The sequence below is a fragment of the Nitrospina sp. 32_T5 genome (genome assembly GCF_052156635.1).
Lineage (GTDB): Bacteria > Nitrospinota > Nitrospinia > Nitrospinales > Nitrospinaceae > Nitrospina.
This window is the reverse complement of record NZ_JBQKUO010000002.1, coordinates 53,577-514,949: the sequence shown is the minus strand read 5'-3', so window position 1 is coordinate 514,949 and position 461,373 is coordinate 53,577. Positions and strand designations below refer to the sequence as shown.

435 protein-coding genes and 1 other RNA gene (2 of these 436 running past the window's edge) are annotated in these 461,373 nt (G+C 56.7%); 210 read left to right on the top strand and 226 right to left on the bottom strand.

Going from position 1 to position 461,373, the window contains the following annotated elements; all coding sequences use genetic code 11:
• Positions 1-720, top strand: partial view of a citrate synthase gene (locus tag ACTRW9_RS07215; protein ID WP_442428820.1) — the 3' portion only. It extends 576 nt beyond the left edge of the window; only the last 720 of its 1,296 coding nucleotides appear in the window; the start codon falls outside the window, past its left edge; it ends in the stop codon at positions 718-720.
• Between the two features lie 37 nt (positions 721-757).
• Here the strand turns inward: ACTRW9_RS07215 and ACTRW9_RS07210 are convergent, their stop codons facing one another.
• The gene (locus ACTRW9_RS07210) at positions 758-1,102 is read right to left on the bottom strand and encodes an ATP-dependent Clp protease adaptor ClpS (RefSeq protein ID WP_442425705.1); all 345 of its coding nucleotides are present in this window, start codon (positions 1,100-1,102) and stop codon (positions 758-760) included.
• Between the two features lie 117 nt (positions 1,103-1,219).
• Here ACTRW9_RS07210 and ACTRW9_RS07205 point away from each other — a divergent pair, with 117 nt between their 5' ends.
• Complete coding sequence (locus tag ACTRW9_RS07205) at positions 1,220-2,179, top strand: hypothetical protein (RefSeq protein ID WP_442425706.1); 960 nt, start codon at positions 1,220-1,222, stop codon at positions 2,177-2,179.
• Positions 2,180-2,195: 16 nt separating this feature from the next.
• Here the strand turns inward: ACTRW9_RS07205 and ACTRW9_RS07200 are convergent, their stop codons facing one another.
• The 3 genes from ACTRW9_RS07200 to ACTRW9_RS07190 form a co-directional block, all read right to left on the bottom strand.
• Positions 2,196-2,540 (bottom strand): helicase, encoded by a 345-nt coding sequence (locus ACTRW9_RS07200; protein WP_442425707.1) that lies wholly within the window; start codon positions 2,538-2,540, stop codon positions 2,196-2,198.
• Between the two features lie 8 nt (positions 2,541-2,548).
• Positions 2,549-3,331 (bottom strand): NifU family protein, encoded by a 783-nt coding sequence (locus ACTRW9_RS07195; protein WP_442428819.1) that lies wholly within the window; start codon positions 3,329-3,331, stop codon positions 2,549-2,551.
• 63 nt (positions 3,332-3,394) lie between these two features.
• Positions 3,395-3,766: a YraN family protein gene (locus ACTRW9_RS07190; protein WP_442428818.1), complete on the bottom strand. Its 372-nt coding sequence runs from the start codon at positions 3,764-3,766 to the stop codon at positions 3,395-3,397.
• 50 nt (positions 3,767-3,816) lie between these two features.
• On the opposite strand from ACTRW9_RS07190, the gene ACTRW9_RS07185 reads away from it, so the two are divergent.
• The gene (locus tag ACTRW9_RS07185) at positions 3,817-4,257 is read left to right on the top strand and encodes a hypothetical protein (protein ID WP_442428817.1); all 441 of its coding nucleotides are present in this window, start codon (positions 3,817-3,819) and stop codon (positions 4,255-4,257) included.
• An 8-nt stretch (positions 4,258-4,265) separates the two neighbouring features.
• Here ACTRW9_RS07185 and ACTRW9_RS07180 read toward each other — a convergent pair whose 3' ends face one another.
• Positions 4,266-5,027, bottom strand: coding sequence for a methyltransferase family protein (locus ACTRW9_RS07180; protein WP_442428816.1), 762 nt, complete (start codon positions 5,025-5,027; stop codon positions 4,266-4,268).
• A gap of 351 nt (positions 5,028-5,378) precedes the next feature.
• Between ACTRW9_RS07180 and ACTRW9_RS07175 the strand changes: the two genes are divergently transcribed.
• The 5 genes from ACTRW9_RS07175 to mltG are packed head-to-tail and all read left to right on the top strand — an operon-like array spanning position 5,379 to position 11,488.
• The gene (locus ACTRW9_RS07175; protein ID WP_442428815.1) at positions 5,379-7,778 is read left to right on the top strand and encodes a sulfurtransferase TusA family protein; all 2,400 of its coding nucleotides are present in this window, start codon (positions 5,379-5,381) and stop codon (positions 7,776-7,778) included.
• Between the two features lie 19 nt (positions 7,779-7,797).
• Positions 7,798-8,682, top strand: a complete 885-nt coding sequence (locus ACTRW9_RS07170; RefSeq protein ID WP_442428814.1) for a YicC/YloC family endoribonuclease — start codon at positions 7,798-7,800, stop codon at positions 8,680-8,682.
• Entirely contained in the window at positions 8,679-9,347 is a 669-nt protein-coding gene (gmk, locus tag ACTRW9_RS07165) for a guanylate kinase (RefSeq protein WP_442428813.1), read from the top strand. The genes ACTRW9_RS07170 and gmk overlap by 4 nt, the downstream gene beginning before the upstream one ends.
• Before the next feature lie 6 nt (positions 9,348-9,353).
• The gene (gene hisC, locus ACTRW9_RS07160; RefSeq protein WP_442428812.1) at positions 9,354-10,433 is read left to right on the top strand and encodes a histidinol-phosphate transaminase; all 1,080 of its coding nucleotides are present in this window, start codon (positions 9,354-9,356) and stop codon (positions 10,431-10,433) included.
• A gap of 41 nt (positions 10,434-10,474) precedes the next feature.
• Positions 10,475-11,488 (top strand): endolytic transglycosylase MltG, encoded by a 1,014-nt coding sequence (gene mltG / locus ACTRW9_RS07155; protein WP_442428811.1) that lies wholly within the window; start codon positions 10,475-10,477, stop codon positions 11,486-11,488.
• A 29-nt stretch (positions 11,489-11,517) separates the two neighbouring features.
• Here mltG and ACTRW9_RS07150 read toward each other — a convergent pair whose 3' ends face one another.
• Entirely contained in the window at positions 11,518-12,354 is an 837-nt protein-coding gene (locus tag ACTRW9_RS07150) for a hypothetical protein (RefSeq protein WP_442428810.1), read from the bottom strand.
• A 210-nt stretch (positions 12,355-12,564) separates the two neighbouring features.
• On the opposite strand from ACTRW9_RS07150, the gene ACTRW9_RS07145 reads away from it, so the two are divergent.
• From ACTRW9_RS07145 to ACTRW9_RS07125, 5 genes are all read left to right on the top strand, one after another.
• The gene (locus ACTRW9_RS07145) at positions 12,565-14,799 is read left to right on the top strand and encodes a tetratricopeptide repeat protein (protein WP_442428809.1); all 2,235 of its coding nucleotides are present in this window, start codon (positions 12,565-12,567) and stop codon (positions 14,797-14,799) included.
• 389 nt (positions 14,800-15,188) lie between these two features.
• A complete protein-coding gene (locus ACTRW9_RS07140) occupies positions 15,189-15,722 on the top strand; it encodes an NADH-quinone oxidoreductase subunit NuoE family protein (protein WP_442425719.1) in 534 nt (177 codons plus the stop codon).
• Positions 15,723-15,746: 24 nt separating this feature from the next.
• Positions 15,747-18,380, top strand: coding sequence for a molybdopterin-dependent oxidoreductase (locus ACTRW9_RS07135; RefSeq protein ID WP_442428808.1), 2,634 nt, complete (start codon positions 15,747-15,749; stop codon positions 18,378-18,380).
• Between the two features lie 36 nt (positions 18,381-18,416).
• A complete protein-coding gene (nuoD, locus tag ACTRW9_RS07130) occupies positions 18,417-19,607 on the top strand; it encodes an NADH dehydrogenase (quinone) subunit D (protein ID WP_442425721.1) in 1,191 nt (396 codons plus the stop codon).
• Positions 19,608-19,707: 100 nt separating this feature from the next.
• A complete protein-coding gene (locus ACTRW9_RS07125; protein WP_442425722.1) occupies positions 19,708-20,715 on the top strand; it encodes a lysylphosphatidylglycerol synthase transmembrane domain-containing protein in 1,008 nt (335 codons plus the stop codon).
• 72 nt (positions 20,716-20,787) lie between these two features.
• Here ACTRW9_RS07125 and tatA read toward each other — a convergent pair whose 3' ends face one another.
• The 3 genes from tatA to ACTRW9_RS07110 form a co-directional block, all read right to left on the bottom strand.
• The gene (gene tatA / locus ACTRW9_RS07120) at positions 20,788-21,333 is read right to left on the bottom strand and encodes a twin-arginine translocase TatA/TatE family subunit (RefSeq protein WP_442428807.1); all 546 of its coding nucleotides are present in this window, start codon (positions 21,331-21,333) and stop codon (positions 20,788-20,790) included.
• Positions 21,334-21,546: 213 nt separating this feature from the next.
• Positions 21,547-21,906 (bottom strand): hypothetical protein, encoded by a 360-nt coding sequence (locus ACTRW9_RS07115; RefSeq protein WP_005010958.1) that lies wholly within the window; start codon positions 21,904-21,906, stop codon positions 21,547-21,549.
• A 151-nt stretch (positions 21,907-22,057) separates the two neighbouring features.
• Positions 22,058-25,162, bottom strand: coding sequence for a hypothetical protein (locus ACTRW9_RS07110; RefSeq protein WP_442428806.1), 3,105 nt, complete (start codon positions 25,160-25,162; stop codon positions 22,058-22,060).
• 176 nt (positions 25,163-25,338) lie between these two features.
• Between ACTRW9_RS07110 and ACTRW9_RS07105 the strand changes: the two genes are divergently transcribed.
• From ACTRW9_RS07105 to ACTRW9_RS07095, 3 genes are read left to right on the top strand one after another with little or no spacing between them, the layout of a single operon-like run.
• The gene (locus ACTRW9_RS07105) at positions 25,339-25,806 is read left to right on the top strand and encodes a hypothetical protein (protein ID WP_442428805.1); all 468 of its coding nucleotides are present in this window, start codon (positions 25,339-25,341) and stop codon (positions 25,804-25,806) included.
• 60 nt (positions 25,807-25,866) lie between these two features.
• Positions 25,867-26,280 (top strand): DUF5069 domain-containing protein, encoded by a 414-nt coding sequence (locus ACTRW9_RS07100; protein ID WP_442425726.1) that lies wholly within the window; start codon positions 25,867-25,869, stop codon positions 26,278-26,280.
• A 41-nt stretch (positions 26,281-26,321) separates the two neighbouring features.
• Positions 26,322-28,748: a penicillin-binding protein 1A gene (locus ACTRW9_RS07095; protein ID WP_442428804.1), complete on the top strand. Its 2,427-nt coding sequence runs from the start codon at positions 26,322-26,324 to the stop codon at positions 28,746-28,748.
• Here ACTRW9_RS07095 and ACTRW9_RS07090 read toward each other — a convergent pair.
• From ACTRW9_RS07090 to hemB, 11 genes are all read right to left on the bottom strand, one after another.
• A complete protein-coding gene (locus tag ACTRW9_RS07090; RefSeq protein ID WP_442428803.1) occupies positions 28,745-30,793 on the bottom strand; it encodes a penicillin-binding protein activator in 2,049 nt (682 codons plus the stop codon). The genes ACTRW9_RS07095 and ACTRW9_RS07090 overlap by 4 nt on opposite strands.
• Positions 30,783-32,183, bottom strand: a complete 1,401-nt coding sequence (locus tag ACTRW9_RS07085; RefSeq protein ID WP_442425729.1) for a sigma-54-dependent transcriptional regulator — start codon at positions 32,181-32,183, stop codon at positions 30,783-30,785. Before ACTRW9_RS07085 ends, ACTRW9_RS07090 begins: the two co-directional genes overlap by 11 nt.
• A 28-nt stretch (positions 32,184-32,211) precedes the next feature.
• Positions 32,212-33,420, bottom strand: a complete 1,209-nt coding sequence (locus ACTRW9_RS07080) for an argininosuccinate synthase (RefSeq protein WP_442428802.1) — start codon at positions 33,418-33,420, stop codon at positions 32,212-32,214.
• Positions 33,421-33,471: 51 nt separating this feature from the next.
• A complete protein-coding gene (glk, locus tag ACTRW9_RS07075) occupies positions 33,472-34,473 on the bottom strand; it encodes a glucokinase (RefSeq protein WP_442428801.1) in 1,002 nt (333 codons plus the stop codon).
• A gap of 4 nt (positions 34,474-34,477) precedes the next feature.
• Positions 34,478-35,728, bottom strand: a complete 1,251-nt coding sequence (locus ACTRW9_RS07070; RefSeq protein WP_442428800.1) for a transaldolase family protein — start codon at positions 35,726-35,728, stop codon at positions 34,478-34,480.
• 4 nt (positions 35,729-35,732) lie between these two features.
• Entirely contained in the window at positions 35,733-37,043 is a 1,311-nt protein-coding gene (locus ACTRW9_RS07065; protein ID WP_442428799.1) for a glucose-6-phosphate isomerase, read from the bottom strand.
• A gap of 31 nt (positions 37,044-37,074) precedes the next feature.
• Complete coding sequence (locus tag ACTRW9_RS07060) at positions 37,075-38,634, bottom strand: SPOR domain-containing protein (protein WP_442428798.1); 1,560 nt, start codon at positions 38,632-38,634, stop codon at positions 37,075-37,077.
• A complete protein-coding gene (locus tag ACTRW9_RS07055) occupies positions 38,615-40,678 on the bottom strand; it encodes a transglycosylase domain-containing protein (RefSeq protein WP_442428797.1) in 2,064 nt (687 codons plus the stop codon). Before ACTRW9_RS07055 ends, ACTRW9_RS07060 begins: the two co-directional genes overlap by 20 nt.
• An 18-nt stretch (positions 40,679-40,696) precedes the next feature.
• Complete coding sequence (locus ACTRW9_RS07050) at positions 40,697-41,590, bottom strand: hypothetical protein (RefSeq protein ID WP_442428796.1); 894 nt, start codon at positions 41,588-41,590, stop codon at positions 40,697-40,699.
• A 4-nt stretch (positions 41,591-41,594) separates the two neighbouring features.
• Positions 41,595-42,245, bottom strand: a complete 651-nt coding sequence (locus ACTRW9_RS07045) for a helix-turn-helix domain-containing protein (RefSeq protein ID WP_442425737.1) — start codon at positions 42,243-42,245, stop codon at positions 41,595-41,597.
• A 142-nt stretch (positions 42,246-42,387) separates the two neighbouring features.
• Positions 42,388-43,362 carry a porphobilinogen synthase gene (gene hemB, locus ACTRW9_RS07040; RefSeq protein WP_442428795.1) on the bottom strand — a complete coding sequence of 325 codons (975 nt, stop codon included), beginning with the start codon at positions 43,360-43,362 and terminating at the stop codon, positions 42,388-42,390.
• Between the two features lie 401 nt (positions 43,363-43,763).
• On the opposite strand from hemB, the gene ACTRW9_RS07035 reads away from it, so the two are divergent.
• Entirely contained in the window at positions 43,764-44,165 is a 402-nt protein-coding gene (locus tag ACTRW9_RS07035; protein ID WP_442428794.1) for a hypothetical protein, read from the top strand.
• Positions 44,166-44,201: 36 nt separating this feature from the next.
• Here ACTRW9_RS07035 and ACTRW9_RS07030 read toward each other — a convergent pair whose 3' ends face one another.
• The 4 genes from ACTRW9_RS07030 to ACTRW9_RS07015 all read right to left on the bottom strand — a co-directional run bounded on the left by ACTRW9_RS07030 (position 44,202) and on the right by ACTRW9_RS07015 (position 47,132).
• Positions 44,202-44,396: a hypothetical protein gene (locus ACTRW9_RS07030; protein WP_442425740.1), complete on the bottom strand. Its 195-nt coding sequence runs from the start codon at positions 44,394-44,396 to the stop codon at positions 44,202-44,204.
• Positions 44,397-44,480: 84 nt separating this feature from the next.
• Positions 44,481-45,683, bottom strand: a complete 1,203-nt coding sequence (locus ACTRW9_RS07025) for a radical SAM protein (protein WP_442428793.1) — start codon at positions 45,681-45,683, stop codon at positions 44,481-44,483.
• 29 nt (positions 45,684-45,712) lie between these two features.
• On the bottom strand, positions 45,713-46,048 hold the full coding sequence (locus ACTRW9_RS07020) for a hypothetical protein (RefSeq protein ID WP_442425742.1): 336 nt from the start codon (positions 46,046-46,048) through the stop codon (positions 45,713-45,715).
• Between the two features lie 574 nt (positions 46,049-46,622).
• Entirely contained in the window at positions 46,623-47,132 is a 510-nt protein-coding gene (locus ACTRW9_RS07015; RefSeq protein WP_442425743.1) for a DUF2062 domain-containing protein, read from the bottom strand.
• Between the two features lie 41 nt (positions 47,133-47,173).
• Here ACTRW9_RS07015 and ACTRW9_RS07010 point away from each other — a divergent pair, with 41 nt between their 5' ends.
• Positions 47,174-47,998, top strand: a complete 825-nt coding sequence (locus tag ACTRW9_RS07010) for a biotin--[acetyl-CoA-carboxylase] ligase (RefSeq protein ID WP_442428792.1) — start codon at positions 47,174-47,176, stop codon at positions 47,996-47,998.
• A 7-nt stretch (positions 47,999-48,005) separates the two neighbouring features.
• Here ACTRW9_RS07010 and ACTRW9_RS07005 read toward each other — a convergent pair whose 3' ends face one another.
• Positions 48,006-48,515, bottom strand: coding sequence for a Slp family lipoprotein (locus tag ACTRW9_RS07005; protein ID WP_442428791.1), 510 nt, complete (start codon positions 48,513-48,515; stop codon positions 48,006-48,008).
• Entirely contained in the window at positions 48,509-49,054 is a 546-nt protein-coding gene (locus ACTRW9_RS07000) for a Slp family lipoprotein (RefSeq protein WP_442428790.1), read from the bottom strand. The genes ACTRW9_RS07005 and ACTRW9_RS07000 overlap by 7 nt, the downstream gene beginning before the upstream one ends.
• 79 nt (positions 49,055-49,133) lie before the next feature.
• Between ACTRW9_RS07000 and ACTRW9_RS06995 the strand changes: the two genes are divergently transcribed.
• From ACTRW9_RS06995 to ACTRW9_RS06985, 3 genes are all read left to right on the top strand, one after another.
• The gene (locus ACTRW9_RS06995) at positions 49,134-49,892 is read left to right on the top strand and encodes a hypothetical protein (protein ID WP_442428789.1); all 759 of its coding nucleotides are present in this window, start codon (positions 49,134-49,136) and stop codon (positions 49,890-49,892) included.
• Positions 49,893-49,960: 68 nt separating this feature from the next.
• The gene (locus tag ACTRW9_RS06990; RefSeq protein WP_442428788.1) at positions 49,961-50,908 is read left to right on the top strand and encodes a DnaJ C-terminal domain-containing protein; all 948 of its coding nucleotides are present in this window, start codon (positions 49,961-49,963) and stop codon (positions 50,906-50,908) included.
• A 9-nt stretch (positions 50,909-50,917) separates the two neighbouring features.
• Entirely contained in the window at positions 50,918-51,211 is a 294-nt protein-coding gene (locus ACTRW9_RS06985; RefSeq protein ID WP_442428787.1) for a hypothetical protein, read from the top strand.
• Positions 51,212-51,268: 57 nt separating this feature from the next.
• On the opposite strand, the gene ACTRW9_RS06980 is transcribed toward ACTRW9_RS06985, so the two are convergent.
• The 4 genes from ACTRW9_RS06980 to ACTRW9_RS06965 form a co-directional block, all read right to left on the bottom strand.
• Complete coding sequence (locus ACTRW9_RS06980; RefSeq protein ID WP_442428786.1) at positions 51,269-52,183, bottom strand: DUF1566 domain-containing protein; 915 nt, start codon at positions 52,181-52,183, stop codon at positions 51,269-51,271.
• 26 nt (positions 52,184-52,209) lie between these two features.
• Complete coding sequence (locus ACTRW9_RS06975; RefSeq protein WP_442425751.1) at positions 52,210-52,515, bottom strand: hypothetical protein; 306 nt, start codon at positions 52,513-52,515, stop codon at positions 52,210-52,212.
• A gap of 214 nt (positions 52,516-52,729) precedes the next feature.
• On the bottom strand, positions 52,730-53,566 hold the full coding sequence (locus tag ACTRW9_RS06970; protein ID WP_442425752.1) for an ABC transporter permease: 837 nt from the start codon (positions 53,564-53,566) through the stop codon (positions 52,730-52,732).
• Positions 53,566-54,495 carry an ABC transporter permease gene (locus tag ACTRW9_RS06965; RefSeq protein WP_442425753.1) on the bottom strand — a complete coding sequence of 310 codons (930 nt, stop codon included), beginning with the start codon at positions 54,493-54,495 and terminating at the stop codon, positions 53,566-53,568. Before ACTRW9_RS06965 ends, ACTRW9_RS06970 begins: the two co-directional genes overlap by 1 nt.
• A 73-nt stretch (positions 54,496-54,568) precedes the next feature.
• On the opposite strand from ACTRW9_RS06965, the gene ACTRW9_RS06960 reads away from it, so the two are divergent.
• The 3 genes from ACTRW9_RS06960 to ACTRW9_RS06950 all read left to right on the top strand — a co-directional run bounded on the left by ACTRW9_RS06960 (position 54,569) and on the right by ACTRW9_RS06950 (position 59,939).
• Positions 54,569-56,476, top strand: a complete 1,908-nt coding sequence (locus ACTRW9_RS06960) for a menaquinone biosynthesis decarboxylase (RefSeq protein WP_442428785.1) — start codon at positions 54,569-54,571, stop codon at positions 56,474-56,476.
• Between the two features lie 24 nt (positions 56,477-56,500).
• Entirely contained in the window at positions 56,501-59,374 is a 2,874-nt protein-coding gene (uvrA, locus tag ACTRW9_RS06955; RefSeq protein WP_442428784.1) for an excinuclease ABC subunit UvrA, read from the top strand.
• Between the two features lie 145 nt (positions 59,375-59,519).
• A complete protein-coding gene (locus ACTRW9_RS06950) occupies positions 59,520-59,939 on the top strand; it encodes a CBS domain-containing protein (RefSeq protein ID WP_442425756.1) in 420 nt (139 codons plus the stop codon).
• A gap of 68 nt (positions 59,940-60,007) precedes the next feature.
• Here ACTRW9_RS06950 and atpC read toward each other — a convergent pair whose 3' ends face one another.
• The 10 genes from atpC to ACTRW9_RS06900 form a co-directional block, all read right to left on the bottom strand.
• Positions 60,008-60,433, bottom strand: coding sequence for an ATP synthase F1 subunit epsilon (gene atpC / locus ACTRW9_RS06945; RefSeq protein WP_442425757.1), 426 nt, complete (start codon positions 60,431-60,433; stop codon positions 60,008-60,010).
• Entirely contained in the window at positions 60,433-61,845 is a 1,413-nt protein-coding gene (gene atpD / locus ACTRW9_RS06940; RefSeq protein WP_442425758.1) for a F0F1 ATP synthase subunit beta, read from the bottom strand. Before atpD ends, atpC begins: the two co-directional genes overlap by 1 nt.
• Positions 61,846-61,887: 42 nt before the next feature.
• Positions 61,888-62,745, bottom strand: coding sequence for an ATP synthase F1 subunit gamma (gene atpG, locus ACTRW9_RS06935; RefSeq protein WP_442425759.1), 858 nt, complete (start codon positions 62,743-62,745; stop codon positions 61,888-61,890).
• 3 nt (positions 62,746-62,748) lie between these two features.
• Positions 62,749-64,254, bottom strand: a complete 1,506-nt coding sequence (atpA, locus tag ACTRW9_RS06930; protein ID WP_442425760.1) for a F0F1 ATP synthase subunit alpha — start codon at positions 64,252-64,254, stop codon at positions 62,749-62,751.
• Entirely contained in the window at positions 64,251-64,805 is a 555-nt protein-coding gene (gene atpH, locus ACTRW9_RS06925; protein WP_442428783.1) for an ATP synthase F1 subunit delta, read from the bottom strand. Before atpH ends, atpA begins: the two co-directional genes overlap by 4 nt.
• A gap of 41 nt (positions 64,806-64,846) precedes the next feature.
• The gene (gene atpF, locus ACTRW9_RS06920) at positions 64,847-65,359 is read right to left on the bottom strand and encodes a F0F1 ATP synthase subunit B (RefSeq protein WP_442425762.1); all 513 of its coding nucleotides are present in this window, start codon (positions 65,357-65,359) and stop codon (positions 64,847-64,849) included.
• 83 nt (positions 65,360-65,442) lie between these two features.
• Positions 65,443-65,670, bottom strand: a complete 228-nt coding sequence (gene atpE, locus ACTRW9_RS06915; RefSeq protein ID WP_005011080.1) for an ATP synthase F0 subunit C — start codon at positions 65,668-65,670, stop codon at positions 65,443-65,445.
• A gap of 27 nt (positions 65,671-65,697) precedes the next feature.
• Positions 65,698-66,426: a F0F1 ATP synthase subunit A gene (locus tag ACTRW9_RS06910; protein ID WP_442428782.1), complete on the bottom strand. Its 729-nt coding sequence runs from the start codon at positions 66,424-66,426 to the stop codon at positions 65,698-65,700.
• 16 nt (positions 66,427-66,442) lie between these two features.
• Positions 66,443-66,739, bottom strand: coding sequence for an AtpZ/AtpI family protein (locus ACTRW9_RS06905; protein ID WP_442425764.1), 297 nt, complete (start codon positions 66,737-66,739; stop codon positions 66,443-66,445).
• A gap of 408 nt (positions 66,740-67,147) precedes the next feature.
• Entirely contained in the window at positions 67,148-67,474 is a 327-nt protein-coding gene (locus ACTRW9_RS06900; protein ID WP_442425765.1) for a 4Fe-4S ferredoxin, read from the bottom strand.
• Between the two features lie 325 nt (positions 67,475-67,799).
• On the opposite strand from ACTRW9_RS06900, the gene holB reads away from it, so the two are divergent.
• From holB to ACTRW9_RS06875, 5 genes are read left to right on the top strand one after another with little or no spacing between them, the layout of a single operon-like run.
• Positions 67,800-68,816 (top strand): DNA polymerase III subunit delta', encoded by a 1,017-nt coding sequence (gene holB / locus ACTRW9_RS06895; protein ID WP_442428781.1) that lies wholly within the window; start codon positions 67,800-67,802, stop codon positions 68,814-68,816.
• A gap of 10 nt (positions 68,817-68,826) precedes the next feature.
• Positions 68,827-69,726: a PSP1 domain-containing protein gene (locus ACTRW9_RS06890; protein ID WP_442425767.1), complete on the top strand. Its 900-nt coding sequence runs from the start codon at positions 68,827-68,829 to the stop codon at positions 69,724-69,726.
• Between the two features lie 24 nt (positions 69,727-69,750).
• Positions 69,751-71,691, top strand: coding sequence for a methionine--tRNA ligase (gene metG / locus ACTRW9_RS06885; protein WP_442428780.1), 1,941 nt, complete (start codon positions 69,751-69,753; stop codon positions 71,689-71,691).
• On the top strand, positions 71,688-73,079 hold the full coding sequence (locus ACTRW9_RS06880; protein WP_442428779.1) for a YchF/TatD family DNA exonuclease: 1,392 nt from the start codon (positions 71,688-71,690) through the stop codon (positions 73,077-73,079). Before metG ends, ACTRW9_RS06880 begins: the two co-directional genes overlap by 4 nt.
• Positions 73,080-73,084: 5 nt before the next feature.
• Entirely contained in the window at positions 73,085-73,459 is a 375-nt protein-coding gene (locus tag ACTRW9_RS06875) for a DUF423 domain-containing protein (RefSeq protein ID WP_442428778.1), read from the top strand.
• A 105-nt stretch (positions 73,460-73,564) separates the two neighbouring features.
• Here the strand turns inward: ACTRW9_RS06875 and ACTRW9_RS06870 are convergent, their stop codons facing one another.
• Positions 73,565-74,107 (bottom strand): Crp/Fnr family transcriptional regulator, encoded by a 543-nt coding sequence (locus ACTRW9_RS06870; RefSeq protein ID WP_442428777.1) that lies wholly within the window; start codon positions 74,105-74,107, stop codon positions 73,565-73,567.
• Positions 74,108-74,403: 296 nt separating this feature from the next.
• Here ACTRW9_RS06870 and ACTRW9_RS06865 point away from each other — a divergent pair, with 296 nt between their 5' ends.
• Positions 74,404-75,528 carry a S1C family serine protease gene (locus ACTRW9_RS06865; RefSeq protein WP_442428776.1) on the top strand — a complete coding sequence of 375 codons (1,125 nt, stop codon included), beginning with the start codon at positions 74,404-74,406 and terminating at the stop codon, positions 75,526-75,528.
• Positions 75,529-75,639: 111 nt separating this feature from the next.
• On the opposite strand, the gene ACTRW9_RS06860 is transcribed toward ACTRW9_RS06865, so the two are convergent.
• Together ACTRW9_RS06860 and ACTRW9_RS06855 are read right to left on the bottom strand one after the other, a co-directional pair.
• The gene (locus ACTRW9_RS06860) at positions 75,640-76,581 is read right to left on the bottom strand and encodes a hypothetical protein (RefSeq protein ID WP_442428775.1); all 942 of its coding nucleotides are present in this window, start codon (positions 76,579-76,581) and stop codon (positions 75,640-75,642) included.
• Positions 76,582-76,694: 113 nt separating this feature from the next.
• Positions 76,695-77,462, bottom strand: coding sequence for a hypothetical protein (locus ACTRW9_RS06855; protein ID WP_442428774.1), 768 nt, complete (start codon positions 77,460-77,462; stop codon positions 76,695-76,697).
• Positions 77,463-77,708: 246 nt separating this feature from the next.
• Between ACTRW9_RS06855 and ACTRW9_RS06850 the strand changes: the two genes are divergently transcribed.
• From ACTRW9_RS06850 to ACTRW9_RS06835, 4 genes are all read left to right on the top strand, one after another.
• Positions 77,709-78,479, top strand: a complete 771-nt coding sequence (locus tag ACTRW9_RS06850; RefSeq protein ID WP_442428773.1) for a slipin family protein — start codon at positions 77,709-77,711, stop codon at positions 78,477-78,479.
• A 138-nt stretch (positions 78,480-78,617) separates the two neighbouring features.
• A complete protein-coding gene (locus tag ACTRW9_RS06845) occupies positions 78,618-81,950 on the top strand; it encodes a DUF4175 family protein (protein WP_442428772.1) in 3,333 nt (1,110 codons plus the stop codon).
• Positions 81,947-83,527 carry a peptidase MA family metallohydrolase gene (locus ACTRW9_RS06840; RefSeq protein ID WP_442428771.1) on the top strand — a complete coding sequence of 527 codons (1,581 nt, stop codon included), beginning with the start codon at positions 81,947-81,949 and terminating at the stop codon, positions 83,525-83,527. The genes ACTRW9_RS06845 and ACTRW9_RS06840 overlap by 4 nt, the downstream gene beginning before the upstream one ends.
• A gap of 97 nt (positions 83,528-83,624) precedes the next feature.
• On the top strand, positions 83,625-84,620 hold the full coding sequence (locus ACTRW9_RS06835) for an AAA family ATPase (protein WP_442428770.1): 996 nt from the start codon (positions 83,625-83,627) through the stop codon (positions 84,618-84,620).
• A gap of 15 nt (positions 84,621-84,635) precedes the next feature.
• Here ACTRW9_RS06835 and ACTRW9_RS06830 read toward each other — a convergent pair whose 3' ends face one another.
• Positions 84,636-85,325 carry a ribonuclease H-like domain-containing protein gene (locus ACTRW9_RS06830; protein WP_442428769.1) on the bottom strand — a complete coding sequence of 230 codons (690 nt, stop codon included), beginning with the start codon at positions 85,323-85,325 and terminating at the stop codon, positions 84,636-84,638.
• 211 nt (positions 85,326-85,536) lie between these two features.
• On the opposite strand from ACTRW9_RS06830, the gene fliD (ACTRW9_RS06825) reads away from it, so the two are divergent.
• The 7 genes from fliD (ACTRW9_RS06825) to ACTRW9_RS06795 all read left to right on the top strand — a co-directional run bounded on the left by fliD (ACTRW9_RS06825) (position 85,537) and on the right by ACTRW9_RS06795 (position 94,242).
• Positions 85,537-87,156 carry a flagellar filament capping protein FliD gene (gene fliD / locus ACTRW9_RS06825; RefSeq protein ID WP_442428768.1) on the top strand — a complete coding sequence of 540 codons (1,620 nt, stop codon included), beginning with the start codon at positions 85,537-85,539 and terminating at the stop codon, positions 87,154-87,156.
• A 305-nt stretch (positions 87,157-87,461) separates the two neighbouring features.
• The gene (gene fliD / locus ACTRW9_RS06820; RefSeq protein WP_442428767.1) at positions 87,462-89,237 is read left to right on the top strand and encodes a flagellar filament capping protein FliD; all 1,776 of its coding nucleotides are present in this window, start codon (positions 87,462-87,464) and stop codon (positions 89,235-89,237) included.
• A gap of 358 nt (positions 89,238-89,595) precedes the next feature.
• Positions 89,596-91,221 carry a flagellar filament capping protein FliD gene (fliD, locus tag ACTRW9_RS06815; protein ID WP_442428766.1) on the top strand — a complete coding sequence of 542 codons (1,626 nt, stop codon included), beginning with the start codon at positions 89,596-89,598 and terminating at the stop codon, positions 91,219-91,221.
• A gap of 46 nt (positions 91,222-91,267) precedes the next feature.
• On the top strand, positions 91,268-91,699 hold the full coding sequence (fliS, locus tag ACTRW9_RS06810) for a flagellar export chaperone FliS (RefSeq protein WP_442428765.1): 432 nt from the start codon (positions 91,268-91,270) through the stop codon (positions 91,697-91,699).
• A gap of 238 nt (positions 91,700-91,937) precedes the next feature.
• The gene (sucC, locus tag ACTRW9_RS06805; protein WP_442425785.1) at positions 91,938-93,098 is read left to right on the top strand and encodes an ADP-forming succinate--CoA ligase subunit beta; all 1,161 of its coding nucleotides are present in this window, start codon (positions 91,938-91,940) and stop codon (positions 93,096-93,098) included.
• Positions 93,095-93,964, top strand: coding sequence for a succinate--CoA ligase subunit alpha (gene sucD / locus ACTRW9_RS06800; protein WP_442425786.1), 870 nt, complete (start codon positions 93,095-93,097; stop codon positions 93,962-93,964). Before sucC ends, sucD begins: the two co-directional genes overlap by 4 nt.
• A 74-nt stretch (positions 93,965-94,038) precedes the next feature.
• Positions 94,039-94,242 carry a hypothetical protein gene (locus ACTRW9_RS06795; protein WP_442425787.1) on the top strand — a complete coding sequence of 68 codons (204 nt, stop codon included), beginning with the start codon at positions 94,039-94,041 and terminating at the stop codon, positions 94,240-94,242.
• Between the two features lie 3 nt (positions 94,243-94,245).
• Here ACTRW9_RS06795 and ACTRW9_RS06790 read toward each other — a convergent pair whose 3' ends face one another.
• Positions 94,246-94,692 carry a DUF1841 family protein gene (locus tag ACTRW9_RS06790; protein ID WP_442425788.1) on the bottom strand — a complete coding sequence of 149 codons (447 nt, stop codon included), beginning with the start codon at positions 94,690-94,692 and terminating at the stop codon, positions 94,246-94,248.
• Positions 94,693-94,749: 57 nt separating this feature from the next.
• Positions 94,750-95,034: a hypothetical protein gene (locus ACTRW9_RS06785; RefSeq protein WP_442425789.1), complete on the bottom strand. Its 285-nt coding sequence runs from the start codon at positions 95,032-95,034 to the stop codon at positions 94,750-94,752.
• Positions 95,035-95,264: 230 nt separating this feature from the next.
• On the opposite strand from ACTRW9_RS06785, the gene ACTRW9_RS06780 reads away from it, so the two are divergent.
• The 8 genes from ACTRW9_RS06780 to ACTRW9_RS06745 all read left to right on the top strand — a co-directional run bounded on the left by ACTRW9_RS06780 (position 95,265) and on the right by ACTRW9_RS06745 (position 100,593).
• The gene (locus ACTRW9_RS06780; RefSeq protein WP_442428764.1) at positions 95,265-95,579 is read left to right on the top strand and encodes a hypothetical protein; all 315 of its coding nucleotides are present in this window, start codon (positions 95,265-95,267) and stop codon (positions 95,577-95,579) included.
• Between the two features lie 406 nt (positions 95,580-95,985).
• Positions 95,986-97,200 carry a transketolase C-terminal domain-containing protein gene (locus ACTRW9_RS06775; RefSeq protein WP_442425791.1) on the top strand — a complete coding sequence of 405 codons (1,215 nt, stop codon included), beginning with the start codon at positions 95,986-95,988 and terminating at the stop codon, positions 97,198-97,200.
• A gap of 160 nt (positions 97,201-97,360) precedes the next feature.
• Entirely contained in the window at positions 97,361-98,239 is an 879-nt protein-coding gene (locus ACTRW9_RS06770; RefSeq protein WP_442428763.1) for a thiamine pyrophosphate-dependent enzyme, read from the top strand.
• Positions 98,240-98,257: 18 nt separating this feature from the next.
• On the top strand, positions 98,258-98,971 hold the full coding sequence (locus tag ACTRW9_RS06765; protein WP_442428762.1) for a 2-oxoacid:acceptor oxidoreductase family protein: 714 nt from the start codon (positions 98,258-98,260) through the stop codon (positions 98,969-98,971).
• 31 nt (positions 98,972-99,002) lie between these two features.
• Positions 99,003-99,266, top strand: a complete 264-nt coding sequence (locus tag ACTRW9_RS06760; protein ID WP_442425794.1) for a pyruvate ferredoxin oxidoreductase — start codon at positions 99,003-99,005, stop codon at positions 99,264-99,266.
• A gap of 126 nt (positions 99,267-99,392) precedes the next feature.
• On the top strand, positions 99,393-99,812 hold the full coding sequence (gene ndk, locus ACTRW9_RS06755; RefSeq protein WP_442428761.1) for a nucleoside-diphosphate kinase: 420 nt from the start codon (positions 99,393-99,395) through the stop codon (positions 99,810-99,812).
• A 22-nt stretch (positions 99,813-99,834) separates the two neighbouring features.
• Positions 99,835-100,344, top strand: a complete 510-nt coding sequence (locus ACTRW9_RS06750; RefSeq protein ID WP_442425796.1) for a hypothetical protein — start codon at positions 99,835-99,837, stop codon at positions 100,342-100,344.
• Between the two features lie 57 nt (positions 100,345-100,401).
• Positions 100,402-100,593 (top strand): FmdB family zinc ribbon protein, encoded by a 192-nt coding sequence (locus ACTRW9_RS06745; protein ID WP_042251237.1) that lies wholly within the window; start codon positions 100,402-100,404, stop codon positions 100,591-100,593.
• A 6-nt stretch (positions 100,594-100,599) separates the two neighbouring features.
• Here the strand turns inward: ACTRW9_RS06745 and ACTRW9_RS06740 are convergent, their stop codons facing one another.
• Complete coding sequence (locus ACTRW9_RS06740) at positions 100,600-101,556, bottom strand: glycosyltransferase family 9 protein (protein ID WP_442428760.1); 957 nt, start codon at positions 101,554-101,556, stop codon at positions 100,600-100,602.
• A gap of 63 nt (positions 101,557-101,619) precedes the next feature.
• On the opposite strand from ACTRW9_RS06740, the gene ACTRW9_RS06735 reads away from it, so the two are divergent.
• The 10 genes from ACTRW9_RS06735 (at position 101,620) to ACTRW9_RS06690 (ending at position 112,668) form a co-directional block, all read left to right on the top strand.
• Positions 101,620-102,063 carry a 6-carboxytetrahydropterin synthase gene (locus ACTRW9_RS06735; protein ID WP_442428759.1) on the top strand — a complete coding sequence of 148 codons (444 nt, stop codon included), beginning with the start codon at positions 101,620-101,622 and terminating at the stop codon, positions 102,061-102,063.
• A complete protein-coding gene (folE, locus tag ACTRW9_RS06730) occupies positions 102,047-102,610 on the top strand; it encodes a GTP cyclohydrolase I FolE (protein WP_442425800.1) in 564 nt (187 codons plus the stop codon). Before ACTRW9_RS06735 ends, folE begins: the two co-directional genes overlap by 17 nt.
• A gap of 132 nt (positions 102,611-102,742) precedes the next feature.
• Positions 102,743-103,723 (top strand): PhoH family protein, encoded by a 981-nt coding sequence (locus tag ACTRW9_RS06725; RefSeq protein ID WP_442425801.1) that lies wholly within the window; start codon positions 102,743-102,745, stop codon positions 103,721-103,723.
• A 64-nt stretch (positions 103,724-103,787) separates the two neighbouring features.
• A complete protein-coding gene (gene ybeY / locus ACTRW9_RS06720) occupies positions 103,788-104,255 on the top strand; it encodes an rRNA maturation RNase YbeY (RefSeq protein WP_442425802.1) in 468 nt (155 codons plus the stop codon).
• Positions 104,256-104,284: 29 nt separating this feature from the next.
• A complete protein-coding gene (locus ACTRW9_RS06715; RefSeq protein WP_442428758.1) occupies positions 104,285-104,773 on the top strand; it encodes an HIT family protein in 489 nt (162 codons plus the stop codon).
• A 12-nt stretch (positions 104,774-104,785) separates the two neighbouring features.
• Positions 104,786-107,434, top strand: a complete 2,649-nt coding sequence (gene mutS / locus ACTRW9_RS06710) for a DNA mismatch repair protein MutS (RefSeq protein WP_442428757.1) — start codon at positions 104,786-104,788, stop codon at positions 107,432-107,434.
• A 289-nt stretch (positions 107,435-107,723) separates the two neighbouring features.
• Positions 107,724-108,410 carry a DUF4390 domain-containing protein gene (locus ACTRW9_RS06705; RefSeq protein ID WP_442428756.1) on the top strand — a complete coding sequence of 229 codons (687 nt, stop codon included), beginning with the start codon at positions 107,724-107,726 and terminating at the stop codon, positions 108,408-108,410.
• 64 nt (positions 108,411-108,474) lie between these two features.
• Positions 108,475-110,697 (top strand): ATP-binding protein, encoded by a 2,223-nt coding sequence (locus tag ACTRW9_RS06700; protein ID WP_442428755.1) that lies wholly within the window; start codon positions 108,475-108,477, stop codon positions 110,695-110,697.
• Between the two features lie 94 nt (positions 110,698-110,791).
• Entirely contained in the window at positions 110,792-112,219 is a 1,428-nt protein-coding gene (locus tag ACTRW9_RS06695) for an aldehyde dehydrogenase family protein (RefSeq protein ID WP_442428754.1), read from the top strand.
• Between the two features lie 26 nt (positions 112,220-112,245).
• The gene (locus tag ACTRW9_RS06690) at positions 112,246-112,668 is read left to right on the top strand and encodes an Lcl domain-containing protein (RefSeq protein WP_442425808.1); all 423 of its coding nucleotides are present in this window, start codon (positions 112,246-112,248) and stop codon (positions 112,666-112,668) included.
• Here the strand turns inward: ACTRW9_RS06690 and ACTRW9_RS06685 are convergent.
• The 18 genes from ACTRW9_RS06685 to ACTRW9_RS06600 all read right to left on the bottom strand — a co-directional run bounded on the left by ACTRW9_RS06685 (position 112,661) and on the right by ACTRW9_RS06600 (position 135,254).
• Positions 112,661-114,295 (bottom strand): hypothetical protein, encoded by a 1,635-nt coding sequence (locus tag ACTRW9_RS06685; protein WP_442428753.1) that lies wholly within the window; start codon positions 114,293-114,295, stop codon positions 112,661-112,663. The two genes, ACTRW9_RS06690 and ACTRW9_RS06685, sit on opposite strands and share 8 nt — an antisense overlap.
• A gap of 54 nt (positions 114,296-114,349) precedes the next feature.
• Complete coding sequence (locus ACTRW9_RS06680; RefSeq protein ID WP_442428752.1) at positions 114,350-116,386, bottom strand: TonB-dependent receptor family protein; 2,037 nt, start codon at positions 116,384-116,386, stop codon at positions 114,350-114,352.
• 109 nt (positions 116,387-116,495) lie between these two features.
• Complete coding sequence (locus ACTRW9_RS06675) at positions 116,496-116,852, bottom strand: MerR family transcriptional regulator (RefSeq protein ID WP_442425811.1); 357 nt, start codon at positions 116,850-116,852, stop codon at positions 116,496-116,498.
• Complete coding sequence (locus tag ACTRW9_RS06670) at positions 116,833-117,132, bottom strand: integration host factor subunit alpha (protein ID WP_442428993.1); 300 nt, start codon at positions 117,130-117,132, stop codon at positions 116,833-116,835. Before ACTRW9_RS06670 ends, ACTRW9_RS06675 begins: the two co-directional genes overlap by 20 nt.
• A 55-nt stretch (positions 117,133-117,187) precedes the next feature.
• The gene (gene fusA / locus ACTRW9_RS06665; protein ID WP_442428751.1) at positions 117,188-119,278 is read right to left on the bottom strand and encodes an elongation factor G; all 2,091 of its coding nucleotides are present in this window, start codon (positions 119,276-119,278) and stop codon (positions 117,188-117,190) included.
• A 124-nt stretch (positions 119,279-119,402) separates the two neighbouring features.
• Positions 119,403-121,820 carry a cyclic nucleotide-binding domain-containing protein gene (locus ACTRW9_RS06660; RefSeq protein WP_442428750.1) on the bottom strand — a complete coding sequence of 806 codons (2,418 nt, stop codon included), beginning with the start codon at positions 121,818-121,820 and terminating at the stop codon, positions 119,403-119,405.
• 11 nt (positions 121,821-121,831) lie between these two features.
• Positions 121,832-123,163 (bottom strand): ribosome biogenesis GTPase Der, encoded by a 1,332-nt coding sequence (der, locus tag ACTRW9_RS06655; RefSeq protein WP_442428749.1) that lies wholly within the window; start codon positions 123,161-123,163, stop codon positions 121,832-121,834.
• Positions 123,164-123,172: 9 nt separating this feature from the next.
• A complete protein-coding gene (locus ACTRW9_RS06650; RefSeq protein WP_442425816.1) occupies positions 123,173-124,540 on the bottom strand; it encodes an N-acetylmuramoyl-L-alanine amidase in 1,368 nt (455 codons plus the stop codon).
• A 152-nt stretch (positions 124,541-124,692) separates the two neighbouring features.
• Positions 124,693-125,421 carry a metallophosphoesterase family protein gene (locus ACTRW9_RS06645; protein WP_442428748.1) on the bottom strand — a complete coding sequence of 243 codons (729 nt, stop codon included), beginning with the start codon at positions 125,419-125,421 and terminating at the stop codon, positions 124,693-124,695.
• 18 nt (positions 125,422-125,439) lie between these two features.
• On the bottom strand, positions 125,440-125,871 hold the full coding sequence (gene nusB, locus ACTRW9_RS06640) for a transcription antitermination factor NusB (RefSeq protein ID WP_442425818.1): 432 nt from the start codon (positions 125,869-125,871) through the stop codon (positions 125,440-125,442).
• A gap of 1 nt (position 125,872) precedes the next feature.
• Positions 125,873-126,337 carry a 6,7-dimethyl-8-ribityllumazine synthase gene (gene ribH / locus ACTRW9_RS06635; protein ID WP_442428747.1) on the bottom strand — a complete coding sequence of 155 codons (465 nt, stop codon included), beginning with the start codon at positions 126,335-126,337 and terminating at the stop codon, positions 125,873-125,875.
• Between the two features lie 9 nt (positions 126,338-126,346).
• Positions 126,347-127,582, bottom strand: a complete 1,236-nt coding sequence (locus ACTRW9_RS06630; RefSeq protein ID WP_442428746.1) for a bifunctional 3,4-dihydroxy-2-butanone-4-phosphate synthase/GTP cyclohydrolase II — start codon at positions 127,580-127,582, stop codon at positions 126,347-126,349.
• Position 127,583: 1 nt separating this feature from the next.
• Positions 127,584-128,237: a riboflavin synthase gene (locus ACTRW9_RS06625; RefSeq protein ID WP_442428745.1), complete on the bottom strand. Its 654-nt coding sequence runs from the start codon at positions 128,235-128,237 to the stop codon at positions 127,584-127,586.
• Positions 128,238-128,239: 2 nt separating this feature from the next.
• Entirely contained in the window at positions 128,240-129,340 is a 1,101-nt protein-coding gene (gene ribD / locus ACTRW9_RS06620; RefSeq protein ID WP_442428744.1) for a bifunctional diaminohydroxyphosphoribosylaminopyrimidine deaminase/5-amino-6-(5-phosphoribosylamino)uracil reductase RibD, read from the bottom strand.
• 146 nt (positions 129,341-129,486) lie between these two features.
• Complete coding sequence (locus ACTRW9_RS06615; RefSeq protein WP_442428743.1) at positions 129,487-130,308, bottom strand: OmpA/MotB family protein; 822 nt, start codon at positions 130,306-130,308, stop codon at positions 129,487-129,489.
• Positions 130,309-130,317: 9 nt separating this feature from the next.
• On the bottom strand, positions 130,318-131,190 hold the full coding sequence (locus ACTRW9_RS06610) for a motility protein A (protein WP_442425823.1): 873 nt from the start codon (positions 131,188-131,190) through the stop codon (positions 130,318-130,320).
• Positions 131,191-131,193: 3 nt separating this feature from the next.
• Positions 131,194-132,543 carry an HD domain-containing phosphohydrolase gene (locus tag ACTRW9_RS06605; protein ID WP_442428742.1) on the bottom strand — a complete coding sequence of 450 codons (1,350 nt, stop codon included), beginning with the start codon at positions 132,541-132,543 and terminating at the stop codon, positions 131,194-131,196.
• Between the two features lie 302 nt (positions 132,544-132,845).
• Positions 132,846-135,254, bottom strand: coding sequence for an SUMF1/EgtB/PvdO family nonheme iron enzyme (locus ACTRW9_RS06600; RefSeq protein WP_442428741.1), 2,409 nt, complete (start codon positions 135,252-135,254; stop codon positions 132,846-132,848).
• A gap of 98 nt (positions 135,255-135,352) precedes the next feature.
• On the opposite strand from ACTRW9_RS06600, the gene ACTRW9_RS06595 reads away from it, so the two are divergent.
• Entirely contained in the window at positions 135,353-136,003 is a 651-nt protein-coding gene (locus ACTRW9_RS06595) for a rhomboid family intramembrane serine protease (protein ID WP_442425826.1), read from the top strand.
• A 270-nt stretch (positions 136,004-136,273) separates the two neighbouring features.
• Here ACTRW9_RS06595 and ACTRW9_RS06590 read toward each other — a convergent pair whose 3' ends face one another.
• Positions 136,274-137,638: a competence/damage-inducible protein A gene (locus ACTRW9_RS06590; protein ID WP_442428740.1), complete on the bottom strand. Its 1,365-nt coding sequence runs from the start codon at positions 137,636-137,638 to the stop codon at positions 136,274-136,276.
• Between the two features lie 53 nt (positions 137,639-137,691).
• Here ACTRW9_RS06590 and ACTRW9_RS06585 point away from each other — a divergent pair, with 53 nt between their 5' ends.
• From ACTRW9_RS06585 to ACTRW9_RS06560, 6 genes are all read left to right on the top strand, one after another.
• Positions 137,692-138,156, top strand: coding sequence for a tetratricopeptide repeat protein (locus ACTRW9_RS06585; protein WP_442425828.1), 465 nt, complete (start codon positions 137,692-137,694; stop codon positions 138,154-138,156).
• Positions 138,157-138,270: 114 nt separating this feature from the next.
• Positions 138,271-139,554 carry an MFS transporter gene (locus ACTRW9_RS06580; RefSeq protein ID WP_442428739.1) on the top strand — a complete coding sequence of 428 codons (1,284 nt, stop codon included), beginning with the start codon at positions 138,271-138,273 and terminating at the stop codon, positions 139,552-139,554.
• Positions 139,555-139,683: 129 nt separating this feature from the next.
• Positions 139,684-140,217 (top strand): 5-(carboxyamino)imidazole ribonucleotide mutase, encoded by a 534-nt coding sequence (gene purE, locus ACTRW9_RS06575; RefSeq protein ID WP_442428738.1) that lies wholly within the window; start codon positions 139,684-139,686, stop codon positions 140,215-140,217.
• Positions 140,195-140,845, top strand: a complete 651-nt coding sequence (locus tag ACTRW9_RS06570; protein WP_442428737.1) for an L-threonylcarbamoyladenylate synthase — start codon at positions 140,195-140,197, stop codon at positions 140,843-140,845. The genes purE and ACTRW9_RS06570 overlap by 23 nt, the downstream gene beginning before the upstream one ends.
• A gap of 74 nt (positions 140,846-140,919) precedes the next feature.
• Positions 140,920-141,300 carry a holo-ACP synthase gene (gene acpS / locus ACTRW9_RS06565; protein ID WP_442425832.1) on the top strand — a complete coding sequence of 127 codons (381 nt, stop codon included), beginning with the start codon at positions 140,920-140,922 and terminating at the stop codon, positions 141,298-141,300.
• Between the two features lie 57 nt (positions 141,301-141,357).
• On the top strand, positions 141,358-142,299 hold the full coding sequence (locus tag ACTRW9_RS06560; RefSeq protein ID WP_442428736.1) for a lysophospholipid acyltransferase family protein: 942 nt from the start codon (positions 141,358-141,360) through the stop codon (positions 142,297-142,299).
• Between the two features lie 34 nt (positions 142,300-142,333).
• Here ACTRW9_RS06560 and ACTRW9_RS06555 read toward each other — a convergent pair whose 3' ends face one another.
• The 14 genes from ACTRW9_RS06555 to ACTRW9_RS06490 form a co-directional block, all read right to left on the bottom strand.
• Positions 142,334-142,744, bottom strand: a complete 411-nt coding sequence (locus ACTRW9_RS06555; protein ID WP_442425834.1) for a DoxX family protein — start codon at positions 142,742-142,744, stop codon at positions 142,334-142,336.
• Between the two features lies 1 nt (position 142,745).
• Positions 142,746-143,507 (bottom strand): FliA/WhiG family RNA polymerase sigma factor, encoded by a 762-nt coding sequence (locus ACTRW9_RS06550; RefSeq protein WP_442425835.1) that lies wholly within the window; start codon positions 143,505-143,507, stop codon positions 142,746-142,748.
• Between the two features lie 13 nt (positions 143,508-143,520).
• Complete coding sequence (locus tag ACTRW9_RS06545; RefSeq protein WP_442428735.1) at positions 143,521-143,772, bottom strand: hypothetical protein; 252 nt, start codon at positions 143,770-143,772, stop codon at positions 143,521-143,523.
• The gene (locus tag ACTRW9_RS06540; RefSeq protein ID WP_442425837.1) at positions 143,769-144,593 is read right to left on the bottom strand and encodes a MinD/ParA family protein; all 825 of its coding nucleotides are present in this window, start codon (positions 144,591-144,593) and stop codon (positions 143,769-143,771) included. The genes ACTRW9_RS06545 and ACTRW9_RS06540 overlap by 4 nt, the downstream gene beginning before the upstream one ends.
• Before the next feature lie 88 nt (positions 144,594-144,681).
• A complete protein-coding gene (gene flhF / locus ACTRW9_RS06535) occupies positions 144,682-145,785 on the bottom strand; it encodes a flagellar biosynthesis protein FlhF (RefSeq protein WP_442428734.1) in 1,104 nt (367 codons plus the stop codon).
• Positions 145,775-147,865, bottom strand: a complete 2,091-nt coding sequence (flhA, locus tag ACTRW9_RS06530) for a flagellar biosynthesis protein FlhA (RefSeq protein WP_442428733.1) — start codon at positions 147,863-147,865, stop codon at positions 145,775-145,777. Before flhA ends, flhF begins: the two co-directional genes overlap by 11 nt.
• Before the next feature lie 153 nt (positions 147,866-148,018).
• Positions 148,019-149,092 carry a flagellar biosynthesis protein FlhB gene (flhB, locus tag ACTRW9_RS06525; protein ID WP_442425840.1) on the bottom strand — a complete coding sequence of 358 codons (1,074 nt, stop codon included), beginning with the start codon at positions 149,090-149,092 and terminating at the stop codon, positions 148,019-148,021.
• A gap of 35 nt (positions 149,093-149,127) precedes the next feature.
• Positions 149,128-149,904, bottom strand: a complete 777-nt coding sequence (fliR, locus tag ACTRW9_RS06520; RefSeq protein WP_442425841.1) for a flagellar biosynthetic protein FliR — start codon at positions 149,902-149,904, stop codon at positions 149,128-149,130.
• Positions 149,904-150,173 (bottom strand): flagellar biosynthesis protein FliQ, encoded by a 270-nt coding sequence (fliQ, locus tag ACTRW9_RS06515; protein ID WP_005011441.1) that lies wholly within the window; start codon positions 150,171-150,173, stop codon positions 149,904-149,906. Before fliQ ends, fliR begins: the two co-directional genes overlap by 1 nt.
• A gap of 12 nt (positions 150,174-150,185) precedes the next feature.
• Complete coding sequence (fliP, locus tag ACTRW9_RS06510; RefSeq protein ID WP_442425842.1) at positions 150,186-150,947, bottom strand: flagellar type III secretion system pore protein FliP; 762 nt, start codon at positions 150,945-150,947, stop codon at positions 150,186-150,188.
• A complete protein-coding gene (fliO, locus tag ACTRW9_RS06505; protein WP_442428732.1) occupies positions 150,947-152,362 on the bottom strand; it encodes a flagellar biosynthetic protein FliO in 1,416 nt (471 codons plus the stop codon). The genes fliP and fliO overlap by 1 nt, the downstream gene beginning before the upstream one ends.
• 287 nt (positions 152,363-152,649) lie before the next feature.
• Positions 152,650-153,027, bottom strand: a complete 378-nt coding sequence (gene fliN, locus ACTRW9_RS06500; RefSeq protein ID WP_442425844.1) for a flagellar motor switch protein FliN — start codon at positions 153,025-153,027, stop codon at positions 152,650-152,652.
• A 3-nt stretch (positions 153,028-153,030) separates the two neighbouring features.
• A complete protein-coding gene (gene fliM / locus ACTRW9_RS06495; RefSeq protein WP_442425845.1) occupies positions 153,031-154,011 on the bottom strand; it encodes a flagellar motor switch protein FliM in 981 nt (326 codons plus the stop codon).
• 76 nt (positions 154,012-154,087) lie between these two features.
• The gene (locus tag ACTRW9_RS06490; RefSeq protein WP_442425846.1) at positions 154,088-154,618 is read right to left on the bottom strand and encodes a flagellar basal body-associated FliL family protein; all 531 of its coding nucleotides are present in this window, start codon (positions 154,616-154,618) and stop codon (positions 154,088-154,090) included.
• A 562-nt stretch (positions 154,619-155,180) separates the two neighbouring features.
• On the opposite strand from ACTRW9_RS06490, the gene ACTRW9_RS06485 reads away from it, so the two are divergent.
• The 5 genes from ACTRW9_RS06485 to ACTRW9_RS06465 all read left to right on the top strand — a co-directional run bounded on the left by ACTRW9_RS06485 (position 155,181) and on the right by ACTRW9_RS06465 (position 159,612).
• The gene (locus ACTRW9_RS06485; protein ID WP_442428731.1) at positions 155,181-156,464 is read left to right on the top strand and encodes an ammonium transporter; all 1,284 of its coding nucleotides are present in this window, start codon (positions 155,181-155,183) and stop codon (positions 156,462-156,464) included.
• 137 nt (positions 156,465-156,601) lie between these two features.
• Positions 156,602-157,792: a porin gene (locus tag ACTRW9_RS06480; protein WP_442428730.1), complete on the top strand. Its 1,191-nt coding sequence runs from the start codon at positions 156,602-156,604 to the stop codon at positions 157,790-157,792.
• A 162-nt stretch (positions 157,793-157,954) separates the two neighbouring features.
• Complete coding sequence (locus ACTRW9_RS06475; protein ID WP_442428729.1) at positions 157,955-158,269, top strand: hypothetical protein; 315 nt, start codon at positions 157,955-157,957, stop codon at positions 158,267-158,269.
• 3 nt (positions 158,270-158,272) lie between these two features.
• Positions 158,273-159,307: a low-specificity L-threonine aldolase gene (gene ltaE, locus ACTRW9_RS06470; RefSeq protein WP_442428728.1), complete on the top strand. Its 1,035-nt coding sequence runs from the start codon at positions 158,273-158,275 to the stop codon at positions 159,305-159,307.
• A gap of 83 nt (positions 159,308-159,390) precedes the next feature.
• Positions 159,391-159,612 (top strand): DNA-directed RNA polymerase subunit omega, encoded by a 222-nt coding sequence (locus tag ACTRW9_RS06465; RefSeq protein WP_442428727.1) that lies wholly within the window; start codon positions 159,391-159,393, stop codon positions 159,610-159,612.
• Positions 159,613-159,759: 147 nt separating this feature from the next.
• On the opposite strand, the gene ACTRW9_RS06460 is transcribed toward ACTRW9_RS06465, so the two are convergent.
• The 6 genes from ACTRW9_RS06460 to ACTRW9_RS06435 all read right to left on the bottom strand — a co-directional run bounded on the left by ACTRW9_RS06460 (position 159,760) and on the right by ACTRW9_RS06435 (position 168,347).
• Positions 159,760-161,475: a c-type cytochrome gene (locus ACTRW9_RS06460; RefSeq protein WP_442428726.1), complete on the bottom strand. Its 1,716-nt coding sequence runs from the start codon at positions 161,473-161,475 to the stop codon at positions 159,760-159,762.
• A 60-nt stretch (positions 161,476-161,535) separates the two neighbouring features.
• Positions 161,536-162,543 carry a c-type cytochrome gene (locus tag ACTRW9_RS06455; protein WP_442428725.1) on the bottom strand — a complete coding sequence of 336 codons (1,008 nt, stop codon included), beginning with the start codon at positions 162,541-162,543 and terminating at the stop codon, positions 161,536-161,538.
• Between the two features lie 26 nt (positions 162,544-162,569).
• Positions 162,570-163,928: a cytochrome C gene (locus ACTRW9_RS06450; protein WP_442428724.1), complete on the bottom strand. Its 1,359-nt coding sequence runs from the start codon at positions 163,926-163,928 to the stop codon at positions 162,570-162,572.
• Between the two features lie 93 nt (positions 163,929-164,021).
• Positions 164,022-166,007 carry a cytochrome ubiquinol oxidase subunit I gene (locus ACTRW9_RS06445; RefSeq protein ID WP_442428723.1) on the bottom strand — a complete coding sequence of 662 codons (1,986 nt, stop codon included), beginning with the start codon at positions 166,005-166,007 and terminating at the stop codon, positions 164,022-164,024.
• Positions 166,008-166,368: 361 nt separating this feature from the next.
• A complete protein-coding gene (hisD, locus tag ACTRW9_RS06440; protein ID WP_442428722.1) occupies positions 166,369-167,652 on the bottom strand; it encodes a histidinol dehydrogenase in 1,284 nt (427 codons plus the stop codon).
• Positions 167,649-168,347, bottom strand: coding sequence for a TIGR04282 family arsenosugar biosynthesis glycosyltransferase (locus ACTRW9_RS06435; RefSeq protein WP_442428721.1), 699 nt, complete (start codon positions 168,345-168,347; stop codon positions 167,649-167,651). Before ACTRW9_RS06435 ends, hisD begins: the two co-directional genes overlap by 4 nt.
• Before the next feature lie 98 nt (positions 168,348-168,445).
• Here ACTRW9_RS06435 and waaC point away from each other — a divergent pair, with 98 nt between their 5' ends.
• From waaC to ACTRW9_RS06415, 4 genes are all read left to right on the top strand, one after another.
• Positions 168,446-170,092 (top strand): lipopolysaccharide heptosyltransferase I, encoded by a 1,647-nt coding sequence (waaC, locus tag ACTRW9_RS06430; RefSeq protein ID WP_442428720.1) that lies wholly within the window; start codon positions 168,446-168,448, stop codon positions 170,090-170,092.
• A gap of 13 nt (positions 170,093-170,105) precedes the next feature.
• Positions 170,106-170,303 carry a Trm112 family protein gene (locus ACTRW9_RS06425; RefSeq protein ID WP_442428719.1) on the top strand — a complete coding sequence of 66 codons (198 nt, stop codon included), beginning with the start codon at positions 170,106-170,108 and terminating at the stop codon, positions 170,301-170,303.
• Positions 170,304-170,338: 35 nt separating this feature from the next.
• A complete protein-coding gene (gene gcvPB / locus ACTRW9_RS06420) occupies positions 170,339-171,835 on the top strand; it encodes an aminomethyl-transferring glycine dehydrogenase subunit GcvPB (protein WP_442426986.1) in 1,497 nt (498 codons plus the stop codon).
• A 95-nt stretch (positions 171,836-171,930) separates the two neighbouring features.
• The gene (locus ACTRW9_RS06415; protein ID WP_442428718.1) at positions 171,931-172,716 is read left to right on the top strand and encodes an enoyl-CoA hydratase-related protein; all 786 of its coding nucleotides are present in this window, start codon (positions 171,931-171,933) and stop codon (positions 172,714-172,716) included.
• A 3-nt stretch (positions 172,717-172,719) separates the two neighbouring features.
• On the opposite strand, the gene ACTRW9_RS06410 is transcribed toward ACTRW9_RS06415, so the two are convergent.
• The 4 genes from ACTRW9_RS06410 to ACTRW9_RS06395 all read right to left on the bottom strand — a co-directional run bounded on the left by ACTRW9_RS06410 (position 172,720) and on the right by ACTRW9_RS06395 (position 177,880).
• A complete protein-coding gene (locus tag ACTRW9_RS06410; protein ID WP_442428717.1) occupies positions 172,720-174,276 on the bottom strand; it encodes an SLC13 family permease in 1,557 nt (518 codons plus the stop codon).
• 75 nt (positions 174,277-174,351) lie between these two features.
• Complete coding sequence (locus ACTRW9_RS06405; RefSeq protein ID WP_237100792.1) at positions 174,352-175,236, bottom strand: CoB--CoM heterodisulfide reductase iron-sulfur subunit B family protein; 885 nt, start codon at positions 175,234-175,236, stop codon at positions 174,352-174,354.
• Positions 175,233-176,171, bottom strand: a complete 939-nt coding sequence (locus ACTRW9_RS06400; RefSeq protein WP_442426990.1) for a succinate dehydrogenase/fumarate reductase iron-sulfur subunit — start codon at positions 176,169-176,171, stop codon at positions 175,233-175,235. The genes ACTRW9_RS06405 and ACTRW9_RS06400 overlap by 4 nt, the downstream gene beginning before the upstream one ends.
• Positions 176,171-177,880, bottom strand: a complete 1,710-nt coding sequence (locus tag ACTRW9_RS06395; protein ID WP_442428716.1) for an FAD-binding protein — start codon at positions 177,878-177,880, stop codon at positions 176,171-176,173. The genes ACTRW9_RS06400 and ACTRW9_RS06395 overlap by 1 nt, the downstream gene beginning before the upstream one ends.
• A 364-nt stretch (positions 177,881-178,244) precedes the next feature.
• Between ACTRW9_RS06395 and ACTRW9_RS06390 the strand changes: the two genes are divergently transcribed.
• Together ACTRW9_RS06390 and ACTRW9_RS06385 are read left to right on the top strand one after the other, a co-directional pair.
• The gene (locus tag ACTRW9_RS06390) at positions 178,245-179,642 is read left to right on the top strand and encodes a DEAD/DEAH box helicase (protein ID WP_442428715.1); all 1,398 of its coding nucleotides are present in this window, start codon (positions 178,245-178,247) and stop codon (positions 179,640-179,642) included.
• 96 nt (positions 179,643-179,738) lie between these two features.
• On the top strand, positions 179,739-181,490 hold the full coding sequence (locus ACTRW9_RS06385; protein WP_442428714.1) for an ATP-dependent nuclease: 1,752 nt from the start codon (positions 179,739-179,741) through the stop codon (positions 181,488-181,490).
• Positions 181,491-181,524: 34 nt separating this feature from the next.
• Here ACTRW9_RS06385 and ACTRW9_RS06380 read toward each other — a convergent pair whose 3' ends face one another.
• From ACTRW9_RS06380 to ACTRW9_RS06365, 4 genes are all read right to left on the bottom strand, one after another.
• Positions 181,525-181,833 (bottom strand): hypothetical protein, encoded by a 309-nt coding sequence (locus ACTRW9_RS06380; RefSeq protein ID WP_442428713.1) that lies wholly within the window; start codon positions 181,831-181,833, stop codon positions 181,525-181,527.
• A gap of 80 nt (positions 181,834-181,913) precedes the next feature.
• Complete coding sequence (gene ligA, locus ACTRW9_RS06375) at positions 181,914-183,920, bottom strand: NAD-dependent DNA ligase LigA (RefSeq protein WP_442428712.1); 2,007 nt, start codon at positions 183,918-183,920, stop codon at positions 181,914-181,916.
• Positions 183,921-183,954: 34 nt separating this feature from the next.
• Positions 183,955-185,352 (bottom strand): Do family serine endopeptidase, encoded by a 1,398-nt coding sequence (locus ACTRW9_RS06370; protein ID WP_442428711.1) that lies wholly within the window; start codon positions 185,350-185,352, stop codon positions 183,955-183,957.
• Between the two features lie 88 nt (positions 185,353-185,440).
• On the bottom strand, positions 185,441-186,922 hold the full coding sequence (locus ACTRW9_RS06365; RefSeq protein WP_442428710.1) for a DegQ family serine endoprotease: 1,482 nt from the start codon (positions 186,920-186,922) through the stop codon (positions 185,441-185,443).
• A 415-nt stretch (positions 186,923-187,337) separates the two neighbouring features.
• Here ACTRW9_RS06365 and ACTRW9_RS06360 point away from each other — a divergent pair, with 415 nt between their 5' ends.
• The 4 genes from ACTRW9_RS06360 to ACTRW9_RS06345 all read left to right on the top strand — a co-directional run bounded on the left by ACTRW9_RS06360 (position 187,338) and on the right by ACTRW9_RS06345 (position 190,552).
• Positions 187,338-187,616 carry a DUF2065 domain-containing protein gene (locus tag ACTRW9_RS06360; RefSeq protein ID WP_442428709.1) on the top strand — a complete coding sequence of 93 codons (279 nt, stop codon included), beginning with the start codon at positions 187,338-187,340 and terminating at the stop codon, positions 187,614-187,616.
• Positions 187,609-188,046: a hypothetical protein gene (locus tag ACTRW9_RS06355; RefSeq protein ID WP_005011513.1), complete on the top strand. Its 438-nt coding sequence runs from the start codon at positions 187,609-187,611 to the stop codon at positions 188,044-188,046. Before ACTRW9_RS06360 ends, ACTRW9_RS06355 begins: the two co-directional genes overlap by 8 nt.
• A gap of 105 nt (positions 188,047-188,151) precedes the next feature.
• Positions 188,152-188,898, top strand: coding sequence for a DnaA/Hda family protein (locus tag ACTRW9_RS06350; protein WP_442428708.1), 747 nt, complete (start codon positions 188,152-188,154; stop codon positions 188,896-188,898).
• Position 188,899: 1 nt separating this feature from the next.
• Entirely contained in the window at positions 188,900-190,552 is a 1,653-nt protein-coding gene (locus ACTRW9_RS06345) for a fatty acid CoA ligase family protein (RefSeq protein ID WP_442428707.1), read from the top strand.
• A gap of 6 nt (positions 190,553-190,558) precedes the next feature.
• Here ACTRW9_RS06345 and ACTRW9_RS06340 read toward each other — a convergent pair whose 3' ends face one another.
• Both ACTRW9_RS06340 and ACTRW9_RS06335 read right to left on the bottom strand, forming a co-directional pair.
• A complete protein-coding gene (locus tag ACTRW9_RS06340) occupies positions 190,559-191,638 on the bottom strand; it encodes a TRAP transporter substrate-binding protein (RefSeq protein ID WP_442428706.1) in 1,080 nt (359 codons plus the stop codon).
• Positions 191,625-192,488, bottom strand: a complete 864-nt coding sequence (locus ACTRW9_RS06335; RefSeq protein WP_442428705.1) for a TRAP transporter TatT component family protein — start codon at positions 192,486-192,488, stop codon at positions 191,625-191,627. The genes ACTRW9_RS06340 and ACTRW9_RS06335 overlap by 14 nt, the downstream gene beginning before the upstream one ends.
• A 191-nt stretch (positions 192,489-192,679) precedes the next feature.
• Here ACTRW9_RS06335 and ACTRW9_RS06330 point away from each other — a divergent pair, with 191 nt between their 5' ends.
• From ACTRW9_RS06330 to ACTRW9_RS06315, 4 genes are all read left to right on the top strand, one after another.
• Positions 192,680-193,120 carry a DUF1844 domain-containing protein gene (locus ACTRW9_RS06330; protein ID WP_442427001.1) on the top strand — a complete coding sequence of 147 codons (441 nt, stop codon included), beginning with the start codon at positions 192,680-192,682 and terminating at the stop codon, positions 193,118-193,120.
• Positions 193,121-193,203: 83 nt separating this feature from the next.
• Complete coding sequence (locus ACTRW9_RS06325; protein WP_442428704.1) at positions 193,204-193,935, top strand: YkgJ family cysteine cluster protein; 732 nt, start codon at positions 193,204-193,206, stop codon at positions 193,933-193,935.
• Between the two features lie 36 nt (positions 193,936-193,971).
• Positions 193,972-194,997, top strand: coding sequence for an alcohol dehydrogenase catalytic domain-containing protein (locus ACTRW9_RS06320; RefSeq protein WP_442428703.1), 1,026 nt, complete (start codon positions 193,972-193,974; stop codon positions 194,995-194,997).
• Between the two features lie 108 nt (positions 194,998-195,105).
• Complete coding sequence (locus tag ACTRW9_RS06315; RefSeq protein ID WP_442428702.1) at positions 195,106-195,618, top strand: carboxymuconolactone decarboxylase family protein; 513 nt, start codon at positions 195,106-195,108, stop codon at positions 195,616-195,618.
• Between the two features lie 12 nt (positions 195,619-195,630).
• On the opposite strand, the gene ACTRW9_RS06310 is transcribed toward ACTRW9_RS06315, so the two are convergent.
• The 3 genes from ACTRW9_RS06310 to ACTRW9_RS06300 all read right to left on the bottom strand — a co-directional run bounded on the left by ACTRW9_RS06310 (position 195,631) and on the right by ACTRW9_RS06300 (position 201,412).
• Positions 195,631-199,368 (bottom strand): hydantoinase B/oxoprolinase family protein, encoded by a 3,738-nt coding sequence (locus ACTRW9_RS06310; RefSeq protein WP_442428701.1) that lies wholly within the window; start codon positions 199,366-199,368, stop codon positions 195,631-195,633.
• Positions 199,369-199,440: 72 nt separating this feature from the next.
• Positions 199,441-200,427, bottom strand: coding sequence for an MBL fold metallo-hydrolase (locus ACTRW9_RS06305; RefSeq protein WP_442427006.1), 987 nt, complete (start codon positions 200,425-200,427; stop codon positions 199,441-199,443).
• A 130-nt stretch (positions 200,428-200,557) separates the two neighbouring features.
• Positions 200,558-201,412 (bottom strand): HDOD domain-containing protein, encoded by an 855-nt coding sequence (locus tag ACTRW9_RS06300; protein WP_442428700.1) that lies wholly within the window; start codon positions 201,410-201,412, stop codon positions 200,558-200,560.
• Positions 201,413-201,739: 327 nt separating this feature from the next.
• Between ACTRW9_RS06300 and ACTRW9_RS06295 the strand changes: the two genes are divergently transcribed.
• From ACTRW9_RS06295 to pnp, 18 genes are all read left to right on the top strand, one after another.
• Complete coding sequence (locus ACTRW9_RS06295; RefSeq protein ID WP_442428699.1) at positions 201,740-202,591, top strand: septal ring lytic transglycosylase RlpA family protein; 852 nt, start codon at positions 201,740-201,742, stop codon at positions 202,589-202,591.
• Between the two features lie 30 nt (positions 202,592-202,621).
• Positions 202,622-203,113 (top strand): GreA/GreB family elongation factor, encoded by a 492-nt coding sequence (locus tag ACTRW9_RS06290; protein ID WP_442427009.1) that lies wholly within the window; start codon positions 202,622-202,624, stop codon positions 203,111-203,113.
• Between the two features lie 8 nt (positions 203,114-203,121).
• Positions 203,122-203,793 (top strand): tRNA (guanosine(46)-N7)-methyltransferase TrmB, encoded by a 672-nt coding sequence (gene trmB / locus ACTRW9_RS06285; RefSeq protein ID WP_442428698.1) that lies wholly within the window; start codon positions 203,122-203,124, stop codon positions 203,791-203,793.
• Between the two features lie 37 nt (positions 203,794-203,830).
• Positions 203,831-205,858 carry a UDP-3-O-acyl-N-acetylglucosamine deacetylase gene (lpxC, locus tag ACTRW9_RS06280; RefSeq protein ID WP_442428697.1) on the top strand — a complete coding sequence of 676 codons (2,028 nt, stop codon included), beginning with the start codon at positions 203,831-203,833 and terminating at the stop codon, positions 205,856-205,858.
• Between the two features lie 100 nt (positions 205,859-205,958).
• Positions 205,959-206,594, top strand: a complete 636-nt coding sequence (gene purN, locus ACTRW9_RS06275; protein WP_442428696.1) for a phosphoribosylglycinamide formyltransferase — start codon at positions 205,959-205,961, stop codon at positions 206,592-206,594.
• Positions 206,591-207,247 (top strand): outer membrane lipoprotein chaperone LolA, encoded by a 657-nt coding sequence (gene lolA, locus ACTRW9_RS06270; protein WP_442428695.1) that lies wholly within the window; start codon positions 206,591-206,593, stop codon positions 207,245-207,247. The genes purN and lolA overlap by 4 nt, the downstream gene beginning before the upstream one ends.
• A 10-nt stretch (positions 207,248-207,257) precedes the next feature.
• Positions 207,258-208,631, top strand: coding sequence for an RIP metalloprotease RseP (gene rseP / locus ACTRW9_RS06265; RefSeq protein WP_442427014.1), 1,374 nt, complete (start codon positions 207,258-207,260; stop codon positions 208,629-208,631).
• Positions 208,632-208,650: 19 nt separating this feature from the next.
• Positions 208,651-208,953: a hypothetical protein gene (locus tag ACTRW9_RS06260; protein ID WP_442428694.1), complete on the top strand. Its 303-nt coding sequence runs from the start codon at positions 208,651-208,653 to the stop codon at positions 208,951-208,953.
• The gene (gene aepX, locus ACTRW9_RS06255; protein ID WP_442428693.1) at positions 208,950-210,719 is read left to right on the top strand and encodes a phosphoenolpyruvate mutase; all 1,770 of its coding nucleotides are present in this window, start codon (positions 208,950-208,952) and stop codon (positions 210,717-210,719) included. The genes ACTRW9_RS06260 and aepX overlap by 4 nt, the downstream gene beginning before the upstream one ends.
• 70 nt (positions 210,720-210,789) lie before the next feature.
• Positions 210,790-212,499, top strand: coding sequence for a proline--tRNA ligase (locus ACTRW9_RS06250; RefSeq protein ID WP_442428692.1), 1,710 nt, complete (start codon positions 210,790-210,792; stop codon positions 212,497-212,499).
• A gap of 181 nt (positions 212,500-212,680) precedes the next feature.
• Positions 212,681-213,184 carry a ribosome maturation factor RimP gene (rimP, locus tag ACTRW9_RS06245; RefSeq protein WP_442427018.1) on the top strand — a complete coding sequence of 168 codons (504 nt, stop codon included), beginning with the start codon at positions 212,681-212,683 and terminating at the stop codon, positions 213,182-213,184.
• A complete protein-coding gene (gene nusA, locus ACTRW9_RS06240; protein WP_442428691.1) occupies positions 213,181-214,935 on the top strand; it encodes a transcription termination factor NusA in 1,755 nt (584 codons plus the stop codon). The genes rimP and nusA overlap by 4 nt, the downstream gene beginning before the upstream one ends.
• Positions 214,936-214,980: 45 nt before the next feature.
• Entirely contained in the window at positions 214,981-217,476 is a 2,496-nt protein-coding gene (gene infB, locus ACTRW9_RS06235; protein WP_442428690.1) for a translation initiation factor IF-2, read from the top strand.
• A 40-nt stretch (positions 217,477-217,516) separates the two neighbouring features.
• Positions 217,517-217,813 (top strand): DUF503 domain-containing protein, encoded by a 297-nt coding sequence (locus ACTRW9_RS06230; protein ID WP_442427021.1) that lies wholly within the window; start codon positions 217,517-217,519, stop codon positions 217,811-217,813.
• Positions 217,814-217,835: 22 nt separating this feature from the next.
• Positions 217,836-218,192: a 30S ribosome-binding factor RbfA gene (gene rbfA, locus ACTRW9_RS06225; RefSeq protein WP_005011570.1), complete on the top strand. Its 357-nt coding sequence runs from the start codon at positions 217,836-217,838 to the stop codon at positions 218,190-218,192.
• The gene (truB, locus tag ACTRW9_RS06220) at positions 218,185-219,114 is read left to right on the top strand and encodes a tRNA pseudouridine(55) synthase TruB (protein ID WP_442428689.1); all 930 of its coding nucleotides are present in this window, start codon (positions 218,185-218,187) and stop codon (positions 219,112-219,114) included. Before rbfA ends, truB begins: the two co-directional genes overlap by 8 nt.
• A 148-nt stretch (positions 219,115-219,262) precedes the next feature.
• On the top strand, positions 219,263-219,532 hold the full coding sequence (gene rpsO, locus ACTRW9_RS06215; protein WP_442427023.1) for a 30S ribosomal protein S15: 270 nt from the start codon (positions 219,263-219,265) through the stop codon (positions 219,530-219,532).
• 19 nt (positions 219,533-219,551) lie between these two features.
• The gene (pnp, locus tag ACTRW9_RS06210; RefSeq protein WP_442428688.1) at positions 219,552-221,657 is read left to right on the top strand and encodes a polyribonucleotide nucleotidyltransferase; all 2,106 of its coding nucleotides are present in this window, start codon (positions 219,552-219,554) and stop codon (positions 221,655-221,657) included.
• Positions 221,658-221,729: 72 nt separating this feature from the next.
• On the opposite strand, the gene surE is transcribed toward pnp, so the two are convergent.
• Positions 221,730-222,488 (bottom strand): 5'/3'-nucleotidase SurE, encoded by a 759-nt coding sequence (surE, locus tag ACTRW9_RS06205; RefSeq protein ID WP_442428687.1) that lies wholly within the window; start codon positions 222,486-222,488, stop codon positions 221,730-221,732.
• A 78-nt stretch (positions 222,489-222,566) separates the two neighbouring features.
• Positions 222,567-223,154 (bottom strand): peroxiredoxin, encoded by a 588-nt coding sequence (locus ACTRW9_RS06200; RefSeq protein ID WP_442427026.1) that lies wholly within the window; start codon positions 223,152-223,154, stop codon positions 222,567-222,569.
• A gap of 236 nt (positions 223,155-223,390) precedes the next feature.
• Here ACTRW9_RS06200 and ACTRW9_RS06195 point away from each other — a divergent pair, with 236 nt between their 5' ends.
• Positions 223,391-224,320 carry a cation diffusion facilitator family transporter gene (locus ACTRW9_RS06195; RefSeq protein ID WP_442428686.1) on the top strand — a complete coding sequence of 310 codons (930 nt, stop codon included), beginning with the start codon at positions 223,391-223,393 and terminating at the stop codon, positions 224,318-224,320.
• Between the two features lie 10 nt (positions 224,321-224,330).
• The gene (locus ACTRW9_RS06190) at positions 224,331-225,095 is read left to right on the top strand and encodes an MBL fold metallo-hydrolase (protein ID WP_442428685.1); all 765 of its coding nucleotides are present in this window, start codon (positions 224,331-224,333) and stop codon (positions 225,093-225,095) included.
• On the opposite strand, the gene ACTRW9_RS06185 is transcribed toward ACTRW9_RS06190, so the two are convergent.
• Positions 225,096-225,383, bottom strand: coding sequence for a hypothetical protein (locus ACTRW9_RS06185; protein WP_005011599.1), 288 nt, complete (start codon positions 225,381-225,383; stop codon positions 225,096-225,098). It lies immediately after the preceding gene.
• A 154-nt stretch (positions 225,384-225,537) separates the two neighbouring features.
• Between ACTRW9_RS06185 and bioD the strand changes: the two genes are divergently transcribed.
• Genes bioD through ACTRW9_RS06170 form a run of 3 tightly spaced genes read left to right on the top strand, consistent with a single transcriptional unit; the run spans position 225,538 to position 228,946 of the window.
• Positions 225,538-226,254: a dethiobiotin synthase gene (gene bioD / locus ACTRW9_RS06180; protein WP_442428684.1), complete on the top strand. Its 717-nt coding sequence runs from the start codon at positions 225,538-225,540 to the stop codon at positions 226,252-226,254.
• Positions 226,247-227,269, top strand: a complete 1,023-nt coding sequence (locus ACTRW9_RS06175) for an NAD-dependent epimerase/dehydratase family protein (protein WP_442428683.1) — start codon at positions 226,247-226,249, stop codon at positions 227,267-227,269. Before bioD ends, ACTRW9_RS06175 begins: the two co-directional genes overlap by 8 nt.
• 21 nt (positions 227,270-227,290) lie before the next feature.
• A complete protein-coding gene (locus ACTRW9_RS06170) occupies positions 227,291-228,946 on the top strand; it encodes a formate--tetrahydrofolate ligase (RefSeq protein ID WP_442428682.1) in 1,656 nt (551 codons plus the stop codon).
• Between the two features lie 22 nt (positions 228,947-228,968).
• Here ACTRW9_RS06170 and ACTRW9_RS06165 read toward each other — a convergent pair whose 3' ends face one another.
• The 3 genes from ACTRW9_RS06165 to thiO are packed head-to-tail and all read right to left on the bottom strand — an operon-like array spanning position 228,969 to position 231,834.
• Positions 228,969-229,337 carry a 6-pyruvoyl trahydropterin synthase family protein gene (locus tag ACTRW9_RS06165; protein WP_442428681.1) on the bottom strand — a complete coding sequence of 123 codons (369 nt, stop codon included), beginning with the start codon at positions 229,335-229,337 and terminating at the stop codon, positions 228,969-228,971.
• A complete protein-coding gene (gene bioA, locus ACTRW9_RS06160) occupies positions 229,338-230,711 on the bottom strand; it encodes an adenosylmethionine--8-amino-7-oxononanoate transaminase (RefSeq protein WP_442428680.1) in 1,374 nt (457 codons plus the stop codon).
• 16 nt (positions 230,712-230,727) lie between these two features.
• A complete protein-coding gene (thiO, locus tag ACTRW9_RS06155; RefSeq protein WP_442428679.1) occupies positions 230,728-231,834 on the bottom strand; it encodes a glycine oxidase ThiO in 1,107 nt (368 codons plus the stop codon).
• 261 nt (positions 231,835-232,095) lie between these two features.
• On the opposite strand from thiO, the gene ACTRW9_RS06150 reads away from it, so the two are divergent.
• Positions 232,096-232,731 carry an L-2-amino-thiazoline-4-carboxylic acid hydrolase gene (locus ACTRW9_RS06150; protein ID WP_442428678.1) on the top strand — a complete coding sequence of 212 codons (636 nt, stop codon included), beginning with the start codon at positions 232,096-232,098 and terminating at the stop codon, positions 232,729-232,731.
• 45 nt (positions 232,732-232,776) lie between these two features.
• Here ACTRW9_RS06150 and ACTRW9_RS06145 read toward each other — a convergent pair whose 3' ends face one another.
• From ACTRW9_RS06145 to era, 6 genes are all read right to left on the bottom strand, one after another.
• Positions 232,777-233,403, bottom strand: a complete 627-nt coding sequence (locus ACTRW9_RS06145; protein ID WP_442428677.1) for an FMN-binding protein — start codon at positions 233,401-233,403, stop codon at positions 232,777-232,779.
• A gap of 41 nt (positions 233,404-233,444) precedes the next feature.
• Positions 233,445-234,017, bottom strand: coding sequence for an FMN-binding protein (locus ACTRW9_RS06140; RefSeq protein ID WP_442427037.1), 573 nt, complete (start codon positions 234,015-234,017; stop codon positions 233,445-233,447).
• Between the two features lie 101 nt (positions 234,018-234,118).
• Complete coding sequence (locus ACTRW9_RS06135) at positions 234,119-235,447, bottom strand: hypothetical protein (protein ID WP_442428676.1); 1,329 nt, start codon at positions 235,445-235,447, stop codon at positions 234,119-234,121.
• Positions 235,448-236,158: 711 nt separating this feature from the next.
• Positions 236,159-236,635, bottom strand: a complete 477-nt coding sequence (gene bfr / locus ACTRW9_RS06130; RefSeq protein ID WP_442427039.1) for a bacterioferritin — start codon at positions 236,633-236,635, stop codon at positions 236,159-236,161.
• A gap of 24 nt (positions 236,636-236,659) precedes the next feature.
• Positions 236,660-237,421 (bottom strand): type I methionyl aminopeptidase, encoded by a 762-nt coding sequence (map, locus tag ACTRW9_RS06125; RefSeq protein WP_442428675.1) that lies wholly within the window; start codon positions 237,419-237,421, stop codon positions 236,660-236,662.
• The gene (gene era, locus ACTRW9_RS06120; protein WP_442427258.1) at positions 237,408-238,319 is read right to left on the bottom strand and encodes a GTPase Era; all 912 of its coding nucleotides are present in this window, start codon (positions 238,317-238,319) and stop codon (positions 237,408-237,410) included. The genes map and era overlap by 14 nt, the downstream gene beginning before the upstream one ends.
• 88 nt (positions 238,320-238,407) lie before the next feature.
• Here era and hemW point away from each other — a divergent pair, with 88 nt between their 5' ends.
• Entirely contained in the window at positions 238,408-239,544 is a 1,137-nt protein-coding gene (gene hemW / locus ACTRW9_RS06115) for a radical SAM family heme chaperone HemW (protein WP_442428674.1), read from the top strand.
• Entirely contained in the window at positions 239,541-240,359 is an 819-nt protein-coding gene (gene mazG / locus ACTRW9_RS06110; protein ID WP_442428673.1) for a nucleoside triphosphate pyrophosphohydrolase, read from the top strand. The genes hemW and mazG overlap by 4 nt, the downstream gene beginning before the upstream one ends.
• A gap of 28 nt (positions 240,360-240,387) precedes the next feature.
• On the opposite strand, the gene ACTRW9_RS06105 is transcribed toward mazG, so the two are convergent.
• The 4 genes from ACTRW9_RS06105 to ACTRW9_RS06090 all read right to left on the bottom strand — a co-directional run bounded on the left by ACTRW9_RS06105 (position 240,388) and on the right by ACTRW9_RS06090 (position 243,075).
• The gene (locus ACTRW9_RS06105; RefSeq protein ID WP_442427043.1) at positions 240,388-240,756 is read right to left on the bottom strand and encodes a hypothetical protein; all 369 of its coding nucleotides are present in this window, start codon (positions 240,754-240,756) and stop codon (positions 240,388-240,390) included.
• A 99-nt stretch (positions 240,757-240,855) separates the two neighbouring features.
• Positions 240,856-241,437, bottom strand: coding sequence for a hypothetical protein (locus ACTRW9_RS06100; RefSeq protein ID WP_442428672.1), 582 nt, complete (start codon positions 241,435-241,437; stop codon positions 240,856-240,858).
• 30 nt (positions 241,438-241,467) lie between these two features.
• Positions 241,468-241,788, bottom strand: a complete 321-nt coding sequence (locus ACTRW9_RS06095; RefSeq protein WP_442428671.1) for a TfoX/Sxy family protein — start codon at positions 241,786-241,788, stop codon at positions 241,468-241,470.
• A gap of 150 nt (positions 241,789-241,938) precedes the next feature.
• Complete coding sequence (locus ACTRW9_RS06090) at positions 241,939-243,075, bottom strand: glycosyltransferase (protein ID WP_442428670.1); 1,137 nt, start codon at positions 243,073-243,075, stop codon at positions 241,939-241,941.
• A gap of 55 nt (positions 243,076-243,130) precedes the next feature.
• Between ACTRW9_RS06090 and ACTRW9_RS06085 the strand changes: the two genes are divergently transcribed.
• From ACTRW9_RS06085 to ACTRW9_RS06065, 5 genes are all read left to right on the top strand, one after another.
• Positions 243,131-244,072: a DUF5685 family protein gene (locus tag ACTRW9_RS06085; protein ID WP_442428669.1), complete on the top strand. Its 942-nt coding sequence runs from the start codon at positions 243,131-243,133 to the stop codon at positions 244,070-244,072.
• Between the two features lie 14 nt (positions 244,073-244,086).
• A complete protein-coding gene (locus tag ACTRW9_RS06080; RefSeq protein ID WP_005011650.1) occupies positions 244,087-244,365 on the top strand; it encodes a zinc-ribbon domain-containing protein in 279 nt (92 codons plus the stop codon).
• Positions 244,365-244,949, top strand: a complete 585-nt coding sequence (locus ACTRW9_RS06075) for a DedA family protein (protein WP_442428668.1) — start codon at positions 244,365-244,367, stop codon at positions 244,947-244,949. The genes ACTRW9_RS06080 and ACTRW9_RS06075 overlap by 1 nt, the downstream gene beginning before the upstream one ends.
• A gap of 26 nt (positions 244,950-244,975) precedes the next feature.
• The gene (locus tag ACTRW9_RS06070; RefSeq protein ID WP_442428667.1) at positions 244,976-245,722 is read left to right on the top strand and encodes a DnaJ domain-containing protein; all 747 of its coding nucleotides are present in this window, start codon (positions 244,976-244,978) and stop codon (positions 245,720-245,722) included.
• 212 nt (positions 245,723-245,934) lie between these two features.
• Positions 245,935-246,405, top strand: coding sequence for an SH3 domain-containing protein (locus ACTRW9_RS06065; protein WP_442428666.1), 471 nt, complete (start codon positions 245,935-245,937; stop codon positions 246,403-246,405).
• Between the two features lie 37 nt (positions 246,406-246,442).
• On the opposite strand, the gene ACTRW9_RS06060 is transcribed toward ACTRW9_RS06065, so the two are convergent.
• From ACTRW9_RS06060 to ACTRW9_RS06010, 11 genes are all read right to left on the bottom strand, one after another.
• Positions 246,443-248,890 carry a sucrose synthase gene (locus ACTRW9_RS06060; protein ID WP_442428665.1) on the bottom strand — a complete coding sequence of 816 codons (2,448 nt, stop codon included), beginning with the start codon at positions 248,888-248,890 and terminating at the stop codon, positions 246,443-246,445.
• Positions 248,856-251,018 carry an HAD-IIB family hydrolase gene (locus tag ACTRW9_RS06055; RefSeq protein ID WP_442428664.1) on the bottom strand — a complete coding sequence of 721 codons (2,163 nt, stop codon included), beginning with the start codon at positions 251,016-251,018 and terminating at the stop codon, positions 248,856-248,858. Before ACTRW9_RS06055 ends, ACTRW9_RS06060 begins: the two co-directional genes overlap by 35 nt.
• Positions 251,018-251,935: a PfkB family carbohydrate kinase gene (locus ACTRW9_RS06050; protein ID WP_442428663.1), complete on the bottom strand. Its 918-nt coding sequence runs from the start codon at positions 251,933-251,935 to the stop codon at positions 251,018-251,020. Before ACTRW9_RS06050 ends, ACTRW9_RS06055 begins: the two co-directional genes overlap by 1 nt.
• A gap of 45 nt (positions 251,936-251,980) precedes the next feature.
• Positions 251,981-253,000 (bottom strand): ABC transporter ATP-binding protein, encoded by a 1,020-nt coding sequence (locus ACTRW9_RS06045; RefSeq protein WP_442428662.1) that lies wholly within the window; start codon positions 252,998-253,000, stop codon positions 251,981-251,983.
• Between the two features lie 3 nt (positions 253,001-253,003).
• On the bottom strand, positions 253,004-253,816 hold the full coding sequence (locus ACTRW9_RS06040) for a carbohydrate ABC transporter permease (RefSeq protein WP_442428661.1): 813 nt from the start codon (positions 253,814-253,816) through the stop codon (positions 253,004-253,006).
• Positions 253,813-254,688: a carbohydrate ABC transporter permease gene (locus ACTRW9_RS06035; protein WP_442428660.1), complete on the bottom strand. Its 876-nt coding sequence runs from the start codon at positions 254,686-254,688 to the stop codon at positions 253,813-253,815. The genes ACTRW9_RS06040 and ACTRW9_RS06035 overlap by 4 nt, the downstream gene beginning before the upstream one ends.
• Positions 254,672-255,961, bottom strand: coding sequence for an ABC transporter substrate-binding protein (locus ACTRW9_RS06030; RefSeq protein WP_442428659.1), 1,290 nt, complete (start codon positions 255,959-255,961; stop codon positions 254,672-254,674). The genes ACTRW9_RS06035 and ACTRW9_RS06030 overlap by 17 nt, the downstream gene beginning before the upstream one ends.
• Before the next feature lie 125 nt (positions 255,962-256,086).
• Entirely contained in the window at positions 256,087-257,517 is a 1,431-nt protein-coding gene (locus tag ACTRW9_RS06025; protein WP_442427059.1) for a sensor histidine kinase, read from the bottom strand.
• 3 nt (positions 257,518-257,520) lie between these two features.
• Positions 257,521-258,189, bottom strand: a complete 669-nt coding sequence (locus ACTRW9_RS06020; RefSeq protein ID WP_442428658.1) for a heavy metal response regulator transcription factor — start codon at positions 258,187-258,189, stop codon at positions 257,521-257,523.
• A 5-nt stretch (positions 258,190-258,194) separates the two neighbouring features.
• On the bottom strand, positions 258,195-258,410 hold the full coding sequence (locus tag ACTRW9_RS06015; RefSeq protein ID WP_005011682.1) for a DUF2383 domain-containing protein: 216 nt from the start codon (positions 258,408-258,410) through the stop codon (positions 258,195-258,197).
• 82 nt (positions 258,411-258,492) lie between these two features.
• Positions 258,493-258,768 (bottom strand): hypothetical protein, encoded by a 276-nt coding sequence (locus ACTRW9_RS06010; RefSeq protein ID WP_442428657.1) that lies wholly within the window; start codon positions 258,766-258,768, stop codon positions 258,493-258,495.
• 116 nt (positions 258,769-258,884) lie between these two features.
• Between ACTRW9_RS06010 and ACTRW9_RS06005 the strand changes: the two genes are divergently transcribed.
• The 6 genes from ACTRW9_RS06005 to bcp all read left to right on the top strand — a co-directional run bounded on the left by ACTRW9_RS06005 (position 258,885) and on the right by bcp (position 264,534).
• Entirely contained in the window at positions 258,885-259,628 is a 744-nt protein-coding gene (locus ACTRW9_RS06005) for an SDR family NAD(P)-dependent oxidoreductase (protein WP_442428656.1), read from the top strand.
• Between the two features lie 109 nt (positions 259,629-259,737).
• On the top strand, positions 259,738-261,180 hold the full coding sequence (gatB, locus tag ACTRW9_RS06000; protein ID WP_442428655.1) for an Asp-tRNA(Asn)/Glu-tRNA(Gln) amidotransferase subunit GatB: 1,443 nt from the start codon (positions 259,738-259,740) through the stop codon (positions 261,178-261,180).
• Between the two features lie 46 nt (positions 261,181-261,226).
• Positions 261,227-261,805: a DUF1566 domain-containing protein gene (locus ACTRW9_RS05995; protein ID WP_442428654.1), complete on the top strand. Its 579-nt coding sequence runs from the start codon at positions 261,227-261,229 to the stop codon at positions 261,803-261,805.
• Between the two features lie 12 nt (positions 261,806-261,817).
• Positions 261,818-263,431, top strand: coding sequence for a tetratricopeptide repeat protein (locus tag ACTRW9_RS05990; RefSeq protein ID WP_442428653.1), 1,614 nt, complete (start codon positions 261,818-261,820; stop codon positions 263,429-263,431).
• Between the two features lie 172 nt (positions 263,432-263,603).
• Positions 263,604-264,059 (top strand): hypothetical protein, encoded by a 456-nt coding sequence (locus tag ACTRW9_RS05985; protein WP_442428652.1) that lies wholly within the window; start codon positions 263,604-263,606, stop codon positions 264,057-264,059.
• Between the two features lie 13 nt (positions 264,060-264,072).
• A complete protein-coding gene (bcp, locus tag ACTRW9_RS05980; RefSeq protein WP_442428651.1) occupies positions 264,073-264,534 on the top strand; it encodes a thioredoxin-dependent thiol peroxidase in 462 nt (153 codons plus the stop codon).
• A gap of 3 nt (positions 264,535-264,537) precedes the next feature.
• On the opposite strand, the gene ACTRW9_RS05975 is transcribed toward bcp, so the two are convergent.
• Positions 264,538-265,950 carry an aminopeptidase P N-terminal domain-containing protein gene (locus ACTRW9_RS05975; protein WP_442428650.1) on the bottom strand — a complete coding sequence of 471 codons (1,413 nt, stop codon included), beginning with the start codon at positions 265,948-265,950 and terminating at the stop codon, positions 264,538-264,540.
• Between the two features lie 132 nt (positions 265,951-266,082).
• Here ACTRW9_RS05975 and ACTRW9_RS05970 point away from each other — a divergent pair, with 132 nt between their 5' ends.
• Positions 266,083-266,748 (top strand): SOS response-associated peptidase, encoded by a 666-nt coding sequence (locus ACTRW9_RS05970; protein WP_442428649.1) that lies wholly within the window; start codon positions 266,083-266,085, stop codon positions 266,746-266,748.
• 13 nt (positions 266,749-266,761) lie between these two features.
• Here the strand turns inward: ACTRW9_RS05970 and ACTRW9_RS05965 are convergent, their stop codons facing one another.
• The 4 genes from ACTRW9_RS05965 to ACTRW9_RS05950 are packed head-to-tail and all read right to left on the bottom strand — an operon-like array spanning position 266,762 to position 270,322.
• Entirely contained in the window at positions 266,762-267,382 is a 621-nt protein-coding gene (locus ACTRW9_RS05965; RefSeq protein WP_442428648.1) for a methyltransferase domain-containing protein, read from the bottom strand.
• Positions 267,379-268,185, bottom strand: a complete 807-nt coding sequence (locus tag ACTRW9_RS05960; protein WP_442428647.1) for a formylglycine-generating enzyme family protein — start codon at positions 268,183-268,185, stop codon at positions 267,379-267,381. The genes ACTRW9_RS05965 and ACTRW9_RS05960 overlap by 4 nt, the downstream gene beginning before the upstream one ends.
• Positions 268,173-269,126, bottom strand: a complete 954-nt coding sequence (locus ACTRW9_RS05955) for a phosphoglycerate dehydrogenase (RefSeq protein WP_442428646.1) — start codon at positions 269,124-269,126, stop codon at positions 268,173-268,175. The genes ACTRW9_RS05960 and ACTRW9_RS05955 overlap by 13 nt, the downstream gene beginning before the upstream one ends.
• Positions 269,126-270,322, bottom strand: a complete 1,197-nt coding sequence (locus ACTRW9_RS05950; protein ID WP_442427073.1) for a TraB/GumN family protein — start codon at positions 270,320-270,322, stop codon at positions 269,126-269,128. Before ACTRW9_RS05950 ends, ACTRW9_RS05955 begins: the two co-directional genes overlap by 1 nt.
• A gap of 219 nt (positions 270,323-270,541) precedes the next feature.
• Between ACTRW9_RS05950 and uvrB the strand changes: the two genes are divergently transcribed.
• Complete coding sequence (uvrB, locus tag ACTRW9_RS05945) at positions 270,542-272,530, top strand: excinuclease ABC subunit UvrB (protein WP_442428645.1); 1,989 nt, start codon at positions 270,542-270,544, stop codon at positions 272,528-272,530.
• Between the two features lie 20 nt (positions 272,531-272,550).
• On the opposite strand, the gene mrdA is transcribed toward uvrB, so the two are convergent.
• Genes mrdA through ACTRW9_RS05925 form a run of 4 tightly spaced genes read right to left on the bottom strand, consistent with a single transcriptional unit; the run spans position 272,551 to position 276,844 of the window.
• Positions 272,551-274,476, bottom strand: a complete 1,926-nt coding sequence (mrdA, locus tag ACTRW9_RS05940; protein ID WP_442428644.1) for a penicillin-binding protein 2 — start codon at positions 274,474-274,476, stop codon at positions 272,551-272,553.
• Positions 274,477-274,500: 24 nt separating this feature from the next.
• Entirely contained in the window at positions 274,501-274,995 is a 495-nt protein-coding gene (gene mreD / locus ACTRW9_RS05935; RefSeq protein WP_442428643.1) for a rod shape-determining protein MreD, read from the bottom strand.
• Between the two features lie 3 nt (positions 274,996-274,998).
• Complete coding sequence (mreC, locus tag ACTRW9_RS05930) at positions 274,999-275,817, bottom strand: rod shape-determining protein MreC (protein WP_442428642.1); 819 nt, start codon at positions 275,815-275,817, stop codon at positions 274,999-275,001.
• Positions 275,818-275,821: 4 nt separating this feature from the next.
• Positions 275,822-276,844: a rod shape-determining protein gene (locus ACTRW9_RS05925; protein WP_442427078.1), complete on the bottom strand. Its 1,023-nt coding sequence runs from the start codon at positions 276,842-276,844 to the stop codon at positions 275,822-275,824.
• A 251-nt stretch (positions 276,845-277,095) separates the two neighbouring features.
• Between ACTRW9_RS05925 and ACTRW9_RS05920 the strand changes: the two genes are divergently transcribed.
• Positions 277,096-279,042: a SurA N-terminal domain-containing protein gene (locus ACTRW9_RS05920; protein WP_442428641.1), complete on the top strand. Its 1,947-nt coding sequence runs from the start codon at positions 277,096-277,098 to the stop codon at positions 279,040-279,042.
• Positions 279,043-279,048: 6 nt separating this feature from the next.
• Here the strand turns inward: ACTRW9_RS05920 and thiD are convergent, their stop codons facing one another.
• From thiD to ACTRW9_RS05895, 5 genes are all read right to left on the bottom strand, one after another.
• Positions 279,049-280,437, bottom strand: coding sequence for a bifunctional hydroxymethylpyrimidine kinase/phosphomethylpyrimidine kinase (gene thiD / locus ACTRW9_RS05915; protein WP_442428640.1), 1,389 nt, complete (start codon positions 280,435-280,437; stop codon positions 279,049-279,051).
• A 97-nt stretch (positions 280,438-280,534) separates the two neighbouring features.
• On the bottom strand, positions 280,535-282,358 hold the full coding sequence (glmS, locus tag ACTRW9_RS05910) for a glutamine--fructose-6-phosphate transaminase (isomerizing) (protein WP_442428639.1): 1,824 nt from the start codon (positions 282,356-282,358) through the stop codon (positions 280,535-280,537).
• 10 nt (positions 282,359-282,368) lie between these two features.
• Positions 282,369-283,574: a bifunctional sugar-1-phosphate nucleotidylyltransferase/acetyltransferase gene (glmU, locus tag ACTRW9_RS05905; protein ID WP_442427082.1), complete on the bottom strand. Its 1,206-nt coding sequence runs from the start codon at positions 283,572-283,574 to the stop codon at positions 282,369-282,371.
• A gap of 39 nt (positions 283,575-283,613) precedes the next feature.
• A complete protein-coding gene (locus tag ACTRW9_RS05900) occupies positions 283,614-284,366 on the bottom strand; it encodes an NTP transferase domain-containing protein (protein WP_442428638.1) in 753 nt (250 codons plus the stop codon).
• Positions 284,348-284,614: a helix-turn-helix domain-containing protein gene (locus ACTRW9_RS05895; RefSeq protein ID WP_005011742.1), complete on the bottom strand. Its 267-nt coding sequence runs from the start codon at positions 284,612-284,614 to the stop codon at positions 284,348-284,350. Before ACTRW9_RS05895 ends, ACTRW9_RS05900 begins: the two co-directional genes overlap by 19 nt.
• A gap of 200 nt (positions 284,615-284,814) precedes the next feature.
• Between ACTRW9_RS05895 and mtaB the strand changes: the two genes are divergently transcribed.
• The 3 genes from mtaB to smpB are packed head-to-tail and all read left to right on the top strand — an operon-like array spanning position 284,815 to position 287,386.
• Complete coding sequence (gene mtaB, locus ACTRW9_RS05890; protein WP_442428637.1) at positions 284,815-286,137, top strand: tRNA (N(6)-L-threonylcarbamoyladenosine(37)-C(2))-methylthiotransferase MtaB; 1,323 nt, start codon at positions 284,815-284,817, stop codon at positions 286,135-286,137.
• The gene (locus tag ACTRW9_RS05885) at positions 286,125-286,913 is read left to right on the top strand and encodes an SAM hydrolase/SAM-dependent halogenase family protein (RefSeq protein WP_442428636.1); all 789 of its coding nucleotides are present in this window, start codon (positions 286,125-286,127) and stop codon (positions 286,911-286,913) included. Before mtaB ends, ACTRW9_RS05885 begins: the two co-directional genes overlap by 13 nt.
• Positions 286,914-286,924: 11 nt before the next feature.
• Positions 286,925-287,386, top strand: coding sequence for an SsrA-binding protein SmpB (smpB, locus tag ACTRW9_RS05880; protein ID WP_442427086.1), 462 nt, complete (start codon positions 286,925-286,927; stop codon positions 287,384-287,386).
• 30 nt (positions 287,387-287,416) lie between these two features.
• On the opposite strand, the gene ACTRW9_RS05875 is transcribed toward smpB, so the two are convergent.
• Genes ACTRW9_RS05875 through ACTRW9_RS05855 form a run of 5 tightly spaced genes read right to left on the bottom strand, consistent with a single transcriptional unit; the run spans position 287,417 to position 292,455 of the window.
• On the bottom strand, positions 287,417-288,328 hold the full coding sequence (locus tag ACTRW9_RS05875; RefSeq protein WP_442428635.1) for a DMT family transporter: 912 nt from the start codon (positions 288,326-288,328) through the stop codon (positions 287,417-287,419).
• Between the two features lie 4 nt (positions 288,329-288,332).
• Positions 288,333-288,947 carry an imidazole glycerol phosphate synthase subunit HisH gene (gene hisH / locus ACTRW9_RS05870; protein ID WP_442428634.1) on the bottom strand — a complete coding sequence of 205 codons (615 nt, stop codon included), beginning with the start codon at positions 288,945-288,947 and terminating at the stop codon, positions 288,333-288,335.
• Entirely contained in the window at positions 288,948-289,535 is a 588-nt protein-coding gene (gene hisB / locus ACTRW9_RS05865; protein ID WP_442428633.1) for an imidazoleglycerol-phosphate dehydratase HisB, read from the bottom strand.
• A gap of 20 nt (positions 289,536-289,555) precedes the next feature.
• A complete protein-coding gene (gene dxs / locus ACTRW9_RS05860) occupies positions 289,556-291,544 on the bottom strand; it encodes a 1-deoxy-D-xylulose-5-phosphate synthase (RefSeq protein ID WP_442428632.1) in 1,989 nt (662 codons plus the stop codon).
• Between the two features lie 20 nt (positions 291,545-291,564).
• A complete protein-coding gene (locus tag ACTRW9_RS05855; protein ID WP_442428631.1) occupies positions 291,565-292,455 on the bottom strand; it encodes a polyprenyl synthetase family protein in 891 nt (296 codons plus the stop codon).
• A 587-nt stretch (positions 292,456-293,042) separates the two neighbouring features.
• Between ACTRW9_RS05855 and nhaD the strand changes: the two genes are divergently transcribed.
• The gene (nhaD, locus tag ACTRW9_RS05850) at positions 293,043-294,377 is read left to right on the top strand and encodes a sodium:proton antiporter NhaD (RefSeq protein ID WP_442427091.1); all 1,335 of its coding nucleotides are present in this window, start codon (positions 293,043-293,045) and stop codon (positions 294,375-294,377) included.
• 2 nt (positions 294,378-294,379) lie between these two features.
• Here the strand turns inward: nhaD and ACTRW9_RS05845 are convergent, their stop codons facing one another.
• Positions 294,380-295,102 (bottom strand): double zinc ribbon domain-containing protein, encoded by a 723-nt coding sequence (locus ACTRW9_RS05845; protein WP_442428630.1) that lies wholly within the window; start codon positions 295,100-295,102, stop codon positions 294,380-294,382.
• 121 nt (positions 295,103-295,223) lie between these two features.
• Between ACTRW9_RS05845 and ACTRW9_RS05840 the strand changes: the two genes are divergently transcribed.
• The 3 genes from ACTRW9_RS05840 to tgt all read left to right on the top strand — a co-directional run bounded on the left by ACTRW9_RS05840 (position 295,224) and on the right by tgt (position 299,330).
• The gene (locus ACTRW9_RS05840; protein WP_442428629.1) at positions 295,224-296,423 is read left to right on the top strand and encodes an acetylornithine transaminase; all 1,200 of its coding nucleotides are present in this window, start codon (positions 295,224-295,226) and stop codon (positions 296,421-296,423) included.
• A gap of 203 nt (positions 296,424-296,626) precedes the next feature.
• Positions 296,627-298,228 (top strand): hypothetical protein, encoded by a 1,602-nt coding sequence (locus ACTRW9_RS05835; RefSeq protein ID WP_442428628.1) that lies wholly within the window; start codon positions 296,627-296,629, stop codon positions 298,226-298,228.
• The gene (tgt, locus tag ACTRW9_RS05830) at positions 298,221-299,330 is read left to right on the top strand and encodes a tRNA guanosine(34) transglycosylase Tgt (protein WP_442428627.1); all 1,110 of its coding nucleotides are present in this window, start codon (positions 298,221-298,223) and stop codon (positions 299,328-299,330) included. Before ACTRW9_RS05835 ends, tgt begins: the two co-directional genes overlap by 8 nt.
• Before the next feature lie 8 nt (positions 299,331-299,338).
• On the opposite strand, the gene ACTRW9_RS05825 is transcribed toward tgt, so the two are convergent.
• Both ACTRW9_RS05825 and ACTRW9_RS05820 read right to left on the bottom strand, forming a co-directional pair.
• Complete coding sequence (locus ACTRW9_RS05825; RefSeq protein ID WP_442427096.1) at positions 299,339-299,719, bottom strand: hypothetical protein; 381 nt, start codon at positions 299,717-299,719, stop codon at positions 299,339-299,341.
• Between the two features lie 66 nt (positions 299,720-299,785).
• Positions 299,786-300,532 carry a class I SAM-dependent methyltransferase gene (locus tag ACTRW9_RS05820; protein ID WP_442428626.1) on the bottom strand — a complete coding sequence of 249 codons (747 nt, stop codon included), beginning with the start codon at positions 300,530-300,532 and terminating at the stop codon, positions 299,786-299,788.
• 239 nt (positions 300,533-300,771) lie between these two features.
• On the opposite strand from ACTRW9_RS05820, the gene ACTRW9_RS05815 reads away from it, so the two are divergent.
• Positions 300,772-301,248 (top strand): hypothetical protein, encoded by a 477-nt coding sequence (locus tag ACTRW9_RS05815; RefSeq protein ID WP_442427098.1) that lies wholly within the window; start codon positions 300,772-300,774, stop codon positions 301,246-301,248.
• Positions 301,249-301,254: 6 nt separating this feature from the next.
• Here the strand turns inward: ACTRW9_RS05815 and sfsA are convergent, their stop codons facing one another.
• The 17 genes from sfsA to ACTRW9_RS05730 form a co-directional block, all read right to left on the bottom strand.
• A complete protein-coding gene (gene sfsA, locus ACTRW9_RS05810; RefSeq protein ID WP_442428625.1) occupies positions 301,255-301,944 on the bottom strand; it encodes a DNA/RNA nuclease SfsA in 690 nt (229 codons plus the stop codon).
• A gap of 36 nt (positions 301,945-301,980) precedes the next feature.
• Positions 301,981-303,498, bottom strand: a complete 1,518-nt coding sequence (locus tag ACTRW9_RS05805) for a complex I subunit 4 family protein (RefSeq protein ID WP_442428624.1) — start codon at positions 303,496-303,498, stop codon at positions 301,981-301,983.
• A gap of 21 nt (positions 303,499-303,519) precedes the next feature.
• A complete protein-coding gene (gene nuoL / locus ACTRW9_RS05800; protein ID WP_442428623.1) occupies positions 303,520-305,391 on the bottom strand; it encodes an NADH-quinone oxidoreductase subunit L in 1,872 nt (623 codons plus the stop codon).
• Between the two features lie 4 nt (positions 305,392-305,395).
• The gene (nuoK, locus tag ACTRW9_RS05795) at positions 305,396-305,695 is read right to left on the bottom strand and encodes an NADH-quinone oxidoreductase subunit NuoK (protein WP_005011796.1); all 300 of its coding nucleotides are present in this window, start codon (positions 305,693-305,695) and stop codon (positions 305,396-305,398) included.
• Positions 305,696-305,702: 7 nt separating this feature from the next.
• Entirely contained in the window at positions 305,703-306,290 is a 588-nt protein-coding gene (locus tag ACTRW9_RS05790; RefSeq protein ID WP_005011798.1) for an NADH-quinone oxidoreductase subunit J, read from the bottom strand.
• A 157-nt stretch (positions 306,291-306,447) separates the two neighbouring features.
• A complete protein-coding gene (locus ACTRW9_RS05785; RefSeq protein WP_442427103.1) occupies positions 306,448-306,945 on the bottom strand; it encodes a NuoI/complex I 23 kDa subunit family protein in 498 nt (165 codons plus the stop codon).
• A 13-nt stretch (positions 306,946-306,958) separates the two neighbouring features.
• Positions 306,959-307,978: an NADH-quinone oxidoreductase subunit NuoH gene (gene nuoH, locus ACTRW9_RS05780; protein WP_442427104.1), complete on the bottom strand. Its 1,020-nt coding sequence runs from the start codon at positions 307,976-307,978 to the stop codon at positions 306,959-306,961.
• Positions 307,979-308,003: 25 nt separating this feature from the next.
• Entirely contained in the window at positions 308,004-310,484 is a 2,481-nt protein-coding gene (locus tag ACTRW9_RS05775; protein WP_442428622.1) for a molybdopterin-dependent oxidoreductase, read from the bottom strand.
• 19 nt (positions 310,485-310,503) lie between these two features.
• On the bottom strand, positions 310,504-311,778 hold the full coding sequence (nuoF, locus tag ACTRW9_RS05770; protein ID WP_442428621.1) for an NADH-quinone oxidoreductase subunit NuoF: 1,275 nt from the start codon (positions 311,776-311,778) through the stop codon (positions 310,504-310,506).
• A gap of 3 nt (positions 311,779-311,781) precedes the next feature.
• Positions 311,782-312,258 carry an NADH-quinone oxidoreductase subunit NuoE gene (gene nuoE / locus ACTRW9_RS05765; RefSeq protein ID WP_442428620.1) on the bottom strand — a complete coding sequence of 159 codons (477 nt, stop codon included), beginning with the start codon at positions 312,256-312,258 and terminating at the stop codon, positions 311,782-311,784.
• Positions 312,258-313,460 carry an NADH dehydrogenase (quinone) subunit D gene (nuoD, locus tag ACTRW9_RS05760; RefSeq protein WP_442427108.1) on the bottom strand — a complete coding sequence of 401 codons (1,203 nt, stop codon included), beginning with the start codon at positions 313,458-313,460 and terminating at the stop codon, positions 312,258-312,260. Before nuoD (ACTRW9_RS05760) ends, nuoE begins: the two co-directional genes overlap by 1 nt.
• Complete coding sequence (locus tag ACTRW9_RS05755) at positions 313,451-313,996, bottom strand: NADH-quinone oxidoreductase subunit C (RefSeq protein WP_442427109.1); 546 nt, start codon at positions 313,994-313,996, stop codon at positions 313,451-313,453. Before ACTRW9_RS05755 ends, nuoD (ACTRW9_RS05760) begins: the two co-directional genes overlap by 10 nt.
• Positions 313,993-314,493 (bottom strand): NADH-quinone oxidoreductase subunit B, encoded by a 501-nt coding sequence (locus tag ACTRW9_RS05750; protein WP_442427259.1) that lies wholly within the window; start codon positions 314,491-314,493, stop codon positions 313,993-313,995. The genes ACTRW9_RS05755 and ACTRW9_RS05750 overlap by 4 nt, the downstream gene beginning before the upstream one ends.
• 74 nt (positions 314,494-314,567) lie before the next feature.
• Complete coding sequence (locus ACTRW9_RS05745; RefSeq protein ID WP_442427110.1) at positions 314,568-314,921, bottom strand: NADH-quinone oxidoreductase subunit A; 354 nt, start codon at positions 314,919-314,921, stop codon at positions 314,568-314,570.
• A 437-nt stretch (positions 314,922-315,358) separates the two neighbouring features.
• Positions 315,359-316,699 carry a hypothetical protein gene (locus ACTRW9_RS05740; RefSeq protein ID WP_442428619.1) on the bottom strand — a complete coding sequence of 447 codons (1,341 nt, stop codon included), beginning with the start codon at positions 316,697-316,699 and terminating at the stop codon, positions 315,359-315,361.
• Between the two features lie 105 nt (positions 316,700-316,804).
• Positions 316,805-319,108, bottom strand: coding sequence for a glutamine amidotransferase (locus ACTRW9_RS05735; RefSeq protein ID WP_442428618.1), 2,304 nt, complete (start codon positions 319,106-319,108; stop codon positions 316,805-316,807).
• On the bottom strand, positions 319,105-319,875 hold the full coding sequence (locus tag ACTRW9_RS05730) for a DUF4159 domain-containing protein (RefSeq protein WP_442427113.1): 771 nt from the start codon (positions 319,873-319,875) through the stop codon (positions 319,105-319,107). Before ACTRW9_RS05730 ends, ACTRW9_RS05735 begins: the two co-directional genes overlap by 4 nt.
• A gap of 152 nt (positions 319,876-320,027) precedes the next feature.
• Here ACTRW9_RS05730 and ACTRW9_RS05725 point away from each other — a divergent pair, with 152 nt between their 5' ends.
• From ACTRW9_RS05725 to ACTRW9_RS05710, 4 genes are all read left to right on the top strand, one after another.
• Complete coding sequence (locus ACTRW9_RS05725) at positions 320,028-321,128, top strand: 2-aminoethylphosphonate aminotransferase (RefSeq protein ID WP_442428617.1); 1,101 nt, start codon at positions 320,028-320,030, stop codon at positions 321,126-321,128.
• Positions 321,129-321,131: 3 nt separating this feature from the next.
• Positions 321,132-321,827, top strand: a complete 696-nt coding sequence (locus ACTRW9_RS05720; RefSeq protein ID WP_442427115.1) for a hypothetical protein — start codon at positions 321,132-321,134, stop codon at positions 321,825-321,827.
• 163 nt (positions 321,828-321,990) lie between these two features.
• Entirely contained in the window at positions 321,991-323,526 is a 1,536-nt protein-coding gene (locus ACTRW9_RS05715; protein WP_442427116.1) for an NADH-quinone oxidoreductase subunit N, read from the top strand.
• 76 nt (positions 323,527-323,602) lie between these two features.
• Positions 323,603-324,790: a tetratricopeptide repeat protein gene (locus ACTRW9_RS05710; RefSeq protein WP_442428616.1), complete on the top strand. Its 1,188-nt coding sequence runs from the start codon at positions 323,603-323,605 to the stop codon at positions 324,788-324,790.
• Here ACTRW9_RS05710 and dtd read toward each other — a convergent pair.
• The 5 genes from dtd to ACTRW9_RS05685 all read right to left on the bottom strand — a co-directional run bounded on the left by dtd (position 324,774) and on the right by ACTRW9_RS05685 (position 328,528).
• Entirely contained in the window at positions 324,774-325,211 is a 438-nt protein-coding gene (gene dtd / locus ACTRW9_RS05705) for a D-aminoacyl-tRNA deacylase (RefSeq protein WP_442428615.1), read from the bottom strand. The two genes, ACTRW9_RS05710 and dtd, sit on opposite strands and share 17 nt — an antisense overlap.
• Positions 325,212-325,233: 22 nt before the next feature.
• Positions 325,234-325,419: a hypothetical protein gene (locus ACTRW9_RS05700; RefSeq protein WP_237100473.1), complete on the bottom strand. Its 186-nt coding sequence runs from the start codon at positions 325,417-325,419 to the stop codon at positions 325,234-325,236.
• Positions 325,420-325,481: 62 nt separating this feature from the next.
• Positions 325,482-326,387, bottom strand: a complete 906-nt coding sequence (locus ACTRW9_RS05695) for a TerB family tellurite resistance protein (RefSeq protein WP_442428614.1) — start codon at positions 326,385-326,387, stop codon at positions 325,482-325,484.
• A 25-nt stretch (positions 326,388-326,412) separates the two neighbouring features.
• Positions 326,413-327,666: an FG-GAP repeat domain-containing protein gene (locus ACTRW9_RS05690; protein WP_442428613.1), complete on the bottom strand. Its 1,254-nt coding sequence runs from the start codon at positions 327,664-327,666 to the stop codon at positions 326,413-326,415.
• A gap of 40 nt (positions 327,667-327,706) precedes the next feature.
• Complete coding sequence (locus ACTRW9_RS05685; protein WP_442428612.1) at positions 327,707-328,528, bottom strand: lipoate--protein ligase family protein; 822 nt, start codon at positions 328,526-328,528, stop codon at positions 327,707-327,709.
• Between the two features lie 154 nt (positions 328,529-328,682).
• Between ACTRW9_RS05685 and ACTRW9_RS05680 the strand changes: the two genes are divergently transcribed.
• Entirely contained in the window at positions 328,683-329,729 is a 1,047-nt protein-coding gene (locus ACTRW9_RS05680; RefSeq protein ID WP_442428611.1) for a formylglycine-generating enzyme family protein, read from the top strand.
• Positions 329,730-329,752: 23 nt separating this feature from the next.
• On the top strand, positions 329,753-329,890 hold the full coding sequence (locus tag ACTRW9_RS05675) for a hypothetical protein (protein ID WP_442427123.1): 138 nt from the start codon (positions 329,753-329,755) through the stop codon (positions 329,888-329,890).
• A gap of 12 nt (positions 329,891-329,902) precedes the next feature.
• On the opposite strand, the gene ACTRW9_RS05670 is transcribed toward ACTRW9_RS05675, so the two are convergent.
• The gene (locus ACTRW9_RS05670) at positions 329,903-330,817 is read right to left on the bottom strand and encodes a hypothetical protein (protein WP_442428610.1); all 915 of its coding nucleotides are present in this window, start codon (positions 330,815-330,817) and stop codon (positions 329,903-329,905) included.
• A gap of 241 nt (positions 330,818-331,058) precedes the next feature.
• Here ACTRW9_RS05670 and ACTRW9_RS05665 point away from each other — a divergent pair, with 241 nt between their 5' ends.
• From ACTRW9_RS05665 to ACTRW9_RS05635, 7 genes are all read left to right on the top strand, one after another.
• The gene (locus ACTRW9_RS05665; protein ID WP_442428609.1) at positions 331,059-331,385 is read left to right on the top strand and encodes a hypothetical protein; all 327 of its coding nucleotides are present in this window, start codon (positions 331,059-331,061) and stop codon (positions 331,383-331,385) included.
• Positions 331,386-331,565: 180 nt separating this feature from the next.
• Complete coding sequence (locus ACTRW9_RS05660; protein ID WP_442427126.1) at positions 331,566-332,675, top strand: mechanosensitive ion channel family protein; 1,110 nt, start codon at positions 331,566-331,568, stop codon at positions 332,673-332,675.
• A gap of 77 nt (positions 332,676-332,752) precedes the next feature.
• Positions 332,753-333,337: an RNA 2',3'-cyclic phosphodiesterase gene (gene thpR, locus ACTRW9_RS05655; RefSeq protein WP_442428608.1), complete on the top strand. Its 585-nt coding sequence runs from the start codon at positions 332,753-332,755 to the stop codon at positions 333,335-333,337.
• Positions 333,338-333,372: 35 nt separating this feature from the next.
• Positions 333,373-334,455, top strand: coding sequence for a recombinase RecA (gene recA / locus ACTRW9_RS05650; protein ID WP_442428607.1), 1,083 nt, complete (start codon positions 333,373-333,375; stop codon positions 334,453-334,455).
• Between the two features lie 20 nt (positions 334,456-334,475).
• Positions 334,476-334,949 (top strand): regulatory protein RecX, encoded by a 474-nt coding sequence (locus tag ACTRW9_RS05645; RefSeq protein ID WP_442427129.1) that lies wholly within the window; start codon positions 334,476-334,478, stop codon positions 334,947-334,949.
• Positions 334,950-335,012: 63 nt separating this feature from the next.
• Complete coding sequence (locus ACTRW9_RS05640) at positions 335,013-335,813, top strand: prepilin peptidase (RefSeq protein WP_442427130.1); 801 nt, start codon at positions 335,013-335,015, stop codon at positions 335,811-335,813.
• Between the two features lie 35 nt (positions 335,814-335,848).
• Positions 335,849-336,460 (top strand): hypothetical protein, encoded by a 612-nt coding sequence (locus ACTRW9_RS05635; protein WP_442428606.1) that lies wholly within the window; start codon positions 335,849-335,851, stop codon positions 336,458-336,460.
• Here ACTRW9_RS05635 and ACTRW9_RS05630 read toward each other — a convergent pair whose 3' ends face one another.
• On the bottom strand, positions 336,461-337,405 hold the full coding sequence (locus ACTRW9_RS05630) for an aldo/keto reductase (RefSeq protein ID WP_442428605.1): 945 nt from the start codon (positions 337,403-337,405) through the stop codon (positions 336,461-336,463). It lies immediately after the preceding gene.
• 137 nt (positions 337,406-337,542) lie between these two features.
• On the opposite strand from ACTRW9_RS05630, the gene ACTRW9_RS05625 reads away from it, so the two are divergent.
• Positions 337,543-339,267, top strand: a complete 1,725-nt coding sequence (locus ACTRW9_RS05625) for an ABC transporter ATP-binding protein (RefSeq protein ID WP_442428604.1) — start codon at positions 337,543-337,545, stop codon at positions 339,265-339,267.
• 21 nt (positions 339,268-339,288) lie between these two features.
• Here ACTRW9_RS05625 and ACTRW9_RS05620 read toward each other — a convergent pair whose 3' ends face one another.
• From ACTRW9_RS05620 to pheT, 12 genes are all read right to left on the bottom strand, one after another.
• Entirely contained in the window at positions 339,289-340,263 is a 975-nt protein-coding gene (locus tag ACTRW9_RS05620; RefSeq protein ID WP_442427134.1) for an acetyl-CoA carboxylase carboxyltransferase subunit alpha, read from the bottom strand.
• Between the two features lie 15 nt (positions 340,264-340,278).
• Positions 340,279-341,343, bottom strand: a complete 1,065-nt coding sequence (locus tag ACTRW9_RS05615) for a leucine-rich repeat domain-containing protein (protein WP_442428603.1) — start codon at positions 341,341-341,343, stop codon at positions 340,279-340,281.
• 70 nt (positions 341,344-341,413) lie between these two features.
• A complete protein-coding gene (lpxD, locus tag ACTRW9_RS05610) occupies positions 341,414-342,430 on the bottom strand; it encodes a UDP-3-O-(3-hydroxymyristoyl)glucosamine N-acyltransferase (RefSeq protein WP_442427136.1) in 1,017 nt (338 codons plus the stop codon).
• A gap of 22 nt (positions 342,431-342,452) precedes the next feature.
• Positions 342,453-343,163, bottom strand: a complete 711-nt coding sequence (locus tag ACTRW9_RS05605) for an ABC transporter ATP-binding protein (RefSeq protein WP_442428602.1) — start codon at positions 343,161-343,163, stop codon at positions 342,453-342,455.
• A complete protein-coding gene (locus tag ACTRW9_RS05600; protein WP_442427138.1) occupies positions 343,156-344,424 on the bottom strand; it encodes a lipoprotein-releasing ABC transporter permease subunit in 1,269 nt (422 codons plus the stop codon). The genes ACTRW9_RS05605 and ACTRW9_RS05600 overlap by 8 nt, the downstream gene beginning before the upstream one ends.
• Before the next feature lie 61 nt (positions 344,425-344,485).
• Positions 344,486-345,988: a lysine--tRNA ligase gene (gene lysS, locus ACTRW9_RS05595; RefSeq protein WP_442428601.1), complete on the bottom strand. Its 1,503-nt coding sequence runs from the start codon at positions 345,986-345,988 to the stop codon at positions 344,486-344,488.
• Positions 345,989-346,078: 90 nt separating this feature from the next.
• Positions 346,079-347,647 (bottom strand): ribonuclease Y, encoded by a 1,569-nt coding sequence (rny, locus tag ACTRW9_RS05590; RefSeq protein ID WP_442428600.1) that lies wholly within the window; start codon positions 347,645-347,647, stop codon positions 346,079-346,081.
• A 74-nt stretch (positions 347,648-347,721) separates the two neighbouring features.
• Complete coding sequence (locus ACTRW9_RS05585) at positions 347,722-348,294, bottom strand: 5-formyltetrahydrofolate cyclo-ligase (RefSeq protein WP_442428599.1); 573 nt, start codon at positions 348,292-348,294, stop codon at positions 347,722-347,724.
• Between the two features lie 337 nt (positions 348,295-348,631).
• A non-coding RNA gene (gene ssrS, locus ACTRW9_RS05580) (6S RNA) lies at positions 348,632-348,808 on the bottom strand.
• A gap of 66 nt (positions 348,809-348,874) precedes the next feature.
• Entirely contained in the window at positions 348,875-349,198 is a 324-nt protein-coding gene (locus tag ACTRW9_RS05575) for a cell division protein ZapA (protein WP_442428598.1), read from the bottom strand.
• Positions 349,199-349,203: 5 nt separating this feature from the next.
• Entirely contained in the window at positions 349,204-349,482 is a 279-nt protein-coding gene (locus tag ACTRW9_RS05570; protein ID WP_442427143.1) for a hypothetical protein, read from the bottom strand.
• A 63-nt stretch (positions 349,483-349,545) separates the two neighbouring features.
• Complete coding sequence (gene pheT, locus ACTRW9_RS05565; protein WP_442428597.1) at positions 349,546-351,645, bottom strand: phenylalanine--tRNA ligase subunit beta; 2,100 nt, start codon at positions 351,643-351,645, stop codon at positions 349,546-349,548.
• Between the two features lie 162 nt (positions 351,646-351,807).
• On the opposite strand from pheT, the gene rnr reads away from it, so the two are divergent.
• From rnr to ACTRW9_RS05535, 6 genes are all read left to right on the top strand, one after another.
• Positions 351,808-353,937, top strand: coding sequence for a ribonuclease R (gene rnr / locus ACTRW9_RS05560; protein ID WP_442428596.1), 2,130 nt, complete (start codon positions 351,808-351,810; stop codon positions 353,935-353,937).
• A gap of 92 nt (positions 353,938-354,029) precedes the next feature.
• Positions 354,030-356,510 carry a DNA internalization-related competence protein ComEC/Rec2 gene (locus tag ACTRW9_RS05555; RefSeq protein ID WP_442428595.1) on the top strand — a complete coding sequence of 827 codons (2,481 nt, stop codon included), beginning with the start codon at positions 354,030-354,032 and terminating at the stop codon, positions 356,508-356,510.
• A 144-nt stretch (positions 356,511-356,654) separates the two neighbouring features.
• Positions 356,655-356,861 carry a hypothetical protein gene (locus tag ACTRW9_RS05550; protein WP_442428594.1) on the top strand — a complete coding sequence of 69 codons (207 nt, stop codon included), beginning with the start codon at positions 356,655-356,657 and terminating at the stop codon, positions 356,859-356,861.
• Between the two features lie 50 nt (positions 356,862-356,911).
• Positions 356,912-357,199 (top strand): Asp-tRNA(Asn)/Glu-tRNA(Gln) amidotransferase subunit GatC, encoded by a 288-nt coding sequence (gene gatC / locus ACTRW9_RS05545; protein ID WP_442427148.1) that lies wholly within the window; start codon positions 356,912-356,914, stop codon positions 357,197-357,199.
• 2 nt (positions 357,200-357,201) lie between these two features.
• Positions 357,202-358,653 carry an Asp-tRNA(Asn)/Glu-tRNA(Gln) amidotransferase subunit GatA gene (gene gatA, locus ACTRW9_RS05540; protein ID WP_442428593.1) on the top strand — a complete coding sequence of 484 codons (1,452 nt, stop codon included), beginning with the start codon at positions 357,202-357,204 and terminating at the stop codon, positions 358,651-358,653.
• A 128-nt stretch (positions 358,654-358,781) separates the two neighbouring features.
• On the top strand, positions 358,782-359,486 hold the full coding sequence (locus ACTRW9_RS05535; protein WP_442427150.1) for a hypothetical protein: 705 nt from the start codon (positions 358,782-358,784) through the stop codon (positions 359,484-359,486).
• 36 nt (positions 359,487-359,522) lie between these two features.
• On the opposite strand, the gene ACTRW9_RS05530 is transcribed toward ACTRW9_RS05535, so the two are convergent.
• A complete protein-coding gene (locus ACTRW9_RS05530) occupies positions 359,523-360,320 on the bottom strand; it encodes a D-2-hydroxyacid dehydrogenase (protein ID WP_442428592.1) in 798 nt (265 codons plus the stop codon).
• Positions 360,321-360,647: 327 nt separating this feature from the next.
• Here ACTRW9_RS05530 and ACTRW9_RS05525 point away from each other — a divergent pair, with 327 nt between their 5' ends.
• From ACTRW9_RS05525 to ACTRW9_RS05445, 17 genes are all read left to right on the top strand, one after another.
• Positions 360,648-360,989, top strand: a complete 342-nt coding sequence (locus ACTRW9_RS05525) for an HU family DNA-binding protein (protein WP_442428591.1) — start codon at positions 360,648-360,650, stop codon at positions 360,987-360,989.
• A gap of 127 nt (positions 360,990-361,116) precedes the next feature.
• Positions 361,117-361,389 carry a hypothetical protein gene (locus ACTRW9_RS05520; RefSeq protein WP_442427152.1) on the top strand — a complete coding sequence of 91 codons (273 nt, stop codon included), beginning with the start codon at positions 361,117-361,119 and terminating at the stop codon, positions 361,387-361,389.
• Positions 361,390-361,608: 219 nt separating this feature from the next.
• Positions 361,609-362,292 carry a succinate dehydrogenase gene (locus ACTRW9_RS05515; protein WP_442428590.1) on the top strand — a complete coding sequence of 228 codons (684 nt, stop codon included), beginning with the start codon at positions 361,609-361,611 and terminating at the stop codon, positions 362,290-362,292.
• Complete coding sequence (gene sdhA / locus ACTRW9_RS05510) at positions 362,292-364,232, top strand: succinate dehydrogenase flavoprotein subunit (protein ID WP_442428589.1); 1,941 nt, start codon at positions 362,292-362,294, stop codon at positions 364,230-364,232. The genes ACTRW9_RS05515 and sdhA overlap by 1 nt, the downstream gene beginning before the upstream one ends.
• 11 nt (positions 364,233-364,243) lie before the next feature.
• Complete coding sequence (gene sdhB / locus ACTRW9_RS05505) at positions 364,244-364,996, top strand: succinate dehydrogenase iron-sulfur subunit (protein ID WP_442428588.1); 753 nt, start codon at positions 364,244-364,246, stop codon at positions 364,994-364,996.
• Between the two features lie 131 nt (positions 364,997-365,127).
• Entirely contained in the window at positions 365,128-366,009 is an 882-nt protein-coding gene (ispH, locus tag ACTRW9_RS05500; RefSeq protein WP_442427156.1) for a 4-hydroxy-3-methylbut-2-enyl diphosphate reductase, read from the top strand.
• A 61-nt stretch (positions 366,010-366,070) separates the two neighbouring features.
• The gene (locus tag ACTRW9_RS05495) at positions 366,071-367,186 is read left to right on the top strand and encodes a squalene/phytoene synthase family protein (RefSeq protein ID WP_442428587.1); all 1,116 of its coding nucleotides are present in this window, start codon (positions 366,071-366,073) and stop codon (positions 367,184-367,186) included.
• A gap of 4 nt (positions 367,187-367,190) precedes the next feature.
• Positions 367,191-367,637: a DUF1566 domain-containing protein gene (locus ACTRW9_RS05490; RefSeq protein ID WP_442428586.1), complete on the top strand. Its 447-nt coding sequence runs from the start codon at positions 367,191-367,193 to the stop codon at positions 367,635-367,637.
• Positions 367,638-367,709: 72 nt separating this feature from the next.
• Positions 367,710-368,159: a hypothetical protein gene (locus ACTRW9_RS05485; protein ID WP_442427159.1), complete on the top strand. Its 450-nt coding sequence runs from the start codon at positions 367,710-367,712 to the stop codon at positions 368,157-368,159.
• 28 nt (positions 368,160-368,187) lie between these two features.
• Positions 368,188-368,595: a SirB2 family protein gene (locus ACTRW9_RS05480; RefSeq protein ID WP_005005563.1), complete on the top strand. Its 408-nt coding sequence runs from the start codon at positions 368,188-368,190 to the stop codon at positions 368,593-368,595.
• A gap of 15 nt (positions 368,596-368,610) precedes the next feature.
• Positions 368,611-368,760 carry a hypothetical protein gene (locus tag ACTRW9_RS05475; protein ID WP_442427161.1) on the top strand — a complete coding sequence of 50 codons (150 nt, stop codon included), beginning with the start codon at positions 368,611-368,613 and terminating at the stop codon, positions 368,758-368,760.
• 14 nt (positions 368,761-368,774) lie between these two features.
• The gene (locus ACTRW9_RS05470) at positions 368,775-369,377 is read left to right on the top strand and encodes a uracil-DNA glycosylase (protein ID WP_442428585.1); all 603 of its coding nucleotides are present in this window, start codon (positions 368,775-368,777) and stop codon (positions 369,375-369,377) included.
• A 106-nt stretch (positions 369,378-369,483) separates the two neighbouring features.
• Positions 369,484-369,798: a hypothetical protein gene (locus tag ACTRW9_RS05465; RefSeq protein ID WP_442428584.1), complete on the top strand. Its 315-nt coding sequence runs from the start codon at positions 369,484-369,486 to the stop codon at positions 369,796-369,798.
• Position 369,799: 1 nt separating this feature from the next.
• Positions 369,800-370,747, top strand: coding sequence for an aldo/keto reductase (locus ACTRW9_RS05460; protein ID WP_442428583.1), 948 nt, complete (start codon positions 369,800-369,802; stop codon positions 370,745-370,747).
• A 50-nt stretch (positions 370,748-370,797) separates the two neighbouring features.
• Positions 370,798-371,142: a hypothetical protein gene (locus ACTRW9_RS05455; protein ID WP_442428582.1), complete on the top strand. Its 345-nt coding sequence runs from the start codon at positions 370,798-370,800 to the stop codon at positions 371,140-371,142.
• 223 nt (positions 371,143-371,365) lie between these two features.
• On the top strand, positions 371,366-371,830 hold the full coding sequence (locus tag ACTRW9_RS05450) for a urate hydroxylase PuuD (RefSeq protein WP_005005572.1): 465 nt from the start codon (positions 371,366-371,368) through the stop codon (positions 371,828-371,830).
• A 331-nt stretch (positions 371,831-372,161) separates the two neighbouring features.
• Positions 372,162-374,939 carry a hypothetical protein gene (locus ACTRW9_RS05445; protein ID WP_442428581.1) on the top strand — a complete coding sequence of 926 codons (2,778 nt, stop codon included), beginning with the start codon at positions 372,162-372,164 and terminating at the stop codon, positions 374,937-374,939.
• Between the two features lie 50 nt (positions 374,940-374,989).
• Here the strand turns inward: ACTRW9_RS05445 and ACTRW9_RS05440 are convergent, their stop codons facing one another.
• The 9 genes from ACTRW9_RS05440 to ACTRW9_RS05400 form a co-directional block, all read right to left on the bottom strand.
• The gene (locus ACTRW9_RS05440) at positions 374,990-375,646 is read right to left on the bottom strand and encodes a NifU family protein (protein WP_442428580.1); all 657 of its coding nucleotides are present in this window, start codon (positions 375,644-375,646) and stop codon (positions 374,990-374,992) included.
• Positions 375,647-375,759: 113 nt separating this feature from the next.
• Complete coding sequence (locus tag ACTRW9_RS05435) at positions 375,760-377,463, bottom strand: carbon starvation CstA family protein (protein WP_442427167.1); 1,704 nt, start codon at positions 377,461-377,463, stop codon at positions 375,760-375,762.
• A gap of 67 nt (positions 377,464-377,530) precedes the next feature.
• Positions 377,531-377,824, bottom strand: a complete 294-nt coding sequence (locus ACTRW9_RS05430; RefSeq protein ID WP_442428579.1) for a hypothetical protein — start codon at positions 377,822-377,824, stop codon at positions 377,531-377,533.
• Between the two features lie 21 nt (positions 377,825-377,845).
• On the bottom strand, positions 377,846-379,132 hold the full coding sequence (locus ACTRW9_RS05425; RefSeq protein WP_442427169.1) for an adenylosuccinate synthase: 1,287 nt from the start codon (positions 379,130-379,132) through the stop codon (positions 377,846-377,848).
• A 149-nt stretch (positions 379,133-379,281) separates the two neighbouring features.
• Complete coding sequence (locus ACTRW9_RS05420) at positions 379,282-379,692, bottom strand: YkgJ family cysteine cluster protein (RefSeq protein ID WP_442428578.1); 411 nt, start codon at positions 379,690-379,692, stop codon at positions 379,282-379,284.
• A gap of 2 nt (positions 379,693-379,694) precedes the next feature.
• A complete protein-coding gene (proB, locus tag ACTRW9_RS05415) occupies positions 379,695-380,849 on the bottom strand; it encodes a glutamate 5-kinase (protein WP_442428992.1) in 1,155 nt (384 codons plus the stop codon).
• Positions 380,850-380,962: 113 nt separating this feature from the next.
• The gene (locus ACTRW9_RS05410; RefSeq protein WP_442428577.1) at positions 380,963-381,628 is read right to left on the bottom strand and encodes an ankyrin repeat domain-containing protein; all 666 of its coding nucleotides are present in this window, start codon (positions 381,626-381,628) and stop codon (positions 380,963-380,965) included.
• On the bottom strand, positions 381,625-382,488 hold the full coding sequence (locus ACTRW9_RS05405) for an alpha/beta hydrolase (RefSeq protein WP_442428576.1): 864 nt from the start codon (positions 382,486-382,488) through the stop codon (positions 381,625-381,627). The genes ACTRW9_RS05410 and ACTRW9_RS05405 overlap by 4 nt, the downstream gene beginning before the upstream one ends.
• Before the next feature lie 7 nt (positions 382,489-382,495).
• On the bottom strand, positions 382,496-383,857 hold the full coding sequence (locus ACTRW9_RS05400; RefSeq protein ID WP_442428575.1) for an NfeD family protein: 1,362 nt from the start codon (positions 383,855-383,857) through the stop codon (positions 382,496-382,498).
• Between the two features lie 169 nt (positions 383,858-384,026).
• Here ACTRW9_RS05400 and ACTRW9_RS05395 point away from each other — a divergent pair, with 169 nt between their 5' ends.
• From ACTRW9_RS05395 to ACTRW9_RS05385, 3 genes are read left to right on the top strand one after another with little or no spacing between them, the layout of a single operon-like run.
• Entirely contained in the window at positions 384,027-384,437 is a 411-nt protein-coding gene (locus ACTRW9_RS05395) for a hypothetical protein (protein ID WP_442427174.1), read from the top strand.
• 46 nt (positions 384,438-384,483) lie between these two features.
• Complete coding sequence (kdsA, locus tag ACTRW9_RS05390) at positions 384,484-385,320, top strand: 3-deoxy-8-phosphooctulonate synthase (protein ID WP_442428574.1); 837 nt, start codon at positions 384,484-384,486, stop codon at positions 385,318-385,320.
• Positions 385,321-385,359: 39 nt separating this feature from the next.
• The gene (locus tag ACTRW9_RS05385) at positions 385,360-386,316 is read left to right on the top strand and encodes a Kelch repeat-containing protein (RefSeq protein ID WP_442428573.1); all 957 of its coding nucleotides are present in this window, start codon (positions 385,360-385,362) and stop codon (positions 386,314-386,316) included.
• Positions 386,317-386,376: 60 nt separating this feature from the next.
• On the opposite strand, the gene ACTRW9_RS05380 is transcribed toward ACTRW9_RS05385, so the two are convergent.
• Both ACTRW9_RS05380 and ACTRW9_RS05375 read right to left on the bottom strand, forming a co-directional pair.
• The gene (locus tag ACTRW9_RS05380) at positions 386,377-386,745 is read right to left on the bottom strand and encodes a hypothetical protein (RefSeq protein WP_442428572.1); all 369 of its coding nucleotides are present in this window, start codon (positions 386,743-386,745) and stop codon (positions 386,377-386,379) included.
• Between the two features lie 23 nt (positions 386,746-386,768).
• Positions 386,769-387,527: a phosphorylase family protein gene (locus tag ACTRW9_RS05375; RefSeq protein WP_442428571.1), complete on the bottom strand. Its 759-nt coding sequence runs from the start codon at positions 387,525-387,527 to the stop codon at positions 386,769-386,771.
• 101 nt (positions 387,528-387,628) lie between these two features.
• Between ACTRW9_RS05375 and rlmD the strand changes: the two genes are divergently transcribed.
• Complete coding sequence (rlmD, locus tag ACTRW9_RS05370; RefSeq protein ID WP_442428570.1) at positions 387,629-389,002, top strand: 23S rRNA (uracil(1939)-C(5))-methyltransferase RlmD; 1,374 nt, start codon at positions 387,629-387,631, stop codon at positions 389,000-389,002.
• Between the two features lie 12 nt (positions 389,003-389,014).
• Here rlmD and asnS read toward each other — a convergent pair whose 3' ends face one another.
• Complete coding sequence (asnS, locus tag ACTRW9_RS05365; RefSeq protein ID WP_442427180.1) at positions 389,015-390,415, bottom strand: asparagine--tRNA ligase; 1,401 nt, start codon at positions 390,413-390,415, stop codon at positions 389,015-389,017.
• Positions 390,416-390,630: 215 nt separating this feature from the next.
• Between asnS and ACTRW9_RS05360 the strand changes: the two genes are divergently transcribed.
• From ACTRW9_RS05360 to ACTRW9_RS05345, 4 genes are all read left to right on the top strand, one after another.
• Entirely contained in the window at positions 390,631-390,933 is a 303-nt protein-coding gene (locus tag ACTRW9_RS05360) for a YggT family protein (RefSeq protein ID WP_005005617.1), read from the top strand.
• Positions 390,934-390,995: 62 nt separating this feature from the next.
• Positions 390,996-391,295, top strand: coding sequence for a DUF167 domain-containing protein (locus ACTRW9_RS05355; protein ID WP_442427181.1), 300 nt, complete (start codon positions 390,996-390,998; stop codon positions 391,293-391,295).
• A gap of 27 nt (positions 391,296-391,322) precedes the next feature.
• Entirely contained in the window at positions 391,323-392,363 is a 1,041-nt protein-coding gene (gene mtnA, locus ACTRW9_RS05350) for an S-methyl-5-thioribose-1-phosphate isomerase (RefSeq protein WP_442428569.1), read from the top strand.
• Positions 392,360-393,364 (top strand): sugar phosphate nucleotidyltransferase, encoded by a 1,005-nt coding sequence (locus tag ACTRW9_RS05345; RefSeq protein WP_442428568.1) that lies wholly within the window; start codon positions 392,360-392,362, stop codon positions 393,362-393,364. Before mtnA ends, ACTRW9_RS05345 begins: the two co-directional genes overlap by 4 nt.
• A gap of 80 nt (positions 393,365-393,444) precedes the next feature.
• On the opposite strand, the gene ACTRW9_RS05340 is transcribed toward ACTRW9_RS05345, so the two are convergent.
• Together ACTRW9_RS05340 and ACTRW9_RS05335 are read right to left on the bottom strand one after the other, a co-directional pair.
• Positions 393,445-394,122, bottom strand: coding sequence for a DUF3386 family protein (locus tag ACTRW9_RS05340; RefSeq protein WP_442428567.1), 678 nt, complete (start codon positions 394,120-394,122; stop codon positions 393,445-393,447).
• Between the two features lie 158 nt (positions 394,123-394,280).
• Positions 394,281-395,333 (bottom strand): peptidylprolyl isomerase, encoded by a 1,053-nt coding sequence (locus ACTRW9_RS05335; protein ID WP_442428566.1) that lies wholly within the window; start codon positions 395,331-395,333, stop codon positions 394,281-394,283.
• 317 nt (positions 395,334-395,650) lie between these two features.
• Here ACTRW9_RS05335 and ACTRW9_RS05330 point away from each other — a divergent pair, with 317 nt between their 5' ends.
• Entirely contained in the window at positions 395,651-398,299 is a 2,649-nt protein-coding gene (locus ACTRW9_RS05330; protein ID WP_442428565.1) for a fused MFS/spermidine synthase, read from the top strand.
• 33 nt (positions 398,300-398,332) lie between these two features.
• Here ACTRW9_RS05330 and ACTRW9_RS05325 read toward each other — a convergent pair whose 3' ends face one another.
• On the bottom strand, positions 398,333-398,710 hold the full coding sequence (locus ACTRW9_RS05325) for a hypothetical protein (RefSeq protein ID WP_442428564.1): 378 nt from the start codon (positions 398,708-398,710) through the stop codon (positions 398,333-398,335).
• A 91-nt stretch (positions 398,711-398,801) separates the two neighbouring features.
• Complete coding sequence (locus ACTRW9_RS05320; protein ID WP_442427188.1) at positions 398,802-399,374, bottom strand: hypothetical protein; 573 nt, start codon at positions 399,372-399,374, stop codon at positions 398,802-398,804.
• A 302-nt stretch (positions 399,375-399,676) separates the two neighbouring features.
• Here ACTRW9_RS05320 and ACTRW9_RS05315 point away from each other — a divergent pair, with 302 nt between their 5' ends.
• From ACTRW9_RS05315 to ACTRW9_RS05300, 4 genes are all read left to right on the top strand, one after another.
• A complete protein-coding gene (locus tag ACTRW9_RS05315; RefSeq protein ID WP_442428563.1) occupies positions 399,677-400,594 on the top strand; it encodes a DUF58 domain-containing protein in 918 nt (305 codons plus the stop codon).
• Positions 400,591-402,747 (top strand): BatA domain-containing protein, encoded by a 2,157-nt coding sequence (locus ACTRW9_RS05310; protein WP_442428562.1) that lies wholly within the window; start codon positions 400,591-400,593, stop codon positions 402,745-402,747. The genes ACTRW9_RS05315 and ACTRW9_RS05310 overlap by 4 nt, the downstream gene beginning before the upstream one ends.
• Before the next feature lie 108 nt (positions 402,748-402,855).
• Positions 402,856-405,363 (top strand): SUMF1/EgtB/PvdO family nonheme iron enzyme, encoded by a 2,508-nt coding sequence (locus ACTRW9_RS05305; RefSeq protein WP_442428561.1) that lies wholly within the window; start codon positions 402,856-402,858, stop codon positions 405,361-405,363.
• Complete coding sequence (locus ACTRW9_RS05300; protein WP_442428560.1) at positions 405,360-405,626, top strand: hypothetical protein; 267 nt, start codon at positions 405,360-405,362, stop codon at positions 405,624-405,626. The genes ACTRW9_RS05305 and ACTRW9_RS05300 overlap by 4 nt, the downstream gene beginning before the upstream one ends.
• A gap of 15 nt (positions 405,627-405,641) precedes the next feature.
• Here the strand turns inward: ACTRW9_RS05300 and ACTRW9_RS05295 are convergent, their stop codons facing one another.
• Positions 405,642-406,118, bottom strand: coding sequence for a flavin reductase family protein (locus ACTRW9_RS05295; protein WP_442427193.1), 477 nt, complete (start codon positions 406,116-406,118; stop codon positions 405,642-405,644).
• A 327-nt stretch (positions 406,119-406,445) separates the two neighbouring features.
• Here ACTRW9_RS05295 and ACTRW9_RS05290 point away from each other — a divergent pair, with 327 nt between their 5' ends.
• Positions 406,446-407,600: an ATP-binding protein gene (locus ACTRW9_RS05290; RefSeq protein ID WP_442427194.1), complete on the top strand. Its 1,155-nt coding sequence runs from the start codon at positions 406,446-406,448 to the stop codon at positions 407,598-407,600.
• 20 nt (positions 407,601-407,620) lie between these two features.
• Here the strand turns inward: ACTRW9_RS05290 and amrS are convergent, their stop codons facing one another.
• The 7 genes from amrS to ACTRW9_RS05255 form a co-directional block, all read right to left on the bottom strand.
• Positions 407,621-408,682, bottom strand: a complete 1,062-nt coding sequence (gene amrS / locus ACTRW9_RS05285; RefSeq protein WP_442428559.1) for an AmmeMemoRadiSam system radical SAM enzyme — start codon at positions 408,680-408,682, stop codon at positions 407,621-407,623.
• Positions 408,683-408,734: 52 nt separating this feature from the next.
• Entirely contained in the window at positions 408,735-409,190 is a 456-nt protein-coding gene (gene sufU, locus ACTRW9_RS05280; protein ID WP_442427196.1) for a Fe-S cluster assembly sulfur transfer protein SufU, read from the bottom strand.
• Positions 409,191-409,296: 106 nt separating this feature from the next.
• Positions 409,297-410,550: a SufS family cysteine desulfurase gene (locus ACTRW9_RS05275; RefSeq protein WP_442427197.1), complete on the bottom strand. Its 1,254-nt coding sequence runs from the start codon at positions 410,548-410,550 to the stop codon at positions 409,297-409,299.
• Positions 410,543-411,859: a Fe-S cluster assembly protein SufD gene (gene sufD / locus ACTRW9_RS05270; protein WP_442428558.1), complete on the bottom strand. Its 1,317-nt coding sequence runs from the start codon at positions 411,857-411,859 to the stop codon at positions 410,543-410,545. Before sufD ends, ACTRW9_RS05275 begins: the two co-directional genes overlap by 8 nt.
• A 9-nt stretch (positions 411,860-411,868) precedes the next feature.
• A complete protein-coding gene (gene sufC, locus ACTRW9_RS05265) occupies positions 411,869-412,618 on the bottom strand; it encodes a Fe-S cluster assembly ATPase SufC (protein WP_442428557.1) in 750 nt (249 codons plus the stop codon).
• 92 nt (positions 412,619-412,710) lie between these two features.
• Positions 412,711-414,177 carry a Fe-S cluster assembly protein SufB gene (gene sufB / locus ACTRW9_RS05260; protein ID WP_442428556.1) on the bottom strand — a complete coding sequence of 489 codons (1,467 nt, stop codon included), beginning with the start codon at positions 414,175-414,177 and terminating at the stop codon, positions 412,711-412,713.
• Between the two features lie 38 nt (positions 414,178-414,215).
• Positions 414,216-414,965 carry a NifU family protein gene (locus ACTRW9_RS05255; RefSeq protein WP_442428555.1) on the bottom strand — a complete coding sequence of 250 codons (750 nt, stop codon included), beginning with the start codon at positions 414,963-414,965 and terminating at the stop codon, positions 414,216-414,218.
• Between the two features lie 502 nt (positions 414,966-415,467).
• Between ACTRW9_RS05255 and moaA the strand changes: the two genes are divergently transcribed.
• The 3 genes from moaA (at position 415,468) to ACTRW9_RS05240 (ending at position 417,906) form a co-directional block, all read left to right on the top strand.
• Complete coding sequence (gene moaA, locus ACTRW9_RS05250) at positions 415,468-416,481, top strand: GTP 3',8-cyclase MoaA (protein ID WP_442427202.1); 1,014 nt, start codon at positions 415,468-415,470, stop codon at positions 416,479-416,481.
• Positions 416,482-416,851: 370 nt separating this feature from the next.
• On the top strand, positions 416,852-417,658 hold the full coding sequence (gene larE, locus ACTRW9_RS05245; protein WP_442428554.1) for an ATP-dependent sacrificial sulfur transferase LarE: 807 nt from the start codon (positions 416,852-416,854) through the stop codon (positions 417,656-417,658).
• A gap of 14 nt (positions 417,659-417,672) precedes the next feature.
• Positions 417,673-417,906, top strand: a complete 234-nt coding sequence (locus tag ACTRW9_RS05240) for a hypothetical protein (protein WP_442427204.1) — start codon at positions 417,673-417,675, stop codon at positions 417,904-417,906.
• Between the two features lie 287 nt (positions 417,907-418,193).
• On the opposite strand, the gene proC is transcribed toward ACTRW9_RS05240, so the two are convergent.
• From proC to ACTRW9_RS05225, 3 genes are all read right to left on the bottom strand, one after another.
• On the bottom strand, positions 418,194-419,060 hold the full coding sequence (gene proC / locus ACTRW9_RS05235) for a pyrroline-5-carboxylate reductase (RefSeq protein WP_442428991.1): 867 nt from the start codon (positions 419,058-419,060) through the stop codon (positions 418,194-418,196).
• A gap of 35 nt (positions 419,061-419,095) precedes the next feature.
• Entirely contained in the window at positions 419,096-419,791 is a 696-nt protein-coding gene (locus tag ACTRW9_RS05230) for a YggS family pyridoxal phosphate-dependent enzyme (protein WP_442428553.1), read from the bottom strand.
• Between the two features lie 140 nt (positions 419,792-419,931).
• Positions 419,932-420,327 carry a response regulator gene (locus tag ACTRW9_RS05225; RefSeq protein WP_442427206.1) on the bottom strand — a complete coding sequence of 132 codons (396 nt, stop codon included), beginning with the start codon at positions 420,325-420,327 and terminating at the stop codon, positions 419,932-419,934.
• A gap of 307 nt (positions 420,328-420,634) precedes the next feature.
• Here ACTRW9_RS05225 and ACTRW9_RS05220 point away from each other — a divergent pair, with 307 nt between their 5' ends.
• Entirely contained in the window at positions 420,635-423,061 is a 2,427-nt protein-coding gene (locus tag ACTRW9_RS05220; protein WP_442428552.1) for an ATP-binding protein, read from the top strand.
• A 27-nt stretch (positions 423,062-423,088) separates the two neighbouring features.
• On the opposite strand, the gene ACTRW9_RS05215 is transcribed toward ACTRW9_RS05220, so the two are convergent.
• Positions 423,089-423,850, bottom strand: coding sequence for a SprT-like domain-containing protein (locus ACTRW9_RS05215; RefSeq protein WP_442428551.1), 762 nt, complete (start codon positions 423,848-423,850; stop codon positions 423,089-423,091).
• Between the two features lie 153 nt (positions 423,851-424,003).
• Between ACTRW9_RS05215 and ACTRW9_RS05210 the strand changes: the two genes are divergently transcribed.
• From ACTRW9_RS05210 to tpx, 3 genes are all read left to right on the top strand, one after another.
• Positions 424,004-425,347, top strand: coding sequence for a hypothetical protein (locus ACTRW9_RS05210; protein ID WP_442428550.1), 1,344 nt, complete (start codon positions 424,004-424,006; stop codon positions 425,345-425,347).
• Complete coding sequence (locus tag ACTRW9_RS05205; protein WP_442428549.1) at positions 425,344-427,725, top strand: endonuclease MutS2; 2,382 nt, start codon at positions 425,344-425,346, stop codon at positions 427,723-427,725. Before ACTRW9_RS05210 ends, ACTRW9_RS05205 begins: the two co-directional genes overlap by 4 nt.
• Before the next feature lie 91 nt (positions 427,726-427,816).
• Complete coding sequence (gene tpx, locus ACTRW9_RS05200) at positions 427,817-428,401, top strand: thiol peroxidase (protein ID WP_442428548.1); 585 nt, start codon at positions 427,817-427,819, stop codon at positions 428,399-428,401.
• Positions 428,402-428,413: 12 nt separating this feature from the next.
• Here the strand turns inward: tpx and ACTRW9_RS05195 are convergent, their stop codons facing one another.
• Both ACTRW9_RS05195 and ACTRW9_RS05190 read right to left on the bottom strand, forming a co-directional pair.
• The gene (locus ACTRW9_RS05195; RefSeq protein ID WP_442428547.1) at positions 428,414-431,341 is read right to left on the bottom strand and encodes an insulinase family protein; all 2,928 of its coding nucleotides are present in this window, start codon (positions 431,339-431,341) and stop codon (positions 428,414-428,416) included.
• A 95-nt stretch (positions 431,342-431,436) separates the two neighbouring features.
• The gene (locus ACTRW9_RS05190) at positions 431,437-432,201 is read right to left on the bottom strand and encodes an exodeoxyribonuclease III (protein ID WP_442427213.1); all 765 of its coding nucleotides are present in this window, start codon (positions 432,199-432,201) and stop codon (positions 431,437-431,439) included.
• Positions 432,202-432,483: 282 nt separating this feature from the next.
• On the opposite strand from ACTRW9_RS05190, the gene ACTRW9_RS05185 reads away from it, so the two are divergent.
• Both ACTRW9_RS05185 and ACTRW9_RS05180 read left to right on the top strand, forming a co-directional pair.
• Positions 432,484-433,467 carry an ABC transporter ATP-binding protein gene (locus tag ACTRW9_RS05185; RefSeq protein ID WP_442428546.1) on the top strand — a complete coding sequence of 328 codons (984 nt, stop codon included), beginning with the start codon at positions 432,484-432,486 and terminating at the stop codon, positions 433,465-433,467.
• A gap of 3 nt (positions 433,468-433,470) precedes the next feature.
• Positions 433,471-434,433, top strand: a complete 963-nt coding sequence (locus ACTRW9_RS05180; RefSeq protein ID WP_442428545.1) for an ABC transporter ATP-binding protein — start codon at positions 433,471-433,473, stop codon at positions 434,431-434,433.
• 21 nt (positions 434,434-434,454) lie between these two features.
• Here the strand turns inward: ACTRW9_RS05180 and ACTRW9_RS05175 are convergent, their stop codons facing one another.
• The 10 genes from ACTRW9_RS05175 to ACTRW9_RS05130 form a co-directional block, all read right to left on the bottom strand.
• Positions 434,455-434,868: a nuclear transport factor 2 family protein gene (locus tag ACTRW9_RS05175; protein ID WP_442427216.1), complete on the bottom strand. Its 414-nt coding sequence runs from the start codon at positions 434,866-434,868 to the stop codon at positions 434,455-434,457.
• A gap of 40 nt (positions 434,869-434,908) precedes the next feature.
• Complete coding sequence (locus ACTRW9_RS05170; RefSeq protein WP_442428544.1) at positions 434,909-435,511, bottom strand: peroxiredoxin family protein; 603 nt, start codon at positions 435,509-435,511, stop codon at positions 434,909-434,911.
• Positions 435,468-436,190 (bottom strand): cytochrome c biogenesis protein CcsA, encoded by a 723-nt coding sequence (gene ccsA, locus ACTRW9_RS05165; protein ID WP_442427218.1) that lies wholly within the window; start codon positions 436,188-436,190, stop codon positions 435,468-435,470. The genes ACTRW9_RS05170 and ccsA overlap by 44 nt, the downstream gene beginning before the upstream one ends.
• Entirely contained in the window at positions 436,183-436,335 is a 153-nt protein-coding gene (locus ACTRW9_RS05160; protein WP_442427219.1) for a CcmD family protein, read from the bottom strand. Before ACTRW9_RS05160 ends, ccsA begins: the two co-directional genes overlap by 8 nt.
• A gap of 4 nt (positions 436,336-436,339) precedes the next feature.
• On the bottom strand, positions 436,340-437,020 hold the full coding sequence (locus ACTRW9_RS05155; RefSeq protein WP_442427220.1) for a heme exporter protein CcmB: 681 nt from the start codon (positions 437,018-437,020) through the stop codon (positions 436,340-436,342).
• A gap of 76 nt (positions 437,021-437,096) precedes the next feature.
• A complete protein-coding gene (locus tag ACTRW9_RS05150; RefSeq protein WP_442428543.1) occupies positions 437,097-437,837 on the bottom strand; it encodes an ABC transporter ATP-binding protein in 741 nt (246 codons plus the stop codon).
• Positions 437,838-437,893: 56 nt separating this feature from the next.
• Positions 437,894-438,244, bottom strand: a complete 351-nt coding sequence (locus ACTRW9_RS05145) for a hypothetical protein (RefSeq protein WP_442428542.1) — start codon at positions 438,242-438,244, stop codon at positions 437,894-437,896.
• 4 nt (positions 438,245-438,248) lie between these two features.
• Positions 438,249-438,752 carry a cytochrome c-type biogenesis protein gene (locus ACTRW9_RS05140; RefSeq protein WP_442428541.1) on the bottom strand — a complete coding sequence of 168 codons (504 nt, stop codon included), beginning with the start codon at positions 438,750-438,752 and terminating at the stop codon, positions 438,249-438,251.
• Between the two features lie 5 nt (positions 438,753-438,757).
• Entirely contained in the window at positions 438,758-440,773 is a 2,016-nt protein-coding gene (locus tag ACTRW9_RS05135; protein WP_442428540.1) for a heme lyase CcmF/NrfE family subunit, read from the bottom strand.
• A gap of 88 nt (positions 440,774-440,861) precedes the next feature.
• Positions 440,862-441,356, bottom strand: coding sequence for a cytochrome c maturation protein CcmE (locus ACTRW9_RS05130; RefSeq protein ID WP_442428539.1), 495 nt, complete (start codon positions 441,354-441,356; stop codon positions 440,862-440,864).
• 417 nt (positions 441,357-441,773) lie between these two features.
• Here ACTRW9_RS05130 and ACTRW9_RS05125 point away from each other — a divergent pair, with 417 nt between their 5' ends.
• The 16 genes from ACTRW9_RS05125 (at position 441,774) to ftsZ (ending at position 459,820) form a co-directional block, all read left to right on the top strand.
• Positions 441,774-442,181, top strand: a complete 408-nt coding sequence (locus tag ACTRW9_RS05125) for a division/cell wall cluster transcriptional repressor MraZ (RefSeq protein ID WP_052338284.1) — start codon at positions 441,774-441,776, stop codon at positions 442,179-442,181.
• A 26-nt stretch (positions 442,182-442,207) separates the two neighbouring features.
• Positions 442,208-443,146, top strand: a complete 939-nt coding sequence (gene rsmH, locus ACTRW9_RS05120; protein WP_442428538.1) for a 16S rRNA (cytosine(1402)-N(4))-methyltransferase RsmH — start codon at positions 442,208-442,210, stop codon at positions 443,144-443,146.
• Entirely contained in the window at positions 443,139-443,462 is a 324-nt protein-coding gene (locus tag ACTRW9_RS05115; RefSeq protein WP_005005701.1) for a cell division protein FtsL, read from the top strand. Before rsmH ends, ACTRW9_RS05115 begins: the two co-directional genes overlap by 8 nt.
• 10 nt (positions 443,463-443,472) lie before the next feature.
• Positions 443,473-445,212 carry a peptidoglycan D,D-transpeptidase FtsI family protein gene (locus tag ACTRW9_RS05110; RefSeq protein WP_442428537.1) on the top strand — a complete coding sequence of 580 codons (1,740 nt, stop codon included), beginning with the start codon at positions 443,473-443,475 and terminating at the stop codon, positions 445,210-445,212.
• 62 nt (positions 445,213-445,274) lie between these two features.
• Positions 445,275-446,777: a UDP-N-acetylmuramoyl-L-alanyl-D-glutamate--2,6-diaminopimelate ligase gene (locus ACTRW9_RS05105; protein WP_442428536.1), complete on the top strand. Its 1,503-nt coding sequence runs from the start codon at positions 445,275-445,277 to the stop codon at positions 446,775-446,777.
• The gene (locus ACTRW9_RS05100) at positions 446,770-448,164 is read left to right on the top strand and encodes a UDP-N-acetylmuramoyl-tripeptide--D-alanyl-D-alanine ligase (protein WP_442428535.1); all 1,395 of its coding nucleotides are present in this window, start codon (positions 446,770-446,772) and stop codon (positions 448,162-448,164) included. Before ACTRW9_RS05105 ends, ACTRW9_RS05100 begins: the two co-directional genes overlap by 8 nt.
• A gap of 8 nt (positions 448,165-448,172) precedes the next feature.
• Positions 448,173-449,258, top strand: a complete 1,086-nt coding sequence (gene mraY, locus ACTRW9_RS05095; protein WP_005005707.1) for a phospho-N-acetylmuramoyl-pentapeptide-transferase — start codon at positions 448,173-448,175, stop codon at positions 449,256-449,258.
• A 7-nt stretch (positions 449,259-449,265) separates the two neighbouring features.
• Complete coding sequence (gene murD / locus ACTRW9_RS05090) at positions 449,266-450,603, top strand: UDP-N-acetylmuramoyl-L-alanine--D-glutamate ligase (RefSeq protein ID WP_442428534.1); 1,338 nt, start codon at positions 449,266-449,268, stop codon at positions 450,601-450,603.
• Between the two features lie 45 nt (positions 450,604-450,648).
• Positions 450,649-451,758, top strand: coding sequence for a putative lipid II flippase FtsW (gene ftsW / locus ACTRW9_RS05085; RefSeq protein ID WP_442428533.1), 1,110 nt, complete (start codon positions 450,649-450,651; stop codon positions 451,756-451,758).
• Between the two features lie 10 nt (positions 451,759-451,768).
• On the top strand, positions 451,769-452,863 hold the full coding sequence (murG, locus tag ACTRW9_RS05080; RefSeq protein WP_442428532.1) for an undecaprenyldiphospho-muramoylpentapeptide beta-N-acetylglucosaminyltransferase: 1,095 nt from the start codon (positions 451,769-451,771) through the stop codon (positions 452,861-452,863).
• A gap of 36 nt (positions 452,864-452,899) precedes the next feature.
• Entirely contained in the window at positions 452,900-454,318 is a 1,419-nt protein-coding gene (gene murC, locus ACTRW9_RS05075) for a UDP-N-acetylmuramate--L-alanine ligase (RefSeq protein ID WP_442428531.1), read from the top strand.
• Positions 454,312-455,373 (top strand): UDP-N-acetylmuramate dehydrogenase, encoded by a 1,062-nt coding sequence (murB, locus tag ACTRW9_RS05070; RefSeq protein WP_442428530.1) that lies wholly within the window; start codon positions 454,312-454,314, stop codon positions 455,371-455,373. Before murC ends, murB begins: the two co-directional genes overlap by 7 nt.
• Positions 455,374-455,510: 137 nt before the next feature.
• Positions 455,511-456,434 carry a D-alanine--D-alanine ligase gene (locus tag ACTRW9_RS05065; protein ID WP_442428529.1) on the top strand — a complete coding sequence of 308 codons (924 nt, stop codon included), beginning with the start codon at positions 455,511-455,513 and terminating at the stop codon, positions 456,432-456,434.
• 6 nt (positions 456,435-456,440) lie between these two features.
• Positions 456,441-457,349 (top strand): cell division protein FtsQ/DivIB, encoded by a 909-nt coding sequence (locus ACTRW9_RS05060; RefSeq protein WP_442428528.1) that lies wholly within the window; start codon positions 456,441-456,443, stop codon positions 457,347-457,349.
• 18 nt (positions 457,350-457,367) lie between these two features.
• Positions 457,368-458,600 carry a cell division protein FtsA gene (ftsA, locus tag ACTRW9_RS05055; protein WP_442427237.1) on the top strand — a complete coding sequence of 411 codons (1,233 nt, stop codon included), beginning with the start codon at positions 457,368-457,370 and terminating at the stop codon, positions 458,598-458,600.
• 23 nt (positions 458,601-458,623) lie between these two features.
• The gene (gene ftsZ, locus ACTRW9_RS05050; protein ID WP_042252752.1) at positions 458,624-459,820 is read left to right on the top strand and encodes a cell division protein FtsZ; all 1,197 of its coding nucleotides are present in this window, start codon (positions 458,624-458,626) and stop codon (positions 459,818-459,820) included.
• 77 nt (positions 459,821-459,897) lie between these two features.
• Here the strand turns inward: ftsZ and ACTRW9_RS05045 are convergent, their stop codons facing one another.
• On the bottom strand, positions 459,898-460,725 hold the full coding sequence (locus ACTRW9_RS05045) for a DUF547 domain-containing protein (RefSeq protein WP_442428527.1): 828 nt from the start codon (positions 460,723-460,725) through the stop codon (positions 459,898-459,900).
• A 92-nt stretch (positions 460,726-460,817) separates the two neighbouring features.
• Between ACTRW9_RS05045 and ACTRW9_RS05040 the strand changes: the two genes are divergently transcribed.
• Positions 460,818-461,373: the 5' portion of an HAD family hydrolase gene (locus ACTRW9_RS05040; protein ID WP_442428526.1), read on the top strand. The gene runs 311 nt beyond the window's last position; 556 of the gene's 867 nt are visible here — the first part of the coding sequence; it begins with the start codon at positions 460,818-460,820; its stop codon lies beyond the right edge, outside the window.

Here is a 461,373-nt window from a genome sequence, read left to right as displayed (position 1 = left end):
TACACAAAGAACTTCCTGAACATGATGTTCGCCACCCCGTGCGAACCCTACGAGGTGAATCCGGTGGCGGCCAAAGCGCTGGACGTGCTCCTCATGCTCCACGCCGATCACGAGCAGAACTGCTCCACCAGCACCGTACGGCTGGTCGGCAGTTCCCGCTGCAACCTGTACTCCTCGGTATCCGCAGGCATTTACGCTTTGTGGGGGCCGCTTCATGGAGGCGCCAATCAGGCGGTGGTGGAGATGCTGCAGAAAATCCAGGACGAGGGTGGCGACGCCAAAAAATTCGTGGAGAAAGCCAAGAATCCCAAAGAGGAAGGATCGTCCCGCCTGTTCGGCTTTGGGCACCGCGTTTACAAGAATTTCGATCCCCGCTCCAAGATCATCAAACAGATGGCCCACGAAGTGCTGGACAAACTGAAGGTGAAGGAGCCTTTGCTCGACATTGCCCTGCAGCTGGAGGAAATCGCCCTCAAAGACGATTACTTCGTCTCGAAAAAGCTTTACCCGAACGTGGATTTCTATTCGGGTATCATCTACAAGGCGCTCCGCATCCCGGTCAACATGTTCCCGGTGATGTTCGCCATAGGCCGGCTTCCGGGATGGATCGCCCACTGGGTGGAACTGCAGGGTGACAAGGATTTCCGCATCGGACGCCCCCGGCAGATCTACCAGGGAAAAACGAGCCACGACTACGTGCCGCTGGAACAACGAGGTTGAGGAAGGAGAGGATTCGCGAGGGACGGAAACAGATGGGCTAAAGCGGCTCGATGGTGCAGCGGAACGGGTAATTTTCGAGAGCCGCCGCTTTATGCACCTGGTCCACCTTGAATTCCGCGCGCTCCAGAGGCAGGGTGTCCACATGCGCGCTGCCGGTGTAATGCACTTCCAGCATCAACCGTTCCGCCGTTTTGTAGTCCTTGCCAAACACCTTGAACAGCATGCGAATGACGAATTCCATGGTGGTGACATCGTCATCCCACATGATCACCCTGTAAAGCGGCATGTATCCGGTGCGACTCCGTGAATCCGGGGTGACGACGGTACCGGGCGATTCCGGAACGGTTTCCGGCAAGGTTTCAGGTAAGGTTTCCGTGCTCATGGTGACAAATCTATGAAAAAACAATTATATGCCGACAGGCATTTTAGTTTAAGATATCCCGGACTACAGATTTTTTCTATATTGTATTCAACTGTGCTCTGATTTCAAGTCCTTGCCATGAGTTTCCTTCATTCCCGTCCCCATCTGAAAATACTGTTTCTGAATGGGTTCCTGTTTCTGACGTGCACGGGCCTGGTGGTCGCCGTGGAATGGTTCGCTGCCAACCTGCCGGTCCTTGCAGCCCCTTCCGGCAATATCCGCCACGTGATCACCTCTGAAGGCGAATACAACCATTACAGCCCCGAGGGCGACATCCGCCGGTTCAACGGCGAGGTCCTCAAATGGGATGTGGACTTCCTCATGTTCAGCAAAGCCGCTTCGGTGGAGGTCAAGTTTTTCAAAGAAGACAACCTTTATCACGCCACCCTGCTTGCAGAGACCAAGGGCTTTGTCGGTTTTTTCACTTCCTACCGCAAACACTATTACAATTCAAAATTCGAGGTCATCGACGATGGCAACCGGGTTCGAACCATCCGCTTCATCCGCCAGGTCATCATTGGCCAACGGGTGGAAGAGACCAACCATATCCTTGATTACCAAAACCGCAACCACTTCTGGATGGATTATGTGAACAAAAAACAGGTGGATCAGGGCCGGGAAGACATCCCTCCTCAAATTTTTTTCGATGACATTCTGGCGGCGTTCTACAATTTCCGCAACCAGGTGTATGGAAAAGTCGAAAAGGGCAAGGGATACCTCATCAACACGATACCCGAAAAAAGCATGAAGGCCATCCAGGTCTACATCCACACGGAAAATGAAAAACGCCTGATCGGCAACGACAGTGCCCTCAAACCCAAAAACGAATATCTGATAAAAATCAAAATTCCCAAAGACGTCTTCAAGACCAAGGACGGCGAACTGATCTTCTGGACCTCGAAGCACCTCATCCCGTTGGAGACCACGGTCAAAAATTACATCCTGCTGGGAGACCTTCACGGGGAATTTCGGGGGGGCGTGTTTCCCTCCTCGGACAACGTCGCCGAAGTCACGAGCGACACCTCCAAAACGCAGTGACGCTCACCTCAAGCTTTCACACATCCCAAGTGGGTAGAGGCGGATCGTGCCAGATGTTGACCTCCGTCGCCTCATCCAGTTCCACCTGGCCGAAAGTGACCGAATACGGCTGGGTGCCCTCACAGTCGAAGTCGACCCTGATTTTCTGAATGTCCCATTTTCCCTGTTCCGGACCGACCAGTGTCATGGAGTGCGCGAAACTTGAGACATCGAACCCGCTTTCAAAAGTCTGTCCCGGCCCCACATCCCCCTTGGCTTCCTCGAAAGGAACCTTGTGGTTGTTGATGGTGAAATAAACGGGCTGCTTCGTTCCCACTTCTCCCGTTTCGATCTTGATTTGGAATCGATTGAGTTTGGGCATGCGTCACCTCAGGAGAAATAGGGGTTGGTGCCGGCGGCATGGTCGGTTTCGTCCAGGATCGCACCGACATAAGGCACTGCAGTTCGGAAGGCATTGTGAATGCCCTGCTTGAGCGTCAGGTCCGCCGCACTGCATCCCTGGCATCCGCCACCCATGACGATGTGCACGGTGTTGCCCTCGACTTTTTTCAGCACGATCAACCCTCCGTGTGCCGCCACACCGGGATTGACCTCGCCATCGATGACTTTCTGGATGTCCTTGCGAACCGTGTCTTCCGGCGGGATCGACTTTCTGATTTCCTCCGAGATGAGCGGCTCGCCGGACTCGATGGCCTCGCGCATGGCGGCCCCAAGTTGTTCGGCGAATTCTTTCCACTGCTCGACGTGCGCCGCTTCGGTGCGCGTGACGGTGGCGGTCGACCCCTGCACCAGCAGGGTTTCTACCTTTTCCACGCTGAACACCGCCTCTGCGAGACGCGAGCCGGCCGCGCTTTCAAATGACGAAAAATGCCAAGAGTAGCCGTCGAACAGGGGTCGGTTGACCATCAGTTTCAACGAATCGCGCATGCCCGAAAGTTCCGCCTTGATCAACACCTTGTCGGATTTCCGGCTGGCCTCATCCTGCTCCATGATAACCGGAGCCTGGATAACCCGGCGACGGAGCGGCGGTTCACCGGAAGAGGCAGGGGGTTCGGAGGAAACAGTGGCAGTGGTCGCAGGAGCACCCGCTTCTTCCTTTTCCCGCGATCCGGGCCCGAACAGGTTCGACAATTTCTTCAATATGGAATTCACGCAATAAGCTCCTTGCTGTCGGTATCGGTTAAAGACCTGAAAGTCTCATCTTTAATGCCAATTCTACAATCGAAAGGCATCTTTAATCACCTCAATTTTCCAATCCTTTGGATTTTGAGGGTCTCCGGTGATGGCCACGACATCGAACCGGCAGGGGCGGTCCCCTGCTTTATATTGTGCCAGAAACTGGTTGGCCACCTGCCCGATCTTCCTTTGCTTACGGGGAGTCAGCGCCTCGGCGGGGTGCCCCTTTTCCAGGCCGGCACGGGTTTTGACCTCGATGAACACCAGCGACCGGTTCTGCTCGCCGATGATGTCGATCTCGCCTGCACTCGATCGGAAATTGGTTTCGAGTATGCGGTAGCCCTGTTTTTTAAGGTGACGCACCGCCGCCGCCTCCCCTTCCCGGCCGAATTCCCGCCTTTCCTCGGTCATCCATTCTTCTCCCGATTGCCCGTTTCCAGGACTCCTGCTATTCTTCCGCCATGGTTCTGGGAATTGAAGACATCACCGGCGGCACCACCATCCTGGCCTTTTTCATCTGGCTCGGTCTCACCGGCCTGTTTTACCTGGTGTGTTACATGGCCGCGCTCAACACGTTCGACGACCTCACCGGCAACCACCCGGTGAAACTGCCGGTAATGGCCGGCCTCGCCCCCATTTCGGCATTCCTCATGGCCATGTTCGATTACCATCCCACCATCCTGTTTGTGCTGATGGCCATCTCCAATTTTTACCGCGTCCGGAACGCCGCCCAGCCGGGAGTCACCCGCTTCAAAGGCAAAAGCGCCAGTAAACCGCTGTTCTACACCGCCAGTTACCTGTATATCTGCGCCGTCTTCGGCCTCGCCCTGTGGTTCCAGAATCCTGTTGAAACCGGCGGCACCACACAACCTTACTGGAAAACCTGGTTTCCGCAGGAATGAGTCCGGGGTCATTTGCTTTCCCTCACCGCGCCCAACCGCGGCAACCACATGCCGGTGCGGCTTCGATAACGCAGGTAATCCTCCCCGAACTTCTCCTGCAACCCTTTCTCCTCGTAATGAATGCGGTACTGAAACCCGAACGCCGCCGCCGCCATTCCAAGAACCCCCGCCAGCAGGTGGTGGGTATTGAGCGCGTAGGCAAGGATCACGATCATCATCGCCGTGTAGGAGGGATGGCGTATAAACCGGTACAGATGGGTGGTTTTCAGCTGCTGGTCGTCTCGGAACACGATGTCGAATTTGAACGCCGTCGCTCCCAGCTGGTACACCGCCAGCACCCGCATGACCGATCCCGCGAGAAACACCGTCGTGATGAGGGCGAGTTCCGCCCCGGACATGGGAACGCTGCTCATGCGGGCGACGAACGACAACCCGATCAGCGCCACCGCGATGGGCAGGACGTGGCCGATCAACTGCTTGATGTGTTCGCGGTCGAAGGTGGCGTCCCGCGGCTTGACGGTGATGACGAAGATCACGACCTCGATGACCCCGAACACCAGGTTCTGGAACGACACCATGAGAAAACGCGGCGCGTTGGCGGCTTCCAGACCGAAGGGGATCAAAGGCAGGAGGTAAATCACCCCGACCATAATGGTGTTGAAGTTGTAATTGATGTACAGCGCCACCGCGAAGACGCACAGGTACACCAGAAAATTGGCCCATATCCAAAAATGGGCGATATCCAGAAACGTCCAACCCACATCCATCATGGCTTTATCAAGGCCCCTTCTATCAATACCTTCGATGCAGAGGGAGAAAGCTTCCGTAGTGGATTCCCACATCGGGGTAAGTTTTTGATTCTAAAAAATTATGTCAAATATTGAAAGTGTTGGAAACGCATTTGCGACTTCTAACATCAAAATAACAGTATTATTGACCGATTCCCCTGTTTTTTCAGGGCAAATTATTATATGATGGCATCCATAATGGCGGCATAAAATAAGCAGGAGACACTATGGAATCAGTGATTTCAGGCTGAACCGCCCCCCATCATTTGACGCATCCGCCCCGCCCCCGGGCGAACGCATAAAGCAGTGCATCTTTAGTTTTGGATTATCGCTATGGACTTAAAATCATTGAATCTCCCCCCCGAAATCGTGCAGGAACTGGAAGATTTCGCTGCGGAAGTGGAGCGCCTCGAACGGGGCGACGTGGGAGAAGAAGATTTCAAACGCTTCCGCCTGCAACACGGTATTTACGGCCAGCGTCAACCCGGCCACGTGCAGATGGTGCGCACCAAGCTCCCTCTGGGCCGGTACACCACCGACCAGTTGCGCGGCCTGGCCGATTTCGCGGATACCTATTCAAATAAAATCCTGCACGTGACCACCCGGCAGGACATTCAATTCCATTTTGTGGCCCTGGAAGACGTGCCGCAGGGACTGCAGGATCTGGCCGCACACGGCATCACCACCCGCGAAGCCTGCGGCAACACTGTACGCAATGTCACCGCCTGCCACAAGGCCGGTACCTGCAAGGAAGAAACCTTCGACGTGGTGCCCTATGCCCGCGCCGTCTCCCGGTATCTGCTCCGCCACCCCCTCACCCAGAATCTGCCGCGCAAATTCAAGATCAGCGTTGGCGGGTGCAACGGATGCAGCCTCGCGCCCATTCATGACATCGGTTTGAACGGCGTCATCCAGGACGGGCGCCGCGGGTTCCGTATGATCATCGGCGGCGGCCTGGGTTCCTCTCCGCGCCTGGCCCAGCATTTTTCGGACTTCGTCCCGGCGGAAGACCTTTTGCGTGCCTGCGAGGCGGTGATCCGCATTTTCGACCAGCACGGAAACAAACAGAATCGGAACAAAGCGCGTTTCAAGTACGTTCTGGACAAATACGGCATCGAGAAAACCAAAAAGCTGGTCGAGGAAGAGTTCGCCAAGCTCGAAGGCAAAACCTTCCCGGCCATCGACGTGCCCGATGAGGCCATTCCGGATATACCGGATTTCGCCCCGACCAACGAGTTCGACAGCGACCCTGAATTTCAGAACTGGGTGGCGCGCAACACCTTCCCGCAACGGCAGGAAGGGTTTTACAACATCCACATCAAGTTGCAGCTGGGAGACCTGACCAGCGACCACGCCCGCGCCATCGCAAAAATGACCGATGACTTTGCCGGGGGCCGCCTGGTGAACACTGTGCACCAGAACATCATGATCCCCTGGGTGAAGAAGGAAGCCTTCGGCAATATCTTCGGTGAGCTCAAGAAGATCGGCCAGCACAAGGCGGGCACCGAAGAATTGAAGGACATGACCTGTTGCCCGGGTTCCGAGACCTGCAACCTCGGCATCACGCATTCACGGGGACTGATCAATCAGCTCACCGATGACATCGAGAACCTGTACACCGGCTCCACCGACTTGGATTCCCTGTCGATCAAGGCCAGCGGCTGTCCCAACTCCTGCGGCCAGCATCACATTGCGGACATCGGGTTTTCCGGCAGTGCGAAAAAGGTCAACGGCGTGCTCGCCCCGCATTATGAAATGATGCTGGGTGGCCGCATTTCGGAGACGGAAGCGAAATTCGGCGAACACGTGATCAAGATCCCGGCCAAAAATGTTCCCCTGGCAACCCGGCGCACCGTGGATGCTTACAAACAAGACCGGCGGGAAGGCGAGACCTTTCCCGAATTTTACGACCGGGTCGGCAAAAATTACTTCGCCGACCTGTTGTCCGATCTCAAGGACCTGCCGTCCATCACCGAGTCGCCGCAATCGTACGTCGATTATCACTCCTCCGACAAATTCACGCTGGACGACCGGGGTCAGGGAGAGTGTGCCGGCGGCGTCTCCGACATGATCACCGACCAGTTGTCCGAGGCGGAGCGGGCCCTCTTCCAGAGCACCCGCGCATTCGAGAAACAACTGATCGCCGACTCCGTGCGGCAGGCCAACCGTTCGCTGGCCCTGGCGGCGAAAGCCCTGCTGGTGACCGAGGGCATGGACTTCGAGGACAACCTGGAGACCATGAAAAAATTCGAATCGCTGATCGTGGAAACCGGCATTGTCTCCGAGACCCATGCCGGCGTGGCCGAACGGTTTCAGAAAGATCCGGAGACCGCCGAACCGGAATTCGCACAGAGCCTGATCGATGAATCGAAAACGCTCATCGGCGAATGCCGCAAGGCCTATGACAAGATGCAGTCGGAGAAATCCCTGCGCATCCGCGTCACCGATGAAATTGCGGAACAGGCAAAAGCATCCACATCAGGCAACGGTGGCACCGCCACCGCGGATGCCGTCCACGCACAGATCGACCTCAAAGGGGTCAAGAGCCCGCAGGATTATGTGAAAACCAAGCTCAAGCTGGAAAGCCTGTCCCCGGGCCAGAAGCTGGAAGTGGTTCTGGACGACGGCGAACCGGCAGAAAACGTTCCCCGCAGTGTCCAGAACGACGGGCATAAACTGGTGTCGCACGTTCGTGACAACGGACACCACATCATCGTTTTCGAAAAAGTCTAACCGGAAGGTTGCCCGTCGAATGTTGAAAAGTATGACCGGCTTCGGCCGGTCAGAAAAACAGAGTGGAATGTTTTCGTGCAAAGTTGAAATCCGCTCAGTCAACAACCGCTTTATCGAAGCCAACACCCGCCTGCCCAAGCACCTGAACGCCCTCGAGCTACCCCTTAAAAAATGCATCAAGGCCCGGTGTGCGCGAGGCTCCTTCGACGTGTTCGTGTCCCTGGAATTGACCGAAGGCAAATCCACCGACACGAGACTCAAGCCCAATATCGAGCTGGCCTCGCAATACGTGGACGCGGCCGGGGAGCTGAAAAAACAGTTCGGGCTCAGCGGGGACCTTCCCCTCGAAGCCCTGCTCAACGTTCGGGATATCCTGGTGGCGGAGCCGTTGGAACTGGACCCGGCGCAGGAATCGATGGTGATGGAAACCGTCGAGGACGCGCTCACCGCCCTCATTCAGATGCGCACCGAGGAAGGAGCCAACCTGGAAGCCGACCTTGACCAGCACATCCGCCAGATCGGCGAACACCTCGAGACCATCAAGGAACGGCAGCCGATGGTGCTGGAGGCCTACCGGGAACGGCTGAAGGATAAGCTTCGGGCCCTGACCACCAGCGGCCCGGACCTGGATGAAACCCGGCTCGCGCAGGAAGTCGCCATCATGGCCGACCGCAGCGACATCTCAGAAGAAATCAGCCGGCTCAACAGCCACCTTGGACAGTTCAAGGAACTCCTCGGCTCCAAGGAACCCGCCGGACGCAAACTGGAATTCATCACCCAGGAAATCAATCGCGAGACCAATACCATCGGGTCCAAGTCCGCAGACTACCCAACCTCCCAGGCGGTGATAGAAATAAAAAGCGTTCTGGAAAAAATCCGCGAACAGTTGCAGAATATCGAGTGATTTTGCCGTCATTCGACCTGACCGATTCCATGACCGACACTCCATCCCAGAACAAGAGCCTGCTCATTGTCCTGTCCGCCCCTTCGGGCACAGGCAAAACCACAATATGCAATCGCCTGCGGGAAGTTCGCCCGGAAATCAAGTTCTCCGTGTCGCACACCACACGCCCTCCCCGGCAGAACGAACGCGACGGCATCGACTACCATTTCATCAACGGCGAACGGTTTGAGGCCATGCAGAAAGAAGGCGAGTTTCTGGAATCGGCGTGGGTTCATAACCATTTTTACGGCACCGCACACAGCACGCTGATAGCCCACCGGGACCGTGGTGAGGACTTGATTCTGGAACTCGACCCACAGGGGGCGGCTTCCATTCGCAAACTCAACCTGGACGCCGTGTTTATCTTCATCCTGCCTCCCTCCTTGAGAGAGCTGGAGCGTCGCCTGCGGCAACGGGGCACCGAGTCCGAAGAAAAAATCATCGAACGCCTCACCGCAGGAAAAATTGAAATGGGTCAATACCGGCTGTACGATTACATCGTCGCAAATCACAACGTCGAAGAGACGGTGGAAACGCTATTGTGTATTTTTCGCGCCGAAAAACACCGCGGTTCGCGCTTCTCCACCGACTGTCCGGTGATCGGCGACATCCTGAAATCGGACTGAGGCAACATGGCTAACGTGAACCTGGATCAGCTGGTCAAAAATAAAATCAAGGCGCTCAAGGCGTACCACGTGGAAAATTTCGACTGCGACATCAAGCTTCACGCAAACGAAAACTCGTACCCGCCGCCATCGGAAATCCTCGACCTCTTCCAGGATACTTTTCGTACGTTTCAGTTGAACCGCTACCCGGATCCGGCGAGCCAACGATTGAAGGACGTGCTTTCCCAGCGCCTGTCCGTTTCCACGAATCAGTTGGCCATCGGCAACGGCTCGGATGAATTGATCCAGATCCTGGTCCAGGTATTCTGCGACCCCGGTGACGTGGTTGTATTTCCCGATCCCACCTTCGCCATGTACTCGATCATCGCGCGCGGCATGGGGGTGAAGGCGGAAAGCTTTCCGCTCGATGAAAATTGGGATTTCGCGGCGGAACCGTTTCTGGACATGCTGGAAAAGACACAGGCACGCATTGTGTTTTTCAGCTACCCCAACAACCCGACCGGCAACTGTTTCAATCGTGACGCCATCCAGACAGTACTGGAAAACTTCAAGGGCATCACCGTACTGGATGAGGCCTACTACGACTTTGCGCGCGATACCTTCCTCGACCAGTTGGGGACGCATAACAATCTGGTGATCCTGCGCAGTCTTTCAAAAATTGGGCTTGCGGGCCTGCGCGTCGGTTACGCCGTGGCGCACCCAACCATCATCGAGCAGGTGGACAAAATCCGCCTCCCCTACAACTCCAACACGGTATCCCAGGAACTGGCGGCGGTTTTGCTGGACCGCTTCGGACCCGTGAAACAGCAGATCGACCAGATTCTGGAACAACGGGACTGGTTGCTCAAAGCCCTGTCAAACCTCCCGCAACTTCAAATATTTCCGTCTGACGCCAATTTCATATTGTTCCGCGTTCATCGTAGCTCCGAAGAGGTGTTCAATCAGCTGGTGGAAAAAGGTATACTGGTGCGGGATCTCAACAGCCACCCGCGCCTGCGGAACTGTCTGCGCGTCACAGTCGGCACTCATGATGAAAACGCCGAATTCGTCACGCAGATCAAATCCATCCTCCGCAGCAAAGGGTAACGCGCAGGGAAAGGGGCACACGGTCTGGCAAGGCTTTTTCCATGAACGGTTACTTGAAGACATCGCTTCTGGCAGGCCTTTTTCTGGTATTGACCGGGCTGTTCGGGTTCTCATTCTGGCTGTACAGCTATTCCACCTCGCCATTGTCCCCCGTTGCCGATTCCCGGATTGTGGACATTTCCCGCGGCATGACCCTGAAGCAGGTGTCCCATCACCTCAATGAAGAACAGTTCATCGGCAACCCGACAGGGTTTGTGCTGTTTGCCTACCTTCAGGGAAAACAGAACCAGGTTCGTGCCGGCGAGTACCGCCTGTCTGGAGCCATGCCACCCAAACAGATTCTGGAAACCATCACCTCCGGCCAGTCGGTTCTCCACACACTCACCGTGCCGGAGGGGTATCGCATCCTTGAAATTGCAGAGCTGGTGGAACAGGCGGGACTGGGAAGCCGGGAACGTTTTTTAGAGGAGACGCGCAATGCGGAATTGATCGGTAAAGTGGGCACTCCCGCGAAAAACCTGGAAGGTTACCTGTTTCCGGAAACTTACAAGTTCCCCAAAAACGCCGGAGAAAAGCGCATCGTGGAAACCATGGTGCAGACTTTTCAGGAAAAAGTGAACCTGGTGGAAGCCACCCGCAAGGCGGCAGACATGAACCTCACTTTGCACGAGGTCATCACTCTGGCCTCCATTATAGAAAAAGAAACCGGGGCCCCTTCGGAAAGAAAAATCATTTCCTCTGTTTTCCATAACCGGTTGAAGCGCAACATGCGACTGCAAACGGACCCGACGGTGATCTATGCGCTGGCCGATTTCGACGGCAATATCCGCAAGAAAGACCTGTCTGTCGAATCCCCTTACAACACATACCTCTATCCCGGCCTGCCGCCGGGCCCCATTGCCAGCCCCGGCCTGGACAGCATCGAGGCAGCCCTCAATCCGGCCGAAACAAAATTTCTTTTCTTTGTCTCACGTCAGGACGGCACGCATAAGTTTTCCACGAACCTGGATGACCACAACCGCGCTGTCGTCAAGTACCAGCTGCAGGGCGGTTGAATCAATTCACTCTGGATTTGCAGGAAAGGTCAGGAGGCTTTGGCTTGCCGGGCAAGAAAGGCTTCCACGCGCTCGATATAGGCCCCCACCACCGGGGCCTCGTTGGGGAACTTCAATTGAATGGATTTAAGGCGATGCACCGCCTGCCGCAGCCGGTCCATCTCCAGCAGGAATTCAACCAGTTGGTACTCACTGTCGACATTCACCGGCAACCCTTCCATACCCGCGGTCATTTCCGCGATGGCCCGGTCCTGGTCGCCATTCTGGAACAGCTTTCCGGCGCGCATCCGCAACCGGTGATGCCGAAAACGATCCACGGGGATCAGAAACCTCCCATAATCACCGATGCCCTCGAACCAGGTGATCTTGCAGGCGGCGGCGATTGGCTCAAACTCTTCGCGAGTCCAGAAGGATAAGTGGCGTTCGTAATCGTTTCCGTAGATGGCTTCCTGTTCCCAATGCTCACCCAGCGGGATGCAAATCATCAGGTAACCTGTGCAGTGCTCGGCACACTTGTCCAGCATCTGCCAGGCGCGTTCCTTCTCAAAATGCTCCAGACTGTCGCCCAGCACAATCGCGTCGTACTGGCCCAGGTTATCGATGACCTCAAAAGCATCACCAATATGGATGGAATCATAAAGGGCTTTGTGATGACCCTGAATGTAGTCGGGAAAGGCCTCGATGCCATCGATCCGAACCTTCCAGTCAGCAGGCCGGTACGACTCGTTTAACATGACATCCAGAAACTCCCGGGCCAGGAATCCGATCTTGCCGAATCCCACGCCGATATCCAGGAGGGACTGTGGTTTGGCGTGGTTGAAGAACCCGATTATGGTTTCGAGATCGGAATAAGTGCTGGTCGGCATGCCGGTTTCCTCTAAAAATAGTTGATTTTCATTACTTTATAACCTTATCGGCGGCACAGAAAATTCACTTGAACTAAAAACGATCCTGCACGCAAACTCTGGCAATCGGCCGCAAAATTCGTGACCCTGGACAGAGAAATTGCCACCTCCCTCTTGTTTCCCGGAGAATTGTGACGATACGAAACAAGGTTTCCCATGAAGAGATTAACCATGAAAAAAATTGCCTTTATCCTGTCGCTGTTCCTGGGAACGGTTCTTGCGAATGTGCCCGCAAACGCTGACTTTCTCCATATGCAGGAATACAGGGACGCGCTCAAAGTCGACCCCAACGACTACATCGCTCATTTCGGGCTGGGGCGGGCGTACGCGCAGATCGGCCTGTATGACAAGGCCATCGCTGAATTCAAAAAGGTGTTGGAGGTGGAGCCGCTTTTTTCCGGTGCCTACTATCAGATCGGCGAAGCCCATAGCCAACTGGGCCACACGAAGGAGGCCGCCGAAGCCTTTCGGGAAGCGGTGTTGCTGGACCCGAATTTTGCCGATGCCCAGTTTGGTCTGGGATATGCCAATTTGGAGCTTAAGAAATACGAAGAGGCGCTGGAACACCTGACCAACTCGCTTCGGATCAATCCCCGCATGCCGCGGGCCCATTATGCATTGGGCCGGACTTACGCGGAAACCGACCGGCACACAGAAGCCATCCCGGAATACAAAATCGCGCTGGAACTCAGCCCCCTGCACCCCGAATGGAGATATGCTCTGGCAAAGAGCATGGAAGCGCTGTCCCAGTTCGACTCTGCCATCGCCCAGTACAAGCAGACCCTCGACCTCAACAGCAATTTTGCCGACGCCTACGCCGCCATCGGCCGCATTCAGGTTGCCACCGGCCAATTGGAAAAGGCTTTGGAACCTTTGGAGAATGCCCTCCGCATCGATCCCAAAAACGCCCTGGCCCTGGAATACCTGGGCCGCGCCCTAAGCCGCATGGGAAAACACCGGGAAGCGATGCTGGCGTTCAAGGAGCTGACGTTCGTACAACCGCAGCAGGCTGAAAGTCATTACCAGCTCGGTCGTGAATACCTGCAGCTGGGCCAATTCGTCAACGCCCGCGAGTCTTTTGAAAACGCGCTGCGGTTTGATCCGAACGATCTCGATATCCGTTTCCACCTCGGTCAGACTTTGGAAAACCTGGGGCAAATGGAAAAAGCGATCGACGAGTACATTCAGGTGCTCAGCCTGAACCCGAAACACGTCCGCGCTCACCATCGCATCGCGGACCTCAGCCTGCTTCAGGAAAATTACCAAAGGGCAGCGGAGGAGTTTGAAAACGTCCTGCGGTTCGACCCTGAAAATGGGCCTGTGCAGCTGAAACTGGCCCGTGCCTATGAAGAACTCAACCGCTGGCAGGATGCCGTATCGGCTTACCAGAAATCCCTCCGCTTTTTTCCGGATTCAGTGGAAATCTGGCAAAGCCTGGGGACCACACAATGGCAATTAGGAAACTACCGGGCGGCCATCGTACCGCTTCGCGAGACCCTGCGCAGGGACCCCGGCCGCTCCCAGGCCTGGATGTTCCTGGGTGACGCACTCATGCAACTGGACCAGCTGCAAAAAGCCGTCATTCCCTTCAAAAAAGCTCTGCAGTTGAACCCGGATCTTCCCCAGGCGGACCTCGGGCTGGGCATCATCCTCACCCGGCTGGGCAGGCATGAGCAGGCCGTGGTTCATTTGAAACGGACGGTGGCGCGAAATCCGGACAATTTTCAAGCCCAGGCCATGCTCGGGGACAGCTACCTGGAGCTGGAGCGCTACGCTGAGGCGGTGCCTGCTCTCCGGGCAGCGATGGGCGATGTCACCCGCCGGCAACAGATTCTCCTGAAACTGGGAAATGCCTACTGGCACCTCCGGCAATACCAGCCGGCCCTCAAGGCTTACCATCAGTCGGTTCAGCTGGATCCGGAAAACTTCAGAATCTACAATCAATTGGGGGTCATATACAGCGAAATCGGACAACCGGATAAAGCCATTCATGCCTACTCCGAGGCCATCCGGCTGAAATCCGATTATTTTGAGCCACGGTTCAACCTGGGGATGCTTTACGATCTTCTCGGAAGGTATCTGGACGCACTCACATCGTTGGACAGTGCCCTTCGCGTTGATGCCAAAAACCCTTCAGCCCATTTCAGCCGTGGCTGGGTATTGCTGCAACTCAAGCGGTACCGGGAAGCCGTTTGGGCTTTCCAGCAGGCAACGCGTTATGATCCCAGCAACGCAGACGCCCACTTCAATCTCGGTGTTGCTTTTGCCGCCGCGCATCGGCCAGGGGAAGCCCGCTCCGCCTTCCGAATGGCTCTCCGTATCGACCCCGACCACACCGGCGCCCTGACCCGGCTCGCAGAACTGGAAACCCGGACCGGCAAAAGAAACCCGCCAAAAATAAAATAATTTTTTATTTAAAAACAAGTATTTAAATAAATTTCCCCAATTTAATACCTTAAATCTTTCAATAAAATTATTCCTCTTTGTTTCGGGTTGACTGCCGCATGGAGTGTGGTTAGTGCACCGAGATAAACCCCTGCAATTATTGCAGGGGTGCATGGAATCGAATCGAAGTTGCTGAGGCGCATTGCAGTTTCCATTTTGGGTCCGTACGCGCCCCACTCGTCCCCTTCTTTTTTCAACACTTCCCCGCGACCATATTTAGGTTGACAGCTTATTCGCCGGGTTTATATACTTCGTTTTTTTCCGCAGGTTTGATAAGATTAACCTGCCATAATTCAAATGAGTTACGGTTCAGTTTCTAACTGTCAACCCATCCATTATAGAGACCCCTCATGGACAACCCGGAAATCGAAACCAATCAGGAAGAATCCACCTCCGTGGAGACCGCCGCCCCGGAAGAAACGAAAATCTGCATGGACAAGGTCTATGAGATCATGGACACCTTTCCGAGCCGGTCGCGCCAGTTTTTGATTCCCCTGCTGACCAAGATCCAGAACGAGTTCCGGTTTCTTCCGGATGAGATCGTCGAGGTGGTGATGGAGGAATTGAACATCACGCGTGCGGAGATTTACGGCGTCATCTCCTTCTACCCCCAGTACCGAATCGTCGAGCCGGGCAAGTACATTTTCAAGCTCTGTTACGGTACGGCCTGTTTCGTCAAAGGCGCTCCCGTTATTGCTCAGAAATTGCAGGAAAAATACGGGATCGGCAAGGGCGAAACGGATGCCAGCAAGCTGTTCACGCTGGAATTTGCTTCCTGCCTCGGCAACTGCGGCGCCGCTCCGATGGCCATCATCGGCGAAGACACGCATGGCACCATTGACCCGGAAAAAACCTACGAAATCTGTGATCATTACAAGCTTTAAAAATACCAGGAGCCGAAGGAATAAATGAGTACCGTCGTCAGAAAAACGGTCAACTTCACGATCAATGACAAGCCGCTCACCGCGCCTGAGGGCACGATGATCCTCGATGCCGCAAAGCGGGCGGATATTTTTATCAGCAACCTGTGTTCGAACCCCAAACTGAAGCCGTTCGCCGCGTGCCGTACGTGCATGGTGGAAATCAACGAGGACGGCAAGAAGGACCTCGTCTATTCCTGCACGCATCCGGTGTCCGAAGGCATGAAGATCCGTACGGACACGGATGAAACCAGCCGCTACAACGGTGCGTGCCTGGAAATGTTGCTGGTCGAACACCCGCTGGACTGCCCGATCTGCGACAAATCCGGCGTCTGCCCCCTGCAGGACAATACCGACCACCTGAAGCTTTGGAACGGCCGCTTCGAGATCAAGCGCCGCAACGAGCCCAGCATCAAGACCAACCCGATCATCGAGTTTTACCTTAACCGGTGCATCATGTGCGGCATGTGCGTGCGCGTGTGCGACGAGATTCAGGGCGTGCAGGCACTGGATTACCACAAACGCGGCTACCAGGTGGGCATCGGCACCGCCAACGACGAGCCTCTGGACTGCGAGTTCTGCGGTCAGTGCATCACCGTCTGCCCCACAGGCGCCCTGATGGACATGACTTCGAGCGCACGCGGGCTGGTGTCCATGTTCAAGACCACCCACAGCACCTGCAACTTCTGTTCATGGGGTTGCACGGTCAAGATGGAAACCAAGAAAGGCCAGTTGGTGCGCATCGAAGGCGACGAAACGTTCGACCTCGGCATCAACGAAGGCAACCTGTGCGCCAAGGGCCGATTCGGCCACGGCATGGTCCACAACAAGCAGCGCATCCAGCAGCCGATGATGAATGTCGGTGGTACCTTTCAGGAAGTCAGCTGGTCGGAAGCGCTGGAGACCATCGCCGATCGCCTGAAAGCCACCATCAACCGCAGTGGACCGGCCAGCATCGCCGCCATCGGCGGGGAAAAGCTGACCAATGAGGAAAACTACCTGTTCCAGAAACTGTTCCGCGGTCTGGTCGGGACCAATCAGTTGACCAATCTCAACCAGCTGCGGGCGCCGTACGTCAACCGTTTCACCCAGCAGTGCTTCGAAAACGGCATCGTGTCCAAGCCGATCACGGAGCTGGATGAGGCAGACGTGGTGCTGCTGTTCAACACCGACATTCCCTCGGAATACCCGGTTGCGGGCAACTCCATCCGCAAGGCAGCGATCAACTTCGGCACCGACATCCTCATCGCCAACCCGCGGAACGTGGTCTTCCACCACGAATCCCGAGTAGAAGTGCGCATGACGTACAAACCGGGCTCGGATCTGGTGGTGGCCAACCGCATCAGCAAAATCCTGATCGACAAGAACCTCGTGGACACGGGCAAGGTGAAAACCGTTCTGCCCAATTACGACCAGTTTGTGCAGTCGTTGTCCAAATACACAGCGGACTACGCACAGAACGTGACCGGTCTGGATGACGCGACCCTCACCCGCGCCGCGGAACGCTTCAGCCGCAATGCCGACCGGTTCATCCTGGTCGGAAACGACATCCACGAAACCGGCCAGGGCGAGGCCATCCTGAACGCGCTTCTCAACCTGTCGGTCCTGGTGCATGCAGGCGGCGAAGGCAGTGTCAGCATCTATCCCCCTCGCGAGCACTGCAATTCGCAGGGCGTCAACGACATGGGACTCACGCCGGAATACCTGCCGGGCTACCGGCGCGCGGACGACTCCGAAGCGCTGGCGCATCTGGCCAAAACCTGGGGCCTCAATGAACTCAAGCTCAAAGGGGAAAACCGGGTCGATGACCTGTGGGAACACTGCACCAAGGGCCACGTCAAGATGCTTTATATTGCCGGCGAGGACCCCTGCCACAGTTACTACAAGGCCGACGCGGTTAAAAACGCACTGCAGACGGTTCCCTTCCTCGTGGTGCACGATTCGTACATGACGGAAACTGCGAAAATGGCGGACCTCATTCTGCCGTCCTGCACCTACGCGGAGAAGGAGGGCACGTTCACCAACATGACCCGCCACGTTCAGAAGGTCGCTCCCGCGGTTCTGCCGGAAGGCGAGTCACGCCCGGACTTCGACATCTTCCTCGACCTGGCGGATGCGTTTGGCAAGCCGTTCGATTTCAATTCGGTCGAGGACGTGCAGGCGGAAATCGAAATCGCCGCGCCCATTTACAAGGGAATGTTCCCCGGCAAAAAGTCCAAACAATGGACCCCCGCTGAAAGCGGCCACAAGCCGGGCTTTGCGGTCACTGAAGCGGAAGCCGCTCCGGCCACGAACGGCAACGGGTATCCTTTCACGCTGATCAGCAACAACCACATGTTCCACATCGGCACCTACACGCAGTACGCCAAGGCGCTGATGGACATCGGGCCGGACTGCATCGCCGAGATCAATCCGAAGGACGCGAAAGAACTGGGCGTGGAAAGTGGCGACCGCATCCGTGTCGAGTCGTCCACACACACGGTGGAGGTTCCCGTGGAGGTCAGCAAGCGGTCGGTTCAGGGTGTCGTGTACATTCCCAAGAACTGGGTGGACGTTCCCATCAACAAGATGCGGAACGGTGAAGAGGGTCTGGTTTCGGTCAAAATCTCGAAGGCCGGCTGAGTCCAAAGCATCACAATCTAGGAGCAGAAAGAAGACATGTCCGATCTCAAGGAGAGTTTGCATACCGAACACCTGGTTCTTAATATGGGCCCGTCCCATCCGGCGACGCACGGAACGGTGAAATTCACCCTCACGCTGGACGGCGAAACCGTGGTGGACTGCGAAGTCGAGGTCGGCTATCTGCACCGCGGCTTCGAGAAGATGTGCGAAAGCGTCACCTACACCAACGTCTTCCCGTACACGGACCGGCTGAACTACTGCTCCGCCATCATGAACAACATCAGCTACGCGCTGGCGGTGGAGAAACTCCTGGGCATCGAATGCACTGACCGGTGCCAGTACATCCGCGTCGTCACCAACGAGTTGATGCGCATCGCCGATCACTACACCAACATCGCGGCGGCGGCGCTGGAGCTCGGCGCCCTGACAGCATTCATCTACTTTGTCGAGGCCCGCGAAATTCTGTGGGACATCCTGGAAAAAATCTGCGGTGCGCGGCTCACCTCCAACTACGTGCGCATCGGCGGACTCATGTGCGACATCCCGGAAGACCTGGATGACGACCTGAAAGCCGCCTACCCGAAGCTGGACGCGCTGTTCGACGATGTCGACAAGCTGCTCACCAAGAACCGCATTTTCCTCGACCGCATGTGCGATACGGGAATCATCTCGGTGGAAGAAGCCATTTCCTATGGCTTCACCGGACCGTGCCTGCGCGCCTGTGGTGTTGATTACGACGTGCGCAAGGCCCAGCCGTACCTGGTTTACGACCGCATCGACTTCGACGTCCCGCTCGGCCGTACCGGTGACAACTTTGACCGCTACCTGGTGCGCATGGAGGAAATCAAGCAGAGCTACAAGATCATCAAGCAGGCGATGAAAGACATGCCGGACGGTCCCATCAACGTGGACAACCCGTACATGCGCCAGCCTTCCAAGCAGGATGTGTACACGCGCATGGAAGAGATGATCGCCCACTTCAAGCTGACCATCGACGGCATCAAACCGCCGGTCGGCGAGGTGTACCTTGGCACGGAAGCGGCAAACGGCGAACTCGGTTTTTACCTGGTGAGCGACGGTTCCGGCCGTCCCTACAAGTGCCGCGTGCGCCCGCCCTGCTTCACCATGACGGCGGCGATGGAAGTGATGGTGCGCGGCGCCATGCTGGCCGACATCATCCCCACCTTCGACATGATCAACATGATCGGCGGTGAGTGCGACCGGTAAGCGGTTCCACTTCCATCAACCGGTTGACCTCCCTCCCGATTGACCCTATTCTCAAAGGATCGGGCGCACCACGCCCTTCATCCCCGGTCCGCAGAGCATCATGTCCAAACTCCTGAAACCCCTGTTTTTTCTTTTCGGCGTCGGCCTGTTTGCGTGGGCCGTGAGCACCGTCGACTTCAAGGACGTCACCCATCACCTGCTGGACATGGGCTGGGGCTTCGGGCTGGTGTTCCTTGCCTATGGGCTGGTCGCCTACTTCGACGCGCGGTCCTGGCAGTTCGCCTTCAAACCCGAAGAAGTGGAACAGCTCACCACCTTCGCACTGTGGAAAGTCCGCACCATCGGCGAATCGTTCAACGCCATCACGCCGTTCGGATCCCTGGGCGGCGAGCCGGTGAAAGCGCATTTCCTGAAAGAGCAGTACGGCCTCGGTTACAAACAGGGACTGGCCTCGCAGGTGGTGGCGCGCACCACGCTGATGCTGAGCCTCATCCTGTTCATGATTCCGGGAACGGTCTTCCTGTTTTTCGCCGACGGCATCGACGAAACGTTCAAGAACGGCAGCGCCGCAGGACTCATCACCTTCTCCATCCTCATTATCCTGTTCCTGCTGTTCCAAATCACGGGATGCCTGAGCATTCTGGTCGGCTGGTTTGACCGCACCTTTCCCAAAAGCGAGGCGCGCCCGGCTGTGGACCACATGCTCCAACTCTGCAACATGATGTCGGGATACTACCGTGAACACCGCACGCTCTGCTTCAAATCCATCTGGTACGGCTGGCTGGGCTGGGCGGCGGGGGTGATCGAACTCTACTTCACGCTCTATTTTCTCGGCGTCGAGTTGAGCTGGATGGAGTTGTGGACCATCGAGGCAATCCTGCAGCTGGTGCGGGTGGGCAGTTTTTTCATTCCGGTCAGCCTGGGGGCGCAGGAAGCGGGCCTGGTGGTGATTTTCATGTCGATGGGGATGAGCGGCCCGCTCGGGCTCGCTGTGTCCCTGGTGCGGCGCATTCGCGAGTTGATCTGGATCGGGCTCGGCCTCCTGCTCGGTGGAAGCGCCGCATTCAAACCCATGCGCATCCCGGCGGAGTCCTCAGAGCAACCCTGAAAAAAAAACGGCCACCCGGTGGCACTCAGCGAGTGACCGGATGGCCGCTTTGAAAACGGATTCCCTTACATCTTAGAATACATCGCGCGAAACCCCGCGATCACGACCGCGTCCGAAGGGTGTGCGTTTCAGGGATTCGGTGAATACGTCCGACTGCTGAACCAGTCCGTCGTGCTTCGTTTTAATCGTATCAATGCGTTTTTCTTTCAATTCATTGATCGCGTCCTCGATCATCTTCTCGGCTTCGTCTTTCGGTTTGTCTTTTTTCTTCGCATTCGGTGCGGGGTTCTGTCCCGACTGCGGAGCGGTTCCGGTGGACTGCGCCGTCACTGGCTGGGACGAAGACTGTCCTGAGGGAACCGTGGTGGCCGTGTTCTGGGCAGACGGCTGAAGCCCGGGAGTTCCCTCCGGCTGGGCGGGGGCCGACTGTGCGCCCTCCGGCACGGCGGCGGTTTCATTTTCCTTGTCCTCTCCCTCTTCCGCTTCCTTCATCGACTTTTTGAAATTTCGAATGCTGTTGCCAAAGGCACTGCCGATCTCCGGCAACTTACCGGCGCCGAAAATGATCATGATGATCACCAGGATCACCATCAACTCTGGAAAACCGATCCCCATCATAAAAACCTCTTTAAAAGAAAATTTTAGGACCCTGACGGGCACTGGCACTCAGGGGAAATGCTGTAGGAATTATAGCATAATCGCAGACACCAACTAAACCACCCGAACCTGGAAATCGAGAATCCGGGATATCAACCCAAAAAAAAGCAGAAGCCCTTAATTCACAAGGACTTCTGCCTATTTGAGGAGCTCCCGATCACGCTCCGGTTTGCGTCACCCGCCGATATGGGCGTTCAAAATCGGGGAATTGATGATGGCCTGGTTGCCATTGGCGCGGGACTTGGCCGCTTTGAAATGCATAGTGGCTTTGCCATGCTGACCCATTTTGTCCAAGGCGATGGCTTCGTTGAAATGAATTTCACCGTTGGATGCATCGATGCCGGCGGACTCTTCAAAATGCTTGAAAGCGACATCGTAATGCCCCTGATTCCAATGTTTGATGCCTTCCTGATTGTGCATTTTGGCGCTTTCAGGGGCACTGTCAGGCAATTTCATGGGACCTTCATCCGCCATGGCCGAGAAGGGGATCATCATCACGAAAGCGATAACCAAACTGACCAGCAGTTTTCTCATATTCCTAATCTCCCACAAAAATTTTGGGTTTACGGTTATAAAAAAGCCTATCATTTTCCATGCCCGAATTAAAACATTTTCTAGACCATGGTTTATCCGGGATCACCCAACTACAGGTAACCAAAATTCCTTCTTCCTGATAATGCCAGGATCAGGAGTTGTCGAAGGCGTTTAAAATGCGACTCGCTTCGGCGACATATTCCCGGCGGGTCATGCCGGACAACACGATATCCACTCCCCGGTCCAGAAGCCATTTCACTCCCAGAACCTGCAAAGGGATCGCCTCGGGGGTACCGGGAAAATAACGTTCCCGCAGGGACTCGATTCTGGAGTTGGATTCCTGGTGAAACCGAACCTTCAAATCCTGCGAAATCCAATCGACATATTGCTCGGCAGTACCAAACATTTCATCGAAGCTGACAGGATCCCACAGGCGGGCCTGCACGATCTGTTCGCCCAGTGACCGGGCGCGGAAATAAACCTGCCGGATGTTTTCGAGCACTTCGTTCAATTGCCGGCTGCTTTCGGGCTTGAAAGTACGGACCGGCTCGAGGAGGTCGCGGAACTTGAACGGCGAAGGAATGCTTGCCTGCTCCAGCACTTCTTTCAAATTACGCCCATCGGCCATGCTGTTCAGGTGAATGCGCGTTTCCAATTCTTTCAACTCGTCCAGCAACCAGTCCCATTTCTGTTCGCGGTTTCCGGATTCGCTTTCCGGGTAATCGATGAGCACCACGCCCTCCCCTTCCACAACCGCACGGTAGGGTCTGCCTGCAATGGTTTTGAGTCCCAGGGACTTTGCGCGTTCCACCAACGACGGACCCTTTCTGCTTCCCGTAACGGCCCGATCATGAATGAAATTGGCGGAAAATTCGATTGCTTGAAATCCAGGCAAGTCCTTATTCTCCGCGTGTACGGTCTCCAGGGTGAAGCCACTCCACCGGGGCTCGCTTTCCAGCCAGTCGGGGAAGGCAATGCCAAAGCCGGAAATTCGCGCGCGTTCACATTCTTCCTGCAAATAAAGAAATGCACGACGTACCTGTTCCCGGCAGGCTTCACCATCCAGCGTCGTCAGTGCCTCCTCCGGCAGGCGCAGGACCACGAGGTCCAGTTGCGGCAGACCGGTGCGGCGGATGGAGCGGTCAATCTGGTCCTTCAAAAAATCAGGGTGCATGCAGAACGCACGGTCCGCACCCAGTGGAATCACATCCGGTACAGGGCGGCCGCGGGTTTCGAGGTCCTGCAAAAGGCGGTGATGCCGCCCCTTCGCCAAACCCAGGGCGGTGATGACGAACACCCCCTCCGCCCCCTGTCCGCCGGCATTCAGACGGCGGTTGAGCGCATCCCCGAAAACGATCTGGTCTTCCCCTTCCGAAAAATCGGGCGAGGTTTCAACAACATTCAGCGGGCTTCCGAGGAAGGCATCGATGGCCTCCGTGTGTTGACGTTGAACGCGCCCGAAGGATTTCAATCCCAGTCCCAGACGGCTCACCCGTCTTCCATTCCAGTCGATGCACGCCGCATCGGGAAGCGAACGGGTGCGCTCGGCACAGGCGTCCATCTCCGCACCGCCCTTGCGGGAATCGAAACGGCTTTCCACCAGGTCACACGACCACGGGTAGGCGGGATGTGTGGTCAGGCGCTTGTCGTCCACCGCACCGCCGATGGTGAAATGATACAGGCTCTGGTAGGTGTTGCCGCGAAGGCGCAGGATTTCATGCACGGGATCGTCGAAATAGCACCCGATGCCGGTGGCGCGCAGTCCCATGAACTCGGCGGCCAGGTACAGCATTTGTCCCACCATGCCCGCTTCCCAGAACAGGCGGCGATAATACCAAGCGCCCTGTTGTTCCAGGGAATCATGAAATTCAGCGATCATGCCCAGACTGAACGCGCTTTGCCCGGCGATCTCCTGGGTGCAACTCACCTGCGCCGCTTCCCGCTGGATGTTCGTCTCCTTGAGCAGGTAAAGGGGCAATTGTTCCGGACAGCCCTCCGGCCGTTGCCACAGAAAGGCGGAGTCGGTGCTTTCTTTGAGGCGTTGCAGTTGCCCCAAATCCCGAACGAAAAAATAGATCCCCGGAGGCAGGTCTTCCACACGATGGATGTAAAGACAAAAATGAATGGACGGTTTCCACGGCACCGCGTCGGCAGGCACAGACTGGATGGTTTGCGCAAGAGTTTTGAAAAACGCGTCGCGCGTCATGCCGGTCTGACCATCGAAAGCCACGGCACTGCGGCGTTGCCGAATGATCTGCCGCGCGGTGATGCGCTGCTGGCGCACAGGGAGTTCAGAATTCAACCAATCAGGACGGACGGGAAACGGAGGAACCCGATCCCACCTCCCCGGCTCGGGTTTCAATGTCGATTCCGCGACTTCGTCGATCACCGGCCAGTCGCGGCGATCCGGACTCAAACGATTGGCGCGTCCTCGCCAATTCGCCCGACGCACCGACTGCACCGCACCCGAAGGAAGATTCCTGACGGGCGGCATTTCATCCGGTTGCGTGAGCACCGCCGCCACCAGGTCCGGATGTTCGCCCTCGGCCTCCCTGTAATCGGCTTCGCGATCCAGCCCAAACAACCCCGCGATGGCGGCATCGTCCATATCCTCGAGGAGGACCAGTTTCCATCCAAGCACTGCGGCGGCAATGCGGTAGGCCCCCAGCGCGTGGCCGATGTCATGCTGGCAATAACGGAACGCGCGTTCACCGTACTTCCATGCTTCCCGCCAGTGAATCGAAGTCAATCCCGCAAGGAAAGTCCCATCCGGAAAATTTATAAGCAATGAACGAAACGTTTCCTCGTCCAGTTCGGCACGTCTCTCCAGCCCGTGTTCTTTCGGCGCGTAGTGGTACACTCCCGGAGCGTTTCCGATGCCCTCCATCGCATCGAGCACCCCATAGCCTTCCGTGGGGTGCAGGTTGCCGCTGGACGGATTGCTGCGCAATGCCCAGCGGTTGTCACCCGCCTGCTTCCACGCCGAGATGGCCAGCGACAATTCGAAAAAACGCGAAAGGGAATCTGCATTGAGCAACCAAGGTTCAATGGCGTTCTCTTCAAAAATTTTGTAATAAGGGGGGGAGTCGTCGGAAACAATCGGGGGCAAATATACCAACGGCGCATCTTCGTACCTGCGAAACGGGTTGGGTTGCGTCGCCCAATCCAGGTGCCCCGGGCCTTTTGCCAGGTTGTGGTAATGGTGTTTGGTCCGCTGATGATAGGAAACAGCAGATTTAACAGGATTGCGGCTCATGAAAACCAGACAAGTTGATTTTGCGGTAGCAGACGGGAAATCAAGGACCTTATTGCAGAATACCAGGAGAGATCGTAACTTTTCCCGGCAAAACCGCCTTGCCCCTTGATCGGGTTCCAAAAATTAAATAAACTTGTGGATTAGATGTTCGCTATTACCTAGAGGTTTGAAATAATATGGATTTGGAAGATTTGTTTGCAAAGAATTTCATCAACGGCGACACCCTGGACCTGGAAAACCGTCGCCTGGGTGATGAAGGAGCCAAGGCTCTGGCGCAAATGGAACAACTGGGCCAGGTCATCAAACTCGAGTTGGGTGACAACGAAATCGGGGATGAAGGGGTGGCTGCCCTGGCCGGAAGCCCCCACATCAAAAACCTGAAAGTCTTGAACCTGAAATCGAACAAGATCACAGCTGAAGGAGCCAAACACCTTGCCCACTCCGGGAATGTCTCCAATCTCGAGCAATTGGTGATGAAGTTCAACCAGGTTGGAGAGGAAGGCGCGCGGTATCTGGCCGCCTCGGAGAATTTCGCAAGTCTCAACACGCTCGACCTGTTCCGCAACAACCTCGGCGCGGAAGGTGCCGCGGCGATAAAGCAAGCCAGCTATTTTAAGAACCTGAACCGCGTCCGCCTTGATTGATTCCGCTTACTGCCAACGGTTTCATCCTCCACGGTTCAATCCATTTCCTATCGTACTTTTATGAATTTGACTGCAAGATACCCAAGAAGTCCAAGACAACGGCTTGCGGAGCTGGTTCATGTACCGCGAATGATCGACAAAGCCCGCGCCTGTCACAAAAACACACTGGGGGAATACATTTATCCCTGCCCTCTCGACAAAATGATTCTGGAATTCCTGAACGTGGATTCCGATACCTTCATGGAAAAGGCCGCATCGTTTCCCGAAGCCACCATAGAGGAGTGGGTCGAGTATCTCGTACAGGACAAGTCCCGCCGGGATTTCGAAAAAATCAATGAAGCCATCCTGAACGCGTCGCCGGACAACGACGAAGCACGGGAAAAATTCAAAAACCTCCTGAATTCCATCGACCGCACCCGGGACGACATAACGAGCTGGGCGGAGTTGATCGACCTGGAAGAGGGCCGAATGTGACCCTTCCCTGCTTGGAACAGGGAGACTATTCCCTGACCTGAATGACAAACAAAAAATTCCTCAAAAACCAGAACCCCCAGCGCGCTCCACGCAACCTCCGCGCCCCCAGAAAATCGGGAGGTGGATGGAAACGCACGCTCCTGCTCTCGTTCCTTGGTCTCACGTTGTTCGGCCTTCTGATCGGGTTTGCCGCCGCCGGGTTCATTTACTTTAAATACTCCCAGGGGCTGCCGGACGTACGCCAGCTCAAGGATTACCAGCCCAGCACCATCTCCCGCGTTTACTCCGACAATGATGAATTGATCGCGGAGTTTTATATTGAAAAACGAATCCTCGCACCGTTGAAGGATATCCCGACCCACCTCAAACAGGCTACGCTGGCGGTCGAGGACTCAAATTTCTACTACCATTTCGGCATCGACCCAAAAGCCATCATCCGCGCGATGATCAAAAACTTTCAGGCCGGGCACGTGGTTGAGGGCGGCAGCACCATCACCCAGCAGTTATCCAAAACGCTGTTTCTATCTTTCGAACGAAGCCTGGAACGCAAAATCCGGGAAGCCATTCTGGCTATCCGTATGGAGCTGGTGTTCACCAAGGATGAAATCCTGGAGATGTACCTCAACCAGATTTATTACGGCCACGGAAGTTATGGCGTGGAAGCGGCCGCACGGACTTATTTCGGCAAACCGGTCAAGGAACTCACCATCGCCGAGTGCGCCCTGATCGCGGGCCTGCCCAAAGCACCCAACCATTACTCACCCTATAAAGACCTGGAAAAATCGGTCAACCGCAGAAACCACGCAATCCGCCGTATGGCACACAACGGTTTCATCACTGAACAGGAAAAGGAACAGGCGCTGGTGGAAGAGGTGAAGCTGGGACAGGTCGCGGACCCGGTCAACAAGGCCCCCTATTTTGTGGAGTACATCCGCCAGTTCATCCAGGAAAAATACGGCACCAACAAACTGTACCGGGACGGCCTGAAAATATACACCTCCCTCAATTACCGCAGCCAGGTGGCCGCGCAAAAAGCGGTGCGTGACGGGCTGCGCGAAGCGGACAAGCGGTTCGGTTATCGGGGCCCGATCCAGCGTGTAACCGATCTCACCCACCGTGAATCGGTAGACGCGCTTCTCACCAAACTGAATGAAGAAGCTGATCTGGTTGACGAAGAAAAAGGTTTATTCTTTGAAGGCAACATCATTCACGGAGTGGTCACGCGGGTGCGCCAGGATCATGCCAACGTGTATCTGGGCGGGGCACAGGGCACCATCGAACTTGAGGACATGGACTGGGCGCGTGAACCCAACACGCGGCTTGATATCCGCTGGTCCCGGATAAAGAGCGCACGTCAGGCACTTTCCATAGGCGACGTTATCCTGGCGAAACTGGGCCAAAAGCAAAGCGCGAGCGAATGGAACCTCAGTCTGGAGCAAGAACCGGAAGTGCAGGCGGGTCTCATCAGCCTCGACCCAACCAACGGCCACATCAAGGCAATGGTCGGCGGTTACGACTTCAAGAAAAGCCAGTTCAACCGCGCCACGCAGGCGGTGCGCCAACCGGGGTCGGCATTCAAACCCATCATTTTCGCGGCGGCCATAGAGGATGGCTACACGCCTGCCAGTATCGTCATCGATTCCCCAATTATCTTTAAAGAAAAAGAAGATACTTTTGACAAATGGAAACCGGTCAATTTTTCCGAAAAGTTTTACGGTCCCACTTCGCTTCGCACCGCGCTCACGCATTCGCGCAACGTGGTGACCATCAAACTTTTGCAGCACACCGGGGTGCCGAAAGCCGTTGAAGTGGCGCGGCGCCTGGGCATCGACAGCCCCATGGCCAACAATCTGTCCATCGCCCTGGGCTCTTCGGGCGTCACCCTGTATGAACTGGTCAAGGCTTACGCTGTTTTCGCCAATCAGGGCCGGCGAATCGAGCCGGTTCCAATCCGTTTCATCAACAATCGCCAGGGCGACGCCATTTATTACGCAGAGACCCAGAGCCAGCAGGTGATCTCGTCAGGCCTCGCGGCCATTGTCACCGACCTGATGAAAAGCGTGGTGGACAATGGGACCGGGAAGAAAGTGAGGGTTCTCAACCGCCCCATCGCGGGCAAGACCGGCACTACCAACAACTACATCGATGCCTGGTTCATGGGCTATTCACCGGAGTTGGTAACGGGCGTCTGGGTGGGTAAGGATCGCGATGAACCGATGGGGGTCAACGAAACCGGATCACGCGCGGCTATCCCCATCTGGCTGCAGTTCATGCAGGAAGCGCTGGCGGGCAAGCCGGTGAAAAGCTTTCCGGTGAGTGACGAGGTGGTTTACATGAAGGTCAACCCGGAAACGGGAAACGCTGCCAACTTCGACGATCCAGAAGCCAAGCTTGAAATGTTTTTGCGGGACAATTTGCCGATGAAGGCTGGAGAGATGGAAGCCATCCTGGGCAACGACAACTTCTAATCCAGGGTCGGGGTGGGCCCGTTCACAGGGACGATCCTACCTTCCCGCACGCTCAGTTTCACAAGACTTCGGTCCGTGTCGCCGGAGGGAAGCATGGTGGTGACCCCGGACACACCAGGGTAGTTTTCAATTTCGGACAAACGCTTCTGAATTTCAAGCCGATTGAACCCGCCTTGCAAAACAGCCTGAAATAAAATATTAGCCGCGTCGTACGCCTGGGCGGAGAGCACAGTCGGCTTGGAGCCAAACCGCTTTTCAAAATCGTCAACAAACTTTTTGGTCTCCGGGTCCTTTCCCTCCGGGAAAAAACCATCCACAAACAATACCGAGTTCAGATAATGCCTCGCCATCTCTATCAGTTCCGGCGAGTTCCAACCGTTGGCCCCAAGAAACAAAACATTTTCGATGTTGTAAAACGCAAACTGGGGAATCATCAACCCCACTTTATCGTAAAATCCGGGAATGAAAATGGCGTCGTAATTGACTTCCAGCGCAACCTTCAATCCCTCGGAATCGCTTCCGGAAAAAAGACCACCATCAATGATGGGCCGGGAAACGTTTCCCTTGTCATTGAGGTGTGGAGGTTTGGCTCCACGGCGCAAAAACCGGTTGACCATCCATTTCAACCGATCATCGGGGACCCCGCCCAGGTTAAGGATCTGCTCACGGAAGTCATTCTGTTTGCGGTCATACGAAATGGAGGTGACAATTTCACCGCCGAGGGCACGCACTTCGCGCTCAAAATCTTCCCGCAGGATCTCGCCATAATATTCCGTGGGATACAGAACCGCGAGGCGGTACAGATTCAGGTGATTCACCGCATACCGGGCAAGAAACCGCGCCTGCAGCTCTTTGGTGAGCGCATTGCGGAAGACGAACGGGCTCAAATCCGCAAGGCCGCTTGTCGAGGCCGTCGGGGAAAAAACCGGCATCCTGTATTTTTCAAGAATCGGGATGATACTCTGAATTTCCCAGCTCAGAATCGGCCCGACAATGCCGACAACATTGGGATCGCGAGCCAGTTCTTCCACCACCCCCGTTGCATCACGACCCAGCCCGGAATCCCTCACTTCCAATTTAATCTGCTGTTTGTTCGCGGCACTGAACTGGCTGTAGGCCAATTGAATGCCCTGCAAAACCTGCTGCCCGACAAGAGCGCGTTGACCGGACAACGGCAATACCACGCCGATGCGAATTCCATTTTCCTCCTGATCACGAAGCCCCTGCAAGGCCAATCTCGCCTCTTCATTGAACTCATGATCAGGAAACCGCACGATGAAATTTTCCAACGCAATCTGATAATTGCCAATATCCCGCTCGTTCCGGTAGATTTGAATGAGCCGCTTTAGAATCAGGTCACCCGGGTATTCCGCGCCCAGCACTCGGTTCAGGTTCAGCAATTGCTGCTTGGTCAGCTTGTCCTCGACTATGGTTTCTACGGATTGCCGGGCGTGTTCCAACAATTGCTCATCGCTACCCTTTTCAATTATTTTTTTGAACTTTTTCAGGGCGTCGTCATAATTCATCCGCAGGTCGTCGAGCCGGGCAAGGTAGGAATAGGCTTCCCATTTGTGGGTGACGTCTGGATTGACCTTGATAGTGGCACGAAACCTTTTTTCCGCTTCCTCATAGCGCTCCATGTGAAACAGGCATTCAGCCATCTTCAATTGAGCGTGATAGTTCCAGGTGGATTGCGGAAAGTGTTCGGTGAACAGCTCAAAATACTTGAGGCCGGAGGAATAATATCTGTTCTTGATTTCTATTTGCCCAAGTCGAAAAAACGCTTTCGAGCGACGAGGCTCGTTGGGGTACAAATCCAGGAAATCTTCAAACACCGCCTTGGCGCCGAGAAAATCGCCTTTATGAAACAGCGTCTCGCCCTGGTAAAAAAGCGAACTCCGCGGATCAAGGCCGGACTTCTCCTGCGTCAGCCCGGGACCGGGCAACAGGAAAAGGCATAAAAAAAGGATCACCGAATGAAACCGCCCGGTGACCGCACGTTTTGCTTTTCGCGGAACCTGTCCGTCGCGCGCTTCAACCTTCATCTTTATCCATTTTACCCTTCAGGTTGTGTTTCTTGACGCGGTAACGCATCGAACGGAAACTCAGATTCAAAAGTTGCGCCGCCTTGTTGATCATGCCGTCGGATTTATCAAGGGCACCCAGCAACATTTTCTTTTCGATCTTGTCCAGAGTGCTTTCAAGATCGATCGGCTCGTCCGTCAGCGATGGCACCATGTTGTCGGCCACGGAAGTTTTCGCACCCACCAGTTCCTCCGGAAGGCTGCTGACCTGAATGGTGTCCTGGGATTCCAGCACCACCGCCCGCTCCATGACGTTTTCCAGTTCGCGGACATTGCCCGGCCAGTCGTAATTTTCAAGCACCTTGACCGCCTCCGGCGAAATCGACTTCAGTTTATTCTCCCCCTGGTATTCCTCGCAATACTTGGTGATGAAGTGATGGACCAATAGGGAGATGTCCTCCTTGCGCTGCCGCAGAGGGGGGATCTGGATATGAATCACTTTCAGGCGATAATACAGGTCTTCCCGAAACTCCTTGTCTTTCACCGCCTGCGAGAGGTCCCGGTTGGAAGCGGCAATGATGCGCAGGTCCACCTTGATGGGCTTGGTGCCGCCGACCCTGGTGAACTCTTTTTCCTGAAGCACACGCAGGAGCTTGACCTGGATCGACAAAGGCGCTTCGGAAATTTCATCGAGAAAAAAGGTTCCCTTGTTAGCCGCCTCCATCAGGCCAATCTTGGTGGAGTCGGCGCTGGTGAAAGCTCCTTTTTCGTGTCCGAACAGTTCGCTCTCCAGCAGGTTCTCCGGCATCGCACCGCAGTTGATGGAAATAAAAGGATAGTTTTTACGATTGCTGTTGTAATGAAGGGCCTTGGCGACCAGTTCCTTGCCGGTTCCGCTTTCACCGCCGATCAACACCGTGGCGTTGCTGTTGGCCACTTTGTTGATGTAATCGAACACCTGCCGCATGCCCTCACTTTTGCCGATGATGTTGGCAAACTGGTACTTGTCCTTGAGTGCGCTTTTCAGGTAGGTGTTCTCGTCAGCCAGCCTTTTTTTCTCCGCCGCATTTTTGATGATGAGTTGCAGCTCTTCGATTTTGAAAGGCTTCGAAAGGTAATCGTAGGCCCCTTTTTTCATGGTCTCGACTGCCGTCTCTGCGGATGCGTAGGCAGTCATCATGATCACAGGGGTGCCGGGCAGGACGCGGTTGACGGCATCGAGCACATCGATGCCGTTGGCGCGCGGCATGTTGATGTCGGTCAGCACCACGTCGTACTGGTGCTCCTGGATCATGTCCACCGCCACTTCGCCATTGCGCGCAGTTTCCACCTCGTGACCGTCCTTTTCCAGAACGATGGTCAGCAGGTCGCGCATGCTTTTTTCATTTTCGACAACCAGTATTTTGCTCATATCCCTGAATTCAGTGTAAGGGATTGATTTACATATTGCCAAAAGTTTGTGAGTACAGTTTGAGGCGCAGCGCGTTGAGGCGGATGAATCCCTCGGCATCGGCCTGCCGGTAGATGTCGTCCTTTTCGAAGGAGGCCATGTCCTTGGAGTACAGGGATTTCTCGGCTTTCACCCCGGCCAGGATGCAGTTCCCTTTGTACAATTTCATGCGGACGGTGCCGTTGACGTGAACCTGTGTCTCGTCGATGGTCTTCTGCAACAGTTCCCGTTCCGGGGAGTACCAGAGTCCGTTGTAAATGAGCCGCGCGTAGGTGGGGATCAGTGAATCCCGCAGGAACATGATCTCGCGGTCCATCACCAGGGTCTCCAGCGCCCGGTGAGCCGCATGCAGGATGGTGCCGCCGGGAGTCTCATACACGCCGCGCGATTTCATGCCTACAAAGCGGTTTTCCACGATATCGATGCGTCCGATGCCGTTATCCCCCCCATACTCATTGAGCGTGGCGATCAGGTTGGCCGGGCTCATGGCCTCGCCGTTGATGGCGATGGGATTGCCCTGCTGGTAGGTGATTTCGATGTACGTCGGTTTGTCCGGAGCGTCTTCCGGTGACTTCGTCATCAGGAACATATCGGCGTCCGGCTCGTACCACGGATCCTCCAGCACCCCGCCTTCGTAGCTGATGTGAAACAGGTTGCGGTCCATGCTGTACGGCTTTTTCTTGGTGACGGGCACCGGGATGTTGTGCTTTGTGGCGTAGTCGATGAGGCTGCTCCGCGAGTCCAGGTCCCATTCCCGCCAAGGTGCGATGATGACCACATCCGGCTTCAGGATCATGTAGGTGAGCTCGAAGCGAACCTGGTCGTTGCCCTTGCCGGTCGCGCCGTGGGACACACCCTCCGCACCTTCCTGGTTGGCGATGCGGATCTGTTCCTTGGCGATCAGGGGACGCGCGATCGACGTTCCCAGCAGGTAATGGTTTTCATAAAAAGCGTTGGCGCGGAGCATGGGAAACAGGAAATCCTGCGCAAACTCTTCTTTCAGATCCTCAACGAACACCTTGCTCGCCCCGGTGGCGAGAGCTTTTTCCCGCACCGGTTCCAGCTCTGCTCCCTGGCCGATGTCGGCGCAGTAGGCGATGATCTCGCAGTGGTATTTCTCTTTGAGCCATTGAATGATGACGGAGGTATCCAGTCCTCCGGAATAAGCCAGCACGATTTTGTTCAGTTTGTCGGTCATGATTCTCGCATTCTATACAATTGAATATCGCCTTTTTAAAACAGCCCCCGTTCAGCCGCGTAGAAACCGGCCGGCCTGGATGATGTAGTGGGCCGCACCCCGCAAGGCACACCGGTCGTTGGTGATCACCTTCACCGGGACAGCACCCATCCAGGATTCGAATTTTTCTTTGTCGCAAAACGCTGCCAGAAACGGCCCGGACTTCAAGCGGGGCAGGATTCGAGGGGCAATGCCACCGCCGAGAAATATGCCGCCGCGGGCCACCACCTGCAGGGCCAGATTCCCGGCCACCGCACCGAAACTGCTCACAAACTGGTCCAGCGCCTGCTCACAGGGAAGGAACCCCTGTTCCATTCCCACGCGGGAAATGACTTCCGGCGGGTCGCCGTGTTGCAGTTCCGCCTCCAGCCAGCCGGGTGGCGGTTCCGGGTGGCGGGTCAGGAAAAACGCGTAAAGGGATTCCAGCCCCGACCCGGACAACACATGCTCGACGCAGACCCGATGATACTGTTTATTGAGGAATTGGACAAGCTCTGCTTCGAGGGGGGTCTGGGCGGGAAAATCAACATGCCCCCCCTCGGATTCAATGATCGCGAAACGGTCACCGCCCTCCACCGGGGCCAGCACGGCCTGTCCCAGGCCCGTCCCCGCTCCCAGGATGCCCACATTTCCCGTGGAATCGGCTTCACCCACCTGCAATACCGTCACATCCTGCTCACCGAGGTAAGGTATGGATGCAGCCTGGGCGGCAAAATCGTTGATGAGCGCCACCTTCTCCAGTTTCAGGGACTTTTTGAGGTCGCGGACGTCCACCACCCACGGCAGGTTGGTGACCTGACAGCGCCCGTCCCGTACCGGACCGGCGATGCCGAAACTGGCGTGAGTCAGGGACCCGGGTTTGGATTCAGAAAGAAACCGCTCCAACCCGGCGGTGAAATCGGCAAATTCCCGACTCTTGTAACGGGATTCGTGAACGATCTCCAGCACCCCCGCTTCGTCCCGGAACAAGGCCAGGCGGAAGTGGGTGCCGCCGATATCACCGGCCAGGATCATCGCGCTATTTCAGAAACGACCGGATGCGGTCGTCCAGCGCGTCCTGGTCTTTGGTGAACGATTGCAGGGCGGACTGGGTCATCAAATCATCCAGCGCAACCGTTTCCGGCCAGTCGGCAAGCTGGGGGATTTTCCCATGATCGTAAATCTTTTTGAGGTCGCCATCGGAGAAACGGTGAAACAGGTCAACCTTTGACTTCTCGCTGAATTTCACCAGATCCTCGCCGCCCATGCCGTCGGGATTACCGTCTTTCAAAAGCGTGTCCACGAACTGTTTGAACGTGTCTTCCACCTGCCACAACCGGGCCACCTGATTGCCCCAGCCGCCGGACATGTCCACGCCAGGCTTCAGGTCGGTATTGAGAATGTTTTTGACCTCCTCCGGTTTGCGTCCCGACTTTTGGAACTCCTGCATGGCCTTGGGCGGAATGGTCTGCACATCGACCCCGGCGAGCGCCGCCACCTGGTCGCCATTGCGGATGCTCGCCGCGATGAGCTTCGACGTCACCTGCTTGTCCTGCTTGCCCGCCTCCCGTACCGCGTGCTGGGTGGCGAAGGTGACCTTCTCACCGATGTTCGATCCATCGCCCAGCTTGTTGTCGCCGACCACGGCATTCAGGCGGCCGAGGAACACGTTCAGGTAATTGGGATTCGACAACCGGGCGGCCAGGTAGTTCTGGCGCGCCGAGAAACCGAGCGTGAAATTGATGGGGATGCCTTCTTTACGCAGGGTGCGGACGGCCAGGTAACCCTCCGGCGTCAGCGGGATTTTCACGATGAAGTATTCCGGGCATACCTTGTAGTAACGGCGCGCGTAGTCGAGCGTCGCTTCCAGGTCGCGGGACACCTTGGGATGCAGTTCGACGCTCACCTTCACCTTGAAGGCTTCCACCAGGCGCAGAGCGATACGGCAATTGATGACGAACCCGACTTCCCGGACCTGTTCGTCCTCCGACCAGCCGGAGGCGGCGGCGTTGAGCTTCTCCACGGTTTCCTTGATGAGGTCGTCCATGATGCCCGTCTGCACCACCTGGTTGGCGAGGGTGTTGTTGGTGGTGAGTGCGGACAGTTCCCGATGCCAGATGGATTTGGCCAGTTCCAGGTCGCCCGTGTCGATCCACAACTCGCTTCCCAACTCCTTCAGCCGTGCAAGCAGGGGATCGCTTTCATACTGGCCGGAGACATCGCCTCCGTCGATCTTTCGCGCGGCGATGCTGTGCACGAGGTCGTCCAGTTCTTTGCTGATGGTACCCATGTGATTACCTCTTTTCGTATCCTGGTTTGTTCAATAGTTGAAACATGTTCTTCTTGTAAAATTCGACTCCCGGCTGGTCGAAGGGGTTCACGTGCAGCAGGTATCCTGACAGGGCGATGGCCCTTTCGAAAAAATAAAACAATTCTCCCAGTGTTTCCGGCTCGCGGTTGTTCAATGTGAGGGTCATGTTCGGAACCCCGCCAGCAAGATGCGCCTGGGCGGTGCCTTCGTACGCCTTTTCGTTAACGTAATCGAGCTTCTTCCCTGCCAGGTAATTCAAGCCGTCCCGGTCGTCCTCCATCTTTGGAATCTTCAGGTCCCGGTTGGAGAGACCCACGCGCAGGAACGTTTCAAAAATGGTGCGCTGGCCTTCCTGCATCCACTGCCCCATCGAGTGCAAATCGGTGGTGTACTCCACCGATGCGGGATACAACCCGCGGTGATTCTTGCCCTCGCTTTCGCCGGTCAACTGCTTCCACCATTCCGCCACGTACTGGAGCGCGGGATGAAACGACGCCATCACCTCGGTGGTCTTGCCCCGCAGGTAAAGCAGGTGCCGCACCGCCGCATAGCGGCAGGCGGCGTTGTGCCTGATATCCGAATTGGCGGTGGTCGCGGCTTCTTCGTCCCGGGCACCCTGCAGGAGCTTGCGGATATCGATCCCCGCCACCGCGATGGGGAGCAGACCCACGGGCGTCAGTACGGAATAGCGTCCGCCGACATCGTCGGGAATGACAAAAGTCTTATACCCTTCGGCATCGGCCAGTTGCTTGAGGGCCCCTTTTCTCTGGTCGGTGGTGGCGACAATGCGCTTCCTCGCCTCCTCCACCCCCACTTCCTTTTCCAGCAATTCTTTCAGAATGCGGAAGGCAATGGCTGGTTCCGTCGTCGTGCCGGATTTGGAAATGACATTCAGGCACACCCTCCGGCCGCGAAGGGTCTCCACCAGATCAGAGAGGTAATCCCCGCTGATGTTGTGCCCGGCGTAAAAGATCTCCGGCGCTTTTTGAGCTCCCCCCAGCAGGGGCTGGCAGAAGGTGACCGCCGCCCGGGCGCCCAGGTAGGAACCGCCGATACCGATGACCACAAACGCGTCGCACTGTGCACGGATGGCGGAGGCGGTTTCCTCGATGGCAGCGATTTCCGCTTCTTCAATATGAGATGGTAAATGCAGCCAGCCCAGGTAATTGTTGCCCGGCCCCTTTCCCGACTCGAGAAGCTGGTGGACCCGATCGACCTCTCCCTGCAAGCTGCTCAGTTCTTCGTCGGAAACGAAGGGTTTGAGGTTGTCGATGTTGAGGGTGAGGTTGTTCATGTGGTTTGGACAGGTTTTAGATGATTCCGATTCAACCGCGTGGGGCTTTGTTTTCGGTCCCCAGCGAGACCAGGAAGTAATTACTGATTATATTTTGTTCGACGAGGTTTTGCGCGTATTTTTGCGCCTCGTCCACCGAACCGAACTTGCCGATGCGCACCTTGTACCAGTAACCGTTTGATTTCCGTTTCGTTTTCACCACATAAACGCCCTGCACCTGCTTACGTTTGAGAGCCCCTACGATCTCGTCGGCGTTGGCCTTCCGGTTAACAGCGGCGACCTGGATGGAATGTATTTTTGCAACGCCCTTTTGGGCCTGATTGGTCGGCGGCACGGCGATCGGTTTTGCCGTTTCTTCATTCCTCGGTGTTTCTCCGGAAAGCCCCCCGCCCTGCCCCATCCACACGACCAGGGCCACACCCCCTATCAAAACAAACAAGGCATTGAGTTTGTATTTCAGCGGCAGGCCGCCGAGCCAGTTGAGGCCGTCGAACAATCTAAATACCGACGCCCGCAGGGCCTCACGTCCAGCGGCGGTCACACCACCCAGTTTCTGCCACAGGACCGAACCGAAGGAACGTTCCACTCCGGTTTCCCGGTTCATTCGCTGGACCTGACGGACGTCCTCTCCGCGCAACAGTTTTACCTGTTTCCATTTCTCGGCCAATGTACGCTCGTTGGCGGCGGTCATCAACTGCGTCTGCCGGTCGGGGGCCAGCCGCTGGAACACCGCTTCGCACCGCTGGTGCAGGACCGGGTCCACCACGCGGAACCGTTCCTCGCAGAAGCTGGAGGCGATGAGATTCTCCAGCACTGTTCTCTGGTCCGGTTGCGCATGATCGAGCGCGTTCAGGTAAAACTGCACCGAATACGGGTCCTTCCGCTCCTTTTGGGAAAGAATGGGCAGGAGGAAAGCAATGATCTCATCCGACTGCGGCGCATTTTTCTCCAGCGCCTGCAGGAACACCGGTTCGGACTTGTTGGAGAACGTCTGCTGGTGCAGAAAAATGGAAACGAGGAAGTTCAGAATCTCCCGGTCCGCGTACCTTTCTTTGGTCAGGATGAGAAGCAGGAGATCGATTTCCGCATGCTCGAGGTTTCCTTTTTGAGTCAGCACGGAGACGATCATGTCCCGGTACGCCGTCTCCGACGGGTCCTGCAGAAACGCCTTGAGGTAAATATTGAGGGCCTGCCGGTCTTCCGCTCCAATGCTGAGCAGGTACTGCGCGTACTGACGGACAACCTTTTCTTTCAACCTGCGGCCGTGGCCCGGCAGGAAGTAAGACGATTCGGTGAAACGCATGAGCGCTTCGAACTTCGGCACCACTTCCTTCATCGGTCTCTGGAGGTCGATCCATTTGAGGCCGTCGAGCGCCTTCATGAAGCGGTGTTCGCCGAACATGCCGAACACCAGAAAACCGAAGAACAGGGAGATCACCACCACGCCCCACTTGATGGGGCGGTCGTCGAAAGTGAGGCCGGACAGGGCGATTTCGTGGATGAAAAACAGCGCGGCGAAGCCCGCCGTCATCATCAGGAAAAACGAGACGCCGAGGCGCACAAAATAGTATTTAAAGCTTTGGTAGAGCATCGTCCTCCATGGGAGCGGGAACGGTGGTCACCTCCCTGTCCGGCGGTACCGGCGGGATCACCTCGGCCTCCGGCGTCAGCGGTTTTTCCAAGTTGAGCTCTTCCTTGACCGCGATTTCCATTTTCTCCATCGTCATGAGGTCCGGCAGGTATCCGGTCTTCGTATCGACTCTCTGGAACTGGATGCCTTCCGGCTTGGGAAAGTTCACCCGCCCCTTGCCTTCCAGCGCCTTGTCCATGAAGTACGCCCAGATGGGGGCGGCGCCGCGCGACCCGGTCAGCCCGTTGCCGTTTTTATCGATCACCGGCTGGTTGTTATCGTAACCCACCCACACACTCGCCGCGTATTCCTTGGTGAATCCGATGAACCACGCGTCCTTGTAATCGTTGGTGGTGCCGGTCTTGCCGCCGGAGGGGTGGTGGAATCCCAACTGCCGCACCACACGCCCGGTGCCTTCGTCCATGACGCCCTGCATCATGTTGAGAAGCGGATAGACGGTTTTCGACGAGAACCGTTGCACGCCGTGAAAAAAATGCTGGTACAGCACGTTGCCGCGGAAGTCCTCAATGCGTTGAACGAAGTACGGTTCATTGAGTATCCCCTGGTTGGCGATGACGCTGTAAGCCGCGGCCATTTCCAGAGGCGACACGCCGGAGGTGCCGAGCGCCAGGGACAGGTTGTCACCCAGCGGACTGGTGATGCCGAACTGCCTGGCCGTTTGGATGACCCGGCGCGGGGTGAGGTTGTACACCAGTTTCGCGGAGACGGTGTTGAGCGAATTCATCAACGCTTTTTTGAGGATGACCGGGCCCATGTACTTGTTGCCGAAGTTGCTGGGTTCCCACGGTTCGCTTCCGGGAATGGGGAACCGGGTGGGTTCGTCCTCCACCACCGTCGCCGGGTGGTAACCCAGCTTCTCAAACGCCGCCATGTACACGATGGGTTTGAAGGCGGAGCCGGGCATGCGGTTGTTGGACACGGCACGGTTGAACTGGCTCTCCGAATAATTGCGCCCCCCCAACAGGGCGCGGATGGCACCGGTGCGGTTGTCGAGCATCACCAAAGCGGCCTGCAGCGGGTCCTTCAGGCCGGATTTCAGTTCCCGCTTCTCCAGGTATTTGAGGTGCGTTTCCACGGAGCGGTGCGCCAGTTGCTGAAAGCGGGTATCAAGCGTGGTGTAGATTTTGAGCCCGCCATAATGCACAAACTCCTTGCCGTAATCTTCCGCCAGTTTGTCGATGACAAACCGCACAAAGTACTGGTTGGGGTTCGATTCGATGCGCGGATTGACGAGGCCGAGGTTCATTTGCAGGGCCTGCTCGCGGTCGGTACGGCTGATGTATCCTTCCCGCTCCATGCGGGCCAGCACCGCCTGCGTACGGCGCATGGCACGTTCGGGATTGATGAACGGGTTGGCGTTGTTGGGCGAATTGGGCAGACCCGCGAGCATGGCCGCCTGCAGGAGGTTGAGGTCCTGCGCGCGTTTGGCGAAGTACTCCTGCGCCGCCTCCTCCACGCCGTAGGCCCCACTGCCGAAGTACACCTGGTTGCAGTAGGCTTCCAGGATTTCATCTTTAGTGAAAGTGGTCTCCATCTGCAGCGCGACCAGCAGTTCCTTCACCTTTCGCACCCAGTCGCGCTCGAACGAAAAGAACAGGTTCTTCGCCAGCTGCTGGGTGAGCGTGCTGCCACCCTGCACGATGGCGCGGCGTTGCAGGTTCACGTATAGAGCGCGAGCGAGGCCGATGTGATCGAGTCCGCTGTGCTGGTAAAACCGCGAGTCCTCGACGGCGATGATGGCTTTCAGAAAAAGGGGTGAGATGTTTTCCAGGTTCACCGGGTGGCGCTGGCCGAGGACTTTGATGATCTCCCCGTCGGCCGAATAGATTTCGGTAGGCAGGCTGAGGTTGATTTTCTCCAGGCTGTCCGGCAACTGTGGCAGGTCGTCGCGCATGTTCCAGTACACCCCGGCGGCCACGCACACAAACAGCACGAGCAGGGTGTACAGCACGAATACGGTTTTTTCCAGAGCGCGTCGGAACAAGACGGTGCCTCGAATGATTTAAAAACCCTGCATGAACGTTTCAGGATCCACGGCGCCCTCGGCGCCCGGCCTTTCAAACTGGGACAGCAGGTTGTTGGAGATTTCGCCGGGAATGGGAGTCAGCAACACATCGGTGAAAAATTCGGTTTCGTACTCGATTCCGAACATGGGCGATCCGCTGCCGCCCATGGAGTCCGGATTTTCCTGCAGGCCCACACGCAGGATGTGGTAGTTGTGCCGCAGGAACCACTGCGGATCCGGAAACAGCGCCTTTTGCGTGACCGGGTCCAGTGTCTTGAAGATTTTAAGGAACTCCGCCAACGTAAAGATGGTCTCACTACGGAAGCCAAGGTCCTCCAGTTGACCGCGCTGGACGGTGCGTGTGCTCTGGATTTCCACCAACTGGTCCGAGGAAAGAAAAACCTCGCGGATGGGGTAGTTCTGGTTGTCGATGAAGCTCACGGTGATCCACGGACCGAACTGGGTGAGCAGAACCCTCTGCCAGTTTTTATCCGCGTCGATCTCGATGAGGTCGTACGACGGGATCAGGTTCTTTGCCCACTGCCCCGGAAAGTCGTAATACAACTGCACGAACTTGTGGCGCGACACCACCTGCGGGCTGGAGGGAGACAGCTTTTCGAACAACTCCTTGAGCGACTGGATCGATTCCGCAGACCGTTCCTGAAGATTCAAACTGGACAGGAGAGATTCGATTTTTTTCTGCGCGGCGAGGTTTTCCCGGTCACGCTCCCATATCCTGCCGAGCTGGGGACGCGTGTGGTTTTCCCATTTCAAATAATAGCCAACGGCTTTCTCAAAAAGGTGGGTGGTGATTTCCAGGAAGCACAGCACCACCAGAATAGAGAAAAACAGGCCGACGTTGAGGTTTTCCCTGATTCCCGTATTTTTCAAACGGTCATCTCACGGTGATTTTGGGAGCGGATTTGGTGATCTTTTTCAGACGGTCGATCTTTTCCCGCAGGAGTTTCTTGTCCTCGCGGGTGCGCCCCGGACGACCTCGCTTTCGTGGGCGGTTGAGACGCGGTTTTTTCACCATCGACTGCGGCTCGTCCGCCAGGAGCTGGGCTTCCGGAAGAGCCTTGACCACATCCGTTCGCACCGCCTTGGTGGATGCGGCAGACGGTTTGAATTGACTCTCGATGTTTTTCAGGCACCGGTTCTGCTCATCCGTGGACATCTTGCGGAACAGGGACAGCACTTTTTTCTCCGACTCATCAATGGTGAGCAGGGTTTCGCGCGCGGGCTTTTTGAACACGATGTGACCGGTGCGGAAGTTCGCCGATTTGACCACCGGCGGATTCATGTTGAACGTTTCCAGGTCGACCGGGGTGATGTTGAACCGGTCCACTTTCTGCGTCAGCAACTGCTCAAGGGAAACGTTACCGAGCCTCGCCATTTTCACAAGGATGGAAACCGGGGCATCGCGCTCTCCCGCTTCATAACGGACATAGGTGCGAAAACCCACCTTCAGAATGTCCGCCATCGCAGATTGCGTGCACTTCAGTTCCTTGCGGATGGTCCGCATGTTTTGCGCCAGAATGGACATAATAAAAACTCCTTTCTCCAGCCCCACTCTCCCATTATATATTTTGCGCTAAGTTTTATCAAAACAGATAATTAAGGGAATGGAGCCCATACCCTCCCGATGACCGGGACCGTGACAGGGCTGTAGGGGAAAAAGGGGAAATTCAACCGTTCAGGAGACGGGCGGCAGGCAGGGCGGAGTACGTGAGGATCATCTGGGCGCCTGCACGCTTGATGCTGAGCAGGACTTCCAGCATCACCCGGTCGCCATCGACCCACCCTTTTTCGGCGGCGGCCATCAGCATGGAATACTCACCGCTCACATTGTACGCAGCAAGGGGTACGGGAAAGGTGTCGCGTACGCGGCGGATGATGTCCAGATAGGGCAATGCGGGTTTGACCATCAGGATGTCCGCACCTTCCTCGATATCCTGCTCCACTTCGCGCAGGGCTTCGTCGCTGTTGCCGGGGTCCATCTGGTACGACCGCCGGTCGCCGAACTGGGGCGCGGAATCCGCCGCCTCGCGGAACGGTCCGTAAAACGCCGACGCGTATTTGGCGGCATACGACATGATGAGCGTGCTCTGGTGGCTGTTTTTGTCCAACGCCTTCCTGATGGCCTGCACTCGCCCGTCCATCATGTCGGACGGGGCCACAATGTCCGCGCCGCAGTCGGCGTGCGTGAGAGACATGCGGGCCAGCAACTCCAGGGTGGGATCGTTGACCACCTCGTCGCCTTCCACCAGTCCGCAATGGCCGTGATCGGTGTACTCGTCGATGCACACGTCGGTGACGACCACCATCTCCGGCACTTTGGATTTGATTTCGCGGATGGCGCGCTGGACCACGCCGTCAGGATTGTACGCCTCTGTCCCCTGGGCGTCCTTGTGGTCCGGAATGCCAAACAGGATGACCGCCGGAATGCCCAGGGAATGTGCTTCCTTCACTTCCTGCCCCAGCAGGTCGATCGACAGGCGGTCAATGCCCGGCATGGACCCGATGGGCGTGCGCACGCCTTTGCCCTCGCACACAAACAACGGCAGGATGAGGTCGTCCGGCGTCAGCACGGTTTCGCGTACCATACGCTGGATGGCGGCGGATTTACGAAGCCGGCGGGGTCTGTGAATGGGAAACGGCATGCCAGATGAAACCTGAAATAAAAACAGTGACAGAATGGTCCTTAAAAGCAGACGATCTTATCATTATCCCCCAATTAGTCAATAATCTCCCATGTAAGATGAAGCTCCTTCGAGAGTACCCGCCGGATGCAGCCCGTGCATGCAGGGGGTCTCATGTTCCTGTCAAAATTTACCGGGGGAGGCCGACAATTTTGCCGTTGTCCGAGGGATTGTTTGACACCCAACGCTTTGCCCAAACTCAGGCCCAAATCAGAACACCCCCATAACCTCTTTCAAAAAAAGGTCCTGAAAGACTTTGCCCGATCACAGGCCCGAGTGGCACAGCTCTTGCTTTTGGAAAGGCAGCCAATCACATAGCAATACCCGACTGCCAATCGGGCAAAGGAAGGAGGGGTCGTTTTATGGACACCGAGGATTCTTATCTGGACGAGGTATACGAGCGTTTCAATCAGGCCATCATGAACGCCATCGTCAATTCCGAGGAAATCCGCGGCATTCTGAAAGAAATCGGCGGCAAGGGATACATCAACGAGTCGTCGGTCTTCAATCTGTTTTTGAGTCTGGAGGAGCTGGACGAATACATCCACTCCAGTTCTCCGGGATCGGCCGCCGGCCGGTTTCCGGGAAGCATGGAAGGCGTGGGGGAAAAGCCGGACCCGAACCACGGCGAGGCCACCACCCCGCCTGCACAGCCGCAGGTGGACGGACGCCGACTGACGGACACGGAACTCCGTTACCTGGAATACGCCATGCACCGCTTCGATGAGAAAAGCTGGCTGAAAAAAATCCGCCTTAAAATGTAATGAAGGCTCCGCTCCGGATTCCGGAGCGCAGTCCCTTCAACCCCGCACCGCTTCTTTAAATATCGTCGCGTCGCAGGATACATACTTGATCTGGCGCATGGGCACGATCAGCACCTCGTGGGTGGTGGTGATTTCCAGCACTTCCAGGTCATCACTGACAAAATGCTTTTGCGTGTCTTCCAGCACCAGTTCACTGTTGTCGACAAAAACCACTTTCAGCAGATACTCCATCTTTCATTCCCCCTGTAACCACTTCCCGCAAGAAACGGGAAGCCTCCCTGTTTACCCAATGCCCCCATTGGGCCCCAACAAACTTCAGTTTGGAAGCGGAACCGCCTCCAGCTTTTTATGTAAAGGATTACCCAGGTAATCCTCCACATAGTTTTTCAGATACCCCTTTTCGTACAGTTTCTTGTTGGACACCTGCGTGTTGACCTTGTGCAGAATCCGGAACCGGGTTCGTGGAAACCAGCTTTTGAATTCGTCGAACGTGACGCCGGAGATGTCCCTTTCCCCGCGCGAGGGATGCTCCATGATTACCTTGGGAATATAAACCCGGGTCTCGTGGGTCAACCGTTTGGCAATATCGCTGAACGTGAGCAGGGTCGAACAGTCCGAGTCGCCTCCCAGGGTGTCGTTCGGCACATACAGGAAACGCGCCCTGTGCCGGCGAAACGTTTGGAGAATGCGGTACACGCACCCGGAAACAACCACATGGTCGTTTTTCTCCACTTCGCAGGCGTCGAAGGTTTTGAGAATTTTATTGCGCGCAAGAAAGGTGGATATGTAAGGCTCGGTGTGGAGCATTTGCGTGTTGGGAAGGTCCGCATAATAGATTTTGCGGCTTTCTTCCGCCAGGTAGCGTCGCCCTTGACGCATGAGGTCAGACGTTTCCCGGTCGATGTACTTTAGCGGCGTCAGGCATCCCATCCACAACAGGCAGTCTGGGTTGATGCGGGAAATGGTCTTCGCGTCTTCGGACATGGTGTTGGGTCCGAAGGAATAAAAGTTGGCGGAGGTGACGGCGGGCCCGTCCAGAATTTTCATGAGCTGACGCACGGTGGGGCCGTGCGGCAGAAGCTTTTTACGGTACTCGCCCAGGGTGATGACCGACAATTCGAAACTGATGCGGCCGGGATAACGCTCGGCCAGTCGATGGATGCGTTCCGGTTGGACGAAACCCACCGTAAAAAACGTGACGCTTTTATCGGTCGTGTCCAGGAACTCTTCCAGCCAGTCCATCACCCGCGGATGCAGGAAGATGTCCGTCCATTCCATGTATTCATTGCCACCCAGAAGCCAGGAATGGCCCGGGCGTGTCGGGATCCTTTTAATTTCTTCAAGGATATTCTGCCACTGTTGCTCCGTGGTGCGGGGCACATCGATGGTGGGGCGGTAGCTGTGATCTTTTTCGTAGCAGAAAGTGCACTCGACCGGGCAGGTTTTGCCCAGACTGAGAGGGATCTTACCCTCCCGGATCTCCTGGCGGAGGACATCGTTCAAGATTTGCTGGTCCATAACCAACTTCCCTTTAAAAAGGAAGAGGGTTATTCTTCATCCCATTTTTCGAACTGTTCTTTCAGCGTTTCATCCAAAGGAACGGCTTCCCGCTCATCCGGGTCCAGTTGATCCACCATCATTTTTAAATGATTGGTCGCACACCCCATGTAGGCGAGGCTTTCCTGAACCAGCTTCACCGACATGGCTTTCAGGCGCTTGGCCAGTTCATTCAAGTGTTCTTCGTCAATGGGGCGAATGGAAGCGGCTTTTTTGAATTCAGCGATCGCTTCCTTGTACTTCTGCTCCCGGTGGTACTGATACCCTGCCTTGAACAGCTCCTGGACCTCTCTCACTTCTTCTACGGTAACGGGATCTTGATCCATATCCTCTTCAACTCAGCTTTTGCAGTTTGGCTAATATCGGGTCCAACGGTCCCTAGACCGCCAAGGATAAAAATAACCCTTGAAAGTGGTTTATTCTACCAAACGGACTGCTTTCCGTGTCAAAAAATCAGTGAAACGGGCGCACCTTGGGCATGGAGTCGAATGGACGAATTCACCGGGATTGGAAAAGGAAGAAAGAAAGGCAGTCCTACCCCAGACTTTGGGCCTTCAAAGTCCAATCAGCCATAATCGGGTCAGGGAGCAAAACTGCCTGGATATTCGTACCACCTTATATCTATCCGGCTACCAGGAGGGAGGCCAGTTCGGCCTGGTAAACTGGGTCGAAATTACTCTTTGGGAGGAGCTTCCTTATCCTCATAATAAGATTGCTTACAAATACCATGCGGACAGGGTCCCTGGGCATTTTCACACCCGGACGCCGCGACGGCGAACACGCTCAACATCAAGAAAATCACCAGTTTTCTCATTAATGTTCTCCTCAATAAAGACTTGCTGGCTTGCATGCCTGAGATGCAATTTAGAAATAGGTTTGTATCAATATTTTGATAACAATTCAATCAATTTTTTCAAAGATTGGAGGATTTTTTCGTTTCATCCTGTCCAGCTGCCTGCGGGCCCTCACAATCTGCAAATGAGCCTTGGTATCGATGCCGAGAACGACAAAATATCCGATGACAGCCAGAATAACCCCTACAATCACTCCCCCCACCCAAAGCGAAGCAAACACATCCGGTCCCATCTCCCACAAACTGCCCCAGGACAGGTTTTCCAGGTATTCCTGTTTGAACGGGCGGTCCAGAATCACCGCCCCCAGGTAATAGGTGCCTGCATAGACGAAAGGAGCTGTGAGGGCGTTGGTGACCTGCACCCCGATCAGGGCGCACAGCTTGCTGACCCGGAAGAACGCGGCTGTCACGAAACCCAGAGCCATCTGGAATCCAAACGTGGGCGTCGTGCTGATGAACAGGCCCAACGCCATCCCCCATGCCAGCTTTTCGGGGCTCGCCTGCAACCGGATGAACCGATAGTAAAAATATTTGCAGGCTCTTTTAATGGATTCCATAGTTCTTTTGGAATATAAAAAAGGGTGGAACGTGCCACCCGGTGGTCATTGAACCCCTCATTCTGGGAAAAACTGCAATGCCTTACTCACAGGAAGAACTGGATGCGATTCAAAATCAATTGCAAACCCTTCCCTGGGCCGGGAAAATTATAGCTTATGATCAGGTGGATTCCACCAACGATCTCGCGAAAAATTTGCTGTTGCAGGGTGCCGAAGAGGGCACCGTCGTTCTCGCGGACTCGCAAACCAAAGGAAAGGGGCGTCTCGGCCGTAGCTGGTATTCCGAGCCGGACACGGGGCTCTACTTTTCACTCATCCTGAAGCCCACACTCGACCAGGACGAGATTCCCCACCTGACCCTCATGGCGGCTGTGGCCGTGGTGGAGGCCCTCAACCAGATTGACTCCCAGAACGCCACCCTCAAATGGCCCAACGACATTCTGCTGAATAACCGCAAGCTGGGCGGCATCCTGTCAGAGCAAGTGGTGGATGGCCCGCATCCCGGGGTGGTCATTGGCATCGGCCTCAATGTCAGCCAGGAGGAATTCCCGGAAGACATCGCCCGCCTCGCAACATCATTATTGATAGAGGCCGGCACCCACCCAGCCCGCTTTGAGCTTTTAATCAATATTATTAAAAATTTACACAGCTACTATCAGATTTTACTTGAAGATAATGTAGGAATCGTTTTATCCCACTGGCGGCAAAACACGCGCATGTTGGGAACCCCCATCCTCCTCCGTCATGGCAACCAGACTCACTCCGGTATTGCTATGGATCTGGACGATTGCGGACGCCTGGTGGTGCACCTCGATTCCGGGGAGGAAGTCGCGTTTGAAAGCGGTGAAGTGACACTCTGCCAATAATTGGTCCCTACAGGGCCCCTGAAATACCGCCATAAAAATTAACCCTTGGCGGCCTGGGCTGCTTCCATTTCGGCCACAGGTGGTATTCCTCGACATGGATCACCGGATAGGTGTAAGTGGTAAAATCCAGTGGACGCGTCGTTTCGTCCGCCACCTTGCCCGCTACCGTGATTTCCCGTTTCGGTTCCAGCTTGGTTTTTTTATCGATTGACTCGATCCTGGCCAGAAACCGACCCCCGGTTTTATCCCCCATCTCAGGCTGAAGATGGTATCCCAAAGGCCTTTGAAGCACTTCCACCACGGTCACTGTCCCCTCCTTCTTGACATTTATGATGCTGCCCCCCAGAACCACATTGCGGCCCAGATGATCCTGGGGCGTGCTGCGGATTTCCGTGAATGGGGCCTGCGGCCTGCTTGCCTTTACCAGGTCGGAAGAGATGACTCCGGCACACCCTCCCATTCCCAGCACCCAGATACACAGAAGTCCCACCGTTTTGGATTTTATGTCTGTCACCACCAGTAAGGACCCCGACGGTAGTACCAGGCGGGCGAATAATACGGCCCCCAATATCCCCAATAACCATAGTAGGGGTAGCCGTAATAAACGTATTCATTTTTCTCCCATAGACGCAGTTCCTCAACGCTCACAACGACGTATTTGTATTCTGCATTGTCTATGGTACCGGTCCTGGATCCGGTCACGGTGCCTCCAACGGTAATCTCCCGGTCCTTGCTGTAAATCTCCGGCTCCAGAAATCCTTCATATCGCAGAATGACCCGGCCGGAGGACTCATCCCGGTCGTCCAGCCGTCCCGTCCAAGTCAAAGGCACCTCAATGATTTCGACCTCCGACCACCCTTTGTAAATGCGGGTCTGGACAATGATGCCTCCCAGCACCACCTTTTCCCCGGTAAAATGTTCAGGCCTCTGCATGATACGCTGCAGGCTGAAATCCATGTTCGTCTGTTCGCGCAGGGAGCCGGATATCGGATGAGCGCATCCAAACGCCACCCCGGCCAGAACCAGCCCGGCAAGCAGGCTTTTCCATCGAAACATCACATCACCTTCTTTCGAAAAAAGCCCCCTCCGTTTTCATTATACAACCCTGCCCGGGCCTGCGTTACAATAGAAAATCATGATCGAATTCTTCTTTGTACTGTACATTCTCTTGATGTTCATTTTTCCGCTTCCAACCCTTTCCGCCACCCTGGGCGCGGGAACGTGCTACCTCATTTTCCGCAAACACTACCTGTGGAAACACCAGCCACGCTCCGGACGCAAGCTGCTTGCGGTTTACTGGACAGGGGTGCTCATGAACCTGTCTCTCAGCCTGGCACTCGCGGTATCCATGGCTTTGATGGTTTACTACGTCATCTTCCCAAATTATTTTCTGATGGCCTTCAACGCCCTGTTCAGTTTTTCAGTTTCCTTCCGATGGTTTGACTACTCGCACTGGCTGATCCGGCTTTACATCAACCGCACAAAACAACTTCCTGCAAGAAGCCGCCAACCGGGGATTCTGGCCATGTTGATCGGCCAACGCCCCCATTCCGGGGTGGGATTGGGAATGATGCCTTCCTTCATTGACGTGGGATACTTGACGGTGAAGGAAAACCGGGTCCATTTTGCAGGACTCCTGATCCAGGAAACGTGGAATCCCGCCCAGTTTTCGGAACTTGAAAAAGTCGGTTCAGAAAAAATCCGCATGCTCCCCCAGCCGGACCGGCGGCACGGGGGCGCCGCCGTATACACCCTCGTCCTCCGGGACCAGTTCTACCCGTTTCGCAGCCGGGAACTGAGAGATCGAATCATCGAAACGCTTTCCTCCGGAAAGGAACAGGAGGCCTCCTCCCTTTCGGAAAAGGCACTTCCCCGATGGCGGCCCGCGGGTTGAACTGCCTCACGCATGGGGATAGAATGAACCACAGTATTCACAGGCTGCTATAAAAGGGAATCCCGGCCATGCCCGTCTCCGCATCCAAAGACTATTATAAAATCCTCGGCGTCACCAAGGCGGCGAAGATGAAAGAGATCAAAAAAGCCTACCGGGACCTCGCCAAGAAACATCATCCGGATATCAACCAGGGCAGTTCCAAATCGGAAGAAACCTTCAAACTGATTTCCGAAGCCTACACCACCCTGAGCGACTCCAAAAAACGCAAACAATATGATCAGATGCGTTCGCAGGGCACCGGGGCACCGCGGGGAAGCGGCCGCTCTTACCAGGGAGGAAACCCGTGGCAGGGTGCGTACGACTACGCCCGGCAATATACCCGGCAGGGTCCCCGTGAGGATTTCCGTGATGCCGGGCCACGACCGGAATTTGATGAAGAACCGCAGTTCGACCCGGACATGCCCACTCAGGGATTCGACCTTCAGTTCATGCTGGATGTTCCCTTCATCACCGCAGCACTGGGCGGAACCGTCCCCTTTCATTACGAAAAATACGTCACCTGCCCGGAATGCAACGGCAGTGGATTGAATACCGACCAGGACGCCTGCCCGGTTTGTGAGGGGATTCAACGCATCGTCGAACCGGTTTCGGTGAATGTGGACGTGCCGGGAGGGATTGCCGATCAGTACACCCTGCGTTTGCAAGGTGAAGGCGCATGCGGCAGAAACGGCGGCCCGCCGGGTGACCTGTTGCTCAAGGTATGCATCCAGCCGCATCCCCGGTTTCGCCGTGTGCAGTCGGATGTCTACGCAGACATCACCATCCCCGCCGAACTCGCGGAAAATGGCGGTCCCCTGGAAGTGGAAACATTGGATGGGAAGGAAACCATCATGGTGGAAGACGGCACCCTGACCGGCGAAGAATACCGCATTCCCGGAGTGGGAAGCCGCGAGCGTACCAGCAAAAAACGGGGTGACTTCATCGTCAAGTTCCACGTCGCCCAACCCGCGGCCTGAGGCGGGGAAATGAGCCTTCCTTTCCTCTTCCTGCTGATCATCATTCTCTGTGCCGTCGGCCTGGCCTATCTGCTTTTTCCAGAGGACAGAGCGCAAACCCCGCGCCGCACGGTCAGAAAACGTAAAGCCGCGAGTGCAACGCGCCCCCCTGCACTCCCCCGAACCCGCTCACCGGACGAAACCATGATGGCCAGGGCAGGCATGACGGAACGCGAAGCCATCCGAAAAGTGGTGGATGCTTTCGTCGATCAACATCCCGCCGAATCGGCAAAGATTCTTAAAAACTGGATGAGGGAAAGATAAAGGAAGCTCCGCTGGGAAGCGGGAGGGTCCTGCAATTCGAGAAACGGAAGCGTATCTTTAAGCGGTAGGAGTGGATTGACCTTCGGCCGGTTTGGGCTTGTCGGCCGCAGGGGGTGCTGCCCTTTCGCCGGCCGGAGCATCGGGTTTGGGTGCGGGCGTTGCCGGTTTGTCTCCTGCAGGTGCCGCAGGCTTGGCCGCACCTGCCGCCGGGGCCGCCGGTTTGGCTCCTGCCGCCGGCGCACCGGGTTTAGGCGCGGGTTTCGCCGCAGGAGCGGCTCCCGGTTTGGGTACATCTTCGTAACCCTCGGCATTCCGCACCACGCGGATGGATGACCAGAGCTCGCACGGGGGATAGGTGAACTCGCTGCCGATCTTGTAATCGAAACGGATCACTTTTTCATCGGAACATTCGGTGATCCACGTGACCGCTGCACAGCCGATTTCAAAAATCGGGTCGAAGGGATACTCGGTTCCGTTCTTGTCCATGTGCTTCTTGGTCTTGTCCACCAGCGTCGCGGCTTCCGCCTTGCTGGGAATGCGCCAGTCGTCATGGCCCGCGAACTTTTCCTTGTTGACCTTGTCCACGTACTCGGGAGCCTGCGGCCAGGTGTAGAATTTTTTGCTGTCGATCCACGCGTCGGTCTTCTTCCACATCAATCCGCTGTTGGGATCGGTGATGGTGCCGTCGCCGTTATCGATGAGCGGCTTCTTTTCAACCTTGGGTTTGGCGGCGGGTTTGGCAGCCGCGGGTTTCGCCCCTGCGGCGGGAGCGGGCTTGGCCCCGGTTCCACCCGGTTTCGCTCCGGCGGAGGCTGCGGGCTTGGCACCAGCAGCCGGAGCGGGTTTCTCGGACGCACCCTCCCCACCTTCCGGTTTCGGGGATGGAGATGCCGGTTTGGGAGTGGATTCCGAAGCGGTCGGTTTAGCTTCGGCGGATTGCTTCTCTTCGTTCTGCGGATTCGTGTCGGCCATCGATCAAGTCGGAGCGTTTCGCGTAGTTATCTGGGTACCGGTCCCGAATTGGGTTTATCCGCAAACTGCGGCGCACGGTGAATGACATCGGTGAGATCCTTTCCACTTTCCGTCAGGGCTTTTAAAATTTCACCCAGACGCGTGGTGGAATACATCTGCAACTGCGCCACGTAATACTCGCGGTATTGCTTGGCGTGATTCCTCACCCATTCGAGAACGAATTGCTCGCTGATTTCTGGCTTACCAGGATCCGACCAACCTTGCTTTTCAAGATAATTGGTTTGAGATTTGCGAATGATTTCGCAAATCAGGTCGGCTTTAATTCGAGACATAAAGTGTCACCGTCCTCAATACAACCCAACTCAAGCCGTTTCAGCTTGAGTTGCGTATTTTAATCAACTTCAGTGGGATGTCAACATGAAACAACCTCATTTCTAATCGCGTGAAAACGATGGCTCCCTCCATTCCTAATTTAATTTTATTCAATACCTTATATTTATTTTAAATCTCAATGAATCGAATGAAAACCCCTAATCCGACACGGTCTCAATTTAATTCTAGAGAGGATTTCCGAGGATCGAAATAATCCCGCAACCCCTCCCCTAAAAAATTGAAGGCAAGAATGGTCAGGAAAATGGCCAGCGAGGGAAACACAATGAGGTGAGGATAAAACTTGATCGCTGTCCAGCCATCGTTGGCCAGTGTCCCCCAGCTGCTGAACGGCGGCGCGATGCCCAACCCGATGAAACTCAACGTCGATTCGGCGAGAATCGCCACGGGGATACGAAAGGTCAATGTAACGATCAAAACGCCCCACAGGTTGGGAACGATTTCGGAGAACAGAATACGCCGGTGCCCCGCCCCCAGTGCGCGCGCCGCCTCGACAAACGTGAACTCCTTGATGCGCAGCACCTCGCCCCGAACCAGCCTGGCCACCGTCACCCAGCTCACCATGGTGAGGGCCAGGAAAATACTGGTCAGGCCGCGCCCCAGCACCACCATGATCAGGATAATCAACAGAAGGTCGGGAAGCGCAAAGATCACATCCACCACCCGCATCAGGAAATTGTCGATGCGTCCGCCGATGTAACCGGAAATGGCCCCATACACGGTGCCGATAACCAGTGCAATCAGCGTGGTGCCGACGCCGAGAAACAAAGACACACGCGCTCCATACAGCATGCGCGAAAACAGATCGCGCCCCAGGCGGTCGGTGCCCATCCAGTGCGTGGTATCGGGAGCGGCCAGCGCGTTCATCGTGTCCTGCTCCTCAAACGAAAACGGTGTCAGCCATGGTGCGAACAGCGCCGCCAGTGCAATGGCAGCGATGAAGCAGGCACTCAGTTTCGCGGGCAGGGAAAACCGGTTCCACATGGCGCGCATCAGGTCCTCTCTCCACTCAACTTAACGCGGGGATCGAGCTTCACATACAGCAGGTCGACGGCGATGTTGGCCAGTACGATCAGCACCGAGTACACCAGCGTCACGCCCATGATCAATGGATAGTCGCGGTTGGTGACGGCGGTGATGAAGTAATTGCCCATGCCGGGAATGGAAAAGATGAATTCGATGACGAACGATCCCGTCACCAGCCCGGCGGTGAGGGGTCCCATCACCGACACGATCGGCGTCAGCGAATTGAGCAGGGCGTGCTTGATGAGGATGGTGGACTCTTTCAATCCCTTGGCACGGGCGGTGCGGATGTAATCCTGCGACAGCACATCGAGCACCGTGGTGCGGGTGAGCCGTGCGATGTAACCCGCGAACCCCGCACCCAGAGCCAACGCGGGCATCAGCATGTGACGCGGCCCCTCCCACAGGGCGGGCGGCAGCCAGTGAAGCATGTGCGAGAAAATCAGAATCAGGAACGTGCCCAGCACAAAACTGGGAACCGAAATGCCCAGCGTGGCAATAAAAATGCAGGAGCGATCGATCAACGTGTTCTCACGCGCCGCGGAAATAACCCCGGCGGGCACGCCCAGCCCCAGGGTCACCAGCACCGCCAGAAGACCGAGGGTGAGCGACACGGGAAACGTGTCCCTGATGATGTCCGTGACATCGCGCCCGATGTACTTGTACGACGGACCCATCTCCCCCTGCACCAGTTGCCCCATGTAAAGGAGGTACTGCTGCCACACAGGTTTGTCGAGATGGTACTTGGCTTCGATGTTGGCGAGGATTTCGGGAGGGAGTTTTTTGTCGCGATCGAACGGCCCGCCGGGAACGGCGTGCATGATGAGGAAAGTGATGGTCGCCACCACGATCAATACCGGCACCCCCTGCAGGAGCCGTTTCAGGAAATAGATCAGCATGACACCCCGGTCTCCCCCGCTTCCAGCAAGGCCCTGCAGGGAAATGCAATCCGTCCCCACCTGCGGGGGTGAAGTGAGCTATAATGGAGTCTTCGCATTTTTGCGGTTCCGGTCCAACCGTTTCCAAAAACCCGTCGCCCACGGCAACCCGATGATTTTCGACTCCCTCAGCGAATTTGTCAAACACCTCGAAGGCGCAGGCGAACTGGTGCGCATCCGCGAGAAGGTCTCGCCCATCCTCGAAATTGCCGAGATCGCCGACCGCGTCTCCAAGCAGGAAGGCGGCGGCAAGGCCTTATTTTTCGAAAACGTCGAAGGCTCTTCCATGCCGGTGCTCATCAACGCATTCGGCAGTTGGAGCCGCATCCAGGCCGCGCTGGGTGTGACGAAGCTCGACAAGATCGCGCGCGACATCGACCAGTACCTGCACATGGCTCCACCGGAGACGCTCCTCGACAAGGCCAGGATGCTCCCCATGCTTTTGGAGGCATCGCAGTTTCCGCCGAAGATGGTATCCAGCGCGCCCTGCCAGGAAGTGGTGAAAACCGGCGACCAGGTCAATCTCGACGAAATCCCGATCATCCAGTGCTGGCCGCACGATGCAGGGCGGTTCATCACCTATCCCATCGTCATCAACCGCAGTGTCGATCGCAAGATCCGCAACGTCGGTCTCTACCGCATGCAGGTGTTCGACAAAAAAACCACGGCCATGCACTGGCACATCCACAAGGACGGCGCACATTTTTTTCACGAATTCAAAAGGAAGGGCAAGGTCATGGAAGTGGCGGTGGCGCTGGGCGCGGACCCGGTTTCCTGCTACGCCGCCTCAGCCCCCCTGCCCTACGGAGTCGATGAATTCCTGCTGGCCGGGTTCATCCGCAAAAAAGCCGTGCCCCTGGTCAAATGCAAGACGGTGAACCTGGAAGTTCCGGCCAATGCGGAGATCGTGCTGGAAGGTTTCATCGATCCCAAAGAGATGCGGCGTGAAGGTCCTTTCGGCGACCACACGGGTTACTACTCGCAGGACGGGGACTATCCCGTGTTCCATGTCACCGCCGTGACGCATCGCCGCAACCCGATCTATCTCACCACCATCGTCGGCATCCCGCCACAGGAGGATTTTTATCTCGGCAAAGCGACGGAACGCATTTTCCTGCCGCTGTTGCGCACGCAGTTGCCGGAGCTGGTGGACATGAACATGCCGCTCGAGGGCGTGTTTCACAATTGCGTCATTGTCTCTATGGACAAACGCTATCCCATGCAGGCGCGGCGATTGATGAGCACGCTGTGGGGCGCGGGGCAGATGAGCTTCGTCAAAACCATCGTCGTGGTGGACCGCGATGTCGATGTGCAGGACGAACAGGCGGTGCTGGAGTTGTTGCTCAACGACATCGATTTCAACCGCGACCTGTTTTTTTCCGAAGGCATCCTCGACGTGCTCAACCACGCCTCGGATCACGCCCTTTACGGGTCCAAGCTGGGCATCGACGCCACCCGGCCGATCGAAGGCGAACCGCCATCGAATCCGCCAAAAGGCGAGCCCGTAACGCCAGACCCGCAGTTGGGCGAACGAATCAAAAACAAATTCGCGGAAGCCAAATCGGTGCGGGTGTGCGACCCGATCGTGCGCCGCCCGGTGGTGCTGGTGGCGCTGGACAAAACCCGACCGCACCAGGGCCGCGATTTTCTCCGCGCGTGCCTGGAAGACAATGACCTCTCTGGAGCAGGCGTCATCGTGGCACTGGAAGCACACGTCGATCTCGACAACACTTCGACCGTGTTGTGGAAACTGTTCAACAACCTCGACCCGCGCCGTGACATCCAGGAGGTTGGCGGACGCATCGGCATCGACGTCACCCAAAAACTGCCGGAGGAAGGCTACACGCAGGACTGGCCGGAGGAGATTCACATGTCCGACGATATCAAAAAACGCGTCGATGAAAAATGGGAACGGATGTTCCCGCAATCCAGGCAACCCTGAATCCAGAGAAACACCCCACGCATCATGGCACTCGAATACATCACCATCAAAGGCGCCCGCGAGCACAACCTGAAGAACATCCACCTCACACTTCCACGTGAAAAGCTGGTGGTGATCACGGGCCTGAGCGGTTCGGGAAAATCGTCGCTCGCTTTCGACACCATCTACGCCGAAGGCCAGCGCCGTTACGTCGAGTCCCTTTCCGCCTACGCCCGGCAGTTTCTGGAGTTGATGGAAAAGCCGGACGTCGATTACATCGAAGGCCTGTCGCCGGCCATCTCCATCGAGCAGAAGACGTCGAGCAGGAACCCGCGCTCCACTGTCGGGACCGTCACGGAAATCTACGATTACCTGCGTCTGCTCTACGCACGCATCGGCCACGTGTTCTGCTACGGATGCGGCCGGGAGATCGCATCGCAGACTGTCCAGCAGATCGTTGACCAGGTGCAGGCCATTCCCGAAGGACGCAAGCTCATGATCCTCGCGCCCGTGGTGCAGAGCCGCAAGGGCGAATTCAAAAAGGAAATTCTCGAACTGCGCAAGAAAGGCTTCGTGCGGGCGCGTATCGACGGCGAAGTGAAATCGCTGGAAGACGACATCAGCCTCAACAAAAAATTCAAGCACACCATCGAAGCGGTGGTGGACCGGCTGGTGATCAAGCCCAACATGGGCAAACGGCTTGCGGACTCGGTGGAAATGGCGCTGGGCCAGGGAGACGGGTCGCTGGTGGTCTCTCTTCTCGAAGACAAGAAGAACAACCACGCGGCAGAAGAACTGCTGTTCAGTGAAAAGTTCGCGTGCAGTTACTGCGGCATCAGTTACCCGGAACTGGAGCCGCGCCTGTTCTCGTTCAACAACCCGACGGGCGCGTGCCCGGAGTGCGACGGCCTGGGCAACCGCATGGTGATCGACCCCGACCTCGTCGTCCCCGACAAGACCCTGTCCATCCGTCAGGGCGCGATTCATCCGTGGCAGAAAAAAACCACGGTGTATTTCTTCCAGATGCTGGACTCGCTGGCGTCGCAGTTCAAATTCAAACTCAGCACCCCGTTTCAGGACCTGCCCAAAATCACGCAGGAGGTGCTCCTTCACGGCACCGAAGATCCGGTCAAATACTATTACGAAAAGGACGGGCGGCGGAAATCCTACACGGGCACGTTTGACGGCGTGATTCCCGACCTCAACCGGCGTTACCACGAAACCGAGTCGGCCTCGACGCGCGACGAGATCGCGCAGTACATGCGGGCCCTGCCCTGCCCCACCTGCAGTGGCACGCGTCTCAAAAAAGAAGCGGTGTCGGTGAAGGTCGGCGGACAGAACATCATCGAACTCACTTCACTCTCCATAGGCCAGTTGAGCGAGTACTTCGAAAAACTCACTTTCACCGAGCAGGAATTCTCCATCGCCCGCCGCATCGTGAAAGAGATCAGGGAGCGGTTGCAGTTCCTGGTGGACGTCGGACTGGATTACCTGACGCTCAACCGCACTTCGGCGACCCTGTCCGGCGGCGAGAGCCAGCGCATCCGGCTGGCGACGCAGATCGGCTCCAGCCTCATGGGCGTGCTCTACGTGCTCGATGAGCCGAGCATCGGCCTGCACCAGCGCGACAACGACCGCCTGTTGAAAACCCTCACCACCCTGCGCGACCTCGGCAATACGGTGATCGTGGTCGAACACGACGAGAACACCATCCGCGACGCGGATTACGTGGTGGACCTGGGTCCCGGGGCGGGCATCCACGGCGGCGAGGTGATTTTCTCCGGTCCGCCGCAGGAACTGGTTAAAGATACGAAATCGCTGACGGGCCTGTACCTTTCCGGCAAGCGCGAGATTCCCGTCCCGGCCAAACGCCGCAAGGGCAACGATCATGTTCTCCAAATCACCGGCGCACGTCACAACAACCTGAAGGGAATCGACATCACAGTGCCACTGGGTGCGCTCACCTGCGTCACCGGCGTCTCCGGTTCCGGCAAGAGCACGCTGGTGATCGATATCCTGTACAAGGCACTGGCCCAGCATTTCTGGAAAGCCAACGACAAACCCGGGACGTTCGAAAAGATCAAGGGCGTCCAGTACCTCGACAAGGTCATCGACATCGACCAGTCACCGATCGGACGCACCCCGCGGTCGAATCCCGCCACCTACACCGGCCTGTTCACCCTGATCCGCGACCTGTTCAGCGAAGTGCCGGAAGCGCGCGTGCGAGGCTACAAGCCGGGCCGGTTCAGCTTCAACGTCAAGGGCGGCCGCTGTGAAGCCTGTCAGGGCGACGGCATCATCAAGGTCGAGATGCATTTCCTGCCGGACATCTTCGTCACCTGCGAAGTGTGCCAGGGCAAGCGCTTCAACCGCGAGACGCTGGAAATCCAGTACAAGGGCAAGAACATCTCGGAAGTCCTGGAGATGACCGCGGAAGAGGCGCTCGAGTTCTTCCAGAACATCCCGTCCGTCCGCACCAAACTGCAAACCATCACCGACGTGGGGCTGGACTACATCCACCTCGGCCAGCCCGCCACCACCCTCTCCGGCGGCGAGGCGCAACGGGTGAAACTGTCGAAGGAACTCAGCAAACGCAGCACCGGTCAGACCCTGTACATCCTCGATGAACCGACCACCGGCCTGCACTTCCATGACATCGGTCACCTCATGCACGTTCTCGCGAAGCTGGTCGATGCGGGGAACACGGTGATCATCATTGAGCACAACCTCGACGTCATCAAAACCGCCGATCACATCATCGACCTCGGCCCCGAAGGCGGCGACCGTGGCGGCGAGGTGGTGGCGACGGGCACGCCGGAGGAAGTGGCCGCCAACCCGAAGTCGTACACGGGCCTTTATTTATCAAACGTTTTGAAGCCTCCCGCCCGCACCTCACGCAAAAAAGCGGCGAAAATATAACCCTCCGCAATCGGTGTTTTTCCGATAATAAATCGGCAAAGCTTTCTTTCTTTTCCCACATCATCACGGTTCCACGTACAATATGGGTGGTTTCATTTTGAGCCGTGGAATGCCGGCTCGCCGAGGCAAGCAAGGAGGTGTTCCAATGAAGAAACGCAAGCAGGAAAATCCGATTGAAGAAGTGAGTGACTACATGTCCGCCCCGGTGGTCACCATTCCTGAGACAGCAACCATCAAAGACGCGGCGGAATTCATGCACGATCGGAACGTGGGGTCGCTGGTGGTCATACAGGGAAAGAAACCCGTCGGCATCGTCACCGAAACCGATTTCGCCCGCAAGGTGGTGGCCAAGGGACTCGATCCCAAAACAGCGCAGGTGGCGGACATCATGACCACGCCATTACAGACGATCGACTGTCACGAATCGGTGCTCGACGCCAATAAGTTTATGGCGAAAAAGAAGATCCGTCACCTGGTGGTGATGGACAAGGAGGAACTGGTGGGAATCATCTCAGTGCATAACCTGGTGCACTACTTTTCGAACCCGCGCATCCGCACGTTTTAAAGGTCACCCGGCAAAATCAACCGGGCCACGCTGAAACGCCTGGAGTTAAAAGGGGGAAGGCTGCAGCGTTACTCGGTGCCTTTGCTTTCGATGCGGGCCAGAGCGCGGAACAATTTTTTCTGCGCTTCGACGAGTTCGGATTCCTCAACATCGGGCTTGGCCAGAATGGCTTCGGCCTGCGCCTTGGCTTCCTGCGCGCGGGCCACATCGACGTCGCTGAGGTACTCGGCGGTCTCAGCCAGCACCGTCACGCGGTCGTTGGTGATTTCCGCGTACCCGTGACCCACGACGAGCGAAATGATCTCATCGCCCTTTTCATAGGAAAAGCTTCCCGGCCGCATGGTGGTGAACAAAGGCGCGTGCAGGGGAAGGATGCCCAGGTCGCCCTCGCTTCCGGGAATATTGACCTGGTCTACGCTCGGATCGTTGACCATCTCCTTCTCCGGCGTGACCAATACAAAATGAAGTTTCTGGTTCTCTTCGGCCATGCTCATCAACCCTGCTTTTTGAGTTTCTCGGCTTTTTCATACACCTCATCGATGGCGCCGCACATGTAGAACGCCTGCTCGGGAATATCGTCCAGCTTGCCGTTGACGATTTCCTTGAAGCCGGTGATGGTGTCGGCCACCTTGACGTATTTGCCGGGAGCGCCGGTGAACGTTTCTGCAACGAAGAACGGCTGGGACAGGTATTTCTGGATTTTGCGGGCCCGCATGACGAGCATCTTGTCCTCTTCCGTCAATTCGTCCATACCCAGAATGGCGATGATGTCCTGCAGTTCCTTGTAGCGCTGCAAGGTGCGCTGCACTTCACGCGCAACCGAATAATGCTCTTCGCCGACAATCGCCGGATCCAGGATGCGTGAAGTCGAGTCCAGAGGATCGACAGCAGGGTAAATGCCCAGTTCCGAGATGCGCCGGTTGAGAACGGTGGTGGCGTCCAAGTGAGAGAAGGTGGTCGCCGGAGCCGGATCGGTGAGGTCGTCGGCCGGAACGTAAATCGCCTGGACGGAGGTGATGGACCCCTTCTTCGTTGAAGTGATGCGTTCCTGCAGGTTGCCCATCTCGGTAGCCAGCGTCGGCTGGTAACCCACGGCGGACGGGATACGGCCGAGCAACGCGGACACTTCGGAACCTGCCTGCGAAAACCGGAAGATGTTGTCGATGAACAAGAGCACATCCTGACCACCGACATCGCGGAAGTATTCGGCGATGGTCAACCCCGTCAGGGCGACCCGCATGCGCGCGCCGGGAGGTTCTGTCATCTGACCGTAGATCAGGGCCGTCTTGTCAATGACCTTCGATTCGATCATTTCGTGGTAGAGGTCGTTGCCTTCACGTGTACGTTCCCCGACCCCGGCGAACACCGAATACCCGCTGTGCTCCGCGCCGATGTTGCGGATCAGTTCCATGATGAGAACGGTCTTGCCCACGCCGGCGCCGCCGAAAAGTCCGGTCTTGCCGCCCTTCAGGTACGGCTCGAGCAGGTCAATGACCTTGATGCCGGTTTCCAGCATTTCCATACCCGTGTCCTGCTCGTCCAGCGGCGGCGCGTCGCGGTGGATACTCCACGTCTCCTGCGACTCGACCTTTGGCTTCTGATCGACAGGTTCGCCGATGACGTTCAGGATCCGTCCCAGCACATTTTCGCCTACGGGAACCGAGATCGGGCGACCCGTATCTTCCGCATCGATGCCGCGCACGAGGCCGTCGGTGGGGTGCATGGAGATGGCCCGCACCGCATTGTCGCCCAGATGCTGCGCCACTTCCAAGGTGATGGTTTCGTCCTCTCCACCTTGCACCTCTTTCTTAATGTGGAGAGCATTGTACAAAGCCGGCAGTTCGCCGCCCTTGAAGCTGATATCCACGACGGGACCGATTACCTGGATGACTTTTCCTACGTTCATCAAACGCTCCTTTACTTGGTCGTCTTGGTCGATACTTTATATTCAGTCTTTCAGCGCTTCCGCCCCGTTGACCACTTCGATCAGTTCCTTGGTGATGTACGCCTGCCGTGTGCGGTTGTAGAACAGGGTCAACTGACCGATCATTTCCTTGGCGTTGCGCGACGCGTTGTCCATCGCGGTCATGCGGGCGCCGTGTTCGCTGGCACTGGATTCCAGAAAGGCGCGGTAAACCTGCAAGGTCATGTACCGCTTCAGAATGTCTTCCAGAATGCTTTCCTCGTCCGGCTCATAAATGTAATCCACCGGAAACTGATCTTCCGTCTCCTCCGGAGCCACCGGCAGCAATTGCTCGCTGATGACCTCCTGCCGGAGGACGGACTTGAACTCGTTGTACACCAGAAAAATACGGTCCACTTGTTTTTCCACGAACAACTGCCCCAGCTTTTCGCCGATCTCCACCGCCTTGGCGTAGTTGAAATCCTTGGTCCAGCCCGGATAGTTTTCCTGAATCTTGTAAGACCGGCGTTTGAAGAAATCGCCGCCTTTTTTGCCCGCAAGAAACAGGGAGATGTTGCTGTTGCTGTTGGCATCGATGACCTTCGACGCCATCTTGACGATATTGGCGTTGAAGGCCCCACAAAGGCCGCGGTCCGCCGTGATGATCACCAGCAGGATATTGTCGCCCTCGCGGTCATTCAACAAAGGGTGCAGGTCGTGGTTGCAGCGGGCGGCCAGATGATTCAGCACGTCGCGCATCTTGGTGGCGTAAGGCCGGGCCGTCAGGATGGCCTCCTGGGCACGGCGCAACTTGGAGGCCGACACCAGCTTCATGGCCTTGGTGGTCTGCTGGGTGTTCTTGACACTCCGAATCCGGCTTTTAACGTCCCGTAAATTTGGCATGATTTAATTAAACAATCCCTTGAACTCTTTGACCGCCGCAGTCAGTTGCTCTTCGCTTTCATCGGTGAGCTTCTTATCCTTGGCGATGGTTTCCATAAGGTCTTTTTTCTTTTCTTCCAGAAAATTGATGAAGCTTTCCTCGAATCGCTGGATGTCACGCACCTTGATGTCGTCAAGGTGTCCGCGTACGCCGGTGAACAGCGAGACCACCTGCTGCACCACGGTCAACGGCCGGTACTGCGGCTGCTTCAGCAACTCCACCAGGCGCTCACCTCGTGCCAACTGCGCCTGCGTGGCGGCGTCAAGGTCACTGCCGAACTGGGAGAAGGCAGCCATTTCGCGGTACTGCGCGAGGTCGAGGCGCAACTGACCCGCCACCTGCTTCATGGCCTTGATCTGTGCGGAGCCACCGACGCGGGAAACGGAGAGACCGACGTTGATCGCCGGGCGTACGCCCGAATAAAACAGGTCCGTTTCCAGGTAGATCTGTCCATCGGTGATGGAGATGACGTTGGTCGGGATGTACGCCGACACGTCGCCGGCCTGCGTCTCGATAATGGGAAGAGCCGTCATCGATCCCGCACCCAATTCGTCGTTTAACTTCGCGGCGCGTTCGAGCAGGCGCGAATGCAGGAAGAAGACGTCACCGGGGTACGCCTCGCGTCCCGGAGGACGGCGCAACAGCAGGCTCAACTGGCGGTAGGCCGCCGCCTGCTTGGACAGATCGTCGTAAATGATGAGTGCGTGCTGGCCGTTGTCGCGGAAATACTCGCCCATGGCGCAACCGGCGTACGGTGCGATGAACTGCATCGGGGCCGGGTCGCTGGCGCTGGCGGAAACGACGATGGTGTAATCCATCGCGCCGTGCTCTTCCAGCGTCTTGACAACACGCGCCACCGTGGACCGCTTCTGGCCGACGGCGACGTAGATGCAGAACATGTTCTGCCCCTTCTGGTTGATGATGGCGTCGATGGCGACGGCGGTCTTACCGGTCTGCCGGTCGCCGATGATCAATTCGCGCTGACCGCGGCCGACAGGGATCATGCCGTCGATGGCCTTGATGCCGGTCTGCATCGGTTCGTGAACGGATTTGCGGTCGATCACACCCGGTGCGATGCGCTCGATGGGGCCGCGCTGCTTGGCGTTGATGGGGCCCTTGCCGTCGATCGGTTGGCCAAGCGCGTTCACCACGCGGCCGACCAGTTCCGGTCCGACCGGCACGTCCATGATGCGTCCGGTGCGCTTGACTTCGTCGCCTTCCTTGATCAGGTTGTCGAATCCCATGAGCACGGCGCCGACGTTGTCCTCTTCCAGGTTCAGGACCATGCCGGTGACGTCGTTCGGAAAATCCACCAGTTCGCCCGCCATCGCTTGTTCGAGGCCGTAGATGCGCGCGATGCCGTCGCCGACGGAGATGACGCGGCCGGTTTCCTTCAATTCGATTTCGGACTCAAACCCTTCGATCTGCTTCTGGATCAGGGTGCTGATTTCATCCGCTCTAAGACTCACAGTAGGACCTCCTCCTTCTCAATCGACCGTCGCAACAGCGCCAGGCGGTTCTTGATGGTGGCATCGGCGACCCAGCTTCCGATACTGACACGGATGCCGCCGAGCAACGACTCGTCCACCTGGCTGTCGATCACCGCGCTTTTTCCCAAAGCCCGGTCCAGGGACGATTTCAGTTTGTTCAATTGTTCCTCGGATACAGGATGGGCAGCCACGATCTTCACCCGCACCTGATTGAGCCGATCGGCCACCGTTTTTTCAAAGTATTCCCGGATGTTTTTCAGATAGACCATCTTGTTTCGCTGAACCAGCATCTCCGCCACCTTGCGTACTTCCTTGCCTGCCGGGATGTTGTCGCAAAGCGACATCACGAACGCGAGCTTTTTGTCGTCCGGAATGGCGGGATGCAGAAAAAACTTGGGCAGTGCGGGGTCGGACTGAATGGCATCATCCAGATCGCACAGGTTGTCCAGCGCTTCCTGCAGTTTGGCGTTGTCCTCAATGGAGGCGGACAACGCTTCGGAAAATCGTTTGCCTATCTGGTTTTCAATCATTGTGTCTTCATTTCACGACGGGACGGCCAACGCCGCCGCGCCTAGTTCTTTTCCAGGTTGCGGACCACTTCGTCAATGGACTCGTCCACCAGCCGCTTTTTGTCGTCGTCCTGCATGGTGCGGCGCAGGATTTTCTCGGTGGAGGCAATGGTCAAAACGGAAACATACTGCCGGATCTCCCCCATCAGCCTGTCGCGCGCCACCCGGATTTCATGCTCGGCTTCCTTCTGCATCTGCCGAACTTTGGCCTGGGTTTCGTTGAGGGTTTTTTCCTGCAGTTTGCGGGACTCGTCGTGCGCCAACTGGACGATGGTGTTCGCCTTGTCGTGCGCGGTCTGGAGCTGGTCCTCAAACTCCTTCCTGATTTTATCCGCTTCCGCCCGCATGGCTTCGGCGCTTCTAATGTCTCCGGAAATTTTCTTCTGCCGCTCCTCCAGCATCTGCAAGATGGGAGGGAACGCGTACTTCTTCAGCAGAAACAGAAGAAGGGCGAACGAGACGATCGACCAGAAAATCAATGAAGAAAATACCGATACCTGCTCTAGTTGTGGCATTGTCCGGGTGACCTGGGATGAAGGTTGTTCATAAAGATTGCCGTACCTGGATGCGCCCCGAAGGGCGCGTCACTAGAGTGCACTTACGCCTTGCCCATCAGAATAAAGGCGAGAACCAACGCGTACAGCGCAACGGCTTCCACCAGCGCGAAACCGATCCAGCAATACTTGGCCACGCGGCCTTCGGCATTCGGCTGACGACCTACGGTCTCGATGGTCGTGGCGAAGATATTGGCGATACCAATCGCCGCACCGAAGAACCCTGCGGCGCACAAGCCCATTCCCAAATATGCTGCGGCAGCTGCTTCCATCCTGGAACTCCTCTCTTAATGATTGATTTAATGCAATTTAATGACGTCCCCGATGTAAACACATGTCAGGACGGTGAATATATAAGCTTGAATGAATGCGATTGCGACTTCCAATACGTTGATGACGACGGTGAACCCGAACGGCATCCAGCTGACCCACCCCGGGGCCGTGAGCGTCAATGCGAACAGGACCGCCAGCACCGTGTGGCCCGCCGTCATGTTGGCAAACAGGCGCACGGACAGCGACACCGGTCGGGCCAGCATGCTGATGACTTCGATCGGGATCATGAACGGGATCATGAGCTTGGGCACGCCCGGCGGCACGAGGATACTCAGAAAATGCCCGCCATGTTTGACGAAGCCGATTACCAGCGTCATGAAAAAGATGATCAGCGCAAACGCACCGGTAACGACCAGCTGGCTCGTCATGGTGTACGAACCGGGCACGAGGCCGATCAGGTTGCATACCAGAATGAAGAAAAACAGGGTGGCGATAAAGGAGAAGTATTTCCTGCCGTCCTCGCCAATGAACTCATCAACCATGCCCTGAACGAATTCGAGAGAAACTTCGGCGACACTCTGCCCCTTGCCGGGTACCAGTCTGAGGCCGCCTTTGATCACCACCATGAACAGGAAAAAAACCAGGGCAACGCCCACCCACATGACGATGACCGCCTTGTTGATGGAAAGGTCGAGCCCCAGAAACTGGATGGGGATGATGGGGTGCAATTCGAAGTGGTGAAGCGGGTTTTCCATTCCTCAATATTTCTTTTTAATCGTCGCGGTTGGGATCCGGAGGGCCGTCGTCCAAATCCGTTTTATTGTCGCCCTTGTTTTCTGGGTCGTCCTGCCCCCAGTCCTGCTCCATATTCATTGCCGCCCGGTACACATTGAGGACCCCGGCGGCACCGCCGAACAAAACGCCGACGGCAAGAAACCAGGGGTCCGTCTCCAGAAAGTAGTCCAGCGCGTACCCCATCAAGGCCCCGATGAGGGTGGCAACGGTCATCTCGGTGCCGAGTCTGAACGCGTAACTCAGGCCCTGGCGTAGGGAACTCCCGGATTTCATTTTTTTGTCATTGGGGGTAACAAGGCCAGATAAGGCTGAAAACGCCTCATCATACCAACAGGATCCTTGTTTACCAAAAGAAATTCTTGAGTTGCCTCAAGGACTTCCGGGATTCGACAAAAATCTGAAATGTTCGCGCGGTGTTCGCTCGAATTTGGGAGAAAGGAATGCCGGCAACTGCCAAAACCGCCCCTCACTCAATGATTTACCCTGCAACAGGGGCCGGTCCGGGTCGCGACACATCTAGACCGTTTGGGCCGCAAAAAAATAACGCCGAACTTCTCACCTGTCAATTGAAAAATCCAGCGTCAGGATGGCCAACGCAGATTAGCCTGGAATGGGGAAAGCATTGGGATTCCGCTTGCCCACTCCCAATTACGGAAATCCGGAGGCCTGCCCGGCACGTCCTCAGTAAGGCATTTCCCCGAATTTCTTTTCGTAATCGGCCAACGGGAGCATGTCAATTGCGTCCCAAGGGCACCCCTCTAGGAACGTGTCCATGGGGCCTTTGGAGACACATTTTTTACAACCGATGCACAGCAGTTCATCCACCATCACCACGTTGAAAGCCGGCGCATATGGATTTTGAACTTCGTACATGCAGTTCTCTACCGGACACTCGGTGATGCAAATGGGCGAGCCACTGCATCCGGTGCAGGCCTCGTTGATGACCGCTAACTCTTTCGGTTTGCGTTTTCTTTGGGCGGAGCGTTTGGCTCGTTCGGCTACTGCCATATCAGGATATCCATACGATTGAATTCACGTTTCTTCCATATTGTAGCAAACAGGGCAGATTTATAGCAAAATCCAAATTGGGATTCAATATCAAACCAACATTTTTCCAATCTTATGCCGCCGGCCCCCGCCCTGCCGGCAGGCGGGCTTTTTCATTTACAGGACCGGGGCCATATAATAATATGAAAGCGTTTGGGTTTGTGAACAGCTCGTATCCGGGCCTTGGCCGTGCTCGTTTGAGGAGACAGGAGCCGGTCTCAAACTTCCCCTACGTTACCGCGTTTATTTTTATAAACGTTTGTATATAAGCAGTTATCAGGTTCACATGCACTTTGAAACCATCCTGGGCCAAGACCAGGCTAAACATATACTTGACCGTGCTCTGGAACAAGGCACGGTGGCACACGCCTACCTCTATTTCGGCCCTGAAAGCGTGGGCAAAAAGCGGACCGCCCTGGAGTTCGCCAAGGCGCTGAACTGCGCCGAAACCGGTCCCCAAGCCGCCTGTGGCGCCTGCCCGTCCTGCCGTAAAATCGAGCAGGGACAACATCCGGACGTGTTTTTCCTGGAACCCATCAAAAAGCCCTCGTCCCGTGATACCAGCATCAACATCGACGAAATCCGCGAACTGCAAAAGAAACTGGGGTTCACTCCCTATGAAGGCCGCTACAAGGTTGCAGTGGTCGATGGCGTGGAAAAAATGAACCTGCAGGCCTGCAACGCTTTCCTCAAAACCCTGGAGGAGCCTCCGGCGGCAACAGTGCTGGTGCTGGTGACCGCCAATCCTTATCAGATGCTGCCGACCATCATCTCGCGGTGCCAGGGAGTGCGGTTCCATCCCTTGCCGCAGGACGCCCTGCACTCCATTCTGAAAGCGCATCCGGACACCCAGGGCATGCTCGATGAGGAAATCGAGTTGCGTGTTCTGCGGTCCCAAGGCCAGGTGGCCCGGGCGCTGGCGGAAGACGTGGAGGAAATCGCGCGTTACCGGGAGGAACTGCTGGCTCTTCTCGGTCAGCTCAGTTTCCGCAGAATGGATCTGTTGTTTGCCTGGTGCCGGGAAACCGGGCGGGGGCAGGACCTGTCCCAGATAAAAAAAATCCTTGAAGAACTGCTGGGCCTGCTTCGCGACGTTGCCCTGTTGCAGGCGGGATGCGGAGCGGAGATTTTGAACAACCGCGACCTCGCGGGGCGGCTCGCGCCCCTCGCCCAGGTGAAACCGCGGTCCGCCGTTCTCAGCATGATGGAGTCGGTGTTCCGCACACGCAATCTGCTGGACCGCAACGCCAACGTGCAATTGACCCTGGAAAACATGCTGATGCAGTTCTGTGAAGCGGCGTGAAGGACGACCCATGCCAAATGAAGCCTTGAATCCCAATAGCACAACAAACAACGGCCACGCAGAATCTCCGTCGAGTCCGAAGTTCGTCATCGGGGTGCGCCTTCGCGGCCGGGATAAAACCCAGGTCTGCGATCCGCACACGCTGGTCTTGCGTGTCGGCATGGAAGTGATGGTGGAGACCGAAGACGGCCCGCAGATCGGCGTCGTGGCCTCCAACAAAATCCTCAACGTGCGCAAGGACGCGTGCCGTCCTCCCAAAGTCCTGCGGCTTGCCACCGAAGGAGACCTGCAACACGAACAGGACAAACGCCAACGCGAAATCAAGTCCACCGTGCTGTGCCGCGAGCTGATCGAAAACCTGAAGCTCCCGATGAATCTGAGCCGCGTGGTGTTTTTCGAAGAGCTCAACAAGTCGGTGTTCTATTTCACCGCCGAAGGCCGCATTGACTTCCGTCAGCTGGTCAAGGAACTCGCCTCCCGCCTGCGCCACCGCATCGAAATGCGCCAGGTCGGCGTGCGCGACGAGGCGAAGTCGATCAACGGCCACGGTGTGTGCGGCGAGGAACTCTGCTGTTCACGATTCCTGCCGGAGTTCACCCCGGTCACCATCCGCATGGCCAAGGACCAGGGCCTCGCCCTCAATCCCAGTAAAATCTCAGGGGTGTGCGGCCGGCTGATGTGTTGCCTGCAATACGAACACAATATCTACAAGGACCTCATCAAGGAAATGCCGAAACTGGGCAAAACCATCTCGACGCCGGACGGCAAGGGCCGTGTCATCCAGAACGACATCCTGAAACAGAAGGTGACCGTTCGCCTTGAGGACGATTTCATCATGTACTATGATCTGGAAGAACTGCGCGAGTACCTGCCCCCGCAGGCCGTCCAGCCGCCCAAACCGGCCAGCTAACCCTCAACCGCATTCACCACTGAAATGAACCGAACCTTTTACATCACCACACCCATTTACTACGTCAATGACGTGCCTCACATCGGCCACGCCTACACCACTATCGCCGCCGATGTCGCCGCGCGCTACCGCAGGCTGGACGGCGATGATGTGTTTTTCCTGACCGGCACAGACGAACACGGACAAAAGGTTCAGCAGGCGGCGCAACAGGCGGGGCGCAGCACGCAGGAACATGTGGATGCCCTGCACAAGCCGTTCAAGGACTTGTGGGTGCGCTTCAACATTTCCAACAGCGATTTCATCCGCACCACGGAGGAACGCCACACCCGGGTGGTTCGCCAGATTCTTCAGGCGTTGTACGACAAGGGCGAAATCTACCGCGACAGCTACGAGGGCTGGTACTGCATGCCGGACGAGCGCTTCTGGACGGAAAAGGACCTCGTCGACGGCAACTGCCCGGAATGCGGCCGCAAGGTGGAGAAGATCAAGGAGTACAATTACTTTTTCAAGATGAGCCAGTACCAGGACTGGCTGATCGACCACATCCGGAAAAACGATTCGTTTATCCTGCCCGCATCGCGGAAGAACGAAATCCTGGGCTTCCTCAAGAAGCCGCTGGAAGACCTGTGCATCTCGCGACCGAAGGAACGCCTGCCGTGGGGCATCCCGATGCCTTTCGACGAGGGCTACGTCACCTACGTCTGGTTCGACGCGCTCATCAACTACATCTCGATCCACGGCAGCCTGGAAGAGATCCTGAAAAGCAAATACTGGCCGGCAGCGCATCACCTGATCGGCAAGGACATCCTGACCACGCACGCGGTCTACTGGTCCACCATGCTGAAGGCCATCGGCATCTCCCCTCCCCTCAACATCTTCGCGCACGGCTGGTGGACGGTGGAAGGCAAGAAAATGTCGAAGTCGCTCCGCAACGTGGTGGAGCCGAACCTGTTGATCGACCAGTTCGGTGTGGACGTCATCCGCTACTTTCTCATGCGCGAGGTGCCGTTCGGTCTCGATGGCGACTTCTCCCACAAGGCGCTCATCGGCCGGGTCAACAGCGACCTCGCCAACAACCTGGGCAACCTGCTGAACCGCACGCTCAACATGATCGGCAAGTATTACGGAGGCAAGGTGCCGGAAGCGGATGTGGAAGGCGACGAGGATGCGGGCCTCAAGGGCAAGGCCAAGGAGGTGGTCGAACAGGTGCACGATCTCTACGACGAGCTCGCATACAACCGCATCCTGATTAAAATCTGGGAACTGCTCGACGCGTCCAATCAATACATCAACAACACCGCGCCGTGGAACCTGGCAAAATCCGACGAAGGCAAAAAACGTCTGGCCACCGTGCTGTACAATGCCGCCGAGGCGTGCCGCGTCATCGGCATCCTGATTTACCCGTTCATGCCGGACACGACGAAAAAGATGATGACGCAGCTGGGCATCGACAACTCCATTGAAGAACAAGGCCTTGCTTCCATCCGCACCTGGGGCTGGTTTCCTGCGACAACGGAAATCAAACAGGGAGAGCAGATCTTTCCGCGCATCGAGGACAAGGCCGCGGAGAAAATCCTGTCGTCGGTCGAAGCCAAGGCTTCGGATGAAGGCGCCTCGGCGGAAGCCGAAGGCAATGGAGACAACCTGATCCAGATTGACGAATTCATGAAACTCGACCTGCGCGTGGCGTTGGTCATCGAAGCCGAAAAAGTGAAGAAATCGAAAAAGCTCATCAAGCTGAAGGTTGACCTCGGCAGCGAACAGCGCCAGGTGGTGGCGGGCATCGCGGAAAGCTACGAGCCGGAAAAACTGGTCGGCCGCAAGGTGATCCTGGTGGCCAACCTGAAACCGGCGAAACTCATGGGCATCGAGTCGCAGGGCATGATCCTTGCCGGAAGCGACAAGGACAAAATCGTCCTCGCCGGGTTTGACGAGGAACTGGAGTTGGGAGCGCGTGTGAAATGATCATCGACACTCACGCACACATGGATATGACGGACTTCGACGCCGACCGCGACGAGATGATCCAGCGCGCGGTCGAGAGCGGTGTGAAGTACATCGTCAACATCGGGTGCGACATCCCGAGCAGCAAACGTTCGGTGGAGTTGACCGAAGAACAGGACTTCATTTACGCCGCCGTCGGCATCCATCCGCACGACGTCAAGGACATCGACGAAGACACGTACCTGGAACTGAAGGAACTGCTCCAGCATCCGCGGGTGATCGCGGTGGGCGAGACGGGTCTCGATTATTTCAAGAACTATTCGCCGCACGACCTGCAACGCGAGCATTTCCGCAAACACATCGAGCTGGCGCGCGAACACAGAAAACCGCTGGTCATCCACACCCGAGACGCGAAGGAAGACACCATCGCCATTCTGTCCGAATACTACCCGGACGATCCCAACGCGCGCTCCGGCATCTTCCATTGCTTCACCGGCGACCAGGAACTGGCCGAGGCGGCACTGGCGATGGGCTTCTACATTTCCTTCTCCGGTGTGGTGACGTTCAAGAACGCGGAAGAGTTGCGCGCCGTGGCCAGAACCATCCCCGCCGACCGCCTTTTCGTCGAGACCGACTGCCCGTACATGGCGCCCGTCCCCATGCGCGGCAAGCGCAACGAACCGGCTTTCGTCAACCACACGGCGGATTTCCTGGCGGAATTGCGCGGCACCAGCGTACAGGACCTTCACCGCACGGTGGAACTCAATTTCTTCGACCTCTACGGCATCGGAAGCAAAGCGAAGTCCGGCACCATCTCGTACCAGATAAGAAACTCGCTGTACCTCAACCTGACGCAACGATGCACCGCCAACTGCGTGTTCTGCACCCGCATCTCCAAACCCATCGTGCAGGGATACAATCTGGCCCTCGACCGCGAACCCACCGCGCAGGAGGTGTGGGAGTCGATCGACGACCCGACCAAGTACGACGAAGTCGTGTTTTGCGGGTACGGCGAACCCACTTTGCGGCTCGATGTCATAAAAGAGGTGGCGAAAAAGATCAAGGAGGCCGGAGGACGCGTGCGGCTGAACACCAACGGTCACGGCAACGTCATTAATAAACGCAATATCCTGCCGGAACTGGAAGGCCTCGTCGATTCGGTGTCCATCAGCCTGAACGCCGACAACTCCGATGCGTACGATGAAGTCAGCCAGCCCCTGCCCAATTACCGGGGAAAAATTTACGACGAGATTCTGAAGTTCATTGAAGACGCCAAACGCCACATACCCGATGTGCAGGCGACCATCGTGACGCACCAGAAGGATGTGGACGAAGACAAATGTGAAGAGATCGCCGAAAAGCAGTTCGGCGTCAAGTACCGTCCGCGGCGGTATAATATCGTAGGATGATCCCCATGCGACGCTGGATTTTACTTGGAGGCATACTGGGTGGACTGAGTGTCATGCTGGGTGCCTTCGGGGCTCACTCTTTAAAAGCGGTGCTGACTGAAAAAAGCCTCGCCACCTTTCAGACCGCGAACCAGTATCAATTCTTCCACAGCCTCGCGCTGGTTCTCGTCGGCCTGCTTTGCGGATTCCTCGGTGAAGGCAACGACTCCCGGGCAAACAAGGCGGGATGGTTTTTTCTGGCAGGCATCGTCATGTTTTCGGGTAGCCTCTACTGGCTGGCGCTGGGTGGCCCGAGGGCGCTGGGCCCCGTCACTCCATTAGGCGGATTGTCGTTCATGATCGGCTGGTTTCTGCTCGCCTTCTCATCTCCCAAAAAATAAATCCTCTTCAGCAAGACACACCGATCCCACCCCGCTTGTCTGCGGATAACCTCATTTTAATATTTTCCCGGATTCACCCGCGTCTGCTTTAAATGAGGCGAGACCTCATTCCTGATTGTCGTCTTCTGGAACCACGATGTCCTGATTGATGACTTCGATTTCCTTGAAGATGTTCTGGAAGGAGTCAAAGAATTTTTCGAAATCGACACGGTTCTGGCTGATGGTGCTTTTCAACATGTCGAGGCGGATAACGAACAGTTTGAGAAACTGGTCCTTGAACTTGCCGATGAGCAGGGGATCCATCTGGTCCATCTGATCTTTGTGGTAACGCAGGAGGGTGGAGTCGGTTTTGGCAAGGACGCTGGTCACACGTGGCACTGCTTTAACAAAAGGCACATCTCCAAACAGCGCACCGACGTGAAGCTCGGTGATCTCGTGATCGAGGTCTTCCCCGGCGGAAATCACGATCGTGCCTTCCAGAACGAAATACATCGTCGGGTCGGTGGTGCCCTTGCGGATCACACACTCGCCCCTTGCCACATTCTGCACGGTGCCGGTGATCTGCGCCAATGCCTGTTTTTCCTTCTCGGTGAAGTCGTCGAAGAAGGAAATTCGGTTGAGGTGATCTACCACGTCGGCGGTTTTCATGCTCCCCCTCGGTTTAAAGAAAGAGGTCCCGAACCAAGGGACCCTCCAAGATTATAATGCAGATTGACGGCGTGGCAAACCGTTTTGCTTCGAAAAAACGGCCACATACAAACGGGCCATTGTTTTTCACCGCCCCGGCACCGGTTTTCACCCATCCTGAACAAACCCGATTAAAATTATTTAATATTCGCTTAACGTCCTCTTAATCCGCGCTCCTTATTCTAGGTACAAAGACCTGAGGGGCTTCCCCAGGCAGAAGGTCAACCCAACACTCATCTCCGGATGGAGCCAGGACTATGATGAAACTGAATTGGAAATCAATCGCACTGGTGTCGTTCCTGTTTGTAGGCGTGCCCATGCTTTCCATCATGGGGAGCGATCACGGCCTGCAGCCGGACAACGCCTTTGCACTCAGCACTGACACAAGCCCGGTGGGCACCAACCGTATCACCGAAGTGGTGAAAAAGCAGGATAAGGCGGTGGTCGGCGTGCATTCGTCCGTCAAGATGGAACGGACGCGCGGCATGGACCCGCGGAATCCGTTCGGTCCCGGTGTCCCCTCTCCCGGCCCGGCCCCTCGGGGATCCGGCTCCGGCTTCATTATCGATAAAGAAGGTCATGTCCTCACCAACAACCACGTGGTGGATGGTGCGGATCAGGTAAAAATTCAATTGCACGACGGTAAAGAGTATGAGGCCGAGGTGATCGGCAAGGACCCAGCCACCGACATCGCCCTGCTGAAAATCGTTCGCAAGGAAGGCGACACCACACCCCTGCCGCACATGAACCTGGGTGACTCCGGAAATCTCGAGGTCGGCGAGTGGGTCATCGCCATCGGCAACCCCTTCGGCCTGAGCCACACCGTCACCACGGGCATCGTGAGCGCGAAGGGACGCAACCTCGGTTCCGGTCCCTATGACGCGTTCATCCAGACCGACGCCTCCATCAACCCCGGTAACAGCGGCGGTCCGTTGCTCAATATGAACGGCGACGTGATCGGCATCAACACCATGATCCTGTCCGGCAACGGCGGCAACGTGGGCATCGGCTTCGCCATTCCCATCAACATGGCAAAATCGATCGTGGCCGACCTGAAGAAGGACGGCAAGGTCACCCGCGGCTGGCTGGGCGTCACCATCCAGAAGATGACCGAGGAACTGGCGTCTTCTTTTGGGCTGAGCGAGCCGAAAGGCGCACTGGTCAACGGCGTCCTGCCGAAAGGTCCGGCGGAACGCGGCGGCCTGAAACGCGGTGACGTCATAGTCAAGTACGACGGGCAGGAGCTGGTGGATTTCTCCGCCCTGCCCAAGATGGTGGGAACCACCGCACCCGGCAAAACCGTAACGCTGGACATCCTGCGGGACGGCAAACCGGTGACGGTGAAAGTCACCATCGAGAAGATGCAGGAAAGCCAGGCTTGACTGATTGCGAAGGGTTCCTCCTCCCCCTTCGCTCCCTGGGCAAAAGGTTCGGACGCTCCCCCGTCCGGGCCTTTTGTTTTCTTATTTGGATTGGATACCACACAGGAAGGCTTACTGTTTTGCGTATACAGGTACCAGAAAACGGCTGTCGTAATCGACCCCGGGGGTTTTGGCCTGGATTTCGATTTCCCAGAACCGCCCGGGCCGACCGCTCAACTCTGTGATCATCTCCTTGTTGTCCGGCAAGTCCCATTCCATCAAGAACCCGCCGCCGCGCGAGGCGCCGGAGTTCATCGTCCGCTCTTCCCCATAGATCTGGTAACACACCACCTCGCGGCTCTTTCTTCGCCCGGAGTAGCGCGTCTCATACACTTCTTCAACATAACGCAGGTTCAGCGTGACCGAATCGAACGCCGCGGGCATGCCTTCCAGCGCCAGTTTCATTTTTCCGCCGAGGTGAAATGGAAATCCAAGAAAGCGCAGGCGGCTGTTGCCGTATTTGAGGTACTGCATGTACTTGCGGATGCCGTCGCCGATGATCAGCACGACGATGAAATCGAAAAAGAGCACCACGCCCTTCACCCACATGGGGACCTGTTCCTTCTCGCTGAACCAGGCGATGTAATGAAACGGAGCGAGAAAGGCGATGAAAGTGAGCGCCGCAAAGAAATGTTTGATCACTTCTTTCATTTTATTTTCGGCAATGCCGAGCGGGTCCCAGGCATAGTCCCACAGCCAGGGCTGGTGCGGGGCGCGGCGCCGGCCTTCCTCGATTTTCTTTTTGAGACCGAGTCCGAGAAAACCGTGAACGATCATGTACGCTCCGGCGAGGAAGAACAGGCCTCCCATCACCGCAAGCACCCATAACGGCGCGTGCACACTTTTCGGGTCGAGATGTATGACGCCGAGGTACATGAGGAACAACATCACCCCGATGCCGGCGAACGGAAGGCCGAAGAGGATGGACGGCCAGCCGTGGATGGTGGTGCCGCTGACCGCGCGGTTCTTGCGCAGCCGCATACGTTCCCAGTTGACGGTCGATTCCCCCTGCATCGCCCCTCCTCCAGTCAGCGATTGAAACCTTTATCCAATATAAAGGCTGGAGGCGGAGTGTCAATTGGGTTCACTTAACGGAAACTGAAGAGAAATGAAGACTATGGAAGGGTTCAAACCCGTTGCCGGCGGTGACGCCAGTGCCGGACCCCCGCAAGGGTCAGCATGAGGAACAGAAACAGGAAAACGACCATCTGGGGCCAGAAGGGTCCCTCTCCCCAGTCGGGGCCGAAATACACACTTCCCGTGATGTCGCCGGAATAATGCTTCAGCATCTCGCCGTACTCGACCAGCAAATGCACCGGGTACTCGCCGCCGGGGCGTCCGGCTACCTTTTGCACCGGCACCTCAAAATGCTTTTCCTGCCCACCGTGGATGGTGAAGCCCATCATGCCGGTGAACTGCTTGGCAGTGAGCTCCGGCGGCAGGAGCAACATCAGCCGAACGTTTTTAAAAGAAGGCGAATCGTTGCGAAGCGCGATGCGCAGGGTTGAAGAGTCCGTGTTCTCCTGATGAAGCGCCTGAATATCCCCGGTGATCAGGGCCTGGAGCGGTTCTTCGTAATGGAAGGAACTGGTGTGCAACTGCGTCCGGGTCGCATCGCTGTGCATTGCGGTCTTGTAATTGACCATGGCCACCACCGGGTAACTGCCCACCCGCACAACCGGCGGATGCTGATCGTTGATCAGCGTCACTTCCTGCCCCGGTTTCAATTCATGGATCATGGGCATGTGCGACATGGTGTGATGAAAATGAAACATGGGGTGCACATGGTGGAGCGGCCGGGACCCGGTGTTGCGCAAATGGAGTGTGATGGTCACGCGCCCGTCACCGGTGACGTTGGGATCGGTCGTGATGCTCAGGCGGTCCTCCGCAGACAATCCTGTCACCGGAGCGGCACACGCCGCCACCCAGACAACAAGCCCAAGGGCCGTATTACGGATAAAGGCATTCACAGGCAATCACCGTTCAAACTAATGATCTATTGAGTTTATCACAGCATCGGGAGAGGCCGCGAAGGCTTTTGAGCGGTCCCCGCCCCGGGCCTCCCGCGGTATCCTCATGGCTGAAAATGGTGGTATCATGAACCCACCACACGACCAACCCTAAGGGGGGAGATTCGAACCATGAATGGATTCATCGTCGGTCTAATCATCTTACTGGTCATCCTGTTCAGCGCCTTCAAGGTGCTTCGGGAATACGAACGGGGCGTCATTTTTCTGCTCGGCAAATTCTACAAGGTCAAAGGGCCGGGCCTCATCCTGGTCATTCCCATCCTGCAACAGATAGTGAAGGTGAGCCTCCGCACCGTCGTCATGGACGTGCCGCCGCAGGATATCATCACCCGCGACAACGTCACCGTGCGTGTCAACGCCGTCGTCTATTTCCGGGTGATCGATCCGCAACGGGCGATCATCGACGTCGAGGATTACCTCTACGCCACCCAGATGTTGTCGCAGACCACCCTGCGCAGCGTGCTGGGCAAAAGCCAGCTGGACGACCTGCTGGCACACCGCGAAAAGATCAACGATCACCTGCAACAGGTGATCGATCAGCAGACCGAACCCTGGGGCGTGAAGGTCGCCAACGTCGAACTCAAAAACGTGGACCTGCCCACCGAAATGCAGAGAGCGTTGGCCAAGCAGGCGGAAGCGGAGCGCGAACGGCGCGCCAAGGTGATCCACGCCGAGGGCGAATTCGAGGCCAGCAAGCGCATCAGCGACGCGGCGGACATCATCCACGCTCATCCGCCGGCCCTGCAGCTGCGCTTCCTGCAGACCATGGTGGACCTTTCCGTGGACAAAACCAGTACAGTGTTCTTCCCGTTCCCACTGGAAATGCTGCAATCTCTGGCCGGGGCTCCCAAGACTGACGACAACAATCCGGGAACAGCCTGAAATTAAAGCCTTCATGGGGGTCGGAGAAAGCCGGATTGTGACCACACCGATTTTCCGCTAGGGTCCTTTTGCGCGGGAAAATCCGCCACTGATGTAATAAAATGATGGGAGAACGTTCTTTAATGGATTCTTATCCGAATGGACCCGGCGCACCTCATTCATGATTTCCTCGACCGCGTTCGCCGCTACAGGACTCGGGTCAATCTCCTCTCGGGAACCTGCCTGATTCTGTTTCTGCTCGTCGCCGGAGGACTGGCCGCCAACCTGCTGGCCTACTTTCTGAAAGACCCCGGCCCCTGGCTGATCCCCTTCCTGGCCGTCTGGGCTCTGCCCGTGGTGTACCTGCTGGGCCGGACCTACATCGCCGAGTGGTTTCTGCGTCTTCGGCGCGACCAGGCCGCGCTTCTTGTTGAAGAAAGGGTCCGCAGTCTCAACAACAACCTCATCAACTCCGTTCAACTGGAACCGCGGCTGAAAGAGAACCAGCCGGACGGCATCTCGCGTGAAATGATCGCGGAACTGCTGGCCCGCACGCAGAAGGACATCCGCGACCTGCGACCGGAGGATATCGTCTCCACCGATCGCATGAAGCACACACAGCGCGCCCTCGTGGGATCGCTGGTGCTGCTGCTGGTGGCCACACTCACCCTGCCGGATTTCTGGACACGCGGTTATGAACACTGGGTGGCGCCGCCTCCGAAGGCCGGCCCCATAAAACAGATCAGCGGCACGCCCGACAACCCCGGATCCAACCAGCCGGAATTCGAATACGCCATCGAATCGATGTCACTCGAATTCAATTACCCCGCCTACACGCAATTGAAACGCGTGACTTTGAATAACACCGATGGAAAGATCAAGGTCCTGCCGGGGACAGAAGTGAAGGTCACGGCGCGCACCAACCATCCGGTTGCGGGCGCATCCCTGGTGCTAAACAACCGGGACAACCTGTCTATGGATGCGCTGGATGAACACCGCATCCAGGGACGCTTCATCGTCAAGGAAGGCGGCTTCTATCAGTTCCGTCTGAAATCGCCGGATGGGCACAAGGTGCTGTTGCCTGCCAGGTATCCGATCGAATTGGGGCAGGACCGCGCGCCGCGCATCATCATGTTTCTGAGCAATCCCAAACCGGTATACATGGTCACCGACAAGATCCAGTTTTACTACGAGGCGGTGGATGACTTTGGCCTGAGCCGGGTCAACCTGGTTATGGATGTGGACGGGCAGGTGACGCGCAGGACCATCAAGCGGTTCAAGAGCAATGAGAAAGACAACAAGGACGGCTACACCTGGGAGTTGGCCACCATGGCGCTGGAACCGGGCAACCGCGTTCAGTATTACCTCGAGGTCGAGGACAACGACAACGTCTACGGACCCAACACCGGGCAGTCGGAGGTGTATTCGTTCGAAATCTTCGATGAGCGGCAGAAACGCTGGGACCTGCTGGCCCTGCAGGATGAACTGGTGGACAAGATGGTCACCCTGCTGGCCAAAACGCTGGTATCGAACACCGAACCGCTGGCCGACAAGCCGGAGGACCTGACCCGTTACAAGAAAACACTGGCGTGGAGCACCGACCGCCTGATCGAGATTATTAACCTGGCGCAGACCATCCAGACGCAGGCACAGGAGGTCGAGTCGTTTCCAAAACCTTACCTGACCCTGATGAGCAACATCATCGGCGGCCTGAACGAAATCCGTGAGGACCAGATTCAGGCGATGAACCAGATCAACAACGCGCTGTTCAAAACCACCCCCATCGCTTTCAACGCGCCCCCGGGCGGGCCGGTGATGGAACGCCTCATCACGCACCTGGAACGGGACATCCTGTTCCTCGTAAAGCTGCTCAACCGCGAACGCATGAACCAGGTGATGGACCTCGATCGCGAACTGGGCAACCTCACAGAGAACCTGCGCGAGGAATTCGAAAAACTCAAAGACAAAAATTCGCCGAAGAACACCTCCGAGTTCAAGAAGGCGATGGACAAGATCCGCGAGACGCTCCACAAGATCATGGAGCAAATGTCACGGCAGATGCAGGGCCTTCCCGACGAGTTCCTCAATAAACAGGCGTTTGAAAACATGAGCCTCGAAAACATGAACGCCTCCATGGAAAAAATCAAGGACCTTGTCGAGCAGGGCAAGATCGAGGAAGCCATGCAGGAGATGGAAAAGTTCATGGACGACCTGCGGGCCTTTTCCGAAAACCTGGACAACATGAACCAGAACCAGGAAAACATGGTCGATCTGGAACTGATGAAACAGATCGACGACTCGCTCCAGAAAATCGACGAACTTGCGGAACAGCAGAAAGGCCTGCTCGACGAAACCATGGACATCAACAAAAACCTGCGCTCCCAGCAGTTGAAGATGTTCGAGCAGCAGTTGATGGATTTCTTTAAAAGCCTCAAAAAAGACGTCAATGCCATCCAGGGCATCCTGCGCGAAGACGAACGCGTCCTGGAGACAAACCCGGACATGCAGAAACTGGTCGAACTGATGGACAAGGAAGATGCGATCAGCAGCGACATCCGCGACCTCAACGAAAAAACGCTGGGTTCGCTGGGCCGCGAAGAGGAGCACCGCGAAAATTTTGCCAAACTCAAGGACAAGCGTGCGGAACTGTCGGACATCATGGACCGCATCCACTCCCTGCACATGAAGATGTTCCACGGTTTCAAGAACTACCTTCCGGAACTCAACTCCAAGTACGACAAGCTGGAGGAATTCACGGAGCTCCAGGACCTGTTCGAGTTCAACTCCATGTTCAGGCAGACGTACCCGGATGTGCTCCGCTGGCAGAACCACTTCCGAACCTCGCGCGACCTCAACCCGGAGCTGCTCGACCGCATGAACGACGACCTGTATGAAGTGGCGCAACTCAACAGCGAAATCTCCAAGAAACTCGGCACCATGATGCGGTCCCTGCAACAGAACTACCAGAGCCTGCTGAGCGACGAGGAAAAACAGCAACTGCAACAGATGGCGAAACAGCAGGAAGGCCTGTCGAAAGATACGGAAGAGTTGTCCGAGCTGTTCCAGCAGATGAACCGCAAGAACCCGATGATCAGCCCCGGTCTCTCCAACCGCATGACCGGCACCGGACGCTACATGAAGCAGTCGCAGAGCCGCCTCAAAGGCCAGCGCGTGCAGGACAGCATCGAGTCCGAGAACCGTGCCCTGCAGGGACTCAACGAGGTGCGCGACATGCTGGAAGCGTTGAAGAACTCCAGCCAGGGTCAGGGCCAGCCGAAATCGTCCCTGCAAATGGGACAGGGCCGACAGCGCGATCCAAGCCAGGGTGGTGGCGCGCGCCGCCTGCGGCAGGAGAAGATCACCCTGCCGTCGGAAGACCAGTACCGCGTGCCGGGTCAGTTCCGCGAGGACATCATCGAGGCCATGAAGAACAAGTATCCGGAAAAATACGAACGCCTCATTGGCCAGTACTACAAGGAACTGGTGAAATGACGACGTCCCTCCCACGTACCGCGCTCGCCCTCGGCTTTGCCATGGCGCTGTTGTGGTGCGGCGCGTCGGCCCCCGTCCACGCCGGCCTGCAGGAAGACATCAACCGCGGTTACTCGCTGATCGACCAGTGGCGCTTCGAGGAAGCGGAGGCGCACACGCGGTCGTTGATGGACAAGTACCCCAAGTCCGGAGACGTCACCTTCCTGCTCGCGCGGGTGGTGTTTTACCAGGGTGACTACGCGCGGTCGCTGGACCTGATGAACCAGGTCGAGGACTCCGCCTCCACGGTCAAGGAATTCAAACAACTGGTGGCGCAGACACACGAAGCGACGCGGGGCATGGTCCTGCGCGAGTCGGATCACTTCATCCTGAGTTACACCGACGGACCCGACTCCGTGCTTGTAGACTACGCCATGGACGCGCTGGAAAAATCCTACGCGGTGCTGGGCGACATCCTCGGTCACCACCCGAAAAAGAAAGTGCGGGTGGAGATTTACCCCAGCCGCGAACCGTTCTCGCGCATCTCGCCGCTCACCTTCAAGGACATCATGACCTCCGGCACGGTTGCCTTGTGCAAGTACAACCGGCTGATGCTCATCTCGCCGGGCTCGCTGGTGCGCGGTTACAACTGGCTGGATACCTTGAGCCACGAATACGTCCATTTCCTGCTCAGCAGCAAAAGCCACAACAACGTTCCGCTGTGGCTCCACGAGGGCATCGCCAAGTACCTGGAGACGCGCTGGCGCGGCGACCCGGAACACCTGACGCCGATCATGGAAACGGTGCTCGCCAACGGGCTCGACAACGATTACCTCATCGACTTCGAAGCCATGATGCCGTCGTTCGCCAAACTCAAAACCGCCGAGGACGTGCAGCTCGCCTACGCCGAGGTGGCGACGATGGTGGAGTACCTCGTCGAGTTGAAAGGGCTGGCAGGACTGGAAGGGCTGGTGGCGGGACTGAAAGACGGCTCGCCGGTGGGCGACGTGCTGGACCGGCTCCTGCAAAAGGACCTCGACCGGTTCCAGGACGACTGGAAGGCGTACATGAAAACTCAGAAGCTGAAACGCATCCCCGGCCTCACCGTGCTCAAGTTCCAGTTCAAGAACAAACGCGAAAACGGCCAGGCCGAGGATGAAGAAGGCGAACGCGCCCTCATCGAAAGCCGGCGCGCCCGCGACCTCACCCTGCTGGGCGACATTTTAAAGAGCCGCGACCACGTGCAGGCCGCGATCATCGAGTATCGCAAGGCGATTTCGGAATCGGACACGCTGTCACCGGTGCTGTACAACAAGCTCGCAGGCACTTACATGCTGACCAACGAATTCGACGAGGCGGAAATTTTACTCAAGCAGAGCCTGGAGTTTTACCCGCAGTTCCCCACCACCCTCACCAACCTGGGGGAGGTGGCGTTCAGGCGCAAGGATTACGAGGCCGCGCGCGATTATTACGTGAAGGCGGAGGGCATCAATCCCTTCAACCCGGCGGTGCACCTGCGGCTGATCCGCATCTACGGCGCGCTGGGCGAAAACAGGCTCAAGGAAGAACAGGAAACCCGGCTGGCTTTGATACAATGAACCATGCCTTTTCGCAACATTGAGGCTGGCCCGATCTCGCTTTTATAACCCATCATGCAAAAGTAATTCTTTCGCATTTGACTTTCAAGAGACCCACATGGACCAAACGACGCCCGATCTCGATCTCGCCCGCGAACTGCTGGACGCGAAAAACCAGGTACTGAAGGAAATCCGCAAGGTCATCATCGGCCAGGACGCCGTCATCGAGGACCTGCTGATCGCGCTGTTCTCGCGCGGCCACTCGCTGTTCGTCGGCGTGCCGGGGCTGGCGAAAACCTTGCTCGTCAGCTCGCTGGCGAGGGTGCTGAACCTCAAGTTCAGCCGCATCCAGTTCACCCCCGACCTCATGCCGTCGGACATCACCGGCACGGAGATCCTGTACGAGGACCAGGCGACGAACAAGCGCGACTTCCGTTTCATCCGCGGCCCCATCTTCGCCAACATCATCCTTGCCGACGAGATCAACCGCACCCCGCCGAAAACGCAGGCGGCGCTGTTGCAGGCCATGCAGGAACACCAGGTGACGGTGGGATCGAACACGTACCATCTCGATGAACCGTTCCTCGTGTTTGCGACGCAGAACCCCATCGAGCACGAGGGCACCTATCCCCTGCCCGAAGCGCAGCTGGACCGCTTCATGTTCATCATCAACGTCGATTACCCGACCAAGGAGCAGGAGGTGCAGATCGCGCTGTCCACCACGTCGGGGGTGAAGCCGGAGCTGGAGGTGGTCATGGAGGCCGACCGCATCCTCGCTTTGCAGAACCTGGTGCCGAAGGTTCCCGTGTCGGACCACGTCGCGCGCTATGCGGTCGATCTGGTGCGGGCGTCGCGACCGGGGAACGGCACGACGCCGGCGTTCATCACCGAGTGGGTCAGTTGGGGGGCGGGACCGCGCGCCAGTCAGTACCTGGTGCTGGCCGCCAAGGCGCGGGCGCTGATGGACAACCGCGTCGCCGTCACCATCGAGGACATCAAGAGCGTCAGCCAGCAGGTGCTGGAGCACCGCATCCTGCTCAACTTCAAAGCCGAAGCCGAAAACATCAAAACCCAGGACATCATCGACAAGCTGCTCGCCGAGGTGAAAACCTGATAAAGGATTTGCGTTCTACCGATGCGGGGATTTGAGGATGGTTTCGACGGTCCAGTCCACGTCCAGGCGCAGGCGCTGGCCGGTGCGGCCGTCGTACTCGACGTAACCGTGGTCCTTGCCGAATAAGAACAGGTCGCGCGTCACGTTCACGTCCTGCTTGCAGTACTCGACGATCCGGTCGAGCTTGCCCGCGTCGCCCCCCAGGTATTCCTTCCACCATTGCAGTGAAATGAGTCCGTCGGCGGACTTCTTCGTGCCCAGCGTGCAGCCGGCGAGGTTGTCGAGCTTGATGCGATGGTTTTTCAGCTTGATGAAATCGACGAGGATGTCGAAGGTGGGGATGTCCAGCAGGTCGATGTGCCGCTGGCTGGCCGCGCCCTGGATGACGGTGTAGTCGAAGCCGATGACGTTGAAGCCGACCACCAGATCGGCGGACTTGAGGTGGTCGATGAGGTCGGTGTAGCCCTTCCCCTCTTTTTTCTCCGCTTCGCCGTAATACACGTGGTGCTGTTCGTCGTGGCTGTCCCACACCACGCCGACGGCCATCAGCATGTCCTTGATGTTGCCCCAGCCACCCACCTCGTCGGCGCTCTTCTGCGTCTCCAGATCGAAATACAGGACGCGCGGCCCTTTGGCTTTCTGCGGTTTGGGAGGCGCCGGCTCTTCCACCGGGGGCTGGGAAAACAAATCGAGTTGGTCGGACATAGTGACAGCCTTATATCACTTCGCCCCCCGGCAGTTCAAGTCTTCCCGCAGAACCCTTCAAAAATCAACTAGTTACAGTATCCGCACAGGACAGCCCGAAAAATAATCAAATTTTTTATAGTTTTCCCAATATCGGTATAAACTTTCTTTAAACTTATCCGAAAAGATTATTGGGAGGGATAGCGAAATTAACCTTTATTGGTAGGTATTTATGTCTATCACATCCATTTTCGGCATTCAATCTGGATTCAACACTTCCGAAGTTATTGAAAAACTGATTGCTCTCCAGCAACGCCCGCTCGAAGCCAAGGTTTCCGAACGCGAGTTGCAGATCGAGCGCCTCGACCTGTTCAAGCAATTGCGCCAGAATGCCAACAGTTTCAAAAGCCTGGTGCGCACCATGGACGGCCGCGACCAGATGACCGTCAAGGTGGGTTCCTTCCTGGGCGACACGGACACCGCCAAAGTGGGTATCATCACCAGCGTCACCTCCCCCTCCGGCAGTTTTGCCATCAACGTCACCCAGCTGGCCCGGGTGGGCATCGTGCGGTCGGACGATAACTACGCCTCGGCCACGTCCGTTTACAGTCCGGACGACGCGGGGACCCTGGAGATCACGGTCGGCAGCACGCAAACCGACATCTCCATCACCGATACCGACACGCTGCAGGACGTGGTGGACAAGATCAACGCCTCATCGGCGGATGTCACCGCCCGCGTGGTGGATAGCGGCAGCGGCCAGACTCCTTTCAGCATCGTCATCACCGGCAACCAGACCGGCGCCGAAAACGCCGTCTCCGCGGTGTTCAACGAACCGGGAACGGACCAGACCTTCTCCAGCACGCAGGCGGCGCAGGATGCGCTCTTCACCCTCGACAACATTCAGTACGCCCGCTCCAGCAACATTGTGGACGACGTGATCGACAGCACCACCCTGACGCTCGAGGCCGAGGGATCGGGCACCATCCAGATCAGCATCTCCACAGAGGAAATCGAGGACAAGGTCGAGGCCTTTGTCGAGGAATACAATCAAATCCTGGCGTTCATTGACAAGAACGCATTTTTTGACAGCGACACCCTGAAATCCGGCCCGCTGTTCGGCAGCGCTTCCCTGCGTCAACTGAAGCAGAACCTCGCCGACCTGGTTTCCGCCAAGGTGCAGGGGCTGGACGGGGATCTGGACTACCTGTCGACCATAGGGATTGCCACCCGCGGCGACGGCACGCTGGAACTCGATTCCGCCAAGCTGAGCTCCGCCCTCTCCAGCGATCCGCAGGGAGTGATCAACCTGTTCATCACCAGCGGTTCGGCCAGTCACTCGGAAGTCGAGTTTGTCAGCGCCTCGGAATTTACGGAGGAAGGCGAGTTTGAACTGCGCGTCATCGGCGGCGTGCCGCACCTCAGAAAATCCGGGGAAACGGATTTCGTGGCGGCGGTGGCGGGTCCCGGCAACACCTACATCGGAGCGCAGGACACCAGCGCCGAAGGGCTGGTGTTCAGCATCGACCCGGCGGAACTGGGAACCGACGGCGACAAGGGCACGCTCACCGTCTCCATCGGCATTGCGGAAAAACTGGACCGGGCATTGACAGCAAGCACCAAGGAAAGCGGCAACAGCGCCCTGTCGGCCGACATCAACGCCACCACCGAGAAAATCGAAGACCTCAACGAGGTCATCTTGATGCTCGACGACCGGTTGAAGCTGTTCGAGGACAACCTGCGTCAAAAGTTCATCCGGCTGGAGACCATATTGGGGCAACTGAATTCGCAGCGGGAAGCAGTACAGGCCTCACTGGCGAACCTGCCGGGAATGCTGAAATCCTCTAAATAGCTGACCCGGTGAATGCATTCATCAGGGGGGCGATCCGCCCCCCTCCTTTTACTATCCGGGGCACCGGGCTCCTCCAGATTAAAAAAAATCCCTGCCTGAAAAAAAATATTATTGCGCCCGGGCCCCGACTTTACCTATTTTAACTTCCGACTGGCCAATCTGTTTCAAAAAGCCTGTAGCCTTTTTGTACCCCTCCAATAGGTAGTATCGACTTGAAATAGAGCTAAAGGGATTTTTTCAAGCCGCCGAAAAATGGGGTGAAGGGGGAGAGAGTGAACTTGCAACCAGAATAATCGGGGTAGCTGATGCACTTGTCTTCCTTTTTGGAAATGAAACAGAAATTGAATACCGCCCACTCGGCGGAGCATCTGGTCACCCTCCGAAGAAAAAGTTTGCGGTCCAAAGAAGCGGAACGCACCTTTTGTGAACGGCGGCTGGATTTGTTGAAGCGGCTCGGTTCCCTGGTCGCGTCGTTCCAGTCCACTCTTCAAAATCTCTGCGTGACGATGCCCACACCCGCCACTCCGGACGAAACCATCGTTGTCGGAAAACAGGGCGAATTCATTTCCAACGGTCCCGCGGACCTCGGTCTGAAGGTCAGCGATTCGGCTCCGGCCGGTACCTATGAAATTGACATCCACCAGCTGGCGCAGGCAGGGATCGTTCGTTCCAGGCGCGCCCTTGCCGACCCGGACGATGCGTTCACCAGCCGGGGGGGAGTGCTGGTTTTCCAGATGGGCGCCGAACGGACTCAGATCGAGATTGCCAAAAACACTTCCCTCCGAGAAGTTGTGGAGGCCATTTGTGCATCCAGCGCCAATGTCACGGCAGGGGCCGTATGCGATGGCACGCTCTACCGCCTTGAGATCGGAGGCAACCTGACCGGAGCCGCGCAGGGGGTTGCCGCCTGTTTTCGGGAAAACAGGAAAAGCTTCAATCTCTTCGGCCTGCTGGAAAAAAATATCACCCAGCCGGGCAGGTCCGAAACCAAAGCACTCGATTTCATTGACTCCGGCATCGGCGGAATTTCCCGGCGGGGAGAGACGTTCGAAACCGTTCGGCAGGCACAGGACGCTTCCTTCCTCATGAACAACACCCCGTTCTCCCACTTTACCAACCAGGTGGACCACGCCCTTCCCGGCGCCACGCTGACTTTGCAAACCCCAGGCGCCGGCACCCTCAAGATCAGGGAAATCACACGGGACGTTCCGGGAAAACCGGCTACCGGCATGGATGAATTTCAAGTCCAGATCCGGCACTGCATAGCGAGATTTAATGAGATCAGGAATTTCATCGACCGCCATGCGTTTGACAACGGAAAAACCGGGGAACCCGGGCTGCTGTTCTCCCTTTGCTCCGTGCGAAACCTGCACAAGGCATTTTGCCACTTCTTGAATAGCGAACTGGCGGAGCTGCAAGGCGGGTCCAGTCGCCTGGCGCAGATCGGCATCACCGTACAGCAGGACGGAACGCTTTCCCTGGATATGGACAAACTGGATGAGGCGTTGGAATACGACCTGCAAAACGTCCTCGACCTGATTTCCATCCAGGGATCCGCTTCGAACCCAAACGTAACCTTCCTCAGTGCCGGGGATCGGATGGAGGGTGGGGTGTTTGAACTGGAAATACAAAATGGGTCCCTGAAAATCCACAAAGTGGGTGAGTCCGAGTCCAGCACCGCGGTCAAAACCACCAGCAGCACCTTTGAAGGCGCGGCTAGAACGTCCGCAGAAGGACTGCAAATCCGGGTCGACCCGGTGGAACTTGTCGAGGAAGGGGAAAAAGGGTCCGTTGTGGTTTCCTCCGGGTTCGCCGGCAGGCTCAACCGCCTGCTGACGGCGGTCACCGACGAGGGCGACCCGGTCCAACCCTTTCAAGCGGACATCGACACGGTCCATGAAAGGATGGGCGAACTCACCCGTTTCATCGATCGACTGTCACGCCAGCTTCAGCAATTCGAACAACGCAGCCGGAGCCAGTTTGCAAACCTCGATAAATCCCTGAGCCGGTTGGAATCGCAGAGGTTGATGATGGAAAATTTCCGGTTCACCCTGACCGGCCTGTTCGACTTCCACCGCTGACGGACAACCTGATTTGCCGGGCCCGAACCATGGGTCGTTGCTACCTCCGCTCACCCTCCCATCCCGGGCCCGGTAATTCAACTAAACTTTAATTATTTATTCATAAATACCCAAATTTATTAATTTTTTTAAATTAATTAAAGAATCCGAAAGGGTGTTATCAAACACGGGAGGGGGTCTGCCCTCGATACCTGGAAACCTCCAACCCTAAAGATTTCAACGACGTTTCAGCAAGCGGTCAAATTACCTGAAAAAAAGGAGTTGAGCGCCTTTATTTCTAAAGTCCCCTTTCCTTTTGGTCGATATGATGACTAGATAGCGCGCACCCCGTGCCGATTGATTAAATAAGGAGAAGGTCATGGCCATCACATCCATATTTGGCCTCCAGTCTGGATTCAACACCTCGGAAGTGGTCGAGAAACTGATTGCATTGCAGCAGCGGCCGCTTGAAGCCAAGGTCTCCGACCGCGAGCTGGAGGTGGAAAAGCTCGACCTGCTGAAGGAGTTCCGCGGTCTGCTCAACAGCTTCAAAAGCACCGTGCGGCTGATGAACGTTCGCGACCGTTTGGTGTCCATCGACGGCACTTTTGTTGCCGACACATCCGGGGGAGAAAACGCCCGCGTCGGGGTCACCACCACCCTCAATTCCCCGCTCGGTAATTACAGCATCGACGTCAACCAGCTGGCCCGCAAGGGAATTGTGCAATCCGACGAACGGTTCAGTTCGGCGTCAGCATCTTACTCAGTATTCGGAGGCACACTGGAAATTACCGTAGCCGGAGTTCAAACCGACATCACGATCACCGGCACGGATACGGTGCAGGAGGTGGTGGATAAGATTAACGCCTCGACGGCGGACGTCACAGCCAAAGTGGTGGATGACGGTGCTGGTGCAAACCCCATAAGCATCGTCATTGAGGGAAACCAGACCGGCGCCAGCCAGACCGTTTCTGCCTTTTTCGATGGAACTTTTGGATTCGACGACCAAACCTTCACCAGCACCCAATCTTCACAGGACGCCCTGTTCAATTTTGAAGGCATCTCCTATACCCGCAGTACCAATATCGTGAGCGACGTCCTGACGGGGACGACCCTGTCGCTCGAGGCCCTGGGACCGGGCACCATTCAAATCACGCAGGATACCGAAGCCATTCGCGGCAAGGTGGATGATTTTGTCGAGCAGTACAATGCGATCCGCGCCTTCGTGAATCAAAACGCCAAGTTCGATTCGGACACGCTGGAAGCGGGTCCCCTGTTCGGAAATGTTTCCGTTCGCAGCCTGGAGCAGTCGCTGGCACGGCTGGTTTCCAGTGAAGTGCAGGGACTCAGCACCTCCTTCAGTTTTCTTTCCCAGGTCGGTATCAGGACCGGGGACGACGGCCTGCTGGAACTGGACGAAGCCGAACTGAGTTCGGCACTGGCTTCCGATCCCACCGGTGTGATCAACCTGTTCATCAACAGCGGTTCGGCATCCAACCCGAACGTCACTTTCGGCAGCGCGGCCTCCACTACAGAAGAAGGCACCTTTGAGTTGCAGGTCACCGGCGGAGTGCCGGAATTGCGCAAAGTGGGGGAATCCACGTTCACTCCCGCGGTCGCCGGCCCGGGCGACACTTTCATCGGTGCGGCGGGCACCACGGCGGAAGGCCTGGTGTTCAGCATCACCCCCGCCGAACTGGCCGTGGACGGCAGCAAGGGAACGATCGAGGTGTCCCTGGGTGTGGCCGAAAAGTTGAACCGCATCGTGACCTTCAACACGGACACCACGCTGAACAGCCCGCTTCAGGGCGACATCAACACCACCACCGGAACCATCGAGGACCTGAACGAAACCATCCTGAGGCTCGATGACCGGCTGGCTTTGTTTGAAGAAAACATCAAAAAAGAATTTATCCGGCTGGAACAGCTTTTGGGTGAACTCGACTCACAAAGAAGGGCCGTCGAGTCGTCCCTGGCAAACCTGCCGAGCCTTTTGAGCAAGTAATAACAGCGAACGCGGACATCACGAAGAATAACAGGAGAGCAAATTCATGGCACGGAACCAGGGACCCAATCAATACCAGATCAACGAGGTTTCCACCTCCAACCAGGGCAAGTTGATTCTCATGATGTACGACGGGGCCATACGCTTTGTCACCATGGCGATGGAATCGATGGACCAGAACGACGTCGCGCACAAAAGCGCATACATTCAGAAGTCGCGGGATATCGTGAACGAACTCATGGTGGCGCTGGATACGGACAAAGGCGGCGAGGTGACACGCAACCTGGAACGTTTGTACCAGTTCATTCTGCGTCAACTCACGCACGCCAACATCAAAAACGACAAAGCCGCCCTGCAGTCGATCCTGCGGGTGATGACGCCGCTGCGCGAAGCCTGGGACCAGATATTGAACCCGGCGGAAGAAACAGAAACCGCCGGATCCAGCAACGCCAAACCCGGATTCGCCGCCCGTTGTTGAAGGCGCACAGCCAAATTTCCATCCTTTCCTTGCATTGCCCCCTGCCCTTTTTTCGTAGAAATCCTTCCGTCCATTCGCGCGCGCGGGTATTCCCGCGCCCGGTTTGAGGAGGAGCCGTCCCGTTCCTCCTGCCGTTTTGAATTCCAATCCCCCCGCTTTTTTTTGACAACCTGCGAAAACCTGTGGTACAAAGCGGCTCCCACATTTGGATACCTATTTAATTCTTTCAATTTGAACCATGAAAATTCACGAATATCAGGGCAAAGAGCTCTTCAAGAAATACAAAGTACCGGTCCCGCGTGGCATTCTGATTCATGACAAATCGGAAGCCGCAGCGGCAGCCCGGGAGATCGGCACCACGCCTGTTGTGGTGAAGGCGCAGATCCACGCAGGCGGACGCGGCAAGGGCGGCGGCGTGAAACTCGCCAAAAGTCCGGAAGAAGCCGAACAGCACGCCGGCAAAATCATCGGCATGACTTTGGTCACGCACCAGACCGGACCGGAGGGACGTCTGGTCAAAAAGGTGCTGGTTGAAGAAGGCATGGACATCGTTCGCGAGTTGTACCTGAGCCTCATCCTCGACCGCGAAACCAGCCAGGTCATGATCATGGCCAGCGAGGCGGGCGGCATGGAGATCGAAGAAGTCGCCGAGGCCACACCGGAAAAAATCATCGTCGAGCGCATCGATCCCGTCATCGGCGTGAAGCCTTACCTCGCCCGCAAGATCGCATTTGCATTGAACCTGGAAGGTGAGGTGTTCAAGCAGGCCATTCCTTTCATCATCAACCTGTACCAGTGTTTCGTGAAGGAAGACCTGTCGATGCTGGAGATCAATCCGCTGGTCGTCACCGGCGACAACCGCCTGCTGGCGCTCGACGCGAAGATCGACATCGACGACAACGCGCTGGGTCGACACCCCGACCTGCAGGAGATGCGCGATCTCGATGAAGAAGATCCCAACGAGATCGAAGCCTCCAAGTTCCGCCTCAACTACATTCAGCTCGACGGCAACATCGGCTGCATGGTGAACGGTGCGGGACTGGCCATGGCGACGATGGACATCGTGAAACACAGCGGAGGCGAGCCGGCCAACTTTCTGGATGTCGGCGGCGGCGCCAATGAGGAGATGATCGAGAACGCGTTCCGCATCCTCCTCTCCGACAACAAGGTCAAAGCGATTTTCATCAACATCTTTGGCGGTATTCTGCGTTGCGACATCCTCGCCAATGGCGTGGTCGCTGCCGCCAGGAAATTGAATGTGGGCATTCCGGTCGTCATCCGCATGGAAGGCACCAACATGGAAGAAGGTCACCGCATTCTGAATGAATCCGATATCAACTTCATCGTCGGCAACGGTATGAAAGACGCCGCGAAAAAGGTCGTACAGGCAATAAAATGAGCATTCTCGTAGACGAAAACACAAGGTTGCTGGTTCAGGGCATCACCGGTCGCGAAGGCATGTTCCATGCCGAGCAGTGCCAGAAATACGGCACCCAGCTGGTGGCGGGTGTGACCCCCGGTAAAGGTGGACAGAAGGTTCTGGACAACGTTCCGGTATTCGACACGGTCAAGCAGGCCGTGGACAAAACCAAAGCCAACGCATCGATGATCTTCGTGCCCCCGGCGTTCGCCGCGGACGCGATCCTCGAGGCGGCGGATGCGGGCGTCGAATTGATCATCTGCATCTCCGAAGGCATTCCGGTTTACGACATGGTGGAAGTGTACCGGTACATTCAGGATTCCGACTCACGTCTCGTCGGTCCCAACTGTCCGGGTGTCATCTCCCCCGGCAAGTGCAAAATCGGCATCATGCCGGCGCACATTCACAAAAAAGGCAACGTCGGCATCATCTCACGAAGCGGTACGTTGACGTACGAAGCCGTGGGCCAGTTGACGGCGATGGGCATCGGCCAGTCCACCTGCGTGGGCATCGGCGGCGACCCCATCATCGGCACCCGCTACATCGACGCATTGAAACTGTTCCAGAAAGACCGGGCGACCAAGGCCATCTGCATGATCGGCGAGATCGGTGGATCGGCGGAGGATGAAGCCGCGTATTACATCAAGAAACACATCACCAAACCGGTGGTGGGTTTCATTGCGGGACAGACCGCGCCTCCGGGCCGCAGGATGGGCCACGCCGGGGCCATCATCTCCGGTGGCCAGGGCACGGCGGAAGGCAAAATGAAGGTGATGAAAAAGTGCGGCATCAAGGTGGTCAAAAGCCCCGCTGACATCGGCAAAACCATCGCCAAGTGCCTGTAAGCCCCACCTGCATCTCTTTTCCGCAAAATCCGTTAAAAAAAAAACCCCTTGGGATGGCCTGCATCCCAAGGGGTATGAACTACACTCTCGAATGCCCCAATTGCGGGGCGCCCAATATCAATAAAACCGCGTGGTGCGAAAAGTGCCTGACGCCGTTTGACCCGCCGAAGGCCGAGGACAAGGAACTCGACTGCCCTGTCTGCCAGCACATCAACGACTACACACTCGATCACTGCGAAGTCTGCCACGAGCCGTTGAAGCCGGGTCAGTCGGAGTGACGGTCACCCCTCTTGCATCCCATCTTTGGCGGCCTGCACCAGTTTCTTGATGCGTTCCTGGTAATCGAGATTGCTGAAGTTGTCGCCGCGGCGAAACGTGGTGAAATACAAATCGGCGTAGACCGAGATGAGGTGGTGCAAGACCTCGTGCGGGTCGATGCCCATGTCCACCAGGTCCTTGTAGGCTTGCGCCACGAAGTCCGGCGCCTCGTCGCGGATCTGCTGGTCCACGACGACATGCAGGACGGTGTGGACAAAAGGATTGACCACCTTGCCATCGATCTCCTGCGGGTATACCGCCATCTCACCCATTTCCCAGGCCTGGTCGAACTCCGGGTGCATGTCCATGATGTAGGCGATACTTTCGTCCACCTCTTCCATGTCCTTACCCTGGTTTCGGTCGGCCGCAACGCGGAGAATGCGTTCCTGCGTTTCCTTGTCGAATTTCATAAGTTCGCTCTCAAATCCGGTGTTTATCCCGACAGGGGACCCGGATGGAATAATAAATTAAGGGGTCTCAGAAAAATGGGAGCGGCGCTCGCGTCCCGCGGCACCGTACACCATGAAGACCCGTTTGCCCTGACGGACATGGTATTTGGCCCAGGCCGGAGACTTGCCATCGTAACTCGCGTCCGGGTCCTCCCCTTCCGCCTTTAAAAAGTCGGGGTAGTCGAGCCCGGCCTCAAATACGTCTCCCAAGAGCGCATCGGAGGTGAAACCCTTGCCCGTCAGCCGGACTTTACTCAGGAATTGCTGGATCTCTGCTGGATCGTTCAGTTCAATTGGTTCCATAAACCTTTATCAATATGTATTTAGTTTCCGGGTTAAGATGTCTGTGTGGAGAAAAGGATTGTGTTAATTTGTATATCCAAAAAAGATGAAGCCTTTACCTGAAGGCTTCATGTCTGGTATGTTGGGTACTCTGGAGTTTCCGGCCAGCCGGAAGCCTATCCTAACACAGGTTTTTGTTGCAGAAAACCGCCTGCAAACCATAAAGAATCGCTAACAGGAGCCTTGCCCTTATGCTGACCGAGGAAAACCTCGTGCTCACTCGTACGGAGCCGAGTGGAAACGGCGGTCTTCAGTTTGTATACCGCGTTGGGAATTTGGGGGTCACGGCGGTGAACTTCCCCACGGAGGACATCACCGAACTGGAGTGGACCGTGGACGTGGTCAAGTTTCAGGATGGGGAAACCATGCGTTACGAACTGTATCACGATACCGACCTGGCCAAAACCACGCTCAAGTTCCGAAACGACAAGGCTGTAAACGAGTTCCTCGAGAAAGCGTTTGCCCACCTGAATGAAATCCAGTCGAAGCAGCAACAAAAGGGGTGAGTCGCCCCGGGGGACAGCCTGAAGGGACAAAAGTTCACCTCTGGTCCTAAAAAACCCTGCAAACTGGCGCAGAGCCAGTTGCTCCGGGAACACCTTCCCCCCTCCTGAATTTAATTTAAATCCTTGAAATTATTGGGCTAATTAATTTATCGAAACGCCCCCCGTCCAGAGTGAAATCGGGTGGGTGCGGAGTTTCTTCCAAACCTGTACAAAATTTAATTGAAAACCTTCAATTAAATTGTATTAGAGGGGCAAACATGGTAATTTGAACACCGCAAATCAGGTTGTTCTGATCTTTCCTGGAACAGAGTCCCTCTTCCAGTTGCCCTATTAAATACTAAATAACAGCTTTAAAGCTAAGTATATTCAACATTTGGAATAAACATCATTGCGTTGAGGAGTCGTTATGACCGAGCAAACTGCAACCCAGAAAAAAGAAGAATGGGTCCCTAAAGGCGACTTGCAAAAAGTGGTCGACCCGGTGTGGTTGTTGAGAGAAGCGCCCCGTGAAACCGAGTTCATCACCGGGAGTGAGGCGGCCCGCGAGGCCATTCGCCGGGCCAATGTAGACATCGCCATCTCTTACCCTATCACCCCGCAGAGTGAAACCATGCAGCAGGTCGGTTACCTCTATGACGAGGGCTACCTGAAGGACTATTACCGTGCGGAAGAGGAGATCGGGGTCATGACGGCCATCGGCGGTTCTTCGAGGGCCGGTGTGCGTTCCCTGACGGCGACTTCCGGTCCGGGACTCATGCGCGGCATGGAAGCCATCGCTTCCTGGCCCGGTGCACGGACTCCTCTTGTTCTGCTGAACATGTGCCGCGTCATCAACACGCCGCTGGCCATTCAGCCGGACAACATCGAGATTTCATTTTTGTTGAACACCGGCATCCTCCACGCCCATGCTGAAAACCAGCAGGACTTCTTTGACTATTCCCTCGCTGCGTTCATGGTGTCCGAGGAAGTGGATGTGACTCTTCCCGCGGTGGTATCGGTTGACGGCTTTTTCGTCACCCACGCTCGCGGCAAGGTGTCCATGCCTTCGGAGGAATTCAAACTGCCGCCCCGCGTTGGCTGGCGTTCGGCCGTACCGGCCATGGACAACGAAAACCCGCCGGCCCGGTTGTCCCGCGACGCTCCCATTCAGAAATCCAACTTCATCAGCTACCACATGCATGCCAGCTGGCAGCAGGAAGTGTTTGCCGCTGTCGAGCGTTCCGCACGGCATTGGCGCAAATACCTGGGCGACCTGATCGAAGTCGTAAACCCGGACGCCGAAGAGTTCCTCATCGCTTCCGGTTCCGCGGTTTCGCAGTCGCGCGAAGCTGTTCGTCAGGAAGGTGAAGCCGGTCGCAAGGTGGGTCTGGTCAAAGTCAAGACCATTCGGCCGTGGCCTGGCAGGGAGATCATTGAGGCGGTTAAGAACGCCAAGCGGATTCTGGTTCCGGAGTTCAACCAGGCGGGCTGGCTGCACAAGGAAGTCTGCTCCACGCTGTATGGCAACTGCAAAGCCGAAATCGCCTCCGGACCGCGGGTTTATGGTGGCATGACCATGCCGACCGAGATGATTCTCGAGTGGCTGGATGCGGCCCGCAAAGGTACGGTTGATCGCCTGTAACACTGATGTTGCGTTAGCCGTGCGAATCGTGTAGGCTTAGTTTTTCGGGACTTTGGCCCCGAAATTCCCTTTCATAAAGATGCGTCAACCCTTGCAAGCTGAGGGTCTAAATAAAACTTAATAAAACTTTCTTAAATATATATAGAAAGGTAAATCAATTATGTCTCTCGAAACCGTTAAACCGTCTCCTGGTTTTGAAGATCTTCTCCCCGTTGAATACCGCGATCTGGTCAAGTACGGTCAGTATGGCCGTGAGGTGAAAGTCAGCGAAATGGGGAAGTTCAAGGAACTTCTGGAAGAGCATCCGATGTGTGCAGGTTGTGCGATGACCCTTTTCATCCGCCTCACCATGCTGGCATTGCCGAATCCTGAACATACCATCAACGTTGGTACCGCAGGTTGCGGCCGTCTTGCTATTTCCCAGGCCAACATCCCGTTCATCTACGGCAACTACGGTGACACCAACTCCGTCGCATCCGGCCTGAAACGCGGCTTGGAAATTCTTTATCCGAATCAGCCTAAAGACGTAATTGTTATGGCCGGTGACGGTGGTCTGATCGATATCGGCTTCCAGGCCCTCATGCATTCCTGGTTCCGTCAGGAAAAATTCACCACCATCATGCTGGACAACGAAGTTTACGGCAACACCGGTGGGCAGGAAAGCGGTATGACCATGCAGGGTCAGATTCTGAAGATGGCCCCGCGCGGCAAGAAAACCGGCAAGATCGACGCTCTGGGTCTGGCCCGGGTTTCGAACTGTGCTTACATCGCACGCATCGCGCCGACCAACCCGGCCCGCGTGGTTCGCACCGTTCGTCGCGCCATCCTGATTGCGCGCGAAATCGGCCCGACCTACATCCAGGCCTACACTTCCTGCAACATCGAGTATGCGATTCCCACTCCGGAAGTCATGCAGGATGCCTTCGATGTCGAAAAAGAACGTTATGGTTTCCACGAGGAAATGACGGATGAAGCCAAGGCGTACATCACCGACCTCGAAAAGAAAGAAAAAGAAAAAGCCAAAGCTGCTAAAAAATAATGAGGAGGTTTTCAATCCATGCCACAAGAAGTCAAACGTTATAACGTCCGCATGGCCGGTATTGGAGGCCAGGGCGTCGTCACCGCATCTCACATCCTGAGTAACGCGGTCGTAATCGGTAAGGGGTACAGCTCCCTCGTGCCCTTTTTCGGTTCCGAAAAGCGCAACGCCCCGGTTGAAAGTTATGTGCGGATCTCCAACGATGAGATTTTTGAAATCGGGGAGATCGTCTTCCCCAACGTGCTGATGATCTTCAGTGCTCAGGTCATCACACTGGGTAAGTCGTACACCATGCCTTTTTACACGGGCCTGAAAGAGAACGGCATCATCCTGATCAATAACAAAGAGCCGCTCAAACTCATTCCCGATGAGGAAAAGGAGTTGGCAGATAAAAAAGCGAACATTTATTATCTGCCGGCGACCGAACTTGCCAATGATATTGCGGGAACCGACCTGGCCACCAACATGGCCATGTGCGGCGCCATTTCCGCCATCTTTGGCATGCCGGACATGGACTCGATTGAGGCATCCGTGAAGGATCGTTTCATCGGTAAAGGTATCGTTACTTCCGGTGGTACCGCCTCTCTGGACAGCGTCATCGAGAAAAAATTCGCCAAAAAGCAGAAACTGCTTCAGGCGAACATGGACACCATCAAAGCGGCTTATCAGTTCGCGATTGATAACAAATGGGGTGTTCATGCTGATGCCAAAGAGAAACCGGTTGCCGTCTAAGGTAACTTTTTGAATTGGAGATTGAATAAGCATGTACTACATTGCAGATGTAGATAAGGATAAATGCGCAGAAACCAATTGCCACCTGTGCACGACCTATTGTCCCGAAGCCAACTGCATCAACTACAGCGAGGAAGACAAATCCGCCTACGTTTCGGTGGACCGCTGTAAGTCTTGCGAAATCTGTGTTTACATCTGCAGAGACGTCGCCAAGCACGATGCCATCCAGATGAAATGGATCGATAATCTGGAAGATCGCTTCGTGATCAAACGGGTGGGAGTGGTTCAGCGCTGAGCATCCTTTAAACCTGTATTGGTTTCATATAAGGAAAAGGTATTTGGGGCTCCCCCAAATACCTTTTTTTTTCCCTGATGTCCAAATTCCCCGTCAACTCATTCACCTAGAAGAACCGGAGTATCAATGGAAAGAACGTTTGCTATCATCAAACCTGACGCTGTAGAACGCAACCTCATTGGCAAAATCCTGGAGCGCATCGAATCCAAAGGGTTCCGCATCGCCGCCATGAAACGGGCTCAACTGACCCTGGAGCAGGCCGAAGGGTTTTACCACGTTCACAAGGAGCGTCCCTTTTTTAAAGACCTGACCACCTATATGTCCACCGGCGGTCCCGTGGTCCTGCTGGTACTGGAAAAAGAAAACGCCATCACCGGCTGGCGGAAACTGATGGGCGCGACCAATCCCAAGGACGCTGACGACGGCACCATTCGCAAGGAATTCGCCGTGGACATTGAAAAGAACTCCGTGCACGGTTCCGATTCACCCGAAAATGCAGCCTTTGAGATTTCCTATTTTTTCAGTCAGACGGAAATCCTGTCCTGAAGGCCCTGAAAGGGGGTAAAGCATGCGACGATCCCGATCCAACCCAGCCGCCCGCCTGTGGGCAGGCGGCCTTCTCATCTGGACCCTGGTTTTTGCGGTTTTATCCCCTTCACCAGCCCGGGCGCAGGACGAACCGCGGCCGTACGTCCTTTACCAGAACTTTGAAAAGCACGGCATCGTGGCCTGGCCCCGCGATTTCATGCCGCCGGAACTCAAAGAATATATCGCCTCTCTGGGTTTCAAGGAAGTCGACCAGGGTCTCGCCGTCATGCGTTTCGGTGAGGTCAACCAGAACGGAACCTTCATGATGCCGAAAGCGGTGCAGGAAAAATTCGGCATCACACGATTTATTATTCTCCAGATATTGAGCGACCGGATCGGTATAATGGTAGGAATATGGGAGCAGGAATTCGGACTGACCCTGCCCCAAAAAGTGTTCAATCTGGACGAGGTCAAGGAGAACATTCCAAAAACTCTGGACATTTTCCGGGAACAGGAAGGCACCAAGCCCATCTTCTGGCAACAACCATGAAGCCGGGTGGAGTTGCAGCGACACCCTGCCCGTCCAGAATAAGCAGGAGGCAAATTCATGCCCATTTACGAATACGAATGTGAAAAGTGCAAAGATAAAACGGAAGCCCTGCAGAAAGCGGACGACCCGCCTCTCGAAAAATGCGAAAAGTGCGGCGGACCGCTTCATAAATGTGTGGGGGGCGGAACCTTTCACCTGTACGGTTCCGGGTTTTACACCACGGACAACAAACGGAAATACCTGAAATGACCTCCCTCAGTTGCGGGCGCGAATGGAAAGCAGCCGGTCCAGTTCCCTCCTGACTTCGCCGGCACCGTCTTGATCCGCCCCACTGGTTTTACGAATATCGACAACCCCTGTGTTCGCCCCCAATGGACGCCACATTTCCGGCTCTGTTTTGACAAACACGGCCAGGGTGGGCAATCCCAGCGCGGCAGCCAGGTGAGTCACCCCCGCATCGTTGCCCAGAAACCCATCGGCGTGGCCGAGCAAGGCCGCGCAACGGGTCAGGGAAAGGTTTTCCCAGACCGGGAACCCGCGTTCCCGGCAAAACGCATGCACGGTTTCGGAGATGGCCACTTCCGCGGGCCCCAGCAGGAACACCGGAAGAATTCCTTGCGAATGCAGCCAATCCGCTTGTTCATGGAACCGCTTGAGCGGCCAGTTTTTGGAAACCCCGCCGCTTCCGGGTTGAAGTATCCAGGTTCGGGTTGGCGGAGAAAGGGATGCCATAACCCGTTTTGCTTCCCGGATATCCTCTTCCGGCGCCTTCCAGCCCGGAGGCCAGGAAAGGGATGAAGGCAGTTCTGGAAGCGTTTCCAGGTAATACCCGCTGACATGCTTGTCCGGACGTTGAGGGAACGGTGGCCGAACGATCACTTCACCTGGGAGACGTTGACGAAGCCCGTCGGCCACGGTACCGCCGTGATCCTGAATGAGGGCCACCACGCAATCGTAGTCGGAAAGGAAACGCAGAGGCAGGGTATTGGTGTCACCACCATACACCCGCCACCATTGCAGGTCGTCGGTGGCGAAAGCCCGGTCAACGCAGTCAAAGCCTTCCATCAGGGCTTTCTGCCGGGCTTCGACCACCACATGGAGGCAATCGGGTTGCACAGAATGCACCGCCTGCAACAAGGGCAAAGTCATCAACACGTCGCCCAGCGCACCGGTGCGAACCACAACTATTTTTTTCCCGGACAGGCGATGCATATTACCCCTTCAAAAAGCTTTAAACCCTGAATTCCATTGACAATCCGGCCCCCCTCCAATAACATGAACGGAAGAAAACCCATGATTTATATAACACGAAAAGTAGAATTTTGCGCCAGTCACCGGCTGTTCAACCCAACCTTTTCTGACGAAAAAAACGCCCAGGTGTTTGGCCTTTGCAATAACCCCAACGGTCATGGACACAATTACACCATGGAAGTGACCGTCAAGGGGGACGTCGACCCGGAAACCGGAATGGTTCTGGATCTCAAGTTCCTCAAAAAGCTCGTCACCGAGGAGATCATCGACAAGGTTGATCACAAAAACCTCAACATGGACGTGGAGTTTTTGCAAGGGGTCATCCCCACTGCCGAAAATCTGGCTATCAAGTTCTGGGAGGCGCTGGAACCGAAAATCGGCGGCGGGTTGCTTCACCAAATCAAATTGTACGAATCTCCACGCAACTTCGTAACTTATAGAGGACAAGTCAGTGAAAGAGTTGATTGAAAAGCTTTTGCTCGAGCTGGGAGAAGACCCCTCGCGCGAAGGCCTGAAAAATACCCCCGAACGGGTATCCCGTTCCCTCAAATTTCTGACCGGTGGCTACTGGGTCAATATCGACGAGCTGGTGAATGATGCCCTGTTCACCGATGCCAACACCGATGAGATGGTGATCGTCAAGGACATCGACATGTTCAGCCTGTGCGAGCACCACATGCTTCCTTTCTTTGGCAAGGCCCACGTGGCCTACTTGCCGGATGGGAAGATCATTGGTCTCAGTAAAATCCCCCGTGTGGTGGACGCATTCAGCCGCCGGTTGCAGGTCCAGGAAAGGCTGACCACACAGATCGCCGACTGCATCCATCGTGTGCTCAAACCGAAGGGTGTCGCCGTGGTCATCGAAGCTCTGCATCTGTGCATGTCCATGCGCGGCGTGGAGAAACAAAATTCGTACACCACGACGAGCTCCATGCTGGGTTACTTCAAAACCAATCCCAGTACGCGCGGTGAATTCCTGAGCCTGATCAATGGCAGTCAGCGTTACCGCACCTGACCTTCTCCGGGCCTGGCGGAGGCGCACCAACTCATTTAAATATAATCATTTATGGACCTCGGTATGCTTTGACATCCGAAACCAATCTCCATATAATGGATTCAAGGTTCATTTGATAAAGGTCGCCTCCGCTTGAATCACACCGCCTCCAGGGAATTGCTCCTCGAAAGCACGGAATACATTCCTGAAATATTCGGTACCCAGGACACCAACCTCAAACAGATCGAAAAAAAATTCAACGTCCGCATCACCACCCGGGAAAACCAGATACGGATCAGTGGTGAACCCAACGAGGTGGAAGCGGTCGAGCGCCTGCTCGTGCAACTGCACGACATGCTGGCCGCGGGCCAACGACTGGTCAATGGCGACATCAAATTTGCCATTCGGCTCATGGCGGAAGATCCGGAAGTCGACCTGAAAGGCCTGTTCGGCGAACGCATTCCCGTATCGCCCAAAAAAGGATTCATCACTCCCAAGGGCAACACCCAGCGCAAAATGATCCAGGCCATCCGCCAGCACGATATCGTGCTCGCCATCGGCCCCGCCGGTACGGGTAAAACGTACCTCGCCGTCGCCATGGCGGTGGAGGGTTTTTTGAAGCGGCAGTTCCGGCGCATCATCCTCACCCGTCCCGCCGTGGAAGCGGGAGAGAAGCTGGGCTTTTTGCCGGGAGACATCGCTGAAAAAATCCAGCCGTACCTGATGCCGCTTTATGACGCGCTCTACGAAATGGTGGAGTTCAACCAGGTCCAGCAGATGATTGCCGAAGGGTACATCGAAATCGCCCCCCTCGCCTATATGCGGGGACGCACGCTGAACGACTCGTTCATCATCCTCGACGAGGCCCAGAACTCGACCCGCGAACAGATGAAGATGTTCCTCACCCGGCTGGGGTTCCGGTCCAAAATGGTTGTCACCGGCGACATCACACAGGTAGACCTGCCACGCGGCGTGCAGTCCGGTCTCATCCACGCAAGAGGAATTTTGCAGGACGTCAACGGCATCGACCTGATCGAATTCGGTCAGAAAGACGTGGTGCGGCACGAACTGGTGAAAAAAATCATAGGTGCCTATGACCGGGCCGAAAGCGAGGAACCACCCCCTTCTGAATGAAATCCCGTATCTCCCTTCAAAACACCCATTCCGCCAAGTCCACCCATCCTGATAAAATGACGCCATGCCCGTCCTTGTAAAAAACGACCAATCGGTCCACAAAATCGATGTTCGCTGGATTAAAAAGGAAGCGCGCCGGGTGTTGAGGCTTCTGGATCTGGAGAACGACGAACTCAGTGTCCTGCTGACGGACGATGCCCGAATCCACGAGCTCAACCTGGAGTACCGCGACAAGAACCAGGCCACGGATGTGCTTTCGTTCCCACAGGATGAGGATGCGGTCAACGAAACCGGCGACCGCCTGCTGGGCGATGTCGTCATCTCCGTCGAGACGGCGGACCGGCAGGCGCACGATCACCGCCTGTCCCTGCAAGAGGAGTTGATCCTCCTCCTCATTCACGGCATACTGCACCTGATGGGTTACGACCACGAAACGTCCCGGAAGGACGCACGTTTCATGAAGTCCAAAACGCAGGAAGTCTTCGGCCACATTTTCCCCGGCCGGCAACCTTCCGGAACCAGCAATTTCTGAATTTCCGGCCGTCTGCCGGGAGAGTGAATATGGAAAACCTCTGGGCCCCCTGGCGCATGAATTACATAAAATCCGACAAAACCAAGGAATGCATTTTCTGCACCGGTCCTCAGGCCAATGACGACATGGGGCGTAAACTGCTGTACCGCGGTGAACTGAGTTTTGTCATCATCAATATTTACCCGTATTCAAATGGGCACCTCATGGTATCGCCCTACCGCCACCTGTCCTGCCTCACCGATCTGAGCGCGGAGGAGCTGGCGGAGATCGGCCTGCTCACTCAGAAATCGATGGAGATTTTGCGCGCTTCGTACCACCCGGACGGCTTCAACGTCGGATACAACATCGGCAAAAGCGGCGGGGCGGGGTTTGAGGAACACATCCATTGCCACATCGTACCGCGGTGGACCGGCGACACCAACTTCATGCCTGTTCTCGCCGATACCAAGGTGCATCCGGAACACATCGAAGCCACATTTCAGCGACTGTATCCCGTTTTTCAGGAACTCAAAATTTAAACAAATCCGGTCATGGCCAAAAACGCCAATAAGCAGAACGTGGTAGACGACGACACTCCCATGATGCAGCAGTACCAGAGCATCAAAAAGGAGTTTCCCGACGCCATTTTGTTTTTCCGGATGGGCGATTTCTACGAAATGTTCAACGAGGACGCGAAGGAGGCGTCGAAACTCCTCGACATCGCCCTCACCTCCCGCAACAAAAACAAACCCAACGCCATTCCCATGTGCGGAATTCCGCATCACTCCGCCAATATGTACATCAGCCGACTCGTGAAGAGTGGCAAAACCATCGCCATCTGTGAGCAGATGGAAGACCCGAAGCAGACGAAAGGACTGGTACGCAGGGAAGTCGTGCGCGTCATCACACCCGGAACGGTTTTGGATGACAACCTGCTCGATCCCAAAAGCCATCACTTTTTGGTTTCCCTTTATTTCGGCAAGGAACAGACGGGCCTTGCGGCACTGGACATGTCAACGGGCCTCTTCAAGGTCACCGAGCTTCCTCCCTCTGCAGAAAGTTTACTTCAGGATGAGTTGGCCAAACTCGATCCCAAGGAAATCCTGATACCGGAAAGCACCCTAAACGGAAACGGACCACGTCCTCCGGCACTGGCCGACACAGATTTTTTCATTCAGCCGGTTGAAGACTGGACGTATCAGCAAGGCCAGGCACGTCGAGTGCTGACTGAGCATTTCAAGACAAAAACGCTGGAAGGGTTCGGGTGCGAAACCTGGTCTGCAGCGGTGGGTTCTGCCGGCGCCCTGCTCCAGTACCTGAAGCAAACCCAGAAATCCGCCCTGCACCACATCACGTCGCTGTCCACTTTCAGCACGCAGGATTCCATGATGCTGGATCAGTCCACCATCAACAGCCTGGAACTGGTGCAATCGAGCGACGGCCAGCGCAAACATTCTCTTCTGGGACACCTGGACGCGACCTGCACTCCATTGGGTGCGCGCCGGTTGCGGGAATGGATCCTGAAACCACTCATTCGGCTGGAATCGATTGAACAACGCCTCGACCTGGTCGGCCACTACCGCGAACACCTGCTCGAAAGAAATGACCTGCGCGAAAAATTGAAACATATTTTTGACCTGGAACGCCTCCTCGGTAAAATTTCGATGGCAACGTGTACTCCACGTGACCTGATCGCGCTAAAAAATTCTCTTCGGGTATTTCCGGAAATCCAGGAGATGATCGGGCGTTGCGCCCTGCCTGCCATGAGTGCCATCCGCGACGGGTGGGACAATCTTGATAACTTGTATCAGGAAATCGACGAACGGATCGAGGACGACCCGCCCCTCAATATCAAAGACGGCGGGCTCATCAAACCTGGCTGTGACCAGGAACTGGACCGGTTGAAATCCATTATGAAGGACAGCAACCAGTCCATCGCCAACCTGGAGGCCCGGGAAAAAGAGCGCACCGGTATACCGCAGCTCAAAGTTGGTTATAACAAGATCTATGGCTACTATTTAGAAATCACAAAGAAAAACCTCGACCGCGTACCCGACGACTACATCCGCAAACAATCTTTGGTCAACGCCGAACGCTTCATCTCCCCGGAACTCAAACAATACGAATCCGAAATCACGGGTGCCGAAGAAAAAGTGCAGATCATTGAACAAAGGCTTTTTCATGAGATTCGGCAGTCCGTTGCTGCGGAGGGGACGCGTATTCAGGCGATGGCGAAACGCATTGGAGAACTCGACACCCTTCTCGGTTTCGCGCAAATTGCTCACCAGCAAAATTATTGTCGTCCGCAAATCAATGAAGGGGACGTGCTCCATGTCCAAAAGGGCCGTCACCCGCTGGTGGAACTGATCGATCCCAACCAGCCCTTTATACCTAATGACATCCACCTCGACTGTGATGGGCACCAGGTCGCTATCATCACCGGGCCCAACATGGCGGGCAAATCGACGTACCTACGCCAGGTGGCACTGATCGTATTGATGGCTCAGATCGGTTGTTTTGTACCTGCGGAGGAAGCAGAGATCGGACTGGTGGACCGAATATTCTCCCGGGTCGGCGCACAGGACCATTTGCAAAAAGGACAGTCCACGTTCATGGTAGAGATGAACGAGACTGCAAACATTCTCAACAACGCCACGCGCAGAAGCCTGATCATACTTGATGAAATCGGCCGCGGAACAAGCACCTTCGACGGCATCAGCATCGCCTGGGCCATCGTAGAGTTTTTGCAGGGACCTGACCATATCGGTGCCAAAACATTATTCGCCACTCACTATCATGAACTCACGGAACTCGAAAGGCTGTTTCCCGGCGTCAAAAATTACAACGTGCAGATCAAGGAGTGGAATGACGAAATCATTTTCCTGAGAAAAATTATTCCCGGAGGCGCGGACAAAAGTTACGGGATCCATGTCGCCCGGCTCGCCGGTCTTCCGGAGCAGGTACTGCAACGCGCCAACGAAGTGCTGTTCAATCTCGAAAACAACGAGTACGATGAGGTCGGAACTCCTAAACTGGCACAACCTCAACCGCCGGAAACCGGCCCCCATCAGCTTGGCCTGTTCGGCGAAGTGCCTCCCCCCCTGATCCAAATGATCAAACGGCTGGATTTGGATGACCTGACCCCGCGCCAGGCCCTGGAGAAGCTTTATGAACTTCGCGACCTGCTGAAAAAAAGCTGAACTCCCAACGTTCGCCCCTTCAACCGGGTGTTCTTCAAAAACCCATTCAAATTCAAAGTGCTAAAATGGGGCTCGATTTCCCGCCCGGCATCTTCCTTCCATGACCTGATTCCAAACCTTCAAGGCCAAAATAAATTCAATTTTTGTAAATATTTACATCTTTTTTAAAATCCTTTAAGATATATTACAACTGGGGGAAATCTAATCGCTGGCTTACCTGTCGTTTTCTGAATCCCCTGCTGGAAATTCCTTTTTTGAATTAGCGATACATTTTAAGGACAAAAATAAATTGTTGGCACAAACTGTTTCAGGATGCGCCCGGCAGGGAATTCTCATTTTGCTTTGCATCGGCTTCATGGTGATTCCGGCGTGGGCCAAACCGGTTCTGTCGGATGTGACCCTTCGCTCTGATCATGAACAGATTTTGGTGGATGGTACGCTTCACGATGCTTTTACAGACAAAATGATGGAAGCCTTGCACAGCGGTGTCCCATTGACGTTCCATTTTAAAGTTGAGCTTCGCCGTCATTTAAGCTTTTACCCGGACGAAATGATCAGCCAAAAAACCATCACCCACACAGTACAGTACGATACCCTCAAAAAAACCTATGAGTTTTCTTCGCAGGGTGACAATATGGAACGTAAGGTGGTGACCCGGAAATCGGACTTGTGCCGGGAATTGATGATGACTTTGAAGGATATCCCCCTGTCCTCGATATACCTTCTCGATCCCGACGAATGGTATTATGTCCGCGTCAAGGCGGAAATGATCAACGATGACGGCCTCTGGTTCCCCTTCAACTGGTTGTTGTTTTTCGTACCGATCCACGATTTCGAAACTTCGTGGACTGAATCCAGTCTGATCCAGGTGGAACCCAACAAAGGATTCCCCGCGGATGCGACTCAACCTCTTCGGAGCCCTTCCGGGACGCACGGCGGGGGATTGAACAATGCCGTTCGAGCCTTTAGCAAATAATCCATACGATTCCCACCTCACCGAAGACCAGCTTCGAAGGAAAAAAAATCGGGCCCGCCGCAATTTGGCCCTGATCATCATTGCGCTTGGCCTGCTGTCTTACTTTGAGTTCTCTTACCTGCGCCAGCAAAACGCCACCATTTCGGACAATATCCCAGTCCTTCTTCTTTTCAACGTCATAATCATCCTCCTGGTCCTGTTGGTGACGTTGATTGCGCGCAATCTGACGAAGCTGTACAACGAACGTAAAAGTCTTATGATCGGGGCGAAATTCCAGACAAAACTGATACTCGCCTTTTTAACCCTGGCCCTTGTCCCTTCGGTTCTATTGTTTTTCGTAGCGAGCAAATTGTTCAGCTACAGCATTGGAACCTGGTTCAGTGTCCAGGTGGAACAATCCCTTCAGCAGTCCATGGAAGTCGCGCGGGAATACTATTCCCACGTGGAAAAGACCAACCTGTTTTATGCAAAAAAACTGGAGCAGTTCATCACCAACAACCAACTCTACCTGGAAGACCGACGCGACCAGTTGAGGCGGCTAACGGAAATGAAAGTGGAAGAATATCAACTGGGGGGAATAATCATTTACGACCACGAGGGCCGCGTGGTCGTTTCCTATGCCAGCCGTTCCATGCCGGAGACCTACACAAACAAGGATTACTCAGACCTGATTCAGGAAAGCATGGCAAATGAAACGATTACCGAGCCCCGCTCATTCACCAAGGGCAATTATATGGTGGTGATCACTCCCCTCATTCAGCGTCTGGAGGACAAACCGGCCATCTGGGGTTACATCCTGACCCTTTCGAAAATCCCGCAAAGCACGCTTTTCAAAATCGAAAGCATCCGGAATGCATTCGAAGAGTATAAAAAACAGAGTTTTCTCAAGCTGCCTGTCAGCGCCAATTATTTTGTCACCTTCATTTTAATGACACTGTTGATCCTGTTTTCCGCCATCTGGCTTGGTTTTTACATGGCGCGGGGTATTACGGTTCCCATTCAGGAACTGGCACAGGGAACACGGCGCATTGCCGAGGGCGACCTCAACTTCAAAGTGGACGTCGCCACCAACGACGAAATTGGCATGCTGGTCAATTCGTTCAACAGCATGACAGATGAATTAAAACAGAGCCGTATCAAGATAGACCGGGTGCACAAAAACCTGAGCGACACGAATATAGAACTGGAGCGCCGCCGTTACTACACGGAAACCATTCTGGAAAATATCGGTGCGGGGGTGGTTTCCATTGATAAAACAGGCATCATCACCACCATCAATAAAGGGGCAAAACGTCTGCTTAAAATGGGCGATCGCAAGGTTTATGGGCGAAGTTATAAAGAAGCGTTTGACCCGGTTTTTCGAGATGCCATCCGCAACACCATTAAGCAAATCGATGTGAGCCAGCAGGAATCCTTTGAGAAAAAACTGGAATTGACCGTCGGTGACAGCACCCGCACCTTTTTGGTGAACATCAAATTCATGCGTGACAGTTCGGGAAAATACCTGGGAATCCTTCTTGTGTTTGAAGATGTGACGCAGCTCATCAAGGCGCAAAAAATTTCCGCCTGGCAGGAAGTGGCGCAGGGCATTGCTCATGAGATCAAGAATCCGCTGACACCGATTCAGCTAAACACGCAGCGCCTTCGTAAAAAATATTATGAAGACAAGAAGTCGTTCGCCAAGGTATTTGACGAGAGCATCCGTATCATCACCCAGGAAGTGGAAGGCATGAAGGACCTGCTCAATGAATTTTTGAGGTTTTCCCGAATGCCCACCCCCCGGCCCCGTCCGGCATCCGTCCACCAGATTATCGACGACGTTCACAAACTGTACAAAAACCATACTAAAAAACCACACGTGGCCAAAGAGTTTGATCAGGGAATTTCTCTTCTCAACATCGATCCGGAGCAGATCCGCCGCGTTTTTATTAATCTTTTTGACAACGCGCTGGACGCCATTGATGCAGGCGGCACCCTTCGGATCGCCACGCGCAAGGACAAACGGTCGGGCACCATCCAGATTCACTTTTCAGATAATGGAAAAGGGATAAATCCGTCTGATCGCGACAAGTTGTTTTTGCCCCATTTCACCACCAAAAAACGCGGCACCGGTTTGGGGCTTGCCATCGTCACCCGCATCATAAACGAGCACAACGGGAGCATCCAGGTGGCCGACAACAATCCCAAGGGCACTGCTTTCATAATCGAATTGCCGGACACCTCTGCCCAGGCCACCTCCCCGGGGTCCCGGGAACCCGCCCTGCCCCGCTCGACTCCCCCTGCCTGAGCCCGTTTCCCCAGCCCATTTCCACATCTTTCCAAAACCCGGAAATTTTAATAGAATATAGAATCATAGCCATTGATCATCAGGATGAAAACCCATGACCAAAAAACATGATTTTTTAATAGGTAAAAAATGGACCGGGGCCGTTGAAACGGTTCCCGTGACCAATCCATATACTCAGGAAGTCATTGCCGATGTTTCGCTGGCCACACCCCAGGAAATCGATCGGGCTATCGGGCTTGCGGTTGAAACCTTCCAGACCACACGCAATCTCCCGTCCTACATGCGCAGGGACATCTGCAATCAGGTTGCGGAAGGAATCGAAAAACGCAAAGAAGAATTTTCCCGGACCCTTGCGATGGAGTCCGGAAAACCGCTGATTTACTCCCGCGCCGAAGTAGACCGTTCCATCTCCACTTTTCGTATTGCAGCGGAAGAGGCGACTCGGATTCACGGCGAAGTGCTGAACCTGGATGTCACCGAGGCCGCGAAAGACAAAACCGGGCTCACCCGGCGTTTTCCCCTGGGAGCCATCTCCGGTATATCGCCTTTCAATTTCCCTCTCAACCTGGTGTCGCACAAAGTGGCCCCGGCACTGGCGGTGGGCAATCCCATTGTACTGAAACCAGCGTCGTCCACCCCGCTCACAGCCCTGTTGCTGGGTGAAGTGATTCTCGAAAGCGATGCGCCGGAAGGTGTATTCAGTGTGGTCCCGTGCAAAAGCCGGGACGCCACCGCGCTGGTTGAAGATCCGCGCCTGCAACTCGTGTCCTTCACCGGGAGTCCTCCCATTGGCTGGGACATCAAAAAGCGTGCGGGCAAAAAGCGCGTCATTCTGGAGCTGGGCGGAAACGCAGGGGTTATTGTTGAACCGGATGCCGATCTCGATTTCGCAGCCAGACGGGTCTGCTTCGGCGCCTTCTCGTTTTCAGGACAGGTATGCATTTCGGTTCAACGCACCTACGTCCATGAATCTGTGTTCGACTCCTTTATCGACAAACTGACTGCCGAAACCCACAAACTGAAAAAAGGCGACCCGCTGGACGAATCCACCACTTTCGGCCCCATGATCGATACCGGCAACTCCGAGCGCATCGAATCCTGGGTGAAAGAGGCATTGGATGACGGAGCAAAACTGGTCACCGGTGGCAAACGCGATGGCGCCTTCTTTGATCCGACCATTCTCACCAATGTCAAGCGCGACAAGAAGGTCGTTTGCGAAGAGGCCTTTGGCCCCCTTCTTGTGGTCGAGCCCTACAGGGACTTTCAGGAAGCCCTCGATACCATCAATGATTCGGATTTTGGTTTGCAGGCGGGGGTATTCACCAATCATCTGGAGCACTCCATGCGGGCCTTCAATCAACTCCATGTCGGAGGAGTCGTGCTCAACGACGTGCCCACCTTCCGCGTTGACAACATGCCCTATGGCGGCGTGAAAGATTCGGGTTTCGGGAGGGAAGGCATCAAGTACACCATCGAGGAAATGACGGAAATCAAACTCCTGGTGATGAACAAATACCTTTAATTCCAACTATTGAAAGTAGCAAAAACATGACCGAGCAGGCTCGCTTCGTTGACAATGGAAACGGTACCATCACCGACCACAAACTTCAGCTGATGTGGAAAAAAACCGATTCGTTTCAGGACACGAAAAAGTGGCAGAACTGGTTTCGCGGCCACGAATACATGCAAATCGTGAATCTTGAAAATTTCGGTGGCTTCGATGACTGGAGGTTTCCGTACGAAGACGAGGCCTTCAGCCTGCTGGAATTGAATAAAACAAACAAAGACAAGTACGGCGATGACATTTACCTGGACTCCGTTTTCGAACCCGGGTCCGCGGGAGTCACATGGACGGAAGACGTAAAGGAATCAGCCGCGCTGGTTGTTCAGTACGAGGATGGGGTGAAGGTATGGCCGTCGCAATATGCCAACCTGAACATGGCTGTTCGGCTGTGCAGGAACCTCACCTGACCGGCTCCACATACTTGCCCACAAGGGGTGGATAGACCACATGGGTACTGGGCGGGGTGGGACCGAAATACTCGAACCAGGGTTTTGCCACTACCTGGATGGTATTCACCTCGGATGAAAATACCTTCGGAAACTGTGGATGCTTGCGTTCGGCCCACACTTCAATCCGCGCCATCCGCTCGGTGGGAAACTGAAAGTCCGGACCGCGCAAGGTCGATTTATTCAGGCTGACCCGTACCGAACCGTCGGGATCCGACATGTAACCCGTCTCACCGCTTGCCGCAAGCCGCCATTGGCGTCCCTGGGCGAGTAACAGCCTCCATTTGTATGAGGTCTGAAATCCCCGCGCCTGCGCCACAAAAAGAGTCGGATCCAGAAACTGAATCCAGGCTTCCTTGTCCTCCAGGTAAAAGTAGAGGTTCATCACAGGCGTTTTGGACAGTTGCTCCTGGAATATTTTTTTCTGCATGCCGCCGCAACGTGGAAACTTGAGGATGGTTTCCGTATCGATGCGCTGATCGGCCCACATTTCCTGTCGAAGAAGCAGGGCATCGGGCGATTGAAGGAAACAACTAGCTGCCGCCAGTTTGTGATCGATGTCGCGAGGACGCGGTGTTTCCATCGCTTTTTTCAAAACTTGCATTAATTTTTGATCCGCTTCAGGGTGGATGGTCCGCGCCGCTTCCTGAAGAATATCCAATACCCCCTGCCAGTCTTCCTTACCAACAGCCTGTTTAAAATCCCCTTCAATTAATTCTGCATAGGAACCTGGACGTTCCACAAAATATTCCTTACCAAGAAATACCTTTTCCTTCATGAAACGGTAACGCTCGGGATTGGTGTAACGAAAATACGGGTAATGGATATACCCGGCCACGGAATTGGCAAAATCCTCCATCGCGTTTTCGCGGGAGTGGATGGGATGCTGGAGGTCAGACACCGGCGCGTATCGCATGGTGTCCGGATTGTTCAGCAGAGTATAAATGAAATCGCTTCCCGGTTCGGCATCCAGTGCGGGCATGTTGTGGATGCGGAATCCCGCAAGCGTCAGCCAGTCAGGCTGAAGGCTGGGAAATTCGTGAAAAAGATCGAAGATATGCCCCATTTCATGATGGACAATGTTTTGAAACACTTTCTTGTCCAGATAAAACAGGTCGTTATAAAACTCGATCCGCGGCTGTTCGTCCGCAACCATCACCAGGTGATGTTTGGCGGCCTGACGGTAAATGGTGGTCAAGGGAGGAAACGTGGCGGCAAACACCTCTCCCGGAACCATCGCCTGCTTTCCGGCCTGCAGTTGATTGGCACGGTAAAAACCCTTCAGACCGGGAATCCGGTGAAAAATATCCGGCAGCAGATCAAAGGCTTCATGAAGTTTGCGAATTTCATCCGACGTCCAGCCACGGTCCAGGTCCATCAGCACATACCCAAAGGCGGACTGGAACTTTTCCTTCAGCTCATTGATCTCGCCGCGGTAATCGCCTTTGTATTCGTAGAGGGGTCGTTTGCGGGTTGGTTCGTCCTCCTCCGAACCCAAGTGGCTGGCCCAGACGGGGAGTGTGAGGAGGCAGGAGAACAGAAACGCCGCCAGCAATTTGATTGTCCCGGTGGGAGGAAGGCATCTCATGCACTCAGTTTACCTGAGGCAGGATCGGCAATACAAGCAGATTTGAAATGCCTTTTAAAAGGGGAGAATACGGAGTCGCAGGCCGCCAAACACGTTGATCGGGGGACCGGGTTCGAAAAATCGGCCGAAGGCGGCATTGATGCGGACATTGGCATTGTAGCGGTCGTCGAACAGATTATTGACCCCGGCAAACAGGGAGGCCTCAACACACTCCCACTTTCCTTCCCAGCCCAGTAACAGTTGGCCCAGGCTGTAACCGGCGTTCGAAGCGGTGTTTTCGTTGTCGGCGAAAACCCGTCCGACCCTTTGCACCCGGACCTGACCGAAGGTTCCGGATGGATGAGTATAACTGACCCGCCCTTCCCAGTGGTGGACGGGGACGCCCGGAAAGGTCTTGCCCTCCAGACTGACGTTGTTGGCCACGAACTCCTCAAACTCGAAATCCGAATATGTATAAGCCGCCTCCGCCTGAAGACCGTGCCACATCGGCGTCGCCAACCGCGTCTCCAGGCCCAGGCGCCGTGACTTCCCGGCGTTCCGGAAGAAGGTTCGCCCTGGAAACGCGGGGAGTTCGAATGGTGTGATCTCGTCCCACGAACGGATGTAAAACACCGCCACCTCATACTCCCAGTCCGCGGGCTTGCCGCGCAGACCCACCTCCTGGCTGAGTGAGGTCTGCGACTGGAGATCGGGATTGAAACCACCTGCACCGGACGGATTGTTGATGAGTTCCGTGGTGGTCGGCGCTTCAAACACGGAAGCCACATTGGCGTACACCTGGTGCCGGTCCGCCAAGTGATACACCACACCCACAGTCCCACTCCCCTGCGACAGGGTCTGGGAACCGGACTGGTCGCCGTCGCCTCCAAACGCATCGTCCACACGGTAGTGCAACCAGTCCCAGCGCCCGCCCAATACGATGTCCCATTTCTTCGACATCTTCCATTCATTGCGGAAAAACGGTCCGACGCTCTGCACGCGCTCAACCTGGTCGAAGGTCAGCGCCCCTTGCCGGCCGTTGTTGTTGTCAAAACGCTGGCGGTCATCGTTCTGGATGCCGTAATCAAACCCGGCCAGAAAGCGGTTGGCCCGGTCCGCAACCTTTCGGTCGTTTTGCCATTGCACGGCCAATCCACCCACCCAGCGGTCGAACTGCACACGGCCCCCGGAGGTGAATGGGAGTCGGTTTTCAAAATCGCGGCGAAGCAGATGTGCGGTGACGGTCCATTCGTCCTGCGCTGTGGGCAATTTGCGGTAGCGCACGGCCAGTTGTTCCTGGTCCACCTCCTCTCCGGCGTTGAACAACAAGTTTCGCGGAGCCCCCTGGCGGGGATTGGTCTCGGACTGCTGAAGGGTCAACCCGCCAGGGTCTTCTGTGAGCGGCGAGTAAAACTTGCGGAAAAGCACCATCCAGTCCGAATCCGCCCCTCCATACAGGTTGACCTTTAGCTGGGCAAACAGGTTTTCCACCCGGCTGTGACGGCGCCAGCCGGTCTGGCCCAGCCGCGATGCGAACATCCCGTAATCAAAATCTCCTTCCCGCTTGCCTGCCCACATCTCTGTTTTGGAGTACCCGAATGAACCGAATACCTGGCGCGGGGCCAGTTCCAGTCCGTGCGATTGGGGTTCGCGTGTGGTCATGGAAATCATGCCGCCGGAGGCATTGCCGAACAGGGAAGCCGAAGGTCCCCGAAGAATCTCCATTCTCTGGATGAGGGATGTGTCGATGGAATCCAACTGGGTCTGCCCGTCGGGAAGGGTCTGCGGGATTCCGTCCACACGAACCTGGATTCCGCGAACGCCGAACGGCGACCGTGCACCGAAACCCCGGATGGCGATGCGCAAATCCTGGGCAAAGTTGAATCGGTTCTGGAAGAACACACCGGGAGCGCCCACCCCAAACTCCTCCAAAGTGGCGCCGGGTGAATGATTTTGCCAGGCACCACGATCGATCAGGTGCAGGCTGTTGGGGATGTCGTCGGGGGATTTTTTCGTACGCGTGGCAGTGACTTCAAGCGGTTGGAGAACCACCGTTTCGGAAGATTTCTCCGGTGCCTCCTGCCCCCATCCCAGGGAAGCAAGGCACAGCATCGTGGCAAAAGCAAAGCCGGCTCCCGGAACAATCAGGCTGGAGGCGGGAAGGGAAAAGTTTACGGCCGCGATCCAAAATTCACTGTGGACCCATCCAACCGCGGAATGTTTATTTTTTTTCAAGTATTTCGAGAAGGGATTCCAGCTCTTGCTGAATTCGGTTCTTGAGATCGACGAATGCACTCCGGTCGAACCCGAAGTCGAGTTGGGAAGCCCCCTTACGACGCTGCTTGAGCCGCTGTTTCGCCCCCGCAATGGTGTACTTGTCATGGTAGAGGAGCTGTTTGATTTCGAGGATGCGCTCAATATCTTTTTTCTGGTACAGGCGCTGGCCGGAACGGTTTTTATCCGGTTTCAATTCTTCGAACTCGTCTTCCCAATAGCGCAGAACGTGCTGTTCGACACCGGCGATTTCTGCAACCTCGCCTATCTTGAAAAAAAGTTTATCAGGAAGTTTTAGACTCATCAGATTCACGGTTGGTGGACTGCAACAATTGTTTGCTGGGCTTGAAAGAAAGGACCCGCCGGGGTTGAATGACGATGGGCTCTCCGGTGCTGGGGTTTCTCGCTTTGCGGGCTTTCTTGTCGCGCAGGTTGAAACTGGCAAAACCAACAATGCGGACGTCCTCACCACGGACCAACGCGTTTTTGATTTCTTCGAACACCACCTCGACCGCCTGAGCGGCCTCTTTACGGGTGAAGCCGACCTTGTCATAAACCTTTTCGACCAGGTCGGCCTTGACCACGGTTCCAATTTCGGGCGAGTTGGGCAAAGGGGCCTCGGTATGATTCAGTTGAACATCAATGGGAAGCTTCCGCTTCCGCCCGGGTTTCTTCCACGATCTTGGCGGTCAGGTGTTCCGGTACCACGTCATAATGATCAAACTCCATCACAAACACCCCGCGGCCCCCTGTCAGCGCTCGCAATTCCGGGGCATAGTTGAGGATGGACGCCATCGGCAAGTGTGCGCGAATTGTCTGATCTTCGTCGCTCGCATCCACACCCAGAATTTTTCCGCGTTTGGAATTGAGGTCCCCCATCACATCACCCACGCACTCACTGGGAACATTGACTTCCATGGTCATGATGGGTTCCAACAGGATCGGTTTGCAATCCTTGACGCCTTTTTTGAAACCGATCGACCCGGCAATTTTAAATGCCATTTCCGACGAGTCAACATCATGGTAGGACCCATCGTAGAGGACGACCTTCACATCTACCATGGGATAACTGGCCACCGTACCGTGCTCCATCGCCTCCTGCACTCCCTTTTCCACGGCCGGGATATAAGTTTTCGGGATGGCGCCGCCGACGATTTTGTTTTCGAATTCGAATCCGCGCCCCCGCGGCAAAGGCATGATCTCCAGCCAGCAGTCACCGAACTGGCCCCGGCCGCCGCTTTGTTTCTTGTGTTTGCCCTGCACCTTTGTTTTGCCGCGAATGGTTTCCCGGTAGGGCACTTTGGGAGGTTTCGTGTCCACGTCCACGCTGAAACGGCGCTTGAGGCGCTCAATGACCACATCCAGGTGCTCCTGCCCCAGCCCTGAAACCAGCAGCTGGTGCGTCTGCGGGTCCCGCTCGACACTGAGAGCGGGGTCCTCCTCCACCAGCCGCGCCAGGGCATTGCTGATTTTCTCCTCATCGGCGCGTGTCTTGGGAACCATGGCCCGGGCCAGAACCGGCTTGGGAAACTCAATGGGCTCGAACTTCACACCGGCGTCGGCAACGGTGAGGGTGTCGTTGGTGGTGGTGGATTTCAGCTTGGCCACCACGGCAATGTCCCCCGCGGGCACCTCCGTCACCGGCACCTGCTTCTTGCCCTGCAGGGTCAGGAGCTGGCTCAATTTTTCCGAATTTCCCTGCGTGGCATTGTGCACACTGCTGTCCCCCTTCAGGGTCCCGGAATACACACGGAACAGGGTCAATTTTCCAGCATAGGGGTCGACGATGGTTTTGAACACCAGCGCCGCCAGGGGCCCCCCGGGATCGGGTTTCACTTCCACTTCCTTGTCGTCTTTCAGGGCCAGGGCTTTCATCGGGGGACGCTTGTCCGGCGAAGGCAGGTATTCGAGCATGGCATCCAGCAGGCGGTCGGTCCCGATACCCATCGCCCCCGCTCCCAGGAGTACCGGTACAAGCTGCCCTTTCTGGATTCCCACCTGCAGGCCGGTGTGAAATTCCTCGTCCGACAGCTCCCCCTTTTCCAAATACGTTTCGATGAGATCGTCGTCGGCCTCCGCCACCACCTCGACCAGCTCCGCGCGGCTGGTTTCCACCTCGTCCACCAGTTCCGCGGGCACCTCCGTGGCTTCGCCCACCCCTTTGCCACCTTTTTCGTATTTGTAATATTTGTTTTCAATCAAATCCACCACACCCTCAAAGGAACCTCCCGAGCCGACCGGGACCTGTACGAGCATGGGATTGATCTTGAATTTTTTCTTGGCCCCATCCAGGGCGGCTTTGAGGTTGGCTTTGTCGCTGTCCATTTTGTTGATGAAGATGATTTTCTGGAGGCCCTGCTGGTCCGCCCATTGCCAGGTTTTTTCGGTGTAATACTGCACCCCCGCCTCGGCGGAAAGGACCACCACCACTCCGTCGACCACGCGGATGCAACCCGGTGTGTCGGTGACAAAATTGTTGGAACCCGGGGTGTCCAGCAGGTTCAGTTTGTGTTTCTGGTATTCGCAGAAGGAAAGCGAGGCGCTGATGGAGTGCCCGCGTTTGACTTCGTCGGGATCGAAGTCCATGACCGAGGAATTGTCGCCGACCTTGCCCAGCCTGTCGGAAACGCCGGTGAGATAAAGAATGCTTTCAAGGATGGAAGTCTTTCCTGCCCCTCCATGCCCGATGAATCCAACATTGCGGATGTTTTCAGGACTGTACGGCTTCATAGCTCCCCCCTTATCATCATCTGCTGGAGCACGGGCTTCCACCAGGACTCAGGCGGAACCCAATCCTGCAATGAGCGCGAGTTTGCGGCTATTTTAGAGACTGTCCCTTAAGCTTTCAAGGGTCTTAGCATAGCACAGTTTGAAGTTTTTTCATGCGCTGATAAACCGTGCCAAAGAAGGAGGGATAGGATTTGAAGATTTTACTCAACTGCTGGGATTTGAGGCGCACGGCGGAAACCCGGTCGCTCGCCGCCAAGGCATTGGAAGTTTTAGGCATATCCGTGCCACAAAGGAGTTTTTGAATGGAGCGTTCCTGCGAGGTGATTTCACCCAGGACATCACCGCTGGAAAGAAACACGCCTTCCGATTCTCCGTTTCGATCGGTTGGAATTTCGACCTGCCCGGAAAGGATGACAAACACATCTCCCTTGCGGATGCCCTTTTCAAATATCTTTTCATTCTTGCTCCACTGCACCAGGTCCCCTTCTCCCAGGGAAGCCACCAATCCCGGACGGATGGAACTGTTGAAGAAGTTGCCGAGTTTGTAGAAATCGTCGGTGATCTTCGGCATCTTGACCCGGGAGTAGTATTCCTTTGGTACCTGGACCAGGATCAACCGGGACATGGCCTTCACGGTTGCGCGGCGCCGTGGGTTTTCGGTGGAAATGGCGAGTTCGCCGAAGAACATGCCTTTTTCATAGATGATGGATTTTCGCTTGTTCAGGATGATCTCGGCAAACCCATCCAGGATGATATAAAAGGAATCGCCTACATCCCCCTTGGCAAACACCACGTCGTTCGCCTGGAACTCCAGTACCTGCGAGTGCTGGATGATGTCTTCCAGTTCCTTTTCCGGCGTGTTGCGGAACAGTCCTGCATGCTTGAGGTCCTCCACCTTGGGTTTGACCGGAATCGTCTGCCCCTTGATCAGCACCTCGGTCTGACCCTCGTGTGCGGAGCGCATGTAGGGGTGTTCCGGGGGTTCCCTGTCGTGGTGAACCAATATCACTTTACGCGCGAGCTCCGGATCCAGGTGCAGGAGCGATTCAAAATCGGTGTGGATGGGGCCGCCTCCCACATCATGCATGATGAGGTCCGCATCCCAGATGAATCCAAGAATCTGCTCCCGCCGGTCCGGAGACAGGTGGCCATGCTCGTACCAGGAGTTCACCAGATCCCGATCGTACTTGGTGTCGCCGGAATGCGCGATGGTCCGGGTTTTCCCGTCTTCATCCTTGTGGATCAATTTGAAGCGACCGGTGGGGATCGAGTGAAACGCGTAATCGAACTCGATGAATGTGCGTTTGAAACCGGGAAGCTTGGTCTTTTTGTAAGGCTCGAGTTCGATGAAGTCCACCAAGTTTTCCAGCACTTCGACCGGAAACAGGGTGACCGCCTGAATCTTCCGCAGAAAACTTTCGAAAATAATGCGGCTGCTCAAAACCTTGAGACGCTGTCCGGAAAGGATTTTCTCGATGAATCCCGCATCGTGGTCGGAATGAATGTGCGTCAGGAACATGTAAGGCACATCTTCCCCGGAGATTCCGTGCTGAACGATGGCGCGGTCGTTGTCGCTGAAGGCATCGACCATGATTCCCTTTCCCTCCGACCAGGCAATCATGCAACTGTTGTGGCGCTTATGGGTGAAACCGGAACCCACACCGAGAAACGTCACTCCCATGAAGGGTTTTTCGGCTTTTTCAATTCGGGTCGGAACGGAGTGACGGTCCAGGTTGACGATATCGAACCGGCAACGCAGGATGTTGTTCTGGTACACCTCAAACTCTGAGGGGCGAACCTGGTGGATTTTGAGTTTCTTGCGCTTGTCAACATCTCCCTTCACTTCCACCACACCCGTACTGTCGAAGACATGGAAGTCCGCCACGTTTTCAAGAAACGCCTCGCGGTCTTCTTCCTTGGCCAGAGCGAATAACTCCATTTCAATTTTCAACTGGGCGCAGCGGGCGTAGTGCTGGGCAAACGCCTGCTCCATATTTTTGATTTTCTTGGAGACCAGCCAGCGCTCGTTTTCCAGCAGGGCGCTTATGATGTCGGCCATACGGCCGTGCATGTCCCTATCGGGAACGTGCCTGGCAAGCTGGCTTTCAAAGGTGTTCCACAGTTTTTTATTCCTGGAAAGCTTTTCGATGAAACGGAGGTAATATTCCTTTTCCTCGGCTGAGAAGTGGTGCACCCTCCCAAACCGGTGGAATTCTGCCTTAAGCAAGTTGTAGAAATTAGGACCGAACAGGGTTTCTTCAAAAATCGCCTTGAAGCGGTTCTTCTGGTCCTCGGTGCAGAAAATGGAAACTTTCTGCCTTCCGGGTTTTATGAACAGGTAAGTGTATAGAATGAATTCAAAATCGAACCGGTTGGTCCCATTCACAAATGTGCGTAGCGGAAGAACGTACTTGGAAGGAAGGCTTTCTTCACGCTGGGAGAAATCTTTTACCACCCCCGGCGGGCAGCCGAAGCAGATACGGCCAAAATCATCCGTATCGAGGATACGAAAGTTGTAGCCTTTTTGTACCGTAAAACTCATTCCAAAGCCCCCTATTCATCCTGATGGCGGGAGGAAAATTTCATCCGCACCGGCGTTCCCGAGAAGCCGAAAGCCTTTCTCAGGCTGTTGATCAGGTAACGCTGGTAAGAAAAGTGAATGCCTTCCGGGAAATTGACAAAGCATTCAAACGTCGGTGGGCAACTGCGTACCTGCGTGGCGTAATAAATTTTGAGAAATTTCCCCTTAAACGTGCTCATTGGGTTTTTCTGGATTGCCCTTTGAATACAATCATTGAGACGTCCCGTAGGAATTTTTCGGGAGAACTCATCAAAGACCGTCCGCACCTGCCCAAAAAAGTTAGGAATTCCGAATCCGCTTTTAGCCGACACTTTTATCATAGGAGCAAAATCGAGAAATTTCAATTTCAATCTAACGCGGGTTTCAATCTCGTCCTTTTCAAGCCCCTTCTCTATCACCAGGTCCCACTTGTTTACAGCCAGTAAAAGGGCCTTTCCACGCTCGAAAGCGTAACCTGCAATGGTCGCATCCTGTTCCGAAACCCCCTCCGCGCCGTCGATCACCAGCACGGCAACATCGCAACGTTCGAGTGCTTTCAATGCCATTATAACACTAAACTTTTCAACTACTTTTCTGGTTCTTCCCTTGCGTCGAATGCCCGCCGTATCCATTAAAACAAAAGAGTTTCCCTCGTACTCAAGAGGAAGATCCACCGTGTCGCGCGTGGTGCCGGGTATTTCGGATACGATGCAGCGGTCGGAGTTCAAAAGTCTATTGATAATAGAAGACTTTCCGGCGTTGGGTTTGCCCACGATGGCCACCCGGATGGCACCCGTTTCAGAAGATTCGATATCCGGCTCTTCCGCCGGAAGGGCCATTTTTTCGGTGACCCTATCCATTAAATCGGAAATACCTATATCATGCTCGGATGAAATCGGAATGGTGAATCTTACCCCCATCTCGTAAAAATCGGTGATTCTATCCTCATGGACGGGATCGTCGATTTTATTGACCGCAAGAAACAATGGTTTTCCCGATCGTCGGAGAAGTTCCACCACTTCCTGATCCTGCGGTAAAACCCCCTGCTGTCCGTCCACCACAAAGATGATGACGTCGGCTTCCCGAATCGCCAACTCTCCCTGTTCCCGAACTTGCAACTCGATGGAGCTGTCCCCGGCCAGATCGATCCCGCCGGTATCGATCACCATAAACGATTTTCCATTCCACTCTGCCTGACCGTACATGCGGTCACGGGTGACTCCCGGCATATTGTACACAATTGCGGACCTACTACGGGTAATGCGGTTGAAGAGGGTGGATTTGCCGACGTTGGCACGACCGACGATGGCGACGTGGGGAAGCATGGCCGCCTCTTAAATGGAAGGGGCTTTTTCTTTTAGAAACTCGTAGATGCCATGAGCGATGGCTTCTGCCAGTGCCTTCTGATAGGCTTTCGATCCGAGCCTTTTTTCTTCACGCTGGTTGGTGACAAACCCCACCTCGACCAGAATACTGGGCATGTTGGTGTCGTGAAGGACGAAAAAGGGACCTTCCTTCACACCGAGATCATGCACATCACGGTAGTGTTTAACCATGTTTCCGTGAAGAATTTTTTGCACCTTGGAAGCCAGCCTGGAGGAATCGTTGATCTTGGTGGTGCTGATGAGGCTGGCGAGGATCTGCTGGACTTCGTCGTCGGCAACGGAATAAATCAGGTTGCCGTTTTCACGGGCGGCGGTTTCTCGCGCCTGCTCGGTGGAGCCGCTCCCCAGGTAATAGGTTTCGATCCCCTGGGCGGCCTTGTGCGGTGCGGCGTTGGCGTGGATCGAAACAAACAGGTCGGCGTTTTTCTGGTTGGCAATCTTGCCACGGTCTGCAAGCTCTATAAAACGATCGTCATCCCGGGTCAGCACCACGCGAAACTTGTAACGTTTAGTCAGGATCGCCGCAACCTCTTTCGAAATGTTGAGGTTGACCTCTTTTTCCCTCAAGCCGTGATGGCCGATGGCGCCGTGATCCTTACCCCCATGTCCGGCATCGACCACCACCAGGGGCACATGCTTGTTTTTTTCCGTCTCGACCGTTTCGAGCGCCGGGGCCAGGTTTTCCGGTTTTTCGGGGGTGAGTGAGTCCTTGTTGCTGATTTCGACCGGGTCAGTGGGAGTGGTTTCCGTTGTCGGGGCCTTGGTGAGCAAACGCACCAGCCGCTTTAATTCCTTGCGCGAAGCCTCCACCCTGTCGCCTTCCGGGTACTTTTTCAGGAGACTTTGCAGACGTTCCCGGGCACCCTGGTAATCCTTCCGGTACATATCGAGACCGGCCAGATGAAACAGGCTGTCGTCATTCAAATGTCCTTCAGGATACTCCTTGAGCAACAGGGAGTAGTACCGACCCGCCTCCCTGAGATCGGATTCGGAATCCAGTTTTTTACCCAGCTTTTGATACAGGCGACCGACTGTGAACGCGGCCTTGTAAGCCAGTTCGGTCTGCGGGTATGTGACCAGCACCTTTTCAAACAGGCGAATGACAGAAACCCATTCGTCCCGGTTGGGAACACGCTGGGTGTCTTCCAAAAGCTGGTAATAGGCTTTCTTGGCGTTGTCGTAAAGACTGTTGGCCGGTGAGGCGGCACTGGGTTTGGACAGTGCAGGGCCGGGTAACCACCCGACCATGAGGCACACCACCACCGCAATCTGGAGAACTTTTCCAAGTCTCCCCATCACAAAGGTTTGCCTTGCCATGGCCTGTATTCCCACTCGCAGAGGGGTTGATGAGGGCACCAGGTGCCGGAAAGATCCAACCGCTGAAGGGTGTCATTTAACCCCTTCAATTTATTGGCGTTTTGACTATACCACCATCGGGAAAACGGGTCAAGGCTATAACTTGCGGATTATCAGACACCTGCGGCCAGGCGGTCGGCAAGGAAAGTGGGAAGGCCTTCTTCGTGAATTTTTTCCTGAGTGGACTCCACCTCGTAGTCAAAACGGTGGAACTCGACGCTTTTGGTTTCGGTATCGTACGACACAAAAGACGCCTGCGGATTGCCATCCCGAGGTTGACCCAGACTGCCCACATTGATGATATAGCGGCTGTCGGGTTCCAGTTCATACACATCGGAAAGTCCGGCCTCGATATTGCCATCCGGCTCCTGTTTCAGAATCAGCGGCCGATGGGTGTGCCCGACAAAACAAAGCTGGGTGTCGAACGCGGGAAAGTTTTCCACTCCGTCGTGGGGGTTGGTGATGTAGTGCCACTCCTCCGGTTCGTAGGGGGAAGAATGAGCCCAGGTGATGCGGTATTTTTTCTCGATCGCCGGAAGCGATTGCAGGTACTTGAAGTTGTCCATGGTCAGCGCTTCGCGGGTCCATTCACAGGCCTTGAGCGCATGGGGGTTGAAGTAGCTGGTATCCGTCTTTTCGACCACGGCGTAATCATGGTTGCCGGCAAGGGCCAGGTCCGCGTTCTCGCGCACCCAGTCCACGATTTCGTTCGGATTGGCGTTGTAGCCCACCAGGTCACCCAAACAGACTACTTTGTCATGCGGGATTTTTTTACGAATGCGGGTGAAGGCGCTGAGCGATTCGAGGTTGCTGTGCAGATCGGACAGTATCAGAAATTTCATAGAGGCACCCGGACGTCATCAGCGTTCGCTGGTGGTTTCGACTACGGTTGATTTTTCCTTGAGGACTCTATCAAGTATACCATTGATAAAATTGGGCGAGTCTTCACTACCGTATTTTTTTGCGATTTCCACCGCCTCGTCGATGGCGACCTTGGGGGGCACCGAATTGCCATACAGGATTTCACAGGTGGCGAGCCGCAGAAGGTTGCGGTCGATCACAGCCATGCGGGACAACGTCCAGTTATCGCTGTATTTTTCCAGCAGGGTGTCGATTGCTTTTTTGTTGTTGAAGATGGTATTGAGCAGGTCTTCGGCGTACTGCTTGATTTCAGGCTGGCAGGTGTTGCGTTCCCAGAACTGTTCAAGCTGCTCGGCCACCGGGCCTTCGTTCATGTCCACGAGGTAGAGGAATTTCACTACCAGTTCGCGCGAATAGCGTCGCTTTCCCATCTTACAATTGCCTGTAAAGGTTGACCATTTCGATGGCGGCAACGGCAGTCTCCCACCCCTTGTTGCCGCTTTTGACGCCGGCCCGCTCCACCGCCTGCTCGATGGTGTTGGTGGTCAGCACCCCAAAGAGGACGGGGATATCCGCTTCCATTGCCAGAGCGCCGACGCCCTTGCTGGCTTCGCCGGCGACGAAATCGAAATGAGGTGTGGCGCCGCGGATCACGGCACCGAGGCAGATCACTCCGTCGTACTTGTTGCGGGCCACGAGCTTGCGTGCGCCCATGGGGATTTCAAACGCGCCGGGCACGCGGATCACATCAATGTCTCCATCCTGCACACCGTGGCGCACCAGTCCGTCCACCGCACCGTCCATCAGGCGGCCGGTGATGAAATCGTTGAACCGGCTGACCACAATCCCGTACTTGTGGCCCGCTCCGCTGAGATCTCCTTCCAACACGTTCGGCATGCTCGATCCTTAAAATACGTTTTTGATCAGATGACCCATCTTCATCTGCTTGGTCTTGAGGTAACGGATGTTCTGCTTGTTGGGTTGCACCTCGATCGGCACGCGTTCGACCATTTCCAGTCCGTAAGCCTCCAGCCCGACAATCTTCCGCGGATTGTTGCTCATGATGCGGATCTTGCCCAGTCCCAGCGCCCGCAGAATTTGAGCACCGATGCCGTAGTCGCGCAAGTCGGGTTTGAATCCCAAAGACGCGTTGGCCTCCACGGTGTCCTGCCCTTCGTCCTGCAAGGCGTAGGCTTTCAGCTTGTTGAGGATGCCGATGCCGCGGCCCTCCTGATAGAGATAAAGAAGAACACCGCGGCCCTCCTTTTCGATCATCTCCAGCGCTTTCGACAACTGCTCACCGCAATCACAGCGGAACGAACCGAACACGTCTCCGGTGAGGCACTGCGAATGCACCCGCACCAGCGTCGGTGCGTCCTCTTGAATGTCGCCTTTGATGAGCGCGATGTGCACCTGGTCGATCAGCTTGTTGCGGAACGCCACCGCCTGAAATTCACCGAACTCGGTGGGCAGCAGAGTGGACGCCACCTCCTCGACCAGCGTCTCGCTGTTCAGCCGGTACTCCATCAGGTCCTTGATGGTGACCATCTTGAGGTCGTGTTTTTTGCAGAACTTGGCGAGTTCCGGCACGCGCGCCATGGTGCCATCGTCGTTCATGATCTCGCAGATGACGCCGGAAGGAGTGAGTCCCGCCAGCCGCGCCATGTCCACAGAACCTTCCGTCTGCCCGGCGCGCACCAAAACGCCGCCTTCCCGAGCGCGCAGGGGAAAAATATGACCGGGAATGACGAGATCGTACGGCCGCGCCTTCGGGTCCATCGCCACCTTGATGGTGTGCGCCCGGTCGGCGGCGGAGATGCCGGTGGAAATTCCGTTTCTGGCGTCGATGGACACCGTGAACGGCGTTTCGAAGCGCGACTGGTTGTCGCCCGTCATCATTTGCAGACCCAGCTCCTGCGTCCGCTCCTCGGTCATCGCCAGGCAGATCAACCCCCGCCCGAACTTGGCCATGAAATTGATCGCTTCCGGAGTCACGCAGTCGGACGCAATCATCAGGTCGCCTTCGTTTTCCCTGTCCTCGTCATCGACGATGACGATCATTTTGCCCTGACGGACGTCTTCGATGGCGTCCTCGATGGAACTGAAAACAGGCTTTTCTTTTTTAGTATTTCCCTTGCTCATTTCAGACAAATCCATGTTGTTTCAAAAAATCTTGCGTTAAATTACCGCCCCGGATGGGCCCGCCAAACAGCGATTCACAGGCTTTCAATACGTATTTGCCAATCATATCACATTCGATATTGACCCCATCCCCGATTTTCCGCTCATTCAGGTTGGTGTGTTCCCACGTAAATGGAATGATCGAAACCGAAAATCCGTTGTCGCGGCAATCGAAGACCGTGAGGCTGATGCCGTCCACCGCCGCCGATCCCTTTTCGATGACGAACGGCGCGAGTTCCGGCGGATGCTCGAACCGGATGCGCACCTCACCGGGCTTCTGGTCGATGCCGGCCACCGTGCCAACCTGATCGACATGGCCGCTCACAAAATGGCCGCTCATTTTTTTGTTTGGCGTCAGCGCCTTTTCCAGGTTGATGCGCGTGCCTTCGACCGATTGCTTGAAGCTCGTGCGGCTCAATGTCTCCGTGGACAGATCGACGGCGAAACCGGATTCCGTGATTTCCGCGACGGTCAGGCAAACGCCGTTGCAGGCGATGCTCTCACCCAGTTCGAAACCGCGAAAGCTTTCCGGCGTCTCGATGAGGAGACGCGCTTTCTCTGCGCCACGTTCGATGTGGGACACCGTGCCCAGCGCTTCGATGATTCCGGTAAACATGATTACAGATATCCTTCCACCATCCAGTCCCGCCCCACCGGTGTGAGCGTGGGTTTCTGGAGGTGCATTGCGTCTTTGAGTTTCTGGATGCCCGGTCCGCCGATCACGCTGACCGCCCCGTTCCCACCGATCAACAACGGCGCGACAAAGAACAACACCTTGTCCACAATGCAGGCTTTCAATGCCGCGGCATTCAATCGTGACCCGCCTTCAATCAACACATGCGTCAAACCGTTTTCCGCCAGACGGCGCATGACGCGTTTGAGCGGCACGCCTTCCCTGCCCGCGCGTTCGGTCCATACCTCAACGCCCGCTTTCTCCAGTTTGCGCAGGCGCGTCACCGGCGCAAGCCCGGTGGTGACATAAATCACACGGTCGCGGTCCGTATTCTCAAACACCCGCGCCTTCATGGGAACCAATCCCTGCGAATCCAGCACCACGCGGACGGGGTTGCGTCCCGCTCGTTTGCCGAGACGGGTGGTCAACTGCGGGTCATCCTTCAGCACGGTCCCGGAACCGGCAACGATGGCATCAACGCGGTTGCGCAACTGGTGCACCACCTTCCGCGCTTCGGGTCCGGTGATCCATTTCGAGTCGCCGCTCTTGGTGGCGATCTTTCCGTCGAGCGACACCGCCGCTTTCAGCGTGACGAACGGGAGCCCGGTGCGGATGTATTTCACAAACACTTCGTTCTGCCGCTCGCATTCCTTGCGCAGGATTCCTGTGGTCACTTCGATCCCGGCATTTTTGAGCCGGCGCGATCCCTTGCCCTTGACCAGCGGATTGGGGTCCTGCATGCCGACGAAAACCCGGCGGATGCCCGCGGCAATCACCGCTTCCGTGCAGGGCGGCGTTCTGCCATGATGGCAACAGGGTTCAAGGGTGACGATCATATCCGCACCACGTGCCCTATTGCCAGCTTTTTTAAGAGCCTCGATCTCAGCATGGGGTTTGCCTGCGCGATGGTGATAACCCTCTCCCACCACGGTGTCCCCGCGAACGATCACAGCACCAACCAGAGGGTTGGGCGAAGTGCGCCCTTCCGCCCGGGCCGCCAGGGCCAGGGCACGTCGCATCCAATGTTGCTGGGTTTCCCGGTCCATTCACCCGTCCCTGCGCAAGCCCAAATCGAAAGGTCAACCCTCATTTCTCAGGATGCCTCACAGTAGCAGAGTGGTCCCCGCTTGTCAAAGCTAACTGATTGACAAAAAACGGGTTTTGGATTGAATGGGGAATGGGGTGGCCACGATCAGCGGTTCAACAGGTTGACCATACGCTTACGGATACTGCCACGCTGGTAAACGATTTCAATCCTGCGGTTGACAGCGCGGTTCTTGGCGCTGGTGTTGGGGACTTTGGGGCGGTACTCGGCGAAGCCTTCCACCGACAGTTTTTCAGGAGGGAACCCCTCGGCGATGAGCATGCGGGCCACCTCCGCCGCCCGGCCGGAAGACAATTCCCAGTTCGAGGGAAAGCGGTCGGTGCGGATCGGCGTGTCGTCGGTGTGGCCTTCGATCTTGACATCGTAGTTGAACTGTTTGAGCAGGTCGAATACGTCTTTAAGCGTTTCGCGTCCTTTATATGTCATGCGTGCCTTGCCCGGCGGAAACAGCACCACATCCGAGATGGTGATGATGGCCCCACGCTCTCCCTGAGAGACCTGCACCTGCCCGGAGAGTTTGTTTTTGTAAATAAAGTCTTCCACCTCGGAAGTGATTTCCTTGATCTCTTTCGACACCATCGCCCCGACTTCATCCACAGCGTGAATGGTTTGGTCGTCCATCTGGGCCGTGGCCAGGTCTTTGATGACGTCCAGCCCTTCACGGGTTCCAAGTTCAGGAAGATTTTCGGTGCCAAGGGCGCTTTTCAGGGATTGGCGGAGCTGCTTGAATTTTTCTTCTTCAATGGTCCCCATGGCATAGAGCAGGATGAAGAAAACCATGAGCAGGGTCACCATGTCGGCGAAAGTGATGACCCAGGGAGCGACTCCCGTGGTTTCTTCCATGACCTCTTCGTCGTCGTCGAGATGGAGATCGGGGGTGGGTGGCTGACCGGATGGTTTGGTTACCATAACCTCACCTCACTTTGCGGGCCGGGGGGTGGCTCCCGGCGCCTGTCCCGGAGGGCGGGCCGGGCCTCTGGCGGCGCCCGCTTTCTTGGGCGCACCTTTGCGCGCTTCTTCTTCCGCTTCTTTCTTGATGTTCTTTCCCACAGCGTTGTCGATGTAGTTTTCCAAAGTCTCCTTCATAAACCGCGGGTTGACTCCCTTGCGTATATAGGTGATGCCTTCCAGCACCAGGTTCATCTCCAGGGTCTCCGCGGCACTTCGCCGTTTCAATTTCACCGCCATGGGAAGGAAAACGAGATTGGCCAGCAACGCACCGTAAAAAGTGGTGATGAGTGCCACAGCCATGCGCGGGCCCACGGTGCTTACATCCTCCAGAGAGGCCAGCATCTGAATGAGACCGATGAGCGTCCCCACCATGCCGAAGGCGGGTGCAAATTTACCCATGTCGTTCAGTATTTCCCAGCCATCCTTGTGCGACTGCTGAATCTGCTTGATCTCGCGCTTCATCAGGGTCACTACCGTATGCTCGTCCTTGCCGTCCACGGTGAGGCGCAACCCTTTTTTCAGGAATTCGTTTTCGATCATGTTGAGCTTCGACTCGATTGCCAGCACCCCGCCCTTCCGGGCAATGCTGCAGATCGAAACCATCGTGTCCATCAATTCATACAAATCCGACTTACGGGTTATGAATACACGAATGAAATGACCCAGCATGCGGAACAGCTCATTGACCGGATACGCAACCAGCGTGGCGGCAAAGGTTCCACCCAGAACAATCATCACCGAAGGAGCGCTGACAAACAGGTCCAATCCGCTGTTTTGCAGAATGGACACCAGGATCAGCCCAATGCCGATGAAAATTCCGAGTAAGGTCGCAATATCCATAAACTAAACTATTCTGACTTTAATGGTGCTGACGATGGGATCGAGGTTGTTGAACCGTATCACGTTGCTCAACGTGCTTTTGTCGATCAGGGCTCCCTTGCGCAACACGCTGGTACCGGACCGGGAGTACAAGTCCGCCGCCAGCTGCATGCCTTCCTGAAGGGTAAAAACGGTGCACTCAATGGTATCGATATCTTTAAAAAGAGAGGAGTGAACGAACTCTCCCAGCAATGAAACGATATCTTCATCGTAACGGGTCCCCTTCTCCATTTCCAGTAATTTCATGACAGTATCGGGGGATTCACCGGGGTGACTGACACGTGCGTGATCGTAGAAACTGGCGGCGGAAACAATCCGAGATCCTATAGGGATCATTTCTCCGCTCAGGCCTTCCGGTATTCCCGAGCCGTCCACGTTCTCATACAAGTGACGGATGATTTGAGCGGTCGGATCGAACCCTGGAAACTGGCGCAACAGCATCTCGGCCAGATGAGTGTGATGAACCCTCGGTGGCCCCGAAGGGTTTTCCTTTTTTGCATGGCCGTTGCCGTTGGCGGGCTGGCTTACGATCCCCAGTTCATGCAGGCGGGCCGCGGTGCGTATGTGTTGAATCTGGTGGGGGGACAGTTGAAGTTTTTGAGCAATAAAATCGGACATCTTTTCCACCCTCTGCGGATGCCCCCGGTGATCCGACTGGTGAAGCTCGATGATGTTGGTCAGCATATTGACCGTCGCGCGGAAAGTACGGATCAGGTCTTCATTCAACGCCTCGATCTGTTCGTTTTTGGCTTCGAGTTGCAGGTTCCTTCTCGAGGCTTCCTTCAATTCCGCCTGCAGCCGTTTGTTTTCTTTTTGCAACCCCTGCCCGATCCCGATGATCTTTTTCTGGTATTCCTTTGCCTCCAAAACTGTTTTTTCCAACTGCTGGTTTTTGTCCTGAAGCTGCCGGCTCACGGTGAGCATCCGCAAAACATAGTTCACGAAAAAATGGACCTCATGGGCCTTCAGGGGTTTCGGTAAAAACGCCTCCGCTCCCACTTTTTGCGCCCCCTGGGTCAGTTCCAGGATTTCGTGTTCGGCGCAACCGGACATCAATACCGCGACAGCGTGCAATCCGAACTGTCGGATGCGGCGGATGACTTCGAACCCATCGGGACCCGGCATGCGCAGGTCGCAGAAAATGAGGTCCGGTTTCCACGCCAGCGCTTTCTGCACACCCTCTTCCCCGGACATGGCTTTTTGAACCTGCACTTGTGCCTGTGCGACCGCTTCCTTCAGGTAAGCTTCCACAAGGGCCGATACCGTGGCGTCGTCATCGATCACCAGTAATTTTTTTGCCAGTTCAGTGTTCATTAAACAGAGGCCGCAGGGTCCATGGGCAGAAGGGTCACTTCTATAGATTGACGGATATATGGGCCGATTAGAATAGCGGGCCCGGTTTCCCCTCCCCTCCGAGACGGGTTTCCACATAACCTAACGGCGACAACCGCCTATTCATTAAATGTTATTTGCTGAAAATTCAGAAAGAAACGCACCCTGTACGGCAAAAGGCAAGCTTTATAAGCAGTTGTCTTAATTACAAAGAAAAATCAACCTCGGGGTGAAAAGAGGTGGTTGGGGGGGGTGGACCAGCCGCGGGTCCGAATGGGAGTGACTCAGTCTTCGTCTTCGTCTTCCTCGTCGATTTCGGTAAAGGGAAGTGAGCTGCAGCGGAAGCCCACTGCGGGGTAGATATCGGCCGGGTCGAATGAATTGCGAAACGTGCATTTGGCCTGGACCATGTAATTCAGCCAGGAGCCGCCACGCACGATTTTCTGTGTGGTGAATTTAGAGGAATGAAACTGCACGCACCACTCCCACACATTGCCTGCCATGTCGTAGCAACCGTAGGGAGAACTCCCCTCCTCGTATTGAGTCACGGGCGTGGTGCGCCCCACCACGAAGTCGGCGGTATTGCAGTACCCTTCCTGATATCCCTGCGCTTCGCCCCAGGGGTAATCGAGGCCGTTGGGCCCCCGGGACGCTTTCTCCCATTCCTTTTCGGTGGGAAGGCGCATGCCGAGCCACAGGGCGAACACGGTGGCCTCATAATAATTGATGCCGATGGCCGGCTGATCGTCGTCCAGAGAATAGGTGGGGAACCGCGGAGCGAAGTTCGGATCGAATTGCCGGAACAGGGCGTTGGTGACAGGGTATTTCATGATGGCATACTCGCGCATGCCGATGCGGTCTTCGTCGTCGCGCTCGTCCTGGTAAATGAACGGGCCCGCAGGCACGGTCACACACTCACCCCACTTCTGGACCACACTGCGGTCCACCGTTTGCGGGTCTCTCGATTCGGCAAAGAATGCTTCCAGTTCCGGAAGCGAGCGGACGCGTTTCCAATCCTGTGCATCGACCACTTCGCCCAACGCAATGCCGTGCAGGAAGCACACCAGCTCCAGCAAGCCGAACAGGATGCGGGAATCACGCCGGTCTCGCTGCAACAATCGCTCGAGTACCGGCCGCAGGGAATCCGCGCCGTAAGCCTCCACCACCTGTTCCACACGCACCACACGGTTTTTCGCAAACTGCGGGTACGTCTCCCGGCACTGGTACTTCAACAACTGGTTCACCAGAAGACGCCGCGACTCGGAGATGCCCTCGATTTCCGGAAGCACCTGCCCGGCCAGAAACACCGCACCGTGATCGATAAGCAGGTCGATCAATTCGTCGGTCCCTTCTTTCAACTCGCCACCGAAAAACTGAAACACGTCGTACCATTTGGGGTCACGGCAGCGTTCTTTCACCAGGTCCCGCCAGTCGGGGAGTTCGGCCAGTTTGCGCCCGGAAAAATATTCCTGCAGCGAAGGATGCCGGAACTCCCACCGCTTGCGGTTCCAGGCCAGCAGACCGTCAAAACCGGGCAGGATATCGCCCTCTTCCACCAAGACGTTGCGCGCGGGGGCGCAGTCTGAAAGCAGGTCCTTGTCGAATCCCGTATCCACCGTCTCCTGCCGCTGGTTTTTACCTTCCCTGATCAGGCGATACGACACCTGCTCCAACTGCCGGAACGCGTCTTCAATCCATTCTTCACCTTTCTTCGGAAACCGGCTTTTCAAATGCTGTGTGATCCAGTACCGATACACCTGCGATCGGTTTTTTACTCCGGCGGACTCATCCGACGCCGCCTCTTTCACCATGTGCAGGACATACGGCACCTGGAGCGTTTCCGGAAAATACAAAGCCAGGTGACCCAGGTTTTCCTTCCACACGGATTCGGGAAGAAAGGCTTTCCGCTGTTTTTCCTCCACCGGCTGGATGCGGACCCGGAAACTGGCGTCCTGCCCGCGCCGTACAATGGAGGTGGTGGCCAGCGGACCGAACCCCACCGGTCGCGTGGCGATCAGGATGAAATTGTCTTTCAGCGCGTCGCCGTCGACGATCACATCCATATAGAAACGGAACCGGTCCTCGGGAAGCATCTGCTCGAAGCCTTCCAGCAGAAACAGAATCTGTCCCGTCCACACCAGCCGTTCCACCGTCCGGCCCAGGAGTTCTTCATTTATGACGAGGTCTTCCTGTTCTTCCTGCTCGCGCAGGACGACGTCCATCACCCCACGGTAGAACATCGGGTAGAACTCTCCGAAACCGGTGCCGTCCGGCAGGCGCGACAGATCGCAGATCACGGGCACGGGGTATTCCTCCGGTGCTTCCACTTTCAGCATGCGTTCCTGGTACACTTTCAGGAAGGTGGATTTTCCCATGCCCGAAGGGGCTTCCAGGAAAACCTTGGTCGGGGAAACGTCCAGCAGGTTTTCGGTGATCTCACGCGGCGTGGGAAACACCTGCTCGTGCAGGCTCTGACGAAAGCGCACGGGGTTGTTGTCGAGCAACACAGGCTCGATGAAGCGGTCGGCTTCGCGCCCTTCTCCCAGTATGCCATCGAGATCTTCCTTCACCTCACGCAGCATCTGCCTGCGGTACACCTCGACCACCCACTCGGGCGATTCTTCGGGACGCGTGATGGCTTTCGGCGCTTCGCTTTCTGGGCGAAGAATGGGTGTGTCTTCACTTTCACTCAAGGCGGTTTTCCCATATAATCGGTGGAACCTTCTCATTGTATCCGAATCATCCCTGAAAGCGTAGCATACAGGAATCCGGCCATCCGGTTCAAACCGCCATGATCCCACTCCACGACGAAAACCCGACCCGCACCTTCCCCATCTTCACCATCGGCCTCATCGCCGCCAATACCCTGGTATTTTTCTGGGAGCTGTCGCTGGCCCGGGAGGGGACACAATTCATCACCGAATACGGACTGGTACCGTACCAGTTGACAAACCGGCCGCTTGAGAATTATCCAAACGTTTTTTCATCGATGTTCATGCATGCGGGCCTGGGGCACCTGGCGGGAAACATGCTGTACCTGTGGATTTTCGGCAACAATATTGAAGACCAGCTGGGAAAACTGCGGTTCGTCCTTTTTTACCTGACCTGCGGAGCGCTGGCGGCGGCGGCGCATGTTTCCGCCGATCTGGACTCAACCATCCCCATGGTGGGCGCCAGCGGCGCCATCTCTGGAATCCTCGGCGCGTACCTGATGCTGTTTCCCTTTTCCCGCGTCAAGACGCTGGTGTTCCTTGGGTTCTTCATCACCATCGTGCGCATCCCGGCAATCTTCCTGTTGCTGCTGTGGATTGGGTTGCAGGTGTTGAACAACATGGCGGCGGGACCGGACGGAGGAGGCGTGGCGTGGCTCGCGCACATCGGCGGGTTCATCGTCGGCGCGGTGCTCATCCATCCCTTCCGAATGAGCGCCCGCACCGGATGAACCTCCGGATCAAAATGTCATCAACGAGTAAAACAATATCGACGCGAGCACCGCAAACAAAACAAGGATCGCACCGAACATCCAGTTGGGCACACGGGGGTAATGCGCTCCACTCGCTCCGTACGGAGCACCGCAGTACGGGCAAATCTGGAAACCATCTTCAAATTCTTTTTGACACTGGTGGCACTGTATAAAAGTCACGTTCCCTTCCTTCGTCACACACTTCCATCCCTCAGGCAGGGCGCCTGAATTAATACCGATTCTCGGGGGTTATTTTAACCCGATTAAGTGCAAACGGAGAAGGTTCAATGCGGCTTGTGCGGCACGTTCTTTATTTCGTACGCGGTCCTGCGGAAACACAAATTTCTGACACGAGGTAAGCGTTTTACCCGCGACGGCGATATAGGTGAGACCCACGGGTTTGGTTGCCGTACCGCCATCCGGACCGGCGATCCCCGTCACCGACACCGCCCAGTCCGTACCGGCACGCTGGCGGGCCCCTTCCGCCATGGCACGCGCAACCTCTTCACTCACGGCACCATGGCGTTCCACCAGTGTGGCATCCACACCCAGGTTTTTGATCTTCGCTTGGTTGCTGTATGTCAACCATCCCTGCAGAAAATAACGGGAACTTCCGGGAATATTTGTCAGACGATGACCGATCAATCCGCCCGTGCAGGACTCCGCGACAGCGACGGTTTCGCCCCGATCGGCCAAAAGTTGCCCCAGCACACTTTCCATGGTTTGTTCATCCCGGGCGTAGATATATGAGGAGAGGACCTTCTGCAAAAGAACTTCGGCCTGTTCAATTTTAACGGAAGTTTCCTCAACGTTTTTTCCGTAAGCGGTGAGATGAATGCGCACACCGAGGTGGGAGGGCAACGACGCCACCTGCACCAGGTTCTCCAACTCGTCAACAGGCCCGAACATTTCCCACAGGGCGGACTCGACCAGGCCCGTGGTCCACAACATGCGTTGTTGCAGGCACAGGTTTCCGGCAACCGCAACATCGGGAAGAATGTACTGCCGGGTCAGGTGCTCGGCCTCGCGCGGCACCCCGGGAAGAACATAGACCCGCTGCTCTCCGCGCTCGAACATCAAACCGGGGGCGGTGCCCTGGTCGTTGTACAGCGGGCGTCCGTCCCTCGGCACCTCCGCCTGGCGAAGCGCCGCGTCGGGAACCGGCCTTTGCCGCTTTCCAAAAAATACGCGGATCATCTCCTCCACTTTCGGGTCCCGCACCAGCGGAGTGCCAAAGTAATCGGCCAGCACGTCCTTGGTGATGTCGTCGTGCGTCGCCCCGAGGCCGCCGGTCACGATAACCAAATCGACCCGGGACAGAGCCTGGTCCAGTGCCGAACGGATCGCGTCGGCGTCGTCGCCTACGACGGAGATGCGTCCCACCTGCAATCCGTGCATGCGCAACTGGCCACAGATGAAGGTCGAGTTGGTGTCTGAAACAAGACCGTTCAGCAATTCGTTGCCGACGGCGACGATTTCGGCCTGGGGTATATCGTTTTTTTTCTTCATGGAATCGATAACACTTGCCGGAACGCCCGGGGCCGGGGTCCGGTTCTTCGCGAATTCCTGCTTGTATTGAACCGGGGCGATCAAGTAGGCTTGATTGGACCACATTCGCCGGCGAAACTCAACGACGAGCCCCGGCCCTGCCCTCTTCCATTGGCATTATGAACGATATCGAACGGCTTTTGAACGACCTGAAAAAAGTGGACCCGAAGATCCGCAAACAGGCCACGCAATCCCTCTGGATGCGCTGGTACCAGGAGTGCGGTGAGGCGGCGGAGAGAAAGCTCTATGCAGGCATCCGCTTCATGGATTCGGGAGAACTTTCGCGGGCCCGCCTTCACTTTGCGGATCTGGTCGATCAGTTTCCCGAATACACCGAAGCCCACAACAAGCTCGCCACGGTGCTTTACCTGGAAGGAGACTACGAAGCAGCCATAGCCGAATGCCGGAAGGTGGTTGAAAGAATCCCGCATCACTTCGGCGCCTGGAACGGAATGGGCATGTGTCAGTTTCACCTTGGCCGCCTCAACGAAGCCATTCACAGCTTTCAGAAAGCGCTGGAGATCCAGCCTTACGCCGAGGACAACCGCCACTACATCGGCCTCTGCCGCGGCAAGTTGAATTGATCTGCGAAGTGTTTTAGTCTTTTAGACAACCGATTGACACCGCCTCCCTGGGAACATCATTTCCAAAGCGCAGTGCTTTCCATCACGATCAACACGCCATCGTAAGGAGTTGCCTTGTTCGGATTTCGCGCCCGCTGGTCCGAGGACACCAGCGCCGGGTTGGATGCGGAAACGCGCACCCGCCGGACGTTCCGTCTGGATCTCGCCCGCGGTGTGTGCCGCGGCATTCTGACCGCCGGCACGCAGACGTTTGGCCTGTTCATCGCCATCCGCGTGTTTCAGGCGGGAGACATGTCCAAGGCGTTGATCGGTTCCGCCCCGTTCATCGGCATGCTGGTCTCCCTGCTTCTCGTGCATTACGCTTCAAAATCGGGGTTCCGCAAATCCGTACTGGGCGCACTTCCCGCGGCCGTGTGCGGCGTGCTGCTGTTCGCGGCAGCATTCGCCAATACGCTGGCCACATACACCGTGTGCCTGGTGCTGGCGTTCATGGCGCTCACCAGCCTGGTGCCGTTTCTCACCGCCATCTACAACGATAATTACCCGGAAGACCAGCGCGGCAAGTACTTTTCCCGCTCGGTGCTGGCACTGGTGCTGGTCTCGGTGGTCGCGGGGTTCCTGGGGTCCGCCGCCATGGATGCGGATCTTGAAAACTACCGCTGGATTCTGGTCACCCTGGGGCTGGCGGCCATCGGCAAAGCCTGCGTGGTGTACGCCATGCCTTCCGGCATCATCGAAAACGGCGAGCATAAAAACCCGCTCGGCAACCTGAAGCTGGTGTTCGAGGACCGCAACTTCGGCTATGTTCTTTTGACGTGGTTCATCATGGGCTTTGCCAACCTGTGGACCCTGCCCCTGCGTGTCGATTACATCACTTCCAGCAAATACGGCATCGAGGGCTCCGCGCTGTTCGTGGCACTCATCATCACCGTCATCCCGGACCTCATGCGGGCCCTGTCCACGCCCTTTCTGGCACGGCTGTTCGACAAGATGAACTTCATCGTCCTGCGTATGATTCTGAACCTGCTGTTCGCTATCGGCGTCGGTCTGTTTTTCCTGACGAAGGACCCCTACCTCATCGCCACCGCCTCGGCGTTCATAGGCATGGCCTTCGGCGGAGGCGCCATTGCGTGGAGCCTGTGGGTCACCAAATACGCCCCGCCTGGGAAAGTTGCGGCCTACATGTCGGTCCACGTTGGTCTCACCGGCGTGCGAGGCACCATCGGCCCGATGCTCGGGTTCTGGATGGTGAACCAGGTTGGTCCCGTGAACATCGGCCTCATTTCTTTCAGCATGATGATCATCGCCACCGTCATGCTGATCCCGGAGATCAAGCACGGAAGGCGCAAACGCGGCCCCATTCCGGCGGAGGATTTCGAGCCCATCGAGCCGAAATGAACCGTTTCTGCGGTCCCTCTTGAACTGCCCCGGGAATCTTGCTATAAACGCAGGACTTCAATTTAATTTTCCGCGCCCGTTCCGTCGAACGGGACGCGATCCCAATCAAATATTAAAGGATTCCAAACAGTGGCTACCAAAAAGAAAAAAAAATTGCCGCGTGTCGGCATTCTGATGGGAAGCGACTCCGACTTCACCACGATGGAAGAAGCAAGCAAGGTCCTTGAACAATTTGGAGTGAATCACGAAATCCTGGTTTCTTCCGCACACCGTTCCCCGGAACGGACGCGCGATTATGTCAATGGCGCTAAGAAACGCGGCATCCGCGTGTTCATCGCAGGGGCCGGCGGCGCAGCGCATCTGGCGGGCGTAATCGCGGCCGAATCCACCCTGCCGGTGATCGGCGTGCCCATCACCTCCGTCCTGCAGGGCCTCGACTCTTTGTTGTCCACGGCGCAGATGCCGGGCGGCATTCCGGTTGCCACCATGGCCATCGGCAAGGCGGGGGCAAAAAACGCCGGCTTGCTGGCGGTGCAGATTCTCGCACTCGACGACAATGACCTGGCAAAACAACTGTTGAAGTACAAAAAAGATCAGGCCAAGCAGGTCGAACGCAAAAGCAAAAACCTGAAGACACCGTATGGCGAATCGTCTTCAGGTTGACCCGCAGTTTCCGCAGACGCTGCAGGCGGTCATCACGCCGATCAAGCGTTCGCTTGCCGAAGGCGGCTCCATCGCGTTCCCGACCGACACGTTTTATGGACTGGGGGTGGACCCCGGCAACGCCGAGGCGGTGGAAAAGATTTTCACCATCAAGGAACGCCCGGCGGACAAGCCCATTCTGGTTCTCATCGATGACCGCGAGCAACTGAAGGACTGGGCGGCGGAGGTGCCTGAACTTGCGGTGAAAGCCATGGATGCGTTCTGGCCCGGCCCCCTGACCCTGCTGTTTCCGGCGCGCGATGACATTCCCAAAGCCCTGACGGCGGGGACGGGGAAGATCGGAATCCGGCTGCCGGACTCGGCGATTGCCCGGCAACTGGTACGCGACCTGGGTCACGCCCTCACCGCCCCCAGTGCCAACAAAAGCGAAACGGAAAATCCGCTCAATGCGGACGACGTGAACCAGTCGATCGGCAGCGCCATTGATTGGATCATCGACGCGGGACCCGCTCCAGGGGGTGCTCCATCGACCGTCCTGGACATCACTTCGACTCCCCCCGCCATCGTGCGCGAAGGGGCCATTGCCCGGGCCGATATCGAAGCGGCCCTCGGCACCTTGCCGGCCTGACGCTTTGCAGGCAAAACGGGCTTACCATTTGCTTGTTCCTGCCCTATAATTATTACAATTATTTAAGGGCGTTTATGATCCACGGCACGGGCATTGACATCATCCAGATTTCCCGGATTCAAAAATCCTTGGAAAATCATGCAGAACGGTTTGAGGAGCGTGTGTTCACGCCACGCGAAATCGAATATTGTCGTTCGCGCCCGGAACCGTTCAAACATTATGCGGCGCGGTTTGCCGCCAAGGAAGCGGTTTTGAAATCGCTCGGTACAGGAATGGCCGGTGGCATCACCTGGCGTGACCTTGAAATCCTGAACCGGGAGTCGGGGCAACCCGCCCTGAACATCACGGGCAAGTGCCGCGAGATTTGCGAAACCCTCAAACTGAAAGATATTCATATTTCAATGTCCCACGACAACGTGTACGCCATTGCGCAGGCCGTTGCGGAAACTGTTTGATCCCACTGCACACCTCCCGCAAGACCTGCCCCGTTGAATCCGAATTGAGAATCAAGATTGAGTTCACGCAATACACTTTCCAGAAAAATCCGTTATCGAATTGAATACGCCCTGTTCCGTCCTGTGATCGGCGTCATCATGAGTCTTTCCTCCACCACCCTGTACCGGTTGTCGGGAGGGATCGGAGCGCTTTGGTTTCGCGTGTCCCGAAAGCGGCGGCGAATCGCGCGCATCAACCTCGACATCGCCTACGGTGACCGTAAAACCCGGGAAGAAAAAGACCGCATCACCAAAGCCTCCATGCGTCAGATGATTCTCTCGGCATTGCAATGCATCTGGGTTTGCCGCGACACAAGAAACCGCGTGCATCAATTGATCGGTATGGAAGTGGAAGGCCGCGAATACCTGGATCAATGTGAAAAGGGCGATACCGGGTTTTTGGTATTGATGGCCCACTACGGCAACTGGGAGATCCTGGGGCTGTATCACGGGTTCATGAACACAACCCAGCATTACGCTGTGGCCCGGCGGCTCGACAACCCATACCTGGAAAAATTTTTCATGGACATGCGGCTGACCTCCGGAAACCGCATCCTGCACAAGGACACATCTCTCATCCGCATCGTGCGTGCGCTGAAAGGAAAAAGCAGCATCACCGTGCTGATGGACCAGAACGGTGGCGATTTCGCTCTGTTCGTTGATTTTTTCGGTAAGAAAGCGGCCACGGCCCGGTCCCTGGCCGCGCTCAGCTACAGCACCGGTGCGCCCATCCTCCCAATTTTCAGCGTTCCCATCGGCAAGGGCCGTTACAAGGTCGTTTACAAGCCACCGCTCAATCTGGAAAAAACGGGTGACAAGGAGGGGGACATTTACCGCTGGACCGAGCAGTGCGAAAAGGTGCTGGAAGAGGTCATCCGCGATTATCCGGAACCGTGGATGTGGTTTCACAGAAGATGGAAATCGCGTCCGCCTGAAGAGCGGCACCTGCCGGTTTACTGACCGGGTTAGTTCATGAAGGAATTAAGTCGCATGGTCACTGCTTGATGTGCCATTTCTCCGACCGGGTGAGGAAAATCGCGGCGAGCGCCGCGATCAAAGTGAACTGGTACTCGAACCCGTTGTTCCTCATGCTGAAACCATTCGGCCCGTGTACGGTGAGGATGGCAACCAGCATGACAAAGATCAACGGTAACGTCGCCCACCTGGCGTAAACTCCGAAAATGAGCGCCATCCCGCCCAGAAACTCCGCCAGGGTTGCCAGCCACGCATTGATTCCCGGAGTGGGAACTCCCAGTTGAGCCAGTGAACCGGCAAACCCGCTCACACCTCCCGGGCCAAACAGTTTCATCGAGCCGTGATACACAAACACAACACCGACGGCCACCCGCAGAATCAACAGCCCGATTTCGGGATACGAAAAAGGAATCTTGGGAATGAGCTTCACGTCACACCTCGTCAGCCAGAATGGATTTCAATTTGGTCCTCAGTCGAAAGACCGCTTTGGAATGAATCTGTGATACGCGTGATTCAGTGATATTCAGCACCTCTCCGATCTCTTTCATCGTCAGCTCTTCGTAATAATACAGCGAAATCATGAGCCGTTCTTTTTCCGGAAGGGCGTCGATGGCTTCGGCGATGATTTTTTTCAGTTCATTGAGACGGATCTGGGTTTGCGGATCCGATTCCATGTCGCCTATCAGACAATCGAGCAGATTCTGCTGTTCCCCCGTTTCCTTGTTGATGCCCAGATCTTCCAGGCTGAGGATGGGAACGCTGCGGGTCTCGTTCATCGCGGTGAAGAATTCTTCAATGCTGACGCCCATCTCCTCGGCGATCTCTTCATCCTCCGGGGGCCGGCCGAACTTGCCCTGTAAACGGTTTGTGAGGGCGTCCATTTCCGATGCCTTTTGACGCACCGACCGGGGTACCCAGTCGAGATTGCGCAGTTCATCGAGGATGGAACCTCGCACGCGGAACTCTGCATAAGTTTTGAATTTGGCACCGCGGTTGGGATCGTATTTTTCGATGGCATCAATCAGCCCCAGCACCCCGACGCTGATGAGGTCGTCCACCTCAATGTGCGATGGAAGCCGCATGGCAATCCGGTTCGCCACGTACTTGATCATGGGAGAATACTCCAGGATGATCTGTTCCGTGTTCTCCGGAGAGATGGGAATTTCTTCTGCCGGTTGCGGCTTACCTGCCATAATCATTCACCCTTCACACCGTTTGATCCAAGTTCTGCCCTTTCTGGGGCCGTTTCTTTTTCTTCTTTTTTTCCTGTGGCTCATTGGTGGACACAAGCGCGCATACCGCCCAGGCCAGCCCGCCAAATACAAAGAACCCTTCGACGCCCCGCACCACGGCCGCCAATACCCGCGCACCCGAAATCCAACTTCCCAGCGACAGCAGGATAAAAGCAAACAGCGCAAATACCAGTGCGGCTTTCTTTGCCTGAAACGGAGTCATCATATCTGCAACACACTCCTCCACGCAAAGGGCCGGTCGGAGTCTGGCGAAAACCGGTCGCGTTCCTTCAAAATCCGTTGCGTCACCAGGTCGATGCACTGACTCACCTTCGAATGCGGATACAATTCAATAAACGGTTTCTGCTGGCGAACTGCCTTGGAAACATTGACATCGTGTACGACGTAACCCATGTATTCCAGAGTCACACCGCCAAGAAAACGATCCAGGACCGTAGACAGGCGCTTGTACACCTCAAGTGCTTCCCGTTCGTTCTTCACCGCGTTGACGATGAGACGAAACCGTTTCTGGTGATGCTGCTGGAACAACACCTTCATCAGCGCATACACATCCGTATGCGAAGTCGGTTCCGTGGTGGCGACGAGCACGATATCATGCGCCGCACTGCAGAAATACGTCACGTTGGATGAGATGCCTGCGCCCGTATCGAACAGCAGGTAATCGAAGTCCCCACTGATCCGGTCGAGTTCTTCCATCAATAACAGCTTTTTTTCCGAGTCCAGCAGGGTCAATTCCTGCCATCCGTTACTCGCCGGAAGCACCTTGATCCCACGCGGTCCGTCCACCAGCACATCTTCGATTTTCTTCTCGCCGGAGAACACGTGCCCAATGTGAAAGGGGGAAGCGAGCCCGAGCAGAATGTCGATGTTGTTGAGGCCCATGTCCGCATCGAAGATCAACACCTTTTTGCCTTTTCGCGACAGCGCACACGCCACGTTGGCCACGACGTTGGTTTTTCCAACGCCACCCTTGCCACTGCTGATGGCGAGAACTTTTGGAGGGAGTTTACTGGAATCGTTTTGCATGATGCGCCTCAAGGTGTTGGCCTGGCGGCCCGTTCTTTCGGTTAGGCCTGAAAAAACCATAGGTTAGCCTTTTTAATTTAAGATGAATTCAGCCAAAAATCAAACGAATTACCCCTTCGAGTGCAGCCACTTCAATATCTTCGGGCACCCTCTGGCCATTGGTAAAATACGAAAACGGAACGGGGTGACGGCTCGCAATGTTATACAAATGGCCGAATTGCATGCCCTCATCGATCTTCGTCAGCACAATGCGGTCCACACCCAACGGTTGAAACTGTTTCAGCGAATGCTCGAACACGCTTTCCTGCGCTGTTGCGCTTTGCACCAGATGCGTTTCCAGATTGGGCGCGGCACTGAAAATCTGCTTCAACTCTTCCACATACTGTTCGTCACGCGGGTTGCGTCCCATCGTATCGATGAGAATCAGGTCCGCATCCTGATGACGATTGAGTATCTGCAGAAATTCGTTTCGGTCGGTCGCCATCTCCACGGGAACGCGCATGAGGTCGCCGTAAATCTGCAACTGCTCCAGGGCACCCAGGCGAAAGGTATCGAGGGAAACCAGCACCACCTTCTTGCGTTCCAGTAAAGCAAACCGTGCCGCGAGTTTCGCCACGGTGGTGGTCTTGCCGGAACCGGTGGGACCCAGCAACGCAACAATTTTGGGTCCGACCGCGTCCAACTGGATAGGTCCGGAAAAGTGGAACGATCCCCCCACACGATCCTCCACCTGAATCATGTTTATGCCCATGCCGGGTGAATTCTCGTTGAGAGTTTCAAATACGCGCGCCGCCAGGTGTTCGTCGATCCCGCATTCGACGAGATGCTGATAGGTGTGAAGTTGTTCCCCGTGCAGACCCATAGATTTCGCACGTTCGGTTTGGGACAACAAGGTGTAAATGAGGGAACGCATTTCGCGATCTTCATTCCCCGAGTTTAAAGACTTCCGGTTGGCTCCCAGGGGTTCCGAACCTTCGCTCCCCGGTTCTTCCGCCATCGTCATCACGGAGGCGGGATGCGAAGCGTCCTCCATGGCGGCAGTGATCTCCACCATGGAGGCGCCCTGGCCCCCTCCTTCCTGGCCAAACTTGATGGAACGGGTCTTCAACACCAGAGCGTCCTCGCCCAGCTCTTCTTTGACACGCGTCAGAGCTTCAGGATAACTGTTCGCCAGTATTTTTTTAATTCGCATTGAGGGTCACCACTCTCAGGGTTTTGATTTGCGCCGTGGACATGATTTCATTGTGCGACAGCACAACGAGGTCCGGGATGAACCGCTCCGTCAACCGCCGTACATGCATGCGAATTGCGGGCGAGGTCAACAGGACCGGTATGGTCTCCGCTATTGGTGTCGCTTCTTCCACGGCTTCTTTGAGTCGTCTCAAAATCTGCTCGGCCACCGTCGGGTCCAGTGCCAGGAAGGACGTCAATTCGGTGCGCTGGATCGATTGCTGAATGGCTTCTTCAATATTGCGGTCGAAGGTGATGACCGACAAAGTTTCTCCTTCACCCGCGTACTGCCTGGTGATGGGTCGCGCCATCGCCTGCCGTACGTATTCGGTAAGCAGGTCCGGATCGTCCACCTTCGGAGCATAGTCTGCCAGGGTTTCCAGAATAGTACGTAGATCCCGGACCGAAATCTGCTCGCGAAGCAGGTTTTGCAGAACCTTCTGTACCTTGCCCACGTTCATCAGGTTGGGGATCAACTCCTCGATCACCTTCGGATTGGTTTCCTTGAACTTTTCGATGAGGGCCTGGGTTTCCTGGCGACCCAGCAACTCCGCCGCATACCGTTTGATGGTTTCCTTGATGTGCGTGGTGATGACGGTGGCCGGATCGACCACGGTGTATCCCGCCATCTGGGCTTCCTGTTTAGCACGGGCCTGGATCCAGACTGCCGGCAGGCCAAATGTCGGCTCCTTGGTATGAACGCCCTCGATTTCCTTTTCCGTCTGGCCGGGATTCATCGCCAAAAGCCGGCCCATCATCACCGATCCGCGCACCACCTCGACACCCTTGATCAAAACGGCGTAATCACTGGATTTGAGTTGCAGGTTGTCGCGAATGTGAAGCGGCGGTACGATGAAACCCATCTCCAGTGCAAACTGACGGCGGATGGACTTGATCCTGTCAAGCAGTTCGCCATTGCGGTTGGCGTCAACCAACGGGATCAACTCATACCCCACTTCGAGCTCCATCACATCCAGGGGCAGGATGGATTCCACTTTCTCCGGGATGGGGGCGCTCTGGACTTCCTCGATCCGTTTCATTTCCATGGCTTCCTGCTTCAACCGTTCCTGGTACAACCGGTAGCTGATATAACCGGTGGCGGCCGCCAGAAAGAAAAACGGAATGTGAGGCAGACCGGGAATGAGACCGAAAAAGAACAGCACGAAGGAAGAGATGGAAAACGCCGCCGGATTTTTGACCACCTGTTGCACCAGTTCGGCGGGCAGGTTGCGTTCCGTTGTAGCGCGGGTCACCACAAGGCCTGCGGCGGTGGAGACGACCAGTGCCGGAAGTTGTGTGACCAGTCCGTCACCGATGGTCAAAAGCGTGTACACCCGTGCCGCCTCACCCACACCCATGTCCTGCTGGAACACGCCGATGGCAAAACCACCCAAAACGTTGATGAGCGTGATCAGGATCCCCGCCACCGCGTCTCCCCGCACAAAGCGGATGGCACCGTCCATCGCACCGTAAAAATCCGCTTCCCGCTCCAGGTTGCGCCGCCGAGTTCGCGCTTCTTCCTCGGTGATGAGACCGGCGTTCAGATCGGCGTCGATGCTCATCTGTTTCCCGGGGATGGCGTCCAACGTGAACCGTGCCGCCACTTCCGACGTGCGCACCGAACCCTTGGTGATGACGATGAAGTTGATAAGGACGAGGATGATGAAAATGACCGCACCGACGACATAATTGCCGCCAACGACAAACGAGCCGAACGACTCAATCACCTGCCCCGCCGCGTGCGGGCCTTCGTCACCATGCAGGAGAATGATGCGGGTCGAGGCCACATTCAGGGAAAGCCGGACCAGCGTGACCATCAGAAGAAGCGACGGAAACACGGAAAAGTCCAGCGCCGAGATCATGAAGATGGCGACCAGCAGAATGACGAGCGAAAAGGTGAGGCTGAATGAAAGAAGCAGGTCGAGGAGAAAAGTTGGAATGGGAATCACCATCACCACAAGCACGGAAATCATGCCGAGTGCGATGCCGATTTCCCTCGGGCGCGATGCCATGATCGCCTGAACCTGTGCTTGAGTGGCCATTCAGTCTTTCATCCTTTCAAAATTTTGACGCCGCCCCCAACCCTGGAGGAACCCCCGGACCCATTTATTTATAATATGTTATAGTTCCCGGCGGGTCACGGGGCACCTGAAAATCAGGTCCTAAAACTCATCAATACAATAAATTAGCAATATCTATACCATTTTGATTCCCTTCAGGCGGTACACGTACGCGAGGATTTCCGCCACAGCGCGGTAGAGCTCCGCCGGGATGTACTGACCGATGTCCACCGTCTTGTACAGGAGCCTTGCGAGGGGCTTGTCTTCCACCAGGGGCACGCCGTTTTCTTTGGCAATCTCACGGATGCGGAGCGCCACCGGCCCCATCCCCTTCGCCACCACCACCGGTGCATCGTGCCGATCCCGGTCGTATTTGATCGCAATGGAATAGTGAGTCGGGTTGGTGACCACCACATCCGCATCTGGTACGGCGGCCATCATCCGGCGCCGCATCATTTCCAGCTGCACGCTGCGAATGCGTTGCTTGACCTGCGGGCTACCTTCCGTGTCCTTCCGTTCGTCTTTCACCTCCTGCTTGGTCATGCGCAGGTTTTTCATATACGTGAAGCGCTGGAACATGTAGTCGATGAACGCAAGCACGATGAGCACCAGGAGAACCTGGATCATGATTTCCAGTCCGACCCGGCCCATGAAGGTCAGAATCTGCCCAACTCCAAAGTCGGTCATCGCCGGAATTTCAGAGAAATGACTCCGGATGGTGAAAAATGCGATGAGCGAAATGAGAGTGACCTTGAAAAGCGACTTGAACAGCTCCATCAACGCAACCATGGAGAACAGGCGCTTGGTGCCGTTGATGGGGTTGAGTTTGTTGAATTTGGGAATGAGGGGATGACCGGAAAACCTGAGGCCGCCCGTCTGCATGAGATTGACGACGATTCCTCCAACCATGATAGAAACAAGGATGGGGCTCAAGATGGTGAAAACGTTCTGCACAATCCATGCGAGTAGCTCCCGCATGGCGGGAATGGTCGGCTCCACAGTGTGCGCCTGGCTGATTAGATTGTGCCAGGTGGCCATCATTTTTTTGGTGACGAAGGAACCGCCGAGCGCAAAGGCCAGAATCGCCATCATCAGGATGAAAGCGGAAGTCAGTTCGCGACTGTGCGCGAAGTTACCCCGCTCCTCCGCGTCCTGAATTCGTTTCGCTGATGGCTCTTCTGTTTTCTGATCTTTATTCTCTTCGTCCATACCTGGTACCTACTCCCATAGGGGAACGCCTCAATTTAAAACGTCTGCATGAGACCCATCACCCATGCCGGCATTTCAGCAATCTGTTTTTTTAAAAGAACGGTAAAAAATGAAAACGTGAGACCCACCATGAGTAGTCCCACACCGATCTGCAATGGAAACGCGACGATGAAAACATTCATCTGAGGAACGGTGCGCGCAACCAAACCCAGCCCGACACTGATGAAGAAAAGAATCACCATCACCGGAGCGGCAATTTTTATGGCTACCACAAATGTGGCGGCAAACACCTGCAAAATGAATTCAACCGTTGAGGCCGAAAAGGCGAACTGCTGGGGATTGATCATTTCAAAACTTTCCACCAGGGCGTGAACGGTGAGGTGATGTCCATTGAGGGCGAGAAAAAGAAACGTCGCAAAGATATTCTGGAACTGGGCGGTGATGGATACCTGAGACTGGGTCTGCGGATCAATGACGTTGACGACACCGAACCCCATCTGGAAATCCACCATGGTTCCCGCAATCTGAACGGCTGTGAAAATCATTCGCATGACGTAAGCGATGGAAAACCCAACAAGCATCTCCGAGAACAGCATGACCGACAGGCCGAGAAGCCCCTTCGGGGGAGCAATAGCGGCTTCCGGAACCAGTGGGTACAGGCTGACGCTCAGGAGCAGAATGAGGCCGGTCTTCACCCTTGAGGGAAACTGGGTGCTTCCGAAAAAGGGAACAAAAATGATGAAGGCACCCACCCGAAACAGGACAAACAAAAACCGTTCGAAATCCGTGTAAGACAGATTGAACAGGTCCATCAGCCTATCAGGGAAGGAAAGTTGGAAAGGATGTTCTCGGTGAACCCAATGATGATCTGCAACAGCCAGGGAAAAAAGAGAAACAGCGCCAGAAACACCGCCAGGATTTTGGGGATGAAAGTCAGTGTGAGTTCCTGGATCGAAGTCACCGCCTGAAAGATGGAAACCACGAGCCCGGTGAGCAATCCAAAACCAAGCATTGGGGCAGAAAGCAACAGCGTGGTCTTGATGGAATTCATTCCAAAATCAATTATGAACTGTTCGGTCATCCTCTAGCCTCGTCAGAAAAAGCTCTTCACCAGCGACCCCACCGTCAGGTGCCAGCCATCCACCATGACAAACAGCATCAATTTGAAGGGAAGCGAAATCAACACCGGCGGCAACATCATCATACCCATTGAAAGCAGGATACTGGCCACAACCATGTCAAGAATGAGGAACGGAATGTAGATGAGGAAACCAATCTGGAACGCCGTTTTCAATTCACTGATGACAAACGCCGGAACCACGACGGCCATGCTCACCTCTTCCGCCGTATCCGGCCGTTCATCCTGGGAAATATTGAGGAACAGGTCGAGATCCTTGTTGCGGGTCTGGCGCAGCATGAACCCCTTGATCGGGGCCTGCGCCCGCTCCAGCGCTTCGCCCTGCGAGATCTCCTCATTCAGATAAGGCTGAAGGGCTTCCGAGTTGATCTGGGTCAATACCGGACTCATCACAAAAAACGTCAGAAACAGGGCCAGCCCCACCAGCACCTGCGTCGGCGGGGTTTGCTGGGTTCCCATGGCCTGCCGCAGAAACGACAGCACAATGACGATGCGCGAAAACGATGTCATCAGGATGAGGATGGAAGGAGCCAGTGTGAGAATGGTGAGCAGGGCCAGGATCTGAAGGGCGGTGGACATCGCCTCCGGTTCTTCCGTGTTCTCCACGCCCACCTGGATACTTGGCATGGGGATCGCCTGCGCGTCGGCAACCGGTCCCGCCGAAAAAAATGCGGTGAGAACCAGGAGGCCCATGAATGTGAGTAAAATTCTCCGCATCACTTCCCCCTGTTGCCTTCAAGAGTTTTCTTAAGGCGCTGTTCCAAACCTTTTACCGAATCCGCTCCGTCGTTTTTACTTTGGTCATCTTCAAACTGCTTAACAAAATCGGGAAACGGATTGGTGGTTTTGGGTTGTTTTACCACACGCTCGTAAGCATCGACACGCTTGTGAGGAGGCACAGAAGGTTTGGGCGGCTCATCCATTGCGGTTGTAATCTCCGGTGCGCTTTCCTCTTCCTCCATCACCGGATCCTCTTCCTTCATTGCACTGACGGCAACAGTGGGCGCCTGCACACTCGTTGCCTCCTTTTTTCGAATCCGGGAGGAGGTCGGCACATACGATCCACCCTTGATACGGTCGATCTGGTCCGGGTCCTCCACGTTCGCCAAAAGGGAAATGTTTTCGTTTGCAATACCGAGCACCAGTACTTCACCCGCCACCTCCACCAGGGCAATGCTTTTCTTCGGTCCGAGAAATCCCGTGGACAGCACCTTGATGGGTTTGTTCTCGGTGCCGAAAACCCCGTTTTTCCAGACATATTTTTTGAACACGTGAAACAGAAGAAACATCAATCCCAGAACCAGCGCCAGCGTGTAAAACATTTTTAAACCGGCAGAAAAGATATCCGGTCCACCCGAGGTTTCCTCTTTCTGCAGTACCGTGCTCGTTTCTTGTTCCGGAATGCCTCTGGATTCGGTTGTCCCCTTCCCTTTTTTATCTTTACGAAACGCGGTTCCAACCATCTCCGACAACGTTTCCTTTTTTGCAGTACTGGTAGAAGTCACCTTTTGTTTGGCGGGCTGGGTCTTGCTTTCGTCAAGCAATTCCACGAACGGATCCGGAGATTGGGAGCCCGATTCATTTTCGGTTCCACTTGAAATGGATTGCGGTCCGGTTTTGGGGACCTCGATATGAGAAGGTCCGGATGCGAGGAAATCGCTCAAAGGATCGTCCGCGCTTTTGGGCGACGGCACGAGTTTGGATTTCTTGGAGGCGCTGCCCCCATTTCGCACGAGAACATCAATGTTGTTCCCATTGCGGGAAATGCGGAACCGTTTTTCCAATCCTTGTCGCCGATCGCCAATGATAAACCGGATGCGCAGCAGTTCCTTGTTGTACTGGGATGCATACACCTGGTGAATCTCATCGTCACCAGTGGGAAAGTACTGCTTGGCCGGAGCCAGGTAGGCAAAGGGCAGATCGACCTGAACTGAATTCTGAAAAAAAACGGGTGCCTGGAAATTATCGGGCGGGTGCCGGAACTGGAGCTGGATATGGAGCCCCTCTTCAGTCTCCTGCACCCTCACATCACGAAGCTTGTTGTATTCCGTCAGCGGCAGAGCCCAGGCTGCGCCGGAAACCAGAAAATTGAGGACCAGCGCCCAGGCCAAACCAAACCGTTTCCACTCCATAACGCCTTCCCACCTTTAAGAGTTGAACGTGTCAAAAAACCCGACAGACAATGGGTTCAACCCTAAAAATGCAAAGGCCATACCATGCGGTTGGCAAACTTCTTGAAATTCAGAGAGTTAAAGGAGAGAGGGCCCAAAACCTCTTATAACCAAAGGGGTTGTGTAAACTCCCCTTGAGGCCGGAGGGCGTCAGCAAGAGCTAAACGAAGAAAAAAGGAGTCCGGACGGTGCGGTAAAGCGCACCCCGAGATCGGGGGTGGGTTGGATTTTTGGCGATCGCAGGTACGTCAACCCAGAGACTGCACGCGTTCCATTGGGGAAACGATGTCGGTCAGGCGCACGCCAAATTTTTCGTTGACCACCACGACCTCGCCGCGAGCCACCAGCTTGTCGTTGACCAGGACTTCCAACGGCTCGCCCACCATCTTGGTGAGTTCGATCACCGAACCCTGCCCGAGTTGAAGCAGGTCATGAATCAACATTTTCGAGCGCCCCAATTCGACCGTCACCGTGAGCGGAATATCGAGAATGAGGTCCAGCCGAGAATCGCGTTTGGTTTTTTCACCCTCGATTTCCTCGTCTCCGGCTTCCTTGTCGAATTCGAAATCCTCGAATTTATCCAGGTCGTCCAGTGCGCCCAGTTCATTGTCATCGAATTCAGCCATAGGTCACTCTTCCCTTTCAATGATTTTGGAAATCTGTACGGCCTTCATTCCCCGGGAAACACCGGGGTGGCCCATGTACTTCTTGATGCCTTCAACCTTGACCGTCAACGGATCGGAGACATCGTTGCCGAGCATCAGGGTATCGCCCACCTGGAGCTGCAGCAATTTGCGGGGGGTCATGGCGGTTTTACCCAACTCCACCACGCACTCGACATCCGTCTGCATCAACTCCTCGCGCAAGCGGCGGATCCAGACCTTGTCGGCCTCCATCCGCTCACTCTGGAAGTTCGCTTTCAGTTTCGGCAATACCGGCTCGATCGCCGTGTACGGCAGGCAGATGGTAATGGTGCCGGAGGCCCGCTCCATCTCAATGTCAAACACGATGATCAGCACCACGTCGGTGGGCGGAACAATGGCAGCGAACTGCGGGTTGATCTCGGAACGCACGTAAGAGGTCTTGACGCGGTGAACCGGTTTCCACGCATTGGCCCAGTCTTCCAGCGCCTGCTGGATGACGTTGCGCGTCATGCGCATTTCAATGGAAGTGAAGTCCCGGCCCTGATTCTTCATCTCGGACGAGCCCGTGCCGCCAAAGAAGTTGTCCACCAGCGCAAACACCAGGCTGCTTTCCATGACGATCAGTCCGAATCCGCGCAGGGGTTCCATGCGGAATACGTGCAGGCTGGAAGGAACCGGCAGGGAACGCAGGAAATCGCCGAACTTCAGCGAATCGGTGGACACCGTGCTGACGTCGGCGGAGCGCCGCATCATCCCCGAAAAGGAGTTGCGGAAAAGCCGGGAGAAGAACTGGTTGATGATTTCCAGGGTCGGCAGGCGACCCCGGATGATCTTTTCCTGGCTGGTCAGGTCGTAAGGAACGACCCCCTTTTCCTCTTCCGTGATGTCGGCTTCCACCTCGATCTGGTTTTCGCTGACACCGCGAAGGAGGGCATCGACTTCACCTTTGGATAATACCTGTGCCATATTCAGAGCCTGGTAAACTCGTTTACCGGATTCGGGCCCATTGGGCCCTGTAACCAATATACACGCTCAAAATCCATTATTGAACGATGAATTCCGAGAAATAGACGTCCTTGACGTGGCCCATCACCAGAAACCGGTTCACCCGCGTGGCAATTTCATCTTTCAGCTTGAACTTGCCCTGCAGGGAAATGACGTCCTCCCGTGTTTTGCTGCTGAGCAAAAGCAGAATGGAGTCCACAATCTTGAATTCATTGGCCTTGACCTCAGGGCGAACCTCCGGGGAACTGAGTTCCAGGGTCAGGCTGACTTTCAGGAACTGCTTGCCGTTGCTGCGCGCGAGATTGATGAGAAACGGTTCCATGGGGTACATCACACCCATTTCCCCGGGTTCCTTGTCAGCGAATTTCGAGCCGGGGACCTGAAGGTCCTGACCCTGCTTTTTGGCTTCCATCTGCGGCTGTATGAAGTTCAGGAAGGCAAAATACCCGCCCACCGCGAGTCCCGCAATCAGGAGAAGAGTGAGCAGAAATCCACGGCTCACCCCGCGTTGAGGGGGAACCTCATCAATAATCTGATCGACACCTTCCTGTTTTTCCTGCTGAGCCATGCGCCTTCCTCCCGATCAATGGGCATTGTGGCCATTTCATTCCAATTCGAATGAATAATGAGCAAAGACTGTGCCAAGGCCAGACCCGCTTCTAAATCCGGATAACTTTAAATATTATAAAGAGTTAATATTTTTCTATCAATAGTTCAAGTACCCGGGGAAACCCATTTTTTGACTTTTCATGTCAAGTTCTTGACTGAAGCAGGGTCTCCAAACGGTCTTCATATGGTTCATGGCCTAGTTCTTTCACGGTAAAAATAAGGGATACTTGAATAAATTTGTGATTATTTTTTCAGCATCCCTGCTGGAAACATCCGCAAAACTCAGCACCTTGGAACCTGCCTTTTCCAAAGTCCCCCCCCTTCATTCCGGCCTGACCCTGTTATCCACTCCACCCAACTCCCTCAATTAAAACCGTTTGCAGGCTTTTTTCCATTTATTTCAGTCCTCAACCCGTTGTGGGTACAGGAATTGATTAAGTCTCCTTAATATAGCGCCGCAGGTGCGCCGATTCCGCCTACCCGGTAGGGGGCAACTACTTCAATCAATTGAGGACTGAAAAATGGGTCGATTTTTTAAATATGCGATTTTCCCGATCGGATTGGGGTTGTTGTGGGCTCTTCCGGCATATGCAGAGGAAGCCCCACAACTCAACGGCGCCGACACCGCCTGGATCCTCGTGTCATCTGCGCTGGTCATGCTGATGCTTCCCGGCCTGGCTCTCTTTTACGGCGGCATGGTGCGGCGTAAAAACGTGCTGAGCACCATCATGCACAGCTTCATTCCTCTCGGGGTGATCACCATTCAGTGGGTGCTGGTGGGCTATTCGCTTTCATTCGGCAGTGATATCGGCGGGTTCGTCGGGGGTTTTGACAAAGTTTTCCTCAACGGAACCGAGGTCGACACGTTGAGCGGAACCATTCCGGAGTACCTGTTCAGCATGTTCCAGCTGATGTTCGCCATCATCACCGTGGCCCTGATCAGTGGGGGGATCGCCGAGCGGGTGTCATTCAAAGCCTACGTGATCTTCATTTTCATCTGGTCCACCATCGTTTACGACCCCATCTGCCACTGGGTTTGGGGGGGTGGCTGGCTGGGTGAGCTGGGGGCCCTGGATTTCGCCGGCGGCACGGTGGTCCATATATCTTCCGGCGTGGCGGGTTTGGCGGCGGCACTCTACCTCAAGAAACGCCGGGGATTTCCCGGACCCATGATGATTCCCCACAACCTGCCCCTGGTGCTGCTGGGCGCGGGCCTGCTGTGGTTCGGCTGGTTTGGTTTCAACGCCGGAAGCGCGCTTGCAGCGGACCAGAACGCCGTTCTGGCCTTCACCAACACCCAGGTGGCTACCGGGGCGGGGATGATCGGCTGGTTGATTGCAGAGCAGGTGAAAGCCGGAAAACCCAGTGCGCTGGGTGCGGCATCGGGAATCGTCGCGGGCCTGGTGGCCATCACCCCGGCGGCGGGCTTCGTCTCTCCCCTGTGGGCCATGGTCATTGGCGTGATCGCGGGCATGGTCTGCTACCTGGCTGTCATCCTGAAGCACCGAAAAGGCATCGACGATTCCCTGGACGTGTTCGGCATCCACGGGGTCGGGGGGGCCTGGGGAGCCCTGGCCACCGGCCTGTTCGTCACTCATGGGGGAACAGGACTGTTGGACGGCAACCTGAAACAGGTCGGCGTGCAGGTGATCGGCGTCGCCGCAGCGGCGCTTTACTCCTTCGTCGTCACCTACGGTCTGGTGGTGGCGGTGGACAAGATGGTCGGGTTCCGGGTGGATGAGGAAGACGAGGAGATCGGCCTCGACGCCACCCAGCACGGGGAATCCGGCTACAACCTCGTATGAATTTATCAGTAAGGGAGGGTTCCGGCACCTGCCGGAAACCACGGGTCAGTTCACTTGCCGTCACCGGGTCGGATCGGGAGGATCCTCCCGGGTGGCGGCGATTCCATCCAAGCCTTATCAGGCATTAAGGGGGAGTGATGAAAGGCAAATTCCAATTGCTGGCCGCGGGGCTGGCATTCTTATCGATCGCATTCGCCACCGGAGCCCAGGCCGCGTCCAACGTCTTCAAACTGCTGGAAGACGTGGAGGTGCATGGCTTCGTCTCATCTTCTTACAGTTATAATTTCAACCGTCCCCTGACAAATACCAACTGTGGCGTGGCGCCGCTCACCGCCTGCGTCCGCATATTCGATCAGGACGACAACAGCTTCAAACTGGACAACACGGAACTGGTGTTCCTGAAACAGGCCGACGATAAAGGCGACATCGGATTCCGGTTCGACCTCACCTTCGGCTTCAGCCTGCCGGAGGGCGCCCAGCGGCTGCGGAGCTCGCCCACCTCCGCGGCCAATGTGAGAGGACTTGCAACCGGCGACGACGATTTTGACCTTCAGCAATCTTATGTCACCTGGAACGCCCCCGTCGGCTCGGGATTGAAAATTGATTTCGGAAAGTTCGTCACCCATGTCGGAGCGGAAGTGTTCGACGGTTACGACGGCTGGAACACGAACTTTTCCCGGACGTTTGTATTCGGCTGGGGTATCCCGTTCACGCACACCGGCATCCGGGCCTCCTACGACATCAACGAAAAGTGGAGCGTCATGTTCATGATCGCCAACAACTGGGAGGAAGCGGGCACCACGGACAACAACTCCGAAAAGTCTTTCGGCGCACAGATCGGCTACCTGCCGTTTGAGAATGTGAGCATTCTGTTCAACTACATGGGCGGGAACCAGGGGACACTCGGCACCGACAGGGGCAACGACAACTGGCGTAATATTTTCGATACGGTCATCGACATCGGCATCACCAACCAGCTGGCTCTTCAGCTGAACGCGGATTACGGATCGGAGCAGAACTCGGGTCCCGGCGCCGGTACCGCCACCTGGTGGGGTGTCGCCGGAATCGTGCGTTATGACTTCAACAAGTGGTTTTCGCTCAACGTGCGTTCCGCCTGGTTCCGGGATCAGGACGGATTCCGTCTCGGCGCGGTCAACAACAGCCTGCGCGAATTCACCATCACCCCGGAATTCCGCGTTCTGCAGAACATGATCATTCGCGTGGAATACCGTCACGACGAGTCGAACCTGAGCGTGTTCGAAACCCAGTCGGGCACCGGAACCCGGCATCAGGATACAGTGGCCTTCAACACCCTGATTCACTTTTGACCAAGGTCGAAGTTTCCACAACACCTCCTGGCCCCGGGTTGCCCCGGGGCTTTTTTTTTGCGCCATCCCGGACACGGGGGCGGCGCACCCGGTAAAGGACTTTGATCTGCTGCGGTGAGCGGATAAAATACGGCAAGACCAACCAACCGGGGCCGACTGCCGTTGCTGACCGATACCCAGAATTTCATCGTTTACCTCATGTTCCTGAGCGGCCTGCTATTTTTGGGGTTGAACTTCATCGCGCATTCGATGGTGTTTCCGGGCGGCAAGGGATCGAAACGCGTGGGGTACATGCTGATTGTCGCGGTGATCCTCGCCCTGGTGGTGACCCAGCAGTACCGTCTGCTGGTGGCCCTGGAGTTTTCCTCTTCCCTGGCCCGGCAGATCATCCTGGGTGGCTTTGCCGTCCCGGTCTTCCTTTTGTCGCTGGTGTATTACCGCATCCAGCGTTTCCGTTCAGAAAAGAAACAGGATTGATCCATGCAGATTATCGATTACCGCAGTGACACCCTGACCCACCCGACCGATGCCATGCGGCAGGCCATGGCGAATGCCGAGGTGGGAGACGATGTTTTCGACGAAGACCCCACCGTGCACCGACTGCAGGAACTGGCAGCGGAACAAACGGGTAAGGAGGCCGCCCTGTTCGTACCGAGCGGCACCATGGGCAACCTGGTCAGCCTCCTCACCCACTGCCAGCGCGGTGACGAAATCATTCTCGGCCTCCGCAGCCATATTTTCATCAACGAAGTCGGGGGACTGTCCGCGCTGGGGGGCATCCACCCCCACCCCGTGGCCAACCGGGACGACGGGACTCTCGATATGGGCGAGGTCAAAGCCGCCATTCGCAAAGAGGACGTGCATTATCCGCCAACCCGGCTGATCTGCCTGGAAAACACCCACAACTACTGCGGGGGCTATCCCCTGACAACCGATTACATGCAGGAAGTCCGGGAACTGGCGGATCACAACGGGCTAAAAATCCATCTGGACGGGGCCCGGCTGTTCAACGCCGCGGTGGCGCTGGGGGTGGAAGCCGCTGCCCTCACCCGGGACGCGGATTCCGTCATGTTCAGCCTGTCGAAGGGCTTGTCGGCACCCTCGGGATCCCTCATCTGCGGTCCCGCTGACTGGGTTGTTCGCGCCCGCAAGTGGCGAAAGATGGTGGGGGGCGGAATGAGGCAGGTGGGAATCCTTGCAGCTGCCGGCCTGGAGGCCCTGACCCACCATACGGAGAGGCTTATCGAGGACCACCAAAACGCCAGGGAACTGGCACAAGGCCTTCACAAGACACCGGGTATCCAGATCAACTGTGACCGGGTCCACACAAACATCCTGTTTTTTAAGCTCCAGCACCCGGACATGGGTGCAGAGGCTTTGGAGCGTTTCCTTGATGACCAGGGGGTCCGCATCCTGCACATGGGTGACGGCTGGTTCCGGGCGGTCGTGCATCGTCATATCACACATGACATGGTGAAAACCACCCTGGACATTCTGCGCGAAGTTTTAAAATAGGCCCGTCCTGCAGGAATACTTTGACAGGGAGTGGGGAACTCTCTAAAATTTAGGTTTTTAACGTATAAAGGTAAGGAAACCGAATGGAAGAAATTCTTGTTTTGGAAAAGAAAGCACTGGATGTGGTGAAGAGCCGGTATCTGCTGTGCATTCTGGTAGCACAGCGAATCCACCAGCTGGAAAAAGGGGCCCAACCCACGATTGAAGTGAAAAAAACCAAGTACGACAGCCCCAAAAGTTTCTACGAATTGTCCCTGCGGGAAATCATCGAAGGCAACATGGACCTCGAACAGATCAGCGCCTGAACCGTCTCGTCTCCTCCCCTGTTATTTAATTCCAGACGGCAACACCCCCCGGCCCAACCGTACCATCCCGGCTTTTACAATAATTAAGACAATAAAAAAAGGCCCGCCTTTCGGCGGGCCTTTCTGGTTTTGCGTCGTTAAAGGGAATTAATTGGCTTTCCCTTCAGCGTGCATCTGGCGGGTCCGTTTGGTCATCCGCACCAGCCAAAGCTGGAAGCCGAAGAAAACGGCAGCCATGATAGGCGGCAGCCAGATGCGCTCTGCGGGCAGAGGCGGTTCGAGAATGGTGTAAGCCCAAGTCGAAATCGCCATGTGCTCGTCATGCTCTTTATCCCGTCCTGCCCACTGCATGAAGGAGATCGGGATAAAAGATTTGGTCGGGATCTGAACATCCGTTTGATCCGGATTTTCAGTGGTCAACGACCGTTTGAACATGATTTTCACTCGGCCCTGATGGAACTTGGAATTGACAATTTCAACACCGCCGGGGGTTTCTTTTTCCTTCACATCCTCGAAACCATGGCCAACCAGTTCGACGACGCTGATATCCAGGTCGTAGCCGTCGGGGTTGGGTGCATTGGTGGCGGAGTAATTCTTCGGAAGGAATTTGGCCTTCCAGATGTCAACCGGCTTTTTGGAATCGCCGTAGATGAAATACGGTTTTTCCGCGCCGAAGAGTTCCTCCAGTTTGCCCGGCCACTGAATGGCCACGGCTTCCGGATACTCAGGATCGTCGCCCAGAAACCGCTGGTGGTACTCAACCAGGTAGTACACAGCCTGTTCCTCGGCACTCCACCGAGACATAACCCAGAGGTTGTCCACCTTCGGGTCGAAATTGCGCTTCCCGCGGGTGATCTGACCAGCCAGGGCGATGTAATGCCATTTCTGGTCGCCTTCATATCCTTCCGGGCGTTTTACAATTCTCGGATCGTGCTCCGGAGCCTGCCACATGGGATCGTTGAAATCCGTGGAGACAGGACCTTCCGTGTACTTGGAACCGATGAGGAAGTCGTTAACCGGCTTGTTGGTCAAGGCGTCGATCTTCTTCCGCGGACACAGGGAGTTGACGAAAGCAGCCAGCTTCCAGCGGTCTTCCACCGTGATCTGATCCTTGAAGTTCGGCATCGGGGTTCCGTTCAAACCGGTGGATACCGTGCGAACAACATGGAAAGGATTGTAGGGATCGCGGCGGCTGCCACGGAAGTTCCAGCACTGCGTCCAGTCGGCTGCCACGATCGGGAATCCCCAGTCATCCTTCATGGTGGGGTTACCATCACCGCGGCCTTCGCCACCGTGACATTCCCAGCACTTGTTTTTCTGGAAGATTTCCTTACCGGCATCGATGGCTTCCTGCGGAACACCCATATAGAAAGGTTCTTTAACACTCCACGGCATGGTCCCGAAGTCCTGGATTGCCAGTTCTTCAAAGTCACCGCTGAAGTCACGATCCTGAACCAGTGTTTTTACAAACTGGACAACGGATACGATTTCTTCATTGCTGAGAACCTCACCCCAGGGGGGCATGGCCGACCCGGGAAGGCCGTTTTTAACGGTATTGATCAGGTTTTCATCCAACGGCAACTCACCTGAGTCCGTGGTCCGGATTTTGAAGGTACCCTGGATGAAGTTACGCGGGCGGGTGAACAGGCGGTCCGCCGAGGGACCGTCACCGCCACCTTCCACCCCATGGCACCAGACACACCGCTTGAAATAAACCTTTTTCCCGAGTTCCAGTTTGTCTTCCTGGACCGGATCCGGCTTGCGGTAGTCTTGAGCAAAAAGGATGGAAGGCACGCTCAGGACGGCCAATGTAACTGCCGTCACCAGCCAGCGCCTAACGATCTTCTTGGAAATGCTCATCATGTTTTCCTCGTTCATGAAAGATATTTAAAACCTTGAATTTTCAATTCATTGAATGAACGGTTACTCTCCACCCTTAACCGAAGATTCGTCGTCAAACGTACGCGGATGCCAGCCTGTGTACCAGTACTCAAACAGGATGACTTTCCACATTTCTTCAGTCTTGAGGTGTTCCTCCCAAGGCGGCATCGCCGAGGACCACGGAGTGGATTCGTTCGGCAAACCAGGTCCGCCTTTCGCAACACGCCAGAACAGGAACGATTCGCGCAACATGGCGATGGTTCCCGGGTCGACGAAGTTGGCGGGAGTGGGGTTAAAAACATGGGAGAACATTCCCAAGCCGTTCAATTGATCACCGTGGCAGTAGTGGCAGTTCTGAAAAAATACCGTACCACCTTCGGTTACATACTTCATGTACTCCTGCTTGTCCGCATCCAGGAACGGGAAACTGTCCTTGTAGTTATCCTGCTCATCGATACGGAACGGGTTGGTCAAACCTTCCAACTGATAGGTCTTACCATGGACCCGGGTGGTGGCGGGCGGTGCCGGATGGACCGTCCGCAACTCTACCGGCTCCTGAAACTTCGGCAGAAGGCCGTCGTAAGTGGCAAAACCAACAAGCAGAGGCAGCGCCGTGAACACAATCAACCTGGCAATCTTGAAACCCTTGGTCTCAGCCAGAATGGTATGAACGATGGGCTGACGGAATTCCGTAAACGTCTTCGGGTCCTGGGAAATGTACAAAAACGTACCGATCGTCCACAGCATCATGTAGGTGATCAGCAGCGTCCAGGGGATCGGCGGATACAGAATGAATTTGTAAAAATACAAACCCGCAAGCCAAACGACAGCTGCGTTCATAAACATCGGCGGCTTCAGCTTTAAAATGAGGTTGAAGGCCACAAAGTAAAGCATGAGGATGCCGAAGCCGGAGTACCGGTTCTGGATGATGTAATGGAACCAGCCGGATTCCCCGGATTTAAACCAGGGCAACAGGGCATAGTGAAACACAGCCCAGCCCACGGCGTATAAAACCAAACCTATTACTACGTTTCTAACACCTTGATTCATTGAAATCCTCCCGATTTCCTCCAGGATTAACCTTCAGGTTCCGTGTTGGCGATAAAGTCCACCAACTTATCGAGAGCCTGGACCGACAGCTTCTGGCCAAAATCCTGAGGCATGACGCCATCCGGATACGGCTCGCCGGCTTCCTCATTAAACACGACATACGCACTCGGGTTGAGGATCGACTCTTTGGTGTACTCATGTGCAGTCTTGGCTTTCCCCTTGTAGTTCGGGTCCTTCAAACGTTTCGGGGTATTCACCTTTTCGTACAGAGGCGGTCCCAACTCACCCACAGCACCCGGAATTCCCGGAATCTTGTGGCAGAGCGGGCAACCCAGCGTATTGATGATCTCCTCAATAGGCTCGTTACCGGTCACAAAGACAGGCCGTTCCTCATCATCACCACCGCCCGACTCCTCTTCCTGAGCGGCATTATCTTCCGGTGAAGGCAAGGGAACCGTAACCTTCGCGAAGTCTCCGGGGGTGTCCTTCGCCTGCATCCAGGCCACAACCGCGTTCAACTCAATACGGCTCAAGCTGATCGGCGGCTTGTGGATGATCGGCATCGGGCTGACCGTGTCACCCGCCTTACCGAATCCTTCAACCACGTAACAGGACGGACACATCAAAGACTCACGCAGGTAATCCTCACCGGCGAGCTCATAGGGGCCACTGCGGCGATATTCTTCAGGAATCTCTTCAGGTTTGCCCTTGATGATTCCGGAAGCCTGATCCTTCTCACCGACCTTGATCGGAGAGTTTAGGTAACGGTCTTCCTTGACCCGCGAGTGACTCCGTTCCTCAACCCCGAACAAATTCGGGCAGCGACCCATATGGTCACCCGGATCGAAGCTGTGGCACAGGGGGCACTGGCCTTTACCAATTGCCTTCTGACCGGCCACCTGTTTTGCACCAAAAACAATCACGCGACCCAGCTCGGTGTATTCTTCCATGGTCATCTCACCGGTCAGCTCGATACCCCCCTTGGGCGGGGGATCACTGCGCTGCTGCGGCAACCAGTTGGTGTAACCCGCCAGCAGAATGGAAACGACCGCGAAAAAATAGCCGGCCCGAATCAGAGGCTCGGACTGGCTTTCGATATCTTCGCTTTTAAAGAAATATCCCCAAACCAGGAGCAGGAGCAGAACCACCGGCAACTGTCTGAAGAAAAAGAAAAACATCTGGTCGCGCTGAACCAGAGTGAACATATGGACGGTCATCACAAAGATAACGACCAAAAATACGCCAAACACCACGCCCCACTTCGTCGTATTCACTTCCTCTTTCGCCCGGCAGATCTGGACGATGGAATTGAACACATACAGAGCGAAGATGGTGCACATCATTGTGAGAAAAGACCACAAAATATCGTGCTGCTCTGGAAGCATCCCTTTCTCCTCTCCTCGGCTAATACAAGACTAAAAACTTAAGTTAAATTCCAAACAAGCCGCCAGCCCGGAGGCTGGCGGCTCATCTATTTCTTACTGTTGCTGTTGAGCAGGTACCGGAACCCCTTCGGGAACCTCAGCGGCTTTCTTCTTACCAGCCAAGCCACCTACCCAGAAAACAACCACGAACTGCACCCACACAAACAGGGCGTTGAACGTGAGGATTTTACCCGCCTCACCAATGGTCAGGGTGTAAGCATCCACCGAGTTATCACGCAGAACCTCGGTGACATGCCAGAACAACCGAACCGCAGAGCGGATATAACCCATGAGGCCCATCAGCCAGGTAAAGGAGATCGCCATCAGGAGAATGGCGTAGGTGCCCACTTTCGACTGGGTACCCCACTCAATCTCACCGAACGACTCCGCATCCTTGAACATGGAGATATTGATGGCCGTGCCAACGAACAGAGTCGTCAGGGTAGTGGTTACCTGAGGAACGGAAAGACCCACGCGCTGGTTGGCGGGCAGGAAGTAACCGTACACACCGAGGAACACGATATTGATGGCCGCGCCGATGAAAATGGCGGTCAGCCAGCAGTTCCCGATGGTCGCCCAGGGCACCACGATCCTCTTATTAGACCGTTGATACAACAGGAAACAAAGAACCGTACAGGTGATCATCAGGTTCACCGCGGTGTTCTTTGCAGACATAACACCAAAGTGACCGACAATCGGATGCTGCGCGCCACCCATCGCTTTCAGCTCAGCCGGCGTCATAACGATGGTGTGCGGGGTCATCCACGCCGTGAAGCAGAGGATCAACAGCAGAACCATGTACTTGCAGTACTTCATGTAACGATGCGATCCCTTAACGCGGGACATCGAGTTATGCAGGTAGGAGTTCGCACCGAAGAACAGCAGACCGATCATGACGGCCTGAATGATGAACAGCCAGGCCATGATGCCGCCCATCAGGGTGATGCCCATCTGCTGACGGAACGCATACACCTCTTTCATCAGCCAGTACCCTGCGAAAGGCAGCGGGATCAGGCCGAAGATGGCGATGAACATGGCGATGTAGCACACCCAGTCGTAATGGGCTTTCTCTTCGGGGGTTTTCGCCTTCAGGTAATGATACGCGGCATAAGCACCAACGATACCACCACCGAAAACGATGTTACCCAGGATGCGATGCACACCAACCGGATTCCACAGCGTGGAGTGAATGGCGTGCCAGATGTTACCCAGGAAGCGTCCCTGCTCGTCGATACCGCCCGGCGCCTGCATGAAGGTCGCCCAGCTGTTCGCCAGGTACATCAGAATCGTACCGATGAGGTTCAGCAGAACCGACAGGGAGCAGTGAATCCACTTCAGGAACGGATCCTGACTCATCTTGTCCCAGCCATAGTAGTACACGTAAAGAACGCCGGACTCCGCCAGGAACATCAGCGCGTAAACGTGCATGACGGGGCGGAAGATGCTGGCCATGTACTTGAAGAAACCCGGGAACAGGGTGATGAAGGAGAACAGCAGAATACCACCGAGGATCGCCGTCCAGGAATACGCAGTCAGCGAAACCTTCATCAGGTCGTGAGCCAGCCGGTCATACTTGGCAGAAAGGACCGGATCGTTTTCCTTGGTACGAATACCAATGAACTCGATGAGCATACAAAAAATCGGAACCGCCAACACGAAGCTACCGAAATACAGGTGCTGCTGGTTGGCAATCCAGATCAGGATGCGGCTGGGAACAAAAGAATAACTATCGTAGTCATTCGGCCCCAACTCAGGAGCAGGCGCGCCGCTTACCGGACCTTTGAGCGGATTTCCCTCCCAGTCCTTGTAAAACACGTCCTGACTCCACTCAACTTCCGGCGCACCTGAACCCTCTTCACCGGCGGCCTCTTCGTCAGCCAATACTTCCTTGGCAAACGCTTCCTCAGCAAAAACCTGCTCAGCAAACGCCTCCTTGGCCTGGGCCTGATCAACAAATACCGCGGGAAGAGCAAACAAGGTGAACGCCAGAACCAGTGCCAGGGACAGCACTTTGGAATTTCTAGCCTCTGCGTTGAACATCGTCTAACCTCCTTAAGGAAAGATCCGGTATCCTAAAAGAAAAACAATAACTTGGATAATGCTTCTATATTCAAAAACTTCTTCACAATTCCTTTATTTTCGGGCACGTTCGGCTCCTGTAACTACGACAGATTCCGCCAACCACCAGACGTTCACAGGATGCATTTTTGAAGCCTTTTTCACGCCATCAAGTCACTACCGCCAACCTAAATGCTTGATTTCAATAACCTTTATATAATAAGGCCTTAGGGCAAATAGGGGCACTTGGACATAATAAGACGCCGATTTTTAACATGGCTAATTGGGGTTGTCAAGAAAATTCTAATTTTTTGTTTTTAAGGGTTTCCGGGGGTTTAACCCCTTATGAAATCCGGATTTTCACCGCCCTGGAATGTGCCTCGAGAGACTCCATTTCGGCCAGTACGCTACAGGCCTGCCCTACACGGTCCAATTCCTCCTTATTATAAGAAATCAGGCTCGTTCGTTTTATGAAGTCGTATACGCCTAAGGGCGAGGAAAAACGGGCGGTTCCACTGGTCGGAAGCACGTGGTTGGGGCCCGCCAGGTAATCGCCGATGGCTTCCGGGGTGTAGTGGCCCATAAACACGGCCCCGGCGTTTCGAATCCGTTTCACCATCTCATGGGGATTGTCCACCGCCAGTTCCAGGTGTTCGGGGGCCACCCGGTTGGCCAGGTCCACCGCTTCGTCCAGCGTGCGGGTGACGATGAGCAGGCATTTGTTTTCAAGCGACGCATCCACAATGCCTTTGCGGCCCAATTCCGCCTTCTGACGGATGATTTCGTCGCGCGTCGCCTCGGCCAGCGCCTCGGACGGTGTCACCAGGATCGGCACGGCGTCTTCGTCGTGCTCTGCCTGCGACAGCAGGTCGGCGGCGATGAAGTCGGCACGCGCCGTGTCGTCCGCCAAAACCAGGATCTCGCTCGGGCCGGCGATCATGTCGATATCGACAAGCCCGAACACCAGCCGCTTCGCGAGGGCGACATAAATATTGCCCGGACCGACAATTTTATCGACCCGCGGAATAACTCGGGTTCCCAGCGCCAGGGCCGCAACCGCCTGCGCGCCGCCCACCTTGTAGACCTCATCCACCCCGGCGATGTCCGCCGCCACCAGGCAGTGCGGGCTCACTTCTCCCCGCGGCGTGGGACTGACCATGACAATACGCTCGACCCCCGCCACGCGTGCGGGAATCACATTCATCAACACGGAAGACGGGTACGACGCCTTCCCTCCCGGAACGTACACCCCCACCGTCTCCAGCGGTCGGATCATCTGCCCCAAGTACACTTCGCCTTCCTTGTATTCCCAGGAATGCTGAACCTGCTTCTGGTGGTAACGCTCGATGTTGTCCGCCGCGAGCTTCAGCGCTTCCAGTTCTTCGAGCTTGACGGCATCGTAGGCCTGCTGGATTTCTTCTTTCGTGGCACGCAGGTCCTCCACGCTGTATTCGGTATGATCGAACTGGTTGGTGAGGGCGACCACCGCGGCATCGCCTTCTTTCTTCACACGTTCAATGATGTCGCGCACCGCTTGGTCCTGGGTGGAAAAATCCACGTCGCAACGGTTCACCAGACGCTCGATTTCTTCCCGGTAATCGGGATCGGAAAATTTCAATAACCTCATACGGCAGATTCCCAGTTCAAATTCAATTGTTGAAGAAAGCTCAGGGTGTCGGTGTGTTCCTCGAGCCCCGTATGCTGAAGGTATTCAAGGTGTGTTTTGAGAAACCGCAAATCTTCAGGACGGTCGACATCATACCACACGGGCAGGAGCAACAATGTGTTGCGGGCCTGCTTCACCCGCTCCAGCGTGGCGGTCAGAACGTGCTCGGATCCCCACTCGACCCCCTCGAACACGTCGGTCACTTTGCGGTGCATGCCGATCAGGTAATAACCGCCGTCGGTACACGGTCCAAGCGTCATGTCCCGATCGGTGTCGAGCGCCTGCCGGATATACGGCAGGGGCAGAGTCGGGCTGTCGGACCCGATGATCACCACCGTCTGGTACCCCTCGGCGAACCTCTGTTCAAACGCGTTCCGCATGCGTGCTCCCAGGTGTTCCCCTGCCTGTTCGAACAGGCGCACCTGGCCGGATTTTTCCACCCTGTCGAAAAACCCGGACTGATGAGCAGGATGAATGCCAACGAACCGGTCCACGCCTTCCACCGCACACACGTTGTGCAGGCTGTCTTCCAGAATATGACAATACAACCGGTAGGTGGTGTCGGTGTCCAGCCAGGTCTGCATGCGGGTTTTCACCTTTCCCGCCTGCGGGTCCCTGGCGAAAAGAATGAGTGCCTGTTTGCCGGAAACTCCCACTTCTCAAGGCCTTTCGCAACTGACAAAAGAATTGACTCCCCCCAGCAATGCCCATAGACTTGGAAACCATTGAAACGCAACACAAATTGGACTTGCTGATGGAATTTGAAATCGCGGTATTGTACTGGATCAAGCAGAATTTGCAATTTTCGACATTGGACTCTTTCGTCGTCGCTGTGAATGACAAGAGGGTCTATCTGCTTCCCGGTCTGGTTGCCGCGGGCGCCCTGGTTTATCTCAAAAAAGCAAAGGCCCTGTATTATATTTTGACAGCGGCGTTAACGGTTCTGCTTACGGATTTTCTGGTCCACGAGGTTTTGAAGCCGGTGTTCGCCCGCCCCCGGCCCTGCCACGACCTGGAATTCCTGACACCGCTGATTTTCTGTTCGAATTCCTATTCCCTTCCCTCGTCGCAGGCGGCCAACCTGTTCGCATTCGCCACCATCACCAGCTGCTATTTCCGCCGCGCCGCGGTGCCGGTATTTCTATTCGCGCTGGGCGGGTGCATCAGCAAACTGTATCAGGGCGTGCACTATCCCAGCGACGTGCTGATGGGGATGGGGGTGGGAACGGTCATGGCTTTTTCCATTTACAAATTCGCTCCCAAAAACTGGAACCTGGCACCGGAAGTCCTGCCGCTCAACGGGCCGGGCTGGAACATCCGGCGCATCCTGCTGGTACGCCTGAGTTCACTGGGCGACGTGGTGCACACCCTGCCCGCCCTCCGCACGCTGCGCCAGACGTTTCCCAACGCACACATCACCTGGGTGGTGGAGGAAAAGTTTTCGGACGTTCTCGAAGGCAACCCGGACCTCGATGAGGTGCTGGTGGTGCGCACCCGCGAATGGAGAAAGAACCTCACCCCCGCGACCCTGATGGAAATGCGATCCTTTTACCGCGAACTGCGCGGGCACAACTTCGATCTCGCCATCGACATCCAGGGGCTCATCAAAACCGGGGTGCTGGCGGCACTATCCGGCGCGCCGCTCCGGGTCGGCTTCGACCGCACCGACTGCCGCGAGCAGTGGAACGCGCTCTTCACCAACATCAAGGTTCCGGCCGTGGGACGCACCATCCACGTTGTCGATAAAAACCTGTCGATGATCCGCGCACTCGGCGCCCGGGACCTGTCACAGGAGTTCGTGGTGCGGATTCCTGAAGCCGCCCAGGGTCAGGCGCAGGAGTTTTTCGACCGGAATCCGGACCTCGGTACGCGGCCGGTGGTGGTGCTCCATTCCGGGGTCGGTTACAAGACCAAACAGTGGGAACTCGATCGTTTTGCCCAATTGGGCGACCGTATTCACAACGAACTGGGGGCCCACATCCTGCTCACCTGGGGGCCCGGTGAAAAGGGGAAAGTCGACCGTCTGGCTTCCCATATGAAACAACCGCACTGGGTGGCGCCTCCCAGCAGCCTGCACCAGAGCATGGCGTTGTTCGACCGCGCCAGCCTGTTCGTCGGCGGCGACACGGGAACCCTGCATCTGTGCGTGGCGCTGGGGATTCCCACTGTGTCCTTGTTTGGACCCACCGATCCTGTTTATAATGGACCCTACGGCTCACATCACAAGGTGATCGTCAAAAAACTGCATTGCAGTTACTGCTACAAGCGAACGTGCCCCACCCATAACGAATGCATGGAAGGCATATCGGTTGATGAAGTCTTCGAAACGGTGCGCGCCTGCCTGAATGGCAGTTCCCATCCGGCTCCACCCAGGACTCCAGACGGAATGCGGGTGGACTGAACCTGGAATACTCATGGCTTTTGACAAAGAATTGCTCGATTTTCTGGTTTGTCCCCAGTGCAAGGGAGACCTGCAGCTGTCGCCAAATGAAGATGGCTTGCTCTGCGGCGCCTGCAAGCTGAAATTCCCCATTCGCGACGGCATTCCCATCATGCTCATGAACGAGGCGGAGGACACCAGCAAGGCGGACGACACCCAGTCAGCAATCTGACCCATTTCAATATAAATACCAAAAAAAGGAATTTCATGGCACACGTGGAAGAAAGCAAAACCGGCATCAAAGGACTGGTGTTCGAGGAACCCCCGGTATTCGAACTGGGCTCCCCCGGACGGAGGGCCTATTCCCTGCCATCCAGCACCATCCCGGAAGTGGAACTGCAAACCCTTCTGCCGCCGGAGGAACTCCGCGAGCCCATTGATCATTTGCCCGAGTTGTCGGAACTCGACGTGGTGCGCCACTACACGCGTCTGTCTCAGTGGAATTTCAGCATCGACAGCGCGTTCTATCCGCTCGGCTCGTGCACCATGAAATACAACCCGAAGATCAACGAAGACATGGCCCGCCTGCCGGGATTCGCGCAGAACCATCCCTATGCGCCGGAGTCCCTGTCCCAGGGAAGCCTGCGTCTCCTGCACGAGCTTCAGGAGTTTCTGCAGGAAGTCAGCGGCATGGACGCGGTCAGCCTGCAACCGGCCGCGGGCGCCCATGGCGAGATGACCGGCATGCTCACCATCCGCGCCTACCACCAGGCTAAAGGCAAACAGCGGAGCAAGGTGCTGATGCCCGACTCGGCGCACGGCACCAATCCCGCCAGTTGCACCCTGTGCGGTTATGACGTCGTGCACATCCCCTCCAATGCGGAAGGGTTGATCGATATCGACAAACTGCGCAACCTGATGGACGAGGACACCGCCGCCATCATGCTGACCAATCCCAACACGCTGGGCATGTTCGAAAAAGACATTCTGGAAATCACCGAGATCGTGCACGGCAAGGGTGGCCTCGTCTATTGCGACGGCGCGAACCTCAACGCGCTGATGGGCGTCTGCAAGGTCGCCACCATGGGTGTGGACGTGCTCCACTTCAATCTGCACAAAACGTTCTCCACCCCGCACGGCGGAGGCGGACCGGGCGCCGGGCCCGTCGGCGTCAAAAAGATTCTGGAGCCTTATCTTCCCGTGCCACGCATCGTGAACGACAACGGGCAGTTTTCGCTCGACTACGACCAGCCGGAAAGCGTCGGCAAGGTGCGCGCTTTCTACGGGAACTTCGGCATCCTGCTCCGCGCGTATGTTTACATCCGCACACTCGGACCCGACGGCCTGCGCCAGGCCTGCGAGTCGGCGGTGTTGAACGCCAACTACATCAAGGCGCGGCTCAGGGACACCTACTTCCTGCCCTACCCCGGACCCAGCCTGCACGAGTGCGTGTTCAACGACAAGAACCAGCTCAAGCAGAACGTGAAGACCATGGACATCGCCAAGGCGCTCATCGACAAGGGATTCCACCCGCCGACGGTGTACTTCCCGCTGATCGTCAAGGGGGCGCTCATGGTGGAACCGACCGAGACCGAGTCCAAAGAGACCCTCGATGACTTCATCCAGGCGATGAAAGAGATCGCCAAACAGGCGGAGAACGACGCCGAAAGTTTCCACGACGCGCCGTATCTCTCCAAGGTGTCGCGCCCGGACGAAGCTCGCGCCGCGCGCCATCCCAAACTGCGCTGGAAACCGGCGTCCTGATACGGGACGTTTTCCCTCCCGGCTCCATTATTGAATTTCTCCCTCTTGCGATATAATGCCTGAAGCAGGCGGGAACCTTTTTTCAGGGGGCGCTCATGAACGACACCACGCATCTGTCGCAGGTGGTCGAAGACGGCACCGCCGTTCTGACCCTCCACCACCCCCCGGTGAACGCGCTCAGCCGTTCCGTTCTCGACGAACTGGCCTGCCGCATCCAGCACCTCGCAGGCGACATCGACATCTGCACCGTGGTGATCCACAGCGCGCTCCCCAAATTCTTTTCCGCCGGGGCGAACATCCGGGAACTCGCCGCCATCCGCAACTCCAATGAAGGACGCGCCTACGCCGAACGCGGCCAGGCGGTCCTGCACCAGATCGAGCACCTGCCGAAACCCGTCATCGCCGCCATTGACGGCGTCTGCCTGGGTGGAGGATTGGAACTGGCGCTGGCCTGTCCGTTGCGCATCGCCACCACCGCCTCCCGGCTCGGCCTGCCGGAGGTGAACCTGGGCCTGCTTCCCGGATTCGGCGGCACGGTGCGCCTGTCACGCATCCTGGGGGTGACGCAGGCGATGAACATGATATTGCTGGCCAAGGAAATCGACGGCGCGGAGGCGTCGCGTCTCGGCATCGTGCACCAGGTGGTGAAACCCGGCGCGGCGCTGGAGACGGCGCTTGAACTGGCCCGTCAGGTGCAGGGAAAAAGCAAGGGGTCGGTGAACGCCATCCTCGCCACCCTGCTCCCCCGCGACGACGAACTGGAAAAACACGCGTTCGAAAAAGAAGCGCGCCTGTTTGGTGCGAGATTCGATACAGAAGATGCAAAGGAAGGCATCCGTGCGTTCCTGGAAAAACGCGTGCCCAAATTCACCGGACGGTAGAGTTCAGCCGATCCATCCCCGCACCACCCACACCATCCAGACCGTCACCAGCCCCGCTCCCAGCAGGTTGAGGAAGAACCCGACCCTGGCCATTTTGGGAATCGTCACCCAGCCGCTTCCGAACACGATGGCGTTGGGCGGCGTTGCCACCGGCATCATGAACGCGAACGACGCCGACAGCGTGACCGGGATCAGGAGAAGCAGGGGATGGTACGGCATGGCCACCGCGGCCCCGGCAATGACGGGGAGGATCATGGTCGCGGTCGCCGTGTTGGAAGTGAACTCGGTGAGGAAGGTGATGCCGAGGCACAAAACGAGAACCAGGCCCCAGAGAGAAAGCATGCCGTTGCCCGCCGCAATGCGTTCGCCGATCCACAGGTCGAGCCCGGTTTCACGGAAACCCGCGGCGAGCGCAAAGCCGCCGCCGAACAACAGCAGGATGCCCCATGGCACACCCTCCTGTACGGTTTTCCAGTCGAGCGCAAAGAACTCCCGCCGCTCGCCCAGCATCATGCCGCCGGGAAAACCAATGGGCACAATCATGAGAACCAGTCCCATCAGGATCGCCACGGTCGCATCATGAAGGTAAAACGACCACGGAAACGCCTCCGACCAGCCGGGAATACTGAGTGCACCCACGGCAAGGGGCTTGCGGAAGATCCACAGAAAAGCCGCCGTCACAAACACCACGCCGACGAACTTTTCCGCACGGCTCATGGGTCCGAGCGATTCCAGTTCGCGGTCGATCACGCTCTTCGTTCCGTCCTCCACCTGAAATTGAAATATGGAAACGCCCGTTGCGAAACGGCACAGGTAAAACCACACCAGCGGCAGGAATACGATGACCACCGGCAGGGCGTACCCCATCCAGCCGGTGAAGGTGATGTCGGGTTCTTCCGGGAAACTGTTCTTGTAAAACCCGGCGAAAACGATGTTGGGCGGTGTCCCGATGAGCGTCCCCACCCCGCCGATGCTCGCCGCGTAAGCCAGTCCCAGCATGAGCACCAGCCCGAACTGCTTTTCAATGACGGCGGGATCGACCGCGTCTCCGTTGCTCGCTCGTGTCTGCACGGCAATCTGTTGCACCACCGCCATGCCGACGGGGAGCATCATCATCGTCGTCGCGGTGTTGGAAATCCACATGGAAAGAAACGCGGTCGCCACCATGAAGCCGAGCACGATGCGGCTGGGGCTGCCGCCGATGGCGCGGATGATGACCAGCGCGATGCGCTTGTGCAGGTTCCAGCGCTCCATCGCCAGCGCAATCATGAATCCACCCATGAACAGGAACACGAGGTGGTTGGCGTAATGCGGGGCGACATCCTTGCTGGGCAGGATACCGAGCAGGGGATACAGCACGAGAGGAATGAGCGCCGTGGCGGGAATGGGGATGGCCTCGCCGATCCAGAGGACGGCCATGAGGAACGTCACCGCCACCATTTTCTGTGAGTCGGCACTCAGCCCGGCAAGGGGCGGACTCGCCACCAGCAAACCGAACAGGAACAGGCCGCCTGCCATCAACGCCAGTTTTTTGCGGATCAGGAATTTTTCCGTAAACATCGCACACCCAGTGTAACAGGGCGCACGCATCCATCAAATCGGATTATTAAATGTATAGATTTTGGAGGGGCCCGTTCAGGCGTGCTGCTTGAGGATGCGGTCGATGCCCGCGGTGGAGACGATGTGCGTGTCCATGCCGATCTCCTCCGGCGAGAACCCGAGCGCCAGCGCCACCAGCTGCGGCAGGTGCAGGATCGGCATCACGTAGCCGGCCTCGCGCAGGTTGTCGATTTCCGGCTGGTAGGAGTCGAGGCTCAGGTGGCACAGCGGACAGCCGGTAACGACCACGTCCGCCCCCTGCTGCGCGGCGTCGATGAGCGCGTTGCCCGCCATTTCGTGCGAGGCTTCCTTGTTCATCATGATGATGGGGAAACCGCAACACTTGATGCGGTTGTCGTAATACACCGGCGTCGCCCCGAGGATTTCAAACAACTCTTCCAGCTCCGTCGGGTTGTCCGGGTCGTCGTACTCGGAAAGTTCGGACGGGCGCAGCACGTAACAGCCGTAGAACGCCGCGGCCTTGAGGCCGGTGAGCGGACGCTTGATCTTCTCGCGCAGGCGTTTTTTGCCTTCCTCGGTTGCGAGGATGTTGGAGAAGTGCTTGATCTGAATCTTGTCGCCCTGGTACTGGTGGCCGCCTTCTTTCAGGATGTAGTTGATGCGATCCTTGTATTCGCCGCCATCGTTCAGGTTGCACTCGGATTTCTTCAGGTTGCCCTGGCAGGTGGAACAGATGGTGACGAGGTCCAGTCCCTGCTCTTCGGCGATGGCGAAGGTGCGCGCATTGAGGGCGTCGGTGAGGGTCGGGTTCTTTTCCGAGAGCACACCCGCGCCACAGCAGGCGGCGCTTTTCATTTCCACGTATTCGATACCCAGCGCCTGGGCGGATTTCGTCGTGGCCAGCATCAACTCGCGGGTCGCGCCTTTCGACACGCACCCGGTGAACAGTGCAAACTTCATTCTCCCAACTCCTCGAAGATACGCTTCACGTCTTTCTGGTCATCGATCGAACGATGGATGATCGGCGGCACCTTGCCCTTGAGCACCATGCGCAGGCCGACGGGCAGAAGGTCCATGAGGCCCTTGATGTTGAAATAGCCGACCGATTCGACGGGCAGGGTGTTTTCGTTCAGCCGCCCGCTGTGCTTGATCGATTTCGCGAACGACAACGCGTGCCGCGCGCCGTTGTTGTTGGTCACGCCTTCGTCCAGCGCCACCTTCATTAATTCTTTAATCCGGTAAAACGGCCGCGCCGGTTTCGGACAGCGTTCCACGCATTCCGCACAGTGGGTGCAGTCCCAGATGCCGCCCGGCTTGCTGAGCTCCTTGATGCGTTCCTTCCTGGCCTGGTCGCGCGAGTCGTCCACAAAGCGCTGGGCCTTGGCGAGTGCCGCCGGACCGAGGAAATTGTCATCCACCTCCAGCATGTTGCAGTCGGAGTAACAGTTGCCGCACATGATGCAGGTGCTGGTGTCGTCGAGCAGTTTGAACTGCTCGGGGCTCATGCGGTGTTCTTTTTCCGGCGGTTTCTCGTTGTTTTCGAGATACGGTTTGACCGCGTCGATCTTGTCCCAGAACGGTTTGAAATCCACCACCAGGTCCTTGATCGGTTTCATGTTGCCGAGCGGCTCGATGGTGACCTTGCCGTCTTTCAACAGGTGCGCGGCCTGGCGCTGGCAGGCCAGCACGGCGCGTCCGTTCGCCTTCATGCCGCAGGAGCCGCAGATGGCGCTCCGGCAGGACATTCGGTAGGTCAACGTGCCGTCCTGGGTCCACTTGATGTGGTTCATGCAGTCCAGCAGGGTCGCCCCTTCCGGAAAATCGTATTCGAATTCCTCGTAATACGGTTCGGCCTGCTTTTCCGGATTGAACCGCTTGATGCGAAAAGTAGCCATCAGTACGTTCTTTCCTTCGGTTGAAATCGAGTGATGACGACCGGCTTGGTTTTCAGATCCAGGCCGCCGTTCTGTGCATAGACCAGTGTGTGGTGCAGGTATTTTTCGTCGTCGCGTTTGGGAAAGTCGGTGCGGTAATGTCCGCCGCGGCTTTCTTTCCGGTTCAACGCGGCGGTGGCGATGATCTCCGCCATCATCAACATATTGCCCAGTTCGATGATCTCATACAACTCGGAATTGAAAATCTTGCCCTTGTCGGTGACCTTGCCTTTTTTGAACCGCACCTGGAGCGCGCGCATGGAATCGACGCATTCCTTCAGGTTTTCTTCATTTCGGAACACGCCGCACAGACGCATCATGGTCTGTTTCATTTCGTTACGGACATCATTGTAGCTTTCCGTGCCATCACGTTGGAAGATTTCCTCGATGGATTTGAGCACGCGGGCTTTTTCCTGCCCTTCGTTGACCTGACCAAACGTGGCTCCACGGCCATATTCCAGCGCGGAGCGTCCCGCACGTTCTCCAAAGACGGTGGCATCCAGAAGGGAATTGGTACCCAGCCGGTTGGCGCCGTGAACGGAGACGCAGGCGCACTCGCCCGCAGCGAAGAATCCTTCCACCGCGGTGCCGTCTCCATCGCGCACCACCTGACCATGGATGTTGGTCGGGATGCCGCCCATCGAGTAATGCGCCGACGGCTGGATCGGCAACGGATCCTTCACACAATCGACGCCGATGAAATCGATGCCCAGCTGCCGGATCTGCGGCAGGCGTTCCATGATGCGTTTTTCGCCGAGGTGCCGCAGGTCGAGGTGGATGAAATCCTCGCCGTTGACGCCGCGGCCTTCGTCGATCTCGCTCTGCTCGGCGCGCGCCACGATGTCGCGCGGCGCCAGTTCCATGCGCGACGGTGCGTATTTCTCCATGAAACGGTCACCGGCTCCATTCAGCAGGTATCCCCCCTCTCCCCGTGCTGCTTCTGAAAACAGAATGCCCTGCCGCCACAACCCGGACGGATGAAACTGCACGAACTCCGGGTCCTCCAGAGGCAGTCCCGCGCGGATGGCGGAAATGGCGCCGTCCGCCGTGCTGGCGAATGCGTTGGTGGTGATCTGGAACACGCGGCCGTAACCGCCGGTGGCCATGACGACCGCCTTCGCCTGGATCACTTCCACTTCACCCGTACGGATGTCGCTGACCACCACACCCTGGCAACGGTTGTCCTGGATGATCAGCTCGTGGAAATACCACTCGGAATAAATCTTGATCGATTTGCTGTTTTTGAGAACCTGTTCGTGCAGGGCGTGCAGGATGGCGTGTCCGGTGCGGTCTGCGGAGAAACAGGCGCGCGGTTTGGAGTGCCCGCCGAAACTGCGCTGGGCGATGCGCCCGTCTTCCATCCGGCTGAACACGCAACCGAAATGTTCCAGTTCGTAGATGACACGCGAGGCGGACTTGCAGTATTCCTCCACCGCATCCTGGTCGTTCAGGTAATCCCCGCCCTTGACGGTGTCGAACATGTGCTCTTCCCAGGAATCGTCCTCGGAGTTGGCCAGCGCGGCGGCAATGCCGCCCTGCGCGGCGCCGCTGTGCGACCGCGAAGGATAGACCTTGCTGAGAATACCGACATCCAGTTCCTTGCACACTTCCAGGGCGGCGCGCATTCCCGCCAGGCCCGCCCCCACTATCAATACGTCGTGCTTAATCAATCGCCACCTGCTTGTTTCGAAATAGAGTTAACTGTTTGATTTATATAGAATCCATAACGCTGTCCGGTCCGAATACAGACCCGGCGGGGGTGCCCCCGGCGAAGCATTCCATGGGCGAGATGTGTCGCAACCTGTCAGGGAAGCCGTTAAAATAGAAGGGGCATTGAACCACCAACCCGAAGGGGTTGTCAAGAAAAATGAGGTAATGGTTTGCAAACCCCAATAGCTGGTATATACTAGCGCAACTTGTAAAAAATCAATACCTCGTGCCGAAGTCCGCAATCTGCGGACCATCCTGAAATCGATCCCGTGCGAACCGCCTTACGGCCTCCTCCACTGGTGAACCGGAAAACAAAATACCACTATGGAACAAGTTGAATTCGAAAGCCTCCTTTTGCCTGAGGAGGTCATGGAGGGAATCCGCAGTGCCGGGTTCCAGCACTGCACCCCCATCCAGGCGAAAACCCTTCCCCACGCACTCGAAGGCAAAGACGTCGCCGGACAGGCGCAGACCGGCACCGGAAAAACCGCCGCCTTTCTGATCGCGCTGTTCACCAAACTGCTGCGGACGCCGAAACCCGAACAGAAAGGCAACACCTGGGTGGCGCCACGGGGACTCGTCATCGCGCCGACGCGCGAACTCGCCATCCAGATCGAACGCGACGCCCACGAACTGGGCCAGCACACGGGATTCCGCACCGTCTGCATCTACGGCGGTGTCGATTACGACAAGCAGAGGGAAGAAATCAGGAAAGGCGTGGACCTGCTCATCGTCACGCCGGGCCGCCTGATCGATTTTTACAAACAGAAATTCTTCAGCCTGAAATCCGTCGAGGTGCTGGTCATCGACGAAGCCGACCGCATGTTCGACATGGGTTTCATCAAGGACCTGCGCTACATTCTGCGCAACATTTCGCCTTACAACAAACGCCAGTCGATGCTGTTCTCGGCGACGCTGAACCACCGCGTCATGGAACTGTGCTACGAGCACATGAACGATCCGATCCCGGTGCGCATCGAGCCGGAAAAACTGGTGGTGGACAAGGTGGACCAGAAGATGTACCACGTCGGTTCGCACGAGAAATTCAGCCTGCTTCTGGGCCTGCTCAAGCAGGAACAGGGTGACAAGGTCATCATCTTCACCAACACCAAGGCGGAGGCGGAAAACCTGGAGTTGCGCCTGCAGCACAACGGTTACAACGCTGCGCAGATTTCCGGCGACCTGCCGCAGAAAAAACGCATCAAGACGCTGGAAAAATTCACCGAAGGCGAACTCAACATCCTGATCGCCACCGATGTCGCCTCGCGCGGACTGCACATCGACGACATCACCCACGTCATCAACTACGACCTGCCGCAGGACCCGGAGGACTACATCCACCGCATCGGCAGAACGGCGCGGGCGGGCAAGCGCGGCGACGCCATCAGCCTCGCCTGCGAGGAGTACGTGGACAACCTGGTGCGCATCGAGGAGACGTTGACGGTGAAGATTCCCGTCGAGTGGCCGGAAGAAGAGATGTTCGAGGAAGAGCTGCCAGGCACCCCGCCCCGGCGCAAGCCGAGACCGTTCGGGCAGAGACGCCCCGGCGGCGGCTCCGGTCCGGCCCGCAACGGACGTCCCCCGCGCCGCAGTGGAAGCGGCGGAGGGGGAGGCAATCGCGGCAGTGGAGGCAGCGGCGGCGGCAACCGGTCGCGCGGCCGCAGGGCATCCAACCCCCGGCGCCGAAGCGGTCCCAACCCCTCCAGCTCGTCCACGAGTTAGTTCTCTCTCCACACTAGACCCTTCCCCTCAATTCGTATTTTACTCCCCTTAAATTTTCGGTATATTTAATTTATCAAAATTTACATGGGGAGAGGAATGTTTATCGACGGGATAGGTATTGGCGGGTACCGAAGTTTTGGAGAACTTCAAAAAATAGGCCCATTTAAGAAAATCAATTTATTTATTGGAAAAAATAATTCGGGAAAATCCAATATTTTATTATTTTTATTAGATTGCTTACCCCAAATACTGCATGACATAAAAAGCGAAATAATTACCACTTACCACCAACCTAGTGACTTTAATCTCCATAGGGGTAACAATTCAGAATTCAATTTTTCATTTGCTATCAATAAAAGCGGTCCAAATTTCACATACTGCATAGAAAGTGTTAAGCAATTAGATTCCATTAAAAATGAAGACATTGAAATACTTAATACAATTTTAAATATTATTTCAAATAAGGAATCTTTTTTTTGGGTTGATTTTAAGCCTCCATTTCCCACCGATAATTTAGTAAATCAAATCTCTGATCAATTTAGAGGCATCCAAGATAGAAATGATTTTAAACAATTCTGGTCCAAACTGACCTCTCGCCAAGGTGGCCAAATAGACGTTTGGATAAAGCAAAGTCTTTTAAAAATCGCATATAAATTAATCAAGGGTGACGCAGAAAAATTAACTATAGATCTGATACCAGCAATAAGAGAAATAGGACTTTCCAATTCACAAAAAAAAGGAGACAAAGATTTTAGCGGCCAAGGAATCATTGAAGAATTATTTAAACTTCAAAGCCCAACCATTCAAGAAGAGAAAAATAAAGAACGCTTTGAAAAAATTAATAAATTTGTTCAAACAATATTAAGAAACAAAAACGTTCGAATAGAAATTCCACACGACAAACAAACAATCAATGTACGCATCGATGGAAAACTATTACCCATTGAAAACATGGGAACGGGTTTTCACGAAGCTACGATAATTGCAGCAGCTGCAACGGCCTTTACAAGTCAATTAGTTTGCATTGAGGAACCCGAACTCCATCTTCACCCTTTGATGGAAAAAGAGTTATTGCGTTACTTATCCGAACAAACTGAAAATCAATATTTCATAACCACCCACTCAAATAACTTAATAAACACCCCTGAAGCTGCAATTTTCCATGTTCAACTAGCAAATGGCCAAACAACAGTCACGTCAGCCATCACAGACAACCAAAAATTTTCTATTTGTGCAGACTTGGGATACAAATCGAGCGACTTACTCCAAGCCAATTGCATAATTTGGACTGAAGGGCCATCCGACCGAATTTATCTAAATCGCTGGATTTCAACCTTGGACGAAACATTAGTAGAGGGACTTCATTACTCGATCATGTTTTATGGGGGTAAGTTACTTTCCCATTTATCTGCTGATGACCCGGAAGTCGAAGAATTTATTTCTTTGAGGAAGATAAATAGGAATATAAGCATTTTAATTGATAGTGACAAAAGCGGACAAGGAACTCAAATCAACAAAACAAAAAAACGAGTTCGAGATGAATTCAATAAAGGGCCAGGCTTTGCTTGGGTTACAAATGGTCGGGAAATAGAAAATTACATTGATCCCAACCTATACCTAAGGGCTGTCAAAAATGTCCATCCCAAGGCAAAAAAGCTCCTTAAAACAGGTAAGTTTGATCATATCTGGTATTTTTCAACCGGAAGAGGGAAACCAAAATCAGCAGACAAGGTAAAAGTCGCGAGAGAAGTGATCAAGTCACCCGCTAATCTAAATCGATTAGATCTAGCCCAGAACGTTAAAAGACTCGTAAAATTCATTAAAGACTCAAATGGAATTGAAGAATAGAGAACTGTTCATCTGCGTACACCGGAAATCCCTTTTATTTTTCTTTCAGGAACATCCACCAGATCGGAAAATAAATAATCAGAGGCACACATCCCAAATCGAGAATGAGCGGCAGCCAGAAGAATTCGTTGAGGAGGGGAACCGGGAGCGTGAGGAAGCCGATCATGCCGAAGAGGCCGCCGAGGAAGGGAACGCCGGAGCCGACTTTTTCTTTACGGATCACGCCTTTATAAAACACCGCCGCGTTGACCCCCGCGAACAGCAGGAACAACCCTGCCAGCAACCCGCCACCGACCCACGGCATCCATGAGCCGATGAATTGTGTCTCGATAAATTTACCCAAAATTGTTTTAGCCTCCCTCATCCTGAGCGAAGCGAAGAATCTATGGTTTATCTGTGTTCATCTGTGTGCATCGGTGGTTCCTACCCCTTCAACAGTTTTTCAAACGCGGCTTCGTCGAGGACGGTGACGCCGAGTTTTATCGCCTTGTCGAGTTTGCTTCCCGGGTCGGCGCCCGCCACCACGTAATCGGTTTTTTGCGATACGCTGGATGTCACCCGTCCGCCGGCCTTGTGGATGAGCGCCTTCGCCTCCTCGCGCGTGAAGTTCTCCAGCGTCCCCGTCAGCACGAACTGCCTGCCGGAAAGCGCGCCGTCCCCGGCTTGCTCCGTGCGCTCTTCTTCCATCACCACGCCCATCTCTTTCAAGTGCGCGATCTCTTTTTTGTTTTTGTCCTCGTCGAAAAACTGGCACAGGCTCTCGGCGATCTTTGGGCCGATCTCGTCGATCGACTCCAGGTCTTCGAACGACGCCTTCTCCAGCGCGTCCATCGTGTGGAAGGTGTTCGCCAGCACCTGCGCCACGCGCTGGCCGACGAAGCGGATGCCCAGCGCATGGATGAGCCGGCTCAATCCAGCCCGCTTGCTTTTCTCGATGGCGTCGATCAGGTTCTGCGCCGACTTCTCCGCGAAGCGTTCGAGGTTCTTCACCTCTTCGTGTTCGAGCGTATAGAGATCGGACACCGTCTTCACCCGGCCGGAGTTGACCAGTTGTTCCACCACGGCGGTGCCCAGATGATCGATGTCCATTGCGTCGCGCGAGGCGAAGTGCAGGAGGTGTTCCTTCAACTGCGCCGGGCACGAGGCGTTGACGCACCGCCACGCCGCCTCCCCTTCCTGCCTCACGATCGGCGTATCGCATTCCGGGCAGGTTTTGGGCATGGTGTAGGGCTTGCCGCGTTGGGTTCCCTCCGGCGTCACCACGCGCACGACTTTCGGGATGATCTCCCCGGCCTTGACGATGACGACGTCGTCGCCGACGCGCACGTCGAGCTTCTTGATCTCGTCTTCGTTGTGGAGCGTGGCGCGTTTCACCGTGGTGCCCGCCACCAATACCGGCTCCAGCTCCGCCACCGGGGTGATTGCCCCCGTCCGCCCCACCTGCACGTTGATGGCGTTCACCTTCGTCTGCGCTTCCTCCGCCTCGTACTTGTACGCCACCGCCCAGCGCGGGTGCTTGGCGGTATGACCCAGCTTGTTCTGCGACTTGAGGCGGTTGACCTTGACGACCAGCCCGTCCACGTCGTAATCCAGTGTCTTCCGTTTCTCCTGCCAGCGGTCGATGAGTTTTCGCACCGCGTCGAAGTCCTTGCAAAGCTCGGTGTGCGGGTTGGTGCGGAAGCCGAGTTGCTTGAGCGTCTGCAATGCATCGTAATGGGTCTCGAACGCCGGGCCCTCGATGTGGCCGACGCTGTACACCCAGATGCGGAGCGGCCGCTCGGCGGTGATGGAGGGATCGAGCAGGCGCACCGATCCGGCGGCGGCGTTTCGCGGATTGGCGAACGGCGTTTCGCCGCGCTCCTCACGCGCGGCATTGAGTTTCTGGAATCCGGTGTGGTCCATGTACACCTCGCCGCGCACTTCAAGGTACTTGTGTTTTAGTTTGGACTGGTCGAGGGACAGCGGCACCGAGCGGATGGTCTTGAGGTTGGCGGTGACATCTTCTCCCACTTTGCCGTCGCCGCGCGTCGCACCCTGCACGAAGCGGCCGTTGTCGTAGGCGAGGGTCACACCGAGGCCGTCGATCTTGAGCTCCACCACGTACTCGACGTCCTCCGTGCCCAGCGTCTTGCACACACGTTGATGAAAGTCTTCCACCTCCTCGACGTTGTACGTGTTGTCGAGGCTCATCATCGGCACCTTGTGCTCGACGGGATCGAACTTCTCCGACGCCTTGCCGCCGACCCGCTGTGTCGGCGAGTCCGGCGTCACGAGTTCCGGGTGTTTCACTTCCAGTTCTTCCAGCTTCTTATAAAGCCGGTCGTATTCGCGGTCGCTGATCTCCGGCTGGTCGAGCACGTAGTACTGGTGATCGTGGTGGTGGATGTCGCGGCGGAGTTGTTCGATTTCTTTTTCGATTTTGGAAGCCATCGGGGATGCGCGGGATCGGGTTGGATTTGGGAACTCAGGGAAGCTCCAGGTTCAGGGTGACATAATACCCGGACTGGCCGCGTTGAACGAGCAGTAAAACGGAAGAATGCTTGCGCGCCTCGATGAGCGCTTCGTTGAAGTCCGCCGGGTCCTTCACCACCACCCGGTTGACCTGCCGGATGACGTCGCCGGGGCGAATACCGATCCGGTACGTCTCGCTGTTGCGCCGCACACTGACGATGACCACCCCCTGTGACGTGGCCAGGCGAAAGCGCTGGCGCAGATCCGGCGTGATCCCGCGCACTTCGATGCCCAGCCCTTCCTTGGCGAACTGCAACGCGGCGTTGTCCGGAATCTTCACCACATCCAGCCGCAGGCGGGCCTCGCGTCCCGACCGCCGGTAGGTGATCTCCATGCTGTCGCCGACCGTGTACGACGTCAGCTTGCGTTTGAAGTCGGCCTTGTCCAGAAGTTCGTGGCCGTCGATGGCGGTGAGTATGTCGCCGGGCTTCAACCCGACACGGCTGGCGGGGCTGTCCCTGAACACCTGCGTGACCAGCGCGCCGCGGGTGTGGTCCATCGCAAACTGGCGCGCCAGCATGGGGGTCAGGTCCTGCACGGCCACACCGATCCAGCCGCGGAACACCTCGCCAAATTCGATGAGGTCTTCGACGATGCGCCGTGCGGTGTCGATGGGGATGGCGAAACCGATGCCCTGCGCGTCCTGGAAGATGGCGGTGTTGATGCCGATCAATTCTCCGTTGATGTTGAGCAGGGGGCCGCCGCTGTTGCCGGGGTTGATGGACGCGTCCACCTGAATGAAATCGTTGTAGATTTCCCGTTTCCCCGCGTGGATGGTGCGGTCGAGGGCGCTGATGATGCCGGAGGTGACGGTGTGCTTGAGGCCGAACGGATTGCCGATGGCAATGACGGTTTCGCCGATCATCAGGTCGTGCGAGCGGCCCATCTTCACGTGCGGCAGGGGCTGGTCGGAATCGATCTTGATCACCGCCAGGTCGGACTTGAGGTCGGCGCCGATCAGCTTCGCGTCAAACTCGCGGTTGTCGATGAGCGTCACCTGGATGCGAACGGCCTTGGCGATGACGTGTTCGTTGGTCAGGATGTAGCCGTCCGGGTGGATGATCACGCCGGAACCGAGACTGCGCCGCTGGGATCCCCGCGAGTCGAACTGGCGGAAGAAAGGGTCGAGCAGCCCGTTGCCGAAAAAATCGCGGAAGGGGTTTTTGACTTGAGGGGGAGCTTCTTCCGTGAAGATGTTGACGACGGCGGGTCCGACCTGTTGGACCGCTTCGACCACCGGCGTACGGCGCGGGAAGGGGCCCGCATCCACCACCGGAACCCGGGCCAGTCCGCCGGCAAGAGCGATCGCCGCGAGCAGGCAAACGGCACGCACCCATCGGTTCTTCATCATGATTCTTCAGGGGTGAAAGACAACACGGAGCGGGAGGGCCCCCGCCCCGCCGCTCCGTGTGTGATTGTTGAATGTGAGATCCGCCGGATCAGTTCAGCTTCACCGCAATGTAAATCGTGGTGCCGCCGCGTTTGACCAGCATCAGCGCCGTGTCCCCGGATTTCAACCCGCGGACCGCCGACTGGTAATCCTGCACATTGGTCACCGGTTTGCGGTTGACCTCGGTGATGATGTCGCCGCGACGCAGTCCCGCCTCACCGCCGGATTCCCCCGGGGTGACGTCGGACACCAGGACTCCTTCTGTGGTTTCCAGGTTCATGCTCTGCGCCAGTTCCGGAGTGATGTCCTGCGTCTGGATACCGAGTGGGTCCAGAGCGGCAACCTTGGTCTCTTCGTCTTTGAGAACGGCGATGGTGACGGAGATGTTCACTGGCTTGCCATCACGGATGACCTTCACGTTGACGGCTTCACCCGGAGGCGTGGCGGCAACGATTTTCGGCAGGCTTTCCATCGTATCCACCGTTTCCTTGCCGAACTGAACGATCACGTCCCCGCGCTTGATGCCCGCCTTTTCGGCGGGACCGCCGGGAATGACATCGCCAACCAGCGCACCTTCAAACGATTTCAGGTTGAAGGAGTCTTTGAGTTCCGGAGTGATCTTCTGGATCATCACACCCAGCCAGCCACGGGTGACGGTGCCCTTCTCTTTCAGGTCGGGAAGGATGGATTTCACCATGTTGATGGGGATGGCGAAACCGATACCGACGTTCCCGCCCGTGCTGCCGGAGATGATGGCGGTGTTCATTCCGATCACCTGCCCCTTGATATTGAGCAAAGGCCCGCCGCTGTTTCCCGGGTTGATGGAGGCGTCGGTCTGGATGAATTCATCATACGGACCGGAACCGATGGCGCGGTCCTTGGCACTGACCACACCCACGGTCACGGTATGGCTGAGACCGAAGGGGTTGCCGATGGCCATCACCCATTCGCCGACTTCCAGCTTGTCGGAATCGCCGAAGTCCAGGTGCGGGAACTTCACCTTGTCCTTACCGTCCAGGACCAGCTTGATGAGGGCGATGTCGGTCTTGGGATCACTGCCCACGAGCGTTGCCTCGTATTCCTTTTCGACGGCGCCGCCATCGTCTATGTTGACAATGATTTCATCCGCGCCCTGCACGACGTGGTAGTTGGTGAGGACCAGGCCTTCCGGACTGATGATGAAACCGGAACCCATGCCTCGCCTCGGCTGCGGGTCCTGCTGACCGAAAAACCGGTCGTAAAAATCCTGAAATGGCTCGCGCGGTTCCCCGCGAAACCGGGGATCACCGCCACGAGGAGTCCGCGAACTCATCTGCGCCTTGCCCCGAATGCTGATGTTGACCACGGCCGGATTCTTTTCTTTGGCGATTTCCACAAAAATATTGCTTCCCAGCGGCATGCTCTGACTGCTGAGGGCGTGGGCGGAATCCGCCAAATCGATGCCGGCCATCGGACCGGGAACGGTCGCGGGAAACGTCCACAGAAATACCAGGAAACTGATGGCGGAAACTCTCTTTAACTGATTAAGCATTGGGAATCCTCGTTTTATAACCGTGTGGGCAATGGCTTGGATCGCGTGGCCGGTCGGGCCAGCCAGGCTCCATTGCCGGATAAAAATGATAAGAATAAGCGGCCAACAATCCTTGGCTTGAACAGATCGTGGGGGCAAATCGACCGCAAAATTCCATCCAGATGAATGCGGGAAACCTGAAAACCTGTTTCGGGATTGGTCAAAAATCATCGACTTGTACTAAATTATATAATGTCCATTTCTGCATTTACAACTCTAAATCCAGCGGTTTTATCCTATTGATTCAATTACATATTGACTCCATGGATGGGATCAAAGATAATCAAAAACGACTATCGGCGGAACATCTCCGGGGGATGTTCCGGTCAACCCGCAACCTGATAGCCAACCATTTTGAAATCGGGGTGGTCTCAGCTTGCATCCGCAAGACACGGGAGGCGCCCATCCTTGCCCCAACCATGACGAGACAGGAGCTCTCCACGGTGGACACGCCATGAGCCTGTTCCTCACCGCCATCGGACTGATGATGATTTTTGAAGGCATCCCTTATTTCTGTTTTCCGGATCAAGTCAAAGCCCTGGCTGCAAAGATTCCATCCATTGAAAACGGTGTGCTGCGCGGCCTGGGGTTTGTCATTATCGTTCTGGGGCTGGTCGTCGTATATTTTGGGAGGTTAATGTATTCCAATGACTGAATCGATCCAACGGACCCTTGTCGCCACCGCCGTTTTTGCCCTTCTGGGCCTCACCGGTTGCGCGGACACGCCGAAGAAAGCCACCGGCCCCGCACCGGAACAATCCCCGCCGCCGTCGGTGGCCATGCAGTTTCCCAGCGTCCCCATCCCGAAAGGCATTGAGCTCGACCGGGGCAAAACGTTCATCTACGAATCGGGAAGCGGTGATATCAAAGTGGGCAGGCTGGTATTTTCCGTCTGGAACAAGACCGAGGATGTAGTGGATTACTTTCGTACCGAGATGGTGCAGAACGGCTGGACACCCCTCCAGATTGTGGAGCACGACACCCGCATCATGCTTTACCAGCGCAAGGGCCAGGTCTGTACGGTCAGCGTGACGCCGTCCCACCTCGGCAAGACACACATTGAAATCCAGATCGGCCCCAAATAAATTTCCAGCCATTCCGGGCCACACGGGGACGGTCATTTTCATGAGACGGGCCCGCCCTTGATTCGTATCCATCGAACGGGTTTTGAGGCCCTGAGGCAACGCTCCATGTCTCGTCAGGATTCCAGCAACCGACAACGTATTCTCAATTTTCCCGTTCATCCGGAATACACCTTCGACAATTTCATTCTTTCCACAGGTTCGGACTTTGCCTTCACCACAGCCCGGCAGTTTTCCACGCCCGGCACCGCTCCCTCGCAAAGCCTGTTCATTGCAGGCGCGGCAGGACTCGGAAAAACCCACCTGTTGATGGCCGCCGGCAACCTTGCTTCCCAAACCCAATCCGCCCTTTACATTCATTGCGACGATTTCCTTGCAACCGTGGCTGGCGGCGAGAAATCGAACGAAGCGGCCCTCGCTCCTCTTGAAACGGTGGATCTGCTGCTGATGGATGACATGGACCGCATTGCGGGCCACACCGAAGCGCAAGAGAGGCTGTACCTGGTTTTCAATACGCGCCGTGAGCACGACAAACGAATTGTTTTTGCCGGGCGCACTGCCCCCAACCGCCTGCCTGATACCGAAAGTTACCTGCGCTCGCGTTTCCAATGGGGCGTGACGGCGGAGCTGGGACCGATCGACGACGCCACCACCGGGCAGCTGGTCAAAAAGCTCGGGCAGGACATGAACCTGGAAATTCCGGATAAAATCACGCACTATCTGCTCACCCGTCTGCCGCGCGACTTTTCATCGATCAAAAACGCTGTGTCCCGCATCAACACGGAATCCCTGGCGCGCAGGCAGAAGGTCACCCTGCCACTGGTCAAAGCGGCCCTCGGACTGCAGGACACATGACATGACCACTCCTTCCGTGGAAAACATCGCCAGCCTGGTCGATCACCTGGCCACAACCGTTCCCAACCGCGATGCCCTGGTGGTGCCGCGCGCCGACAGTTGCCGACGCATCACCTTTCGCCAACTGCAACGCGAAACGCACCGGCTTGCAGACGGACTGCGCCAGTCCGGGCTTGCCCACGGCGACCGGGTGCTGGTGATGGTGCCGTTCGGCATCGAATTCGTCACCCTTACTTTCGCGCTGTTCCGCATTGGAGCGGTTCCGGTGCTGATCGATCCCGGCCTCGACCGCAAACAGGTGCTGACCAGTATCGAGAACGTGGCGCCGACCGGGTTCATCGGCGTGCCCAAGGCTCATCTCGCAAGGCTGGTGTACCGCAGGCATTTCAAATCGGTCACACAATGGGTGACGGTGGGAAGACGCTGGTTGTGGAGCGGGATCACCCTGCGGTCCCTGCGCGCTCGTGGCCGCCGTGATGCGGTCCCGGTTGCGACCCGCCCGGACGACCCGGCGGCCATCCTGTTCACCAGCGGCAGTACGGGACCGCCCAAGGGCGTGCTTTACACGCATCGGATGTTTACCCTGCAGGTCGAAAATATAAAACAGCTCTACGGCATCACCATTGGCGAAGTGGACCTGCCGACATTTCCGTTGTTCGGCCTGTTCGGCGTGGGCCTCGGAATGACCTGCGTTCTGCCGGACATGGACCCCACCCGCCCGGCAAAGGTGAACCCGGAAAACATCCTCGGCCCCATAAAACAATTCAACATCACCAGCAGTTTCGGGTCGCCCGCCCTGTGGGACACGGTGACAAAGTATTGCATCGAACACGGCCGAAACCTGGAACCGCTGAAACGCATCCTGATCGCCGGGGCGCCGGTGCCGGGATCGTTACTCGAACGATTCGACCGCATTCTGGCTCCCGACGCAAAAGTCCACACCCCCTACGGCGCGACGGAAGCCCTGCCGGTATGTTCGATCGAACGGCGGGAGGTGGTGGACGAAACCTGGCAGCACACGCAGGAAGGTGCGGGAACCTGCGTCGGCAAGCCGGTGGAAGGAGTGAAACTCAAAATTCTGGGCATCACTGACGACGCCATCCCGCAATGGGATGCCTCGCTGGAAACTCCCGCGGGGACCATTGGTGAAATTGCGGTCACGGCCCCCTGGGTGACACACCGGTATGTGTCCCTGGAGGATGCCAACCGCAAATCAAAAATCAAAGACGGGGAACGTCTCTGGCACCGTATGGGTGATGTGGGATACCTGGATGAGCAGGGCCGGTTGTGGTTCTGCGGCAGGAAAAGTCACCGGATCGAAACGGAGGCGGGGCCACTGTTCACCATCATGTGCGAGGCCATCTTCAACCGCCACCCCCAGGTGAGGCGGTCGGCATTGGTCGGGGTTGGAAACAAAGGCCAGCAGATTCCAGTTGTCGTGGTCGAATTGAACGATCCCCCGTCCATCAAGGACCCGGCGACGAAGACTCGTTTGCTGGCGGAACTCCTGGAACTGGGCTCAGGCAACCCGGTCACGAGACCCATCGACATGGTGCTGTTTCACCCGGGTTTTCCGGTAGACATCCGGCACAATGCTAAAATAAACCGCGAGAAGCTGGGCGACTGGGCGGCGGTCAAACTTGCCGACCGGTGAGGGGCTTCAGGAACGAAGTTCATCCAGGTGGTCAAGAACCATATCCAGTAACTTCTGATCGAACAGTTTGCCGACAAGACCTTTCCGTACCTTCTCCCCCACATCAAAAAACTTCTGCCGTTCGGCATCCGAGGGCATGGGCGCCACTTTCAGCCCGTTTTTTTTCATCACCTCAATGGCCTTGTCGTTGTCCTTCTGCACCTGCTGAACCAGTTTCTTTAAATGCTTGGCGCTGATCTCCCGTACCGCTTTCTGATGCGCGTCGGACAGCTTTCGGAACTGGCGTTTCGACATGAGCACCGCACCGGTGGCATTGCCCATACGAAGCTCCGACATGTAACTTACTTTTGTGAACCATTGCAATGCCAGCGCCCCGACGGGTGAAGCGTACAGGGTGTCCAGCATGCCCGTCTGCAGTGAAAGCAGAACATCGGTGATGGACATGGGCAGGGGTGTGACGCCCAGGTGCTTGTAGGTTTCCTGCACCAGCGGGTCGCCCTCCCACATCCAGGCTTTTTTGTCCTGCAGGTCACCGACCTGTTCGATTGGTTTCTGCGAGAAAAAATGAATCCATCCCACCGGCACCCAGCCGAGCAATACGTACCCTTCCTTCTCGAATTGTTTGGAAAAATAACCCGTCATGCGTTCATACACATGTTCGATTTCCTTGTCGTTCCGAAACAGGAACGGCAGGTCGAGCACGCGCACTTCCGGCAGGATTTCCCCCAGCCCGACGCCGGTGAAACCCGCCGCATGCACCTGCCCGATGCGCATTTTGCGGATGACGTCGATCTCGTCGCCGGACACGCCGCCGGGATAAAACTTGAACGCCACCTCGCCGTCGGTCGCCTTCTCGACTTCCGCCGCCAGCTCGTTCATGCGATTCATCCACGACGACCCTTCCGGTGCCAGGGTGGACAGTTTGATAAATGTCTTGGCGTGAACCGGGGTGGCCTGCACGGTCCACATCACCAGCGCAAACAGCAGGGACGCGAGAATGCCGCAGGCGACGCACAGAAACCGCGTGCGTTTCGCGCGTGGGGCCGGGGGGGTTGCGTTGCCGTCGCTTCGATCAGAAAAGAACATCCACATCCTCCAGAAGTTGTTTTGCTTTCAGGCGCGCCACCTCGTTGGCGAGGCGCTGACCGGGCAACACGCCTTCCGGCGTCTCGACCACTTCATCCAAAAGCCGGGTATACAGTTCCTTGTCCTGCGTCTGCACCGCCAAGGTTTTGGCGTACATCACCTGAATGATCAGGTATTTGTGTTCGGTCAGCTCGAGGGCGCGCTCGAAATGTTGCCTCGCCTGCTCCGGTTTGCCGCCCAGCATGGGCGAGCGCGCCCCATAAAATCCCCCGAAGAACAAGTGCGGCCCGGCAAAATGAAACGTTTCGTCCCACTCCAGGACCCGCCGCATCATCGCTTCCACCTTCGGGAACGCCGCGAGGGCTTCGATGTCGGTGAGGTTGAACATCAGCCACGCGCCCCAGCACTGGCCCGTCCAGAACAGGCCCGGGAGAGTTTCCCTGTCCAGGTTCTCAAGTGCGGACTTGAATTCGTCCGGCGGCAGTTGCAGGAGGTTCTCCGGAGCGCCGTTCAGGATAAGCGACCGCACGGCGTGGTTGCGTCCGCGCAGATACAGGTCGGAGGCGCGTCGGTTGTCATTGCCTTCAACGAAACTGAAGGCGTAACCGCAGAACCCTTCCGCCAGTTTGTGATGATAGGAGGCGTTTTCGGGATCGGCCTTCACCAGTCCTTCCATCATCTTGAGGCTGGCGGGGATGGCGCTTTCGGCCAGCTTGGGGTCGGGCTCCTCGTTGAGCGCTGCCACCTGGCCTTCGAACAATGGAGAGGCCATGCGGAGAACCATCTGGCGGGGTGTGCAGGCCTGAAAGAAAAGCAGAACAATCGCCAACGCGAGAAATCGGTATGCCATAGTCCTGAAATGATAACAAAACGAATGCGCCGCAACAACACAACAGCTTTGTTTTGACATGAATCCGCCATATTGCTATGTTTTAATTTTACTAGGGAAAGCGTCCGGAGCGTCGACCCGGAATCAGGTCGCGCCCGTTTGGCCCAACCTTCCAAGCCGGTTCCTTCAAACCGTTTATCAGGGGTTCTGCCATGAGCAAAGACGAAGAAAAGGAAGAAAGCAGTTTCAGTTTCCAGGACCGCCGGTCCTCCCGCTTGTCTGAGGAGGACAACCAGCAACAGGAACAGCAAATCAAAAAGGAACAGGAGAAAGAGGCCCAGAAGCACGCAGACCAGGAGGACTCCCACGCGCACGACCCACAGGGGCAGATGGAGATCAATTTCTCGACCTTCGTGCTGTCACTCACCTCATCCGCCTTTTATTATCTGGGCGACATTCCCGATCCGATGACGGGCCAGACCCAGGAAAACCTGCCCGCGGTCCAGCAGACCATCGACATCCTCACCATGCTCAAGGCCAAAACGCAGAACAACCTCGATCACGAGGAACAGAAACTGCTGGAGCAGTTGATTTATGAACTGCAAATGAAATACATCGCCAAGCAGAAAAAAGGCCAGGCACCCTCCCCCTGATTTTCATGGCCCACTTCGCCGGTTGCCCCGCTTCTACCCCGGATGGTATCTTGAAGACATAACGCAACCACAGGAACCACACGATGACCACCCAGTTCGCCGACCACAACGGCATTTACCTTTACGGCATGACCGACCCGGAAGACCTGCGCCGGTACATCCAGCAAAAATACGCCGAAGCGGAAATCCAGTACGCCTACGAACACCTGCTGGAAGGCGCAAAGGCGCTGGCGAAGCAGGAAAAGATTCCCCCCATCCAGGCATTGTGGAAAATTCTCGACCGCGCTTACGAGGAAAAAGCACCTCCGCTCACCTGCCAGAAGGGATGCGCCCACTGCTGTCACACCGGCGTCATGATCACCGAACTGGAATGGGAAGAGATGGTGAACGCCGCGCGCCGGAAAGGCGTCGATCTCGATGCCATCATCGAACGCGCCGGGAAAAGCATGCACAAGGTGGAGAAAACGCTGGAGTCTGGTGTCGATCCGGACAAGGTGGACTGGTACACCATGGTCATCAACCAGCCCTGCCCGTTTCTGGAAGAGGACCAGAGTTGCGCCATTCACGAGAACCGGCCGCTGGACTGCCGCACCATGGTGGCGTTCCGCGAGGTGTGCGACTCCAAAAAACTGGAGCACGCCCAACGCGGTGCGGTGATCGAGGAAGCCGTGGCGCCGACGGTCATCGCGCGCCTGCAGTACGAACAGACACCCAAGTTCAAACGCCGCAAGTTCACCGGTTCGCAGAAACTGCGGCTCATCCAGCACTGGCTGCTGGTCTGGAAACAGAAGCAGAAAAAAAAGAGAAAAAAGTAATCGCCGATCCATCACACCGCAACCGGAGGCCGCACCATGCCCCGCGCCGCCACATTGATTTCGCCCGGAACCATCGAACTGCAGGACCGTCCCGAAGCGAAAGCCGGGGCGGGCGAAGTGGTGATCGGGGTCGAGCACGCGGGCGTTTGCGGCACCGACCTGGCTCTCTTCTCCGGCGATTATCCCGTGCCCCTGCCGCTCGTCTGCGGGCATGAATTCGTCGGCACCGTCACGGAAACCGGCGGCAATGTGGACCCTGAATGGAAGGGGAAACGCGTCACCGCCGAGATCAACAACACCTGCACTGCCTACGGGTCGCCCACCCCCTGCCGCGCCTGCCAGCGCAACATCCCCAGCCACTGCCAGAACCGCACCGTCACCGGCATCATCTCGAAAGACGGCGCGTTCGCTGAAGAGATTGTGGTTCCCGCAGGCACTCTCCACGAAATTCCGGAAGGGATCGATCCTGTCGCCGCCACGCTCATCGAACCCCTTGCTGCGGCGTTGCAGACCTTCGTCATGACTCCGCCAAAGGAAAACGACGTGGTCGTGGTATTGGGTCCGGGCCGCCTGGGCATCCTCATCGTGTTCGTCGCTTCCGTGGTGCACAACCTGAAGGTGGTGACCGTTTCGCGGAGCCTGGAGAAGCGCGACCGTGCCCTCCGGTTCGGCGCCACGGAGGCCTGCTCTCCGGAAAACGCCCGCAACCGGATCCACGGCATGACGGATGGGCTGGGTGCCGACATCGTGGTCGACGCCACCGGCCGGCCTGAAGGATTCGCCCAGGCGCTGGGACTGGTCCGGCCCCGCGGCACCATCTCCGCCAAAACCACCTGTGGCCTGCCCGCCGAAGGGTTGGACATGACCAAGCTGGTGGTCGATGAGTTGTGCGTGCAAGGCTCGCGCTGCGGCCCGTTCGCGCCGGCCGTCGAAATTCTCGCACAACACCAGGCCCGTTTGAAATCGCTCATTACCTCCGTGCAGCCGCTCACAAATGCGCAATCAGCCATCGAGTCCGCCTTCTCCGAAAACAAGGTCGTGATCAGTATGCGGCGCCAGTGAATTTCGATTTGTAAGTTTTCGGCTTCACGGACTACCAACTCCCAAAATCGGGTTTCATACGGACCGGATCCAGAAACCCAATACTCACCGGCAACACAGGGAGGCGTTATGGAAAAAGTCACAACCAAAGCACAGGAACTCCTCGACAAAGCCGAAAAAGGTTTCGGCTTCGTGCCCAATGTTTTGAAAGAACTCGCCATCAGCCCGGAAACCCTGGACCTGTACATGAGTGGCACGGAAATCATGAACGACACCGTGCTCAACGAACGCGAGAAGCAGCTGGTCATCCTCGCGGTGTCCACTTACAACGGGTGCGGTTACTGCAAGGCGGCGCATGGAGTGGTGGCAAAAAAAGCCGGTGCGAGTCATGAAGATGTCGAAGCGGTCAAAAACAAAACGCCGCTTAAAAATGAACGCGACCAGCACCTGGTGGACGCCACGTCCCGCACACTGGAGAAAAAAGGCTGGCTGACCGCCGAGGACCTGGGTGAGTTCGAGGACTGGGGCATCGACCGCCGTCAGGTGTTTGAGATCGTCGGCATCATCGCGCTCAAGACCATCACCAACTACGCCAACCACATTGCCCACACGGAACTCGACGACGTGTTCAAACAAGGATGAAGGGGGTGGAGATCAGAACCCCGGCTCGCCGTACCCGCCGCCGCCGGGGGTGAGCAGGCGCAAACGGTCGCCGGGGTTCACGTTGATTTCGTTTTTGCCGCCAAGGTTTTCCTCGGTGCCATCGGTGCGTAGAAGCAGGTTGACCCCGGGTGCGGCTGAGCCGCCGCCGTTCAACCCGAACGGCGGGTGCACGCGGCGCTCACACAGCAGGGTGACCTGCAACGGTTGCAGGAACTCCAGTTCGCGGATGAGTCCGTCGCCTCCATTGAATTGCCCTTCCCCGCCCGATCCTTTACGAATGGAAAACTCGCGCAATAAAACCGGATAGCGTTTTTCGAGGATTTCGGGATCGGTGATGCGCGTGTTGGTCATGTGCGTGTGCACTCCGGAGCGACCGTGCCAGCCCGGTCCCGCCCCCGCACCTCCTCCGACGGTCTCGTAATAACCGAAGCGTTCATTGCCGAAGGTGAGGTTGTTCATGCATCCCTGCGAAGCCGCTGCCGCACCGAACGCTTTCAACACCACGTCCACCACGCGTTGCGAGGTCAGCACATTGCCCGCCGCGACCGCCGCGTGTCTGGACGGATTCAGGATCGATCCCTCCGGGATGACGAACCGCACCGGATTGAGACAGCCCTGGTTGAGTGGGATGTCGCGGCGCACCAGGCAACGCAGGCAGTAAAGCACCGCCGAGTACGTCACCGCCACCGGCGCGTTCAGGTTACCTGCCACCTCCTTTCCCGTGCCGGTGAAATCGAACACCGCGCCGCCGTCTTCCTGCAACCCGACCTGCAAGTGAATCGGAGTCCCGTCGTCCATCCGATCCTCCGCGGCCAGCGGCTGCCCTCCGTGCTTCCGGTACAACTCTTTCAACACCTCGCGCACCGCCATCTCCGCACTCTCCTGGATGTAGCCCATGTACGCATGAACCACGGGAAGCGAGTACTCCTCAATAAGCGAGCCGAGGAGGTCGATACCGCGCCGGTTGGCGGCGATCTGCGCCTTGAGGTCGGACACATTATCCGCGAGCGAGCGCGTGCCGGAGACCGGCGGTACGCCCGGAGGTCGCGTCACATCCGGCGGTGTGGTGAGCCAGGTCTTGAGCGCGTCTTCCTGGAACACACCGCCCTTCACCAGATGAAACGATTCCACCGCCGCACCTTCCTCTTCGATGCGGGTGGAGAAGGCGGGCATCGATCCCGGTGTGCTGCCGCCGATGTCGGCGTGATGGCCGCGGCTGGCGACAAAAAACACAATGCGTCCATCTTTGAACACAGGGGTGATGACGGTCATGTCCGGCAGGTGCGTTCCGCCCGCCTGCGGGTGGTTCGACAGAAACACGTCTCCGTCCTCCATAGCGTCGCCATGGAGGCGGATCTGCGCCAGCACCGCCTCGCCCATCGACCCCAGGTGCACCGGCTGGTGCGGTGCGTTGGCGACGAGCCCGCCTTCCGGATCGAACACAGCGCAGGAAAAATCCTGCCGTTCCTTGATGTTGGTCGACACCGCCGTGCGCTGGAGCGTATGCCCCATCTGCTCGGCGATCGACATGAACCGGTTGCTGAACAGAGCCAGCTGGACCGGGTCCCAGCGCATGTCCACTTTCGTCCCGGAAACGGCTCCGACTTCGATTTCCACATCGCCCGCTGTTGTGATGAGCGCGGTGCAGTCGGGTTCGACCAGTACGGTGGACGTATTATTTAAAATGATCGCCGGGCCGGATATTGTTTCCTCCGCCCCCATCGACTCCAATCGAAACACCGGTGTCTTCTGCCAGCCGTCTTTGAAGTAACACTTGGTATGCGCGGCAGGTGGAGTGGGCGTTTGTTTGGGCGCGAGCGGCGGCGCGTCCGGCCGGGACGTTTTGCCGATGCCGCGTACCCGCAGGCCGTCGATGAGAATCGGCCGTCCTTCCAGTTCGAATCCATACTCTCGGCGGTACAAGTTGCGGAACGGAGTGGCGAAGTCGTCGTCATCCGGACGCAGGACCATGACCGCATGGTCGGTGCCCTCATAACGCAGGCTCAAAAACTCCTGCACCTCGATGGAGGCCGGATTGAATCCTTCCGCCTGCAACGCCTCTTGAGCCTTTCCGCGCAGATCTGCAAGGCGCGGTTCCCACCTGGCTTTGCCGTTCGCATCCCAGACCCACGACGCCGGTTCCTCTTTATCCACCACCACGTCGGCCAGGGCCAGCCCGTAGGCCGAGAGGATGCCCGCAAAGCGGTGGATGAGGATGCGGCGGATACCGAGCGAGCGGGCGATGGCGCAGGCGTGCTGTCCCCCGGCGCCGCCGAAACACGCCAGTGCATGGGTGCGCACATCATGACCGCGGGCGATGGAAAGTTCGCGGATGGGACGGGCCATGGTTTCGTTCGCAACCTCCACAAATCCCAAGGCAATGGCTTCGAGACTCAACGGCGCTTCGCCTCTTTTCTCTTGTTCGGTGTTGATGTCTTTTGCGAGCGATTCAAACGCACGGCGTGTGGCATTCGTATCAAGCGGCTCGTTGTGATCGGGACCGAATATATGTGGAAAAAACTCCGGCACGAGCCTGCCCAGCAGGAGATTGGCGTCGGTGAGAGAGAGGTGGCCGCCCTTGCGGTAGCACACCGGTCCGGGGTGCGCTCCAGAAGATTCCGGTCCCACCGCCAGCATGCCGTTCTGGAAAAAAAGACGCGAGCCGCCTCCTGCCGCCACGGTACGGATATCCAGCTGCGGCGCCATCAGGTGCACGGCCGCAATTTCGGTTTCCTGCACCCAGTCGTAATGGCCGTCGAAGCGCGACACATCGGTGGAGGTGCCCCCCATGTCGAAACCGATGAGCGGTTGCGGATGGTGCGGATCGAACCCGGTCGCGGCGTAGCCCACCACCCCACCGGCCGGTCCCGAAAGAATCGCGTTCGATCCTTTAAACCGGTCGGCGCGGACGAGTCCCCCGTCCGACTGCATGAACAGAAGGTCCGTTTTGGGATTCTGAAATCGCCCGCGAAACCCCTGCAGATAGAGCCGGATATGGGGCGTGAGGGCCGCGTCCACGACCGTGGTCTGCCCCCGTTCCACCAGTTTGATGCGGGACATGGTGGCCGACGACACGGACACGTGCGCGAACCCGATCTCATGCGCCAGTGCCTCTATCTTTTTTTCGTGGGCATCCCATGCATAGGCGTGGAGCAGGACCACGGCCAGGCTCTCGATCCCGTCGTCCTTGAGACGTTGCAGGTTGTCGCGAACCTCCCCCCATTCCGGAGTGGCCAGCACCTCCACCGCGTCGCCGGAAGGACAACGGATGGCGTGTGGGGTGCGGTCGATTTCATCGGGTTTGAGCAGGCGCAGGCGTTCGTCGATTTCGAGCACTGCAGAGTAAAGCGGTTGCGGAGTGGGAATGGCGAGTTGGAACAGGTGCGGGCGGTTCTGCTTGCCGATGGTCAGCGCGTCGGCAAATCCCCTGGTGACAACCAGCGCCGTCTTTGCGCCTTTCCGTTCCAAAAGAGCATTGGTCGCCACCGTCGTCCCCATCCTCACCCATTCGACGGACGAAGCATCAAACCCTTCCTTTGGTAAAGGCGTGCCCAATAATTCTTGCAGAACACGGCGGATGCCCTCAACCGGCGCATCGGGATAGTGGTCCGGGTCCTCCGAAAGCAGCTTGACCACGCGGTAACCCGGCTCTCCCGGCACTTCTGCGTACACGTCGGTGAAGGTGCCTCCGCGGTCTATGGAAAATCGGAAACGGTTGGGGTCGGCCATCGGCACCTCTCCCGGTCAATGGCTAAAGCGCAACGCGCGGCGGAATGGAGAGCCGTGGCCCATGGTCTGGAATCATTCCGCAAGGAGGTCGAAGGTTTTTCCTTCGCGGGCCAGAAAGCAGTTCAGGGGGGTGTCGCCGCCGATGGCAGCCAGGTACTTGCGGGTTTTGTCGAGGATGTTGACCAGCTTGAAATCGCTGTAGGTGGGTTCATGATGGTAGAAAGCCAGGTTTCGCACCCCTGCCTCCAGCGCGATGTCCACGCCGATGAACGTCGAACTGTGTCCCCAGTCTTCCTTCTCCACCCCTTCGATGAAAGTGTATTGGGAATCGAAGATCAACAGGTCCGCCTCGCGGAAAAAGTCGATGGTGGGTTTGAGATCGTCCGGCGACAGTTTCTTGTATTCGGCATCCGTGGCATACACGACTGACTTGCCGCGGTATTCCACCCGATAGGAGAAACTCATCCCGGGGTGATCCATCTCCTTCCAGGTGACGGTGACCGGATCAGACTCCTCCCCGAACACGATATTTTTTTCCCCATTCAGGGTGAGCACTTCAACATCGGCCGTGAAGGAACCGAAGGCCACCGGGAAATAGCGGGGATCCTGCTGGTTCATGAGACGTTCCTTGATATCCTTATGAACCCCGTAAAACCGGATACGGTTGCCCTTGGTGAACAGCGGCACGAAAAACGGCAGGCCCATGATGTGGTCCCAATGGGTGTGCGACAGGAAAATGTGGACTTCCCCCTGCCCCTTTTCGAATTCCCGTTGCATATAGTGATGCCCAAGCTCCCGCAACCCCGAACCGCAGTCGAAAACCAGATTCTTGCCCCCCACTTCCAGCTGGACGCAGGCCGAGTTGCCGCCGAAACAGCCGCGGACATGCTCCGGAAGCGTACTGACGTATTTCTGACGACTGGCTTCGTCCTGCAAATCTGCGGGGTTGGCCATTTCCAGCGCTTTCAAAATTTTTTCCTCGATATCGTGGCTCAACTGGGGGGAAGGCAACGATCCACGGACACCCCGGAAGGTTACTTGAAATTGGTCTGCTGGCATGATGAGTTGCTTTGAATCCGGTTTCTGAAATCAGGGTTGGCGTGAACGCAGGGAACCTCAACGAGGGATCCACCCCGCATGTTGATGCCGTTCCGGCTGGGAACGAGTTTTTAATTATAAAGGATTGGTTTCATTTATAAAGCACTTCCTGTGCCATATGCAGACTGTCGCGGGTTTTATCGATCATTTCATCCAGCATGGCGGGGGTCAATCCGTAGGATTGCAGGAAACCGCGATCCAATTCCTCCTTGTAGGCAGAAATATTGTGCTCCATGCCAAAATGGTTGGCGATGTCGTTGGCCATGATCACACTGAGCAGCGTGGGAAACTTTTTTCCTTTTTCTGACACCTGCAGAAAATGCTTTTCCACAGCCAGCACCACATTGGAGGGAATCGGCCACCATTTCCTGATAAACTCCGCTCCCAGTTCCGGATGGGCGATGCCGAACCGCTTCTGCTCCAGTGCATGCAAGGGTTGGTTGATGCCGCGCACATCTTTCAAAAACTGTCCGTATTCCTTCGGAATCACAAAGCTGAACACCATGATTCCGATGTCGTGCATCAGGCCGGAAAGGTAACAGGGGTCCGGATCACAATTCAGTGGCTTCAGGTTTTCGGCAAGAAGGCGCGCGAGGATGGCCACGGCCAGCGAATGCTGCCAGAACTTTTTCTGGTTTAACGCACTCTCGCGTAAAAACAGTTTGGGCAACTCCAGCGTGTAGGCGAGGTCCAGGATCATTTTCAGACCCAGCCGGATTATGGCGTCGGGCAACTTCTCCACCTTGCAGCCGGTGCCGCCAAAAAAAACGCTGTTGGAAAGCTGGATCAGTCGGCCGGACAGGATCGGTTCGGTTTCTATCAAAATGGCAATGTCGCTGACCTGGCTTTTGGGGCTGCCAATTTTGGCTTCCAGACGGTGCAGAATGTCCGGCAAAGGCGGTATGTTCTTCTTCTCCTGGATGATTTCCAGAATTTGTTCCCGCATGGGAGGAAATATTCAAAAAAATATTGATATAAAAACTGTTAGATGCCCGATGGGACCAAAAAGGGGTTTCATATAACGATTGTCACTGGTTTCCCCAAATCTGTCAATGATTTATGGAAGTTTCGCCTGCATGACAACATTTCCAGATAAAGGTTGACCTCCCACCCGCAAATTCATACAATCAAAACGATTTCATCCATAACTGATTGAGTTTGAACAGGTTATAGGATAGCCCATGAAACTGTCAGCCCTGATTCACCGGATTCCCTGATTTCGCGGGCTTCCCCTTCCTCCTTCAAATCAATCATTCAATCAGGATCTGTCCCAATGGAAAGCCGACAACACCTCTCATTTACCTTTAAATACCTGCTTACATTATGGATACTGGCAGGCGCCTCCGCCTGCACTCATGACCTGACGCCCGCCATGGGGCACGGGCACGGGGCACTGAGCCCCGCACTGGAACGAATGGACAACCTCAATTCCAAACGCATGCCAACCAAACCCATTTCCCATGAAACCTCCACGGTGGATGAAACCATGCCTTATGATGTGGAGGGCAAGGTGTATAAGCCGCTGGACCGGGCTGACGGATTTTCCGAGGAAGGGGTCGCTTCCTGGTACGGGCACCCGTTTCATGGGCAGGAAACCTCCAATAAAGAAGTGTATAATATGAATTCCCTGACGGCGGCACACAAAACCCTGCCGTTTCATTCCCGTGTCCGGGTGACCAATCTGGAAAATGGAAAAGAGGTGACCGTCCGCATCAATGATCGGGGCCCTTTTGTCGGGGACCGGGTCATCGACCTCAGTTTCAAGGCGGCGCAACTGCTCGGTATGGCCGACCAGGGGACCGCAAGGGTGCGCGTGACGGTGCTGGAATCCGGAACCGCCCGGAAACCCGAAGTCACCCTGGCCAGCGGACCGGGCACTGTTTTCTACAGCATTCAACTGGGCCTTTTTGAAAACCGCAACTCGGCAGAGCAGCTCTCGCGGCAATACGATGGCGAAGTACGTCCGGTGGACCGCGACGGCCAAACCTGGTACCAGGTGATTGCAGGCCATGCCCCCGATTACGAGAACGCCATCCTCCTGAGAGAAAAACTCCGTGGACAAGGGCGGGAAGATGCTTTTATTATAAGGAACTGGCGGCCCTCTTCGGCCGCGCTCAATAACTGACTCCCCTGAATTATCAATGGGTTCATATTCATGCGACTTCCGATCATCGACAAACTCGAAAAAGATTTAATGGAGAGCAAACGGGAACTGGAAGTAGACATTCCCAAAGCACTCAAAGTGGCCACCGACATGGGTGACCTCAGTGAAAACGCCGAATACAAAGCCGCCAAGGAGCGGCAGATGTTTCTCGAATCCCGTGTCTCGCAATTGCAAAAACGCATCAGCGACATCGTGTCCATCGACATCAACCGCATTCCCAAGGACCGTTCGGGTCTGGGAAGCACCCTGCTCCTGAAAGACCTGGATTCCGGAGAGGAAAAAACCTTCAACCTCGTGTTTCCTGAAGAAGTGAATCCGGAGGAAGGCAGGATCTCCCTCGCCTCCCCGCTGGGCAAGGCGTTATTGGGAAAAACGGAAGGCGACGACGTGGAATTGAAATTTGGTGGAAAACAACAGGAGTTCGAAGTTTTGCAGGTCACCACCATTCACGACAGCCTGAACAATTCAGGGCATGGATCCTGACATAGAACATGGCAAAAAATTATCTACCTTTTGAGAAGGTCCAGGCGCATCCCTGTTTTCTGGATATTGCAGAGTGGCCGGACTGGAGAAAGGTGTTCGGCAATGACAGGCCCCTCAAGCTGGAAATCGGTTTCGGCAACGGCAATTTTTTGATCGACATGGCTGTGCGCGAACCGGACAGCAACTTTGTGGCGATGGATTTCTACCACAAGGGAATCCGCAAGGTGATCACGCGTCTCGAGCGGCTGCAAATACCCAACGTCCGACTGGCTTACGGCGACGCCAAGGAACGCGTTCCCGGAATTTTTCATGACGGAGAGCTGGATGAGGTTTATATCAACTTCCCGGACCCGTGGCCGAAGAAACGGCATCACAAGCGGAGGCTGATGAAACCGCCTTTCATCGCCATGCTGTCACGCAAACTGAAAATGGAGGGGTCGCTGAGGCTGGCAACCGATCACGAGGAATACTTTCAGGAAATGATCGAGTTTCTGAATGCCGAGCCGTCCCTTCAAAACCGCCACCCGGACAAGGGTTACATTACGTTTCGGGAAGACACGCCGCGCACCAAGTACGAACGGAATTTCATCAACGCCGGCAAACAGATTTATTACATGGATTTCATCAAATGCGCCGAGGTGGCGGAACCGGAACCCGTCTCCCCCGTCTTGGCCCCCTGATTTTTAAATTAATTGAATTGCATTACGGAGAAGACTGTTGGCTAACAAAGAACGCGTGTTGATCGTCGATGACGAAAAAAATATAGTCGGTTCCCTTCAGGAAATTCTTTCCGATGAAGGTTACGAAATCGCCACCGCCGAGGACGGCCTGGATGCCCTGGAGATGGTGCAGAACGACCCTCCGGACCTCATCCTGCTCGACATCTGGATTCCGGGCATGGACGGTATCGAGGTTCTGCGAACACTCAAGACGTATTACCCGGAAATTGAAGTCCTGGTGATGTCCGGCCATGGAACGATCGACACCGCCGTCAACGCGACCAAGCTGGGCGCGTTCGATTTCATCGAAAAACCGTTTTCGCTGAACCAGATCGTCCAGTCGGTGAGCAAGGCACTCTCTCAAAAAACGTCGAAGAACGGTGCCAACGGCCACGTTCCACAAAAGCACGAACTGCCGCATTGCTTCCAGTTGATGGTTGACGTGAAAAAAACCATCAAGCAGCACGCCCGCACGGGCCGTCCGGTGCTCATTCAGGGCGAGTCTGGAACCGGCAAGGAATTCATCGCGCAGGCAATCCACCAGCAAAGCCGCAAAAACAACATGCCGTTCGTGAAACTCAACTGCGGCCTGCGCCCCACAAACCAGATCAAATCCGAGCTGTTCGCGCAGGAATCCACCGGCAAGGCCAAGGGCCGCAAACGTCTTCCCTCGCGGTCGCATCCATCGCGCCGCCGCGTGGTGTACCTGAAAAACATAGACGCCCTGGCCGGTCCGGTTCAGGAGCGCCTGGCCGAATGCCTGAACCCGGAAGCCCCCGCGGAAGTGTCTGCGTACCTCCTGCCGTCACGCATCTTTGCCTCGACCAATCGCGACCTGGAAGACATGGTGGAAAAGGGCGAGTTCAACGCGGATCTTTACGAATTCCTCAAGGAACAAACCGTGTACATCCCTCCACTCAAGGAACACGCGGCGATGATTCCCTCTCTCGTCACCCGGTTCTTTGAGGAACAGGCGGAACGCAGCGACCTGCCCGCGCACCAGGTGTCTCCGGAGGCAATGGACGTCCTCAGCCGTTACGACTGGCCGGAAAATTTGAAGGAAATGCGTCTGGTGCTGGAGCAACTCAGCCGCAAGGTGCACCCGGAAGACGAAATCACCGTCAATCACCTGCCTCCCGCCATCCGGGCCATGCAAACGGCTGCGGCCACCGCCGCCACCAACGGCAACGGCAAGGGGCAACTCAAACAGAAAACGCTGAAACGCAGTGTGGTGTTGTGCGGCAGTGGATTGCATTCCGGAATCAAAACCGGGCTCATCATGCAACCCCTTCCTCCGGGAAGCGGCATCATCTTCGGCGACATCTCCAGTGGAGCCACCATCCCGGCCCGTCTGGAAAACGTGCAGTCCACGGAATACGCCACCTGCCTGCGGAAGGGCGCGGCGTCGGTGTCCACCATCGAACACATCATGGCGGTCCTGCACATGTACCGCATCAACAACCTGCTCATCAAGATCGGCGACGAAGCTCCGGTGATGGACGGCTCCGCCAAGGACTTCTGCCAGCTCGTCGAGGACGGAGAGTTCGAGGACCAGGAGGATTGCTACGAAGAACTGGTGATCAAGGAAAAGCTCAGCTTCGGCGACGACCCGAACAAGGCTCACATCAGCATCGAACCCTATGACGGGTTCAAGGTCTCCTACCACATGGAGTACCCGGAACCGATCGGGGTGATGGATCACGTATTCGATTTTTCCAGCCCGGACCAGTTCAAAAATGAAATCGCCCCGGCGCGCACCTTCGGGTTCATGAAAGACGTGGCCATGCTGATGAAAATGGGTTTCGCCGCGGGGGGAAACCTGGACAACTTCATCCTGCTCGACGAAAAGAAAGTCCTCAACACCGAACTGCGCTACGAAAACGAATTCGCCCGCCACAAGATTCTGGATATTCTCGGCGACTTCTACCTGCTCGGAAAACCGGTGCGGGGCCACATCAGGGCGCATAAATCCGGGCACACCCAGAACATCGGCCTGCTCAAACAAATCCAGGCCGCCTATTGCTGAGGTCGACGCAGTCCGTTGATTCCTGCTTTCCGCCAGTGGTAATCTGGTTGCAGCAACCCCGGAACCAACCGGCTTTCCGCCAATCCCTTGCTGGAATTTCATGAACTCAAAGGCTTTCAAACTGGGAGTGCTCGCCTCCGGGCGCGGCACCAACCTGCAGGCCATCATCGACCACATCGAAAACGGACGGCTGACCGCCGAAATCGCCGTCATCCTGAGCGACAAAAAAGACGCGAAGGCATTGGAGCGGGGGCGAAAGCACGGCATCGAAGCGCAGTTTGTCGATCCCAAAGCCTTTGCCGACAAGAGGGCGTACAATGCGGCGCTGGTGAAAATTCTTCAGGGCAAGGCGGTCGATCTCGTCTGTCTTGCCGGGTACATGCGCATCGTGCGGGAGCCGTTTTTCGAATCGTTTCCGAACCGCATCATCAACATCCACCCTTCCCTTCTTCCGGCATTTCCGGGTCTCGACGTGCAGCAGAAGGCAATCGATTACGGCGTCAGGTTTTCCGGATGCACGGTGCACTACGTGAATGAGGAAGTTGATGGCGGGCCCATCATCCTGCAGGCCGTGGTGCCGGTGGAGGACGACGACACGGCGGAAACGCTTTCGGCGCGCATCCTGGAACAGGAACACGTCATTTATCCCAAAGCCATCCAACAGATCGTGGACAACCAACTGCGCATCGAAAACCGCCGGGTGGTCCACGCAAAGAGTCCCGAAAGGCAACCATGAAACGCATCGTTCAAAACACTGCTTTCCTCGCCCTTCTCTTCTTTTTCACCACACCCCTGCTGGCGGAATCGAAGCAGGACATCATCGCCGCCATCCAGAAGAAATACGACGCGACACAATCCTTCAAAGCCCGATTTGTGCAGAAGTCCTACTTGAAGGTGATGGACCAGACACAGGAAGCCAAAGGCGAGGTGTTCATCAAAAAACCGGGTAAGATGAAATGGACCTACAACGCCCCGGACCCGCAGGTGCTCATCAGCAACAACAAGTTGTTGTGGCTGTACCTGCCGGAAGAGTCGCAGGTGACCCGCATGAAGGTGGACAGCATCTATTCCTCGAACACCCCCGCCCTCTTCCTGTCCGGCGAAGGCAAGCTCACCGAGTCGTTCAATGTGGGCAAAATTCAACGTGAAGACGGCAACCTCGTAGTGGAATTGATTCCCAAAACCGAAGAACAGGGCCTGGATCGCCTGGTGCTTTTGGCCGACCGGAATAATTTCCAAATCATCGGGTCCAGTGTGTATGATAAATTAGGGAACCGGACACAGATGATGTTTGAAGATATCGAAAACAACCCCGGCATTTCCGATTCCCAGTTTCAGTTCCAGGTACCTCCGGGCGTGGAACTGATCGACCTTGCCGCTCAACCCTGAAACATCCGACATGTTTGACGTCGCCGCAATTTCCCTGGATTCCATCGCCGCCTTTGGCATCGACATGTTCGTGTTCCTGCTGGGCCTGGCCGCCCTCATATTCGTTCACGAACTCGGTCATTTCCTGATCGCGCGCAAGTGCGGCGTCGTCGTCGAAAAATTCTCGCTCGGTTTCGGACCCAAGATCGTCGGCTTCAAGCAGGGCGGCACGGAGTACCTCATCGCCGCCATCCCGCTGGGCGGCTACGTGAAAATGAAGGGCGAAGACCCCGGTGAGGAACTGGCAGACACCACGGGTTCGTTCTCCCACGCCAACGTGTACCACCGCATCGCCATCGCCTTCGGCGGCCCCCTGTTCAACATTCTGTTCGCCATCCTCATTTACGTGATCGTCTACATGAACGGGGTACCTGCACTGGGCACCACCGTCGGCATGGTGCGGGACGACTCCCCGGCGCTGGCGGCGGGCATCGAGACCGGCGACCGCATCGTCGAGGTCAACGGACAGGAAATCCGGTTCTGGGATCAACTGCTGCAAATCGTGCACGACGCGCCGGGGGAGCCCATGCAGTTCGTCGTGGAAAAGGATGGCAAGTCCCTGGTAGAAAAAACCATCACTCCGGTTTCTGAAGAAATCACCAACCTGTGGGGTGAGAAAGAAACCGTCGGACTCATCGGCATCACGCCGCTGGTCCGCCGCATCGCCGCCGTGGAGGAGGGGTCTGCCGCGGAGACAGCCGGCATTCAGGAAGGCGACGTCCTGCTGGAGATCAACAACACGCCCATTCGCGGCTGGCAGGACCTCAAGACCGCCGCCATGGATCACCCGGGCAAGCAACTGGATGTCACGGTGCTCCGTGAAGACGGCATGACTTACGATCTCAAATTGACACCGAAACCGGAGAAAATGAAGGATGAAACCGGCAAGGACATCACCATAGGTCAATTGGGTGTCGCCCTGCAGGGTGAGATGGAAGTCGAACAGTATGGCCTTTTCGGTTCCATGTGGCGGTCGGTGGAAGAGACGTGGAAGCTGACTTACCTCATCGCCGTCAGCGTGAAGAAAATGATTTTCGGCTCGGTCTCGGCGGAGAACATTGGCGGCCCCATCATGATCTTCCAGTTTTACGGCCAGCAGGCGGAACAGGGATTCAACCAGATCATCCGGCTCACCGCGCTTCTCAGCATCAATCTCGGCCTCATCAACCTGTTTCCGATCCCCATTCTCGACGGCGGCCACATCATGTTTTTCCTCATCGAGATCCTTAAAGGCAAGCCGGTCAGCGAACGAAGCCGCGAACGCGCCGCCCAGGTCGGCCTGTTCATGATCCTCTTCCTTATGATCTTCGCGTTCTACAACGACATCATGCGAATCATGAAATGATGGAGAACCCGGTGCGCCCATGCCGCCTGCCGAACCCGACGCCCTCACGCGACAACGCCTGGACGACCTGCACGCGGTTGCGCAAAAACTGAACATTGAAATCCAGGTCACGCGACTGGACGAGACCGAATTTCCCATCGCCAGCGGCCACTGTAAAGTCCACGGCCGGGACCTGATTGTGCTGGACAAAACGCTGAGTCCGGTTCAACATATTGAAATCATTCTGAACGTGTTGAAATCGTTCGATCTGGAAACCATTTACGTTCCGGGCTGGATCCGCGAAAAGCTGGGCGGCCCGGATCAGGAATTCCCATCGCCATGACCCTTTTGAACAAAACCCTGCCGGAAGAACGGCGCGGCAAGCTGAAACACATGCTCCAACAGGGACAACTGGTCCGCGCCATTGAAGCCCACAACGGGCTGAGCGGCATCATTGCCGACAACGCCCGCATCGAAGGACAGGACGCGGACGGCAACCAGGTGGTCCGTGAATTCGACGCCATCTGGGAAAGCAGCCTCACCGACTCCGCCTCCAAGGGCCATCCGGACATCGAGGTCATCAGCTTCGACTCGCGCCTGCACACCATCCAGGAAATCCTCGCCGTCACCAGGAAGCCGATGATCGTGGACGGCGACACCGGCGGTGATCCCAACATGTTCGAATACACCGTGTCCAAACTGGAACGCGCGGGCGTCTCCGCCGTCATCATCGAGGACAAGGTGTTCCCGAAACGCAACAGCCTGGAGGCCGGCACCACGCAGACCCTGCAGGAACCGCAGGCCTTCGCCTACAAGATCAAGCGCGGCAAGGCCGTGCAGATGACCGGCGACTTCATGATCATCGCCCGGCTGGAAAGCCTGATCGCCGGACTGGGACTCGACGACGCACTCGACCGAGCCCGCGCCTATCTCGAGGCCGGGGCCGACGGCATCATGATCCATTCCAAATCCAAGGACCCTTCTGAGATCCTCGAGTTTGCAAAGCGTTACCAGAGTCTCCTCGCTGAATTGGAGATGGACAAGCCGCTTGTCTGCGTGCCGACCACATACAACAACATCGTCGAGGACGAACTCAAGCAATCCGGATTCCACATCGTCATCTACGCCAACCACCTGTTGCGCACCGCGTACAAATCGATGCTCGAAACCGCGCGCACCATTCTGCTCAACCAGCGTTCGTTTGAGGCCGATCCGATGTGCGCGCCCCTGCGCGACATCTTTGATGCCGTGGGCTTCCTCGATGTGAAGGAAAAAGACCGGCTCGACGAGTCCAATAAAAACACGCCGGTCATCATTCCGGCGGCGGGCCGCGCTCCGGATCTTGAGAAAGTCATCGGCGACACGCCGAAGGCAATGATCGACATCGCGGGAAAAACCCTGCTCGCACGCCAGATCAAATCGCTCAACATCAACCGCCTGACCGACATCACCGTGGTCACCGGCCACGGCAAAGACAAGATGCGTGCGGAGGGTGTGAGCTTCATCGAAGCGCCGGATTACGAAAAGAACACCGAGCTCGACAGCATCCTGGCCGCCGAGGACAAGATGTCGAACGGCTTCATCATGCTGTACTCCGACATCCTGGTCGAGTATGGCGTGTTCTCAAAACTGCTGGCTTCACGCGAAGATATCGTTCTGGTGGTGGACAACTCCATCCAGTATCTCGACTCTGTGGACGGCAAGGCGACGGATTACGTCATCAGCCGCAACAATAGAAACCGCGGACGACGCACCATCAGTTTCGATTACCAGAACACCATCGCCAAGATCGGCAAGAAGATCGACCCCGCACTGGCGACGCACGAGTTCATCGGGCTTGCCAAGTTCACCAGGACCGGCGCCGAGCAGTTCCTCGAAACCTGGCACGACGTGCGGCAGAACCTGCGGGGCCAGATCCAGGAAGCGGAAGACGTCTCCAAGTTCCGTCTCACCGACCTCGTACAGGAAATGATCGACCGCGGTTTCAACGTTCACTACCTCGAAATACACAAAGGCTGGCTGGAGATTCATTTCCCGCAGGACATCGAACTGGCCAACGAGCTGTTCGTCTCCACCGCATCCGATGCGCCGCAAATTCCCACCCCTTGACTTATTCGGCAGGTTGCTTATCATCCCTCAACCGGTTTTGCCGGTCTGAAACGAACCCACGAGAACACGCATGCGCTATTCGCAGTTACTGATTCCCACTCTTAAGGAAGCGCCTTCCGACGCGGAAGTCATCAGCCACAAGCTGATGGTGCGCGCCGGGATGATCCGCCAGCTCGCCAGTGGCATTTATTCGATCCTGCCGCTCGGCCTGCGCGTGCTGAGGAAGGTCGAACAGATCATCCGCGAGGAGATGAACGCCATCGGCGGGCAGGAGGTGTTCCTGCCCAGCATCCAGCCGGCGGAGCTGTGGCAGGAAAGCGGCCGCTGGGATTTTTACGGCAAGGAACTGCTCCGCATCATCGACCGCCACGATCGCAAGTTCTGCTACGGTCCGACGCATGAAGAGGTCATCACCGACATCGTCCGGCGTGAAGTGCGCTCCTACCGCCAGCTGCCGCTGGTGCTGTACCAGATTCAAACGAAATTCCGCGACGAAGTGCGGCCGCGTTTCGGCGTGATGCGCGGACGCGAGTTCACCATGAAGGATGCCTACAGTTTTCATGCCGACGAACAGGACGTGCAGAAAACCTATGAGGACATGAAGTCCGCCTACAACAACGTGTTCCGGCGGTGCGGGCTCGATTTTAAAATGGTGGAAGCCGACAGCGGCACCATCGGCGGCAGTTTCTCGCACGAGTTCATGGTGCTGGCGTCTTCCGGCGAAGACGCGGTGGTGTTCTGCGACGCCTGCGGCTACGCGTCCAACCTTGAAAAGGCCGCCGCCCGGCCACCCGCAAACGGCACTGCGGCCGACGGTTCGGAGGCGCTCGCGGAGGTCTCGACACCCGGTCAGAAAACCATCGAGGCGGTGACGGCATTCCTCAAAGTACCGCCCCAGAAGCTGGTGAAAACGCTGATTCTCGAAAACGAGAAGGGCCTCGTGGCCGGACTGGTGCGCGGCGATCGGCAGTTGAATCCGGTCAAACTGAAAAACCTGATCGACTGCGAATGGCTGCACCCGGCGAGCGAAGAGTCGATCCGGGAGAAAACCGGACTCCCCGTGGGCTACATCGGACCGATCAACCTGCCCCTGCCCGTGTACGCCGACCATGAAGTGGCGGCCATGCAGGATTTCGTCACCGGTGCGAACAAGGCCGACGCGCACTTCACCGGCGTTCAGTTCAGGCGTGACCTTCAGGTCGAGCAGGTCGGCGACCTGCGCACGGTGGAGGAAGGCGACCCCTGCCCGCACTGCGACGGCGGAACCTATCAGATCCGGCGCGGCATCGAGGTCGGGCACATCTTCATCCTCGGCACCAAGTACAGCACGGCGATGAAGGCCGGGTTTCTCGACGAGAACGGCAAAGAAAAGACGCTGGTGATGGGATGCTACGGCATCGGCGTCGGGCGCACCGCCGCCGCAGCCATCGAGCAGAACCACGACGACAAGGGCATCGTCTGGCCCGCGCCCCTGGCACCGTTCCAGGTGGTGATCCTGCCCACCAACTATTTCGACGAGAAGGTGAAAGACGCCGCCGACACCGCCTACCGCCGGCTCACCGAGCTGGGCGTGGAGGTACTGCTGGACGATCGGGCCGACCGGCTGGGGGTCAAGTTCAAGGATGCCGAATTGATCGGCTTCCCCCTGCAACTGGTCATCGGTCCCAAAAACCTGGAACAGGGTGAAATCGAGGTCAAAACCCGGCGGACCGGAGAGTCGGCCAACCATCCCTTCCCCGCCATTCTGGAAAAAATTCCGGCGCTGCTTTCGGAACTCTGATTTTGCTCCCGGCCCTTCCGTTTCATGAAATTAGCTTGCAAGCTCCGCCGAATTTCGGTTAAAATTTACACAAATTGAGCGGTCTGCATTGATGGCGGGCTTCCAGCCCGCTTTTTTTGTATCGAATCATGCAAACCGTACGTCAAAATTCCAGAGCGCATTGGACGGAATTTTGACAACCATGCAAACTGGCAACCTAGCGGCAACCGGCCACACCATGTCCAAAGGCTCAATACCACAAGCAGTTGAATCGCTGGTGGAGCCCGTCATTCTGGCCCAGGGTCTGGAACTGGTGGATGTCGAATACAGGCGCGAAGGTCGCAACTGGATCCTGCGCATTTACATCGACAAACCCGGCGGTGTGGGTGTGGAGGACTGCAAGAAAGTCAGCCGCATGGTGGAAGACATGATTGAGGTGGACGATATTGTCCGCACGCATTACATCCTGGAAGTATCGTCGCCGGGTCTGGACCGGCCGCTGAAAAAGGAAAAGGATTTTCGGCGCTATTTGGGCAAGAAGGTCCAGATCACCACCTATGCCCCGATCGGCGACCGCAGAAACTTCAAGGGTACTCTGAAAAACTTTGAGGACGGCGATGTGCACGTGGATGCGCAGGGGCAGACCTTTGCCATTCCGCTGAATAACATCGCCTCCGCCCGTTTGGAAATCGAATTCAAATTATGACCTCTGAAGTCATCCACATCATTGACCAGTTGTGCCGGGAAAAGGGCATCGACCGAGACGTGCTGATCGATGCTCTCAAGAGCGCGGTGGAAGCCGCCGTACGCAAAAAACTGCCGGACCTCGAAACCCTGCAAAGCCATTTCAACGAAGAAACCGGCGAGGTGGAAATCCTGACCGAGCGCACTGTCGTCTCCCGGGTCAGCGACCCGGAAACGCAGATCACCAAAAAGCAGGCGCAGAAGCTGCACCCCGACGCGGAGAACGGGGACGTCGTGCTGGTGAAACGGGAACTGGAGGATTTGGGCCGCATCGCCGCGCAGCTGGCGAAGCAGGTCATCCTGCAGAAGGTGCGGGAAGCGGAAATTGAAATCCTGTACAACGAATTCATCGACAAGAAAGACGACCTCATCAACGGCATCGTGCAACGCTTCGAGCACGGCGACATCATCGTGGACCTGGGCAAGGCGGAAGGCATTCTTCCACGACGGGAACAGGTGTTTCGCGAATCCTTCAACCGCGGTGACCGCGTTCGCGCCTATGTCCTGGACGTGCGCAAGACGGCGAAGAACACACTGGTGATCCTTTCTCGCACCCACGTCGGACTCATCAAGCGCCTGTTCGAACTGGAGGTTCCGGAAATCAGCGAAGGCATGGTGGAAATCATGGGCATCGTGCGCGAGCCCAACGGCCGGACCAAGATCGCCGTGCGCACCAACGACCGCGACATCGACGCCGTCGGCGCCTGCGTCGGAATGCGTGGCCTGCGCGTCCAGTCCATCGTGCAGGAATTGCGCGGCGAGAAAATCGACATCGTCGAGTTCTCCGAAGACCCGGAAATTTTCATCCGCAACGCCCTCAGCCCGGCGAAGATTTCGCGCATCCTGATGAACAAGGACGAAAAGCAGATGACCATCATTGTCGCAGACGACCAGATGTCGCTGGCTATCGGCAAGAAGGGGCAGAACGTGCGCCTTGCCGCCAAGCTGGTCAAATGGAAGATCGATATCAAAGGGGAATCGGAGGCCGGCGGTCTGCTGGAAGCACCCAGCCTGTTTCAGACTTCGACTTCCCCCAAAGAGGACTTTTTCGAGATTCTCAAAAACACCAAGGGGTTTGGGGAAAAGATCGTCTCCATCCTGTTCAACGACAACATCGTCTCCTTCGACGAAGTGGTGAAGCGCGGCCCCGCCGGCATGCAGGAACTGCCCGGTATCGGTCCGAAAAAAGCCGAATCGCTGGTCGAGTTTGCAGAGGAACAGATCGCCAAACGTCCGGAAGCAGCCGAGCCCGCACCGGCGGCTCCACCGCCCGTGGTGAACACGGTGGAGGAAAACGACAACCTCGTTTACACCTCCCCCAGTCTCAAGAAACCCTCTTTGGAATCCGGGTTTCTGGATTCCCTTACGGAAGCCGCTGAGCCCCGTGAAGAAAAGGACGAAACCGCCACAGCATCCGCGCCGGAGGAGACCCCCGCCGAAGAAGCGGTACCGGTGCCGGCGGAGGAAGAGACTGTTTCCGCAAATAACAACAATGAGGAAGAAGAGGAAGAACAGGAACTCGGGCTTGAAGCGCTGGCGGGTGTTTCCCCCTCCATCATCGACTCTCTGGCCGACAGCGGGTTCCAGACCGTTGCCGAGTTGTCCGTCACCGCAGTGGAAGAACTTGCGGTAATCGAAGGTATTGACGAAGATACGGCTCAGGCCATCATCACCCAGGCCAAACTGCTTATGGAGAAGTACGAAAACGTTTGAGGGGATGATTATGAGGACCTAAAATAACATCCACAGTTCAGGAGGTTGCCTTTGGCTAAAATCAGGATTAACAAATTGGCGTTGGAACTCAACGTCCAGAATGACCAGATCATCGACGAGCTCAAGAATCAAGACTGCCCGGTCAAGAACCACATGAGCTCCATTGATGAGGACATGGCCAATTACATACGGGATTTTTTTACCGAAAAACCGGTTGACGGTGCCGGCAAAAAGAAAAACTCCACCACCAAAGCCAAGGCGACTTCGAAAGTCACAGCCAAAACCGCGACCAAGAAAAAAGCGGCGACCAAAACCCCTGCCAAGGCCGCTACCAAAACCGTAGAGAAAAAAGAAGGGGACGCGAAAAAACCTGCCAAGGCCAAAACCTCCCAAAAAACCGAAGCGAAAGAAACCGCCAAATCCAAAGCAGCCTCCAAACCCGCGGCCAAAAAAGAAGTCGCTCCGGGCAAGGAATCAACCCAAAAGAAAGCCCAGACGGAGAAACCATCGCCCTCCAAGCCGAAAAAGAAAGACGCCGGCGGCCGTGCCGTCAAGCCGGTTGACCAGGAAGAGCTGGACGAAGACGGGAACAAGACCGGACGCAAGCTGGGTCTTAAAATCGTCAAAAAAGAAGGCCAGGACAAGGAGAGTACGCCCAAACCGCCCCGTGCCAAAGGAAAACCGCAACCGTCGCAGAAAAAAGGCGAACGCGGCGGGGACAGGAACATACCGAGGCGTCCGGCAGCAACGCAGCCGGCCCCCGCACCCACAGCCGTTGTGGAGGAAGAAGGGTTTGAAGTGGTCCGCCTCATGGACACCACCCCCCTGCGCGACCTGTCCGACAAACTCAAATGCACGCCCAACGACCTCATCAAGGACCTGATGGGTATGGGGGTCATGGCCACGATCAATCAGAGCCTGGATTTTGATATTGCCTTCAAACTGGCAGACCAGCGCGGCTTCGAGGTGGAACGCGTCACGCCTGAGTCCGAAGTGGGCTTTGAGGATGAGGACGAACCGGATAATGAGAAGGACCGGGTTCCGCGTCCGCCCATCGTCACCATCATGGGCCACGTCGACCACGGCAAAACCTCCCTGCTCGACGCCGTCCGCAAAACCAACGTGACCGAGTCGGAAAAAGGCGGCATCACCCAGCACATCGGCGCGTACCAGGCGAAGGTCAACGGGAAACCCATCACCTTTCTGGACACTCCCGGCCATGAGGCCTTCACCGCCATGCGGGCGCGCGGCGCCCAGATCACGGACATCGTGGTGCTCGTGGTCGCCGCCGACGATGGTCTGAAACCGCAGACCAAGGAGGCCATCCACCACGCCACCGCCGCGGGCACGCCGCTGGTCGTGGCCATCAACAAGATCGACAAACCCGATGCCAAGCCGGACGAGGTGAAGAAGCAATTGGCCGACCAGGGTCTCATTCCGGAAGAATGGGGCGGGCAGACCATCATCGCCGAAGTCTCGGCGAAAATGGGAACCGGACTTGAAAACCTGCTCGAAATGCTGCTCCTGCAGGCGGAGATCATGGAATTGAAAGCCAACCCCAAGGTCCGGGCACGCGGCACCGTCATCGAATCGCATCTGGACAAGGGACGCGGCCCCGTCGCCACCATCATCGTTGAAAAAGGCAGTCTCAAAGTGGGCGACCCGTTCATCGTCGGAAACTATTTCGGCAAGGTTCGCGCCTTGAACAATGACCTCGGTAAAACCATCGATGAAGCCACGCTCGCCATGCCGGTGGAGGTGGTCGGTATTCCGGAAGTTCCGGATGCGGGCGACAAGTTCATGGTGGTCAAGGATGAAAAGCGGGCGCGCCAGTTGAGCCAGCTCAAACTCCAGCGCCAGCGGGAAACCGTGTTGTCGGCAAAACCGCGTATCAGCATGGAAGACCTGCACCAGCAGATTCTGGAAGGCAAGATCCAGGAGCTGAACCTGATCATCAAGGCCGACGTGCAGGGCTCCATCCAGGCGGTTCAGGAAGCAGTGACCCGGGTCGGAACGGACAAGGTGCGGATCAAGGTCATTCACGACGCGGTGGGCGGTATCACCGAATCCGACGTCCTGCTGGCAAGCGCCTCGAATGCCATCGTCATCGGCTTCAATGTAAGACCCACGGAACAGGCGGCGGCCATGGCCCAGCAGGAAAACGTGGATGTGCGTATGTATGGCATCATTTACGACGCCATCGAAGACATCAAGAAAGCGATGGAAGGTCTTCTGGAGCCCACCTTCCGTGAAAAGGTCACGGGACGTGCTGAAATCCGTGAGGTGTTCACCATCCCGAAGGTCGGTGTGGTGGCGGGCTGTCACGTGCTTTCCGGCACGTTGGAGAGAAACCGCCGCGCCCGTCTCCTGCGCGACAACGTGGTGGTGTACGAGGGCAAAATCCAGACGCTCCGCCGGTTCAAGGAAGACGTAAAGGAAGTCGCTTCCGGATACGAATGCGGCCTGTCGCTGGAAAAATTTCAGGATGTGAAACAGGGCGACATCATCGAGCCGTTTGTGCTGGAAGAAGTCGCCCCGTAATACGAGTTCGAAACAGCGCCCGTTCTTTCAAGGATCCGCCATGAAAGTGGGATGTTGCGCCATCAAATTGTTCCTGCACGGCAACGAATCGCTGAAAGGAAAGCGCAAGATCATCCGGGCCATCAAAGACCGGGTGAAAAACAAATTCAATATCAGCATCGCCGAGGTGGGCGACCAGGATGTGCACCAGAGCATCCATCTCGGCATTGCGGCGGTCAGTGGTGACGGCCCCTATGTGGAGGGCCTCATGCAACAGGTTGTCAACTTCATCGACCAGATGCACCTGGCCGAAATGACCGATTACCAGATAGAAGTTTTGAACCTCGGCAAAGGCTGACCCAGGAAGCCGGGAAACCATCATGTTTCGCTACAAACGATCCGAACGGGTCCAGGAACTGCTCCTGGAAGAGTTGTCCAAAATGGTCCAGCACGAGCTGAAGGACCCGCGTATCGGCTTCGTGACGCTGACCCGGATCGACCTGACGGACAACCTGAAACATGCCAGGGTGTTCGTCAGCATCATGGGGACCGATCAGGTGCGGGAAGAAAGCCTGAAAGGGCTGAACAGCGCGAAGGGATTTTTACGCAGCCAGTTGGGCAAGCGACTGTACCTGAAAGCGATTCCCGAACTGGATTTCAAACTGGATGCCTCCGGAGACCAGGTGGACCGCATCACCCAGCTGTTGAGGCAAATCCACAAAGACGACGATGAATAAAATCATCAACCTGTACAAGCCCGCCGGGCCCACCTCGTTCGACATGGTACGGTCGGTCCGGCGTCTGCTGAAAGTCAAAAAAGCCGGACACATCGGCACCCTGGACCCCCTGGCCGAGGGCGTCCTGCCCATCTGCCTCGGCCAATCCACCAGGGTCATCCAGTTCCTGACCCCGCTTACCAAAGTGTACCGGGCGACGATGACCCTGGGGGTCAGCACCGACACGCAGGACCGGCAGGGCAAGGTCCTGGAGCGTCGCGACCCCGCCGGGGTGACGGAAGAAGATGTGAAAAGCCTCCTGGCCCGCTTCGTGGGACTGCAAAAACAGGTGCCGCCAATGTATTCGGCCAAAAAAAAGAATGGGATTCCCCTTTACAAATTGGCCAGAAATGGTATTACTATCGACAGAAAACCGGTGGATATCCGGATCCATGCCACCGAGTTTATCGAAAAGATCGACGAGAAGGTCCATTTTCGCGTGCATTGCTCCGCGGGGACCTATGTCCGCACCTTGTGTCATGATATCGGCGAAACGCTGGGGTGCGGCGCCCACATGTCGCACCTGATTCGGGAGAAGGTGGGCGAATTCGATTTGGAGTCTTCCCTGTCTTTGGAAGCGCTGGAACTCGCCAAGGAACAAGGCAACCTTTCCACCAAACTCCTGCAAGCGGAACAGGCTCTGGATTTCCTGCCCGAAATCCAGGTCCATCCGGATCGAGTCCAATCCATTGCCCACGGCCGTGCCCTTACCAAGGCCTGGGTTCAGCATTCTCCCAACCGGTTTGGACCGGGAATGAACTTCCGTGTGACAAACGAAGACAACCGCCTCGTGGCCATCGTCGAGCCACTGGTGGACCAGGACCGGTTTATCAACCTGGAACCGGACGAAATTGCTTTTAAGCTCAAACGCGTTTTGATTTGAGTTTTTGATAGACCTGCCGGAGTGGCTGGAATGTTTTCGCAGGGGAAATTCCCCGGACGTGACAAACGGGCCGTGGTGTGAATTTTCTCTACGAAAACATTCGGCACACCTCCGGCAGAACGCAGAACCAATTTAGGAGGTGTCAGCAATGGCATTAACGAAGGATAAGAAACAAAACATCATTGAGAAGTACAAGGTAACCGAGCAGGACACCGGGTCTTCCGAGGTGCAGATCGCACTTTTGACCGAGCGCCTGAACTACCTGAACGACCACTTCAAAACCCACGGCAAGGACCATCATTCCCGCCGGGGTTTGATCCGTATCGTCAACAGGCGGCGCAAGCTTTTGGACTATTTGAAACGGGAAGACCTGGAACGATACCAGAAGATCATTCAGGATCTGGGTATCCGACGCTAATTTTACTGGAGACAAGTGAATGCAAAAGAAGGTAGAGACCGTATTGGACGGCAAAACCCTGTCGCTGGAAGCCGGATGGCTGGCTAAGCAGGCCAACGGCTCCGTCGTTGTGAGACAAGGCGACACCATGGTGCTGGTCACCGCCACGATGGCCGCCAGCGCCCGCGAGGGTATCGATTTTTTTCCACTGACTGTTGATTTTCGTGAACGAACCTACGCCGCGGGACGCTTCCCGGGCGGATTTCTGAAACGGGAGGCGCGGCCTTCCGACCCGGAAACGCTGGTCTGCCGGTTGATCGACCGGCCGATCCGTCCCATGTTTGAGGACAATTTCAAGAAAGAGACGCAGGTCGTCTGTTTCGTCATTTCCCACGATCAGGAAAACCCGGCAGACGTCGCCGCCATCACCGGCGCTTCGGCCGCCCTGCTCATTTCCGACATCCCCTTCCACACTCCCGTTGCCGGCGCCCGCGTCGCACGCGACAAGGAAGGCAAGTTCCTCATCAACCCGACCCTTGAGCAGATGGCGGAAAGCGACCTGAACCTGGTCATGGCCGGAACGGCCGACGCCATCACCATGGTCGAGGCGGGAGCCCAGGAACTGGACGAGGCGACCATGATCGAGGCGCTGGCCTTCGGCCACGAGCACATCAAGGAAATCGTGAAAATCCAGGTCGAGCTGCGCGAGATGCTGGGCAAGGAAAAGGCGAAGGTCGAAGCTCCGGAGGTCAACGCCGACCTTCAGGACAAGATCGTCGCGTTCCTCACTCCCGGCATGGAAAAAGCCATGCAGATTCCCGGCAAGCAGGACCGCCAGGACGCCATCGATCAGTTGAAGGAATCCATGAAGGAAAAGTTCAACCCGGAAGCCGACCCGGATCTGGAAGGCGAGATCAAGGGGTACTTCAAGAAAGTGGAAAAGGAAGTCATGCGCCGCCTGACTCTGGAAACGCAGACCCGGGTGGACGGTCGCAAACCGGATGAAATCCGGCCGATCACCTGCCAGACCGGGTACGTTCCCCGGGCGCACGGTTCGTCCATCTTCACCCGCGGCGAGACGCAGGCGCTGGTCACCACCACGCTCGGCACTTCGTCGGACGAACAGCGCATGGACACGCTGGATTTCCGCGGCAGTAAAAACTTTCTGCTCCATTACAATTTCCCGGCGTTCTGCACCGGCGAGGTGAAATTCATCTCCGGTCCGGGCCGCCGCGAAATCGGCCACGGCATGCTGGCGGAACGCGGCCTCGCGCCGATGCTCCCCAGCCGCGATGATTTCCCCTACACCATCCGCATCGTCTCCGACATTCTGGAATCCAACGGATCGTCGTCGATGGCTTCGGTGTGCGGCGGCAGCCTGTCCCTGATGGACGCGGGCGTGCCGGTAAAGAAACCGGTAGCGGGCATTGCCATGGGCCTCATCAAGGAACAGGACCACATCGCCATCCTGTCGGACATCACCGGCACCGAGGATCATCTGGGCGACATGGACTTCAAGGTCGTCGGGACCGATGCCGGCATCACCGCTCTGCAGATGGACATCAAGATCGACGGGTTGACCAAGGAGCTGATGGCGCAGGCGCTGGAACAGGCCCGGGCCGGACGCCTGTTCATCCTGGGCGAAATGGCCAAGGCGCTGGAAACACCGCGCCCGGAGATGTCCAAGTACGCGCCGCGCATCACCACCATTACGGTTCCGGTGGACAAGATCCGCGACGTTATCGGGCCGGGCGGCAAGGTGATCCGCGATATCATCGACAAAACCGGTGTCCAGATCGACATCAACGACAGCGGTTTGGTGACCATCGCTTCGGCGGACGAAGCGGCCGCGGAAAAGGCGATCGGCATCATCCAGAACCTCGTGCAGGATGTCGAGGTCGGAAAGATTTACATGGGCAAGGTGAAGAAGATCATGGACTTCGGCGCCTTCGTCGAAATCTTCCCCGGCACCGACGGACTGGTCCACATTTCGCAGATCTGCGACCGGCGAATCAAGCGCGTCAGCGATGAAATCTCCGAGGGAGATGAAATCGTGGTCAAGGTGATCGACGTGGACCGCAACGGCAAAGTCAAGCTGAGCCGCAAGGAAGCCATGCGGGACGAAGCCGAGGCCGCTCTGCGCTAAAGTCGAACGCAAAAACAAAACGGGTTCAGGGATTGTCCCTGAACCCGTTTTTTTTGTTCCCCGTTTGAAAGCTCAAAACTCCAACTTCCATTCTTTGATGCGGTCCAGCGCGTCGTGCCGCGTCAGGTCAAAATGGATGGGCGTGACGCTGATGTAGTTCTCCCGCACCATCTCGCAGTCCGTACCCGGCTCCACTTCCATGAAGGTCATCTCCCCGGCCAGCCAGTAATAGATGTTGTTCCGCGGGTCCACGCGCTTGTCGAATTTCTCGATGACGCGGGACTTGCCCTGACGCGTCACCGCCACGCCTTTGATCTCGTCACGCGGCACGGCGGGGATGTTGACATTGAGCGACACCCCTTCCGGCAGTCCGTGCTCCAGCACCCGCGGGTAAAGGTTGCGGATGAACTCCGTCGCCACGCTGAAATCGCGGCTCTCCCACGAATCCAGAGACACCGCAATGGCGGGCAGGCCCATCGTTGCCGCCTCCGTTGCCGCCGACACGGTGCCGGAGTAAATGATGCTGGTTCCCATGTTGCCGCCGTGGTTGACCCCGGAGATGACCATCTCCGGCGGCTCGTCCAGCAGCTCCGTCACCGCGATCTTCACACAGTCCGCCGGGGTGCCGCTGACGGCATACCCGATGAGACCGTGTTCCTGGGTTTTCACCGGAAGCGCTTTAAGCGGATTGGCCAGGGTGATGGCATGGCCGACGGCACTCTGCTCGCTTTCCGGAGCAACGATGATCACGTCTTCCAGCGGCTTGAGGGCCTTCCACACGGACTGGATGCCGGCGGCGTAAAACCCGTCGTCATTTGTCAGGACAATCATAGGCAAAAAAACAGGCGGAGCCCGCAGGTTCCGCCTGTCTGTTCTTGAAAAACTTTCAGCAGGGAATAGGTTTGGGAATCAACCGTGTTTCTGGAAATATTCCTGCGACTCCTGGGGGCCGGGTTTCATGGCGTCCTTGCCCTGATTCCAGTTCGCAGGGCACACTTCGCCGTGCTGTTCATGATGTTGAAGCGCGTCGAGCATGCGAATGGCCTCGTCGATGTTGCGGCCGAGAGGCAGGTTGTTGATGAGCTGGTGCTGCACCACCCCGTCCTTGTCGATCAGAAACAGCCCGCGGAACGCGATACCGTCTTCGGTGAGGACGTCAAAGGAGGCGCTGATGTTTTTATCCAGATCCGCGACGAGCGGGTAGTCGATACTTCCGAGACCGCCTTTTTTGCGGTCCGTGTTACGCCATGCAAGGTGGGAAAACTGGCTGTCGATGGAGACGCCCAGCACTTCCGCATCGCGTTTTTTGAATTCGCCGATCTTGTCGCTGAAAGCAATGATTTCCGTCGGGCACACAAAGGTGAAGTCCAGCGGGTAGAAAAAGAGGATCACATATTTCCCACGGTAGTCCGAGAGTTTGATCTCTTTGAAGCTCCCATCCGGCATGACGGCCTGAGCGGTGAAATCGGGGGCTTGCTTTGCAACTAATGTCGCCATGTTTAACTCCTCTTTCTATAAATGTTAAATTCAAAGGGCTTTAATGTAGCACAAATGATCCTGTGTCTTCAATTGAAGGCATTGGCGGGCCGGGCTTTTCCAGGAACACAAACTGCGGTATTTCAGTGCCCTGGGGACCTCCTTGACAGGTATTCCGGCTCAACCTAAAATGAGAAAGCTCTTATAAATCTGGATTCTATCTGATTTTCCGGAATGGGTGTCGTCGGCTGGATTAGATGCCCCAACCCCACCAAAGTTTCAAAAATATGAAAGCCGCCCTGGTCCAAAACAAATTGAAGCTGGCTATCTTCCTGACCTCCCTCGTCATGGTGGCGGAGGCGGTGGGCGGAATCCTGGCGCACAGCCTGTCGCTTCTGGGCGACGCCGCCCACATGCTGACCGACGTTTTTTCCCTCAGCCTGAGCTGGTTCGCCCTCAAAATTGCCGACAAACCGGTCACCGCCACCAAAACCTACGGCTACCACCGGATGGAGATCTTCGCCGCGCTCATAAATGGTATCTTGTTGTTTGTAATGGCACTTTGGATTCTATGGGAAGCCATGGAACGATTCCAGTCGCCCGTTCCGGTGCACACGCCGACAGTCATGGTAGTGGCCTTGCTGGGCCTTGTCACGAATCTGTGCGTCATGTATTTTCTCAAAGACTCCGTGGGCCACGGTCATCACCACGACCTCAACCTGAAAGGTGCGTTTTATCACGTCATCGGCGACACCCTCGCCTCGGTGGCCGTGCTCCTGGGCGGTGTGGTGATGTGGTACACTCAATGGTACGTGCTGGACGTGGTCATCGCCGCTCTCATCTCCTTAATACTCATGTGGGGCGCACGGTCGATCATCGCAGACTCCTTCCACATCCTTCTGGAGGGGGTGCCGCGCGGCATCTCGCTGAAAGAGGTCGAACGGGAACTCACCGCCATCCCGGCGGTGGAAGACATCCACGAACTGCACGTGTGGTGCATCTGTTCAAATATATACGCGCTCAGCACGCACGCACTGGTGAACAACAGCAAGGTCTCCCAGGTGGACGACACTTTGAAGGAAATAAAGGCGTTGTTGAAGGACCGCTTCAACATCACCCATTCGACCATCCAGTTCGAGTTCAGCCCGTGCAGTGTGTCGGACGCGTTGTGTGACATGAAACACTGAACGGCCTGATATGAAACTCGTCTTTCTCGGAACGGGCACCTCCACCGGCGTGCCCACCATCTGCTGTCCCTGCGACGTCTGCCGCTCCGACGATCCACGCAACAAACGCCTGCGTGCCTCGGTCATGGTGCAGAACAACGGCTTCAACCTGTTGATCGACACCTCCACGGACCTGCGCCAGCAGTGCCTCAACCACGACATCGACCGTATTCACGCCGTGCTCTACACCCACCACCACGCCGATCACGTGCACGGCATCGACGAACTGCGGGTCTTCAACTTTTTTCATAAAACCGTCATCCCCTGTTACGGCAATGCCATGACGCTCGAGGCGATCCAGCGCAACTTCAATTACATTTTCAACGGCCACAAGCCAATGGGCGGTGGCATCCCGCAACTCGACCCGATCGTCATCGAATCCAACCCGTTCGAGCTGGGGGGTCTCAACGTCCTGCCGGTGGACATCACTCACGGCAACATGACCATCCTCGGCTACCGCATCAACGACGTCGCCTACGTCACCGACTGCTCCGGCATCCCGGAGGAAAGCGTGGAAAAACTGAAGGGGCTGGACGTGCTCGTTTTGAACGCACTCGGATTCGAGCCGCACCCGACGCATTTCTGCCTCGACGACGCGCTCAAGGCCATCGACATGCTGAAACCGAAACGCGCCATCCTGACGCACATCAATCACAAATTCGATCACGAATCGGTGAACAAAGAACTGCCGGAGAATGTGGAACTGGCTTTCGACCGGATGGAAGTGGAGGCGTGATCAGTCGAGGTCGAAATCGCGGAGGGGTTTGGAGCTGTCCTTGTCCACGTGCTTCTGCGCTTCCTTGAATTTCTCGTCGAGCAGGCGGGAGCGGTCCTTTTCGATTTCATTCTGCTTCTTGAACAGGCTTTCGGCTTCCTTGCGGTGACGGTCGAGGTCCTTCACCATGTCAGACAGGTTGCCGACCGGCTTTTTCTTCTCTTCCTTCCACACCACCTGCCCGGTTTTCTGGTCCACCTGCAGTTTGGCTTCACAACAGGGGCAGAGGATTTCAAGTTTGTCGCTCATAAATCGCCTTCAAGATTCAGTTAAACAACTCCAATGTTTTAAATTATATCAGAGAGCCGGGGCACTGAAAAGGGAGCCCCCCGGCTAAATTCACGTTGGCAAGCAACGCCACCTTGCCTACAATGAACGCGTTTGTTCACGGAGACCCCTTTTCATGGCCGCAAACGGATACTTCATCACCGCCACCGACACCGGGATCGGCAAAACCGTGGTCACAGCGGCGCTGTTGACCCTGTTCCGCCAGCACGGACAGAACGCGGGGTTCATCAAACCCATCGAGACGGGGGTGGACACACATTGCAGTTCCGCCGCCAACTCCGACGCCAAATTCCTCCTGGAATGTTCCGGCCTCAACGAGCCGCTGGAAGCCATCTGTCCGCTGATCCTCAAAACCCCCGCCGCGCCGTACCAGGCGGCGGAAGTCGAGAACAGGGAAATCGATCCCGCGGCCATCGAGGACGCCTGCCGCGCCCTGGCCTCGCGTTACCATCCTTTGCTGGTCGAAGGCGTTGGCGGTCTGCGGGTGCCCATCACTCCTGACTATCATGTGATCGATCTCATCGCCGCGCTTGGCTTTCCGGTCATCCTCGTTTCCGGGTTCCAACTGGGCACGCTCAACCACACCCTGCTCAGCCTCGACGCCCTCCACGCCCGCGGCATCCCGGTCAAAGGCGTGATTTTCAGCGATCGCAAGGAGGACGGGCTGACCGATGTCGAAGCCCTGCAACCCGCGCTCATCTCGCACCTGTCAAAGGTCCCCGTTCTCGGCCGCCTGCCCTTCATCGACGACCTGTCCACCGACAGCTTCACCCCGGAAGTGTGCGCTCACCTGGAACAGATGATCAACCTGCCCGCGCTCCTCGATGGCTGACAAGGACAGGACCGAAGTCCCCGATCTCTACGGCGCGCGCGTGCTGGTGACGGGAGCCGGCGGATTCATCGGTTCCCACCTGGTGGACGCGCTTCTTCAACAAAACATCACGGTTCATGCGCTGGTACGGAACCCCAAACGCGCAAAGTGGCTGGATACAACCAAAATCGATCTGCATACCGGAGACCTCCTGCAACCGGCCACCTACCGCGATCTGCTGAAACAGGTGGACGTCGTTCTCCACTGCGGCGGCACGGTGCGGGCTCGAAAACCGTCCGACTTCAACCGCAACAACGTCACCGCCTGCAACAGCCTGTACGAAACCTGCCTCGAACACGGCAGGCACCTGAAGTCCATCGTGCACCTGAGCAGCATCGCCGCCTCGGGTCCGTCCCCCGTGGATGCGCCCATCGACGAGACCGCGTCGTGCCGGCCGCACTCGGACTACGGCCATTCCAAGCTGGCAGGGGAAGTGATTGCCCTCACCTTCTCGCGTTTCCTGCCGATCACCATTCTGCGTCCTCCCGTCGTGTATGGCGAACGTGACCGCAACCTGCTCGACTACATCAAGCTCATCAGCAAAGGCTGGAACGTGCATATCGGGAGGAAACCGAAAATCCTGTCCCTCATCTACATCGAAGACCTCACCCGCGCCATCCTGCACGCCGCGGCCCGTCCTCCGGAAAGCGAGCGGGTGCTGTTCGTCACCGACGGCGAGTGTTATTCGTGGGACCGGGTGGCCGAGGCGGTGATGGAAATACTGAACGTACGCGCACGCCGCATCGTTCTGTCGCAGACCGCGCTCACGGCACTGGCGTTTCTGTCGGAAACGTTTTCAAAGTTCAGCAAGGAGCCGCCGCTTTTGGACCGGCAGCGTGTCCGCGACATCGACCAGGGCGCGTGGACGGCATCGCCCAAACGTTTTTTTGCCACGTACAGATTTCAACCGCGTTATGATTTGAAGGAGGGCCTCAGCCGCACCATCGACTGGTACCGGCAACACCGCTGGCTGTAATCTTTTAATAGAGGAGACGCCATGCCATCCGATTCCACCACCCCCAATCTGCAACCCATCATCGAAATCGCCGGGAAGCTGGGTCTGGCGGAAACCGACCTCGTCCCCTACGGCCAAACCAAGGCCAAGGTGCGGCTGAACTTGCTGGAAAAATATCCACCGAAGGGCAAACTGATCCTCGTCTCCGCCATCACCCCCACCGCCGCGGGCGAAGGCAAGACCACCACCACCATCGGACTCGGCCAGGGACTGGCAAAACTGGGCCAGCGCGTGTGCCTCGCATTGCGTGAGCCTTCACTGGGGCCGTGCCTCGGCATGAAAGGCGGCGCGACCGGGGGTGGACAAAGCCAGGTGCACCCGGCGGACGAGATCAACCTCCACTTCACCGGCGACTTCCACGCCGTCACCGCCGCCAACAACCTGCTCTCGGCGCTCCTCGACAACCGCATCTATCACGAAGGCATGAGCCAGATCGATCCCCGGCGCATCCAGTGGCGGCGAGTGATGGACATGAACGACCGCGCCCTGCGTAACATCGTGCTGGGACTGGGGGGCGTCCTGCAGGGAGTGCCACGGGAAGGCGGGTTCGATATCACCGCCGCATCCGAAATCATGGCCATCCTCTGCCTCGCAGAAAACTTCGATGACCTCAAAAAACGCCTGGCACGCATCCTGGTCGCCTTCACCCACGACGACGAACCCGTCACCGCCGACTCGCTCCACGCCACCGGAGCAATGACGGCACTCCTCAAAGACGCACTCATGCCCAACCTGGTGCAATCGACCGAAGGCGTGCCCGCGTTCATCCACGGCGGTCCGTTCGCCAACATCGCGCACGGCTGCAACTCCGTGATCGCCACAAAAATGGCGATGGGTCTCGCCGACTGGGCGGTGACCGAAGCGGGATTCGGATTCGATCTCGGCGCGGAAAAGTTTTTCGATATCAAATGCGTGAGCGCGGGGCTCGATACCGCCGCCGTGGTGCTGGTCGCCACCTGCCGGGCTCTCAAAATGCATGGCGGCGCGAAAAAAGACGAACTCACCTCCCCCGATCCCGAACGGCTGGCGAAAGGGCTGGTCAACCTCGACCGTCACGTCGAGAACATCAAGCGCTTCCGCGAACCGCCCATCGTCTGCCTCAACCGCTTCGACACCGACACCGACGCCGAAATCCAGATCGTACGTGAGCATTGCGAGAACAAACTCAAAGTGCCTTTCGCGGTGAGCGATCATTTCACGAACGGAGGTGACGGGGCGGTGGAGCTGGCGCGGACGGTCATGAAACACGCGGAAAAAGTACCCGACCCGTTTCATCCGCTTTACGACTGGGCGGAAGACATTCCGACGAAAATCTGGAAGGTGGCGCACGGCATGTACGGCGCCGAGAAAATCGAGTACAGCAGAAAGGCCGAGCGTGACCTGAAGACCCTGGAGAAATGGGGTTACGATAAACTGCCGGTGTGCATCGCCAAAACGCAGTCATCGCTTTCCGACGATCCCAAACTGTACGGGCGGCCTTTGGGATTCACCGTGACGGTCCGGGAGATTTTACTGTCGGCGGGAGCGGGATTCGTCATCCCGGTGACGGGCGAGATCATGCGCATGCCCGGCCTGCCAAAGAATCCGCAGGCCCAGAACTTCGACGTCGTCGATGGCCACATTGAAGGGATAAAGTAAAGGAGAGGACCCACCTGCCGCGTCACTCAAAATAAGCGGCGCCGCTTTCGGGGGTTTCGTACACTTCCACGCGCTTGACGCGGGCGTGCTGTTTGTCGATGGACCCTTCCAGCTGCTTGAACAGCCAGCGCGCAATGTTCTCAGCCGACGGGTTCTGCTTGTCAAACGGTGGCACTTCGTTGATGTTGTGGTAATCCAGCTTTGAGAGAAAATCGTCCACCATTTTCTTGAGTTCGACGAAGTCGATGCCGACCCCGATCTCGTCGAGTTCCTCCGCCTCGACGGTAACACTCGCCGTCCAGTTGTGGCCGTGCAGGTTTTCGTATTTACCGTCGTAGCCGCGCAACTGGTGCGCCGCGGAGAACCGGGTGGTGACATAGACTTCGTACATTCAGACCTCGCTCAACACGTCGTGGATGCAGTCGCGCGCCGTGGTCATCATCGACCGGATGGTATCGGGATCGATCACCAGCGGCGGAATGAAGTAAACCACGTTGCCCAGGGGACGCAGGAACAGTCCGCGTTCCAGCGCCTTTTTATAGATCCGGTAGCCCACCCTCTGCGTGACGGGAAATTCCGCCAGCGTGTCGCGGTCACGCACCAGCTCGACCGCACCGATGAGTCCCGTCTGCCGGAACTCTCCGCACCATTTCAGTTCCTTCAACATCTCCCCGCACTCTTTCATTGTTGTGATGCGTGTTTTGAGCGCGTCCCAGAAGCCGTCTTCCGCAAACAGTTCGAACGTGGCGTTGGCGGCAGCGCAGGCCAGCGGGTTGGCACTGTAGCTGTGGCTGTGAATGAACAGCTTGAAGGTATCGTAATCGCCGTAAAACGCCTGGTAGATGCGGTCCTCGGTGAGCGTCGCCGCGAGCGGCAGGTAACCGGAGGTGATGCCCTTCGACAGGCACAGGAACGTCGGCTTGTGGCGCAGCTGTTCCGAGACAAACAAACCGCCGGTGCGGCCGAATCCGACGGCGACCTCGTCGTAAATCGTGTGAACGCGCAAAGTCTCGCAGGTGGTTTGCAGTTTTTCGAGGTACACCGGCGGGTACATCTTCATCCCGGCCGCTCCCTGCACGAGAGGTTCGACAATGACAGCGGCGATATTCTGATGTTCTTCCACAAGCGCCTTTTCCATCGGCTCAAAACATTCGGCCTTGCAGGTGTCGCGAGTGAGGCCATAAGGACAGCGCAGGCAGTCGGGTCCTTCCACCTTCAGGTTGTCCATGAGCACCGGTTCGAATTTATCGCGGAACAGGTCGATGCCGGAGACCGACAGCGCCCCCAGCGTCTCCCCGTGGTACCCACCTTTCAAATAAACGAACCGCTTTTTCCCGGGTTTGCCTGTCTGCGCCCAGAACTGCAGGCTCATCTTGAGCGCGATCTCGATTGAGGTGGAACCGTTGTCCGAAAAGAAAACCTTGGAGAGGTTCGGCGACGACCACTCCACCAGCTTGTGCGCGAGGTCCACCGCCGGCTGGTGCGTGATGCCGGCGAACATGACGTGCGCCATCTTCTGCAATTGATCGGTGATGGCTGTGTTGATATGCGGGTGGTTGTGGCCGAACAGGTTCACCCACCACGACGAAATGCAGTCCAGATAGCCGTTGCCTTCCCGGTCGTACAGGTGCAGGCCTTCGGCGCGGTCGATCAGCAGGGGTGGATCCGATTCGTGGTCCTTCATCTGCGTGCACGGGTGCCAGATGTAATGGAAATCGCGTATCAGGTCTTCGTCGCGCGGGGGCGCGCTTTTAGGGAGTTTCATGACGTCCGGTTTGTGTTCACATTTCGTAACGAGCCGGGTCGAACTCGGCAACCAACTCCGGAGCATCGCCGGTCACAATCCCGGCCATGTAGTCGGCCTGGTTGGGCGTCTGCAAAATGCCGTTGCGGAAATGTCCCGTTGAATAATACAGGTTGTGAAACTTGCTGCTCACTCCCATGACGGGCATGCGGTCTTCTGCCGCAGGACGCAGCCCCGCCCACGTTTCGATGAGTGGTGCATCCTGGATGGCAGGCAGGATGGCGGCCGCGCGGTCGATGATGGCCTGGATGACGTCGTCCTGGATCAGGCTGTCGAACCCTTTGTCCTCCATCGTCGAACCCAGCACGAATCCATTGCCCTGGCGCCACGGTGCAATGTAAGTGCACATGCCGTGGATGGTATAGGCGAGTGTCATGTCTTCCACATCGACGCGGCACATCTGGCCTTTGATGGGACGCACCGGCATGGAGACACCGAGCACCGTCCCCAGCTGTTGGGACCAGCTTCCCGCCGCCAGAACGAACCGTTTTCCTTCCACCTCACCCGTATCCGTCACCGCGGCGAACAACGTCGAACCGTCGCGGCGGAATCCGGTGACGCTGGCGTTCTCCACCCTGACGCCCAGTTTCGCCGAGGCCGCAACCAGTGCGTCGTGCAGTTGGCGGTTGTTGATCTGCGCCTCGCCGACCCAGATGCAGGCGCCGACATCCGGCGACAGGTGCGGCAGTTTTTTCCGCACCTCGGCCGGGGACCACACAGTGTGCGGCACGTTTTCCGATTTGAAGAACTGCAGACGCTCGTCCCACTGGTCGCCGATCGATTTCTCCGGCATGATCGATCCCGCGTCGGACAGAAATACGTCTTTCCCGCTCACCGAGGAAACCTCTTCGATGAAACGCGGATATTTGTCGAGCGATTCGCGGCAGAATTGGAAGAAGCGGTTGGCCTCCCGGCATTCACAGAAGGGGGCCAGCATCCCCGCAGCGGCACGGGAAGCCGCAAGAGAATGCATGGGGTCGCCCAGCACCGCGATGCTCCAGTCCGGGCGGGCCTGCTTGGTTTTAAAGGCGATGCTGTGGCCGATGACCCCGGCCCCGACGATCACCACATCGTACTGCGGCACTGCGTGAATCCTCGCTCCATTAGCGGGTGGCTTAAAGCTTCATTGTATACGACTTTCCCGCACCAGACCACACAAAGCCCGGATTTTACACGCCTCCGGCCGTTGGCCGGGCCGGGCCGCCACCCCGAGTTTCCTTGAACTGCGAGCATGGTATGTGGTACTTTTTTACCTGTCCGAGTCTCAAATTCAGGCGATTCCCGAACTTCGGAATACTTGGAATGCCTGAACCGAATTCATGCAACGCAACCTGAAGGATGGACCATGTCCGAGAATCCCGAACAGACCGAAACCCAGACCAACGCTTCTGAACGCATTGAACCGATGCTGGCGCACCTGAAGGTAGGTGGCCAGAATATCGATTTCGACCGCATACGGGCGCATTTCAACCAGATGTGGGAGTTCGAAAGCGGGGACACCCTGTCGGAAGAAGAGCAGTACCTGGCCACCATCGGGCTGTTCATCTACACCTGCCACAACGCGCTGGACGACTACAGCATCAACGTCATTCGGGCTCGGGAGTACATCGCGGATGCGCTGAGGGCGTGGCTGGCTCCGGAAACGGACAAACAGGTGGCGGAGGAGAAGGCCTCGGACAACCCCTTCAAGACCTTTGTGGAGAAGGAACAGCCGCGGGTGGAGGATTACTTCAGCTGGCGGCATTTCCTGATGGAAGTCAAAAAGGCGAGCGACAAGGAGTTCCAGTTCAAGAGTAAGTCCTGCTGGTTCCACAGTCTGTTCATCCGGCTGGGGCGTCCGGACTACATCGAGACCGCCTGCAACTTCGACCGCATTCCGGCCGAGGCCCGAACGGATTACGTGAACCTGAAACTCAACAACACCTTCGCCAAACTGGGCACCTTCTGCCAGTTCCGCTACACCCCCTCTGAGGGAGAATGATCGTCCCCCAATCCATCCGGTTGAGTGCGGGAGCCCGCGGGTACCTCAGCCCAGGATGCCTTCCACCTTGTCGATGAAGATCACTTTATAGGCGGCAACGGCCTTTTTCACCCCCCGCGTCATGGACCGCACAGACAACGTGGCGCCGGTGATGTTGTTGATATCGTTGAAGGGGTTTTGGGAGTCCCTGCCGAAGAACTGGCTCATGAAGGGCTCGAACCGCACCTCCCACCCGTGCGGCTCGCGATAGACCATGATTTCGACATCCCGCACCGTTCCATCCGGATTGATGACCACCATGAACGTGATGGGATAGGAACGGCCGATCTCGTTTCCCACCACCATGTAGCCCAGGGGCTCTTTTTTATCGTCCAGCCCGATATACCAGGTGAGGCGGCGTTCGTCGTAATCTTCTTCCAGGATGTTGGAGATGGCTTCGCGCTGGGCTTCGCTCAACCAGACTTTTTTCTTTTTGACGAAGCGGGTGTTGGGGAACGCGAGCTTCAGCGCTTCCATCTTGGTCAGGTAGACGGTCTCCACGTATTCTTCTTCCCCGAACACCACAAGGGTGGGTAGAAGAATGAAGGAAACGATCAAAAGTAAAAATACAAACCCGCCCAACCCGGACCAGCGGCCCGGATGGACGGGTTTGTAACCCGGTTCAGATTGCATAGGTGGCTATTATATAAACAACAACCTGAATTTGTCCAAACTCATTTTACCTTGTCCAGAAACAGGATCTGGTAGATGGCGGAGGCCTTTTTTACCCCGGCCGTAACAACGCGGACGGATACCGTAGCCCCGGTGACAGCGTTGGGGATGTAATCGGCTCCGATCTTTTTCCCGAAAAACTGCTTCAGCCAGGAGTCGTACTGCACGTTCCAGACGCGAGCCCCCTCATATTGCAGGACCTCCACATCCTTCACCGTACCATCCTGGTTCAAAACCGTCACATAGCTGATGGGCCAGGAGCGGTTTTTAACCGAATCAAAAATGGCGTAGCCCATAGGGGTGCTGCCCTGCATACCCACGTACACGTTGACACGGTCTTCGGATACGTTTTGCTGGGCAAGTTTGGAAATCGCTTTCCGCTGGGCTGTGCTCAGCCAGATTTTTTTCTTGATGACTTTGCTGACGCCGGGAAACAGGTGCTTGAGCGCATCCTCCTTGTTGCTGACATTCAAAGCATGGGCAGGCAATGCGGTCATCCCGATCCATACAGCCAGCATGATCAACGCCAGGCCCCCATAAAGCGGGTTGGGTTTCTTCGCGTTCAATTTATTCATTTGCGATCCTCTTTTTTTAACACCTATATTAACAGATTTAGACTGTATCCGGTCGGCTGAACAGCCGGTTTCCTCCTCCCAGTCCGACCGGTAAAGTTCGATTAGAAGAACATGTACGCCATACCCAGGTTGAACTCCTGGCTGCTGGTACCATTACCCCGGTCCTGATTGGTGTAATCCAGCTTGATCGCCACGTTCGGCGTCGGGAACCAGGCAAAACCACCCGTGAACACATCGAGTTCCTGAGCCGGGTCGGCCGCAGCACCCGCAGGCATTTCGTTCTGGTTGTCGATGCGCTCGTACATGCCGTGCAGAACCAGATCGTGCGAAGTAGCCACCTTCATCAACTGGAACAGGTGAATACCCGCCTGCACGTTCCATGCAAAGAGGTTCGAGGCGACGAAGGTGCCGGTCGAGTTTGCAGGGGCACCCAGGTTCGCCTGGTTGTGGGCATTGATCTGTGCCGCGTTGTTGATGTGAGTGTGAACCACGGTGGCGTTCATCTCAAACCAGCGTTTGCGGAACTTGATGTCACCTTCCAACAGGGTGACCCGGGCTCCCGCATCAATGAAATTCTGTGACGTGTCGCCTGTGTAGAACGAACCTGCCAACTGGAATCCCGGAAACAGGTTGGGCAATTCAAAGCGGCCCACCACGGCCAGGTCGGAAGCGATCATGTTGTTGGGTTGCAAACGACCACCGCGGATGCCGCTGGAGGAAAACTGACCCGCTGCCCCGCCAGCACCGACACCGGACCCCGTATCACTGGAATTGATGCGGATGGCCTGCAGGGAATTGACCACGTAAACGCGATAGTTCATGCCGCCCAGAAAGTTTCCGAAGGTACCGAACACACCACCACCGGTGCCGTTCCAGGTCGTGGGGATCGCCCGGTTTTGCAGAAGCGGGCGTTCGACGGTCCAGAAGAAGACCGGCTCGTGGAATTCGTTCAGGAAGCCGACAGGCATCAGGACCGTACCCGCACGGATATTGAATTTCGGATCCAGCAGGAAGTCGAGGTAACCCATCTCGAATTCCAACTGCTGAGCCGCGTGCTCGTAGTCGATTTCCGCGTTCAGGAAGATCCAGTCGTTGAACTTGGCGTTGATGCCGATGACGAACCGGTGCGCGTCGAAATTGTTGCGGCGTTCATCCGAAGGAAACCGCAGGTGGGTTTCCCCGTAACCGGTTACGTTGACGTTGCGGCGGAAGGTGCTGACATCATCGCGCAGGCCGTCGATTTCCTCCGCCATCAATTCAACCTGCTTCTCCAAAGCTTCCAGGCTGGCGCCCTCTTCCTCAATGATGATGAGTTCGCCTCCCTTGCCGATTTCTTCCTCCTCAATGATCAAACCACCAGGCTGAGCCCAGGCGGTGGTCCCGCCCAGAAACATGCCCAGACACACTAACGTTGCAAGTGTTTTTTTCATTACCTCCTCCAGATTTTTTTGTCGCGCCCGTATGGGAAAACCCAATCCTTAAAGGGCGAATGAACTACAAAAAAATGTCGGCACCCGATCCCTGACGGGAAGCCGACACCTACCTTGGCAACTTACCTTTGAATCAGAACGTAACTGAATTTCAATTAAGGCAATCTCAAAAGCTTACGGATGGCATCCTTTGCCTTGCGTACCTTGATCACACGATCCTGAGAATCGATCTGAACCGCGGCTCCTCCACCGCAACGACCCATGCACCGTGAACTTCGGACCGACCCCATGGCTTCGGGATGTTCACGATAATGGCACCGCAGAGTTCGCAACACACTTTTCGATCCCCAGGCTTTACAGCCTGGTCCCTGGCAAACCGTGATGGATGTGTCGTGGCCATTCATGAATAGGGATGCCTCCAAAAATCAAAGATTCTGAGATTCATTATCATTCATATAAAGCCATTAATACCGAAATTGAGAATCATTGTCAATGGGGGTTCACGAAATTTTTACAGATTAAACAAAACTACTTTATTTACAATTACTTATTGACATCCTGTGGTTCAAAGCAATTCCTGTTTTCAGTATTCTCATGGCTTCCCAATTGAAAATGAAATCCGGAATCAAATGGTTTGAGGTGGGACAAAAAAAAGCCGCCCGGTCAAAACCGGGCGGCCTGGAATTCGGGGGAGAGTCCGTGTGAGGAGGGTTATTCTTCGGTCTTCATGTGCTCTGTCAGATAATTCTGAATCCCAATGTCCTGGATACGCGAGAACTGGGTCTCAAGCCAGTCACAGCTTTCCTCTGAATCCTTCAGGATCCCATCGAGAAGTTCCTTGGTGACAAAGTCGTTTTTGTCGAGGCACAGCCGAATGTGCTTTTTCAGTTTTTCAACGTGTTTCTTTTCGTAGGCGTATTCGCTTTTCAACTGCTCCTGGCAATTTTTGCCGACGGGGATTTCTTCGTACCGGGCCATGTTGGGAGCGCCTTCCAGAAACAGGATGCGTTCGATGAGCTGGTTTGCGTGCTTCATCTCCTCCATCGACTCCTCCCGGCTGTGCGCGGCCAGTTTTTCGTACCCCCAGTTTTCCTGCATCTTGTAATGCAGATAGTAAATATTGATAGCAGTCAATTCCCCGGTCAAAATATCATTGAGCGCGTCGATGATTTTTTTATCACCTTTCATGAATCGCTCCTCCAAATAGAACGTTTAAAATGAGGTTCCTTCTGTTCGAGTCAGCACTTCTGCCCCATCGGCCGTAACAAGGATGGTGTGTTCGAACTGCGCAGACAGGGAACCGTCCAGAGTGATGGCGGTCCAGTTGTCATCGAGAATCCGCAGCTCCCGTCCACCCATGTTGACCATGGGTTCGATGGTGAATGTCATTCCCTGCCTCAACTCCATACCCTGTCCGAACTGGCCGAAGTGAAGCACCTGGGGTTCATCGTGGAATTTGGCTCCAATGCCGTGCCCGCAGAACTCCCGCACCACGGAATATCCCTTCTTTTCCACAAACTGTTGGATGGTGGCTCCGATGTCGCCCAGATGGGCTCCCGGCCGCACCACGTCGATGGCCTTGTGCAGGGCGATCTTGGTGGCCTCGGTGAGCTTCTGCGCGTTCTTGCGCGGCGACCCCACGAAAAACGTCTTGTTGGTGTCGCCGTGGTATCCGTCCACGATGGTGGTGACATCCAGATTGACAATGTCTCCGTTTCGCAGCTTGCGGTCGGAGGGGATACCGTGACACACCTCGTCGTTCACCGAAGTGCATATGCTTTTGGGAAACCCCCGGTAGTTCAGGGGAGCAGGAATAGCCCCTTTCTTGATGATGTAGTCGTGACAGATGTCATTGAGCTCGTTGGTCGTCACGCCCGGTTTGATGTACGACTCAATCATCACAAGGACCTCCGCCGCCAGCCGGCCGGTCACCCGCATCTTTTCGATTTCTTCATCGGTTTTAATGGAAACCATGCTTGTACCCAAACTCCTTAAGGTCACGAACGTTGTCGCGCCATCGCTCTTTCACTTTAACATACAGGTTGAGGAATACCTTGTTGCCGAACCGCCGCTCGATCTCTTCGCGTGACCAGGTGCCGATCTTCTTGAGCAGTTTTCCACCTCCACCGATGACTATCTTCTTTTGAGATGCTTTTTCCACAAAAATGGTTGCATCGATCACCAACATACCACGTTTTCCTTCACGCAAACCATCCACCATCACCGCAACGGAGTAAGGAATTTCCATTGCGGTGAGCTTGAACACTTTTTCGCGAATGATTTCCATTATCAGGAATTCTTCCGGTGCGTCGGTGATCATGTCATCAGGAAAATAGCGCGGTCCTTCGGGAAGGTGTTTGAGAATCACCTGCTCCAGCAGGTCCAGCCCGTCATCCTTCAATGCCGAAATGGGCACGGTTTCGACAAACGTCTCGCGTGCATTGATTTCGCCGGTCAATTCGAGAATACGCGCCTTGGGGATCAGGTCGATCTTGTTGATCACCAGGATTTTCGGTGTGCGCGTCTGCTTCAGGGATTCCAGCACAAACACATCGTCCTCCCCGCACCCGTGGCGGGCGTCGATCATGAACAGGATCAGGTCCACATCGCCGTAGGTGCTGAGCGAGGTTTTCACCATCTCCTCATTCAGCTTGCTCGCCCCCTGGTGGATACCCGGCGTGTCCATGAGGATGATCTGCCCTCCATTCAGGTGGCAGACCCCGGTGATCCGGTTGCGCGTGGTCTGGGGGCGGCGTGACATGGCCGCCAGTTTTTCGCGGACCAAGCGGTTGAGCAACGTCGATTTGCCGACGTTGGGCTTGCCGATCAGGCTGGCATATCCGGATTTGAATCCTGTGTCGTGGGTTGTGATGTTGTGGGCACTCCCTAAAAATGCGGGCTATACGCCGAAAATGTTAGATTGTATTATAGGTGAAACCAGAAACCAAGTGGTTAACGCAATGGACCCGATCGGCCTTTACATCCACATCCCCTACTGCCTGCACAAGTGCGGCTACTGCGATTTCAATTCGCATCCGGAGAACGCCTCCGAACGGGAGCGGTACGTTCCGGCATTGATCGAAGAAATCCGCCATTTCGCCCCCCGGCTGAAAGACCGCCGGGTGGAGACGATCTTTTTCGGGGGCGGCACCCCCACCACGCTTCCGGCGGGAGACCAGATCCGCATCCTCAAAGCCTGCAGGCGGTATTTCGACGTAGCCGGCGACGCGGAGATCACCACCGAGGCCAACCCGTCCACCGTCGAGACGGAAAACCTGAAATGCCTCCGCGCCGCGGGTATCAACCGCCTGAGCGTCGGCGTGCAGTCGTTCGACGCGGACGAACTGAAAACCCTCGACCGCGTGCACAGCGTTGAGGAAATCCACCAGACGGTCGAGCGCGCCCGCCGAGCGGGTTTCGACAACCTGTCGCTCGACCTCATGTTCGCCCTGCCAGGCCAGTCGAAAGAACGCTGGCAGGACAACCTGGAACAGGCCATCGCCAAAAACCCGGAACACCTCTCCGCCTACAACCTGACCATCGAACCGGGCACGGCTTTTCACAAACTGCATGAAGCGGGAACACTCACCCTGCCTTCAGAAGATTTTCAACTGGAGTTGTACCAGTACAGCATCGAGCGGCTGGGGGAAGCCGGCTACGAGCATTACGAGATTTCCAATTTCGCAAAACCCGGTTACGAAAGCCGGCACAACACGCTCTACTGGGAAAACGGCGACTACCTCGGACTCGGCGCCGGGGCGTCGTCTTACCTCGACGGCGTGCGCTGCAAAAACTTCAACACGCCGGCGCATTACATCGACCGCGTTCAAACCGACGGCCACGCGGTACAGACCCGGGAACGCCTCGACGCCCGGCAGGCCATGGGCGAAACCCTGATGCTGGGCCTGCGTATGAAACGCGGGGTGCACATCCCGAAATTCGAACAGCGGTTCCAGGTGCCTTTCGAGAAGGTGTTCGGCTCCGTCGTCGAACGCCTGCGCGAACAGGAACTGGTGTCCGTGCACGGCGACCGCCTGGCCCTGTCCACGCGCGGGTTGTACCTGGCCGACTCGGTCATCCTCGAATTCATCGAATGAACCAAACCAACATCAACAAGGAAGACAACATGAACGAAAACGCCGCACAAGCGTTCGGAGAGCTGGTCGCCATTGTGGATCGCCTCATGGGGGAAAACGGGTGTCCGTGGGACCGGGTGCAGACGCGCGAGTCGCTCAAACCCTACCTCGTCGAGGAAACCTACGAGGCGCTGGAAGCACTCGACCACAACGATCCGGAAAAAATCAAGGACGAGCTGGGCGACCTGCTCTACCAGATTTTATTCCACGCCAAAATCTCCGAACTGCAAAAGGAGTTCGACATCCGGGACGTGGTCAACACCATCGCCGACAAGATGGTGCGGCGGCACCCGCACGTGTTCAAGGAAGGTGAATTGCACACGCCCGACCAGGTGGTGGACCAGTGGGAACAGATCAAGAAAACCGAGAAAGCCAATCAAGGGCGTTCCTCGGCTCTGGATGGCGTGCCGTTGCATTTACCCGGACTCAAACGGGCGCAGAAGTTACAGAAGAAAGCCGCGAAGCAGGGTTTCGACTGGGACAAGATTGACGAGGTGTTCGCCAAGCTGGACGAGGAGATCGCCGAGTTCAAGGAAGCGGTGCGGGACGGCGACGAGGCGCACGTGGAAAGCGAGCTGGGCGATATCTTATTCGTGCTGGCCAACGTGGCGCGGTTTCAGAAGCTGGATGCGGAGGAAGCCCTTCGCCAGACCAACAACAAATTCGTAAAACGCTTTAATTATATTGAAGAACAGGTGGCAAAACAGGGCAAGACGCTCAAGGACACCCCGCTTGAAGAGATGGAACGCTACTGGCAGGAAGCGAAAAGCAAATAAGCCGTTTCACTCTCCTCCCCTTCCCTCCTTAAAGATGCTCACCCATCAGGATGAACGGCGCCATGGCTCCGGCGATGTGCCACAGCGAACAGGCGACGATCCATGCCAGGTGGCAGAACATGGGAAGCGCATGCGGTGCGCGATTGGCGGTGTCGCCGGCGCGGTGCACACCCCAGGCGACGTTTCCGATCAGTGACACGATGCCGAGGATCGGCCACAGCATCACCGTCGCTTCGTTGGCAAACACCACCGTGATGCGCGGCCAGTATGTGACCGGCGCAATGGCCTCCAGGTGCTGGTTGAGCAAAGCGAGCCCGGAGATCACCATCACGTTGTACCCCGCAGTGACGATCAGCAACAGCACATAAGCCCAGCAGTTACCGGGAGTGAGTTTCATAAACACCTCTCTAGTAAACGTTCACAGGAACTTCGCCGGCCCCGCTTGTCGGTCCTTGTCCTTCCAGGGCGAAAACGCAGCGGCGCCCCTTTCCCTGTGTCAACCACAACTGTCCTTGTCGCCAAAAAGCTCCGGACGGTCCGTCCAGCCGACGGTTCCACCGGCGTTTTTCATTTGAACCCACCACACGCTTTCCTCGGCCTTTTGCAACTGTCCCCAGCAGTCCTCGCGCGGGGTTTTGCACAGGGGATCATCCTCCGCCAGGTTCAGGAGAAAAATGAATTCTTCCTCACCGACTTTCCCCTGATGCCAATATTTGAAAAAACCTTCGCCAACATAATGAAGGATGTAAATCGTATCGCCTCTTTTGAACTGTTTGAAAGGAACCACCACTTTCAGAATACCAGGCGTCGCGTGAACCTCTCCGGTGATGGCGTCGACGCGTTCTCCCTCCTCAACCCTTCCAATCACCTTGCCGTTGGGCGAATCTTTCAGGTCCACGGGTTCCACCGCACGCCAGCGGCCATAGCTGCAGCACTCGAAAGGGCAGATGTTCTTGGAAATATAAAACTCAGGCGGGCTGTCCGCCGATTCCGCTTCCCCGTAAAAGCCAGGGATCACCACACCGATCCAAAGAACCAGGATGAGTGCGCTCCTCCACCATTTAGATGTCCAATTCATAAAAAAGTCTCCATATTCAAGCGCATCCCCTCACTTTTTGGAGTCGTCCACGGCCACAGCCTGCCTCGCCCACTGGACCAGCGTGTCAGCGTTTTCCAGAACCTCTGTAGGAACTTCGTAATAATTTTTGAGGGTCTGGCCCGGCCTCGGCTGGAACGGTCGCATCCCCTGCCCCACATATTGGGACACGGTTTTCCCATCGGTTTTGAAGTACAGCACGTTGTTGTAAATGATGGCGAAAAAAACGTCATCGGCGTAGAGCCCGTGACCGCCGAACATGGCACGGCAGCGCACTGGTCCCATCCCTTCAAGCTGCTCCAGTACAAAGTCGGTGAAAGAAGAATCTGTCATATTTATATTGGGATAAATGGGGAACAACCCGGCCCTCAGAAAACCGCCGCTAACAGACTGTTTCCATCATAACGCCAAATGGACGGAGCTTGTTTATTATTCAACTCACGGAAAGCCTGGGGGTTCCAGAGCAAGGGAAAATACGACCATTCAGGTAGGAGAAGCGTAGCGCCGCCCCCGCCACATGGATTGTTTTTTGAACAGCACGTGGATCATGGAATTGACGAGGATGCCGCACACCACAATGCCACCCAGCGGGAAAATCCATATACACCACCCGGAAAGGCCGAGTTCCTCGCACAGGCTGACTTCGGTGAACAGCACCATGAGCAGCGTAACGGTGGAAACCGCCTGCACCCACGCCGCGGCATCGACCGCTGCATTGACGACAGCCAGAACCCACGGTGTCAGAGTGAAGCCGAGGATCATCGTGACGTAAAAAAACGTTTTCGGGATCGACTGCTTGAAGGCAAGGAACACATTCTTGCGCCAGCCTTCCCAGATTTCCCGGAGCGAATGGTACATGCGAATGGAGAAAAGCTGTTTGCCGTCGGCAGCCAGCATGCGGGCTCCGTTCTGCTTGGCCACGCGGGCGAGACTGATGTCTTCCAAAATGCGGGCGCGCACGGATTCATGTCCCCCCATCCTGCGGTACAGATCGCGGGTGATCAGGAGAAACGCGCCGAAACCCATGGCGTGGGGGTCGTTGGGATCGGCGATTTTCCGAAAGCGGCTCAATCCCGCGATCAGACCGAAGATCACGGGCTGCACGGCCCGCTCCCAGAACGAACCGAAGAGCGCACGCGGCATGAGGGTCAACAGATCCAGCCGACGCAACTGCATGAAGTGCACCGCCGAGGCCAGCGCGTGCGGCTCGAAAACAGGGTCGGCGTCGGTGAACAGCAACAGCTTGCCCCTGGCCACCTGGCTGGCCTGGTGAAGGGCGAATGGCTTTCCGTACCAGCCCTCTGGCAAAGGGGCGCTCTGGATGCTTTTAAGGCGCGGATTTTTTTCCTGTAACGCGCGGATGATTTCGGACGTCCGGTCGGTGGAGTGGTCATCGACCACAATGACTTCAAACTCAGGGTAATCCTGTTGGAGGAGGGACGTCAGGCAGGCTTCGATGTCGCGTTCTTCGTTGCGAGCGGGGACGCAGATAGAGACCAACGGCATGCTGGGCAGGGGTGGCGCGGCCGGGCGCACCCGGACCAGCGACAGCAGGTTGGATCCGAAATACACCACAACGATCACAACCAATATTATTTGCAAAACCGTGAGCCATGCCATCTGCTACAATACCGGGAAAAAGTGAAACTTGCGGCCTTCAACACGGATACTCCCCATGCTGGGACTGGTCAAACCCTACAAAATGGAACTGCTGGTCAAGGACTGCACTTACTACAAGCTGTATTATTGCAGTGTGTGCCGGCACCTGGTGCGCAACCACTCGCGGCCTTATGCTTTCATCAACAGCTATGAAGGCACCTTGTTGGCAATGCTCTATAACGAGATGGTAGTGCAAGACATCGGGGCGGTCAAGGACCGCTGTTCCGGCGTGCCGATCGCCAAAGTTGCTGCCCTGCCCCCGGAGCACGAGGCGGTGCAACTGGGTGCAGCGGTGTCCCTCCTCGCCTTCGTCATCAAATTTCAGGACAACCTGGAAGACGAAACCGGGTTCTGGCTGAGGCGATACAACGGCTGGGTTCAACGCCGTCTCAATCGCACATTCCGCAAAAGCAAAAAACTGTATAACCGGTTCCACATCGATCTCGAATATGTGGAACGGGAGGTCGCAGTCCTGCACCGCATGGAGCAGGACCTGTCGGTGACGGACATCGCACGCTTTCTCGATCAGTGGGGCAAGGTGTTCGCGCACATCATGACGCAGGCGTTCCAGGATAAAATTGCCAAAGACCGCTTTGAAGCCTTGTACGCGTTTTTCTTTGAGCTGGGCCGGCTGATAAACCTTCTCGATGCCATGGCCGACCTGCACGCGGACCGTTCGGCGAGCCGGTTCAACCCTATCCTGCGCGCCGAACCGGAGTTGAATTTAACCGATGAAAATTGCCTGAGGGATACCTATAATAAGTACCTCGAAACGGTCCACGCGGGCCGCGACCGCATGCTGAACCGGCTTCCGGACCTGGACCTGCGCGACGCTTGGCCGATCGTGAACAACATCGTCACCTACAGCCTGGACCGGGAAGCGCGGAAGGCGCACGACGCGTTGGTGTTTCGAAAACCCGTTTCCGAAAAAATGTTTTTCAACTGCAAGGATTTTTAACGACAGGAGAGAATATGTTTTGCCCCAACTGTGGAGCGGAAAACTCGGATCAGGCCAACTTCTGCACGCGGTGCGGCACGCAGATCGTGGACAATCCCGAAATGCGCACTCCCCAGCAATACCAGCAACCGGGCCCGCCCCAGCAGGGAAACCGGCAGATGCCTCCAGGATATTACGAGCGTCCGGATTTGAAGGAAACCTTCGTCCACAGCGCCACCTCCGGTGCGGGCGCCTATGCCGGATGTTGCTGTATGAACGCCCTGTCCAACCTGCTTTGCGACGCCTGTGAATAATGTCACCCGAGACCATTGAGGGTCTGGTCGCGGATTACGGGTACGGCATCGTTCTCGTCGGCACTTATTTCGATCATTACGGCATCCCCCTGTTTCTCGTGTTCGGCGGCATCGCCGCGTCCAAGGACCTGTTGAACGTGTACGGCGTTCTCTTGTGCGGGTTTGCGGGGGGATGGATCGCCGACCTGTTCCTCTACTTTCTCGGTTACAAGACGGGGCTGGCTTACTGGATGCAGTTTTCCTGGGTGCGCCGCATGGAAGGCGCCATTGTCACCACGCACCGTATGTTCCAGACGCGCCCGGCGGTGGTGGTGATCCTCGGCCGCTTCCTGTTTGCGGTATCGAAAATAATTCCGCCGTTCGCCGGGATGATCCACTACGACGCGCGCCGTTACGTGGTGTATTCGTTTCTGGGCAACGTGTTGTTCTCGATAACCTACACCGCCGCCAGTTTTTATTCGGGACCGTTTGTGCTGGATGCACTCAAGGAATTGAAGTGGGGCAACGTAGCGGTGGCGGTGTGCTTCGTACTGGGGTTGTACATCATCGCCCGCCGAACCCTGCGTTCTCCGCGCCGTCCCTGAATTCGGCAAACCAACATGCATCCCCTATGACACAAAAGAATTTTTACGAAATCCTGGGCGTGGTACCCGAAGCGACGTATGCAGAAATCAAAAAGGCCTACCGCGCGCTGGCGAAACAGCATCACCCGGACAAAAACCCGGAAAGCCATGACGGCCATCACGACCGCTTCGCCGAAATTGCGGAAGCCTACCGCGTGCTGTCCAACCTGAACCGGCGCAGGGATTACGACGCACAGTTGTTTGGCACTTCATCGCCACACTCCGGGCCGCAGGGTCCCCGCCGGTTTTACCGTCCTCATTACTCCGGCTACCCGTATTTCCAGTACGACTTCTTCACTCCGTTCATCCACTCCTTTTTCGTGGGCGACCTGCGGACGCGTCCATCAGAAAAGGAACGCATGCAGCGCCTGTTTTTGAATCCCAGGGTGCTGATGATCGCGGTGTTCGGGGCGCTTTATTTTTTTAAATTCTTCACGTCAATGACCGGGGAGATCACGGACAAAAACATTGAGGAGAAACTGTTTCAAACACAGTCCTATTATTTGTCGGTGAAAAACGATGAAGGCGTCGAAAAGAAAAAGCGTGTGAAGCCCGACCTGTACCAGGAAGTCCAGACAGGCGACCGCATCGAGAAAGATTTTTTTTCATTCACCTACCGTTTGAACGACCGCGAAATTTCTTACTGGAGTTTGCCGCGATTCCTTTTGCAGGTAGGAATGATTCATCTGGTGCTTTCAGGCGGCCTGTGGTGGCTGGAACGAAGACGGCGTTGAGTGCGTTTTTCTGCGCCGGAGGGCCAATTGAATCTGGCATTGGATGGTGGTAAGCTGAACGACAACATTTCACTTGCAGGTGGCACCTCATCTGCAATCAAAGTTTGACCGAAGCGGCTTGTCGCCCAGGATCCTTTGTAGACCGCTGTTGCAGCATGTTTCAAGGTTTTCGAACTTCAATCCAGCAATCACCATCAAACCCGGAAACAACCATGCACCGCTTTAAATTGCCTTTCGCGTTCCTTTTGATTTTCGCTTTCACCCTTCTTCTTTCTCATCCCTTTGCCGTCACCGAGGCACAGGCTCTATGTGTGAACGTCAAAAAAGCCAATTTACGAAAAGGTCCCGGCCTGAATTACGAAAAACTGTGGGAGGTGTTCAAGTACATGCCCTTCCAGCAGTTGGCAAAGAAAGGTGAATGGCTCAGGGTTCAAGATGTCGACGGTGACATCTACTGGCTGCACGAGAGACTGATCACCAATGACTTCAAATGCGCGGTGGTCAAACAGAACAAAACAAATATGCGAACGGGGCCCGGAACCAATCATTCCCGCGTGCCGTGGAGCCCGGTGGACAAATACTTTTCGGTAAAAGTCCTCAAAGTGGAGAACAACTGGGTGCAAATCGTTGATGCGATGGGCGACAAGGCATGGGTGTACCAGCCTTTGGTGTGGATCCGCTGACCTGGTCGGCCACATACCACGTTTCCAAATGACCGGTTTATTTTGGCATCAACATGTCGGCGCGTTTCTTGAAAAACAGGTGGAACAGTAGATTGCAGTATTGATCCAGCTCTTTTTTTTCCTCCGATAATTCCGAGTAATTCCAGAATCCATACAACTTCGCGAACTTGAGCAGTTTCTCCGAGTACAGCTTCCACGTGTATGCCTCTTTAACACGCGTAATGGCCTGGCCCGAAATCGTTTTCCAGTACATTGAGTCGGATCCGGCGCGATCCAGGAACTTCACCAGGGGTTCGCTGATGAGCGGAGGTTGGGTGGGGTTGATGAGAAAGCCGTTCTTGCCATCCTGAATGATTTCCTGTGGCCCGCCGAACTGCGTGGCAAATACAGGAAGCCCGCTTGCCATGCCCTCCAGCACCGTCAGTCCGAAAGCTTCAAACAGGGCTGGTTGCACAAACACCCCCTGGCGATCTCCGACCATCCGGTACATCTCAGCTCCGTTCTGCCGTGACGAGTTTTCCACCCAGCGTATTTTGGAATACAGATCGTATTGCGCGATCAATTCATACATGCGTTTCAATTGATGCCGCTCTTCATCGTCTTCCACACCCTCTTCGCGAATTGACCGCGTCACCACAATGAGGTTCGCCATTTCCTGCAACTGCGGACTCTGGCCATATGCCTCAACCAACCCTGTCAGGTTTTTGATTTTATCGAGGCGTGCCATGGTGAAAATAGGCGGCTTGTCCGGATCGCTCAACTCGCCGTATGCCTCAGGCCCACCGTGGTGAAACAATCGTTCCGTCAACTCGCCCGTCTGATTTTCCATGCGCTTGTTCTTCTGCGTAAACGGAAAGTACAACGAATCATCCACCCCCGGCGACACCACATTGAATTTCGGGTGATGCAAGTGGACGCCATTGGCCACCTTGTATAGACCCGGCATAGAAAACAGTCGATACGATTCGTATTGGCCCATGCTCGTGTCGGTGCCCGCGATCTCCTGCGAGGTGCTGGAGATGATGATGTCCGCCTTGTTCATGGCAATGAGGTCGGCAGTGAACTGCAGGGAAAAATTATAGTCGGGCTCAAGATCTTTCCAGTACAGTGCGGAGAACAGGTATTTTGGCTTTTCCAGCGCGTGCGCGATGTTGCACTGAATGACCTGCAACCACGATGCAAGAAGCGACGCAACCAGGTTTCCGTCGGAATAGTTGCCGACGATGAGGTCGGGCTTTCCGCCGAATTCCGTCAAGAGTTCGTTCTTGGCATCAAGCGCGAACTGCTCAAGGTAGGGCCACACGCGGAATCGCGACATCCAGTGTGGAACGATGTTCTGATGCTCGTCCTTGAACGGCACACGCAATATCCAGCAGTTCTGTGTTCCGTGAACTTTTTCCAAACGATGGTCGCAGGTGGTTCCTTCGCTTTCCGGAATCAGGCGGGTGACGATGATTATCTTCGGTTGGGCTTTGAGGCCCGCGTTCCGAAGGGAAGCCTTCAGGTATTTTTCGAGAGCCTTGACCTGGTCGAGGATATAAACGACCTGCCCTCCCGTATCCGGACGGCCCAGCACATTCTCCTGCCCGAACCATCCATGGGGAGAAATGATGGCCACCCGGCTCACCATGGGAATCACGCTGATGAATTCCTCCAGGTTTTCCGCCCGCGGTTCCTCAAGCAGGTTGGCCAGCAACTGGAGGTTCTTGAGCACCCTGCCCACCGTATCGCCGAACCCGTCACAGAACCCCAGGCCCCGCAAATGACTTTTCTCCTTCTGGATCGGTCCGTTCTCCGGTTGACGTTCCAGGTAGCTGATGGCTTTCTGCAGGGCTTCGAACAGCTGGTGCGGGTCCTGCACGATTTGCCCATCCACGAGAATCTGTTCCCCGTTGATACTGTGAATTTTAAGGAAGTCGCAAAGGTGGGCCTGCCATTTGCTCCATTCCCCCTGCAGTTTTCCCGCCATGAAACTGTTCAAAAACCGTTGCCCCGAACCGATTTTACGGTGGTCCCGGATCACCGGCCCCAGACTGTAAAAAGGACCGAAGTTGATTTCCAGTTTCTTTTCGGCGGGTTCGTACGGGTAGCCCGCAACCACTTCGCGGTAATCCAGAAACTCCTCTGGATTCAATTCATCCACCGTTTCTTCATTTTTATGAAACCGGTAAAACTGATACTGACCGACTTTTGCGCGATAGAGAAGCACTGCGTATTGGTCCAGCAACAGCATCTCCTGCGTCCGCGAAAGAAAGAGTTTCAGACCTTCGAATCCGCCCAATTCCGGATGGGCCTGGTTTTTCTGCCTGAGGTACGCTTCGGATTTGAGAACAATGTCGTTGCGTAGAAAATGCTTCTGCGGATCATGATCCAGTTCATAAATGAACTCGCGGAAGCATTTGATCTCCTCTTCCTTCAAAAGCGTTGCGATGGAATACGAATCGTTCACTTCAAGACTCCAGGAATCGGTAGCGGTGAATGCCATCGATCACTCCCGCCGCGTAGTTTAGTTTGGAAAAATATACACCCCGCTTGCCTCTAAGCATTTCCATTTCCTCACTGTAATTACCAACCACCACACCCTTCGGGTCACCGCGCATCATTTCCTCGTCGTTTCCGGAATCCCCGGCAACCAGGAAATTTTCCAGCGGAATTTCCCATTTATAGCTGAGGTAGCGAAGCGCTTTCCCCTTGGAGGCACGTTGCGGCAGAATATCGAGAAATTGCTGATGCGAATAAATCAACTGGTAACGGCAACCGTTGCGGGTCAACAGATCATGAGCCTGCTTTAGATATTCTTCTTTAGGTTCCATATAGTAACTGACCTTGAATTCACGTTCGGTTTCAGGCTCCTGGGGTTCCAAAAAAGGAAGCGTGCCAAGCAACCTCTTGATTTTTTCCTTGTCCCATTTCTGGCGCAGGTGCATGGCCCAGCCCTGATCGGGATTTCCGGATCCTCCATAATAAATTTCAGCGCCGACGGAGGTGATCAGTATCTCCGGAACCGGAACATTATTCTCCTTGAGAAACTCCAGGGCGGAGTCGATGGTTCGACCCGTTGCCACACCGAATGCAATTGATTTTTTATAAGGGTCAATCAAGGCAAGCAGCTTTTCAAGGGATTCCGGGTCCCCGGTCAGGGTGTTGTCGATGTCACACACAATCATCTTGTTGCGACTCAGCATCTTAACGGCAATGGGATCGCCGTCAATGGCATACAAATCCTTATGGGACCCGCCCTTCAACCCATGGATCGTTTCCAGGTAACGATCGATATGCGCATCCCAGGTGTAATGCGTGCGCACGTTATTGATACCGTTGCTGGAAAACCTCTTCCATTCTTCCGGATCGATTAGAATTTCCTTGATAGCCCGGCTGATGGTGTTCGGATCCGAGACATCGATCAAAAGGCCATTCTGGCAGTTCTTGACAATGTCCACCGGACCGCCGTCATTGGTGGCGACAATGGGAACACCGCAGGCGGCGGATTCCAGCAGGGTCAGGCCAAACGGCTCCGTGAGTGCGGGGTTCACGAACACACCTTGACGCAAAGCCACCATGCGGTATAGCTCCGGCACCTCATACGTAAAATCGTGTTTCTTCGGAATCGCCAGCTTTCCGTACAAATCGAATTTGTCCATGAGCAAAAGAGTTTCAATGAGCACGGATTTTTCGTTGTCGCCCATGTCCATGATGTTTTTGCGAATGCCGAGAAAGACGGCCAGATTGGCAATGGCCTGCAACTCCTTGCTCTCGCCGTATGCCTGCATGAGTGCGCCGATGTTTTTTCGTTTGTCCGGACGGCACAAAGCAAGAATGAGCGGTTTGTCCGTGTTCAGGAAAAAACGATTGAGTTCGTTGTCGATGGCCACTCGCGCCTGGCGGCTGTGCTCGTTTTCCTGATCCTCCGCGTAGTAAGGAAAGAAGCGTTCAAGATCAAGCCCCGGGGGATTGACCAGGTATTCGGGAACGGTGTTGTGCTCGTACATTCCATATTGCCGTTCCACCTCCTGGTGCGTGCTGGTAACCACAAGGTCGGCGCAACCGATAATATCCTCTTCCACACGGATCCGGTAATCGATGTGATACTTCCGGTTCATGTCTTCGTCGGACAAGCCCTCGTCGCACAGCTTGGATTTTTTGGCTTTGCCCAGTGAGTGCCCGGTGAAAACGAACGGCACCCCGAACAAAGACGCGAGGTGACGGGCCACATAACCCCCGTCGGCATAATGTCCGTGAACGAGATAAGGGATGTCGTCCTCGCGCTTGATGTACTTAACCGTCTTGTCGATGAATTCGTCGAGGTGGTTCCACAGCAATTCCTTGCGGATGTATTTGCCGCCGCCGCAGGGAATGCGAACGATACGAACCTTGTCGGTGAGGTTTTCCACCGGAACGGAATAATCTTCCGAGACACGGCGGTCGCGTATGAGACGTGTGAACAGATCCACCCGCCGGACTTCCGGACGCTTGCCCAGTTCTTCAGCCAGTTCGATGACGTACTTCACCTGTCCGCCGGTGTCCGCGTCCCGGCCCATTTCAATGTTCCGGGGGCGGACCAATCCGTGGATGCTGAACATCATGATGTACAGGCCCTGGCTGTTCTGACCCATCACCTGACCAGTCGATAGGGTTGATAAAATTTGTCGTCGCCCGGCAACGCACCCTGCACACCGCACAACCCGGTGGCAAACACACAGGCGCGCTCGAGGACCGTCTGCAACGGCCAGCTTGCCAAGTAGCCGAGCGACAGCATGGAACTGAACCCGTCCCCCGCCCCGACGGAATCCACGATTTCATAGCTGTCATCCGGGGTGCATTGGAACGGATTCCGGTTTCCCGTTTCAAAAATGACACTGGTCTTGTTTCCATTCGTCACGCAGACCAGCCCCAGCTTGTAACGTTCCGCCAGATACCGTGGGAGCTCCACCATCGTTTTATCTATGGCAAGAAGCTTTTTGATTTCCTGAAGCTCATGCCGGTTGGCTTTCAGGATGTCGCAGTTTTTAAGCGAATTTTCGATCACATCCCGGTCGTAAAACGGAGCACGCAGGTTGATATCCAGCAAGAAGGTGGACTTCAGCCCCAGCTTCTTCTGAATCTCCTGCAAGGTTTCGCGGGATTTCCCATTTCGCTGGATAAGGGTACCAAAGTAAGCCAGTGGAATGTCATCACGAAAACGTTTTTGGAGGTACACATCGACCTCGATGAAATCGTAAGCGCGGTCCGGCAGGATTTCGAATCGATGCCCGTTGCTGGAATCGGTATTGACCACCACTTCCCCCGTCGGATGGTGAGGATCGATCTGGATGCCCCCGGTGGGGAATCCGTGGCTCCGGGCGAACTCCAGAATTTCACGGCCTTCGGCATCGTCTCCGACCCGGCTGATGAAGTGCACGGGAATGCCCATCTTATGAAGATGAAAGGCATAATTGAACGGCGCCCCTCCCAGCCGCTTTCCATTTTCAAACTTGTCAAACAGGACCTCGCCCATCACAAGAACCGGTCCGTAAGGTCGGTGCACCCACATTCCAGATACCTCCTCTTCAAACCATCCACAAATTTTTGAAACCAGTCAACAATCCGTTATTCTAAAATCCTCATCGTCAAAATACATCATATTATTTTTATCGATGTGAACGGACACCCGTTCCCCTTCCCGCAGGCCGGAATATTCGCACACACCACACAGGGAAACACCTCCCAACGACACCGTGGCGAAAGCCCGGTCTCCCAGCAACTGCCCCCACAGGACTTGATGGGGCCCGCTTTCATCGGGGACGATCCGCACGTGTTCCGGACGGATGCCTGCTTTCACGGCGGTTTTCGGAACCGGTTCCTGTAACAATTGGTTCAACCCTTCCTGCTCAAGGACATTGAACGGGGGAAAGCCGAAAAACCGGGCAATTTCCAAGGTCGCCGGTTCCCGGTACAGGACCCCTGGCGACGCCACCTGCCGGATGCGTCCCCCCGATAAAAAAGCCACGCGGTCACCCAGCACCATCGCCGAATTCGCGTCGTGCGTCACATAGATGAACGTTTTTCCCAGCTGGCGGTGCAGGTGTTTGAGTTCGACCTGCAGATGGTCGCGAAGCTGCGGGTCCAGGTTGCTGAGGGGTTCATCGAACAGAAACAAAGCGGGGTCCCGCACCAGCGCCCGCCCAACGGCCACCCGCTGCTTCTGTCCGCCGGACAACTGAGCCGGAATTTGGCCACGGACGTCTGCCAGATGGAGACGCTCAAGCGTTTCTTCCACTTGGACCGCCATGCTCGCTTTCGACCATTTCATATTCTCCAGCGGAAACCGGATGTTCTCCTCCACCGTCATGTGCGGGTAAAGCGCGTAATCCTGAAATACGTACGCGACATTGCGCCGGGACACATCCTGCCCCGTGATGTCGCGCCCTTCAAACAGAATGCGGCCGGATTCCGGCGTCAGCAATCCCGCGACCAGGTTGAGCAGGGTGGTTTTACCACAGCCGCTGGCACCGAGAACGATGAGAAACTCTCCCTGCTCGATATCGAGGTCGATGTCATTTAGCACTCTTCGTTCGCCGAAGCGGTGTGCTATGTGTTCGAGACGAATGGTGCCCATATTTCACCCTTTGATCCCGCTTCCCACCAGTCCGCGTACCAGATATTTCTGCGCCACGACCACCGCCAGAAGAATGGGGAATGTGACCAGGGAACTGGCGGCGGCAATTTCTCCCCACGGAAATTCGTATTGGCCCGTGAACAAGGTGATGCCCACAGGAATGGTGCGTGACGCGTAGGACGTGGTGTACGTCAAGGCAAACAGGAACTCGTTCCAGCAAAAGAGGATTCCGAGCAGTCCCGCGCACACCATGCCCGGCACGCCGAGTGGCAGGTACACGCGCCGGAACGCGGTCCACGCGCCGCATCCGTCCACCCGCGCAGCGTGGTATAACGTGCGCGGAATCTCCTCGAAATACCGTGTCATCACCCACACCACCAGCGGTACGGTGAACAGGCTGTACACGAGGACGAGCCCCCATACCGTGTCCATTCCACCCAGAACACCCAACACTTCGTACAGTGGCGTCACCACCGCCACCTGCGGCAGCATGAACACCACCAGCAACGCCAGAAGGACCGCCTCGCGGTTCCGCGTCATCAGCACACTCAATCCGAACGCACCCATCGTTCCCACTACGAGCGACACTCCCGTCGCACCCAGCGACACCCAAAGGCTGTTCGCCACCACATTCAGGAACGCCTCGTTCTGCAAAACCGAACGGTAGTTCTCCAAACTGAACGTCTGTGGCCACACCGGTGGCATTTGCGCCACCGTGCCGGGAGGCTTCACCGAGGTGATCCAAAGCCAGATAAAAGGCCCCAGGCTCCACGCGAACAATACGAACAGGAAAAGAAAATGATTCACCCGCCTCATACCGTCTGCCTCCGGTCCTTTAAGACAGCGACAACAATCCAGGTGATGGCGACCATCATTCCCACCTGCACCAGCGCCACCGACGAACCGTACCCGAACTGCAATGCCTGAAAATAAGTGCGGTAAGCATAAATGGAAAGCGTTTCCGTGCTGTTGGCCGGGCCGCCGCCCGTCATCACATAAATCACGTCAAACACCCGGAACGCGTCGAGGAGACGCAAGACCAGTGCGGTGAGGATTGCCGGACGCAGTGCCGGAAGCAAAATGCGCATGAGCAGGCGGAGCGGGGGTGTGCGATCCACCCGCGCCGCCATCAAAAGAGATTCCGGAACGCGTTGCAACCCTGCGAATAAAAGAAGCGTCATGAACGGGGTCGTCTTCCACACGTCCGCCAGAATGGCGGCATGAAGAGCGAGGCCCGGATCCGCCAGCCAGTACACCGGCCCATCCACGGCTCCCAGTGTCTGCAGCATGTGATTGACAATTCCCGCTTCCGAGTGGAACATCCACTGCCACAACCGCGCGCTGACCACGTTCGGAATCGCCCAAGGCAGGAGCAGGATCGTTTTCCACCACACCGATCCCGACCCGAACCGCAGGTACAGTGCAAAAAAAAGTCCAATGACAAATTCCAGCACCACGGACACGCCGGTGAAGTACAACGTGTTCGTCACCGATTTCCAGAAACGAAAATCCTCACCAAACAGGTACCGGTAATTCTCCAGCCCCACCCAGCGGTCGATCCCGAACAGCGCGACCCTGGTTTTGAATCCGAGGATCACGATTTCGAAAAGCGGCCACGCCACTAAAAGCCCCGGAAGAATCAACATTGGCCCCAGAAACAGCAGGCGGTCTTTAAGTTCCTGCTTCATCGTTCAGCACCCGCGTCAAGCGTTGAAGGTCCGCGTCTATCAACCGCATGGCCTCGTCTATGGTATACACTTCCCCCAGCCCCCCGTTCAGATAGGCCTGCAGGGATTGCGACAGCGGCATGTACAGCGGCATGGCCGGACGCGGCGCCGCGTATTCCATCGCCTCGAATAGAACGTTTACAGGCGGAGCATACGGAGGCGGGGCACCTCGCAAAACCGATTTGCGCGCAGGGGTCAATCCCAGCTTGAGCCACAACACGCGCTGAACATCCGGTTGCGTCAGAAACGCAATCCATGCCCGCGCCGCTACCGGCACCGGCGTGTCGCGATGCATGCCGAGCAAAAACCCGCCCAGCGTTCCACGTCCCGCCTCACCCCGTTCCACCGCCGGCAGAGGCGACATCCACACCCTGCCTGCCACCGGCGAATCCGGCTGTTGCATCAGCCGCCAGGCATACGGCCAGTTGCGCATGAACACCGCCCGCCCGTTCTGGAAAACATGGCGGCTCGACTCTTCCGCCATCGCCAAAACAGACGGCGGTGAGACTCCGTCGGTCAAAAGCCTTCGCATGAACCGCAGACGCGGTTCGATCAGGGCACGGTTCAACCGCTCTCCATTCCCCGGTAACAGCCACGGCTCGCCCCGCGGCAGAAACTCCATGAAATTGCAGACCAGCCCCTCATATTGGCGGCCCTGCCAGACGAACCCGTAAAGCCGGTCGTCCTGTTCCGCCTGCGTGATGGTTTCAGCCATCGTCACAAGCTCACCCCATGTAGCGGGTGGTTTGCTGAATCCATGCTTTTGCAACAGGTCTTTTCTTGAGTACATCACACCGCTATCGACAAACAGCGGCACACCGTAGCGGGTTTCACCAAATATTCCCGCCTGCACGCTCGCAGCAAAGAAATCGTTCCACTCTTCCTCTGGCACAACCTCATTGAGTGGAGAGAGCAACCCGGCCCGGGCAAATTCCGCCATCCAGATGACATCCAGTGCCAACACGTCAATGCGGCCGGATCCACGGGTTTTCATATGTGTCAGGTAAAACTGGTGCTGGTCGTCGGTGCCGGTGGGAAGTTGATGCACCTGGACCCGGTAACCGGGGTGAAGCTGATGAAATCGTTTGACCAGTAGATCGAAGGTCGCGTTGAAACCGGGAAGGGAGAACTGATAGTGATGGACTGTATTGGGAGCCTCCGGCGGGGTGCCGGAAAACAAACAGCCAGGGGCCACAAGAAACAGGGCCATGAACACAATCCGCAGTCCAACCATAAATCTCCTGTGGAATGTGGAAGGGGAATGAGTACAGGGTACCACGGAAATTCTAATTCTGCCGAATCCCGGCAAGCCCGGCTGGAGAAATCGAAAAGAGAGAAAGCGGAGGTTTCGAAGGAGTTTCAGGCGATTTTGCGGCTGGCGGCCCGGTCCTTGGGCAGGCGGATTTTGAAGCGCGTGCCCTCGCCCACCCTGCTGTCCACCTCGATCGTGCCGTTGTGCATCTCGACGATGTGTTTGCAGATACTGAGACCCAGCCCACTGCCGCCTTCAGAACGTGACCGCGCCTTGTCCACGCGGTAGAACCGGTCAAAAATCCACGGCAGGTCTGTTTCCGGGATTCCAATGCCGTTGTCCTGAATGCTGAGGAACGCGTAGTCGCCCAGATCCTGCAGGGTGATCTTGATGAGCCCTTTTTCCGGTGTGTACTTGACCGCATTGTGCAGGAGCGTCCACACCATCTGCTTCAGGCGATGCCCGTCACCAATGACTTCCGCCGACTCCAGGTAGGCGATCTTGATTTCGATTTCCTTTTCTTCAGCCAGGATTTCCACGTTCTTGCACACGTCCTCAATAACGGTGACGAGGTTGACCCGTTCCGTTTCCATGGGAAGCTGCCCCTCGTCCGCCCGCGCGAGGACAAACAGGTCGTCCAGAATGTGCGACATGTAATTGATTTCTTCCAGATTGCTGGACAGCACCTCCTGGTACTCCGACGGCTTGCGCAGTTTGCTGAGCCCGAGCTCGCTCTGCCCTTTCATCACCGTCAGCGGCGTACGCAGTTCGTGGGAGGCATCGCTGCTGAACTGGCGGATTTTGGCGAACGACCGCTCGAGGCGGTCCATCATGTCATTGAACGTGAGAGCGAGGTTGCCGATTTCATCCTGCACCTCCGGCACCGGAATGCGCCGGCTGAGGTCGCCGCCGCTCGCGATGTCGCGTGCGGTATGCGTGATCTTCGCCACCGGTTCCAGCGACCGCCGCGCGAGGAAGCGTCCCACCAGCGCACTCAACAGCAAGACTGTCGGTACCCCGGTGAACAAAAAGATGCGCAGGTTCCGCATGGTTTCCTTGACGCCTTCAAGCGACGTTCCCACCTGGATGAGGTTGACCAGCGTGCCGTCGCGGAGTACCGGCATAGTGATGACGCGGATGGGGTGGCCGTCGGCGACGGTGAAGGTCTCGTAAGTCATCTCACCTTTCAACGCCCGCCCGTAAGCATCCTGCGACAACGGAAATTTGGAGGCATCGATGTTTTTGGAACGCGAGCCGACGTTGCCGGACCCGTCGTAAATTCGGTAGAACTTATTGAGGTTGCCGTATCCCAGAAACTGCTCGAAGAAGAACTCGAGGCCCGGAAGCGGCGTGCGGGAGTAATCCAGTTGCGCGGTCTTGCGCACCACGCTGGCCGACAGCTTGAGAGAGTTGTCGATGCTTTCGTAAAGGCGGTTGTTGAGGAAGTAATAGAGGATGATGCTGAACAGAATCAGGATGATTCCCAGCAGGGCGACGTAGAGGGCGGTCAGTCTGGAACGAATGGAATTGAATACCATCTTCTATTCCCTCATCACATATCCGACGCCCCTCAAGGTGTGCAGTAACTTGTGATCGTATTGCTTGTCGATCTTCTTACGCAGGTGGTTGACGTACACGTCGATGACATTGGTGAACGTATCGAAATTGTAATCCCACACGTGCTCGGCGATCATCGTCCGCGTCAGCACCTTGCCCGCATTGCGCATGAAGTATTCCAGCAGGCTGTATTCCTTGCCTGTGAGCTCGATCTCCTCACCGCCGCGCTTCACCTTGTGGCTCACAAGGTCCAGCGTCAGGTCGCCGACCTGCAGGAGGGTCTTGGTCTCGTTCTGCCCCCGCCGCAACAGCGACCGGATGCGCGCCAGCAGTTCCGAAAAGGCGAAAGGCTTCGTCAGGTAATCGTCGGCGCCCTGGTTGAGCCCCGTCACCTTGTCCTCCACGGAATCCTTGGCTGTCAGCAGGATGATCGGGGTATTGATGTTCTTTCCGCGCAGGTGGGCGAGCACATCAAGCCCTTTGATTTTCGGCAACATGAGGTCGAGGATGATCAGGTCGTACTGGTTCATCTCCGCCAGGTTCTGGCCTTCCTCCCCGTCGGTAGCCACATCGACGGCGTAGGTCTCCTCTTCCAGGCCTTTCTTGATGAATCCGGCGACCTTTTTCTCGTCCTCAACGATCAAGATACGCATACTCACTACTTCGAGTTGTCATCCCATTTTTTCTGGACTTTGTGGAGATCGATCTCCCCTTTCAGCATCTGGACGTGCTTTTCGCAGTCCTTGATCATGGCCGCATACATGGCGCGACAGGTTTCGTCATTGGCGTCTTCCATCGCCTCTTTGCATATTTTAAGCGCCTCTTCGGTGGTAGTGAGGGCTTTCAGGATATTTTCGTTGAACTTGCTGGTCATGAATTTGTGTCAGAAGGTATTGATATTTTTATTGTATCACCGATTCAATCGGAGGCTATTGTAAACCTTGCAGTTTTTGGTTTCAATTTTCTTTACCGCCATCCTCCTGATTTTCCTCGGCAAACCGCTGTCCGAACATATAGTGGACGAGCAGGACGCCGAAGGCCACACCCATGTAGGGGATGCCCTCCACCAGGTAAATCAGGATGCGGCCCACCACGCCGTAGTCGCGGGCGAAGTTGCCCAGAATCAGGGTGCCGGACCGCTCCAGCGCCATGAATATCATCTGGATAATGAGCCCGCAGACGAATCCGATGAATCCGCCGAACAGGTAGTAAACGTATTTCAAACTGGCCATTCCGGTGCCTCCGGGTCCGTTGGAGAATTGCGGTGTTTTGCTGCGGCGTGAAATGGTATATTTCAGGCTTCACCATTATATAGATGAAACATCCACATTTGTACGGGGAATCGGCCATGAGACTTGAAAACAAGACCGTCATCATCACCGGCGGCGGTACCGGCATCGGCCTTGCCTGCGCAGAGCGGTTTCATAGGGAAGGTGCGCGCCTCGCGTTGTTCGGGCGGCGAAAAGACCCGCTGGAAGCGGCGGCCCGGCGACTGGGAGCCAACGTCCTGGCCGTGCCGGGAGACATCACCAAAGAAGAAGACGTGGACCGGTTGATCGACCTCACCCTCAAGCAGTTCGGCCAGATCGACGTGCTGGTCAACAACGCGGGAACACTCGGGGGCGGTTCCCTGCACGAGACCCCCAATGACATGTGGGATCAGGTGCTGGACATCAACCTGCGCGGCCTGTTCCTCCTGACCCGCCGGGTGCTGGCCCACATGGTCGAACGGAAATCCGGCTCCATCGTACACATCAGTTCCATCCTGGGCCTCGTTGCCGTTCCGCAAACCGGAGCGTACAACGTCTCCAAGGGCGCACTCAACCAGCTTTCCCGTTCGATTGCGGTGGAGTACGGTCCCATGAACATCCGTTCCAACGCCGTCTGTCCCGGCATGGTGGAGACGGACATGACCGAGGAACTGCGCGGCAACGCCGAATTGATGGAGGACTGGAAGGAACATTACTATCCTCTGCGGCGGTTCGCAAAGGCGGAAGAGGTCGCCAACGCCTGCCTGTTTCTGGCCAGCGACGAGTCGTCGTTCGTCACCGGCACCCTGCTTCCGGTGGACGGGGGTTTCACCGCCATGTAGAGAAAGTTGACGGCATTTTCCGCCATGTATTAGAATCCGTAAATTCAATCCATTGCCCGGCCTCCGGCCGCAATGCAACCCGGCCCACGGCCCCGGAAACACACGCCCCATGAAATACGAAACGGTCATCGGACTGGAAGTCCACGCCCAGTTGAAAACCCGGTCCAAGATTTTCTGTTCCTGCTCCACCGAATTCGGCAAAAAGCCCAATGAGAACACCTGCCCGGTCTGCCTGGGCATGCCGGGGGTGCTTCCGGTGCTCAACCGCAAGGTGGTGGAATACGCCATGAAGGCGTGCCTGGCCACGCACTGCGAGATCCAGCCGGTGAACCAGTTCGCGCGCAAGAATTATTTTTACCCGGACCTGCCGAAAGGCTATCAGGTTTCGCAGTTTGATCTGCCCATCGGGCTCCGTGGCCACCTGACCATCCAGACTTCCGGCGGACCGAAGCGCATCCGCCTCACACGCATCCACATGGAAGAAGACGCCGGCAAGTCCATCCACGGCGACAACCTGGGCGATCCGGACAAGAGTTATGTCGATTACAACCGCACCGGTGTGCCGTTGATCGAAATCGTGAGCGAACCGGAACTACGGAGCGCGGAGGAGGCGAGGGAGTACCTCGTGGCGCTCAAATCCGTGTTGCAGTACGCGGACGTGAGCGACTGCAACATGGAGGAAGGCAGTTTCCGATGCGACGCCAACGTATCGCTCCGCCCTGTGGGGCAACAGGAATTCGGCACCCGTGTCGAGCTCAAGAACATCAACTCCTTCAAATTCGTGCAGAAGGCCATCGAGCACGAGGTGGAGCGGCAGACCAAGATACTTGATCAGGGCGATCAAGTGGTTCAGGAAACCCGGCTCTACGATGCCAACCGGGGCGTCACCTTCTCCATGCGCTCCAAGGAAGAGGCGCACGACTACCGCTATTTTCCGGAACCGGACCTCGTTCCCGTCGCATGCGATGCGGATTGGATTGAATCGATCCGCCGCGAATTACCGGAGATGCCGGAGGAAAAACGCCAGCGCTTCGTCGAGCAGTACGCCATTCCCGAATACGACGCCGGGGTGCTGACCACCTCGCGCACGCTGGCCGACTATTTCGAAGAGTGCGTCGCGCTGTTCAACCAGCCAAAGCTGGCCAGCAACTGGATCATGGGGGAGCTGTTGCGCCTGCTCAACCAGGATGACCGCGACATCGGCGACTGCCCGGTGACCCCTGGTCAGCTTGCAGACATGCTGAAATTGATCGATGCCGGGACCATCAGCGGCAAGATTGCCAAGGCGGTATTCGAGGAAATGTACCAGACCGGAAAGGAACCCGCCGCTATCATTGAAGAAAAGGGACTGACGCAGATTTCCGACGAGGGAGAACTGGGCAGGATCGTGGATGACATCATCGCCGCCAGCCCCGATCAGGTGCAGCAATTCAAGGAGGGGCGGGACAAGGTGCTCGGTTATTTCATCGGACAGGCCATGAAAGCCAGCAAGGGGCAGGCCAATCCCGGCCTGCTCAACAAGCTGTTCAAGGAGAAGCTGGGGCAGGCCTGAATCGCCGGGGTTTTGTTTCGCACGGGATTTTTATAATATGGAAAGAATGAAATCAATATCCCATCGTCTTTTGCCTGTCCTATCCGGACTGATGTTGTCCCTCTTTCTGATGCTCGCAGGCGCCACCCCCGGCCAATCCCTGGACATGTCGGTTGCGGCGTGGTCGGCTGACAAAAGATTCATTGACCACGGCGACGGCACCATCAGCGACACCCGGACGGGTCTCATGTGGGCTAAAAAGGATTCGTATCTCGATACGGGTCGCTGGATGAATTGGCGGGAAGTGTTTTCCTACGTTGAGGACCTGAACGACACCACCTTTGCCGGTCACATCGACTGGCGGATGCCGACGCTGGAGGAGTTGCGCACGCTGTATGAGGCCGACAAAACCAACAGCTCCCAGGTCGGAAGTGAGATGGTCATCCACATTGACCCCATTTTCGCAAAAGAGGGATGCGGGGCCCTGTGGTCCTCCGAAGCCAACGGCCACTTCAATTCCTTCGGCGTGATATTCAACACCGGCACCCGGTTTTCGGCCAACAAAAAATCGCGGAGCCGCAAGGCGACCCGCGCGGTCCGGTTCATACAAAATCCCGACTTCCGCAGGAAATACCTTCAACAATAAAGGAACCTTATTTTGAAACGCTTGAAATTCTGGATTGGAACAGCAGGCCTCCTCACGGCTTTCGCCCTGCAGGCCTCCCCCGCTTTCGCCACCTGGCCGAGCATCGAAATCGCCCTGTGGGACCCGCACTTCGCCAAGCAGGACCGCCAGGACAAGGAGTATCTAAAAGTGCTGGCGCATGCAGAGAAGAATGAATTCGCCGAGGCACTGCCGCTTACAGAAAAACTCATCCAGGAACGGCCCAACAAGGGCACACCGTTGGTCCTGAAATCGCTGCTCCTGTATGAACTGGGCCGTTATCGCGAAGCACACCAGACGCTGTTGAAAGGACGCAGTATCCAGCCCCGTCACCCGGCCATCCATTACGCAAATTGCGAGATTTACCGGATGCTTGGGGTGGTGGATCTTTCCAAGCGCGGATGCGGTATTGCCGTCAACCAGCACCAGAAACTGCCGGAGGCTCATTACGAGTACGCGCTCACACTGGCGGCAAACGGGGAGATGAACGAAGCCAACCTGGAACTCGAACTGGCCGCGGAGCTGGATCCAGAATCCCCCGTTTACCCCTATGAAAGAGGGATGAATCATTTTTACCTGAACGACCTTCCCGGCGCTGAGAAGGCGTTTCTCAAAGCCATCGAAATCGACCCAAAACACCTGGACGCGCTGTATCAACTGGGCTACTTGTACGCAGTGCGCGGCGAACTTGAAAAGTCGCAGTCGTATCTCGAGCGCCTTTATGAAATGCGGACCAACCACCCGAAGGTGGAATCTGCGCGCAAACTGATTGAAATGATCAAGACCGATCGCGTCGATGAACTACCGAAAACCGTGATTGCACACCAGTATCACATGAGCCGGTCACGCTCCCTCTACCAGTCGGGCGAATATGGGTTGGCTCTGTTTGAAATCCAGACCGCAGCACGGCTGAATCCGAAGGACAAACCCACTCAGGAAATCCTGGTAGGTCTCGCCAGCCTCCTGCTCCGGCTGGAATTGACGGAGATCTCCATCGAAACCATGATGGCCAACATCGACAGCGACCCCATATTGCAGGCCAAGTCCTATCAGGAGATGGGGGATTTATATGCTCTGCGCGGCAACATGAAAGATGCACGGAAGTTTTACCAGAAAGCCATGGAGCTGGGCGACCCGGACAATCTGGCCAAAACCAGCCTTTCGGAGTTACCACCCAACGATCACAGCATCCCCAACGCCCTGGATCCGGACGAGTTGTTTTTTCTTCCTGCAGAAGCGTTGAACCGCCGTGGTGAATTGTTTTCCCATTACGGAATGCATAAACGGGCCCTGGCCGTGTACTCCATGGTGTTGCGCATGGCACCAAACCACCTGATGGCGAAGCTCAACACTGCCGCCACCCACTACAACACCGGCGAGTACGGCCGCGCCATCTCCATGCTGGAAAAAATTTCCATGAACCACCCCAATCACGAATACATCCTGTCGCACCACGTATTGCTTGCCAAATGTTACGCACAAAAAGGCGACGAACCCCAGATGGTACGCAATCTCCAATTTGTCAGAGAGAACAAACCTGAACTTTTACCCAGTCTCCGGGAGGATCCTGCTTTCACCAAATACCGGCACCTCGCCCTCTTTCGGTAAAGCATTGGTTCAAGCAAAGCTTCCCTGTTTTCAATATTTTGATGGACTTTGAACTCTAAATAAAATTTGACACAACTGGTCAATAAATGATTAGATGCTGGAAAGTTAATCTTAAAAGTGTAATCAACTGATCAACCGGACAGATCTGTGACCGCCCTAAAAGGAGGTTAGGATGTTTGACAATGTTAGGAACCGCCGCCCAGTCCAAACTGTTTCCCGTCTTCTGGGCCTCTTTCTTATGTCCAGCTTGTTTTTTGCCAATGTGGGGCTCGCAGAAAAGTCGGCCTGTGAAAAAGCTGCAAAACAGTTGCGGGGAAACTTGCAAACCACCCAGGCGCAGGGAGGGGTCTGGGGCTATATGGAAAAAGCCACCTCTCTCAGAGGGGAGTCGATGCTTGGCTTCCAGGTGGACAGCAAGCTGGCCCGACTGGTGACCCATTGGGACACCCTGTGCTCGAAATCCAATGCACCTTCCCAGGAAACATTCAACACCATTGCCGCCAATCTGGACCTGGCACGGCAAATCGTCAATAAAACCCCCGGCCGCACCCCGCCTCAGGAACTCATGAAAATGATTCAGGAGCTCAATCAAAATCTCGATAAGGCTTACGGCCAACTGGGGCTGTGATCAGAGGCGCTGTATGATCAAAGAAGGCAGCAAAGCGCCGGATTTCACGGCTCCCGATCAAAAAGGCAACAAGGTCAAGCTGAGTTCCTTCCGCGGCAAAAAGAACGTTGTCCTTTATTTTTACCCCAAAGACATGACCCCGGGTTGCACCACCGAAGCCTGCGATTTCAGGGACCTCCACCAGAAATTCAAAACCACGCAGGTGCTTGGCGTCAGCGTCGACTCCCCGGAACGCCACCAAAAGTTCATCGAAAAATACGACCTGCCCTTCACCCTCATCAGCGACGAGGACAAAAAGGTGGTGCAGAAATACGGCGTGTGGCAGGAAAAGAAACTCTATGGCAAGACTTTCATGGGCATCGTGCGCAGCACCTTCCTGATTGACAAAGAGGGTGTCGTGCGCAAAATCTGGCCAAAAGTGAAGGTGAAGGGCCACGCCGAAGAAGTTCTGGAATCCCTCAAGGAACTGAAGTAGTCCTCACTTATTCCCGTTCATCAGCTTTTCGATCTCCGCAACGCGCTTCGGTACGGACTGCGAAAGATTGCGGCATCCCTTTTCCGTTATCAACAGGTTGTCCTCAATGCGGATGCCGATTTCCTGGTCGAAGCTTTTTCCATTCAACCTGATCTTGAACTGGCCATACAGGCCGGGCTCGTTGCTGATCAGCCAGCCGGGCTTCATGGGCTGAACGGCGTAATTGCGGAACGGGTCGCCGTCGTGCTCCTGTTCGCCGATGAGATGGCTCACCCCGTGCGGCCGCTCTTTGTACTTGAGCTTGCATTTGCCGCCCTCATCAAGGAAATCTTTTTTAAGGTAATAATTTACCGTATCCCAGCACAGTTCGTTGAGTTCCTGGATGGTCCGGCCAGCGCAGGCCTGTTTCTCTACTTCCAACTGCGCTTTCAACACAATCTCATAAAGAAGTTTCTGCAATGGATTGTACTTTCCGGATGCGGGAACCGTTCTGCTGATGTCCGCGTGCATGGTCATCCAGCGCACACCGAAATCCAGTAGAACCATCTCCTGCTTCTTCACCGGATCGTCGTTCTTCACGTAATGCAGAACCGTGGCATTGTGGCCGGATGCGATGATGGAAGGGAAGCTCAATCCGTAGGGCGAACGCATCTGCATCTGCCCTTCGATGAAGCCCTGAATCTCGTACTCGGTTTTGAACTCGCGGAATCGTCCCAGCGTTTCCTTGAACGCCGCGGCCGTCAGGCGGTTCGCCTTCAACGTGTTCTCCACATCGTACTTGTCCAGCGGCAGGCGCAGATCGAAATGCGTTTCCATGATGTTGTGCAAAGCCCCTTTCGGAGCCTTCCATTTGCGCAACATACGCTCAACCTGCTGCTTGAAATTCCAGTTGTGGTCGGACTTGATGGTGGTCCGTTTGCCGTTGCGGATGCCTTCCAGCCAGAAGGCGCCGACTTTTTTCTCCGGCTGTTTCAGGAAGCGTTCCTTGAATACCGCTTCGAAATCGTCGATATCCCGCACATCTTTCATCCCGGTCACGCGTTTGACTTCGTTCACGCTTTTGGGATCGCCCACGCCGAAGCGGATTCCGTCCCAGAACTCCTTGCTTGGATCCTTTTTTTTCACAAACAGGATTTCATCCGATTCCCTGGAATGCGGATCCAGCAAAAGGATCACTTCCGTCTGGTTGACCCCCGTGAGGTACATGAGGCTCGGTTCCTGGTAAGTCGGCACAAAGGCGTACGTCCACAACGTTTCCTGGCCGGGACCGTACGGCACCCCCGTCATCACCATCAACAGGTTTTCCGCATCCATCAATTTTTTACGGCGCTCCCGGAAGCGGCGCTTGGCGTAAGCCCCTGCGCCGCCGTCGCGAAAAATACCGGAATAGATTTTTTTACCGTCTCTCTGCATCATAAAGTTCAAACCCCGCTGTGACCGCGAATAAATCAGTTAGCATTTGCAATGTGAATTAATATTATTATATTCATAGGAACAGGAATCGAAACCCCCTTCTGCATTTTCCAGTAAAACAGGAAACCAATCACCATGTGCGGACGCTACAGCCTGACCAAACCTGTGAAAACCCTTCAAGAACATTTTGAGGCACTTCCTATCGGTATCACACACGATCCGCGTTTCAACATCGCGCCCAGCCAGGTTTTGCCCGTCGTGGTGACCGAGGACGGGGAACGTCAGTTGCGCCCCATGCGCTGGGGACTGCTTCCCACGTGGGCAAAAGACGAAAAGCTTGGCCACAAACTGATCAACGCCCGCGCCGAGACGGTGCACGAAAAACCCAGCTTCAAAGCCGCGTTCCGGCAAACCCGTTGTCTGGTCCCCGCCGACGGGTTTTACGAATGGAAACAGGACAACGGCGCCAAAACGCCGCAATACATATTCATGCAGGACGGCGGCCTGTTTGCGTTTGCGGGATTGTGGTCCACCTGGAACGACCCGAAAGGGCCGGTGGACACCTTCACCATCATCACCACCGAGGCCAACCGGCAATTGCAGGGGTTGCACCACCGAATGCCGGTAATTCTGAATCCGGATAATTATGGTGTCTGGCTTGACGCTTCCACGCCGCCCCAGACCTTAAAAAACCTGCTACGCCCCCTGGCCGATGACACACTCGGCTTTCATCCTGTCACCACTCTGGTCAATTCACCGAAAAACGACGTCGCGGATTGCCGGAAACCGCTCACAAACTGAACCGCTTTCCCATTCATTGACGCTGCAGGATTGCCAGCCATTCCTTGCCCTGGCGTTTTTCGATGGAATCTTCACATTTTTCAAGGTTGCGGATGGAAAACCGTTCGCTGAAATGATGGAGGATGTCGTCGGCGGTGGTGTTGAAAGGGGGGCCGCCCTTTTCTCCGGTCTCATAAAACAACCCGATCAACAATCCACCCGGCTTCAAAATACGGTGCGACACGTCCACATAACTGGAGCGCAGATCGGGATGGATGGCGCAGAAAAATGTCTGCTCCAGGAACACATCATAAAGCGAATCGTTTTCGCCGCTCAGTGAAAAGAAGTCTGCATGGAGCACCCTTGCATCCACTCCTGCATTTTGCAGATGGGCACGGAGTCGCTCAACCGCCCCGGGAGCGACATCCACCGCGGTCACATCCATTCCGTGTCCGGCAAAGAACTTCACTTCGTGTCCCTGCCCACACCCGGGAACGATCATGCGGCCTTTCGGAACGCGCCCGTCTTCCCACAAACGCACGAAGGGGGGTGCGACTTCGCCCAGGTCCCAGGGCATATCGCCGTCGTCATAATGTTTCTGCCAGTCCGCGTGTGTGTAACCGTCGCCGGTCAAGTCTTCCAGCTCGTCGCTCATGATTTGGCATCCTTTGCACAGCGGAAGCCGACGTTGATATAGCGCGTGTCCGGCTCCTTGTAATCGCGGTAGGCGTGCGCCTGCAACTCCGGCGGTCCGCCCCACCCCCCGCCGCGCACCGATTTCAATGTGCCCGCATCGGGCCCACGCGGATTTTTCGCCGGGGCGATTTTGTAGTAATCACGGCTGTACCAGTCAGACACCCATTCCCATACGTTGCCAGTCATGTCGTACAGGCCGAAGGAGTTGGGTCTCCGCTGGCCCACCGGCTGGGTGCGGCCTCCGGAGTTGTTGCCGTACCACGCATAAAAATCGATGAGGTCCTTCCCCCAGTGATAGGGAGTCTGGGTCCCTCCCCGTGCGGCCTTTTCCCATTCCGCCTCAGTGGGAAGGCGTTTGCCCACCTTGCTGCAATAGGAAACGGCCTGGAAATACGTCACTTTCTCCACCGGGCACAGTGAACAACCTTTGAAATAACTGGGGTTCTCTTTCATCACCTCCAGATACTGCAGCTGCGTCACTTCGTAAACATCGATATAGAACGCATCCAGGTACACCTTGTGCGCGGGAGCCTCGTTTTTGTTGACCCCGTTGCGTCCCATCACAAACTCCCCGGCGGGAACTTTTCTCATGGTGGACAGCCTTTTCAGTTCTTTTTCTTCAAATTCTTTTTTCTGGCGAAGCAGTTCCAAAGCTTTCAGAGGGTCCACGGCCTGGACCGCCTGAGCCAACGGCAGGAACCCCAACAGGCCACAAAGCATTCCCAATACCAATATCAATCCACGTGCGTTCACAGAATCCACCCGCTTTCCTTGAAATGGTCCACGATAAACGAAATGGCCGATTGCGCCATGGCTTCCACCGCCTCCTTGGAATTGCCCCCAATGTGCGGCGTGGCAAACAGGTTGGGACAGTCCAGCAGTTCCGCATCTTCCGGCGGCTCCAGTGCGAAAACGTCCAATGCAGCACCGGCAATGTCACCATTCATGAGGGCACGCTTGAGGGCCTTCTCGTCCACGACTTCACCGCGGCTGGTGTTCACCAGATACGCCGACGGTTTCATTTCCCGGAACGCCCAGGGATCGATCAGGTTCCGCGTCTCATCGGTCAGGGGGACATGCAGGGTGACGATGTCCGATTCCTGGATCACCGTGTCAAAATCCACCTGCTGGGCTCCCATGTCAGCACAGAACGAATGCTTGTTCAGAATATCACGAACGAGGATGCGACAGTCAAACGGTAGCAGAAGCCGCACTACGTCGGAACCGATATGGCCGCAACCGATGACCCCGACGGTTTTCCCCTTCAGCATGACGCCTCCTGCTTTTTCCCACTGCCCCTGTTTGAGCGCGCTTCCGGTCCGGAACACGTTGTGGCACAGGCCCAGGATGAAGGCCAGGGTCAGCTCCGCCGCCGAGCGCCGGTTGACCCCCGCCTTCCAGCCCAGGCGCACCCCTCGCTGTTCCATGGCCGGGATGTCCAGGTTATCCAGTCCGACGCCGTACTTGGCGACCAGGCGAAGTTGAGGCAATGCCGCGAGCACTTTTTCGGTCAGGGGATCGCGACCGATCAACAATGCCTCCACTCCATCACAAAACTCGATCAATTCGTCTTCGGTAAGGTACCGGCCGGAATCATTGAACCGCACGTCGGGAAACAGGTCGGAAATACTCTTGCGCAGGAAGGGAGATTTGCTGATCGCGGGGGGAGTCACCGCCACGCGGGATGCATTCCCGGAAGTCATCAGCGCACCAGTTGATGGACGATGGAGGTGCCGGCCAGGAAGGTTCCGGCGGCGGACCCCAGGTTGGCGAAAAAGAAGATGAGGAACACCCGCACCACGCGGTTTTTCCACCACATGGACCACTGCGCGATGTCTGACCGCATGGACTCGAAATCTGCAACCCGAGGTTTGCGGATGAAGGATTCCACGATGCCCACCACCATGCCGGCCCCGATGGTGGGGTTGAGCGAGGTGATCGGAGCCGCGACAAACGCGGTGAGAATGGACAACGGATGCGCGAACGCCAGCGCCGCACCCAGCGCGCTCAGGCTTCCGTTCAACACCACCCACGTGAGGATGAGGTCGGTGCCGAGCTCCGGCGAGCGCATGTACCCCACGGCGAACATACTGATGATAAACAGCCCGATGCCCCAGCCGACGTAATACCCCACCCGGCCGGGAGGCGGTTTCCGATCAAGCTCTTCCACCACTTTTGTATCCGGGGGCGACTGGAACGCCGGCACCATGCCGATCAGGTGGCCGGCGCCGACGAGGGCCAGAATGTTCTTCGGTGCATCAGGGGTCTCGGCTAGCTTCACCAGTTTTCCCACCATGTACTGGTCGCGTTCGTCGATCAGCACTTCCTTAATCTCCGGCAATTCCTCACCGAATTCTTCTACCAGCGACTGCAACATGTCGCCTTCTTTCAGATTTTCGATTTGTTCTTCCGTGACCTCTTCACCGACAAAAATGCTGGCGATCATGCCGCCGACCAGTTTCAATTTCTGCCAGAACCCCACCCGCCGGTACATGCGCTGGAGGGTGGTGGTGATATCGCGGTCGATCACCTCCAGCCGCAGATTGTGCTCCTTGGCGAGATCAATGGCCCGCGCCATTTCCTTGCCCGGTTCGATGCCCAGCTTGTCCGCCAGCCGGCGCTGGTAGGCGGAAAGCGCCAGGTTTATGAGCAACAGCGATCCCTTTCCGCTTTTCAGGATCTGGTAAATGTCGAGGTTTTTCCACCACGACTGGTTGACCATGTTTTCGTATCGTGGCGGGCACAACTCGACCGCAACACAGTCGTAATCGCCGGTACGGATCTTTTCCTCAACCAGTTCCACGCTTTTCTGCGAAACGTGGGCGGTGCCGAGGAGGGTGATCGTGGTGCCGTTGTGGTGGAGGGTTTTGATCACATCTGCATTGGAGGCGGCTTCCACAAAATCGTTTCCTTCGCGGGTTGGAGGTGTCGTAAACTGTACCGAAGGCCGCCCTCGCTTTCATTCCGCGGGCACCGGCGCCGGAAAACCATCCGGGGTCCGCCGTGCTGAAGATCGTCCGGGGAGGACGCTGGGCTTCCAGGGTTCTGAAAAGTCAGAGTTTTCAGGTCCTTAATGTAACACACTTGCCGAAAACCAGACAATAACGCAATTCCGCATATGCAACCCTTTCAATTGAAAGCCGATTTTTCCCCTTCCGGGCACCAGCCACGGGCCATCGAACAGCTGGTCCGGCAGTACACGGAAGGCGGTCACCAGACCCTGCTTGGCGTCACGGGATCCGGAAAAACCTACACCGTCGCCAACGTGGTTGAAAAACTCCAGCGGCCGACCCTAGTGATCGCCCACAACAAAACCCTTGCCGCCCAGTTGTACAACGAGTTCAAGGATTTTTTTCCTGACAACGCAGTGGGCTACTTCGTCAGTTATTACGACTACTACCAGCCGGAAGCGTACCTGCCCACCACCGACACCTACATCGAGAAGGACGCCTCGATCAACGACGAGATCGACAAGATGCGCCACGCGGCCACCCACGCTTTGTTTGAACGACGGGATGTTCTTATCGTCGCCAGCGTTTCGTGCATTTACGGCCTCGGTTCGCCCGAGGCGTACCACGGGATGCTGTTGTTTCTGGAACGCGGCATGGAAACCGACCGCGAACGGGTTCTGCGCAAGCTGGTCGACATCCAGTACAAGCGCAACGACATCGATTTCCAGCGCGGTACCTTCCGCGTGCGGGGGGATATCGTCGAAATCCTGCCGGTGTACGAACGCAACGAGGCGGTGCGCATCGAGTTTTTCGGGGACGAAATCGAACGGCTCTCCACGTTCGACCCCCTGACGCTGGAGACGCTGAACGAAATCGATCGCATCGCCATCTACCCGGCCAGCCACTACACCACGCCGAAAGACCAGCTGGAGCGGGCCATCTCCGACATCCAGGACGAACTTCGCGAGCGCATCCAGTATTTCCGCAGCCAGAACCTGCTCATTGAGGCCCAGCGCATCGAACAGCGCACCATGTTCGACCTGGAGATGATCCGCGAGATCGGATACTGCCAGGGTATCGAAAACTATTCGCGGCACTTGATGGGACGAGAACCCGGAAGCCCGCCGCCCACCCTCCTCGATTACTTTCCGGACGACGCCCTGTTCGTGATCGACGAAAGTCACGTCACCATCCCGCAATTGCACGGCATGTATAAAGGGGACCGCGCGCGCAAGGAGACGCTCATCCGTTACGGCTTCCGCCTGCCCTCGGCCTTCGACAACCGGCCCCTGAAGTGGGAGGAGTTTTCGGCACGGCACAACAGCCTGCTTTATGTCAGCGCCACGCCCGGCTCCCACGAACTGGAGCAGTCCGGGGACAAGGTGGCCGAATTGATCGTGCGGCCGACGGGACTGGTCGACCCACTGATTGAGGTGCGTCCGGTGAGCGGACAGGTGGACAACCTGTACCACGAAATTGTCCAACGCGCCGAGCGCGACGAAAGGACACTGGTCACCACCCTCACCAAGCGCTTCGCCGAGGATTTGACCGAACATTTCACCGAGATGGGATTGAAGGTCAAGTACCTGCATTCAGACATCGTGACCATCGAGCGCATCCAGATCATCCGCGAGCTCAGGCTGGGCGAGTTCGACGCATTGATCGGCATCAACCTCCTGCGCGAAGGGCTGGACATCCCCGAGGTGTCGCTGATCGCTATTCTCGACGCAGATAAGGAAGGGTTTCTGCGTTCCGCCACCTCGCTCATCCAGACGTCAGGCCGCGCCGCGCGCAACCTTTCGGGGCACGTCATCATGTATGCCGACAAGGTGACCCCCGCCATGCAGCAGGCAATCGATGAAACCGGGCGCCGCCGCGCCATCCAGACGGAATACAACGAACTGCACGGCATCACACCGACTTCCATTCAAAAATCGATCAAGGACACGATGGGCGACTGGGAACGGCACACGGTGGTGCCCATGGTTCAGGAAGAAGAGGAAGAATACATGGCAGGCGGCAATGTGCTGGACTTCATCGCCCAGCTGGAAAAACGCATGCACACCCACGCAAAGAATCTCGAGTTCGAAAAGGCGGCGGAGTTGCGTGACCGCATCAAGACGCTTCGGCAGAAAGAACTGGAATTCGGTTCCTGACCCCAAAGGGAATGCGGTGGTCAGATGTCCTTCACCGCGCGTCCGGATTCCCGGCTGGTGCCCGCCATTTCCGGAGGCAGGCCATCGGGCGTTGAGGGTTTGTCCAGCGTGTTGACCTTATTATAGGCTTCAATGATCTTGCGCACGAGGGGAGCGGCCACCTTGCCCCCGGACCCTCCGTGTTCGAGGATCACCGCCACGCCGATTTTTGGATTGTCGTACGGTGCAAACCCGACGAACCACGAGTGGTCACGAAACTCAAACGGGATGTCTTCTTTCTCCTCATATTTGGTGAGCGCACTCAACGCGACCACCTGTGCGGTGCCCGTCTTTCCCGCTACCTTGATCTTCCTCGAACCCGCGCGCCGGCCGGTGCCTTTCTTATCATACACCACTCCCAGAAGGGCATTGCGGATCACATCCAGTACATGCGTCCTGGGTTGAAGCTGGGCGACCTGTTCCGGTTCCGGTGCAGTTAGGACCTGGTTGTCCTTGTCCTTGATCTGCTTGATCAGTATGGGACGGAACAGCTTGCCGCCGTTGGCAATCGCAGAGATCAGCCTCGCCTGCTGGATGGGCGTCACCAGGTTGTAACCCTGACCGATGGAGGCGGCGATGGTATCGCCGGGCAACCACAGTCCCCGCTGAGTGGTGGTTTTCCATTTGACGGTCGGCACCAGCCCGGGCCTCTCCCCGTTCATGCGCACCTGCGTGAAATCGCCCAACCCCATCTGCCGCGCATACTGGGCAATGCGGTCCACGCCGAGTTCATAACCGATGTGGTAAAAGAAAACGTCACAGGACTGGACCAGGGCATCGTACAAATTGACCTGCCCGTGCCCGCTTCGTTTCCAGCAGTTGAATCGCCCCTTGCGGGGGCCGAAGGAGAAAAAACCTGGACAGTTGTATTTCGTGTCTTCCTGGATGATCCCTTCCTCCATCGCCGCGTAGGCGGTCACAATCTTGTAAGTCGAAGCCGGGGGATACACCCCGTTCACGGCGCGGTTCTGAAGGGGGTTGTGGGACGCGGACTGCATCTGCCGCCATTCCTCCAGCGTGATGCCGCGCGCGAACAGGTTGGGGTTGAAGTCGGGCTTGCTGACGATGGCGATGACCTCCCCGTTGGTGACGTCCATCACCACTGCCGATCCGACGATGGGATTTTCCTTCGTACCGGTCATCAGTTTATCAACCACTTTCTGCACTTCGTAATCCAGAGTCAGAACGAGGTTGCGGCCGCTTTGGGGCGGAAGCTTGCGCAGGGTGCGTAACTGGCGACCCGCGACATCCACTTCGATTTCCTTGTAACCCTTTTTGCCGGTCAACTCCGACTCGTAGAACAATTCCAGACCGTACTGCCCGATCATGTCACCCATCATGTAATCGGCATCTTTCATGACTTGCAGGCGCGCTTCGGAAATTTCGCCAAGGTAACCCATGAGGTGGGAAGCAAGATGGTCGTGCAGGTAATTGCGGAGAGGCTCCACCTTGATCTGGACCCCGGGCAGGATACGGTTGTTTTCCTCAATGAACGCCACGACCTTTCGATCGATGTCCGCCCGCACGAGAACCGGCTTGAACGGACGCGACGTACGTGCGTCCTCAAGGACGCGGTCGATATCGAAATCCAAATGCCGTTTCAGAGTGCGTAGCGTCTGGTTGAGGTTTCCAGCGTCCTCCGGAGTGATGTACAGATTGTACGAGGGGCGGATGGAGGCCAGGACCGTGCCATTGCGGTCAAGGATCTTGCCGCGAAACGAGGGAAGGGAAACCAGGCGGACGCGGTTGTTTTCGGACAGGGTCTCAAAGTTTTCCCCCTTGAGGATCTGCAAATACCACACACGCATCCAAAGGACGAGAAAACACGCACCCACCAGAATGACGAAAATCCGTACTTTTCTGCGGACTTCCTCGGAAACGTCATGACTGTAAAGATATTTGTTCACGAACCGTTCCTCATTCGAAACCCGTCAAAAACCAGGCCGCTGGACCCACCGGCGGCGGACCCAGTTGAGAAGATAAAATCCGGCGACCCCCACAACCGCGTTGTAGATCGTGAAGATAATGAGTGAGGGAAAAAAGACGCCGAATGCAAGATGAGCTTTAAATATGAATACGGACACGAGGTAAAAAATCATCCCATCGAACAAAGATGCAAGCGCGAAGAACGTGCCTGTGGGCCCAAACCCTTCCAGCACCAGTTTGCTTTTCAAGTTGGCAAACATAAACCCAATGAGTCCTTTTGACAGCGTATTGACCCCCAGCAGATCGCCGGAAAGGCAGTCCTGAAAAAATCCAAGGGCCACGGCCATGGCCACCCCGGCGTTTTCTTCAAAAATGATCGCACAATACACCGCCAGGATCAAAACCAGATCCGGTCGCACACCGCCCACGGAGACCGTGTCCAAAAGCGTGGTCTGGAACGTGAACAACAGCAGGAATGTCAACGCGATGCGCCACCACATGATTCAATCCTGGAGAAGGAGGACCAGCACTTCCTCCAGCCGGGCGAGGTCCGCACTGGGAGCAATGGTCACCTCCTGGAACAGGCCCTGCGTGGCCTTCTGAACCTGGATCACGCGGCCCAAATGAAGTCCCTTTGGAAACACCCCGCCCAATCCCGAAGACAACACATCGTCACCCACCTCCACCCCGGCGTTTATCGGTACGTACTTCATTTCACAGGAATCATCCCCGGTGCCCACCACCACCCCGGTGGCGCGATCCGCCTGGAACAGGGCGTCCACGGCACTGCGGCTGTCGGTAATCAGCATGACCTTTGCGGAGTTGTAACCGACCTGAATAATGTGCCCGACCACACCCTGGGCCGTGACCACCGGAAGGTTTTCGCGCAGTCCGTCATTCGACCCCTTGTTGATGACCACGGTCTTCGCCCACTGCGAGGCGTCGTACGCAATGACCGTGGCAACCACCGACGCCACTTTCGCCTCGGCCTGATATTGGGTCAGGTTGTAAATTCGGTTGAGGCGCGCCACCTCTTCTTCCAGTTCGGTTTTTTCCTTGATGAGGGTGTTGATGCGTTTTTTCAGATGTTCGTTTTCCTCCTCCGTCTTGATCAGGAGGAAGTAATCGTCGACGACGCCGGACAGGGCACGGGTGGTGTGGGTGACGGCGCCCTGGATGGGGCTGACAATCCAGAGAATGATTTTTTCAAAGAAGGTGGGATGGGCCGACCGCTTGATATTCACCGTCATGAGGAGGAGAGAAACAAAAACGATGGCGGCAAATATGACTGTTTTTTTTCTGTCTTTGAGTCCTTTTTTCACCACGTCACAGGGCGACTTTTTTCAGGAGTTTGGGGTCCGACAGGAGTTTTCCCACTCCGTTGGCCACAGCGGACAGAGGGTCCTCGGCAACCGTCACCGGCAGGCCCGTGGCCTCGCGAAGCAGGGTGTCCAGCCCGCGGATCAACGCCCCGCCCCCCGCCAGGACGACGCCCTTGTCCACAATATCGGCCGCGAGTTCCGGTGGGGTCCGCTCCAGCGCGATTTTCACCGATTCGACGATGGTCCCGAAAATTTCCTGCAGGGCTTCGGCAATCTCCTCGTCGGAAATGATGAGTGTTTTGGGAATGCCCGCCACCAGGTCGCGTCCCTTGACCTCCATGGTCTGCCGGGGCTCGGTGGGATAGGCGGTACCGATCTGGATCTTCACGCTTTCCGCGGTACGTTCCCCAATCAGCAGGTTGTATTTCTTTTTGACGTAATTGACGATGGCCTCGTCCATCTCATCCCCGGCCACACGCACGGATTTGCTGTAGACGGTGCCGGAAAGCGACATGATTGCGACTTCCGTGGTGCCGCCGCCGATATCGATGATCATGTTGCCGGTCGGCTCCTCAATGGGCAAATCCACACCGATCGCCGCAGCCATGGGTTCCTCGATCAGAAACACCTCTCGAGCACCGGCGGAATGGGCGGAATCGCGCACCGCCCGCTTCTCCACCTGCGTCACCCCTGAGGGAATGGCAATGATCACCCGCGGCGACACGAAGGTCTTTCGGTTGTTATGCACCTTGCGGATGAAGTGGCTGATCATCTGCTGGGTTTCTTCAAAATGGGCAATGACCCCGTCCTTCATCGGGCGGATGGCCTGGATGCTTCCCGGAGCCCGGCCCAGCATTTTCTTGGCCTCTTCCCCCACTGCCAGAATTTCCCTGGTGTGGCTGTTGATCGCCACCACCGAAGGCTCGCGCAGAACGACCCCCCGGCCCTTGACATAAACGAGAGTGTTGGCGGTTCCCAGATCAATGGCGAGATCGTTGGAAAACAGATCGGCGAATAAATTGAACACGCAGCTATCCTGTAGGAATGAGTGAAACCTATGTAAATACTTGTTTTTTTAGAACTTAATATATAACAAGCGTTTGCCGAAATTGCAAACAATAAAACGCAGGCATCCGGTACGGACCCGCCCCGGATGCGGTACAATGGCTGGAAAAAGGTGGCAACTCCGCCGGGAATAAAGGCTTGCGAACCCGCAACGGGTTCTATAGTATGTCAGGTCGATTTTAACATTATTTTTTAGGGACTTGGAGTTTTTGCATGCTGAATTTGATCCGACAACATGCGGATTCATGGATGATCAAGGGCATCCTGTGGTTGATCGTTCTCGCCTTCGTGGGCACCATTTTCTACTCCTGGGGTATGGGTGGCCCGGTGCAGGGCCGAAGTGGCCTCCTCGGGACCGTCAACGGAAAGAACATCACCCTCGCAGAATATGACCGTTCTTTCGAAAACCTGGTCAGCTTTTACCGCGACCAGTTCCAGAGCCGGTTTTCGGAAGACATGATCGAGAAAATGGACCTTAAGAACTCCGCACTCGAGGCTCTCGTCCAGAAAAAGCTTCTGCTCATGGAAGCTGAAAAACAGGGAATTCAGATAAGCGATGCCGAGCTGGCGGACCGCATTCTTACCAACGCCAATTTTCAGAAGGACAACAAATTCAGCCGGGCCCTTTATGACCGGTTCCTCACTTTCAACCGTATGACGGCCCAGGAGTTTGAAGCCAACCAGCGCCAGTTCCTGCTGATGGAAAAGGTGGAATCCTTCATCAAAGACAACACGCAGGTTTCGGACGCGGAAGTCCAGGAAGCGTGGGCCAAGGAAAACCGAAAGATCAAGATCAAGTACGTGGAGTTTTCCAGGGATTACTATCAGTCACAAATCACTCCCACCGATGAGCAGCTGAAGCAATACTTCGAGGCCCACAAACGCGATTTTGAAGTACCCCTTCAGATCAAGGCACAGTATGTGAAGCTGAGTCCGGATCAGGTCATCGAGGATATCAAAGTCTATGATGAGGACATCAAGGATTACTACGAGGCCAACCAGGCGACCTACCTGATAAAAAAACGGTACAAGGCCGGGCACATCCTCGTACGGACGGAACTCAACACGCTGGGCGGAGACACGCTGTCCACCGACGAAAAGGAAAAACGGCTGAACGAGTCAGACGCCAAGGCCAAAGCCAAAGCGGAAGATATCCTCAAGCAAATCAAGGAAGGTGGCAAGGCCTTTGAAGAAATGGCAAAGGAACATTCCGACGACAAGATGTCCGGCGCCAAAGGGGGTGACCTGGGGCAGTTTCCAAAAGGAACCATGGTTCCGGAATTCGAAGCGGCCCTGGAAACAATGAAACCCGGCGACATCTTCGGCCCGGTGCAGACCGCGTTTGGTTTTCATCTCATTAAACTGGAGGAAGTACACCCGCAACGCCTGAAACCGCTGGAGGAAGTGAAGGAAGAGATTGTTGAAAAACTGAAAAAGATGAAAGCGACGCAACGCATCCGCCGCATCGCTAAAAAAATCTACCAGTCGGCAGAGAAGGATCAGGATCTGTCAAGAGCGGCCGGGAAGTATGAGCAGACCACGAAGACCACCGGTTTCTTTTCAGGCAAGGATCACGATATTCCAGAAATCGGCGTGGTGCCGGAGTTTTTCAATACCGCATTCACTCTCAAGGACAACGCGGTAAGCAACCCGGTCAATACGTTTGAGGCGTCATATCTGCTCAAAGTCGTCGAGCGCAAACCACCCTACGTTCCGGATTTTGAAGAGGTAACTGCGGAGGTGAAAGAAGCCTTCATGCAAAGCCGCCATCTGGAGGTGACGAAGGCAAAGTGGGAAAAGATGGCCCAGGAACTCGCCAGCGACGCCAACCTGGAAGCGTTGGCGGAAGCCAACACCCTGATCGTCGAGGAGACACCATATTTCAGCCAGGTGGACTCCATCCCAGGCATCGGTAATATTCAATCAATCAAAGCCAAAGCTTTCGATACCGAACCGGGAAAAACCACCCGGGGGGAGTCCCCGCAGACTTATTACCTGATCAAGGTCGTTGACCTGCAGGATGCCGACAAACCGAATAAAAAAGAAATTCAACAAACTTACCAGCGTTTGAAACAGGAAAAAGGCAACATTGTTTTCCGCAACTGGCTGGAAAATAAAAAAGCCGAGGCACGCATCCTGGTGGACAAAACGCTATTGTAAAAAACGTCAGCGCTTTCGCCAGCGGTCGGTTTCTTTTGCCGGGCGGATCCTGAGGGCCACCTGGTGAATTTTCAACACCTTGTCCAGCAGGGCGCCCATATCCGGTGCCAGAACGCGAACCATCTCCTCCTTGCCCTGCCCCCCCAGATCGTAAATGATGTCCGGCACCGCTCCAAACTTTTCAATGGCGGTGTAGGTCCCCCATTCCAGAGACGATCCTTCCAGTTGCTTCACCGATTTCGGTTCCTTGGCCCGATCGAACGACGCAATGCGGAACTTCAACCGTTTGCACGCGTTCAGGATGGTATCGCTGAACTTGATGTTCATCACCGCGCGCATATTGGGATCAAACCGCATGGCGGTGAGCACAATTTTTGCGACATGACGTGATGCGCCGAACTGCGGCGCGGCCACGGTACGGATTTCATCGCCGAGCTTGACGATACGGCCGGGAATGGCAATCACATCTTCCACGCCGCTTGCACCGGGCACGCCAACGCCAATATTGGACTGCACTTCCGGAATCAGGTGCCCGATGTGATTGGCCTTCAACACCTCCAGCGCGGCGGAAACACCCTGCAACAACTCGAACCGTTGATGTACCTGGATCATGCGTGCCATGGGATCGACATGGCCTTTGCCCTTTCCCGCTCGAACACCGCCTCGGATGGCGGCGTGAATGAATCCTTTCGCATTTTCCACCGCATCCATCACAGCCATCCCCTTTGCCAGTCCGCAGGCAATGGCCGAAGCCAGGGCGCATCCCGTACCATGCAGGTTTTCGTTGCCCAGCCGCCCGGATTCGAACACCCATGACCGCTTGCCGTCGAACAACCAGTCATCTGCGTTCTTCTTTGCGTGGCCGCCCTTTATGAGCACGTTCCGGACGCCGGTTTTCAGGATCGCCTGCGCCGCTTTCTTCATATCCTTCTCGTTGCGGATACGGACACCGGAGAGGATTTCCGCCTCCGGCAGGTTGGGCGTCACCACCTGCGCAAGCGGAAGCAACTTGTCTTTAAGAATTCGCACACCTTCGTCCGACAACAACGGGGTTCCGTTGGAGGAACGAAGGACGGGGTCCACCACCAGGTTCTTCACTTTAAATTTTTTGAACAAGCGGGCGATGCAATCCACAATTTCCTCGTTGCCCAACATACCGGTTTTAACCGCGGCGGGTTTGCTGTCTTCCAGGATGGTTTGCAGTTGCGCCGTCACCACTTCCTCTTCGAGGTCATAGGCCGTCTTCACACCCTGCGAGTTCTGGATGGTGATGGAAGCGATCACCGACGTGGCAAACAGGTCGTGCGCGGTGATGGTTTTGATGTCGGCGGGCACGCCGGCGCCGCCGGAGGAGTCCGAGCCGCCAACGGCCAGTACGGTTGAAACAGTTTTCATGACGTGTGCGATGCAGGAAAAAGGATTGGGTTCGTTATTGAAGTCCGGCAGTGCAACATGGGATGCAACCCATCACGCGCTGGCACGGTTGCACAGACTAACCCACCGTCACCGATTTGGCAAGACTGCGCGGCTTGTCTACGTTCCGTTTGAGGGAGGTCGCGGTGAAGTAGGCCAATAACTGGGAAATCACCAGATGAATGAAGGGAGCGACGATGTCCGGCACTTGTGGAATGATGAGTTCCTCACTGAACAGTTCCTTGTCCTTGCCGCGTTCGTCGAAATGGATGCCCAGCACAAATCCCGACCGCGCGCGGATTTCCGCCACGCTGGCCAGCGTCGCCTGGTACATGGCCTTGTCGCTTTTCGGCGGAATGAAAACAATGGAATACACGTCGTCGTCGATCATCGCCAGCGTACCGTGCTTGAGGAAGCCACAAGGCATGCCCTCTGCGTGGACATAAGCGACTTCCTTCATTTTGAGTGCCGACTCGAGCGCGATGGGATAATAAATGCCCCGACCCAGGTACAACCAGTTCTTTACATTGCGATGCTGGTGCGCGATGCGGTGGATGAACCCGGAACGTTCGTTGAGGATGCCGTTGATCACCTCCGGCAGGTCGTGCAGGGATTTGAGCGACGCCTTGTACTGTCGCTGGGTGATGCGCTTCCTGCGGAGGCCCAGCTTCAACGCCATGTGAGTCAGGATCACCATCTGAGCCAGCGCCGCCTTGGTGCTGATCACGCAGATTTCCGGACCCGACCCCTGAAGAATCGTTTTATCCACCAGCCTCGAAATGGTCGAGCCCATAACGTTGACGATGGCGCCTGTCGCCGCCCCCTGCGCCTTCGCGTGCTTGAGAGCGGAAATGGTGTCGTAGGTTTCGCCCGATTGCGAAATGGCAAGTACGAAACTGTCGCTGTCCACCGGAGACAGGGACACGAATTCGTCGGAACTGATGGCCGGAATGTACTTACCGGAAATCTGGCTGAAAATGTAGTTGGCATACATCGTTACGTAAAACGTGGTGCCCACGCCCACCAGTTGGGCGGTGGCCTTTTTATCGAGCAGATCCACGAACTCGTCCATCTTTTTTTCATCCACATCCAGCGCGTTGTTGATGGTCTGCGGCTGTTCGTAAATTTCTTTCAGCATGTAATGCGGGTACCCGCCCTTCCGCGTGGTTTCGCTGTCCCACTCGATCCGTGTTACCGGCTTCGCCACAACCTCCTGCGTGACCGTGCTCTTGACCACATAAGCATCGCGGGACACGATGGCGTATTCGTCATCATCCATGATGACGGCGTTCTTGGTGTGGTCGATGAACGCGTTGAAATCGGAGCCGACGTATTTCACTTCGTCGTCGATGCCGAGAAGGAGCGGCGACTCCCGCCGCGCGCAGTAAATCTGGTCGGGCTGGTGAATGCTGATGAAAGCGATGGCGTAAGACCCCTCCAGCTGACGGAGCGTGTTGACGAACGCCGCCTCCACCGCGCCGGTCTCCTGGTAAAACTTTTCGAGGAGATGAGGCACCACTTCGGTATCCGTGTCGGAGATGAACTTGTGCCCTTCGGCCTTCAACTGCTTGCGCAGGGCCTGGTAATTGGAAATGATGCCGTTGTGCACCACGGCGAATTTTTTGTCGCAGGACTGAAACGGATGCGTGTTGTTTTTGGTCACCTGCCCGTGTGTGGCCCAGCGGGTGTGGGCGATGCCGGTATGACCCTGGTGATGCAGAACGTTCTCCTTCTTGTACACATCGTCCACGTAACCGACGTTCTTTTTAACCACGATCGCGCGCTTGCCATTCATCAAAGCCACGCCGCAGGAATCGTAGCCCCGGTATTCGAGGTTGCGAATGCCTTCGAACAGTTGATTCGAGATGTCTTTCAAGCCGACCGCGCCGGTGATGCCGCACATGATGAATTCGTTATCCGTTCTTGACTGAGTAATGAGATGGAAAAATCTTGCCCGGCGGAATCACAATGCCTGGCTCGATGGTGTTGCCAGCGCCGATGACCACGTTGTCGCCGATGAAGGCGCCCAGCTTGGTCCGGCCCGTTTTAAACGTTTTCTTGTTCTGCTTGACTTCAACCGGGGCCCACGTCATCGTCCGGTTGACGGTCATGGTACCCGCGCCAATGTCCACGTTTTCGCCCAGTACGCTGTCTCCTATGAACGACAGACGGCCGATACGGGAATCCTTGTGGATCACGCAGTTTTTCAATTCGACACCGTAGCCGACCGAACAGTTCGCACCCACGGCCGTGTAACTCCGGATGAGCGAATTGTTGCCGATGTAACTGCCGGCGCCGATGGAGCACGGCCCTTCCAGCACCGCCCCCGCCTTGATGCGGACGCCTTCTTCAATCTGAACCGGCCCGGTGATGGTGACGTTCGATTCCAGCTTCACGCTTTTGGCAATCGACGACTCCTCCCAGCTGTCCATGATGATCTGGTTGGCCGTGAGGATTTCCCAGGGATACACGATGTCCAGCCAGTCCTCTTCCCACATCGAGGCACGAAGGCCTTCGCCATCCGCCAGCGCCTTGATCGCTTTTTCCATGGACCGCTTGTTCTTCTGCAGCAGGTCGAAAAACGTTTCCGGCAGGATGTAGACGCCGGCCAGAACGTAGTTGCCCAGGTTGTCTCCCTTGGGCTTTTCAATGATCCGCGTGATCTTCATGTTCGCGTTCAGGAACACGTTGCCGAACATGTCGTTCGACGGCGGCAGGCAGATGGACGCCACCGGCGACTTGAATGTGTGAAACGACTGCTGGGTCTTGCTGAAAATATTGTCGGCGGTCACGATGTCGCCGTAGATCAACAGAAAGTATTCACCGTGCAGGATCTTGTCGCGTACCTGCATGACCGCATCGCCGATGCCAGCGGCTTTTTTCTGCTCCACAACATTCAGGTTGAGGCCGTTGAGGCTGTGCTGGTGAATTTCCTCCAGCAGTTTGTCCTTTTTGTGACCCACCACCACGTACACATCGCTGATGCCTGACTTCTGAAGCAGACCGAGGCAGTGGTTGAACAAGTACCGTCCGGCCACACTGATCATGGGATTAGGGCGGGTGTCGGAAAAGGGAGTCAGGTTGTTTCCTTTTCCTGCCGCAAGGATAACCGCTTTCATCAGTGTGATTCCTCAGAACAAAATGCGAAGACGGAAAGCTCAGGGGTTCGAGGCGCGTTGGGAAAAGAGCCGCTCCGCGGCGACCAGGTCTTCGAGCGAATTGATACCGATCAATTCGGAAGCGTCCGAGGTCTGAATGGCCTCGACCGCAAGCCCCTCCCGATTGATGCGAGCGATGGTATCTGTCAGGTAGTATTCCTGCTGCGCGTTGCGATTGTCAACGCCCTTTAAAGCCTTGAAAAGAATACTCTTTTGAAAACAATAAACTCCGGAATTGTATTCGTCAACTGTTTTTTCCTGAGGGGTCGCGTCCTTGTTTTCCACAATGCGGTCCACCCGCCCGCCGGGGGTGCGGATGACCCGTCCAAAGTCCCTTTTCTCCTTTGATTTCAGGCTCAACAGGGTGCAGGCGGCAGGCGATTCCCGGTGCCGGACAATCAGTTTCTGCAGGGTTTCGGTGCGGATCAATGGCATGTCCCCGCACAGGATGAGGACATCGCCCGAAAAGTCGGCCAGAACCGCCTCGGCCTGCTGGACGGCATGCCCTGTGCCCAACTGCTCGGTCTGCTCTACAAACTCCGCCGCCCCCTCCGGAACGGCCCGGCGAACGCGGTCGGATTCGTAGCCGACCACAACCACCACCCGCTCCGGGTTCAGCGGGCGCAATCCGTCCAGAACGTGCAGGAGCAACGGCCGTCCGCCCAGCGGGTGCAGGACCTTCGGCAGATCGGAGCGCATGCGCGTCCCCTTCCCCGCCGCCAGGATGACCGCGGCTAAACCTTTACCTTGCATTGAATGCCATGCTCGTGGATTTTTTTGCGGAGGGTGTTCCGGTTGATACCCAGAATATTGGCGGCTTTGGTCTGGTTGCCATTGGTTTCTTCAAGAACCATTTCAAGAAGAGGTTTTTCCAATCCAAGGACCAGCAGGTCATACAGGTCTCCTTTTTCATTGCCGTCCATACTGGAAACGTACTGTTTGACACTTTTATGGAGCCATTTTTCCAAAAAGGTGCGGATATCTTTGGAAGTTCTATCCATAGAAGGCGACCCGACACGAAGAGAATTCGGACAAACTTTTTAAATGGGATGGGATAAGATGCGGGCATACTAGCAAACCCTTTTTAGGGGGTCAACTGAAAACGCCGCGGGGAACCCGGGACGGGGATTTATCGGTTGATTCGATCTAATTGCCTCGTTTAATATGATTCCTCAACCAAAAACCGTTATTCCGAATTACCATGAAAGTCGCTTTCAACACACTGGGTTGCCGAACCAACCAGAACGATACCGCGGAAATGCAGACCCTTCTTGAAAATGAGGGGTTTACCATTGTCGAACCGAACGATTCAGCGGATATTTACGTCATCAACTCCTGCACGGTCACGGCGAAAAGCGACGCCTCCTCCCGGCAGGCGGTGAAACGCTCGCTTGCCATCAACGAGGATGCCATGGTGGTGTTCACCGGCTGTTACGCACAGAACAACCCAGAGGAAGTTAGCCAGGTCGCCGGTCTGGACGTTTTGCTGGGCAACGCCAACAAGCTGGACATCGCCGGTGCCATCCGCAAACGGCTGGAAAACTTGCGCAGAAAAGACGAATTTGGTGATCCGGACGTGGTGATGACGGACATCACCAAAAGCTGGGATTTCAAAACCATCCCCGTGACGGAATTCGGCGGCAAGTCGAAAGCATTTATCAAGGTACAAACCGGGTGCGACGAGCAATGCACGTTCTGCACCGTGGCGCGGGCGCGCGGCCGTTCCATCAGTGATGAACGCGAAAACATTCTGAATAATGTACGTTGCTCCCTGGACGCAGGATTCAAGGAAATCACTCTGACGGGAATCAACCTCGGCACCTACGGCATGGACAAGGAAACTCCGGAGACGTTTTCGTCCCTGGTGGAAGAGATCGCAAACCTGCCCGGCGATTTCCGTCTGCGCATCAGCAGTATCAATCCCATGGAGATCGACGACCGGCTCATCGACCTCATGGCGGAGCGCACCAACATCTGCCCGCATTTCCACATTCCACTGCAAAGCGGTGATGACTCGATTCTGTCGGCAATGAAACGTAATTACAACTCGGCACAATACCGCCGTGTGGTGGAGCGGGCGGCGGCGCGCATTCCAGACCTCGGGTTGGGGGCCGACGTCATTGTCGGTTTTCCCGGAGAAACGGAGGCCATGTTCGAAAATACGTACCGGCTGGTGCAGGACCTGCCCTTCACCTACCTGCACGTATTCACTTACTCCCCGAGAAAGGGAACGACGGCATTTGCCATGAACAACAACGTACCCAAGACGGAGAAAAAGGAACGCAACCGCAGGCTCACCGAGTTGGGACGCGACAAGGCCATCGCGTTCCGGCAGTCGTTGGAGGGCCGAACCGCCAACGTGCTGATCGAGACCAGCCGCGACCCGGCCAGCGGCCGCTTGCGGGGACATACCGAACACTTCATCCCGGTATCACTCGACGGCGGCGATGCGATGATGAACCGGATCGTGCCGGTGCGGATCCGGGACGCATCCGATCAGCAGGTTTCGGGATGCGTCCTGTAATCACCCTCACCACTGATTTCGGACTCGACGACCCTTACGTCGGCATCATGAAGGGGGTGATGCTCAACATCGCTCCGGACGTCCGTCTTGTCGACCTCACACATCAGATCCAGCCCCAGAACATTTTACAGGCGGCCCTGGTGGTGAAGGCGGCTTACCCTTATTTTCCAAAAGGCACGGTGCACGTCGTGGTGGTGGACCCGGGTGTGGGCGGGGTACGGCGTCCCATGGGGCTGAAAAGTTACGACTACTGGTTCGTCGGTCCCGACAACGGCGTTTTCACCTCGGTGATCGATTCCCAGGCCAGTTGCTACGAATTGACCACCGAAAAATATTTTCTGAAAAACCTTTCCACCACATTTCACGGACGCGATATCTTCTCTCCCGTGGCAGCGTGGCTGGCAAGAGGTAAAACCCTGCGGGCGTTCGGACGAAAGATCGCCGACCCGGTGACGCTGGATCTTCCTTTGCCCAAGTTTGACGGCACCACAATCACCGGAGAGATCAGTTACGTCGATCACTTCGGCAACCTTACAACCAATATCGATGCGGGTCTGCTGGAGGGGGTTTTTGAGCACCCGGAAAAACTGGAGGTGCAGGTGGGTCGCCATACCTTGCAAGGCCCGGTTGCCAGTTATTCTGAAGAGAAGGAAGATGCGGTCGGCATCATCATCAACAGCTGGAACGCGCTGGAGATTTTCCACCGCGAAGGCAACGCCGCGCAAAAACTGAAAGTGAAAATCGGCACCCCGGTGCGCGTCACCCAGGCCGATTGACGGTAAAAAACATGTCGGATATCAAAATCATTTGCCAGAACAAGAAAGCCCGCCACGATTATTTCATCGAGGACACGATGGAGGCGGGCATGGCCCTGATGGGGACGGAGGTGAAATCCCTGCGTGACGGGCGCGCCAACCTTGCGGACAGTTACGCCTGGGTGGAGCGCAACGAAGTGTACCTGCATCATTGCCACATCAGCCCGTACACCCCGGCGACCCAGTTCAACCATGATCCCATGCGAAAGCGGAAGTTGCTCCTGCACCGTAAGGAGATCAACCGGCTCATCGGTGCAAGCAATGAAAAAGGATACAGCCTGATTCCACTCAAAATTTATTTCAAAAACGGCATTGCCAAGGTGGAGCTGGCGATCGCCAAGGGCAAAAAACAGCACGACAAACGCGAGTCCATCAAAAAACGGGAAGTGGATCGCGAAATCCGCAAGGCAATGAAAGGCGACTTCAAGGGTTGAATCCCGCCAATCGTTGTCTACTTTCCAGAATCATTCCTCAGCTTCACTTTTTTTCCGGATGACAAGGATCACCCCGCCGATGGCCGTCATGGCTCCGAAGTAACCCAGCAATCCGATCCGTTCCGGCTCAACCAGACCCGGCAAGACCAGAGGCAACAGCTTCATCACCACCAGTGTGATAAAGGGATTGAGTGTGACAATCACACTGATGAGCCACAGGGGGATGTGCTTGATGGCTTCCGCCAGAAACCCGTAAGCCAGCAGGGTGTTCATGCCGAGAAACAGCAGAAGGCCGCAGGCCGTCCAACCTGCATGAGTGTAATCATCCCAGCTTACCGTGCTCACCAAAACCAGTGAGGCGATTCCGTAAACCAGCAGATTCAATTGCTGTGCCTCATACCTCGATGTGAGCGACTTCTGAATCGTCATGTACGCCGCCCACAGCACCCCGGCAACCAGCACAAAACCATTTGCCGTATTATAGAGTTTCACATCCAGTGCGTGGGCATGCTGATCACGGAAAAACAGGAAGAATCCAACCAGCGCAATCGCAAGTCCCCCCGCCTGGGGGCGCGAGAAACGCTCCCGGAAAACGAAGACCCCGATCAATACCACCAGCACCGGTGCGGTCTGGATCAGCACCGCTGCATTGGATGGGGAACTGGCGCTGATGCCGCGCAGGAAATAATAGTAATTTCCTGAAAGGCATAAACCCGCAAGGATGGCGAACAAGGGAGGCTTGCGAAAAATGCCTTCCGGCGGTTTTTTTTGAAGGCGCAGAAATGCCCACAGCGCGAAGAACGCAAACGTAAAACGGAACCAGACGATGGAGCCGGGAGAGAAATCGTCGAGAGCGATCTGCATGACAACCGGCAGCAAACCCCACAGCACGGTGGTGGTCAGCGCGAAGAACACACCGCGCGCATAATCGGTCCGTGGCATGAAGTCAGTTCAGCCGGGCGAACTTCTCCAGCAGTTTCAAGCCGGCCCTCTGACTTTTTTCTGGATGGAACTGGAAGGCGTGTATGTTTTCGTGCTCGATACCGGAAACGAACTCACGTCCGTACTCGGTGGTGGTGACCACGGCGGCAGGATTGTCCGGCTGAACGAAATACGAGTGGACGAAGTAAAAATAGGGATGCGGGTCGGTACCATCGAACAGCGCCGAATCCTTTTTAACGTTTACCGTGTTCCATCCCATATGCGGCACTTTGAGCTCGGAGCCGTCCTCGAAATCGAATCGAATCACCTTTCCCGGCAAAACGCCCAGTCCCGGCACGGTGCCGAACTCCACGCTCTGCTCAAACAGCAGTTGCAGGCCGAGGCAGATACCGAGAAACGGTTTGCCGCTCTGGATGGATTTACGGACGGGGTCGATCAGGCCGTACTCATCGAGGTTGGCCATGCAATCCTTGAACGCCCCCACGCCGGGAAGTACAACGGAGGAGGCATCCGCAATGGTTTTGGGATCGCGGGTAACGCGGGCATCGGCACCCACCGCCTCGAAGGCCTTGTGCACCGACCGCAGGTTGCCCATCCCGTAGTCGATGATGGCGATCATCTACAATTTGCCTTTGGTAGAGGGGATCGCATCCGACCGCGGGTCCAGCGCACAGGCCTGGTCGAGCGCCTTGGCAAACGCCTTGAAGGACGCTTCCACGATGTGGTGCAGGTTGCTCCAATACGGCGAGTTGAGGTGCAGGGTGATGCCGCTGTTGGCGGAGAAGGCCTGGAAGAATTCCGGTACCAGTTCGACATCGAATTGGCCCAGTTTGGTTTTGGGCAGGTCGATGTTGAACACGAAAAACGATCGGCCGCTGATATCCACCACACATTCCGCCAGCGCCTCGTTCAGGGGAACACTCGAACTGGCAAAGCGGCGGATGCCTTTCTTGTCGCCCAGCGCCTTGTCGAAGGCCTGACCGAGGGTGATGCCGACGTCCTCCACCGTGTGGTGAAAATCGATCTCGGTATCACCTTTGGCCTTGAGTTGCAGGTCAAAATAACCGTGGCGGGTCAATTGTGCCAGCATATGGTCGAGGAACGGAATCGGGGTTTGAATTTCGCTCTGCCCGCTTCCGTCGATGACCAGACTGACTTCAATTTCCGTTTCGCTGGTTTTGCGTGTGATCTGGGAACATCTATCCATTGACGCGATGGCCGGATTACTCAGGCCGTCCTGAGAGTGGGTTTGACGGTTTCCTTGGCTCCGTTGGACGGATGGCTGTGTTTGCTCCCATTGTTCTGGTGGTTCATCCCGGAAATCAGGGACATTTCCATGACCTGGCTGTAGAACTGGGAAATTGTTTCAAAAAGACCCTCTTCGTCGATTTTCAGGTCACGGCGAACCAGGGCCGGCGCCCCGTGCTCCACCACGATGTCTGCGACACCGATGCACTTCACTTGGAACGCCTGGTCAGACGGTTCCTTGTGGAGCGCTTCCAGTACGGCGGAACCGAACCCGCCCTGCTCCGAATGCTCTTCCAGCGTCACCATGCACTGCGTGCCGCGGGCGTAGCGCAGAACCAGTTCCTCGTCGAGCGGCTTGACAAAGCGGGCGTTGATGACCGCCACACTGATGCCCTGCTCTTCAAGTTTCTGGGCCACGTTTTCCGCCGGGCGAACCATGTGTCCGTAAGCCACAAGCGCGATGTCCGCGCCTTCTTTCAAAACCTCGCCCTTGCCGATTTCCATCTCCTGGATTTCCGGATCAAGATCGACACCCAGACCCGCACCCCGGGGATAACGCAGTGCGGCGGGGCCATTGTGGTAAATGGCCGTTTTGAGCATGTGACGCATTTCGTTTTCATCTTTCGGCGCCATGATGACCATGTTCGGGAGAGTGCGCAGGTAAGCAATGTCGTACAGTCCCTGATGCGTCGCACCGTCTTCGCCGACGATGCCCGCGCGGTCCATGGCAAACACGACCGGGATGTTCATCAGGCACACGTCATGGACCACCTGGTCGTACGCGCGTTGCAGGAATGTGGAGTAGATCGCCGCAACGGGGCGCAAGCCCTTGAGCGCCATCGCACCTGCAAAATCCACTGCATGCTGTTCGGCCATGCCCACATCAAACGTGCGCTCCGGAAACTCCTTGCCGAACTTGCTGATACCCGTGCCGTCCGGCATGGCGGCGGTGATGCCGATGATGGTCTCATCCTCTTTCGCCAGGTCAATCAGTGCCTGCGCGAAAACGGAGGTGTAATTCGGATTCGAAGCCTTTTTGTGAAAAACCCCGGTTTCAATGTCGAACGGAGAAGCGCCATGCCATACGTCGGCTTTTTCCTCCGCCACTTTGTACCCCTTGCCCTTGCGGGTGATGACATGAACCAGGGTCGGACCTTTCAATCCCTTGATGGCGTCAAAGGTCTCAATCAGCGCATCCGTGTTGTGGCCGTCGATCGGGCCGATGTAACGGAATCCCAGATCTTCAAACAGCCGCCCGGGAATGAACACGCCTTTGATGGCCTCGTCGATCTTGTGGGCATAACGGGAAATATCCTTGCCGATACCCGGAATGGCGAGCAGAAGCTGGTCGATCTCGCGCTTGATCTTGGTCATGACCTGCCCGGTCATGATCTGGCTCAGATGAGCCGACATCCCGCCAACGTTGTTGGAGATGGACATCTCGTTGTCATTCAGCACGACCACCATGTCAGTCTGCAGATGCCCCGTATGGTTCAGCCCCTCAAACGCCATGCCTGCCGTCATGGAACCATCGCCGATGATCGCCAGCACATTATGATCTTCTTTTTTCAGGTCGCGCGCCTTGGCAAAGGCCAGCGCCGCCGAAATGGACGTACCGCCATGCCCGCAGTTCCAATGATCGTGCTCGTTCTCTTCACGCTTGGTGAAACCGCTCAACCCATCATACTGGCGCAGGGTGTGGAACCGATCGCGTCGGCCGGTCAACAGTTTGTGTACGTAGGTCTGGTGACCCACGTCCCAGATGAACATGTCCTTCGGACTTTCGTATACATAGTGAAGGGCGATGGTCAACTCCACCACTCCCATGTTCGACCCCAGGTGCCCTCCCGTTTTGGAGATGGTATTCAGGAGAGCGTCGCGGATTTCCGCCGCCAGGTCCGGCAGGTTTTCCCGGCTCAACGATTTCAGATCCTGGGGACTGTTGATTTTTTGCAAAAATTTGCTCATAACGATTCCACTTGTTTTATTTAAAAAGTCCGTTGAACAAAAAAGAGGGCGATGTCGCGGAGAGGATTCGCGCGCTCGTCAAAATCCTTAAGACAGGTGATGGCCTCCTCAACCAGGCTATCGGCTTTCTTTCGGGATTCTTCCAAGCCAAACAGCGCCGGATACGTCGCCTTGTTTTTACTGACATCGCTTCCGACATCCTTGCCGATCTTTGCCTTATCGCCAACGATATCGAGGATATCATCTATGATTTGAAAGGCCAAACCAATATGTGCCCCGAACCGGGAAATGGCCCCAAGTTGCTGCGAATCCGCACGACCCAGGATGGCGCCCACACGGACACACGATTTAAAAAAGAAACCGGTTTTGTAAATATGAATGTATTCCAGTGTAGAAGCCTCGATCGGCTTCCCTTCCGATTCCAGGTCAACCACCTGGCCGCCGATGACCCCGGTGGAACTGAGCGCCTGAGCCATTTCATGCGATGCGCGGAGGATGTTTTCGTGCGGGATGGCCTCCATCAAAAAGGCGTTGGTCATCAATACGAACGCCTGGGTGAGAAGCGCATCGCCCGCGAGAATGGCAATGGCTTCACCAAAAACCTTGTGGTTTGTCGGCTTACCCCTCCGCAGGCTGTCATTGTCCAGCGCGGGCAGGTCATCATGAATCAAGGTGTACGTATGGAGGAACTCGGCGGCAACTGCGAATGGAAGCACGTCCCTACGGTTGCCACCCACGGCTTCCGTCGCGGCAATCAATAAGGTGGGCCTCAGCCGTTTCCCCCCAGCGGACAAACTGTAGTGCATCGACTCATGGATGCTTACCGGATGCGTGTCTGGTTCCGGAAGGAACAGGGGAATCGCCTCGTCGATATATTCCTTACACTCAGCTAAATAATCCTCGGCGGGCAACGCTTCCTTATTCCCTTATATCTTATTAAATTTACGGGAGAAACTCTTATTCACTTCTTTCACAAAATAAGATGGTAACACACTTTCAATCACAGTCAACCTTTAATCCAACCCACCCCTAACACGAAACCGCTTGAAAAATAACCCTTTTCGCCGGATATCCCAGTCCGGGTCGGAATTGGGGACGCACCTCGAAACCATATCCGTGCGGGGATTCCTTATTTTCCGATGCCTGACCGGACCTATTTGCCGGACCCGTTTTCACCAGTGCAACACCTGCAGAGCTTGGGAGCCACTCCCTGTTGGATTTGCAGGCAGCCCGGCAGGCGTTTTCCCAACTGTTGAGATCCGCCCTCACCAACCCCCAATACCAGGTCGAAAAAATTGGACAATAAAAACCAACAAATTCGTTTTCAACCTAATAGAATTGGGGGTGGTATGGTTGATACAGTTTGGTAGAATCATCTTTTCTTCAAAGAAGAATCTGATTCAGGGTTCTTTCCCCATAATTATTGTGTTCCGGACTTTAATCGTCTGATCCCTTCCGTTCAGCGCCAAACCCCCGGATATAAATGTAGGAGCCTCAGATGCACCAATTGACTAACACCTGGGCGGGTTACATTTGCCTCATTGCATTTGTCGTCGGTTACTCGCTTGTGGTGCTGGAAGAAAAACTTCATTTGAGAAAATCCAAACCGGTGATCGTTGCCGGCTGTTTCATGTGGTTCATCATCGGCCTATACCAGGCTTCCAACGGCATGGATGGCGATGCGGCGCACCACTATGTAAAAGAACTCATCGCAGAAATTGGAGAACTGTTTTTCTTTCTTCTGGCTGCCATGACCTACATCAACACGCTGGCGGAGCGAAACGTTTTCAATTCCCTGCGGGCGTGGTTGTTGAGCAAGAACCTGGGTTTTCGCAAGCTGTTCTGGGCAACGGGACTCATCACGTTTTTCCTTTCCCCTCTGGCGGACAACCTGACCAGCGCCCTGCTCATGTCCACCGTCGCGCTGGCGGTCAGCCAGGGCAACGGACGCTTCATCACGCTGGCCTTCATCAACATTGTGGTTGCGGCCAACGCGGGTGGCGCATACAGCCCGTTTGGCGATATCACCACCCTCATGGTGTGGACGGCGCACAAAGTGGAAACGCACGAGTTCATTTACCTGATTGTTCCCTCGTTTGTGAACTGGATCATTCCGGCCTTGTGCATGTTCCCTTTTCTTCCCAAAAAATTTCCGGACGTCCCCAAGGAGACCATTCCAATCAAACAGGGCGGGAAAGTGGTTATGGTGCTGGGCGTCCTGACCATCGCCACGGCGGTCAGTTTTCATCACTTCCTGCACCTGCCGCCTTATTTGGGAATGATGTTCGGCCTGGGAGTTCTGATGATCTACGGCTACTGGCTGAAAATCCGGCCGGATAAGAAGGAATACGAAACCGGACTCTACGGGGAAATCCACAAAGGTGAGCCAAAGCAATTTGACATTTTCAACAAGATCGCCACAGTGGAGTTCGACACCCTGTTGTTTTTCTTCGGGGTGCTGACAGCCGTCGGTGCACTTCAGTACATAGGTTACCTGGCTCTTGTCAGCCAAAACATGTACGAAGGCATCGGCCCCACCTGGTCGAACATCATTGTCGGGGTTCTTTCCGCTATCGTCGATAATATCCCGGTCATGTTCGCTGTGCTCAAGATGGACCCGAACATGGGGCTGGACCAGTGGCTGTTGATCACCCTCACCACGGGCGTTGGCGGCAGTCTGCTTTCCATCGGCTCCGCCGCAGGTGTCGCCGTCATGGGTGTGGATCGGAAGCACTATACCTTCATGAGCCACCTGAAATGGTCATGGACCATCATGATCGGTTACATTGCGAGCATATTCAGCTGGTATCTGGTCACCCTTCCCCTGCGTTGACGTCAGGCGCGGGCCAGGGTGAATACTTCCACCCGGTCCGCTCCCGCGCGTTTCAACACTTTGGCCACTTCGTTGACCGTCGCCCCGGTGGTGAACACATCGTCCACCACCAGCAGGCGGCGGCCGGCAATCCGTTCCGGGCAGGTCACCTTGAACGCTCCTTTCACGTTTTCCATGCGCTCGGCACGGGTTTTTCTCGCCTGCGGCGGCGTATCGCGGACTCGGCAAAGGCTCCCTTCCACAAGGGGCAGGTTACACAGACGCGCCAGCCGGTCGGCAAGCACGTAAGACTGGTCGAACCCGCGTTCTTTTAATTTGTGCCGATGCAAAGGCACCCAGATAATTTCCAGCCCGGAATAGGTTTCGCCACTTTCTTTCAGGTTCTGTTCGATCAGCGAAGCGATATCGCCGATGGCGCCCGGATGAGACTGGTATTTGATAAAGTGCACCAGCTCCTTGAGCACCGACCCGTATACCCCCAAGGACCGTGCCCGGTCGAAGCGATAGGTATTCTTGCGGCACAATCCGCACTCGAAGTCTTCGGTTGGATACTCGTACTCCATTTCTCCGGGTTGACCGCAGGTGGCACAAAAGGGAGGGAGAATGAAAGGGACATGGTCACGGCACAGTCCACACAGGAATTCGCCGTCGTCCAGACGCCTTCCACCGCAACCGATGCACGGGCGCGGAAACAGGACATCGAAAAGATTTCTGATCCAGACCACCTTTTACCACCCCCAAAAATGCTTTTAAAATTCACCTAAAATACTATATGTTAAATGAGCAATAGTTAAGAAGGGATTCTCCTTTTCCGGCGACCCCGTCACCTCCAGCGAACCGTTACCCATGAAAAAAACCGCAAACATCATCAAGCTCACCGACAAGCACGTCGCCCGCACCTACGGACGGCTCCCGCTTGCCCTGGTCCGGGGAAAGGGTTGTTACGTTTGGGACGCGGATGGGAAAAAGTATCTCGACTGCGTCACCGGGCTTGCGGTGGACAATCTCGGCCACTGCCACCCGGAAGTGGTCAAGGCCATCCGAAAACAGGCGGGTACGCTGATCCATGTGTCCAACCTGTACCACATCGAACCCCAGTCCCGGCTGGCGAAGGACCTGACGCGCCTCAGTTTTGCAGACAAGGTGTTTTTCTGCAACAGTGGAACCGAGGCCAACGAAGCAGCCATCAAGCTCGCGCGCAAGCACTCCACCGACCAGGGATACAACAACCGGTTCGAGATACTCACGTTTACGAATTCGTTCCATGGACGCACGCTGGGGTCCTTGAGCGCCACCGCGCAGACGAAGTTTCATTCCGGATTCAAGCCCCTTCTTTCAGGCTTCAAGTATGTCCGGTTCAATGACATTGACGCCGTGGCCAAGGCCGTCTCCCAGAAGACCTGTGCCGTCCTCATTGAGCCGGTGCAGGGCGAAGGCGGTGTCAATGTTCCGGACAAACAGTTCCTGAAGGACCTGCGGCAACTTTGCCGGGACAATGGACTGTTACTGATATTCGACGAGGTCCAGACGGGCTTCGGGCGGACGGGGGCCCTGTTCGCTTACGAACGGTTCGGGGTGAAGCCGGACGTCATCACCCTGGCCAAGGCGCTGGGCGGAGGCATGGCCATCGGCGCAATGATGGCCACCGACGAGGTCATGAAATCGTTCGTGCCCGGAACGCACGCAGCGACCTTCGGTGGCAATCCCCTGGCGTGCGCCGCGGCACAGGCGGCGTTGGATGTGGTGGCGCAAAAACCCTTTCTTAAAAATGTACGGGAGACGGGGGATTACTTCGCAAAACAACTGAAGTCGCTCGCAAAGCAACACCCGGTGGTCAAGGAAGTGCGGGGATTGGGAATGATGCTGGCCATGGAACTGAAAGTCCCGGGCATGCCTGTGCTCAACGATTGCATGGAAAAGGGAATTCTGATTAACTGTGTGCAGAACATGACACTCCGGTTCCTGCCGCCTTTAATCATCAAACGAAAAGAAATCGACACCCTCATTCAAACTGTGTCGGAAAGCCTTTCGCGGCTGGAATCCTAAGCGGCCGCCAAACCGATTGTGGAGGACGATCCACAATGCCCCAAATTCATTGCCTGCATTCTTTTCTCCGGTCTGGTTTCCTGCGACATTTTCTTTTGATTATCGTTGTTTCCCTTTTCGCCCTCCCCCTTCCCTCCCTTGCCTGGGCCCAAAACAGCAACATCCCTTCCGCCGAGCCTTCCGCTCAGGAAAACGTCCAGAAAATGCTGTTTCTGCTGTCCAAGCAGATCACACAGGTTCAAGCACGGCTCAAAGCCCTGAACGACATGCCCGCCACTCCCTCAGTCAACAAAAAGCGGGAGGATCTGCTTTTCCAGATCGACGGGCTGCAACGCAACTTCGAATCGCTGGCCACGCAACTGAGTGCCGACCAGTTGTTCGAAGGCGACCCGAAAAAATCGGACTGGAGCCAGAAGCTGGAATCGCTCATCATGCCACTTCTCGAAGCAACCAGCGATTTGACGGAAAAGCCGCGCCGGATCGAGAACCTCAAAACGCGGATTGACCTTTTAGGCACTCAGTTACGCAATTACGAGGAGGGACGCAAAAATATTGAAGCGTTGTTGACCGCCGCCCGCGAGAACCGCCCACCGCTCAATGAACAGGAAGAACAGTTCCTGGCCCGCCTCGAAAACCTGAAAGACAAATACAATCCGGAATTGATCCGCCTGAAACTCCTTGAAGCCCGCCGTGCTTTGAAAAAAGAAATGGCCAACAGCGAACCCTTTATCGACACCGCCACGCGTTCCATCAAAAACTTTTTCAAACACCGCGGCCTCAACCTGCTCATCTCCGTCAGCATTTTCATCGCCATCTGGTATCTGCTCATCAAACTGCGGTTGTACATCGTTGGTGACAAGAGCCTGTTCTCATTCGAGCCATGGATGCAGAAGGTGCTGATGACCGCCTACACCGGCCTGGTGCTGGTGCTGTGTATTGTATCCAGCCTGGTGTCGCTGTATCTTTTGAACGACTGGCTGTTGCTCAGCGTGGTGATTTTGTTTCTGCTCGCGGTGGCGTGGGCCTCGCGCCAGTTCATTCCGCGGCTGTTCCAGGAGATGCGTCTCGCTCTCAACCTCGGCACGGTCAAGGAAAACGAACGCCTCATCTGGAAAGGCGTACCCTGGTATGTGGAGGGAATCGGCCTGCAGGCGGCGCTCAAAAACCCGAGCCTCGAGGCGGGCAGTGTCCTGCTTCCCGTTGGGGAACTGGTCGGACAGCATTCGCGGCCCGTGGTCGAAGACGAGCCGTGGTTTCCGACGGAGGTCGGCGACTGGGTGCTCCTCGCCGACGGGACTTACGGCCGGGTGCAGCACCAGACCATGGAGCAGGTGGTGCTGGAGCTCAAGGGCGGCACGGAACATTTTTACGCGACAACGGATTTTCTTTCCAAAACGCCGAAAAATATCTCGCGAGGGTTCCGTTACGACATCGTCTTCGGACTTGACTACGAAACCCAGCCGAAAGTGTGCGACGAGATTCCGGAACTGTTTGAAAAAGGACTGCGTGAAAACCTGAAAAATCATTTTCAGGAACATGAGCCGGATTTCACGCATCTGGAGATCACCTTCGACGAGGCCGGAAGGAGTTCTCTCAACCTGCGCATCGTGGTTCACGTGGACGGCCGGTGCGCGGAATGGTACGATGAACTCAAGCGGGAAATCCAGACCGCCCTGGTTCGCATCTGCAACGAAAACAAACTGCGCATCCCGTTCACCCAGCTCACCGTCACTTTAGCTGAAAACAACAGGCAATCCATGCAAACCCCCTCCGACCGGAAAGACGATCCACCCTCCCGTGTTTGAATTTGAACTCCAGAAGAAGCACACCCACTCGCGGGCGCGGCTAGGAACCATCACCACATCGCATGGCCGCATCCAGACGCCCGCCTTCATGCCCGTCGGCACCCAGGCCACGGTGAAGGCGTTGTCGCCGGAAGACCTGAAAGACTGCGGCGCGGAAATCATCCTGGGCAACACGTACCACCTGTACCTGCGACCCGGACACAAACTGATCGAACGGTTGGGCGGCCTGCACCGGTTCATGAACTGGGATCATCCGATCCTGACCGACAGTGGCGGCTACCAGGTGTTCAGCCTGAACGACCTCGCCAGGGTCACCGAGGATGGCGTCACCTTCCGCTCACATCTCGACGGATCCCGGCACCTGTTGTCGCCGGAACTGGCTATTGAAATCCAGCAGTCACTGGGCGCGGACATCATCATGACCTTCGACGAGCCGACGCCCCCGGACGCGGACGAGGCGCAAACGCTGAAATCGCTGGAGCTGTCCACCCGCTGGGCCGGACGTTGCCAAGAAGCGCACACGCGAAAAGGACAGACGCTGTTCGGCATCGTGCAGGGGGGCATGTTCAAAAACCTGAGAAACGAAAGCGCGCGGCAGATCATCGACCTCGGCTTCAAGGGATACGCCATCGGGGGGCTCAGTGTGGGCGAGGAAAAAAACCTGATGCTGGAACTGGCCGATCACACCGCGCCACTATTGCCGGAGAATGCGCCGCGTTACCTGATGGGCGTCGGCACGCCGGACGATCTGATCGATTGCGTGAAGATGGGCATCGACATGTTCGACTGCGTCCTGCCGACAAGAAACGCGCGCAACGGTACGCTGTATACCAGTGAGGGCAAGCTCAACATCCGCAATGCGCGTCACCGGGACAGCGACCGGCCCCTCGACCCGGAATGCGCCTGCTATACGTGCAGGCATTACTCGCGTGCCTACCTGCGACATCTCTACATGGCCGACGAAATCTTCGCCATGCGGCTCAATTCACTGCACAACACCGCGTTCTTTCAGAAATGGATGGCGGACATGCGGCAGGCCATCGCCGAGGACCGCCCCCTGGACTGGCGTCTGCCGGAATCGGGCGAGACCAATGACGGCTGAGCGAAGGGTCAGGATGCCCCGTGCTTGGGATCGTCGAGAATGCCCTTGATCTTGAACTCGTTGATGATATAGCCGGAGCGGTCGGGAATCACGTTCTGGATCACCTGCTTCAACTCCATCACTTTTTCCTCGACCAGGTCGTCGAGCAGACGCTCGAACTGCTTTTCAGGAAAGTACAGGGTGAGGTTGAGCCCGGCCTGCTTGTACTGGTAGGTGTATCCCGCGCGCATGGGATTGTTGCGGATCGGTTTGTATTCGACCACACCGGAAGGCAGGCACTCGATGACGGCCTGCCAGTAACCGGGTTCCTCTTTTAATTCCTGCCTCACCCGCGAAAGCAGTTCACCACCGTCCATCAATTCGTAAGTGTAGCTTCGGTTACGCCGCATAACAAAATGGTCCGGGTTTTGATTTTGATTCATTGCCGGCAACGGGGACTCATGCCCGTCGCCTCATCATTCCTTTGCCGATACCGCGCGCAATGCCAGAAAGAGTGGGATTTCCTGACGAGCCCGGTTTTCCGCCTTGGCGCGCTTGCCCGGCTCGCTGGTCTTGTGCGACGTCCATTCCTCCAGCAGGTCCACCTGCAACCCCGCCGCGTTGAGCGCTGTGAAATAATCCTGCAATGACCGATGGTACGTCATCGTGTACACCTGCGACCGCGCCATCGGCGGTGTGAGGATCGGGATCGTGTTGGGCGACAGGTACAGATCAACCCGGCGGTACTGGATTTTTTTCTCTTCGTCCCACCCCCAGTGCGTCTGCCGCGGAATACGGAAGCACGGGTGCGTCGTCACCATCACAAACCGTCCCTGTGGTTTCAACCAGCGCCGCACGTTTTCGAACACCGGTTGCAGGTGCTCGATGTTTTGTATGGCCAAAAGGCACGCGACCGCATCGAACGTCCTGTCAGTGAGCGCTTTGGGATCGGCCGCGTCCGCGCAGACAAACCGCACCCCCTTGCCAGTCCGCTTGCCGGCAAAGCGGATCAACTCCTCCGACACGTCGAGTCCCGTCACCTGCAATCCCTTTTGCGCAAGATGGCGCGAAAGAACCCCCTGCCCGCAGGCAAGGTCCAGCACCTCCCGTCCCTTTTTGAGACCCAGCATGCGCTCGGTGCCGGGCAGGATGATGTTCTTCTGGTACTCGCTCCCTTTAAAACCGACCAGGGAATCGTACCACCGCGCCGCCTGGTCCCACAACGCCGTGCCGGGTTTGCTACCACCTCGTCCCGGAGAGCGCCCGGCACTACGGCGCTGGGAGCCCCCCCTCTCCGTTTCACGACGGGGGCGTGGTGATTTGAATGATTTCGGGGATTTTGCCAATCAGGTTGCCTTTCCCAAAGAGGGACTTGCGCGGCGCCAAATAACCCTATATAATTCAAAAGGTTATTTGGGAACCACAATCCGGGTTCATCAATCTTACCATACGAGGTTTCAACATGATACGCCGCAACCCCGCCTTTCAACTCGTTTCCGGTCTCTGTCTGTTCCTTGCCCTGTCCGCCCTGCAAGCCTGCGCCACGGTGCCACAGGAACGGCTGGAAGATCTCGAGACCATCACCCGTGCGTACAACAATTTCTTCGAAAGCCGCCATCCCGATGGGGGTGTGACTTATGTGCGCGACGATTTGAAATCTGCTTACCTGATGCAATACGCGCAGGTCAAGGATCGCGTGATCTTCGGCCAGAGCCAGCGCATCAACCAGGCCTTGTACAAGGATGACGAACTGGTGCCTTTGACCGAGCAGGTGCTGGAAGCGGAACACCCTCCGTTCAACAAGGCCGTCATCACCATGCGGTATGAAGTGGCGACCAAGCCCAGCAACCGCGTACGTACGGTGGTGTACGATCAGGAATGGTTGTTGCAGAACGGACGCTGGGTGCTGGTGCCCAACCTCGATCCCTTCATCAAATAATCCGGTTTACAAAACCACATCCAGCGGACGGTTCAGGGACACCGACGACGCGGTGACGTGGCAGTTGTAGCCATACAACTCGACCCCCGCATCCCGCGCCTGCCTCAGAATTTCTCCAAAAGCGGGGTCGATGTCATCGAAGCTGGTGATGGTCCGCGTGTCCGAACGTTGCGACACAAACAGCACCGCCGCGCGGTTTCCTTTTTTCTTCAGTGCGATCAACTCCTCGATATGCCTGCGCCCGCGCTCCGTCGGCGCATCCGGAAACTTGCCCACCGTCTTCTCCACGCAACTGACCGACTTCACCTCGACGTAACAGTCCTGCCCGCCAAACCGAAGACAAAAATCAAACCGGCTCTTGCCATGCTTCACTTCGGCATCGAAGCGGTCGTATCCCGTGAGCAGCGAGAGGGTTCTCGACTCCAACGCGTCACGCACCAGTGCATTGGCGAACACGGGATAGACGGAGACCCATATGCGGCCGTGACGCACCAGCACCAGGCTGTAATCGGTTTTGCGTTTCGGTCCGGGATTGTGTAGAAGCCGCACGCGGCGGCCGGGGATCATGAGGCCCGGCAGACGCCCCGGATCGGGCACGTGGGCGGAAACGGTGACTCCATCGACCACCACCTGCGCCAGGTACCGGTTCGGCCGCTCCTGAAACACGCCGTCCACGATGCGTTGTCCCAGTTTCATGGCGAGGGTAAATCCGTCAGTAGCAAAGGACGGGGATCAATGACCGCCGCCTCCACCCTGCGAGGGCACATGCACGGTTTTTTCGATCTGGAGCAGTTTGTCCACCGAAGCGGACATGGTGTCGATGAAAGGTTTGGGGTAGAGACCGATGAACAGGATCAGGATGCATGCCGGAACGAGCAGGCCCGCTTCCGTTTCGTTGACATCCTTCAACCCCTGTGGAAGATTTTTTCCTTTATCCTGCATCGATCCCTGAAACATGAAAAGCATGTAGATGGACGCGTACACAATGGTCAGTCCCGCGCCCAGCACAAACAATACGGCCATATCTTTCTGCACGGCGGAGGTCCACACACCAACGAGGATGAGGAACTCGCCGACGAAGCCGTTCAGGCCGGGCATACCCAGAGCCGCCAGGGTGACCAGCATGAACATGCCGTACAGAATTGGCATGGATTTTTTGAGGCCGGAAAATTCGTCCAGGTTGCGGGTTCCCAGTCGCCGCTCGATGATCCCGACAATGATGAACAGGGCGGAGGCGATGATGCCGTGGTTGACCATCTGCAGGACACTGCCTTCGACTCCGTTGCCGTTGACCGCAAAAATTCCGAGCACGACGAATCCGAGATGACTGATACTGGAATACGCGACCAGCGACTTGAGGTCTTTTTGCGCGATGGCGATCCAAGCACCGTAAATGATGCCGCCCACCGCTGCCGCGCCGATCCATGTGCCCCACTCCTGGATGAAATCAGGGAACAGTGGCAGGCAAAACCGGATGAGCCCATAGGCGCCCGTCTTCGACATCGCCCCGGTAACCAGAATGAGGACCGGAATCGGGCAGGACACATATGCATGGGGAAGCCAGCTGTGGAACGGAAAGATCGGCACCTTGATGGCGAATGCCAGAAAGAAGAACAAAAACAGGATCCATTCCAGATCGTGGGGAACGGCCGTATGCACCAGTTCCTGGATATTGAACGTCAACTCGTGCGTTGCCGTGTAATGGAGAACGGTGATCCAGATCATGCCGACCAGCATGAGCAGGCTGCCCACCAGCGTGAATATGACGAACTTGGTGGTGGCGTACACCCGGCGTCCCTCACCCCACAGACCGATCAGGAAGTACGTCGGAATCAGCATCACTTCCCAGAACACATAGAACAGGATGAGGTCGAGTGCAACAAACACGCCCAGCATGCCGGTTTCCAGAATCAGGATGAGCGCGAGGTAGTACTTCGGATTCCTGGTCTCACCTGCAGAGAAGCGCACCGCCATGATGGAAAGGAACGCCGTCAGCACCACCATCCACAGGCTGATGCCATCGACCCCGACCATGAATTGAATATGAAGGAGCGGAACCCAGTGAAAGGAATTGACGTACTGCATGCCCGGGTCGGATGCATCGTAACCAAACAGCAGGACCAGCGATCCGAGAAACGTCAGCAGAACGGCGATGGTCGCCGTTTTCTGGATGGCTGCAACCCGTTGCCCGTCCATGAACAGGATCAGGATGGCCGCCGCCAGCGGAAGCAGTAGAACCGTAGTCAGCATGACGTTTCCAATACCCTTTCGTTACAGAAAAATCACGAACAGCAGGACGGTGATCAACCCCGCCACCATGTTGAGCGCATAGAGACGCACGTTTCCGGACTGCCAGATGCTGATCTGACGGCTCACCTCGCGCATCTGCGCACCCACCTGATCGACCGAGAAATCGATGCCGAACTTCTCCGCCCGCTCCTCCAAAAACTTGCCAGTGGCCTTGACCGGTTTGACGATCAGCAGGTCGTAAATTTCATCGACATAATATTTGTTGTAAAGCAGGTCGTGCACCGGCGCCAGCACCTGTTGCAGGAAACCCAGCTGACCGCTTCCCGTCATGAACAGGCCCACCGCACCCAGGATACCGACCAGCGCCACCAGCAACGGGGCTGTTTCGAGAACGATGTTTTCGTGGTGCACTGGCACCGCACCGCCAAACACCGGCGCGAGAAACGTATCGACCGAATGGCCAAAGGCACCGCCCAACAGGGAAAACACCGCCAGGATCAAAAGCGGTCCCGTCATCACCAGAGGAGACTCGTGCGGATGTGCAGTGGGATGCCGCAGGTTGCCGAGAAACGTGTAAAAGAACAGGCGGAATGTGTAGAACCCCGTCAGGCCCGTAGCCACAACCGCCATCAGCCAGAATAACCAGTTGCCATACTCCTCCGCGAACCACGAATGCATGATGATGGCTTCTTTACTGTAGAACCCGGCGGTCAGGGGAAACCCGGTGAGGGCAAGTGACGCAACCAGGAAGGTACCGAAGGTAATGGGCATGGAGCGGGCCAACCCGCCCATTTTACGGATGTCCTGCTCGTCGTTGAGGGCATGGATGACACTGCCCGCGCCAAGAAACAAAAGCGCCTTGAAAAACGCGTGCGTCATCAGGTGAAACATTCCTGCGCTGAACACGCCGACGCCCACCGCGAGGAACATGTAGCCGATCTGACTCATGGTGGAATAGGCGATGACCCGCTTGATGTCGTATTGTGTCAGCGCAATGGTGCCCGCAAAGATTGCCGTTGCGGCTCCGACAAAGGCGACGAAGTACATCACCCACGGAGCCAGCGTATAGAGGGAGTTGCACCGCGCCACCAGGTACACGCCCGCGGTGACCATCGTCGCCGCATGGATAAGCGCGCTGACCGGTGTCGGACCTTCCATCGCGTCCGGCAACCAGGTGTGGAGCGGCAACTGCGCCGACTTGGCGAAGGCTCCCACCAGCAGAAGAAGGGTGATCATCAGGATCGTACCCTCGTTCGGGATGAACCCGGACTGCGTCTGCGAAAACACTTCCGTGTAACTGAGCGAACCGAAGCGCTCGAAAATCATGAACGCGGCGATGACCATGCCGACGTCGCCGATGACGTTCATAACGAACGCCTTGCGCGCGGCCAGAACCGCCGAACGCTTTTCCGTCCAGAATCCGATCAGCAGGTACGAGGCGAGACCCACCAGCGCCCAGCCGACGATGAGGAAAAAGAAATCCGCCGCCAGAACCAGCACGGACATCGAGAAGATGAACAGGTTCATGTACGAGAAGAACCGGGCGTATTCCGGGTCTTCGCGCATGTAACCGATGGAATAGACGTGGATGACAAATCCCACCCCCGTCACCACAAGCAACATGAAAATGGAAAGGCGATCAACCAGAATGGCGAGGTCGAGCGAAAACTTTTCCGATTCGATCCAGTGGTAAAGAACCTCAACGGAACCGCCGGGATCGCCTTCGCCTCCTGCCATGCTGGCGAAGATCAGCAGCACCACGCCGAAGGCCGCTCCGATGGTACCGCTTCCACCCCACCCCACCCAGGTTTTGGGCAGGCGCGAACCGAACCAGCTCAGGATCAGGAACCCGAGAAGCGGAAACAGCAGTATGAGCCAGGCGATCGAATACAACAGTTTATCCTTTCAGCACATCGATGTGGTCCACATTGAGATCGTGGCGCGTCCGGAAAATGGTGAGAATGATGGCGAGCCCCACCACAACCTCCGCGGCGGCAACCGTCATGATGATCAGGGCGAAGATTTGTCCGTCCAGCGACTGCAACTCGCGCGAGTAGCCGACCAGCAAAAAGTTGACTGCGTTCAGCATCAGCTCCACCGACATGAACATGACCAGCGGGTTTTTGCGGATGACAAATCCCACTGCGCCAATCGAAAAAATGGCGGCGCTGACAATCAGGACGAATTCGCTTTCCATAGTGAAATTACCTCGACCGCTTTCTCACGGGACGATAATGGAACTTGGCCAGGGTGATGATGCCCACCGTGGCGACCAGGAGCAGGATCGACGCCAGTTCGAACGGAACGATATGGTTCGAAAACAATTCAATGCCGATGGCTTTGGCAGAGCCGACTTCCTTCAGTACTTCCGGGGTGATGTTGCCGGTGACGGGGCGGTTGGCGCCGATACGTAGCGTCATCAGCAGTTCGCAGAACAACGCGCCGACAAACGCGAACCCGGCCATGGCCTGCAGGTTCAATTCCGGCTTTTCCTTATGCGCACCCAACAGGGCTATGATGAAGAGGAACAAGATCATCACCGCGCCCGCGTACACCACAACCTGCACGGCCGCGAGGAACTCCGCACTGTATAGAAGAAACAGCATCGCCAGGCACACCATGTTGCCGATGAGAAACAGTGCGGAATAAATGGGGTTGGTGCAGAGGATGACCCCCAGCGAAGCCAGCACGGCAGTCATGCCGACGACAAAGATCACCGTCTGGTAAAACAGATCAAATACAACTTCCCGCGGCAGGTTGAAATTCAATGCCTGCTCCAGCATTTCCATCACGGTGTGATGCTCTCCTCTCCTTCAACCGCCCGGGATAGAGACAAAAATACCCAGTTGGGTGAATGTCCGGCGCCCTCTACCGGACATTGTTGGTTCACCGCGGAGCGAGATTCCGCCCCGCAGGGTTTGTTGAGAAATTTGTGTTTCGCCCGGGTAACTACTTCTTGTTCACCAGGCTGGTATTGCCAAGAAAGTTCACGCGGAATTGATTGGGTTCCGGGTACACCAGCAAATCTTCTTTTGTCGCAATGTAATTCCGGCGATCGTAGTCGGCCAACTCGTAGTGCTCGCGCAGAACCACCGCGTCCACCGGGCAGGCCTCCTCGCAGAATCCGCAGTAGATGCAGCGCAGGAGGTTGATCTCGTACACCTCCGCGTAGCGTTCGCCTTTCGACTTCGGGTTTTCCGGATCGTTCTCCGCGGCGACCACGTGGATGCACCCGACGGGGCAGTTGACGGAACACAAGCTGCACCCGATGCACTTCTCGTAACCTTCCTCGTCCTTGTTCAGGAAGTGCCGCCCGCGGTAACGCTCCGGCATGGTCCGTTTCACTTCCGGGTAGCTGAACGTCGTGGGTTTCGACACCATATTGCGAAAGGTGACTCCCATACCGATCAACAGGTTCTTGGCTCCATTGAATACGGTTTGCAACATAAATGATCCTAATTCAAATGGTGCTGACTTTAATAAAGCTGTACACCAGCATGTTCACAAGCGACAACGGCAGAAGAAACTTCCAGCCGAACGCCATGAGCCGGTCATAACGGATGCGGGGAAACGTGGACCGCAACCAGATGAACACACACAGCAGTAAAAACACTTTAAGCGCGAACCAGACGAACGGAATGTCCGGCAGAACGTATGCGTGCCAGCCACCCAGAAACAACAGAGTGATGAGCGCGCTCATGGTGATCATGTTCACGTACTCGCCAAGGAAAAACATGGCGAACTTCATGCCCGAGTACTCGGTGAAGAATCCCGCCACCAGCTCCTGCTCCGCTTCCGGCAGGTCGAACGGGGCGCGATTGGTCTCCGCCACACCGGCGATGAAAAACAAAAGAAACGCCAGCGGCTGGGTCACAATATTCGGCAGTGTCGCCTGGTCGTTCACAATATCGATGAGGCTCAGCGACCCGCTCATGATGATGACGCTCAGGGCGGCCAGGCCCAGCGTCAGTTCGTAACTGATCATCTGCGCCGACGAGCGCAGTCCGCCCATCAGCGAATACTTGTTGTTCGACGATAAACCTGCGAGCACGATGCCGTAAATGCCCATCGACGAGATGGCGAAAATGAACAGGATGCCAATGTTCAGGTTCGCGCCCCACATGCCGATTTCCTGCCCGAAGATCGTGAAGCTTTCACCAAACGGGACCGCCGAAAACGTGACGATCGCCGTGAACACCACAATCGACGGCGCGAGCAGAAACAGGAACCGGTCCGCAGACTTCTGGATGATCTCTTCCTTAAAGAGAAGTTTGATCGAATCGGCAATCCCCTGTGCGAGACCGAAAGGGCCCACTCGATTCGGACCCAGCCGCACCTGGAAACGTCCCATCAGCCGCCGCTCCAGCCAGACAAGACCCGGAACCGTGGTCAACAGGCCGATCACGATGATCACCGCCTTGATGATCCCGATCCACAAGTAGGCGTAGGACGCCAGAAACTCAGTGATGCTGTCGATCAATCCTCAAACCTTTCCATATACCCAGTTACTTTTTGATCTGCACCCAGGCGACCGCCTGCCCCGGTTCCATGAGGCTGGCCACACGCTGCTCGTCGGAAACACGCGGCAGGACCACCGAACCCGGGTTGCACCGGTTGGAGATCACCACCTCGGCTTTCACCTCATGGCCGTTCCCCGCGACCGTCACCTCCTGCTCGGCCTTGAGGCCCAGCCGGTCGGCGTCGGCTTTATTCAGGTGAACCGTGGACGGCTGGAACTGGTGCGCGAGCCGCGACTCCGCATCGAGAACCTTGTCATGGCAGAACAGCACTTCCGAGACGCGCAACCTAAAGGCGTCACCGGAACCGTTCGCCTCCGGCGTCCCGCCTGCCGGTACGGCACCATTGACGGCGGCGACGGGCTGGCGGTTGTGCCCGGCTTTGCGGATCGTCTTCTGCCGGATTTCGGTGTAGCCGTTTACTTTTTGCGCAATTTCCTGTGTGACTTCCCACACCGTCTTGTGTTTCCAGTCCGCGCCCAGCGCCTTCGCCATCGTGGACACGAGTTTCCAGTCGGACGGATTGTTCGTGGTGAGGCCGCGTTTGCGCATCTGGACCCGTGCGGCGATGCTGGTGGTCGTGCCCTCGTCGTACCCAGGACCGTTGGACGGGATAACGTAGTCGGCCATTGCCGCGGTTTCCGTTTCCATCATGTCGTGCACGACGAGAAGGTCGAGTTTTTCCAGCGCCTGTTTGACCTTGTTGCCACCGGGAAAATTGACCAGCGGATTACTGCGGTAAACAACCAGCGCTTTCAGTTCACCCGACGCCGCCTTTTCGATCATCTGCAAGGCTGTCAAGCCCGGCTCCAGCGGCACGGTCTCTCCCCACTTTTCACGGATGGCGTCGGCCTGCGACAGATCGAGTCCGCCCGGATAACAATCCGGGAGCACGCCCATGTCCATCGCCCCCAGCGCGTTGGTCACCGGAGCGGCGGGCATGGCGCCGACCGCGGTATCCGGCAGGCCTCCCATCGTATTCAGCATTTGTTTGAGCGTGTGAATGGACGCTCCCGTCAATGCAGCGGGATTGAACACCACCGTGGTCTTTCCGCTGGCGCGGATTTTATCTGCCAGCGCCCCGATGCGGTCGGCGGCAACCCCCGTCTGCTTTTCAACATCACTTGCGGGAGCCGTGCCGCTCAACGTGGAGTTCAACGCGGCTAAAAGCGTTCCATCGGAACCGACGTCGTAGCGCAGGGACAGCGTTGCGTACTTGTCCATCAACGTCGCCTGATCGTTCAGCACCACCATCTCGATACCCAGCTGCGTGACCGCTTTTTTGAGCCGCAGGTCGAGAATGGGAAGCTCTTCCGTCGGGTCGCTCGCGATCACGACAATGAGCTTGCTCGACTCGATGTCCAGCATGTCGAAGTTCGGCACCGGCAGGCCCGGCGTGTCGACATAGGTTTTGTGATCGATGTTGTTGGTGCCCAGTTGCTCGCGGAAGAAACGCTGGTAGAGATACAGTTCCTCGTTCAGGCCGTAACCGGAGCCGATAAAACCGACACTGCCGGGTCCGTGGGCTTCGACGGTCTGTTTCAGTTTCTCCGCCACTTCGCGGCAGGCGTCCTGCGCCGAGACGGGATCGTGCAGGCCCTTCTTCCGCGGCTGGGTGATGCGGTTTTTGCTTTTGGTGAAATCGTGGCCCCACCGCGCCTTGTCGCAGATCCAGCCGTCGTCCACCGCATCGTTCGGCGTCTCCGGCGTGGTCACGCGGCGCAGTTCGTTGAGCCGCGTGCCGAGGATCATGTTGCAGTTGCAGGCACAGTGCGCGCAGAGCGTTTTGGTGTTGTCCAGATCCCACGACCGCGCGGTGAAACGGAACTCGGTGTTGGTCAACGCGCCGACGGGACAGATGTCGATGACGTTGCCGGAGAAACGCGTGTCGTAGGGCCGGTCGTTGAACGTCGAAACGCGATTCTGGAACCCGCGGTGACGCATGACCAGTGCCTGGTCTTTTTCGATGATGTCGCTGTAGCGGGTGCACCTCTGGCAGGCAATGCACCGTTCGCGATCGATGGTGATGACGGGCGAGAGCGGGGTTGCCTTATCGCGATTGTAACGCTCAAACTGCATGCGCGTGTCCGGCGGACCGAATTTGAACGTGTTGTCCTGCAGGGGACACTCCCCGCCCTTGTCGCACACCGGGCAGTCCAGCGGATGGTTGAGCAGGGTGAACTCGAGCACGCCCTGCTGGGCCTTCTCCACCTTGGGTGTGTTGGTGCGCACCACCATGCCTTCGCTGACCTGAAGGGTGCAGGCGGTGGCGAGTTTCGGCATCTTCTCCACTTCCACCATGCACATGCGGCAACAGCCAAACGGCCCAAGCTTTTCGTGGTAGCAGAAGATGGGAATTTCGATGTCCACGGTCTTGGCCGCGTCCACCACCACCATGCCCTTGGGAACGGTGACCACCTTGTCGTCGATGGTCAGGGTAACGGTATCCTGTGCAGTCTTGGTTTCCATAAAATCTGAACCTGTATCTTTAACCGACGGCGTCGGCAGTTTTCAGGGATTCGATCAGCGCTTCGTAATCTTCGCGGAAATATTTGATACTGCTGGCCACCGGCCCCACCGCCGCATCGCCCAGCGGGCAGAAACACTTGAACGCCATGTTGTCGCAGATGTCGTTGAGCAGTTCCACCTGGTTGGGCTTGCCATGCTTGTGAATGATCTCGGACAGGATCTGGTGCATCCAGCGCGTGCCTTCGCGACACGGAGTGCACTTGCCGCAGGATTCGTGCATGTAAAAGTAGGCGAGACGCAGGGTTTCCTCCACCACGTTGACCGTCTCATCCATGACAATGAGAGCGCCCGAACCCAGCATGCTTCCCGCTTCCATCAGCGACTCGTAATCATAAGGCACATCCGCCTTGTCTGCGGGAAGAATGGGCACCGACGATCCGCCGGGAATGAACGCCTTCAGCTTGTTGCCGTTTCTCATGCCACCCGCCCACTTGTCGATGATTTCGCGCGTCGGCGTGCCCATCGGCACTTCGTAGTTTCCCGGCTTGTTGACGTGCCCCGACACGCTGACCATCTTCGTGCCCTTGCTCTTTTCCGTACCGATGGAGGAGTAGGCTTCCGGACCGTTGTTGAAAATGTACGGCACCGCGCAAAGGGTTTCGACATTGTTGACAACGGTGGGCTTGCTGTACAAACCTTCCACCGCCGGGAACGGCGGTTTGAGGCGCGGTTCGCCGCGGCATCCTTCGAGCGACGTCAACAGCGCCGACTCCTCCCCGCAGATGTACGCCCCCGCCCCGAGATGCGAGTGAATGTCGAGATCGAACCCCGACCCCATGATGTTCTTGCCCAAATAACCACGCTCATAGGCTTCCTCGACGGCCTTGTCGAAAATGTCCGCCAGCTCCGCGAACTCGCCGCGCATGTAATTGTACGCCGTGTTGATTTTGCACGCGTACGAGCAGATGATCATCCCCTCGATCAACAGGTGCGGATTCTTCATGAGCAGTTCGCGGTCCTTGCAGGTGCCCGGTTCGCTTTCGTCCGCATTGCAGCAGAGGTAGCGCGGAAACACGTCCTTCGCCAGAAACGACCACTTGAGGCCCGTCGGGAATCCCGCACCGCCGCGTCCACGCAGACCGGAGGCCTTGACCATCTCGACAATCTCTTCGGGCGGGGTCTGGAACAGTTTCTTCAAGGACTGATACCCGCCCAGCGTCTTTTCATACACATCGATCGACGTGAGATTGGGCGTGTCGATGTCCTTCATTAATATGATTACGGGTTCTTGCATGGCTTACTTGTACGTTTCCAGAATCTGGTCGATTTTGGTTTCATTGAGGTTGACGTGGTAAGTCTTGTTGACCATCATCATCGGCGCCTCCGAACACGCGGCAAGGCATTCCTCTTTCAGCAGGGTGAACCGCTTGTCCGGTGTGGTCTCGCCGATCTGGATGCCCAGCTTCTTCGCCGTGTATTGCATCAACTCATCCGAGCGGTTGAGCTTGCAGCTGATGTTGTGGCAGAAGCGGATGACATTGCGCCCCACCGGTTTGGTGAAATACATCGTGTAGAACGTGACCACGCCTTCGACATACGCCGGCGAGACGTCAAGCCTTCGACCGACTTCCACCATCGCCTCCGGCGTCACATACCCTTCCTGATCCTGCGCCAGGTGGAGCAGCGGCAAAATGGCCGAGCGCTTGTGCTCCGGCGGGTACTTCGCCATGATCTTATCGATTTTCTTTTCCGCCTCGTCGGTGAACACGAACATCAGCGATCAACCTCCCCCATCACGATATCAATACTACCGATGATGGCGACGACGTCGGCGATGTACGCTCCCTCCATCATCTTGCACATTCCCGGAATGCCCATGAACGACGGAGCCCGCAGTTTCATGCGCATGGGTTTGTTCGATCCGTCGCTGACCATGTAAAACCCGACCTCGCCGCGCGGCCCTTCCGTCGGCACATACGTTTCGCCCTTCGGCACGTTGATGCCTTCCGACACCAGCTTGAAGTGATGGATGAGCGCTTCCATGCTGGAGTGCAGGGTGTCGCGCGCGGGAAGGGACACCTTGTTGTCCGGGATGCGGTAGGGTCCGTCCGGCAGGTTTTCGATGGCCTGCTTGATGATTTCGCGGCTCTGCCGCATCTCTTCAATCCGCACCAGGTAACGATCGTAAACGTCTCCGTGTTCCCTGACGGGGACATCGAACTTGAATTCGTTGTAGCGGGAATAGGGACGCATTTTACGCCAGTCCATATTGATTCCCGCAGCGCGCAGGACGGGGCCGCTCATGCTCCAGTTCAGGCACTCCTCGCGGTTGAAGGTCCCGACACCCTGGGTCCGGTCCAGCCAGATGGGATTTTTGGTCAGCAGGCTTTCGTATTCATCAACCTTGGAAGGGAAAATCTCGACGAACTTCTTGACGTGGTCGATCCATTCCGGGGTGGCGTCCTTGGCAACCCCGCCGATGCGGATGAAACTCGTCATCATGCGCACGCCGGAGACCATCTCGTTGAGGTCGAGGATCATCTCCCGCTCGCGCCAGGCATAAAGGAAAACCGTCATCGCGCCGATGTCCAGCGCGTGCGTGCCCAACCAGATGAGATGACTGCCGATGCGGTTGAGTTCCACCATGATGACGCGTATGTAATCGGCGCGCGGCGGCAGTTCGCCCAACTGCAACAGCTTTTCCGTGGTCAGGCAGAAAGCAAGGTTGTTCTGCGGCGGGCTCAGATAATCGAGCCGGTCGGTCATCGGGATGCAGTGCTCGTAACGCTTGGCCTCGCCTGTCTTCTCAATGCCCGTGTGCAGGAAACCGATGTCCGGTTCCGACGACTGCACCTGCTCGCCGTCCATTTCCATGACCATGCGGAACACCCCGTGGGTACTCGGGTGCTGGGGACCCATGTTGAGGGTCATGGTGTCTTTTTCGCGTTCCAGCAGGCCTTGTTCGGTCACTCCCATGGCGTCGGACTCATATCCTTTTTATCTTTAATCAGTTCCTGCTTGTGCTCGGGGTTGTGTGAGAAAGCCACTTCCTCGACCACCAGCGGATAATCCTTGCGAAGCGGGTGCCCTTCCCAGTCCTCCGGCATAATGAGCCGCTTGAGGTTGGGATGGCCCTCGACCTGAAAGCCGAACATATCGAACAGTTCGCGTTCGGGGAACAGGGCCCCCTTCCAGACTTCCGAGACCGTCGGCACCTTGGGGTCGTCCTCGTCCAGCCCGACACGCAGGCGGATGCTGTCGCCGCGGTCCAGGTTGTGCAGTTCGTACACCGCCTCAAAACGCGGCTCGCGTTCCTCTTCCAGGTAATCGACGCCTGTGATGTGAGACAGGTAATGGAAATCCAGCTCCGGGCTCTCTTTAAGGAAACCCGCAACCTTCAGCAGGTTTTCCGGTTGCACGTGAACCACCGCGTCGCCGAGCGTAACCTCCGCCCTGATGATGGCGTCCGGCAGGGAGGCCCGCACCTTTTCAACGAGTTCTTCGCCGGTCATGCCACCCTCTGTTTGGCGCGCTCCGTGCCGGCGTCGTTCATGATTTTTTCCTGAAGTTTGATGATGCCGTAGATGAGGGCTTCCGGGCCTGGCGGGCACCCTGGAACGTACACATCCACCGGCACCACGCGGTCCACACCCTGAACGATGGCGTAGTTGTTGAAAATGCCACCGCAGGAGGAACACGCGCCCATGGCGATGACCCACTTGGGTTCCGGCATCTGCTGGTAAATCCGCTTGAGGACGGGCGCCATCTTCTGCGACACACGCCCGGACACGATCATCAAATCCGCCTGACGCGGAGAAGCGCGGAACACCTCCGCGCCGAAGCGGGCGGCGTCCCAGCGGCTGTTGGCCATTGCCATCATTTCGATGGCACAGCAGGCCAGCCCGAAGGTCGCGGGCCACAGGGCGTTTTTCTGCGCCCAGCCGATCACCTTCCCCAGCTTGGTGGTGAGGATGGTGTCGTACAGCGCGCCGGAATAATCCGCTGACATCTGGTCCCAGGCGTCCTGGGCGTTCAGTTTCAGGTTCTTGACTTCGGTCTCAAAAGCATCGACCGCTTCATCCATCAATCCCATTCCAAACCTCCTCGCCCCCAGACGTATACATAGGCGATAGCCAGAATCGTAATGAATATGACCATTTCCACCAGGCCAAACAGCTTCAGTTCATCGAGCGCAACGGCCCAAGGGTACATGAACACCACCTCGATGTCGAAGATTATGAAAAGCATGGCGATGGTGGCGAACCGGACCGGAAAACGGCCCTTGGCCTCTTCGGAGGGGAGCATGCCGCACTCATAGGCGATGTGCTTTTCAGCATTGGCTTTGCGCGGGCCCAGAACCATGGAAAGGAAAAGGATTCCCAGCACAATGACCAGCGCCACGACGGCGAATACGCTGACAAAAATATATTCGGTCACTTGGAGTTTCCGTTTGTTTCGTCGGGAGGGGGGATTGCCATCCTAATCGAGGCAATTTCAAACAACTCCACCCTCCGGTCAAATGTTCCTGGAAGGTAGCAGCCGGGTGTCTCCCATCCTTATGGACCCATTTTACCCAAAACCCGTTTCAGGGTTCCAGAAACTACTGGAATGGGGGATTATATTAGCACCACCATACCCTGTCAATTACTGTTTTCCCTATCTTTACGGGGTGCTGGAGGGCACCCCAAAATAACAATAACCACTTGTTTATCAATGGGTTGGAAATTGAACGCGAGTAGCCGGGGAGCGTGTGGGGGACCCGGAAGGGCGTGTGGACCGACAGGGAGATGAAAGGGGGCCGTACGTGGCTTGCAGTGTCCGGCACAGGTGGATGCCCTAATTTGCGGATTTTCCGGGCGGGATACCGATCCGACTCAACCCTCCAGATATTCCAGGTGCAGACGGTAAATCAGGCCGGAAGGGTTGTCTTCCGGCGCTGTGGCATCGGGTTTGGCGTAGTTGATGACCTCGAATTGAATTTCGTTGGTCCCTTCGCGCAAAAAGTCATCGCAGTTGATAATGAACGGCTCCGGGTACTCCGCTCCGCCGTAATCCTGTTTCAGGCCGACATCGTTCACGGTGACGCGGCAGACATCATCGGCCCGCAGAAAGAGCTCCGCCCGGGGCATGGCTTTGGTCCCCGGCGGGATGTCAAACCTCAGGCGAAACCCGTGCTGGGTGCCGGTCTTGGCTTCCTCCAGCGTCACCTGCTCCCGGATCCACACCCACATGCTTCCTTTGATGCCGCGCCAGTCGTCACTGCCCTGGCAGATCTCGGCAGTCCGCCAGCTTTCGGTTTCAGGATCGTACACTTCCGTGTCCTTGCCGCTGGCGAACACCTGAGTCCGGGTTTTGGGACCTTCCCCCACCAGCCAACTCGGGGTGAGTGGCTTGCTCTCCAGCCACATGGAGTCGTTGAGATCGCGATAGTGATCGTACAGACCGTGTTTCTTATTGATGAGGACAATGCTCGGTCGCTGGAAGTTACGACCGAGATACGGACCGATGTCCGCCACGATGAGCCCGCCCGGCTCCTGCACGTCGAGAGAAATAAACGAGTGGGAGGGAATGAACCGGTAGGTGTGCACAACAAACTTGCCCTTGGTTGGCGACTCCACGGACTCGATCTCCTCCTGAAGTTTCTGCAAAAGCAGGATGGAGGTTTTGATCTCGTTCAAAAAGGTCGATTTGCCGTGCGCCTGCCGGCTGATGAGGTCGACCACCGGCGATTGCGGATCCATTAACAAAAGTTTCACATTGACCCCGCTCAACACCTTTTCACGCAGAAGGTCGCGGCTTCCGGTGGAGATGGACAGCAACGATGTCCCGCCAATGTAGATTTCGTGCTTCACCCGCTTGAACAACGCCTCGAAGGAGGTGGCGTTCCCCAACTCCGACCGGTTCTTGAAAATCCCCTGGATTCCCAGGCGCACCGCATCGGGATTGACAATTTCCTGCAATGCATCCTTGTATTCATTAAAGGTGAGTTCTCTCAGGAACAACTCATAACCCAAAGACACAACTCCGATCATGGCAATCAGCAGGGAGAACTCCTTGACGGGATGGAGCCAGATGCTGTGGGCCGGAAACACCTGGGGAGAGAGAATGTATGCGGCCGCGCCGAATCCGAAAATGATGAGCGCCAGAAACACCACACGGTCCCGAATCCACATCCGGAGGGCCGGGCCTTTGCTTGTTTTCTTGTCTTCGAGCATTTTTAAATGAGCCTGAACGGGTAAATAGTATTGAAATCGATGGTAACGCAAGGCAGGAGGATTCACAAGAACGTTACGGGAATCTCACCCATTTCTCATGCATTCTCAACTCAGCCCGGACTTGCGGCGGAGGTACCACTCCAAAAAGAGAAACCCGAGGATCAACCCGTATGCCGCCCACGTATCCCACAACGAGACGAACAGTTTACTGGTTTTGATTTCCACCTCCGGATTGGGGAAAGTCAACGTATCCAGCCGCAAGTCAGGGCGGAGAACCTGGTAACTCCCTCCGGAAACCTCAGACAGCTTCTGGAGGAACTCTGGCTGAACACGCGGTTTCTGGAACTCCACCCGGGGGCTGGTGACACTGAATAATTCGCGCTCGGTGAGTGTGCGGTCGCCCTGCTTTACGGAAACCTGGGCCGCGTAGAATCCCTCGCGGCCTGGATAGAATTCGAAACGGCCTTCGCCGTTTTCGTCGGTGGAGATCGATTCCGTCTTCAACGTGCTGCGGTCAGGCCATGTGGAGAGGGTCAACTCCGCCAGTTTTCCGGCCAGGGGGTTGTAATCTTCGCCGACCAGCTTGAATTGCACGAGCACTTTCTCGTGTTCGCGGTACTTTTCCTTGTCGGTCTCCACCTTGAGCAGGCGCGTTTCGGGATCCCGGGTCAGCCAGGCGAGGATGTTCTCCCACAGCTTCTGGTAATGCCGGCCACTGCCGCCCTCCCCCACGCGGCGGAAGTTCCAGTACCACGCGGAGTCGGTGGCGATCATCAGGGTGCGGCCTTCTCCTACTTTCCGGGCGGCGAGCACCGGCAGGTTTTTCTTGTCCACCCTGGCCGTGGCCAGCACCTTTGCCTCCCCGGCCGGGGCCAGACCCATATTCAATCCCTGAAGCGGAGGCAGGGACTGCCAGGCTTTTACATTCGCCTCTTTTCTGCTCTCCAATTGCAGAATGGGATGATTGTTCAGGCTCCCCGGAACGTCGATCGCATAGGATTTGTCGGAGAACGGTTGCGAGGCATGCTTCAGTTCAACGGGAAGGATTTCCTCCACCGGCGTGCGTTCGTACCCTCCCCCTTGAAATGACAAATCGCCGCCGATCATCAGAAACGCGCCACCTTCCTCCACATACGATTTCAGGTTCGACAGGTACTTTTTATCGAGAAACGGTTTGTACCGGAAATTGTGAAACACGACGAGATCGAAGGAACTCAGGTAATCACTGAGCAACAGGTTGGACGGAAACGGAATGAGGCTGAGTTCGGTGGTCGGTGCATCGACATCGTCGCTCAGCGTCCTCAAAATAAAGAACGAAAGCAGGTCCACCTTCGGGTTGTTGATCAAAACCTCGCGAAGAAAGCGCGAGTCCCATGACGGCCGGCCGTTCAAATGCAGAACGCGCAGGCGGTCGCGCACCACCTTCACCTGAAAATCCCAGCGGTTGTTCGTCTCCACCGCCTCCCCCGAAAACACGGGCACCGTTACCGAATAAATGTGTTTGCCCATGTTCACCGGCATGAACTCCATATCCACCCGGTAATCCCGATTGTCATCCTTTAAAGAGACGACCTGCGACACGAGGATCTTGTCCCCTTCCTTCACCACCACGGGGATGTTCTTGTTGCCGATGGCGTAGGCACCCAGTTTTACCGACACCTTGACCGGCTGGTTGACGAAACCGAAATCCGCCGCGTCCACGGTCTCGATCGCAAGGTCCTTGAACTCGTCGTTGGTGCCCGCCTGCAGGGTATGTATGGGGCCGTCAAATTTAACCAGTGTCTGTTCGAAGTCCTCAGAAAAGTCCGCAGGATCCTGGATAAGGTCGGCGCCGTCGGAAAACAGCAGAACGCCCTGCAACGATTTGTTCTCATACTGCTCGAGCACCTCGCGGAACACGCGGGCGAGATCCGTATTCACGTTGAGGGGCTGGTACCGCGACGCCAGTTCCTCTGCACGGACGGGATCGATATGGTCTGAAACGAAATAGTAATCAACGTCATAGTTTTGCCGCAGGCCCGTCAGCCAGTCCTTATGCCGCGCCAGGGCGTCGCTCACCAGTTGCTTACGCGGAATTTCTTCTGGAAAGGTTTTGATCGACATGCTTTTGCTGTCGTCGACAAGCACGGCGATCGTGTTTTTGAGCGGCTGGATGTTTTTCAACTCCAGGCGCGGTTGAAGTATGAGAAGCAACAGCAGCGCCAGTGTCAGAACGCGCAGTGTGTAGAGCACCGTTTTTCGCGGAAGGCTCCGCAGCTTGCGCAGGCTGGTCCAGAAAAACCACAACATCAGCGGCGCCAGCACCGCAAGCGCCATCAATGCCCATCGGTTTTCGCCCAGGGCCCAGTGCAGCTCCCATGCGTTGTACTCTTCCCAGTTCTGCCCGAACAGCTTTCCCAGAAAATTCATCGGCCGGAATACCTCCGGAGCCGCTCAAGAATGATGGGCAAGTGCACCATGTCTTTTTTATAATCAAGGGTGAGCGCGTACATGACGATGTTGACTCCGAGGCGCAGGCTCAGTTTGCGTTGACGATAGCCGCCGCCGACCATGTCAAAATTCCAGTGGCCGAGCTTGTTTTTCGACCACGCACCGCCAAGGTCGTTGTTTGAGTAAACGAGCACCGTGCGTCCCTTGCTGGTGATGCCTTCCAGATAAGGCTTCACCACCACACGGCCCACCACCTGGTTGATCAGGTAGAACGAGCGGAAGATCGAGTGGTCACGCGGAATGCGTTCCAGCGGGGTGTTGGGATACAGTCTGTCCAGCAGGCGGCGTACGGATGCATCGAATCCGGAGTTGGGCCTGCCGGAGTTGTCGTCGATCAAAAGGAATCCGCCGAAGTTCAAGTAATCACGGAGGGCATTGACGGAATCGTCAGAGATCGGTTTGAACTCACGGTCGCCCGCAAGATAAAGAAAGGGATGATGAAATAAAGTCGGGTCGGTGGGTGCAAGGTCCAGCGGTTCGCGCTTGACCTCGATCGACGTGCGCTTCGCCACCTGCGCCAACAGGCTTTCCACCGCATCGGGACGCGGCTTGTACGTGCCGCCTTCGTACTTCACCTGCGGGATGACGAGTTTTGAGCCTTCGCCTTCCGCCTGCGCGAGAGGAGGGGTATAAAGAATCCCGAACCCGACGAGGGTCCAACAACCCAGCTGCTTCAAAAAGGACAACGACAAACTCCGGATCGGGTGACCTGCGCTTAAGTTACAAATCATATAATAATGTTAGCAAATTAATAAAGCCCCCGAACGCGATTTCAATTCGTTTGGTTCACTCCGGATCGGGTGTTATAGTGGGGCGATTTTCCTAAAGGTTACCGCATATGAACCGCATGATCCTGCTGAATCCCGGCCCGGTCAACGTCACCGATCGCGTGCGCCAGGCTTTATTGCATCCGGACCTCTGTCACCGCGAACCGGAATGCGCCGAATTGGTGCAATCCATCCGCCAGAAACTGCTGAAAGCCTTCAGGCTGGAGGGGGTTTTTCTGACAGCGCTCATCACCGGGTCCGGCACCGCTGCGCTCGAGATGGCGGTGTCCTCCTGCGTTGCGGAGGGACAGGCCATGCTGGTGGTCCGGAACGGTGTGTACGGCGAGCGCATCGCCACGATGGCGGAAACGCATCGCATTCCCATTGTGACCGTCGATTGCGACTGGGGCGTCGCACCGTCGCTTGAAGCCATTGAACGGGCTTTGAAAGAACATCCCGAGATCGGGCTGGTGGCGCTGGTGCATCACGAAACCACCACCGGCCTGCTCAACCCCGTACACGAGGTTGGCGAGCTCGCACACCGCTACGGCAAAAAACTGTTGATCGACGCCATCAGCAGTCTGGCCGGCGACACGCTCGATTTTGAACGCAGTCACGTCGATTACTGCGTCGGCACCGCCAATAAATGTTTGCAGGGGTTCCCCGGTGTGTCGTTCGTCCTGGTACGCAAAGAGGAAGTGCACACTCTTGCCACGCACCCGGCACGGTCCGTGTACTTCGATCTGCATAGAAACCTGAAAGCGCAGGAAGCGGGGGAAACCCTGTTCACCCCGGCGGTGCAGGTGCATTACGCGTTTGATGCGGCACTCGACGAGTTGATCGAAGAGACGGTGACCGCGCGCATCGATCGCTATGCCGGTGCGTCCGCCTTGCTTCGCAGGGGTTTCGACGAAATGGGCCTCGAGTACCTGGTCGATCCCGCGCACCGTTCCAACAGCCTGACCGCGCTCAAACTACCGGAGGGGATCACTTACGAGTTCCTGCACGGTGAGCTGAAAAAGCAGGGGTACGTCATTTATTCGGGTCAGGGCGGCCTCAAGAAGTCGATATTCCGCATCGCCAACATGGGCGATATCCGAACCGGGGAGTTTCAACGCCTGCTGGAGGTGTTGAAAACGTGCCTCTCCAAATCGCCCTCGTTACGGGACTGATTCATGGAACTGTACGAGGTGATGAAAGAGTACGCCCGGTCACAGGGCGTGGCCCCGGCACATGACCTGCCAACACCGGAACTCGGCAAAAGCCTGGCGCTGTTCCATTCGTGCTTGATGGAATCCGGACTCGAGTACGTGGAGTTTCCCGACGGAAGAAAACTGATTTCCTCACCGATGGAGATCAACCTGTCGCATCTGAGCCGGTTTGTTGTGGGTTTCCTTCCATTCAATTCCATTTCCACCAAAACCGAAACCAACGAAGTGCTGTTCGATCTGTATTCATTTTTCCGCTGGATGGACAAACGCGATCTCAACCACGGGTTGCAGGGCATCCAGTTGGACGCGGTCATCCTGAAACTGACTGAATCGCAGGACCGGTGTTTGAAACTCAGCCACCACCTGGACGAAGCCACCGGTGAAACCCTCAAGGAAATCACCCACATTGTCGAAACCATCAACGACATTTTCTGTGTCACCAAGATCGACCACGACTTCATCCATTTGCAGGGGCAGAACCACGATGACCCCATTCGCGTTCGCCTTCCACTGGACATTGTGGGGCTCATCCATCTGAAAGACAGTCTCGACCTCGTGGTGGGCGATACCTCGGACCGCTGGGTGATCCTCGAAGCCGGACAGGTGTACCCTGAACTGGGGCAGGGAGAGGGTTCCGCCCCCTCCACACCCGCAGGTTAAAAGACGGAATCAACGGGCTTTTCCCCACCTCCCCCACCCTGCCGGCAGACCAAACTTTTCTTGAAAATCGGGGGGAAATGATTTAAAACACGCACTACGCGTGAACCGGGCTCGCCGCCTCGTTTTGATTCCAACCCACAGGATTTCCGGGATACAGCACACTATGACCGCCAACATCAATCTCGAAGACATGAACTGGATCGCCATCTCGCCAGAACTGATCCTGATGGCGACGTCGTTCCTGCTGTTATTGATGGGTCTGAAAAAGGCATTCAACGAAAACTCGTATCTGGCCAAGGCGGCCACCGCGGGCATCGTCACCGCCCTTCTGCTGTCATGCTATCTGTGGATCGGGGCCCCCACCGTTGCCGACGGCGCTGACCCGGAAATGTTCAGCCGGGCGCTGATACACGACCGCTTCTCGCAGACCTTCAACCTGATTTTCCTGGTGATGTCTCTGTTTGCCATCATCGCTTCGTTCCGCTACCCGAAGCCCGACCACCAGAACAAGGCCGAATACTTTTCGCTGTTGCTCATGGCCGTGGTGGGTATGATGTTTCTCGCCAAGTCCGGCAACCTGATCACCGCGTTCATCTCGCTCGAAATCTTTTCTATTTCGCTCTACATCCTGTGCGGGTTCAACGCCAAGCACGGCACAGGCCGCGAACAACCCGGTGACGTGGATCATCTGCCGTGGGAGACCGTGGCGTCGCAGGAGTCCACCGTCAAATACCTGCTGATCGGCGCGTTCGCCTCCGCCATCCTGGTATACGGAATGGCTCTCATGTACGCAGGCACCGGGACCACGGAAATCCGCCTGATCGGCAAGCTGTTGCACGAGAATCCCTACACGCACAATCCGCTGGTGTACATCGGCATGGCACTCATGTTCTGCGGACTGGCATTCAAAGTTTCGCTGGTACCGTTCCATTCCTGGACTCCGGATGTTTACCAGGGCGCGCCGACACCGATCACGGGCTTCATGTCGGTCGCCACCAAGGCCGCGGCGTTTGCACTGATCGCACGGGTGTTTTACATCGCCCTGCCGGAGTTGCAGGAAATCTGGATGCCGTTCCTGTTCGGCGTTTCGGTGGTCACCATGCTGGTGGGAAACATCGCCGCCATTTTTCAGGACGACGTCAAGCGCATGCTGGCGTATTCCGGCGTGGCACATGCCGGGTACCTGCTGATCGGCATTGTCGCCAACAGCCAGGACGGCGTGGCGAGCATCATCTTCTACCTGGCTGTGTACCTGTTCATGAACGTCGGCGCGTTCGCCGTGGTGTACATGGTGGAAGGCGAAGGCAAGGGATCGAATTCCATTTACCGCTTCAAAGGACTTGCCAAGCGCAACCCGCTGATGGCCGCGGCGATGAGCCTGTTCATGCTGTCGCTGGCCGGGTTCCCTCCCACTGCCGGTTTTTTCGGCAAGCTTTACGTCTTCGTCGCCGCAATCAAACAGGACTATGTGCTGATCACGGTGCTGGCGGTGCTGGCCAGCATGATCGCCGTGTACTTCTACCTGCGCATCATAGTGATGATGTACTTCCACGAAAGCGAGCCGGAAACCGAAGTGGTGAGCAACCGCGGCATGACCGCACTCGTCACCGTGAGCTCCGCGGCCATCCTGGTCATGGGTATTTTCCCCTCCACTTTCATGCAGCTGGCCCTCTCGGCGATTCCCTCAATCCCGCATTGATCGGGACCATTCAAGAACTTACCCTCCTTCGCCGTTAAGTCTTGCAGGCCCATAGGATTCCTGCGATTCTAATGTCATGACCCGATTGCTGACGGTGTGTGTCGTCCTGCTTGCCATTGCGACGTCCGCCTGCACCGATTCCCACACGCAATACCAGCGGCGCATCGCCGAGTACGCCTCGCGTCTGCAAACCGACCCGCAGGACGCCGACGCCCATTTCCAACTGGGCATCGCCTACCTTTCCGCGGGCAACTGGAAGGCCGGGGCCAGTCATTTGAAAGATACGATCCGCCTCAACAAAAATCACACTCAGGCGTTGCGCGACCTGGGCTGGGCCCTGTACCAAATGGGAGACCTCGCCGCCGCAGAAAAATGGCTGAGGCAATCGTACCGGTTACATGCCAGGGACCCGAAAACCGTCGCCAACCTGGGAGCGGTGCTGATCGCCCGGGAAAGGTATTCCGCTGCGGTGGCGGTGCTGGACAACAGCGCCCTGGGCGGGGACCCCACCCATTTCCAGATTCACAACAACCTCGCCATCGCCTATCGGCACCTGGGAGAGAAAACCAAAGCCGCAAATCAACTGCGGATCGCCTCGCGTCTGGCCCCGAACGTTGCCAGGGTCCACAGCAATCTCGGTGCATTGTATGAGTCGTTGAACATGGACGAAGACGCGTTTCAAAAATACAACCTGGCTCTGCGTCTCGATCCGGAGGAGCCGATCGCGCATTACAATCTCGGCGCGTATTACGCGCGGCGCGGTAACAAATTGCTGGCGCTAGGCCACATGCACGAAGCGCAGCGGCTGAATCCTTCGGACGCGACCATCCGCATCGGTCTCGGCCGCGCCTTCGCCGACCTCAGAAAATACGACAAGGCGCTGGAGCATTATGAGGCCTCGCTTCATTATCGCCCCGGAAATGCGGACACGTACCTTGAAATGGCGGAGTTGTACCACCTCAACCAGCAGGCGGAAAAAGCGGTTGAATCGTACGAACTCGCCATCAGCCTCGACCCTGACCGGCCCCAGGCGTATTACAAACTGGCTTTGTTGTACGATCAGTTGGAAGTGGGGGAAAGCGCGCTGCTTTACATGGCCGTGGCCGAACAGGAGTATTTACGGCAGAACAAACTGGAAGAAGCCGATACCAGCCGCCAGAACCTGAACGTGTTCGCCCGCAAATATGAGTATAACGACCAAGCATTGAAACGCCTGCTCAAGCGGCACGATCTGAACAGGAATCCGGTCAACGCTCGAGGATGAACGTCACCGGACCGTCGTTGTGGATCTCCACCTGCATGTCGGCGGCGAACCTCCCTTCCTGCACGCTCAACCCGGTGGTCATGAACCGGTCTACAAACAGGCGGTAAAGCCGTTCCGCTTCTTCCGGCGGCGCGGCGTTGTCGAACCCCGGGCGCCGTCCCCGCGAACAATCCCCGGCGAGGGTGAACTGCGACACCACCAGCACCTCGCCCTGGATATCGACACACGACCGGTTCATCTTTCCCGCCTCATCCGGAAAGATGCGCAGGTTGGCAGCCTTCTCCACCAGCCATTCAACCGCTGCGTCAGTGTCGCCCTTTTCCGCCCCAAACAAAATCATGAGCCCGCGTCCGATACGCGCGATCTCAAAACCACCCACCGAGACGGCCGAAGCCGAAACCCTCTGCACAACCAGTTTCATGGAATAAAAGAAAAAAGATTGATCAATGGGCGCGGAAGAATCGCTGGTCGGTTCCGCCGGGACCGATCAGTACACGCACCTCGCGGGAACAACGCGGGCAGCGTCCTTCATACGCGTTGCCGTCCTTGTTGAGGTAAATGCGGCGATACACGTTGCAACATTCGAATAATATGCCGAGAAACTTTTTCTTCTTTTGTTCGGGAGTCATGATCCATCAAATCCCCAATCCTGGAACCGGAAAGCAAAAGGGTCCCAACACGGTTCTCGTTCTCACCGCCCGCGCAATTGATCCAGCGCCCGAACCTTGGACGCCTTGAACGCGCTGTGCGGAATGCGCAGGGCTTTGGTGATGCGTCGGATTTCCTCGGATTCCTCGTGCGAAATGGAACCGTCCGCCGCCGCCACCGCAAAGAAACAATCCACCGTAGCCACACGGTCGTTGTACGAATAAAGCTTGTTGAACTCCCGCGTCACCTCGTCGAAGTCGTAACCCCGCTCGGCCTGTTCGGAAACCACTTCCAGCAACAAGTCCAGTTCCTTTGGAGTGAACTCGAAACGTTTTTTCAATTCGGCCTTGAGTGCCTTTTTTTCTTCTTCCCGAAAGTCTTCATCCACGTGCGCCACCGATGCCAGCAGGGTGCCCAGCAGGCAAATGAAATACAGGTCGTCGTCGGGGATTCGGCCTTTCTTCAAACTGCCGTTGGATTTCAACTCGATGCGTTTCAAAATCTGGTTGCGGAAATACTGATGCAATTCCGGATTTTTTTCGTAAGCGGGCTGGAAAATGGTGCTCTCGAAAAAATTGCGGATCTTGCCCACGGTGCGCCTGGTGATCGACGATTTTTTGAGATGCTTTGCAAAAGTTTCCAGCAGTTCGCGTTCCTCGTCCTTTAATTTTTTGTCGGCGGACGCCATTTCTTCCATGACTTTCACCACCCGCTCCCGCTCCTGACCGGAACCGAACTCGTGCGACAATTTCACCAGCAGCCGATCCTGTTCCTCTTTGGAAACCGGGGACAACAGATACGGTTTCAGGCTGTTCATTTCCTTATCCGTGAGGTGAAACTTACGGTAAAACCGCTTCAGGATGTTTTTTTCGGATTCACTCATCTCCCCATCGGCCCAGGCAATGGCGGCAAGCGTTTTCAGGAGGGTCATGTTTTTAACGGTAGCCATATCGCACTCTCTGTTTTGAAAGGTGTCACTTAAAGCTGTTTATCCACAAATGGCCACGGCCGTTCTCACGAACGATGCCAAATATATCCAAATGTCCGTCGTTGTTGACGTCCGCAAACGTCAATTCTTTAAAATGCAGGTTGGCGGGAAGGCGTTTTGCCCCTTCACTGAAAAAGCGCCACTTACCCAGGCCACGCTGGTAGTGGATTCCCTCCCGGCTCAATATAATGATATCAGGAATTGAGTCCGCATTGGCATCGAGCAGGTAAACGGCACGGGACGGGTAACCCGGAAAGGCGCGGAGAGGTCCTTTGCGAAAATACCCGTGACCGTTGTTCACCAGTACATAACTGTACTCGTTCTCATACGAACGGGAACGCGGATCGATTTCCTCGTTGACCACCAGCAGGTCGTTGTCGCCGTCCATGTCGAAATCCGCCCAGTCCGCAAAATTGCTTTTACTGCGGATAAACGGGACCAGTTCGCTGGTGCGGTCCGTAAACTGGCCGAGTCCGTTGTTTAGCAGCAGGCGGTTGCGTCCGGTGTCGTAAACAAGAAAGATGTCGATCACCCGGTCGCCGTCGTAATCCGCGAACGAGGTTCCGCGAATGCCGGCAGGCAGGGGCGGCATGAGCAGTTGGGTGGCATCGCGAAACTGGGCGCGGCCGTTGTTCAAAAGGAACTGCACCTGGTACGGGTCCGGCTCACCCCTGTTCTGCACATGGTGCCCGGTGAAAAACAGATCGACATTGCCGTCCTGGTCCACATCCACCAGATCCACACGGTCCAGCCCCTCCTTGAACGGAGGCAGGTGGAATCCCTGCGGTGTGTAAAAATAACCGCGGCCGTTGTTGATGAACACCTTAACGGAATCGCCGTCGGCAAAGCGGCCAATCAGTACCAGGTCGGCGGTGCGATCGTGATTGAGGTCCCGCGCGCGCATGGCCACGATCGTGTCGCCCGGCTCTCCCACCCAGCCGGGGCGCTTCAGTTTGGACAACCGCTTGCCTTCGCGGTTTTGCCACACGCGGACCACCGGTGCGCCATCGGCGTTCTTTTCCACCACCAGCAGGTCCGGAAGCGGGTCGCGGTTGACAAACGCGAACCATGCGTGCTGGACCGGTTGTTTCTGTAGACCGGGTAGAAATACTTCCGTCAAGTCGAGGTACCGCTGACGGCCGGGATCCTTTTTAAACAGGCCCTTGTTCGGACCGCATCCCGCAAGCGCCAGGCACAACGCGAGAACCATGCCATACAAGTACAAATATTTCCGGGTCACGGGAATCGGGGGTCTCCAGGGAGGTAATTCAGGTTCAGGATCATCTTGCCGTCTCTGCGGTGGCGCGGTGGTCTTCCAACAGGTGGTCCGCCAGGCTTCGCTCGGCCTGGGTGAGTTCCGCCGTCTCCCACGTTCCGTCAAAATGCGTGGTCATGCCCGTACGGAATGCGTCGCGCACGGTTTGAAACGCGACGGGATGCCCCACGATTTCATTGAGTGTGGTGGTGGAAGCCTTCAATTTTTCGAGGGACCTGGTTGCAACCCCCGAGTGGCGGTGGAATAACAGAGAATGAAACAGGTCGTGATCTGTGGCGATCAGTACCGACCCATGTTGCAGAAATGCCTGTTGCGTGCGGCGTTGCGCACTGCCGATGAGTTTCCTTTCATGAACGGTGATCTCACAATGGTTGAGTGAGGCAAAGCAGGCGGGGGAACGTTCCTGACGCGTGGTCCCGTACTGCTTTTCCTTGTTGATGTGGGCATCGGCAATACGCAATTCACGCAGACCGCGCAGCAACGCCTGGCTTATGACGGAGAACGTCGCTTTGAGTCCGCCGGAGAACAACGGATGCGTCACCGGACCCACCATGGAATATGTGAGTTCCTCCAGGTGCAACAGGGCACGCCCGCCCGTGGGACGCCGAACCCAGTCGACATTATTTTCCCGGCAGCGCATTAAATCGATCTCCGCGTCCAATGGCTGTGAGTATCCAATGGAAAGTGTAGGGTGGTTCCAACCGTACAGGCGGAGCGTCGGCACATAAGACGGGTCGCTCTCGCAGGAGCGCAGCAGAGCCTCGTCGACGGCCATGTTCCAGGCCCCGTTTTGCTTGTCGTCTTCAATGTACCGCCAACGGTTCACACCATTCCTCCGGCATTTAATTTTGACTGGTTATTTTTCCTTATTATAGAATCCAAATAAACCCGTTTTTTAAATATAGGTGAAAAACGGCCCAATAACAGGCTCATTCAGCAATTTCATGCTCCTCCAATATTTATTCAGGCACATAAAAGCCGTGTTTTTTGTTGCGGTGATTTTTTCCACCGAGTCCACACTTGCGTTTGAGAGCCTGAAAGGTCACGCCACCGGCAAAACCACCTGCCAGACGGCGTGTCATCAACCGGAAAACCTGGTGCGCGCCAAACTCGACAAGTTCGACAAAACCGAATGCCGCGCCTGCCATATGGGGCCCGGGAGGGTGGCCGGACAAAATCCATTCAGCAAGCAATCGTTGCATATCCAACCTGAGGATGCCATCCCCAACCGCCGGGTGCGATCGTTTCGTGGACCGTTACTGGCAGGAAAAACCACCGGCAGCGAAGGAAACAAAACCGGATTGTCCGGAAAATCCATTCCCGGCATGGTGTATGTTCCCGCAGGCGAGTTCATCATGGGTTCCAACGACCGCTGGGACGACGAGTCGCCGGAACACATTGCATTGACCGAAGCGTTTTATATCGACCTGTATGAAGTGACCAACGGGGATTACCGGGAATTTGTGAAAGTCACCGGCCACGAAGCTCCGTTTCACTGGCCGGACGGCAACCTCCCCAAAGGCAAGGAGAAGCACCCTGTCACCTATGTCAACTGGCTTGATGCGGATGCATACTGCAAATGGAAAGGCAAACGCCTGCCCACCGAGCAGGAATGGGAAAAAGCCGCGAGGGGTGAAGATGGAAATATCTATCCCTGGGGCAACGTATGGGTGCTCACCAAATCCAACAACCCCTACAAAGGCTCCACCGGCACAGAACCCGTCGGCAGTTATCCCGACGGACGCAGTCCCTACGGCCTGTTCGACATGTCCGGCAATGTTTGGGAGTGGGTGGACAGCTACTACCTGCCGCACCCGGGCAACCCCATCCCGAAAGCGGAGTACGGCCGTGAAAAACGCATCCTCAAGGGGGGGTCGTGGTTCGACTGCCTGTCTTACGGTTGCGGGTTGAGCGCACCGACCTTCAACCGCGCCTTCTTCAATCCCGAGGTGCGCAACAACAGTTTCGGTTTCCGCTGCGCTCTCTCCGCAAAACCTGAGAAATCCGCGCAATCCCAGTCGCCCTGACGGGCGGGATAAGGAACGCACCCATGGGCAACCGATTTCGCGAACGCAACCGGGAATTGCAGGATTCCGGGGAGCGTTACAAAGTCCACTGGTTCCGCAAGGTTCTGGTCTGGTTGCTCATCATCGGCTTCTGGATTCTTTTTTACTGGAGCCGGTCCTGACCCGCCTCTCCCCTATTCAGGGCGGGTTTCGCGCTGGTCGAATTGATGCCGCAGGATGGCCGGGTGCTGGTTCAGCAAATCAAGAGGTGGTTGGGCCGATGGATTCAACTTCAGCATCGTTTTCCCTTTGACATCCAGCAGGACCCGCGTTTCTGGAACCGGTTCGGTTTCCAGCTGCTCCTCTTCCCGCTCCGGCGGGAGGGTTTCCGGTTGGCCCACCGTCTCCATGTCGATTCGGGGCGGCAGCCCCGTGGCACCCGCATGAAAAAGCAAACCCTTTTTATAAGGGGACGCTTCCAACCCCTCAGTTTCGTTTCCATACTCAGGCAATTCATCGAGGGGCATCATGTGCGGTTCCGGGATCGGTAAGGTATTCAGGCGGAATGTCAACCCCTTGTCCGGTTCGAACCGTCCGATCTCAAAACCCCGTCCGGCCAGCACCAGACCTTTGTCATGCACCTGCGTAGGTCGAGGTACAGGGCGATTGCTTTCGACCCAAAGCGATCTTTTGGGACGAGATTGCAGAACTTCCGGCAAGAGTTCGTATCGATTAATCTGCCGGTAATCGGATTCGGTCTGGGTGACCCGCTCTTTCACGGGGTAGGTTTTCGGTTTCGGCTGAAAACGTTGTTGCCAGTCCGGTGGCAGGGTGGAAGTCTTATTTTCTTTTACAGGTTCGGGGGAAAGGGGGCCCGGGCCGGGCTCCGTGTACAACTGCGCCACGATGGGAGGGAGGTCCACCGGTTCCAACCGGGCGTTCCAGACGAGGAACGCCAATCCTGCAGCCAGCCCCACAAGCACCTTCCACGTCGATGAACTGACTTGAATAGGCTTGGGCGGCGCAGGAGGAGGGGCGGTTTGCTCCTCTTCGAAATAATACCGGCGCTGTGGTTTTTCCTCCGGCGGAGGTTCCTGAGTCAGGTCCATAAATTTCCTGCCAATCCAAATGAGTCCTTTATCCCCATCGGCTAATTAAAGGAAAACCTGATTCCCCGCCCAAAAGGGATGGAAGAAAAGTTTTGGGTATTCGGGATCCCTCTATCCCGATCCCTTCAAAAGGCCCTGGCCAGACAACACCCCCTGATTGAGAGACTGGCATGGTTCTTGCTCATATTTAAATTATAAAGACTCGCGTCAAAATTTTGAACCCAATTCAACTGGAACCCCTATGACTACAATGGATACCGCCATGGCTAAAAAACCGGACCTCAAGCAATACCTCGACCCCACCGGGGTTCAAGTTTTAAAAAAGCGGCTCGTCGCCGGGCAGATCACCCCGACGGTTTTCAAACAGACCCTCACACGGCAGATGGTGAGCCAGTTTTTCCTGGAATACACACACCCTGTGGACCGGGCGTGGGAAAAAATGACCGGCATTTTGAGACGGGAGAGGTCCCTGATCCGTCAGACTGCCAGAGACAAAAAAGAATTGTCGGAACCGGAGACCGGCCTCAGCCACCCTTTTCCGTTGCCCAGTTCGAAAAAAATGCAGTGAGTGAAGGGCCCTCCATAAAAGGTCTGCTCCACAAGGGGTAATGCATCACTTGCTGCCAGTTGGGTTTCCGGCGATGCGTTGAAATCCCCGGTCAATTTTGCTAGTAATGGAAAACAGCCCGAATTCTAAAAATCCCTCAGGGATATCGGGCTGTTTTTATTTTTGCAAAGGAGGCCCTCTATGGATTTTGAGTCCCTCATCCATTCCATCATAGAAGATCATTCCTACATCCTGCAGGCCTTCGTTGTCGTTTTCGTGACGCTCCTTGTGGACTATTTCCAGAAAAGGGCGTTCGACCGGCTTCAGAAGCGCGCCGAAAGGTCAGCAAAAATCTGGGATGGAGCCCTGATTGATGCCGTTCGCAAACCGCTCCGGCTCGCCATCTGGACAATCGGCGTCTACACAGCCTCGGAAGTCATCGAGAAGGAAATCAGTTCCGTCGTTTTTGAAATGATGGGGCCGGCACGGGACACTCTCATCATTGGCAGCATCACCTGGTTCATCGTTCGCCTCATCAAAAACGGCGAAGAAGTGTTCCTGAAGAAAAAAGGAACCAACCTCGACCGCACAACGGCCGACGCCATCTCCAAACTGCTGAAGCTCTCGGTGGTCATCACCGCCTTTCTGGTGGTCCTGCAAACGCTGGGATTCAGCATCTCCGGGGTGCTTGCTTTCGGCGGCATCGGCGGTATCGCCGTCGGTTTCGCCGCGCGCGACCTGCTCGCCAATTTTTTCGGGGGATTGATGATCTACCTCGACCGCCCCTTTGTTGTGGGCGAATGGGTGCGTTCTCCCGACCGCGAGATCGAAGGGGTCGTGGAGCACATCGGCTGGCGGCTCACACGCATCCGTACCTTCGACAAACGTCCGCTTTACGTGCCCAATGCGGTGTTTGCTTCCATCACCGTGGAGAACCCCAGCCGCATGGAGAACCGGCGCCTCTATGAAACCATCGGCATCCGCTACGACGACGTTTCGAAGATGGGAACCATCGTGGAAAAGGTCAGAACCATGCTGGAGGGCCATCCCGAAATCGATACGGACAGAACCCTGATGGTCAACTTTGATAAATTCGCTGCGTCGTCTCTCGATTTTTTCGTTTATGCATTCACCAAAACGACCGATTGGGAGCACTACCACGAAATCAAGCAGGATATTCTGCTTAAAATCATAAACATCATCGAAAAAGAGGATGCCGAAGTGGCCTTTCCCACTTCAACGATCCATCTGGCCAATGGTTGGAACGCACCTGTGGAGGAATCCGGAATCCCTGCAAAAGGTTACCAGTGATACAATAAGAGACTGGTGTTGCACGCGGATTGCCGTAGCCAAATCAAATTGACAACCCCGGAGGCGATTTGTAAACTGTGCTGGCCATAAGGACCTTTGTAGCCGTTCTCGTTCCGTCCACCACGCTCAACACCCTCAGCGCCATTCAGGATCGATTTAAAAAACTGGGGGTGCATGCGACCTGGACACGACCCGGAAACATTCACCTGACCTTAAAGTTTCTTGGGGACACCGACCCTCATCGCATTCCCGAGATCAACACCGCACTGGATGGGCTAGCCACTGGGCGGGCTCCGTTCCAGGTTTCGCTGGGTGGGCTGGGCGTGTTTCCGGGATGGAAAAAACCCCGGGTGGTCTGGGTCGGGTTGGATGACCGGGAAGGCCATCTGGCTTCGCTCCAGTCAGGCGTGGAAAGCGCCGTAGAACCCTTGGGCTGGCCGCGGGAGAGCCGGGCGTTTTCTCCACACCTCACACTGGGCCGCATCAAGTCCCCGAAGGGTTGCGAACGGTTGAAGGTGGAAATGGACGATCTCGGGGATTTGGACCCAAGCCCAATTCAGGTCAAATCATTCAGCCTGATTCAAAGCAAGTTGACCCCCAAGGGTTCGATTTACACGGTATTGAAGGAAATCTCACTCCAGGGCCGGAGTCCGGACCCCTGATTCGTACGTACCTTACCTTTCTATTAGGAGACGCCATGTCCATCGATCCGGATAAGGAAAAAGCCCTCGACCTCGCTTTTTCTCAAATTGAAAAGCAGTTCGGTAAGGGATCCATCATGAAGCTGGGTAAGGGTGAAGCGCAGAAGGTCGCCACCATTCCCACCGGTTCCCTATCGCTCGACGCGGTATTGGGAATCGGCGGCGTGCCACGGGGCCGCGTGATCGAAATTTATGGACCGGAGGCGTCTGGAAAAACCAGCCTCACTCTGCACATCATTGCCGAAGCGCAGAAGACGGGCGGGGTCGCCGCATTTATCGACGCCGAACACGCGCTCGACCCGCAGTATGCACGCAACCTGGGCGTCAACCTGGAGGACCTTCTGTTGTCCCAGCCCGATACGGGCGAGCAAACCCTGGAGATCGCCGAGGTGCTGGTGCGCAGCGGTGCGGTGGACGTGATCGTCATCGATTCGGTGGCGGCCCTGGTACCGAAAGCGGAGTTGGACGGTGAGATGGGCGACTCCCACATGGGACTGCAGGCCCGGCTCATGTCACAGGCCATGCGCAAGCTCACCGGGGTCATCAACAAATCACGCACGGCGCTCATCTTCATCAACCAGATCCGCATGAAGATCGGAGTCATGTTCGGCAGTCCGGAGACCACCACCGGCGGCAACGCCCTGAAATTCTATTCCTCGGTGCGACTCGACATCCGCCGGATCTCCGCCCTGAAGGACGGCGACAAAGTGATCGGCAACCGCACGCGCGTGAAAGTGGTGAAAAACAAACTCGCGCCTCCCTTCCGTGAATGCGAGTTCGACATCATTTACGGCAAGGGCATCTCCCGCTACGGCGACCTTTTGGACCTGGGCGTGCAGAACGAAATCATCCAGAAAAGCGGCACCTGGTTTTCCTTTGGAGACGAACGCATCGGCCAGGGCCGCGAAAACTCCAAGAACTTCCTGGAAGAGAATCCCGACATCGCGCAAAAAATCGAAACCCAGATCCGGCAGAAACTGGACCTGCCGGTTCACGCGGCCCCTCCCACCGAGAACAGTGGAAATAACGGAGGAGAAGAAGTCGAGCCCAAAGCCTCCGGTAAAGGCAAAAAGAAGTAGCCCACGCAGGCCTGCCTCCGATGCCGGACGACGACGCGCTCAAACAGGCCCGCAACAGGGCTCTCCGCTACCTCACCTATCGCGACCGTACGGAGCACGAAATGCGGACCTACCTCCTGGGTAAGGACTTCGATACGTCCACTGTCGATTTGGTCGTCGATTATCTCAAACGCCTGGGTTACCTGGATGACACCCGGTTTGCCCTGCAATGGGGGCGGTACCGCATCGAAACCAAACGGTTCGGCCGCTTTCGCCTGCAACAGGACCTGCGCCTGAAAGGGCTTGCCGATTCCATCGTCGGGGAAACCCTGCGCCAGCTTTATGGCGAGGTCGATGAAAAGGAGCTGGCCCGCGAAGCGGCCGAAAGCAAACTGGTTAAATGGAAAAACCTCGATAAGCAGAAACAAAGGCAACGTCTCGCCGGGTTTCTGCAACGCAAAGGTTTCACCAGCGAAACCGTATTTGATACGGTAGAACGATTGATTCCTTACTGATTCTGCCTGACAATGGAAATGGCGGCGGTTGTGCCGGATGACTCCTTTTCTCGTTGAGCCCGCATGGATTTCTCCACATTCGCTCTCATTCCCCCTCCCCTGCTGGCGGGTACCGGTTTCCTGTTCGGCCTGGTGATCGGCAGCTTTTGCAACGTATGCATTGCGCGCCTCCCCAAAAAGGAATCCGTCGCCTTTCCCGCCTCACACTGCCCCCACTGCAAAACGCCCATCCGCAAGCGAGATAATGTTCCCGTCCTGAGCTACCTGGCTCTCGGCGGTCGCTGCCGGAAATGCAAGGAACCCATCTCCCCGGTGTATCCGGCTGTCGAGCTGGTGACAGCTCTTTTATTGGCCGGGGTGTTGTATAAATTCGGTTTCACATGGACCAGCGCGATTTACGCCATCGTCATGCCGACTCTCGTCATCATCACCGTGATCGATATCCAACACCAGATCATTCCCGATAAAATCACACTTCCCGGTATCGCGTTTGGTTTGATCGCAGGCACCTACCTGAATGGTTTCATGGATTCCCTGATCGGGCTGGTGGTGGGGGGCGGCCTGTTCCTGTTTCTGGCGGAAGTGTATTTCAAGGTACGCGGGGCCATGGGCATGGGGGGAGGCGACATCAAGTACATCGCCGCGGCGGGAGCACTTCTGGGATGGGCGCAGGTGCTGCTCGTCATTTTTCTCGGGGCGATTTCGGGAGCGTTGTTCGGGGCGCTCGGGATGACAACCAAAAAACTGAATTTTCTCAGCCGGATTCCTTTCGGGCCGTTCCTCGCCCTGGCCACGGTTGTCTCCATTTTCTTTGGGGATGACATTTTAGGCCTTTACCTGAGCCTCATGGTTGTGGAACAATAGCCCGCATCCTGAAAATTTCATTGTTGAGGAAACCCATGGAATCGCGTGACGAGAACCTGGAGCCGGATCGTTCGTCCGAAAACGGCGAAGACGGCTCCCCCGCCCCTTCCCCGATGGAAGAAAACGACAACCAGGAAACCGGTACCGCCCCTGACGAAACCCACCCGGAATCCGAGGTGGAAACCCTGCGCGCGGAAATCAGAAGAAACCGGCGGGAAATCACGGTCGTCAAAACCATGCTGTACATCAGCATCCTCGCTGTCCTTGGGGTCACCTTCTACACCATCAACAAAACCCAGGTTTTGCACCTGAAGGATTTGGGAACGCAGTTGACGTTATCGCAGAACCAGGCATCCCTCAATCTCGGCGTCAAACAAAAGACCATGGACGAACGAATCAAGGCGCTGGAGATGGCCCTTCAGCAGGCCCTGCTGGACATGTCGAAAAAGCCGGAGCCACCCACCCCGCAGATCGACCACCCCGGACAGGTGAACCGGTTGGAAGAAACCATGACCGGTATCAATGGATCGCTTTCTCTGTTGAAACCGGAAAGCCCGATGGTCCGTGCGAAAGTGGAGTTGGTAAAAGAAAAGACCGAGGATATGGTTAAAACTTATAAGGAAGTCCTTCAGGAACCCTCACCCTGATCACTCGATAGTAAAAATTTTGTCGAGCCGTTTCCCAGCGTCTTTATCCAGTTCCCACCCAATGGCCTGAACGTTCTCTTCCACCTGCTTTTCGTTTTTGACGCCGATCAAGGCCGTCGCCACCGCGGGCTGGCGCGTGACCCAGTTGATCGCCACGTGAGTGCAGGTTTTTCCCAGTCCATCGGCAACGGCTTTCATCTGCTCCACTTTCTCCACGTTGCGCTCAAACGCCTCACCCGTGAACTCGCCGATGATTCCCTTGCTCCGCCAGTCTTTGAACCTGGTGTCCTTGCCGTACTTGCCCGTCAACACGCCGGACGCGAGCGGGCTGTAGGCCACCACGCCCATACCGTTTACCAAACAGAACGGCACGATTTCTTTTTCGATCGACCTTTGCAAAAGGCTGTATTCCGGTTGCAGGGAGACAATTGGCCCCACTTCCAGGCACTCCTGCATCTGCTGGACATTGTAATTGCTGACACCGATGTGTCGGATCTTGCCCTGCTCTTTCAGTCGCATCAGGGCTTCCATGGTCTCGGCCTGCGGCGTGTCCACATCCGGCCAATGCACCTGGTAGAGATCGATCACGTCCGTTTGCAGGCGTTTGAGGCTCAGTTCGACTTCTTCCTCGATCGACGCGCGGGTCGCCACCTTGCGGATGGAGCCCAACGATTCTTTTTCCCAACGCAGGCCACATTTGGTGGCGTAGACCAGTTTGTCCCGGTGCGGTTTCAGGGTTTTTCCTATAATTGACTCCGAATGACCGAATCCATATACCGGCGCGGTGTCGAAAAAATTGATCCCCAGTTCCACCGCCTTAAGGAGAGCTTTCTCGGAGGCACGATCGCCCTCCGTCGTCCAGAACGGCGAACCGCCGATGCCCCACGCACCAAATCCCAGTACTGAAACCTTCAAATCGCTCGATCCCAACTGTCGATATTCCATGCCTTCTCCATCCATCCAGAAGTTTTTATTTAAGATTTCCGCCCTGTCTGGTCTAATATTGAACCATGGACCTCAACAGGGTCAAGTCACCATGCATGACACACAAAAAAATATAACAACGCTGACACACACGCATCATGAAATCTCTTATCCGGGTTTTGGGATATCTGAAACCTTACAAACCCTATGTGGCATGGACTCTGGGATTCGCCATCCTGACCACCCTTCTGGACCTCGTTCCACCGTGGCTCATCAAGATCATCATCGATCAACTGGTGCAGGAGCAGGCCGGCAGTGCGATCTACTGGGTCGTGCTGGCACTCGTTCTCTCCTACTTCGGCCGTAATTTTTCAAATTACAAACGCATCCGGCTCAACAACGACCTCGAGCAGAAAGTGGTCTTCGACCTGCGGTCGCACGTGTACCGCTCGCTGCAGAAGATGTCGCTCAAGTATTACGAAAATCGAGCGACGGGCGAAATCATGTCACGTGTGAATGATGATGTGACCTACGTGGAACGCATATTCATCGATGGTATCGAGCAGTTGGTCACGGCGGTCCTGACGCTCATCGGCATCACCATCATCATGTTTTTCCTGCACTGGAAGCTGGCACTGGCGTCGATGATCCCGATTCCCCTGCTGATTCTGGGTGCATGGAAGTATACCTTCAAGGCGCACGATCTGTACCACATGGTGCGTGAACGCGCGGCAAAGATGAACGGCATCCTTCAGGACACCATCTCCGGCATGAAGGAAACCTTTGCCTTCAACCGGCAGAATCACGAGATCGAACGGTTTGAAAAACGGAGCGACGCCTATTGCAAGGGGACGCTGGAAGTGATGAAGCTGTGGGCGTATTACTCACCCAGCATGATGTTTCTGGGATCGATGGGCACGGTGCTGATCGTGCTTTATGGAATCGGGCTGGTGCGTGGCGGGGAAATCACCGTCGGGACGCTGGTTGCCTTCATCGGCTACCTCGCCCTCTTTTACACCCCCATCAATCAATTGCACTCGCTCAACCACATGTTGCAACACGCACTGGCCTCCAGCGAGCGGTTGTTTGAAATCATCGACGCGGAACCGGAAGTGAAGGAGCCGGAAAACCCCATCGTGCCCTCCACCCACGTGCGCGGCCACATCGATTTCCGCGACATTCATTTTTCCTATGTCGAAGGCAAGGAAGTTCTGCACGGCGTTTCTTTTGACGTCGAGCCGGGAGAGACCATCGCATTGGCGGGACATACGGGAAGCGGCAAATCGACGCTGGTCAAACTGCTCATGCGGTTTTACGATCCGACGGCGGGGGAGGTGCGCATCGACGGCTACCCGCTTCGCGAACTCAGCCTGTCCTATCTGCGCGAACAGATCGGGCTGGTATCGCAGGAGCCGTTTTTGTTCAATGGGACCGTGGCCGACAACATCCGTTACGGCAACCTTCAGGCTTCGGAGCAAGACATCCGCCGCGCTGCAAAAGCGGCGAATGCCGCGGGGTTCGTCGAAAAACTGCCCCATGGATACGATACGTTGATCGGGGAGCGCGGGGTGAAGCTGTCCGGCGGAGAGCGCCACCGACTCGCCATCGCCCGCGTGTTTTTGAAAGATCCGCCCATTGTGGTGCTGGACGAAGCCACGGCATCGGTCGATTCGGAAACCGAGATGCAGATCAAAGAAGCGCTTCGCCAGCTCATGGCCAGCCGCACCACGCTCATCATCGCGCATCGTCTGTCCACGCTGGAGGATGCGGACCGCATCGTGGTCCTGCAGGAAGGAACACTGGTAGAATCCGGAACGCATGAAGATCTGATTCAGGGAGACACCAGCTACGCGAACCTGTTCCGGTCTCAACTCCACCTTTGATTCACGTTTATCTGGAAATGATCATTCCTTCACCGGGCCGGTAACGAACTCGCCGAGATTTCGGAATTTTTCCTGCCGTTGCTCAACAAGCTGTTCGGCGCTCATCTGCGTCAATGCGTTGAGATGCACACGAAGGGCCTTTTTGAGCAGGATGGTGGCGCGCTTGTAATTGCGATGCGCGCCGCCGAGAGGTTCGGTCACAATCTGATCGATGACCTTCATGGTGATGAGCTGTTGCGCGGTCAGGCAAAGCGCATCTGCGGCCTGCTTCACCTTTTCTTTATCACCCCACAAAATCGATGCACAGCCTTCCGGCGAGATCACGGAATACACTGAATGTTCCAGCATGAGTACGCGGTTGCCCATGCCTATGGCCAACGCACCGCCACTGCCGCCTTCGCCGATGATGGTGGCGATGATCGGCACCTTGAGCCCCGCCATGACAAACAGGTTCTGGGCGATGGCTTCCGACTGGCCCTTCTCTTCCGCATCCACGCCTGGATACGCACCGGGAGTGTCGATGAACGTCACGATGGGCAGGTTGAACTTTTCCGCCATCTCCATCAAGCGCAAGGCCTTGCGGTAAGCGGACGGTTGCGGCATGCCAAAATTGCGAAGCAGTTTTTCCTTCGTATCGCGACCCTTTTGATGACCGATGATCATCACCGTGAGGTCGCCGAATTTTGCCATGCCGCCGATAATGGGCGCACCCAGTCCCCCATGACGGTCGCCGCTCAGCTCCTGAAAATCGGTGAAAATGCCGTTGATGTAATCCATGGTGTACGGTCGCATGGGATGACGTGCGACCTGCGTCTTCTGCCAGCCGTCCAAATTATTGAACGTGTCGTACTTCATGCGCCGAAGCTTTTTCCTGAGTTTGGCGATTTCGTGAGAGATGTCGCCGATGCTGTCATACATGTGCGACAGCGAAACAAGCTCGCGGATCTGGTTTTCGACCGCAAAAATTTCCTTTTCAAATTCGAGTATCTGCGCCATGAGTCGTGTCCGGGATCAGTAAAAGCCGAAGATGGGATAAATGAGGTTTTTGAGATAAGGAGACTGGTCGAGGGCTCTCGCTCCCTCGAAGCCGATACGGTTCTGCCCCAGCCGGAGCATTTCCAGCTGTGACAGGTGTTCCGCCTTCGCCAGCGCAAACGCGCCTTCATCGCCGATGTAATTGAAGTTCAAATCCAGATTTTTCAGGTTACGCAGGGATTTGGATTTGGCCAGCGCTTCCGCCCCGCGGTCCGTGATGTAATTGCCCGCCAGGCGGAGCGATCGCAGCTTGCTCACTTTGGATGAGTTGGCAAGCGCCACAATGGCCTCGTCCGTCAGGTTGTTGTTGCTCAGGTTCAACTCCTGAATCTCGCTGATATAGGGCGACTCCAAAAGGATCATCACCCCGCGGTCGCCTATGTAGTTCTTCTCAAGGTTTTCAAGAGAATCGGTTGCCTTCCATTCCTCGATCTTCTGCCGCAGGCGGAAATCCTTCAGCGCCTGCGCCCCTTCCTTGCCCAGCTTGTTGTAAGCGAGGCCGATGTGCATCAGTCTTTTGAAACTGGAAGAGTGGAGAATCGCCAAGGTACCCGCGTCACCCACTTCATTGTAGTTGAGATTCAGGTCCAGAAGCCCCGAAAGCGTTTGCGATTCCGCCAGGGCTTTGGCCCCCGCATCGCCGATCTTATTGTTGAACAGGTTCAGCGTTTCCAGATTGCCGAGATACGGAGACTCCGCCAGGTAACGTGCCCCCACATCGGTCACACCGTTGTTTTCAATCGACAACTCTTTCAGGTTTTTCAGGTAACGTGACTGCGCCAGCGCATGCACTCCTTCGTCGCCGATATCCCCTTTATAAATCTTGAGCACGGTGACGCTTTCAAGAAGCGGGGAGTTGGCGAGGAACTTCGCACCGGACTCATGAATGATTTTTTCATTCAGCTTGAGCGACCGGTCATTGCGGCGCAGTTTCTTTTCTATATATTGGCCGAGATCTTCCGGCGTCATTTCCCAGACCGCGCCGGAGGTCATGATCCCGAGGCCCACCCACAACAAAAGTGCCTTGCAGGTCGATTTCATGTTTCGATCCACCTTTTAGAATCACAAAAGTTCGCTAAAATACATTATTTGTTTATTTTAGCAAGCGTTTTCATTTGTTTTCAATCGCATTCAGGCGCTTTTCCAATTCTCTCAGTTTCTGCGCCATTTCCGGCAGTTTGGGAAACATCGTAACGTATTTTTTCCAGGTCATGCCCGAGACGGCAGGGCTTCCACCGTAGAATCCCGCATCGGGAATGTCCTTGTTCACACCTCCCTTGGCCGCAACAATCACCTGGCTGCCGAGGGTCACGTGATCGGCCAGTCCCACCTGGCCGGCGAGGATGACATGGTGTCCCAGTTTGCAGCTTCCAGACAACCCCACCTGCGAGACGAGGATGGAGTGTGGCCCGATGTCACAGTTGTGCGCCACCTGGACGAGATTGTCGATCTTCGTTCCCTGCCGGATGACGGTTTCGCCGAACGCCGCGCGGTCGATGCAGGTATTCGCCCCGACCTCGACGTTGTCTTCAATGACCACCCGGCCGACCTGCATGATCTTCACATGTTCGCCTTTCTCGTTCGGCGTGTAGCCAAACCCGTCCGCCCCGACCACCACACCGGAATGCAGAATGACGCCGCTGCCGATCTGCGTATCCCGATACACGGTGACGTTGGCATGCAGGGTGCAATCGTTACCGATGCGGCTCCCGTCGTGAACCACCACGCCGGGATACAGTACCGTGTTGTCGCCGACGGTCACGTCTTTGCCGAGGGTGACGAAAGGAAAAACGGTGACGTTTTTGCCAAGCTTCGCCGTTGGGTCCACAGCCGCGCGCTCGTCGATCCCGGGTTCGGGTTTCGGCTCGGGATGGAATGCGGCGAGGATTTTGGCGAACGCAAGCTGGGGCGCGGGGTGGATGACCTGCGTCATACCTGTTTCCATCGGCTCTTTGACCAGCACCGCCGAGGCGGGAGAAGTTGCCAGTTTGTCCTTGTATTTTTTATCGGCGAGGAAGGTGATGTGTCCGGCCTGGGCGTGGTCGAGTCCGCACGCATCGGTGATGTCGATCTGGTCGTCGCCCTGCACGGTGCCGCCCACCTGCGCGATGATGTCCTTCAGTTTCATACTGCCTCTTGGGTGTGAAAGGTTACAGAATCAATTCCTTGTCGATCGGTTTGATCTCGCCGTCCACCAGTTGCAGGACCCGGTCCAGGCTTTTGGCGATGCGTGGACTGTGGGTGACAATGACAAACGTCTGGTTGGATTTCTTGTTGAGATCGCGCACCAGGTCCATGAATGCATCGCTGGATTTTGAGTCGAGGTTGCCCGTAGGCTCATCCGCCAGCAAAAGATCCGGTTGGTTGACCAGGCTCCTCGCCAGCGCCACCCGCTGGGTCTCACCGCCAGACAACTCTCCGGGCTTGTGATGCAGGCGGTCTTTCAATCCCATCTGCGTGAGCAGGCCCACGGCTCGCTCGCGAAGCTCGCCCTCATCCTGCCCCCCAATGAAACCGGGAAACAGCGTGTTTTCCAGTGCGGTGAAATCCGGCAACAGGTTGAACAACTGAAACACAAAGCCGACATGGCGGTTGCGGAACTGCTCCAGGAAACCGTTTTTCTTGGCGAAGATGTCCTGTCCCTTGAATTCGACCTTTCCCTTCTGCGGGTGGTCGAGGCCGCCCATGATGTGCAGCAACGTGCTTTTGCCCGCCCCGCTGGCGCCGACGATACCGAGGACCTCCCCCGTCTTCACCTGCAGGTCGGCATTCCGGAGCACCTCGACCGACTCCGCATTGCGCCGGTAGGCTTTCCACACGCCGGTCACGCTGAGCAGGATCTCTCCGCGCGGATCATTCATAACGCAATCCGTCCACCGGGTCCAGCCGCGCCGCGCGCCACGCGGGATACAGCGACGCCGCAAAGCAGATGAGAATGGAAAATACGATGATCAAAAAAGAATCGAAGTATTGAATCTCCGACGGCAGGCGGTCGAGGTAATACACATCGCTCGGAAACGCCTGGATGCTGAACATCGACTCGATGAAACCGACGATCTCATTCAGGTTGGGCACGATGGTGAATCCCGCCACCACCCCCAGCCCCGTTCCGACGAGACCGATAATCAGTCCCTGCATACTGAAAATTTTCATGATGCTGCCGCCGGTGGCCCCCATGGATTTCAAAATCGCGATGTCCTTGGACTTTTCCATGACCACCATGAACAGCGTGCTGATGATGTTGAACGCGGCGACAAGAATGATGAGGATGAGAATGATGAACATGGTGATTTTCTCCAGCTTGAGCGCCGAAAACAAATTCTTGTTCATCTGCATCCAGTCGCGGGTGATGTAGGGGAACTCCAGCTTTTTCTGTATGGATTCGGCGGTTTTCCACGCGAGGTCAATGTCCTCGACCTTGATCTCCACACCCGTCACCGTGCCCTTCATATTGAACAGCTTTTGTGCGGATTCGATCGACACGAACGCGAGGTTGGCATCGTATTCATACATGCCGGATTGGAACAGCCCCACCACCTGCACCATCTTGATGTTCGGGATGACGCCCAGCGGGGTCATGCGCACCGAGGGCGCGAGCATACCGATGACATCCCCCACCGACGCGCCGAGCGAGCGTGACAACTCCACCCCGAGAATGATCCCCTGCCGATGGATATTCGATTTACTGGGGGCGGTTCCTGCCAGGTTCTCCAGTTTGCCCTCCACCATGTTCTTCTCAAGATCGGAGATGTCGCCCTCCCGTTTGGGATCGACACCGCGGATCACCACACCGGACGTGCGCTGGCCGTAGGTGAGCATCACCTGCTTGAGGATGAACGGCGCCGCCGCCTTCACCTGCTCGACTTCCTTCACCGTACTCACGATTTTTTCGTAATGGGCGATGCCCTCGCGCTCGAAACTCGTTACCACGATGTGGCTGTTGGTGCCGAGGATCTTGTCGCGCAGGTTCTTACTGAAACCGGACATGACGGCGATGACCACGATGAGCGCCATCACGCCCAGGGCCACCCCGCCGACGGAGATGAAGGTGATGAGGGAGATGAACTTGTGGGATTTCCGGGAGCAGAGGTACCGCCAGCTGACTCGTAATTCGTAACCCATGACGATGGCAAGTGAGGTTGACCGAAACCGGACCGCAGTCCGGATGATTAGAGTACGGCGTTCAGGATTCTTTTTTCAACTGCGGGAACAAAATCACATCCCGGATGGACGGGGAGTTGGTGAAAAGCATGGCCAGGCGGTCGATGCCGATGCCCTCGCCCGCCGTCGGCGGCATGCCGTATTCCAGTGCGCGGATGAAATCGAGGTCCATCCAGTGTGCTTCCTCGTCTCCCGCATCCTTCTGCGCCACCTGCTGTTCAAACCGGGCTTTCTGGTCGATGGGATCGTTCAACTCGGTGTACGCGTTGGCCAGCTCCCGGCACCCGACAAAAAACTCGAAGCGTTCCACCAGGTTGGGATCGTCTTCCTTTTTTTTGGACAACGGCGACAGTTCCAGCGGGTAGTCGATGATGAACGTCGGCTGCACCAGCTTCGGTTCGACAAAGTGGTCGAACAGCTTGCCCTGAACCTTGCCCAGCGTGTCACGTTTTTCCAGCGGCACCTTGTGCTCGAGCGCATAGCCGGTGATCTTGTCGTAATCCTGAAGCACGTCCGCGGGCACGCCCCCCAGCTCCGTGATGGACTGAAAGAACGTGTACCGCTGAAACGGTTTCGACAGATCGAGGGTTTCCGTACGGCCTTCCTTGTCGTTAATCGTGCAGGGGAAGGTGAGCGTGTTGAACACGTTGGTGCCGATGTAACGGAACAACTCCTCGGTCAGGTCCATGAGATCCCGGTAATCCGCGTAGGCGGTGTAAAACTCCAGCATGGTGAACTCGGGATTGTGCTGGGTAGAAATGCCTTCATTGCGAAAATTGCGGTTGATCTCGTACACCCGGTCGATGCCGCCGACCACCAGCCGTTTCAGGAATAACTCCGGCGCCACACGCAGGTACAGTTCCATGTCGAGCGCATTGTGGTGCGTCTTGAACGGTTTCGCCGTCGCGCCGCCGGGGATGGACTGCATCATCGGCGTTTCCACTTCCAGGTAATCTCGATCGTTCAAAAAGGTGCGGATGGCCTGGATGATGCGACTCCGCGCCACGAACACATCCTTCACCCCGGGATTGACGATGAGGTCCACGTACCGCTGGCGGTAACGCAGCTCGACATCTTTCAAACCGTGCCATTTTTCCGGAAGCGGCAGGAGCGATTTGGAAAGCAGGGTGACCTTCGTGCAGAACAGGGTGAGCTCACCCGTTTTGGTTTTGGACAACCGCCCTTCGGCGCCGAGGAAATCCCCCATGTCCACCTTGCTGAACCATTCGTAGTTGTCCGCGCCGATATCGTCCTTCTTCACATAAATCTGGAACTGTCCGGTGCCGTCCTTGATGTGGCAGAACGTGGTCTTGCCATGCTTGCGGCGGGTCATGACGCGCCCGGCGACGACAAAATTCAGATTTTCCTCGTCGAGTGTTTCCTTGCTTTTATCCCCGTGAGCGGACAAAAGATCGCCGATATGCGCGTTGACCTTGAAGCGGTTGATGTAGGGGTTGACACCCATCTGCCGCAGTTCATCGAGTTTATCGCGGCGCTGTTGTAGAAAATTGCTGGTCTCTTCCATGAATTCGGAGGTTAGGGAATTTGAAGGAACACACCCGCGTTCAGCAAGCGGGTGCATGGGAGTTTTCGGATTGTTGACGGACCGCCTTTATCAGCGGGCGATCTGCACAAAGCGGGATTCGCGCACCACCGTGATCTTGATCTCGCCGGGGTACGTCACTTCCTTTTCGATGCGTTTGGCCACGTCCTTGGACAGCAGGATGGCTTCCTCGTCGGTGATATTGTCGGGAACGACGACGATGCGCACCTCGCGTCCGGCCTGGATCGCATAGGTCTTTTCGACGCCCTTGAACGAATCACCGATTTCTTCCAGCTGCGACATGCGTTTGACGTAGGTCTCCAGCATTTCGCGGCGCGCGCCCGGCCGGGACGCGGAGATGGTATCCCCGGCTGCAACCAGCACGGCATAAATGGAATCCGGTTCGATGTCTTCGTGATGCGCGCCGATGGCATTGATCACGTACTTGTGTTCGTTGTAGCGATTGGCGATGTCCACGCCGAGCTGGGTGTGCGTGCCGTCGGTCTGCCGGTCGATGGCCTTTCCGATGTCATGCAGGAGTCCACAGCGTTTTGCCAACTGCACATCCAGGCCCATCTCGGAAGCAATCGCGCCGCACACCCACGCCACTTCCTTGGAATGCTGGAGCACGTTCTGCGTGTAGCTGGTGCGGTACTTGAGTCGGCCCAGCAGTTTCACCATGTCCGGATGCATGCGGTCCACGCCGACGTCCATCACCGCCTGCTCGCCGGCATCGATGATGTCCTGGTTGATTTCCTTTTTGCACTTGGAGACCACTTCCTCGATGCGGCCGGGGTGGATGCGTCCGTCGAGGGTGAGTTTCTCCAGCGCGCGGCGCGCGATCTCCCGGCGGATGGGATCGAAGCTGGACAGCACCACCGCACCCGGCGTGTCGTCGATGATGAGGTCGACGCCCGTGCTCTGCTCGAGCGCACGGATGTTGCGTCCTTCGCGTCCGATGATGCGGCCCTTGATGTCGTCGTTCGGCAACTCGACTACCGATACGGTGGTTTCCGCCACGTGGTCGGAGGCCAGCCGCTGCACCGCCATGGAAATGAGGCGGCGGGCTTCTTCTTCCGCATTGGTCCGCGCCTCTTCCTCGATGCGCTTCACCTGACGCGCCGCATCCTGGCGTGCCTCTTCCAGCATCTGGTTGCGGATCGCTTCCTTTGCCTCCTCGGCCGTGTAGTTGCTGATGGATTCGAGTTTTTTGATCTGATCGACGACCAGCGTCTCGTATTCCTGTTTCTGTTTCGCAACCGCGGCTTCTTTTTCGTCGAGTTCCTTTCCGCGGTACTCGAAATTGCGTTCCGCCTGGCGGTTTTTTTCGATGAGGTTGTTCAGCTCGGTTTCTTTCTGGCGCAGGGCCTTCTCCTGCTCACGCAGCTCGCTCATCTCACCCTCCAGTTCCTTCTCCATGCGGGCCCTGATGGCGATCTGCTCTTCCTTGACCTGGAGTTCGGCTTCCTTCTTGAGCCTTTCCGCTTCCTTTTCCGCTTCCTGAAGGATCCTGGCGCCCAGTTCCTCCGACTCTTTCAACTGAAACTCAGAGAGTTTCTTGCGCAGAAGGTATCCGGCGAAAAACCCGATACCCAGGGTCCCGGCCAGGCTCACAATCAATGTCACCAAGCTCAGTTCCATACCACCCGTTGCATTTCCCATAACGTAACCCCTGGTTATATCTCAAAACATCCTGCCCGAACGGAACCCTCCGCTCAGCAATGAATGATCTCTTTCTCAGTTATGACTTTGTGAACGCGCCGGTCCAAAGGGCTTTGAGGCAGGGTGTCGTGAATCTGGAAATCGAAAGCCAGTGCAATCCTGCCTGCGCGGTCGTTCAACCGGTCAAGAAACCGGTCGAAGTATCCCTTGCCATACCCGATGCGTCCCCCTTTCCTGTCAAAAGCCAGACCCGGCAGCAAAACCAGGTCGATTTCCTCCGGCGGCACCCGATTGAGGAACCGGTCCTCCGGCTCGCGGATACCGAACGGCCCGGTTCGGAACTCGATGTCCCATCCCGGAAGGTGCGTGGCGGTGAGTTCGCCTGACCGGGAATGGACGACCGGCACGCACACGCGCTTACCGGCATCCAGCGCTGCGCTGACCAGACCGTCCGTTTCCACCTCACCGGGAATGGACAGGTAAATCAACATGGTACCCGCACGCCGGAACGCATCCAGTTCCAGCACCGTTTCGGTGATGCGGCCGCTCAGCGTTTTCAGGCTTTCCGGATCCAGGGTCCGGCGATGGGCCAGAATCTCTTTCCGGATGACTGCTTTCGAATGCAAAGAGCCCTCAATATTCCGTGGGTGATACCAAGTAAAGAGGGTCAGGCTCTGGAGGAGTCAGTGGAAGCGGTCTGCCGCGTCAACCGGACCCTTCCGAATCACGGGAAGAATCGGGTTTGCGCTGGCTTGTGGCACCTGGCCGCACTGCACAAGGCGAGAACCTACCGGCAAACCGTTGGGGAGTTGTCCAGATTTTATATTTAATAACGTATCCCTGATTCAAGATCCGTTGATCCTTTTCAAAATCAAAACCGGTCCCGCCTGATTTTCGGCTCGTCCCTTACTGGGAACTGGCGACCGGGTTTACCGCCTGCACACCCACTAAAATATTCGGAAATGCTTCCCCGCGTGTGCCGTGTCAAAATCAGTTTTTGAACCTGCCAAGGACAGGTGGGTTCTCCGTGAACTGTTTTAGGCTTCCTCCGACGGAGGCTTGCTCACCACAGCCAGTTTCGATCCCGTTGGTTAATGTTGGCTCAAGAATTGATTTTATACTCGAGCACCACAGGGAAGCACTGTACCCCATTTTTCGATCAATCGTAGCACAACCCCAGAACCCCCTCAAGCCTATTCTTTTGTGTCATTTACCGGGGTTTTCGCGGGTTCGCGCCAGTTCGTTTTCCAGCTTTTCGGAAAGGGAACGGGTCCGTTCCTCCAACTCTTTTTTTTCCGCTTCGTTTTCCGTCTTCAGGGCTTGAAATTGTTGTTTCAATTCAAATAAATCCTGCGCGATATTGAGCGCGGCGAGCACCGCCACATCCGCCGGAACGGTACGGCTGGTAGACGAAAGCTCCCGCATGCGGGAATCCACATAATCCGCGAGTTCCTGCAAAGACACGCTGGAAGAGGTCGCTTTGACGGTGTATTTTTTTCCGTAAATCTGGATCTGCGTGCCGGGAGCCATGGCCGTCACTCTGCGGGAATGCGGTGGAGCTGTTCGAGGATGCCGCGCACTTTGGTCCGCATGGTTTTTCTCTCCTCCTCCCAGCGTCTCTGCTCCGCTTCCAGGCTGGCGAGGCGGTTCAGTTTCGCCTGGGTGCCGTTCTGCTCCTGCGAGAGAGATTCCACCTGCTGTCGCAGTTGCCGGACTTCGGTTTGCAAGCGAGCGTTTTCTTCCCGCAGGGTGCGGGCGGTCTCGATCCATTCGGAGACGAGGCGCTCCAGCTTGTCAACCGGGTGCGTGGACATGGGCGAATCGTATCACCGGGCGACAGGGGTGTCAATTGCATGGGAACGGCCTGGCAGGACCCGTTACTGGTCGCGGAGAGTGGCTCCCACCTGGTCGTCCAGTGCCTTCACAATATTTTGGAAAACGGGGTTCACTTCCTCGTCGGTCAGGGTCTTGTCCGGCGACTGAAATGCAAGGGCGTAGGTGAGGCTTTTCTTCCCCTCCGGAAGTTTCTTTCCCTCAAATTGATCGTACAACTCCACCCGGCTCAACAACGGCTGTCCCGCCTCCCGGATGAGGTCGCTGATCTCGCCCGACGCCACGGGCTTGTCCACCAGGATGGAGATGTCGCGGTAGGTCTCGGGAAACTTTGGCAGGGGCTGGAATTTTTTGCGACCCGGCAGGCTCTCAGCCAGGAGACCGACGTGAATCTCCAATACATAAGCAGGGGTGTCGAGTCCCATTGCGGAAGCCCGTTTTCCTTCCACTTTACCGCAATAACCTATCTCCCGGCCCTCCACGGTCCAGGCCGCCGACTGCCCGGCATCGAGAAAGGCGCGGCTGGCGGACCCGGTTTGCGCTTTCACGCCGAAGCCCTCCAGCAGCGATTCCAGCACGCCCTTGATATCGAAAAAATCATGCCCGGCGTTGGCCCCCTTCCAAACGCTTGTCGGATGCGGTCCGGCAACCAGCACGGCAATGCAGGTGTTCTGAACCGCCTCCTGCCCGCCGTTGGGTTGGTGGAAAATGCTGCCGGCCTCAAACAGGCGCACCGATTTATTTCCTTTATTGATGTTGCTGATCGCGGTCTTCAATAGACCGGGAACAAGGCTGGTGCGCATGGTGCCGAGATCGGCGCTGATTGGGTTGTCGAGATCGATCGTCCCGGCATCCCCGGGCGCGAACGCCGTCATGAAATTCGTCGCGTATTCCTTTTCAATGAAACTGTAGTTCACCGCCTCGGCGTACCCCAGGTGACACAACCGTGCGCGGGCTTCCTGCACGAGGGTGCGGGTCGGCGAATCGATCACCGGCGACAACGCCCCTCTCGGACTGGTAACGGGAACCTGGTCGTAGCCGTCCAGCCTTGCGATTTCTTCGATGAGGTCGATCTCGCGTTGCAGGGTCGGGCGGAAGGCCGGCACTTCCACCAGGAATCGTTCGCCGGCCTGTTCTTCTTTGGCTATTTCCAGTCCCAGTCCCTTCAGGTATTTAACAATTTTGTCCGCCTGCAACTCAGTGCCCAGCACCTGGTTGGTACGGGAGACGCGGAGAGAAATCTGTTTGCGCGGCACAGGATTGGGATAGATATCGAAACGGCCGTTTAAAATCTCGCCTCCCGCCAGCTCGCGGATCAACAACGCCGCCCGGCTTTGTGCGGTGATGACGGCCTCAATGTCGGCGCCGCGCTCAAAGCGATACGAGGAATCCGAGCGCAGGCCGTACTTCTTGGATGCCTGCCGAACGGTGACGGGATCGAAGTACGCACTTTCCAGCGCCACGGTGGTCGTGTCCTTGTTCACCTGGCTGTTGGCGCCGCCCATGATGCCCGCCAGCGCGATGGGCTTTTCTCCGTCCGCGATGACCAGCGCGTCGGGGTCGAGCCGCAGTTGCGTGCCATCCAGCGCCACGAACGCTTCCCTGTCCCGGCCACGGCGTATGAGGATACGGCGGTTTTTGAGCAGATTCAGGTCGAAGGCGTGCAGGGGCTGTCCGTATTCCATCATCACGAAGTTCGTGATGTCCACGATGTTGTTGATGGGACGGAGCCCAATGGCGATCAACCGTTCCTGCAACCACTTGGGAGACGGCGCGACCTTGACGTTGTCGATGACCAGGGCGGCGTAACGCGGGCACAACCCGGTCTCTTCGTTATCCACCTGCAGGGCATCGGCGGCCGGTCTCGAGGTGAATGCTTTTTCCAGCTCGGGGTCCGGCTCCGGCGAACGGAACGCGGCTCCGGTGAAACCCGCGATTTCCCGCGCCACACCCAGGTGGCTCAGGCAGTATCCGCGGTTGGGCGTGACGTTCAACTCCACCACCTCGGTGAGGTTGCCTCCGCCCAGGTCCACCGGTTCGTCGGCTTCCACTTCCAGCCCGCCCATGGTCAACAGGTGACACAGGTCTTCCTTGGACATGTCCCACTTCACGTATTGCCTAAGCCAGTCCAACTGAACTTTCATGTCTCAAACCCTTGATTCGCAAAATTTCAAAGGATTATAGGGGAGTTGCCTTCAAAAAGCAAAACGCCTGAACGGGTAAGAAAAAAGAGATTTGAATGAGTCACTGCCGATTCGGTTTCGCAGGGAATCGGGTTGATGTTACGATGAAGAAACATTCTAATCGTGACCTGCCCCCTTATGGAACTCAGCGAATCCGTCGTTCTCAAACTCCTCCACGAAAAAACCAACCGGCCGATGAAGTTTTCCGAGCTGATGAAAACGCTCGGCATTCCGGAAACTCAGCGCCGAGAGTTCCGTCACTTGCTCAAGGACCTCGCGGGCGAAGGCTCCGTCGTCAAACTGCGTGGCGGCCGCTACGGCCTGCCGGACGAAATGAGCCTCGTTTCCGGCCTTCTGCACGGCCACCCGGACGGCTACGGCTTCCTCATCCGTGAAGGCGAGGAACCGGACATCTACATCAGCCGCCAGAAGATGGGCGGCGCCATGCACCAGGACAAGATCGTGGTGCGCATTGAGTCACAGTACCGCGGTTACTCGCGTCCGGAAGGACGCGTCATCCGCATCCTCGAACGCCGCACCCAGAAACTGGTGGGACTGTTCGAAGCGCTCAACCGCGACGGCTGGGTGGTGCCTTCCGACGCCAAGTACTTCCAGGACGTGTTCATCCCCGGCAAGGATATCCTGGGAGCGCAGTCCGGCGAGATGGTGCAGGTGGAGATCGTCGATTACCCGACGCGGCACCATCCCCCGGTCGGACGCGTCATCCAAGTGCTGGGCCCTGCGGACGACCCTGCGGTGGAGTTGCGCTCCATATTCCACAAGCACGACGCCCGGCAGGAATTCCCGACCAAGGTTCTTCGGCAGGTGAAGAAACTGAGCCTTGAAATTTCCGATGAAGAACGGTCCCGGCGGCGCGACCTGACCGATCAACTCATCTTCACCATCGACGGAGAACGCGCCAAGGATTTCGACGACGCGGTGACGCTCACCCGCGAAAAAGACCTGTACCGCCTCGGAGTGCACATCGCCGACGTCAGCCATTACGTCACCGAAAACTCGCCCCTGGATGAAGAAGCGTTCCAGCGCGGTACCAGCATCTACTACGCCGAGGGGGTCATTCCCATGCTTCCGTTCAAATTGTCGAACGAGGTGTGCAGCCTGCGGCCCAACGAGGAACACCTGACGCTCAGTTGCGACATCGTGTTCAACAGCAAAGGCGAAGTCGTGGACTACGACATCTACGACTCCATCATCGAAAGCAAGATCCGCTTCACCTACACACAAGTGGCGTCTCTGCTGGAAGACGGCGACCCGGAAGGGCAGTTCGACGAGGTCATGCCCATGCTGAAGGACATGGAAAAGCTGAGCCGCATCCTGCGCAAGAAACGGTTCCAGGAAGGCAGTGTCGATTTCAACATTCCCGAGGCGGAGATCCTGATGACGCAGGACGGTAAAATCCAGACCATCCGCAAAGCGCCGCACAACATCGCGCATGAGATCATTGAGGAGTTCATGCTGTCGGCCAACCGCGTCGTCGCCGAAGACATGGCGAAGAAGAACCTGCCAGTCATTCACCGAATTCACGAAGAACCGGACGCCGACCGCATTCACCGTTTCGGCGAGTTCGCCGCGGACTTCGGTTACCGCCTGCCATCGTTCAAGAAGGTGAAATCCACGCACCTGCAAAAACTTCTGGAACGCGCCCGCGACAAACCGGAGGAGCGTGCGCTCAATTACGTGCTGTTGCGCTCGATGAAAAAAGCCGTGTACTCGGAAAAAGACCCCGGCCACTACTGCCTCGGCTTCGAACACTACACCCATTTCACCTCGCCCATCCGGCGTTACCCGGACCTGTTCACCCACCGCGTGGTGAAGGAGTACCTGGGCAAAAAGAAATGTTCGCTCAAAGAGCGCAAGCAGCTGATGAGCCAGACCGCCAAGGCCGCCGAGCAGTCCACCGACATGGAAATCAAGGCCATGGGAATCGAGCGCGAGGTCAGCGACCTGCGCCGCGTGCAGTTCATGGCCGACAAGCTGGGCTCCACGCACAAAGGCCACATCTCGAACGTCACTTCCTTCGGTTTTTTCGTGGAGCTGGCTGACGTGTTTGTCGAGGGACTGGTGCGGGTGTCGACTCTGTCGGACGATTACTACGTGTTTTTCGAACACGAGCATGCGCTCAAGGGCCAGCACAAACACAAGGCGTACCGGCTTGGCGACCCGGTCAAGGTGCGGGTGCAAAGGGTGGACATGGCAAAGAAACAGATCGACCTGGCGCTGGTGGCCCGGTAGAGTCAAGGCCCACGGTTATGGGACCGTTGCTTCCTTACTTTCTATTTTACCTTTCGGGAATTTTCCTCGCCCATCCCGCCTCCCGGGAATTTTTGTTCCCCGGTGCACTGCCATTCATTGCACTGGCGCTCGCAGTTGGGTGCGCCCGGCGGCTTTGCATTCGCGCCGCGTGGCAGTTCATTTTGCTGACAGCGCTGTTCGTGTTGGGGGCGACGACGTCTTATCGCGACACGGCACTGCGTCCCGAAGCCCACATCCTGAATCATGTTGAGGACCGGCGCCGCGGCGATATCACCGGCGTGGTCATCCAACCCCCGCAGCATTACCCTGATCGCGTGCGGGTGCATCTCGATCTCGAATCCCTGCAATACGAAGACGCCGCCATCCCGGTCAGCGGACGCGCCCGCATCACCGTGTACGAAGCGAAAGCGGACCTGCGCGAAGGCGATCGCATCCGCGTCCACCAGTTGCGGTTGAAACGTCCACGCAATTTTAAAAACCCCGGCCGATTCGATTACGAACACTACATGAGGACGGAAGGAATCGACGTCACCGGCGGTGTGTCGAAAGCGGAGCGCGTGGAGCGCATCGATTCGACGGAGGCCACCGCCCTCTCCCGTCTGCACGAAGCGATGCTTCATTCCATACGGGCGCTGCTTGACCGCAACCTCGATGCACATAAAGGGGCGTTGTTGCGGGGCATGGTGCTTGGGGAGAAAGAGTTTCTGAGCGAGGAAATGCAGGAAGCATTTCGCGCCACCGGCGTGGCACACCTGATGGCGGTGTCGGGTCTCCATATCGGTTTCGTCGCGGGCGCGACGTACTTCCTCATCCACCCCGTCTTGTGGAGACTGTTTTCAAGATACCGCCCGCGCTGGGTGTACCTCGGGCGCACACAAAAATGGGCGGTGGCTTTCTGTTTTCTGCCTGTGCTGATGTACCTGATGCTGGTGGGAAACAAGGTCTCGGCCCTTCGCGCCGGGACGATGGTGATCCTCTTCCTGATCGCCGTGCTTGCCGACCGCGAACGCAGCGTGTTGAACGCCCTGCTGGTGGCGGCGTTCGGTATTTTGCTGTGGAGTCCCGGGGCATTCCTCACTCCCGGTTTTCAATTGTCGTTTGGTGCGGTGTTTGCCATTCTATACCTGCACCGCATGCTGATGCAGGTGCAAGGGGATGCGGTCGATCGTCTGGGAGAACCACCGTGGTACCGTCGCCTGCCGGGATTGCAGGATGAGCACGGCGGGGCGATCTCTTCCGCTCTGCGCTTTGTCTACGGGACGGCGTTTGTCTCCGCCGCCGCCATCCTCGGCACCTTTCCCGCGCTCGTGTACCAGTTCAACCGGGTGAGCGCAGTCGGGTTCCTGCTGAACCTGGTGCTGGTGCCTCTGGCATCCCTGCTCATCCCGGCCACGTTGTTGATCGCCCTCCTCAATGCCGCGTTCCCGACGCTCGCCGATTTTTTGATGAGCGTCGTCGATGGACTCCTCGGCGTGTTCGTCGCGCTCCCGGTGTGGGCCGCATCGTTTGATTTCGCCTCATTTTATGTACCGACCCCGCCGGACTTCTGGCTGGTGTTTTATATTGCGCTGGTGCTGGGCGTTCCCGCGTATCTGTATCGTTACCACCTGACCGCGAAGACAACGGAGGAGATACCGTCTCAAAAGTTGCTGACACCGCAACGCAGTCAGGCGGCAGGGCTCGTGGTTTGCGCTCTTGGCGTGTTTGTCTGGTGGATGTGGCCGCAGTTTCCCAGGTTCCAGACCGACACACTGAAGATAACAATGCTCGACGTCGGCCAGGGCGAAAGCGTGTTCGTCGAATTCCCCAACCGCGAAACCCTCCTGATCGACGGCGGCGGCTTTTACCGCGACGCCCTCGATATCGGCAAGGCGGTGGTGGGCCGTTTCCTCTGGCACGGGGGGGAGCGCGGTCTCGATTACCTCGCCGCGACGCATTCGGACCACGACCACATCAGCGGCCTGCTCTCCCTGTCCAAGCTGATGGAAGTGGGGCATTTTCTCGACCGCACCCCGCCCATCGCCGACACGAAGATCGATCACCTGCGTCAGACGCTTCATGAAAGCGGAACAAAGCGTCTCATTCTCGTGCCGGGAGAGACCCTCGAATTCGGGGAAGTGCATCTCACCGCCCTGCATCCGGCCGGACCTTTTATTCAGACCGTGGGCCTTCCACCCCGGCGCATCGACAACGACCTGTCCTGGGTGTTGCGCCTTGATTTCCGCGAGTTCAGCCTGTTGCTGACCGGAGACATCACCGCCGAGGCCGAGGCCCACCTGGTCGCCTCCGGAAAGCCGCTTGGGGCAGACGTGCTGAAAGTGCCGCATCATGGAAGCCGTTATTCCAGTTCCCCGGATTTTTTAAAGGCCGTCGGGGCGAAGGACGCCCTCATCTCAGCGGGCCACGTCAATCCCTTCGGCCACCCGCATGATGAAACCCTGAAGCGGCTTGAAGACCAGGGCACCCACGTGTGGCGCACCGACCGGCATGGCGCCATCACCCTCACCACCGACGGACACGACTATCAGTTCAAAACCCACGAAGGCCTTTAGGGCAAACGGGGGGGGGGACCCGGCTTCCCCACCAGGCCTCCGGCTTTCCCGTTGCCTCCTCTCAGAAGGTTTGCGGAAAGGCCGGAAATCTGGTATAAACGAGCCCCAATCTCAACCCTTTACCCAATCGAGGCAGACACAACCATGGCAACGAAGGAACAGTTGAAAGGCCACATCGACAAGGCCAAATCGGCAAAAGAGGACGCAAAGAAAAAAGCGGGAGATAACAAATACGATTCGAATCTGCGCCAATCCAAAAAGAAATTCAAGCGCTTGACCCGCAAGGTGGCGAAGATCGACTACAGGGAAAAGATGCTGGCGGAAAAAGGCAAGAAAAAGAAAGAAGGCTGATCCTACGAAACTGTCCCCCCTTCTCTTTTTCGTTTGATTCACACAACATCATGTCCCACGACAACGTCGACATTCAAAAAATCGCCCACCTCGCCCGGCTGGAGCTGACCCCGGAAGAAAGGGAGAAGCTCGGCCCGCAGTTCCAGAAAATCGTGGAGTACATCGACCACCTGGGCACGCTGAATACCGAAAACGTGGAACCGACCTCGCACGTCCTGCCACTCCAGAATGTCCTGCGTGAAGACGAAGCGATGGTGCGGTTTCCGGAAGCCGACTACCTGTCGCTCGCGCCGCGTGCCGCCAAGGGGCATTACGAAGTGCCCAAGATCATCTCGTAGCCATGCAGAGACCCAGCCTGGCCGAGGCCCGCAAACACCTGAAGGCGAAATCCTACTCATCGCTCGACCTGCTGGAAGAGTATTACCAGCGCATCGACAAGGTGGATAAAGACATCGGCGCCTACGCCCATCTGACGCGCGAACTGGCGGAAGAGCAGGCCCAGGCCGCGGATGCACGCATCGCCAGAGGAGAAGACGCTCCCCTGCTGGGGGTGCCCATCGCCGTCAAAGACCTCATCTGCGTGAAAGACACCCGCACCACCTGTTCGTCGCGCATCCTCGACAACTTCGTCGCGCCCTACGACGCAACGGTGGTGGCGCGCCTGAAAGATGCCGGGGCGGTTCTGATCGGCAAGACCAATATGGACGAGTTCGCCATGGGCTCGTCCAACGAAACCGCGTATCACCATGTCACGCGCAACCCGTGGGACAAGACCCGCGTTCCCGGCGGATCGAGCGGCGGATCGGCGGCGGCGGTGTCCGCCAACGAATGCGTTGCGGCTTTGGGCAGCGACACCGGTGGCTCCATCCGCCAGCCCGCCAGCTTTTGCGGCATCACCGGACTCAAACCCACTTACGGCCGCGTGTCCCGTTTCGGCCTTGTGGCGTTCGCCTCGTCTTTCGACCAGATCGGCCCCATGACCAAGACGGTGGAAGACGCCGCGACCCTGCTCAGCGTCATCGGCGGACACGATGCGATGGACTCCACTTGCGCCAACGTGGAACTGCCTGATTTTACCGCGACGCTCGACCGCGACGTGAAAGGGTTGAAGGTGGGCGTGCCTAAGGAATACTTCACCGACGGCATCGATCCGCAGGTGCAGGCGGCTGTGGAAGCGGCCATACGGCACCTGGAATCACTGGGCATGGAACGCGTCGAAGTCAGCTTGCCGCACACCCCGTATGCCGTGGCGGCGTATTACATTCTCGCCTGCGCCGAGGCCAGCACCAACCTGTCGCGCTACGACGGCGTGAAGTACGGTTACCGCTCCGAAAACGCGGAGAACCTGCTCGACATGTACACACACACCCGCGAGGAAGGATTCGGAGAGGAAGTCAAACGCCGCATCCTGCTCGGCACATTCGTTTTGAGTTCCGGATATTACGACGCGTATTACTTGAAGGGACAGAAGGTGAGGACCCTGATCAAGCAGGATTTTGACGCCGCTCTTAGGAAATGCGATGTTCTGGCCGCGCCGGTTTCGCCTGCCCTGCCGTTCAGGCTGGGCGAAAAACTGGACGACCCCTTGCAAATGTATCTTTCCGACCTGCTCACCCTGTCAGCCAATCTGGCGGGCATACCCGCCTTGTCCGTCCCCTGCGGCCATTCCAAGGAGGGATTGCCCATCGGCCTGCAACTCATGGGCCGCCACTTCGACGAAGCGCTGTTGTTGAACGTCGGCCACCGGTTCCAGATCACCACCGACCATCACCTTAAAAACCCACCTGCGTGATTTTAGAAGTGCCGAATATCCCGGTCCTCAATTTTTCTTCGGACAAAAAGCTTTCAAGTATATAATTTATATGACCGATAGAGGATTGGGGCCTCACGTTCGATACCCCATTTGGGGTGGAGCAAATTATGTTTACTGACGAATTTCTGGACAACCTGCCGGACAACCCGGTGGACGCTCTGGAAAAGCTGATCGGCAAGTTTCAGGAGTGGGAAAGCGCCAACCGCTTCAAAATGAAGAAGCATCCGGATTTCAACGGGCATTATCCGGACATGCTGAAGGCTTATGCCGTATTGCAGGCGTATTCCGAAGCGCACGACCTTAAAATCGTGTTTCCCGATCTGAACGTCAACAACAAGGACGAAAACGTCCTCAACATCAGCAAAGCCTTCAACCACTACGCCAACAGCAAACTCCGCCAGCTCAAGATGGTCCAGGAAAAACTGGACTTTCAGTTGATCAAGGACCAGTACGCGCAGAAATTCGGCCGGAGCTTCGCCTACCAGTTCTCCGACGGTGACCTGCGCAAGACGCAGAATCTCCTGCGGCTTTTGGGGCACATCGTGTCTCGCTCCGACTACCTCGACGAAAACCACATGACCCGGCTCATCAACCGCATCCAACGGTCACTGCAGATTTTGCACAAAAAATCGGTCAACCTCGATCCCATCTGGGGGCTGATCGGCGACGCCGGCGTGGTCATTTCCCGATACGGCTCGAAAGCCGATTCCATCGCCAACCGCATCTTCGAGATCATCGAAATCATCTGGCGCACCCAGGCCATCACCGAGAACCTGGAAAGCGGCATCAACAACCCCTTCCTGGGCGACTGACCTCCCCCACAAAAACCGGCCCGCCCACGAGTCCATTCACCTTTTTAATTTTTCAACCAATTCCTGAATAAAAAGATCCAGGTACTGCGGCGAGGCTGCGGACAGATGGGGCTGGATGAGGACGTTGTCGAAGCCCCAGAGAGGCGACGATTCTGGCAGGGGTTCCTCGTCGAACACATCGAGGTAAGCCCCGGCAATCTGCCGGGTCTCGAGGGCCCACACCAGATCTTCTTCCCGGTAGGGGTTGCCCCGGCCCACGTTGTACAGGTGGCAGTGGGCGGGGAGCCGGGCAAAATGGTCGGCGGTGAGCAGTCCGTCGGTCTCCTTCCCCCCTGGCAGGACGAGGACAAGGTGATCCGTCTCCGGCAGGACTTCGTCGAGGCGATCGACGGAAACGATGCGGTCGGCCTCATCAAAGTAATCCGGCCTTGCATCCGCCCGCCGGCGCACGCCCATCACAAAGCTGCCGAAGGGTTTCACAACCCGGCCTATGGTCTGGCCGATCCGGCCGAAACCGAGGATGGTCACCCGCGCCCGGTAGAGGGACGTGATCTGTTGGGAGAGTTTGATACGCGCCCACTTCTTCTGTTTCTGGAAGCGGCGCGACACCTCGAAGGCCTTGCAGAAATAAAGCATCGCACCCAGCACGCTCTCCGCCATCATCCATCCGTGGAAGCCGCCGTGGTGGATGGTGATGCTGGAGTCAGCAGGGAGGTCGATCCAGTCACTCCCGGCTGCAGGGGTGGCAATCCATTGCAGGCGCGAGGCCCGCTCCACCCATTCGCGGCGAAAATACCAGCAGATCGCCGCGTCCGCCTCGGAAATTCCTTCCAAAAATTCCTTTGAATGCAGGCATTTTACAATCCGAAACCCCGGAAACTGTGCACTTAATTGCTCAACATGCCGGTCCTGCAGGTTCCACACCCCCACATGCGGGTGAGTCAGGTAAATCAACAGGTTCTTCATAGGCCAAATTCAACGGATATCAACTGTTCACTTTCTTTCAAGCCGGTTTATGAAAAAAGATAAACAAATCACCCCCTCGCTAAAACGGCTTTTTTCAAAACATTCAGAAATCAAGGGGTTATGCCGTTAAGACTGCATTGGCACGGTTCTTGAAGTCATAGTGCGAAACCAACTTTTTACCAATGGGGGGTAGCAATGATTCGATCCGATCTGGCCAACAAGTTAGCTCAAAAACTGGACATTTCCAAGCAGGAAGCCGACCGCATTCTGCTCACGTTTGTGGAAGGCATCATGTCCAACCTGGAGAAAGAAGGACGCGTGGTGATCCAGGGATTCGGTTCCTTCCGGGTGCGCGAATACCCGGCCCGCATCGGCAAAAAACCGGTGACCGGCGAGCCCATCGAAATTCCGGCACGCAAGAAACCGGTGTTCCATGCCAGCAAGGAACTCAACACACTCATCAACCGTGAAGGCAAGGAAGTGCCGATCGCCCGCGTGTTCGTGGAATCAGCTCCGCTGTACGTACAACGTCCGTAATGCAAAAACGCCTTGAGTGGGAATCCCTTAACGCCCATTCACCCTTGTGCTATAATGGCGGCTGACCTGATGGCAGGGGGAGGTTTTCCTCCCCTCATCCATCGACCTTTCACAGGAGGGGCCCGGCATGAGTGATCCCAACGCATGTTCCAAATGTGGTGAGGAGAGTATCCTGAAGGGAGACATCGGTCTTCGTACGAGCCGGGACCTGGAACTCATCATGGTCGTGCGCAAGGACCACGGCATCGAGAAGAAAGTGCCGCTTCAGCCCCGCGTGTGCGGCAAGTGCGGATTCGTCGATCTTTTCGTCGAAGAGCCGAAGAAGCTCATGATCACCCGCAACGACAAACCGGTTGACCCCGATTACAAACACCGGCCGCTCCTCGAATACGATTTCTGAACCCACCCTGTTTTCCCCAGCCTGTTTATGATGCGTCGAAAGCGGCGTAATTAAATCGTTCCCCTGCACAGCTCAATCGCGTAAAATGAAAAATACAGACCCGTTTTACGGGTCCGTTTGCCGGAAGGAGCGCACCCTGTCATCCGCCCGGTGCGTCCCTTGGGTCGGCAATCCAAGTAAGAGCGCGGCGGTTCCAATCTTCTTCACGTGGACGAGACCATGGGCGCGATCCAGCGAGACCAGGCGCATTTTCTTCTTCTAAAAATCCACTCCCTGACCGGTCTCATCCCCATCGGCATCTTTCTGGTCTTCCATCTCGCGGTCAACAGCCTGCGCACCGTCGGCGTGTTCCCCTACCAGCTCAGCATCGACGTCATCAATAACCTGCCGTTTCTGATCTGGATCGAAATCTTCGTGCTGTACATTCCCATCCTGTTTCATTCGGTGATGGGTTTCTACCTGACCTCCATTGCGAAGTACAACTTCATTCGATACCGTTACCCGCGCAACTGGATGTACACGATGCAACGGCTGACCGGTGCCATTGTGTTTGTTTTCCTGGTTTACCACATGAGCACCACTGTCGTGCCGAAGCTTTGGTACGGACACCACGAGTTCCAGGCGGCCCCGTTTCTGATCGGCGTGATGAACGACGAATTCCAGACCTGGACGGGGCGCATCATTTACCTCATCGGCATCGTCGCGGCGACGTTTCATTTCGGCAACGGGTTGTGGGGATTCTGCATTTCGTGGGGCATCATCGTCGGACCCAGGGCGCAGAGAAACGCGGGAATCGCGTTTATCCTGATCGGACTGGGGCTGACGGTACTGGGCCTCGCCACCGTGGTTGAGTTTTCACTGAACCCGGTTCCGGTGGAGCCCACCAAAGTGGGAGGCCTGTGATGCCCAAGCGTCAACCCAAATTCATCGTCATTGGCGGGGGCCTTGCGGGCCTGTCTCTCACCATGAAGCTGTGCGAGAACAACGCCCAGGTATTGCTGGTTTCCTACCAGCCGGTCAAGCGGTCCCACTCGGTGTGTGCGCAGGGCGGCATCAACGCCGCCATCAATTCCAAGGGAGAAGGCGATTCGCCGGACATCCATTTCTACGACACGGTCAAAGGCGGCGATTTCCTTGCCCACCAGCCGCTGGTGCGCGACATGTGTTTCCAGGCCCCGGCCATCATTCACCTGATGGACCGCATGGGCGTCACCTTCAACCGCACGCCGGAAGGCCACCTGGATTTCCGCCGCTTCGGCGGCACGCTGTACAACCGCACCGCGTTTTCCGGCTCCACCACGGGACAGCAACTCCTGTACGCCCTGGACGAGCAGGTACGACGGTACGAGTCCGACGGGCAGGTGACCAAACTCGAATGGCACGAATACCTGGGAGCGGTGATCGATGAGACCGGCACCTGCCGCGGTGCGGTGATCCACGACCTGCACACGGGCGAGATCTTCACCCTGGCAGGCGACGGCGTCGTGCTGGCCACCGGCGGGCCGACACAGGTGTACGGCAAGGCCACCGGCTCCACCGTGTGCAACGGCGCGGCGGCGATGTCCGCCTACCTGCAGGGAGCGCGCTACGCCAACGGCGAATTCATCCAGATCCACCCCACCGCCATCCCGGGGCAGGACAAGCTGCGGCTGATGAGCGAGTCGGCGCGTGGCGAGGGCGGTCGCATCTGGGTGCCGCGCAAGGCGGGTGACGACCGCAACCCGCTCGACATCCCGGAGGCGGAACGGTACTACTTCCTCGAGGAAAACCATCCCCTGTTCGGCAACCTGGTGCCGCGCGATGTGGCGTCGCGCGAGATCTACGACGTCTGCATCAACCAGGGGCTGGGCGTCGGCGGCGAGCAGATGGTGTATCTGGACCTCACCCATCATACCGAGGACTACCTCAACGAGCGCCTGGGCGGCATTCTTGAAATCTACGAAAAGTTCACCGGCGACGACCCGCACAAGGTGCCGATGAAAATTTTTCCTGCCGTGCATTACTCAATGGGCGGCATCTGGACGGATTACGAAAGCGAGGCACACGGGCTCATCGACCACCGGTCACCGCGCAACCAGATGACCAACATCCGCGGCCTGTATGCCGCAGGCGAAGCGGATTACCAGTTCCACGGTGCCAACCGGCTGGGTGCGAACTCTTTATTGAGCTGTATCTACACGGGGCTCATGATGGGTCCGGGCATGATCCAGTACAGCAAAAACCTCGACATGCACCACGAGGATGTGTCGTCGCAGGTATTCGAAGACGCGCGCAAACAATGGGAATCGCGATTCGAAGACATCAAACGCATGAACGGCAAGGAAAACCCGCATGTCCTGCAAAAAGAACTGGGCGACATCCTGATGAAAAATGTTTTGATCGTACGGGAGAACCCGAAGCTGGAAAAGGCATTGACCCTGATCCACGACATCCAGACACGGTTCCGCGACGTGAAGTGCCTGGACACCACCCACTGGTCCAACCCGGCGCCGAGCTTCATCAACCAGTTGCACTGCATGATCCACCTGGCGAAGATCATCACCATCGGCGCGCTCAGGCGCAACGAATTCCGCGGCGCCCATTACAAGCCGGAATTCGACCTGACACAGCCGGACAATTTCGATCCGCACGAATACGTCGATTACCTGGAAAAAAGCCAGTACGGGGAGGTGGACGAAAGCGAGTTCCGATCCGGACACCTGGAATACATGAAACGTTTCGAGGCGAACAACCGGGAATGGCTGAAAACCACCATCGCGGAATACAAGGACGGGGAGCCCGCAATCCATTACGAGGACGTGGACACATCGCAGATCACCCCGCGTCCGCGCAAATACGAGTGAGGCGGCAGGACATGAGCGACCAGAAAAAAGTTCGACTGAAAATCAAGCGGCAGGACACCCCGGATTCCAAACCGTACTGGCAGGAATTTGAGGTGCCTGACCGGGAAAACGCCAACGTGATTTCCTGTCTGATGGACATCCAGAAAAACCCGGTCACCGCCGACGGTCAAACCGTGACGCCTGTGGTCTGGGAGTGCAACTGCCTGGAGGAAGTGTGCGGCTCCTGCACCATGAACATCAACGGCCGCGTCCGCCAGTCCTGCACGGCACTGGTGCACCAGTTGGAAAAACCCATCGTGCTGGAACCGATGAAAAAGTTCCCGGTAGTGCGGGACCTCGCGGTGGACCGCACCCGCATGTTCGAGAACCTGAAAAAAGTCCACGCCTGGATCACCATCGACGGCAGCCACGACATCGGTGAAGGCCCGATAATTTCCGAAAAACGGCGCAACGCCGCCTACGCGCTCTCCGAGTGCATGACCTGCGGTTGCTGCCTGGAGGCCTGTCCGCAGTTCGCGCTGGACAACGACTTTCTGGGTGCCTCCACCTTCAGCCAGGTTCGGCTGTTCAACATGCACCCCACCGGCGCAATGGAAAAGGAGGAGCGTCTGGAAGCGGTGATGGGCCAGGGCGGCATCGCCGATTGCGGCAACGCGCAGGTCTGTGTGGAAGTCTGCCCCAAAAACATCCCATTGACCGAAAGCATCGCTGAAATCGGCCGCCAGACCACCTGGCAGCTGGTCAAAAACCTCATTTTCAAGTGATTCCGCAGTTATGGGAAAAACGGTTTTTTATTCCCATACTGCCTGCATTCTGTTATGATTTTGAACTTAAACCGTTAACGAAAAACCCACTTCCGGGTATTCACTCCACATTTCCAGAATAAGGACGGACGATGAAAGTATCCCTCGCAAGTGCGCTCGGCACCTGTTTCGGCGTCAAGGACGCCATCAATCTGGCGATGGAACCTCAGTTCAAATCCGACCTCACCATCGTGGGTCAGCTGGTCCACAACCGTCAGGTGAATGAATCGTTGAAACGCAACGGTGTCGATCTGGTCAACGGCATCGATGATCTCGATAAAATCAAAACCAAAAAAGTCATGATCACCGCCCACGGCGCCGCCGAAAAAATGAAAGAGGCGCTGGTGGAAGCCGGGCACATCGTTTACGACGCCAGTTGCCCCCTCGTCATGCGCGTGCACAAAACCGTCAAGAGCATGGTCGAGCAGAACTACTTCCCCGTCGTCATCGGGCAGGAAGAGCACGTGGAAGTGAAGGGCATCGTCGGCGATTTGGACGACTACATTGTCATCAACAACGAAGAAGATCTCGAGAAACTGCGTGCCGCGCCCACCAAACGGTTCGGCATCGTCAGCCAGACCACCCAGCAGATGGAAAAGGTGGAAAATCTGGTGCGTAAAATCCGCGAGATGGACTGCGTGGAAGACGTCGCCTTCGTCAACACCATCTGCCAGCCGACCCGCGACCGGCAGATTGCGGTGCGCGACCTGGCCGACCAGGTGGACCTGATGATCGTCATCGGCGGTTACAATTCCTCCAACACCAAAAAGCTGGTTCAGGTGTGCGACGAGAAAGATGTGGAAGCGCATCACATTGAAGCCGCCACCCAGTTGGACCGAAGCTGGTTCACCAATAAAAAACACGTGGGCATCACCGCCGGAACCAGCACCCCGGAATACGTGATCAACGAAGTCCACACTGCCATTTTGAAAATCGCGCAGGAAATGGAAGAAATGTCACAGGCCACACATTAGGCCTTTTGACTTCATTCCGGAGGGTCACCCCACATGACGGGTCCCGTACTTTGGATACACAATGCAGGATTGGGAATATTGCAAACAGATGTTGCCGAAGGTCAGCCGCACCTTCGCTCTCAATATCACCGTTCTCAAGGATGACCTGCACCGCAGTATCCTGACCGCCTACCTGTTCTGCCGCATCGTCGATACCGTGGAAGACGCAGCGGAGCTCGATCCCAAGATCAAAATCCGCCTCCTGCAGGAGTTCTCGCAAATCATTGAGGACCCGGACCACCGTGCCCGGAATTTGGATGGCTGGGTGGAGGATTGCCGCGCCGTGGACGGCTCGGAAAACGATCTCGACCTGCTGCTCAATACGCCGCGCGTGTTCAACGTGTTCGACTCTCTACCCGTGAACCATCAGGAACAGATCGTACCCTCGGTCTCGCGCATGGCACGGGGCATGGCCTACTTCCAGCAGAAATTCTCGTTCAACGAAATCACCCTGCTTGAAGACGAACACGAGCTGGAAGAATACTGCTACTTTGTCGCCGGATTGGTGGGCGAAATGCTGTGCAACCTGTTCTTCCAGGAGATCCCGAACCTGTCGCCAAAATCCAGGGAGACCATGCAGCGTACCGCGGTTTCCTTTGGACTGGGTTTGCAGATGACGAATATCTCAAAGGACATCATTGTGGATCGTGGCCGCGGCTGGTCGTACATCCCGCGTTCTTATATCACCGGGCAGGGGCTGACGGTGGAGGAGTTCAACGCCGGCACGTCCATCAATCAGAATCTCGAAGTAATGGAACGCCTTCTACACAAAACCCTGGGCCACCTGGAGGATGCCCTGCGATTCACTCTGGCCATTCCCCGAAACCAGACGCGTATCCGGCTGTTCTGCATCTGGCCGTTATGGATGGCGATGGAGACCGTCGCTGTTCTCCACAACAACCAGTCGTTGCTCAACTCCGACGATCCGGTTAAAATCTCGCGGTCCACGGTACGCCGCATTCTGCGGCGGACGCGTTGGCTGTGTTACTCGGACCTTCTTCTGAAATGGGCCTTTGGAGATATTAAAAAACGGGCGCAGTTGAAAAACCCGCCACGTTTCGATCTGGATGCCCTCAACGACCGGCTGAATCGGATTTCCCTGGATCCCCTCGGAAACGAAACCGCACTTTCACACTGAAACCATGAGCGACAAAGAACGATTTATCGATAACGGCGACGGCACCATCAAGGACACCCTTCACGACCTGCTGTGGACAAAGGAAGACTCCTGGCAGGCCGAACAAAAATGGCTGACCTGGGATGAAGCGCTGGAATACTGCAAAAAGCTGACGACCAACAAATTTGCAGGTTTCGACGAATGGCGGCTTCCGGAAGTCGAGGAGTGCAAGTCGCTCATTGAACCCGATCCTGTGAACCGCGACAAGTACGAACACGAGATTCACCTGAACCCTGTGTTTCCCGCCGGCCCCCTGCCCTACATGTGGACCACGGAGGGGATCGGGCAGGACGGGTACCTGGTGGACCTGAGAAACGGCGAGACCCGCCTGCTCTATAAAAGCAAAAGCGGACGGATGGCGACCCGGCCTGTCCGTGGCAAACCGTTCAGCGACCGCAAGCCCAATCCCTGAACGGAGGCACAAACCCTTTACCCGGCCCGGCATCTGGTTTTGAGACTCGGGCGGCTGGAAAGCCATGACATCATGACTAAAAACCAACTGTACACGCTTGCGGGCAGCATCTGGGGCCTGGTGGGCCTGTTTTTGCTGGTACGCGGCATCGGCATGTACTTCCTTGCCATCGAAACCCAGGGTTCGTCCCAGAATGCGGTGTTCATCTCGCTGGCCGCAGGGCTTTTGATCGGCGCGGTGAAAGGCAAATTTGTGCTCACTAAAACCGCGCGGCGCAACAAAAACCGTATTGACAACCTCACACCTCCGCTCAAGTTCCATCATGTCTACGCAAAACCGTTTTATATCTTTATTGCGGCCATGATGGGCCTCGGCTTCATGCTCCGCGCGTTGAACGAACACCTGGGGGGATATGTGGTGGTGGCGGCAATCTATTGCGGCGTCGGCATGGCACTCATGGTCTCCAGCCTCGTATACTGGAGAGCCGGCCCGGATAAACCGGCGGTTGAGAACAGTCCCTGATCAAGTCACACGGAGCGGTTTCGAGTCCATGAAAAATTTCTTTCTGACGCTTCATATGGTTTCCATGTGCCTGGTTGTGGGCACATTGTTTCTGCAATCGCTCACTGTGGTGTTCCGCCTGAGACTCAAGTCTGCGGAGGAACGCGACGGCCTGCGCAAAACCCAGAAGCGCATCCACAAATTCATCTACTACCCGATCCTCGGTGTCACCATCCTGTCCGGCATTTACCTTGCCGTCACCACCGGCGTGTTCAACGAATCGAAGTGGATTTATCCCAAGCTGGGGCTTTTGCTGGTGCTCATCGCGCTGGGGTTCCAGAACGGCGTTCAAATCAATAAAGACACGTTGCCGAAGAAATACGCTATGATGGTGCATATTGCGATTTTCCTCATTGGCGGCGGCATGATCTATTTCGCCACCGTCAAGCCGTTCTGATTTGCGTGAGGCGTCATGGACATTCTGTTCACCATTCTGGCCAGCGTGCTGTTGCTCGTCGGTTTCCTTGTCATCTGCCGCTCCAGCGACGATGACGAGGAGGACGAGACGGAAGACGAATTGACCAACGACCCCGCCCGCCGCGACAAGACGGAAAATTCCTGAGAGGGAACCGCACCATGAGTGCATCCGCCAAACGCCGCCACTTTCTTTCGCTTTCCACACGTGCCGCCGAATGCATACAGTGTCCCCGGCTGGCATCCGAGCAGGCCATTTTGAGCGACCGCAACGGCAGTCTCAACGCCGAGGTGGTGTTTGTTGCCGAAGCCCCCGGCCGATTCGGCGCCGCCCGCACCGGCGTTCCTTTTTCCGGTGACCAGTCAGGGAAAAACTTCGAGATTCTGCTGTCCCATATCGGCCTCACCCGCAACGACGTGTTCGTCACCAACGCCGTCCTGTGCAATCCTCTGGAAAACGGCAACAACCGTCGCCCCACAACCAAAGAAATCGACACCTGCGCCGGATTCCTGGAGGAAACGCTGGAAATCATCCAGCCGCGCGTGGTGGTGACTCTGGGCACGGTGGGCCTCGATGCCATTAACCGCCTCAAAGGCACACGGTTCAAGCTGGCCGAGGTGCTCGCCAAACCGCAGAATCTGGCGGCATTCACGCTGCTGGCCCTGTATCATCCCAGCCCGCGCGTGGTCAACTGGCGTCGGCCCCTTTCCCGGCAGAAACGGGATTTCAACCGGATCCGCCGCCTGCTGGAAAAGCCCGCCTGAATTCCAAAATTCGCCCCAACCGGCACACACGGGTCTTGACCCGGCCCCGTCGCGATTTTATGTATGTGGTATGAAAGGCAATGGAGCCTTTTAAAAAGGAGGCCCTATGTTCCAACGTACCCATCATCCCAAGGATTTGTTCACTGAAGGCTACAATTCATTACAGTGGTCGGTGTTGATTTTTGGTGTCGCATTGATTACGCTTGCCGTACTGATCTTCCTGTATCCGGCGCTTTTGGGATTCCTGTTCGCAACGTTGATCCTGATTGTCGGCGCCGCGGCTCTGATCGGTGGATACCGCCTGTACCGCTTCAAGAAACACATCGAGAAAGTGGAAAAGGAAGGCGAACCCTTCGCCGCCACCATCAAGACGGAAGGTCCCCATTACCGCTACCGCAGTTTCACCATGATCGTGAGGTAACATGCGAACCGTCTCCGTAAAGGGCCTGGACATACCTTGGAGCGTGATCACATTCGGATGCTGGCAGATCGCCCCCAGCGGCGGCTGGGGCGACTACGCCACGCCGGAGGAAGCGGACGCCTCCGTGAAGGCCGCGCTGGACGGGGGCATCACCGCCTTCGACACCGCCGAAGGCTATGGTGATGGGGAATCCGAACGGCGTCTCGGCAAGGCCCTCGGCAGCAAAAAGAACGACGTTCTCATCATTTCCAAAATCTGGCCGGATGCGGACCTCACCCGCGACGCGTATGAAGAACGCCTGAACGGGACCCTGAAGGCGCTCGACAGGGATTATGTCGATGTGTACCTCGTCCACTGGCCGGGTACTTTCTTCAACTCGCCTGAGAAATCGCGCAAGCTGTGCGAAATCATGCAGGCACTCAAAGACAGCGGCAAAGCCCGCACGGTGGGGCTGTCCAATTTTGATTCTACCGACCTGCAACTTCTTGGCGACCGCGCCGGCACGTTTACCATCAACCAGATTCCCTACAATTTGTTGCAACGCGAATACGAGGGCCGGACGCTGGACGCATGCAAGCAGAACAAGATCGGCTACATGATTTATTCCCCCACCGCACGGGGACTCCTGGCGGGACGCATCGACGCTGCCGCGCGCAAGGCACCCACACGTCGGGAATATTATCTGTATCAGGAGCCTTATTTTTCGAATTCCAAACCCGTTCGGGAAGAAGTGGAAGCCGTCGCCCAGGAGCTGGACACCGCCCCGGTGAACGTCAGCCTCACCTGGGTGCTGGCACAGGACAACGTGATAACGGCGGTGGTCGGTTCCAAAAAATCCACGCAGATCCGGGAGTTCGCCCAGGCGGGCGACCTCGTATTATCGCCGGGCCACATGCAACGGCTGATGGAAGCAAGCGGCCGCTTTCACGCTGCCAGCAATACAGCCTGAAATCACCTGTCGGACGCCACATCATCCGATGGGAGAAAGCCTCCAGCACCATGACCGAAGACTGGGACGACCCGCCCGAAAGCGAAGGCATCACCCGGGGACCGGAAGAAGCCCTGGAACGGGAAATAGCCCGGTCGAAAGCGCTTAAAGTGGAGCGCCTGCAGTTGCGAGACCAGGTGGACTCATTGCAAAAGAAGGTGGAACAACTGACTGCGGAAAACCGGAGCCTGCAGGACGCGTTGGCCCGCACCGGCACCGCCATCGGAAATTCCCCTGCCCCGGATCCGGAGGTTCCCACCTCGCCCCCGATGGTGCCACGAAGCTGGGCATGGTCCCTCCTCATTTTCAACCTGCTGGCCCTGGGGATTCTGTTGGTCTTTCTCCTTGAACGCTGACCCGCCACTCCGTCCTGTGGCTGGAAGCAGGAAAATCCGTTCGGGCGCATTTAAATCGGCCCATTTTTCCCAAAATTTTCCAAAATTGATGAATCCCTAACCCCGATTTTCCATCTTACTTCTAAAATGTCTGTCCGTCCTCATTCGGCCCAGAGCTTGATTCTCAAAAATCCGAATTTCATAAACCAGCAATTTCAAGGCATATATAAAGGAGGCACATTTTATGTGGGTAGCTGAATTTTTTCACGTCGTGTTCGGGATTTTCTGGATTGGCCTGCTTTGGTTTTTCAATATCATTCAGGTTTCCAGCATGCCCCAATTGACGGAACAGGGAGCTGCCAAACCTTATACCCAGGTCGTCCTGCCGAAAGCCCTCTGGTGGTTTCGCCATATGGCTTGGTTGACCGTCGTGTCGGGAATCATTTACTACGGCGTCGGCCGTGGCCAGGTGGAAGGCATTCCCAGCATGACGATTCACATCGGTATGGTTTTGGGTATCATCATGATGATCAACGTCTGGGCATTCATCTGGCCCAATCAGAAAAAGATCATCGCGGGCGAACTGGAAGGCGATGCGCTGGCCAAGGCGAAAAAGACCGCTTTTGTGGCAAGCCGCACCAATGCCATCCTGTCCATCCCCATGCTGATGTGCATGATCGTGGCCAACCACGGAAGTTGGACATTCTAAGCACCCCAAAAAGCAGAAATAAAGAAGCGGCCGGGTTCATTGGGAATCCGGCCGTTTTTTTGTTTGGGTTTCTTTCCCGAATCCGGTAAGTGCCGCGAAAAAGCCTGACACCCGGCCCTCCCGCAACCCTGAAATCCGTTTTCTCTCTGGCTAATAAACCTTTATAATTAAAGGTATGGCCAATACCCCCAAGAAATACAATCCCCCAAAAAAAGGGGCCAAAGGCAGCTCTCCGGCCGGTTCCGGAAACGCTTCAAAAACCACCCCTCCCTCTCCCGGAAAAACGCCGCCGTCAAACAAGCCCCAAAAAAAATCGCCCCGGGGAAGGAGAATGGTCCGACTGGTCAAACGGGTCATGTGGGGTTTTGCGGCGATGGTCTTCCTGGGGGTTCTGGTTCTCGCCGGACTCGCATATTTCGTGGATGTAAAATCCCTGAAAGGGTCTCTCACCCAGACTCTCACCGAAGCCACCGGTATGAAGGTGAAAATCGAAGGGCTTGCCTACGATTTTCACGACGGATTCGGCCTGAAAGCCGACGGCGTGAGCGTTGAGTCCATGGATGGAAAAGATAAATTCGTTTCCGCCAAAACCCTTTTCGTTCATGTTTACCTGATGCCCCTGCTTGCAGGAAAAGTTGAGGTGAAGACCATCGACCTCATTCAGCCCGTGGTCACCATCTACCTCAATCAGGACGAAGAGGAAGAAAAGCCTGAAGAGCCGGTGGCTGGAAGTAAAGACGATAAGACCGTGGTCAATTCCATCCGCGACACCTTTCGCAATTTTCATCTGGCGATCGATAACATCGACGTCGAACAGGGTCGCATTTACTGGATCAAACGCAGGGGCGGAAAACCCGTGGATCAGCAAATGATGCGGTTGTCCGGGTTCATCCAGATTTCCCGACCCAGCAACCAAAAGCTGGACCTGGCCCTGACCGACCTGGATGTTTATATGGACCAACTTCACCTCTTCGGCGACCTGGTGGTGCATGAAGTGCTGACCCCAAACGCCTCTCTGGATGTTCATATGGAGTTGAACCGGTTCCACCTCAAGGACCTTCAAGCCATCCATTTTTTCATTCCCGTCGATCCCTCGAAAGTTCTGGAAGAATACCAGCCCCAGGGGAATTTCGAGTTACTTCAGGCGGAAATGCAGGTGCCTTTGGATGCTTTGGAAGATGGAGATAAATTCACGAAGCAGGCAGTAGTTCAGGCGCACATCATGGGAAACAATGTTTCCGTCACCGCTGCAGATCGGATTTACCTGTTCGATCACATGGACAGCCACGTTATCTGGCGAAAGGGCAACCTGAACCATCACCTCGACCTGGACATGGGTGCGGGCCGAATCGAGCATTCCGGTGACCTGCGGTTTCTGGAAAACAACCCGGATCCGGAATTGAACACGACCACAAAGGTGAACCAGCTGGAACTCAATCAGCTGGGCATCCCAGAGGTCTCCCAATGGGCGAATGGTTTGGTGACCGGGTCATTCGAGTTGCGCGGACCCGCCGTCCTCGATGAGTTGATCCTCAACGCTTCGCTATCCGGGGACGAGTTGCTGCTCACACCCGCTGACCTGCAAATCCCCGTTGGTCGCTGGCAGGCGGATGCACAGATGAAAAACCGCAAACTCCACAACACGCTCAAGGCCACGGCCTTCGGCGGAGAAGTCCAGTATGATGGGGACCTCACCTTTCCCGCGAAAGAGAACGAAAGCATGATTCTCGACTCCACCGTCACAGTGAACCGCGTGGATGTGGTACGACTGCCGATTCCCAAATCGGCAGGCATAAGCAAAGGCGTGCTTACCGGCAAACTGACGGCGAAGGGCCCGGTGAACGATCCGGACAAACTGGCCTACGAGACCAGTCTGGTTGCCGATGACGTGCTCATCAAAATCCAGGCCCTCGACAATATGGTCCTTCCCGTTTCGCGGCTGGACGCCGACGCGACCATGAACGGCCGCAACATCAAGAGCAAAATCAAAGCGTCGGTGTTGAACGGGGAACTGACCCAGAATGGAAAGATCATTCTCCCCAAACCGGATAGCAAGAAATCGGTAACCCGGCTCGACTCCGATTTCAAATTCGACAAACTCGATCTTTCGCAGGTGAAGTGGCCCTCGGAGTGGGGTCTGGTCAAAACGGTATTGTCGGGCAACGTCAAAGCACGGGGCCCGGTTGAAATCGACCGCATCCGGCTCAACGGCACCCTTCAGGGAGAGAAAATGGTGCTTTCTCCGAATAAACACAACTTTTCGATTCAGGATGCAGTGTTTCGGGTGAACTCCAGGCCGCCCAAGGTGCCGGTGTCCATCGGGTTCAAATTGACCCGGGTGAACGCGAAGGGGTATCCATTCAAGCGTATCACCGGCGAAGTGACCCTGCCGAAAAACAGGATCGTTCTCAGCCAGTCTGCGTTCGTGCCACGCAACGGCACCATGGGCATCAAGGGGGTCTACAACACGGCGAAGGACAAATACGATTTTTCTTTCGGCGGCAAGGGCCTTTCCATTGAGGATTACGAAAAGAAACACCTCAAAGGCATCGTCAAGTTCACCGGGAACCTGAAGGGGCATGTCCCCAAAAAAGGTCCGGCAACCAGGGGCATGAACGGCGACCTCAAACTGCTGGTCACGGAAGGAAGCCTCAAGGAACTGGGTGCGGTGAAAGCCATCCTCACCATCCTCAATCCCACCGCCCTGCAAAAGCTGAGTGACAAGGGACTGCTGTTCGACCGCATGGGCGGAACGTTTGAAATCAAAAAAGGCGTCGTGCACACTCCCCTGATGGGACTGGAAGGCCAGTACCTGAAGGTGTACCTGGAAGGCACGGCCGATCTCAACACAGAGAAATTCGACATGCACGGCAAGGCCCTGCCGATGGGGGACCTGGACAAAGTCTTACAGGGGGTGCCCCTTCTGGGTCGGTTCGTGGCGGGTAGCAAAACCGACGAAGGACTGGTGGAAACCTACTTCAAGCTGGAAGGGCCCTTCAACGATCCCCACGTGGACATGGAAGCCGCCAAATCGATTCTCGCCAAGCCCAAGCGCATCTTTGAAGCTCTGGGGGACCTTCTCACCGGTGGCGCATTCACCGGGAAATAAAAAAGCCTCCCGTCCGGGAGGCCCGTTTTTCCCCGACCCCTCCCAGGAGGTCAGACAGATTTGACCACGAGTTCGCGGTCCAACTGCTGTTTGATGAGTTTTTCGATGTGCTGGAGGGTGCCGGTCATCGATGACGGACAGTTCTCGCAGGCACCCTGGTAGTGGATGAGCACCTCCTTGCCCTCCAGGCCCTGCAGGTCCACGCCGCCGCCATCCTGCGCCAGCTGACTGCGGATGGAGCGGTTCAGCACCATCTCAATGGCTTCCAGCTTCTTTTCGTGCGGCAGGCTGTTGAAATCGGACACGTCCACGTGCACGGTCTTGCCTGCTTCCTCGCTGGGGTACACGTCCACCAGCTCGTCGATGGTGTTCCAGACCTGGGTCTTCAGCGGATTCCACCCGGCCGTGTCCTGCTTGGTGACGGTGACGAAGTTTTTCATGATGTACACGTTCTTCACCGCCGAATTCTTGAACAGGGCCTGACCCAGCTTGTCGTCGCCGCAGTCTTCGGGCGAGGAATACGATTTGTTGCCGGTCTCAAGAATCTGTGCGTTCAACACAAACTGAAGGGCGTTGGGATTCGGGGTTTCGCGGGTGCGGATCACTTTGAGCGCCCGGTTGTTCACGGGGGTCCTTGGGCGGTCTCCGGGAGTCTGGCCTCCGGTTTTCTTCTCCGTCTGTCTTGCTATGACCTCGCTCAACTTCATAACGCTACCCCTTTCAACTGGATCGGTCCATTCCGCCCATCATACAACCCCGGCCGGGGAAAAATCAACCGCACACCGCAGGCAGCCCCGGGGAAACCCGGATCCGGCCCTCCTCACGCCTCGCTGGGGGCGGGTTCGGTGCTGATTTTGCGGCCTTTCAAGGCCTGCAATCCCTCATGCCCGACAAACAGGGCGAGCCCGATGAGCACCAGCGCCGCCGTCCCCAGAAACAGGTGCGGCTCCGGCGCGGTGAAAAACCGGTAGGCCTGCCACGACAACGCGCCAATGGTCGTGATCACCATGAACACCGCCGGATACAGCGCATAAGCGGTCGGCCGCTTGACGCCGATGAGGTAGGTCGCGATGACGAACAGCGCGACGGCGGCGATCAACTGGTTGGTCGCGCCGAAGATGGGCCAGATTTTCTGCCAGCCGTCGCTCGCGCCGATCACAAACGCGATGGCGATGACGCCCGCCGTGGTGACGTATTTGTTGAGGAATACCGGCACGCGCTGGCCCAGCGACTCCTGCACGATGAAACGCGTGATGCGCACCGCCGTGTCCAAAGTCGTCATGACAAAGGTGTTGAGCGCCAGCACGGCGATCATCGACGCCAGCGTGAAGCTGAGAAACGGCAGCATCTGGTGGACCACGTTGCCGTAACCGTGGCCGAAGGCGTGGATCCAGCCCCCGGCCTTCAATGTTTCACGGAAACCGAGCTCGGCCATATCGACGCCGCCGCCCGCAGGCGCCACCCAGTACAACCCGCCGCCGACCAGCAACACCGTGACCACGGCGACCACGCCTTCCGTCAGCATGCCGCCGTAACTGATGAGGCGGCCCTGTGATTCACTCGCCAGTTGTTTCGACACCGTGCCTCCGGCGACGAGGGAGTGGAATCCGGACACCGCACCGCACGCCACCAGCACGAACAGCATCGGCCATACCGGCCCCTGCTCCTGCGAAAACCCGCCCATGTACGCAGGCGTGTTGAGTCCGGGCGCCACCCACAGCAACGCCAGGATGCCGAGCGACATGCTGCCGAACAGCACGTACGTCGAGAGGTAATCGCGCGGTTGCAGGAGAACGTGGACGGGGAGCACCGACGCCACGGCGGCGTAGATCATGAGCAGGACGAACCAGAACATCAGGGGCGACAGACCGAGCACGTCGCCTTCTAGCGGCAGGGGCAGTTTGAATCCGGCATAAATGCTTGCGACGAGTGCCAGCACGGCCACAATCGACGCGGCGGTCAGGTTGCCGCCTTTTTTATAGATGAACCAGCCCAGGATCATGCTGATGGGGATGATGGCGAAGGTGGGAATGACCATCTCCGGTTGCGCGATCAAGGTCTTCGCCGCCACCACGCCGAACACGGCGATAACCAGCAACATCGCCAGCACGAGAAACAGCGCGAACACCGATTTGGCGCGCGAGCCCATGGTGGATTCAGCGATGTCCGCCACCGAGCGGCCACGGTTTCTCACCGACATCATCAGCGTCAGGTAGTCGTGCACCGCACCGATGAACACGTTGCCGACCAGCACCCACACCAGGGTCAGCGCCCAGCCGAAATGGTGCATGGCGATGATGGGCCCGATCACCGGCCCCGCCCCGGCGATGGAGGCGAAATTGTGGCCGAACAGCACCATCGGTTTGCTGGGCACGTAATCGACGCCGTCGTTCTCCGTCACCGCAGGGGTGTGCGATCCCGCATCCGGGCGCACCACGTCCCGGTCCAGCCGCCCGGCGTAATACCGGTAACCGGCGAAATAGAAAAACAGGCACGCGCCAATGAGTATGGTCCAGGTCAGCATAACGCCTTTACAAACCCCGGGTTATCGACCGGGGAAAACGACATTCATAATTGAGCTTTATTATAAATTACAAAATGAGGTGGATGCCAGAGACTTCGATCTTATTGAAGGGGCCAATGCCGGAAACGTACACCCGCACGGTGTCGCCGGTGTGCAGAAGCTTTGATAAATGGAGGGTGATGCCGCCCGCCTCGAAATGACGGTAACCGGTGGGATCGAGCGGCGGCTGGTGCCGGACCCGCATCTCAGGAAGCCTGCCGACGCAACACGGCGTTTCCAGGTCTTCGACCTCAATGGTCAGGTCGGACCGGCCCCGCTCGTTCAGGAATTCGGCAACGTTGTCGGCAACTTCAATCTTCATCGCCCACCTCGATGCGAAGAATTAAAACAGTGCGCCCTGCGAAATGGTGTGGTCGCGGTGCGGCCCGGTGGAGATCATCAGCATTTCCACGTCCAGCAGTTTCTGCAGGCCGTCGATGTAACGCTTGGCGTTGTCCGGCAGATCACTGAAGCAACGCACGCCGGAGGTTTTCTGCTTCCAGCCCGGAAACTCAGTATACACCGGCTCGCATTCCTCCAGCACGCGCGGGCAGGCGGGCATGCTTTCCAGCACCCTGCCCTTGTGCGAGTAACCGGTGCAGACTTTGACGGTGTCGAACGTGTCGAGCACGTCGATCTTGGTCAGAGCCACCGCGTCGATGCCGTTCAGTTCCACCGCGTACTTCGCCACCACCGCGTCGAACCAGCCGCAGCGACGAGGCCGCCCGGTGGTCGAGCCGAACTCGTCGCCGTTCTTGCGCAACTGCTCGCCGAATTCGTCGGTCAGTTCCGTCGGGAACGGGCCTTCGCCGACGCGCGTGGTGTACGCCTTGATCACGCCGATGACGCGGGTGATCTTGTTCGGCGGGATGCCGAGCCCCGTGCACGCGCCGCCGGAGGTGGCGTTGGACGAGGTGACGAACGGATAGGTGCCATGGTCCACGTCCAGCATGGTGCCCTGCGCGCCTTCGCACAGAACCTTGTGACCCGCCGCGATCTCTTTGCGCAGAATGCTCTGTGTGTCGTTGATGTATTTGAGGATGACCTGGCGGTAACCGAGCAGGTCGTCGTACAGCTTTTCAAAATCCTGCAGGTCGCAACCGTACAGGTTCTTGAGGATTTTTTTCTTTTCCTCGTAGTTGGCGCGCATGGTGTCTTTCAGGATCGCCTCGTCCAGGAAATCGCACAGGCGCAGTCCCGCGCGGGCCACCTTGTCGGCGTAGGACGGACCGATGCCCCGACCGGTGGTGCCGATCTTGCGGTCGCCGGAGGTGCTCTCCTTGTTCTGGTCGGACACCATGTGGTACGGCAGGATGATGTTCGCGCGGTCGCTGATCACCAGCTTGTCGTCGAACTCGAACCCCGCCTTTTTGAGCATGCCGATCTCTTCCACCAGCGCCTTGGGATCGATCACCACGCCGTTGCCGATGACACACAGCTTGCCCTTGTGGAAAATACCGGACGGGATGAGGTGCAGGATGAACTTCTGGTCGCCAAAGCAGATGGTGTGGCCGGCGTTGTGGCCTCCCTGGTAACGGGCGACGACGTCGGCTTCTTCGGAGAACAGGTCGATGATTTTCCCTTTACCCTCATCGCCCCACTGCATACCCACCACTACGGAAACAGGCATGATGGTCCCTTCTTTGTCGGTTTAATGGAATCGAGCACAGGCTGGCAAGGCCGGTCGTGCGGGGTTGGTCTCAGAGTTTTGACCGGGAAGTTATTATCGGTCCGCGCCGGGGCAATGTCAACCGCTTTCGGGACAGCGGGAAATGCAGGCTAGAGGCGGAAATTCCGCAGGTATTGCTTGATCTCTTTAGCGGGAACGGGCGGGCCTTCGTTGATGCCGGGACAGAACCCCCCGACCAGGGTCCAGTAGTTTTTGGAGTCGAGGTGTTCCTTCCAGAACGGGTAGGCACTGCACTGTTTCGGTTTCGCCGGGTGGATGGAACAGCCCTGCATGGTGAGGAAGGTGCAGGCAGACCCCTCCTTCACTTCCATCTCCCAGTAGCCCTCGAACTTGCGCAGGCGGTACTTTTTGCGGAACTCGCTCGGGTTCAGCCCCACATAGTCCGCCGCGCGGTGGACGTCGTCGGAATCGAAATACACCACGCCGGGTTTCATGCAGCACTTGAAACACCCCTGCTGGCATTCGAAGCGGACCGGTTCCTTTTCCCACCATTTCGCCATGATTAAAGCACCACCAGGTCGTCGCGGTGCACGACTTCTTCGTAGAAATCGGTACCGACGAGGTTGCGGATTGCCGGGGTCTTCATGCCCTTGATGCGGTCGAGCGCCCCGGCGCTGTAATTGACCAGACCGCGGGCGATCTCGTTGCCGTCCGACACGATGCGCACCGAGGCACCGAACTCGAACGCGCCCTCGACCTTCACCACCCCCGCCGGCAGCAGGCTTTTGCCGCGCTCGATGATGGCCTTGCAGGCCCCGGCATCGACGGTCAGCGTGCCCGCCGGTTTCAGCGTGTGGGCAATCCAGTGCTTGCGGTCGCGGATCTTTGTCTTTCCCGACCAGAACAGCGTGCCCACCGCCGCCCCGGCGAAGATCCTGTCCAGTATCTTACCATCCAGCCCGTTGACCACCAACGTGGGGATGCCGAAGCTCATGGTCTTTTTCGCCGCCAGCACCTTCGTGTACATGCCGCCGACGGAAAGCGGGTTCCGGCTTTTGCCCGCGAGTTGTTCGATGTCCGCGGTGATGCGGTCCACATGCGAGATCAGCTTCGGCGCGTCCGCCGCGTTTTTGCGCGCGCGGGCGGGGTCCCCGTCGAACAGGCCGTCCACGTCCGACAGAATGATCAGCAACTGCGCCCCCGCCATGCAGGCGACGTTCGCCGACAGCGTGTCGTTGTCGCCGATCTTGATTTCATCGACCGTCACCGAATCGTTTTCGTTGACGATGGGGATGACGCCGCGCTCCAAAAGAGCCTCGATGGTGTGCTTGGCGTTCAAGAAGCGTTTGCGGTGCTCGAGGTCGTCGTGGCCGAGCAGGATCTGCGCCACTTTCAGGCCCTGCTTGTCGAAATAATGTTCGTAGGTGCGCATGAGGTGGCTCTGGCCGATGGCGGCACAGGCCTGTTTTTCCGGAATGTCGAGGGTGGAGCGCACCAGGTTGAGGCGCTGGCGGCCGGCCATGATGGCGCCGGAAGACACGACGATGACCTCGACGCCGAGGTCGGTGATGTGTTTGATGCGCCGGGCGTAACTGCGGATGCGTTTTTCGCTCAAGCCCCGTTCGAGCGCGGTGCGGCCCGATTCGTGATCGCTGATCACGCCGCTGCCGATCTTGATCACCACGCGCTTGACCGCCTTCAGGATCTCCCGCCGCAGTTCTTTTTCTTTAGCCCCCGCCCGTGTCGCCATTCACCTGTTCCGTAAATAAAAACCAAAGGAAGGCATCATAAAACATCCACGGGACCCGTACAAGTGGGCAATGCGGGGGCTCACTCCTTCGCGCCCAGGGATTTCAGGAGGAGGCGCATCTGCGGGTCGAAGGCGAGTTGCATCGGCGTGGTGTCCGGCTGGCGGGTGAAGGGGTCCTGCCCCCGCGCGTGAACGTCGGCTCCGTGATCGACCAGCAGGGTGACGACGCCCTGCTGTCCACTCAAGGACGCGTAATGCAGCGGCGTCAGCTCCAGCCCGTCGCGCACGTTCACGTTCGCGCCCTTCTCGACGAACAGCTTCGCCAGGTTTTCGGTGCCGAACTGCGCCACGAAATGAAGCGGCGTTTTCTGCCACGAGTTCTCTTTCAATTCCAGGTCCGCTCCGTTCTCGATGAGCAGGCGCGCCATCGCCGGTTCGCCCAACTGCGTGGCGAGGTGGAGCGGCGTGAAGCCCTCGCGGTCGCGGGCGTTGACGTTGGCCTTGTGATCGACGAGGTACCGCACCGCCTCAACGTGACCCCGCGCCACGGCCCAGTGCAGGGGCGTGCGGTGGAACGCGTCCTTGACGTTGATGTCCTCGCCCTGCTCGATCAGCTTGTCCATCATGCCGACCGCGCCGATCTTCGCCGCCTCGTGCAGGTGGCTGGTCGCTTCGTTGCCGCAGGCGGCGAGTCCGCCCAGCATCCAGACCGCCGCCGCCATCCATACCATCCAGATTTTTTTCATGGAGTCTGCTTGTTTGAAAGTTTCGGTTTGCCCTCCGCCAGCGCCTCATCGACGAAACGGTGGATGCGGTCGAAGTATGCCTGCCCGCCCAGGCGGTAGGTGTTGTTGTGCCCCGCGCCGGGCAGATCGTAAAACGCTTTCGGCTCCGCCGCCGCGTCGTACAGCTTGCGTCCCAGTTTGTACGGCACAACTTCGTCGCCGGTGCCGTGGATGATGAGCTTCGGGATGGTGATGTCCGGGACCTTGTCCACCGCGTTCAGCTTCGAACGGATGGCCCAGCCGATGGGCAGGACGGGGAACATCGCGCCTGCCATGTCGCGCGCGCTGGTGAACGCCGCCTCGAGGATCAGCGCCGCCGCCGGGTTGCGGTGGGCCACGTCGGTGGCGAACGCCGCACCCAGCGACCTGCCGAACAGGATCACCGTATCCGGCGGCACTTTGCGTTCCTTAACCAGCGTGTCGTACGCCGCCTGCGCGTCTTGCAGAATGCCCGCCTCGTCCGGCGCGCCTTCGCTTTTGCCGTAGCCGCGGTAATCGAAGATGAACACATTGAGACCGAGCGGGGTGAGGCGCTGGATGTTGTCCACGCGGTGCGTCAGGTTGCCCGCGTTGCCGTGGAAGAACAGCAGGGTCGCGCGCGCTTCGGTGGCGGGAAAGTACCAGCCGTGCAGTCTGGTGCCGTCGGACGCGGTGAACCACACGTCCTCCACCGGCATGCCGTCCGCCGCGTCCCACTCCCCGTCCGGGTACGTTTGCGGGTGATAGATGATCTTGTTCTCGCAACTGACCAGCACCACCGCGTAGAACACGAGGATCGCCAGGATTGCCGCCGCCGTCTCGAAAATACGCTTTCCTTTCATCAACGCATCAACCGGATTTTTTGACCCGCACCGTGAGGCCGTCGAGCGCTTCCACCACCACCGGATCGCCCTTCTTGATGGTGCCGTCGCACACCGCCTGCCAGATTTCCCCGTGCACCAGCACCCGGCCTTTCGGGTTGAGCTTCGAGTACGCCGTGCCGTGCTCGCCGATGAGCCCCTCGTGCCCGCTCACCGCCTTGAGTCCGGCGGAGCGCGTGGCCAGCCACACCGCGCCTGCGGTCACCATCACCGAGACGACGAACGTCGGGATCAGCACCGTCTTCGAAATCTGCATCGCCGGGTCGTCGCTGTCGATCAGCATGATCGATCCCAGCAACAGCGACACCGTGCCGCCCGCCGTCAACAGGCCGAACGTTGGCACGTTGAGTTCGACGACGAACAAAATGCCACCGAGAAGGATCAAAAGCAATCCCGCGTAGTTGATGGGCAGGGTCTGCATGGCGTAGAGGGCGAGGATCATGCTGATGCCGCCCAGGATGCCGGGCAGGATGAGCCCGGGGTTCGACAACTCAAAGTACAGCCCCACCATGCCGATCATCATCAGGATGTAGGCGACATTGGGATTGGAGATGACGTCGAGGATCTGTTCGCGCGGCGTCATCTCGCGATGGGCGAGAGGTTTGTTTTTGGTGTCGAGCGTCACCGTGCGCCCGTTGTCGAGTTTCACCTCGCGCCCATCGATGGCCAGCAGGAGCGCATCGAGGCTCCCGGCCACGAGATCGATCACGCCCAGCTTCTCCGCCTCCTCGGCGGAAATGGACTGGCTCTGCCGAACGGCCTTCTCCGCCCAGTAGGCGTTGCGGCCGCGTTTTTCGGCGAGCGAGCGGATGTACGCCGAAGCGTCGTTGACCACCTTCTCTTCCATCGGTGAAGGTTTCCCCTGCTTGTCATCCTGCTGGCCGCCACCCATCAGGTTGACCGGGTGTGCCGCACCGATGTTGGTGCCCGGCGCCATGGCGGCGATATGGGAAGCGATGGTGATGAACGTGCCCGCCGAGGCGGCGCGCGATCCGCTGGGCGCTACATAAGTGGCTACCGGCACATCCGAGGCCTGGATGGCCTTGATGATCTGCCGCATGGCGGTGTCGAGTCCGCCCGGGGTGTCCATCTGCAGGACCACCAGCGCCGCGCCCTCGTCATTGGCGGCCTGGATGTGTCTGCTGGTGTAGTCGGCGGAAACGGGGTTGATGGCTCCCGCAATGTTGATGACCACGACCCGGCCCGAGGAGGTGCTCTGGGTCGAGGTCTCTGGCGGCGCTTGCTGGGTTTCGGTGTCCTCGGCCAGCGCTCCGCCCGCCGCCAGCAGGAGACCGCATCCGAACACCGCCATCCATTGTTTCCAGTACATAGGGAGCACGGGATAAAGGATTGATTACAAATATTTTTTCAGACCGCCGGAACAAAGTCAAACCGAAAAGCCGCGTCCAAACAGGCCAAAACGGGCGTTTGGGAAAATTGGTTCAACGGGCCGGATGTTTGGTGTTACACTGAACCGATTGGAAACACAGGTATTACTCATGGATTACAAAACCATTTTCATTGTCGATCCGGTCAAGTTCGAGCGCCTCCAGCTGGCCAAGTTTCTCAAGCAGGAGAGCTTCACCATCATGAGCTTCGTCAGCCTGGCCAACGCCTTCGGCAAACGCACGCCGATCCAGTGCGACCTGCTGATTTACGTCATCCGCAAAGGGCAGACGGACCTGAAGGCGCTGGAGCGGGTGAAGAAGAAGGACCGGAACCTCCATTTCATCCTGATGGTCCAGCACGCGGACCAGAAGGTGGAATTGGGACCGTACCGGGAAATGGGGTTCGAGAACATTTTCACCGCGACCAACAACGAGAAGGTTCGGGAGATCGCCTACGGCTACCTCGCGCCCGACGGGTTGCAGTCGCGCCCGGAAACGCCGCACCCCCTGCCCCTTCCCTGAATTGGCAACGAAATCACAAGCAACCTCGCACTAGAAATTTTTATTTATGGAATCCAGTCTGAAAACGCAGGAAGTGCACATCGGTCCCATCGCGGTCGGCAACGGTCACCCGCTGGCCGTCATCGCAGGCCCGTGTGTCATCGAATCCGAAAAACACGCCATGGAAACCGCCGAGCAGTTACAGGAGGTCTTCTCCAGGGCGGGCATCCCGTTCATATACAAATCGTCCTACGACAAGGCCAACCGCTCGTCGTACAAATCGTTCCGTGGACCGGGCCTCGATGAAGGCCTGCGCATCCTGAACAAAGTGAAGACCGAACTCGGCGTGCCGGTCCTCTCCGACGTGCACAAGGAAGAGGAGGTCGATCCCGCCGCCGAAGTGCTGGACGTGTTGCAGATTCCGGCGTTCCTCTGCCGGCAGACGGACCTGGTGGTGAAGACGGCCAAAACCGGCAAGCCCATCAACGTGAAAAAAGGCCAGTTCCTGGCACCGTGGGACATGAAAAATGTTGTCGATAAGGTCAGGGAAACCGGTAACGAAAATATCGTACTCACCGAACGCGGCTTCATGTTCGGTTACAACAACCTTGTCGTGGACATGCGTTCTCTCGTGCTGATGCGCGAACTGGGGTTTCCGGTCTGCTTCGACTGCACACACAGTTTGCAGTTGCCCGGCGGACAGGGCACGACCTCCGGCGGACAGCGCGACCTGGTGCCGCACCTCACACGCGGCGCAGTGGCCGTGGGTTGCGACATGCTGTTCATGGAAGTGCATCCGGACCCCGACACCGCGCCGTCGGATGGACCCAACATGCTGAGGCTGGACACGCTTCCGGCACTCCTCGACCAGATCAGGCAGCTCGACGCCCTGCGGCTTACTTAAAACCGCCGCCTTCTTCCCTTTCTCCCCCGGAGGTGTGGGATGAAACTTCAATCGCTCCTGTTTTTTCTGGGATGCGCCCTGATCTTTGCCGCAGGTCCCTCCGCTTCACTTGCACAGGAAGGAAGCTGGAAAGTCCTGACCCCCACCCCGACGCCGCGCACCGAAGTCGGCGTCGTCACCCTCAACCAAAAAATTTACGTGATCGGCGGCTTCACGCCGGAAGGTATCGCTGAAAAAGTCGAGGTGTACGATCCGGCAAGCGGCGGATGGTCGGAAGCCGCGCCCCTGCCTCGCGCCCTGCACCATGTCGCGGCGGTGACGGTGAATGGGAAGATTTACGTCGTCGGCGGATTCGCCACGGGAATGTGGTCGCCGGTGGACACAATTTACGAGTACGACCCTCAGTCAAATGGGTGGACGGAAAAGGCGCCGATGCCCACGGAACGTGGCGCGCTGGGGGCGGGGGTGATCGACGGAAAGGTTCATGCAGTGGGCGGCGCGTTCAGGAAATTCTTCCGGCTCAAGAACACCGGCGCGCACGAGGTGTACGATCCGGCCACCGACACGTGGACGGAAGCGGCCGATATCCCGACGCCGCGCGATCACCTGACCGTCTCTGTCGTGGACGGCAAACTCTATGCGCTGGGCGGACGCATCGACGTCGATTTCGGCAACAACCTCGACCTCAACGAGGCGTTCGACCCGAAAACCGGCCAATGGGAGAGGCTGGCGCCGCTCCCCACCAGACGGAGCGGCATCACCTCGCAGGCGGTGAATGGAAGGATTTTCGTATTCGGCGGCGAAGCCACCAAGGGCACTTTCGACAAGAACGAGGCCTACGATCCCGGCACCAACACCTGGAAAACCTACAAACCCATGCCCAACCCCTGCCACGGCCTGGGCTCGGCGGTGGTGAACGGGTCCATCCACCTGATCACCGGCGGACCCAACCCCGGTGGCGGCGGCAGCCAGTACCACCAGGTATTCACTCCCTGACAGAAAGGGGAAGCGGTTCCTTCCCGGTGGCAAACCACGCGTCTCCGCGCGTTCCCCTGTCTAACAATTGGTCTCGATGATTTCGCCTTTGATTGCGGCGGTGGTGCAGAGGGAGGATTCGTCACTGCCCGGATGCCAATCGGTCTGATTGGCGCGCAGGCTGACGATGTGCACCTCATCTTTCGGAAGGGCGCGGCTGGCGTATTTCGCGGCAGTGAGGTTGATGGCGCGGAAACGGCGCGGCGGGTCGGTCCAGCCGATCATCACATGGTGCCCTTCAGCACGGACCCATGCCACCTCCGGCAGACCGCGCAGGTAGGTGACGGAATCGATCAATATCTGCCACGGCTGGCGTAATTCCCGGGCATCAGTGGACCCCGGAAGCAAAAGGGCTAATGAAAACAGCGCACAACTCATCCATCGCAACATTCGCGTTCGCTCCTTTGGAAATATCATTTCAGGCAATGCAGGTATTCTTTTAAATAAGACGTCAGGTGGGCGGTGGCAAGGCGGGCGTGTTTGCCGAGTTCGATCATGCCGGTGAGGTCGCCGGGATGCGTCAGCACGTGCCACCCGGCTTTGAGGGTCGAGACATTGCCGTCGTCATCGACCAGATGCGAGCAGTTCATCAACGTCTGCCCCGCAGTGTCGGTGATCGCGCGCACGGACAAAAACGGGACGTCGCGCCGCTCGGCTTCTTTGGCCAGTTCGAAGGTTTCCATATCCACCCCCAGCGCACCGTGCGTTTGCCCCAGCTTTTTTTTGTCGTCGGGGTGGCTGACGACGTCGTCCACTGTCACCAGGGTTCCCTGGTAGGCGGTTGCCCCCTCCGGGCAGGCCACCACCATCGCCTGGTTCACCAGCGCCACGGGGATGGCCATCGATTCGGTGGTCACCGCCGCGCCGTCGCAAACCATCGTGATGGTATCGGCGATCAACAGGTCTCCGACCTGCAAGGCGGGATCGAGCCCCCCGGCAAAGCCAATGGAAATCACCTGAACGAGAGGAAAATGGTCGCACACCTGTTGAAACGCTTTGGCGGCACGCCTGCGCCCAACACCCGACCGCACCAGCACAAGACGAAACCCCTCCCACGTGCCGATGAACGCCGAGGCGCCGTTCAGCTTCAACGATTCGTCAATGCGCATGCGGCCCTTGATGCCCGCAATCTCTTCCCGGATGGCGCCAATGATGCATAGATGGTGTTCCATGCGCCCGATTGTACTCCCTTCACCCTGCCGATTGAATCCATTTTTGACGCGGCGGGCTTTGCGGTAGTATGATCGCAAACCTTTCTCACATGGAGCACACCTTGGCCAAACAGAAACTGGAAATCCCGGTGCACGTCGGCGACGACGTGGAACTGGAAGTTGAATCGCTGGCATCGAGCGGCGACGGCGTCACCCACCACCATGGCTACACCTTGTTTGTGCCCCACACCCTTCCGCAGGACCGGGTGAAAGCGCGGGTCACCAAAACCACGAAACGCTTCGGGGTGACGCGAGTCATCAAACGACTCCATTCGACGCCCGACCGGGTGGATGCGCCGTGCGCGGTGTTTCCGGAATGCGGCGGATGCAAAATCCAGGACTGGGATTACGCAAAACAAATGGGGTTCAAGGTCCGGCAGGTACAGGACGCGCTGGGGCATATCGGGGGGTTGAACATCACGGTGGAAATCGAACCTGTTCCCGCCGATCCACCACTGCACTACCGCAACAAGGCCAACTACGCCGTCGAAAAACGCGGCAAGAAACCGTCGATCGGCTTTTACCGCCAGGGCACGCACCACGTGGTCGATCACGTCGAATGTCACACGCTGATGGAACCGATCACCGCCATCAAGGAATGGTTGCGGGGATTGATCGAAAGTCACAGCCTGTCGATTTACAACGAACGGCGTCACACCGGATTCCTGCGCGGGCTGGTGGTGCGGTATTCGGCGGCCACGGGCGAGTCGCTGGTGGGGCTGGTCACCACCCACGGCGAGTTCTCGCGCAAGTTCATGGACGACCTGACCGATGAGACCGTTCTAAAAAAATTCGGCATCCGGGGCATCGTGCACAACATCAACCGCGCCAAGACCAACGTCATCCTCGGCCACGAAAACACCACGCTTTGGGGGCAGGATTTTTTTCGCGAGAAACTGGGCGAACTCGAGTTTCATCTGTCCCTGCCGTCGTTCTTCCAGGTTAACCCGTACCAGTCGGTCAAACTCTACGGCATCGTTCAGAGCTGGGTGGAGGGTACCGGCGGCCAGGTGCTCGATGCCTACTGCGGCAACGGCGGCATCAGCCTGTGGCTGGCCAAGGCGGGGTGCGAGGTGGTGGGCATCGACTCCGCCGCCTCGAACATCGAAGACGCGGAACAAAGCGCCCGGCTGAACGGGCTCACCTCCTGCCGGTTCTGGAACCTGCCACTGGAGAGGGCGTTTCAGCTTAAAGAGGAACTGGCGTCGGTGAAGACAGTAGTCCTCGATCCTCCGCGCAAAGGCTGTTCGCCGGAAGTGGTGGCGGGGATTCTGGAGATGAAACCGGACCGCATCGTCTACGTATCATGCAACCCGGCCACGCTGGCGCGGGACCTCGCACTCCTGCAGGGCTACACTGTGAGCGCCATCAAAGTGATCGACATGTTTCCGCAGACGCAACACGTGGAGACGGCGGTGCTTCTGGAACGGGAATGATGCAGGCGGACGTCAAAACCCGGCATGCTTGGGGGTACGGGGAAAGGGTATGACATCGCGGATGTTCTCGACACCGCTGACGAACTGCACGAGCCGCTCGAATCCAAGCCCGAAGCCGCTGTGCGGCGCACTGCCGAAGCGCCGCAGGTCCAGGTACCACCAGTATTCCTCCGGATCGAGTCCCTTTTCCTTTATACGTCTCTGCAGCGTATCCAGGTCGTCCTCGCGCTGGCTGCCGCCGATGATCTCGCCCAGTCTCGGCAACAGAACGTCCATCGCACGCACCGTCTCGCCGTCGTCGTTGAGTTTCATATAAAACGGCTTGATCGACTCCGGGTAGTTGTAAATGATCACCGGCTTCTTGAAATGCTTTTCGGCGAGGTACCTCTCGTGCTCCGCCTGCAGGTTGCAACCCCACTCCACCGAGTAGGTGAACTTTTCATTGCTCTTCTCCAGCAGGTGAACGGCGTCAGAATACGGAATGCGTTCGAACCGGTTTTCCGCCACGTGCGTCAGTGTTTCGATCAGGTGCTTGTCGATGCGGCTGTTGAAAAACTCCAGGTCCTCGGAGCATTCCTCCAGCACGTCCTTGAACAGGTACTGGATGAATTTTTCCGCGAGGTCCATGTCGTCATCCAGGTCGTAGAACGCCATCTCCGGTTCCACCATCCAGAACTCCGCGAGGTGCCGGCTGGTGTTGGAATTTTCCGCCCGGAACGTCGGCCCGAAGGTGTAGATGAGCGACAGCGCCATGGCGTAGATCTCGCCTTCCAGTTGTCCGCTGACCGTGAGGTTGGCCTTGCGCCCGAAAAAATCCTCGCCGTAGTTCACCTGCCCGTTGTCCTTGGGCACCTGGTTGAGGTCGAGGGTCGTCACCTGGAACATCTCGCCCGCGCCCTCGCAGTCGCTGGTGGTGATGATCGGCGTGTGCAGGTACACGAAGCCATGGTCCTGGAAGAAGCGGTGGATGGAAAACGCAAGTCGGTTTCTCACCCGCATGACCGCGCCGATGGTGTTGGTGCGAGGCCGCAGGTGGGCGATCTCGCGCAGGAACTCCAGCGAATGGTATTTCTTCTGGAGGGGATAGGTTTCCGGGTCAGCGCCGCCGTACACCCACAGCTCGCCCGCCTGGATTTCCACCGACTGCCCCTTGCCCTGAGAGGCAACCAGCTTGCCGCGCACCCCGACACAGCTTCCGGTATGGAGTTTCTTTTCGTTTTGTTTGTACGCGTCGAGCGAGTGATCGACGATGGCCTGGATGTTTTTCTGGCAGGAGCCGTCGTTGACCTCCAGAAACGAAAAGCCGCCCTTGGAATCGCGGCGGGTTTTCACCCACCCTTCGACAATGACGTCGTCGCGCGGCTCGCCCTTTGTCAGCAGTTCTTTCACGCGGGCGCGTTTGCTTTTATCCATGACTTTCCATCCTAAACAATTCGCGTCATGCGGTTGGCGAATCCACTATAAACGTTTTCGGAATTGACTGAAAAGGGAAAAGTGCCGAAACACGGGTCGTGTTGACATGACAGGGGTTTTCGGATAGGTTAAGGCAGGTTGACAACGAAACCGAAACCGTAATTTTCTCCGCCCGTTTACCGCCTGCCGGCAACCGGGAACCACCGCATCCGTCCGTGTTTATTCTAGCCGAATTCATCAACGCCACCGCCACCGTGTTGGGCATCGCGCTCAACCTGTACATGTGGATCGTCATCATCCGCGCACTGCTGTCGTGGGTGAACCCCGATCCCTACAACCCCATCGTGCAGTTCCTGCACGCGATGACCGATCCCCTGATGAACCGCGTGCGCAACTGGATCGGCATGGGCGGCGGCATGGGTATCGATTTTTCGCCGATCATCATCCTGCTCGGCATCGTGTTCCTGCAGGAGTTCCTGGTGACGTCGCTCCGCATGCTGGCCATGCAATTGCAGTGACCCCGGCGGCGCACCGAATCCGTTTGAGGTGAGCCTGACTGGCCGCCTACAGGGTCTTTCCCATGTCCCTTCCCGTCAAAAAGAATGACCACGGCCTCACGTTTTCTGTTACGATTCAACCCCGGGCGGCGCGAAACGAAATCGTGGGAGTTCATGACGGAGCGTTGAAGATCCGGCTCACGTCACCACCGGTGGAAGGCGCGGCGAATAAAGCCTGCCTGAAACTGCTGGGAAAAACACTCGGCATGGCCCCGTCAATGCTGTCCATCGTCAGCGGTTCCACCTCCCGCAACAAGGTGATCCAGGTGAACGGCATGGATGAAACGGCGTTCCACGAAAAACTGAAACCGCACCTGACCTGATTTCATTCACTCATACTGGTTTTCAACATGGTCAAAACAATTGAATATCTCGACGGGGTGGTCAGGATGATCGACCAGACCCGACTGCCCGCTGAAACCGTTTTTGTGGACTGCAAAACGATAGAAGACGTCGGCGAGGCCATCCGCGGCATGATCATCCGTGGTGCACCGGCCATCGGCGTGGCCGCGGCCATGGGCATCAGCCTCGGTGCCAACGTCACCGATGCCGCCGATTTCAACGCGTTTCTCGCTCAACTGGAACAAAAATGCGAACGGCTTGGACAGGCGCGACCGACGGCGGTGAACCTGAAATGGGCTATCGACCGCATGCTGACAGTGACCAAAGCACACAGCCACCTGTCCGTCTCCGACCTCAAGCAACGGCTCAAGCAGGAAGCAATGGCGGTCTACCACGAAGACATCGCCACCAACGAAAAGATGGGCGGCTTCGGCCAGTCGCTCATCGAGGACAACAGCACCATCCTCACCCACTGCAACGCCGGAGCGCTGGCCACGGCGGGATTCGGCACCGCACTCGGCGTGGTGCGCGCGGCGGTGAACGCGGGCAAGAACGTGCGCGTGCTCGCCAACGAAACGAGGCCATTCCTGCAGGGCGCGCGGCTGACGGCGTGGGAACTCAAGGAAGACAACATCCCGGTCAAACTCATCACCGACAACATGTGCGGACATTTCATGAAAAAGAAAGAGATCGACGTGGTGGTGGTGGGGGCCGACCGCATTGCCGCCAACGGCGACGTCGCCAACAAGATCGGCACCTACATGGTGGCGGTGATGGCGCGCCAGCACGGCATCCCGTTCTACGTCGCCGCACCGGTCTCGACGCTCGATCTCACGCTGGCTTCCGGCGACGCCATCCCCATCGAGGAACGCAGTGCGGAGGAAGTGGTGACGCTGAACAAGCAACGCATCGCACCGGAAGGCGTGGACGCCTCGCACCCGGCGTTCGACGTGACGCCGAACGAGTTCGTCACCGCCATCATCACCGAACGCGGCATCGCGCGTCCCCCGTACACCGAATCGCTGAAGGCGCTAGCCGGGCCATCATGAAGGCGATGATCCTGGCGGCGGGCTTCGGCACGCGGCTGAGACCGCTCACCCTCCATACCCCGAAACCCATGGTTCCGGTGATGAACCGACCCATGCTGGAACACACCCTCGAACTCCTGCGCGGTCAGGGCATCAACGACCTGACCATCAACCTGCACCACCTGCCGGACCAAGTGACCGCGTATTTCCGCGAGGGTGGCGGCTTCGGCGTGCACATCAACTGGTCGAAAGAGGAAGCCATCCTCGGCACCGCCGGGGGTATCAAGAAAGCACAGAAGTTCCTGGACGGTGCGCCGTTTCTGGTGATGAACTCTGATGTGTTCGCCGACATCGACCTCACGCGCGTGCGGGCGTTCCATGAAGAAAAAAAAGCGGTACTGACGCTGGTGCTCAAGGAAGGCGACTCGCCGGAAACCTGCGACCCCATCCAAATCGACGACGGCGGACGCATCGTGCACATGCCCGGCGTGCCATCCAAAAGCACGCCGGAAACGGATCACCGCTACACTTTCACCGGCATCCAGATCATGGGCCCGCGGGTCTTCGATTACATGGCGGAGGGCGTGTTCTCCGGCACCACCACCGACGTGTTTCCGCAGATGATCGAAGAGGGCCTGCCGGTATATGGCTACATTCACGAGGACTACTGGATCGATATCGGCCAGCCGGCCAGCTACCACCGCGTCCACCGCGACCTTCTGGACGGAACGGCACGCTGGCGACTGCCGGAGGCGTCCGCCGATCCCGGCCGCGCCACGATCATCCCGCCGGTGCACATCGGTAACGACTGCACCATCGCCGCAAGCGCGCGGCTGGGTCCGTACACGGTATTGGGCGACGGCTGTGTGATCGGGGAAAACGTGACCGTGAACAACACGATCTGCTGGCAGGGCGTCACACTGGAGGCGGATGCGCAGGTGACCCGGTCGGTCCTGGGCGATGGAGTCACCGTGCCTGCGGGCACACGGTGCGAAGACGCCGTGCTGGCGGCAAAGGCCTGACCCCCCAAAGCCCTTAAACCATAAAAAAAAACCCGGCGGGGACATCCCCCACCGGGTTTTTACGTTTCGGTAAAAAACGATTACAGCGTCTTGTGGTTTTCCAGGGTCATGGTGCTGACCACCACCTCGCTGTTCTGCACGTCGATCACCCGGCGCCGTTGCGGCAGGTCGTAATTGCCGACACGGGTGTAGTCGTCGGTGTAACTCTCGACGTTCTTGATCGAGTTGTCCTTCGGATTGAAATAGTAAACCGTGTAGTTGCGGGTCAGGAACTTGTCTTCCTCGTTCTTAACACTGTCTTCGATGTTGATCGAAAACACAACGTGCGGCGTTTTGCGGTTGATCTGCCGGATACGGCCTTCCTTGATGCGGTAGAACGAACTCATGCCGTCTCCGCCCATGACCACGGCGCGGCCCATGGGATGCGTGCCGTCGTCGCCAAAGGTCAGCTTGTACTTGCCGTCAGACTGATCGAACGAGCGCGGTCCGCGGTGCATGGCGATGGACGCCAGGTTTTCCGAGGCGAATTCCTTCATGCTCTCGTCTGTGAGGCTGAGCTCGATTTCCTTCGGGCCTTTCACGGTGACGGTGCCCTTCTCTTCCTTGCCGTTGATGTTGACCGTCACATCTGCGGTGAAGCCCTTGAAACCCGCATCCCAGCGGGCGGTGTTCGAAAACACCTCTTCCAGCGCCTTACGCGCCTGCGGATCGTCCTCCACGGTGGATTGAACGTCTTCCGGTTTGGTGTAGGTGGCCATGATGTTACTCCTTGAATTGCCAGAGGGTTTGAAATGTTTGGGTGATCGTTATGTAGACCGCAGGGCGTTGGCGGATCTGCCCCGCGCCGATTCCAGATTTACCTGTCAAGAAGCCCACATTCTAGCACAGGCTTTCCGACCCGTAGAAGGGCTATTCCTCACCCCGCGGGCTGGTAGAAAACCTGGATGTCGGCTTTTTTACGCAGGCTGTCGATGTAGCGCGCGATCACTTTTTCCGCCTCGCTGGTGAACAGGTAATTCTGGATGGAGGACCTGACCTCCTCCAGCGGCACATTTTCTGCGGGTTTGGTTTCATTGAGTTTGAGAATATGAAATCCGTACTTGCTTTTGACGATGCCGCTCACCTCTCCAATTTTGAGCCTGGAGACCGCTTCGTCGATTTCCGGGTCGAACACGCCCTTGTATATGAAATCCAGGTCACCGCCCTTATCGGCACTGCCCACATCTTCCGAATGCGCGCGTGCGAGCTCCGAAAAATCTGCACCTGCCTTCACCTTCTCGTAAACCGTTTCAATTTTTTTGCGTGCCTCGGCAATGTATTTTTCCCTGTCCGCCTTCAACTGCTCAATGGGGGTTGCCTCAATGACATCCACGGGAATGAGCGGCACAAAAATATGCTGGGCGCGGTACGCCTCCGGCCGCTGGAACACGTTTTTCCTCTGCTCGTAAAAATGTTCCACCTGCTGATCGGTGATGACGATCTTGCCTTTCACCTGATCACGCAGAAGGCTGTTGGCGGTGAGATCGACTTCGATCGATTTCTTGATGTCCGCTTCAGTCAGTCCACGGGCCTCAAGCGCTTTTTGGAAAGCCTCTTCCGATTCGTAGTTTTCCTTCAACTTGCTGAACTGTTCCGACACCAGTTCGGAATCAACGGTGTACCCCGATTTTCCGCCTTCCTTGTAGATCAATTCGCGGTTGATCTCCCGGTCAAGAATATCGAGCGCCAGGCGTTCACGCTGGTCCAGCGGCACCGCCTCTTCCCGGTCCTTCAGCATGCGGTTGAGCTCGAACCGGATGTACTTGGACTCCAGGTCCACGCCATTCACCCGGGCCACCACATCCGGCAGGTTCATGTCGCCGGTGACATCGCCTTTAAAATATTTTGGCTGCGCCATTGCGGGCAGGGCTGCAACCATCCACACCAAAACCGCAGGCACGGTCCATTTCTTAAACAAAGAAACCCACATCCGTATTCTTCCTTACAAATTCAAAAAAGTTAAACCGACCGGAATCGGCCCACCAGGCGGTGGAAATGTCTGATTGTGAAAAAGGGTATCACTCCGGGACGAGGCAGGCAAGAAGCCGCCAAAAGGTGCCGGGCCAGATTGGATTCCCGGTCCGTGAGGAGGGACGTTCGTTTTTACCAGACCGGATGCGCGGTGGCAAGAATAAAGCCCCGAACGGGGGACGCTGCCCTCCTGCCCTGCCCCGGGTGAGGCTGTCGGCCTTGACTCCCTTCAACGATTATGTGAGAATCACTGCCTACTTTGGGGCAATCCTTTCAATGCGTTGGAATCCTATTCGATCCCGGGGCGCGATCCTTTTCGGCTGCCTGTTTTTGTCCGGCTGGACCAGCCTGACCTACGAACTGCTCTGGATCAAGCAGATCACGCTTCTCATTGGTGGCACGCTGTACGCCATCAGCGCGGTGCTGTGCGCGTTCATGGCGGGGCTTGCAATGGGTGCATGGGGCGGTGCACGCATACTTCAGCGTTTCACCGACAAACCCGTCCGGCTGGTGCGCCTTTACGGCGTACTGGAAGGAACCATCGGCCTCTACGCCCTGGGGTTTCCGTTCCTGTTGCACCTCGTCGAGGTGGGTTATCCGCTGTTGCTGGCCCTCTCACTGGGATCGGACACGCTCCTCCATTTCTGGGAGTTTGTGCTTTGCACCCTGCTGATGCTGCCCGCAACGTTCATGATGGGCGCGACGCTGCCGGTGATCGGGCGTTGGCGCATCGGGGACCGGCAGGACCGGATATTCACCGACCTTTCGGTGCTCTACGGCATCAATACGCTGGGCGCCATGGGCGGCGTGCTGTACACGCAATTCGGCGGCACCCGCTTTCTGGGAATCGAGGGCACCCTGTACTCGGCCGTGGCGCTGAACCTTTTGATATTCGCCGTGTGCTGGTTGTGGCGGGCGGATGAAACCCCCGACCGGAAACAGCACACCCCGTCCTTGCAGAAACAATCCGGATCGGCGAAATCAAAAACCGAATCTCCTCCCAACCGCGGTCTCGCGTGGCTGCTGCTCTTTCTGTTTTTCTTTTCCGGCATGGTGGCGCTGTCGAGCGAAATTTTATGGACGCGCGTGCTCTTGTTTCCGCTCGGCCACTCTCTTTACTCCTTCGCCATCATCCTGGCAACGTTCCTGTTCGGAATCGGTCTTGGCAGTCTCGTCGCCGAAAAAATACTCGGCACTGGAAACTGGGTCACAAAATTCATTTCCGTTGAGATCGCCGTCGCCGCGCTGGGCCTTTTGGCCATACCGGCATTGGACTTCATCACCGTATGGACGCAGGAACTGGACAGGCTGTTTTACGACGTGGACGCCACCGCTGTCCGCACCCTGTGGATGCGGTCACTCGTTGCCTTTGGCCTGATGATCCTGCCGACTTTCGGCTTCGGCATGATCTTTCCACTTGCCGGGCACATTCACTTCAACCTGTTCGGCACGGTCGAGCGCACGCTGGGCAACAGCTACGCGGTGAACACCGTGGGTGCAATTGCCGGTACGGTGTTGACGCCGTTCCTTTTCGTGCCCCTGCTCGGCATCCGGGGGTCGTTGTTCGCCCTGTTCGGGGGTCTGCTCTTCCTGGCCGTCACCGCGTGGACGTGGCACAGCGGGAAAACGCTGAAACGCTTTGTCACGGGTTACGCCACCGCCGCATTTCTGCTGGGAGCCGTCTGGGCCGTGTCTCCTCCAATGGCCTCCACCCACACACCGGGTGAGGGCAACCTGGCGCGCATTGAAATCGACACCCCATCCGGCAAACTGAAACTCCTCGACTACGAGGAAGGCGACTTCTCCACGTTGAGTGTGGTGGAGGATACGCGAAGCGGCGGACGCACGTTGTACGTGGATGGATTCAGTACCGCCACCGCGTCCGACTCCCTTGGCGGCAGTGCTTACATGCAGGCGATGGGACTGGTTCCCATGCTGTTGCATCCCGACCCGAAAGATGCGCTGGTCATGTGCTTCGGCACGGGAAACACCCTGGGTACCGTGGCGGCGTTTCCCGGGGTGAGCGTGGACGGAGTGGAGATCGACCGAAACGTACTCGGCATGGCGCACTGGTTTGAGCGCTGGAACCACCACGTCCTCGACAAACCCAATGTGGACATTCACATTCAGGATGCGCGCCGCTTCATCCGCTGGACCGATCGCCGGTACGACGTCATTACCCTTGAGCCCATGTCGCCGGTGCAGGCAGGAGTGAACAACCTGTATTCGAGGGAATTTTACGCTGAGGCGCGAGCCCGCCTGAAACGCGGCGGCATCATGATGCAGTGGCTGCCCCTGCACCTGGTGACACCTGAGGACGCCCGGGCCATATTGAACACTTTCCAAGCCGAATTCCCGCACGTCTCCGTTTGGAACAGTTTTCTCACCCGAATCGTCCTGCTGGTCGGGACGGAGCACCCCTTGAAGCTCGATAAAAGGCGTTTCGATGCCGTGAGCCAAAACCAGAGCCTGAAATCCCTGGCAGAGGACATCGGTCTCTACAGTTTCATCGACTTCATGGATTTCTACATCTCGGGGAACGATGCGTTGAATCCAATCTGGAAGAAAGCGCCTGCGGTCACCGACGACAACCGCATGCTGGAACATTCCGATGCGGTGCTGGTGCCGCCGCTCAAACGCGAAACGGACGAATCGTTTCTCAATTTACTCCTGGCGCGGGTGGGGAAGGCGCCACCCATCACGGGGGTGACGGAGAGAGAGGCGGTGTTTTACGAAAGCCAATTCCGGCTGCGCACGGCGCAGAGGCTGTCCGTTTTTTCACGGCGATACCAGGGGCCGGGACACACTCAATTTTCAGAAAAGAATTACGAAAGTGCCATGAGGCGGGTGCGAGCGTTTCTTAAAAAATCAGGGGATCGCGCGGTGCGTCTCAGTGAGGGCGGCTGGAGGCCGGCCAGGCCCTGACCTCGGCATGTACGGGCAGGTCCAAATGGGGCATCAACGCTCCCCCGAACGGCCACCCCGGTACTTGAACAGGCCGGAAAAAATATTGTAGATGAACTTGCCGACAAACAGAAAAACCAAAATCAGGAAGGCATAAATGATGGTGCCAAAGAAGGCCTCCGAGCCTTCGCCACGATCGAACCCGAACAGGGCTTTCATCCAGTTGTCGAAACCCGTCCAGGTATCCACGAAGAAATTTTTGATGTCCTGAAATACGCCAGTGATACCGCTTGTGGCCCCATCCAGTTTTTCCTGCGCCTCTTTGGACGCATCGGTCACTTCCATGTCCGAATCCCGCTGGGCCACTTCCTCATAGACGTTGGCTGAAAGTGCCGGGACGGGCTGTAGAACCGCGCCCCCCAAAATCACCATACCCAGCAAAATTGCTCCCATCCAACCTGAACACCATCCACGAGCTGATACACTTTGGCAGGTAAGCATTTGTCCCCTCCTGCGGAGAGTTTCAAGCCAGGATCAGATCTTTGACTTTGGCGAACGTCTCCGATTGTTTGATGGCCGTCTGGCCCTCCTCCGTCAGGCCGTTGCCGAACAGATCGAGGTACTTGAGGTCCGTCAGCGTCATCGACGCGGCGAGGGCGCGTGCCCCCTCATCGCCGATTCGGTTCTGGGCCAGGTCCAGCACCTCCAGCCCGGACAAATGGAGGGACTCGGCAATGGCTTTGGCTCCTTCCGGTCCCACCTTGTTCTTCCACAAATTCAACTGTTTCAGGTGCGAAAAATTTGCCGACCCCGCGAGAAGCTGGACGGACTGGTCATCCAAATCGTTGCGCTCCAGGTGAAGCCAGGTCAACTGCGTGAGAACGGGCGACTCCGCCAGCGCGCGAATCCCTTCGACGGTGAGTTCATTCCTCTCCAGATTCAGTTGCTTCAGGTTTTTCAATCGCTGGTCCTGTGCCAGCGTTTTGACTCCCTCGTCTCCAATGTATTTCACATGAAGGTCAAGCGAGGTGCCGTCGGCACTCAAATTTTTTTCAATCAGCACTTCAACGGGTTGATCGTTGAACGGTCTCGTCATTTCAGTATAAACATCTCAGGTTAATTTTGGAACCCCGATATTAACTCAAGTTCCGGGGTCCGGTCGGATTTTTCCGGATGCGCCCAAAGCGGCTGAAATCGTTTGGACTTGGTTTCAATTGTAGACCCCCTTGGTATTTTGTCAACCGACCCCTGTACACGTAAGAACAATATTAAAGGGAAATCCGGTTGCCTTTCTTCCGTCCGAAAGGCGTGCGGGGTATTTCCGCAATCCGGAAACTGTGAGATGATAGGAAACAAGATGTATCTATATACCTCCTGATACCGCCTGAGAGTCCATTCATGGCCGAAGACCCTTCAACCCTGTATCGCCCGGAAACCCTTTCGGAAATTTCATCACTCAGCCTGCGCGCCATGACGCTGGTGGAGGGTTTGCTTTCCGGGCAGCACCGCAGTCCCCACAAGGGATCCAGCGTCGAGTTCGCGGAATACAAGGCATACACCCCGGGCGACGACATCCGGCATATCGATTGGAAGGTGGTCGGCAAAACGGACAAGTACCACGTCAAGCAGTTCGAGCAGTCCACCAACCTCAAATGCACCATCCTGTTGGATACCAGCGGATCGATGGGCTACGCCTCGCCGCTCAAAAAACAGGACGCCATGCCCAAGGCGCAGTACGTGCGCACGCTGGTGGCGGCGTTTTCGTACCTGCTGCTCAAGCAGTTCGATGCGGTGGGACTGCTCACGTTCAACCGGTCGGTGACCAACCACATCCCGCCGCGATCCAAACCGTCGCATTTCCAGCACATCCTGCATGCGCTGGCGGGTTGCGAGTTTCAGGGGGAAACGCACATCAGCCAGGTGGTGGGCGACATCATAGAACGGCTGCCGGGCCGCGGTATGATCATAGTGGTCTCCGACCTGCTGGTTCGCGACGACGATGTCCTGAAAACCCTGAAGTTCCTGTGCTCGCGCGGACTGGAAGTTTTACTGTTCCAGGTTCTGCATCCAGATGAAATCCACCTGCCTTTCGACGGCGACATCATGTTCGAATCGCTGGAGGACGACCTTCCTGTCGGCCTGGATCCGGCAGACGTGCGCGAACAATACCAGGCCGCCGTGCAGGATTTCATCGGCCATTTCCAGACCAACTGCCCATCCCTAGGAATCGATTACCAGTTTCTGGACACTGCGACGCCGCTCGAACAGGCGCTCCGTTATTACCTGCTCCGGCGCAAAAGCCTGCTGAAACTATGAGTCTCCAGTTTTTATCACCGTGGTTTTTGCTGGGCCTGCTGGGCATCGCCCTGCCCATCCTGGTGCACCTGCTCACCCGTCGCCAGCAGAAACGGATCCCCTTCTCGGCTGTTTACCTGCTCGAGCAGGTGCAGAAGCGGAGCATCCGCCGCTCGCAACCGAACCGGCTTTTGCTCCTGCTGTTCCGTTGCCTGGCGATCGCGTGTTTGAGCCTCGCCCTGGCGAGCCCCATCTTTTCCTTCGGCGGACCGGAGGAGTTCCTTCCGTCGAAACCGACCGCCAACGTGATCCTCGTGGACAACTCCTATAGCATGGCGGCCCAGTCCAAGGACCAGACCCTCTATAACCAGACTGTGGCGTTTGCGGCGGCTTTGCTGGAACGCCTTCCCGCCAACAACACCTTCAGCCTCGTTTACGCCTCCAATCCGGCCCGGGTGGTGCAGGACTGGACCGGCGATGCGGCCCAGATCGTCAAACTGCTCAAGCTTTCGAAACCATCGTTTCAGACCACAAGTATTGGCCAGGGCTTGACCAAAGCGTATGACCTGCTGAGCACGGCAAAGGAGGAAAACCGGCGAATCTTCGTGCTGACCGACCTCGACCGTAACGGCTGGAAGGAAAAGGAACTGGAGAACCTGACGGAGGATCCCGGATCGGTGCCGATCAAGGTCATCGACTTCTCCGCACACCGCATGGAAAAAAACCGCGCGTTGGTGGAGCACGTTGACCTGACGCAGGAATTTCTCACCAACAATCGCATCCTGCGCGTGGAGGCGAGCATCGTCAACCTGCAACCGGACATTGCCATCTCCCAATTGCGAGTGGCGCTTGTAGTGGACGGCCAAACCAAAAGCGAGGATTTCATCGACCTGCCGGCTGGCGGCCGCGTGGACAAGGCGTTTTCCTTTCCATATCTGGGGAGGGAGGCCGTGCAGGGTTATGTTGAAATCCAGGACGACGGACAGAACGTCGATAACCGCAGGCTGTTCTCGTTTCAACCCGACCGCAAGATCCAGGTTCTGATTGTCGATGGCGATCCGCGCGGTGTATCGCACCAGAACGAATCGTTTTACGTGGAAAAGGCCTTGAACCCGTTTCGCGCCAACGTGACGGACATCCAGCCTACGGTTTCGACCCTGGCGGAACTCCCTGACCGCAAACTGGAACAGTACTCCGTGGTCATTTTGTGCAACGTCCGGTCCCTGCCCTTTGACTACGAACGCAGGCTGGAGGAATTTGTGAAACGGGGAGGCGGCCTGTTCATATCGCTGGGCGACCAGGTGGACGCAAAATTCTACAATGAGAAAATGGGCATTCTGCTTCCCGTTACCCTCCAGACACTCAACCAGGTCGATGGGAAGAGTGAACCTTTTAGATTGCAGGGGGGTGAAAACCCGCACCCGGTGCTCCGCACGTTTCAGGGAAAATCCATGCAACAGATGGCGCAGGTGGCTTTTTATGCGCTGTACAGCGTGGCACCGCGGGCGGACCGCGATTTCCTGATACCTATGCGCTACACCAACGAGTACCCGGCGCTGGTGGAATCATCTTTCGGCCGCGGCAAGGTGATGCTATTCACCTCCAGTGTCGACCGCGACTGGAACCAGTTCCCCATCCAGCCCACGTTTTTGCCGTGGGTGCAACGCTGGGTGAAGTACATCGCGCAAAGCCTGGAAAGTTTGTCCGATCAGGATCTCAAGGTGGGCCACCCCATCGTGATGGAAGAGGTCGGGCCGTATGCTTACATCGTAACGCCGGGCGGGGGTATCCTTGCTTTGGAAAAAACCGGCGACTCGGATTTGCAGTTCCAGGACACCTGGACCCCCGGACCCTACCGCCTGTACCAGTCAACCCAATCCCCTGAGGGCGAACGCAGTGAAGGCGATTCGGGCACGCGAGTCAATCAGCTTCCGGCGGATGCGCGGTACATCGGCACCGTGACGGTCAACATCGACACGACCGAATCCGTGACCGAAACCCTCACACCGGACGAGGTGAAAAAATTCCTGCCTGGTTATGCGGTGACGGTTCTCCGCGATTCCGACATCAGGGAATCGTCACAGGTGGAAGGCGGCCTGCCCCTGGTGGGTCCCTTTCTGTTTCTGCTGGCATGCGTGTTCCTGGTGGAAGGCTGGATGCTTCGGCGGGAATGAGACGGTCTTCCGGCTCGAAAGCGGGGTCTCGTCAATGTCCCTGCATTTGATATAATAGGAAAAATTCCGAACTGCCTTTTCACCTTAAAAGAGGTCGCCAGGTACCGTATGATTTCCCGTCCCGCTCGTCTTACCCTTGTTTTCTTTTTCATTTTGACCCTGTGCCTTCCCTGGAACACCGCCGCCGCACCTGTCTCGGAAGACACGATCCGGAAAGCGGTGAATCGTCCTCCGGACGAAATCGACCTGTCCGAAACCCTGTTGCTGGTCTCCAAACACTGGCAGCCGGCGCTCGATCTCGATCGCCTGCGCAAGCAGTTGGACGATCTCACCGGCAAGGCAAAACAACAACTGGGAGAAGAGCCGACCCCGCAGAAAACCGTTGAAGTGCTCACCCGCCTCATCCACAAGCAGGAAGGATACCGGTTCACTGATTCCGTGGATGCGGCGGGAATGCCGACGGTTCCTGCGGAGCTGTTCCTGCACGGCCTTTTGGAGACGAAACGTGGTTACTGCATGAACCTGTCCTTGCTATATTTGATCCTCGGCCAGCGGCTGGACCTGCCCCTCTACGGTGTGCCTTTGCCGAATCACTTTTTCGTGCGGTACCAGTCAGCCCAATACCGCGTCAACATCGAGGCGACACAGGATGGTGCCCAGTTTGGAGATGATTTTTACCGCGACCGTTTTCAGGTTGCGGAAAACGCATCGTACTTTCTGACCAACCTCAACGCCCGGCAAACGCTGGGCGCGTATTTTTCAAATGTGGGTCTCACATTTTACCGCAACCAGCACCCCGACACCGCGGTGTTCTACCTGAGCCTGTCCACAGAGATCAATCCGGAATCCATCGACGCGCTGAACAACCTTGGCAACGTTTATTCCGAGATGGGCCGTATGGAAGACGCCATCGCCCAGTACAAAAAAGCTTTGGAAGCGGATCCGGAAAACCTGTCGTCGCTGTTCAACCTGGGCGTGGCGTACGCTCAGGCGGACCGCACCGACGAGGCGATAGAAACGTTCTTACAAGTGGCGGAGCGGGAACCGCGTTTTCCACCGGTGCACGACCTGCTCTCGCGCCTGTACGTGCAAACGGGAAATCACATTGCCGCCCTGCTCCACACCAAATTGCTCGACCGCCTGCAACCCGGCCAGTTTGAAGTGCGCATGCAGATGGGCAACATCCTGCTGGAAATGGGGGAGGCTCAACTGGCACTCGGAGTATTCGAATGGATGCAGGGAACGTTTCCTGAACGCCTGGAAATCAACGAGCGCATGGGCGAGGCGTATTACCTGATGGACGACTTCGACAAGGCCATCGTTCAGTACGAGTACATCCTCGAGCGGGTCCCGCAAAGCCTTCCGGCCTACGTGCAAATGGGCTGGGTGCATTACCGCAAAGGGGAGCTGGACAAGGCGGTGGAGTGGACCCAACGGGGACTGACCGCCAGCCCGAAACCTTCTCCATTCACCACGCTGGCCCACATGAACCTCGGTTTCTACCATGTCCTGAAAAAAGACTTCAAAACCGCGCAGCAGTGGTACCGAAGAGCTCTCGAAGCGAAAGACGAAAAGACGGTCGAGGGCATGATCGACGACCTCAACGAAGCACGTGACGGGTATCCGGGCCTAGTGGAGATCGATTTTTTCGCCGGCTGGATTCTTTTCGAAGGCGGACAGACCCGGCAGGCCCAGTCGCGCCTGAAGGACTTCCTTTCGACCAACCCGAAGGGCGAACTGGCCGATGAGGCCCGCACCATGCTGGAAAATATTGGTGAGGTCGTGCCCGCAGGCATGGTGAAGGTGCCGCAGGGATTTTTCATCATGGGCGACGATCATCATGGCGACGATGAAGCGCCGAAACACAAGGTTTACCTGGACACGTATTACATCGACAAACATGAAGTGTCTGCAGCGGAATTCGCCGAATTTTTGAATGCCATGCCGGAGACCAAAGGGTTTTTCGGAATCAACAAATTTGGAACGATCGAACAAATGGGAGGAAGTTTCATTCCACGGCGCGGTCTGGAAAATTACCCCGCCAACAACGTAAGCTGGTTCGGTGCGGCGGCGTACTGCAAATGGAAGGACCAGCGCCTGCCCACTGAGGCGGAATGGGAAAAAGCGGCGCGGGGTCCGAACGGCAACCTGTTTCCGTGGGGAAACGATCCCATTTCACCCCAGAAAAGCCGCTACAACCTGCAATGGAACGAAAACATCCGGCACCGTGTGATGGTTCCCGTTGATTCCATGCCCGAAGGAAAGAGCTTTTACGGGGTATTTCACATGCTTGGAAACGTGAAAGAATGGGTGGACGACTGGTATGACCGGGAGTATTATAAAGAGGAAAATCACAAAACGAACCCGAAGGGTCAGATCGGCGGCGAATACAAGGTGTTGAAAGGAGGCTCCTGGCGGGACCTCCGGTCGTTCGTATACGCTTCCTTTCGTAACAACAGCTACCCCGCAGCCATGGTAGACGATTACGGATTCCGTTGCGCCTGGAGCGCCACCACCCCCGATAGCCAGACTCCGAAGAAACACATTTCGTTTGACCCGGCACCCGGTCTCGAAACTCTGAGCCCGGCAACAGGGGAAGGAACTGCACAACCATGATCGGCGCAATTGAAATCCTGATCATCCTCGTCATCATCGGCATCATCTACAGCAAGGATGTCGTTGACAAGACCTGGCGCAAGCGTCCCGACGAAGGCGTGGTGGAAAGCTTCGCCGTGGACGTGAAGGACTATTACAAGGAAAACCCCAAACGCCTGGTTTTTGCCATTATCGGCACGGTGGCGACCCTCATTTTCGTCATCACCCTGTTTTACTGGTTGTGGACACGTACCGAATTCAAGCAAATGCTGGGGCTGGAATAGCCCACCTCCTTCCTCTCAATAGCTGAACCCCGTATCGCGCACGTGTACATAGGGTTCCCCACCTTTCAAGGTTTTGCCACCAACAACCTCGCCAGTATAAAGAATATGATCACCGAACCTTTGTTGTTCGCGAACCTCGCATTCCAGATAAGCCACGGAATCATCCAGAATCTTGATTCCCTTGTGTCCCTTTGACACATTGAGTCCCTGAAAAATTGAAACGCCTTCCGCGGGCGGTTTAAAGAAATGTTTGAGCAGGCTGTTGGATTCTTTACCAAGAATATTCAAGGTGAATGCACCTGAGGCCTCCACCAGCAAACGTGCCGGCCGGGTTGTGCCAAGCACAATGGTCACCGCAGGCGGTTCAAACGAGCACTGATTGACCCAGCTCGTCAGCACCGCATCCTCCCGATCCTCATGTGAGGCAGTCACAATGAACAATCCACTGGGCACACGGCCCAGGGCTTTGCCTATTTGTTTTTTATTTCGCAAAACAATTTCCTCGCTCGGATTGGCTTAAATTCCAGAAAGAATTTTCGCAATGGTTGATAATATCTGATTCCGCAAATGTGTGAAATGACCCGGGAATCTGCCTATATTGTCCTAAATTTCAAAGCATTTGACCAGACCCCAGACACTCCGGGACCTTATGTTTCTTCCGAACCCAGACGGTAGCGGGTATTCCGCAAACCATTATTTTTAAATAAGTTTCCAAATCACAAAGATCCATAAGACGTTATAAAGCATTGAACCTGATATGTAATTTCTTTACGATAAATAGTACCAGTCTCGTTTCAACACACGACAGGATACTGCCATATGAGTTCCGATATCCAGCCTCAAAATCCCTCTTTTCAAACACCGGCCGTCAAGCTCCAGTTGTTGAAGCAAACCAGGGTTTTCGGCCTTCTCGACACGGCGAATCTGGAAAAGCTTCTGAGCGAAGGCCGGGAATGGCACCTGAAGGAAGAAGATGTGCTCCTCAAGGAAGGCGACACCAGCAAGTCTCTTTTTGTCATCATGAGCGGAGAAATCGAGGTGACCCGGGGCGGCAAACTTATTACCCGGCTGCAAAGCGGGGATCTTCTGGGAGAGATGGCACTCATCGACTTCAAACCACGGTCCGCAAACGCACATGCTTGCCAGGAAAGCCTGCTGCTGGAGGTTGAGGAGGAATTGTTCCGGCAAACCGTGGGCAGCAATCCACAGGCGCTGTGGGAGATGTTGCAGATCCTGTCAACGCACATCCGGGGCCTGCTGGGCGCGCTGGAGCAGGACATCCTGTCATTGCGCCATTTCACCCACGACCTCAAGAACTGCCTGACTCCCCTGGGCTATGCGGAGTTCTGGGCCTACGAACTGCTGGGCAACCTGCGAGGCACCAATCAGGAACATCGGCCCCGGCAGGGGTGGGACACCGCCCAGAAGTGCCACGACACCATCTCTTCCGTTAAATGCGATCTGCTGACCATGGTCGAACAAGGTCTTTCACGCATCAAAAGCAAGACCGTGGAACACACCAAGTCCGATTATGATCTCACCAAACTGCTGCACGACACCGTGGAAGAGATCAGCTTGCACAAGCACCTGAAAGGAAAAACGGTTGTGTTTCAGAACAATGGGACGGAGCACTTCGCCCGGTTCAATTACCTGGACATCAAACGTGTGATCCAGAACCTGTTGATCAACGCCGGGTACGCCACCGAGCCGGAAGGAGAAATTCACGTTCACCTGAATGATAAGGGCCACCGGGTTCAGGTGGGCATACAGGATTTTGGCGACGGCATCAGCAGTGAGATACAGGAGGTTCTGTTCAAGGACGTATACACATCCAAACCGGATGGCAACGGGTTCGGGCTGCTTTCCTGCCGCGAGATCATCGAAGACCTGCACCGCGGGCGCATCTGGTTTGAAACCGAGCAGGGCAAAGGCTCAACCTTCCTGTTTGAAATCGAGCGCGACCCCGTCAACTGACGGCCACGGAGCGGTTTTCTTCAAGCCGCCAGCGTCCACCTGCCCGGAATTTTCTCTCCGCAATCGGGACACGCCCCCTGCTCCCCGAGCCGATTGCAAATCACCCGAAACCCGCGCCGCTCTATGAGCGTGGACCTGCACCCCGGGCAAAACGTGTTTTCCGAATCGCCCACCTCTCCCGGACGGTTCCCGCTGTAAACGAACCGGAGTCCCTTGGAAAGGCCGATGTGGCGAGCCCGATCCAGCGTCACAACCGGGGTGGCCCCGGTATCGCCCATCTTGTAGTCAGGGTGAAAGGCGGTCACATGCCAGGGAATATCCAGAGAGACGTCCGCGAGAAACTCGGCAATGCCGTTCAGTTCTTCATCGCTGTCGTTGTAACCGGGAATGACCAGCGTCACGATCTCCAGCCAGAATCCCATCTCGTGCACCTGACGGATGGTGTCCAGCACTTCCTGAAAGTTTCCGCCCAACAGTTTGTATTTTTTCTCGTCGAAGCACTTGAGGTCGATCTTGAACAGATCGAGCCAGGGCCTTACGTACTCCAGAACCTCCGGGGTGCCATGGCCGTTGGAAACATACCCGGTCACAAGGCCCCGCGACCGCGCTTCCCTGAATACCTCGACCGCCCATTCGCTCGTGATCAACGGTTCGTTGTAGGTGGAGACGATGGTTTTGGAGCCGTGACGGATGGCCAGATCGCAGATTTCCCGCGGAGTCGTCGGTCGGTAATTCTGTGTCGCACGATCGTCGCGGAGCGTCTGGCTGGTGAACCAGTTCTGGCAGTAGGCGCACCGGAAATCGCACCCCAGCATGCCGAAGCTGAGCGCATTGGTGCCGGGGAGCGCGTGGAAAAACGGTTTTTTTTCGATGGGGTCGTTCTGCACCCCCGCCGTGTAGGCGAAGGGAACGAGGAGTTGTCCGTCCAGGTTGTAACGGATCTTGCACACGCCGCGCTGGCCGGGCTTCAGGGTGCAACGGTGCCCGCAGGCGGTGCAGATGAGTTTGCCGTCGTCGAGGGGATGGAACAGATCGCCCGGTCGGGTCCGGGAATCGAGGTCGGTCAGGGTGAGGGTTGGCATCGTTCACCTCCAGACTTGCTTAGGAGAGAGCCAGGCCGGGTTGCTCCCGGTTCTACTCGGTGGTGACGTCGCTGTTTTTATCCAGCGCCCCCACCATGGAATGCCAGGACAGGCTGGCGCACTTGATGCGCGAAGGAAATTCGCGGATGCCTTTGAACAGCGACAGCTTGCCCAGGTGATTGTCTTTGTTTTCTTCGGGGTCGAACTCACCCAGCACCATGCGGTGAAACTCGTCAAACATGACCTTGGCTTCGTCCACCGTTTTGCCCTTCAGGTTGTGGGTCATGAGAGAGGAACTGGCCTTGGAGATGGCGCATCCTGATCCCATGAAACTGATGTCCTGAATGATCCCCTTGTCATCGACGTTGAGGTACACCGTGTAATCGTCGCCGCACAGGGGATTGAATCCGTGGCACTGGTGCGTGGCGTTATCGATTTCCCGGAAGTTGCGGGGCTTTTTGTTATGATCCAGGATCACCTGTTGGTACAACTCGTTACTGTAAGACATCCCAAGTTACCTTCAATTTGTTTTCAAAACCAGCGGTCGCCTGTCCGCCTTCAAGAGGCGGACTGCGGGGCGCATTCGGCCTGACACCTTTTTATCGGGTGCCGATTCAGGAAAATACCTTGATTGCCTTGCGAATGCTTTCAGCCAGAACGTCGAGCTCCTCGAATTTATTATAGAACGAAACCGAGGCGCGTGTCGTGGCCGGAACCTTGAACCTCTGCATGGTCGGCTGGGCGCAATGGTGGCCGCCGCGCACGGCGATGCCGTCCTGATCCACCAGCGTCACCATGTCATGCGGATGAACCAGATCGTGGTAAAACGACAGGATGCTCGCCTTGTTCTCTGCGGTGCCGATGATGCGCAGCCCGTCGATGTTCTCCAAAAGGCGCGTGCCGTACTCGAGAAGCTGGTGTTCGTATTCGGCGATCTTGTCGATGCCCACGGCCTGCATGTACTCGATGGCGGCGGCGAGGCCGATGGCCTGGCTGATGGGCGGCGTGCCCGCCTCGAAACGCGACGGTGGCTCGTTGAACGTGGTCTTCTCGAACGTCACCTGCCGGATCATGTCTCCTCCGGTCACATAAGGCGGCATGCTTTTGAGGACGTCCATCTTGCCGTACACACCGCCGATGCCGGTCGGCCCGTACATCTTGTGGCCGGAAAAAGTATAGAAGTCGCAGTCGAGTTCGCGCACGTTGAGGCTCATGTGCGGCGTGCTCTGCGCCCCGTCGATCAACACCACCGCCCCCGCCTTGTGGCCGAGATCGATGATTTCCTTGATCGGGTTGATCGTACCCAGCGCGTTCGACACGTGGTTGACCGCGACGACCTTCGTTTTCGGGCTCAGCAGTTTCTCATACTCCTCCATGAGGAGTTCGCCCTTGTCGTTGCACGGGATGATCTTGAGCTTCGCGCCTTTCTCCTCGGTGATCATCTGCCACGGCACGATGTTGGCGTGGTGCTCGATCTGGGAGATGATGACCTCGTCGCCTTCGTTGAGGAATTTGCGACCGTAGCTCTGCGCCACCAGGTTGACCGACTGCGTGGTGCCGCTGGTGAAGATGATCTCGTTGCGGTCGGGCGTGCCCAGCAAATCCGCCACCTTCTGCCGCGCTTCCTCGTACATGCGCGTCGAGCCCTCGCTCATCTTGTATGCGCCGCGGCGCACCGTACCGTATTCTTCCGAATCGAACTTGTGGACCCGTTCGATGACCGCCCACGGTTTCTGCGTGGTGGCGGCATTGTCCAGGTACACCAGCGGTTTACCGTGCACCTGTTGCGAGAGAACGGGAAAGTCTTTGCGGACTTTATCGACATCCAAAACCGGTTTGGGGGACGTCACGGTGCCGGAGTCAGACATTTTCGGCCTCCAGTTTCTTAAGCAGGTATTGATTGAAATCCCGAACCACGTCCTCAAACGGAACCGCATCGATGATGCTGGTGACGAAGCTCTTGGTCAGAATGGACTTGCCCACCGCCTCGGACAGGCCGCGCGTCTTCAGGTAGAACAACTGATCCTCGTCGATCTGCCCGACCGTCGCGCCGTGAGTGCATTTCACATCGTCGGCGAAAATCATCAGGTTCGGTTTGGCGTCCGCCTTGCCGTCGTCCGACAACATGAGGTTGTTGATCAACTGGTCGGAGTTGGTCAACTGCGCGCCCTTGTCGACAATCACGGTGCCGTCGAAACTGGCGCGCGCCTTGTTGTTGATGACGTTGCGGAAAAACTGGTTGCTGGTGCAGTGCGGGGCCTCGTGATGAACGCGCACGAAATTGTGCGCCTGTTCCCCGTTTTCGAGAACGCAAATGCCGTTCATGTTGAGTTCCGCGCCTTCGTCTTTCAGACGGACTTCGTAATGGTGGCGGGCGAGACGGCTGCCCGACGATCCGTTGGTACACACGAAACGGCTGTTGCGGTGCAACTGCACGCGCGTTTTGGACATGTGCCACGCACCGGGGTCGTCCTGCTGGACCTGCCAGTAAGTCAGCCCCGCGTCCGGGTCCACCAGAAAATCCTGCACCGCGTTGACGAAATACCCGGCTCCCTGCCCGATGAACTTCGCCGCCAGTTTGAACTCGGCGCGCGGTTGCAGTTTCACCAGAAGGCGCGGGTGACTTGCGGCCGATCCGTCGGCCGTACCGGTGGACATGTAAAGGACCTGCAGCGGCTTTTCGATCACCGCCTTTTCCGCTACGGTCACGACGAGGCCGTCTTTCACGAAACCGCTGTTGAGCGCGGCGAACACATCGTTTTCCTCTTCCACCGTCGCCAGCAGGTATTCCTGAACGGCCGCATCCTGAATGGCCTGGACGAGCGGCGTGAGCGTCACCTCCGCTTCCAGTCCCGATGTATTGGACAGTTTCTCGTCGTACACACCATTGACGAACACAATCACCCGGTCCCGGCATGACGGATACACCGCCGCCTCCACCGCCTTCGCATCGGCGGCCGCGTGACCGGTCAGTTGAAACCGAGTTTCGGTGAGGTCGTGCGTGTTGACGAAGGTATACATCTCGTGCTTGCGGTGGGGAAACTTGACCGCCTCGAAACGCCGGATGCCCGCTTCGTTGAGTGGTTGCAGGGTTGGGACAGCGTCTTTCAGAAATTCCTTGTGCAGGTCGAGGACCGCCTGCTCACTTTCACTGATCACATCTAAAGTCGTGGACATACCCTCTCCTCACTTCGCGGCGGTGGCGACCCAGTCGTAACCCTGGCTCTCGACCTCAAGCGCCAGGTCTTTTCCACCGGATTTGACGATTTTGCCGTGAGAGAACACGTGCACGAAATCGGGTTCAATGTAGTTCAACAGGCGCTGGTAATGGGTGATCAGGATCAGCGCGTTGTCCTTGGTGGTGAGCTTGTTGATGCCGCTGGCTACGGCCTTCAACGCGTCGATGTCCAGACCGGAATCGGTTTCGTCCAGCAAGCCCAGTTTCGGTTGAAGCACCGCCATCTGCAGGATCTCGTTTTTCTTTTTCTCACCGCCGGAGAACCCGTCGTTGAGAGCGCGGTCCTTGTAGCGCGGGTCCATGGATACCAGTTTCATCTTTTCAATCAGCAGGTCGTCGAAGTCCAGCGGATCGAGTTCCTCTTCACCGTTGTGAACGCGCTTGGCATTGTAGGCCATGCGCAGGAACTCTGCATTGTTGACGCCCGGAATCTCCACCGGGTACTGAAAACCCAGAAAGATGCCTTCCAGCGCCCGCTGTTCCGGGTCCATGTCCAGAAGGTCCTTGCCTTCAAACTTCACCGTGCCTGCCGTCACCTGGTAAGCGGGGTGCCCGGCCAGCACCTTCGACAGCGTGCTTTTGCCCGACCCGTTGGGGCCCATGATGGCGTGAACCTCCCCTTTGTTCACCGTCAGGGACACACCCTTGACGATTTCGACGCCTTCGAATCCGGCGTGCAGATCATTGATCTCTAGCATTAACCTGTTCCTCTCTGATTTTCAAAACAGACCAGCCAGGCATCGAGCCGCGGGGCCCTGCCTGGCTGGCCGGTGTTTCCGAATGATGGGACTCAGCCGACGCTGTCTTCCAGCTTCAGGGCCAGGAGCTTTTCCGCCTCGACGGCGAATTCCATGGGAAGCTGTTTGAAGACTTCCTTGCAGAAGCCGTTGATCAGCGCCGAGATGGCGTTCTCGCGGGAAATGCCCCGCTGTTCGAAATAGAACAACTGCTCCTCGCTGATCTTCGAAGTGGACGCTTCGTGTTCCACCTGCACGGAGCTGTTGCCGGTTTCAATGTACGGGAACGTGTGCGCACTGCACTTATCGCCCACCAGCATGCTGTCGCACTGCGTGTAGTTGCGCGCGTTGGTGGCGCCCTTGTTCACTTTCACCAGACCGCGGTAGCTGTTGCTGGAATGATCCGCGGAGATGCCCTTGGAGATGATGCTCGACCGGGTGTTCTTGCCGATGTGGATCATCTTCGTGCCCGTGTCGGCCTGCATGTGGCCGTTGGTCAGGGCCACGGAGTAGAATTCGCCCTGCGAGTCGTCGCCCAGCAGGATGCAACTCGGGTACTTCCAGGTGATGGCGGAACCGGTTTCCACCTGCGTCCAGGAGATTTTGGATTTCTTACCCTGGCACTTGCCGCGCTTGGTGACGAAGTTGTAGATGCCGCCCTTGCCCGTTTCCGGGTCGCCGGCATACCAGTTCTGCACGGTGCTGTACTTGATCTCGGCGTGGTCCAGAGCCACGAGCTCGACCACCGCCGCGTGCAGTTGATTGGTGTCAAACTGCGGTGCGGTGCAGCCTTCCAGATAAGATACGTAGCTGTTGTCCGAGCAGATGATGAGCGTGCGCTCGAACTGCCCCGTCTCTTCCGTGTTGATACGGAAGTAGGTGGACAGCTCCATCGGGCTGATGGTGTCCGGCGGAATGAACACGAACGAACCGTCCGTGAACACGGCGCTGTTGAGCGCTGCGAAGTAGTTGTCACCCACCGGCACAACCGTGCCCAGGTATTCCTCGACCAGTTCCGGGTATTCCTGCAGTGCCTCGGAGATGGAGCAGAAGATGATACCCACTTCCATCAGCTTTTTCTTGTGCGTGGTGGCGACGCTGACGCTGTCGAACACTGCGTCCACGGCCACGTTGGACAGCCGCTTCTGCTCTTCCAGCGGAATGCCCAGTTTTTCGAAGGTGCGCAGGATCTCCGGATCGACCTCGTCCAGGCTGTCGAGCTTTTCCTTCGGCTTCGGCGCCGAGTAGTAGGACACGGCCTGGTAGTCGATCGGCGGATAGTGCACATTCGGCCATTTCGGTTCCTTCATCTCCAGCCATTTCTTGTAGGCCTTGAGACGGAAATCCAGCATGAACTCCGGCTCTTCCTTTTTCTTCGAAATGGCACGGATGACATCCTCGTTCAATCCCTTGGGGAAGGTCTCGGATTCGATCAGCGTACGCCAGCCATATTTGTATTCACCCCGGTTCTCCAGGACCTCATCGACGTCCGTGACATTCCGGGCGGTTTCCTTAGCCATATATTCCAACTCCTTAAGAGACGGATTCTAAAAATTCATTACATGTTGGGGACGACCTGCAGGTCGCTGTACACATCCTGACGCAGGGTCCGTTCAATGAACGACAACGTCGCCCCCAGCGAAGAGCCGCAACTGCCGCAGGCCCCCTGATACTGGACGAGAACCCGCTCGCCGTCAACCACTTCCAATACCTGGATGTTGCCGCCGTCGGACATCAGCGCCGGGCGGACTTTCTCGTCCAGAACCAGTTCGACCTGCTTGATCTGGTCGGCTTCATCCAAGTCCAGCCATGCCTGCTCCTGCATGGTCAGCTCGCGGGTGCTTTTCGGTTTTCCGGAGCCGCTGTCCCTGATGGACGCTGTGGCCTGTGCCACCGCCTGCGCTTCCGGATACTTTTCCTTGATGATCTTGAGCAGTTCCGGCACGTTGCCGAACGCGGTCTTTTTGGACTCCGGCACCGCCGGTTCCTCCGGATCGTCGCGGAGTGCACGTTCGACGTCCGCTCCCAGCAGGGAACAGGCCTCGTCGATGGTGAGTCCCTTGACCATGGAGCACAGCTGCTCGCAGATGCCCACGGACACCTTGCCGCCGTAGGCGAAGAACTTGGCGCTGTAAACCCGGCCCTCGACCACGTCGACCAGCCAGTACAGCTTCATATCCTTGAATTTGGCCTCAACCAATGCCATTCCTTTTTCCGTGGCATCTTCCTGGTAGAAGGCTCCGCGGTGCTTCGGCTTGCTGGCGGCTTCCTCGAATTTGGTGGAGAATTTCTCTTCAGCGACAGACATTATAAATCTTTGTGTTTGAAACGTTTACAAGGGGTTTCCCGCAGTCGGGCAATCCCGTTTCCATGCCTCTGTCAGATGGGCCCTATTGTATATCAAACGCCTGGGAAAATCAGGACAATCTTGAGCAGGCAGACCCATCCCCTTACTGATTAGATGCAAAGGCGTCTTTCAGGTTCCTTCCAAAAGCCGGAAATCTCCATATTTTTAAGGATTTTTCGGCATTTCCGGAGCATGCGGGCACACAGGGCGTTCAGCGTCTCCCCTCTCCCCCAAAAACTATTTTTTCCCGCCTTCGCCGGGTGGGGCGATGGGCTCGTTTTATGCCCTTACCGGAATCTTCCCACCCTCTGCCGGGAAAAGCATTTGGGGTGTACATCGCTTTTTCAAAAAGGGTATAATTCTACCAAATAAACTCCCACCTGCAAGAGTGTGGGCGAACTTGCCCGGAGTATGGCAAACTGCCGGAAAACCCGGGTGTCACACCGACGTGAGAGGAAGTCCGATGTCCATCTCCGAGAGCCAGGAACGCCCGATTCTGATTGACGGCATGGGCCGCCGCATCGTCAACCTGCGCATTTCCGTCACCGACCGTTGCAACTTCCGCTGTACGTACTGCATGCCTGCGGACAACGTCGAGTTCATGGACCGCTCCCACCTGCTCTCGTTTGAGGAGATCACCCGCATCGTCGGTGTGGTGTCCAAAATGGGCATCTTCCGCCTGCGCCTCACCGGCGGCGAACCGCTTCTGCGCAAGGACCTGCCGGAACTGGTACGCATGTTGAGGGCCGTGCCGGGCATTGAAGACATCGCCATGACCACCAATGCGTTTTTCCTGAAGCAACATGCGAAGGCGCTCAGGGAAGCGGGACTGCACCGGCTGAACATCAGCCTCGACGCGCTGGACAAGGACAAGTTCACCCACGTCAACCGCCGCGACTGCCTGGAACAGGTGATGGAAGGCATCGACGCCGCACGCGAAGCGGGCTTCCCGATCAAGGTCAACGCGGTCGCCATCCGCAATTTCTCGGAGCCGGAAATCCTGAAACTGGTGGAACTCGGCCGCTCCGACGGATTCGAGATCCGCTTCATCGAGTTCATGCCCCTCGACGCCGACCACATCTGGGAACGCGACAAGGTGCTGTTCGGTCACGAGATCATCGACCTCATCAGCAAGAAATTTGAAATCACGCCGATCCAGGATTCGCTGGAGATCGGCCCGGCGAGCGAATACGAGTTCGCCGATGGCAAGGGCAAGATCGGCATCATCACCGCCGTCAGCAATCCGTTCTGCGATTACTGCAACCGCATCCGCATGACCGCCGACGGCAAACTGCGTACCTGCCTGTTCTCCACCAACGAGCACAACCTGAAGGAACTGGTGCGGGACAGCGCGGCCACGGACCAGGACATCGAGCAACGCATCCGCGCCGCGCTGGTCACCAAGGAACCGGGCCACAAGATCAACCTGGACGACTTCGAACGCCCCGCCCGGGCCATGCACGCCATCGGCGGCTGATCGCACACTTTAATTTCCAGTTACAGCGCAACCCCTCTTCTATCGCAATCGCTGCAGTTTCTACACAACAAACTGTAACCCAATAGGGTGGCCTGCGTCCATTTCCTGAAACATATCCTTTACTTGAATAACCCTACCCAATTAGGGTTTTCGTGCACCTTTCCTGCCGCATGAAACCCGTTCTTGCCGTTTCTTTCAAGACCTCCGTGGACTTTATACAATGAGAGTCAGCAGCTAACTTCAATCTGGTTTTACCTCCTTCTGATGATCCGGGAGCCTCCCCCCTGCTCCCGGATCTTTTTTTTATTCCGGGGACATGGTAAGTTGTAACCAGTAACGGCGCTGTTTTGAGCGCACGGACCAACCGGCCATGACCTTATACGACAAACACAAACGAATGCAGGCGCAGATCGCGGCGCTTCCGGGCGCGATCGTGGCGTTTTCCGGCGGGGTCGACAGCACGCTGGTGCTGGCGATAGCCCATGCCGCTTTGGGAGAGCGTGTGCTTGCCGTCACCGGCCGCTCCCCCAGCGTGCCGGAACGGGAACTGGAAGCATCGAAAAAACTCGCCCGGCACATCGGCGCCCGGCACCTGATTGTCGATACAGGGGAAATCCACAATCCCGATTACACCGCCAATCCGGCCAACCGCTGTTATTTCTGCAAGACGGAGCTGTACGATCATCTGAAGCGCATCGCCTCCGAGCGCGGCCTGCCCTACATCCTGAACGGCACCAACAGCGACGACCTGGGCGACCATCGTCCCGGGCTGGTGGCCGCAGACGAGGCAAAGGTGCTGAGCCCCCTGGCCGACTCCGGAATGACCAAACAGGACGTGCGCGACCTGTCGCAGGAGCTGGGCCTGCCCACCTGGGACAAACCGGCAATGGCCTGCCTCGCTTCCCGGGTGCCCTACGGACAGGAAGTGACGACGGAAAAACTGTCGATGATCGAGCAGGCGGAAGACGTTCTGCTCGCCATGGGTCTCAGGCAGGTGCGCGTTCGGCATCACGGCGACATCGCGCGCATCGAGGCACCGCAGGACGAGCTGCCGGTGCTCCTGGACCCGGAACAGGCGCGGATCATCGAATCCAAATTCCGGGAAATCGGATTTCAGTTCGTCACCGTCGACATACTGGGTTTCCGCTCCGGAAGCCTGAATCAGGCCCTGCGCTAAGGAGATCCCCCGCCATGTTTCATTTTGAATTGCGTCCGGAGGTGAGAAAGCAGCTGAAGAATCCGGACCTGTTCGTCAAGGGACAGGAGAAGATGTACTGGGGCATCATCCTCGCCATGTCGGCGGTGATCATCATGCTCATCCTGATGTTCAAGGATCCGGAGAAAGTCCTGCACCCGGTGTGGCTGATGTTCCTCGGGCTGGGGCTTGCGGGCTGGGGCGAGGTGCAGAAATACCGCGCTAAATAAAAAAGCCTTTCAGGATTTTCATCTTGTTCCTGAAAGACCTCTCGCCGCCGCGGGGTAGGCCAACCCTGTTTCTTCATTTCTGCCTACCCCGGTTGGCATACAACCGGTCGCGATTCCTTCTTTGTCTTTCCACCCAGTTGCTCGGGTCTTCTTCCAGCCGAACCGCCGGTTGTATGGAAGGGGGCTTGGCCTCCTTCCATAAGTAATATCATGTCGCTCCGACTTTCTGTCAATGCCTTGAAGTGCGAAATACCGTGGCGTGGCGGGGGTTTCCGGGGGCAGGACTGCTATTGAGAATCGTTTCCATTCTGGTTATTTTCCGCGTTTCGACCAAGCTCGATGGAACGTTGCGTCGCCGCTTCGACGGCATTGATGAGCGTGGTGCGGAGCCCTCCTTTTTCCAGCCAGTGCAAACCGGAAATCGTGGTGCCGCCGGGGGAGCACACCATGTCCTTCAGCTCTCCCGGATGACGCCCGCTTTCCTGCGCCAGCTTGGCGGAACCGAGGACCGTCTGCAGGGTGAGCGCGTTCGACACATCGCGCGACAGGCCCATCTTCACTCCCGCATCCGACAATGCCTCGATGATCATGAAAATGTACGCCGGGCCGCTTCCACTCAACCCGGTGACCGCGTCCAACTGGGCCTCGGGGACGTCCACCGTGCGGCCGATCGCTTCAAAAATACGGTGTGCGACCTTGAGGTCGCTCTTGCTCACGTGGTCGCTTGCCGAGAGCGCCGTCACCCCTGCCTGAACGAGGGCCGGGGTGTTGGGCATGGTGCGGACCACGCCGACTTTCTTGTCCGCTTCGGGATTCAAGAGGGACTCGATGGCGTGGATGGGGACGCCCGCGGCAATGGAGATCACCAGTTTTTTCTCATCGATCTGCTCATGAATACCGGTACACACCGACTTCACCGCCTGCGGTTTGACAGCAAGGATGATGATGTCATTTTTCTGCACAAGTTCCTGGTTGTCCGTGGTGGTTTTGATTTTGAACTCGCGCTTCAAAAACTCCAGGCGTTCTCCCACCATGTCCGACGCCATCAGGCTTTTGGCCTCGATGAACGACGCGGACAAAAGCCCCTTGATCATGGCTTCCGCCATGTTTCCACCGCCGATGAATCCAATTCGTTTGTTGGTCAGCACTGCAATTCACTCCATTTATTCGGGAAAATCACCAACCCAGCTCAACCGGAGCGTTCGCCGAAAAGCGCCGTTCCCACACGCACCCAGGTGGCGCCTTCTTCAACAGCGATTTCGTAATCGTGGGACATACCCATCGATAACTCCTCCAGCGAGATGCCGGGGAATTTGCATTCGCACATGCGGTCGCGAAGAGTGCGCAGACTCGCAAAGTGCTTGCGCGCCTCTTCTGCATCCGGCGTGTAGGGCGGGATGGTCATCAATCCCTTCACCGCGATGCCGGAAAGGGCACCGGCCCGGCGCAAAAGGTCTTCCAGGTTCCCCGGATCGATGCCGAACTTCGATGCTTCACCGGAGACATTGACCTGGATGAGGACGTTCGTGACCACACCCTGCTTTTGGCTTTCCGTGTCCAGTTTCTCCGCCAATGCGGTGCTGTCCACCGAATGCACCAGGTCGAAATGCCCGACCACATACTTTACTTTATTTTTCTGTAAATGTCCGATGAAATGCCAGTGGAAGTCTTTGGAACCAAGTGTCTCGATTTTTTCCATCGCTTCCTGCACCTTGTTTTCGCCAAACACGTCCGCACCGGCCTGTCTCGCCGCACGGATCCGTTCCATCGGCACGGTTTTGCTGACGGCAACCAGGCGCACCGACTCCGGGTCTCGTCCCGCACGCAATGCGGCTTCGCAGATGCGCTGGCGAACCACTGCAATGTTTTCATCAAGGGAGGTCATTCAAACGGGATCTACGAAGTGAAAGATGAGGGATTGCCGTCAAACGGCTTGTGCATGCCGCCTGCAATGTAGTCGAAAAAAAAAGGCTTTGCAACCGGACGGAAGCAAAGCCTTTTTTACCTTGAATGGATGGGAACTTATCAAAAATCGAAATCCTTGCCGGCGGCGATGAGTTGATCCACCACCTTGAACAGCTTCTCTTTTTCTACCGGTTTCACCAGGTAGTCCTTGACTCCCTTCTTCATCAAACCAACGGCCAGTTCCGTATCCGGGTAACCGGTGATCACCACGATCGGAATTCCCGGGGCGTTTTTCTTGAGATAGTCGATCGCTTCGATGCCGTTGATCTTGGGCATTCGAATGTCGCACAAAATGACCCCGATGTTGACCAGGTTGTTTTCAGAATGAAGGACCTTGATGGCCTCCTCTCCGTTTTCCGCTTCCAACACGTGCAACCCGTGCTGTTCCAGTTGCAGACGAATGACATCCCGGACATCCTGCTCGTCATCAATGACCAAAATTTTTCCGGTAACCATGTGTCCCTCCAATAGGAATTTTAAAATCAGTCTCTCTCACCGCCCGAAAAGGCGGGAAAAAATAACGGCCGGGCGGTTCCCCCTTTCGGCCTTCGACTCATTAGTAGTAAACATAGGGCCGGGATGGGATTCCGGCCACTTTTTTTAGGGAAACCGATGAAATTTGAGAAGTCCGGTCCTATATTGACTACAAGGTAGGGTGCCCGCCCGGGTTCACTAATTCGGGTTAAGAAACAATGCGTTCCGGGTGGAGGTCCCGGTTTCCCCACGGCAGGCCGTGTTTTGCCTGTCGCTTCCTGACCAGGTTATGAACGTTGCCGGTACTCCATTACCCAAAAAGCGCGTCCGCGTCCGTTCCGGGCTGAAAAACAGGCTGGTCGGCATGGTCATAGGAGTGGGTACCATTCCTTTGGTTCTGGCCATGGCGTGGTCGTTCTTTCAGGGAAACGAGTCGCTGACGCAGGTCATCGGTGCCAGTTTCAAGGCACTGGCCTATGAAACATCCACCAAGATCGATTTATTGATCAAAGACGAATTTCAAAAGATGCGGCACTGGGCCTCCCATCCCACCCTCATCATCAATGTCAAGGAACACAACCGCTCGGTCACGGAATCCGAGGACACACTAAAGAGCATCCCCCCCCTGCCCCCCACCTATCAGGAAATTCAGGGAAATGGAGCGAGCCGCGTACTCAGCAACTTTTTGCGTGATGATCTCAGCGCGGTGGAATCCACCAAGGCTTTGTTTGTCACCGACGCCTCGGGCAACCTGGTGGCCACCATCAATGACTACCCCGAACGCGACAACAGTTCACGCGCAACATGGGTTGGTGTCATGGAAAAGGGACTCCCGGAGGCTTTCGGGCGTTTGCATTTCGATACCAAGTTGAACACGTACCTTTTTGAAATCGCGGTACCGATTCGGACCCGTGACCAGACCCGCATGGGTGTCCTGCACCGCCTATATTCCAGCAAACGTTTTTTCTCGCCGTCGATTGAAAACATCCTGTTCGGGGAGACCGGTCACGTGATGCTCATCAACTCCAACGGGGTCGTGCTGGACTGCCCCATTCTGCCGACGGGACACCGGTTGAGCGAGCCTGAGCTGGTGAAACATGTCACGGGGCCGGAAGCCAACTGGGTGGAAACTCAGAGTGATGGCCACGGAAGTCACCGTCTGTCCATCATCGGCTTTTCGCCTCTTGCTTCCACAAACAAGATCATTGCCGGGACCCAGGGGCCGCGACTGTACACGTTTGCATGGCAGTCTTCGGAAGAGTTGTTTGCGCCTACGCGGAAACTTCTCGGCTGGATGGCCGCGGCGGGATTCGTCTCCATTCTCCTAATTGCAGTGATGGGGTCGCTGGCCGCAAACCGGATTGTGCAACCCATTCGCGAGCTTCAGAAAACCGCGGAGTCCATCGGGCGCGGGGAATCCGTGAAACCCCTCCAGATAAAAACCGGTGATGAAATCGAACTGCTCGCGGAAGAAATCAATATCATGAACGCATTGTTGCGTAAAACGTTCACCGGGCTCGAGCAACAGGTTGAAGAAAAAAGCCGGGAAGTGATTTACCTGCGGGAGTACACCGAAAGCATTTTGATGAGTGTGCCGGAATCGATTCTCATCTTCGATGCCAGCCTGCGCATTGAATACGCCAATCCGGCGTTTGAAAAAATCACCGGCCTTCTCCGGCAAAGTTACTTTGGCAAACTCCTGCAAGAGGTTCCAGTAAAACAACATCAGGAATGGGCGTTCCTCGCAATGGAGCTTAAAAACTACAGTACCGGCCAGCCTCCCAAACTGCACCACCTGCAAAGCGAAAGTTATCGCGCCAAGGATCCGCTGGCACCCACCACGCCGCATACGAAAGACTGGCAACCGACCATCAAACTGGGTGAACTGTTTTTCGCGTACCAGTTTTTCGATATGAAATTCAAGCAAATGGAAGGGAGGCGGATCGGCCTCATCATGAAAAACATCACAGAAGAGAAAAAACTTCTGGACCAGTTGACCAAGGCGGACAAACTGTCCGGGCTCGGCACACTGACCGCGGGCATCGCACACGAGATGAACAATCCCCTCTATTCCATCATGGGCTACACCGAAGCCATTGTGGACCAGGCCACCGAGCCGAAAATCAAGGCCTATGCCCAGAAAGTTCTGGACCGGTCCCGCCATATGGCAAACGTCATTTTGAACATGTCCGGTTACGCCCGCACCAATGAACAGGATTCGGACCAGACCGTCAACATCAACGAGCGCATCGATGCGGCGCTGGACATCGCACTGCTGGACTCGTACTCAGACGATATCGCGCTTGAAAAACATTATGGGAATTTGCCGAAGGTCAAAGCAAAACCGGAAGAGCTGCAACAGGTGTTCCTGAATATTGTTCGCAACGCGGTGCAGGCCATGGAGGGTAAAGGGACGTTGACCATCAAAACGTTCCAGCAGAATGGAACCGTCACAGTGTCCATCCGCGACACGGGACCCGGAATCGCGGAAGAGCACCTGACGCGGATTTTCGATCCGTTTTTTACCACCAAGGAACAGGGGTCGGGAACGGGTCTGGGTCTCAACATTGTGCATCGCGTGGTGGAAAAATACGGCGGTCACATTGATGTCAAATCCCAAGTCGGCAAGGGCACGACGTTCATTATCAATCTGCCCACGTCGCCGGAATCTGCCAACACCGAACCCATTGGCTCGCCGGACAAAGACCGGGCCTGAGGTGATTAAATTGAAATCAAGAAAAAGTTATTCTTCGGAGGAGGGAGCGAGCAATTTGGCCCAGTGCTTCTTTTCCCACTGCATCGCTTCTTTGTAGTGCTTGTACTGTTTTTCGCGGGCCTTGAATTCCTTGTGGTGGGTTTTCCACTGCCCTTTCTGGCGCACCGGCGGAACGGCCTGATGGCACATCTCATGAAAAACGGTCAATTCCAGCACGGGGAGGGGAACAAATTCCTGCCTGAGCCGCGGATGGATGCGGATCAGTTTCTTCCTGGAATCGTAAGACCCGAATTTCACCGAGCGCCGGTTGGCGGCCTTGGTTTCCTTGGACCACTCGATCGTTGCTTCTACCTTGCCCTCAAAATACTCGGCATTCAGGCGATCAAAAATGCCCTGCAGATCGCGCGGGTCGGCTTCCTCCTCAACCGGAGATTGAGGTTGCAGCGGTTGCAGGATGGATTCTTCCAGTCGTGAATGGATCACATCCCGAAAGCGGTCGTTGAGTGCATCGCGTCCCAGAAGCTGGTTGAGCACAATCCGCTCCAAAGCAGAGATCACCGCCTCCGGTTCAGCGTCAAACAACTGGAAGTAGTTGGCGTTGAACATTTCGAGGCGCACCCCTTCCTCGCCCAGGTGCACATTCACCTGGCCCAGGTATTCGAAGCCCCCTTTTTTAATGCGGAACAGGGCGCGGTAAGCATCGCCGCCGGAAAACCGGCCTTCGCCGAGCACCACGGTGCCGGGCTTTATCGTTGTGGTTTGGAATGGGGTGGTTGCGGTGGCAGTCATAAGATCAGGCAAGAGAGCGTGTTGATGAACGGGTTGGACTCCAGTCACTTTTCAAATGTTATGAAGCTTTGCGTTTAAAATCAACACTTTTTTCTAAACCAGGAAATGTCCCCAGTCTTTACTTGCGGGCTCGGTTTGTGTCAAGATCAGAGTATGAGAAATGCCATTTGCGGAATACTACTGACCGCCGTCCTGGTGGCTTGCCTGCCGCCCCCGGAAGCGCCGAAGATGGCGGCTCCACCGCCTTACGATTTGGAAGGCGACGTGGATCTCTACCTGTCCACCAATGACCCCCAGGTCGAGCAGGAGGCGCTGGCCCGCCTGAACAAGCAGAACACGCCTCACAATGCGGTCAAGCAATACCTGAAACAGGTCGGACGGGGTACCGGCGGAACCCCTGGCCTGCACACGGATCTGGAATACTCCAATGGCGACCAGACTTACCCGTACGCGTTGTACGCACCGGAACTGGAGGCGGGGCGGGACTATCCCATGATCGTCATCCTCCACGGTATGGGTGGCAGTGGCGACCGCACCGTCAAGAGTTGGTTGCCGCGCCTTAAGGACGAAGATTTCATCATTCTCTGCCCCAGCTACCCGGCCGGTGCCTGGTGGTCCCTGCGTGCGGAAGAGATGGTGATGGACCTCATTCAGTCGGTCAAGCGGCAGTATCCCGTGGACCACAACCGCGTGTTTTTGGCGGGTCTGTCCAACGGCGCCATCGGCGCATACATGACGGGCATGTTCTATCCGGACCACTTCGCGGGAATCGTGCCCATCGCCGGGGCCATCACCGACCGCTACCTTCATTTTCTGGTGAATCTCAAGAACACGCCGATCTACAGCATCCAGGGCGTGCACGACCCGATTTTCCCGATCCAGTACAGTCGACGCATCCGTAAAATCCTGAATGATCTCCAATACACAATTGAGTACCGCGAGCACCGGGAACAGGGAATGGCCCACGGAGGGCATTTTCTGCCCGACTCGGAGGTCCCGCCTTTGGTGGAATGGTTGAAAAAAACCAGACGCGATCCGCATCCCCACATCCTGCGAATGGTGCGCGAGGAAAATCACCTCGACAACATACACTGGGCACAAGTGACGCGTGGCTTGCAGATGGCTGCCCTGCAACTGCCGGGACCTGAAAAAGAAAATATGAACATCCGCGACGGCAAGATCACCACCCTGCTCGCGGTTCACAAAGAACCGAACCTGTTCGAAATCGTGGCCAAGAACCTGCTTGAACATGAAGTGTACCTGAATGCGGAACAGGTGGACTTCGACAAAAAATTTCTGGTGACCTTCCAGGAGTTGAGCGAACAAAACGGAAAGTTCGTCACAGGCCCCCAGCGGGTGAGCTTCCATGAGAAGGTGGAACCGGACCTGGAAGTTCTGCTCTCGGGTTTCAAACGGCGTTGGGACCCGGAATTGCTTTATGACGCCCGCATCACCATCAACCTGGAAGAAAAAGTCCAGTTTGCCTCCGTGCCATGAACCCCAAGGACGTCCCATCGCCTGACATCACGCTGAACCAGTCGATGACCCTGCTGGGTTGGGGATGGATTCAACGCGCCCTCGCCGAACAGGCGATGTCTTCCCTCACCCGCTCTTTACTGGAAAGTGAATCCCCCGCCGGCGATTTCGAAGCAGCGCACACGCGTCTTCAAGAAACCTCGGAAATGGTCGCACTGTTCGACGAGGTGGAATCGATTCCACTTCGCGTGTTTTCCGATCTCGTTCCCGCCCTCACCTCCGTCCGTGAACGCCTGCTGGTCGAAGCGGCCGATTGCCTGCACATTGCCGAATCCCTGCGGCTGGTGCGCGATCTCAAGCGCTACCTCGGCAAACGTGAATCGGCCCCGCACCTCGCTCCTTACGCCTCACAACTGGAACCGGTACCGGAACTCATCCGCGAAATCGAACGGTGCATCGACGACGACGGCGAAATCAAGGACGACGCCTCGCCGGAGTTGAAGCAGGCGGTGCGCGATGCGGCTCGCGCCCGCGACAACCTGGAATCGACGATGAGCAAGCTGATGTCCGGTTCCTACAAGGACATTTTGCAGGACGCCTACTACACCGAACGCGACGGGCGGCTGGTTCTGCCGGTGCGCGCCGATGCGAAAAGCCGGCTGCAGGGCATCGTGCACGACAGTTCCGCCAGCGGCCAGACGGTGTTCATGGAACCGACGCAGGCGGTGGCGCTCAACAACCAGGTGAAGCTCGCACGCCTCGCGGTGCAACGCGAACGCCAGCGCATCCTGGAATCGCTTGCGCTTCAGATAAAAGAACACGCCGACGTGCTGATGTGCAACCAACAGCAGCTGGTGGCTCTGGATGGCATCCACGCCCGCGCACGACTGGCCCGGAAGATGGATGCGCGTCCCTATACATTCCATGAGGACGGCCCCCTCACCCTGCACCACGCACGCAATCCGGAACTGGTGCTGAACGGCACAAAAGTGGTGGCCAACGATATCAAATGGAACCCGGACACGCGCATTGTCATCATCTCCGGGCCCAACACCGGCGGCAAAACGGTGACCCTCAAAACCGTGGGGTTGATGGCGCTGATGGCGCGGTGCGGCCTGTTCCTGCCTGTCGGGCCCCGCTCCGAGATGCGCTTTTTTCCCGAAGTGTACGCCGACATCGGCGACGAGCAGAACATCGAGCTCAGCCTGTCCACCTTCTCCGGCCACATCAAAAAAATCATCCACATTCTGGAGGGGGCGACAGCAGGTGCGCTCATCCTGCTCGACGAACTGGGCATCGCCACGGATCCGCAGGAAGGCGCGGCCCTGGCGGAAGCGATCCTGCTTGAAATGAAAGCGCGCAACTTCACAACGATGGTGTCCACGCATTTCCTCGCACTCAAAACACTGGCTCAGACGCAGGAGGGATTCCTGAACGCCTGCATGGAGTTCGACCTCGATAAAATGGCGCCGACCTACCGCCTCGTTTTCGGCGTGCCCGGCGACAGCGCGGCCCTGGAGACGGCGCAACGGCTGGGACTGCCGCTGAAAACCATCGAACACGCCCGCCGCATTTACGCGGAAAAAGACCGCCGCGCCGAAGCGCTCCTGCAGGACCTCAACCGGCAGAAACTCGATCTGGAAAACGAAAAGGATTCCATCGCCCGTGACAGGCAAGCCATCGAAGCTCTCAAACGCGAGCAACAGCAGTTGACCGATGCCCTGCGGTCTCAGGAGAAAGACTACACCCGGACCAAGGCGAAGCGCATCCAGACCTACGTGCGCGAAGCCAAACGCGAAATCCGCCACCTGATCGACGGCGTGCGGCAAAGCCGCGACCTGCCGAAACTGCGTAAAGCGGAAAAACAACTACGGCAACTGGGTCACACACCATTGTCAGAGACCGGTCCGGATCGCAACGGCTGGGATGTGCCGCCCGACAAATTGAAGGAAGGGGATGAGATCCTGGTCGAGGATTACAATGCCTGCGGCGTGCTCCTCGAAAATCCTGAACAGAAAGACCGCGTGCGCGTGCGCCTTGGCAACCTCGTTACGGTTGTCGAAACCAAACGGCTGAAAGGCCACATCCGTCGCACGCCCTCCTCCGGTAAAAGTCAGAAAACGGAAACGGTGAAAGTCCAAACCGAGTCGCAGTCGCATCCACGTGGTACCCTGGATTTGCGCGGCATGCGCGTGGAGGAAGCGCAGGATGCGCTGGAGTTGTTTCTCAGCCAGGCGGTGGTCAACAAACTGCCGAAGGTGACGGTGATCCACGGCCACGGCATGGGCAAGATCAAAACGATGGTGCGCGACTACCTGGCGGCAAGCGGCATCGGCAAGGAGTTCACCCCCGGCGAGCGCCACGAAGGCGGCGACGGGGCGACCATCGTTAAATTTTAGAAGTCCGGGCGAATCCCCACCGGGCGGCGGGGCATCCCAATTTAAATACCGGGACCTCAATATTCATTCCAACCACAGCGAGGCATTCATCATGAGAAAATCCATCGCTTTGATTTTAATTACGGTCTTCACCACGGCCCTCCTGGCCACCACGCTTTCCGCGCGAAGTGGATTCCACGTCACCATGGGTGGCAAACCGCTTACGCTGATGGGCGAGCCGTTGCAGGTCAACCAACCCCTGCCGGACGTGCTACTCCCCGATGCGGGTCTCAATATGGTGAACCTGAAGGAGGGATTCAAAGGCAAGGTGACCATCGTCAGCATCGTGCCGTCGATCGACACCCGGGTGTGCGAAAAGCAGACGCACATTCTGAGCGAGGAAAACAAGGGGCTGGATGAAACGGCGCGGCTCGTGACCATCAGCCGCGACCTCCCCTTCGCACAAAAGCGCTTCGCACGCGAGGCCAAGATTCACAACATCCTGTTTCTGTCGGATTACCGTGAAGCCACCTTCGGCAAGGCCAGCGGCCTGTTGATCGGTGAGAACCGCCTGCTCGCCCGCGCCGTGCTGGTGCTGGACAAGGACGGGGTCATCCGCTACATGGAAGTGGTGCCGGATCTCGGTCAACTGCCGGACATGGAACGCGCGTTCGAAACGGCCCGTTCCCTCAGCTGAGGGGCGTGCCGCTCATTTGAAAACGTCCACCAGATGGTCGAACCGCGACGCGTCTTTCTTGATGCGCGCCGCGTTGCCGAGCACGCACACGGACCCCTTTTCCTTCACCGCGTGGAACAGCTCGGCGTAACCGCGCACGTCTTCCAGTGTCGTGGACATCAACTCTTCCAGCCGCCGCTCCTTGAATTCCTGCGTCATTCCGGTCAGGTACTCGGCGCGGGAGATGGAACCCTTGCGGTCCGGCGTGAGCGGCGGGTCCATCTTGCCAATGCACCCGATGATGATTTTCTCCAGCTCCTCGCCGGGGAGATCGAGGTGGGCGAGGAAGTCGCCGATCTCGTCGTACACGTCCAGTGTCTCGCTCAGGTTGGGATCGCGATAAGAGACCAGTCCCAGGTCGCCGGTATACAGATCGAAGTTGATCATGCTTCCGTAGGCCCCGCCCTGAACCCGGATACGGTCCCACAAAAACGCGGTGCGCAACAGGGCCTTCACCACCTCGAACTTGCCGGAATACTGGTAGCCCAGTTGATACAGGTTGGCACCCTTGCCGACGTATTGAACAGTGCTGGTGGTCATGAATCCTTCGTTCGGCGCGGGAGCCTCAAATTTGTAATCCACACGCGGATGCGTCCCCTCCGGCAGAATCTCCGTCAGGTGCTTCACCCGTTTGTCGATTTTTGAAAAATCCTTTGCCGGAGAGGTGATGTTCACCAGCATGTTGTCGCGGTTGAGCACCCTGTCCGCCACCTGGCGAAACTCGTCCGCCACCGCCTCCGGATCTTTTTCAACGCGTTCGTAGAGGTCCTCCAGGAACCGGAAGTAGGTGAGTCCGTCGGTCCACTCGTCATACTGTCCCAGCCGGGAATGGTAGGCCTGCAGCCGTGACAGCACATACTGGTTGCCGTGCGGCACGATCGACGTTTCCATGTTCGCCTTGGCACTGCGGATGATCTCCACCAGCCGGCCGGTGTTGCTGAAATCGCGCTCGGTGAACAGCTCGGCGTAAAGGTCGAACAGCGCATCCAGTTTTTCCATCAGCACCGTACCGCTGAAATTGAGGTACGAGAGCAGGTGGCTCCGGTCATCGAACGTGACGGAAGAAAAATGCGAGGGGGAAATGCCTCCGGTGTGGATGCCGATCTGTTGCGACATCTCCACGTAGTCCCGTTTCTTCGTTCCCATGCCAAGAATCATGCGTCCCAACAGGCCCAGGTATTGAATCTGATCCTGCGGTACCGCGTTGGTGTCGAAGCAGATTTGCGTGTAAGCAATGTTGTTGGTGAACAGGTCATGGAGTAGAACCGTCGGCTTGTCTTTCCGTTTCACCTCACAGGGAAACTTCGGCACCTTTTTTTCGACATCATTCAAATGCAGGCGAGGCAGGGTGGCCAGCGCTTCCGGCGCGTCCGGCGCCATCTGCATTTCCTGGAGCGCCCTGGTTTCTTCGATCAGGTTTTCGATGTCTTTGTCGGAAAGGCCGGATTTCATCTCTCGGAGCGCCTTTCTCACCTTGGCATCCTGCTTCTCGCCCAGACCCGGTTTCGGGTACAGCACCAGCACACTGCGGTGATTGTTATCGAGCAGGTGTTTTTTGATGAGCGTTTCGAAATAACCTTCGTTCATCATTTTCTTGATCTTCTTCATCAACTTTTCGTATTTCAAATGCCCCATCGGGTCCGCGTCGTACAACCACGACCCCAGGGCCTGGATGTTGTACACGATGCCCTTGGGAAACCCGCCAAAGTTGGCCTCGCGCAGCTTGAAGTCGATGGTATTGACCGATGCCTTCACCTGGTCCTCATCGATGCCGTTTTCCGCCAGGTCCTTGAGCGTGTCGAAAACGAGGTCGAGGATTTTCTGCGCGTCCTCACGGTCCGCACCTTTCATGCCCACGGCGAACAGCGTTTCCGCGCGGTTGTCGTCGAAGCCGCCGCCGATGACTTCCGATCCGAGATTGGATTGAAGCAGGGCCTTGCGAAGCGGCGCGGCGGAATTGCCCAGCAGGATATGGCTCAGGATTTCCATCGCCAGGCAATGCTCGTAATCCGTTGCCTTGCCCAGTTTCATGCCGACCACGACGTAGGTTTTCTTTTCGACTGACTCGTTCTTGGAAACGGCGTATGGCACGTCCTTCCACTTGGGTTTACTGAAGCGGCGTTGCAGGCCGATGTGAGAGTCCACCTCCAGCCTGTCGAAACGGATCAGGTATTCTTCATTCAAGTACTTGAGGTATTCGTTGGTATCGCCGTCGCCGTAAATGAACAGACGGCTGTTGGTCGGGTGATAATACTTGCGGTGGAATTCCTTGAACTCATCGTAGGTCAACTGGGGAATGCGAAGGGGGTCGCCACCGGACTCGTAGCCGTAAGGTGTTTTCGGAAACAACGAGTGTGCCAGGTGCCGGTCGAGCACGCTTTCGGGATTGGAAAACACGCCCTTCATCTCGTTGTAGACAACCCCCTTGTAGGTGATATCCCCTTCCGGCGCGTCCAGTTCGTAGTGCCAGCCTTCCTGCTTGAAAATTTCCTCGGTGATCTTCGGATAAAACACCGCGTCGAGGTAAACCGTCATCAGATTGAAGAAGTCCTTCCGGTTGCGGCTGGCCACCGGGTACATGGTTTTATCCGGAAAGGTCATCGCATTCAGGAATGTCTGCAGGCTTCCTTTCATGAGCTCGACGAACGGTTCCTTGACTGGAAACTTCTGGGAGCCGCACAGCACGCTGTGTTCCAGAATGTGTGCCACGCCGGTGTCATTGAAAGGCGGCGTGCGGAAGGTGGCGCTGAACACCTTGTTGTCGTCGTCGTTTTCCATCACCAGCAGTTCGGCTCCGGTTTTTTCGTGCTCAAAAAACAACGCCAGCGAATTGAGCTCTTTTAGCTTTTCCTGTTTTTTCAGTTTAAAACCGTGATAGGAGCGATCCACTTCAAAACTCATGAATGATCCTTTCTAATAAAAACGGGCCGCCGGGGCCCGGTGGGGGTCTAATTTCTGTCACCGCCAGAATATCACAGGTGAGGGCGGATTTCGCGTCAAACGATCTCGAGCCCGATGGGGCAGTGGTCCGAACCCATAACCTCCGGAGTGATAAAGGAGTTTTTGACGTTTTTAAGCAGGTCCCGGGTGACAAAAAAGTAGTCGATGCGCCACCCGATGTTCCTGGCCCGCGCATTGGCCCGGTAGGTCCACCAGGTGTACTGGTCTGGTTCCCGGCAGAACTCGCGGAACGTGTCCACGTATCCGTGCGCAATGAACTTGTCGATCCACTCGCGTTCCATCGGTAAAAAACCGGAATTTTTTTCGTTCTGCTTTGCGTTTTTCAGATCGATCTCCCTGTGCGCAGTGTTCACGTCGCCGCAGATCACCAGTTTTTTCTTCTGTTTTTTGCGAAGCGTCTCGCAGTGGTCGAGAAACGCGTCATAGTATTCCATCTTGAACTGCAACCGCTCGTCGCCGCTGGTGCCGTTCGGAAAATAAATATTGAGCAAATCAAACTTGGGATACTCCAGGCGCAGGTAACGTCCTTCCGAGTCGAAACGTTCGATCCCCATTCCGTAGTGGACTTGTTTCGGTTTGGTTTTGGAAAACACCGCAACACCGCTGTAACCCTTGCGTGTGGCCGGGCACCAGTAGGCCTCGTAGCCTTCGGGGTACGCCACCTCCGGCGGGACCTGCTCCGGGTGCGCCTTGGTTTCCTGCAGACACACCACGTCAGGATCGACCGAATCCATCCAGTCGCCAAAGCCCTTTTTCGCCACGGCACGGATGCCATTGACGTTCCAGCTGTAGATCAACATATAGAATTCCGTAGGAAGAAGTCGCAAAAGGGTCAAGCATATCCAAAATCTGCAACCCGTTCAATACCGTAGACGCCACCCATTCCCGGCTTGCAAATTCGGCGTCCGGACTTAGAATTGGTTGAGAGTGATACGATAGAATCGATATTCCTGGCGAGAGGGACGAGACCCCGTTCTGCACTTAAATGGCAGGCCCGGGGGCGGCTGGCGGAAACCTGCGGAGAGTGGAACGGAATCCAAGGACTGCCCGCAAGTCACCCTCCTTCACAAAACTTCCGACCTATGACTGCATCCAATACCGAACTTGACATTCAGAACCTGACGGTGAGTTTCACCGTCAACGGAAGGGAAGTCACTGCGGTCAACGGAATCACGTTTAAACTGAACGCAGGAGAAACGCTGGCTGTGGTGGGTGAGTCTGGAAGCGGCAAAACAGTGAGTGCCCTGTCCCTTCTGCGTCTCATTCCACAACCGCCTGGGCGCATCGTGTCGGGAAAAGTTCTATTCCACGGACGCGACCTGCTGGCCCTGGACGACGACGCATTACGTGCCGTGCGCGGCAACGACATCGGCATGGTGTTCCAGGAACCCATGACGTCGCTCAACCCGGTGTTGACCATCGGCGAGCAGATTGTCGAAACCCTGCGCGCGCACCGCAACATCGCCACCCAGGAAGCGCGGGAAATAACCATTGACCTCCTTCGGCAGGTGGAGATCCCCTCCCCGCAGTCACGCTGGAAATGTTATCCGCATGAATTGAGCGGCGGTCAGCGGCAACGCGCCATGATCGCCATGGCCCTGGCGTGCGATCCCGGGATCCTCATTGCCGACGAGCCGACCACGGCCCTCGACGTACTGGTGCAGGCACAGATTCTGGAATTCCTGCAACGCATCCAGCAGGAACGCGACATGTCGGTGTTGTTGATCACCCACGACCTCGGCCTCGTCGTCAATATCGCGCAACGCGCACTCATCATGTACGCCGGGGACATTGTGGAGACGGGACGGGTACGCGACCTGTTTTCCAAACCGCGTCATCCCTACACGCTGGGATTGATTGAATCGATTCCCCGCCCCGGTGCAAAGTCCCGACGCAAACGTTTTCATGAAATGGAAGGCAGTGTGCCTGCGCTGGGCCATTTGCCTCCAGGCTGCCCGTTCCATCCGCGTTGTCCCTCTGCGCAGCAAAAATGCCAAACGGAAAAACCGGAACTGGAAACCACCGAACCCGGCCGGCAGGTGGCCTGCTGGTATCCCAACGATTGAGTGATGAATACATCCACCCCCACAAACAACGATTCCCTGCTTGTTGTCGAAAACCTGAAAAAGGTTTTCCCAGGCGGGGTGCGAGCGGTGGACGGCATTTCGTTTTCCATACCGGAAAACCGCACGCTGGGACTGGTGGGTGAAAGCGGGTGCGGAAAATCGACCGCCGGGCGTGCGGTGTTGAGGCTGATCGATCCCACCGCAGGACGCATCGTGTTCGACGGACGGGATATCACAAGCCTTTCGCATACGGAGATGGTTCCGCTAAGAAGAGAGATGCAGGTGATTTTTCAGGACCCATACGCCTCGCTCAATCCACGCATGACCATCGGCAGAATCCTGGAAGAGCCGTTTCGAATTCACAATGGAGACGCGCCATCCGAACACCGCGACCGTGTGGCGGAGCTGTTGCGTAAAGTCGGTTTGTCTCCCGATGATGCCAAACGCTACCCGCACGCGTTCAGTGGCGGCCAGCGTCAACGCATCGGCATCGCCCGCGCGGTGGCACTTCGGCCCCGTTTCATCGTCGCCGACGAAGCGGTGTCGGCACTGGACGTTTCAATCAAGGCGCAGATCCTGAATCTCCTGCAGTCATTGCAGGACGAAATGGGATTGTCCTACCTGTTTATTTCGCATGACATGGGTGTGGTGGAGATGTTCTGCGACCAGGTGGCCGTGATGTACCTGGGTAGGATCGTGGAGATGGCATCCGCCGAAGCCCTGTATACTTCTCCCGGCCATCCTTACACCGAGGCCCTGCTCGACGCGATTCCGAAAATGGATGGCATCCGTCCTCGAGAGAAGAATAAAATCGTGGCAGGCGATGCACCGAGCGCGTCGAATCCACCCGCAGGTTGCGCCTTTCATCCGCGCTGCCCGATAAAGGAAAAACAATGCGAGACTGAAGTACCGGAGTTGAAGGAAACCACGCCAGGCCACTGGGTGGCATGTCACCTGCGGAGTTGAAATAAATAGAAGCCGGTGGCCTTAATGTTCGTCTTCGCCGGTGGAGGAAGGCGATGGCACCGACGCGGCGTGGTGCAGGATCATCTTCCACGAACCGTTGGTCTGGCGGAACAGATTGGTGGCGTGCACATGCGAGCTCTGGACCCCCGCCATGTGAATGGAAAAAAGGTTCTCCTGGCAACTCACCCAGGCCATGTCCCCCGACACCACCACACTGACGTCGCTCAGACGGATTTCCATGTGATCCGTGTTTTCAAAAATGTCCTTCCAGCTCTGGATAATGGAATCAAAGCCCCGCAATACGGGCCACCCGGGATGGATGCAGATGGAAGAGCCGTCGTCCTGCCACAGCGATTTCATCGCGTCGATATCCTGCTTGTTGAACGCTTCGTAAAACAGTTTGTTGGCTGAGAGAATTTCAGAATGCGCTTCCATGTGGGAATTCACAAATAACGGGGCTGCCGCCCCGGAGGTTTCAGGATGGTTTGAGTAAAAGTTCGAGGGCGTCGAAGGTTTCCTGCGCCTCCCAGTTTTTGGCCCCGTCCACCACGGCTACAATGCGCCCCTTGCGGTCGATGACATAGGTGGTAGGAATGGTGAAGGTATTGTACCGGCTCTCCACTTTATGTTGTGCGTCGAGAAGCACCGGAAACGACAACCCATACTCCTCCACGAAGTCACGCACCTTCTGGTCGTTGTCCTTGTCCAGGCTCACCGCGAGAATGGTCAGTCCTTCCGATCGAAAACGCCGGTACAGGTTTTCGAATCCCGGCATCTCGATACGACACGGACCGCACCACGTTGCCCACAGGTTGAGGATCACCACCTGGCCTTCAAAGTCCGCAAGGCTGACGCGGTTGCCTTTCAGGTTGCGCACGGTGAACCCCGGAGCCATGTACCCCACCGCCGACCGTTCCTGCGTCTGCACGGAGGCCACCTGAACCTCTTCCGGCGTCACCGGCGTTTCGTAATAGTGACTGACAAACGCCATCAGCGCGCCTGCAAACAGCACAATGTAGATTGCGGCGTACTTTTTAATGAGAGTAAAGTTTCTCTTTTTTGAGCCGGTCGACTTCATCTTTCATCCGTTCGAGGGAGACGCGCTGGGACATGAGCAGAAAGTAAAGCAGGGTGAACGCGCCGAGGGCGATCATCAGCGTGATGATCATGGGCGTGTCCATGCCTGCGCCGAATCCCTCCGGTGTGATCATTTTAGGTTTGGGATGGAACGTGCGCCACCACAGAACCGAAAAATGGATCAGCGGAATATCCAGAAACCCGACAATGCCCACCACCGCCGCGTACTTGGCGCGGGTGGACCCGGCATCGGTCTGCACGCGGAGCATCAGGTAGGCGACATAAATCAGCCACAGCACCAGCGTGGAAGTCAGCCGCGCGTCCCACACCCACCAGGTACCCCAGATGGGCTTGGCCCAGATGGGTCCCGTGATGAGCACGAGCGAGCAGAACAGAACGCCCACTTCCGCCGAAGCATGTGCGTAGATGTCCCATTCCCGGTCCCCTTTCCATAGAAACAGAATACTGCACAAAAACACCACGAAGAAAGCGAAGAATGCGATCCACGCAGACGGAATGTGGTAGTACATGATGCGCTGGACCACACCTTCGGTGCGTTCGGTGGGCACATAAAGATATATGGCGACCAGCATCGCCACCACCGCACCGATGGTGAGCACCAGCAGGACCGAACCATTGCCGCCGTTGTTGGCGGCTGTTTCGTTTGCAGGCTCAGTCATGCCGCTTGTCCTTGTTGAGGGTTTCGTTCAAAAGGTCGAGATCCGCCTTCAGCGAACGGTTCCGCTTCATGAGGGTGAACACATAAACAAGTATGCCGCCCCACACGAAGGCATTGGCGGCGAACAGAAATCCCAGGTTGTCCATTCCTTCACTCCTCGAAAATGTAATCGATGGTCATGATGGACACACCGATGTAAATCACGTCAAAACACAATGTCAGGCCCAGCCAGTTGAGGTTGTCCGCAAGCGTCTTGCCCATCAGGATCTGACTGGTCATGCGCACGGAACCGATGGCAATGGGCACCATCAGCGGATACAGGAGAATCGGCAACATGATCTCGCGCGTCTTCAGGTTCGACGACAGCGACGAAAGCAATGTGCCCAGCGCGCTGAACCCCAGCGTTCCCAGAAACAGCACGACGAGCAAAGGTCCCAGGTGCGATACCAGATCGATGTTGAAGAACACCATGAACACCGGAAGCAGGAACGCTTCCATGACAAGCAGAAACGCAAGGTTGCTCACCATCTTGCCGAAATAAATCGCAGAGCGGTCCACCGGGGTCAGGATGAGTCCCTGCAAACAACCGTTTTCCTTTTCCAGCGTGAACGAGCGGTTGAGTCCCAATGTGCCCGCGAACAGGATGGCGACCCACAACACGCCCGGCCCCACGGCATTGGCATTGACCAGGCTCAGATCGACCGAAAAGATAAAGATCAGGATCACCAGGAGGCCGAAGACGAACATCGAGCTGAACAGCTCCCGCGTCTTGAACTCGGTGCTGAAATCCTTGGCGGCGATGGCGCCGATCTGTTGAAAGTATCCGTTCATTTGTATATGACCAGGTTCAGCCGTCCATTATGCCCGATTAACCACGCCGCGGCCAATGTCCCTTTGCTGGACGTGATCACCCTGACCGGGCAATCTGTTCCAGATACAGGGTTTCGAAACAGCTCTTGTCAATGTTCGCCACCGGTTCGTGCAGAACAAACCGGCCGCGCGCCTGAATGGCCACACGATCGCACATTTCCAGCCCCCGCGCAAAATCGTGCGTCGTCATCAATACCGTACGGTGCTGGGTGTGCAGGGTTTCCAACTGTTTGCGCAACTTGAGTGATGCGTGCTGATCGAGCCCGGTATACGGCTCGTCGAGAAACAGGATCGACGGATCGTGCACGATGGCGCGAGCAATCGACAGCCTTTGCAGCATGCCGCGGGAAAACGTACGAACGCGGTCGTGCATGCGCGGAAGCAGACCGACTTCGTCGATGACCTGCTTCGCCCGGTCCGCCGGCTTGTCCACACCGTACATCTTCGCGTAGAACTGCACGTTCTCGAACGCCGAGAGGTCCGCATACAAAAAACTTGCGTGCGAGATGACGCCGATTTCACGCCTCATGGCGGGGTCGTTCGCCGTCACGTCGTATCCCGCCACCATCGCACTGCCGCTGGTGGGACGCGTCAACGACGACAGCATGCGGATGAGCGTGGTCTTGCCTGCGCCGTTCGGCCCGAACACCGTCAGGAATTCGCCGCACTTGAGATCGAATTCAATGCCACGGACCGCCTCGATGTGACCGAAACTTTTCCGCAAACCCCGCACCTGAATTGCGGGCTCCTGCGACGGGGCGACGGTGGGTTCGGACATGGCTGGCGGTTATTCGATGGTGGGGCGCGCCGGAATACAGGCGCCGGTTTGGTCCTTCAGGCCGCATCCACCTGCTTGGACTGTTTGGGCTTCTTTTTCTTTTTGGATTTGAACTGCTCTTCCAGTTCGTCGATGCGTTTCAATATCTGAAACGCCTCCTCTTCCAGCTTGACGAGGAGGGCGTCGTAATCGGCCTGGGATACCTTGTCCGTTTTCAAGTCAAATTCGAGCTCCTTGATGGACAACAGCACTTCTTCCTTGCGTACGAGCAGGTGCTTGTATTCTTCACCGGCGGGGTCGAGAGGGGAATATAACTTCTTGCCGCTGAGCTTGGAAAACAGAGGGATACCGACCGCGATCAGGATGGCAAGGACGACAAGGAACTGAAGGATGTTGACACCGGTCATGGGCTCAGGTTTCCAACCGATCCAGTTCGTCTTTCAACCGGTTCTGGTACGGCTGGTTTTCTGCTTTTTTCTGCGGCGTCTCACCGTCGGCCTGATCCGCCAGGGATGCGTCTTCACCTTCGGCTTTTCCGGGGGACCTGCGCGTCCAGGCGACGATGGCCTTGCGCACGCCGAAGCCGCCAATCACCAGCGCCACAAAAGGCGTGATCCACGCGGTGAGGTTGAATCCGGATTTGGTCGGGGCGGAGAGCACGGTCTCACCGTGCTTGTCCACATAAGTCTGGATGATCTGCTTGACGGTCAAACCGGATTCCAGTTGTTTGGTCAACTCGCCGCGCATTTTGTCGGAGTGATCGCAACTGCAATTGATGAGCACCTTGCCGCATTTGTCGTCGCAGGTGCACATCAGTGCATCCTCAAGGTTCTCCAACTGCGTGGCGGCGAATGCCGGCACGGCGGCGAAAACCCAGAAGCAGAGCGAAAATGTTATCAATGTTCGGTTACGCATGCTGCTCACTCTTGGGCCGGGACAAAGATGGCTTCCTGGCGCTTCAGCCGCTCCAGGCGGCGGCGCGACTCCAGCCGGTCCGGCCACATGCAGATGGACGTGCCGAAGGCAATGATCCACGCGCCGGTCCACATCCAGCTCACCATCGGGTTGATGTGCACCTTGATGGTGGCTGAGCTGTTGTCCGGATTGAAGTCCGCGAGGATCAGGTACAGGTCCTCTTTCCAGGTGGACCTGAGATCCACTTCCGAGACAGGCTGTTTCTGTCCTTTGTAAAATTCCTTTTCCGGGTTGCCGGTCCACACACGGCGGCCGTTTTCCGAGATGCCCAACTGCGCGATGACACGGGTCTTCACCGAGGTCTGTTCCTTCACCATCAACCGCTCGTAAGTGATGTCATAATTGCGGAGCTTGAACGTCTCGCCGATCTGCAGGTGTTTCTGGAATTCCGTATCGTAAGCCTGCGAGCCCGCAATGCCCGCGAACAGAAGCACCACGCCGATGTGCACGATATACCCTCCATATCGCCGCTTGTTCTTCCACACCAGTTGCGACAGGGCCGCAGGATACGTCTCCTCATGCGCCGCGTGGCGCGCCACCGAACCTTTTATGAATTCGGTGATGATGGACGCCATGACAAAAATGCAGAGGACGAAGGTGATGTACGAATAAATCTCCGCCTTGTCGGTGAGCGGCACGAAGGGAAACAGAACCACAGCGCCCGCCAGGGCGATCATCACCGGCTTGGCAAAATTCTTTTTGAGGTTCGACCACGTCGCCTTGCGCCACGCGATGACGGGGCCGATCCCGATCAGCGCAAGCAGGATGAGCCCGATGGGCACATTGACCTGGTTGTAGAACGGGGGGCCGACGGTGATCTTCACGCCGCGAAACGCTTCCGAGATGATCGGGAAGATGGTGCCCCAGAAAGTTGCGAACGTGATACCCAGAAGAACCAGGTTGTTGAACAGAAAACTGCTTTCGCGCGACAGGAACGAATCGAGTTCGTTTTTGCTTTTAAGCAACGGCAGACGCTTGAGGATAAGGACAGTCGAAAACGTGATGATGACGCCGAGAAACGCCAGGAAGTAATAACCCAGCGTCGCTTCGTCGAACGTGTGCACCGACTGGATGAGCCCGCTCCGGGTGATGAACGTGCCGAAGATGGTCATCACGAACGTGAGCAGGATGAGCGACATGTTCCACACCTTCATCATGTCCTTCTTTTCCTGGATCATCACAGAATGCAAAAACGCCGTGGCAATGAGCAAAGGCATGAACGCGGCATTTTCCACCGGGTCCCACGCCCAGTAACCGCCCCAGCCCAGTTCCACATACGCCCACTGCGCGCCGAACAGGTTGCCCATGCACAGGAAGAACCACGACACCAGCGTCCACTTGCGGGTCATGCGGATCCAGCCGTCGTCGAGATTCTTGGTGAGCAATGCCGCCGTGGCAAAAGCGAAAGGCACGGTGAAGCCGACGTAACCGAGGTACAGCGTCGGCGGATGAATCACCATCCAGTAGTTTTGCAGTAATGGGTTCAGGCCGCGCCCGTCTTCCGGGGGAAGCGGAATGCGTTCGAAAGGATTGGTGCTGAAATTGAGCAGACCGAGAAAAAAGATGGCAATGACCATCATCACCGCCAAAGCGACGGGCACCAGGCGGACATTCTGCCTGCGGTTCTGGATATACACCACCATCATGTAAGTGGACAGAATGAGCGTCCAGAACAACAGCGACCCCTTCTGCCCGCCCCAGAACGAGGAAAATTTATAGAAGATATCCAGTTCCCGGTTGGAATAGGCCCACACGTATTCGACGCTGAAGTCGTTGGTGAGAAACGCGTACCACAATGAACCGGAAGCCACCGCCACGCAACTCCAGACGATGAGCGGGGTCTTGTCTGCGCTCATATACAGATCGACACGGTTGTTGCGGAACGCCATCACGTAACCGACGACGCCGTACAGCGCGGTGGCCAGCGCCACCATCAATGCAAATTCACCCAGTTCATTCATGCTTTACGGTTCCTTAAAACAAACATCACGCCCAAAACACCCGCACTGGAAAACCGGGCGCTTCCCGGCGATCCCGTAGCGGGCAAAATTAGATGGCGGTCTTTTTGGTCAGAATTTTCGGGCTTTCCAAAGCAGGCTGTTTTTGTTTCCCGTCTATGGGAATGTCGCCCGGGTGGGATTTTCCCGCTTCCTTTTCCGCTTCGTACTTGGACGGACAACTGGTCAACAGGGTATTGGCATGGAACACCCCGTCGCGGCCGATGGTGCCTTCGATGACCACTTCCCGGCCGTCCTCAAACATATCCGGCGTGACGCCGGTATAGGTGACGGGCAAAACGGATTTCTTTTCCTCTATCTGAAACGCGACATCCAGGAAGTTTTCCGGGTTGCGGGTGATGGAGCCTTGCACCACGGTTCCCTTTACTTTCAGACCGGCACCCCGGTACGTGTCCAATCCCGCGGTCAACTCGTCAACCGTAACAAAGAATTTGGAGGTGCTGCTGATACTGGTCGTGATCAGGTACGCGATCGCGCCGACAATCAGGAAGGCACCCACCATGAACTTGATTTTTCGATGTTGCATGGGTCTGCAATCTCTTTAAATAAAAGGGTTAACCTGAATGAATCCAATCCTTTTCGATTGGAGCCATAGTATCACTGGCCAATAATTATTGTCAAAGCAATTTACCCCGCGCCAAGGCCGGAAGCCCTGCTTTAAAAATCCATCAACTCTTTCCTATTGTACCCACAACCCACCACCCGGATTCCACCTAAATCTGGCCTCATTGCGGGATCGGTTTTGTCCGCCTGTTTCCAAAGTAATAGGAAACCCAACCCACCACCAAAGCCCTGTCGGAGGCCCTGCAAAGGCCTTTCAGGCCTCCGCCCGATTTTTTCTTTTTTTATTGACAGAATGTCACGTTATGCTAGCATAGTGTCTAAATGTGTCATATAGTGTCACATTATGGCGGGCAACCGAATTACCTTTGGCAGGGTAGAAATGGTTGGTTTTTTAGGGACATATCAGGTCAACCTGGACGAAAAGGGGCGTCTCAACGTCCCGGCGAAGTTCAAGGGCCTTCTGGACAAGCAATACGACAACCACAACCTTGTGGTCGCCGTGATGCCGGACAAGGAGGGGAATAAGGACCGCGAATACCTCATTGTCTTTCCCCAGAAGGAATGGCTGGTCAACGAGGAAAAGCTCAGCCACCTGTCCGGGTTGGACGGCGACGACCGCAACAAAATGCGCGAAATTTACGCACAGGCCAGCGAATGCGAGGTCAAGTCCGGAAAAATCCTGATACCCCAGCACCAGCGTGATCGCGCCGGGCTGAAAAAAGAAGTGATCCTGGTCGGCATGTCCAAGACGTTCGAGATCTGGTCCGCCGACCGGTTTGAGATTTGAGGGGATCGTGGAGGGCCGATTCCGCCATGGTGGATTACCACACGCCAGTTCTGTTAGAGGAGGTCCTTCATTATATAGAACCCCAAAACAAGAGGCTCATTGTCGATGGCACCCTGGGGGACGGGGGTCACACGCAGGCAATGCTAGACGCCGGGCCGACATTGCGGGTCCTGGGAATCGACCGGGACACCGAAGCCCTGGAACGGGCCAGACAACGGCTGGCCACCTACAAGGAAAGGGTCATTCTGGTGCACGGCAGCTTCAGCGAAGTCAAAAGCATACTCGCCCGGCAGAACGAGCCGGCGATGAACGGCATCCTGCTGGATTTCGGGGTCTCTTCCCGGCAGTTGGACGTCGCCGAGCGGGGGTTCAGCTTCCGTTTCGATGGGCCGCTGGACATGCGCATGGATCGCAGCCAGGAAGGTCCCACGGCCGCCGATTTGCTCGAAACGCTTTCCGATTTCGAGCTCGAACAGATTTTTCGCAAGTATGGAGAAGAAAAAAGACCAAGACAACTCGTACGGTTGATCCGCAAAGCGCAGGGCTCCCATCCCATCAAAACAACCTTCGAACTTTCCCAAATCCTCTCCAGCGCGGCGAAACCGTCGCGTAAACCCCGTATTCACCCAGCCACAAAAGCCTTCCAAGCCCTGCGCATTGCGGTTAACCGTGAGTTGGACCACATCCAGAAAGCACTCGAAGACGCCATCGACTGCCTCGCCCCCGGCGGGCGCATGGTGGTGATCTCCTTTCATTCTCTAGAAGACAGAATCGTTAAAGATTTTTTCCGTACCGAGGCAAAAGGCTGTATCTGCCCGCCCAGGACGCCAATGTGCGTGTGCGGGCGAAAAAGCAGGCTCAAGGTTCTGACCCGGAGGGTGGTCAAACCGTCGGCCCTGGAAGTGGAACGCAATCCCCGGGCCTCCAGTGCGAAGTTGAGAGCGGCGGAGCGCATCCATGACTGATCCGCAATCCTGGTTGAGATGGGTCCGATCCCAGATTCACCTGTCGCCCATGGAATTCCGCGTGGTGACGATCGGCTTGTTCCTGTTTCTCCTTGGCGGACTCTTTTACGTTTGGCCAAACGTAAAGATGGTCAAGTTGGCGTACGACTTCCAGGCGCAGCAACGGCTCCACACCAAGCTGCTCCGTGAACACACCCTCCTTCAGTTGGAGCGGGACAGCCTGCTGTCCCTGGACCGGGTCCAGTACCTGGCCGAACACCGGTTGGGAATGCAGGAGCCCCGGCCGGAACAGATCGTCACGATCTTTGTGAAGTGAGGGCGTGGCCATGCGCCGCATCAAAAAAAATTCACCGCAAACCCTGTATTCCGCCCTGAAAGGCCGCATGGCCGTGGTTTCTGTTCTGTTTGTGGTTTGCGGCCTTGCCCTGGCGGGCAGGCTCGCGCATCTGCAGATCTTCCAGCACGACGAACTCCTGTCCCAGGCGCAGAAACAGTACTTGCGGACGGTGGAAGTCGTCACCGGCCGGGGCCATATTTTCGATAGAAACCGGAACCTGCTGGCAACCAACCTGGATGTGGAATCCGTTTACATCGATCCCCGCGAAATTTTCAATTCCAAAGAGACGGCCCGCGCCCTGGCCGGTACATTGAACCTGGATCCGGAAGCCGTTTTGGAAAAAGTGAATTCAAAAAAACATTTTGTCTGGATCAAACGCAAGGCACGTCTGGACGAGATTGCGCAGCTTCGTCAACTGGACCTGCCCGGCGTGGGTTTCATTAAGGAAAGCAAGCGGTTTTACCCGCGCCGCCAGTTGGCCGCCAGCACGCTGGGTTTCGTCGGTCTGGACAATCAGGGCCTGGCAGGAATCGAACACGAGCGCCAGTCCCTGCTCAAGGGCAAACTGAAGCGGAAGGTGGTGGAAAAGGACGCGCGCGGCCGGTATCTGCAAACGGGTCCGGACGACGCCTCGCATCGCAACCGCGACCTGGTCCTGACCATCGACGAAGTCATCCAGTTCCATGCCGAACAGGAACTGGAAAAACAGGTGCGCGAGTTCCAGGCTAAAAGCGGACTGGTTATTGTGATGGACCCGAACGACGGCAGCATCTACGCCCTCGCCTCCTACCCTGGGTTCAATCCGAACAACTTTGCCGCCTTTCCGCGCAAACGGTGGGGCAACCCCGCTGTCACACACGCATACGAACCGGGTTCTATTTTCAAGCCCATCGTCGTCGCAGCGGCATTGGAAGAAGGCGTTGCGCGGCCGAACGACATCTTTTTCTGTGAAAACGGCAACTACGAAATCGGCGGAATCCACATCGGCGAAGCCGCCAACCACCGCTTCGGCTGGCTGACCCTGCAAAACATCATCTCCAAGTCGAGCAATATCGGCGCGATCAAGGTGGCGCAAAAGCTGGGCGAGGAACGCTTTCATGAATACATCCGCAACTTCGGCTTCGGTTCCCGCCTGGGCGTGGACCTGCCGGGTGAGACCCCGGGCATGGTGCGGGATCTTTCCGACTGGTCGGGTCTGTCACTCGCATCCATTTCGTTCGGGCACGAGATTTCGGTGTCTCCCCTGCAGATGACGGCGGCCATTGCGGCCATCGCCAACGGCGGCCTTCTGGTGAAGCCGCACGTCACTCACGAGGTTCTGAAAAACGGCGAAGTGGTGAAGCAGCCGGAAGAACAGATCATCCGCCGCGTGCTCACACGTCATACCAGCCGGCAGATGATCGACATGCTCAAGCAGGCGGTGAAACACGGCACCGGCAAGCAGGCGGGCATTCCCGGCTTTGAGGTCGCGGGGAAAACCGGTACCGCACAGAAGATCGATCCCGAAACGCATACATATTCCACGTCCGCGTATCTCGCTTCGTTCATCGGCTTCGTACCGGCGGACGCACCCCGGCTGGTGATCCTGGTGATGATCGACGAGCCGCAAAAATCGTACTGGGGCGGAGAGGTCGCGGCGCCGGTGTTCCAGCGCCTGGCTGAAAAAACCCTGCGCTACCTGCATATTCCATCGAGCAGGGAGCGTGTGTTTGTCCTGGACCGGACATGATCGTCGTTAAAACGGCAAATCATGACGAACCGTCATCCGCAAACTGCGGAGTTTATTTTGTGATGAACCAAAAACTTGTAAAACTCATCAACGGCTTTCCGCTGGAAAACCTCGTGGGCACGCTCGACCGCGATATCGTTTCGATCGCCTACGACTCGCGGAAAGTGGAACCGGGTTCCTTGTTCGTCGCCATACCGGGGCACCACCACGACGGAAGTCTGTTCATCGCCGACGCATTGGAGCGCGGTGCGGTGGCGTTTGTCACTGAAACCGGCGTCGAGGATTTGATGGAGCAGGGCGTCGGCGGACAGAACGCCACAGGGCTCCACGTCAGGGACGCGCGTCACGCGCTGGCGTGGGTGTCGGCCCGGTTTCACGGCGATCCGTCGCACCACATGGAACTCACCGGGGTCACCGGAACCAACGGCAAAACCACCCTCACTTACCTGCTGGAAAGCATTTACAAGGCCAACGAAGAGCCCAGCGGCATCATCGGGTCCATCAACTACCGCTACGCGGACACCCTGCGTCCGGCACCGATGACTACGCCGGAGGCGCTTGAAATCAACCGCATGCTGGCGGAGATGTGGGCGGCGGGGGTTCAGCGCTGTGTCATGGAGGTGTCGTCGCATTCGCTGGCTCTCAAGCGCGTGCGCGAACTCAAATTCGCCGTCGCCGTTTTCACCAATTTCTCACGCGACCACCTCGACTACCACAAGACGCTCGACCACTACAAACAAAGCAAGAAAAGCCTGTTCCTGGATTGCACCGTTGGCAAGCAGGTGATCAACATCGACGATGCCGTCGGTCGCGAAATCGCTTCCGAAATCGATTCGGTCACTCTGACCACCGGCCTCGAACAATCCGCGGATGTCACGGCAGAAGACATCAAGATCGATCCCGACGGCGTGCGCTTCATCCTGAAAACACCTTACGGCGATACGGAAATTCAATCGACGCTGCTTGGCCGCCACAACATCTACAACATCCTTTCGGCGGCGGCGGTGGGATTGATCCAGGGCATCGCCCTCGACACCATCGCCCGCGGCGTGAGGGAACTTGCGCGGGTGCCGGGACGCTTCGACAAAGTGGACATGGGGCAGAACTTCACCGTGGCGGTGGATTACGCCCACACCGATGACGCTCTCCTCAACGCATTGAAAGCCGCTCGCACTATTTCTTCCGGAAAGGTGATCGTCGTTGTCGGGTGCGGCGGCGACCGCGACAACACCAAGCGCCCGGTCATGGGAAGGATTGCCGCGGAATTGGCGGACTTCGCCGTCATCACCTCCGACAACCCGCGCACGGAAGACCCGAACGGGATCATCGACCAGATTCTTGAAGGCATCCCGGACAACATCAATCCCGAGGAACGCTACATGGTCCTGCCGGAGCGCCGCGACGCCATCCGCTTCGCCATTAATAAGGCGCAATCGGGCGACCTGGTGCTGATCGCAGGCAAGGGACACGAGGATTACCAGATCCTCGGAACGGAAAAGATTCACTTCGACGACCGCGAAGAGGCGGCCGAAGCTCTGCAACAAAGGTTCAATGTGAATGGATAGCGATTTGCAAACCGTGATTTCAGCCGTGAATGGGGAAAAAATAGTGGGCTCTGCGACATCACGCTTCTCCGGCGTGTCGATCGATACCCGTACCCTGAAAGCGGGCGAACTGTTCGTATGCATTCAGGGAGATCGATTTGACGGACACGATTTCCTGAACGAGGCCATCGCTAAAAAGCCGGCCGGGGTGATCGTCTCCGACCGCACACGCCTGCCCCTCGATGAATTACAGGAAGGTCCCTTCGCCGTTGCCGTACCCGACACGTTGAAAGCATTGCAGGATCTTGCGGCGTATCACCGCAATCAGCAGGACGTGCGGGTGGTCGGCGTCACCGGCACCAACGGCAAATCGACCACGAAAGAAATGATCGCGGCCATCACCGGCACCCGATTCAAAACGCTCAAGACGCAAGGCAACCTGAACAACCACATCGGCGTGCCGCTCACGCTTCTCAACCTGACGCGCGAGCACAAAGTGGCGGTGATCGAAATGGGCATGAGCGCGGCGGGGGAAATCCGCCGCCTCGCGAAAATCGCCAAACCGGAGATCGGCGTCATCACCAACGTCTCGGAAGCGCACATGGTGCAGTTGAAAACCATCAGGGACGTGCAGGCGGCCAAGGGCGAACTGTTCGAGGCATTGAAGGAAAACGGGACCGCCATCGTCAACGCGGATGATCCGCTGGTGGTGGAGCTCGCGGACGGCTTGCGCGCGCGGGCCATCACGTTTGGGCTCGATCCGTCCGCCGACGTGCAGGCGCGCGACATCCGCGCCGCCGACATCACCCGGATCGAATTCACAGCAAGGGTGTTCGACACCACGGCGCCGGTCCGGCTGCCGTTTTCGGGGATGCACAATGTGCGGAATGCACTGGCGGCGCTGGCCACGGGAGCGGCCCTCGGAATGAAGATTGAGAGCATGGTGCCCGGCCTGGAAGCAACTCAGGGACTCAACCAGCGCGGTCAGGTATTCGAACACAGCGGCATGACGATTCTGAACGACACGTACAACGCGAATCCGCGTTCGATGCGGGAAGCCATCCACACTCTCAACGCCCTGCCCTGCACCGGGCGCCGTTTTCTGGTAATGGGCGCCATGCTGGAGCTGGGCGAACGGGAAAACCCCGCACACCGTCAGGTCGGCGAATGGGCGGTTGAGAACGGAATCGACTACCTCGTTACCGTGGGAATGCTGGCGGGGCTCGCCGCAGACGCCGCTGCCGAGCGCGGCATGGACGCCGAACACATTCACCGCGGGGAAACACACGATAACGCCGCGCAATTTTTGAAACAACACGCTCGCACAGGGGATTGCCTGCTGTTCAAGGGGTCCCGTGGGTCGCAAATGGAAACCGTGATCGAAAGGTTCACCGGCACCGCCCGGTAAAAAGGGATATGTTCTATCACCTGTTTTATCCGCTCAGTTCGGACTATTCCATCTTCAACGTGTTTCGCTACATCACGTTTCGCTCGGCCTACGCCGGCATCACCGCGCTCGTGCTGTGCCTGGTCTTTGGCCCCATGGTCATCCGCGCCCTGCAGAAACTGGAAGTCGGCGAGACCATCCGCACCGACGGACCGCAATCGCATATTTCAAAATCCGGCACCCCGACGATGGGAGGCCTGCTGGTCATCTTCACATTCCTGCTCGCCACCCTGTTGTGGGCGAACCTCACCAACACGTATGTGTGGTTGCTGATTTTCGTCGCGGTTGGTTTCGGCCTCATCGGTTTCGTCGATGACTTTCTGAAACTGCGCAAAGGCAAAGGGCTGACTGCACGGTCGAAACTGTTCTGGCAGATTCTGGTGGCCACGATGGTGGGCCTGTTCTGCACCTACTTCGATCCTCATCGCATGGGATTCGCCACCAACCTGTATGTGCCTTTCTTCAAGGATTTCACACCGGATCTCGGCGGCTGGTACGTGGTGCTGATCGTCATCGTCATCGTCGGCACTTCCAATGCCGTGAACCTGACCGACGGCCTGGACGGCCTGGCCATCGGTCCCATCATCATCGCCACGCTCACTTACACTGCCCTGGTGTACATCACCGGGCATTTCAAATTCGCGGGCTACCTGAATATCCAGTACGTCGGCGGCGCGGGGGAAATCGCCGTGCTCACGTCCGCCATCGTCGGAGCGAGCCTGGGCTTTCTCTGGTTCAACGCCTATCCCGCGCAGATGTTCATGGGGGATGTCGGTTCGCTTTCGCTGGGAGCGATCCTCGGCACCGTGGCGGTGATCGCCAAACAGGAACTGCTGTTGATTTTAGTCGGCGGCATCTTCGTCATCGAAGCGCTGTCGGTCATCATCCAGGTCGCGTATTTCAAGTACACGGGAGGCAAACGGTTTTTCAAGATGGCCCCCCTGCACCATCATTTCGAGCACCTGGGCTGGGAAGAGCCGAAGGTGATCGTCCGTTTCTGGATCATCGCCGTCGTGCTGGCCATGCTCAGCCTGAGCACGCTGAAGCTGAGATGAATTGCTTATGGACGTAACGGGAAAACACATTGCCATCGTCGGCCTTGCCCGCACCGGCATCGCCACCGCCAACTTCCTCGCACAGCGCGGGGCGAAGGTGACGGTGTGCGACCAGAAATCCCTTGCGGAGCTGGAAGAGGCGGTGCGGCAACTCGATGCTGGGATCGAGACCCGGTTCGAAACGTCAGCCCCGGAGGGCGATACGCTCGATCTCATCGTGCTCAGCCCCGGCGTGGACATCCACAATCCGGAACTCGAACCCGCACGCCAGAAGGGCGTGGAGGTCATCAGCGAACTGGAACTGGCGTCGCGTCTCTGCACGACCCCGATCATCGCCGTCACCGGCACCAACGGCAAGACAACGACGACATCGCTCATCGGCGCGTTGTTGAAAGGCGCGGGGTACGACATCAAGGTCGGAGGCAACATCGGTGTGCCGTTCGTGGCGCTGATCGATCCGCCCCCCAGGGACTACATGGTGCTCGAGGTCAGCAGTTTCCAGCTGGAGGGCGTCGATACATTTCATCCGTTCATCAGTGTGATTCTGAACCTGACTCCGGATCACCTGGACCGGCACGGCTCAATGGAAACCTACGCCACGCTGAAGGAGCGCATCGCCGCCCGCCAGACCGAAGACGACTGGATGGTGATCAACGCCGACGACCCGTGGGTGAAAAAGATGGCTGAAAACAAAAAAGCGCAGACGGTGAGCTTCAGCACCCGGTACGAGTTGCCGGTGGGTGCTTACCTGGAAGAAGGCGCCGCCTTCCTGCAGTGGGGCGGCAGCGCCATCCCGGTGATTGAAATGAATGATTTGAAACCGGCGCTCGCCCGGCAGATGGAAAACGTGCTGGCCGCCATGGCCGCGGCCTATCTTGCGGGAGTCGATCCCGCCGCCATGCCGGCGACGCTCCGCGAGTTCGAAGGCCTGCCGCACCGGCTCGAATGGATACGCACGGTCAACGGCGTCGATTTCATCAACGATTCGAAAGGAACGAACATCGGCGCAGTGGAAAAATCGCTCAACAGCTTCGACCGCCCGGTGATCCTGATCGCCGGAGGCAAAGACAAAGGGGGCGACTTCTCCGCCCTCAAGGAAATCTTTCTTGGACGGGTCAAGTTCCTTGTACTCATCGGTGAGGCCCGTTCAAAGATAGAGGCGGTGCTGGACGGATCGTTCGACCACGAGGCGGCGGAAAGCATGGACGCCGCAGTGCAGGCCGCCTACCGACACGCGGAACCGGGTGACGTGGTTCTGCTCTCGCCCGCGTGCGCCAGTTTCGACATGTTCCGCGATTACGCGGACCGGGGTGAACGCTTCCGCGAATGCGTTCAACGTTTGTGAAAGAAGCGGCGGATTTCATGCGGTTTCCGCCTGAGGAATTGGTTTATGGCCCAGAAAAACGCACAACCGGGATGCGACCGCATTTTGGCCTTCGCCGTCGCCCTGCTCGTGCTCATCGGCATCGTCATGGTGTTCAGCTCGAGCGCGGTGTATGCGATGGAAGAATACCAGGACTCCTGGTTTTTCCTGAAACGGCACCTGCTGTGGGTCCTGATTGGAACGGCCATGCTGTTTGCGGCGAAATCCGTGGACTACCACAAGTTGGACGGCGCAACTTATCCCGTTATGGCCGCCACCGTATTCCTGCTCATCGCGGTGATGATGCCGGAGATGAGCAAGGAAGTCGGCGGCGCCCGGCGCTGGCTGGTGCTGGGCGGCTTTTCGTTCCAGCCGTCGGAACTGGCCAAGTTCGCCGTCATCCTGTTCATGGCCAAATCCCTGGTCAAACGCGCCGACAAGCTGGGCAACTTCGCTTACGGATTCCTGCCGAACCTCATCGTGCTCGGTATCTTTTTCATGCTGATTCTCCTGCAACCGGACTTCGGGACGGCACTCATCATCTCGATTGTCTGCTTCACCATGCTGTACATCGCGGGAGTGAAAAAAAATTACCTGGTCTACTCCGTCATCGCCGCCGCGCCGTTCCTCATCTCGGCGGTGTTGAGTGCGGAGTACCGCAAGCGCCGCCTGTTGTCGTTTCTCGATCCGTGGGCGGACCCGTCGGATACCGGTTTCCAGGCGGTGCAGTCGTTCCTCGCCTTCGGACGCGGCGGCATATGGGGACTGGGCCTGGGCGACAGCCGGCAGAAGTTGTTTTACCTGCCGGAAGCGCACACCGATTTCATCTTCTCCGTCGTCGGGGAAGAGTTGGGATTCATCGGCACCATGGGCATCCTCGCGCTGTTCATGCTGGTGCTGTGGCGTGGCTTCAAGATCGCGTACCACGCAAAAGACATTTACGGCACGCACCTGGCCACAGGACTCACGTTGCTGGTCGCTATTCAGGCGTTCACCAACATGGGCGTGGCGGTGGGTTTGCTGCCGACGAAAGGGTTGACGCTCCCGTTCATCAGTCTGGGCGGGTCGTCGTTGTTGATCACCATGCTCGGCATGGGGGTTTTGTTGAACATATCGGAGCAAACGGTCCGACGTTGATGCATACACGATGGCGAACTACGTCGTCATAGCCGGAGGCGGAACCGGGGGGCACCTGTATCCCGGTATCGCGCTGGCCAGAGCTTTGAAAGCCATGGACGAAAACATCGAAATCACCTTTGTCGGCACGAAACGCGGCCTGGAAGCCCGCGTTCTACCGCGCGAAGGCCTGCCGCTCAAAACCATCCTCTCGAGCGGCCTGCTGGGCAAGAAGGGCCTGGGACGCTGGACTTCGTGGTGCAAGCTCCCGGTGGGCCTGGCGCAGTCGATGTGTTTTCTCATCCGCAAGCGGCCGAACCTCGTGGTCGGTGTCGGCGGCTACGTGTCGGGTCCGGTCGCGGTGGCGGCGTGGATGCTTCGAATTCCCATTCTCGTGCACGAACAGAATACGGTGCCGGGTGTCACCAACCGGCTGATCGCCAGAATCGCAAGCAAAGTCGCCGTGTCGTTCGAGCAGTCGCGGGACTACTTCCCCGCCGGCAAGGTGGTGGAGACGGGCAACATGATCCGCGAAGAATTCTGCAGGGAAGAAGAACCGACGGCGTGGAAACCCGGCCAGCCCTTCCACCTGCTGATCCTCGGCGGGAGCCAGGGCGCGCAGTCGATCAACGCGGCGATGTTGGAAGCGCTTGAACATCTCGAAAGCGTGAAAGGGGATCTCCAAATCGTTCACCAGACCGGGGAAAAGGACGAAGCCCTCGTTCGGCAACGCTATGAACAGGCGGGATTCTCCGCCCGCGCCGAGGCGTTCATCTACGACATGGAAGAGCAGTACCGGAAGGCGTCGCTCGTGATCTGCCGCGCCGGAGCCACAACACTGGCGGAAGTGACGGCAACCGGCAAGGTTTCGGTGCTCGTCCCCTTCCCGTTCGCCGCACACAATCATCAGGAGCACAACGCACGCGTGCTGGAAGCGGCGGATGCGGCCGAGGTCATCCTCGACCGCAACATCAACGGACACAAGCTCGCCCAGTCCGTCCTCGACGCGATGCAGAATCCGGACAAGCTGGAAGAGCGGGCGAAGAACAGTTTCAGGCTGGGGCGGCGCGACGCGACGAATCGCGTGCGCGACCTGTGCCGTCAATTGATGGGTGCGGCGATTTAATACCGCCCCTTTTTACAGGAAGGATCATGCGACCCCATGTTTCTGGGAAAAACACGGCGCATTCATTTCATCGGTATCGGAGGAGCCGGCATGAGCGGCATTGCTGAAGTGCTGATCAACCAGGGTTACGACGTGACGGGCTCCGACCTCGCGCGCTCCACCGTCACCGAACACCTGGAGAAGGCAGGCGCGACGATCCACTACGGCCATGCGGCGGAAAACGTTGCCGACTGCCAGGTGGTGGTCACTTCCAGCGCGGTGAAAGCGGACAACGTGGAAGTGAAAGCGGCGCGGGAGCAATCGGTCCCGGTCATCCGCCGTGCGGAGATGCTGGCGGAACTCATGCGCATGAAGTACGGCATCGCCATCGCCGGCACCCACGGCAAGACCACCACCACGTCCCTGGTCGGCACCCTGCTTGCGGGCGGCGGGCTGGACCCGACGGTGGTCATCGGCGGCAAGCTCAAAAGCGTGGGCAGTCACGCCCAGCTCGGGCAAAGCGAGTTCCTCGTGGCGGAAGCGGACGAAAGCGACGGTTCGTTTCTGAAACTCATGCCGACAGTGGTCGTGGTCACCACCCTCGACGAAGAACACATGGAGTACTACGGCACGCTTGACACCCTGAAAGAAGCGTTTCTGAATTTCATCAACAAGGTCCCGTTCTACGGCACGGCGGTGCTGTGCCTCGATGAAGTCAACATCCAGTCGCTCATCCCGCACGTGGAGAAACGCGCCATCACTTACGGGCTGACAAGTCAGGCCGACTACACCGCACGCAACATCCGCTTCAAGGGACTCGACACCTGGTTCGACGTGTTCCACCACGGCAAAGCGCTGGGCACCCTGCATTCGGTTGCCCCCGGACGCCACAACGTGCTGAACACGCTGGCGGCGGTGGCCGTGGCGATGGAACTCAACCTCACATTCGACACCATTGCCGACGCCTTGAAACAGTTCCGCGGCGTGCAGAGGCGCTTCGAGATCATCCACGACACCGAACCGCTGGTGGTGGTGGACGACTACGGTCATCACCCGGTGGAAATCCAGGCCACCCTGCGCACGGTGCGTGAGGTCTGGCCGGAACGCCGCATGGTGGTCGTGTTCCAGCCGCACCGCTATTCGCGCACGCGTTCGCTCATGCAGGAGTTCTGGTCGTCGTTTCACAACGCCGACTGCGTGATCGTCAACGACATTTACGCCGCAGGCGAAGACCCTGTCGCAGGGGTGACCGCCGGACGCATGGTCGAGGGCATCAAAAACTTCGGCCACAAGCACGTGGAATACATTGCAGACCGCAAAACCACCCAGGACCGTTTGAACCAGCTTCTCCAGCCCGGTGATGTGCTCCTCACGCTGGGCGCGGGGAACATCTGGGAACTCGGACGCGAACTGATCGCCAACCTTCCCGCCCGGCTCCGCGGCGGAGATGCAGGAAAGGATTCCTCTTCATGCTGAACGATCCCTGGAAATCCAGACTCATCCGTTACGCCCACATGAATCATGGACACAGCGTGCACTTCGCCACCGTCACCGATGTGCCCAAAACCATCCTCGGCAAAAAATTTTATAAGAGAAATGCCATGACCCGTTCCATGAAATGGCTGGATACCCTTCAGGGAGAAGTGCGGCAGAACGAACTGATGTCCCGGCACACGTCTCTTTGCGTGGGCGGCCCGGCCGACTACTTCATCGTCCCCAAAAACATTGAAGACATCAAAAACGTATTGAGGAACCGCGGCGAGCTGCCGGTGTTCGTGCTGGGAGAAGGCACCAACCTGCTGGTGGCCGACCGCGGCATCACCGGAATCGTGCTCTCGGTCAAGGAAATGTTCAAAACCATCCAGACGCCAGTGTTCTCGCGCCTCACCAGTGGCGAGGAAGTGGCCTCCGTGCGCGTCGGTGCAGGCACCAAGATGTCGTACCTCGTCAAGTACCTCGCCAAGTACTCCCTGACCGGCATCGAAGACCTCGTCGGCATTCCGGGATCGCTCGGTGGCGCGGTGGTGATGAACGCCGGGGCCGACGGTACCGAGATCGGCGACGTCATCCGCAGTATCACGCGCATCAACGACGACGGCGAAGTCGAAACACTGAGCCGCGACGAGTTGACGTTCCGGTATCGAAAAACGATTTTCCCCACCCCGGGCGGAATCGTCATCGAAGCCGAATTGAAACTGAATAAGGGCGATCATCTGGAAATCCAGAAAGCCATCGACGCGCACCTCGACCGCAGGCGGCGGAAACAACCGCTCACGCTGCCCAATTCCGGCTCCGTGTTCAAGAATCCGGAAGGCGACACCGCAGGCCGCCTGATCGAGGAAGCGGGCCTGAAAGGATTCAGCATCGGCGGCGCGGCGGTGTCGATCAAGCACGCCAACTTCATCGTCAACCAGGGCGAGGCCACAGCAGAGGACATCCGCGAGATCATTGAAACCGTGCGGAAGGTGGTGAAAGAAAAATCCGGAATCGATCTCAAAACCGAGGTCGTGCTGGCCGGAGAATGGGATTGAGTTGAACCGCGGACGCAGGAAGGGGCGTTCGCCTGAACAAACGAATATGGTCCGCAAAACAAAGGTACCCCTCCTTCCTTTGCCCCGAACTTTGGCCGGTTCGGGGGCGGGCCAGTTATTTTGAAAGCCGGTAACGCTTGCAGTCTTTGAAAGAAAAAACCATCGGCGTCCTGATGGGCGGCCTGTCGAAAGAACGGGAAGTGTCCCTGACCACGGGCCGTGAAGTGATGCAGGCGATCCGGCGACTGGGCCTGAAAGCGGTGGAGATCGATGTCACCCACGACGTGTGGACGCAGATCAAGGACGCGGGCATCGACCTCGCGTTCGTCGCCCTGCACGGCACCTACGGCGAGGACGGCACCATCCAGGGCCTGCTGGAATACGCCCGGATTCCGTACACCGGCTCCGGCGTTCTGGGAAGTTCGGTGGCCTACAACAAGGTCACCTCGAAGGAGGTTTTCATGCAGAACGGCATCCCAACCGCCACCTACCAGGTGGTGCGCAAAGCAGAGCGCGACGCGTTTCAGCGTCATCTCGACCTGCCGGTGGTGGTGAAGCCGTCAGACCAGGGATCGAGCCTCGGCGTCACCATCGTGCACGAGGCAACGGAAATGGAAGCCGCGCTGGACCTGGCGTTCCGCTACACGGAGGAGGTCGTGGTCGAACAGTACATCGACGGCAAACTGCTGGCGATCGGCATGCACGGCGAACAGCCGATGCCGATCGTGCACATCCGGCCGAAGTCGGGCTTCTACGACTACGAGTCGAAGTACACCAAGGGAAAGACGGAATACATCTGTCCGGCGGACCTGAGCGGTATCGAGCGCGAAACCTGCCAGCAGGTGGCCATCGCCGTATTCCGCGCACTCAAGGGGCGCGGCTTCCCGCGGGTCGACGTGATCCTCGACGACGCCGGTGTGCCTTACGTTCTGGAGATGAACACGATTCCAGGAATGACGCCGACCAGCCTTCTGCCGATGGCGGCGAAGGAAGCCGGGATGAGTTTCGACGAACTCGTGCTGGAAATTCTGAAACGCGCCACGCGCGATTACAGGGACTGACGCATCATGGTCGATTACAGCACCACCTCACCGCAAAACCGCTCTTCCGGATGGAAGCGCGCCCACACGCAGAGGTCGAAGCGGCAGAAGAAAAAAGCCGTGCGTTACCGCACCGGTCCCAAACGCGAGGTGAATGTGCAGAAGGTACTGCGACTCGGCCTCGACTGGGGAGCCAAGGGATTGCTCGCAGTTATGTTGATGTACGGCCTGTTCCACGCGTACCAGTTTTTCACAACCGCGCCGCAGTTCCGCATCAGCCGCATCACTTTTCACGGCAACAAGACGGTGGATGCGGAACACCTGTATATAGCGGCACAACCGGTGTTCGGTGAAAACATTTTTCACGCCGACATCGAGGGGGTGTTGCAACCGATTCGCCTCAACCACTGGGTGCAGGACGTCTCGGCGATCCGCAAACTGCCGCAGAGCCTGCATATTCATGTTCAGGAACGCACCCCCTACGCGCGTTTGGAATTGGAACAAACCTATTTAATGGACCCGTACGGTGTGCTGATCGCGCCCGACTCCGGGGGTTACAGTGACCTGCCGCTCATCCAGGCGGGGACGCTCGGTGAAGTGGAACTGGGCAAACCGGTGCACATCGACTGGGTCGTGCCCGGCCTCAAAGCCATGAACGCACTCAATCAACTGGGGGCGTTCCGCGAACAACCGTTTCATGCCGTGCGTTTCACCCAGCCGCATCATCTCATGTTCACCTCGAAATCCGGACAGGTGACCTTGCGCATGGCGGTGGACCGGCTGGCGGAAGGGTTCGACAATTTCAAAGTGGTTCTGGAAGCATTGCAGTCCGACATCGGCAAGGCCCGGTTCATCGACCTGTCGTTTGCGGGCCGCGTGGTGGTCCGCGACGAGCCGTGGGAGGGCGGCACGGACGTACCGATCAAGAAGTCCTAACAGGAGGGAAACCCGCACATGTCCAAAAAGAAAAACTACGTTGTGGGCCTCGATATCGGCACCACCAAGATCTGCTGCATCATCGCCGAGGTCAGCCCGCAGGGAGAAATCGAAATCATCGGGCTCGGCCAGTCGCCATCGCGCGGTCTGCGTAAGGGCGTGGTGGTGAACATAGACGGCACCGTGGAATCCATTCGAAGCGCCGTGGAGGAAGCGGAGTTGATGGCCGGTACGGAAATCGAGTCCGTGTTTGTCGGCATCGCCGGTGGCCACATCAAGAGCATGAACAGCCACGGCATCATCGCCGTCAAGAACAAGGAGATCAACCAGCAGGATGTGGACCGTGTGATCGACGCGGCGAAGGCCATCGCCATCCCGCTTGACCGCGAGGTGATCCACGTTCTGCCGCAGGAGTTCATCGTCGACAACCAGGACGGCATTAAGACGCCGCTCGGCATGGCGGGCGTGAGGCTGGAAGCGAAGGTGCATATCGTCACTGCCGCCGTAACGTCCGCACAGAACATCGTCAAGTGTGTGAACAAGGCCGGACTCGGCGTGCAGGACATCGTGCTCCAGCAACTCGCCTCCAGCGAGTCGGTGCTCTCCAGCGATGAGAAAGAGCTGGGCGTGGCTCTCATCGACATCGGTGGCGGCACGTCCGATCTCGCCATCTTCTACGAGGGTGCGATCAAGCACACTTCGGTGCTGGCCATCGCCGGGGCGCAGGTGACCAACGACATCGCCATCGGCCTCCGAACACCGAACGCGGAAGCGGAAAAGATCAAACACGCCTACGGGTGCGCCTACTCGGCGCTCCTCGCCGAGGATGAAGGCATCGAAGTGTCCAGCGTTGGAGGCCGCCCGGCGATGAAGGTCTCGGCGCAGATTCTGAGCGAGATCATCGAGGCCCGCGTGCGTGAGATGTTTGAAATGCTCAATCACGAGATCCAGACATCGGGATTCGAGGAACACATCTCGTCCGGCATTGTCATCACCGGCGGTTCGGCCTCCATGCCGGGCATGGCGGAGCTGGCGGAGGAGGTGTTCCAGGCGCCGGTGCGCATCGGCACGCCCATGGGTCTCGGCGGATTGATCGACGTCGTCAACAATCCTGTGTACGCCACGTGCACGGGATTGATCATTTACGGAGACCGTTGCTACAAGGCGGGAAAGTACACGGAACTCCAGGGAAGGAATCTGTTCGACAAAATTTTCAGCCGCATGAAAGGCTGGATGGAAGAGTTCTTTTAATGAACAAGGAGGAACAAATGGGCTTGATTGAATTTGAGCAGGACAACGAGTACTCCGCCTGCATCAAGGTGGTTGGGGTCGGCGGAGGCGGATCAAACGCCGTCAACGCCATGGTGCGCTCGCACATCCAGGGTGTGGAATTCATCATCGTCAACACGGACGTGCAGGCACTGGAATCGTCCCCGTGCATGAACAAGGTGCAGGTGGGCGCGGAGGTGACCAAGGGCCTGGGCGCGGGTTCCAACCCGGAGATGGGCCGCCTCGCAGTGGAAGAAAATAAAAACCAGATCCGCGCCATGCTGGAAGGGGCGGACATGGTGTTCATCACTGCCGGCATGGGCGGCGGCACCGGTACCGGCGGTGCGCCGACCGTGGCCAACATCGCCCGCGAACTGGGCGCACTGACCGTCGGCATCGTCACCAAACCGTTCGTGTTTGAAGGCAGGAAACGCGAGCGGCAGGCCGAGGAAGGATTGCAGGCGTTGAAGGATTCGGTGGATACGCTGATCGTTATTCCCAATCAGCGCCTGTTGAGTTTCATCTCGAAAGACACTCCGCTCACCAACGCGTTCAGCCACGTCGATGACGTTCTGCGCCAGGCGGTGAGCAGCATTTCGGATTTGATCGTCATCCCGGGGCTGATCAACCTCGACTTCAACGACGTGAAGACCATCATGTCCGGCATGGGCAAGGCGCTCATGGGCGGCGGCACGGCGACCGGCGAGAATCGCGCGGTGGAAGCGGCGGAAAAAGCCATCTCCAGCCCGCTCCTCGACGAAGCCACGGTGGACGGAGCAAAAGGCGTACTCATCAACATCACCGGCGGCGACGACCTGACGCTCCACGAAGTCACGGAAGCCGCATCGCTCATCCAGAAGAATGCGCACGAGGACGCGCATATCATCTTCGGTGCGGTGATCGACAAGCACCTGCAGGGCGAGATGCGCGTGACGGTGATCGCCACGGGGTTCGAAAAATCCGAAATGCAGGAAGAAGAGCCGGTGGAGGAGGAATGGTCGGTGGCCGCGCCTCACGAGAGCGCCATCGCGTACAAAAAGGTGGTGGGCGGCGATCCGCAACCCAGCGCGCCGAAACCGCCCCTGTTCCGCAAAAGCGGGCTGAGGCAACTGGCCGCCTCCATCCGCAAGGAGTCGCCGGATTCGGTGGCCAACGAGTCGAATTACGACATCCCGACGTTCCTCCGCAAACACGCGGATTGAGCAGGCAGGAAGCAAAGCCCAGGCGGGGAGGAAGCCCCAGGTCAGGAGTGAAGGTTTCCTTCCCGCCCCTCCTTCCTTTATAGCGCGTTCAAGTCCCAGTTGTAATCCATGAACTCTATGTCGTAACTGGAGTCTTTCAATGCGGCGCGGTTGCGTTCCGGTGCGTACGGTGCAAGATACTCCCGCACCCCACCCTTTGGCTCAAAGTCTTCCTTGAACCAGTTGAAAATCGCCGACAGATAAACAGCCTTGCGCTGTTTGTCCACACGCAGGCCCTTGCCCGGATTTATGAGAAAGTGCTCCGCCTGTTCTGTCAATTGTTGCTCCAGGCGATCCGGCCAGTAGGCCTCCCTGCGGATGTCGGGACAACTGACCGACGCGCAGACGATGGCCATGTGGATGCGCGGCTCGTCCATTTTGCGCAGAATGCCGTGTTCGATTTCATCGAGGGTGATCGGCTTTCCATTAATGGCGCCGACCTCCTTTTTCCACACCGAACCAAACAGCCCGCCCGCGTCCTTGATGCTGTCCACGGGATAATGGTCGAGCACCATCTTCACCGCAAACACGTTGTAGGCGTTGATCCAGAACGCCAGTTTTTCTTCGCGCGTTTTGAACTCGTCCGGGGAAGCCGCCTCGAACTGCTCCACCACCTTGGCGAAGACAGGGTCGCTTTTTAGAACTTTATAAGGCAGCGCATTCAGGCGCACCCCGTCCAGCGTCGTCGGCCTGACGTGCTTTTTAAGAAGCGCGTCCCACTCCGAATAGTCGAACGCCCACGCGGCAGGGCTCCCAATGAAGATCACACACAGGCAAGCAAATATCTTGATCCCGTGCTGCAAGGTTGGTAATTTGATTGCAACCTTGGAAGATTCTTTCCTGGCAGGCGCCGGTTGCGGATACATGCTGCTTCTCCTTTGAGGGGGGTTCGCTTCAAAATCAGGTCCCAGGCTTTCGTCCCCGGCTTTACTGATTCCTTACACCTTATTCTAAAACGATGTTTAAAGATCCCAAAAACTGTTTGTATGTATCCGATCTGGACGGCACCCTTCTGGATCCACACAGTGAGTTTTCCGCCGAGTCCACGGACCGGCTCAACCGTCTGATTGACGACGGTCTCATGTTCACCATCGCCACCGCGCGCAGTTACGAATCGACCCACCCCATACTGAGCGAGGTGAACCTGGAAATTCCGGTCATTCTGTTCAACGGCGTGTACCTCACGGATTTTCATTCCGGGCGCAACCTGGAGTTGTGCGACTTCATTCCACACAATGTGGTTCATTCCATGATCCAAATGGTCGATCACCTGAGCGACGACCCCTTTGTGTACGCGTACGGCAGCCAGAACCGTCTCTACTACCGCAACGTCACCAACCATGGCTCCCAGGAATACCTGAAAAGCCTGGAAGGCGACGGGCGCCTGCACCGGGTGGAACATTATGAATTCCTGGAAAACGAAGCCATCGCCGGATTCCTGCTGATTGACACGCCCGAAGCCCTGCAACCCGTGCACGACACGTTGCTTCGGCAGTTTCCGCGTGAACTCAACC

Excerpts from the sequence above, each read along its gene's own strand:
- nusB (WP_442425818.1), bottom strand. The coding sequence starts at position 125,871 with ATGGGAAAGCGACGCTATTCGCGCGAACTGGTAGTGAAATTCCTCTAC.
- ACTRW9_RS06775 (WP_442425791.1), top strand. The coding sequence starts at position 95,986 with ATGACCGAGCAAACTGCAACCCAGAAAAAAGAAGAATGGGTCCCTAAA.
- ACTRW9_RS05145 (WP_442428542.1), bottom strand. The coding sequence starts at position 438,244 with ATGACCGGTGTCAACATCCTTCAGTTCCTTGTCGTCCTTGCCATCCTG.
- ACTRW9_RS06145 (WP_442428677.1), bottom strand. The coding sequence starts at position 233,403 with ATGCAATCTGAACCGGGTTACAAACCCGTCCATCCGGGCCGCTGGTCC.
- ACTRW9_RS05840 (WP_442428629.1), top strand. The coding sequence starts at position 295,224 with ATGAAAAAAACCGCAAACATCATCAAGCTCACCGACAAGCACGTCGCC.
- flhF (WP_442428734.1), bottom strand. The coding sequence starts at position 145,785 with ATGCGAATTAAAAAAATACTGGCGAACAGTTATCCTGAAGCTCTGACG.
- ACTRW9_RS06370 (WP_442428711.1), bottom strand. The coding sequence starts at position 185,352 with ATGATGAAGAACCGATGGGTGCGTGCCGTTTGCCTGCTCGCGGCGATC.
- ACTRW9_RS05550 (WP_442428594.1), top strand. The coding sequence starts at position 356,655 with ATGGCAACGAAGGAACAGTTGAAAGGCCACATCGACAAGGCCAAATCG.
- bfr (WP_442427039.1), bottom strand. The coding sequence starts at position 236,635 with ATGAAAGGTGATAAAAAAATCATCGACGCGCTCAATGATATTTTGACC.
- ACTRW9_RS06660 (WP_442428750.1), bottom strand. The coding sequence starts at position 121,820 with ATGAGTTTTACGGTACAAAAAGGCTACAACTTTCGTATCCTCGATACG.
- ACTRW9_RS05185 (WP_442428546.1), top strand. The coding sequence starts at position 432,484 with ATGACTGCATCCAATACCGAACTTGACATTCAGAACCTGACGGTGAGT.
- ACTRW9_RS05975 (WP_442428650.1), bottom strand. The coding sequence starts at position 265,950 with ATGATGCAGAGAGACGGTAAAAAAATCTATTCCGGTATTTTTCGCGAC.
- ACTRW9_RS05255 (WP_442428555.1), bottom strand. The coding sequence starts at position 414,965 with ATGTCTGTCGCTGAAGAGAAATTCTCCACCAAATTCGAGGAAGCCGCC.
- ACTRW9_RS06095 (WP_442428671.1), bottom strand. The coding sequence starts at position 241,788 with ATGACAGATTCTTCTTTCACCGACTTTGTACTGGAGCAGCTTGAAGGG.
- ACTRW9_RS06545 (WP_442428735.1), bottom strand. The coding sequence starts at position 143,772 with ATGATGACTCCGTTTCAGGCAAAGAAAGCCGCACTGGTATTTGCGCTG.
- ACTRW9_RS06010 (WP_442428657.1), bottom strand. The coding sequence starts at position 258,768 with ATGGCCAGTTTGAAATACGTTTACTACCTGTTCGGCGGATTCATCGGA.
- nuoK (WP_005011796.1), bottom strand. The coding sequence starts at position 305,695 with ATGGAAAGCGAATTCGTCCTGATTGTCAGCGCCGCCATTTTTTCGATT.
- glk (WP_442428801.1), bottom strand. The coding sequence starts at position 34,473 with ATGATCCTGGCCGGTGATATCGGCGGCACCCACTTCCGCCTGGCCTTG.
- ACTRW9_RS07060 (WP_442428798.1), bottom strand. The coding sequence starts at position 38,634 with ATGCTCTACCAAAGCTTTAAATACTATTTTGTGCGCCTCGGCGTCTCG.
- dtd (WP_442428615.1), bottom strand. The coding sequence starts at position 325,211 with ATGAAACTGGTTGTGCAGAGGGTTTCGGCTTCGGCCGTCTCGGTGGGT.
- fliS (WP_442428765.1), top strand. The coding sequence starts at position 91,268 with ATGGCACGGAACCAGGGACCCAATCAATACCAGATCAACGAGGTTTCC.
- ACTRW9_RS05635 (WP_442428606.1), top strand. The coding sequence starts at position 335,849 with ATGGAATCGCGTGACGAGAACCTGGAGCCGGATCGTTCGTCCGAAAAC.
- ACTRW9_RS06310 (WP_442428701.1), bottom strand. The coding sequence starts at position 199,368 with ATGGCCGACCCCAACCGTTTCCGATTTTCCATAGACCGCGGAGGCACC.
- ACTRW9_RS05220 (WP_442428552.1), top strand. The coding sequence starts at position 420,635 with ATGAACGTTGCCGGTACTCCATTACCCAAAAAGCGCGTCCGCGTCCGT.
- fusA (WP_442428751.1), bottom strand. The coding sequence starts at position 119,278 with ATGAAGCCGTACAGTCCTGAAAACATCCGCAATGTTGGATTCATCGGG.
- glmS (WP_442428639.1), bottom strand. The coding sequence starts at position 282,358 with ATGTGCGGCATCACCGGCGCGGTCGGCTTGAAAGACATCTCGAATCAA.
- ACTRW9_RS06485 (WP_442428731.1), top strand. The coding sequence starts at position 155,181 with ATGGGTCGATTTTTTAAATATGCGATTTTCCCGATCGGATTGGGGTTG.
- ACTRW9_RS05815 (WP_442427098.1), top strand. The coding sequence starts at position 300,772 with ATGATACGCCGCAACCCCGCCTTTCAACTCGTTTCCGGTCTCTGTCTG.
- ACTRW9_RS06995 (WP_442428789.1), top strand. The coding sequence starts at position 49,134 with ATGATCGAATTCTTCTTTGTACTGTACATTCTCTTGATGTTCATTTTT.
- ACTRW9_RS06340 (WP_442428706.1), bottom strand. The coding sequence starts at position 191,638 with ATGTTCTTTTCTGATCGAAGCGACGGCAACGCAACCCCCCCGGCCCCA.
- ACTRW9_RS06250 (WP_442428692.1), top strand. The coding sequence starts at position 210,790 with ATGCGCTATTCGCAGTTACTGATTCCCACTCTTAAGGAAGCGCCTTCC.
- ACTRW9_RS05330 (WP_442428565.1), top strand. The coding sequence starts at position 395,651 with ATGCGTTGGAATCCTATTCGATCCCGGGGCGCGATCCTTTTCGGCTGC.
- ACTRW9_RS06910 (WP_442428782.1), bottom strand. The coding sequence starts at position 66,426 with ATGGAAAACCCGCTTCACCACTTCGAATTGCACCCCATCATCCCCATC.
- ACTRW9_RS07065 (WP_442428799.1), bottom strand. The coding sequence starts at position 37,043 with ATGAACAACCTCACCCTCAACATCGACAACCTCAAACCCTTCGTTTCC.
- ACTRW9_RS05225 (WP_442427206.1), bottom strand. The coding sequence starts at position 420,327 with ATGGTTACCGGAAAAATTTTGGTCATTGATGACGAGCAGGATGTCCGG.
- ACTRW9_RS05335 (WP_442428566.1), bottom strand. The coding sequence starts at position 395,333 with ATGTGGGTTTCTTTGTTTAAGAAATGGACCGTGCCTGCGGTTTTGGTG.
- ACTRW9_RS05470 (WP_442428585.1), top strand. The coding sequence starts at position 368,775 with ATGAGTGCATCCGCCAAACGCCGCCACTTTCTTTCGCTTTCCACACGT.
- ACTRW9_RS06455 (WP_442428725.1), bottom strand. The coding sequence starts at position 162,543 with ATGAATCAAGGTGTTAGAAACGTAGTAATAGGTTTGGTTTTATACGCC.
- sdhA (WP_442428589.1), top strand. The coding sequence starts at position 362,292 with ATGCCCAAGCGTCAACCCAAATTCATCGTCATTGGCGGGGGCCTTGCG.
- ACTRW9_RS06975 (WP_442425751.1), bottom strand. The coding sequence starts at position 52,515 with ATGTCTCGAATTAAAGCCGACCTGATTTGCGAAATCATTCGCAAATCT.
- ACTRW9_RS06195 (WP_442428686.1), top strand. The coding sequence starts at position 223,391 with ATGCCCCAACCCCACCAAAGTTTCAAAAATATGAAAGCCGCCCTGGTC.
- ACTRW9_RS05755 (WP_442427109.1), bottom strand. The coding sequence starts at position 313,996 with ATGACCGGCGAAGAACTCGTTGAAAAGGTGCGGGCCTCCCTGCCGGAC.
- ACTRW9_RS05495 (WP_442428587.1), top strand. The coding sequence starts at position 366,071 with ATGCAGGATTGGGAATATTGCAAACAGATGTTGCCGAAGGTCAGCCGC.
- dxs (WP_442428632.1), bottom strand. The coding sequence starts at position 291,544 with ATGAGCAAATTTTTGCAAAAAATCAACAGTCCCCAGGATCTGAAATCG.
- ACTRW9_RS05995 (WP_442428654.1), top strand. The coding sequence starts at position 261,227 with ATGAAATCAATATCCCATCGTCTTTTGCCTGTCCTATCCGGACTGATG.
- ACTRW9_RS06300 (WP_442428700.1), bottom strand. The coding sequence starts at position 201,412 with ATGCGGGAACAAATTCTGGAAATCATCCAGGAGAAGAAGAACATACCG.
- trmB (WP_442428698.1), top strand. The coding sequence starts at position 203,122 with ATGGCAAAAAATTATCTACCTTTTGAGAAGGTCCAGGCGCATCCCTGT.
- ACTRW9_RS05170 (WP_442428544.1), bottom strand. The coding sequence starts at position 435,511 with ATGAAGTCGACCGGCTCAAAAAAGAGAAACTTTACTCTCATTAAAAAG.
- ACTRW9_RS05725 (WP_442428617.1), top strand. The coding sequence starts at position 320,028 with ATGAACCGCATGATCCTGCTGAATCCCGGCCCGGTCAACGTCACCGAT.
- atpD (WP_442425758.1), bottom strand. The coding sequence starts at position 61,845 with ATGAACGTAGGAAAAGTCATCCAGGTAATCGGTCCCGTCGTGGATATC.
- ACTRW9_RS06065 (WP_442428666.1), top strand. The coding sequence starts at position 245,935 with ATGCACCGCTTTAAATTGCCTTTCGCGTTCCTTTTGATTTTCGCTTTC.
- ACTRW9_RS07185 (WP_442428817.1), top strand. The coding sequence starts at position 3,817 with ATGGTTCTGGGAATTGAAGACATCACCGGCGGCACCACCATCCTGGCC.
- fliM (WP_442425845.1), bottom strand. The coding sequence starts at position 154,011 with ATGGCACAGGTATTATCCAAAGGTGAAGTCGATGCCCTCCTTCGCGGT.
- ACTRW9_RS07025 (WP_442428793.1), bottom strand. The coding sequence starts at position 45,683 with ATGGACCAGCAAATCTTGAACGATGTCCTCCGCCAGGAGATCCGGGAG.
- ACTRW9_RS05180 (WP_442428545.1), top strand. The coding sequence starts at position 433,471 with ATGAATACATCCACCCCCACAAACAACGATTCCCTGCTTGTTGTCGAA.
- ACTRW9_RS06835 (WP_442428770.1), top strand. The coding sequence starts at position 83,625 with ATGGACCAAACGACGCCCGATCTCGATCTCGCCCGCGAACTGCTGGAC.
- ACTRW9_RS06735 (WP_442428759.1), top strand. The coding sequence starts at position 101,620 with ATGAACGGAAGAAAACCCATGATTTATATAACACGAAAAGTAGAATTT.
- glmU (WP_442427082.1), bottom strand. The coding sequence starts at position 283,574 with ATGAAAGCGGTTATCCTTGCGGCAGGAAAAGGAAACAACCTGACTCCC.
- ACTRW9_RS05150 (WP_442428543.1), bottom strand. The coding sequence starts at position 437,837 with ATGTCCGAACCCACCGTCGCCCCGTCGCAGGAGCCCGCAATTCAGGTG.
- murD (WP_442428534.1), top strand. The coding sequence starts at position 449,266 with ATGGACGTAACGGGAAAACACATTGCCATCGTCGGCCTTGCCCGCACC.
- mazG (WP_442428673.1), top strand. The coding sequence starts at position 239,541 with ATGAACCAAACCAACATCAACAAGGAAGACAACATGAACGAAAACGCC.
- ACTRW9_RS06480 (WP_442428730.1), top strand. The coding sequence starts at position 156,602 with ATGAAAGGCAAATTCCAATTGCTGGCCGCGGGGCTGGCATTCTTATCG.
- pnp (WP_442428688.1), top strand. The coding sequence starts at position 219,552 with ATGCAAAAGAAGGTAGAGACCGTATTGGACGGCAAAACCCTGTCGCTG.
- ACTRW9_RS05570 (WP_442427143.1), bottom strand. The coding sequence starts at position 349,482 with ATGTCCACGCACCCGGTTGACAAGCTGGAGCGCCTCGTCTCCGAATGG.
- ACTRW9_RS06780 (WP_442428764.1), top strand. The coding sequence starts at position 95,265 with ATGCTGACCGAGGAAAACCTCGTGCTCACTCGTACGGAGCCGAGTGGA.
- lolA (WP_442428695.1), top strand. The coding sequence starts at position 206,591 with ATGAAACGCATCGTTCAAAACACTGCTTTCCTCGCCCTTCTCTTCTTT.
- ACTRW9_RS05345 (WP_442428568.1), top strand. The coding sequence starts at position 392,360 with ATGAAGGCGATGATCCTGGCGGCGGGCTTCGGCACGCGGCTGAGACCG.
- lpxD (WP_442427136.1), bottom strand. The coding sequence starts at position 342,430 with ATGAAACTGAAGGACATCATCGCGCAGGTGGGCGGCACCGTGCAGGGC.
- ACTRW9_RS07035 (WP_442428794.1), top strand. The coding sequence starts at position 43,764 with ATGGACACCGAGGATTCTTATCTGGACGAGGTATACGAGCGTTTCAAT.
- ACTRW9_RS06365 (WP_442428710.1), bottom strand. The coding sequence starts at position 186,922 with ATGCTTAATCAGTTAAAGAGAGTTTCCGCCATCAGTTTCCTGGTATTT.
- mutS (WP_442428757.1), top strand. The coding sequence starts at position 104,786 with ATGGCCAAAAACGCCAATAAGCAGAACGTGGTAGACGACGACACTCCC.
- fliQ (WP_005011441.1), bottom strand. The coding sequence starts at position 150,173 with ATGACCGAACAGTTCATAATTGATTTTGGAATGAATTCCATCAAGACC.
- ACTRW9_RS06460 (WP_442428726.1), bottom strand. The coding sequence starts at position 161,475 with ATGATGAGCATTTCCAAGAAGATCGTTAGGCGCTGGCTGGTGACGGCA.
- sufU (WP_442427196.1), bottom strand. The coding sequence starts at position 409,190 with ATGTCTTACAGTAACGAGTTGTACCAACAGGTGATCCTGGATCATAAC.
- ACTRW9_RS05985 (WP_442428652.1), top strand. The coding sequence starts at position 263,604 with ATGTTTGACAATGTTAGGAACCGCCGCCCAGTCCAAACTGTTTCCCGT.
- ACTRW9_RS06465 (WP_442428727.1), top strand. The coding sequence starts at position 159,391 with ATGGAAGAAATTCTTGTTTTGGAAAAGAAAGCACTGGATGTGGTGAAG.
- bioD (WP_442428684.1), top strand. The coding sequence starts at position 225,538 with ATGGCCGCAAACGGATACTTCATCACCGCCACCGACACCGGGATCGGC.
- ACTRW9_RS06075 (WP_442428668.1), top strand. The coding sequence starts at position 244,365 with ATGTCACCCGAGACCATTGAGGGTCTGGTCGCGGATTACGGGTACGGC.
- ACTRW9_RS05160 (WP_442427219.1), bottom strand. The coding sequence starts at position 436,335 with ATGGACAACCTGGGATTTCTGTTCGCCGCCAATGCCTTCGTGTGGGGC.
- atpC (WP_442425757.1), bottom strand. The coding sequence starts at position 60,433 with ATGAGCATGGCCGAAGAGAACCAGAAACTTCATTTTGTATTGGTCACG.
- ACTRW9_RS05125 (WP_052338284.1), top strand. The coding sequence starts at position 441,774 with ATGGTTGGTTTTTTAGGGACATATCAGGTCAACCTGGACGAAAAGGGG.
- ACTRW9_RS05290 (WP_442427194.1), top strand. The coding sequence starts at position 406,446 with ATGAGTTCCGATATCCAGCCTCAAAATCCCTCTTTTCAAACACCGGCC.
- ACTRW9_RS07080 (WP_442428802.1), bottom strand. The coding sequence starts at position 33,420 with ATGACCGACAAACTGAACAAAATCGTGCTGGCTTATTCCGGAGGACTG.
- ACTRW9_RS05785 (WP_442427103.1), bottom strand. The coding sequence starts at position 306,945 with ATGTTGCAAACCGTATTCAATGGAGCCAAGAACCTGTTGATCGGTATG.
- ACTRW9_RS06350 (WP_442428708.1), top strand. The coding sequence starts at position 188,152 with ATGTCTCGTCAGGATTCCAGCAACCGACAACGTATTCTCAATTTTCCC.
- ACTRW9_RS05475 (WP_442427161.1), top strand. The coding sequence starts at position 368,611 with ATGGACATTCTGTTCACCATTCTGGCCAGCGTGCTGTTGCTCGTCGGT.
- ACTRW9_RS05320 (WP_442427188.1), bottom strand. The coding sequence starts at position 399,374 with ATGACGAGACCGTTCAACGATCAACCCGTTGAAGTGCTGATTGAAAAA.
- ACTRW9_RS06680 (WP_442428752.1), bottom strand. The coding sequence starts at position 116,386 with ATGCTGTGCCTTGCTTCCCTGGGATGGGGGCAGGAGGCACCGGAGAAA.
- waaC (WP_442428720.1), top strand. The coding sequence starts at position 168,446 with ATGGAATTTGAAATCGCGGTATTGTACTGGATCAAGCAGAATTTGCAA.
- ACTRW9_RS06390 (WP_442428715.1), top strand. The coding sequence starts at position 178,245 with ATGGAACAAGTTGAATTCGAAAGCCTCCTTTTGCCTGAGGAGGTCATG.
- ACTRW9_RS06335 (WP_442428705.1), bottom strand. The coding sequence starts at position 192,488 with ATGGCATACCGATTTCTCGCGTTGGCGATTGTTCTGCTTTTCTTTCAG.
- ACTRW9_RS06870 (WP_442428777.1), bottom strand. The coding sequence starts at position 74,107 with ATGAAAACCGCCGACGTGGTAGATCACCTCAACCGAATTTCCTTCTTC.
- ACTRW9_RS05965 (WP_442428648.1), bottom strand. The coding sequence starts at position 267,382 with ATGAGCGACGAGCTGGAAGACTTGACCGGCGACGGTTACACACACGCG.
- ACTRW9_RS07110 (WP_442428806.1), bottom strand. The coding sequence starts at position 25,162 with ATGAGCCGCAATCCTGTTAAATCTGCTGTTTCCTATCATCAGCGGACC.
- ACTRW9_RS05215 (WP_442428551.1), bottom strand. The coding sequence starts at position 423,850 with ATGACTGCCACCGCAACCACCCCATTCCAAACCACAACGATAAAGCCC.
- ACTRW9_RS05775 (WP_442428622.1), bottom strand. The coding sequence starts at position 310,484 with ATGGAAACCAAGACTGCACAGGATACCGTTACCCTGACCATCGACGAC.
- ACTRW9_RS05735 (WP_442428618.1), bottom strand. The coding sequence starts at position 319,108 with ATGAATTTTCTGGGAAAGCTGTTCGGGCAGAACTGGGAAGAGTACAAC.
- ACTRW9_RS06415 (WP_442428718.1), top strand. The coding sequence starts at position 171,931 with ATGAACGACACCACGCATCTGTCGCAGGTGGTCGAAGACGGCACCGCC.
- ACTRW9_RS05375 (WP_442428571.1), bottom strand. The coding sequence starts at position 387,527 with ATGGAACACCATCTATGCATCATTGGCGCCATCCGGGAAGAGATTGCG.
- ACTRW9_RS06675 (WP_442425811.1), bottom strand. The coding sequence starts at position 116,852 with ATGAGTCTAAAACTTCCTGATAAACTTTTTTTCAAGATAGGCGAGGTT.
- sufD (WP_442428558.1), bottom strand. The coding sequence starts at position 411,859 with ATGTCCACGACTTTAGATGTGATCAGTGAAAGTGAGCAGGCGGTCCTC.
- ACTRW9_RS06585 (WP_442425828.1), top strand. The coding sequence starts at position 137,692 with ATGAACGATATCGAACGGCTTTTGAACGACCTGAAAAAAGTGGACCCG.
- ACTRW9_RS05825 (WP_442427096.1), bottom strand. The coding sequence starts at position 299,719 with ATGCGGCGTAACCGAAGCTACACTTACGAATTGATGGACGGTGGTGAA.
- ACTRW9_RS06035 (WP_442428660.1), bottom strand. The coding sequence starts at position 254,688 with ATGAAGCAGGAACTTAAAGACCGCCTGCTGTTTCTGGGGCCAATGTTG.
- ACTRW9_RS07140 (WP_442425719.1), top strand. The coding sequence starts at position 15,189 with ATGGACAACCCGGAAATCGAAACCAATCAGGAAGAATCCACCTCCGTG.
- ACTRW9_RS05630 (WP_442428605.1), bottom strand. The coding sequence starts at position 337,405 with ATGGAATATCGACAGTTGGGATCGAGCGATTTGAAGGTTTCAGTACTG.
- ACTRW9_RS05385 (WP_442428573.1), top strand. The coding sequence starts at position 385,360 with ATGAAACTTCAATCGCTCCTGTTTTTTCTGGGATGCGCCCTGATCTTT.
- ACTRW9_RS06315 (WP_442428702.1), top strand. The coding sequence starts at position 195,106 with ATGGAAAAAGTCACAACCAAAGCACAGGAACTCCTCGACAAAGCCGAA.
- ACTRW9_RS06865 (WP_442428776.1), top strand. The coding sequence starts at position 74,404 with ATGATGAAACTGAATTGGAAATCAATCGCACTGGTGTCGTTCCTGTTT.
- tatA (WP_442428807.1), bottom strand. The coding sequence starts at position 21,333 with ATGATGGGGATCGGTTTTCCAGAGTTGATGGTGATCCTGGTGATCATC.
- sfsA (WP_442428625.1), bottom strand. The coding sequence starts at position 301,944 with ATGAAACTGGGACAACGCATCGTGGACGGCGTGTTTCAGGAGCGGCCG.
- ligA (WP_442428712.1), bottom strand. The coding sequence starts at position 183,920 with ATGGCTTCCAAAATCGAAAAAGAAATCGAACAACTCCGCCGCGACATC.
- uvrB (WP_442428645.1), top strand. The coding sequence starts at position 270,542 with ATGCAACCCTTTCAATTGAAAGCCGATTTTTCCCCTTCCGGGCACCAG.
- ACTRW9_RS07205 (WP_442425706.1), top strand. The coding sequence starts at position 1,220 with ATGAGTTTCCTTCATTCCCGTCCCCATCTGAAAATACTGTTTCTGAAT.
- ACTRW9_RS05400 (WP_442428575.1), bottom strand. The coding sequence starts at position 383,857 with ATGTACTGGAAACAATGGATGGCGGTGTTCGGATGCGGTCTCCTGCTG.
- moaA (WP_442427202.1), top strand. The coding sequence starts at position 415,468 with ATGTCCATCTCCGAGAGCCAGGAACGCCCGATTCTGATTGACGGCATG.
- murC (WP_442428531.1), top strand. The coding sequence starts at position 452,900 with ATGTTTCTGGGAAAAACACGGCGCATTCATTTCATCGGTATCGGAGGA.
- ACTRW9_RS06615 (WP_442428743.1), bottom strand. The coding sequence starts at position 130,308 with ATGGTAACCAAACCATCCGGTCAGCCACCCACCCCCGATCTCCATCTC.
- ACTRW9_RS05210 (WP_442428550.1), top strand. The coding sequence starts at position 424,004 with ATGAGAAATGCCATTTGCGGAATACTACTGACCGCCGTCCTGGTGGCT.
- ACTRW9_RS05885 (WP_442428636.1), top strand. The coding sequence starts at position 286,125 with ATGCGTCCTGTAATCACCCTCACCACTGATTTCGGACTCGACGACCCT.
- ACTRW9_RS06860 (WP_442428775.1), bottom strand. The coding sequence starts at position 76,581 with ATGCAGGGGGAATCGACCGTCAACTGGGAACGTATGCGGCTGCGCAAG.
- ispH (WP_442427156.1), top strand. The coding sequence starts at position 365,128 with ATGAAAGTATCCCTCGCAAGTGCGCTCGGCACCTGTTTCGGCGTCAAG.
- ACTRW9_RS05750 (WP_442427259.1), bottom strand. The coding sequence starts at position 314,493 with ATGTCAGCGGATTATTCCGGCGCGCTGTACGACACCATCCTCACCACC.
- ACTRW9_RS06020 (WP_442428658.1), bottom strand. The coding sequence starts at position 258,189 with ATGCGTATCTTGATCGTTGAGGACGAGAAAAAGGTCGCCGGATTCATC.
- ACTRW9_RS06170 (WP_442428682.1), top strand. The coding sequence starts at position 227,291 with ATGCCATCCGATTCCACCACCCCCAATCTGCAACCCATCATCGAAATC.
- ACTRW9_RS06050 (WP_442428663.1), bottom strand. The coding sequence starts at position 251,935 with ATGTGGGTGCACCGACCTTACGGACCGGTTCTTGTGATGGGCGAGGTC.
- ACTRW9_RS05105 (WP_442428536.1), top strand. The coding sequence starts at position 445,275 with ATGAACCAAAAACTTGTAAAACTCATCAACGGCTTTCCGCTGGAAAAC.
- mtaB (WP_442428637.1), top strand. The coding sequence starts at position 284,815 with ATGAAAGTCGCTTTCAACACACTGGGTTGCCGAACCAACCAGAACGAT.
- ACTRW9_RS07125 (WP_442425722.1), top strand. The coding sequence starts at position 19,708 with ATGTCCAAACTCCTGAAACCCCTGTTTTTTCTTTTCGGCGTCGGCCTG.
- ACTRW9_RS06325 (WP_442428704.1), top strand. The coding sequence starts at position 193,204 with ATGACCACCCAGTTCGCCGACCACAACGGCATTTACCTTTACGGCATG.
- ACTRW9_RS05490 (WP_442428586.1), top strand. The coding sequence starts at position 367,191 with ATGAGCGACAAAGAACGATTTATCGATAACGGCGACGGCACCATCAAG.
- ACTRW9_RS07070 (WP_442428800.1), bottom strand. The coding sequence starts at position 35,728 with ATGGGTACCATCAGCAAAGAACTGGACGACCTCGTGCACAGCATCGCC.
- ACTRW9_RS07200 (WP_442425707.1), bottom strand. The coding sequence starts at position 2,540 with ATGCCCAAACTCAATCGATTCCAAATCAAGATCGAAACGGGAGAAGTG.
- aepX (WP_442428693.1), top strand. The coding sequence starts at position 208,950 with ATGACCCTTTTGAACAAAACCCTGCCGGAAGAACGGCGCGGCAAGCTG.
- ACTRW9_RS05920 (WP_442428641.1), top strand. The coding sequence starts at position 277,096 with ATGCTGAATTTGATCCGACAACATGCGGATTCATGGATGATCAAGGGC.
- ACTRW9_RS05715 (WP_442427116.1), top strand. The coding sequence starts at position 321,991 with ATGACCGCCAACATCAATCTCGAAGACATGAACTGGATCGCCATCTCG.
- ACTRW9_RS05955 (WP_442428646.1), bottom strand. The coding sequence starts at position 269,126 with ATGACTTCCGGGAATGCATCCCGCGTGGCGGTGACTCCCCCCGCGATC.
- ACTRW9_RS05665 (WP_442428609.1), top strand. The coding sequence starts at position 331,059 with ATGACTACAATGGATACCGCCATGGCTAAAAAACCGGACCTCAAGCAA.
- ACTRW9_RS05135 (WP_442428540.1), bottom strand. The coding sequence starts at position 440,773 with ATGAATGAACTGGGTGAATTTGCATTGATGGTGGCGCTGGCCACCGCG.
- ACTRW9_RS06080 (WP_005011650.1), top strand. The coding sequence starts at position 244,087 with ATGTTTTGCCCCAACTGTGGAGCGGAAAACTCGGATCAGGCCAACTTC.
- ACTRW9_RS06685 (WP_442428753.1), bottom strand. The coding sequence starts at position 114,295 with ATGAGATGCCTTCCTCCCACCGGGACAATCAAATTGCTGGCGGCGTTT.
- ACTRW9_RS07095 (WP_442428804.1), top strand. The coding sequence starts at position 26,322 with ATGACAAACAAAAAATTCCTCAAAAACCAGAACCCCCAGCGCGCTCCA.
- ACTRW9_RS05520 (WP_442427152.1), top strand. The coding sequence starts at position 361,117 with ATGAGTGATCCCAACGCATGTTCCAAATGTGGTGAGGAGAGTATCCTG.
- ACTRW9_RS06140 (WP_442427037.1), bottom strand. The coding sequence starts at position 234,017 with ATGAATAAATTGAACGCGAAGAAACCCAACCCGCTTTATGGGGGCCTG.
- ACTRW9_RS06425 (WP_442428719.1), top strand. The coding sequence starts at position 170,106 with ATGGCTTTTGACAAAGAATTGCTCGATTTTCTGGTTTGTCCCCAGTGC.
- ACTRW9_RS06290 (WP_442427009.1), top strand. The coding sequence starts at position 202,622 with ATGCGACTTCCGATCATCGACAAACTCGAAAAAGATTTAATGGAGAGC.
- ACTRW9_RS06845 (WP_442428772.1), top strand. The coding sequence starts at position 78,618 with ATGGACCCGGCGCACCTCATTCATGATTTCCTCGACCGCGTTCGCCGC.
- ACTRW9_RS05525 (WP_442428591.1), top strand. The coding sequence starts at position 360,648 with ATGATTCGATCCGATCTGGCCAACAAGTTAGCTCAAAAACTGGACATT.
- nuoD (WP_442425721.1), top strand. The coding sequence starts at position 18,417 with ATGTCCGATCTCAAGGAGAGTTTGCATACCGAACACCTGGTTCTTAAT.
- ACTRW9_RS05740 (WP_442428619.1), bottom strand. The coding sequence starts at position 316,699 with ATGCTCGAAGACAAGAAAACAAGCAAAGGCCCGGCCCTCCGGATGTGG.
- map (WP_442428675.1), bottom strand. The coding sequence starts at position 237,421 with ATGGTTTCCATTAAAACCGATGAAGAAATCGAAAAGATGCGGGTGACC.
- ACTRW9_RS07180 (WP_442428816.1), bottom strand. The coding sequence starts at position 5,027 with ATGATGGATGTGGGTTGGACGTTTCTGGATATCGCCCATTTTTGGATA.
- ACTRW9_RS05900 (WP_442428638.1), bottom strand. The coding sequence starts at position 284,366 with ATGCAAGGTAAAGGTTTAGCCGCGGTCATCCTGGCGGCGGGGAAGGGG.
- ACTRW9_RS05720 (WP_442427115.1), top strand. The coding sequence starts at position 321,132 with ATGGAACTGTACGAGGTGATGAAAGAGTACGCCCGGTCACAGGGCGTG.
- ACTRW9_RS06770 (WP_442428763.1), top strand. The coding sequence starts at position 97,361 with ATGTCTCTCGAAACCGTTAAACCGTCTCCTGGTTTTGAAGATCTTCTC.
- sufB (WP_442428556.1), bottom strand. The coding sequence starts at position 414,177 with ATGGCTAAGGAAACCGCCCGGAATGTCACGGACGTCGATGAGGTCCTG.
- ACTRW9_RS06750 (WP_442425796.1), top strand. The coding sequence starts at position 99,835 with ATGCGACGATCCCGATCCAACCCAGCCGCCCGCCTGTGGGCAGGCGGC.
- ACTRW9_RS06695 (WP_442428754.1), top strand. The coding sequence starts at position 110,792 with ATGACCAAAAAACATGATTTTTTAATAGGTAAAAAATGGACCGGGGCC.
- ACTRW9_RS05640 (WP_442427130.1), top strand. The coding sequence starts at position 335,013 with ATGGATTTCTCCACATTCGCTCTCATTCCCCCTCCCCTGCTGGCGGGT.
- recA (WP_442428607.1), top strand. The coding sequence starts at position 333,373 with ATGTCCATCGATCCGGATAAGGAAAAAGCCCTCGACCTCGCTTTTTCT.
- ACTRW9_RS06045 (WP_442428662.1), bottom strand. The coding sequence starts at position 253,000 with ATGGGCACCATTCGTCTCGAACACATAGCACACCGCTTCGGCGAACGA.
- ACTRW9_RS06715 (WP_442428758.1), top strand. The coding sequence starts at position 104,285 with ATGGAAAACCTCTGGGCCCCCTGGCGCATGAATTACATAAAATCCGAC.
- ACTRW9_RS07190 (WP_442428818.1), bottom strand. The coding sequence starts at position 3,766 with ATGACCGAGGAAAGGCGGGAATTCGGCCGGGAAGGGGAGGCGGCGGCG.
- ACTRW9_RS06030 (WP_442428659.1), bottom strand. The coding sequence starts at position 255,961 with ATGGTTGGACTGCGGATTGTGTTCATGGCCCTGTTTCTTGTGGCCCCT.
- ACTRW9_RS05970 (WP_442428649.1), top strand. The coding sequence starts at position 266,083 with ATGTGCGGACGCTACAGCCTGACCAAACCTGTGAAAACCCTTCAAGAA.
- ACTRW9_RS06090 (WP_442428670.1), bottom strand. The coding sequence starts at position 243,075 with ATGGCATGGCTCACGGTTTTGCAAATAATATTGGTTGTGATCGTTGTG.
- ACTRW9_RS06105 (WP_442427043.1), bottom strand. The coding sequence starts at position 240,756 with ATGAAACTCACTCCCGGTAACTGCTGGGCTTATGTGCTGTTGCTGATC.
- ACTRW9_RS07135 (WP_442428808.1), top strand. The coding sequence starts at position 15,747 with ATGAGTACCGTCGTCAGAAAAACGGTCAACTTCACGATCAATGACAAG.
- ACTRW9_RS06005 (WP_442428656.1), top strand. The coding sequence starts at position 258,885 with ATGAGACTTGAAAACAAGACCGTCATCATCACCGGCGGCGGTACCGGC.
- ACTRW9_RS06150 (WP_442428678.1), top strand. The coding sequence starts at position 232,096 with ATGTCCGAGAATCCCGAACAGACCGAAACCCAGACCAACGCTTCTGAA.
- fliR (WP_442425841.1), bottom strand. The coding sequence starts at position 149,904 with ATGGACCTGTTCAATCTGTCTTACACGGATTTCGAACGGTTTTTGTTT.
- ACTRW9_RS05425 (WP_442427169.1), bottom strand. The coding sequence starts at position 379,132 with ATGCCTGTTTCCGTAGTGGTGGGTATGCAGTGGGGCGATGAGGGTAAA.
- ACTRW9_RS07000 (WP_442428790.1), bottom strand. The coding sequence starts at position 49,054 with ATGTTTCGATGGAAAAGCCTGCTTGCCGGGCTGGTTCTGGCCGGGGTG.
- ACTRW9_RS06345 (WP_442428707.1), top strand. The coding sequence starts at position 188,900 with ATGACCACTCCTTCCGTGGAAAACATCGCCAGCCTGGTCGATCACCTG.
- fliO (WP_442428732.1), bottom strand. The coding sequence starts at position 152,362 with ATGGAGTGGAAACGGTTTGGTTTGGCCTGGGCGCTGGTCCTCAATTTT.
- ACTRW9_RS06450 (WP_442428724.1), bottom strand. The coding sequence starts at position 163,928 with ATGCTTCCAGAGCAGCACGATATTTTGTGGTCTTTTCTCACAATGATG.
- ACTRW9_RS05480 (WP_005005563.1), top strand. The coding sequence starts at position 368,188 with ATGAAAAATTTCTTTCTGACGCTTCATATGGTTTCCATGTGCCTGGTT.
- mraY (WP_005005707.1), top strand. The coding sequence starts at position 448,173 with ATGTTCTATCACCTGTTTTATCCGCTCAGTTCGGACTATTCCATCTTC.
- ACTRW9_RS06840 (WP_442428771.1), top strand. The coding sequence starts at position 81,947 with ATGACGACGTCCCTCCCACGTACCGCGCTCGCCCTCGGCTTTGCCATG.
- ACTRW9_RS05325 (WP_442428564.1), bottom strand. The coding sequence starts at position 398,710 with ATGGTGATTTTGGGGGGCGCGGTTCTACAGCCCGTCCCGGCACTTTCA.
- ACTRW9_RS05110 (WP_442428537.1), top strand. The coding sequence starts at position 443,473 with ATGCGCCGCATCAAAAAAAATTCACCGCAAACCCTGTATTCCGCCCTG.
- ACTRW9_RS06175 (WP_442428683.1), top strand. The coding sequence starts at position 226,247 with ATGGCTGACAAGGACAGGACCGAAGTCCCCGATCTCTACGGCGCGCGC.
- ACTRW9_RS05450 (WP_005005572.1), top strand. The coding sequence starts at position 371,366 with ATGTGGGTAGCTGAATTTTTTCACGTCGTGTTCGGGATTTTCTGGATT.
- ACTRW9_RS06890 (WP_442425767.1), top strand. The coding sequence starts at position 68,827 with ATGCCAAATGAAGCCTTGAATCCCAATAGCACAACAAACAACGGCCAC.
- ACTRW9_RS06165 (WP_442428681.1), bottom strand. The coding sequence starts at position 229,337 with ATGTACGAAGTCTATGTCACCACCCGGTTCTCCGCGGCGCACCAGTTG.
- ACTRW9_RS05155 (WP_442427220.1), bottom strand. The coding sequence starts at position 437,020 with ATGAACGGATACTTTCAACAGATCGGCGCCATCGCCGCCAAGGATTTC.
- ACTRW9_RS05340 (WP_442428567.1), bottom strand. The coding sequence starts at position 394,122 with ATGGCCACCTACACCAAACCGGAAGACGTTCAATCCACCGTGGAGGAC.
- ACTRW9_RS06595 (WP_442425826.1), top strand. The coding sequence starts at position 135,353 with ATGATCCCACTCCACGACGAAAACCCGACCCGCACCTTCCCCATCTTC.
- ACTRW9_RS05315 (WP_442428563.1), top strand. The coding sequence starts at position 399,677 with ATGGCCGAAGACCCTTCAACCCTGTATCGCCCGGAAACCCTTTCGGAA.
- ACTRW9_RS06060 (WP_442428665.1), bottom strand. The coding sequence starts at position 248,890 with ATGGCATTCACCGCTACCGATTCCTGGAGTCTTGAAGTGAACGATTCG.
- ndk (WP_442428761.1), top strand. The coding sequence starts at position 99,393 with ATGGAAAGAACGTTTGCTATCATCAAACCTGACGCTGTAGAACGCAAC.
- ccsA (WP_442427218.1), bottom strand. The coding sequence starts at position 436,190 with ATGACTGAGCCTGCAAACGAAACAGCCGCCAACAACGGCGGCAATGGT.
- fliN (WP_442425844.1), bottom strand. The coding sequence starts at position 153,027 with ATGGCTGAATTCGATGACAATGAACTGGGCGCACTGGACGACCTGGAT.
- ACTRW9_RS05575 (WP_442428598.1), bottom strand. The coding sequence starts at position 349,198 with ATGGCTCCCGGCACGCAGATCCAGATTTACGGAAAAAAATACACCGTC.
- atpF (WP_442425762.1), bottom strand. The coding sequence starts at position 65,359 with ATGCCACAACTAGAGCAGGTATCGGTATTTTCTTCATTGATTTTCTGG.
- ACTRW9_RS06015 (WP_005011682.1), bottom strand. The coding sequence starts at position 258,410 with ATGACCAGCAAGTTCAACGAAAATATCCTGAAAGCCCTCACTACCACC.
- ACTRW9_RS06550 (WP_442425835.1), bottom strand. The coding sequence starts at position 143,507 with ATGGCAGGTAAGCCGCAACCGGCAGAAGAAATTCCCATCTCTCCGGAG.
- ACTRW9_RS06760 (WP_442425794.1), top strand. The coding sequence starts at position 99,003 with ATGTACTACATTGCAGATGTAGATAAGGATAAATGCGCAGAAACCAAT.
- ybeY (WP_442425802.1), top strand. The coding sequence starts at position 103,788 with ATGCCCGTCCTTGTAAAAAACGACCAATCGGTCCACAAAATCGATGTT.
- sufC (WP_442428557.1), bottom strand. The coding sequence starts at position 412,618 with ATGCTAGAGATCAATGATCTGCACGCCGGATTCGAAGGCGTCGAAATC.
- amrS (WP_442428559.1), bottom strand. The coding sequence starts at position 408,682 with ATGCCAACCCTCACCCTGACCGACCTCGATTCCCGGACCCGACCGGGC.
- atpG (WP_442425759.1), bottom strand. The coding sequence starts at position 62,745 with ATGCCAAATTTACGGGACGTTAAAAGCCGGATTCGGAGTGTCAAGAAC.
- nuoF (WP_442428621.1), bottom strand. The coding sequence starts at position 311,778 with ATGCAAGAACCCGTAATCATATTAATGAAGGACATCGACACGCCCAAT.
- gatC (WP_442427148.1), top strand. The coding sequence starts at position 356,912 with ATGTCCCACGACAACGTCGACATTCAAAAAATCGCCCACCTCGCCCGG.
- ACTRW9_RS06980 (WP_442428786.1), bottom strand. The coding sequence starts at position 52,183 with ATGGCCGACACGAATCCGCAGAACGAAGAGAAGCAATCCGCCGAAGCT.
- rbfA (WP_005011570.1), top strand. The coding sequence starts at position 217,836 with ATGTTTCGCTACAAACGATCCGAACGGGTCCAGGAACTGCTCCTGGAA.
- acpS (WP_442425832.1), top strand. The coding sequence starts at position 140,920 with ATGATCCACGGCACGGGCATTGACATCATCCAGATTTCCCGGATTCAA.
- ACTRW9_RS07030 (WP_442425740.1), bottom strand. The coding sequence starts at position 44,396 with ATGGAGTATCTGCTGAAAGTGGTTTTTGTCGACAACAGTGAACTGGTG.
- ACTRW9_RS06295 (WP_442428699.1), top strand. The coding sequence starts at position 201,740 with ATGGAAAGCCGACAACACCTCTCATTTACCTTTAAATACCTGCTTACA.
- ACTRW9_RS05600 (WP_442427138.1), bottom strand. The coding sequence starts at position 344,424 with ATGGGTTACGAATTACGAGTCAGCTGGCGGTACCTCTGCTCCCGGAAA.
- ACTRW9_RS06875 (WP_442428778.1), top strand. The coding sequence starts at position 73,085 with ATGCGACGCTGGATTTTACTTGGAGGCATACTGGGTGGACTGAGTGTC.
- ACTRW9_RS06070 (WP_442428667.1), top strand. The coding sequence starts at position 244,976 with ATGACACAAAAGAATTTTTACGAAATCCTGGGCGTGGTACCCGAAGCG.
- ACTRW9_RS05445 (WP_442428581.1), top strand. The coding sequence starts at position 372,162 with ATGGTCCGACTGGTCAAACGGGTCATGTGGGGTTTTGCGGCGATGGTC.
- ACTRW9_RS05485 (WP_442427159.1), top strand. The coding sequence starts at position 367,710 with ATGACTAAAAACCAACTGTACACGCTTGCGGGCAGCATCTGGGGCCTG.
- nuoE (WP_442428620.1), bottom strand. The coding sequence starts at position 312,258 with ATGTTCGTGTTCACCGACGAGGCGGAAAAGAAAATCGATAAGATCATG.
- ACTRW9_RS06985 (WP_442428787.1), top strand. The coding sequence starts at position 50,918 with ATGAGCCTTCCTTTCCTCTTCCTGCTGATCATCATTCTCTGTGCCGTC.
- hisD (WP_442428722.1), bottom strand. The coding sequence starts at position 167,652 with ATGAGGTTATTGAAATTTTCCGATCCCGATTACCGGGAAGAAATCGAG.
- ACTRW9_RS07150 (WP_442428810.1), bottom strand. The coding sequence starts at position 12,354 with ATGCCGACCAGCACTTATTCCGATCTCGAAACCATAATCGGGTTCTTC.
- hemW (WP_442428674.1), top strand. The coding sequence starts at position 238,408 with ATGGACCCGATCGGCCTTTACATCCACATCCCCTACTGCCTGCACAAG.
- ACTRW9_RS07175 (WP_442428815.1), top strand. The coding sequence starts at position 5,379 with ATGGACTTAAAATCATTGAATCTCCCCCCCGAAATCGTGCAGGAACTG.
- ACTRW9_RS05230 (WP_442428553.1), bottom strand. The coding sequence starts at position 419,791 with ATGACCTCCCTTGATGAAAACATTGCAGTGGTTCGCCAGCGCATCTGC.
- ACTRW9_RS06135 (WP_442428676.1), bottom strand. The coding sequence starts at position 235,447 with ATGAAAAAAACACTTGCAACGTTAGTGTGTCTGGGCATGTTTCTGGGC.
- ACTRW9_RS05435 (WP_442427167.1), bottom strand. The coding sequence starts at position 377,463 with ATGCTGACCTGGACCATACTCATTGGCGCGTGCCTGTTTTTCTATTTC.
- ACTRW9_RS06055 (WP_442428664.1), bottom strand. The coding sequence starts at position 251,018 with ATGGGTCAGAACAGCCAGGGCCTGTACATCATGATGTTCAGCATCCAC.
- ACTRW9_RS05205 (WP_442428549.1), top strand. The coding sequence starts at position 425,344 with ATGAACCCCAAGGACGTCCCATCGCCTGACATCACGCTGAACCAGTCG.
- ACTRW9_RS06905 (WP_442425764.1), bottom strand. The coding sequence starts at position 66,739 with ATGAAATCCGGGAGTTCCCTACGCCAGGGCCTGAGTTACGCGTTCAGA.
- ACTRW9_RS05410 (WP_442428577.1), bottom strand. The coding sequence starts at position 381,628 with ATGAAAAAAATCTGGATGGTATGGATGGCGGCGGCGGTCTGGATGCTG.
- ACTRW9_RS06765 (WP_442428762.1), top strand. The coding sequence starts at position 98,258 with ATGCCACAAGAAGTCAAACGTTATAACGTCCGCATGGCCGGTATTGGA.
- ACTRW9_RS07015 (WP_442425743.1), bottom strand. The coding sequence starts at position 47,132 with ATGGAATCCATTAAAAGAGCCTGCAAATATTTTTACTATCGGTTCATC.
- ACTRW9_RS06085 (WP_442428669.1), top strand. The coding sequence starts at position 243,131 with ATGCTGGGACTGGTCAAACCCTACAAAATGGAACTGCTGGTCAAGGAC.
- thiD (WP_442428640.1), bottom strand. The coding sequence starts at position 280,437 with ATGAAAACTGTTTCAACCGTACTGGCCGTTGGCGGCTCGGACTCCTCC.
- ACTRW9_RS06990 (WP_442428788.1), top strand. The coding sequence starts at position 49,961 with ATGCCCGTCTCCGCATCCAAAGACTATTATAAAATCCTCGGCGTCACC.
- ACTRW9_RS05675 (WP_442427123.1), top strand. The coding sequence starts at position 329,753 with ATGGGCAACCGATTTCGCGAACGCAACCGGGAATTGCAGGATTCCGGG.
- ACTRW9_RS06850 (WP_442428773.1), top strand. The coding sequence starts at position 77,709 with ATGAATGGATTCATCGTCGGTCTAATCATCTTACTGGTCATCCTGTTC.
- ACTRW9_RS06025 (WP_442427059.1), bottom strand. The coding sequence starts at position 257,517 with ATGGTATTCAATTCCATTCGTTCCAGACTGACCGCCCTCTACGTCGCC.
- flhA (WP_442428733.1), bottom strand. The coding sequence starts at position 147,865 with ATGGCCACTCAAGCACAGGTTCAGGCGATCATGGCATCGCGCCCGAGG.
- ACTRW9_RS05130 (WP_442428539.1), bottom strand. The coding sequence starts at position 441,356 with ATGCAACATCGAAAAATCAAGTTCATGGTGGGTGCCTTCCTGATTGTC.
- der (WP_442428749.1), bottom strand. The coding sequence starts at position 123,163 with ATGCTTCCCCACGTCGCCATCGTCGGTCGTGCCAACGTCGGCAAATCC.
- nuoD (WP_442427108.1), bottom strand. The coding sequence starts at position 313,460 with ATGGGAGTGACCGAACAAGGCCTGCTGGAACGCGAAAAAGACACCATG.
- ACTRW9_RS07090 (WP_442428803.1), bottom strand. The coding sequence starts at position 30,793 with ATGAAGGTTGAAGCGCGCGACGGACAGGTTCCGCGAAAAGCAAAACGT.
- ACTRW9_RS07210 (WP_442425705.1), bottom strand. The coding sequence starts at position 1,102 with ATGAGCACGGAAACCTTACCTGAAACCTTGCCGGAAACCGTTCCGGAA.
- rimP (WP_442427018.1), top strand. The coding sequence starts at position 212,681 with ATGCAAACTGGCAACCTAGCGGCAACCGGCCACACCATGTCCAAAGGC.
- ACTRW9_RS05875 (WP_442428635.1), bottom strand. The coding sequence starts at position 288,328 with ATGCCACGGACCGATTATGCGCGCGGTGTGTTCTTCGCGCTGACCACC.
- ACTRW9_RS05240 (WP_442427204.1), top strand. The coding sequence starts at position 417,673 with ATGTTTCATTTTGAATTGCGTCCGGAGGTGAGAAAGCAGCTGAAGAAT.
- ACTRW9_RS05355 (WP_442427181.1), top strand. The coding sequence starts at position 390,996 with ATGTCCCTTCCCGTCAAAAAGAATGACCACGGCCTCACGTTTTCTGTT.
- fliD (WP_442428767.1), top strand. The coding sequence starts at position 87,462 with ATGCACTTGTCTTCCTTTTTGGAAATGAAACAGAAATTGAATACCGCC.
- ACTRW9_RS06230 (WP_442427021.1), top strand. The coding sequence starts at position 217,517 with ATGAAAGTGGGATGTTGCGCCATCAAATTGTTCCTGCACGGCAACGAA.
- ACTRW9_RS06185 (WP_005011599.1), bottom strand. The coding sequence starts at position 225,383 with ATGAGCGACAAACTTGAAATCCTCTGCCCCTGTTGTGAAGCCAAACTG.
- tpx (WP_442428548.1), top strand. The coding sequence starts at position 427,817 with ATGAGAAAATCCATCGCTTTGATTTTAATTACGGTCTTCACCACGGCC.
- pheT (WP_442428597.1), bottom strand. The coding sequence starts at position 351,645 with ATGAAAGTTCAGTTGGACTGGCTTAGGCAATACGTGAAGTGGGACATG.
- ACTRW9_RS06405 (WP_237100792.1), bottom strand. The coding sequence starts at position 175,236 with ATGAAGTTTGCACTGTTCACCGGGTGCGTGTCGAAAGGCGCGACCCGC.
- ACTRW9_RS06650 (WP_442425816.1), bottom strand. The coding sequence starts at position 124,540 with ATGGCAAGGCAAACCTTTGTGATGGGGAGACTTGGAAAAGTTCTCCAG.
- ACTRW9_RS06400 (WP_442426990.1), bottom strand. The coding sequence starts at position 176,171 with ATGGCTACTTTTCGCATCAAGCGGTTCAATCCGGAAAAGCAGGCCGAA.
- rny (WP_442428600.1), bottom strand. The coding sequence starts at position 347,647 with ATGGAACTGAGCTTGGTGACATTGATTGTGAGCCTGGCCGGGACCCTG.
- ACTRW9_RS07045 (WP_442425737.1), bottom strand. The coding sequence starts at position 42,245 with ATGTCCATTCTGGCGCAAAACATGCGGACCATCCGCAAGGAACTGAAG.
- rseP (WP_442427014.1), top strand. The coding sequence starts at position 207,258 with ATGTTTGACGTCGCCGCAATTTCCCTGGATTCCATCGCCGCCTTTGGC.
- uvrA (WP_442428784.1), top strand. The coding sequence starts at position 56,501 with ATGGCACTCGAATACATCACCATCAAAGGCGCCCGCGAGCACAACCTG.
- ACTRW9_RS06200 (WP_442427026.1), bottom strand. The coding sequence starts at position 223,154 with ATGGCGACATTAGTTGCAAAGCAAGCCCCCGATTTCACCGCTCAGGCC.
- ACTRW9_RS06745 (WP_042251237.1), top strand. The coding sequence starts at position 100,402 with ATGCCCATTTACGAATACGAATGTGAAAAGTGCAAAGATAAAACGGAA.
- nusA (WP_442428691.1), top strand. The coding sequence starts at position 213,181 with ATGACCTCTGAAGTCATCCACATCATTGACCAGTTGTGCCGGGAAAAG.
- ACTRW9_RS05625 (WP_442428604.1), top strand. The coding sequence starts at position 337,543 with ATGAAATCTCTTATCCGGGTTTTGGGATATCTGAAACCTTACAAACCC.
- hemB (WP_442428795.1), bottom strand. The coding sequence starts at position 43,362 with ATGCCGTTTCCCATTCACAGACCCCGCCGGCTTCGTAAATCCGCCGCC.
- ACTRW9_RS06795 (WP_442425787.1), top strand. The coding sequence starts at position 94,039 with ATGAACTACACTCTCGAATGCCCCAATTGCGGGGCGCCCAATATCAAT.
- smpB (WP_442427086.1), top strand. The coding sequence starts at position 286,925 with ATGTCGGATATCAAAATCATTTGCCAGAACAAGAAAGCCCGCCACGAT.
- ACTRW9_RS05305 (WP_442428561.1), top strand. The coding sequence starts at position 402,856 with ATGATTTCCCGTCCCGCTCGTCTTACCCTTGTTTTCTTTTTCATTTTG.
- ACTRW9_RS06880 (WP_442428779.1), top strand. The coding sequence starts at position 71,688 with ATGATCATCGACACTCACGCACACATGGATATGACGGACTTCGACGCC.
- bioA (WP_442428680.1), bottom strand. The coding sequence starts at position 230,711 with ATGAAACTCCCTAAAAGCGCGCCCCCGCGCGACGAAGACCTGATACGC.
- ACTRW9_RS05395 (WP_442427174.1), top strand. The coding sequence starts at position 384,027 with ATGGATTACAAAACCATTTTCATTGTCGATCCGGTCAAGTTCGAGCGC.
- ACTRW9_RS06970 (WP_442425752.1), bottom strand. The coding sequence starts at position 53,566 with ATGCGCGCCATGTGGAACCGGTTTTCCCTGCCCGCGAAACTGAGTGCC.
- ACTRW9_RS07170 (WP_442428814.1), top strand. The coding sequence starts at position 7,798 with ATGTTGAAAAGTATGACCGGCTTCGGCCGGTCAGAAAAACAGAGTGGA.
- ACTRW9_RS05420 (WP_442428578.1), bottom strand. The coding sequence starts at position 379,692 with ATGGCGAAATGGTGGGAAAAGGAACCGGTCCGCTTCGAATGCCAGCAG.
- ACTRW9_RS05805 (WP_442428624.1), bottom strand. The coding sequence starts at position 303,498 with ATGCTGACTACGGTTCTACTGCTTCCGCTGGCGGCGGCCATCCTGATC.
- ACTRW9_RS05060 (WP_442428528.1), top strand. The coding sequence starts at position 456,441 with ATGGTCGATTACAGCACCACCTCACCGCAAAACCGCTCTTCCGGATGG.
- surE (WP_442428687.1), bottom strand. The coding sequence starts at position 222,488 with ATGATTGTCCTGACAAATGACGACGGGTTTTACGCCGCCGGCATCCAG.
- ACTRW9_RS05455 (WP_442428582.1), top strand. The coding sequence starts at position 370,798 with ATGACCGAAGACTGGGACGACCCGCCCGAAAGCGAAGGCATCACCCGG.
- ACTRW9_RS06040 (WP_442428661.1), bottom strand. The coding sequence starts at position 253,816 with ATGAGGCGGGTGAATCATTTTCTTTTCCTGTTCGTATTGTTCGCGTGG.
- ACTRW9_RS07085 (WP_442425729.1), bottom strand. The coding sequence starts at position 32,183 with ATGAGCAAAATACTGGTTGTCGAAAATGAAAAAAGCATGCGCGACCTG.
- ACTRW9_RS06540 (WP_442425837.1), bottom strand. The coding sequence starts at position 144,593 with ATGCAAAACGATTCCAGTAAACTCCCTCCAAAAGTTCTCGCCATCAGC.
- ACTRW9_RS05310 (WP_442428562.1), top strand. The coding sequence starts at position 400,591 with ATGAGTCTCCAGTTTTTATCACCGTGGTTTTTGCTGGGCCTGCTGGGC.
- ribH (WP_442428747.1), bottom strand. The coding sequence starts at position 126,337 with ATGCCGAACGTGTTGGAAGGAGATCTCAGCGGAGCGGGCCACAAGTAC.
- kdsA (WP_442428574.1), top strand. The coding sequence starts at position 384,484 with ATGGAATCCAGTCTGAAAACGCAGGAAGTGCACATCGGTCCCATCGCG.
- ACTRW9_RS06590 (WP_442428740.1), bottom strand. The coding sequence starts at position 137,638 with ATGTGGTCCAATCAAGCCTACTTGATCGCCCCGGTTCAATACAAGCAG.
- ACTRW9_RS05405 (WP_442428576.1), bottom strand. The coding sequence starts at position 382,488 with ATGAAAGGAAAGCGTATTTTCGAGACGGCGGCGGCAATCCTGGCGATC.
- ACTRW9_RS05175 (WP_442427216.1), bottom strand. The coding sequence starts at position 434,868 with ATGGAAGCGCATTCTGAAATTCTCTCAGCCAACAAACTGTTTTACGAA.
- ACTRW9_RS06410 (WP_442428717.1), bottom strand. The coding sequence starts at position 174,276 with ATGTTTACGGAAAAATTCCTGATCCGCAAAAAACTGGCGTTGATGGCA.
- ACTRW9_RS05100 (WP_442428535.1), top strand. The coding sequence starts at position 446,770 with ATGGATAGCGATTTGCAAACCGTGATTTCAGCCGTGAATGGGGAAAAA.
- ACTRW9_RS06785 (WP_442425789.1), bottom strand. The coding sequence starts at position 95,034 with ATGGAACCAATTGAACTGAACGATCCAGCAGAGATCCAGCAATTCCTG.
- fliP (WP_442425842.1), bottom strand. The coding sequence starts at position 150,947 with ATGCGGAGAATTTTACTCACATTCATGGGCCTCCTGGTTCTCACCGCA.
- ftsA (WP_442427237.1), top strand. The coding sequence starts at position 457,368 with ATGTCCAAAAAGAAAAACTACGTTGTGGGCCTCGATATCGGCACCACC.
- ACTRW9_RS06490 (WP_442425846.1), bottom strand. The coding sequence starts at position 154,618 with ATGGCTCAGCAGGAAAAACAGGAAGGTGTCGATCAGATTATTGATGAG.
- ACTRW9_RS05460 (WP_442428583.1), top strand. The coding sequence starts at position 369,800 with ATGCGAACCGTCTCCGTAAAGGGCCTGGACATACCTTGGAGCGTGATC.
- atpH (WP_442428783.1), bottom strand. The coding sequence starts at position 64,805 with ATGATTGAAAACCAGATAGGCAAACGATTTTCCGAAGCGTTGTCCGCC.
- gatB (WP_442428655.1), top strand. The coding sequence starts at position 259,738 with ATGAAATACGAAACGGTCATCGGACTGGAAGTCCACGCCCAGTTGAAA.
- ACTRW9_RS05440 (WP_442428580.1), bottom strand. The coding sequence starts at position 375,646 with ATGAAGTTGAGCGAGGTCATAGCAAGACAGACGGAGAAGAAAACCGGA.
- ACTRW9_RS06355 (WP_005011513.1), top strand. The coding sequence starts at position 187,609 with ATGACTGAATCGATCCAACGGACCCTTGTCGCCACCGCCGTTTTTGCC.
- ACTRW9_RS05535 (WP_442427150.1), top strand. The coding sequence starts at position 358,782 with ATGTTTACTGACGAATTTCTGGACAACCTGCCGGACAACCCGGTGGAC.
- ftsW (WP_442428533.1), top strand. The coding sequence starts at position 450,649 with ATGGCCCAGAAAAACGCACAACCGGGATGCGACCGCATTTTGGCCTTC.
- fliD (WP_442428766.1), top strand. The coding sequence starts at position 89,596 with ATGGCCATCACATCCATATTTGGCCTCCAGTCTGGATTCAACACCTCG.
- ACTRW9_RS06900 (WP_442425765.1), bottom strand. The coding sequence starts at position 67,474 with ATGGCAGTAGCCGAACGAGCCAAACGCTCCGCCCAAAGAAAACGCAAA.
- nhaD (WP_442427091.1), top strand. The coding sequence starts at position 293,043 with ATGCACCAATTGACTAACACCTGGGCGGGTTACATTTGCCTCATTGCA.
- truB (WP_442428689.1), top strand. The coding sequence starts at position 218,185 with ATGAATAAAATCATCAACCTGTACAAGCCCGCCGGGCCCACCTCGTTC.
- ACTRW9_RS06965 (WP_442425753.1), bottom strand. The coding sequence starts at position 54,495 with ATGCTGATCTATTTCCTGAAACGGCTCCTGCAGGGGGTGCCGGTATTG.
- rpsO (WP_442427023.1), top strand. The coding sequence starts at position 219,263 with ATGGCATTAACGAAGGATAAGAAACAAAACATCATTGAGAAGTACAAG.
- ACTRW9_RS06305 (WP_442427006.1), bottom strand. The coding sequence starts at position 200,427 with ATGCCAGCAGACCAATTTCAAGTAACCTTCCGGGGTGTCCGTGGATCG.
- ACTRW9_RS05605 (WP_442428602.1), bottom strand. The coding sequence starts at position 343,163 with ATGAATGATCCGCGCGGAGAGATCCTGCTCAGCGTGACCGGCGTGTGG.
- ACTRW9_RS05645 (WP_442427129.1), top strand. The coding sequence starts at position 334,476 with ATGCCGGACGACGACGCGCTCAAACAGGCCCGCAACAGGGCTCTCCGC.
- murB (WP_442428530.1), top strand. The coding sequence starts at position 454,312 with ATGCTGAACGATCCCTGGAAATCCAGACTCATCCGTTACGCCCACATG.
- ACTRW9_RS06740 (WP_442428760.1), bottom strand. The coding sequence starts at position 101,556 with ATGCATCGCCTGTCCGGGAAAAAAATAGTTGTGGTTCGCACCGGTGCG.
- murG (WP_442428532.1), top strand. The coding sequence starts at position 451,769 with ATGGCGAACTACGTCGTCATAGCCGGAGGCGGAACCGGGGGGCACCTG.
- ACTRW9_RS07115 (WP_005010958.1), bottom strand. The coding sequence starts at position 21,906 with ATGAGAAAACTGCTGGTCAGTTTGGTTATCGCTTTCGTGATGATGATC.
- purN (WP_442428696.1), top strand. The coding sequence starts at position 205,959 with ATGAACTCAAAGGCTTTCAAACTGGGAGTGCTCGCCTCCGGGCGCGGC.
- gcvPB (WP_442426986.1), top strand. The coding sequence starts at position 170,339 with ATGGCACACGTGGAAGAAAGCAAAACCGGCATCAAAGGACTGGTGTTC.
- ACTRW9_RS06690 (WP_442425808.1), top strand. The coding sequence starts at position 112,246 with ATGACCGAGCAGGCTCGCTTCGTTGACAATGGAAACGGTACCATCACC.
- ACTRW9_RS05115 (WP_005005701.1), top strand. The coding sequence starts at position 443,139 with ATGACTGATCCGCAATCCTGGTTGAGATGGGTCCGATCCCAGATTCAC.
- ribD (WP_442428744.1), bottom strand. The coding sequence starts at position 129,340 with ATGGACCGGGAAACCCAGCAACATTGGATGCGACGTGCCCTGGCCCTG.
- ACTRW9_RS05670 (WP_442428610.1), bottom strand. The coding sequence starts at position 330,817 with ATGGACCTGACTCAGGAACCTCCGCCGGAGGAAAAACCACAGCGCCGG.
- hisC (WP_442428812.1), top strand. The coding sequence starts at position 9,354 with ATGGCTAACGTGAACCTGGATCAGCTGGTCAAAAATAAAATCAAGGCG.
- ACTRW9_RS06790 (WP_442425788.1), bottom strand. The coding sequence starts at position 94,692 with ATGAAATTCGACAAGGAAACGCAGGAACGCATTCTCCGCGTTGCGGCC.
- mltG (WP_442428811.1), top strand. The coding sequence starts at position 10,475 with ATGAACGGTTACTTGAAGACATCGCTTCTGGCAGGCCTTTTTCTGGTA.
- ACTRW9_RS06610 (WP_442425823.1), bottom strand. The coding sequence starts at position 131,190 with ATGGATATTGCGACCTTACTCGGAATTTTCATCGGCATTGGGCTGATC.
- mtnA (WP_442428569.1), top strand. The coding sequence starts at position 391,323 with ATGGTCAAAACAATTGAATATCTCGACGGGGTGGTCAGGATGATCGAC.
- fliD (WP_442428768.1), top strand. The coding sequence starts at position 85,537 with ATGTCTATCACATCCATTTTCGGCATTCAATCTGGATTCAACACTTCC.
- hisH (WP_442428634.1), bottom strand. The coding sequence starts at position 288,947 with ATGATCGCCATCATCGACTACGGGATGGGCAACCTGCGGTCGGTGCAC.
- ACTRW9_RS06630 (WP_442428746.1), bottom strand. The coding sequence starts at position 127,582 with ATGAGCAAGGGAAATACTAAAAAAGAAAAGCCTGTTTTCAGTTCCATC.
- ACTRW9_RS06950 (WP_442425756.1), top strand. The coding sequence starts at position 59,520 with ATGAAGAAACGCAAGCAGGAAAATCCGATTGAAGAAGTGAGTGACTAC.
- sucC (WP_442425785.1), top strand. The coding sequence starts at position 91,938 with ATGAAAATTCACGAATATCAGGGCAAAGAGCTCTTCAAGAAATACAAA.
- ACTRW9_RS06645 (WP_442428748.1), bottom strand. The coding sequence starts at position 125,421 with ATGAAATTTCTGATACTGTCCGATCTGCACAGCAACCTCGAATCGCTC.
- ACTRW9_RS05615 (WP_442428603.1), bottom strand. The coding sequence starts at position 341,343 with ATGAAATCGACCTGCAAGGCACTTTTGTTGTGGGTGGGCCTCGGGATC.
- ACTRW9_RS05190 (WP_442427213.1), bottom strand. The coding sequence starts at position 432,201 with ATGTTGATCTACAGCTGGAACGTCAATGGCATCCGTGCCGTGGCGAAA.
- hisB (WP_442428633.1), bottom strand. The coding sequence starts at position 289,535 with ATGGATAGATGTTCCCAGATCACACGCAAAACCAGCGAAACGGAAATT.
- ACTRW9_RS05300 (WP_442428560.1), top strand. The coding sequence starts at position 405,360 with ATGATCGGCGCAATTGAAATCCTGATCATCCTCGTCATCATCGGCATC.
- metG (WP_442428780.1), top strand. The coding sequence starts at position 69,751 with ATGAACCGAACCTTTTACATCACCACACCCATTTACTACGTCAATGAC.
- ACTRW9_RS05620 (WP_442427134.1), bottom strand. The coding sequence starts at position 340,263 with ATGGCGCAGATACTCGAATTTGAAAAGGAAATTTTTGCGGTCGAAAAC.
- lysS (WP_442428601.1), bottom strand. The coding sequence starts at position 345,988 with ATGGAAGAGACCAGCAATTTTCTACAACAGCGCCGCGATAAACTCGAT.
- ACTRW9_RS06330 (WP_442427001.1), top strand. The coding sequence starts at position 192,680 with ATGAGCAAAGACGAAGAAAAGGAAGAAAGCAGTTTCAGTTTCCAGGAC.
- gatA (WP_442428593.1), top strand. The coding sequence starts at position 357,202 with ATGCAGAGACCCAGCCTGGCCGAGGCCCGCAAACACCTGAAGGCGAAA.
- ACTRW9_RS07145 (WP_442428809.1), top strand. The coding sequence starts at position 12,565 with ATGAAAAAAATTGCCTTTATCCTGTCGCTGTTCCTGGGAACGGTTCTT.
- ACTRW9_RS05380 (WP_442428572.1), bottom strand. The coding sequence starts at position 386,745 with ATGTTGCGATGGATGAGTTGTGCGCTGTTTTCATTAGCCCTTTTGCTT.
- ACTRW9_RS05045 (WP_442428527.1), bottom strand. The coding sequence starts at position 460,725 with ATGTATCCGCAACCGGCGCCTGCCAGGAAAGAATCTTCCAAGGTTGCA.
- holB (WP_442428781.1), top strand. The coding sequence starts at position 67,800 with ATGCACTTTGAAACCATCCTGGGCCAAGACCAGGCTAAACATATACTT.
- ACTRW9_RS05700 (WP_237100473.1), bottom strand. The coding sequence starts at position 325,419 with ATGACTCCCGAACAAAAGAAGAAAAAGTTTCTCGGCATATTATTCGAA.
- ACTRW9_RS05710 (WP_442428616.1), top strand. The coding sequence starts at position 323,603 with ATGACCCGATTGCTGACGGTGTGTGTCGTCCTGCTTGCCATTGCGACG.
- ACTRW9_RS06570 (WP_442428737.1), top strand. The coding sequence starts at position 140,195 with ATGGCGAATCGTCTTCAGGTTGACCCGCAGTTTCCGCAGACGCTGCAG.
- ACTRW9_RS06260 (WP_442428694.1), top strand. The coding sequence starts at position 208,651 with ATGCCGCCTGCCGAACCCGACGCCCTCACGCGACAACGCCTGGACGAC.
- ACTRW9_RS05515 (WP_442428590.1), top strand. The coding sequence starts at position 361,609 with ATGGGCGCGATCCAGCGAGACCAGGCGCATTTTCTTCTTCTAAAAATC.
- ACTRW9_RS06100 (WP_442428672.1), bottom strand. The coding sequence starts at position 241,437 with ATGAATTGGACATCTAAATGGTGGAGGAGCGCACTCATCCTGGTTCTT.
- rsmH (WP_442428538.1), top strand. The coding sequence starts at position 442,208 with ATGGTGGATTACCACACGCCAGTTCTGTTAGAGGAGGTCCTTCATTAT.
- ACTRW9_RS07020 (WP_442425742.1), bottom strand. The coding sequence starts at position 46,048 with ATGGATCAAGATCCCGTTACCGTAGAAGAAGTGAGAGAGGTCCAGGAG.
- ACTRW9_RS05430 (WP_442428579.1), bottom strand. The coding sequence starts at position 377,824 with ATGAAGATTGAAGTTGCCGACAACGTTGCCGAATTCCTGAACGAGCGG.
- ACTRW9_RS06445 (WP_442428723.1), bottom strand. The coding sequence starts at position 166,007 with ATGTTCAACGCAGAGGCTAGAAATTCCAAAGTGCTGTCCCTGGCACTG.
- ACTRW9_RS05895 (WP_005011742.1), bottom strand. The coding sequence starts at position 284,614 with ATGGATAGAACTTCCAAAGATATCCGCACCTTTTTGGAAAAATGGCTC.
- ACTRW9_RS05140 (WP_442428541.1), bottom strand. The coding sequence starts at position 438,752 with ATGCGTAACCGAACATTGATAACATTTTCGCTCTGCTTCTGGGTTTTC.
- ACTRW9_RS05660 (WP_442427126.1), top strand. The coding sequence starts at position 331,566 with ATGGATTTTGAGTCCCTCATCCATTCCATCATAGAAGATCATTCCTAC.
- ACTRW9_RS06385 (WP_442428714.1), top strand. The coding sequence starts at position 179,739 with ATGTTTATCGACGGGATAGGTATTGGCGGGTACCGAAGTTTTGGAGAA.
- ACTRW9_RS05695 (WP_442428614.1), bottom strand. The coding sequence starts at position 326,387 with ATGGCTACCGTTAAAAACATGACCCTCCTGAAAACGCTTGCCGCCATT.
- ACTRW9_RS06830 (WP_442428769.1), bottom strand. The coding sequence starts at position 85,325 with ATGTCCGACCAACTCGATTTGTTTTCCCAGCCCCCGGTGGAAGAGCCG.
- asnS (WP_442427180.1), bottom strand. The coding sequence starts at position 390,415 with ATGGATAAAAGCAAACGCGCCCGCGTGAAAGAACTGCTGACAAAGGGC.
- ACTRW9_RS07105 (WP_442428805.1), top strand. The coding sequence starts at position 25,339 with ATGGATTTGGAAGATTTGTTTGCAAAGAATTTCATCAACGGCGACACC.
- ACTRW9_RS06625 (WP_442428745.1), bottom strand. The coding sequence starts at position 128,237 with ATGTTTACCGGAATCATCGAAGCGCTGGGCACGGTGTCCCACATCGAA.
- ACTRW9_RS05835 (WP_442428628.1), top strand. The coding sequence starts at position 296,627 with ATGCTGTTTCTGCTGTCCAAGCAGATCACACAGGTTCAAGCACGGCTC.
- mreD (WP_442428643.1), bottom strand. The coding sequence starts at position 274,995 with ATGTGGTGGCGCATCGCGTTGACATTCCTGCTGTTGTTCACGTTCCAG.
- ACTRW9_RS06190 (WP_442428685.1), top strand. The coding sequence starts at position 224,331 with ATGAAACTCGTCTTTCTCGGAACGGGCACCTCCACCGGCGTGCCCACC.
- larE (WP_442428554.1), top strand. The coding sequence starts at position 416,852 with ATGACCTTATACGACAAACACAAACGAATGCAGGCGCAGATCGCGGCG.
- flhB (WP_442425840.1), bottom strand. The coding sequence starts at position 149,092 with ATGGACGAAGAGAATAAAGATCAGAAAACAGAAGAGCCATCAGCGAAA.
- sdhB (WP_442428588.1), top strand. The coding sequence starts at position 364,244 with ATGAGCGACCAGAAAAAAGTTCGACTGAAAATCAAGCGGCAGGACACC.
- ACTRW9_RS05195 (WP_442428547.1), bottom strand. The coding sequence starts at position 431,341 with ATGAGTTTTGAAGTGGATCGCTCCTATCACGGTTTTAAACTGAAAAAA.
- ACTRW9_RS07100 (WP_442425726.1), top strand. The coding sequence starts at position 25,867 with ATGAATTTGACTGCAAGATACCCAAGAAGTCCAAGACAACGGCTTGCG.
- sucD (WP_442425786.1), top strand. The coding sequence starts at position 93,095 with ATGAGCATTCTCGTAGACGAAAACACAAGGTTGCTGGTTCAGGGCATC.
- ACTRW9_RS05275 (WP_442427197.1), bottom strand. The coding sequence starts at position 410,550 with ATGTCTGACTCCGGCACCGTGACGTCCCCCAAACCGGTTTTGGATGTC.
- ACTRW9_RS06320 (WP_442428703.1), top strand. The coding sequence starts at position 193,972 with ATGCCCCGCGCCGCCACATTGATTTCGCCCGGAACCATCGAACTGCAG.
- ACTRW9_RS06605 (WP_442428742.1), bottom strand. The coding sequence starts at position 132,543 with ATGAACACTGAACTGGCAAAAAAATTACTGGTGATCGATGACGACGCC.
- ACTRW9_RS05465 (WP_442428584.1), top strand. The coding sequence starts at position 369,484 with ATGTTCCAACGTACCCATCATCCCAAGGATTTGTTCACTGAAGGCTAC.
- atpE (WP_005011080.1), bottom strand. The coding sequence starts at position 65,670 with ATGGAAGCAGCTGCCGCAGCATATTTGGGAATGGGCTTGTGCGCCGCA.
- ltaE (WP_442428728.1), top strand. The coding sequence starts at position 158,273 with ATGCAGATTATCGATTACCGCAGTGACACCCTGACCCACCCGACCGAT.
- bcp (WP_442428651.1), top strand. The coding sequence starts at position 264,073 with ATGATCAAAGAAGGCAGCAAAGCGCCGGATTTCACGGCTCCCGATCAA.